General features: G+C 59.4%; 331 protein-coding genes, 4 tRNA genes and 2 pseudogenes. 201 read left to right on the top strand and 136 right to left on the bottom strand.

Translation table 11 applies throughout. The features are described 5' to 3' along the window. The 6 genes and pseudogenes from CRI94_RS17685 to CRI94_RS10135 form a co-directional block, all read left to right on the top strand. Positions 1-424: pseudogene (locus tag CRI94_RS17685) on the top strand (hypothetical protein); the annotation flags it as partial. 74 nt (positions 425-498) lie between these two features. After that, positions 499-1251: a glycosyltransferase family 2 protein gene (locus CRI94_RS10155; protein WP_098075580.1), complete on the top strand. Its 753-nt coding sequence runs from the start codon at positions 499-501 to the stop codon at positions 1249-1251. 219 nt (positions 1252-1470) lie between these two features. Further along, positions 1471-2415, top strand: a complete 945-nt coding sequence (locus tag CRI94_RS10150; protein ID WP_098075607.1) for a branched-chain amino acid transaminase — start codon at positions 1471-1473, stop codon at positions 2413-2415. A gap of 290 nt (positions 2416-2705) precedes the next feature. Further along, positions 2706-2948 (top strand): hypothetical protein, encoded by a 243-nt coding sequence (locus CRI94_RS10145; RefSeq protein WP_098075579.1) that lies wholly within the window; start codon positions 2706-2708, stop codon positions 2946-2948. Between the two features lie 317 nt (positions 2949-3265). Then, positions 3266-3598 carry a ribosome assembly RNA-binding protein YhbY gene (yhbY, locus tag CRI94_RS10140; protein ID WP_098075578.1) on the top strand — a complete coding sequence of 111 codons (333 nt, stop codon included), beginning with the start codon at positions 3266-3268 and terminating at the stop codon, positions 3596-3598. 63 nt (positions 3599-3661) lie between these two features. Next, a complete protein-coding gene (locus CRI94_RS10135; protein WP_098075577.1) occupies positions 3662-4444 on the top strand; it encodes an enoyl-CoA hydratase-related protein in 783 nt (260 codons plus the stop codon). A gap of 134 nt (positions 4445-4578) precedes the next feature. Here the strand turns inward: CRI94_RS10135 and CRI94_RS10130 are convergent, their stop codons facing one another. Beyond that, entirely contained in the window at positions 4579-5232 is a 654-nt protein-coding gene (locus CRI94_RS10130; protein ID WP_143815362.1) for an outer membrane beta-barrel protein, read from the bottom strand. Between the two features lie 261 nt (positions 5233-5493). On the opposite strand from CRI94_RS10130, the gene CRI94_RS10125 reads away from it, so the two are divergent. Beyond that, a complete protein-coding gene (locus CRI94_RS10125) occupies positions 5494-7575 on the top strand; it encodes an alpha/beta hydrolase family protein (protein ID WP_098075575.1) in 2082 nt (693 codons plus the stop codon). A gap of 418 nt (positions 7576-7993) precedes the next feature. Here CRI94_RS10125 and CRI94_RS10120 read toward each other — a convergent pair whose 3' ends face one another. Beyond that, positions 7994-8557: an HD domain-containing protein gene (locus tag CRI94_RS10120; protein ID WP_098075574.1), complete on the bottom strand. Its 564-nt coding sequence runs from the start codon at positions 8555-8557 to the stop codon at positions 7994-7996. Positions 8558-9112: 555 nt separating this feature from the next. Between CRI94_RS10120 and CRI94_RS10115 the strand changes: the two genes are divergently transcribed. Continuing rightward, positions 9113-11077: a M1 family metallopeptidase gene (locus tag CRI94_RS10115; RefSeq protein ID WP_098075573.1), complete on the top strand. Its 1965-nt coding sequence runs from the start codon at positions 9113-9115 to the stop codon at positions 11075-11077. A gap of 96 nt (positions 11078-11173) precedes the next feature. Here the strand turns inward: CRI94_RS10115 and CRI94_RS10110 are convergent, their stop codons facing one another. Then, positions 11174-14230 (bottom strand): transglutaminase domain-containing protein, encoded by a 3057-nt coding sequence (locus CRI94_RS10110; protein ID WP_179862243.1) that lies wholly within the window; start codon positions 14228-14230, stop codon positions 11174-11176. A gap of 307 nt (positions 14231-14537) precedes the next feature. Next, positions 14538-14612 (bottom strand) — tRNA-Asn (locus CRI94_RS10105). Between the two features lie 373 nt (positions 14613-14985). Here CRI94_RS10105 and CRI94_RS10100 point away from each other — a divergent pair. The 9 genes from CRI94_RS10100 (at position 14986) to CRI94_RS10055 (ending at position 24289) form a co-directional block, all read left to right on the top strand. Next, entirely contained in the window at positions 14986-15558 is a 573-nt protein-coding gene (locus CRI94_RS10100) for a fasciclin domain-containing protein (RefSeq protein ID WP_098075571.1), read from the top strand. Positions 15559-15806: 248 nt separating this feature from the next. Then, positions 15807-16550: an SDR family NAD(P)-dependent oxidoreductase gene (locus tag CRI94_RS10095; RefSeq protein WP_098075570.1), complete on the top strand. Its 744-nt coding sequence runs from the start codon at positions 15807-15809 to the stop codon at positions 16548-16550. A gap of 303 nt (positions 16551-16853) precedes the next feature. Further along, entirely contained in the window at positions 16854-18422 is a 1569-nt protein-coding gene (locus CRI94_RS10090) for a cryptochrome/photolyase family protein (RefSeq protein ID WP_098075569.1), read from the top strand. Positions 18423-18605: 183 nt separating this feature from the next. Continuing rightward, positions 18606-20006, top strand: a complete 1401-nt coding sequence (locus CRI94_RS10085; protein WP_098075568.1) for a TIGR01777 family oxidoreductase — start codon at positions 18606-18608, stop codon at positions 20004-20006. A gap of 136 nt (positions 20007-20142) precedes the next feature. Further along, a complete protein-coding gene (locus CRI94_RS10080) occupies positions 20143-21408 on the top strand; it encodes an NAD(P)/FAD-dependent oxidoreductase (protein WP_098075567.1) in 1266 nt (421 codons plus the stop codon). 21 nt (positions 21409-21429) lie between these two features. Continuing rightward, positions 21430-21897 (top strand): hypothetical protein, encoded by a 468-nt coding sequence (locus CRI94_RS10075; protein ID WP_245846156.1) that lies wholly within the window; start codon positions 21430-21432, stop codon positions 21895-21897. Between the two features lie 91 nt (positions 21898-21988). Then, a complete protein-coding gene (locus CRI94_RS10070; RefSeq protein ID WP_098075566.1) occupies positions 21989-22270 on the top strand; it encodes a DUF427 domain-containing protein in 282 nt (93 codons plus the stop codon). 955 nt (positions 22271-23225) lie between these two features. Beyond that, positions 23226-23717 (top strand): GAF domain-containing protein, encoded by a 492-nt coding sequence (locus CRI94_RS10060; protein WP_098075564.1) that lies wholly within the window; start codon positions 23226-23228, stop codon positions 23715-23717. Positions 23718-23791: 74 nt separating this feature from the next. Continuing rightward, positions 23792-24289 carry an HPP family protein gene (locus CRI94_RS10055; protein WP_098075563.1) on the top strand — a complete coding sequence of 166 codons (498 nt, stop codon included), beginning with the start codon at positions 23792-23794 and terminating at the stop codon, positions 24287-24289. A 113-nt stretch (positions 24290-24402) separates the two neighbouring features. Here CRI94_RS10055 and CRI94_RS10050 read toward each other — a convergent pair whose 3' ends face one another. The 3 genes from CRI94_RS10050 to CRI94_RS10040 form a co-directional block, all read right to left on the bottom strand. After that, complete coding sequence (locus tag CRI94_RS10050; protein WP_098075562.1) at positions 24403-25827, bottom strand: phosphoglucomutase/phosphomannomutase family protein; 1425 nt, start codon at positions 25825-25827, stop codon at positions 24403-24405. 157 nt (positions 25828-25984) lie between these two features. Then, a complete protein-coding gene (recN, locus tag CRI94_RS10045) occupies positions 25985-27700 on the bottom strand; it encodes a DNA repair protein RecN (RefSeq protein WP_098075561.1) in 1716 nt (571 codons plus the stop codon). A gap of 130 nt (positions 27701-27830) precedes the next feature. Next, positions 27831-31352, bottom strand: a complete 3522-nt coding sequence (locus CRI94_RS10040) for a preprotein translocase subunit SecA (RefSeq protein ID WP_098075560.1) — start codon at positions 31350-31352, stop codon at positions 27831-27833. Between the two features lie 569 nt (positions 31353-31921). Between CRI94_RS10040 and porQ the strand changes: the two genes are divergently transcribed. Continuing rightward, positions 31922-32908, top strand: a complete 987-nt coding sequence (gene porQ / locus CRI94_RS10035; RefSeq protein WP_143815361.1) for a type IX secretion system protein PorQ — start codon at positions 31922-31924, stop codon at positions 32906-32908. Between the two features lie 32 nt (positions 32909-32940). On the opposite strand, the gene CRI94_RS10030 is transcribed toward porQ, so the two are convergent. Then, a complete protein-coding gene (locus CRI94_RS10030; RefSeq protein ID WP_098075558.1) occupies positions 32941-35325 on the bottom strand; it encodes a carbohydrate binding family 9 domain-containing protein in 2385 nt (794 codons plus the stop codon). A gap of 246 nt (positions 35326-35571) precedes the next feature. Next, the gene (locus CRI94_RS10025) at positions 35572-36048 is read right to left on the bottom strand and encodes a nucleoside deaminase (RefSeq protein ID WP_098075557.1); all 477 of its coding nucleotides are present in this window, start codon (positions 36046-36048) and stop codon (positions 35572-35574) included. Positions 36049-36258: 210 nt separating this feature from the next. Here CRI94_RS10025 and CRI94_RS10020 point away from each other — a divergent pair, with 210 nt between their 5' ends. Next, entirely contained in the window at positions 36259-37449 is a 1191-nt protein-coding gene (locus CRI94_RS10020) for a pyridoxal phosphate-dependent aminotransferase (RefSeq protein WP_098075556.1), read from the top strand. 106 nt (positions 37450-37555) lie between these two features. On the opposite strand, the gene CRI94_RS10015 is transcribed toward CRI94_RS10020, so the two are convergent. Together CRI94_RS10015 and CRI94_RS10010 are read right to left on the bottom strand one after the other, a co-directional pair. Then, a complete protein-coding gene (locus CRI94_RS10015; protein ID WP_098075555.1) occupies positions 37556-38539 on the bottom strand; it encodes a 3'(2'),5'-bisphosphate nucleotidase in 984 nt (327 codons plus the stop codon). 179 nt (positions 38540-38718) lie between these two features. Then, entirely contained in the window at positions 38719-39417 is a 699-nt protein-coding gene (locus CRI94_RS10010) for a site-specific integrase (RefSeq protein WP_098075554.1), read from the bottom strand. A gap of 484 nt (positions 39418-39901) precedes the next feature. On the opposite strand from CRI94_RS10010, the gene CRI94_RS10005 reads away from it, so the two are divergent. Further along, a complete protein-coding gene (locus CRI94_RS10005) occupies positions 39902-42028 on the top strand; it encodes an elongation factor G (RefSeq protein WP_098075553.1) in 2127 nt (708 codons plus the stop codon). A 356-nt stretch (positions 42029-42384) separates the two neighbouring features. Here CRI94_RS10005 and CRI94_RS10000 read toward each other — a convergent pair whose 3' ends face one another. The 3 genes from CRI94_RS10000 to CRI94_RS09990 form a co-directional block, all read right to left on the bottom strand. Further along, entirely contained in the window at positions 42385-43038 is a 654-nt protein-coding gene (locus CRI94_RS10000) for an energy transducer TonB (protein ID WP_245846155.1), read from the bottom strand. 509 nt (positions 43039-43547) lie between these two features. Further along, on the bottom strand, positions 43548-44021 hold the full coding sequence (locus CRI94_RS09995; RefSeq protein WP_245846154.1) for a type I restriction enzyme HsdR N-terminal domain-containing protein: 474 nt from the start codon (positions 44019-44021) through the stop codon (positions 43548-43550). 159 nt (positions 44022-44180) lie between these two features. After that, positions 44181-45446, bottom strand: a complete 1266-nt coding sequence (locus CRI94_RS09990; RefSeq protein ID WP_098075551.1) for a lipocalin-like domain-containing protein — start codon at positions 45444-45446, stop codon at positions 44181-44183. A 269-nt stretch (positions 45447-45715) separates the two neighbouring features. Between CRI94_RS09990 and CRI94_RS09985 the strand changes: the two genes are divergently transcribed. Then, positions 45716-48613, top strand: a complete 2898-nt coding sequence (locus CRI94_RS09985) for a M16 family metallopeptidase (RefSeq protein WP_179862242.1) — start codon at positions 45716-45718, stop codon at positions 48611-48613. Positions 48614-48846: 233 nt separating this feature from the next. Here CRI94_RS09985 and CRI94_RS09980 read toward each other — a convergent pair whose 3' ends face one another. Further along, positions 48847-51414 carry an FtsX-like permease family protein gene (locus CRI94_RS09980; protein ID WP_098075549.1) on the bottom strand — a complete coding sequence of 856 codons (2568 nt, stop codon included), beginning with the start codon at positions 51412-51414 and terminating at the stop codon, positions 48847-48849. Positions 51415-51465: 51 nt separating this feature from the next. Next, a complete protein-coding gene (locus CRI94_RS09975; protein WP_245846153.1) occupies positions 51466-52173 on the bottom strand; it encodes an ABC transporter ATP-binding protein in 708 nt (235 codons plus the stop codon). A 485-nt stretch (positions 52174-52658) separates the two neighbouring features. Here CRI94_RS09975 and CRI94_RS09970 point away from each other — a divergent pair, with 485 nt between their 5' ends. Beyond that, positions 52659-54062 (top strand): carotenoid oxygenase family protein, encoded by a 1404-nt coding sequence (locus tag CRI94_RS09970; protein ID WP_098075547.1) that lies wholly within the window; start codon positions 52659-52661, stop codon positions 54060-54062. Positions 54063-54149: 87 nt separating this feature from the next. Here the strand turns inward: CRI94_RS09970 and CRI94_RS09965 are convergent, their stop codons facing one another. Together CRI94_RS09965 and xseA are read right to left on the bottom strand one after the other, a co-directional pair. After that, the gene (locus tag CRI94_RS09965; protein WP_098075546.1) at positions 54150-55226 is read right to left on the bottom strand and encodes a YjbQ family protein; all 1077 of its coding nucleotides are present in this window, start codon (positions 55224-55226) and stop codon (positions 54150-54152) included. Between the two features lie 691 nt (positions 55227-55917). Then, positions 55918-57249, bottom strand: a complete 1332-nt coding sequence (xseA, locus tag CRI94_RS09955; protein WP_179862241.1) for an exodeoxyribonuclease VII large subunit — start codon at positions 57247-57249, stop codon at positions 55918-55920. Positions 57250-57732: 483 nt separating this feature from the next. On the opposite strand from xseA, the gene CRI94_RS09950 reads away from it, so the two are divergent. Next, complete coding sequence (locus CRI94_RS09950) at positions 57733-58236, top strand: low molecular weight protein-tyrosine-phosphatase (protein ID WP_098075543.1); 504 nt, start codon at positions 57733-57735, stop codon at positions 58234-58236. A 9-nt stretch (positions 58237-58245) separates the two neighbouring features. On the opposite strand, the gene CRI94_RS09945 is transcribed toward CRI94_RS09950, so the two are convergent. Further along, positions 58246-58800, bottom strand: coding sequence for a DUF3177 family protein (locus CRI94_RS09945; RefSeq protein ID WP_098075542.1), 555 nt, complete (start codon positions 58798-58800; stop codon positions 58246-58248). A 162-nt stretch (positions 58801-58962) separates the two neighbouring features. On the opposite strand from CRI94_RS09945, the gene CRI94_RS09940 reads away from it, so the two are divergent. Further along, a complete protein-coding gene (locus CRI94_RS09940; protein ID WP_098075541.1) occupies positions 58963-59934 on the top strand; it encodes a nucleoside deaminase in 972 nt (323 codons plus the stop codon). Between the two features lie 165 nt (positions 59935-60099). Further along, positions 60100-60567: a septal ring lytic transglycosylase RlpA family protein gene (locus tag CRI94_RS09935; protein ID WP_098075540.1), complete on the top strand. Its 468-nt coding sequence runs from the start codon at positions 60100-60102 to the stop codon at positions 60565-60567. 15 nt (positions 60568-60582) lie between these two features. Here CRI94_RS09935 and CRI94_RS09930 read toward each other — a convergent pair whose 3' ends face one another. From CRI94_RS09930 to CRI94_RS09915, 4 genes are all read right to left on the bottom strand, one after another. After that, positions 60583-60948, bottom strand: coding sequence for a cupin domain-containing protein (locus CRI94_RS09930; RefSeq protein WP_098075539.1), 366 nt, complete (start codon positions 60946-60948; stop codon positions 60583-60585). Positions 60949-61059: 111 nt separating this feature from the next. Then, a complete protein-coding gene (locus tag CRI94_RS09925; protein WP_098075538.1) occupies positions 61060-62196 on the bottom strand; it encodes an acetoin utilization protein AcuC in 1137 nt (378 codons plus the stop codon). 59 nt (positions 62197-62255) lie between these two features. After that, positions 62256-62915: a CBS and ACT domain-containing protein gene (locus tag CRI94_RS09920; protein ID WP_098075604.1), complete on the bottom strand. Its 660-nt coding sequence runs from the start codon at positions 62913-62915 to the stop codon at positions 62256-62258. Between the two features lie 120 nt (positions 62916-63035). Next, complete coding sequence (locus tag CRI94_RS09915; protein ID WP_098075537.1) at positions 63036-63782, bottom strand: S24 family peptidase; 747 nt, start codon at positions 63780-63782, stop codon at positions 63036-63038. 394 nt (positions 63783-64176) lie between these two features. On the opposite strand from CRI94_RS09915, the gene CRI94_RS09910 reads away from it, so the two are divergent. The 9 genes from CRI94_RS09910 to CRI94_RS09870 all read left to right on the top strand — a co-directional run bounded on the left by CRI94_RS09910 (position 64177) and on the right by CRI94_RS09870 (position 75108). Beyond that, positions 64177-65109 carry a DUF58 domain-containing protein gene (locus CRI94_RS09910; protein ID WP_098075536.1) on the top strand — a complete coding sequence of 311 codons (933 nt, stop codon included), beginning with the start codon at positions 64177-64179 and terminating at the stop codon, positions 65107-65109. A gap of 79 nt (positions 65110-65188) precedes the next feature. Beyond that, complete coding sequence (locus CRI94_RS09905; RefSeq protein ID WP_098075535.1) at positions 65189-66445, top strand: M20 metallopeptidase family protein; 1257 nt, start codon at positions 65189-65191, stop codon at positions 66443-66445. Positions 66446-66533: 88 nt separating this feature from the next. Further along, positions 66534-68063 (top strand): GNAT family N-acetyltransferase, encoded by a 1530-nt coding sequence (locus CRI94_RS09900; protein WP_098075534.1) that lies wholly within the window; start codon positions 66534-66536, stop codon positions 68061-68063. Between the two features lie 29 nt (positions 68064-68092). Continuing rightward, a complete protein-coding gene (locus tag CRI94_RS09895; RefSeq protein ID WP_098075533.1) occupies positions 68093-68293 on the top strand; it encodes an STAS domain-containing protein in 201 nt (66 codons plus the stop codon). A 48-nt stretch (positions 68294-68341) separates the two neighbouring features. After that, positions 68342-69625, top strand: a complete 1284-nt coding sequence (locus tag CRI94_RS09890; protein ID WP_179862240.1) for a M20/M25/M40 family metallo-hydrolase — start codon at positions 68342-68344, stop codon at positions 69623-69625. Positions 69626-69802: 177 nt separating this feature from the next. Then, entirely contained in the window at positions 69803-70522 is a 720-nt protein-coding gene (locus CRI94_RS09885; RefSeq protein ID WP_098075531.1) for an OB-fold-containig protein, read from the top strand. 108 nt (positions 70523-70630) lie between these two features. Next, complete coding sequence (locus CRI94_RS09880; protein ID WP_098075530.1) at positions 70631-72532, top strand: flotillin domain-containing protein; 1902 nt, start codon at positions 70631-70633, stop codon at positions 72530-72532. A 284-nt stretch (positions 72533-72816) separates the two neighbouring features. After that, entirely contained in the window at positions 72817-74181 is a 1365-nt protein-coding gene (locus CRI94_RS09875) for a tetratricopeptide repeat protein (RefSeq protein ID WP_098075529.1), read from the top strand. Positions 74182-74340: 159 nt separating this feature from the next. Then, entirely contained in the window at positions 74341-75108 is a 768-nt protein-coding gene (locus CRI94_RS09870) for an outer membrane beta-barrel protein (protein ID WP_098075528.1), read from the top strand. Between the two features lie 114 nt (positions 75109-75222). On the opposite strand, the gene CRI94_RS09865 is transcribed toward CRI94_RS09870, so the two are convergent. The 8 genes from CRI94_RS09865 to aat all read right to left on the bottom strand — a co-directional run bounded on the left by CRI94_RS09865 (position 75223) and on the right by aat (position 82726). Next, complete coding sequence (locus CRI94_RS09865; RefSeq protein ID WP_098075527.1) at positions 75223-75513, bottom strand: NifU family protein; 291 nt, start codon at positions 75511-75513, stop codon at positions 75223-75225. Between the two features lie 168 nt (positions 75514-75681). Beyond that, complete coding sequence (locus CRI94_RS09860; RefSeq protein ID WP_098075526.1) at positions 75682-76803, bottom strand: Mrp/NBP35 family ATP-binding protein; 1122 nt, start codon at positions 76801-76803, stop codon at positions 75682-75684. Positions 76804-76962: 159 nt separating this feature from the next. Beyond that, on the bottom strand, positions 76963-77922 hold the full coding sequence (locus tag CRI94_RS09855) for a Ppx/GppA phosphatase family protein (protein ID WP_098075525.1): 960 nt from the start codon (positions 77920-77922) through the stop codon (positions 76963-76965). 71 nt (positions 77923-77993) lie between these two features. Next, positions 77994-78836, bottom strand: a complete 843-nt coding sequence (prmA, locus tag CRI94_RS09850; protein WP_179862239.1) for a 50S ribosomal protein L11 methyltransferase — start codon at positions 78834-78836, stop codon at positions 77994-77996. A gap of 213 nt (positions 78837-79049) precedes the next feature. Continuing rightward, on the bottom strand, positions 79050-79787 hold the full coding sequence (gene ubiE, locus CRI94_RS09845; RefSeq protein ID WP_098075523.1) for a bifunctional demethylmenaquinone methyltransferase/2-methoxy-6-polyprenyl-1,4-benzoquinol methylase UbiE: 738 nt from the start codon (positions 79785-79787) through the stop codon (positions 79050-79052). A gap of 192 nt (positions 79788-79979) precedes the next feature. After that, the gene (pfkA, locus tag CRI94_RS09840; protein WP_098075522.1) at positions 79980-80963 is read right to left on the bottom strand and encodes a 6-phosphofructokinase; all 984 of its coding nucleotides are present in this window, start codon (positions 80961-80963) and stop codon (positions 79980-79982) included. Positions 80964-81021: 58 nt separating this feature from the next. Beyond that, positions 81022-82002: an N-acetylmuramoyl-L-alanine amidase-like domain-containing protein gene (locus tag CRI94_RS09835; RefSeq protein WP_098075521.1), complete on the bottom strand. Its 981-nt coding sequence runs from the start codon at positions 82000-82002 to the stop codon at positions 81022-81024. Positions 82003-82066: 64 nt separating this feature from the next. Continuing rightward, on the bottom strand, positions 82067-82726 hold the full coding sequence (gene aat, locus CRI94_RS09830) for a leucyl/phenylalanyl-tRNA--protein transferase (protein WP_098075520.1): 660 nt from the start codon (positions 82724-82726) through the stop codon (positions 82067-82069). 110 nt (positions 82727-82836) lie between these two features. On the opposite strand from aat, the gene CRI94_RS09825 reads away from it, so the two are divergent. From CRI94_RS09825 to CRI94_RS09805, 5 genes are all read left to right on the top strand, one after another. Next, positions 82837-83349: a biotin/lipoyl-containing protein gene (locus CRI94_RS09825; RefSeq protein ID WP_098075519.1), complete on the top strand. Its 513-nt coding sequence runs from the start codon at positions 82837-82839 to the stop codon at positions 83347-83349. Between the two features lie 54 nt (positions 83350-83403). Beyond that, positions 83404-84417 carry an NAD-dependent epimerase/dehydratase family protein gene (locus CRI94_RS09820; protein ID WP_098075518.1) on the top strand — a complete coding sequence of 338 codons (1014 nt, stop codon included), beginning with the start codon at positions 83404-83406 and terminating at the stop codon, positions 84415-84417. A gap of 834 nt (positions 84418-85251) precedes the next feature. After that, a complete protein-coding gene (locus CRI94_RS09815; protein WP_098075517.1) occupies positions 85252-85854 on the top strand; it encodes a hypothetical protein in 603 nt (200 codons plus the stop codon). Positions 85855-86267: 413 nt separating this feature from the next. Further along, complete coding sequence (locus tag CRI94_RS09810; protein ID WP_098075516.1) at positions 86268-86999, top strand: CPBP family intramembrane glutamic endopeptidase; 732 nt, start codon at positions 86268-86270, stop codon at positions 86997-86999. Positions 87000-87250: 251 nt separating this feature from the next. Then, on the top strand, positions 87251-89470 hold the full coding sequence (locus CRI94_RS09805) for a lamin tail domain-containing protein (RefSeq protein ID WP_179862238.1): 2220 nt from the start codon (positions 87251-87253) through the stop codon (positions 89468-89470). Between the two features lie 106 nt (positions 89471-89576). On the opposite strand, the gene CRI94_RS09800 is transcribed toward CRI94_RS09805, so the two are convergent. From CRI94_RS09800 to CRI94_RS17490, 5 genes are all read right to left on the bottom strand, one after another. After that, entirely contained in the window at positions 89577-89981 is a 405-nt protein-coding gene (locus CRI94_RS09800) for a copper-binding protein (protein ID WP_098075514.1), read from the bottom strand. A 52-nt stretch (positions 89982-90033) separates the two neighbouring features. Beyond that, a complete protein-coding gene (locus tag CRI94_RS09795) occupies positions 90034-90759 on the bottom strand; it encodes a sulfite exporter TauE/SafE family protein (protein WP_098075513.1) in 726 nt (241 codons plus the stop codon). A 41-nt stretch (positions 90760-90800) separates the two neighbouring features. Then, positions 90801-91319, bottom strand: a complete 519-nt coding sequence (locus tag CRI94_RS09790) for a copper chaperone PCu(A)C (protein ID WP_179862237.1) — start codon at positions 91317-91319, stop codon at positions 90801-90803. A 42-nt stretch (positions 91320-91361) separates the two neighbouring features. Then, complete coding sequence (locus CRI94_RS09785; protein ID WP_179862236.1) at positions 91362-91922, bottom strand: SCO family protein; 561 nt, start codon at positions 91920-91922, stop codon at positions 91362-91364. A gap of 185 nt (positions 91923-92107) precedes the next feature. Next, positions 92108-92842 carry a hypothetical protein gene (locus CRI94_RS17490; protein ID WP_143815359.1) on the bottom strand — a complete coding sequence of 245 codons (735 nt, stop codon included), beginning with the start codon at positions 92840-92842 and terminating at the stop codon, positions 92108-92110. 685 nt (positions 92843-93527) lie between these two features. Here CRI94_RS17490 and CRI94_RS09775 point away from each other — a divergent pair. Continuing rightward, complete coding sequence (locus tag CRI94_RS09775; RefSeq protein WP_098075509.1) at positions 93528-94604, top strand: hypothetical protein; 1077 nt, start codon at positions 93528-93530, stop codon at positions 94602-94604. On the opposite strand, the gene CRI94_RS09770 is transcribed toward CRI94_RS09775, so the two are convergent. The 5 genes from CRI94_RS09770 to CRI94_RS09750 all read right to left on the bottom strand — a co-directional run bounded on the left by CRI94_RS09770 (position 94565) and on the right by CRI94_RS09750 (position 100843). Next, positions 94565-96082, bottom strand: a complete 1518-nt coding sequence (locus CRI94_RS09770; RefSeq protein ID WP_179862235.1) for an endonuclease/exonuclease/phosphatase family protein — start codon at positions 96080-96082, stop codon at positions 94565-94567. The genes CRI94_RS09775 and CRI94_RS09770 overlap by 40 nt on opposite strands. Positions 96083-96450: 368 nt before the next feature. Further along, positions 96451-97344 carry a phage tail protein gene (locus tag CRI94_RS09765; RefSeq protein ID WP_098075507.1) on the bottom strand — a complete coding sequence of 298 codons (894 nt, stop codon included), beginning with the start codon at positions 97342-97344 and terminating at the stop codon, positions 96451-96453. Positions 97345-97427: 83 nt separating this feature from the next. Next, positions 97428-97586, bottom strand: a complete 159-nt coding sequence (gene ccoS / locus CRI94_RS09760; protein ID WP_098075506.1) for a cbb3-type cytochrome oxidase assembly protein CcoS — start codon at positions 97584-97586, stop codon at positions 97428-97430. Between the two features lie 30 nt (positions 97587-97616). Further along, a complete protein-coding gene (locus tag CRI94_RS09755; RefSeq protein ID WP_098075505.1) occupies positions 97617-100301 on the bottom strand; it encodes a heavy metal translocating P-type ATPase in 2685 nt (894 codons plus the stop codon). 47 nt (positions 100302-100348) lie between these two features. Next, the gene (locus tag CRI94_RS09750) at positions 100349-100843 is read right to left on the bottom strand and encodes a FixH family protein (protein ID WP_098075504.1); all 495 of its coding nucleotides are present in this window, start codon (positions 100841-100843) and stop codon (positions 100349-100351) included. Positions 100844-101336: 493 nt separating this feature from the next. Between CRI94_RS09750 and CRI94_RS09745 the strand changes: the two genes are divergently transcribed. Continuing rightward, positions 101337-102221, top strand: a complete 885-nt coding sequence (locus tag CRI94_RS09745; RefSeq protein ID WP_245846152.1) for a fructosamine kinase family protein — start codon at positions 101337-101339, stop codon at positions 102219-102221. A 344-nt stretch (positions 102222-102565) separates the two neighbouring features. Here the strand turns inward: CRI94_RS09745 and CRI94_RS09740 are convergent, their stop codons facing one another. Then, positions 102566-102781, bottom strand: coding sequence for a hypothetical protein (locus tag CRI94_RS09740; protein WP_218919375.1), 216 nt, complete (start codon positions 102779-102781; stop codon positions 102566-102568). A 342-nt stretch (positions 102782-103123) separates the two neighbouring features. Here CRI94_RS09740 and CRI94_RS09735 point away from each other — a divergent pair, with 342 nt between their 5' ends. The 3 genes from CRI94_RS09735 (at position 103124) to CRI94_RS09725 (ending at position 105813) form a co-directional block, all read left to right on the top strand. After that, on the top strand, positions 103124-103414 hold the full coding sequence (locus CRI94_RS09735) for a hypothetical protein (RefSeq protein WP_098075502.1): 291 nt from the start codon (positions 103124-103126) through the stop codon (positions 103412-103414). A 560-nt stretch (positions 103415-103974) separates the two neighbouring features. Next, positions 103975-104730 carry a hypothetical protein gene (locus tag CRI94_RS09730; RefSeq protein ID WP_098075501.1) on the top strand — a complete coding sequence of 252 codons (756 nt, stop codon included), beginning with the start codon at positions 103975-103977 and terminating at the stop codon, positions 104728-104730. Positions 104731-104793: 63 nt separating this feature from the next. Further along, positions 104794-105813 carry a UDP-2,3-diacylglucosamine diphosphatase gene (locus tag CRI94_RS09725; RefSeq protein ID WP_245846157.1) on the top strand — a complete coding sequence of 340 codons (1020 nt, stop codon included), beginning with the start codon at positions 104794-104796 and terminating at the stop codon, positions 105811-105813. Between the two features lie 38 nt (positions 105814-105851). On the opposite strand, the gene CRI94_RS09720 is transcribed toward CRI94_RS09725, so the two are convergent. Beyond that, complete coding sequence (locus CRI94_RS09720; protein WP_098075602.1) at positions 105852-106817, bottom strand: hydroxymethylglutaryl-CoA lyase; 966 nt, start codon at positions 106815-106817, stop codon at positions 105852-105854. Between the two features lie 48 nt (positions 106818-106865). Then, positions 106866-107084, bottom strand: a complete 219-nt coding sequence (locus tag CRI94_RS09715; protein WP_179862234.1) for a cold-shock protein — start codon at positions 107082-107084, stop codon at positions 106866-106868. A 384-nt stretch (positions 107085-107468) separates the two neighbouring features. On the opposite strand from CRI94_RS09715, the gene CRI94_RS09710 reads away from it, so the two are divergent. From CRI94_RS09710 to CRI94_RS09655, 12 genes are all read left to right on the top strand, one after another. After that, positions 107469-107762, top strand: coding sequence for a DUF493 domain-containing protein (locus CRI94_RS09710; protein ID WP_098075498.1), 294 nt, complete (start codon positions 107469-107471; stop codon positions 107760-107762). A gap of 151 nt (positions 107763-107913) precedes the next feature. Then, complete coding sequence (locus CRI94_RS09705; protein WP_098075497.1) at positions 107914-109866, top strand: sensor histidine kinase; 1953 nt, start codon at positions 107914-107916, stop codon at positions 109864-109866. A gap of 323 nt (positions 109867-110189) precedes the next feature. After that, positions 110190-110507, top strand: coding sequence for a DUF4359 domain-containing protein (locus CRI94_RS09700; RefSeq protein WP_098075496.1), 318 nt, complete (start codon positions 110190-110192; stop codon positions 110505-110507). 126 nt (positions 110508-110633) lie between these two features. After that, positions 110634-111965 (top strand): serine hydroxymethyltransferase, encoded by a 1332-nt coding sequence (gene glyA / locus CRI94_RS09695; RefSeq protein WP_098075495.1) that lies wholly within the window; start codon positions 110634-110636, stop codon positions 111963-111965. A gap of 190 nt (positions 111966-112155) precedes the next feature. Beyond that, positions 112156-112764: an orotate phosphoribosyltransferase gene (locus tag CRI94_RS09690; RefSeq protein ID WP_245846151.1), complete on the top strand. Its 609-nt coding sequence runs from the start codon at positions 112156-112158 to the stop codon at positions 112762-112764. 165 nt (positions 112765-112929) lie between these two features. Next, on the top strand, positions 112930-113802 hold the full coding sequence (gene tatC, locus CRI94_RS09685) for a twin-arginine translocase subunit TatC (RefSeq protein WP_098075494.1): 873 nt from the start codon (positions 112930-112932) through the stop codon (positions 113800-113802). A gap of 158 nt (positions 113803-113960) precedes the next feature. Beyond that, entirely contained in the window at positions 113961-115637 is a 1677-nt protein-coding gene (locus tag CRI94_RS09680; protein WP_098075493.1) for a S41 family peptidase, read from the top strand. Between the two features lie 67 nt (positions 115638-115704). Next, positions 115705-116235, top strand: a complete 531-nt coding sequence (locus tag CRI94_RS09675; protein WP_098075492.1) for a DinB family protein — start codon at positions 115705-115707, stop codon at positions 116233-116235. Between the two features lie 41 nt (positions 116236-116276). Further along, positions 116277-117221, top strand: a complete 945-nt coding sequence (locus CRI94_RS09670) for a Rossmann-like and DUF2520 domain-containing protein (RefSeq protein ID WP_245846150.1) — start codon at positions 116277-116279, stop codon at positions 117219-117221. A 281-nt stretch (positions 117222-117502) separates the two neighbouring features. Then, entirely contained in the window at positions 117503-118105 is a 603-nt protein-coding gene (locus CRI94_RS09665) for a hypothetical protein (RefSeq protein WP_098075490.1), read from the top strand. Positions 118106-118318: 213 nt separating this feature from the next. Beyond that, positions 118319-119917, top strand: a complete 1599-nt coding sequence (gene lysS, locus CRI94_RS09660; protein ID WP_098075489.1) for a lysine--tRNA ligase — start codon at positions 118319-118321, stop codon at positions 119915-119917. A 476-nt stretch (positions 119918-120393) separates the two neighbouring features. Beyond that, positions 120394-121740 (top strand): MFS transporter, encoded by a 1347-nt coding sequence (locus CRI94_RS09655; RefSeq protein ID WP_098075488.1) that lies wholly within the window; start codon positions 120394-120396, stop codon positions 121738-121740. A gap of 7 nt (positions 121741-121747) precedes the next feature. Here CRI94_RS09655 and queG read toward each other — a convergent pair whose 3' ends face one another. The 3 genes from queG to rpsT all read right to left on the bottom strand — a co-directional run bounded on the left by queG (position 121748) and on the right by rpsT (position 124832). Next, the gene (gene queG / locus CRI94_RS09650; RefSeq protein WP_098075487.1) at positions 121748-122716 is read right to left on the bottom strand and encodes a tRNA epoxyqueuosine(34) reductase QueG; all 969 of its coding nucleotides are present in this window, start codon (positions 122714-122716) and stop codon (positions 121748-121750) included. A gap of 198 nt (positions 122717-122914) precedes the next feature. Further along, on the bottom strand, positions 122915-123871 hold the full coding sequence (locus tag CRI94_RS09645) for a PKD domain-containing protein (RefSeq protein WP_098075486.1): 957 nt from the start codon (positions 123869-123871) through the stop codon (positions 122915-122917). Between the two features lie 703 nt (positions 123872-124574). Continuing rightward, complete coding sequence (gene rpsT / locus CRI94_RS09640; protein ID WP_098075485.1) at positions 124575-124832, bottom strand: 30S ribosomal protein S20; 258 nt, start codon at positions 124830-124832, stop codon at positions 124575-124577. Positions 124833-125153: 321 nt separating this feature from the next. Here rpsT and CRI94_RS09635 point away from each other — a divergent pair, with 321 nt between their 5' ends. From CRI94_RS09635 to CRI94_RS09570, 14 genes are all read left to right on the top strand, one after another. Further along, positions 125154-126041, top strand: coding sequence for a M23 family metallopeptidase (locus CRI94_RS09635; protein ID WP_098075484.1), 888 nt, complete (start codon positions 125154-125156; stop codon positions 126039-126041). Positions 126042-126417: 376 nt separating this feature from the next. Beyond that, the gene (locus CRI94_RS09630) at positions 126418-126912 is read left to right on the top strand and encodes a bactofilin family protein (protein ID WP_179862233.1); all 495 of its coding nucleotides are present in this window, start codon (positions 126418-126420) and stop codon (positions 126910-126912) included. A 69-nt stretch (positions 126913-126981) separates the two neighbouring features. Further along, entirely contained in the window at positions 126982-127266 is a 285-nt protein-coding gene (locus CRI94_RS09625) for an AtpZ/AtpI family protein (protein WP_098075482.1), read from the top strand. 237 nt (positions 127267-127503) lie between these two features. Then, positions 127504-127842, top strand: coding sequence for a hypothetical protein (locus tag CRI94_RS09620; protein WP_098075481.1), 339 nt, complete (start codon positions 127504-127506; stop codon positions 127840-127842). 217 nt (positions 127843-128059) lie between these two features. Next, positions 128060-129256 (top strand): F0F1 ATP synthase subunit A, encoded by a 1197-nt coding sequence (gene atpB / locus CRI94_RS09615; protein WP_245846149.1) that lies wholly within the window; start codon positions 128060-128062, stop codon positions 129254-129256. A 166-nt stretch (positions 129257-129422) separates the two neighbouring features. Beyond that, complete coding sequence (gene atpE, locus CRI94_RS09610; protein ID WP_098075479.1) at positions 129423-129656, top strand: ATP synthase F0 subunit C; 234 nt, start codon at positions 129423-129425, stop codon at positions 129654-129656. A 427-nt stretch (positions 129657-130083) separates the two neighbouring features. After that, positions 130084-130593, top strand: coding sequence for a F0F1 ATP synthase subunit B (gene atpF / locus CRI94_RS09605; protein ID WP_098075478.1), 510 nt, complete (start codon positions 130084-130086; stop codon positions 130591-130593). 67 nt (positions 130594-130660) lie between these two features. Then, entirely contained in the window at positions 130661-131245 is a 585-nt protein-coding gene (atpH, locus tag CRI94_RS09600) for an ATP synthase F1 subunit delta (protein WP_098075477.1), read from the top strand. A gap of 98 nt (positions 131246-131343) precedes the next feature. Beyond that, complete coding sequence (gene atpA, locus CRI94_RS09595; RefSeq protein WP_098075476.1) at positions 131344-132987, top strand: F0F1 ATP synthase subunit alpha; 1644 nt, start codon at positions 131344-131346, stop codon at positions 132985-132987. 115 nt (positions 132988-133102) lie between these two features. Beyond that, positions 133103-134026 (top strand): ATP synthase F1 subunit gamma, encoded by a 924-nt coding sequence (gene atpG / locus CRI94_RS09590; protein ID WP_098075475.1) that lies wholly within the window; start codon positions 133103-133105, stop codon positions 134024-134026. A gap of 177 nt (positions 134027-134203) precedes the next feature. Then, positions 134204-134292: transfer RNA gene (locus CRI94_RS09585), tRNA-Ser, on the top strand. Between the two features lie 132 nt (positions 134293-134424). Further along, complete coding sequence (locus tag CRI94_RS09580; protein ID WP_098075474.1) at positions 134425-135927, top strand: NAD-dependent epimerase/dehydratase family protein; 1503 nt, start codon at positions 134425-134427, stop codon at positions 135925-135927. A gap of 148 nt (positions 135928-136075) precedes the next feature. Next, positions 136076-137326, top strand: a complete 1251-nt coding sequence (locus CRI94_RS09575; protein ID WP_098075473.1) for an ATP-dependent DNA helicase — start codon at positions 136076-136078, stop codon at positions 137324-137326. Positions 137327-137591: 265 nt separating this feature from the next. Then, complete coding sequence (locus tag CRI94_RS09570; protein WP_098075472.1) at positions 137592-137978, top strand: hypothetical protein; 387 nt, start codon at positions 137592-137594, stop codon at positions 137976-137978. A gap of 671 nt (positions 137979-138649) precedes the next feature. Here the strand turns inward: CRI94_RS09570 and CRI94_RS17680 are convergent. Next, entirely contained in the window at positions 138650-138814 is a 165-nt protein-coding gene (locus tag CRI94_RS17680; protein WP_179862232.1) for a hypothetical protein, read from the bottom strand. 396 nt (positions 138815-139210) lie between these two features. Here CRI94_RS17680 and CRI94_RS09555 point away from each other — a divergent pair, with 396 nt between their 5' ends. Both CRI94_RS09555 and CRI94_RS09550 read left to right on the top strand, forming a co-directional pair. Further along, on the top strand, positions 139211-140311 hold the full coding sequence (locus CRI94_RS09555; RefSeq protein ID WP_098075469.1) for a hypothetical protein: 1101 nt from the start codon (positions 139211-139213) through the stop codon (positions 140309-140311). 1009 nt (positions 140312-141320) lie between these two features. Next, positions 141321-141797: a hypothetical protein gene (locus tag CRI94_RS09550; RefSeq protein ID WP_098075468.1), complete on the top strand. Its 477-nt coding sequence runs from the start codon at positions 141321-141323 to the stop codon at positions 141795-141797. A gap of 76 nt (positions 141798-141873) precedes the next feature. Here CRI94_RS09550 and CRI94_RS09545 read toward each other — a convergent pair whose 3' ends face one another. The 3 genes from CRI94_RS09545 to CRI94_RS09535 form a co-directional block, all read right to left on the bottom strand. Beyond that, entirely contained in the window at positions 141874-143379 is a 1506-nt protein-coding gene (locus CRI94_RS09545; RefSeq protein ID WP_098075467.1) for a carboxypeptidase M32, read from the bottom strand. 108 nt (positions 143380-143487) lie between these two features. Continuing rightward, positions 143488-144999, bottom strand: coding sequence for an ABC transporter permease/substrate-binding protein (locus CRI94_RS09540; RefSeq protein ID WP_098075466.1), 1512 nt, complete (start codon positions 144997-144999; stop codon positions 143488-143490). A 37-nt stretch (positions 145000-145036) separates the two neighbouring features. Beyond that, positions 145037-145768 carry an ATP-binding cassette domain-containing protein gene (locus tag CRI94_RS09535; RefSeq protein ID WP_098075465.1) on the bottom strand — a complete coding sequence of 244 codons (732 nt, stop codon included), beginning with the start codon at positions 145766-145768 and terminating at the stop codon, positions 145037-145039. Positions 145769-145967: 199 nt separating this feature from the next. Here CRI94_RS09535 and CRI94_RS09530 point away from each other — a divergent pair. Then, a tRNA-Thr gene (locus tag CRI94_RS09530) sits at positions 145968-146040 on the top strand. Positions 146041-146210: 170 nt separating this feature from the next. Continuing rightward, a complete protein-coding gene (locus CRI94_RS09525; RefSeq protein WP_098075464.1) occupies positions 146211-146444 on the top strand; it encodes a helix-turn-helix domain-containing protein in 234 nt (77 codons plus the stop codon). Positions 146445-146761: 317 nt separating this feature from the next. Here CRI94_RS09525 and CRI94_RS09520 read toward each other — a convergent pair whose 3' ends face one another. Then, positions 146762-147166 carry a SpoIIAA family protein gene (locus CRI94_RS09520; RefSeq protein ID WP_098075463.1) on the bottom strand — a complete coding sequence of 135 codons (405 nt, stop codon included), beginning with the start codon at positions 147164-147166 and terminating at the stop codon, positions 146762-146764. A 723-nt stretch (positions 147167-147889) separates the two neighbouring features. Here CRI94_RS09520 and CRI94_RS09515 point away from each other — a divergent pair. The 3 genes from CRI94_RS09515 (at position 147890) to CRI94_RS09505 (ending at position 153152) form a co-directional block, all read left to right on the top strand. Then, positions 147890-148678 (top strand): DUF481 domain-containing protein, encoded by a 789-nt coding sequence (locus CRI94_RS09515; protein WP_098075462.1) that lies wholly within the window; start codon positions 147890-147892, stop codon positions 148676-148678. Between the two features lie 384 nt (positions 148679-149062). Next, positions 149063-150316 carry a metallophosphoesterase family protein gene (locus CRI94_RS09510; protein ID WP_098075461.1) on the top strand — a complete coding sequence of 418 codons (1254 nt, stop codon included), beginning with the start codon at positions 149063-149065 and terminating at the stop codon, positions 150314-150316. 58 nt (positions 150317-150374) lie between these two features. Further along, complete coding sequence (locus tag CRI94_RS09505; protein ID WP_098075460.1) at positions 150375-153152, top strand: ATP-binding protein; 2778 nt, start codon at positions 150375-150377, stop codon at positions 153150-153152. Between the two features lie 149 nt (positions 153153-153301). On the opposite strand, the gene CRI94_RS09500 is transcribed toward CRI94_RS09505, so the two are convergent. Continuing rightward, entirely contained in the window at positions 153302-153961 is a 660-nt protein-coding gene (locus CRI94_RS09500) for an RNA polymerase sigma factor (RefSeq protein WP_218919374.1), read from the bottom strand. Between the two features lie 495 nt (positions 153962-154456). On the opposite strand from CRI94_RS09500, the gene CRI94_RS09495 reads away from it, so the two are divergent. The 3 genes from CRI94_RS09495 to CRI94_RS09485 all read left to right on the top strand — a co-directional run bounded on the left by CRI94_RS09495 (position 154457) and on the right by CRI94_RS09485 (position 156550). Beyond that, positions 154457-155497: an isoaspartyl peptidase/L-asparaginase family protein gene (locus CRI94_RS09495; RefSeq protein WP_218919373.1), complete on the top strand. Its 1041-nt coding sequence runs from the start codon at positions 154457-154459 to the stop codon at positions 155495-155497. Between the two features lie 137 nt (positions 155498-155634). Then, entirely contained in the window at positions 155635-156255 is a 621-nt protein-coding gene (locus tag CRI94_RS09490; protein ID WP_098075458.1) for a hypothetical protein, read from the top strand. 10 nt (positions 156256-156265) lie between these two features. Next, a complete protein-coding gene (locus CRI94_RS09485) occupies positions 156266-156550 on the top strand; it encodes a Smr/MutS family protein (RefSeq protein WP_098075457.1) in 285 nt (94 codons plus the stop codon). A gap of 403 nt (positions 156551-156953) precedes the next feature. Here the strand turns inward: CRI94_RS09485 and CRI94_RS09480 are convergent, their stop codons facing one another. Then, complete coding sequence (locus CRI94_RS09480; RefSeq protein ID WP_098075456.1) at positions 156954-157484, bottom strand: outer membrane protein; 531 nt, start codon at positions 157482-157484, stop codon at positions 156954-156956. A gap of 326 nt (positions 157485-157810) precedes the next feature. Between CRI94_RS09480 and CRI94_RS09475 the strand changes: the two genes are divergently transcribed. Further along, a complete protein-coding gene (locus tag CRI94_RS09475; protein ID WP_098075455.1) occupies positions 157811-159613 on the top strand; it encodes a hypothetical protein in 1803 nt (600 codons plus the stop codon). Between the two features lie 55 nt (positions 159614-159668). Here the strand turns inward: CRI94_RS09475 and CRI94_RS09470 are convergent, their stop codons facing one another. From CRI94_RS09470 to CRI94_RS09460, 3 genes are all read right to left on the bottom strand, one after another. Then, positions 159669-160688: a glycosyltransferase family protein gene (locus CRI94_RS09470; RefSeq protein WP_098075454.1), complete on the bottom strand. Its 1020-nt coding sequence runs from the start codon at positions 160686-160688 to the stop codon at positions 159669-159671. 159 nt (positions 160689-160847) lie between these two features. Next, positions 160848-161477: an MlaC/ttg2D family ABC transporter substrate-binding protein gene (locus CRI94_RS09465; protein ID WP_245846148.1), complete on the bottom strand. Its 630-nt coding sequence runs from the start codon at positions 161475-161477 to the stop codon at positions 160848-160850. Between the two features lie 676 nt (positions 161478-162153). Continuing rightward, entirely contained in the window at positions 162154-163644 is a 1491-nt protein-coding gene (locus CRI94_RS09460; RefSeq protein ID WP_098075453.1) for a TolC family protein, read from the bottom strand. 227 nt (positions 163645-163871) lie between these two features. Here CRI94_RS09460 and CRI94_RS09455 point away from each other — a divergent pair, with 227 nt between their 5' ends. After that, positions 163872-164162 carry a DciA family protein gene (locus CRI94_RS09455; protein ID WP_098075452.1) on the top strand — a complete coding sequence of 97 codons (291 nt, stop codon included), beginning with the start codon at positions 163872-163874 and terminating at the stop codon, positions 164160-164162. A 77-nt stretch (positions 164163-164239) separates the two neighbouring features. On the opposite strand, the gene fabF is transcribed toward CRI94_RS09455, so the two are convergent. Both fabF and CRI94_RS09445 read right to left on the bottom strand, forming a co-directional pair. Further along, positions 164240-165499, bottom strand: coding sequence for a beta-ketoacyl-ACP synthase II (fabF, locus tag CRI94_RS09450; RefSeq protein WP_098075451.1), 1260 nt, complete (start codon positions 165497-165499; stop codon positions 164240-164242). Positions 165500-165803: 304 nt separating this feature from the next. Next, positions 165804-166043, bottom strand: a complete 240-nt coding sequence (locus tag CRI94_RS09445) for an acyl carrier protein (protein WP_098075450.1) — start codon at positions 166041-166043, stop codon at positions 165804-165806. 532 nt (positions 166044-166575) lie between these two features. Here CRI94_RS09445 and metK point away from each other — a divergent pair. From metK to CRI94_RS09405, 8 genes are all read left to right on the top strand, one after another. Then, on the top strand, positions 166576-167733 hold the full coding sequence (gene metK / locus CRI94_RS09440; RefSeq protein ID WP_098075449.1) for a methionine adenosyltransferase: 1158 nt from the start codon (positions 166576-166578) through the stop codon (positions 167731-167733). A 320-nt stretch (positions 167734-168053) separates the two neighbouring features. After that, positions 168054-168635 (top strand): RNA polymerase sigma factor, encoded by a 582-nt coding sequence (locus tag CRI94_RS09435; RefSeq protein WP_098075448.1) that lies wholly within the window; start codon positions 168054-168056, stop codon positions 168633-168635. Between the two features lie 81 nt (positions 168636-168716). Then, entirely contained in the window at positions 168717-169535 is an 819-nt protein-coding gene (locus CRI94_RS09430; RefSeq protein WP_098075447.1) for an early set domain-containing protein, read from the top strand. 8 nt (positions 169536-169543) lie between these two features. Then, on the top strand, positions 169544-170809 hold the full coding sequence (locus CRI94_RS09425; protein ID WP_098075446.1) for a glycogen-binding domain-containing protein: 1266 nt from the start codon (positions 169544-169546) through the stop codon (positions 170807-170809). A gap of 37 nt (positions 170810-170846) precedes the next feature. After that, entirely contained in the window at positions 170847-171854 is a 1008-nt protein-coding gene (locus CRI94_RS17675) for a hypothetical protein (RefSeq protein WP_179862231.1), read from the top strand. 117 nt (positions 171855-171971) lie between these two features. Further along, entirely contained in the window at positions 171972-173558 is a 1587-nt protein-coding gene (locus CRI94_RS09415; protein WP_218919372.1) for a S10 family peptidase, read from the top strand. A gap of 444 nt (positions 173559-174002) precedes the next feature. Continuing rightward, entirely contained in the window at positions 174003-175073 is a 1071-nt protein-coding gene (locus CRI94_RS09410) for a DUF4382 domain-containing protein (RefSeq protein ID WP_098075444.1), read from the top strand. 261 nt (positions 175074-175334) lie between these two features. Further along, positions 175335-176618 (top strand): adenosylhomocysteinase, encoded by a 1284-nt coding sequence (locus CRI94_RS09405; protein WP_098075443.1) that lies wholly within the window; start codon positions 175335-175337, stop codon positions 176616-176618. Positions 176619-176744: 126 nt separating this feature from the next. Here the strand turns inward: CRI94_RS09405 and CRI94_RS09400 are convergent, their stop codons facing one another. The 3 genes from CRI94_RS09400 to fdxA form a co-directional block, all read right to left on the bottom strand. Further along, positions 176745-177233 (bottom strand): hypothetical protein, encoded by a 489-nt coding sequence (locus CRI94_RS09400; protein ID WP_143815357.1) that lies wholly within the window; start codon positions 177231-177233, stop codon positions 176745-176747. Between the two features lie 217 nt (positions 177234-177450). After that, the gene (locus CRI94_RS09395) at positions 177451-178164 is read right to left on the bottom strand and encodes a Bax inhibitor-1/YccA family protein (RefSeq protein WP_098075441.1); all 714 of its coding nucleotides are present in this window, start codon (positions 178162-178164) and stop codon (positions 177451-177453) included. 245 nt (positions 178165-178409) lie between these two features. Next, the gene (fdxA, locus tag CRI94_RS09390; protein WP_098075440.1) at positions 178410-178754 is read right to left on the bottom strand and encodes a ferredoxin FdxA; all 345 of its coding nucleotides are present in this window, start codon (positions 178752-178754) and stop codon (positions 178410-178412) included. Between the two features lie 212 nt (positions 178755-178966). On the opposite strand from fdxA, the gene CRI94_RS09385 reads away from it, so the two are divergent. Both CRI94_RS09385 and mltA read left to right on the top strand, forming a co-directional pair. After that, positions 178967-179383, top strand: coding sequence for a methylglyoxal synthase (locus tag CRI94_RS09385; protein WP_098075439.1), 417 nt, complete (start codon positions 178967-178969; stop codon positions 179381-179383). A gap of 201 nt (positions 179384-179584) precedes the next feature. Next, positions 179585-180829 (top strand): murein transglycosylase A, encoded by a 1245-nt coding sequence (gene mltA / locus CRI94_RS09380; RefSeq protein WP_098075438.1) that lies wholly within the window; start codon positions 179585-179587, stop codon positions 180827-180829. Positions 180830-181154: 325 nt separating this feature from the next. On the opposite strand, the gene CRI94_RS18020 is transcribed toward mltA, so the two are convergent. Beyond that, positions 181155-181280, bottom strand: a complete 126-nt coding sequence (locus CRI94_RS18020) for a hypothetical protein (RefSeq protein WP_281253312.1) — start codon at positions 181278-181280, stop codon at positions 181155-181157. A 136-nt stretch (positions 181281-181416) separates the two neighbouring features. Further along, the gene (gene ruvB, locus CRI94_RS09375) at positions 181417-182475 is read right to left on the bottom strand and encodes a Holliday junction branch migration DNA helicase RuvB (RefSeq protein ID WP_098075437.1); all 1059 of its coding nucleotides are present in this window, start codon (positions 182473-182475) and stop codon (positions 181417-181419) included. A gap of 412 nt (positions 182476-182887) precedes the next feature. On the opposite strand from ruvB, the gene rpoN reads away from it, so the two are divergent. Further along, positions 182888-184447, top strand: a complete 1560-nt coding sequence (gene rpoN / locus CRI94_RS09370; RefSeq protein ID WP_098075436.1) for an RNA polymerase factor sigma-54 — start codon at positions 182888-182890, stop codon at positions 184445-184447. Between the two features lie 327 nt (positions 184448-184774). Here rpoN and CRI94_RS09365 read toward each other — a convergent pair whose 3' ends face one another. Together CRI94_RS09365 and CRI94_RS09360 are read right to left on the bottom strand one after the other, a co-directional pair. After that, complete coding sequence (locus tag CRI94_RS09365; protein ID WP_098075435.1) at positions 184775-185590, bottom strand: hypothetical protein; 816 nt, start codon at positions 185588-185590, stop codon at positions 184775-184777. A 131-nt stretch (positions 185591-185721) separates the two neighbouring features. Then, positions 185722-186516, bottom strand: a complete 795-nt coding sequence (locus CRI94_RS09360) for a hypothetical protein (RefSeq protein WP_143815356.1) — start codon at positions 186514-186516, stop codon at positions 185722-185724. A gap of 390 nt (positions 186517-186906) precedes the next feature. Between CRI94_RS09360 and CRI94_RS09355 the strand changes: the two genes are divergently transcribed. The 6 genes from CRI94_RS09355 (at position 186907) to CRI94_RS09330 (ending at position 194970) form a co-directional block, all read left to right on the top strand. Next, the gene (locus tag CRI94_RS09355; protein ID WP_098075433.1) at positions 186907-188454 is read left to right on the top strand and encodes an aminotransferase class V-fold PLP-dependent enzyme; all 1548 of its coding nucleotides are present in this window, start codon (positions 186907-186909) and stop codon (positions 188452-188454) included. A 62-nt stretch (positions 188455-188516) separates the two neighbouring features. Then, complete coding sequence (locus tag CRI94_RS09350; protein ID WP_098075432.1) at positions 188517-189107, top strand: RNA polymerase sigma factor; 591 nt, start codon at positions 188517-188519, stop codon at positions 189105-189107. A gap of 264 nt (positions 189108-189371) precedes the next feature. Next, positions 189372-190247, top strand: coding sequence for a hypothetical protein (locus tag CRI94_RS09345; RefSeq protein ID WP_098075431.1), 876 nt, complete (start codon positions 189372-189374; stop codon positions 190245-190247). A 188-nt stretch (positions 190248-190435) separates the two neighbouring features. Beyond that, entirely contained in the window at positions 190436-191470 is a 1035-nt protein-coding gene (locus CRI94_RS09340; protein WP_098075430.1) for a FecR family protein, read from the top strand. A 121-nt stretch (positions 191471-191591) separates the two neighbouring features. Then, positions 191592-194225 carry a TonB-dependent receptor gene (locus CRI94_RS09335; RefSeq protein WP_098075429.1) on the top strand — a complete coding sequence of 878 codons (2634 nt, stop codon included), beginning with the start codon at positions 191592-191594 and terminating at the stop codon, positions 194223-194225. 331 nt (positions 194226-194556) lie between these two features. Beyond that, the gene (locus CRI94_RS09330) at positions 194557-194970 is read left to right on the top strand and encodes a hypothetical protein (protein WP_098075428.1); all 414 of its coding nucleotides are present in this window, start codon (positions 194557-194559) and stop codon (positions 194968-194970) included. Here CRI94_RS09330 and CRI94_RS18015 read toward each other — a convergent pair. The 3 genes from CRI94_RS18015 to CRI94_RS09320 all read right to left on the bottom strand — a co-directional run bounded on the left by CRI94_RS18015 (position 194949) and on the right by CRI94_RS09320 (position 196884). Continuing rightward, entirely contained in the window at positions 194949-195353 is a 405-nt protein-coding gene (locus tag CRI94_RS18015; protein ID WP_218919371.1) for a potassium channel family protein, read from the bottom strand. The genes CRI94_RS09330 and CRI94_RS18015 overlap by 22 nt on opposite strands. Beyond that, complete coding sequence (locus CRI94_RS18010) at positions 195350-195706, bottom strand: ion transporter (protein ID WP_342751891.1); 357 nt, start codon at positions 195704-195706, stop codon at positions 195350-195352. The genes CRI94_RS18015 and CRI94_RS18010 overlap by 4 nt, the downstream gene beginning before the upstream one ends. A gap of 221 nt (positions 195707-195927) precedes the next feature. After that, complete coding sequence (locus CRI94_RS09320; RefSeq protein WP_098075427.1) at positions 195928-196884, bottom strand: tyrosine-type recombinase/integrase; 957 nt, start codon at positions 196882-196884, stop codon at positions 195928-195930. Positions 196885-197149: 265 nt separating this feature from the next. Here CRI94_RS09320 and CRI94_RS09315 point away from each other — a divergent pair, with 265 nt between their 5' ends. Then, complete coding sequence (locus CRI94_RS09315) at positions 197150-198553, top strand: hypothetical protein (protein ID WP_143815355.1); 1404 nt, start codon at positions 197150-197152, stop codon at positions 198551-198553. 379 nt (positions 198554-198932) lie between these two features. Then, positions 198933-202412 carry a chemotaxis protein CheB gene (locus CRI94_RS09310; protein WP_098075425.1) on the top strand — a complete coding sequence of 1160 codons (3480 nt, stop codon included), beginning with the start codon at positions 198933-198935 and terminating at the stop codon, positions 202410-202412. A 102-nt stretch (positions 202413-202514) separates the two neighbouring features. Here CRI94_RS09310 and sucB read toward each other — a convergent pair whose 3' ends face one another. The 6 genes from sucB to CRI94_RS09280 form a co-directional block, all read right to left on the bottom strand. Beyond that, on the bottom strand, positions 202515-204293 hold the full coding sequence (sucB, locus tag CRI94_RS09305) for a 2-oxoglutarate dehydrogenase, E2 component, dihydrolipoamide succinyltransferase (RefSeq protein ID WP_098075597.1): 1779 nt from the start codon (positions 204291-204293) through the stop codon (positions 202515-202517). A gap of 391 nt (positions 204294-204684) precedes the next feature. Then, entirely contained in the window at positions 204685-206787 is a 2103-nt protein-coding gene (locus CRI94_RS09300; RefSeq protein WP_098075424.1) for a sodium-translocating pyrophosphatase, read from the bottom strand. 222 nt (positions 206788-207009) lie between these two features. Next, positions 207010-207573 carry an aminoacyl-tRNA hydrolase gene (gene pth / locus CRI94_RS09295; RefSeq protein ID WP_098075423.1) on the bottom strand — a complete coding sequence of 188 codons (564 nt, stop codon included), beginning with the start codon at positions 207571-207573 and terminating at the stop codon, positions 207010-207012. Between the two features lie 235 nt (positions 207574-207808). Next, complete coding sequence (locus tag CRI94_RS09290) at positions 207809-208477, bottom strand: 50S ribosomal protein L25 (protein WP_098075422.1); 669 nt, start codon at positions 208475-208477, stop codon at positions 207809-207811. A 250-nt stretch (positions 208478-208727) separates the two neighbouring features. Beyond that, positions 208728-209675, bottom strand: coding sequence for a ribose-phosphate diphosphokinase (locus CRI94_RS09285; RefSeq protein ID WP_098075421.1), 948 nt, complete (start codon positions 209673-209675; stop codon positions 208728-208730). Between the two features lie 317 nt (positions 209676-209992). Then, positions 209993-210063: transfer RNA gene (locus CRI94_RS09280), tRNA-Gln, on the bottom strand. A gap of 368 nt (positions 210064-210431) precedes the next feature. Between CRI94_RS09280 and CRI94_RS09275 the strand changes: the two genes are divergently transcribed. Continuing rightward, positions 210432-211232: an aspartate/glutamate racemase family protein gene (locus tag CRI94_RS09275; RefSeq protein WP_098075420.1), complete on the top strand. Its 801-nt coding sequence runs from the start codon at positions 210432-210434 to the stop codon at positions 211230-211232. Positions 211233-211667: 435 nt separating this feature from the next. Then, positions 211668-212495, top strand: a complete 828-nt coding sequence (locus CRI94_RS09270; protein WP_098075419.1) for a DUF4397 domain-containing protein — start codon at positions 211668-211670, stop codon at positions 212493-212495. 110 nt (positions 212496-212605) lie between these two features. Here CRI94_RS09270 and CRI94_RS09265 read toward each other — a convergent pair whose 3' ends face one another. Beyond that, complete coding sequence (locus CRI94_RS09265) at positions 212606-215266, bottom strand: M14 metallopeptidase family protein (RefSeq protein ID WP_218919370.1); 2661 nt, start codon at positions 215264-215266, stop codon at positions 212606-212608. A gap of 368 nt (positions 215267-215634) precedes the next feature. Next, positions 215635-217632 carry a transglutaminase domain-containing protein gene (locus CRI94_RS09260; protein ID WP_143815354.1) on the bottom strand — a complete coding sequence of 666 codons (1998 nt, stop codon included), beginning with the start codon at positions 217630-217632 and terminating at the stop codon, positions 215635-215637. Between the two features lie 339 nt (positions 217633-217971). On the opposite strand from CRI94_RS09260, the gene CRI94_RS09255 reads away from it, so the two are divergent. From CRI94_RS09255 to CRI94_RS09235, 5 genes are all read left to right on the top strand, one after another. Then, on the top strand, positions 217972-218694 hold the full coding sequence (locus CRI94_RS09255) for a metal-dependent transcriptional regulator (protein WP_245846147.1): 723 nt from the start codon (positions 217972-217974) through the stop codon (positions 218692-218694). Positions 218695-219001: 307 nt separating this feature from the next. Then, the gene (gene uvrA, locus CRI94_RS09250) at positions 219002-222058 is read left to right on the top strand and encodes an excinuclease ABC subunit UvrA (RefSeq protein WP_098075415.1); all 3057 of its coding nucleotides are present in this window, start codon (positions 219002-219004) and stop codon (positions 222056-222058) included. A gap of 539 nt (positions 222059-222597) precedes the next feature. Then, complete coding sequence (locus tag CRI94_RS09245) at positions 222598-223041, top strand: hypothetical protein (protein ID WP_098075414.1); 444 nt, start codon at positions 222598-222600, stop codon at positions 223039-223041. Positions 223042-223446: 405 nt separating this feature from the next. Next, on the top strand, positions 223447-226488 hold the full coding sequence (locus tag CRI94_RS09240; protein ID WP_179862230.1) for a TonB-dependent receptor: 3042 nt from the start codon (positions 223447-223449) through the stop codon (positions 226486-226488). A gap of 240 nt (positions 226489-226728) precedes the next feature. Beyond that, entirely contained in the window at positions 226729-228111 is a 1383-nt protein-coding gene (locus CRI94_RS09235) for a M24 family metallopeptidase (RefSeq protein ID WP_218919369.1), read from the top strand. An 80-nt stretch (positions 228112-228191) separates the two neighbouring features. Here CRI94_RS09235 and CRI94_RS09230 read toward each other — a convergent pair whose 3' ends face one another. The 5 genes from CRI94_RS09230 to CRI94_RS09210 form a co-directional block, all read right to left on the bottom strand. Beyond that, the gene (locus tag CRI94_RS09230) at positions 228192-228587 is read right to left on the bottom strand and encodes a four helix bundle protein (protein WP_098075412.1); all 396 of its coding nucleotides are present in this window, start codon (positions 228585-228587) and stop codon (positions 228192-228194) included. Between the two features lie 157 nt (positions 228588-228744). Continuing rightward, positions 228745-229536, bottom strand: coding sequence for an SDR family oxidoreductase (locus CRI94_RS09225; protein WP_098075411.1), 792 nt, complete (start codon positions 229534-229536; stop codon positions 228745-228747). A 158-nt stretch (positions 229537-229694) separates the two neighbouring features. Beyond that, positions 229695-231209 (bottom strand): DUF4153 domain-containing protein, encoded by a 1515-nt coding sequence (locus CRI94_RS09220; protein ID WP_098075410.1) that lies wholly within the window; start codon positions 231207-231209, stop codon positions 229695-229697. Between the two features lie 92 nt (positions 231210-231301). Continuing rightward, complete coding sequence (locus CRI94_RS09215; protein ID WP_098075409.1) at positions 231302-231634, bottom strand: winged helix-turn-helix domain-containing protein; 333 nt, start codon at positions 231632-231634, stop codon at positions 231302-231304. Continuing rightward, positions 231624-232253 carry a hypothetical protein gene (locus CRI94_RS09210; RefSeq protein WP_098075408.1) on the bottom strand — a complete coding sequence of 210 codons (630 nt, stop codon included), beginning with the start codon at positions 232251-232253 and terminating at the stop codon, positions 231624-231626. The genes CRI94_RS09215 and CRI94_RS09210 overlap by 11 nt, the downstream gene beginning before the upstream one ends. Before the next feature lie 995 nt (positions 232254-233248). On the opposite strand from CRI94_RS09210, the gene CRI94_RS09205 reads away from it, so the two are divergent. Then, positions 233249-233806: an ECF-type sigma factor gene (locus CRI94_RS09205; RefSeq protein WP_098075407.1), complete on the top strand. Its 558-nt coding sequence runs from the start codon at positions 233249-233251 to the stop codon at positions 233804-233806. Positions 233807-233907: 101 nt separating this feature from the next. Next, positions 233908-236583: a serine/threonine-protein kinase gene (locus tag CRI94_RS09200; RefSeq protein ID WP_098075406.1), complete on the top strand. Its 2676-nt coding sequence runs from the start codon at positions 233908-233910 to the stop codon at positions 236581-236583. Between the two features lie 139 nt (positions 236584-236722). Here CRI94_RS09200 and CRI94_RS09195 read toward each other — a convergent pair whose 3' ends face one another. Further along, positions 236723-237193, bottom strand: coding sequence for an FKBP-type peptidyl-prolyl cis-trans isomerase (locus CRI94_RS09195; protein ID WP_098075405.1), 471 nt, complete (start codon positions 237191-237193; stop codon positions 236723-236725). 283 nt (positions 237194-237476) lie between these two features. Here CRI94_RS09195 and CRI94_RS09190 point away from each other — a divergent pair, with 283 nt between their 5' ends. Then, positions 237477-238475: a Brp/Blh family beta-carotene 15,15'-dioxygenase gene (locus tag CRI94_RS09190; protein WP_245846146.1), complete on the top strand. Its 999-nt coding sequence runs from the start codon at positions 237477-237479 to the stop codon at positions 238473-238475. A gap of 136 nt (positions 238476-238611) precedes the next feature. Here CRI94_RS09190 and CRI94_RS09185 read toward each other — a convergent pair whose 3' ends face one another. The 4 genes from CRI94_RS09185 to CRI94_RS09165 form a co-directional block, all read right to left on the bottom strand. After that, on the bottom strand, positions 238612-239169 hold the full coding sequence (locus CRI94_RS09185) for a fasciclin domain-containing protein (protein ID WP_098075403.1): 558 nt from the start codon (positions 239167-239169) through the stop codon (positions 238612-238614). Between the two features lie 830 nt (positions 239170-239999). Then, positions 240000-241349, bottom strand: a complete 1350-nt coding sequence (locus CRI94_RS09175) for a TolC family protein (protein WP_098075401.1) — start codon at positions 241347-241349, stop codon at positions 240000-240002. Positions 241350-241405: 56 nt separating this feature from the next. Then, entirely contained in the window at positions 241406-244588 is a 3183-nt protein-coding gene (locus CRI94_RS09170; protein WP_098075400.1) for an efflux RND transporter permease subunit, read from the bottom strand. 42 nt (positions 244589-244630) lie between these two features. Beyond that, positions 244631-245734: an efflux RND transporter periplasmic adaptor subunit gene (locus tag CRI94_RS09165; protein ID WP_179862229.1), complete on the bottom strand. Its 1104-nt coding sequence runs from the start codon at positions 245732-245734 to the stop codon at positions 244631-244633. Positions 245735-246345: 611 nt separating this feature from the next. Here CRI94_RS09165 and serC point away from each other — a divergent pair. The 4 genes from serC to CRI94_RS09140 all read left to right on the top strand — a co-directional run bounded on the left by serC (position 246346) and on the right by CRI94_RS09140 (position 251064). Then, positions 246346-247467, top strand: coding sequence for a 3-phosphoserine/phosphohydroxythreonine transaminase (gene serC, locus CRI94_RS09155; protein WP_098075397.1), 1122 nt, complete (start codon positions 246346-246348; stop codon positions 247465-247467). A 548-nt stretch (positions 247468-248015) separates the two neighbouring features. After that, positions 248016-249161: a Re/Si-specific NAD(P)(+) transhydrogenase subunit alpha gene (locus tag CRI94_RS09150; protein WP_098075396.1), complete on the top strand. Its 1146-nt coding sequence runs from the start codon at positions 248016-248018 to the stop codon at positions 249159-249161. A gap of 78 nt (positions 249162-249239) precedes the next feature. Beyond that, positions 249240-249572 carry an NAD(P) transhydrogenase subunit alpha part 2 gene (locus CRI94_RS09145; RefSeq protein ID WP_098075395.1) on the top strand — a complete coding sequence of 111 codons (333 nt, stop codon included), beginning with the start codon at positions 249240-249242 and terminating at the stop codon, positions 249570-249572. 55 nt (positions 249573-249627) lie between these two features. Further along, positions 249628-251064: an NAD(P)(+) transhydrogenase (Re/Si-specific) subunit beta gene (locus CRI94_RS09140; protein ID WP_098075394.1), complete on the top strand. Its 1437-nt coding sequence runs from the start codon at positions 249628-249630 to the stop codon at positions 251062-251064. A gap of 115 nt (positions 251065-251179) precedes the next feature. Here CRI94_RS09140 and CRI94_RS09135 read toward each other — a convergent pair whose 3' ends face one another. Together CRI94_RS09135 and CRI94_RS09130 are read right to left on the bottom strand one after the other, a co-directional pair. Beyond that, complete coding sequence (locus tag CRI94_RS09135) at positions 251180-252142, bottom strand: hypothetical protein (protein ID WP_098075393.1); 963 nt, start codon at positions 252140-252142, stop codon at positions 251180-251182. A gap of 102 nt (positions 252143-252244) precedes the next feature. Next, entirely contained in the window at positions 252245-252835 is a 591-nt protein-coding gene (locus CRI94_RS09130) for an arylesterase (RefSeq protein WP_245846145.1), read from the bottom strand. Positions 252836-253139: 304 nt separating this feature from the next. Here CRI94_RS09130 and CRI94_RS09125 point away from each other — a divergent pair, with 304 nt between their 5' ends. Both CRI94_RS09125 and CRI94_RS09120 read left to right on the top strand, forming a co-directional pair. Then, positions 253140-253829: an ABC transporter ATP-binding protein gene (locus CRI94_RS09125; protein ID WP_098075391.1), complete on the top strand. Its 690-nt coding sequence runs from the start codon at positions 253140-253142 to the stop codon at positions 253827-253829. A 613-nt stretch (positions 253830-254442) separates the two neighbouring features. Next, complete coding sequence (locus CRI94_RS09120; protein WP_098075390.1) at positions 254443-256986, top strand: ABC transporter permease; 2544 nt, start codon at positions 254443-254445, stop codon at positions 256984-256986. Between the two features lie 251 nt (positions 256987-257237). On the opposite strand, the gene CRI94_RS09115 is transcribed toward CRI94_RS09120, so the two are convergent. Next, positions 257238-258272: a DUF2279 domain-containing protein gene (locus CRI94_RS09115; protein WP_179862228.1), complete on the bottom strand. Its 1035-nt coding sequence runs from the start codon at positions 258270-258272 to the stop codon at positions 257238-257240. A 538-nt stretch (positions 258273-258810) separates the two neighbouring features. Here CRI94_RS09115 and CRI94_RS09110 point away from each other — a divergent pair. The 8 genes from CRI94_RS09110 to CRI94_RS09075 all read left to right on the top strand — a co-directional run bounded on the left by CRI94_RS09110 (position 258811) and on the right by CRI94_RS09075 (position 270730). Continuing rightward, the gene (locus CRI94_RS09110) at positions 258811-259569 is read left to right on the top strand and encodes a YggS family pyridoxal phosphate-dependent enzyme (RefSeq protein WP_098075388.1); all 759 of its coding nucleotides are present in this window, start codon (positions 258811-258813) and stop codon (positions 259567-259569) included. Between the two features lie 430 nt (positions 259570-259999). Continuing rightward, entirely contained in the window at positions 260000-261769 is a 1770-nt protein-coding gene (locus tag CRI94_RS09105) for a DivIVA domain-containing protein (RefSeq protein ID WP_098075387.1), read from the top strand. A 297-nt stretch (positions 261770-262066) separates the two neighbouring features. Continuing rightward, on the top strand, positions 262067-262948 hold the full coding sequence (locus tag CRI94_RS09100) for a purine-nucleoside phosphorylase (protein WP_098075386.1): 882 nt from the start codon (positions 262067-262069) through the stop codon (positions 262946-262948). A gap of 100 nt (positions 262949-263048) precedes the next feature. Further along, entirely contained in the window at positions 263049-265562 is a 2514-nt protein-coding gene (gene thrA / locus CRI94_RS09095; RefSeq protein ID WP_098075385.1) for a bifunctional aspartate kinase/homoserine dehydrogenase I, read from the top strand. Between the two features lie 44 nt (positions 265563-265606). Further along, positions 265607-266587, top strand: a complete 981-nt coding sequence (locus CRI94_RS09090) for a homoserine kinase (protein ID WP_245846144.1) — start codon at positions 265607-265609, stop codon at positions 266585-266587. A gap of 192 nt (positions 266588-266779) precedes the next feature. Next, the gene (locus CRI94_RS09085; RefSeq protein WP_098075384.1) at positions 266780-268225 is read left to right on the top strand and encodes a PQQ-dependent sugar dehydrogenase; all 1446 of its coding nucleotides are present in this window, start codon (positions 266780-266782) and stop codon (positions 268223-268225) included. A 181-nt stretch (positions 268226-268406) separates the two neighbouring features. Next, positions 268407-269717: a threonine synthase gene (thrC, locus tag CRI94_RS09080; RefSeq protein WP_098075383.1), complete on the top strand. Its 1311-nt coding sequence runs from the start codon at positions 268407-268409 to the stop codon at positions 269715-269717. Between the two features lie 122 nt (positions 269718-269839). Continuing rightward, a complete protein-coding gene (locus tag CRI94_RS09075; RefSeq protein WP_098075382.1) occupies positions 269840-270730 on the top strand; it encodes an META domain-containing protein in 891 nt (296 codons plus the stop codon). 548 nt (positions 270731-271278) lie between these two features. Here the strand turns inward: CRI94_RS09075 and CRI94_RS09070 are convergent. Together CRI94_RS09070 and CRI94_RS09065 are read right to left on the bottom strand one after the other, a co-directional pair. After that, positions 271279-273771, bottom strand: coding sequence for a zinc-dependent metalloprotease (locus CRI94_RS09070; RefSeq protein ID WP_098075381.1), 2493 nt, complete (start codon positions 273769-273771; stop codon positions 271279-271281). A gap of 278 nt (positions 273772-274049) precedes the next feature. Next, positions 274050-275282, bottom strand: a complete 1233-nt coding sequence (locus CRI94_RS09065; protein WP_098075380.1) for a hypothetical protein — start codon at positions 275280-275282, stop codon at positions 274050-274052. Between the two features lie 519 nt (positions 275283-275801). On the opposite strand from CRI94_RS09065, the gene ade reads away from it, so the two are divergent. The 7 genes from ade to lepB all read left to right on the top strand — a co-directional run bounded on the left by ade (position 275802) and on the right by lepB (position 287240). After that, on the top strand, positions 275802-277460 hold the full coding sequence (gene ade / locus CRI94_RS09060; RefSeq protein ID WP_098075379.1) for an adenine deaminase: 1659 nt from the start codon (positions 275802-275804) through the stop codon (positions 277458-277460). A gap of 620 nt (positions 277461-278080) precedes the next feature. Then, on the top strand, positions 278081-281317 hold the full coding sequence (gene ileS, locus CRI94_RS09055) for an isoleucine--tRNA ligase (protein ID WP_098075378.1): 3237 nt from the start codon (positions 278081-278083) through the stop codon (positions 281315-281317). A gap of 107 nt (positions 281318-281424) precedes the next feature. Continuing rightward, on the top strand, positions 281425-281907 hold the full coding sequence (locus CRI94_RS09050; RefSeq protein ID WP_098075377.1) for a TraR/DksA family transcriptional regulator: 483 nt from the start codon (positions 281425-281427) through the stop codon (positions 281905-281907). 145 nt (positions 281908-282052) lie between these two features. Then, positions 282053-282784, top strand: coding sequence for a signal peptidase II (locus tag CRI94_RS09045; RefSeq protein WP_098075376.1), 732 nt, complete (start codon positions 282053-282055; stop codon positions 282782-282784). Positions 282785-282969: 185 nt separating this feature from the next. Then, positions 282970-284793, top strand: coding sequence for a translation elongation factor 4 (gene lepA / locus CRI94_RS09040; protein WP_098075375.1), 1824 nt, complete (start codon positions 282970-282972; stop codon positions 284791-284793). Between the two features lie 229 nt (positions 284794-285022). Next, the gene (locus CRI94_RS09035; protein ID WP_098075374.1) at positions 285023-285895 is read left to right on the top strand and encodes a hypothetical protein; all 873 of its coding nucleotides are present in this window, start codon (positions 285023-285025) and stop codon (positions 285893-285895) included. A 199-nt stretch (positions 285896-286094) separates the two neighbouring features. Next, on the top strand, positions 286095-287240 hold the full coding sequence (gene lepB / locus CRI94_RS09030; protein WP_245846143.1) for a signal peptidase I: 1146 nt from the start codon (positions 286095-286097) through the stop codon (positions 287238-287240). Between the two features lie 190 nt (positions 287241-287430). Here lepB and CRI94_RS09025 read toward each other — a convergent pair whose 3' ends face one another. The 3 genes from CRI94_RS09025 to CRI94_RS09015 all read right to left on the bottom strand — a co-directional run bounded on the left by CRI94_RS09025 (position 287431) and on the right by CRI94_RS09015 (position 290163). After that, entirely contained in the window at positions 287431-288432 is a 1002-nt protein-coding gene (locus CRI94_RS09025; RefSeq protein WP_245846142.1) for a L,D-transpeptidase, read from the bottom strand. 104 nt (positions 288433-288536) lie between these two features. Then, positions 288537-289595 (bottom strand): potassium channel family protein, encoded by a 1059-nt coding sequence (locus CRI94_RS09020; RefSeq protein WP_098075372.1) that lies wholly within the window; start codon positions 289593-289595, stop codon positions 288537-288539. Between the two features lie 58 nt (positions 289596-289653). After that, positions 289654-290163 carry a hypothetical protein gene (locus CRI94_RS09015; protein ID WP_143815352.1) on the bottom strand — a complete coding sequence of 170 codons (510 nt, stop codon included), beginning with the start codon at positions 290161-290163 and terminating at the stop codon, positions 289654-289656. A 285-nt stretch (positions 290164-290448) separates the two neighbouring features. Between CRI94_RS09015 and CRI94_RS09010 the strand changes: the two genes are divergently transcribed. Beyond that, on the top strand, positions 290449-291261 hold the full coding sequence (locus CRI94_RS09010) for a DoxX family protein (RefSeq protein WP_098075370.1): 813 nt from the start codon (positions 290449-290451) through the stop codon (positions 291259-291261). A 38-nt stretch (positions 291262-291299) separates the two neighbouring features. On the opposite strand, the gene CRI94_RS09005 is transcribed toward CRI94_RS09010, so the two are convergent. Then, positions 291300-292994: a sensor histidine kinase gene (locus tag CRI94_RS09005; protein WP_098075369.1), complete on the bottom strand. Its 1695-nt coding sequence runs from the start codon at positions 292992-292994 to the stop codon at positions 291300-291302. A 357-nt stretch (positions 292995-293351) separates the two neighbouring features. Here CRI94_RS09005 and CRI94_RS09000 point away from each other — a divergent pair, with 357 nt between their 5' ends. Then, positions 293352-294236, top strand: coding sequence for an NmrA family NAD(P)-binding protein (locus tag CRI94_RS09000; protein ID WP_098075368.1), 885 nt, complete (start codon positions 293352-293354; stop codon positions 294234-294236). Between the two features lie 59 nt (positions 294237-294295). Here CRI94_RS09000 and ccoG read toward each other — a convergent pair whose 3' ends face one another. The 6 genes from ccoG to CRI94_RS08970 form a co-directional block, all read right to left on the bottom strand. After that, positions 294296-295750 carry a cytochrome c oxidase accessory protein CcoG gene (gene ccoG, locus CRI94_RS08995; protein WP_098075367.1) on the bottom strand — a complete coding sequence of 485 codons (1455 nt, stop codon included), beginning with the start codon at positions 295748-295750 and terminating at the stop codon, positions 294296-294298. Between the two features lie 378 nt (positions 295751-296128). After that, positions 296129-296764 carry a cbb3-type cytochrome c oxidase N-terminal domain-containing protein gene (locus CRI94_RS08990; protein ID WP_098075366.1) on the bottom strand — a complete coding sequence of 212 codons (636 nt, stop codon included), beginning with the start codon at positions 296762-296764 and terminating at the stop codon, positions 296129-296131. A gap of 65 nt (positions 296765-296829) precedes the next feature. Beyond that, positions 296830-297027, bottom strand: a complete 198-nt coding sequence (locus CRI94_RS08985) for a cbb3-type cytochrome c oxidase subunit 3 (protein WP_098075365.1) — start codon at positions 297025-297027, stop codon at positions 296830-296832. A 43-nt stretch (positions 297028-297070) separates the two neighbouring features. Beyond that, positions 297071-297838 (bottom strand): cytochrome-c oxidase, cbb3-type subunit II, encoded by a 768-nt coding sequence (gene ccoO / locus CRI94_RS08980; RefSeq protein WP_098075364.1) that lies wholly within the window; start codon positions 297836-297838, stop codon positions 297071-297073. A gap of 114 nt (positions 297839-297952) precedes the next feature. Beyond that, entirely contained in the window at positions 297953-299752 is a 1800-nt protein-coding gene (gene ccoN / locus CRI94_RS08975) for a cytochrome-c oxidase, cbb3-type subunit I (RefSeq protein WP_098075363.1), read from the bottom strand. A 347-nt stretch (positions 299753-300099) separates the two neighbouring features. Further along, positions 300100-301116 (bottom strand): universal stress protein, encoded by a 1017-nt coding sequence (locus CRI94_RS08970; protein WP_098075362.1) that lies wholly within the window; start codon positions 301114-301116, stop codon positions 300100-300102. A gap of 684 nt (positions 301117-301800) precedes the next feature. Here CRI94_RS08970 and CRI94_RS17885 point away from each other — a divergent pair. From CRI94_RS17885 to CRI94_RS08900, 14 genes are all read left to right on the top strand, one after another. Next, complete coding sequence (locus CRI94_RS17885) at positions 301801-303819, top strand: PAS domain S-box protein (protein ID WP_245846141.1); 2019 nt, start codon at positions 301801-301803, stop codon at positions 303817-303819. A 57-nt stretch (positions 303820-303876) separates the two neighbouring features. Further along, positions 303877-304221: a DUF6122 family protein gene (locus CRI94_RS08960; RefSeq protein ID WP_098075361.1), complete on the top strand. Its 345-nt coding sequence runs from the start codon at positions 303877-303879 to the stop codon at positions 304219-304221. A 265-nt stretch (positions 304222-304486) separates the two neighbouring features. Further along, positions 304487-305140, top strand: coding sequence for a response regulator (locus tag CRI94_RS08955; RefSeq protein WP_098075360.1), 654 nt, complete (start codon positions 304487-304489; stop codon positions 305138-305140). Between the two features lie 65 nt (positions 305141-305205). After that, entirely contained in the window at positions 305206-306159 is a 954-nt protein-coding gene (locus CRI94_RS08950; RefSeq protein WP_098075359.1) for a universal stress protein, read from the top strand. 521 nt (positions 306160-306680) lie between these two features. Further along, positions 306681-307718 (top strand): LacI family DNA-binding transcriptional regulator, encoded by a 1038-nt coding sequence (locus tag CRI94_RS08945; protein WP_245846140.1) that lies wholly within the window; start codon positions 306681-306683, stop codon positions 307716-307718. 113 nt (positions 307719-307831) lie between these two features. Beyond that, the gene (locus tag CRI94_RS08940; RefSeq protein ID WP_098075357.1) at positions 307832-310846 is read left to right on the top strand and encodes a SusC/RagA family TonB-linked outer membrane protein; all 3015 of its coding nucleotides are present in this window, start codon (positions 307832-307834) and stop codon (positions 310844-310846) included. 60 nt (positions 310847-310906) lie between these two features. Beyond that, positions 310907-312532 carry a RagB/SusD family nutrient uptake outer membrane protein gene (locus CRI94_RS08935; protein ID WP_098075356.1) on the top strand — a complete coding sequence of 542 codons (1626 nt, stop codon included), beginning with the start codon at positions 310907-310909 and terminating at the stop codon, positions 312530-312532. A gap of 203 nt (positions 312533-312735) precedes the next feature. Beyond that, complete coding sequence (locus tag CRI94_RS08930) at positions 312736-314037, top strand: hypothetical protein (RefSeq protein WP_143815351.1); 1302 nt, start codon at positions 312736-312738, stop codon at positions 314035-314037. A gap of 144 nt (positions 314038-314181) precedes the next feature. Further along, positions 314182-318552, top strand: coding sequence for an alpha-amylase family glycosyl hydrolase (locus tag CRI94_RS08925; protein WP_098075354.1), 4371 nt, complete (start codon positions 314182-314184; stop codon positions 318550-318552). 96 nt (positions 318553-318648) lie between these two features. Beyond that, entirely contained in the window at positions 318649-318831 is a 183-nt protein-coding gene (locus tag CRI94_RS08920) for a hypothetical protein (RefSeq protein ID WP_143815350.1), read from the top strand. 48 nt (positions 318832-318879) lie between these two features. Further along, entirely contained in the window at positions 318880-320763 is a 1884-nt protein-coding gene (locus CRI94_RS08915; RefSeq protein ID WP_098075352.1) for a glycoside hydrolase family 13 protein, read from the top strand. Between the two features lie 210 nt (positions 320764-320973). Next, positions 320974-323484, top strand: a complete 2511-nt coding sequence (locus CRI94_RS08910; protein WP_098075351.1) for a glycoside hydrolase family 31 protein — start codon at positions 320974-320976, stop codon at positions 323482-323484. A 54-nt stretch (positions 323485-323538) separates the two neighbouring features. After that, positions 323539-326232 carry an alpha-L-rhamnosidase-related protein gene (locus CRI94_RS08905; protein WP_098075350.1) on the top strand — a complete coding sequence of 898 codons (2694 nt, stop codon included), beginning with the start codon at positions 323539-323541 and terminating at the stop codon, positions 326230-326232. 127 nt (positions 326233-326359) lie between these two features. After that, positions 326360-328051 carry a sodium:solute symporter gene (locus tag CRI94_RS08900; protein ID WP_098075349.1) on the top strand — a complete coding sequence of 564 codons (1692 nt, stop codon included), beginning with the start codon at positions 326360-326362 and terminating at the stop codon, positions 328049-328051. Positions 328052-328085: 34 nt separating this feature from the next. On the opposite strand, the gene CRI94_RS08895 is transcribed toward CRI94_RS08900, so the two are convergent. Next, on the bottom strand, positions 328086-329183 hold the full coding sequence (locus CRI94_RS08895) for a glycosyltransferase (RefSeq protein ID WP_179862227.1): 1098 nt from the start codon (positions 329181-329183) through the stop codon (positions 328086-328088). A 373-nt stretch (positions 329184-329556) separates the two neighbouring features. Between CRI94_RS08895 and CRI94_RS08890 the strand changes: the two genes are divergently transcribed. From CRI94_RS08890 to arsS, 14 genes are all read left to right on the top strand, one after another. Next, entirely contained in the window at positions 329557-330369 is an 813-nt protein-coding gene (locus tag CRI94_RS08890) for a CDP-alcohol phosphatidyltransferase family protein (protein ID WP_098075592.1), read from the top strand. A gap of 94 nt (positions 330370-330463) precedes the next feature. Beyond that, complete coding sequence (ftsY, locus tag CRI94_RS08885) at positions 330464-331438, top strand: signal recognition particle-docking protein FtsY (protein WP_098075591.1); 975 nt, start codon at positions 330464-330466, stop codon at positions 331436-331438. Positions 331439-331596: 158 nt separating this feature from the next. Then, positions 331597-332541: a methionyl-tRNA formyltransferase gene (fmt, locus tag CRI94_RS08880; protein ID WP_098075347.1), complete on the top strand. Its 945-nt coding sequence runs from the start codon at positions 331597-331599 to the stop codon at positions 332539-332541. Between the two features lie 205 nt (positions 332542-332746). After that, positions 332747-334024 carry a hypothetical protein gene (locus CRI94_RS08875; RefSeq protein WP_143815349.1) on the top strand — a complete coding sequence of 426 codons (1278 nt, stop codon included), beginning with the start codon at positions 332747-332749 and terminating at the stop codon, positions 334022-334024. An 84-nt stretch (positions 334025-334108) separates the two neighbouring features. Further along, positions 334109-335104 carry an AAA family ATPase gene (locus CRI94_RS08870; protein WP_098075345.1) on the top strand — a complete coding sequence of 332 codons (996 nt, stop codon included), beginning with the start codon at positions 334109-334111 and terminating at the stop codon, positions 335102-335104. Positions 335105-335146: 42 nt separating this feature from the next. Then, positions 335147-336142 carry an HPr(Ser) kinase/phosphatase gene (gene hprK / locus CRI94_RS08865; RefSeq protein ID WP_098075344.1) on the top strand — a complete coding sequence of 332 codons (996 nt, stop codon included), beginning with the start codon at positions 335147-335149 and terminating at the stop codon, positions 336140-336142. A gap of 669 nt (positions 336143-336811) precedes the next feature. Then, the gene (locus CRI94_RS08860; RefSeq protein WP_098075343.1) at positions 336812-337849 is read left to right on the top strand and encodes a M23 family metallopeptidase; all 1038 of its coding nucleotides are present in this window, start codon (positions 336812-336814) and stop codon (positions 337847-337849) included. 330 nt (positions 337850-338179) lie between these two features. Then, on the top strand, positions 338180-340675 hold the full coding sequence (locus CRI94_RS08855) for a BamA/TamA family outer membrane protein (protein ID WP_179862226.1): 2496 nt from the start codon (positions 338180-338182) through the stop codon (positions 340673-340675). A 168-nt stretch (positions 340676-340843) separates the two neighbouring features. Further along, positions 340844-341425 carry a cyclic nucleotide-binding domain-containing protein gene (locus CRI94_RS08850; protein WP_098075341.1) on the top strand — a complete coding sequence of 194 codons (582 nt, stop codon included), beginning with the start codon at positions 340844-340846 and terminating at the stop codon, positions 341423-341425. 473 nt (positions 341426-341898) lie between these two features. Next, positions 341899-343701, top strand: coding sequence for an ABC transporter ATP-binding protein (locus tag CRI94_RS08845; RefSeq protein ID WP_098075340.1), 1803 nt, complete (start codon positions 341899-341901; stop codon positions 343699-343701). Between the two features lie 183 nt (positions 343702-343884). Further along, positions 343885-344835, top strand: a complete 951-nt coding sequence (locus CRI94_RS08840) for a ribonuclease Z (RefSeq protein WP_098075339.1) — start codon at positions 343885-343887, stop codon at positions 344833-344835. Positions 344836-345243: 408 nt separating this feature from the next. Continuing rightward, positions 345244-347052: an ABC transporter ATP-binding protein gene (locus CRI94_RS08835; protein ID WP_342751892.1), complete on the top strand. Its 1809-nt coding sequence runs from the start codon at positions 345244-345246 to the stop codon at positions 347050-347052. A 220-nt stretch (positions 347053-347272) separates the two neighbouring features. Then, positions 347273-347608, top strand: a complete 336-nt coding sequence (locus CRI94_RS08830; RefSeq protein ID WP_098075338.1) for an arsenosugar biosynthesis-associated peroxidase-like protein — start codon at positions 347273-347275, stop codon at positions 347606-347608. Between the two features lie 52 nt (positions 347609-347660). Continuing rightward, a complete protein-coding gene (gene arsS, locus CRI94_RS08825; protein WP_098075337.1) occupies positions 347661-348803 on the top strand; it encodes an arsenosugar biosynthesis radical SAM (seleno)protein ArsS in 1143 nt (380 codons plus the stop codon). Positions 348804-348873: 70 nt separating this feature from the next. Here arsS and CRI94_RS08820 read toward each other — a convergent pair whose 3' ends face one another. Continuing rightward, positions 348874-349686, bottom strand: coding sequence for a tetratricopeptide repeat protein (locus CRI94_RS08820; protein ID WP_098075336.1), 813 nt, complete (start codon positions 349684-349686; stop codon positions 348874-348876). A gap of 557 nt (positions 349687-350243) precedes the next feature. On the opposite strand from CRI94_RS08820, the gene CRI94_RS08815 reads away from it, so the two are divergent. The 7 genes from CRI94_RS08815 (at position 350244) to casB (ending at position 358161) form a co-directional block, all read left to right on the top strand. Beyond that, a complete protein-coding gene (locus tag CRI94_RS08815) occupies positions 350244-351221 on the top strand; it encodes a metal ABC transporter solute-binding protein, Zn/Mn family (RefSeq protein WP_098075335.1) in 978 nt (325 codons plus the stop codon). Between the two features lie 45 nt (positions 351222-351266). Beyond that, positions 351267-352007, top strand: coding sequence for a metal ABC transporter ATP-binding protein (locus CRI94_RS08810; protein WP_098075334.1), 741 nt, complete (start codon positions 351267-351269; stop codon positions 352005-352007). A 220-nt stretch (positions 352008-352227) separates the two neighbouring features. After that, positions 352228-353085: a metal ABC transporter permease gene (locus tag CRI94_RS08805; protein WP_098075333.1), complete on the top strand. Its 858-nt coding sequence runs from the start codon at positions 352228-352230 to the stop codon at positions 353083-353085. Positions 353086-353181: 96 nt separating this feature from the next. Continuing rightward, positions 353182-354369: a metal ABC transporter permease gene (locus CRI94_RS08800; RefSeq protein WP_098075332.1), complete on the top strand. Its 1188-nt coding sequence runs from the start codon at positions 353182-353184 to the stop codon at positions 354367-354369. A gap of 292 nt (positions 354370-354661) precedes the next feature. Beyond that, positions 354662-355759: a rhomboid family protein gene (locus CRI94_RS08795; protein ID WP_245846138.1), complete on the top strand. Its 1098-nt coding sequence runs from the start codon at positions 354662-354664 to the stop codon at positions 355757-355759. A 214-nt stretch (positions 355760-355973) separates the two neighbouring features. Then, positions 355974-357143, top strand: coding sequence for a flavodoxin-dependent (E)-4-hydroxy-3-methylbut-2-enyl-diphosphate synthase (ispG, locus tag CRI94_RS08790; protein WP_098075331.1), 1170 nt, complete (start codon positions 355974-355976; stop codon positions 357141-357143). Positions 357144-357573: 430 nt separating this feature from the next. After that, entirely contained in the window at positions 357574-358161 is a 588-nt protein-coding gene (gene casB / locus CRI94_RS08785) for a type I-E CRISPR-associated protein Cse2/CasB (RefSeq protein ID WP_143815348.1), read from the top strand. Between the two features lie 53 nt (positions 358162-358214). Here casB and nadC read toward each other — a convergent pair whose 3' ends face one another. The 3 genes from nadC to CRI94_RS08770 all read right to left on the bottom strand — a co-directional run bounded on the left by nadC (position 358215) and on the right by CRI94_RS08770 (position 360681). Continuing rightward, positions 358215-359114, bottom strand: a complete 900-nt coding sequence (gene nadC / locus CRI94_RS08780; RefSeq protein ID WP_098075329.1) for a carboxylating nicotinate-nucleotide diphosphorylase — start codon at positions 359112-359114, stop codon at positions 358215-358217. Between the two features lie 111 nt (positions 359115-359225). Continuing rightward, the gene (locus tag CRI94_RS08775; RefSeq protein WP_098075328.1) at positions 359226-359645 is read right to left on the bottom strand and encodes an acyl-CoA thioesterase; all 420 of its coding nucleotides are present in this window, start codon (positions 359643-359645) and stop codon (positions 359226-359228) included. Positions 359646-359682: 37 nt separating this feature from the next. Next, positions 359683-360681 carry an acetyl-CoA carboxylase carboxyltransferase subunit alpha gene (locus CRI94_RS08770; protein WP_098075327.1) on the bottom strand — a complete coding sequence of 333 codons (999 nt, stop codon included), beginning with the start codon at positions 360679-360681 and terminating at the stop codon, positions 359683-359685. Between the two features lie 362 nt (positions 360682-361043). Here CRI94_RS08770 and CRI94_RS08765 point away from each other — a divergent pair, with 362 nt between their 5' ends. Beyond that, positions 361044-362531, top strand: a complete 1488-nt coding sequence (locus tag CRI94_RS08765) for an MATE family efflux transporter (RefSeq protein WP_245846137.1) — start codon at positions 361044-361046, stop codon at positions 362529-362531. A 60-nt stretch (positions 362532-362591) separates the two neighbouring features. Further along, entirely contained in the window at positions 362592-363278 is a 687-nt protein-coding gene (locus tag CRI94_RS08760) for a sulfotransferase family 2 domain-containing protein (protein WP_098075325.1), read from the top strand. Between the two features lie 65 nt (positions 363279-363343). On the opposite strand, the gene CRI94_RS08755 is transcribed toward CRI94_RS08760, so the two are convergent. From CRI94_RS08755 to CRI94_RS08740, 4 genes are all read right to left on the bottom strand, one after another. After that, positions 363344-365851: a patatin-like phospholipase family protein gene (locus tag CRI94_RS08755; protein ID WP_179862225.1), complete on the bottom strand. Its 2508-nt coding sequence runs from the start codon at positions 365849-365851 to the stop codon at positions 363344-363346. A gap of 184 nt (positions 365852-366035) precedes the next feature. Further along, positions 366036-366548 carry a DUF4442 domain-containing protein gene (locus CRI94_RS08750; RefSeq protein WP_098075323.1) on the bottom strand — a complete coding sequence of 171 codons (513 nt, stop codon included), beginning with the start codon at positions 366546-366548 and terminating at the stop codon, positions 366036-366038. Positions 366549-366597: 49 nt separating this feature from the next. Beyond that, complete coding sequence (locus tag CRI94_RS08745) at positions 366598-368103, bottom strand: alkaline phosphatase (RefSeq protein WP_245846136.1); 1506 nt, start codon at positions 368101-368103, stop codon at positions 366598-366600. 307 nt (positions 368104-368410) lie between these two features. After that, positions 368411-369295, bottom strand: coding sequence for a hypothetical protein (locus CRI94_RS08740; RefSeq protein ID WP_245846135.1), 885 nt, complete (start codon positions 369293-369295; stop codon positions 368411-368413). Positions 369296-369614: 319 nt separating this feature from the next. On the opposite strand from CRI94_RS08740, the gene CRI94_RS08735 reads away from it, so the two are divergent. From CRI94_RS08735 to CRI94_RS08720, 4 genes are all read left to right on the top strand, one after another. Then, positions 369615-371288 carry a M1 family metallopeptidase gene (locus tag CRI94_RS08735; protein WP_179862224.1) on the top strand — a complete coding sequence of 558 codons (1674 nt, stop codon included), beginning with the start codon at positions 369615-369617 and terminating at the stop codon, positions 371286-371288. A 159-nt stretch (positions 371289-371447) separates the two neighbouring features. Further along, positions 371448-371768 (top strand): hypothetical protein, encoded by a 321-nt coding sequence (locus CRI94_RS08730; protein WP_143815347.1) that lies wholly within the window; start codon positions 371448-371450, stop codon positions 371766-371768. A gap of 82 nt (positions 371769-371850) precedes the next feature. Further along, positions 371851-373233, top strand: a complete 1383-nt coding sequence (locus CRI94_RS08725) for an FG-GAP repeat domain-containing protein (RefSeq protein ID WP_098075320.1) — start codon at positions 371851-371853, stop codon at positions 373231-373233. Positions 373234-373240: 7 nt separating this feature from the next. Beyond that, positions 373241-373816: a nuclear transport factor 2 family protein gene (locus CRI94_RS08720; protein ID WP_245846134.1), complete on the top strand. Its 576-nt coding sequence runs from the start codon at positions 373241-373243 to the stop codon at positions 373814-373816. Positions 373817-373835: 19 nt separating this feature from the next. Here CRI94_RS08720 and CRI94_RS08715 read toward each other — a convergent pair whose 3' ends face one another. Further along, a complete protein-coding gene (locus tag CRI94_RS08715; RefSeq protein ID WP_098075319.1) occupies positions 373836-375956 on the bottom strand; it encodes a M28 family peptidase in 2121 nt (706 codons plus the stop codon). A gap of 49 nt (positions 375957-376005) precedes the next feature. Beyond that, on the bottom strand, positions 376006-376479 hold the full coding sequence (locus CRI94_RS08710) for an NUDIX hydrolase (RefSeq protein WP_098075318.1): 474 nt from the start codon (positions 376477-376479) through the stop codon (positions 376006-376008). A 296-nt stretch (positions 376480-376775) separates the two neighbouring features. Between CRI94_RS08710 and CRI94_RS08705 the strand changes: the two genes are divergently transcribed. Further along, positions 376776-379259, top strand: coding sequence for a S49 family peptidase (locus tag CRI94_RS08705; protein ID WP_179862223.1), 2484 nt, complete (start codon positions 376776-376778; stop codon positions 379257-379259). A gap of 135 nt (positions 379260-379394) precedes the next feature. On the opposite strand, the gene CRI94_RS08700 is transcribed toward CRI94_RS08705, so the two are convergent. From CRI94_RS08700 to CRI94_RS08685, 4 genes are all read right to left on the bottom strand, one after another. Next, complete coding sequence (locus CRI94_RS08700; protein WP_098075316.1) at positions 379395-380750, bottom strand: ABC transporter permease; 1356 nt, start codon at positions 380748-380750, stop codon at positions 379395-379397. 246 nt (positions 380751-380996) lie between these two features. Then, positions 380997-381848 carry an ATP phosphoribosyltransferase gene (gene hisG, locus CRI94_RS08695; RefSeq protein ID WP_098075315.1) on the bottom strand — a complete coding sequence of 284 codons (852 nt, stop codon included), beginning with the start codon at positions 381846-381848 and terminating at the stop codon, positions 380997-380999. 165 nt (positions 381849-382013) lie between these two features. Further along, on the bottom strand, positions 382014-382277 hold the full coding sequence (locus CRI94_RS08690) for a phosphoribosyl-ATP diphosphatase (RefSeq protein WP_098075314.1): 264 nt from the start codon (positions 382275-382277) through the stop codon (positions 382014-382016). Positions 382278-382747: 470 nt separating this feature from the next. Continuing rightward, on the bottom strand, positions 382748-383494 hold the full coding sequence (locus CRI94_RS08685; RefSeq protein WP_098075313.1) for an ABC transporter ATP-binding protein: 747 nt from the start codon (positions 383492-383494) through the stop codon (positions 382748-382750). A gap of 307 nt (positions 383495-383801) precedes the next feature. Here CRI94_RS08685 and CRI94_RS08680 point away from each other — a divergent pair, with 307 nt between their 5' ends. From CRI94_RS08680 to CRI94_RS08640, 9 genes are all read left to right on the top strand, one after another. Beyond that, on the top strand, positions 383802-384407 hold the full coding sequence (locus CRI94_RS08680; RefSeq protein WP_245846133.1) for a biotin transporter BioY: 606 nt from the start codon (positions 383802-383804) through the stop codon (positions 384405-384407). Between the two features lie 303 nt (positions 384408-384710). After that, positions 384711-385943: a tetratricopeptide repeat protein gene (locus CRI94_RS08675; RefSeq protein WP_098075312.1), complete on the top strand. Its 1233-nt coding sequence runs from the start codon at positions 384711-384713 to the stop codon at positions 385941-385943. Between the two features lie 151 nt (positions 385944-386094). Then, positions 386095-386745 (top strand): DUF1684 domain-containing protein, encoded by a 651-nt coding sequence (locus tag CRI94_RS08670; protein ID WP_098075311.1) that lies wholly within the window; start codon positions 386095-386097, stop codon positions 386743-386745. A 219-nt stretch (positions 386746-386964) separates the two neighbouring features. Continuing rightward, positions 386965-388071 carry a vWA domain-containing protein gene (locus CRI94_RS08665; protein ID WP_098075310.1) on the top strand — a complete coding sequence of 369 codons (1107 nt, stop codon included), beginning with the start codon at positions 386965-386967 and terminating at the stop codon, positions 388069-388071. Between the two features lie 193 nt (positions 388072-388264). Then, positions 388265-389065, top strand: a complete 801-nt coding sequence (gene rsmA, locus CRI94_RS08660) for a 16S rRNA (adenine(1518)-N(6)/adenine(1519)-N(6))-dimethyltransferase RsmA (RefSeq protein WP_098075309.1) — start codon at positions 388265-388267, stop codon at positions 389063-389065. Positions 389066-389295: 230 nt separating this feature from the next. Next, the gene (gene mgtE / locus CRI94_RS08655; RefSeq protein ID WP_098075308.1) at positions 389296-390687 is read left to right on the top strand and encodes a magnesium transporter; all 1392 of its coding nucleotides are present in this window, start codon (positions 389296-389298) and stop codon (positions 390685-390687) included. 389 nt (positions 390688-391076) lie between these two features. Continuing rightward, a complete protein-coding gene (locus CRI94_RS08650) occupies positions 391077-391745 on the top strand; it encodes a hypothetical protein (RefSeq protein ID WP_098075307.1) in 669 nt (222 codons plus the stop codon). Beyond that, the gene (locus CRI94_RS08645) at positions 391715-392428 is read left to right on the top strand and encodes a T9SS type A sorting domain-containing protein (protein ID WP_098075306.1); all 714 of its coding nucleotides are present in this window, start codon (positions 391715-391717) and stop codon (positions 392426-392428) included. Before CRI94_RS08650 ends, CRI94_RS08645 begins: the two co-directional genes overlap by 31 nt. 299 nt (positions 392429-392727) lie before the next feature. Further along, positions 392728-393186 carry a site-specific integrase gene (locus CRI94_RS08640; RefSeq protein WP_098075305.1) on the top strand — a complete coding sequence of 153 codons (459 nt, stop codon included), beginning with the start codon at positions 392728-392730 and terminating at the stop codon, positions 393184-393186. 129 nt (positions 393187-393315) lie between these two features. On the opposite strand, the gene CRI94_RS08635 is transcribed toward CRI94_RS08640, so the two are convergent. From CRI94_RS08635 to CRI94_RS08615, 5 genes are all read right to left on the bottom strand, one after another. Next, the gene (locus tag CRI94_RS08635) at positions 393316-393747 is read right to left on the bottom strand and encodes a DUF1499 domain-containing protein (RefSeq protein ID WP_098075304.1); all 432 of its coding nucleotides are present in this window, start codon (positions 393745-393747) and stop codon (positions 393316-393318) included. Positions 393748-393796: 49 nt separating this feature from the next. Beyond that, positions 393797-394216 carry a cytochrome c maturation protein CcmE domain-containing protein gene (locus CRI94_RS08630; RefSeq protein ID WP_098075303.1) on the bottom strand — a complete coding sequence of 140 codons (420 nt, stop codon included), beginning with the start codon at positions 394214-394216 and terminating at the stop codon, positions 393797-393799. A 53-nt stretch (positions 394217-394269) separates the two neighbouring features. Next, positions 394270-394623, bottom strand: a complete 354-nt coding sequence (locus CRI94_RS08625) for a CcmD family protein (protein WP_098075302.1) — start codon at positions 394621-394623, stop codon at positions 394270-394272. 42 nt (positions 394624-394665) lie between these two features. Continuing rightward, complete coding sequence (gene ccsA / locus CRI94_RS08620) at positions 394666-395400, bottom strand: cytochrome c biogenesis protein CcsA (protein ID WP_179862222.1); 735 nt, start codon at positions 395398-395400, stop codon at positions 394666-394668. Between the two features lie 454 nt (positions 395401-395854). Next, positions 395855-396523, bottom strand: a complete 669-nt coding sequence (locus CRI94_RS08615) for a heme exporter protein CcmB (protein ID WP_098075300.1) — start codon at positions 396521-396523, stop codon at positions 395855-395857. A 152-nt stretch (positions 396524-396675) separates the two neighbouring features. Here CRI94_RS08615 and CRI94_RS08610 point away from each other — a divergent pair, with 152 nt between their 5' ends. After that, positions 396676-397665, top strand: coding sequence for an ADP-ribosylglycohydrolase family protein (locus CRI94_RS08610; RefSeq protein ID WP_098075299.1), 990 nt, complete (start codon positions 396676-396678; stop codon positions 397663-397665). A 210-nt stretch (positions 397666-397875) separates the two neighbouring features. On the opposite strand, the gene murB is transcribed toward CRI94_RS08610, so the two are convergent. Then, positions 397876-398934 carry a UDP-N-acetylmuramate dehydrogenase gene (murB, locus tag CRI94_RS08605; RefSeq protein WP_098075298.1) on the bottom strand — a complete coding sequence of 353 codons (1059 nt, stop codon included), beginning with the start codon at positions 398932-398934 and terminating at the stop codon, positions 397876-397878. Between the two features lie 1239 nt (positions 398935-400173). Between murB and CRI94_RS08595 the strand changes: the two genes are divergently transcribed. The 5 genes from CRI94_RS08595 (at position 400174) to CRI94_RS08575 (ending at position 407992) form a co-directional block, all read left to right on the top strand. Then, on the top strand, positions 400174-403188 hold the full coding sequence (locus CRI94_RS08595) for a SusC/RagA family TonB-linked outer membrane protein (RefSeq protein WP_179862221.1): 3015 nt from the start codon (positions 400174-400176) through the stop codon (positions 403186-403188). A gap of 129 nt (positions 403189-403317) precedes the next feature. Further along, positions 403318-404754 (top strand): RagB/SusD family nutrient uptake outer membrane protein, encoded by a 1437-nt coding sequence (locus CRI94_RS08590; protein ID WP_098075295.1) that lies wholly within the window; start codon positions 403318-403320, stop codon positions 404752-404754. Between the two features lie 97 nt (positions 404755-404851). After that, complete coding sequence (locus CRI94_RS08585; RefSeq protein WP_218919368.1) at positions 404852-405442, top strand: fasciclin domain-containing protein; 591 nt, start codon at positions 404852-404854, stop codon at positions 405440-405442. A 375-nt stretch (positions 405443-405817) separates the two neighbouring features. Further along, the gene (locus tag CRI94_RS08580; RefSeq protein ID WP_179862220.1) at positions 405818-407584 is read left to right on the top strand and encodes a GWxTD domain-containing protein; all 1767 of its coding nucleotides are present in this window, start codon (positions 405818-405820) and stop codon (positions 407582-407584) included. Positions 407585-407620: 36 nt separating this feature from the next. Continuing rightward, a complete protein-coding gene (locus tag CRI94_RS08575; RefSeq protein ID WP_098075292.1) occupies positions 407621-407992 on the top strand; it encodes an MGMT family protein in 372 nt (123 codons plus the stop codon). An 81-nt stretch (positions 407993-408073) separates the two neighbouring features. On the opposite strand, the gene CRI94_RS08570 is transcribed toward CRI94_RS08575, so the two are convergent. The 3 genes from CRI94_RS08570 to add all read right to left on the bottom strand — a co-directional run bounded on the left by CRI94_RS08570 (position 408074) and on the right by add (position 412137). Next, entirely contained in the window at positions 408074-409654 is a 1581-nt protein-coding gene (locus CRI94_RS08570; protein WP_098075291.1) for an amidohydrolase family protein, read from the bottom strand. Positions 409655-409734: 80 nt separating this feature from the next. Continuing rightward, positions 409735-411030, bottom strand: coding sequence for a 3-phosphoshikimate 1-carboxyvinyltransferase (aroA, locus tag CRI94_RS08565; RefSeq protein WP_098075290.1), 1296 nt, complete (start codon positions 411028-411030; stop codon positions 409735-409737). A 48-nt stretch (positions 411031-411078) separates the two neighbouring features. Beyond that, complete coding sequence (gene add / locus CRI94_RS08560) at positions 411079-412137, bottom strand: adenosine deaminase (RefSeq protein WP_098075289.1); 1059 nt, start codon at positions 412135-412137, stop codon at positions 411079-411081. 357 nt (positions 412138-412494) lie between these two features. Here add and CRI94_RS08555 point away from each other — a divergent pair, with 357 nt between their 5' ends. The 6 genes from CRI94_RS08555 to serA all read left to right on the top strand — a co-directional run bounded on the left by CRI94_RS08555 (position 412495) and on the right by serA (position 418301). After that, the gene (locus CRI94_RS08555) at positions 412495-412818 is read left to right on the top strand and encodes a Sec-independent protein translocase subunit TatA/TatB (RefSeq protein ID WP_098075288.1); all 324 of its coding nucleotides are present in this window, start codon (positions 412495-412497) and stop codon (positions 412816-412818) included. A 96-nt stretch (positions 412819-412914) separates the two neighbouring features. After that, entirely contained in the window at positions 412915-414483 is a 1569-nt protein-coding gene (locus tag CRI94_RS08550; RefSeq protein WP_098075287.1) for an Asp-tRNA(Asn)/Glu-tRNA(Gln) amidotransferase subunit GatA, read from the top strand. 144 nt (positions 414484-414627) lie between these two features. After that, entirely contained in the window at positions 414628-414906 is a 279-nt protein-coding gene (locus tag CRI94_RS08545; RefSeq protein ID WP_143815346.1) for a hypothetical protein, read from the top strand. Further along, the gene (gene sucD / locus CRI94_RS08540) at positions 414887-415756 is read left to right on the top strand and encodes a succinate--CoA ligase subunit alpha (RefSeq protein WP_098075285.1); all 870 of its coding nucleotides are present in this window, start codon (positions 414887-414889) and stop codon (positions 415754-415756) included. The genes CRI94_RS08545 and sucD overlap by 20 nt, the downstream gene beginning before the upstream one ends. Positions 415757-415919: 163 nt before the next feature. Beyond that, entirely contained in the window at positions 415920-416504 is a 585-nt protein-coding gene (gene yihA, locus CRI94_RS08535; protein WP_098075284.1) for a ribosome biogenesis GTP-binding protein YihA/YsxC, read from the top strand. Positions 416505-416708: 204 nt separating this feature from the next. Then, on the top strand, positions 416709-418301 hold the full coding sequence (gene serA / locus CRI94_RS08530) for a phosphoglycerate dehydrogenase (RefSeq protein WP_098075283.1): 1593 nt from the start codon (positions 416709-416711) through the stop codon (positions 418299-418301). Positions 418302-418398: 97 nt separating this feature from the next. Here serA and CRI94_RS08525 read toward each other — a convergent pair whose 3' ends face one another. Continuing rightward, positions 418399-419388 carry a YpdA family putative bacillithiol disulfide reductase gene (locus CRI94_RS08525; protein WP_098075282.1) on the bottom strand — a complete coding sequence of 330 codons (990 nt, stop codon included), beginning with the start codon at positions 419386-419388 and terminating at the stop codon, positions 418399-418401. A gap of 615 nt (positions 419389-420003) precedes the next feature. Here CRI94_RS08525 and CRI94_RS08520 point away from each other — a divergent pair. After that, entirely contained in the window at positions 420004-420954 is a 951-nt protein-coding gene (locus tag CRI94_RS08520) for a hypothetical protein (RefSeq protein ID WP_143815345.1), read from the top strand. 194 nt (positions 420955-421148) lie between these two features. Here the strand turns inward: CRI94_RS08520 and CRI94_RS08515 are convergent, their stop codons facing one another. From CRI94_RS08515 to truA, 6 genes are all read right to left on the bottom strand, one after another. Further along, positions 421149-422711, bottom strand: coding sequence for a GAF domain-containing sensor histidine kinase (locus CRI94_RS08515; RefSeq protein WP_098075280.1), 1563 nt, complete (start codon positions 422709-422711; stop codon positions 421149-421151). A 563-nt stretch (positions 422712-423274) separates the two neighbouring features. Beyond that, on the bottom strand, positions 423275-423811 hold the full coding sequence (locus CRI94_RS08510) for a DUF411 domain-containing protein (RefSeq protein WP_098075279.1): 537 nt from the start codon (positions 423809-423811) through the stop codon (positions 423275-423277). A gap of 278 nt (positions 423812-424089) precedes the next feature. Next, on the bottom strand, positions 424090-424575 hold the full coding sequence (gene tadA / locus CRI94_RS08505; RefSeq protein ID WP_098075584.1) for a tRNA adenosine(34) deaminase TadA: 486 nt from the start codon (positions 424573-424575) through the stop codon (positions 424090-424092). A 75-nt stretch (positions 424576-424650) separates the two neighbouring features. Continuing rightward, the gene (locus CRI94_RS08500; RefSeq protein WP_245846131.1) at positions 424651-425922 is read right to left on the bottom strand and encodes an arginine deiminase; all 1272 of its coding nucleotides are present in this window, start codon (positions 425920-425922) and stop codon (positions 424651-424653) included. Positions 425923-426179: 257 nt separating this feature from the next. Continuing rightward, positions 426180-426362 carry a hypothetical protein gene (locus tag CRI94_RS08495; protein WP_098075277.1) on the bottom strand — a complete coding sequence of 61 codons (183 nt, stop codon included), beginning with the start codon at positions 426360-426362 and terminating at the stop codon, positions 426180-426182. A 182-nt stretch (positions 426363-426544) separates the two neighbouring features. Continuing rightward, entirely contained in the window at positions 426545-427297 is a 753-nt protein-coding gene (truA, locus tag CRI94_RS08490) for a tRNA pseudouridine(38-40) synthase TruA (RefSeq protein WP_098075583.1), read from the bottom strand. A gap of 43 nt (positions 427298-427340) precedes the next feature. On the opposite strand from truA, the gene CRI94_RS08485 reads away from it, so the two are divergent. Continuing rightward, complete coding sequence (locus CRI94_RS08485; protein ID WP_179862219.1) at positions 427341-427898, top strand: shikimate kinase; 558 nt, start codon at positions 427341-427343, stop codon at positions 427896-427898. Positions 427899-427940: 42 nt separating this feature from the next. Here the strand turns inward: CRI94_RS08485 and radC are convergent, their stop codons facing one another. Together radC and rho are read right to left on the bottom strand one after the other, a co-directional pair. Continuing rightward, entirely contained in the window at positions 427941-428729 is a 789-nt protein-coding gene (gene radC, locus CRI94_RS08480; protein WP_245846130.1) for a RadC family protein, read from the bottom strand. 275 nt (positions 428730-429004) lie between these two features. Further along, positions 429005-430117: a transcription termination factor Rho gene (rho, locus tag CRI94_RS08475; protein WP_098075275.1), complete on the bottom strand. Its 1113-nt coding sequence runs from the start codon at positions 430115-430117 to the stop codon at positions 429005-429007. A 981-nt stretch (positions 430118-431098) separates the two neighbouring features. Between rho and CRI94_RS08470 the strand changes: the two genes are divergently transcribed. Both CRI94_RS08470 and CRI94_RS08465 read left to right on the top strand, forming a co-directional pair. Continuing rightward, positions 431099-431914 (top strand): alpha/beta fold hydrolase, encoded by an 816-nt coding sequence (locus tag CRI94_RS08470; RefSeq protein WP_098075274.1) that lies wholly within the window; start codon positions 431099-431101, stop codon positions 431912-431914. A gap of 63 nt (positions 431915-431977) precedes the next feature. Continuing rightward, positions 431978-433609, top strand: a complete 1632-nt coding sequence (locus tag CRI94_RS08465) for a UDP-N-acetylmuramoyl-tripeptide--D-alanyl-D-alanine ligase (RefSeq protein WP_098075273.1) — start codon at positions 431978-431980, stop codon at positions 433607-433609. Between the two features lie 70 nt (positions 433610-433679). Here the strand turns inward: CRI94_RS08465 and CRI94_RS17880 are convergent. Next, positions 433680-433789: pseudogene (locus CRI94_RS17880) on the bottom strand (IS5/IS1182 family transposase); the annotation flags it as partial.

Raw genomic sequence — 433789 nt, 5'->3', positions numbered from 1 at the left:
GCCTGTTCAGGTGACCAAGGCACACGCCTTCGGGCCTGCGCGCCTCGTGTACCACTGGGCGATCGGCGAAGAGCGGCCCTGGCGCCTGGTGACCAACGCCCCCTCGCCGAGCGCGGTGCTCCGGCACGACCGCACTCGGATGTGGATCGAAGAGCTCTTTGGGGACTGGCAAGGGGGCCGCTTTCAACTGCATCGCACGCGGCTGCAGGCCCCGGAGCGCATCGCGAGGCTCGTCCTCGTACTCAGCCTCATCTACGTCTGGCTCATCGCGGTCGCAAGCGCCGTCGTCAAACGAGGCGACCGATGCTGCGTGGACCGATCCGACCGACGGGACCGAAGCTACCTTGCAATCGGCCTGCGATGGATCCGGCGATGTTTGCAGAACGACGCCCCCATCGATGTGCGCTTCGTTCCCTATTTTTGAAAACTGTCCGGTAGCTAGCCCTGAACCCTGAACCCTGAACCCTGAACTCTGAACCCTGAACTCCGAACCGCCCCATGTCCATCCTTGTTATCATTCCGGCGTTTAACGAAGCCCGGGCGATTGCCCAGGTGATCGGCGACGTGCCGGATCGGGTCGACGAAGTGGTCGTCGTGAACAATGCCTCGACGGATGAGACAGAGGACAACGCCCGTGCGGCCGGGGCGACCGTGCTCACCGAGCCGAAGCAGGGCTACGGTTACGCCTGCCTGCGCGGGATCGAGTACGCACGAGCCAGACAGCCCGACATCGTCGTTTTTCTGGATGGGGACTACAGCGACCATCCCGATGAAATGGGTCGCCTTCTCAAGCCGATCCTCAATGACGAGGCCGATTTTGTTGTTGGCTCGCGGATCCGGGGAGAAGCCGAGCCCGGCGCGATGCTTCCGCAGGCCAGAATCGGGAATCGCCTGGCCTGCACGTTAATGCAGTGGATCTGGGGGGCGCGATACACCGACCTGGGGCCGTTTCGTGCGATTCGGTTCCGCGACCTGCTGGCTCTCGACATGCAAGATCAAACGTTCGGGTGGACGATCGAGATGCAGATCAAAGCGATTGAGGCCGGCCTACGTATCTGCGAGGTGCCAGTGTCCTACCGCAAGCGCGTCGGGGTGTCCAAGATCACCGGAACGCTCTCCGGCACCGTGAAGGCCTCCGCGAAAATCCTGTGGACCATCTTTCGGTTTGCACTTCGCCGTGGGAAAAATGTGCCATTGGCGGCTCGTCGAGCTTTGTCATCGAAGACCTCTGCCGCTGAAGCATCAGGATGAGGACCGCAGAGAGGGATTTTCGCTTCGACATCACGTTTCGTGAGGGTCACGTCTGTTTGAAAGCGGTTCCAAGATGGTGCGCGAGTACGAACCTTTCCAAACCGATTCCGTAATTCAAACGGTTCGGTCTGCAAGACGCAGCCAGCTGATCTCCGAGGCACTTCGGTCGTTCCCCCGGAGGTTCCTTTTCGCCCCGTATCGTCGTTAAGAATGATCCCCATGAAGAAGCCCGACATCTGGTTTAACGGTGAGTTCGTTCCTTATGAGGAAGCGAACATCCACGTCCTTTCCCACGTCGTGCACTACGGTTCGTCCGTTTTCGAAGGCATCCGTTGCTATAATACGGACGAAGGTTCGGCCATCTTCCGTCTGGAGGAACACATGAAGCGCCTGGTGGACTCCGCCAAGGTGCATCGGATGGAAACCCAGTACTCGGTCGATGAACTGTGCGACGCGGTCGTTGACACCGTTGAACGTAGCGGGATGGAGTCATGCTACATCCGGCCTGTCACCTTCCGTGGCATGGGACCAATGGGCGTGAACCCACTCCAGAACAAAGTCGAGACGTTTATCGCCGTCTGGGAATGGGGCACCTACCTCGGCGACGAAGCACTGGAAGAAGGCGTGGATGTGGAGGTTGCGAACTGGAACCGAATGGCACCGAACACGCTGCCGGCTATGGCGAAGGCCGGAGGGAATTACCTGAACGCTTCTCTCGTGAAGATGAACGCTCTCAAAAACGGGATGCACGAGGGCATCATGCTCAACACCAACGGCTACCTCGCCGAGGGAAGTGGCGAAAACCTCTTCATTGTGCGTGACGGCGAAATCTACACAGCACCGGTTGGGTTGTCGATCCTTCCGGGCATCACGCGCGACTCGATCATCACACTGGCGCGCGAGAAAGGCTACAGCATCGAGGAGAAGATGGTGCCGCGCGAAGCCCTGTACATCGCTGACGAACTCTTCTTTACGGGAACGGCGGCGGAGGTGACACCCATCCGGTCGGTCGACCACTACACCGTCGGAGATGGTGTCCGTGGCGAGATCACAGAAGATCTGCAGTCGGCCTACTTCGACATCGTGCACAACGGCAACGACCCGCACGACTGGCTCACGTTCGTCGACGTGGAAGAGCCCGAGGAGGCGGCCGCGACAATGTAGCACCGTGTGCGACGATGTAGCACTGTGCGCAACGATGTAGCACTGTGTGCGGCAATGTAGCACCTCGTGCTATAGCATAGCACATGACCGATGGCTCGTCTGTGGAATTGCGAGTCGTCGCGCACCGAACAGCATACGCCCTCCCTCGGCCCCGTGCCGGCGGAGGGCGTCCTGTTTGTGGAAAAATGGTGCTCGAACCGTGCATGCTGATCAATCGTTGCCCTGTACCGTTCGACGGACCACAGCCCTCAGCCTGCACATCGACCATCGCACTCGATCCCTCGCCTACCATGGCCGACGACTATCAGCCGATCGCATGCGGCTTCTACGACGAACTCGGCATCCGGATGATGCGTGGACACACGTGCACGCTGCTTCTGGAGGTTGATGATGATACGGAGGAGGTCACAGCCGTCATTACCGACATTTACTCTGACGGCGACGAAGAATTTGCCGAACTCAATGGCAGTCGTCGAATTCGACTTGACCGCATCGCCCGCGTCGATCACGTCACCCGCCCCAATGCATGTTGATGAGGTGTGAGGGGTGAGGTGCGAGGGATGAGGAAAAAGGGAAGGGGCGAACGAACGCTGAACATTGGACTTTGAGAACCTGTTTGGCGGGCAGCCCTCGGCCATCCAAGGGCACGGACCTCGCGCCGGTCGGTCCTTGCGAAGCTTGGAGTACTGGGCCTGGTTGATCTTGCGCATCGTGTCGACTGCGGCCGTACGAAAGACGATTCGTCAGGTCATCAAATAGGGATGAACGGATGCATTTGCTTCTTTGTGGTCCGTCCGTCAAACAGGTAATGAACGCTGAACATCGAACTCTGAACTCTGAACATTTAAAAATGCCGGATACAACCGACAATTCGTCTAACGAACCTGCGCGTCTGACATCGAAGCAGCGCGCTCATCTCCGCTCCCTCGCGCACGGCAACAAGCCCGTGGTACACGTTGGAAAAGACGGTCTGTCCGATGCCGTCATGACGTCTATCGAAGAAGCCTTCAACACGCGGGAGCTGCTGAAAATTCGGATTCTTGACAACGCAAACGAACAGCCGCGTGACATGGCCCACGCCATCGCCGATCGGATGGAGGGCGTTCAGGTCGTACACACGATGGGGTGGACGGTCACCTTCTATCGTCCCGACCCGGACGAGCCGCAGATCGAACTACCGTAACCACACCGGTCTGCCATCTACGCCGGCCCGTGACCCCATCGTTGTTCTAAAAGGCCCCGTCTCATGCCCGACGTTCTGTACGAAACGCGCGACGCCGTTGCCACGATCACACTGAACCGGCCGGATGCGCGCAATGCGTATTCGGATGAAATGGTGAAAGAATTGCTGGCGGCGATCGACGAGGCGGACGCCGACGACAGCGTGCACAGCGTTGTCATTACCGGTGCCGGACCGGTCTTCAGCGCGGGGGGCGACCTCAAAGCGATGCGCGATCGTGAGGGGATGTTTGCTGGGGATCCTGCCGAGCTGCGTAACCAGTATCGGAAGGGACTACAGCAACTCCCCCGGCGGTTCGATCAACTCGAGAAGCCCGTCGTCGCTGCGGTACATGGAGCCGCGATTGGAGCGGGGCTCGACCTCGCTCTGATGGCCGACCTGCGTATCGCGAGCGACGATGCCAAGTTTGGGTCGACGTTCGCGCGTGTCGGGCTTGTGCCCGGGGACGGCGGAGCGTACCTCTTGACGCGCGTCATTGGGTTCGCTCGAGCGCTCGATCTCGTCCTTACCGCTCGTATCGTCGAGGCGCAGGAGGCACTGGACATGGGTCTCGTTACGTCGCTCGCCCCCTCTGAACAGGTTGTGGATGTTGCGCACGAACGCGCCGAACAGATCGCGAGCCTTCCACCGAAAGCCGTGCAGGCGGCTAAAGCCTGTCTCTACCGAAGCGTCGACAATGACCTCGAGACCGCACTTCAACTCACCGCAGCGCTCCAGGCAACGGTTCAGCATACCGACGATCATGATGAGGCGGTGCGTTCTATGATCGACCGACTACAAAATCGATAAGTCGGGATAGCCGCTTCGAATATGAATGGCTCGTCGGTCTCAGAACCGGCGTAAGACGAATGCGCCCCGTTCCGCCAGATGCGAAACGGGGCGCGTCTATGTCTGGATGTTAGGCCTATCGGTACAGCGGTCGATTAGCGGAGTGGATAGAACGTGAGACCGAGCGAAAACCGACCTTCACCATAGCCGAATTCGTCCTCATCGAGTCCTGCCGAGATGTTGCCAACCTGGACCTCGTCAAACCGTCCACCGCCGAAGTGCAGACCGGCGTCAAGAGCGACGGCGGGAGTGAAGAAATATGAAACGCCGCCGCCTAGCGTGAATCCACCGCCGCGAAACTCCACGTCGCGATCATCCTCGGTGGCAGCCACGCCACGAAGCGCAACGTCGGCATACGGGACGAGGGAGCGACCAGAGCGGAAGTTGAGTCGTAGGCCTAACTCACCGCCTGACCAGCTGTAATCATTTCCGGTAATCGCACTGGATTGACCATCGATTGATGCTCCTGTCACGCCCACGTATATCGTGACGAGGGGAGACACGCCCCATCCTGCTCGAAGCGAAAGTCCCCCACCGTTGTCGGTTTCGGAGAATGCATCGTCACGGTAATCGATGGATTGACCATCGAGAGAGATCTGTAAAAATAAGCGTTCTGTATTCGACTTCGGTTCGGCCTCTTGCGCCATGGTCTCGGAGCTGAGGAGAGTGGCAGCCGTGAGGCCAACGAGAATGCAGGATACGGCGATACGAAATACCTCAGACCTGATCAGACAAAGGGGACGCGTCATAATGCCTGGACGGATGTTTTCGAAAAAAAGGGATGTATCTTTCTTGACCACGTAGCCGCGTGCGACAGCAGGAGAGTCACGTGCGTTTGGGAAAATCTATTCATCCGTCGTGACGGTACGCGTTTTTCTATCGATTCAGCTACCTCGAATTCTTGCGTATGATGATGGATGAGTAATCTTCTCTCGTCCAGTTTTTCGCGACTCCGTGTTCATGTTCGTACCTTGGTGGCGATGCTGCCCGTTTCTTTAAAGTGTACCTTCATGCGAGATCGCATCAAGCCCCGCTTTCCCCTTCGCTCTGCCATTCTGGGTGTTCTCATCAGCGTATTTGCTTTGTCAACGCCCGACGCGCTGGCCCAGTATGCAACCGACTCACTCCACTTCGAGCTGACGGACGTGTTTGCGCTTGAGTACGCCTCGGACCCCCAGATCCACCCGAGCGGGGAGTCCATCATCTATGCCCGCACGTCGATGGACCGGATGACGGATCGCGCGATGTCCAGGCTCTGGATTGTCGCAGCAGACGGCCGCGGTCATCGGCCGGTGACCGCGCCCGACGTGAACGCCTCGTCGCCCCGATGGTCGCCGTCGGGGGATCGGATCGCGTACGTTGCCTCCGATGGAGACGATGGAAGCGAGATCTACGTCCGATGGATGGAATCTGGCGAGACAGCCCGGATCACGCAGCTGGTTTCCTCGCCGAGCAGCCTGTCGTGGTCGCCGGACGGCTCACATATTGCCTTCTCCATGTTGAAGGAAACGCCGCAGCGTCCCTTTGCACGTATGCCTGCTCCGCCGGAGGGCGCGGAATGGGCGCCCCGTGCGAAAGTGATCGACGACGTGCGCTATCGCTCGGATGGAGCGGGATATCTCAAGGATGGGCACCGTCAGGTGTTCATCGTCCCGGACGAGGGAGGAACTCCGCGACAGATTACATCGGGACCGTACGATCATGGCGGATCGATTGAATGGATGCCGGACGGATCGGCGATTGTCCTCTCTGCCAATCGGTCTGACGACGCTCCCTATGATCCGCTCGACTCCGAGCTCTACCTTTTCGACCTGCAGTCCAGCAGCATCACATCTCTTACGAGTCGCCAGGGCCCGGATTCGAGTCCCGCGATTTCTCCCGACGGGTCGCGAATCGCGTACACGGGGTTCGACGATGCCTTTCAGGGCTATCAGGTCACACGGCTTCACGTGCTCGATCTCGAGAGTGGCGAGAAACAAGTTATCACCGCGGACCTGGAGCGTGATGTCCAGAATCCAACCTGGAGCGCGGACGGGGAGACGATCTACGTGCAGTACGACGATGAGGGCACAACGAAGGTTGGCGCAGTCTCGATGAATGGCCGGGTGAGGGAGGTGGTGACGAACGTCGGCGGGACGACGCTCGGACGGCCGTACCCGGGCGGCTCGTTTTCGGTTGCTGCGAACGGACGGATTGCCTTCACGCAAACGGGCCCACATCACCCAGCTGACGTGGCGGTCACGCGCGGGCAAGGCGTTCGCCGGCTGACACAGCTCAACCAGGACTTGTCCAGTCGCGTGCGCTGGGGAGCGGTGGAGGACATCACGTATACGTCCACAGATGGGGCAGAAATCGAGGGTTGGATCGTCACGCCGCCGGACTTTGACCCGTCGAAGAAGTACCCGCTCATGCTCGAGATTCACGGCGGACCATATGCCAACTACGGGCCACGCTTCAGTGCGGAAGCCCAGCTTTATGCAGCGGCAGGTTACGTCGTTCTCTACACGAATCCACGAGGTAGCACGAGTTATGGCGAATCGTTCGGCAACGCAATCCACAAGAATTACCCGGGGCCGGACTACGATGACCTGATGGCCGGCGTGGATGCCGTCATTGATCGTGGCGGCATCGACACGAGCCGGCTCTACGTAACCGGGGGAAGCGGGGGCGGTATCCTCACCGCTTGGATCGTGGGGAAAACGGACCGGTTCCGTGCGGCCGTTGCTGCTAAGCCCGTCATCAACTGGTACAGCTTCGTTCTCACGAGCGACGGGTATCCGTTCTACACGAAGTACTGGTTCTCCGGCCCGCCGTGGGAGCACCTCGATGAGTACATGGACCACTCGCCCATTTCGCTCATCGGTAACGTAACGACACCCACGATGCTCTTGACCGGGGAGGAGGACTTCCGCACGCCGATGTCGGAGACAGAGCAGTTCTACCAGGCGCTACAGCTGCAGAAGGTGGAAACGGTAATGGTTCGCATCCCGGGCGCTTCCCACGGAATCGCCGCCAGGCCGAGTCACCTCATGTCGAAGGTGGCCCACATCCTCGAATGGTTCGACCGCCACGGCGCCCGAGGCGGCCGGTGAACCTCTTCAAATCGTGCTAACCCCGAACCTTGTGGTGCCGGCAACATCGGTAACCCCTAAGGGCCATCCTGACTCGTCTTTGCCGGTTCACCTTGATGCTCGCCCTCCTTTCATCTTCGAAGCGATCAAGCGTCGCACGGCCGTGCGACGCTTTTTTGTTCGGTGATCTGTCTCTATTGGGTTCGTCTGCGGTTCGTCGCAAAACCCAAAGACCATCGCGTGTTGATTTCGAACGCCGTTGAACTCTGACAACCTGTTTGGCGGACAGCCTTCGGCGATCCCAACGTACGGACCTCCCGATGGTCGGTCCTCGCGATGCTAGCACGCGATGCTTGCTCGCGTGCTCGTCAGACTAGGCTGGGTTGATCATGCGCACTATGTCTACCGCCCATCCGCCAAACAGGTTATGAACCCTGAACTAATCGGTCCCCGCCAGCCGCGCCGTTTCCTTGTCCAGGACGGTGCGAAACTGCTTGATCAGGGCATCTACGTTTGTGTACTCCGCGCCGTAGTCGAGATTGAACGCATAGTCGAAGTCGGGTGGGTTCTGGCCTTGATTGTGCTGCAGGATGGTCTCGAGCTTGTCGAATGCTTTCGCGAGTCGAGCTTCGCGCGTTTCCGCGGCCTCGTACTCATCCCAGAGTGCGACCACTTCCGCCTGCGTCGACGGCGGCAAGGTGTCGGTTAGGTCTAGGAGGTCGGCTCGCTCCCGGTCTGGTTTATCCCCCTGTTCGACTTGCTCCGGGGCCGGGATGTCTCCGTTCAGAGCTTCGCCGAGATCGTGGACGATGCACATTTTGAGCAGCTTCGCTATGTCTACATCCGGGTACTCCGGCCCGAGAACGGTGACCATGAGCGTCAGCCGCCATGTATGCTCCGCCACGCTTTCCGTGCGTCCGTCCGATGTGTAGCCGGACCGCAGCGTGTTTTTCATCGCTTCGGCGCGTTGAAGAAAGGTGATAATTCCAGACAGATCGGACATAGTGGTCACGACGGGTGCGAATTCAGGTCAACGGTACGTTGCGTATAGCGAACGGGGACGCGTGGCCGAGAGAATCCAGAACCTGTCCCCAGTGCGAACACGGACATCCTACCAGAGCCGAAACCAGAAGATGCATAGTGCCTGGAACGCACATCCGCCCGCGCGACAAACCCTGAACGATGAACCCTGGCTACCGGACAGTTTCACTGGGGCGTGTGTCACTGCCACATGTAACGGCGCAGTTGCTCCCGAATGCGTGGGAGTATGGGAGTGTGGGGGCACGGGCATGTGAAAGTTGGTCATTTCTCGACGATAACGCCCCGCGTTCGAGACGCATGAGACGCTAAGAGGTCCGTTTCGCGATGTCGCCCGAAGAGATTCCGTGTTGAAATCAGACGGTCCGGTAGCTAGCGATGAACCTTGAACCCTGAACGCTGAACCCTGAACCCTGAACTCTGAACGCTGAACCTTGAACCCTGAACTTCCAGCCTGAACGTATCCCCAGGCTCATCCGTAGAGACCGTCCGACATTCTCCCACGAACCTACCCTCCTTCATGCATCGACTCGTACCGTTTGTTTTTGTGCTGCTTCTGCTGGTCGCTCCGGCCCAGGCACAGCAGGCCGCTCCGTCCGGCTCCACCTCTGACGAGGCCGCGGTAGAAACCCGCCGCCCGATTCCATATCCGATCCAGCCGCGACCGTCGTTCCAGCGGGCCGTCGAGAAGGGTACACGCACGACCGATGGCACGCCCGGCGAGAACTACTGGACCAACTACGCGCGCTATGACCTGAACGCCGAGATCACCCCGTCCGATTCGATGCTACACGGTTCGGGGACCATCACGTTTATCAACCGGTCGCCGGATTCGCTTCGCACTCTGGCGCTTCACCTCCGCCAGAACGTGCACGCGCAAGGCATGGAGCGGACGCGCCGCGCGGAGATTACCGGCGGCATGACCGTTGAAAACCTCGCGTTTGACGGCCAAGACATGGTCGAGCTTACGTCCCGAGCAGACCTCCGTCGCGAGGGTATGGGATATGTCACGGATGCCACCCGCATGCGGGTTATTTTGCCTCAGAGCGTAGCACCGGGCGACTCAGTGACTCTGAGCACGGAGTGGAGCTTCCGCGTTCCCGGCGAAGACAACTTCCGCATGGGGCAGGATGGCGAGGTCTACTATCTGGCGTACTGGTATCCGCACCTTGCCGTCTACGATGATGTGGACGGATGGGTCGCCGAGCTGTACCAGGGCGACGGTGAGTTCTACATGGGATACGCCGATTACGAGCTGTCTGTCACCGTGCCAGAAGGCTGGATCGTTGGTGCGACTGGCAAACTTCAGAATCCGGAGGAGGTGCTGGCGGAGCAGACGCAGTCGCGCCTCGAGCAGGCGGCCAACACGTCGGACATCGTCAACGTGGTTACAGAAGAAGACCGCGGCGCAGGAACGGCGACGGCCAACGCAACCAACGAAGACGGAACGCTCACCTGGACGTTTCAGGCGGACCAGGTGCGTGATGTCGCATTCGGTACCTCTGCGAAGTACGTCTGGGACGCCACCTCCGCCGAGACCAACGAAGGGTCGTCGATGATCCATTCGATGTACCGCCCGGGAACGAGCCAGTGGGACCGCTCGGCCGAGTTCTCTCAGTTCTCGATCGAGCATCTGTCGGACATGTTGATGCCGTATCCGTACCCGCACATGACGGCTGTGGAAGGCATCATCGGGGGCGGCATGGAGTTTCCCATGATCACCCTCATCGGCGGCAATCGCAACTCGCCAGAGTCGCTCTTCGGCGTCACGTACCACGAGATCTCGCACATGTGGGTGCCGATGATCGTCGGGACCAACGAGAAACGGCATGCGTGGCTCGACGAAGGCACCACGACGTTTAACGAAAATGAGGGCGCATCTGAGTTCTTCGGTACCGACAACTGGGTGCCATCGGAAAATTGGTTCTACCGGTTTGCCGGCTCCGCACAAGAGGCACCGTCCATGCGGCACGCCGACCTCTATCCATCAGACGGTCCGCAGCGGGTCTACGCGTCCTACGCGAAGCCCGGCACCATGCTGCATGCTCTGCGCGGTGTTCTCGGGGACGAGACCTTTTTCGAGGCCTATCGCGAATATGTGGACCGGTGGGCGTACAAGCACCCCACGCCGTATGACTTCTTCAATACGTTCGAAGATGTCTCAGGACAGGAGTTGGATTGGTTCTGGCGCGGTGCGTTCTACGAGAAGTGGTCCCTGGATCACGCCATCGAGAGCGTCGATACCTCCGGTGATCAGCCGACCGTTACGGTCGAAGACCGCGACAACCTGGTGATGCCGGTCATCCTCAAGGCGACCTACGCTGATGGCGAGACGGTCACACGGAAGACCGACGTAACGCCCTGGATGAACGGCGAGCGGAGCGTGACGATCACGCTGCCGGCCGGTGATCTTGAGAAAGTCGAACTCGACCCGGAAGCGTATCTGCCGGATGTCGATCGCACGAACAACGACTGGACGAAGTGATAATTTGTGGTCCGGTTTGAGAGCAAACGCACGCCCGCTTCCGACAAGTCGGAGGCGGGCGTCGCTTGTGTCATGAGGATGTCTACAACCGCGTTCTTATCGGCGTATCGGGACAGCGTAAACTCCACGCTCTCGCGATCCGCGCTGCGGCCTCGTCGTCATCAACAGGTGCGTACCGGTGAAGGCCAGGTGTGCGCCGAGTCGCTCAGTCGATGTTGCTGGCGAGGCGCCGGCCACAGAAGACAGGCGCCACGTGTTTTCAGATGTTCTCGTGTAGACCAGGGCGGTGCCACGATGCGGCAATCCACGTCCGGCGGTATTTCCAGAGGCACCCACGATCGCTGTATCTCCGCGGAGGGCTACGCTCTCTCCGAATCGATCCTGTGTGTCGGCGGACGGTTGCTCCAGGGTGGCCGCATGGGTCCACGATCCACTCGAGCGCTTGTAGATGTAGGCCGCACCGGTCCGGTCGCGCCGCCCGGGGTTGCCGCTTTCACCCACGAGCAGCGTACCGTCATACAGAGCCACCGACCGCCCGAAAGCTGCGTATGCCTCCGGCTCCGGAGCCCGCACCTCTGCTGCATGCGTCCACTGCGTTCCGTTGCCGTTGAAGAGGTGTACAGCGCCCACATACGACTGCCGTCCCGCATCGGTGAACATGGCAGCATCAGATACACCGACGGCAATCACGCCATCGTGAATCGACACCGACTCGCCAAAGCGAATGGATTCGCGTTTGGACGTGCGCAGACGCACGGGTTTGCTCCATCCCTGGCCGGTTCGCGTGAATACGAACGTAGCTTCTTTCACACCGACGACGATGTGCCGATCGTCCATGTCCACAGCCATTCGCACATCATGAGGCAAAGCGGGCTCCGGCAGGCGAAGTTGTGCCGTGCGCATCCATGAGCCGTCCGTTCGCTGGTATACGTCCAGGGCGGGTGTGGGCAGCAGGCGCGTAAGAATCCCACCGTCATGGTGCGACTGGGGGGCTGGCGTAGGCTGGTAGCGCGCAACAACGATCGTTTCACCATGGACGGCGACGCCGGGTGCCCGACGGTCGAGTCCGCCCCGGATGGGGCGACGGCTGGCAATCCGCGTCCAGGTGTCGCCGGACCGTTCCAGTACATGCGACTCTTCCGGACCTTCCAGGATGAGGCGATCGCCGCGAAACGCCACGAACTCCTGACGCCAGCTGCTATTGTCCGATTCGATCACCTGCGATTCCGTCCAATCGTTTGCACCGCTCGATGTGTAGAGCACCACACTGGAGCGGGCGTGGGTATTGCCAACGGATCGGCGCGTGCCGACGGCCAGCGTTTCGCCGTTCCAGGCAAGGTCGGTGGCAAAGCCGGGCCGCCCGCCCATGCCGCGTCGCAGATGCTCTGAGTCGGGCGTCAGGCGGCCTCCCTGCGTCCAGCTGTCGCTACTCAGCGAGTAAAAACGAATGTGATCCTTGCCGTCGTCGCAGTGAGCCGCGCCCACCGCGATACGCGGTCCCTTTCCGGCGATGGAGGCCGGAAACGTGCACTGTTCGCCGTCCGAAGAAAATCGAGCGGTCTCTGCAAATTCACCATCGGCTCCCGCTTCGAAGATCTGGAGATGGCCCTGCGCGACATCGTCGGTCGGCTCAACCGGCGAAACGTCCATTCGCCCGCCTCTTACGTCCCGACCCTGTTCGCCGCGGATGAACGTTCCGACGACGATGCGCCCGTCTACGATGGCAGCTTGCGGCTTGCAGGTCACCTCTAAGGTGTAATTCGGGGCCGAGTAGCTCCGAAACGTCGCTGAGGCGGCAGGCGTGGTCACGTCCAGTTCGCCCGTCCATTTCCAGCCGTTATTCGTGCGAGCGAATGCGTGCGCGGTACACGTTTCGCGACCCTGGCGGTCATCCCGGTCCATCGGCACCACCACGACAGCAGCTTCCGGCCCGATGGCGACCGTTTGTTCGGTGGCTGCCAATTCTTCTGAGGGTGGACCCGTAAGGCGAGTGCTGCTCCAGCTGTCATCCGACCGTTCGAAGATGTAGGGAGCATCGCGTCCGAGCGCAGGTCCTGCCGCGATGCCGAGATCCACATGTGCATCGATGCTCCCTCGATGGTTCGGTAGAAGCACCGGTGTGCCTTTGACATCCATCGCGTGAAATCCCCAAAACGTCTCCGGCGCAGCCCGTCCGCCAACGGTGTCGGTGGGTATGAGCGTGCCGGTGGCATCCGCTTCGAACACGATCGCCTCGCTCGTCAAAAGGGCGGAGATGTCGTCGCCGGGGCTTCGGGTGCGTCCCACGGCAGCGATGGGCCCGTCTCCGTCCACGGCGGTGTACAGAGCGTCATTGTCATGTTTCGACGCGAGCGGAGTGGCACCAGCACGAATCGATGCGTCGACGGCCTGACGCGCATACCGAACGGTGGTGCGAGGGTCTTCGCTGATGGGACGTGTCCGGCGCTGTCCGGCCGTGCTCCAGTCGGGTGCGTTGTACAGGTACACGTTGCTCGTCCACGGCTGCCCCGGAATCTGGGGTTCGTACGTGGCCCAAGCGCCGGTGGATGGGTAGTAGACCTCCAGAAGGTAGTGTCGGATGAGGGCATTCGCGTCGGGTCGGGCGACAAACGTACGGGCAGTTCGGGCCGGAATACCCAGGTGGCGAAGAACGGCGGCGGGGAGGTGGGTGAAGGCGATGCAGTTACCGCTACCTCGCTCGAGTGCCGTAAGGGCATCTGGAACTTCGTTCGGACGAGCCCACCGCAGGTGGTTGCTGTTCCAGCGGAGGACGGCGTTGACTAGCTCCTGCTGGGTTCTTGCATTCGCTTGGGAGCGGATCTGGTTCGCTATCGCCGCAATATCTGCCGCATCGCTCTGGATGTTGGCCGTTGGTCCCGCATAGCGCTGCATCGAGTCGGGGACGGCCACAACAGGGTACGGGTCGTCGAACGATGCCCGCTTCGTTGCGACCGTTACGAGTACCGTGTCCGGAGAGAGCCGCTGCACGCTCTGCTCATACGTTGCGCTCCGGTAGCTCGGAATGTCGATCACCCCATCGGGATGTGTGATCTCGATCGTCTTTGCCTTGGTGAGCTCGGGATTCATGGACACTGCCTGTTCGCGCGTGTCCTGAGCGGCTACGGAGCGCGGGACGAGGAGCAGCAGGGTCAAAACAAAAAGGTGCCTGATTATGACGCGACACATAGACAACGAAGGGGAGAGACCAGAGGAGGGAGAGATGCAGAATGTAGCCCTCAGCGTGGCGTTCTACAAGGCCTCCGATCACGTCCACTCATACGGCGGTTGAGGGTCGGGTCGGGGTAATGAACACGCGATCCTCAGGATGGGTGACATGAGGGAGGATCGTCAAAGAATCCGACGGGACGATTCCGCACGACCTGCAGAACCGAAGGAGGATTGACGTAAATAGAAAAAACCTAAGCACTTGGATCGCAAGCGCTTAGGCCTTTCATCTTTTTGGCTCCCCGGGCTGGATTCGAACCAGCGACCGTCCGGTTAACAGCCGGATGCTCTGCCACTGAGCTACCGAGGAATATGTATTCGGGGCGGTTCTGCCCGTCAGGATCCGCTCTTACCATCCCGTGAGAAACGGGTTCCTGATTCACAAACGCTTTGCGACGGCTTGAGTCGGCGGGCGCGTCCGTCATCAGGGAGTCTTACGGTACGACGTATTGCGCCAACGTGTCAAGAGGTTGACGGTGATTTCAAATTGGGGAGGCTTGGCCCTGGTGGTTGGTAGAGAGCGCGTAGTCCACCGGGTCGACACGTGCTAAAACGAATCTCTCAATATCATTGCAGAGGTCAAGAAAAGCGGATGTTTCGAAAATCACCAAACAAGGCAAAACAGCATCCAGTGTTGAAAGTACAGCGATAAACCGGTACCTGACGATTCTATATCATTGTCTATGTATACACCTTGCTGGTTCCGATCCCTGGCGGCCATTCTGGTCGTTCCTTTTCTTGCTTTCGCCATAGCTGGATGCGGCGAGTCCGGGGATCCGGCACAAGAGGATAATTCTACGGCTGTCACGCTGAGCGATAGTAGTTCTCTAGCGAGTGTGATCGAAACCGACGACCGCTTTACAACCTTACAGACCGCTCTTGATTCGAGCGGTCTCGACTCCACGCTTGCGAGCGCAGGTCCGTATACGTTGTTTGCCCCGACCAATGCGGCATTCGATCGACTTCCCGAAGGGACCGTTCCCGATTTGCTCGATCGTGAAAACAGGGATCGTCTCCGTATGATTTTGACCCACCACGTCGTGCAGCAAAAATTGATGAGCGAGGACGTGAGTGGAATGGCGTTTGTCAATACGATGGAGGGTTCATCTGTACCGGTCAGCGCTGACGACGGTACGCTTCGCGTCGGCAGTGCTACCGTGCTTGACGCGGATATCGTGACCGGTAATGGCGTCATCCACGTGATTGACTCCGTTTTGCGCCCGCCGGTCATGGACAATGATTCTACCGAACCGTGATACCGTGCGTCGGCTGGGTTTCGCACTCATCTGCATCCTTCACGACCGCCGGGTCGGCAAACGTAAGGACCGATTGCGGACGCGTTGTAAAGGGGCGCGAGACGCGCCGTAACGATCTACCTATTTCCATATCTGACGTGAATCCTGCCCTGTGCGATTCGTAGAAGCGAGCAGACGTCAACGTGCCACGAACCGTCTGGTACGTATTGTTCGTCCGTCCGCTTATCACGACAATTCTACGCACTGCTATGGCAGACTCAAGCGCTCCCGTCTACATATTGATCGGCGCCACGGGCGGCATCGGTTCGGATGTATCTCGACGCCTGGCCGACGACGGGGCCCAGCTCGTACTCGGTGCACGCTCTGAGGACGAGCTCAACTCCCTCGCGGAAGAAACGGGCGGTGACCCGTTCCCACTCGACGCAACTAAATTCGAGCAGGTGCAGGACATCGTCGACCATGCGATCGATACGTATGGGCGCCTTGATGGAATGGTCAATTTTGTGGGATCGATCCTGCTGAAGCCGGCGCACCTCACGTCGGTCGACGAGTATCGCGAGCAGATCTCGAAAAACCTCGACACGGCGTTCAATACTGTTAAAGCCGGGGCGCGAGCGATGATGAAAGAGGGCGGATCGATCGTGCTCATGACTTCGGCCGTCGCCCGAACGGGATTGAAGAATCATGAGGCGATTGCTGCGGCGAAAGGCGGCGTCACCGGCCTGATGCGTGCGGCTGCCGCAACCTACGCGAGCCGCGGCGTTCGCGTGAACTGCGTGGCTCCGGGACTGGTCGACACCCCGATGTCCAAACGAATTCTTAGCAGCGAAGCCGGCCGAAAGCAGTCGGAAGCCATGCACGCGCTCGGACGCATCGGACAGCCGGAAGATATCGGCCCGGCCGTGTGCTGGCTGCTCGACCCGGAGACCACCTGGGTCACCGGACAGGTGATCGGCGTCGACGGCGGCCTCAGCACCGTCCGCGCAAGCTGAAACGGTGTTGGAACCTGTTTGGCGGACTGTCTCTGACCTACGACTTCGTGGATCTCGCCCTGTGAAGCTACTTCGCTCGCCAGGTAGTTCCCCACGGGGTGACCTCCCTGCGGTCGGCCTCACTACATGGCTCGCTTGAGCGCTTCACACGGGCTTCGCCCACTGTGTCTCGGTTACCGACCCATCCGCAAAACAGCTTCTTTATGTGTTGATGTGTTCGGGTTTTTCCTCCACCCGTAAAGTCCGGTACATCCGCACCCCAACACTTCAACACGTCCACACTTCCAAACTTCCACACGTCCAATGCGTCTCCTTCTCGTTCTCCGCGACCAGCTCGATCGATCCGCGGCCCTTTTCGATGATGTGGACCCGGACACCGACGTGGTTGTGATGACGGAGAACGACCGGGATCGGGGGCGTTTCCGTGAGCACAAGCAACGTCTGGCGCTTGGCTTCGCGGCGATGCGGCACTTCCGGGACGAACTGCGAGAGCAGGGCCTCACCGTCGCGTATGAAACTGCTTCTCCGCCGGAGACGGACCGCGATTCTTACCACGCGGCGGAGGCCTCGCCTGTGGCGGACGCTCTTCGCGAGAAGATTCGGGAGCATGGCGCCGATGAGGTGGTGCTGACGGAGCCCGGGCGCATCGGCCTACTCAAGGAGATCGAGGCCGTATGCGACGAGGAGGGCGTCGAGTTTACCGTGTACGCCGATCGTCATTTCCTGTGCACGCACGAGGATTTTGAATCGTGGGCGGATGGTCGAAAGGAACTCACGCTCGAATATTTCTACCGTGAGCAGCGGCGCGAGTACGATATCCTTCTGACAGATGAGGGAGACCCCGTCGGGGGAGAGTGGAATTTTGACAGTGACAACCGGGAGAGCTTCGGCGCGGACGGACCGGGCATGATTCCGGACGGACCTCGCTTCGACCGGGATGACGTCACGGGTAAGGTGCTGGAGACGGTCCGTCGGGACTTTTCCTCTGCGCCGGGGGATCTCGACACGTTCCGCTGGCCGGTTACTCCAGAGCAGGCGAAAACGGCGCTTGACGACTTCATCAAGAACCGTCTTCCCATGTTTGGGACCTACCAGGATGCGATGTGGACGGGGCGCGCCTTTCTGTACCATTCTCGCTTGTCAGCAGCGTTGAATCTGAAATTGCTGTCGCCGCTCACGGCCGTTCGGGCGGCGGAAGAAGCGTACCATGATGGACACGCTCCGATCCATGCCGTGGAGGGCTTCATTCGACAGATTCTCGGCTGGCGCGAGTTCGTGCGTGGCGTCTACTGGCTATACGCCCCCGAATACGGTCATAAAAACGCTCTGGATGCTGCGATGGACCTGCCGGATTTATACTGGAGCGGCGAAACTCAGATGCGGTGCCTCAGCGAATGCGTGGGGCAAGTCAAAGAGCATGCGTACACCCACCACATCCCCCGACTCATGGTGATCGGGCTCTTCGGGATGATGGCCGGCATCGATCCCGCTCAGATGAACGACTGGCACGAAGCCTATTACGTAGATGCGTGGGAATGGGTATCCCAGCCGAATATGATCGGGATGGCGTTGTACGCCGACGGTGGAATTGTCGGCACGAAACCGTACGCCGCATCCGGGAAGTACATCTCACGGCAGAGCAACTACTGCTCCCATTGTCGCTTCGACCCGGCAGCGTCCACAGGCGACGACGCGTGCCCGTTCACGACGTTCTACTGGGACTTTTTGAATCGACACCAGGAAACGTTCTCGGGAAACCGGCGAATGAATTTCCAGCTCGCCAATGTACGACGGAAGTCGGACGATGAGCTCGAGGCCATCGCCGAACAGGCAGAGCATTACCGCGAACGTCTCGACGAGGGAGAGCTTTAAGGATTGACCATCGAGGATAAAGTATTTAGAATTGTGGGTTGCGTCGTTCGAGTTCACCTGCAGTAGGGAGGGCTGAAGCAGATTCGCTTCTGTACACTCGTCGAATCTGTTCATCCGTATTCGACTCGGGCCCATGCGACGTCTGCCCATTAATTATTTCCCCATTTCAATTGCGCTGGTACGATGGCCATGACTACGCTCCGATTTGACTCTGAGATGCCGGTATCGGCTGGACAGCTCTTCGACTGGCATGCGCGTCCGGGGGCGTTTCAGCGGCTTGTGCCCCCGTGGGCTCCCGTGCGGCTGCAATCGTATGAAGGCATCCGTGAAGGTGATCGAGCAGTGATTCGTGTCGGTCCGGGCCCGTTCAGCATGAAATGGGTTGCCGAGCATTACGATGTTGTGGAGGGCAGGCAGTTTTGCGATCGGCAGGTGTCCGGTCCGTTCGCCCACTGGGATCACACGCACCGGATGGAGCCGCTCTCCGAGGACACCAGTCGGCTCGTAGATGAAATCGAGTTCGCCCTTCCCGCCGGCCCCATCGGCTCGCAAGTCGGGCGGTGGTTCGCGGAGCCGGAGCTGCGCAGGCAGTTCGCATATCGGCATCGTGTGACGCGGCGCGACCTGGAACTGCACAACAAATACAATCCGGAGGGCCGGTCGCTGACGGTTGCCGTCAGTGGGGCATCCGGCCTCGTCGGTTCCGCGTTGTCGGCCATGCTCACGACAGGCGGACACACGGTCGTTCCGCTGGTGCGACGGGGACCTGCGTCTGATGACGAGATCCTCTGGGATCCCCGTGGCGGACGGATCGAATCAGAGAAGTTCAACCGTGTCGATGCCGTGATTCACTTGGCGGGTGAGAACGTCTTTGGCCTCTGGACCGAAGACAAAAAGAGCCGGATCCTGACCAGTCGAGCGGTCGGGACGCGTTTACTCGCAGAGGGCATCACGGACTGTGAGAACCCACCGGAGGTGCTCATTTCAGCGTCCGCGATCGGGTATTATGGCGATCATGGAACGGACGTCATCACTGAGGAGAGCGAGCCACGGAATCCTGGATTTCTGACGGAGGTGTGTGAGGCCTGGGAATCAGCCGCGGATCCTGCGCGTGAGGCAGGAATCCGGGTCGTCCACCCGCGGATGGGGGTGATCCTTACACCCGCGGGAGGGGCTCTTCAGCTCATGTTGCCTGCTTTCCAGCTTGGCCTCGGGGGGCGCGTCGGCGCTCGTGATCAGTATTTCCCCTGGGTAACGCTCGACGATGTCATCGGCGCATTGTACCACTCGGTTTGGTCGGACGATCTGGTCGGCCCGGTAAATATCACGGCGCCCGATCCGGCTCGAATGGAGATGTTCACAGAGACGCTGGCAGGCGTGGTTAATCGCCCGGCATTTTTTAATCCTCCCACTCCGATCGTTCGTACGCTGGGAGGCGAGATGGCCGAAGAGATGTTGCTGAAGAGTGCCCGTGTTTTACCGAAGCAATTGCTTGACTCAGAATATACATTCGCTTTCGACGATCTCGAGATGGGACTGCGTCACCTTACGGGACGGACCAAGGAGCCCGCAGGACTCGCCTGAGGGAGGTCAAATCCAAGGATCTGCCGGAGCGGAAGACCCACCGGAGATTTCGGGACACGAATGTAACCAACCGGATCGGTTGGTTGCCGTTATATACTTCTGATATTTCCGATTCTCAATTTATAAATTAAGTTATATGTCTTCGCCATCCGTCGTTATTGTCGGGGCAGGTCTCGCAGGCCTGACCTGTGCGCGGCACCTTCAGAGACGTGGGACCGAGTGCATCATCCTGGAGGCGTCCGACAAGGTTGGCGGGCGGGTGCAGACGGACGTGGTGGACGGGTTTCGTCTTGATCGGGGCTTTCAGGTCCTGCTCACGGCGTACCCGGAGACGCAGCGCGAACTCGATTACGATGCACTGGACCTGCATGCCTTTTACAACGGGGCCATCGTACGATCGAATGGCGCCTTCCACCGGATTGCAGACCCATTTCGCCATCCATTCGATGCGCCGCGAATGCTGTTTTCGCCCGTGGGAACGCTCGGCGATAAACTCCGCGTCGCTCGCATCCGTCAGGCGCTTTCGAGTCAGTCGGTTGCGGAAATCATGTCGCAACCGGAAATGACGACCGTTGAGGCCCTTCGCGATCGCTGGGGTTTCTCGGAGGTGATGATCGATCGGTTCTTCCGCCCGTTCTTCGGTGGGATCTTCTTCGATACCGATCTGCAGGCGTCTAGCCGAATGTTCGAATTCATCTTCAAGATGTTTGCCGAGGGAGAGGCCGTTTTACCTGCCGAGGGAATGCAGGCGATTCCAGAGCAGATCGCGTCGAATCTGAAGCCGGATACGGTTCGGTTCAACACGCCGGTCGAATGTATCGAGGACGATGTGATCACGCTCGCCTCCGGCGAAACCATCCAGGCGGACGCCATCGTCGTTGCAACGGAAGCCCCGACTGCGAACCGTCTACTCGGAGGCGTCGCGCCTGTGGAGGCGCGGTCGACCACGTGCGTTTACTATGCTGCACCGGAGTCGCCGCTCGACACCCCGATTTTGGTGTTGAATGGCGATGGCAGCGGGCCCGTGAACAATATCAGCGTTCCGTCCGATGTCGCGCCGTCGTATTCTCCCGACGACCGCGCCCTCGTCTCGGTGGTCGTTGTCGGTAAACCTGATCAGTCGGACGCCGACCTCGAGCGCGCCGTACGTCAGCAGCTTATCGACTGGTACGGTCTGGCCGTAGGTGGGTGGAAGCATCTGGACACCGTTCACGTGCCGTATGCCCTGCCGGAGCAGGCGCCTCCCTTCCTTTCTCCGCCCGAGCGCCCGGTACGACGGCGTCCCGGCCTGTACCTTTGCGGCGATTACACTCGAACGGCCTCTCTCAACGGTGCGCTGAGTTCTGGACGAGACGCCGCACGCGCTGTGCTCACCGATCAGAGAACGCCCACCCCCGCCTGACGCTACGCCCCCGCCCCTTCAGTGCCCGCGCTACCGATCGACCTCACAACCGGACTTTTTCTCGCTCACCTGGCCGCGACGCTCACGATGTTTGGCGTCATTCTGGTCATTCAGGTGGTTCATTACCCGCTTTTCGATCACGTCGGGACACAGACGTACTCCGCGTATCAATCCAGCCATATGACGCGGATCACGTGGATCGTTCTACCGGCGATGGGGATTGAACTCGTAACCGCCGGATGGCTGGCGTGGAATCCGTTGCCTTCACTACCAGAATGGATGACGTCGTTGGGCTTCGTCCTCGTCGTCCTTATCTGGACCTCTACCGCCTTGGTTCAGGCACCGCTGCACGCACGTCTGACGAAGGGCTTCGACCCAGACCTGCACCGGCGCCTCGTCGTGACAAACTGGTTTCGTACGGTTGCATGGGCGTTCCGCACCGCTCTCGTACTGTGGATGACCGGCAAGATGATTACTGTCGGTCCATAGTGCAGCGCTCTCGAGATAATGGCCCGCTCGGCCACGGTCAGAAGCGCTGCGGCACGATCTACCTACCCCACACAAACGATCTTTTGAGATTATGAAAGCCACCTGGAACGGTACCGTGATCGCGCAAAGCGATGACACGATCGTGGTTGAGGGAAATCATTACTTCCCGCCGGAATCCGTCGACCGCGACGTACTCAACGATAGCGATCATACATCAACCTGTCCCTGGAAGGGGCTGGCTTATTACTACGATATTGACTTGGAGGGCGAGACGAATGAGAATGCCGCGTGGTATTATCCCGACCCGAAGGACGCGGCTTCTGAGATCAAGGGCTACGTCGCGTTCTGGAAAGGCGTGACGGTTACGGAATGAATGACTTAGACTCTGAAGGTCGGGGCGTGTCGGGTCTTCAAACCCACACAGTGGAGGTCTTCGATGGAAAGGTCTGGCACAGGCTCACGTGTCGTCACGGGGTAAATCTTCGCCTCTTGCTTCTGGAGAACGATCTATCGCCGTACGTCCCACTTACAGAGAATCTGAACTGCGGCGGGCGAGGTCTGTGCGCAACCTGCGGTATTCGCTTTGACGGAGAGGCCCCAACACCGGAGCACTGGCACGATAAGGCGGCCGCTCGCTTCGGATATCCGCGCCTGTCGTGCCAGATTCAGGTGAACCGTGACCTGTCCGTTCGACTTCTCCCGGAAAAGCGGATTTGGGGAAAGAGAGGGAAGTTAGAGAGTAGGAGAAAGGGGAAATGAGGTGTGGAGGTTTGGAAGTGTGGAAGTGTGGAAGTATTAAAGTATTAAAGCTACCTACCGGACACTATCATTGGAGCGTGTGTCATTTCAGTATTCTTAGGCGCGGCTGTTCTGAGATGGATAGGAGTATGTGGGTATGGGAGTGTGTGAGTGCGTCATGTTCGACGATAACGTCTCGTTTCCAGGACGCATGAGACGCACGAGATCCGTTTTTCGTTGACATACGAAGACATTCCGGTTTGAAGTCAAACTGTCCGGTAGCTGGGTATTAAAGTATAAGAGGCTGTTTGGCGGATGGATCGCGACAAAGTCAACCCGGTTGTTCGTGTCTATACGCTATCCCGAAGATGATGCTTCGGCACGGACGTAGTAGACAAGGCGTACGGAATCCCTGGGTCTTGTGTGCGAGTGTCGCGAGGACCGACCTGCGGGAGGTCCGTCCCCATGGATCGCCGAAGGCTGACCGCGAACCCGGCATTGAATCTATCGCTGTCTGAGTTCGTTTTGCCTGAGGCTGCGGGAGGTGCCGTGGCCCGATCAACGAGTTCGCAACGCCAACATACCTGTACATGGAAACGACAACGACGAAAGACGAAGCCTACGAAGACGTTCAACGCCGCGTCGCTGCGTTGCTGGACGGCGAAACTGATTGGACCGCAGCGATGGCGACCGTAGCCTGCGAATTGCACCACACCTTTGACGACTATCACTGGACGGGCTTTTACCGCGCGGTGTCCGACGACCTGCTGATCGTGGGACCGTACCAGGGCGGACATGGGTGCCTGCGGATCCCGTTCGACCGCGGCGTCTGCGGCGCAGCGGCCCGCACCGAAGAAACGCAGCTCGTGCCAGATGTCGAGGAGTTTCCCGATCACATCGCGTGCTCATCGTCCACGCGATCCGAAGTCGTCGTGCCGGTGGTCACACCAGCTGGGGAATTGCTCGCCGTTCTCGACGTCGATTCCGACAACCTCGCCGCCTTCGACGAGACGGATCAGAGGCATCTGGAGGCGCTATGCGACACGCTCGGTAGGCAGTTCCAGGATACTGAGCAGCGGTAGATTAGAACGACCATCTCGTACGCGAGACTAGCTCTCGTCCATCCGCTGTACTCGTTATCATTGCTTCCCCCCACATGCTGCGTCGTGCCATTTACGTGGGGGTGGAGACGGGACTTCTCCTATGTTTGCTTGGCACGGTGACCTGGGTGTCGGGATATCCTTTCATCTTCCCGAGTCTCGGGCCCACGGCCTTCGTTCTTGCGATGTCTCCCGATCATAACACGCTGCGCCAGGTGGTGGGCGGGCATGTTTGTGGCGTTCTCTCGGGGCTGGCAGCCTATCATCTTCTGGCATTCGGGCTCGTCGTAACGGTCGCACATGACCCGTTTTCTACCGAACGACTTTGGCTTGCCGCGAGCGGAGCGTTCTCGGTAGCCATGACGGCGGGCAGCATGATCGGCCTGCGCGTCGTTCATCCGCCTGCCTGTGCGACGACGTTGATCGTCTCGCTTGGGTTGATGTCAGGGATTGTCGAAGCTGCCATTATCGTTGTGGCGGTTTCCGTTCTATACGCAGCCCATCGTCTCATTCATCGGTTACTTCGATCGAGTCTGTCGGCCACCTCAGCCTGATGCGACACAGGCGAGAGCAGGATCGGAACGCGGGTCGCATACGACAAGAGCCTCGGCACACATGCACCGAGGCTCTCGACTTCGCACTTCGAATTTAGTTTTTCGCCCTCGAACTATCCGACGTTCAACTGGGCGCGGGCGTCCTGCACGAGCGCCTTCGCCGCGTCCGGCGTCTCGGCCTCGGAGTAGACGCGCAGCACGGGCTCGGTCCCGGATGGGCGGATGAGGAGCCAGCCGTTTCCGTCTGTGAGGTGTTTGTAGCCGTCGAGCGTGTCGACCTCGACGACGACGTGTCCGTTCACCGTGTCGAGTCCACCATCCTCGGAGAGACGTTTCAGCGCGGCTTGTTTCTGCGTGTCCGAGATGTGAATGTCCTCGCGATAGCAGTAGTGCGGGCCAAACTGTTCCAGCAGTTCGTCGACCAGTTCGGAGAGTTTCATCCCGCGTTTGACCATCATCTCCACAATCAGGAGACCGATGTAGATGCCGTCGCGCTCCGGGATGTGGCCGGACGCCGCGATGCCGCCGGACTCCTCGCCGCCGACGAGCACGCCGCCCTCCGCAATCTTCGGGGCGATGTGCTTAAACCCGATCGGTACCGTTTCGATGTCGAATCCGTACGCGTCCGCCATCTTGTTTAGCATGTGCGTAGTCGAAAACGTCTTCACGATCGAGCCGGAGAGCCCGCGCTCCTCATGAAGGTATTTGACCAGCAGGGCAAGGATGCGGTGTGAGTCCACGAAGTCGCCGTTTTCGTCGACCATACCGATTCGGTCGGCGTCACCATCGTTGGCGATCCCGACGTCGTGACCGGGCTGCCCGACGACCGACTGCAGCTCCGCCAGGTTGCGATCGATCGGTTCGGGCGGCGTGCCGTGGAAGCCGGGGTTCAGGTCGTGGTGCAGCTCCACGACGCGCTCGGTGCCGAGGAGCGAGGTAACGATGCCCTGTCCCGCGCCGAACATGGCGTCGTGGACGACGGTCAGGTCGGAGTATGCGATAGCCTCGATGTCGAGCACGTCGCGCATGGCGTCGAGGTACTCCGTGCGCACATCGCGAAGGGCGATCATCTCGTCCTCGATGAACGTCTCGGCTGACGGCAGGTCGTTGTCGCTGACGCTTACGTGCGGAATTTGCTCCTCGACGGCGCTAATCATGGCAGGAGGCGCCGGGCCGCCAAAGTTTGCCTTGATCTTGTAGCCGTTGTACTCCGGCGGGTTGTGGCTTGCGGTGATCACAATGCCCGCATCGCACCCCATCGCCTGCGTGGCCCAGCTGATCGCGGGCGTAGAGAGAAAAGACGTGGTGAGTGTGGCGTGAACGCCGGCGTCTGCAAGAACGCGTGCTGCGAACGTGGCGAATTCTCGACCGAGGAAGCGGGTGTCGTGGCCGATGACGATGCGTGGCGCATCGCCGTATTCGTCATGGAGCCAGGCGGCGGTCGCTCGCGCTACGCGTTCCAGATTGTCAAACGTGTACTCTCGCGCAATGACGGCGCGCCAGCCATCAGTTCCGAATTTGATAGACGTTTCGGCCATGGGCAAATGGAAGTATGTCTGGAGTAAAAAGGAAAAATGTCGGCCGCCTACGAGAGACGCCGAATGGTTCGTTCAGTAAGGAAAGGAGATCACGGGGGCGAATGACGCTAGGGCATAGAAGCACGTTAATACCTCCACACGTCCGTACCTTCACACCCTACTCCTCGCGCTTGCCGGCGGCCATGAGCTCCCGCGCGTTCTCGAGGGCCGCATCGGTGATGTCGGCTCCGCTGATGAGCGTGGCCACCTGAGCGGCCTGCTCTTCTTCGTCGAGGCGGCGGATCACCGTCTTCGTGCGGTTCTCCACGACCTGTTTTTCCACCTTGAAATGAACGTCACCGAGCGCGGCGATTTGCGGGAGGTGGGTGATGACAATGATCTGGTGGTAGCGGGCGAGGTCGTGCATGCTGTCGCCGACCTTGCGAGCCATGTCTCCGGAGATGCCGGTGTCGATCTCGTCGAACACCAGGATGGGAAGCCGTTCACTCTTAGCGAGGATCTGTTTGAGGGCGAGCATGATGCGACTGATTTCCCCGCCGGAGGCAATATCTGCGAGGGGCATGGGGTCGATGCCGACGTTCGTCGAAATGAAGAACTCGACGTGGTCCATGCCCTGAGCGTAGGCGCGGTAGCGGGTGTCGCCGTCGCCCTTGATCCAGCCGTCCGGGTCTTCGTCTTGCTGAAAGCGCACCTCGAATTGGCTGTCGGGCATGCCGAGGTCGGCCAGCTCGCGGACGATCGCTTCTTCGATGCGGTCCGCGACCTCGCGGCGTTTGGCGGAGAGTCGGTGTGCGGCGTCGGACAGACGCGCCTGTGCCTTCTCGATTTCGTGATCGAGTCGCTCGAGGTTGCCCTCGAAGTCTTCTGCGAGTTCGTACTGCTCGCCGATTTCTCTACGGTGCTCTAAGACGGCCTCCAGGGATCCACCGTACTTGCGTTTGAGCCGCTCCAGCTCTGACATCCGATCCCGAATCTCGGAGAGGCGATCGGGATCGAACTCGATGTGGGCGTTGTAGTCCTGCAGAAAGCTGGCAAGCTCGCTGACGATAATTTGCGCCGACTTGATCTCTTCGAGTTGCTCTTCGAAGGCATCGTCGATGCGTGCAAGATCCTGGAGCTCATTGCGTGCGACCACGATCTGGTCGTGTACGGCATCCTCGCTCTCGTAGAGCATTTCGTAGAGGCCGGATGTCGACGCGTAGAGCTGCTCTGCGTTTTCCAGAACGCGCCGTTCGGCATGCAGCTCTTCTTCTTCGCCCTCCTGGGGGTGGACGTCGTCGATCTCCTGAATCTGAAACTCGTACAGTTCCTTTTGCTGCTGCAGCTCGCGCTCTCGCGCGGCCAGTTCATTGCGTTCCTCGACCAGCTCTGCGACCCGGTCGTACTGCCGTTTGTAGTGCTGCGTCAGTCCCGAGAGGCCGCCGAAGCTGTCGAGCGTACGGCGGTGCGTCTCCGTGTGGAGCAGGCTCTGGTGCTCGTGCTGGCCGTGGAGGTCGATTAGCTCGGACGCGACCTCGCGGATGACGTCGAGGGTGGCCGGCGTGTCGTTGATGAAACCGCGACTCCCTCGGTCGGTGATCTGCCGGCGGAGAATGATGCGCGGCAGTGGGTCCGTGTCGATTTCCGCGTCCTCAAGCAGGGTGCGAATGCGATCTGTGTTGGCATCGTCAAAGATGCCCTCGATAATCGCCTTCTTCGCGTCCTGACGTACGACGTCCGTGTTTGCGCGCTCGCCCAGGATCATGTTGAGCGCACCGAGAAGGATCGACTTTCCCGCCCCGGTTTCACCAGTAATGATATTCAGTCCGCTCCCGAACTCGACATCGAGTTCTTCAATGAGTGCATAGTCGCGTACGTACAGCGAGCGAAGCATGAGTCACTGGGGATTGCGAGCGGCAGGGGACGTGTCGGTGCGTCCGCGATCCTAGAGACCGGGATGCATCCAGCACGGGGCGGGGGCCGGGCGCGACGGAGCGTGCATGCGTTCGGGGCGGCGCCGGAGGTTAGGAGAGTTCGGGATCCTTCACACGCGTCCAGCTACCATTCCGAACCTTCTTCTTCGCGTACTTCCACTTCTCGGTTTTCTCCTCACCGGTGGAATTGTTGCGGATGGTGACCTTGTCGTTGCGCCCCGGCTCGTCCTCGACGACGACCGGTTCCTGCGGCGCGTCTGCGGAGGGATCGCGTTCAGCGGCTTCATTCTGTCCGTCTCCGCCTCCCTTGACGTTGTACGTCGGATCCATCGAGTCGTGGCGCGTTTTCGCGCGACGGCGATCGAGGCGACCTTTCGGCTGCTTGCCTCGTCCATCGGCTTTGGAAAGGTCGTCCTTCTTCGTGTCGACGACCGGACCAGAACGGAAGACAAGCGAAACGACCTCGCGGCCGACGTCTGCCATCAGGTCGGCAAAGAGTTCGTACGCCTCCATCTTGTATTCGACAACCGGATCCTTCCGGCCGAAGGAACGAAGGTTGATTCCCTCTTTCAGTTCGTCGAGCTCGCGCAGGTGTTCGGTCCACTTGGCGTCGACCGTCTGCAGCATCGCGGTGCGCTCCAGCGAATCGCTGACCTCCTGGCCGTTCGTTTCGACCGCCTCTTCCGTCTCCATGACGGTGCGGATCAGGCGCTGACCATCCGTGAAGTCGATGTAGATCTGGTCGGGGGCCTCGTCGCCTCGTTCGTCAACCAGCTGCTTGAGCGGCTGGTAGAAGTTCTGCGCGATGGCGCGACGCTTCTCCTGATAATAGTTCGTTGCGGCGTCGAAGGCGCGATCGGTGACCCCGTCGGCGCCGACCTGCATGAACGTCTCGCGGTCCATGTCGAAGTCGAAGGCGAGCACGCGCAGCATCTCCTCGCGGAGGCCCGCCAGGTTGCCGTCGCCGTAGTACTTGTCGACCATGGCCTCGATGACCTCGTGCAGCATGTTGAGGATCTGGCCGTGGAAGCGGTCGCCCGTCAGTGCCTCGCGGCGACGCTTATAAATGACTTCGCGCTGAGCGTTCAGCACGTCATCGTATTCGAGCTGGCGTTTACGGATGGCGAAGTTATTCTGCTCGACCTTCGACTGCGCCCGCTTGATGCTCTTGTTGATCCACGGGTGCGTGATCACGGCCCCTTCCTCAAGGTTGAGGCGGTCCATGATCTTGGCGACGCGGTCGGAGCCGAAGAGGCGCATCAGCTCATCCTCGAGCGAGACGAAGAACTGGCTCTCGCCCGGATCGCCCTGACGACCGGACCGACCGCGAAGCTGCAGGTCGATACGGCGAGATTCGTGTCGCTCCGAACCGACGATAGCGAGGCCGCCGAGATCGCGGACCTCATCGGTAATCTTGATGTCGGTACCACGACCGGCCATGTTCGTGGCGATGGTGACGGCGCCGCGGCGTCCCGCTTCGGCGACGACGTCGGCCTCCTGCTTGGCGCGGTCCCGCTTGGCGTTGAGCACGTTGTGGCGGATGCCGGCGCGCTTCAGCATGCGGCTGATCTGCTCCGATACTTCGACCGAGGCCGAACCGACGAGGACGGGCTGGCCTTTGTCATTGTATTCCTGAACGCGCTCGACGACGGCGTTGTACTTCTCGCGCTTCGTCTTGAAAACCAGATCATCCAGGTCGTCGCGCCGGATGGGCTCGTGGGTCGGGACGACCACGACGTCGAGCTCGTAGATGTCGCCAAATTCCTCCGCCTCGGTTTCGGCCGTACCCGTCATGCCCGACAGCTTGTCGTACATGCGGAAGTAGTTCTGGAGCGTGACCGTCGCGTAGGTCTGCGTGGCGGCCTGCACCTCCACCTTCTCCTTTGCCTCGATGGCCTGGTGGAGTCCCTGGGAGTAGCGGCGGCCTTCGAGGACACGACCGGTGTGCTCGTCGACAATCTGGACTTTTCCGTTCTCGACGATGTACTCGGTGTCGCGCTCGTACAGCGTGAACGCCTTCAAGAGCTGCTCAATACCGTGCAGCCGTTCAGCACGCTCGGAATACGTGTTGTAGATCTCGCGCTTCTTTTCTTGCTGCTCCTTCTCGAGCTCGCGCTTGTCATTCAGGAGTTTGTTTTCGCGCTTCTCGGCGCTGATGTCGCGCGACCGCAGGTCCTCCTCCAGATCCTTGACGGCCTGCTCGTGATCCTCCTCGACCTGGGCGATCTCCTCCCCAATGACGGGAAGGATGAACATGTCTTTGGTCTGGTCCATGATGTCGGCCATGAACTCCTGGCCTTTCTCCGTCATCTCGATGGAGCGCTGCTTCTCATCGATCGAGAAGTAGAGCGCCTCATCGACGAACGGCATGCGCTTCGCATTCTCCTGCAGATAGAAATACTCCGTCTGCTGGCGAAGGCGCTCGACGCCCGGCTCCTGCAGCAGCTTCTGCAGGCGGCGGTTCTTGGGGTAGCCCCGCGTGGCGCGGAGGAGGGCAAGACCGGCTTCCTCCTCAAGTTCGCGAGCGCGGTTTTTGTCCCCGTCCTCTTCGGCCTCGTGCATGGCCTCGATCTTCTCTTCCGCCTCTTTGGTGAGGCGACGCACGATCTTGCGCTGCGCCTGCACGAGCTTCTCGACCGGGTCACGTAGCTCGCCGAACTGGTTCTCGTCGGCGTCCGGAACCGGGCCAGAAATGATGAGCGGCGTCCGGGCCTCATCAATGAGGACCGAGTCGATCTCATCAATGATGGCGAAATGGTGGCCGCGCTGCTGCAGCTGGTCGGGGCGGACGACGAAGGAGTTGTCGCGCAGGTAGTCGAAGCCGAACTCGTTATTCGTTCCGTACGTGATGTCGGCTTCGTAGGCGGCGCGGCGACCGCGGGAGTGCGGCTGATACTGGTCGATGCAGTCGACCTCGAGTCCGTGGAACTCAAAGAGCGGCCCCATCCACTCCGCATCACGCTGTGCGAGATACGGGTTCACCGTCACGAGGTGACAGCCGCGCCCGGCCAGGGAGTTCAGGTAGAGCGGCAGCGTCGCGACGAGCGTCTTACCTTCACCCGTCTTCATCTCCGCGATGCGTCCCTGGTGCAGGACGATTCCACCGAGGAGCTGGACATCGTACGGGATCATGTCCCACTCGATCTCCGAGCCGCCCGCGCGCCAGGTCTCTCCGACCATGCGGCGGCAGGTCTCCTTCATGACGGCGAAGGCTTCGGGCAGGATGGCATTAAGCTCATCTTCGACGCGATCATGCCACTCCTCTTCGAGGACATCCAGTTCGTCGTACAGGGCATCGCGCTCCTGCATCGAAAGAGGCTCCACGTCCGATTCGGGTAGAGCCTCCGCCACCGCACCATCCCCGCCGATTGCCGGCGACTCCGCGTCGGGCGCGTGCTTCAGGCGTTCGTTGATCTCTTCCTGTCGTGCTTCGATATCGGCGACGGCGTCGCGGATGCGCTCGCGAAAGGAGTTGGTCTTTCCACGCAGCTCGTCGTCGGACAGGGCGTCGAGCCCGTCGTAGTATTCGTTGATCTCATCAACGATCGGCCATAGCTCGTCGAGCTGACGCTGATTCCGATCTCCGAATAAATCCTTAAGCCACTTGAACATGTGTGCAGTCGGCAGCAAATGCGTGCAAGAGAAAACAACGCCCGGTCCCGCATACCCAGCCTCGATGGGAGAGACCTGCTGAGGGTCCCAGAGACAGGGATGATTCGATGGGGGCTCTCGTGAGAGCTCCGCACCGGTCGACGTGAGACAGGGGAAATGGTAAACGTGCCAACGAGGAACGTACCTCAATCGATCTATTTACCACGTCGGGAGTAGCACGCGAGGCATCTTCATCCGTTCCCTATCATGGGGGCGATGATGTCGCGGAGTGGGCTCGTCGTGGTCTCTTTCATCCGATCTCTTTTGAGCGACGGTCAGCCCACGTGATCTGGATGCAATCACCGTTGGTCACAACGCAGTTTAGGGTCCTGATATACGCATTGCGTCTTCTGCTCGTGTACGCTTCTATGCAGATGAACCGCCGATGGGGGCGTTGGGTAGGAGGGAAGGGATTGCTACATGCCGACGGAGGGAGACACCGGAGGCGCGACGCTCGTCATTTTTTGTAGGACGCACGAACCGACGTGGTACGTACAGAACAATATGCGAAGCGCTACGAACATCCTCGCATGCGTCTTTGCGTGTGGGTGATGGGGACGCTGGTTGTCCTCATTGGCCTCGTTAGTGTACATGCGGCGCGTGCTCAGGCGACGAGCGAGCTGTCGAGCTTTCCGTTCCTTCGAATGGAGTCTTCGGCTCGCGCGGCCGCACTCGGCGGGGCGTTCGGGGCCGTAGCGGATGGCGATGTGAACGGACTGTTCTACAATCCGGCACTTCTTGATTCTCTAGCGCATCGCCAGGTATCCGCGTCGTACGTAAGCCATTTCGCTGGTGCCGACGCTGGGACCGTCGCATACGGACATGATCTCCAGGAGCTGAAGACGACGTTGGCTGCTGGCGTCCGCTTCCTGTCCTGGGACGACTTCGATGGCCGAAACGCTCGAGGTGAGCCGACGGGTAGCTTCGGGGCCGGTGATATCGCTTTGACGGTCGGAGCATCGCGCGCATACCGATCGCGCTGGCGGTACGGCGCTAACATCCATGTCATCTACTCGTCCATCGAGACGGCGAGTGCCTCGGCACTAACGATGGACGCGGGGCTGCGCTACCATCGCCCGGACCAACTGATGACGATCGGGGCGTCTGTTCATCATGCAGGCGTAACGCTCAATGGCTTCGCAGAAGGTGCGGAGGAATTGCCGTTCGACGTCCGGCTTTCGGCGTCCAAGCAATTGCGTCATGCGCCCTTCCGGTTCGTTGTCACCGCGTACGACCTAAGCAGTTTGAATAAGGGCGTCGTGGGTGGATCGACATTTGACCACGTCCTGGGCCACCTTGTCCTCGGTACCGAGCTATCCCTCGGAGAGGTCGTGCAGCTTCGCTTGGGGTACAACCATCGGCGCTCGACGGAGCTCGCCGTCGCCGAGCGCCTCGACCTTGCGGGTCTCGGCCTCGGCTTCGGCCTTCACGTTTCGCGCGTCAACGTCGATTATGCCTACAACTCCTGGTCGACCACGGGTGGAATCCATCAGTTCACGCTCCGAACGCACATTTAGCCGGCGGTGCGTGAGCACCTTTGCTCTTCGTGTTATACGCGGAGCAGGTACTGGAATTTGAAGAAGAACTGTCGCGATGTCGGTGTGAGGGGAGACGTTGACGACTCGAGCTGCTCGTCTGGGACCGAATAGTCGTGCGTGCTGCCGACGTAGAAGACGGTGAACGGGTTGATCTCGTACGACACAAGCGGCTCGACCACGAAGCTTCCATCAAAGTGGTTATACTGCGTGACGAGGCGCGTGGAGAGGGAGCGCGTGATCTGAACGCTTGTTTTGGCCCGCCCGATGTACCCTCGATAGAAGAAGTCGTCGCCGTCGCGCATTGAGGCAAATCGGAGATTCGGCTGAATGACGAGACGCTGGATCGGCTGAAAGGTGGCCCAGATGCTCGCGTTGAATATTCGCCCGGTCTCCGGCATGTCCGTCCGGTAAATGTCGCGACCCCCGTTGACGTTGAAGCCGAGACGAACGGGCTCACTGAGATTCGAGTTGATTTCTACGAACCAGTTCGTCAGGCGCTCGAACGCTTTGCCGGCAAAGACCTCGCGGCGGAAGGAGGTGCTCGCATACACAAAGGTCTGCCTTTTCCACATCGACTGGACGGACAGTTGTCCCTGCGTCTCTCGGGGTTGGCCATCTGTCGTCCACTCGACATACGATGAAATCGCTGGATCCAGACGCTCGATCCAGCGGTCTTCCATGTACATGCCGTAGCTGTGCCAGGTCGAGAGTTGCTGGTAGTCGTTTCTGCGCTGGAATCCGTTCGGGGTGCGAAACGTCGGAGCAAACCGTCGCGCAGTCACATTCGCGCTGTAGTGCCGGGCATCGCGTCGGAAACGCGCGTAGGCTGCCGATCCCCAGAATCGCTCCCCGTCGAGTTCAGGCGTGTAGCCATCGCCAAAGGCATCAGCATCATCCACAGTGCTGTTTCCGGCCGTCCAGTCGCTCTCAACCGGTTCGTGCGTCTGGCTAAGAGCGACCTGTCCCTCGAGTCGGTATTTTGAGAACATCTGTACCCCGGCGTCTGCGCTCAGTACCGTACCTGACCCCTGCGTGTCCAGCAGCCGCTGATCCGTGAGCGTCGCGCCGGCAAACGAGTTTTCGCCAAACGTCTGACGGACGCGAGCGACCTGCGAGGCGCTCTGTCCGGCATTCACGGCCGTGCTTGACTCGGCAAACGGCAACAGCATGGGTGTTTCCTCATCGACCGCGCTCAGGACCGCTATGCTCGTGCGGCCGAATTTGCCGGTCGTCTTTGCTGCGACGCTGGGCGCATTGATCGAGCGCGTGTAAACCACGTCGATCGGGGTCTGGAACAGGTCGCTGCCCTCCTGGAAGAAGGGCCTCCGCTCCGGGAAGGAGAGGGCGAACGTTGAGTTGACGTCAACCTGAGCCGCGTCCGATTCAACCTGGCTGAAGTCGGGGTTGACGGTGACTTCCGCGCCGAGACTGGGCGTGATTCCGTAGCGCACGGTCATTGAGGGCTCCATGCTGAGCCGACCGTTGTCCAGCGATGCGCCTTCCGATGGAGCCTCTGCTGACTGAGAGCCGACAACGCTGGGAATGATGTCGAGTGATGTGCTCGGACGAATGCCTTCCAGCCCCGACATCGTGCCGAACTGGCACATGAAGCACGGATCGTCGCGGCTTACGGTTGACCAGCTGAACTGCTGACGGCTCGAACGCGGGCGTGTTCGAAGGAACGTCGTCTTCCATCCCTGAACATCACGATCCGGAAAGCGAAGTGAGCTAAACGGAATCGCCATCTCCACCACGTAGCCGTCTTTGGTGATTCGCCCCTTCGACTCATAGACGATATCAAAGCCGATGTCTTCGCCGCCCCCGCTTCGCATCAAAAGGTCGCCCTGGATCCCGAGCGGGTTGGCAAAAATCTCGTAGGCCTGCGCCGCGTCCCCGAACGGATCGATGATAATACCGACAAAGTCATCCTGGAATATTTCGTCGCGATTCCGGAGCGATGCGCGAACCTCGTCAGGGCGGTCAAAGGCACGAAAGGCCACGTAGAGGTGCGAGTCGTCGTATCCAATCCAGGCTTCTGTACAGACCGGAGGAGCCTTTTGATCGCCGGGTCGAATCTCGGTAAAGCCGGTTATTTTCGCCGCGTTCGACCATCCCGTGTCGTCGAGACGTCCGTCAACGTCGATGTGAGCGCTTAGGCGCGACACGGAAATCTCGGGTTCCTTCTTGGGCTGAAACGCAGCGGGCGCTGGGCATTCGGCCGGCAGCGGTCCAGCCCGTGTGGTATCATCGATATCCGGTGTTTCGCCGCCGGCCCGGGCATGCCAGACCGGGACGAACAGCATCGCGAGGATGAGTCCGAAAACAGCGTTGCTTTTGGCGACGGCAACTCTTCCTTTCCAGCGAAGACAACGGAACGGCGATACGAACCGATACATGACGTAGGGGCGCTCGTGATGGGAATGGCACTCATCCAGTCGGACACAGGGAGCCAGAAAATGGGTTACGCCACTCCGGTCCTCATCCGCGGAGCCATACCACGTATCTACGTAGTGCGAATGTTACGTCGTCGTATTCTGGGCACTGCGACCCATCGATGAATTTCCGGGGTGAACGATGGAAGCGTACAGAAATCATCTCTCAGCGGACAACGGTATTCCCCACTATGCATGTAGGATCGGGTTTTAGTATTCCATCCGATCCTCGAAGTCGCTCCACGCCTCGAACGGCCGGGAGGCGAGTTCGGGCGCCACATGTTGCATCGGTAGTTGACGGTCCGATGGCGGCTTTTCGATCTCGCGGTAGATGTGATCGTCGTCGAACCCAGCTTGAGCGGCATCATTTCGCGTTGCTGCGTACACGACGCGATCGAGGCGAGACCAGTAGATGGCGCCGAGGCACATTGGGCAGGGTTCGCAACTCGTGTACAGGGTACACCCGGACAGTTCGAAGTGACCTACCGACTCGCACGCGGCACGGATGGCCATGACTTCCGCGTGCGCCGTCGGGTCATGAGATGCTGTTACGCGATTTGCGCCTCGCGCAATAATTTCGTCGTTCGACACGACGATTGCGCCGAACGGACCTCCGCCCCGCTCGACATTTTCGACAGCAAGAGAGATGGCAATTTGCATAAACCGACGGTCCGGCTCAGTCGACATAGCGGGAAGAGATGGTGGAGGAAAGGAAGGGCGAATTGAGCGAAACGCAGCGATAGAGAAAGGGCGATTCGAGCCTGCGTTCCATGGGTTTGGCTTGACTCCCCCCGAAGCAGGTCGTTTCTTCACAGAGCCCTCCCGGTTGCTGCTCGAAGCACAACAAAATCTGCAGCGCCGGCTCGACCTCTTTGCCCTCGTTCTGGTCTTCTTGACATGGAGCCTTTGTCCAAAATCATTTCACTCGCGGACCGCGCACGTCCACTAAAGAAAAGTAATATCAGAACGATCTCTCAGGCGGTTGACGAGGTCGGGGGAATCAATCTCGGTCAGGGAATTTGCGACCTGCCGACGCCGGACGCGATTAAGGAACGGACGCATGCGGCCATCGACGCCGATCAGTCGATCTACTCGCACCACGCCGGCATCGAGGCACTCCGTGAAGGCATTCTGGCGAAGGCGCAGGAGTACAATGATCTGCCAGCGACGTCGATTGACGAAGTGGTCGTGAGTGCCGGGTCGACTGGAGCCTTCGTCACAGCGGTGATGACGCTGCTACAGGAAGGCGATGAGGTGATTCTCTTCGAGCCGTTCTACGGGTATCACCGCAACATTCTCAAACTCACGGGCGCGACCGTGCGATACGTTCCTCTCGGTGGACCGGAAGATACGTTCGACCCGGAGGTGCTGAAGGCAGCTGTGACCGACCGAACGCGAGCCGTGATTGTTAACACGCCCGCCAACCCGAGCGGTAAGGTGTGGAGCCGAGATGAGCTGGCTTCGCTGCTTGCGGTGATGCAGGAGCACGACATTGTCGCCATCACCGACGAGATTTACGAGTACATGACGTATGACGATGCGGATCACGTTTCGCTTGGCTCACTTCCGGGGGCCTACGAGCGCACGATCACGCTGTCTGGCTTTTCGAAAACCTACAACGTGACCGGTTGGCGTCTCGGTTACGCCGTCGGGCCCGACCGACTTCTGGAAAAGATGGGTCTGATGAACGATTTGTTTTACGTCTGCGCCCCGCGGCCGCTCCAGCACGGTATGCTCGCCGTGTTCGAGGACCTTGGCGATGACTACTATGCCGAGCTCCTCGACGGGTATTACAAACGCCGGGCATTGATGTGCGAGACGCTGGAAGCGATTGGGTTCGACGTTCCGCGGCCGAAGGGCGCGTATTACGCCTTCGCTGATTTTGGCCCCATCCGCGACCGTCCCGGGTTTTCCAACGACGTGGAAGCCGCCGATACGCTCATCCGCGAGGCCGGCGTCGGGAGCGTGACCGGTCGTTCGTTCTTCCACGACCCGTCTGACGGCGTCACGAAGCTTCGTTTCTGCTTCGGAAAGGAGCTATCGGTGCTCAAGCAGGCGTGCGATCAGTTGCTAGCGGCGTTCGGGTGAACAGATCAATTGCGGATTGTGGGTTGAGAATTTGGGATTCCTCGATATCCGCGGCTCCCGACCGCGTTCATCCAATCCACAATTCACCATTCCCAATTCTCAATCCTTAGTCCATTTCCAGAGCGTCGAGTACCTGGTCGTGGAAGTGACCGTTGGTGGCGACGATGCCCGTATTCTCCGTCAGGAGGGGGGCATGCGTGAAGTCGAGCGGATCGCCGTTCACGTCCGTGACCGTGCCTCCCGCCATTTCGACGACCAGCATGCCGGCAGCGTGGTCCCAGATCTTCTCGGTGTAATTCGTGCCCGGACGGGGAAGGCGGAAGTAAATTTCTGCGTCCCCGCGTGCGACGATCGCGTACTTCGCCTGGCTGTCCATGCGGATCGGGTCGGCCGTGATGCCCAGGCGTTGGCCGGTTTCTTTCGCCATATCGTGTGCCGAATGGGCAGAGACGAACGAGTCGGTGAAGCGGCCATTGGCGGGCGTTTCTGCATCCGACGTGTGAATGCGTGTGCCGCTATCGTCCTCGCCGTTCAGCGAGACCTGGTAGGCTCCGTCTCCACGGACGGCGATGAAGGCCTGTCCGGTCGGTGCGTCGTCATCGTCGAGGTCGGCCGGCAGGTTCGGGCATGCGAGGGCCGCGACCTGCGGGACGCCGTCCACGACGAGAGCAAGCGCGATGGCGTACTGGTCGCCTCGAACAAAACCTTTTGTGCCATCGATCGGGTCGAGCGTCCAGAATCGATCGCTGTACTCGCCCGCGTTCCCTTTGTCGATCCATGAGCAGACCGTGTTGGGCGTGACGCCGGAGCGGATCTGCTGGACCTGTTGCGTCACCTGCAGCAGCACGCCTTGATTTTTGCGAAGGGCGCTCGAGTCTTCCTCGGCGATGATCGGGTCGTCCGGAAACGCCTCGCGGAGGGCATTGCAAATCAGCGCCTGACTCCCGAAGTCGGCAACCGTCACCGGCGTCCGATCCTCTTTCTCGATGACGGACGGGTCAATCTGGGACTGGACGGCCTGACACAGCGTGGCTGCTTTGCGGACGGCATGGAGGGCAACCTCGCGTTCTCGGTCGTACGATGTGGACATCGGCGGAAGACGTTGGTAGGAAAGCGATGATCGGCGGTAATCCTGATGGTGCACCCGACGCTTACGTCACCACAACCGATCTCGATTCCCCCACCGTACGGATTCCTAATGAGAAAGACCGCCCGCTCAGCTCGTAGGACCGCTGCCGACCCCGATCGTAATCACCAATCCCCGCGAACTCACTCGTCTCCGTCGCGCTCCTCATCGAAGCCTTGCATGATCAGGGTGGCGAGTTGCGTCGTCCGTTCCGGATCCGGCTCCTCCTGTTCTTCCTCTTGCTCGTCCTCCAGCCCGCGGTGAGCGAACAGGTACGGGTCGTCCAGGTCTGTGCGTTCGCGAAGCCGGTCAAGATGCTTTTTGAGTCCACTGCGCGTGCTGGCGGGTACCTCGATGACCTGGGTCTCGTTCGTTTCCCGGTTTTGCACGACAATGGTCGATTCCCCGAGCTTCACGTCGGTGGCTCGGAGTTGCATCGCCTGCGTCAGTTGAATGTCGCAACGCAGCAGGAGCTGGCCGAACAGGCTGCGGGTCGACGCCGGCACACGGGAGCGCTTCATTTTCTTCTTCTCGTTCTGCTCGTCCTCTGCGCGGCGCACATCGGCGAGGTAGAACATGATGCCGTCGAGTGCTCGATTCCGCTCGGATTCCGACACTTCCGAGCGAGTGTCCAGAAAGTCCATGAAGTCCGAGACGCTACTCATCCACAGCCAGGGACGGTCGTGGACTTTACAATAGCGCCGATAGCATACAACCCAGACACCGTACGCCTCGGCCCGCTTGGGTGGGACATTGAATTGCGGAGCCAGAGAGCGAATGCTCGACAGAACTTCGAACTCCGTATGGTCGAGTGCAATCGTTGGCTTCTCAGGTGAGGTCATGGAGGTCCCAGGACATAAGTCGACAGGGTAGGGCAAAAAAAAGGCTGGCTAACGTGCTGCGTCGGTCGTCGAACAACCGTGCGAACGGCATGCCAGCGGAGGCAGGGGGCGTAAAATTATTCGATCATGGTCTTGACGTCCGTACATCCGAGGTTTTCCGTCGTAGATGTCGTTGTGGGGATTATCATTACGAAAAGTCCCGGGAAATCGATTCCCGGTTTCTCGCCGGCGACTCCGTATTCTACATCGCACCGGAACGACACTCGGGAATCGGCGATTCTGCCCGCTCGTTGCTTGACAGTTTCTTCACTTTATCCTTAGTTGAAGGAGGTGTTAGGCACCCTCCTGTTGGAGGTCATCTTGTTCATGCCGGTCGAGCCCACCGGAACGCTCCGGTTTGACTCGAGCCGACATGCGATACCGTTGACATATCGGGGCCGGTTGTTCACGAAGCCATTAATGACGAACCAGACGGCAAAACTCCATGCGTGTATACGATGCTGACCACATTCGCAATGTTGTCCTTGCGGGGCATCAGGGGAGCGGGAAAACCGCGCTGTCTGAGGCCATGGTGTACGCCAGCGGCGGATTGGACCGACTTGGGTCGGTGAATGAAGGGACGACGCTGAGCGATTATCATCCAAGTGAAAAGGAGCGGCAGATGTCGATCTTCACGTCGATGCTGCACGCTGAATGGCGCGGACACAAGATCAATATTTTCGACACGCCCGGATATCCCGATTTTGTGAGCGAGGTCATCGCTCCGATGAAGGTTGCCGATACGGCGCTCTACGTCATGGACGCGCGTGCAGGCGTCCAGGTCGGTACCGAACTGGCGTGGACGTATGGCGAGATGACGCAGAAGCCCGCCATGTTCGTCATCAATCATCTCGACCACTCCGAGTCGGACTTCCGTCTCCTCGTCGAGCAGATCAAGGAACGGTTCGGACGCGGTGCGACGGTCGTGCAGCTTCCGGGAGGAGCCGGCACACGCACGATCATCGATGTGCTACGGATGAAAGAACTGTTCTATCCGGAAGGCGAGAGGGAGCCGGAGATTCGCGAGATCCGTGACGAATTTCGTGACGAAGCGGATGAGCTCCACCGCACCCTTGTGGAGGACATCGCGGAGAACGATGAGAGCCTCATGGAGCTCTACTTTGAACAGGGCGAGCTTGACGAGGACCAGATGCGGGAAGGGCTGCGCGCGGCCATGATTGAGCGCCAGCTCTTTCCGATTTTTGTGACCAGTGCGACGGAAGCGATCGGCGTGTCCCGCCTCATGAGCTTTATCGACAACGTGTGCCCGTCGCCCGCTGCCAAACCGGCGGAGACGATGGAGGGAGAGATGATCTATGCCAATGAGAAGGCGGACGATCCGGTCGCGTTTGTTTTCCGCACGATGAGCGAAGACCACGTCGGAGAATATTCGTTCGTGCGAGTATACGACGGCACGCTGCAGTCGGGACAGGATCTCGACAATCCCCGTACCGGAAATTCTGAGCGGATCGGCCAGATTTATTCGATCAACGGCAGCGAGCGCGACAGTGTACAGAAGATGGTCGCCGGAGACATCGGGGCGCTCGTCAAGCTGAAAGACACGCATACGAATGACACGCTTCGCGGAAGTAGCAGTACCATCCAGATCAAACCCATCGAGTTTCCCGAGCCCCGGTACCGGATGGCAGTCAGGGCACGCCAGGATGGCCTTGAGGATAAACTCGCACAGGGGTTGCACCAGATCGCCGCGGAGGATCCGTCGCTCGTTTTCGATCACGATCCATTGCTGAATCAACTCACATTGAGCGGACAGGGGGAGATGCACCTGCAGATTGCCCGCGGTCGCCTTCAGCGTCGTTCGGGTGTGGAAATCGACTTCATTCGTCCCCGCGTCTCGTATCGTGAAACGGTACGCAAGCGAGCCCGCGCATCGTATCGCCATAAGAAGCAAACGGGCGGAGCCGGACAGTTTGCGGATATCTCCCTGATGATCGAGCCGCTAAATGGAGAGTTCAACCCGCCGTCTGACGTTAAGGTGCGCGGAGAAGAGCGGGTCACGACGGAGTGGGGCGCCGAGATTCACTTCGTCGATGCCATCGTGGGTGGGGTCATCGACATGCGCCGCTTCTTTGGCGCCATCCAGAAGGGCGTCCTCGACGCGATGGCGGAGGGGCCGGTGGCCGGTTTCCCGGTCGGCGATGTACGGGTCGTCATTTACGACGGTGGTATGCACCCGGTTGACTCGAACGAGGCTGCATTCAAGACCGCCGCGTTTCAGGGGTTTCGAGAGGCGTTTCACAAGGCGAAGCCGGTGATGCTTGAGCCGCTCCACGACGTGACGGTAACCACGCCCGACGACTTTACTGGTGATGTCATTGGTGACCTGAACACGCGCCGCGGACGGATTCAGGGCATCGAAACCGATGGACCATTCCAGAAGATTATCGCACAGGTTCCAGAGGCGGAACTCTTCCAGTACTCTACGACGCTACGCTCGCTCACTCACGGTCGGGGTATCCACCACGCGCGGTTCAGTCACTATGAGGCGATGCCAGCCAATGTCCAGGAGGATGTCGTGGGGGCTGTCTCTGAGGACGCTGTTCCCGCATAGCTCAATCGTTTCGGGCGTGTGAGGAAGGCCTCACACGTCCCGGTGGCCCGACAGGCATCCATGTATTTGGCCCGCTTCCAGCACGTGGAGGCGGGCCAACTTGTTTTCCAGACGCTGAGAGGCGCAGTCGCAAAACGTTGTTCGATGGATTCCACCGTTACGGCGGATCGACCGTCGAGTGATGTTGTAGGGACGAGGTACCGCCGGCCAGACAGGGCTATGATCCCGCGCACGAGTTACTGTATGCCGGTCCTCGGCTGACCTGGACGGGCGCCGTTCCCCCAACAAGCAGGCGGACCCGACCGAGGCCAGGTCCGCCTGTGCGCAAATGTGAGGCGATCGTGCGAGTGAGGCTGTTACTTCTTGTCTTTCAGCTTGAAGGTAACCGGCATCGCCAGCTGTACCTTCACGGCTTTGCCTCGCTGCCGGCCGGGCTCAAACTTCGCCAGGCGAATGACACGAAGCGCCTCGGCATCGAGGAGCGGGTGACGCCCGCGGATGACGGTGGGGTTAACGACGTCTCCGTTCTCGTTGACGACGAACTGGACGAACACGCGTCCCTCAATGCCAGCCTTCTGCGCAAGGTTCGGATATTTGATTTCCTTCTGGAGCTCGGCCAGACCTCCAATTAGTTCAGGCTGGTCTTCGACGACGACAAAGATTTCCTCTTCGTACGTCTCTTCCTCCTCGTTCGGCTCCGGGGCGGGCGGCTCCGGTGGGCCGGACAGGTCGAGCGATTCATTCAAGTCGAGAGTGGCATCGAAGTCCAGAGTCTCCTGCTCCAGCACGACATCGTTGGCAACTTCAACGGGAGCTGCCGGTCGCGGTGGAGGCGGGGCCTTGATCTCCTGCTCGGTCTGAGCTACTTCTTCCATTACGACGACGTCTTGCTCACTGAGCGCGACTTCGAACGTATCGTCCGTCTCGAAACGGAGAGCAGTCAAGCCGAGCAAAATGGACAGAGCGAGGACGAACCCGATCTGTAGTGTCGTTCCGTACTGGGACTTCACGTTGGCACCGGCCTGTTTCCATGGCCTGCGCGTGGGCACACGCCTGCCCGGCGGTGTGGCGTGGACGGTTGGAATTCCGTCTATACCGCTTCGGACGGCCATCCCGTCCCCGCGATCCACAGCATCGGTGTTCGAAGGGTGAGAGGGGTGCGTCGGCACGGATGATTCCGTGTCCGATACGCGTTTCTGAACGTTTCTATTCTGGGCTGAATCTCTTGTCGCAATCATGACAGTCCCCACCGTCTAACCTCATTATATGCGAATGGCTTAACAGGGAGAGGCGTGGCCTCATTGTCCCGAAAAGCTCACTTCAAACATCCACACAAATACTCGCGTGGTACAGCGGGGCGGCACTGACACCGACGTGGGGATGACATGAGAGACGATGTGCGTGGACCCGGTGTCGCGACGTAAGGGAATTCCGTACAAGACGAGTGATCGTCAACCGGTCGATGCGGCCACACCGTGATCGACCGTCAGCGTTAGAAGAAAGCGGAATGACCGGGTCGCTATGCCTCTGAACACATGGTGTCAAAGTCGGGGAGATCAGTCAGAAAATCGATGGTTTCGGAGGTGCGGTCGATGCGACAGGCGTAGTGTTCGAGTCCGTTCGTGACGGCAAGAAAGGGGGCACCGAGCCGCAAGTTGTAGCGAGATGCCTGGTCAAAGACGGTCTGGCTGATGGAGGTGTCGGGGGCTTTGCACTCGACGAGGAGGAGCGGTTGAGCCTCGCGGTCGTAAATGACGATGTCTGCACGCTGTGGCCGCCCCTGGATGTCGACGGGTAGCTCGATTGCGACCAGTCCCGATGGGACCGCGTGAGCATCGACCAGGTAGTGGACGAACTGCTGACGCACGTGCTCTTCGGGGGTCAGGCGCACGTACTTTCCCCGAAATATGTCATAGACCATCCGTTTCCCATCCCGCTCGATCGTGCGGACGTGGTACTCTGGGAGGTTCAGTGTTGAGAGTTCAGAGTTCAACGTTCAGCGTTCACCGTTGGGGGCGTCGAGGTTTTGTCGGGTGGGGCAGCCCGTTCAGCGGTTGTGTCATCTCCTTCGCTCAATGCACATACTCTTTTCTACGTCCACACTTCCATACGTTCACACGTTCACACTTCCACCCTTCCATACCACCGTACCTCATTGCACGCCGACGGTTGGGGAGGTGGCGCCTTCGCCGTAGCCGGTCATTTCGACGTACCCGTGTCCGCGCACCGATTCGCCCTGGGAGGAGCCGTCGACGGTGACAGCGCCTTCCCAGTACCGTACGGAGACGTTAAGTTCCTGATCGTCAAAGGCGGCGTTGATGCGCAGATCGATGTCCTGGCTTGGAATGCGTAGGTGCCATGCGGTCGGATACTCCCGCGTGCCGTCCGGGGTCATGTACGTGTCTAGCACCTCGAGGGACGTGTCGGTTTTGTCAATAGGAGTGGTTGATCCGTCTGGGCCTACGACCACGCCGTCCGTGTATCTGCTTGCCGAGCCGTCCTTATTGCGCAACTGGTAGTACATCAGGTCGCGTCCGTCGTCGAGTTGCAGGGCAAACCAGTCCCAGCCCACCTGGTTTTCGCTCAGCGCCGACGTGCTCCACTCGCGGTCCATCCAGCTGAGCCCTGAAACCTCGACGCTGTCGCCATCAATAACGATTGTGCCTTCTGTCGCGAGACGCGGGTACGTGTAGTAGTAAGAGGCGTTGCCCTCTCCTTCACCTTTTTGCGAGAGACCGCGATCTCCCTGTAGCACCATTTCTTTCGTCGGCGTAAGAATGAGGTCGGCTGCTGCGTTGTTACCATGAGCACGCAACCGAACCGGAAACGCTCCATCGATCAGGGGAGCGTCTGCGGTGTCGACTGTAGCGATGGACCAGTCGTCCAGCCAGACGCGAAACGGGTCGGCCTGTGCGCCCGCGAGGCCGGCCGCTCCCCGGCTAAAGCGCTCGACGTCGTACTGCGTCTCGTTCGTGATATCGCTTACCGCGAAGTGCCCCATGTACATCTGGTCGGTGGACCACGTGGAGCGCGCCGAGTCGCCGGATGCGAGTCGGACCGGTTGCTGTGATGGGGGACGCATCGCGACGCGGAAGATCGTGAGTTCGAATCCGAAGTCTCGGGCCGAGGAGCCGGGCTGTTGGCCAGGGATCGTTGCGGCGCCCTCCGAGTCGAGGTTGCCCGTGATGTACCACCATTCGGTTTTGAAGCCTGGGTGGGGCCCGTGATCTTCGGGGAAGGAGAAGTCGACGACTCGATCGGCACGGGCGTAGCCAGTGGTATCACTGTCGCCCATCGCTTCGGCCACCGCGACGGACGTATCGAGAGCGGCTTCCTGGTCCGTTCGGTTCGTGAGCCAGTAGACGGCGGCTCCGAGGACGCCGACGATCAGAGCGAAAATTAGGACGGTCCGACGCATAGGGCTTGGGGCTCAAGAACAAAGTTGCAGGCACAGCACGGACGATTCCAGCGTCACGGAGATCCAGAGAAACAACATCCTTACGAATCCCACGACGTGTACGATAAATCTTCATGTAACGTGCCGAAGTCTACCGGCGTACCGATAATTGGATATAAAAATACGAAGCTTTACCTGCTTGAAAGAGGCTATTCCTTTTGTCGTCTCTGATGGCAGCCCCGCTCGACGGTATCCATCCCCACGCATCTTCACGACCATCCATTTTATACATGCGATCATCATTACGATCCATCAGTCGGCTTGCTCTTGGTGCGGTGCTTCTCATGCTTCTTGCATGGAGCCCCTTTGCCCAGGCGCAGCAGGCTGACGCTGATACGTCCGAAGAGGCTCTACCGGTCGACCCGGCCGTTCGAACCGGGACGCTCGACAACGGAATGCGCTTCTACATCCGACAGAATGACGAGCCGGAAGATCGTCTCCAGCTCCGGCTTGCACTGAACGCAGGCTCGATACTCGAAACGGATGCCCAGCGCGGGCTCGCTCATTTTCTCGAGCACATGCTGTTCAACGGCACGGAAAATTTTGAGGAGCAAAAGCTGATCGATTTTCTCGAGCGTACGGGCATGGAGTTCGGTCCCGATGTGAACGCGTACACAAGCTTCGATGAGACGGTTTACAAACTGCGTGTGCCAACCGATAGTCTCGAGTTGGTGAAGACGTCGTTCATGGTGCTGCGAGACTGGGCGTCCCGTGCGACGCTTTCCGAGGAAGAGATCGACAAAGAACGCGGCGTCGTCATCGAAGAGTGGCGCCAGAGCCAGGAGACGGCGCAGGGTCGCATGCAAGACGACATTGTGTCGACGCTTTTCGCTGGCTCCCGTTATGCTGATCGCCTCCCGATTGGCGATACGTCTGTGGTCAAAAACGCACCGTACAGCGAGGTCCGCGATTATTACGAAACGTGGTACCGTCCCGATCTCATGGCGATCATAGCGGTCGGCGACATGGATCCGGATATGCTGGAAACGATGATCCGCGACCGGTTCTCGGACTTTGAATCCCCGAGCGATCCACAGGAGCGGAAAAGATACGATGTCCCAGCGCACGAGGATACGAAGTATGCCGTCGTCACCGATCCGGAGTATCCGGTTTCGAGCGTTGCGACCATCTTCAAGACCGACGCGCAACCCGTTCGGTCGAAAGCAGACTTTCGCCGGATGCTCAAGGAGCGGCTATTCTTCAGCATGCTGAACGCCCGGTTGTCTGAGAAGGCGCAGTCCGGCGACGCCCCGTTTCTTGGTGCGGGCGGCTTCAACTTTACACTCGCTCGCCCGATGAAAGGGTACGGACTCCAGGCTCAGGTGCCGGAAGATAGCATCGTCGCCGGCATGGAGGCGCTCCTCACGGAGGCCACGCGCATTCGCCAGCACGGCTTCACCGACTCGGAGTTGATCCGGCAGAAGCGGGATCTACTTCGGTCGTACGAAACGTCGTACAATGAGCGCGAAAATATACCGTCGCAGTCTCTCGCGCAGCAGTACGTCCAACTTTTCCTGACCGGCGAATCTGCGCCAGGGATCGAGACGGAGTACGAGTTGGCGAAAGAGATCATGCCGACGATCACGCTCGCAGACGTGAATGCCGTGACGTCGACCATCGTGGCCGACCGAAACCGTGCGGTGCTTGTCCAGATGCCTGAGAAGGAAGGCCTTGAGCCACCGTCGGAGGATACACTCGCTGCGGTCCTCGACCGGGTTCGGACGAAGGACGTCGAGCCGTACGAGGATGAAATGTCTGACGTCCCGCTGATGGCCGACATTCCAGAGCCGGCAGGCCTCAAGTCTACGGAGACGATCGATACACTGGGAACGACGGTGTGGACACTGGAAAATGGCGTCACTGTTGTCCACAAGCCGACCGAGTTCAAGGACGACGAGATCCGATTCACGGCTACGAGTCCCGGCGGCGCATCCACGATCAGCGACGATGCGTACCGGTCCATGCGCTTTGCGCCAAACGTTGTTCGGCAGAGCGGTGTCGGTCCGTTTGACAACACGGCGCTCAAGAAGTACCTGCAGGGCAAGTCGGTGAGTGTGAGCCCGTATATTTCGAGCCGAGACGAAGGCATGAACGGGTCGGCCTCGCCGCAGGATCTGGAGACGATGTTCCAGCTCATCCATTCGTATGCGACCGCGCCCCGTATCGATGCAAATGCGCTGCAGTCGTTTAAGCAGCAACTCACGGCCCGGCTGAAGAACCGCTCGGCAACCCCGACCGCGGCTTTGCAGGACACGCTGGTGGCGAAGGTATACGACAACCATCCGCGCGTCAGCCCGCCCGAGATCGCTGAGGTTGAGGCGCTCATAGCCGATTCACTTCTCGGGTATTACCGAACGCGATTCGCTGATGCCAGCGACTTTACATTCACGTTCGCGGGCAACGTCCCGACCGATTCTCTCGCTCAATTTGCCCGAACCTATCTGGGCACGCTGCCGACGATCGAGCGTACGGACGAGGTTCGTGCGGTCACGCCGGCTCCGCCGAATGACGTGGTCGAAGCTGAGGTCCGTGCCGGGCAGGGACAGCGGTCGATTGTTCTGCTCACGTACAACGGCGACATCGAGTACACGCGTGAGAATCGCCACGCGCTGACGACGCTGAGCGATGTGCTCTCGATCAAGCTCCGCGAGGAGCTCCGGGAGAAGCGAGGCGGCACGTACAACGTCGGCGTCCGCGACAACACGACCGGCCCGCCGTACAATCGCTACAGCTTCACGGTCAGTTTCGTCTGCGACCCCGACCGGGCGGCGGATCTGCTCGCTGCCGCGAAAGCGGAGATTGATTCGGTCCGAACCGGTGGTGTGACCGCTGATGATATCGCCAAGGTGCAGGAGCAGCAGCGCCGCAGCCGCGAAACGGCAATGGAGACCAACAGCTTCTGGGTCAGCGCCCTGGACCAGGCCTTCACGACGGAAAGCGTGGAGCCGCTCGACATCTATCGCTACGAGGAGCTGGTGTCGAGTAGTACGCCGGAGACGGTGGCACAGACCGCGCAGTCGTACCTGAACGAGAACCGCTACTACCAGGTCGTCCTCTACCCGGAAGATTTCGAAGCGAATGCTGAGACGTCTGACGGTGAGGCGTCCACGGAAGCTGGAGAGAAGTGACCGTCTCTCTCATACCGGTGTAGCTAAACCGGAACGCCGGTGCCTCTTTCAGGGCATCGGCGTTTTCCTGTTGGGTGTGGACGTATGGAAGTGTGGACGTGTGAAAGTGTCGAGGTGTGGAAGTGTGAGGGTGTGAGAGCGAAGGGGATCAGCTCGATGACAAACGGGGCGTCTACCGTGATCGGAGATGCAACGCCTCCAACTTTGAACCCTGAACCCTGAACGCTGAACTTTTATTCCTCTCGGAGTGCGGTCGAGGGGGACGTGTTCGCCATCTTGTATGCGGGATAGATGCCCGCGAGGACGGCGGCGACGACGGCGAGTCCGACGGCTTGAAGCAACACCTCTGGCGGGACCTCCAACTGCAGCGTCCAGCCAAAGGACCGTTTGTTGATGACATAGACGAGCACGTACGCGAGGGCGTAGCCGAGTGGGAGCGACGCGAGTCCGGCGATCAGGCCCATGAGTCCCGTCTGGAGGGTCACGTATCGTCCGACCTGTCCCGGCGTCATGCCCGTCGCGCGCAGAACCCCCAGTTCCCGCGATCGCTCCAGTTCCAGGGCCATGAGCGCACTCAGCACGCCGATGAACGCGACCAGTATAGCGAGAAGCCGTAGAACCGTCGTGATCGTGAATGTGCGGTCGAATATCTCCAGCGACGTCTGGCGTAAGGCCCGATTCGACCGGATAAACACGTCCTGCATACCGGCGACGGCCGAGCGCATGTTTGGAATGATCGTATCGGGGTCGATGCCTTCCTCAAGGTAGAGCGCGATGCCGGAGTAGCCGCTATCGTCGTAGTAACGCGTGTATGTCTGCCGGCTCATCATCACGACACCAATGTCAGAGCCGTAGTCGTAATACACGCCTCGAATCGGAAATTGCGTGGGGCCACGGTCCGTCTGGAGGCGCAACGTATCGCCCACACCGACACGATACTTGTAGCTGTAGGGTTCAGACACCAGGACGAAGTTGCCTGTGTCGAAGTCTGGCCAGATCTCGTCTGGATCGCCAGACTTAAAGCGGTAGATATCTGGTGTGCTTGGGCCCATCTCAATTGCGACAAGTTCGCTGGATCCGTCCTCGCTCTGGACTTCGGTTCGGCGTACCGAATGGGCGCTTGACACGCCGTCCATCGAGCGGAGTGTGTCCACGACGCCGGGTTGAAGCGACGCGTCCGAGCGCCGGAAGACGAGGCTCGGCGGTTGCACGTACACGTCGGCCTGAAGCGACTGTGTGAGCCACGTCACGACCGTTCCGCGAAAGCTGTCGATCATGACGCCGACGCCGACAGTAGAGGCGATGGCGATGGTAAGCGCTGCGATGGCGACGCCCGTGCGGCTGAGCGTGGTTGCAACGCCACGTGAAGCCATCCGGCCGATGACTCCAGCGAATCGTCCGAGGATGGGGCGGGCGATTCTCGAGGCGGCGAGGACGAACATCGGCGTGATCAGAGCCGCTGCGACGAGCACCAGGAGGAGCGAGATGTAGCCGACGATGATACTCCGTGTCGGGATCAGCAAAAGAGCACCGCTGACAGCACCCAGCGCCGCTCCCGCAAGGGCGAGGCGGGGGGCGAGATCCTGAATGCCGCTCTCCTGCGTCGACCGTCGGAGGACCGTGCTGACCGGTGCATTCGTTGCCTCTCGGGCCGGGGCGAGAGCGGCTACTACCGTCGTTCCGATGCCGAGAACGGCGCCCTTCACGAGCGTGAACGGGGCGATCGTGAGCTCCCGGACATTGACGACGAAGTACAGATCGTTGATGGCGCGCGTGATGAGCTGCACGAGCCCGAATGCCATCGCGATGCCCATCAGCAGCCCGATGATGGTGCCCGCCAGTCCAAGCAGAAAGGCCTCCCCGATGACGACGCCGAAGATTTGTCTCCGGGTCACGCCCAGTGCGCGGAGTCGCCCGATCAGCCCACGGCGCTGCACGACCGAGAAGGTCATCGTGTTGTAGATGAGAAAGGCACCGACGACGAGTGCAAGTAGGCTGAGGGCCGTCAGGTTGAGCTCGAACGCTCGCGTCATCTGCTCCACGGTCTGCGTGCGTGACTCGGAACGCCGTACTTGTGCTCCGCCGGGGAGGGCGCTGCGGATCCGGTCCAGTTCTTCCGATCCCGCTCGCGTATCCGGTACGATCAGGTCGATGCGGCTGATCTGTGCGTCGAGCTCGAATAGGTTCTGAGCCGTCGAGATGTCCGTGATCAAAAGGTTCGCCGTGGCCCGGCGTGTCCGCTCGTCTTCCGGCTGGACCAGGCCAGCGAGCACGAGTCGATGGACGACCCCTTCAATTTCGAGCCGGAGCGTGTCGCCGGCGGCCAGGCCCATTGAGCGCGCCGTCGGGGCGGAGAGAAGCGCGGTCTCGGCACCGATAAAATCGCTGAGGGCAAGAGCCCGCGTGCCCGTTGCAACAAAGGGGCGGAACGGGGCTTCGGCGAACGGGTCGATTCCCAGTACCTGCATGGTACGCGACTCGGCATCGACGGTGGCCGATGCCGTATCTGCCGCGAGTTTCGCATAGCCCTCCACGACCGGAGCAGATTTTTCGACACCCGCATCGACGCGCAGTGATCGATACACGGAGTCGTCAAGTGCTCCCGCAGCGCCCACGACCTGATGGGTTGCCTTGCCCGTGACGGTTTCCGCCGATAGCTCGAAGGCGCGCGCGGCGCTCGTGTTGGCGAGGTCGATAGCGACGACGACGGCCACACCGAGCGCGACGCCCAGCACGGAGAGGCCCATCAACAGCGGGTGGCGCAGCAGGTACCGGAGACTCGATTTCGGAAGAAGACGCACGGGGGAATCGAAGGGCGAAGTGCAAAGGTCGAAGTGCGAAGGGCTGGGTTGTCAGTCTTCCACGAAGTCCGGAACGCCATCTTGAAGCTGCCCGCCGTGAAGTGTGAGGCAGCGGTCTGCCTCAGCGATGAGCGTGCGATCGTGCGTCGCGATCAGGATGGTTTTCCCGTAGTCGCGCACGAGCTCCGTCAGCACGTCCATGACCTGTTCCCCGGTTTCGTAGTCAAGGTTGCCTGTCGGTTCGTCGGCAAGGATGAGGAGCGGATCGGCAGCCAGCGCGCGAGCGAGGGCAACGCGTTGCTGTTCGCCTCCTGACAGCAGATCCGGGAAACTGTCCGCCCGGTCGGCAAGTCCGACGCGATCTAGCACATCCATGGCGCGCTCCTTGTCATCACCTCGGCCGGCAAGTTCGAGCGGCAACGTGATGTTTTCCGCAACGGTAAGTGTCGAGATGAGGTTGAACGACTGGAAGATGAACCCGATATGCTCTCGCCGAAACAGCGTTCGCTCCGTCTCCGATAGGGTGGTGAGGTCGGTATCGCCGATCACGACGCGACCGCTCGTGGGAAGGTCGATGCCGCTGATCAGGTTCAGGAGCGTGCTTTTACCGGCTCCGCTCCGACCCATAAGCACGACAAATTCGCCAGACTGGATTTCCGCATGCAGGTCGCGCAGGACCGTTCGCTCATGCTCGCCTTCCTGGAAGGACTTTGTGATGCCGTCGAGCAAGACAAGACCTCCGTCTGTAGACGTAGACATGGAGGAAGCGGGAGAGGGAGAAAGATCCATAACCTGTTTGGCGGATGCAGCGTGAAAAAGTGGGCGTAGCCATTCATGTCTATCACTAAATCCTCTCGCAATGACGCAATAGACATGGTGCGAAAGATTAACCAAGCCTGGTGTTGCTAGCACCGACCGTCGGGAGGTCTGTACCTTTGGATGGCCGAAGGCTGTCCGGCAAACAGGTTCTCATCGTATAGATTCACTGTGCAGCGAGGCGGCAGCGCGCCTGAACTTCAGACTCCGTACGTGGGTTTGATCTTTCCAGCCACGGGTCGATTGGACCGTGGTCGACCGGGCTTGTTCGTTGCATGGACTGGCGATCGGCGCCTTCCAGATGGAAGTCCCCACATCGTAACCACCGTCAATGTTGTGCGGAGGCGGGGACGAACCGGCGGGTCGGCGTTTGATTCGATGCGAGGCGGGCGGCCATTCTCTGAACTCTATTCATTCTACTCTCGAGCATGATGGCCTTCTCCAGCGGATTTCAGAGCCTGCGCAACGAAATAGCCGTCGAGGAACTGTCGATTGAAGGGCACCTGCCGGATTGGATTGAAGGCACCCTGATACGTAATGGGCCCGCGCAGTTCGAGGTGGGGGAGGATACGTACAACCACTGGTTCGATGGTCTGGCAATGCTACATGCGTTTCAGATCGAAGATGGTAAGGTTGGATACCGGAACCGTTTTTTGGAATCAAACGCTCGGCGTGAGGCGCTGAAGAAAGGTCGGATCTCTCGAGCGGAGTTTGGCACGGATCCGTGTCGTTCGATTTTCGGCCGTGTGATGTCGCTTTTTCGGCCTCGGCTTACAGACAATGCCTCCATCAATGTGGCAAAGGTGGCGGGCCAGTGGGTGGCGATGACGGAAACGCCCCTACCCGTCGCATTTGAGCCGAAGACCCTCGAGACGGTCGGCGTGGTCGAATTTGCGGATGATGTCGACGCCCAGGTCACGACAGCCCACCCGCACGTTCACCCGGACACGGGGCGAACGACCACGTACATGGCCACGTTTGGGCGGCAGTGTCAATACCATATTGTCACGGTCGATCCGGGGAGCCGGCGGCGCGAGGTTCGCGCGACGCTATTCGTGGATCGGCCGAGCTACATGCATAGCTTCGCCGTTACGGAGAGGTACGCCGTGCTCTCCGAGTGGCCGCTCCGCGTGAACCCGCTGGATCTTTTGCTCGAGGGAAAGCCGTTCATCGAGAACTACAACTGGGTCCCGGAGGAAGGAACCCGGTTTCGGGTCGTCCGACTATCGGATGGGGAGGAAGTGACGCGGATTTCAGCCCCAGCTGCGTTTGCCTTTCATCACGTGAACGCGTTTGAGCAGGGCGACTCGGTAATCTGCGATGTTGTGACCTACGACGACGCGAGTATTATCGACGCGTTGTATCTCGACCGTCTACAGTCGGACCAACCGACGCCGGCTGTCGGACGCCTTCAACGCTATCGTCTACCGCTTGCGGGCACGACGAAGTCCGTGAGTCCGACACCGATTTCTGATACGCTGCTGGAATTGCCGCGCGTGCATGATCGAGCAGTAGAGGGCCGAACGTACCGCTACGTCTACGGGGTAGGCGCCTATGACATCGGCAACTTCACCGATCAGCTGGTGAAGATCGATGTGGAAACGGGAGCGGCCGAGACGTGGCGTGCCCCGGACACGTATCCGGGAGAGCCGGTCTTCGTGCCCGCTCCAAACGGGCGAGCGGAAGATTACGGCGTCGTGCTTTCCGTTGTTTTCCAGCCGGAGGAGAATCGGTCCTTCCTTCTGGTCCTGGATGCTCACACGTTTACCGAAGTTGCCCGCGTACCCGTGCCTCACGCGATCCCGTTCGGTTTCCACGGCCAGTTTATCTGAGGCAAATAGATCAGGGTTCGAGCGTCCCGATGGATCGGGGCCCGAACCCTGTACTGGCTGGCATAAAATGTATTTCGTGCGTGTGCGCTACTCGAAGCGCGTCAGCTTGACGTTCAGGCGGCGGGCCTCCGGCTGAGATTTGCGCCACTGCACGAGGATCGGGCTCTGGTATCGACCCTGGACGATTGTACCCTCACCGTTGCGCTCATCTTCCGTCACGAGCAGACTGACGGAGCGCTTCATGCGAAGGAATCGTTCGGCTGGAACGGCAAAGCATTTGTCGATCACGCGTTCGACGAGCGACTCGGAAAGGCCGAGCGTGTCGAGTACGCGGTTGACGAGGCGGACAAGGTCGTACTTGGCGTAATTTTTTACCTTGTCGGGGACGGCGGCCGGGTCGCGCAGCATGTTGCGCCCTTTGCGGGCCATGAAGCGGAGCGGGTCGCGGAGCACCTCGGCCAGATCGTGCTTCATGAGCAGCGTCTCGTACTCATTGACCGTGAGTCCCGCGTGCGTCTCGTCCGTGGCGAGATCGATGTGAACACGGCCACGCTTGATACCGTGCTCGGCAAGCAGCTCGTGAAGCTGGTCGAACACGCCGAGTCGCGGATCGCGGAGACTGATCGAGTCGATCGGGTGACTGGACACCGGCACCACGATTTCCGACTCCGTGACGAGGCGCTCGTCGTTGTACCCCAGAACGGTCGTTGTGCGCTCGCGGCGGTCGTGGTTATCCTTGTTGATCCCATCCAGATCAATGAAGAAGACCGGTCGGGCAGGGTCACTCGGATACGTGACACAGTTCTCGAGCCCCGAGCTGATAAACGTGAGGTGCGAATCCGCATTGCGAGGCTCGGACTGGCGCTGAGCCGGGCTCAACTCGCGCCGGAGATGCATCTGGTCGTGACGGTATTCGGCGCCAAATGGAAAGAGCTCCTGAAACGGCTCCAGAAACTGATGAACCGAGTCATCGCACCGACCGAGACGATTGCAGATGGTTTCCTCGAGGAAGCCCGCGGTCGTGTGGTGCGAGCAGTATAAGGCCCGCTGGTGCTCCGCGAGGAAATCGCTGGAGATTTCCCGGACGCGTTGATTCACATCGATCACATCGACGCGACGCTCCGGGCGGAGTTGAATCGTAAGTTCAGTGGGGGTGGATGCCATGGCATCACGATTCTGACGACAAGAGTCCGGCCTCGACCGTCCGCGCGCTGAAGCGCAATATCGCGGTCACGAGACAGGGAAAGAAGGATGTAGCCCCCTCAGGGGACATCGCCGTCCTTCCCGGGTCGCAGTGCAGAATGCGGGCACAACGAGACGGTCGGCGAGGAGACGGACGGATGGCACACGCGGTAAGGGGAACCCAGCGTGAAGCGTGGATGTGAACCGGCTTCCTCCAAGTGCGAGGAGGCGCGGACCACCCATGCGAACGCGGGTTTGTGTGGTCCATCAAAATCCGTCCGATGTACAGGTCATTGGCGGGGCAGTTCCATAACCGCCGTGCGTCGCAAGATGAGTGCGCGCGGTAAAAGATGCGATACCGCAATGTAATTTATGCGTACAGGTTGTTGCGATATTCAGAGACGTAGCAACGCGGTAAAAGAGGGCGCACGTCAAATAGCCGTTCCCGGCCAATGTACCGACCGTTTCTCACCGAGCCTCTTCGCGGCGAGATGCATCAAGGTTGTAAGCCAACCGGTAGGACAGTGAAAGTATATAACGCTCTCCGAGTCGAATTATTTTCGGGAAAAGTTGAAAGTTGGCCTTCGCTACCTCGGCATGTCGCGCGAAGGTGGCGCGTACCTCGTGTCGCATGAGTGTCTGCAGGGACATGGTACGCTGGATGTACCAGACCTTATTCGTCGCCCTCATCGACGATATCGGCAGACCGATGTCCGTCGTCGAGTCGAATCTGGACGCGATCTCCTGTTGTGAGGTTGGCCACCGATCGGACGATCTGTCCGTCGCGCTCGATCATGGCATAGCCCCGGCGAAGAGGTGCCTTCGGGTGGGCGGCGCGGATCCGGTCCTGCAGGCGCTCTACCACGTGGCGCCGGCGCTCAATCATCCGCGACGCGCTCCGGTGCAACTGCTCCACGATGCCATCGACCCGTTGCTGCATGTCGCGGAGACGTCGGACGGGTTCGTGGAACGTGCGCGAGTCAATGAGGTGGCGCACGCGTCGGCGCGTTCCGTCGATTGGACGCATCGCGGCGTCGCGAAGGCGGTCGGTGAGCCCGCGGATCTGAAGTTCAAGATCCCGTCGATCCGGGACAGCGATTTCAGCAGCCATAGACGGCGTTGCAGCACGCTCGTCCGCCACGAAGTCTGCGATCGACACATCGGTCTCGTGCCCGACGGCACTGATAATCGGTATGTCACTATCAGCGATCGTTCGAGCGACGACTTCCTCGTTGAAGGCCCACAGGTCTTCGGCCGAGCCGCCTCCACGTCCGACGATCAGGACCTCAGGACGCTGGTCGTGATCGAGCGGGACCGCGTTGAATCGGGCAATCGCGTTTGCAATGGCCTGTGGCGCATCGATGCCCTGTACGGGGACCGGGCAGAGGATCACGTCGGCGGCCGCGAACCGGCGCTCGAGGACAGAGAGAATGTCCTGCAGGGCCGCTCCTTCGCCCGAGGTGACGACGCCGATGCGGCGGGGAAACGTCGGTAGAGGCTTCTTGCGGTCGCGGTCGAAGAGGCCCTCCGCTTTGAGTTTGGCCTTTAGACGCTCAAACGCTTCTTGCTGCGCTCCCTTGCCGGCCCTCCGCATCGAGTTGACCAGGATCTGGAGGTCGCCGCGCCGCTCGTAAACGGATGCTTTTCCGGTAATGCGTACCAACAGGCCGTCCTCGGGCTCGAAGTAGATGTGTTGCGTCAGGTAGCGCCACATCACGCACCGGATCTGTGCGTCGTCGTCCTTGAGCGTAAAGTAGCAGTGGCCCGACGCGGCACGTTTGAAATTGGACAGCTCGCCTTCCACACGCACGTCGCCATAGTGCTTTTCGACAAGGGCACCGAGCCCCTCTGTCAGTTCGGTGACCGAAAGCACGCCGTCGTTGTCTACCGTGGATTCGTTTTCGGACGCGGGCGTCTCGGCAGCGGATGACTCTGCCGTGTCGTCGGATGATGCAGGATCGGACGAAGGATCCAGGCCGGCAGAAGAAAAGAGGTCGGCAGCCACGAGGAGAGAGCGGTCAGGAGAATAAAGGCAGGAAAGGTCCGGTAATCGGCATGGAAGGACGTAGAACAAAACGAACCCTGTTTCGAGAATTCAGCACGATCGGCAGGGTTTCTGATTCCGTTTTACGTCCCCGTCACCGGCACGAAGCACCTACGTTTGAGTCAATCTGAAACTGTGCGCGACGTAGGTCTCGAACCGTCGTCCGTGGAATGTTGGTGTTGGCGTGACGTTTCGGAGACGGAGTCGAATGAAGGCGTTCGCAACGGACCAACAAATGCTAAACGATACGGGTTTTCGGTTTTCGGGCGTTCCTCCTGCTCTACAGTCACTGCCTTTCATTGGATCTCACGCGGACCTTGGGCTGCGACCGGGCACACGGTCTTTCCTTTCGCGTTTGGCATGTCCGTGGTTGTGTCGGTTCTCTTCGGCTCAACGACGAAACGGAGCCCCCACGTCCCATCTCATTCACAGCGCTGCATACGCATGTCCGATCTCATTCGCATCCAGTTCGTTTGTCTCGGCAACATCTGCCGAAGCCCACTCGCCGAGGTGGTTTTTCGTGACAAGGTGGAAGAGAAGGGCCTTAAAGAAAAGTTCGACATCGAGTCTTCCGGCACCGGCGACTGGCATGTCGGCGAGGGTGCAGACTCGCGCATGCGACAAACGGCAGACGAATTCGGTCACTCCCTCGAAGACCATCGTGCCCAGCAGTTTCAGGCTGCTGACCTGGAGGCCTACGATCACGTCTTCGTGATGGATAAGAGCAACCTGAACGACGTGCTCTATTTCGACGAAGAGGATCGCCACAGCGGCAAAGTGCGGCTCTTCCGCGAGTTCGATCCGAATCCGGGGGATTACCAGGTGCCCGATCCGTATTACGGTGGAGACGAGGGCTTCAAAAACGTCTACGACATCGTCAGTCGAACGTCCGAAGTGATCCTCGAGCGTCTCATTGCCGAATACGATCTGAACGGGGAGGCCAACTAAAAGCTCAATCTATCGGCGCAGGCGGTAAGCGCTGGCGATGAGGTAGGCAGCATAAACGCCCAGTGCAACGCGTCCATAGCGTCCAAGCCAGATCGGTTCGATATTTGGATGAAGCCAGCTCGCGAAGGTCTTTGGTGGCACGTACCATGCACGGCACATTTCTGAGGCGTCTGATCCAAACGCGCACAGGAGAAGAGGCAACATGTAGATCAAGCCGGCGATGCTGTAGCCCATAGCGATTCGTTGCCAGTCTCGGTACGCTTCCTCTATGCGCGTTTCCGGCAGGAGTGTTCGGCCGCGGAGGATCGTGAGCGCGTCCCCGCGCCAGAGTGCGAGAGGAATGATGGCGCGTGCGAGCCAGCCCGTGACAAAGCCCAACTGAACTTCTCCAATCCAGAGGTAGACCGTAATACCCAGCAGGGCCGATGCCCGCCAATAAACGAGCATGCGGTCGCGCACAGATGGTGTCCTCCAACTCGCGCCCAGGAGGCCGAGAGGAATCAGCACCAGCAATATCACCGCGATAACGAAGTCGGCGTGGATCAGCGTCCGGTAAAGGCTCACGCGAAGTCGACGTAAGAGAGGATAGCGGGTGGGGCGGCACGTCCGCTTTCGTACACGACCGGGTTGGCGTCCGGTGCCGTAGTTTTTGCGTACCGGAGTCGTCCCTGATCGGTCCGCTCCCTTTTGTGATCATTCTTCTACACGAAGATAACCTGTTAACTTATGTCCGTAGACGTTCTTCTCATCGATGCCTTCGGACCTCTCCTACATCGTGCAACGGGTCGTGCTGGCGTCGGGGCGTCTGCACTGATGCGTCGCGCCGTGGATGCCGAGGTTCGGGTTATCGTTACGGACCTGCGCGGTGCAGGCGATGTGGAGGATGCGATCGTTAAGGCTGGGATTGAGGTGCCGACTGGCGTGGACATCGTGCCTTCTTCAGCCGGCGAATCTCCCCAGGAGCGGATTCAGGCGGTCGCGGATCGGGCCGGGGCACATCCCGCGCAGTCGGCAACGGTCGTGTCGACACCGTGGGCGGCTTTCGCGTCCGTCGAGGCCGGGGCAACGGTCCTTGCTGTAGCCAAAGAAAGTGCCGCCGAGTCGTTGCAACAGAGTGGAGCGCGCGGGCGATACGACACCGCACGAGTTCTCGCGGACGATCTTGAGGAGGCGCTGGCCCGATGCGGCCCCCAAACGTTCGCGTTTACCCCCGATCGTTTGAATGCGCTCATGGACGACGCCCTCAAAGAAGCATCGAAGGGGCTGGAGACGAACGAAATCCCGATCGGTAGCACCGTTGTGTCCGGTGATGGCGATGTCCTCGGGCAGGGATACAACGTGGCGAGAAGCACGGGCCGGCCGACGGCACATGCGGAGATGGAGGCGATCGCCGACGCGTTTCCCAGGCATGACCTCAAGTCACAAGACGGACTCGTGCTCGTCACAACGATGGAGCCGTGCGCCATGTGCTTCGGTGCTGCGCTTGAACTCGGAGTCGATGCGATTGTGTACGCGGTTGAGGCCCCGGAAAATGGTGCCGTGGGCCGGTGCACGCCGAATCGAGGACCGGACAGCGTGCATCCTCGTGTCGTTGGGGGCGTAGGGCGGAGCAAAAGCATCGATTTGCTCCGCGACTGGGAGAGTGATCACGAAAACGGAGGCTTCGTGTCCCGACTTTTGGAATCGATTGATGCATAGTGTATCCTGGATCGAATCAGGCAGCCATCAGAATATCCAGCGGCCTGCCGGGTAGACGCGTCGTCTGGAGAACCTCGGCCTCGCGAGATTGGTTGGACGGCCGTCATTTTCTGATTTGCACTCCCTAATGATTCGGGAAGCCCCCTTCATCTTTTCTGTACCGCGATGCACCGACGCGCCCCCCTTTTTACTGTGATCATTTGCCTCGGGCTCATGGTCGCCTGTGCCACGGGGACGACCTCCCCGACCGCAGACGCACCACGCGGCATGACGGACCGTGGTGAGGCCAGCTACTACGCCGATAAGTTCGTCGGTCGCCAAACGGCTAGCGGCGAAGTGTACACGCACCGGAAGCTCACGGCTGCTCATCGCACGCTTCCCTTCGGAACGCGCGTCCGCGTGACACGGCTCGACAATGGAAAGCAGGTTACCGTGCGGATCAACGATCGTGGACCCTTTAAGCGCGGCCGCATCATCGACCTCTCGAAGTCGGCCGCGCGTCAGATCGATCTTGTGACGGCCGGCGTCACCGACGTAGAGATTGAGGTTCTCAATGGGGGGGATGCCTCATCGCGCCCGAGGTCCGACGCCCCCGAGCGCGATCGCGGTGGAGACACGAGCACGTCCTGGTAGCGGGCGTCACAGAAATCAGTCGTCGTCCCGGTTCACGGTATCCGGACTGAATGCGGGCAGACAGATCGCGACGTACTCTGCGCCTCCCTCGTCCGGCGTGCTGTAGCGTATCCACTCGCCCGCCCGCGTTAGAACGGCCTGTCCGGCTGTGACATCGAGCACACCGTCTTCGTGCTCGACTCGAACTCGCCCAGAGAGCACGAGCGTCACCTCGTCGAACTCCGGGCGTTGTCCGGGTTCTTCCCACCCACCCGGCGATGTCATACGAGCGACGCTCACAGATTCATGTCCCGTGTTGATGCGACCGACGTATTCCTCGATGCGCTTGGGTTTCGTTCCTGCGGACTCGACGACGGAGGGGGAACCGATCAGTTCAGGCATGGGGGCTAGGTATAGACGTGTGAAAGTGTCGACGTGTGAAGGTTTGCGCGTACCGTGGCAGCGATTCGACGGTCAACGAGCCAGCGTCCCGGCGTGTAAACGAGAACGGTGTCAGTACCACAGGGGCGCGAGTAGTTCCAGGACGCGCTTGCTAACGCGCTGATTCTGCTGGTAAATGGTTTCCTTCCGTGGAATGTCGAAGGTCTTGTCGGGAGCGTCGTGGAGCGTGGGCGTCAGATCTTCTCCGAGGCGCTCTTTCCAGTTTGCAAGCCAGGCGTCCGGGAGCGCGTCCGGAATCGGATGACCGGTCGCTTTTAGCGCGAGGAGCGTCCAGATTCGAACGGTCGCGTCCATCTGGTACCCGCCGCCCAGTGTAAGGAGGAGCCGACCGTTGCAGTGATCGTCGGCCAGGTCGAAGATGTGATCGAACAGTGTCTCGTAGACGTGGGTGTCGAGGAGGAGATCGGCCAGCGGGTCAGAGAAGTGAGCGTCTGCTCCGCACTGCACGACCATCACCTCCGGCATGAAATTCTCGATGGCGTATGGGACCACGCGCTCAAAAACATCGAGGTAGCTATCCGCCTCCGTGAACGGTTCGAGCGGGACATTCAGCGACGTCCCTTCGCCGGCACCTTTTCCGATTTCGTGGACTGTGCCGGTGCCGGGAAAGAGGTACCGGCCCGATTCATGCAGGCTGATCGTGAGCACATTCGGGTCATCGTAGTGCAGCGCCTGGACTCCGTCGCCGTGGTGCACGTCGATGTCGAGGTATGCCACGCGCCGGCCGGCATCGCGAAGGTGCTGGATGGCGACGGAGAGGTCGTTATAAACGCAAAAGCCGCTGGCAAGCTTTTCCTGCGCATGGTGCAGTCCGCCACCGAGTTGGAGCACGCGTGTTGCCTCGCCCTGCTCGATCCGTTCTGCGCCGTGAAGCGTGCCGCCGACGAGGCTCCGCGCGGCCTCATCCATTCCGTCGAAGATCGGGACATCCGCCGTGCCGAGACCGTAGCGCGACATGGCGGCACCGGGTGTACCTCCGCTGGCCGCTTCGACCTGGCGCACGAACTTCTCTGCGTGAACCGTTAGAATGTCGTCCGTTGATGCCAGCGGTGGTTCGACCATGTCCAGGTCGACATCGAGGTGCTCAAGCAGATCCATCAACATTTCGAGCCGGACCGGGCTGAAGGGGTGCTCCGGACCAAAGTCGTAGTCGCGGTAGCGTGGAGAAGAGAGGACCGTGGTAGACACAGGGGCGAAGGTGTAGGGCCGGGCAGACGATCGAGGGCGAGAATACCGATAGGCCAGCGTCAGGCGGGTTTGGTGATGGGCCAAATGACGTCGAAGCCTTCCTCGCGCAACTCCTCTGCGAGCGCGCGGACGTTCAGTGTGTCGACGCGAAGGATGACGCGGAGGCGCGGCTCTGATCCCTCGGTTTCGGCTTCCGGACCGGAAAATTCATCTTCGTAGTACGTCAGGACCGACCGGATGTCCAGGCCAGCCTCGGCCACCCGCGTCGTGAGCTTCGCCAGCTGTCCCGCTTCATCCACAAGCGAAACAGCAAGCCGACTGCCCGGCTTTTTCAGACCGGTCAGGTCGATGATCGCATCCAGTAGATTCGTCACCGTCACGATGCCTACGAGGTCGTCGCCATCGACGACGGGCAGAGATCCGATGCGACGGGCCCGGAGGAGGCGAGCGGCTTCTTCGACGGGGTCGAGCGGGCCTATGGTGATCACCGATTTCGTCATCACGCGGTCGACTCCCGTCTGGGATTCTACCGGCGATGGATGCAGGCGACTGGTCGAATATCGAAGATCCCGATCCGTCACAACGCCGGTAAGACGCCCGTCATCGACGACGGGAAGGTGACGGATCCGCCGGTCATGCATGATGCGATAGGCCTCGGCGATAGAGGTGTCCGAGCTGACGGTGATGACAGGATGCTGCATCACGTCTTGGACGAGCATGGGCGATTCGGTTGAGGTGATGGGAATGATCGATTTCGCCGTAAGGGGGCTGGCAGGCACGAGAAGATACGATGCCTGCTGCCGCGGATTCAAGGACGAGCACCAGTTCTGCGCCGCCTTTCAGGTTCGTCGGTAAGATCCCCATACGCGGCCCAGGATTTCGATGTCCGCATTAGAGGCGCGGAGTGTATAATTTTTGTGGCTGCTGTTTGGGAAGAGAACATCGACATATTCATCCTCTCGTGGCTGCAGACGGGCGAACTGAACCGAGGATTCGATGCGAAGCAGGTAAACCCCGGGACTGGCGGGCATGGTCGTGTCTTCGACATGCTCCACGATCACCCTGTCCCCCGCCCGAAGTTCTGGTTCCAAGGCATCCGTCTCAGCGATCGTGACAAAATAGTGGCGGTCTCCCCACCGATGCTCCTCGTCCAGTTCTGCATTATCGATTGAGTAGCGCGAGGTGACCTGCGGTCGGGTCCGGTAGTTTGGAAGTGCTGATTGCTCCTCAACGGGCTCCGTGGAGAAGCGGATTACTGGAAGAAGACGGCTTCCGAGAAGGTCGGGTGCGTATTCGAACGCCTGCAGGCCGAGTTTGTCGAAGAGATACGTCCACGTCCACATGATGAGTTCGGAATCGATCTTCCGAACGCTGTAACTCAGAAACCGGCTCAGTTTGCGCCGAAGGTTGGCTTGCTTACTTTCCGCCGACAGGTCACCAACCTCGGCGAGTGCCGTTGTCATCTTCGACACGTTCCCGTCGAACTGCTCTGCGACGACGCGTCGGAGAAAGGCCCGGAATTCCTCCTGCGAATCCTCCGGTGTCGGACCGAGCAGACGATCGATTTGGGTAGAAGCGTCGAACATGGTGGGGACATTGGGTCAGATGAGCGTGAGTTGGGGATAAAGTATCATGTCGGATCAGAGGGGGCAGGGGATCATGATCGCGGTGAGGCTAGACCGTGCGCCATGAATTCGATCGTTCTCTCTGATACGATTCCGAGCAATGGAGTTACTCCATATGCAGATCAGTATATTGGTCGTGCGTATCACACAGTCGTAAGAAGATCCTTGAGAAATGGATATATTCAATTCGAATCTGTGAAAGATACAAGTTTAGGACGAGTTGTTGATGTCAGTTTGTCAAACGCCGTGGGACGACAGGTCATCACGGGGATGAGGGCGTGAAGGGAACGCTGTTCGAGAGGAGGCGTGCATCAATTCCCTTTTTCTGAGCCCGCTTTCGCGCTGCCCGATCCTCATGGCCGACGCCCCTGACGCCCTTCGATATCTCGACCCCGCGGCCGTTGCTCAACTCGGCAACATGGAATTGCGGGCACGTCTGATCGTCGAGGGGTTTATTACCGGTCTCCATCGCAGCCCGTACCACGGGTTTTCGGTCGAGTTTGCCGAGCATAGGCCGTACAACCCCGGAGACGAACTTCGCCACGTCGACTGGAAGGTGTACGCGAAGACCGATCGGTACTACATCAAGCGGTACGAGGAGGAAACGAACCTGCGTCACTACGTCGTCCTTGACACCTCTCCATCGATGCATTACCAGGGAGAAGGCGCGGTCAGCAAGCTGGTCTATGGTGCCTATCTTTCGGCCGCGTTGCACAACCTGATGCTCAAGCAGCGCGATGCCACCGGACTTATTGCCTTCGACGAGTCCGTACATACGATGCGGCGACCGAAGGCCACGCCGGGGTATTTGCGTCCACTTCTCATCGAGTTGGATCGCATCGCGTCGTCGGAGGCCAGCGGCACCCGAACGAGTGCGGCTTCCGCCCTGGACGAAGTTGCGGAGCGCATCAGCCGGCGGTCGCTTGTCGTAGTCATTACCGACCTGTTCGAGAATGTCGCGAAGCATGACGATCTGCTCCGGGCGCTTCGTCATCTCCGCCATCGGCAGCATGAGGTGATCGTCTTTCACGTTTTGGAGGGGGATACGGAGCGCCGCTTCCGCTTTCCCGATCGCCCGATGCTATTTCGCGATATGGAGACAGGCGAAGAGGTGACACTTCAGCCTGCACAGCTCCGCGACCACTACGAAGAAGCCGTCACGCATTTCTCCGAGACGTTTCGCCGCCGCTGTCTTGAGCACGACATCGATTTCGTCGAACTGGACACGAACCAGCCGTACGACACGGCGCTCAAGGCGTATCTCGACAAACGGACGCGTCTCGTTTAGAGGCACGTCGTGGGCGGGGCGACAGACGGACTCGGCGGGAACCCGAAGGGTAGTTTCTGGGAATCAGATCGAACGCACCATGAAGCAGCGCATTCATTCGCTGGCTGATGAGGTTTTTCCCGACGTTGTCGCGTGGAGACGTCAGATTCACCAGAACCCGGAGCTCGCACGGGAAGAGCACCAGACTGCGTCCCTGGTCGCCGATACGCTCCGGCGGCTCGATCTCGACGTCCGCACTGGCATCTACGGCACAGGTGTCGTGGGAACGCTCCGCGGCGCACATCCCGGGCCGACCATTTTGCTGCGGGCCGATATGGATGCCCTGCCGATCCATGAGGCGACGGGGCTCAACTTCGCGTCCAATCACGAGGGCCAAATGCACGCGTGCGGCCACGATGCCCACACGGCCTCTCTTCTTGGAGCTGCAACGATCCTCTCGCGCATCCGAGACGAGATCCACGGGCAGATTCGGTTCTGCTTCCAGCCCAGTGAAGAGGTAATCCCCGGCGGCGCCAAGTTTATGATCGAGGAAGGCGTTCTCGAGTCCTTCGGCAGTGCCGGTGATGGCGCGTCCGGTGACCGATCGGAGGATGGGGTCGACTACGTCTTTGGACAGCATGTTCGTCCGGATCTTCCTGTCGGCACGGTCGGCATCCGTTCGGGGCCGTTCATGGCCTCTGCAGACGAGGTGCATATCACGGTTCGTGGTGAAGGCGGGCATGCGGCCGCCCCGCACGAACTCTCGGCCGACGCGACGTACGTAGCGAGTCAGATTGTGGTCGGACTCCAGTCCATCGTGAGCCGACACGCGCCGCCGGGTGTGGCCAGTATCCTCACCATCGGACGCCTGATTGCGGATGGCGCGACAAACGTGATTCCGGAAACGGCTCGTCTGGCTGGCACCTTCCGCGCGATGGACGAAGAGTGGCGCGCCGAGGCTCATAAACTGATCGAACGCCTGATCCATCGCACGGCCGAAGCGCACGGTGCGACGGCCGAGGTGGATCTGAAGGTTGGTTATCCGGCACTCATCAACGATTCTGAGGCAGCCGCGCTTGTTCGCGATGCCTCGCTGGAATTTACAGGTGCAGACCAGACGCTCGATCTCAATCCGTGGTACGCCGGGGAAGACTTTGCATACTTCCTACAGAAGCGCCCGGGGGCCTTCTTCACCCTCGGTGTCGGCAATCCCGAGCGGGGAATCACGCACGGTCTGCACACGCCGAAATTCGATATCGACGAAGAAGCGCTCCGTATCGGAGCCGGTTTCATGGCCTACCTTGCCTGGACCTGTGGCGTAGAAAAACCAACCACGTCAGATCTTGCCGCCTCCTGACCTCGTCTTGAAGGTCCTTCCCCACACGCGTGGAAGGGGAATACCGGACACGAGCTGTCCTTTTTGAGGGTTAAGATTGTGTAAATGGATGGTCGTTCTGGTATGGGGGGAGAGGGACATCATGGACTTGCATCTTCGGCTTCAAAATCATCTGAGTGTGATCGGCCCAACGGCCGACTTTGCTCGAAAATGGGGGATGAATGCGGGGTTGTCCGATGAACGGGCTCTCGCACTTGCTCTAGCGGTTACGGAGGTTGTGACCGATGTCGTTCGGTTCGCTTTTCCGCGAAAGGAGGCGAGCTTTGATATCACGTTTCGGCGCGATATCTCGACGGTGGAGGTCATCATCACGGAGCAGGGGGAACCGTTCGATCCATCGCGGTACGTCTACGACCCGGAGCGAGCACGGAAGGAAGGACGTTTCGACGGGGCCGGGTTCGCCGTAATGCGCCATTTCGTCGACGACTTTGCCTTTCTCAACAGGGGGAGGAAAGGGAAAGAATTCCGCCTCGTTCAGGAAATCGAAGCGACGCACGTGTCGGAGCTGATGCGGCACGATCCGCAGCCTGCACCTGCTGAGGTCTTCACGGGCGACTACAGCCTGCAACCGATTCAACCTGACGATGCCGGGGACGTGGCGAAGCTCATTTACCGGACGTACGGGTACACGTATGCGAAGGAAGAGCTCTACTATCCGGAGAAGATCCGCCGGGCGCTCGTGCAGGACGAAAAGTTTGGCGTGATTGCGCGAACACCGTCCGGGCGCGCCGTAGGCATGTTTGCAGTGCTTCGTATGCCCGATTCAGACATTGGGGAAGTAGGAGAGGCCGTCGTAGACGTCGATCATCGCCGTCGTGGTCTCATGACGAAGATGCTCGAGATGCTAATCGACGAGGCTCGGGCTCACGATATGTCGGCCGTTTTCGGGGAGGCGGTGACCGTGCACGATATTAGCCAGCGTGTGAACCAGCACTTCGGCATGGAGTCCACGGCATTGCTACTCGGCTTCTTTCCCACACAGCGGTTTCACGGCCTGGTCGGCGACTACCCACAACCAATTTCTGTCGTGATCGAACTCCGTCCGCTGGAGCCATACGACGTCGTGCGCCCGTTCTTTCCGATGAGATATGCTTCGATCCTACAGGAAATCTACGAGGCGCTGGGGGCCGTCGTTGAGGCGCCGGACATGGAACCTGCAACGCCACTGCCAGGCAGCGAAGCCGTTATCGACACCCGCATCTCATACCGATTCCGGCACGTGGAACTCATCATCGAGGAGCCGGGGGCGGACGTGGTCGAACAGGTCGAACAGACGCTCGACGACGTGGACCAAGATATGCTGAACGTGCTGGTGGACATCCCGATTGAGGACCCGCACACGCCCTTCCTCATCCGCCAGCTCCGCGATGCCGGCTTCGTGCTTGCCGGATTGATGCCGCGCTTCCACCACAGCCGCGATTATCTTCGGATGCAGCGGCCGCTGGTTGATCTCGACTTCGATCACATCGTCGTCCATTCGGATCTTGCACACGCCCTGAAATCATTGATCCAGAGGGAACTGGCATGCGACACAGAAGAGAGTCTGGTACGCTTACGATCGAACTCAACCGCGACCTGAACTTATTTTCAGCCCGTTGCATCGAACGGTTGATTGAGTCGACGGAGCACGTGATCGTTGATCTTCGCGACGTACGGTTTGCCGACACGGAGGGGATTGCGCACCTGCATCGACTTCAGCTTCAAGGAACGCCGATTACCGTTCGAAATCCGCCAGATCTGTTTTTTGAAATCCTGCGCGTGCTCGAACTGGATGGACTGTTCGAAATCCATACGGATGCAACGGTCTGACCGGGGGAGCGGGGACATGGATACAGCATGCTGCGTATAAAATGTTGTATGCATCGCTCCATTGTTTTCGAAAGCGACCGAAAATCTGTGGTCTCATCCTCCGATCCCGATCTGTTTCCGTCGTCTTCGGCGGAATCGAGCGTCGCGGGACTGTCTCCTGATGTGATCGAGCGTGTCACGACGGCCGTCGAGGCTCGGAAAGAGACGTATGTCGAGTTTCTGGAACGGCTGGCGCGGATCGAAACGCCATCGACGGATCCGGAGACGATTCTGCCCGCGTTCGATCTACTCGCATCGGCCCTTGCCGAGGCAGGACTCACCTCAGTGCATTTTCCGGGTGTGGAGACGGCTGGAAGTCTGTACGCTCGCCCGGACGTGCGCCGACGGGGTGGCTCTGTGCAGCTACTGCTTGGCCACGTCGACACGGTGTGGAGCACGGGCACCTTGCAGCACATGCCGGTGGTCCGCCAGAACGGGATGCTCCGCGGTCCCGGGGTCTTCGATATGAAGGCCGGGCTCACGTCTTTTGTCTTCGCGCTACGCACCCTCCGAGATCTGGGGCTCACCCCGCCCGCGGATCCTGTCGTCCTGATTACGTCCGATGAGGAGATCGGGAGCCATGAGTCGCGGCGTCACATCGACCGACTGGCTCGATGTGCGGACCGCGTTTTTGTCACGGAGCCCGGTCTTGGATTGCAGGGCAAAATTAAGACGGCCAGGAAGGGAACGGGCGAATACGTCATTCTGCTTTACCCGGAGGAGGTCGACGCGTCAGAGGTGGTGGCGGAGATGATGGAGATTGTGCAGCGCCTTCACGGTCTGAATGATCCGGATCGAGGTATCACCGTAAACGTCGGCACAATCACAGGTCCGAATGCTTCAGAGGAGGCCGGGCGACTTGGCGTCGATGTCCGGGTCGTGACGCACGAAGACGCACATCGTATCGATACGCGCCTTCGCGAGCAGGTATGTGGTGATGTGCGAGACGGGATTCGCGTGGAGATCCGGGGCGGCGTGGAGCGACCTCCGATGGAGCGGACACCGGGCAACCGGAAGCTGTGGCATGCGGCTCAGGCGATCGGCGCGGCCATCGGAGACACGCTCGAAGAAGACCGGGCCGGTGGAGCCTCCGATGGAAACTTCACCAGCATTCACGCTCCCACGCTCGATGGACTGGGGGCGGTCGGGGACGGCGCACATGCGGAGCACGAGTTCGCGAAGATCGACGCCACGGTTCGACGTTGTGCACTGCTGGCGTTGCTTCTTATGGCGCCGGTCCATGGAGCCCGTCCGGTGACGGCGAATGGCCCGGAGACAGAGAACCATGAATGACGAGTATTCTGTCATGTCTACATAGGGAGAGGCAGCCTCATCTTTACGTTGGGCGAAATGATTCGTGTCGAAGGGGCGAACGAGAGGGTCTTCATGGAGGTGTTTTCTTGCCATTGATTGCCGCCTTCTGTTACCTTAAATAATGCCCTTCGCTACTAGCCACATCTCCCCTCCTCAATGGATCTTTCGATCCTGTTTGAGCCCGCACGGCTCATTTTTACCATCCCCATGCTCGTCAGCTTTGCATTCGGCGCCCTGGCGCTTGTCGGGCTGTTCGACTTCGACGGTCTCGATCTCGACCTTGACGCCGATGCAGACGTGGATTTGGATGCGGGTGTGGACATTGATGCTGACGTCGACCTGGATGCAGATCTCGATGCCGACGCGGATGCTGGAAACAGCGGGGGAAGTTTTTTGCAGCTTCTGGGGCTCGGCTACGTGCCCATTACCCTGTCGATCGTGTTGCTTGGCTTCACCTTCGGGTGGACCGGCCATTTGCTGACGAGTCTGTTTGGCTCATCCGTCGCAGCCACGGTCGGCAGCGGGCTCGCGACAACGGGGGTACTAGCCGTCCCGGCTGTTGTCGCAGCCGTCGGGATCACGGCGCCTCTATCTCGCCTTTTTGCGCCCCTCTTTCGCGATTACGGGAAAGCGACGCAGACACACGAGCTCGTTGGAAAGACCGCCGTGCTGACGACAGGAAGCGTGAGTCCATCCTTCGGCTCTGCCTCCGTTCGTGTCCCTGGCCGTGGGCCGATTGACATCTCCGTGCGCGTCGACCCCTCGGATGTGGAGAAGGCTGACGCGTTGAAGTATGGTGAGCGAGTTCTCATCTACGATTACGACTCGGACAAGGGCGTCTACTTTGTCGCTCCCCACGCATCCGAAGACCGTTAGCCGGTCACTCCAAACCAACTCGACGGGCGAATCGCCCGCACACAGCCTCGTCAGTAAGGCCCAACTCGCGGGTTAACAGACTACATCACCCTTTTCCAGCGTATCCTCATGAATGGTTTCGATCCCGGCATGACGACGATCCTCGTCCTGGGTTTGCTCGGCGTTGTCGTTGTGTTCCTCGTTGTGTTTAGCATGGTGAGCAAGTTCTTTCATAAAGCCGAGGCCGGTCAGGCACTCGTCAAAACCGGATTCGGCCTGAGCCGTCCGTCGGTTTCGCTGAGCTCCGCGTTTGCGATCCCGGTACTCCACAACGTCGACACGCTCGACCTTACGGTGAAGACCGTTCGCATCATGCGCCGAAAACATGAGAGTTTGTCCTGCGCTGACGGGATCCGTGCGGAGGTAGAGGTCGATTTCTACATCAAGATCAACGCGGTGCAGGAAGACATCCAGCATGTCGCCGACACAATCGGATGTGGGCGGGCGTCCAACACCGAGATTCTTCGTGAGCTGTTCGAGGCAAAATTCGCTGATGCGCTCAAGACGGCGGGTGCGAAGCTGCAGTTCGATCAGCTGTATCACAACCGGCGCGCGTTTCGAGACGAGGTGCTGAAAGCGCTCGGGCAGGAAGGCGAGCAAGAGATCATCCTGAATGGTTATAAACTGGATGATGTCGCCATCCAGTATCTCGAGCAGCTCCCGCTGGAGATGCATAATGAGGACAACGTCCTCGATGCTCGCGGTCGGAAAGAGATTGCAGAGCGCACCTCATCGGAGGTTGAGCAGGCCAACGATCGACTGCGTCAGAAGGAGGTGACGATCGCCGAGCAGAACCGCGAAGCTCGACTCCGTCAGCTTACGATCGAGCAGGACATTAAGGAAAAGGAGGCGACGCAGAAGCGCGAAATTGCCGAGGCGCAGTCCACGGAGGAGGCGAGGACGCGCAAGACGAAGGCCGAGCAGGAACAAATCGCCGAAGAAGCCCGCATTGCCAAAGAGCGGCGCATTAGCGTCGCGGAGGAGGAACGGCAGCAGGAGATTGAGAACGCACAGATCCGTCGTGCGCGTGCGGTCTCGCTTGCGGAGGAGGAGAAGCAAGAGGAAATCGAAAGCGCCAAGGTTCGCCGCGAACGTGTCGTTGCCCTGGCTGAAGAGGAGAAGCAGGAAGACATCGAGATTGCGCGCATCAATCGTGAGGCAGCTGAGGCAGAAGCCGAGAAGTCCAAGCTTGCGAAGCTGGAAGAGACGGCGATGCAGGAGGCCGAATACGCCAAGGCAGACGAGCAGAAGGAAACTGTTCGTGCCGTGGAGCGCGCCACGCGTCAGAAACGGATCGAAACGATTGAAGCTGAACAGGAAGCGGCCGTGGAGAGAGAAGCGCGTCAGGTTGAGGCCGACGTCGAAGCGTACGAGATTCGGACAGTGGCGCAGGCCAACCTCGAAGGTGCCAAGCTCGACGCCGAGGCGGCAGAAGAGAAGTCGCTCGCCATCAAGACCGTCGGTTTGGCCGAAGCGGAGGTCCGCAAGGCCGAACTCGAGGCGGAAAACCTTATCAACCAGCGCGTCATCATGGCCAACGCGCTCAACGAGCTGGTTCCGCAGATGCCGGAGCTCGTGGAGAAACTCATGCTACCGGCCGAGAAGATCGACAGTATCCGGATCCTCAACGTGAACGGGACAGAAGGAATGCCGGGCCTCCAGGGCGGCGGTCCGGGCGGCGATGGAGCCGCAGGAAGCAATTCCAGCAACATGGCCGGTGACCTGCTCGGGACCGTCATGAACGTCGGTCTCCTGATGCCGGTGATCCGTGAGGTCATGCAGGGATTGCAGGGCAATGCGGAAACAGAGCGACTCATGGATTCCCTGCGAGATATTCCGGGCGGGGAAGCGCTACTGCGGACGGCTGGCGTAGAAGAGTCATCTGGATACAACGCAGAAGAAGGGAGCGAAGCCGGAGGACGCGGTGCCCACTCATCGGCTCCGCCGGAGCGACCCGACGGAAACGCGTAGTCGGCAATTCATCCGGATTGACCCAGAGGCGAGAGAGACCGAATGGTCCGCTCTCGCCTCTTTTTTATGCATGTGAACCGTTTGGTTTTGCAGAACCTATTTGGCAGACTGCCTTCGACCATCCAAAGGTGCGGACCTCCCAATGACGGGTTCGCGCTATGCTCGCAACACGAGGCAGGGTTGATCTCGTGCACCGGATCCCTTACGTCATAGCGAAGGATCAATTTACGGTATAGCTAAATACTACTGATATAGTAATTGGTCATCCAACCCACGTCGTCTTTATGCGAGTCCAGAAGTGTGTCGCTAGCTTCGCCTACATTACATTGTTCATGTTGATCAATGCTTTGTCAATCTACGGACAGTCTGATCAGGGGCAGGCAGCACAGGCGGCGACCGAGGCGCGGTACGAAGAGTCGCGGGACCACTTCACGCATGGAGAGTACGCGGAGGCAATTCAGGCGGCAGAAGCGGCAGTACAGGCATTGAAGAAAGAGCCGGTGGCAGACACGACTCGGTACGTCAAGTGGGCTCATCTGCTGGGACGGTCCCAGCAGCGTCTCGGATCGCATCCTGCAGCGATATCGGTGTTGGAGCCTGCGTACAAGGTGTCTCGGGCTGCCTCACTCGCCCGATTGCTGAGCGAGAGTTTCATGCAGCAGGCACGATATGAGAAGGCACGGTCGCTGTATCGTGAACTCCATCGCGCCGACTCCACGGATCGCAATGTGCGCATACAGCTGGCGCGCCTTGCGATGCAGGGGCGAGACTGGTTCGAGGCGGCGCATCACTTTGAGGCGCTACTTCGTGCTGACTCGACGAACGGGGAGTGGCATGCGCATCTGGCTCGGTGTCACGAGGCGATGTCGAAACCGGAGTCCGCGTTGGAGCACCTGCGGTCCGCGCATCGACTCCGCCCGCAGGACGCGAGCATCGCTCTACAGTTGAGTAGCAGGCTTCGGTCGCTTGGGGCGTTGCAGGATGCTGTAGATGTGATCGACCGCACACTCGACGAAACGCCTGCGGACGCGAGGCTCTGGCGGCGTCGTGCGGATCTGTCGTTTGCACAGAGCTCGCTACATACCGCCGAGACAGCGTATCAGCAGACCCTCGCATACGGCGATTCATCGGCAACTGTCTACCGCCGGCTGGGGATTGTACAGGCGGGACAGGCCCGCCACGCGGATGCGCTCGAGAACCTCAATGCCGCTCTACAGCGAGACAGCACCTCTGCACGCACGCGGCTCTATCTCGGCATCTCGTATCGCCATCTCGACAGTCTCGATCAGTCCGCCCGTGTTCTCCGAGAAGCGATTGCTGTGGTCGCGGATGGGCCCATCACGAACGTCTACATGGAACTGGCTCAAACAGAGAATGCGCGCGATCGCTTACCGGCTTCATTGGACGCGTATCGAATGGCGAAGCGACTTCAGCCCGACCGATCCGAGATTCTTTTTCGTCTTGCGCAGCTGTACGATGAAAACTATCTAGACAAGTCCACTGCGGCACGCTATTACCGGCACTTTTTGTCTGCCACAACACTTCCCCCGACCGACACGCTCGTCGTGTATGCCCAGGACCGTCTGGATGCGCTCGTCCCGATTCTCCACATGCAGTCCGGTCGGAAAGCAGATTCGTCCGGGCGATAGCGGTTGGTAGGTGTTGCACAGAGATGCCGTGTTGGACACGTAACGAGAAAAGCCACAGATATTGGGCTTTGATCTCTGTTAGGACCGATGTGTGAGTTGTCCTCCGCTGATCTGATCCGTACGTTACGGACCCGATTCTCTAGACCGTAATCCGAGTTTATGACCGAGCCCTCTGCTACTTCGCCGTTAGCGTCTCGTCTACTCCGGCGAGTCCTCGCTTTTGTCCTGTTGGTTTTGCTGAGCGCGACATCTGCCTTTGCTCAGCGGGAAATAACCCTTCGCCCGGGAGCCGGCGGGATGATTCTTACGCAGCCGGATAACCTCGACGTGTACCTCGGCTCCGGCACGAATCTTGGCCTCGATCTCGGAATCCAGGTTCTCCCGAAGACGTTGCCCGGGCTGCAGTTCGTTCTGGGAACCGAGTTCGATCGATTTACGACGAACGAGTCGGATCTACTCCTGTACTTCGAGGACCGGATCAGTAATGATACGGACGAGATCAAAGACGGGACTCTGGAGATCTACAGCTGGCGGGCAGCATTCCGCTATACCATCGTGAATGCCGATATTGCATCGAAGCCCTACTTCACAGCCGGTGCCGGCATATATCACTCCGTTTTCCAACCCGCCACGTTTCTGGATGCAACGGGCGACGTGCTAGGCGAGCCACTGCCCAATGGCGACATCATCTTACTGACGGGAGCGGAACGCATCGAGACCCACCTCGGCTACACGCTCGGCATCGGCGTCGATTTCGACATTAACGAGACGTACGGGTTCTTTGTCGAAGGGCGCTACGTCATCATCACGAATGGTGATTACGGCAACGCTCCAACAACGTTGAGGACCATCTCGGAGCCGCAGTCGACCCGATACTATCCTATTCGCTTCGGCGCGACGATTCGACTGGCGAGCTTCGGCAACTGACGATGCTGCCAGATCGTTCGCCAGAGACAGGGGAGAGGTGTAAGCCGACGTACGAGCGCGGGGCTCGATACAATACGTCAGAAAAAAGCGGTCGAACCGCTGTTACGGCGTTTGTTACGGCGTGGCCGTCGCGTTGACAGCTTCCACACGCGTGATTTCCGGCACGGAGCGCTTCAGCGTCTGCTCAATTCCAGCGCGGAGCGTCATCGTGCTCATCGGGCACGATCCGCAGGCGCCGAGCAGTTCCAGCTCCACCACGTAGTCGGACGTGATGTTGAGAAGCCGCACGGATCCGCCATCGGCCATCAGATAGGGCCGGATGGTATCGAGAGCTTCTTCAATCTGGTCGCGCAGCTCCGGGTCGGTGTTCGGATCGGAGGCGGTAGGGGACACAGAGTCGGTCATGAGTCGAAACGAGTCGCAAGAACGAGGATGCGGGGAGAGGGTGGTCAGATCTCGTCCACCACATGTGCATGCTGCGTGGAAATGTAGAAAAGGCTTGACCTCGAAAAAGGTCCGAGCGACGGCGGCTTTGACCGGTAAGCAGCGCCCGACCCGAGAGGGTGCACAGAATCAGCGGTAGAGGATCTCGACTTTCTGCGTCGGGTCCTTTTGCGCGTTGCGAATCGAAACCTGTTCGACGGTCCGATCGGCGAGCGTTCGGAAGGCGTCCGCCGATGCGCTATCTGGGTGTGAACGTACGACGGGAAGACCGTCATCGCCACTTTCGCGAACGATCTGTTCGATCGGTACTTCGCCGAGGAAGGGCGTATCGAGTTCGCGGGCGAGGTCCTGTGCTCCGCCCCGGCCGAACAGGTAGTATTTCCGGTCCGGGAGATCCGGTGGCGTAAAGTACGCCATGTTTTCGACGATGCCGAGGACCGGGACGTCGACGTTGTCGAACATCGCCACGCCCTTTTTCGCATCCGCGAGGGCCACTTCTTGAGGCGTCGAAACGATGATGGCGCCCGTGAGCGGGATCGTCTGGACGATCGTCAGCTGCACGTCGCCCGTTCCCGGGGGCAGGTCGAGGATCATATAGTCGATGTCGCCCCAGTGCACGTCCCCGAGGAACTGGCGGACGGCTTTGGTCACCATCGGGCCGCGCCAGACAACGGCTTTCTCCGGGTCGACCATGAAGCCCATCGACAGAAGCTTGATCCCGTGCTGCTCCAGCGGAACGATCTTTCGCTCGTCATTGACGCGCGGTTTTTCCCCTTCCATGCCCATCATTTTGGGCACGGATGGGCCGTAGATGTCGGTATCAACGAGGGCGACGTTGTATCCCTCGTCTGCGAGCGCAAGAGCGAGGTTCGCGGCAACGGTGCTTTTTCCAACACCGCCTTTGCCACTTGCCACCGCAATGGTGTTCAGCACACCGCCACTCTTCTGCTGGCTTTTTTCCCCGCTGGCATCGCCAACGGTGATGTCGTCACCGAGCGAGATCATTTCGTTGTCTAGCTCCACGTCGACGTTCAAATCCCGGTCGACCTCCTCGTGGATCACGCGTCGACACGCCTCCTGGACCTGTTTTTCGAACGCCGATCCGGGGTCTTTGACGACAACCGTAAAGGATACGGTATTGCCGTCGACCTGCAGATTGCGCACCATGTCGAGGCGCACAATGTTCTGGTCGCGCTTGGGCTCGATGACCTTCTTGAGAGCCTGGAGAATCTGTTCGCTACGTACGGCCATGACACGGGCGGGGAGGTTGGCATGATACGGCACAATCTGCCACCAGAGGTCCGGTTCATTGTTCCTGCTGTGTCATGTGGGATCTGTCAAATACAGACCCTCAGATAGGATAAGCCTCGAGCTTCGGCGTGCTTACAGAAACGAGCACATGCAGCGGGCCTACGCAGACGCGAGATGGCGGAGAATAAGGCCGTGGCGCAGTTCATACGGGCTGACATGAAGGACAGAGGCTCCTGTCTGCTCCAGCACGGCATCCAGGATCATCACGCCGACGGGAAAGACGGTTGCTCGGTGCTCCATCGCCTTGGGGTGAAGGGCAAGTACCTCTTCGGGCGATCTGCGCAGGACGTCCTCGCGCCAGTGCCGGACGCGTTCGCTCGTAAGCGTGTGCGGAGACCCGTTCAATGGATCGATCGTGCTGTCGGGGCCGGTATCGACGAGAGCAAGCGCGCTTGCGGTTCCCGCGGTGCCGATCACGGTCAGGGCACCATCATTCCGGGAGGAGGCGATGAGCGTCGCATGCTCCAGTGCGGAGTCGATGGCGTTCCGCGCGAAGCTTATATCGTTCGGTGCGGGAGGCTGAGAGGTGAAGCAGCGCTCGGTGAGGCGAATACAGCCGATGTTGAGGCTGACGCGGGCCGAGATCGAGCGCTCTGCGTTCGGGGTGTGGCCAGACGGGTTGGTGCCGGCGACGAGTTCGGTGGAGCCGCCGCCGACGTCGACCACGAGGCAGCCGGCGTGAACATCGCGAAAGGGAGCCGTCGCAGCGGCAAAGCTCCACGTCGCTTCTTCCTCTCCAGACAAAATTTCGTACGGCAGGCCGGTTTCATCGCGGACGAATCGGATCACCTCGTCCCGATTGGTGGCGTCGCGAGAGGCGGACGTGGCACACACGACAAATTGATCCACCTCGTGTGCTTCGGCCACAGAGCGATGGTCCCGAAGGACATCGCCGAGTCGCCTGAGAGCCGCCTTGCTGATTCGCCCGGTGGCATCGACGCCCTCGCCCAGTCGTACGAATCGCTCAGCGACGTGAAGTCTCTCGATTCGCTTGCCGGTCACGTCGGCAATGAGAAGCTGTGCCGTGTTGGTGCCGACATCGATGGCCGCGATGCGCATACAGAAGAGAGATCGGGGTTGGTGCGTCGGGTAGAGAGGAAAACTGCCGTCGGTTCGGCAGCACGTGTTGGTTAGGCGCGTTCCTGGAGTCGGAGTCGCAGGCCGATCCACTCATTCTCCGAGCGGATCTCGTCGATGGTATAGCCGCACTCATTGGCGCGGTCGGTGATAACGTCCTTGTCGCGCTTGAGTAAGCCGGCAAGGATGAGTCGTGCGCCCGGTGCGCTCGCCTCGGCAAATTGCGGCATAAGATCGAGGAGAACGTTTCGGTTGATGTTCGCGAGGATGACGTCAAACCCCGATTCGGAGACGACGTCCATCGATCCTTTGCGCACGTCGATCTGCTGCTCGCACTCATTGAGGCGTGCATTTTCCGGAGCGTTCTCGACCGCGTTCGGGTCGATATCGACCGCAATGCAATGGTCTGCGCCAAGGCGGCATGCAGCAATCGATAGGATGCCAGTTCCCGCACCGACATCGAGTACGGTGTCGCCGGGCTCAATCGCTTCAGTGAGAAGGCGTAGCACGAGACGTGTGCTTTGGTGATAGCCTGTCCCGAAGCTCATCTTCGGATCGACGATCAACTCGTGCGGCACATCGGCATCCTCCACCGGCTCCGACCATGTGGGGCGAATCAGAAACTGCCCGGCGCGGATGGGCTGGATGGTCGCCTCCCACTTCTCGTTCCAGTTCGTATCGGGGTGGAAGCTCGTGTTGATGTCGACCTCCCACTTCCGCTCGTGGAGCCAGGCCAGCAGCGACTGGGTGTGATCGTCAGACCAGGCTTCTGCTGGCATGAAGGCATGAAGAGCGTCGCTACCCGTGAGGAAGCCGACCGCACTGGTTTCCAGTTCGGCCACGATGGCGTCGTAATGTTCGGGAGCGACGGAAATACGAAGTTCGATAGTACCCACAGAGGGATGTAAGTCGAGGTGCGAAGATAGAAAGGCAGTCTCAATCTCCAAGATAGAAGGTTGAGCTGCGGAATGAGACGGGGGAGAGGCGGGAAGCCGTGGCATGGGCATTCACCCGTCAGGAGACCAGAAGGCCACGGAAGGAGGGGACAGATCGGGGACGTAGCTCCCAAGCGGGGGATCGATCGGCCGCGTGGGGGCGAGTAGGTGTACTTACGATGCGGGAAGGGTTCCCTTGTAAATGGACGCGATGCCGAAGGTGAGAGGCGTCCACGACGTTTCGCGGAAGCCGGCCGCTTCCATACGGTTTAGAAAGTCGGGACCGTCGGGGAATGCAGCGACAGACTCAGGGAGGTACTGGTAGGCGCTGGCGTCGGAACTCATCGCCCCGCCAATGCGAGGGAGGACGTGCTTCGAGTAGAGCGCGTACAGCTGCTTGATCGGGAAGGCGCGCGGACGGCTGAACTCGAGAACGACGAGCGAGCCTCCCGGACGCAGAGCACGGGCCATGCCGCGCAGCCCGGCGTCAAGGTTTTCGAAGTTTCGGACACCGAACGCAACCACAGCTGCGTCGAAATAACCGTCGTCGGCCGGGATCGCCTCCGCATCGCCCTGGACGAGCTCGATCCGGTTCGATAGACCCATTCGGTCGAGCTTTTCACGACCATAGCGGAGCATCTCTGCGGAAATATCCACTCCCAGTGTCTTACGGGGCTGGAGGATACGTTCCGCCATGATCGCCACGTCCGCCGTTCCCGTGGCGACATCGAGCAGTTTTGTCACCTTCTCATCAGCGAGTTGGCGAAGGGCACGCCAGCGCCAGTATTGATCGATGCCGAGACTGAGTACCCGGTTGAGGAGGTCATACTTTGGAGCGATGGTGTCGAACATCTGTTCGACGTGCTCCGCTTTTCCCTCGACTTCGCCAATGGGCGGGGATTGCTGCGACATCGTCAGAATACGAGCGTGAGGTAGAACAGGAAAACGGTCACGTGTCGTAACCCACCGCGGATGATGGGATCCACTAAGCCGTGATGAATACCCGTTTGGTTACGCTGTTGGCGGTGCATCACGTATCTGCAAGAAGCGCTGCAGGCGCCGATCGCGCGGCCACTTTCAGCGCGTGGCCCGCCGCGGGTCGCATTAGCTCAGAATCTGCGTCAGCTTCAGGAGATCGTAGTCGATCGATTTCTTCCGGCTGTAGACATTGCGGAGCGGAGTCAGCTTCGTTTCTCCGTTGACCATGCCGACCATAACGTCGGTATGGCCGTCCAGCAGGGCTTCGACCGCGGCGACGCCGAGGCGGCTCGCGAGAACGCGGTCACTGGCCGTCGGGGAGCCTCCGCGCTGCGTGTGCCCCAGGATGGCCGAGCGAAGGTCGATGTCGTCAAACGACGGATCCTCGCGAAGGGCTTGCTCGATTCCACGAGCCCCGCCAAGTTCGTCTCCCTCGGCGACAACGACGATCGTAGAGCGGCGCTGCGCCGACATCAGCGACAGAATCCGCTCTTTGATCATGTCCATTTCCGTGATCGTCTCCGGGATGAGCACGAGCTCGGCCCCGCCCCCAATGCCGCAGTTCAGTGCGATAAAGCCGGCATCCCGGCCCATGACCTCGATCAGGAAGAGGCGGTTATGTGCATCGGCGGTATCACGGATGCGATCGATATTCTGGATCGCCGTGTTCAGCGCCGTGTCGTATCCGATGGTCGCATCGGTACCGAACAGGTCGTTGTCGATCGTCCCCGGGCAGCCAACGATTGAGATCCCGTGTTCTTGTTGCAACTTCGATGCCCCACGAAATGTACCGTCACCACCAATGGCGACGAGTGCGTCGATTCCGTTCGCCTTGAGGTTTTCAGCTGCGCGGGCGCGCCCTGCTTCCGTTCTGAATTCTTTCGAGCGAGCGCTCTTCAGGATCGTTCCGCCGGTTTGTACGATGTTCGACACCGAGCGTCGGTCCATTTCCACGAAGTCGTCCTCGATCATTCCCTCGTAGCCCCTGCGGATGCCGGTGACTTCGAGGTCGTTGGACAGGGCGGTGCGGACGGTCGAACGGAGGCAGGCATTCATGCCGGGGGCATCTCCACCGCTCGTGTAAACGCCAATGTGCTGGATGTCTTGCATGGGTGAGGGTCGGGGAAAGAAAAACCAGTCTTCAGGCGGACTGACCGGCAGTCCGGCGTCAAGGCGAATCCGAGGCCGCGGGCTGCGGGCGTGCCACTACAATACCGATCATGTGGCCGATCTGTTGAACGTACCGTTGAAGATCGGGCGAAACCACGACCCCGTCCGAGAGCGAGGCATGAAGCAGCCCAACACGGTCGTTCGGATCGTCTTCCTGCGGTACGTACGCGAGTCCGGTGTGCGCAATGTCGAGGCCGTCCACGGAGGTCACAATTGCGATGATGTCGCCGGCGCGGAGCTGATCATAAACGGTACGGATCGAATCCTGCGGGACGTACTGTAGGGGCCGGTTGGAGGCAGCCCGCGCGAGTTCACTCTCCGCGTCCTGGACGCATGCGAGCAGACTGTCGTTTGTGGCGAATCGCTTGTATGCGTCGCGGTGCGTGCTCATGAAGTCGATGCTATCGCGAAACGTGCGGCTCGCTATTGTCGGCGTAATGTCTTGTACGAACCGAGAGGCGTCGTTGTCGCGGATCCAGTCGGAGAAATAGTGGAGGCGGCTGCAGTAGCCAAGAGGCTCTCCGGCGCGGTAGCGAATTGCCCCGAGGCGACGAGCAAATCCGGCGTACGTTGTGTCCTCTTGAACAACGCCCCGCGCCATGGCGAGCAACGATTCGACGTACGTCACGCAGTCGAACCCGTCGAATCGGATCACGAGCTGCTCCTCGGACGGTTCGTCCAGCGTACCCTCGAGATAGGGTGCCCCACCGAACGTTTGGCCGAGGATCTGCATGACTTCTCCGACGGGTCGCTGAGACAGGTGTAGGCTGTCGGCGACCTTCATGGTGGCGGCAAACCGCCGGGCCGTGCTATCCGATGGCGGAACGAGCGCGCTGTCCGGGAGGGACGCGACAGACCCATCGTCAGCGGAAACTGTATCGCTCAGGGACGTCGGCGGGTCGTCAGGCGACGCCGAACCGGATCCACAGGCCGTAAGCAGGCCGATCGTCAGCAGGGCGATGAGGAGAAACCGGGGCATAAGGGGGCGTTTGGGGTTTAGGTGCGGGTGGGGCGGTGAAAGGCCGATCTGGCCGGTCCATTTCTTACGTTTCGTCCTGCCGCGTCACGTTTTCCTCCGGCCACCAGGTCGTATCGACACCGAGCGCATCTGTGAGCAGGACCTCATATTCCTCACGCGGGATTTCGATCGCTCCGAACTGTTCGAGGTGGGAGTTCGAATACTGCGTATCGAGAAGGGTGTATCCGCCGGCACGGAGTTGCCGTACGAGGTGGACGAGAGCGACTTTCGACGCATTGCTCACTCTGTAGAACATGGACTCTCCAAAAAACGCACCGCCAAGTGCGACGCCGTAGAGTCCACCCGCAAGTTCATCGTCTTTCCAGGCTTCGACGGAGTGCGCAAAGCCCATATGATGAAGCTTGGAGTAGACGCGAATGATCGGCTCCGTGATCCATGTCCGCGTCCGGTCGGCGCAGGCTCGAATAACGTCATCGAAGACCACATCCGACGTTACGGTGAACTCGCCTCGCTCGACGCGGCGTTGCAAATTTTGTGGAGTGTGAAACGCGTCCAGGGGAAGGATGCCGCGCGGGTTCGGGGCGTACCAGCGGATCGCGCCCGTGTCCTCATCACCCATCGGGAAAACCCCGTTGGAGTAAGCGCGGAGGAGAAGAGCGGGGGTCAGAGATAGGCGTTCGGTCACAGAGAGCAGAATGATGACGGACAACAGACCAGGCTTCATCTCATTTCCAACTTGGAAAGACCGGCAGAGTTTGTATCTTCAGGAAACGGGCAACGCGCCTCCGGTGATGTTGTCCTTTCGGTCCTGCCCCGCTTACGACTCCAGTGTCCATGTCTAGCCGCACGTATCAGGCTCTCGTCGGCGATCGCTCCGTTGACGTCACGATTGAGGATGGCCAACTCCTTGTGAACGGTGAGCCGAGAGAGTGTTCATTCCGAACCATTCGTAAGGGGTACGTCTCCCTGATCCTCGATGGTCGGAGTGTACCGGTTTCCGTCGAACCCACCGACGACGGCTCGTACCGGGTCACGATTAGGGGACGCCGCACCTCGGTCCGTGTCAAGGACGAGCGCGCCCTTCTGATGGAGGAGTTCGGTCTCGAAGAGGATGGAGCCGCAGGTGGGGAAGTACGTGCTCCGATGCCAGGGCTGGTTCTCGATGTGCTCGTGTCGGTTGGCGCTACGGTCGAGGCGGACCAGGGAATTCTGGTTCTGGAGGCAATGAAAATGGAGAACGAACTGAAGGCTCCCTCAGCCGGGACCGTCTCGGCGATTCATGCGGGAGCTGGGGACGCGGTCGAAAAGAACGCCCTTCTCATCGAAATTGAGGCAGCAACCGAGTAGTCGCAGTCGCTCTTCCTTGCGTCTGTCCCGACTTGATTGCGTGTAGCGACTTTGATGACAGAACCACGGCGTACGCTTGTTACCGGCGCGACCGGCCTCGTTGGCTCGGAGCTCGTGCACCAACTGCTGGCAAATGGGCAAGAGGTCCGCATTTTCCGTCGATCCTCGTCGGACCTTTCGATTCTAGGCGATGCCGCTGACGAAGTTGAGCACGCTATGGGGGATATTCGAGATGCCCGGTCGCTCCTTGACGCGATGCAGGATGTCACCCACGTGTATCATGCGGCCGCGCAAATTTCTTTCGGCCCGGGACAGCAGAAGACGCTGCATGAGGTGAATGTCTATGGGACGGGTAACGTCGTGAATGCTGCTCTTCGATCTGGCGTGCAACGACTCGTTCATACCTCGAGCATGGCAGCATTCGGTCGGCCGGCGGGCCCCATGGTCATCAACGAGTCTACATCCTGGGATGACGAGGAAGATCGGTCGGCCTACGCCCGTTCGAAATATGAGTCCGAATTGGAGGTGCATCGGGGCATCGCCGAGGGGCTTGACGCTGTCATCGTGAACCCATCGCTCATTTTCGGTGTCGGGCGGGAAGGGCATGGTACGCGCCGTATCATCGACGCCGTCCGGTCGGGGTGGGCGCGGGCCGTGCCTCCGGGAGGAAGTAACGTCGTCGATGTGCAGGATGTGGTTCAGGGAATGCGAAACGCCATGGCACGCGGAGAAAAGGGCCGCCGTTACTTCCTGGGGAGTCAGAATCTCTCCTGGCACGAGATCGTCGGGACGCTGGCGGAGGCGTTCGGGCAGCCCCCCCCCTCGCGTACGATCCCACCATCACTCATGAGTGTCGCAGCTGTCGCGTCCGAGGTTGTCTCATTTGTGACACGTACGCGCCCGATGCTCACACGCGAGCATGTCCAGACGAGTACGGCAACACACGAATACGAGAACCGGCGAGCCCGGACGGAGCTTGGCTGCTCCTTCCAACCGTTTGAAGTGACGGCTCGACGTATTGCTGCGGAGCTTTCTGCTTTGTCTCGTACCGAAGAAATGCAGGACTGACAACCTGTTTGGCGGATGGGTCTCAAAAACGTACGCTCGGTCGTTCCTGTTTACTCGCAGGCCTGATCGTGATCCTATGGCACGTGCGCTGTAGACACGGTGCGCGAAACACACAAGGCCTGGTTACGCAGGCGTCCCGAGGACAGACGATCGGAAGGTCCGCTCTTTTGGATAGCCGAAGGCGGTCCGCCAAACAGGTTCTGAGCCCGATAAAATGCGCACGTGGTCGCGTCGGGCGGCGTAGTCATGGTATCAAGTTGCAAAACGTGCGAACTCATAGATGACAAATGTGTAAACACAAAAGTAGATATCCGGACATTTCGTTCATGAGTGAAATAGTGTTCATGCTCTTGCTCGATCTCATGCCGGTTCGCCGGTCTGGATGAAAGAGGCGTTCGCGCAGAGAAATGGTGTCGCTCTCTACGCGATCTCGTGGTCCGTCTTTTGCTATGGTGCAGGATAATAATCGGAGGAATGGTCCCTATTCTCCCTGGAGGATGCTCCGATCTTTCCACTTCTGCGCTATTTCGAGACGGTTTTTATCGCTCTCAAGGAATTTCGTGGATGCAGAACCGAAGGTGCGATCGCGTATGTGAATTCGGTCGCACTGCTTTTGTGCTGCTTAACGTCCGTACGATCGGGCTAAGCGCCGCTTAGCATCTGTGTGCAGCGGTATGAATCGACTGCAATAATCTGTCCGGCTCGTCGCGCTCTTTCCGCCCCGGTGATATGCGTGACTTTTGCCAAGATCTTTTGTACGATGATGCGGTACAAGCCCGGGCTGTTAGGATACGGGGCGACCGTTCTTGTTTTTCACTAAGACGCGTGACTGCTGTGTCCCTGAATACGAGCGTGCAGACCGAAACGATCGACAATCTGAAGCAGCGCCGGAATCAAATCTTGGCGTTCATTGACGAACACTTCGGTACGCAACGAGCATTCTGTGAGGCAACTGGGCTCAAACCGGCTCGGGTCAGCAAGGCGCTGCAGAACCGATATTTAACCAACCGTCGCATCCTTCCTATCGAGCATGCCATCGAGCAGTGGAAGGATGAGAAAGGGCTAGGGGCGTCGACAGAAGGCATCCGTATGTCGGTGTATCGACTGCAATCCCGGCGCTTGCGGCCGACAGGTCTGCAGGAAACGGTCACCCCGCGTCTGCTGACGGAAGAGTGTGATAACGATAAGCTTGCCTACATACTGGTCACTCCGTACCATCACGCAGTTATTGAACTCGTTGATGCACAGGGGATCCTGCCACAGGAACTGGATATGCCGAGTAGCGGATCGACCGCGCGCTATGCGGCCCTGGTTGACGGCCAGTGGGATTACGTGACAGTCATCTGGGACATGAGTGGTACCCCGACCCTTGCCGAGCGCACGGACGCAGAGGTGAAACTATTCGGGCGACCGATCAGCACCATCAAACTTCTCTAGCGCGGGCCGCCATAACCGAAGCATCCGACCGGCTACATTGTACGACGGAAACGCCACGTCGATAGAGAACGCCTGGGCCCTCACGGTCCGGGCGTTTTGCATTTAAGCCTGCGTCTTGGGGCCGTAGCTTTTTGACCACCTGCGATAGGTCCGGACGCGATCGGAGGCGGGACGTATCACTGAACTTGAAACTCTCCGTTTGTCCCACGACACAGCGTTTAAAGAGGTGGGCTCTCTGCTCCAACCGTTCGTCGACTCGAGTGCAAGTGACGCACGTAAGAAGATGACGCTAGATGCAACGATTTCATCGAGGCGGACACACATTGCCAGTGTCCTGAGTAGCATTTTGTGAATTAAACGAGGGGCGCTCACGTCGCGTCCCCCGCTACCACCAGACGGAACGTCCGCCGCGTATGTCCGATCGTCACTCTATTGCCGAACAATCTGTCGCGGGCACGGACACTTCCGTGCGCCGACTGACCCGGGCTCCCTTTGTACCCGAAACGAACAGTCGGCTGTACCTGCTCGTCGAGTTTTTGGCGCTCTTTGCTGGACTGCCGCTTTTACTTTTCACGCAACGGCACACGCTTGAGGGATTGATTGCGCCCACGCTGCTCTTTCTTGCTGCCGGCTGCACATTGCTCCTTTGGTACGATCGGGGCTTCGATCGGACACGGCTGTGGAACCGCCAGCGCTTTAAGCGTCGCTTCGTCCGAGCGGTGGGAATCTTTATTCCAGGCGCGGCTGTGGTCGTCGTCGCGCTGGGTGTCCTGCGACCGGATCTACTGTTGACGTTCCCGCAAGAGTATCCAAAGGTGTGGGTTGCCATCATGGTGACCTATCCGTTTGTCTCGGTGTACCCGCAGGAAGTGATCTTCCGGGCCTTCCTCTTCCATCGGTACGACGCTCTCTTTCAGCAGAACTGGTCGAAAATTGTCGCAAGTGGTGCGGCCTTCGGCCTGGCGCATATCATCTTCGCCAACTGGGTTGCACCATTAATGACTGCGGCGAGCGGCGTCTGGTTTGCCCGAACATACTCGCGCACCGGATCCACACTTCAGGTGTCAATCGAGCACGGCATCTGGGGCTGTTTCGCATTTACGATTGGTCTCGGATGGTACGTCTATAGCGGCGCCATCGGGTAATGCGACCGCCGACGCCAGCGGTGGAATGCCGAGCTGACTTGGTTCTGCAGATGGGCACATATACGTAAATTGTCGCTGCGCCGGTTACGTACGTACCCTTGCGTATGGGTGCTAACGAGACCAATAGGCATGTTGGAGCCCCGTTCCCTCTCCAACGGTCTCGTGGACCTATGACATGCCGAAGATGCATTTGCTTTGGGTCATTACTATTCGCGTTCGCTCTCACAGTTACGCCGGTCCGGGCTCAGGCTGTGGGCATCAGCGAAATTCTTTACAACGGTCTCAGCGAGTCAGACGCTACTGAACTCGAATGGATCGAAGTTTATAACGAAGGAAATGACCCGGTATCGCTACAGGGTTGGTCGCTGGTAGACCCGACCCCGTCCGAGTCGGAATCCGCCTCTCATACGATTTCGTCTGAGGTCTCTATAGCGCCCGGGAACTATGCGGTGCTCTGCGGGACGAGTACGACCCATGTCGTTTGCGACTACACGTACAACGGGATTGACCTGGGCGACGCCGCCGATGATATCGTCCTGCGTGATGGTCAAGGCAACCTCCAGGACCAGATAAGCTATGGAGGTACCGACTGGCCATCGGTGGCAAGCGGTGAATCGGCAACGTTTACAGGGCAGTCGATTGGCGACAATGCGACGGACGCCAAGTGGGCGGCCCAGTCGACACAGCTCGGATACGTGCAACCCAGCAATAATGCGGGGACGCCCCGGTTGCGCGGCCCTCAGCAGGAGCTCCCGGTTAAAGCTGTGCTGACGAGTGTAGCCGGCTGGCGCCAGCTTGCCCCACCGATGACTGGCTTAACCGTGGGCGACGTGGCGGACGATACGCACATTCAGGGTGTAGAAGGAGCCTATCCCAATGCCTACACTACGATTTATCTATCGTATGACGCGCCTGGTACGGAGACTTCGGGCGAACACTGGGTTGAGGCCTCTTCCGTAGACGACGCGCTGGCGCATGGACACGGGTATATGATGTACGTCTACGCACAAGATCTTGGATCCGTCTTGTCATTCGAAGGGCCGGGTCCAACGAGCGATGTCACGGCGACCAATCTCCCAACGAGTCGGAAGTGGCACTACATGGGGAATCCATTTCCGAACGCGATCGATGTAGATGGCTTGAACCTGGTGGCCCAGGGTTTTCAAAGCAATGTGCTTGTATGGGACCCCGGGGTCGGCTCGTACAAATTGGTCTTGCCAATTGCTGGGGATGAGGTAGACGGCTCCGACGACATCGCCGCCCATCAAGGGTTCTTCGCCGAGTTCGATACCGAGAACTGGTCTGGTGAAGATTTTACGTCCCTTACGTACGATATGGGGTATCAGGTGCCGACGCGCCCGACCTTTCACAAGAGTCAGCCTGCAACTACGCAACCATCGCCGTCTGGGCCGGTGTCGATTCGGCTAAGGGTCACCGCTATGAATGGATTCGAGACGGTTGCCTACGATGAGGCTGCAGCGGTCATGCTGCATCCAGATGCTGGTTACGGATGGGATGCCTGGGATGCGACGAAGCTCGTGCCTCTCGCGTGGCCAACGGTTGCGCTGAGCTTCCCGAGTACCGGCGATCATGCCCATCGACGTGCTGTTTCGAGCATTCCGACGGATCTTGATGGTGAGTATGTGCAGCCGATCTTTGTAGATGAGTCCGGGACCGACGCAACGTCCTACCGCATCTCGTGGGATGGGGCCGATGCCCTTCCGCCGTGGTGGAGCATCGAACTGGAAACCCCTAACGGAACCATAGATCTGCGTGAGAATCAGTCGGTCACGCTCGATGCGTCGATCGCGTCGAAGTCGAAGAGTCTGACGCTACCACCAGCAGCATCGCGCAAGCCGAATCCACTCCCCGATAATCCGTTCATGAGTCGGAAGTCGGGGACGTCGCCGCTGACTCTCCGCATCGATCCCGGGGTACCAGTGGCTGCCCGAATCTGGAACGATGGCAACCGGATCCACGCGGAGTGGCACCAACCAGCGGATACAGAGCACCCGATCTACGTGGAGTGGAAACGGGATGGCGCCTTCGTTGCCGCCGAAGGGACGGTTACCGAATCTGGCAACGGCATGAACCGCTTCGAGAGTAACGCCCTCGAGAATGGATCATACCAGGTTCGCCTCGTCCGGCGGGTAGGCCAGAAAACGGAGCACCTGGTCGTCGAGAAGACGGCCGTCATTCAAGACGAAGATGCTATGACCGTTCGGGTCGGGCCGACGCCCGTTGTCGATCGCTCTGCCGTCCGGATTCGAACGGCCGATGATGTGAACGTCCGAGCTGAACTTTTCGACGTACTCGGACGTCGCGTGGCAACCCTTCATAATGGGGCCTTGACGGCTCGTCGCGAAGTTCGTTTGCCGCTTCAGGCCGATCAACTGAGTGCTGGAATGTACGTCCTGCGGGTTCAGGCGGGCAAACAGACCTACACTGACAAAATCGTCGTGGCTCGCTAGTCCTATCAGCGGCCTCGACGGAGGGAGCCGCCGGTGCACGATTCCACACAACCACGAGGTGTGGAACGGGGTGCGCCGGCGGTTTTTTTTGTTTGGCTCTCCGCGTCTATCGTCCCGTCGTGTCGGACTCGGTCTCCGGCGTCGCGTTTCCATTCTCCTCCGAGGGGGACTCAAGGTTCAGCGTCGTTGTGTCGGCAAGCGTAGTCAGGGACTCGACGCGGATTTCGCTGCCCTCGATCACGAGATCAAACTGAACGGGCTGATCGATCTCGATCCCGTTGGCGTCGCCCGGGTCAGCGACGGGAAGCGACATGACCATGGCCGGCATCGCGCCGTCAACCGCTTCGTGGTGAAGCACGACGTCGCGTCCGTCACTCGCCGTGCCGAGGAAGCGGCCGCGAACGTTCTCGTAGCGGGTGACGTCGTTCGGCTTTTCGTCGGATCCACAGCCTGGAGCGGACGAGAGCGTTAGGAGGACAAGGAACGAGGCAAGAACGGAGCGTAGCGACATAGAAGACGTGCTCTACGGGGAAGAGAATGGAGCCGTGAGGAGAAGGAAATCCTCAGGCTGGGTCCACGAACGGGAGAAATCGGCAGGTCCCGGGAGAGAAAATCACCTCCTTGAGATCGGGGCTAAGTATCGTTCCAAGCGATAGCCCTCGCAAAACGAGAAGCACTCCGACAACGACCAGCCCGATCGGAACGAGCTTCTGCAGCCGCGTTCGCCACGTGGCACTGGCGAGACGTCCCATGATGCTCACCGTAAACATCGCGGGAATCGTTCCGAGTCCAAAGGCTGCCATGAAGGACATACTGGTGTAGACCGATCCTGCCGTAACCGACGTGGCCAGAGCGGCATACACGAATCCACACGGAAGGAGCCCGTTCAACAGGCCTACGACAAGCATGGCTCCAAAGCCGCCCCGTCGGTAAAGAGACTGGATCGGCTTCATGACGCGGCCGAGGAAGCGGGCGGGAAGATGTTCGAGCCGATTCACCCTCCGACTAACCCACGGAATCAGGGCGCCAAGAATCATGATGAGACCAATGCCGATGGACAGCCACTGCTGAACACCGGAAAGGGAGACCAGGGCGCCGAGTGCGCCAATGACGCCGCCGAGCGTGGTGTAGGTAATCGCTCTACCGATGTTGTACAGCAGGCGCTCACTCAGGTAGCGCCATCTCCCTCGACCTGTGCCGGGAAGACTCAGGGCGAGCGGTCCACACATGCCGACGCAATGCACGCTGCCGAAAAATCCAAATGCGAGGCCGGCGAGGATCCAGTCCATTCGAGCGGCTGGAGGGTGAGAGAAAATGCGGATGTGTCGGGTTACTTCGGTCCCGGAGGGCGCATTTGAATTGGAGCTCGCACCCGCCGTTCGCCCGCCGTCGAAAACGTGAGTCGCACGGCAACGGATGAATCGGCTGCCAGCGGTTCGCTCAGATTCAGAAGCATTACATGCTTCCCGCCCGGCTCAAGTACGACATTCGACTTCGGGGCGACAGGCAGTGGACCGATGGGCCGCATGCCCGACATATTGTCCTCCGTCTGATACGACTCGTGGATCTCGACGGTGTCTGCGACGGCAACGTCTACGTTCAGGAGCGTGTCTGCGGCCTGCGTACCATTCACGAGCGTCATGTACAGTGCCGAGTTTCCACCGCTCGGCGCCGGCCGGACCCATACGGAACGGATGTCCATCGTTTGTGGCGGCGGAGGTGTTTCGGAGGCCGATGCACCCGAAGACTCGCCCGTCGTTGAGTCATCGGCTCCACAGCCCGCAAGGAGCAGGATCGAACACCCGATGGCGACAGCGAACAGCAGGGAGCGACGAAGCGATGGGTACATGGATCGAGGGGGCTGCATTGGAGGAGGCAGAAGCACGAGAGCTCAACTACGGAGTTTGTTGATGTCCTCAAGAATGAGCGCGGGCGGTGTACCACTTCCGTGGTATCGATACCGAACGCGTCCGCTATCGTCGATCAGTGTAATCTGATCCGTATGATCGATAAAGTAAGTGCCCGTCGTATCGCCGGACGCAATTTCGGACTTGATGTTCAGCCGGCTCATGAGCGAGTCGATCGTTTTCGGCGTTCCCGTGAGGAACGGCCACCGGGGACCGTCAATGCCGAAGGCGGATCGGTATGACGCGAGCCGAGAAGGGGTATCACGGCGGGGATCGAACGTCACGGTAACGAACCGAACGTCCGACCGATTCTCAAGCTGGCGCCGGATCTCGTCCATCTTGCCCGTGATGAGCGGGCATACGTCCGGGCATTGCGTATAGATAGCGCCCACGATGAGGATGTCTCCGCGATAGGCCTGAGGAAACTCGACGCGGGTGGAATCTTGGTCCACGAGTTCAAACGTCGTTTCACTCAGATCCTCGTACACGGGCAGATCATCGCTAGAGCATGCCGTTAGTAGCGCGAGGATGAGCAAGGCGCTCAAAAGTGAGCATACTCGTTGAACAGGTAGAGACAGGAAACCGCCGGATACCTTCATGACGAGCAGAACGGGAAGATTAGCGCCAGGACATCGTTGGGATACATAAAAAGTACCGTATCGCTGTTAGATAGAGCCCGACCAAGCACGAAATAGACGTGAAACGAGCGCGCGGCGCTTTCCGGAATAGCCTATTCCCGGAACGGGTGAGAGATGTCGAAGGATATGCCGAAACCGAGAGACACCGGTTCGTAACTGAACCGCGTATCATCGAACATGGTCATCGGCACGGTAAACCCAAACGTCCCGTACGACCGCACAAATCCGAAATCGATCCCGGCTTTCGCGCCAGGCTCGAGAAAGATCCCGGTCTGCTCCGGCATTGGGCTGCTACCATTCAGAACGATATCATAGAGACGAATATGAGATAGTCGCATTGATGTGGTTACGAACGTATCGCCGGGAATCTTATCCGAGAGATTAATCCAGACTCCCGTGTCAAACTGGGCGGCGAGCCGCTCCAATCGCGTATCTACGGTATATTGTCTTATGAGGCCTCCTCCTCCGTCTCCAGAAGAAGTGCCTCGTCCCCAAGTCCCCAGAAGACTCAAAGTGACGTTATTATCGTACGGTGTCGCATCATCAAAATTATGATAGACTCCGAGACCGGCCTCCCCCATGCGAAAGATCTCATCATCGATCCTAGCGGTTTGGATCATGCCGTGCGTAAACACATGCGGCAGGGGAGAGATGCTCGCCTGTGCCGCAAAATTTCCGATTGAGGAAGCGTACCCCCCTGCTCGAACTTCCCCCGTCTCTTTGGGCACGGGCGCATGGTGAGGGCCCGGATAATACATGATGGCAGAGCATCCAGATGTCGCCCACACACCGAGTATAAGAAGAAAAAACGCGCGAAAGTTGGGCATGCGAGGGGGGGTTAAATGAGCTCGAGAAATAGACCGTTATACATAAATGTTATGAGTTCAAATAGTTAATTTCAAAATACAGGGCGTTTTGGTTGTCTTCCTGTGTTCCATCGTACCGATTCAACTTCAAAATATCGGTGTCTCAGACGGTCTCCGTTTAGCGGATGCAGCAACCCCCGACAGTCGTCGGGACGAGCCTCAGCACGAGAACGTTTGAGAACCTGTTTGCCGGACAGCCTTCGGCGATTCAAAGATCCGGACCTCCCCACGGTCGGTCCTCGCGCCGCTTGCAATACACGGATGGGTTGAACTCGCGCACCGCGTCTAGGTCGTTATCGCGGAAGGACCGGCTCAGGCCTGCGAATAGACATGAACGGCCGCTCGTACGTTTTCACGACTCATCCGCCAAACAGATTGTGAACGTGGGAACGTTTTTCTGCCCAGATCAAGGCAGCTGCGTCGATATGGCTAGGTCACTCCGACGTTGTCATTCCGAAAACGTATTATTGTGCGTCTATGGAAAAGATATCTCAACCCGCTGACGGGAAACAGAATGAATGCAGAGAAGGAAGAGATGCGCGGAGCGGTTTGGAGTGACAGGAGAAAACGGACGCTACTTTGCCTGCTTTTATCTCTGCTGGCTATCGTAGGAGGTGGTTGTGGATCGGACGAACCGTCTCCTCCGATGAATAGACCGGCATGGCAGCGTGCCGCCAACTTGGCTGATACGAGTGCAGTCCGCTCGATTGAGGAAGCAGAGCCGGTACCCATTCGCCTCGATGGCCCGGCGGGAAAACGAGACATAGAAATATCCGGACTGACCTGGTGGGGGGACCGTCTACTTCTGCTCCCTCAATACCCGGCGTTCGTTTCGGATTCCTCTCCGGTCATCTACAGCATCTCCCGCTCCGATCTAAAAACGGCGATTGAGACATCGGTGGAAGGCGCAGATACCGGGGCGGTCATGCCTCAACCTCTGTCCGTTGACATCGACGACCCACGTGCGGTGCCCGGCTATCAGGGATTCGAGGCGCTGGCTGTTTCCGGTCGTGAGGTGTACGCGACGGTGGAGGCGACGGGCTTCGCAGGAGGACTCTTCGGTATGCGCGCGTTCCTCGGACGCGGGGTGGCGGACTCGACGCGCTCGCCTGCTCTCGCTTTTGCCGAAACGTCGGAGATCCCGGTTCCCGTGTCCATGAGCAACATGGGCTTCGAAGCGATCGTCGTGACGGACACCACGATTATCGCCCTGTTCGAGGCAAACGGAGCGAACATCAATCCGGCGCCGCGGGCGATGCAGTTCACGCGAGACCTCCGACCGTTGGGCTGGCTACCGATGTCGTCGCTCGAGTACCGCCTCACGGATGCGACGGCACTCGACCATGCGGGGCGTTTCTGGGTGACGAACTACCTGTACGAGGGGGATGAAGCGGCCATGGACCCTGCCCCAGATTCAGTTGCCCTCGACTTCGGCGTTGGTTCTTCCCATCGGAGTCGCGTGACGGTGGAGCGTCTTGTCGAGCTGGAAGTGACAGACGGGTCCATTAGCCGCACGGAGACGCCACCTGTGTGGATGACTCTCACCAACGGCACCGGTCGGAACTGGGAGGGTGTTGCCCGCTTCGGCGATGGCTTTTTGCTCGCGACGGATACGTTTCCAGAAACGATCCTCGCGTACGTATCCCGGTCGACATCGTCACGCCCTCTAACGCCTGATACGACTCAATCGTCAGACGAGATGTCGATGACGAGCGGCAGGTGATCGCTGGCTCGCGCTGTGTCTTCTTTCTTGAGGCCATACGCGGTACGCACCGAGTCTGGAAGCTGGCTCGTTGAAAGTGTGTATGCACGTTTCACTTCGGCCACGCTATCGGACAGATAGGCGTAGTCCAGGCGTCCCGGCGGAAAGCTACTGTCCGCGTTTTCCCATGTCGTATGTAGGGGCGCCCCGGTCTGACTCGGATTGATGTCCAGCAGGGGGGATCCATCCCAGTCAGGAGCGGACGCGTCCCCAAAGAGAGACGTGTTCAGGATGCCGCCGTCTGCGAGGCTAGCCGGTTGCTGCGCATCCCCGACGAAGTTCATGTCGCCGACGATAAGGATGGGTGTGTCGGTGGGTACATCAAGCGGTCCGCCATCTTCGTGTGTATCGCGAAGGAAGGCCACGACGGCGTCTACGACGCGTTGCCGCTTCAGGTCGGACGTGGGCTCACCTCCCGTGCAGCACGGCGGATGCATATTGATCAGCAAGAGTGGATGTCCCATTTCCTGGTTGGTGTCAAGCAGGTACGCGCCGCTCTCGTAATCCTCGAAACCGGGAATGGTATGCGTTCCGAGAATAGGGAAGCGACTGACCACGACGAGGTCAAGACCAAGCTTGGCCGTGTGCCACTCGGTCGCATCTGTGTCCGTCAGTTCGGCGATGCGCGTTCGCGTGACTTCTGCTTCGTGATCGTAGATTTCCTGGAGTGCGTAGACGTCCGGTTCGACCGTCCGGTAAATGCGTTCATAGGCATTCCGCACGGGGGCGGTAAAGAGGGTGTCCTGGAGGACGTTGTGAGAAATGACCCGTACCTGCGTCTCGGGTGCGCGCTCCAGTTCGACGGGTCCGTCATTCACGTTCGACGGCCCCTCTGTCAGTTTGTAACACACGCGCCCCGTGTCGGGGGCCCGGTCGGTCTGGCTCTCCAGTACGGCGCAAACCGTATCGCCCGTCGTCAGCCACTCCGATTGGCCGGGTGTCGCCGCACGACGTAGCGCGATCTCGTATTGATTTGACGATACGGTTGGAAGGGACGCGAAGCCAAGGTCCGCGTGCCCCAGTTCTGTTGTTGACGGACCGTAGTACGTGCCGTTGCGCTCTCCAAACGTCCACGTGAGATCAGCGCCGTCGGCATTTCCGGTCGATTCGTCTGCATCGAGGTCCAGGGCGAGCGTGAGGTCGTTGTCCTGCTGCAGGGTCAACGCCGCGTTCAGGCGAAACGATACAAACAGATACTCGTCGTCGTGCGCCATCGACAGGCTTTGGACGTCGGTTTCACCTCCATCCCCGATAGAGTCGCGCACGAGTTCAGGAATTGAGTTCCACTCGTCGAAGGCTCCGTCAAGAGCAAGTGCTGCGGGGTGCGACGTGGGCGCGTCGCCGTTCGATGTTGAATCAGGTGCACAGCCGCCAATGAGGGTGGTGAACAGTACGAGGGCGAGGATTGACGAAAGAGAGGGGGAGGCGGAGACGGGCATGCGGAGGAGGTGTGTGTCATCAGGCCGGGACGCGAAATGTAGCAATCGCATCGCTAACAAGTGAATGCGTTTGCTGGAAGTTGACAGTCGGTCATTTGAATGAACGTTGGCCAACGCCACCGAACCCGGAATGCGGACGCTTATCCAAAACGGACGCTTATCCGTTGTCGACCGTCGACCGATCGATTCGAATGCATTCCGAAGAAGACGGATAGAACGCACCAACGCCCGACCATCCGGCAAGAAACCGGTTGGCCGGGCGCAGTGCTGCCCTCAGTGACAGGCTCTTCGGTCGGAGCCTGTCACCTCACCCATGGACCTCACCCATGGATTTCGAAATGTGGGGGTGACATCCAAATAAAATTATCCTAGACGGCGGTACTAATCAGGTAAACAGTGGCGACAAAGGTCAAGATCATGAGGTAGGCTACCGTGTAGGCGAATGTACCACTTGTCTGTGCGGTAAGTACCGGCGCGCTTGCTTCTGCACGCTCAGTGGCGGTAGAAGCCTTCTCCATAGCCTCTGCTTCTTTTCGAGCCTCCGCCTTGCGCTTTTCCTCGGCCTTGTAATCGATGACATCCTGATCCGTGGCTGCCACGAAAGACGCTGGCCCGGACCAATCGGTTAGCGACCCATCCTGACGGACGCCGCGAACGCGCCAGGCGAAGGGGGTCCCGTCTTCGGGGAGCATCGCGTAGAGGGTGAGCATGTTCGAGCTTCGAACCGGTACGGTCGCTATGATTGTGTCGAAGTCATCGCTCTCGGCGACTTCGACCTCGTAGCGACTCATCTGAGGCAGAGTGGTCCACTCGAAGGTCGCCGCATGACCATCCACCGGCGCGTTCTTTGTCGGATGCGTGGGGGCTGGGCTGTTTATCGTGTTCGCCTGTGGCGTCGACTCCGTTCTCTGTTCAACAACCGTATCGCGAGCGGCAACGAAGTTTGCTACGCCACTCCAGTCGCCTGCGCCGGCGTCGGTGATTGCGCGGACACGCCAGTAACATGTGGAGCCATTCTCTGGAATGGCGTCGTACACAGAGATCGTTGTGGTGTCGCCCACCGAGGAGTCGAAGAAGGGCTCGGCGAAGTCAGCCGTTGGCGCAATCTGAAGCTCGTATTCCGTCGCATCCGAAACAGCTGTCCAGGTAAACTCGGACGTATGGGCATTGACTTCGGTGCCCGCGACAGGCGTTTCGGGCTCGGGAACGTCAGCGCGCGTCGTCGTGGACGATCCGTCAGGTTTGGAAGCGGAGAGGGTCATTGGAGAAGAGAGGGCGATTCGGGTGGAAGGAACGTCTGAGGGCACGTCACCGGTGGGGTGACGGTCGGGCAGGGCGACGACGATTAGGTCGTCGGGCCACCGTCCTCATCGTCGATGAGTATGCGGATGGCCGGGGTCTCCACGTCGTCGTACTGGCCGTTGCGGACGGACCAGAGGAAGCCAGCCACGCCGAGACCGGCAAGCAATAGGGCGACGGGAGTGAGGATGTAAAAGACAACCATAAGAGGCTGAATGTCGGGCGAGGAGGTCTGCTACGGTTGAGGCGTTCTTGTGTCGGCTGCAGATGCCGACATAAGGGAAGGCCGGCCAGCGGGTGGACGGTCAACGCGACCTACGTGCGATGACGCGACATCTGCGTCGCGAGCCTTCTCATCGGTGATGTCAAACGAGCGCTGCAGGATAGAAGCAGTCACAACGATCAGTGAGCTAATGGGCATTGCGATGGCGGCAACGAGCGGTCCAACAAGGCCCGCGATAGCGGCAGCGGCTCCGAGTACATTGTAACTGAGGGAGAAGCCGAGATTGCGGCGGATGACGCGCATGACGGAGGTCGCGCCGTCGAACAGGTCAGCCACCGGGTCAAGTCCATCGCGCGTCAGAAAAATGTCTGCGGCGACGAGGCTTGCGGTGGAACCACCTTCGACCGCAACACCGACATCTGCGGCCTGGAGGGCGCCTGCGTCATTGACGCCGTCGCCGATCATCATGACCGTATGGCCGTCACGACGCAGTTCGTCCACGTGACGGCGCTTTTCTTCTGGTGAAACGTGTCCGGTGGCGCGATCAGCCGGAATGCCGAGGGTCCGGGCCACCGCCTGGACGGTTTGCGGGTGATCGCCGGAGCAGAGGTAGACCTCCGTTCCGCTTTCCATCAGCTGCTGGATAATCTCGCTTGAGCTCGGACGAATCCGGTCACCGAACGCGAGGCCGGCTTTGAGTTCGCCGTCAACGGCGACAGCGACCGGGGTGTATCCGTCTTCAGCAAAACTGGCAAACGGTTCATCCGCCGTCGCATTTCCGGCGAGGGTCGTGTGTTCGCGCTGGACCCAGTCCGGGCGTCCTACAACGACGCGGCGTCCGTCGACCCGTCCGATGATGCCCTGACCTTGTACCGTATCCACGTCGGAGACGGAAGGCGGCGTTGCTCCGGGGGCCGGGCAGGCGCCGCGATCGCGTACAAGTGCTTCTGCGATCGGGTGTGTGCTGCTGGCTTCGAGCGCGGCGGCGAGGGCGATTGCTTCGTCGTCGCCTACGGCATCGACCAGGGAAAGCATTCCCTCGGTCAGCGTGCCAGTCTTGTCGACGACGACGGCATCGACATCATTCAATATCTGAAGCGCTGACTCCTCTTTGATAAAGATGCCGGCACGAGCGGCCTTCCCTGTCGCTACGGCCATGGCGAGCGGTGTGGCCATGCCGAGCGCACACGGACATGTGATGACCAGGAGGGCCACGACGTGAAGGGCCATCTGGCTTGGATCGATGATCCACCAGAGCGCGGCGGTGAAGAGGGCAAGCACGGCGACCGCGCTGACGAAGTAGCCCGTAAGCCGATCGGCGAGGGAAACGACGCGTGCGTTGCTGTCGGACGTGTCTCGCACCCAGGCTAGTAGCTGACCAACGCGCGTGTCCTGCCCGGCGGCCTGAACCAGGACATCGAGGGGAGCGCTCAGATTGGTCGCTCCGGCAGCGACTTCATCCCCTGACTCGACCGATTCGGGGCGGCTCTCGCCCGTCAGTACGGCATTGTTCACCGTAGACGTGCCGCTGGCTACGAGTCCGTCGACCGGGATCACCTCACCGGCCGGGACGCGCACCACATCGTTGACGAAGACGTCGTCGATGCGAATGGTCTCCGTGGTGCCATCCTTTGCCACGCGCCGCACCATGGACGGGATCAGCGAGAGCAGGCGATCGGTGGCATCTCCTGCGAGCCGGCGGCTTCGAATCTGGAGCCATCGCGCAGTCAAGAGGGCGGCGATCAGAACGGTGATTGAGTCGAACCAGACGTCGCCGGTTCCGCTGACGGTTGCCCACGAGCTGTCGACGAAACCGACCGCAATACCCAGTGCAATCGGGGTGTCCATGTGGAGGCTCCGAATCGAGCCGGTGCGGACGGCAAGCTTAATAGAGGCCCAGGCGCGTGAGAAAAACTCCGTTCCGCCGTAGCCGACAGAGACGAGCGCCAGCAGCATGCTGAGCCATCGCGCTGCCGTGGCCAATCCGGGATCTTGCGACACGTCGAGCCCGGAGTAGAGCGCGAGGGCGAGCAACATGACATTGCCAGCAAGCGCCCAGGAGACGCCGACCTTGACGAGAAGTCTGCGCTCACCCTCCGTGCGCGTGGTTGACGAGTCATGGCGAACCGGATGTGAGGTGTAGCCGAACTGAGCCAGCCAGGATGCAACATCGGATAGTTCGATCCGATCCGGGTCGTATCGCAGGCTGAGCCGAGCGCGGGGAAGGTCAAGTCTCGCTTCGATCACGCCGTCCCGTTCCTGAGGAAGCCGTTCCACCAGCCACACACAGGCTGCGCAATGGACGCCGTCAAGAAATAGCTCAACGGAGCGGGTGTCGTCGTCATGGAGAACCGTATGTTCGTCCAGAAATGCCTCGCTATCCAGTTCGCTCAGGATCAGCGGATCGATGGAGGGCGAGGCCGGCGTTGCATCTCGCTCTCGCGCAACATCAGAGAGGCGGTAGAACGTATCATCCCACCCGTTGTCCCGCAGAGCATGAAAGACGATTTCGCAGCCCGTGCAGCAGAAGTAAGGGTCGTCCCCGACCGGGTTCGAGCCGACCGGTAGGCCACAGTGACGACACTCCGCGTTCGGCTCCGGGGGCGCGGCCGGTGCTTCCGTGGACGCACTCACGGAGGCAGATTGCGGCAGAGAGTCACCGGGCGAAACAGTATGTGGGGAGGTGGAGGCCGACATAAGGGCGAGGAAAAAGGGCGATAAAGCCGTCGACGAAGAGTTGGTGGTTAGAGTCGAGTGCGAACGGTCGTTTGGATTGGCGTGTCACCGCGGGAACCATCAATTTCAAAATCCCACACGCCATCCGACGCGATCGGGAGAAGCTGGCGGTACGTACCCGGCGAGTCGGCAACGGGATGCAGCGGTACGGCAGCCACCGGGGCGGAAAGATGAGGCCGGAGGGCGCGGATCATGCCGTTCAGATCCGAAACAGCCGTTCCGCTCTGGTCCTGAACAGAAATCTCGACCGGTCTCATTTCTCCATCGCTGGATGCGGGCATGACACGAACGGAAACGGTCAACTCATCGCCATTACGAATCGCTTTTGCGGTGTCGTCCCACTGTTTTCCCTTCTCGTAGTAATCCTTTACGATCGCCGCGCCACCGTCGGTTTGCGCTTTGTACAGCGTATAGAAACTGGCCGTTATACTGATCAGGAGCAGGGCGACGACGAATCCGGGCCAGCGTATGTGAGCCGGAATCGATGGGAAAGGAAGCTTCATAATCGTTCGGGGCGGATGAGGCAGTACGCGCCGCGAGAAGACGACCGGAGGAGGAGCCCGAATCGGTCAGCGCGTTGAGGGAGGGCATGACGGCCGTATTACAACCGCGAAACTAACAAACGAATCAACAGACGAGGTTTGAGACAGGAAAGTCACTTGCACCTCGTGGGTTCATGTCCCGGAGCGGTGTAGAGGAATCCCCTACATCGTTTAAGCTGTTTGTCGAGTGGCCCGGCGCCGAGAGGATCTGCAGCACGTCGGGATTCACGGATACGCAGCGGTGGGTACATCCCGTTCGACATCAAGCGTATGGGAATCTTGCAGGATGGGCGAAAGGCTTTGTATCCTTAAGATCGTCCGCCGTCCGGATGCTCGTCCCCAATGGTTTGACGGTCGCTGTTGCCACTGTCATTCTGGCGTCGTCGGCACCTTCTTGCGCGAACGGGTACGTGCCCACGGACACGGATGCGCTGTACTCTCTCCTGGAATACGCATGCTTATGATTCCTGACTCGCTACGCGATCATCTCGCCACTCAACTCGATACAAGCATTGAAGGCTGCGCGGCTGTCAGCGGGGGCTGCATCGCGAACGGATGCCGACTTGAAACGGGCCAGGGTTCTTATTTCCTGAAATGGGGAGAGGAGAACGTTGCTCGTACCTTTCCGGGGGAAGCCGCAGGATTAGATGCTCTGCGCAGGGCAGCCGAAAGCATCAGCGTCCCGGACGTTGTCGAGACGGAGCCACCATCGGACCAGCGCCCCGGGTTTTTGCTACTGCAGTGGATCAACGCCGGACGGCAGGGGAGACGGTTCTGGGAGACGTTCGGACGGGGACTCGCCGAGATGCATCGCTCCACGGAGAAGCAGTATGGGTTCGACAGGTCGAATTACATTGGCCGGTTGCCCCAGGAGAATGACTGGGAGCACGACTGGATCACATTCTTTCGGAAACACCGTCTCGAACCGCAGGTCGAGCGTGCCCGCGCTGATGATCGGTGGGAGGCGGAATGGGATGAGTACCTGGACGCACTGTTTCTGAATTTGTCGGACCTGTTACCCGCCCAGCCTCCCGCGTCGATTCTCCATGGGGATCTATGGAAAGGAAATTTCATGGTCACGGCAACGGGCGAACCGGCTGTTATCGATCCGGCAACCTATTACGGGCACCGGGAAGCAGATCTTGCGATGACCGAATTGTTTGGTGGGTTCGATACGCGGTTCTACGATGCCTACAATGAAGCATGGCCGGTCGAGGACGGATATGAGACGCGCCGCGACGTCTACAATCTCTACCACCTGATTAATCACCTGAATCACTTTGGTGAAAGCTACGCCGGCTCGGTACGAAAAACACTGTCAGCACTTGCGACCGTCTGAAATCTCGGAGCCGACGTGTCGCGCGTGAAACCGTCTGCCTATGCCGTGCCCTGGGGCAGGGCATAGGCCTGTTGCGCGGTACGGTGCGTCGAGGGGACGGATTCACCAGTCTTCTTTCGCTGGAGGATCGGTTGACGTCGAAGGCAGGAAAGAGACGGATTTGAAACGCACGCTGATACGTCCTTGCCTACACGTGTTCGCCTAAAAAGGTGTCTGCATAAAAAAAGCCGACCTGCTTCAGGAGCAGGTCGGCAGAGCAGGGTGGCCCGTGTGTTCCGGATCCGCATGGGTCGCCGCGTTTCAACTGATGGGACTCCAGGCGGAAACGCGACATGAGCGAATCGCTATCCGACGGTTTCGGCCTCTTTCTTCTTCTCTGGCACGGGGGCAATCTCGAAGCGTACGCCCTGGTCACCCGGATACGGCTCGTGGTGATCGTGCTTATTCTTCCAGATGTCTTCCGGGATGCCTTCCGGGAATGCGTCGCAGACGTGATCGTCGCTTCGATTCCGGTCAAGATGCTTGCATGCGGTGCACATCGACTGAATGTCGTGGGACATAGCGGACCTGGGCTCTCGTCAATCGGGGGATGTCGAATTTTGTGTGAGGGGAAACGGTCGCTGGAAACGACGGATCCATCTGGCCCGATATTTAGAGGCGGTCTAAATCGCTCTCATCTCCTATCGGGAATAGCCTGTTGCGTTGTAGGGAATCTCACCACGGGTAAGATATCGCCTTCCTGACGCGCTAGAGCAGGGTTCTTCCGCGGTCTTGGAGTGGATTACGCCCGAACTTCATGGATGGCGCTTGACGAACCGACTCCTGATGGCGTTTATCTAGAAGAAGTCTAAATAGAGCGGCGTAACGCTCTTGCCACCATGCGCGATTCTCCCTCTTCGTTTATGTCTACGACGGCCGAACTCACGAATTTCGAGAAGGAAGCCCCGGTCGGGTTTTCGTTTTGCGATCGCCCCTGCGCGGGGTGCTACAAGTATTGCCTACAGGGCAAAGGGTGTACGCTCGGCGTCCTGTTCGAGACCTCCTGCGAGGTCTACTTCGAATGGCTGACCGAAGACGGTAAACCTGTTGACTATCCCCCTCGCCTCCGATACAAGTCGTGGCCGAAGCGCGAAGTCTCCCGGTTGCTGTGCTCCGGCGTGTACGAGCCGGTGCCGTCGCCGTCGCTCAATTGATCCTCCGGCTATCTGACCCCGAGACATGAAGAAGGCCCCGTCCCATCTGGTGGCGGGGCTTTTTCTATTGGCGTCGATACGGTGTGGAGAGTGGTTCCTTTCCCGCATTCCTCATCCGTCATATCGCCGAAGCGCTTGCGGATCTGTGCCACAGGGTGGACATTAGTACTGAATCCCAATGACCGTATCCCGATGCCAAGCCTCGGATGTGGTGTCCATATGATCGACAAAGAGGAAGATACGCAGGAATCATAACCTGTTTGGCGGACAGCCTTTGGCGATCCGATGGTATGGACCTCCCGCGGGTCGGTCCTCGCTATGTTCTCAATACGGGGTTTGGTGGATCTCGCGCACCACGTCTGCTGCGTCATCGCGAAAAGATGACCTTCAGACGGATCATCGGCATGAACAACTGCCCTTAGCTTTCGAGATCCCTCCGTCAAACAGGTCGTCTAGCCTGCGAAACGCTTCCACGGACGATCGTCACCCCGACATTGTCATTTGGATTTGGTATAAGGCTGGTTCTGCTTCGTGCTGTCCTCGGTCCCACCTGCTCGTTCATGATTCGAAAAGCTTTCCAGGTCTTCCGCTCAGGCGGGGTCTCTGCAATCTCTAAAAAAGCGTATTACGTCTATTGCTACGCGCTAGAAGCGTACGTTCGGCCGCTGGTCGGTGTGCAAGAAGCTGTGATTTTGCTGAATGGCGTCGAGGTTCCGGTTACGCGGTCAGCGTTGGATGATCAGCTTCCGTTTTACACGCCTGCGGTGCCCGTCGACAGCAACCCCTCGTACGAGGCAGCGGAGATCGAGGCGATTCGGAAATACGTTCAGCCGGGCGACCACGTCGTCGTGGTTGGCGGGGGGCTCGGCGTGACGGCGACGGTTGCTGCGCAGGCTGCGGGCGACGACGGCAGAGTCACGGTGTTCGAGCCGTCGAGTACCGCGGTTGAGGTGTGCTCAAACACGATCCGACACAATGATCTCGAGGACCGTGTCTGGATCGAGCATGCTTCTGTCGGAGAACCGCAGAACTCATGCTTCACGTATGGTCCGCAGGATGATCTGCGTCGCATTCCATACGATCGGCTTCCCGATGCCGATGTCTACGAGATGGACTGCGAGGGGGAAGAGCTGCCGATCCTCCTCAACATGAGTGCGCGTCCCCACGTCGTGCTTGTCGAGACCCATGGAAATCACGACCAGGTGCATGATGTCCTCGTGGATCACGGCTATACCATCGATAGCGTGATCGACGACCGGAATGAGATCGGAGCGGATCGAACGCATATCCGCGCAGTTCGCCAGGTCGACTCGTGACCGGTTGACAGGAAACAATGGTTTTATGACGCCTGCTTGACGCCTACGTAACGTGACGTGCGTATGTTAGATATGCAGGCCGATCATACGCCCCCTTCATCTCGTGCAACGTATCCGATGGATTTGAACCCGGAATCCTCGAGCGAGCTGGACATCTCTTCGCCAACTCGGTACCGGACGATTTGGATCTCGGATGTCCATCTCGGTCTCCGCGAGTCAAAAGCGGAGTTTCTGATGGACTTCCTGGAAAAGACGGACGCCCACACCTATTACCTTGTCGGTGATATTATCGACGGGTGGGCGCTGAAGCGATCCTGGTACTGGCCGTCGACACACAACAACGTCGTGCAATGCCTTCTCGACATTGCCAGCACCTCGGACGTCGTCTACATTCCAGGGAATCACGACGAAGCCGCTCGCGCATTTCCCGGAATCCGGCTCGGAGGCATTCATCTAAAGAAAGAGGCGACGCATACCACGGCGGATGGGCGTCGCTTTCTGCTGCTGCATGGAGATGAGTTCGATGGAGTGATTCGTCACGCCCGCTGGCTCTCCCGGCTCGGTGCGGTTGCGTACACGGGCATCTTAAAGCTCAACCGGTACGTCAATCGGGGACGTCGATGGCTCGGCATGCCGTACTGGTCGCTGTCGTCCTACCTCAAGCGAAGGACGAAAAAGGCTGTGCAGTTCATCGCGGATTTCGAGGATGCGGTGGCCAGGCGCGCCCGGCTCGAAAATGTGGACGGCGTGGTGTGCGGTCATATTCACCACCCGGAGATGCGCACCATTCACGGCGTCCAGTATATCAACACGGGCGACTGGGTGGAGAGCTGCACGGCGCTTGTCGAGCACATGGATGGCCGGATGGAACTCCTGCGCTGGCTCCCCGACGGCCGGGGGATTACCGAGCCGATTGCGGCGGCGCCGGCATGCTCAATTCAGAGCGCGACGGACGGGTATGAGGGGCGTGGGGACGGACGCGAGGCGCCCTCAAACCCAGTCGTCACCCCTTCCGCGACGTCTGGGGATGGACAGGCGTGCCGCGTACCGTCGCCTCCGGGACAAGAGGCCGTCGAGACGTAGAGGCCCGAAGAGTCGTTCTCAAAGAGAGTTCGGTAACGTTAGGCCGATGCCTCTGCTGGTTTACTCGTGGCATCATGCAGGAGAAGGCGATGCATTTTGCCAGGGAAGGAGGTGTCGAGGAATTGCTCGACGGTAGAAGAGGCCTGGGCCACAGCGGGTAGATCGATGTCCGTTTCTACGCCCATCTGATCGAGCAGGTACGCGGTGTCTTCCGTGGCGATGTTGCCGGTTGCGCCCTCGATGAAGGGGCAGCCACCCATGCCCGCGAGGGACGTGTCGAATCTCGTCACGCCCATTTCCAGCGCCGCAACCAGGTTGGCGAGTCCGAGGCCGCGCGTGTCGTGAAGATGAAGAACGAGGGGGGTGTCGCCGATCGCGTCTTGCACAGCACCCACGACGCGGCGCATCGCCACGGGGTTGCCCATGCCGGTTGAGTCCGCGAGCGAGATCGATTCGACGCCGAGCTCGGCAAACCGACTCGCAAGGTCCACGACGTGGTCGATTGGCGTGTCCCCCGGTTCGCGATAGCCGAAGACCGTCTGAAAGTTCATCTGCACCTCGCAGTTCTCCGCGCGTGCATCCTTGACCATTTCGGTTCCTTCGGCGACCGCTTCCGCCACCAGCATGTTCGCGTTGTCCATGCTGTGGTCATCGTGCGTAGCGATGGACAGGTCGATGTGGCGACATCCGGCGTCGACCGCGCGCTCCAGTCCTTTGCGGTTGAGGGCGAGACCCGTGAGCGTCGCCCCATCAAGGCCGTCGGCCATCGGCAGCTGGTCGCAGATCTGTTCGGCATCGCGCATCTGTGGAACCCACTTCGGGTGGACGAACGACGTCACCTGAATGCGGGGCAGGCCGGCGGCCGCAAGCGCCCGGATCGTTTCTAACTTCAGCTCCGTCGGGATGAACGTCTCCTCCATCTGAAAGCCGTCGCGTGGGCCGACCTCACAGAGGTCAACGCGGTCGGGAAGGGAGGGAGAGAGCGAAGTTTCAGTCGTAGACATGACGGCAAGCATCGATTTAAGAGTCGACTGGGACACGGACCGTTAGGCTCAGCCGTACCCCGTCGGCGAGAGACGTTCGACGGAAATCGCTTCGTCGTCCATGTCGTCGATCTCGTACACGACGCGCTGTCCCGTACTGATGCGTTCGCCGGAATGATAGTCCTGGACGGCGTCGAGGCTGAACGGGATCGGGTCGCCGTCGTCGTCAGGTTCGATCAGCCCGTGTTGCTCCTCGTGGTCGAACCACTCAATGACACCTTCAGGCATGGTCGTCGAGTCGGATAGGAGGCCGTGGTTAGAGGCGAGGAAGCGATGCAAGTGCATGCACCGGACAAGATGCAAGTGCATGCACCGGACGAATCGTGTGGACGCTCATTATTCTCACGTACATGCTCGTCACCTGCTTTCCTTCGCCATGCTTATTCCGACGGATGGATGCCGGATGTGTTCGACGGGTTCCCGGCCTGTTGTGGATCGGTCAAGAAAGAGATCAAGGTTACTATGGTATGTGACCGATGCGTAGAACGAACGGATGTCCGCAGCGTACATACAGAACGTGCATGACAGATCCGCGCACGTTCAGCCACGAACGGAACGGCGCCTATCCGATCTGCCAATATCTGGATTTTCTTTTACCAACGCGACCACTCTATGCGGTTCATCAACCAACCCGAGGCGGAAAACGACGAGGCCTGGTGGGAACGATTTCGGGAGCTTCTCGACGATCAAAACGACTGGCCAACGCGATACACGTTTAAGTTCATTGCTCCGTCCGACACGGTGGAGGATTTGAAGGGCGTTTTTGACGACCATCCCGTCCGCGTTCGTGAGTCGAGCAAAGGGAACTATATGAGCGTAACAGCACATCTTCGTTGCGAAACGAGCGATGATGTGATTGCGATTTACGAGGAGGCATCCGACATTGAAGGCGTGATATCTCTGTAGCCTTTGCTCCGCGAAAAGATCGGTATGAACGCGCGGTCTTTTTGTGGGCACGATACCGTTCTACAGCGATCTCTTTCATGTCTGGCACCGTTTGTGCCAAGATCTGAGACCCGGGTCAGTTTTATCCCCCAGACTTACCGGTTCGTTTGTGATGCCCCATAGATTTACAAGGAAGGCAGCGCTCCTGGTCGCTTATGGTGCGCTCTTCTTCCTGTTTGACACGTTTGCGACCCAGTTTGAAGTCGCACCAGGGGTAAGCATCTGGTATCCGTCGGCCGGTTTGAATCTCGGGCTCCTCATTATCCTGGGCGCACGCTTTGCGCCTGTCGTTTTCCTGATGTCATTTCTGAGCGGGCTCTGGGTTGCCGAGCCTGCAATTCCTGCGTTTCACCTTGTCCTGCCAAACCTGTTTATTGCTCTCGCGAATGCGGGGGCAGCCTGGTGGCTCAGAAAATCGTTTTCTCCCGACCACCCGGTCAGTTTGAAGCTCGGAGGGCGGTTCATGCTTGTGGCGTTGGGTCTGCCGCTCGTCGTTTCCATAGGTGCTGTGTCCGCCTACGCCGTCACCGGGTTGGAGGGCTACACGTTGGACACGGTGTTTACGGCAGCCAGTTCGTGGTGGACGGGAGACTCCGTTGGCATCCTTACGATCACGCCGCTCTGGCTGCTCGCAGGATATGCCGCGCTCGGTCGACCTGATCTCGGCGACGCGGGGCGAGAGCAGGTTCGCTTCTTCCTTCGTTCCGTCGACGGTTGGGCAAGTGCTCTGGTCGAAACAACGATGGTCCTCGGGGCGCTGGTTATGGCGTTTTTCTTCACCCGGGAAGGCCACTTCCAGTTTTATGTATGCTTTCTTCCCCTGCTTTGGATTGCGTTGCGCAATGGGCTGCCACGTGCGCTGGTAGCCGTTTTGCTCATCAATCTTGGCGCAACGGTAGCGATCCACGCACGCGGGACGCAGGACGACTTGCTGGAATTCCAGTTTTTCATGATCGCGCTCGCCTTGACCGGTTTGCTACTGGGGCTCCTCGTGTCGGAGCGGCGACGGGCGGTCTACGTCCTTCAGCGCGTAACGGGTCAGCTTGACGGTCGAATTCAGGCTCTGCCGACCGTGTCTCTTCCGGAGCAGAACGCGCCCGAGTCATCGGCCGGAGGAGGAGACGGGGAAATGGCCCACGTCTACGCAGCCGACCGTTGGACGAACCGTCCCCCGTCTATTGATTCGGATGGGGAGGCAGATGATGACGGAGAGCTGTTGTCGTCCGTCGATGAAAACGGGGACTCAGGTTCGCGACCGTACATCTGGGGGGCGAATGACGTTTTGACATCGAGCAGTGATGTGCTCAGACGAAGTGCAGAGAACCTCGTCGAGTTAAACCAGATGCTCGTCCGTTCGAAGCAGGAACTCAGTCGGTCGAACGAGCAAAAGGATAAGCTGCTCTCGCTCATTTCCCATGACCTCAAAAACCCGCTCGTCGGTATCCGCGGCCTATCCGAGCTTCTGGCGACGCAAAATCCACCGTCTTCGTTCGAGCGGCCCCTGGCACTCATCCAACGCTCGGCCGAACAGGCGCTGGACCTGCTGGACAACCTGCTGACGTGGTCTCGACTTCAGACGGGTCATTTTAACCCAAGCCTCGGCGTTCACAGCCTTCGTCTTCTTGTGGATGACGCCATGTCTCAGCTGGAAACGCAGGCTGAACGGAAGAATATTACGATCGAAAATAGGGTGGGCCCCGCCATCGCTGTCTTTACCGATGCGTTCATCGTCGACATTGTCCTTCGGAACCTCGGTTCAAACGCCATCAAGTTTACCGATTCCGGAGGACGGGTCCGCATTGCTGCAGAGACGGATGAAGGACAGGTCACGGTCTCAGTATCTGACACCGGTATGGGCATTCCCGAGTCTATTCGAGATCATCTTTTCGAAATGACGAGTCAGTCCTCCCGTTCGGGTACGGAGGGAGAGAGTGGAACGGGACTGGGTCTCCACATCTGCCAGGAGCTTCTGGTAGAGCAAGGGGAAGAGATTTGGGTCGATAGCTCTCCAGAGACGGGGACCAGCTTCTACTTCACCCTCACACGGGCGCAGCGACCATCCTGAATGTTTGGCCCGATCTCGCGTGAACTCTCAGTCGGAATACGAGTCGACGGGTGACCACGTGCGAACCGGGACGAAGGACGCCTGTATCGAGAGGTCAACCGCGTCGGGTGAGGAGATCCGTCAAGCGCTTGTCGGCGGCGTGGGGCGGGGAGGCGTGACGTTGTCTACGGGCGACCAGGATATCCGATGGCTCGCGGGTTGCATGAGAAAATACCAGGCGCCAGATCGGTTTCGGTCGTCTCGCCTCGGCCATTGCGCCCTCGGGTCTCGTACACTAATTTGGAAGTCCCCGATTCTTTTCCGTTTCCGATCTTCTTGCTTCGATGAAAAAGCTTCTCGGCCTGCTGCTCGTTGCATTCGTCCTTTTCCTCGTCAATCCGGGGATGAACGACTTCTCCACCTTCTTTAAAGAGCGCTCATCCGACCGAATCGAACAGGAAACGGGAGGGGGATTGCTCGGTCGCGTACTCGGTGGGGCTGGGTCCGAACTCCTCGCTGCCGGCGTCGAAGAAGCCACAACACGACGCTCGTACCTTGTCTGCAGCACGTACGACGTGGACCCGGATGGAGATGACGTAGCCGAGTATCGGTATCTTGGAGTTGCGGGCATGTTCGTCACGCTCCGAGAGCCGGAGAAATAAGCACGTCCGGCGAACCGCAAGCCCGTCGCACTGTTTTATGTTGACGTCGCAAAAGGGTGACGTATCGGTCCGGTCGTCGATCTGGATCCCGCTTTCTGACTTTCTAACTATTCTCTGCACGCCCCCATGAGTGAGCTGTCCGTTCAGGAGTCTACGACGAACCTTTCCCAGCAGGACCCGGAGGTGTTCGATGCTCTCCGTCGTGAGGTTGAACGTCAGAATGACGGCATCGAGTTGATCGCGTCGGAGAACTTTACGTCTCGGGCCGTGATGGAGGCGATGGGCTCTCCGCTGACGAACAAATATGCGGAGGGACTGCCCGGCAAACGGTACTACGGCGGCTGCAAATACGTCGATGTGGCGGAGGACCTCGCGCGGGATCGGGCGAAGGAGCTCTTCGGCGTCGATTGGGTCAACGTTCAACCTCACTCGGGGGCGCAGGCCAATGCCGCGCTCTACCTGAAAGCCCTCGATCCGGGGGACAAGCTGCTAGGGCTTGACCTGGCGCACGGGGGGCACCTCACCCACGGGAGCCCAGTCAACTTCTCCGGCATCCTCTACGAAGCCCATTTCTACGGTGTCGATAAGGACGGACCGAATGCCGGACGGATCGACATGAATAAGGTGCGGGATAAGGCCAAGGAGGTGCAGCCGAAGATGATTTCCATCGGGGCCAGCGCGTATCCCCGCGACTTTGACTATGCGGCGTTTCGCGAGATCGCGGATGAGGTCGGCGCGTTGCTCTGGATGGACATGGCGCACACGGCCGGACTCATCGCCACCGGCGTGCTGAACGATCCCGCGCCTCACGCCCACGTCATCACCACGACAACGCACAAGACGCTTCGCGGTCCGCGGGGCGGGATGATTCTCGTTGGAAATGACATCGACAACCCGTTCGGGTACACCTACCGCGACGGCCGCACGAAGTCTCTCGGACAGGTGCTGGATTCCGGTGTCTTCCCGGGTACGCAGGGTGGACCGCTCATGCACGTGATTGCTGCGAAGGCTGTTGCGTTCAAAGAAGCCCTCCAGCCTGAGTTTGCCACGTATACGCAGAACGTCGTGGAGAACGCGAACGTGATGGCGGACGCTCTGCAGGATCGAGGGTACGACCTCGTATCCGGGGGGACGGACAACCATCTGGTGCTCATCGACCTCCGAAACAAAGACCTAACCGGCAAGAAGGCGGAGGAAGCCCTGGAGGCTGCGGACATCACGGCCAACAAGAACATGGTGCCTTATGATACCGAAAGTCCGTTCGTGACTAGCGGAATTCGACTGGGTACGCCGGCGATGACAACCCGAGGATTTGGCCCGGAGGAGTTCGAGCAGATCGTTGAGTTGATCGACCGCGTGCTGCAGTCTCCCGACGACGAGGGCGTCCGAAAATCGGTTCGAAACGACGTCCACGCCCTGTGTGACCGCTTCCCGCTTTACGACTTCGTTGTCGCGTAATCCGGAACGGAATTATAACTCGAACGGTTCAGACGCTACGCATACCCGCTACCGCCTTTCGAACAGGCATCCATTATCACCCTGAGCCGAACCGGCGACCGGGCCCGGACGTGACTGCGTCCTCGGCTCCTGATCCGTCCCGGCTGCCGTGGCCCGACGGCTCGCTTCATCCAGACCTTGTCGCATCCTTATGCCGTCGATGGACCGCAGTTCGCTTAGTTCGTCCGCCTACGCCGATCTCGTCGATTTGGGGCGCCGTATTTATGATCGCGCGCTCATCCGTCGCGAGGACGAACTGATAACGGATCCGCGTGGTCAGCCGATCGGCTGGCTCCTGGATACGCGGGTCCCGATGCTCGATGGTGATCTTTTTGCCGAGGTCGGCAGCGTTCTGGCCGACCGTCTCCGCGATCGCGACGTTCACCAGGTCGTGGGATACGGCTTCGGTGCGTACCCGCTGGTCTGCAGCGTCCTCGCGGATTCTGGCACGCCGGCATTCAAGGGCGGGCTCGTGCGGGACGAGGCGAAAGGGCACGGGCGTCGTCGCCTGGTCGAAGGACCCGTCACGCCCGAGAAGCCAACGGTGCTGCTCGACGATATTATCAACAGCGGGCGGAGCGCAGGACAGGCGCTTGAGTTGCTTCGCGCGGAAAACTTCAACATCGTCGGCATGATGACCCTGTTCAACTTTACGTGGAGCAACGGCCAATCGCGCATCGAAGAGGATGGGGTGTGGGTTGATTCGCTGCTCGACCTGAACCTTCGGGAAAATAAGAAATCCAGTTCAGATAGCGCCTAACCGTCCCTCGCTATCGCCTGACCGGGATGGTGAGATAGATTCTTTGTTGGATCGTTTGACGGCTTGCCGCCCCCGGGGACATCCTGCGGGGCGCTCTCGTATGGATGCTCCGACCTGCCGGCCCAGCATTCCTTCCCCCTGTCGTATCAGTTTGCTCTACTGCTCATGCCCGATGCCACCCCTTCCGATACCGAAAGCCGCCCGGGAATTCAGGGTGACGGATCGGTAGAGCCCGGCGAGTCGACGAGCGATCCGGTTATGGAGTCCGGTAACATGTCGCTCCTCGATCACCTGGAGGACCTGCGTTGGACCATTATCAAAGGGTGCTCCGGCTTCGTCGTCGGCATTATCGTCAGCGTCGTGCTGCGACAGTGGATTATCAACGACGTGCTGATCGGGCCGACGCGAACGTCGTTCTTTATGTATGACCTCCTCGGGATCAACGCGAAGGAACTTAACCTCCTAAACCGCACGATTACGGGTCAGTTTTTCGCAGACATCGGGACGCTTGTTGTCGTGGGTGTGATCATCGGATCACCCGTTTTCGTATACTTCTTCTGGAAGTTCATCGAGCCGGCGCTTTATCCTGAAGAGCGAGGCGGCATGCGGTTCGCTGCGATCTTTGCCGCCCTGTTTTTCTTCACTGGGGTGTCGTTCGGGTATCTTATCCTGACACCGCTCGCCCTGCAGTTCTTCGCGTCGTACGAGCTGTCGGCGCAGATCGAAAACCAGTTCGACATCATGACGTACTTCAGCATGGTGACGTTCTGGGCATTCGGCTCCGGATTACTGTTCGAAATGCCGGTCGTGATGTATTTCCTCGGCAAAGTCGGTCTCATCACCCCGGAGTTTATGCGAACGCACCGGAAGTACGCGCTGCTCATCGTTCTCGTGATCGGTGCGTTTCTCACACCGCCCGATCCGATTTCGCAACTCATCGTTGCACTACCCCTGCTTCTGCTCTACGAGTTCTCCATTCTGGTCGTCGCGTGGGTAACGAAGAAACGCCGGAAGGAGCTCGGCATGCTGGACGCGTAATGTTCGCCTTCGTCCACCGCGTGTCCCAAGATAATTTGTCGAGGGACGTTCATCTGGGCGGTCCGCAGTGAGCGACATCTGTGGGCGGTATGGTTTTCGCACAACGATATCTGCCGCAAAACCTCAGGGCATTTCGGAAACTTAAGATAACCTGCGCCATGCTTCGTCGAACGGCCACTGCTTCCTTCCTCGTCCTCGCGGTTGTGGGCTCGTTGTTTATGGGCACGCTCGTCGGGTTCTTCATGCCGCGCGATGATGACTTCTTCGAGCTCCGGAAAAACTTCCAGATCTTCGGGGCTGCGTACGAAGAGCTGGTCACCGGCTACGTCGAACCCCTTGATCCGGAGCATCTGATGCGAACCGGCATCGATGCAATGCTTGCGGAGCTGGACCCGTACACGACGTTCATCGATGAAGCCGACAACGCAGACCTTAACATCATTACGCGGGGGCGCTACGGTGGCGTCGGGCTGAACGTCGGCAAACGAGGCGGCAAAGTGACGGTCCTCTCGCCGATCGAAGGAGCAAGCGGCTACAAGCAGGGCGTTCGCGCTGGAGACCTGATTCTCGAAATCGAGGATCAGTCCACGGACGAGCTATCGATGGCCGACGTGCGAACGCTTCTGCGCGGGGAGCCCGGCACGACCGTCAACATCGTTGTAGGGCGTGAAGGTGTGGCGACGCCCATCGACTTCACGCTGACGAGGGAGCAGGTAAAGCTGAATAATGTGACCTATACCGGATTCGTGGGAGAGCCGACCGAGTTGGGGGGCGTCGGATATGTGAAGCTGGAACGGTTCACTCGTGAGGCAGGAGGAGAGGTACGCGATGCACTTCGCAATCTGCAGGAAGACCGGTCGCTCCGCGGGTTGGTCCTCGACTTGCGTGGAAATCCCGGCGGCCTGTTGGACGCTGCCGTGGATGTCACGGAGCTCTTCGTTCCACGAGGATCCGTGATCGTCTCGACCCGGGGCCGCCTCCCGGAAACGGAGCGGACCTACCGAAGTGACCGGGCACCTATGCTTCCCGATGTCCCCATGATCGTACTGGTCGATGGGTTCAGTGCGTCGGCCTCCGAGATCGTTGCGGGTGCCATTCAGGATCTTGACCGTGGCGTCGTGATGGGCACGACAACGTACGGGAAGGGGCTGGTTCAGGTCGTGCGGTCTCTTCCGCACAACACGTCGCTGAAAATGACGACGGCCAAGTATTACACGCCGAGTGGGCGGTCCATTCAGTCCATCAACTATTCGGGCGGTGAATCAACGGCGGTGCCGGACTCGGTCGGCCGATCTTTCGAAACGGTCGGGGGCCGAACGGTTCGCGACCAGCACGGAATCGAGCCGGATATCACGGTCCCTGAGGCTCCGACGAGTGAGCTGGAGGAGGCACTGCAGCGGCGTGCGGCCTTTTTCTTTTACGCAAACCATGTGGCCGCCCAGATGGACTCGCTGAGGGAAAATTACCAAGCGAACGATACCACGCTCCGGAATTTCCGAGAGTGGCTCGAAGAGGAGCGGTTTACGTACCCGACCGATGCGGAGATGGCCTTCGATAAGCTCAGCACGCGCTTCGCTGACGATGGATATGACGATGTGAGTGATGAGGTGGCGCGACTGCAGACGGCACTGCGGCAGGAGAAGATGGATGAGTTCGAGGAGAATGCGACCGCACTGAAGCGGCACCTCGAGCGGGAAATCCTGGCGCGGTTCGTTCCGGAACGTGCGCGCATTGAGCGGACGCTCGACTACGACGTTCGCGTCGCGTCGGCTATCGACCTGTTTGACCATCCGGATCGCTACGCCAGCATTCTCTCCTCTGCGGACGATGGATGATCGAGCGAAGACAGCATATGCCAGTCGAAACATCCTCGTCATCTCGCGCAACAGAGCCTAAAACCGCATGTCCGAGATCATAATTGCGGACGAAATCGACCGCCTTCGCGTAGTGTACGAGGAGATCGAGGCGCTCATCGCCGCGGACGCGTCGTTTTTGCAGGCAACCGTTCCAGCGGTGTCGGATTGGTCGCCCGCGCAGCACTTGTACCACATACTGGGCTCCACGGCCATGATGATGAAAGCCGCGACGCTTCTTGCCAAAGGAGCGGTCAAAGGAGACGAGCCGCGCCTCACCAAGGCTGGGCGGACGGTACTCACCACTGAGATCATTCCCCGGGGAATCGCCCAGGCTCCGGACAACACGCGCCCGCCGGAGGATCTGTCGGAGCAGACGCTGCAGGAATCGTTCGCGAGGAGCGCAGGAAAGATGAACACCGCCATTCACGCCGCAAAAGATGGCGCTCCGGACGATACTGGGCTTGAGCATCCGATGTGGGGCGTTCTTACGGTCCCGGAGTGGTTCCGTGCGGCAAACGTTCACTGCCGGCACCACCTCGACATCATCGGCGATATTCAGTCGAAGCACGCTGCGTAAATCAGTCGTCGCTCGTCCTCGCGATTAAGCGCTTCATGCCCGTGTCCTCCTCAACGGATCGTCCTGTCGCCATCATCGGAGCGGGGGCTGTTGGAACCTCTCTCACCCACCGCCTGGCTGCGTGCGACATCGACATCGCTGGGATCATCAGTTCGCGCCGGGAGCCGGCCGAGCGCCTCGCCAGCGAGGTGGCGGCGCCGGTCGCTTCTACAAGTCTCAGTGATTTGCCTGGCACAGCTCGCGTTGTCTTCCTCTGTGTACCCGACGACGTGATCCCCTCTATCGCCGCTGAACTGGCGGAAATCCCGCATCCGTGGCCGGAAACGATCGTAGCTCATACGTCGGGGGCGAGTCCGTCCGCTGTACTCGAACCCCTCGCGAGCGTCGGGGCGTCCGTCGTAAGTTTCCACCCGATGCAAACCTTTCCGGATCGGAACGCACCGGAGGTTTTCGATGACATCTACATCGGTGTGGAAGGAGAAGGGGACGCTGTAGCGTATGCAGAGGCTCTGGTCGAGCGTCTTGGAGCCAATCCGATGGTCCTCACGCCGGCCGAGAAGACGCGGGTTCATGCGGCCGCAGCGCTTGCATCAAATGGCCTCGCCGCGCTCGTAGCCGTCGTGCGCGAGCTGCTTGGGACGGCCGGTCTTGCTGCGAACGATGCCACTCGCGTCGTGCAACCGCTTATCGAACAGACGTGGAGCAACCTGAAAGATGCACCGCCGGAAATTGCTTTGACGGGGCCGATCGTTCGCGGTGACATTGGAACGGTAAAAGAACATCTCGCGGCCCTGGAGAAGAGTGCACCGCACCTGCTTCCGGTCTACGCCGTCCTCGCGAAAGAACAGGTACGTGTTGCTCGTCGTGCTGACAGATTGACAGATGAACAGTCCGGTGCGATCCTTGACATCATACAGGCGGGCTCGACGGAGGCGAGTGTGCCTCAGGCGCCTGGAATGACTGACGTTTCCGTTACGGAGACGTAAAAAGCATCAGGCTTTAGGTTCATTCAAGGGAATAGGGCGTTTATACGTGTAGACGGTGTTTGGCAAACGCCCTGTTCGATGGTGTGCGGTTTAGCGGGAACTTGGGGCGGATCACGCTCTATCACGCCCCGTTGTACGCCTGCTATGAGTGGTGAAACATCACATGCATCGGCTTCACCGGTGTCAGGTGAGTTTCGTCCACCGTCGGGCCCGGTAGGTCCGTCAGATTGTGAGGATCTGTAGCCTGCCGACGCATGAATGTACCATTGTGTACCCCGATTATGACAAACAACGACACGCGCGACGCACAGGCTGCTCGCCGACCCGCGCCTGCCCGACAACCGGCAGGATACCGCGAACGGCTGAAGAGCAAACCATTTCTGGTGGACAGCGACGCGGATGAGGCGCCCTCGACCTCGAGACGGATCGAGGCAATCCAGGCGCTTCTTCGTTCCCAGGACACCTACGGTGCTGCCTTCCAGTCCGTTGCCGTCGCTGCCGTGCAAATTCTCGAGCGTGCCCTCTGCTTCGAGCGGAAGGCCGCCGACGCAGCTCTCTCGCTCGGACAGCGTGAGAAGCTGAACGCGATGATCGATACCGCCCAGGAAGCGGTCGCAAGCTTGCGATCGGCTCTCAGCACCGGTAAATCGAACGTGATGCACCTCTGCAGTGAGGCCGACGACACCGGTGCCGGCGACAAGCCGTGGTGGTTCGCCCTCAACGACGCCCTCGGCGTCCTCGAAGAAGGTACCCATCGGATGGCCTCGCTGATCTCGGCACAGCCGGATGGCAGCTCGTCTCGCGAACTCAGCGAACACGTCACGGAGCTGCTCCAGAGTCACCACGACGCGCTCCTGCTCGAAGCCGACCAATGGATCTCCTGATTGATCTCAGGTGATCTGAATGATGCTCGCACGCCCGTCGTGCCCCACACGCGATTGGAGCGTTCGTCAAAGCCATGTGAGATTCTCGCATGCAACAGGCGCGACCCGACATTTCGGGGAGCGTCTTTTGTATGTGTCCGTACTGCACACCTACGAACCGGAAGGATCTACTCCTCCGGCCGATCACTTTATCACTGACGCCCACCCCTCTGCATGTCCGCACCGTCCGCCGAACTGACCGAACAGGAACAGCGTCGACGCGAAGAACGAGACGCGCTCGAAGCCAAAGGCATCAATCCGTACCCGTACGCCTGGGACGTCGACGCGCACGCGAAAGAAATTGTGGACACGTTCGACGAGGATAAACACCAGCCAGAGGGTGACGAAGACCCGCCGTACGTCGTGTCGATCGCTGGCCGCATCACGTCGATGCGCGTCATGGGCAAGTCGGCCTTCTTCGACGTGCAGGACTCGACGGGGACCATCCAGGCATACGTTCGCAAGAACGACCTGCCGGAGGGCCAGTACGACGAGGTCTTTACCGAACTCCTCGACATCGGCGACATCGTCGGGTTGAAAGGGCATGTCTTCAAGACGCGCATGGGCGAAGTCACGGTGCGCGCCGGTGACGACTTCCAGCTTCTCGCGAAGTCGCTCAAGCCACTTCCCGTCGTGAAGGAGCGCGAAGACGAAGAGGGTAATGTCGAAGTCTACAACGAGGTCACCGATAAGGAATTTCGGTATCGCCAGCGCTACGTCGACCTCGTGGTGAATCCGGATGTCCGGGACGTCTTCCAGAAGCGGTCCACGCTGATTCGTGCCATGCGCGACTTCCTGGACAGCAAGGACTACCTGGAGGTCGAGACGCCGGTCCTGCAGCCGGTCTACGGAGGAGCAACGGCTCGCCCGTTCACGACGCACCATAACGCGCTCGACATGGAGCTCTTCCTCCGCATCGCGGACGAGCTCTACCTCAAGCGTCTCCTCGTCGGCGGCTTCGATGGCGTCTACGAGATCTCTAAGGACTTTCGGAACGAAGGGCTCAGCCGCTTCCACAATCCGGAGTTCACCATGATGGAGCTCTACGTGGCGTACAAGGATTACCGCTGGATGATGGAGCTCACCGAGTCGCTCGTGGGCACCATCGCGACGGCCCTCCACGATTCGTACGAGATCGAGTGGCAGGAGCACACGATCAATCTCGAGCCACCGTTCGACCGCGTCACCTTCTTCGGGGCGATTGAGGACGCCACCGGCTTCGATCTCTACCAGGCGGACCGCGATCGCGTGTACGATGTCGCGAAAAACGAGCTGCACCTCGACGACATCGACGAGGATATGAGTCTCGCAAAACTGCTGGATGAAATCTTCGGCGAAACGGTCGAGCCGTCGCTAATCCAGCCGACATTCGTGACCGATTACCCGGTCGAGCTGAGTCCGCTCGCGAAGAAACACCGCGAGAAGGAGGGCCTGGTCGAGCGCTTCGAACTCATCATTGCTGGCAAAGAGGTCGCGAACGCCTTTAGCGAGCTCAATGACCCGCAGGATCAGCGCGAACGCTTCGAAGAGCAGGCCGCCATGCGCGCCGCCGGCGACGACGAAGCCACGCCGATCGACGAAGACTACCTCCGAGCGATGGAGTATGGGATGCCGCCTGCAGCCGGACTCGGTATCGGCGTCGACCGTCTCACAATGATCATGACCGGACAGGAGTCGATTCGCGACGTCATTCTCTTCCCGCTCCTTCGCCCCGAGCAGGGGACGCCACAGGCGGAAACCTCCGAGCCTGAGTCGGCCGACGCTCAGCAGTAAGCGCACCGCCACATCCGGTACAACTGCAGCACCCCGTCGAGACCGGCGGGGTGCTTTATTATTTTGGGTACATCCGGGGACACGTACGACCGCATCGCCTCTGTAGCCAGCGCAGCCGCAAACCGGGGCGCGCGTCGAGCCTCTCTGCACAGCCAGGCCGACTGCCCCCAGCCACCCCGGTGCGGTCTGCACACGACGAACCTTGAGCTCTGAAATTCGTGGTCCGCGCAACATCGGTAAAATGAATCTACCGGATGAGAGAGGCCTCTCGATCATTCCCGAAGGGATCAACCGTCGCACCGCCGTGCGACGGTTTTTTGTTTTATATCTCAATGGGCATCCCCCTTCAGGTCATTCGGCAGTCCGCTGAACCCTGAACCCTGAACCCTGAACGCTGAACTTTGAACTTTTCAGCCAAAGTGATTTTATCGTAGGCGAGAAACTCCGCCGGGGGGACAGTCGGTCTAAGCTCCCCTATGGCTACTTCCCCCCGCACATCGCACGACAAAGAGGTTGACGAGCAGGCTGGCTACATCGAGCTCCTGCGCGGAAATCAAAACTTCCGGCGGCTCTGGGCCGGCACCCTCATCTCTTACCTGGGCGACTGGTTCAATACCATCGCGCTCTACACGCTCGTTAGCACCCTCTCCGGGTCGCCGCTTGCTCTCGGTCTCGTCTTCGTGATCAAGATGCTGCCGTGGGCCATTGTCGCCCCGCTGGCCGGTGTTATCGTCGACCGGTTTAATCGGCGTCAGCTGATGATCGGAGCGGATCTGGCGCGTGCTGTCGTTGTGCTCGGCTTCCTGCTGATCAACGACGCTGCGGATGTCCCGTGGCTCTACGCTCTCATGACGGCACAGGTCGTGATCGGAGCCGTATTTCAGCCGGCGAAGAGCTCGTCCATCCCAAACATTACGACGCCTCGCGAACTGTTGACCGCAAACGCGATCTCGTCGGCCACGTGGTCGACGATGCTCGCCGTCGGAGCGGCGCTCGGAGGCCTTGCGACGGAATGGCTCGGGCCGTCCACGGTCTTCATCATCGATAGCGTGACGTACCTCGTGTCGGCTGTATTCATCTACGGCACCCGCATTCCGCAGGATAGGGTCGAGACGGAGAAGGGGCTGGTCCAGTCCGCCTTTCGGGAAATTGTCGATGGATGGCGCCACCTGAAGCGCCATGCGCGCGTTCGGCGGATTGCGCTAGCGAAAGCGACGTGGGCGATCGGGGGCGGAGCGCTCGTGTACATGCTAACGCTTATCGGAGACGAGATTCAGCCAGGTGCCGTCGCGGCCGGGATCGGCGTGTTGTTCATGGCGCGTGGCATCGGGACCGGCATCGGGCCGATCGTGACACGCGCCATCTTTTCGGATCGATCCAACTGGCCGACGGTGATTGGCGGCTCGATCGCGGTGTGCGGCGCGTTCTACTTCGGGGTCGGCCTGATTCCGTGGTCACCGACCACGCTCGGTGTGACGGCCGTCTGCGTCCTCGTCGTGATCGCTCATGCCGCGAGTGCCTCCAACTGGGTGCTTAGCACCGTGATGCTACAGAAGCGAACGGAGGATCGCTTCCGGGGCCGGGTCTTCTCGACGGAGTGGCTGCTTGTGATGGTCGCCGAATCGGTTTCGATCGTCGTCGCAAGCGTGATCCTGGAGTTGGACCTGCTGACGATTCGCCAGACCGTTCTTGCATTTGCTGGACTGCAGATCGCCAGCGGCCTTGCGTGGATTCCCCTGGTTGCGCCCAGGGAGCGGCGCGAGGAGGCCGAGGCTGCAGCAGAGCGATCCTCCACGACTGTGGAAACGGCAGTTGCAGAGTAAGTTGCTGCTACGACGTGGACTCCAGTTTCGCCATCGCATTTCGCACGTTCCGCTGAAAGCCTTCGTAGCCGGCCCTCGTGACCGGCGTACCTTGAAAGCGTTTCTCGAAGGCATCCAGATTCATCTCCACCCAGTCATGTAAGTCGGTGTCGCGGACGTCCTCCCGCGCTTCGTACCTTGGCTCCTGCGTCGGGCGCGAAAATTTATTCCACGGGCAGACCTGCTGACAGATGTCGCAGCCGAAGATCCAGTTGTGCAATTCCTCACGGATCTCGTCCGGCACGTCGAAGCCACGGTGCTCAATCGTGAGGTAGGAGATGCAGCGTGAAGCGTCGAGAGCATACGGTTCGTACAGCGCGTCGGTCGGGCAGGCATCCAGGCACCGAGTGCAGGAGCCGCATGAGTCGGGAACCGGCGCATCGGGGGTCAGAGGGACGTCGACGATCAGCTCACCAAGAAAGAAGTACGAGCCCATCTCGCGATTCAGCAGGAGGGTATTCTTTCCCTGCCAGCCGAGTCCGGACCGAGCCGCCCAGGCTTTGTCCATCACGGGCGCCGAGTCTACAAATGCGCGCCCGTTTACATCTGTACCCACCTCCTCCTGGAGCCACTGATAGAGGCGGTACAGCTTGTCCTTCATCACCTCGTGGTAATCGTCGCCCCACGCATACCGACTGATCTTTCCCCGCCCGTCGGACGCTTCGGGCGGATCGGGTTGGTAATAGTTGTGGAGCACAGAGATGACCGACTGCGCCCCCTCAACCAGTTGGGTGGGGTCGGTGCGCTTGTCGAAATGGTTCGCCATCCACTCCATCGTCGCGTAGCGTCCCTCGAGAAGCCATTGTTCGAGACGGCGGGCTTCCTCGTCAAGGGGCTCAGCGGAAGAGATGCCGCAGTCGTCAAAGCCGAGGCGCCGTGCTTCAGCCTTCAGGCGTAGCGTGAGATCCAATTGGGCTGATGCGTCGAAGCCGGGCATGGGGATGAAGGAAGGAGGCGACGAGAGAGAAACAGAAGAGGAAGTAGAAAACGGAGCAGAGAGGTCAGGAGTTCGCCGGGGAGGGAAAGCCCATTCGCTGCGCCAAAACACCCGTTTGCATACAAAAAGGCCTCCTTCCCGGAGGAAGGAGGCCTTGGTGGCGAGAGCGAATCTCGCCAGATCCGTCAGGCGGATACGTTAGTTGCGCACCGGAATCGAGTCGGCGCGGCGGAACTGACGCGTGCCACCTTTCTTGCTCGTGACTCCACCCACTTCGCCTTCAGCAGACGTCGTGACGCGGCTCGCGGCAACATCGTTGTCCTGGTAGAACTGGGAGACCGCGCGGGCGCGATCTTCCGACAGGGACTCAGGGCTACGCTCGCCCGGGGCGGCGTATCCTTCGACGCGAACGCTGAGGTTCGGGCACTGGCTCAGGATGTCGCTGTTCTCCATAAGGGAGGACTCGGCTTCATCCGAGAGCGTGCTGGAGTTCCGGCTGAAGAACGCCGAGTTGAACTCGCTGACGCTGGTGCAGATCGGCGGCAGGTCACGCTCGACCGTCATGTTGAGGGTGCGCGTGTCCTGGCCGACGTCGTTCGACGCGGTGAGGGAGACGGTGTACTGGCCCGGCTCTTCGAACGTGTGCGAAGCCGACTCGCCGGTAGCGGTGTTTCCGTCGCCGAAGTCCCACTCATAGGAGAGGGGGCTGTCGCCGCGGACGTTGCTGCTGAAGCTAACCGACTCGCCTTCGTCTGCCGGATTCGGGTTGGCGTTGATCGTGGTGATGCGGGCTGGCTGCGGCGGGCGCACCACGTTGACCATCATCGTGTCGCGGGCTGTACCGCCTTCGTTCTGGGCGGTGAACACGACCTGGTACTCTCCGGGCGAGCTGAAGCTGTGGCTCGCGAGGAGGCCGGAGCCGGTGTTGCCGTCGCCGAAGTTCCAGGTGTAGCTGAGGCCATCTTCACCGACATCTTCGTTGACGGTGGCCTCAAACGTGCCAGATTCGCCGGTTTCCAGCTCATCCGGTCCAGAAGTCGACATGACCTCTGGAGCCGTTGGGCCGCAACCCGCGGCGAAGAGCCCGCCGAGGACGAGCAGAAGAGGAAGCCAATAGGTGAAGCTTTGACGTGCGTTCACAGTATGTATTTTCATAGTGGTTGGTTGCGCTGCGTCTGAGGAAGCGAAAACCGATGCTACGATGCCGGTGCTTCAATATAGGGCCGAAGCCCTGGTGCAGGAGAAACCCCTGCTGCTGGATGAGTCCGATGAACGGACCAATGCGCGGTAAAGCGAAAAGACAACGCGCAGTCGACGTGCAAGTAAAGAACAATTTGGCGCGACTGCGGCTGCAGTTCAGGTGAGAACAGACCCGATGGTTGATATCGTCTGGTTGTAATCAGACGAATCGGGCTATGATCGTGCAACAAGAGTCTCCGCGAACCGACCCGGAGCGATCATGAGATGAGCGGGAAATAAATCTAACCCGCTACCTTCCCATGCACAAAAGCGATTGTTTCGGGTCGTTTCGGCGACTGAACTCGCCTCGAAAATCGCAGGTACGCTGCGCTCATGTATACGGCAACGTGGGGAAACATGCCAAATACCTTCGGCACAGGCATGGTCTTCCTCCGCGAATATTGGGAATATCCAACCGGAACGCAATGCTTTGACCGCCGCGTTGAAGAGTTATCACGTTAACGGAATAAAATCTTCGCACGCATGCGCTTGAATCTCGTCATTCCGAGTTCATCGCATGTTGGCGGTACGGCTACGCGTGAGCGAGCCTCGAAAGCGGTTGGACGCCGTCGTTTCGTAAAAGGGAGCCCACCCGGATGGATAGACTCGACCTTTCGGCCTACGCATCGAGCGAGTTCACGTGCTTCTCAAGCTTGCTCTTGTAGTTGGCGGCCTTGTTCTTGTGGATAATACCCTTGCCGGCCAGGCGGTCGAGGGCTGCCTTGACGTCGTCGAGAAGCGATTCAGCTTCGGCCTTATCCTCCGTGGCACGGAGCTTTTTCATCATCGACCGGACGTTCGTCTTCTTGGCCTTGTTGCGGCTGCGCCGCTTTTCGTTCTGGCGGATACGCTTCTCTGCGGACTTATTCTGCGGCATGTCGGATGCTGTCTTTCATATTCAAAAGCTGGGGAAATACGGCTTTCGGGGTCGAGCCTCTGTAGCATAGTCAAATGCTCCGGGCGACCGAACACGTATCTCCACGGGTACAGTTGTAGAGCACAATGGCACCTTGCATGTTGTTTCCCCGCTATTCGAAAATCGTCGGTATACCGCATCCTTTTCGTGGGGATGCCGGTGAAATCGTCCGGTAAGTGCCCTACGTTGTAAGACGACGAGCCAAGTTGGATGGCGTTACGGCCGTTCCATTGCGTGTGCTCATCTCGCTCGTGCCCCGTTTCCCCTAAGCACCGATCTCGCATGTGGACGTTCTTGTCGGATCTCGCCGACCACTGGCGTGCAAAACTTACCGTTCTCGTCATGAACGACGAGAGCTCGGACCCCGCGCGGCGACATGAGGTCCGCCCACGGGAGCTCGGTGTGCTCTGGCTATCCACACTGGGTGCCGCGGTGGTCCTCACGACGGCGATCATTGCGTTCACCCCGATCCGTACGCTTATTCCTGGCTACGGAACCGAGGCTGTGCAGCGTAGCGCGCAGCTGAGTGCGATGCGCGTCGCGGCCCTTCGCGACTCGCTGACGGTGCAGCGTCGCTACATCGAGCGGCTGCAGCAACTCATGACAGGTCGCGTTGAGCCGCGTGGAGCAGCATCTGCCTCGGAGCCGGCATCTCAGCCCGGCGCCCGAAGCCGTCCGGCTCCACAGCAGCGATCGGGAAACAGCGAGGTGCACGAGCAACCGGCCGTGACGGTCACGAGCTTCCCGGCGAGCAGCGCGTCGTCTTCGGGCTCCGTCGATGGATTGCCGAGTCTGCGAATGCCGCTGGCTCCTCCGGTCGAGACGGGCTTCCCGACCCGCGGCTTTAACGTGCGAGAGGGTCATTACGCGATTGATATCGCCGTTGAGGCCGGCTCGTATGTGTACTCCGTGGCGGACGGTTACGTCATCTTTGCTGATTGGACGAACGATGGGGGCTTTACGGTAGCAGTGCAGCATGCGGATGGGTACGTGTCGGTCTACAAGCATAACCAGCGCCTCGTTAAGCGCGTCGGCGACCGCGTGCATCAGCAAGAAGCCGTCGCGATCAGTGGCAACTCGGGCGAGATCACGACCGGTCCGCACTTGCACTTTGAGCTCTGGCACAATGGGCTCGCGCAGGACCCGCGGCCCCTCTTCGAAGGATGGTAGAGCGGCCACGGGTGTCCATACTTCTAGGCTGATCCATGTGGGAAATCGGTGAGGTTGGTCGAATTTCGTGGTGAGGTCCTCCTTTATCTGGCGCAGGGTGGATCTTATGAGCCCCCAGATCCGTGTCCGCTTCATAGCGCCAGCATCTCTCTCCAGCTCGTTTGCGTTTGGATATGCCCGTTCTGTGGTGTACCATCCACACGCAGGACGATCTCTATAAGCGGGCGCACGCGGCTCGGTCGTCATTGCATCGGTCGGGCCTTGCGCTGGGTGTGGCGTAGGTCGTCTTCTCAGCGTAGTCGTTTCTTGCATTCCCTCCCCCGCACGTCGAATGGCTATTTTCGGAAATAAGAAAGACAAAAGCTCAAAATCGTCTATGGCTAATCAGGGCAGTGGACAAAGTCAGGCCCAGTTCAATATCGTTGGCGAAGGGACCGTTTTCGAAGGGACGCTTCGCGCAGAGAGCAACGTGAATGTCAGCGGCCGCGTCGTCGGTAAGCTGATCGTGAACGGTCGGGCGGTCATCTCGAAAAATGGTGTCGTAGAAGGAGAGCTGCGCGCCACCAATGCCGCTGTTGGCGGCACCATCGAAGGAGAAGTATACGTCGACGAGCGTCTAGAGCTGGAAAGCACAGCACATGTTGATGGAAGTATCCAGACCGACCGTCTGGTCGTCGAGGAAGGTGCCGTCTTCACCGGCACGTGTAAGATGGGAGAGGCAGTCACCGAAAAAGCGGTTGGGTCCGACGATGTCGCAGCCTCCACGTCCAAGTCATCTAAGTCGTCGAGTGCGTCCGGGAAGCCCAGCTCGAAGAAGAGTTCGGTCGATTCCGGTACGGCGACCCCTGAGTCGTCGGGTGCGAAGAAGTAGATCGGTCGATTCGCATGTTGAGGGTGGGGCCGACGCAGCCATCATGACCACGCCAATCGATTCGGTGTAATGGGAAAGGCAAGTTGGCAGGAATCATTACGCGTGGCTGGGCCGCACATCGACCTAGGGTATCGCATCGCTGCCGCGATTCTCATCTTCGGTGGGGGCGGAGCCTGGCTGGACCGCTACCTCGAAACAGTACCCTGGCTGAGCATCGCCGGGACGGTGTTGAGCTTTGTTGCCATTCTCGGGATCATCATGCGCTTCAACATCGAGGAGGAGCAGAAAAAGGTACGGAGGAGAAAAAAGAGTGAGTCGGGCGCGTCCGATTCGGGCACGTCGCCGGATGGTTGAGCCCAAACCGACATGGGTTTGGCGGTAGATCGACACGCTTCCGGAGGGCGCTGGTAGGTTTGGGCTGGTTCGACTCGTCGCTTTCCATCCCCCTTTGACTTATTATTCACTGTCCCTTATCAGCACCTCTCTTGCTAATCAGTAGATTCCGAATGCTGATGTGAATCGGCATTTCGCCCGATGCGATATTTGGGCGGGATCACTGCACTCACATGTTGCAGTCGAACGGAGTCGACTATGGATGAACCAGTACTGATCGGACTCGCTATCGGTGTAGGGCTAGCCCTGCTATATGCGATCGCGAGTCTCATAACGCATCGGGTTGCGCTTCAGTCCGGTAGTCGAAACCAGTTTCTGGCCATCGCCTTCGGTGGTCTTTTGGCGCGAATGGCATTTGCCCTGCTTCTCGTTACAGTAACACTGGTCTTTGTGCCGGTCGACGAGACAGCATTCATCGGCTCTTTCTTTGGGGTCTTCGTCGTAACGCTTATTATGGAGGTGTTGCACCTTCATCGCCAGACAAGCGACGTGGTCCGCGAAGCGGCTGGGGATGCGTCCGACGATGCGCGACGGTGAAGTAGGCGGTGCTTTCACTCGCTTGGTGAAGGCGTCACGCTTGTAGTTTCTGTATCGATTTGGAGCACGTATCAACTGGTTGCCTCATCGCGCCGGCATCCACCAGGCACACAGCAATGTTTTTTCAATGCGGGCGGCAGTGAAAGCTCCACAGGGGCTCATGCCGGCCGCACCCATCCGTAACCACGGGTACTGCATGTACGAACGACACGTTGCCATGAAGAAGTCCCTGTACGCTCTGCTCGTCGTGCTCACCCTCGGCGTGTTCTGGGCCCCGATGAATGCCCAGGCCGCAGAAGGGGGGACGGTCGACATCGTTGGGCATACGGCCGACGGCTTTTACCTTGAGTTTGAGCCGATGGCCACGGTCGAGCTCCCGCGTATATTCCTGATGGAAGATGCGTCAGGCTCGCTCACCGTGAAGGCATATGCTTCGACCGCGGCCGCGCTTCGGTCCGGTGACTTTCAGCTTGTTCTCGAAGAGGGGCCCGTGAAGACCGCGGCGCAGCTCGAGACGGCGATCGAAAGTCATAAGCACCTTCACGCCCAGCTTCAGCCGGCGGCCGGAAGCGTGATCTTGGACTTCTCGATCTCGCGGCACTTGCTTTTCGGACTCCTGGCGATGCTGATCGTCGCCGTTATCGGTATTTCGCTTGCGAATAAATACAAGCGAGGCGTCGGGCGCGATGAAGCACCCAGAGGGGTGTTTCAGAATGCCTTTGAGGCGTTGATTATCTACATCCGCGACGAGATCGCCAAGCCAACGCTCGGCGATAAGCACGAAAAATTTCTGCCGTACCTGCTGACAGCATTCTTCTTCATTCTGTTTGCAAACCTGCTCGGGCTTGTGCCGTACGGCGCTGCCGCGACCTCCAATCTGGCGGTCACGGGTATGCTGGCGGTCTTCACCTTCGTGATCGGGCAGGTGTACGCATCGAAGGATCACTGGAGACATATCCTTCTCGGCCCGCCTGAGGTGCCGGTTCTGATCCGAATTATTCTCGTCCCTGTCGAGATTCTCGGACTCTTAACCCGTCACTTTGCGCTTGCCATTCGTCTCTTTGCGAATATGGCGGCAGGTGCGTTGGTGATCTTCAGCCTGCTCGGGCTCATCTTCATTATGAACGTGACGTTCGGGCCGACCGCGGCCTATGGGGCCGCCATCCCAAGCATCTTCCTGACGGTGTTTATCTCACTGGTGAAGCTGCTGGTGGCCTTCATTCAGGCCTACGTGTTCACCATCCTGTCGGCGCTCTTCATCGGCATGTCCGTCGAAGAGCACGATCACCATGATGAGCATCACGAGCATGAGCACCACCACGACACCGGAGACCTGACGCCCGCCCTTGCGGGTGACGGCGCCGCTCCCGAGAAGACGCGCGTCTCCACCGAACGCGAAGCCGTTGCATCCTAGCATCGATTTGCTTCGGAACGGTCACCTTGGCTCGGGCCGAGGTGTGCCTCGCAGTACAACCCTTTGCAGGACCCCCACGATGCAGGACCCTTCCTGTTCGTACCCCGGTTCCCCGGGATCTACACTCGCCCCACCGACTCGAACGACTTAACCTGAGGTTTTCACTATGGAATTTGATCCGACTGCATACGCTTTTCTTGCTGCCGGTCTTGGCGCCGGACTCGTGACGATTGGTGCTAGCTACGGCATTGGCCGTCTTGCTGGCCCTGCGATGGAAGGCTCTGCACGTCAGCCGGAAGCCGCCGGTGACATCCGTACGTCGATGATTATTGCCGCGGCGCTGATTGAGGGTGTTGCCCTCTTCGGTCTCGTTATCTGCGTCCTGCTGGCGACGTCGTAACCTACGCGGCTCCGGCACCGGCTTCACAGCGTCCAGTCGCCCATGCGTAGTGCATGGAGGGGACGCTCCCGGCGATACGAACAGGTCCGAGTGGACGTCGCCGTCGTTAGTTGTCTTCGGGCAGCATGCGACGGTGGCGCGACTCGCCTCTCCCGAGGCGGCCTCTGGCCCGATCGTTTATCGCTGTGCTGTGCTCGGCTCGTGCCGGTCTGCCGAGACGTTTTCGTTCGTGCGGAAACGCGTCGGCAGACTGCCGCGACCCGTCCACGCTCGCCCGCTGCACCGCCGACCCTCCCGAATGGGCACCTGAGGGCCCAATCCCTCGTTTACCCATTCGATCCCTGTTGTTGACCGCGTCGCTTTCGCTTTGCGGTCTGCCTCTCGCCCCGGAGAATCTTCATCCCGGAATACTTCCCGGAAGACTGTTATGCACCTCGTACTTGCTGCCGGACTTCTCGAACCTGCCTCCGGACTCATCGTCTGGAAAGCAATCGCGTTCTCGATCCTGCTTTTCGTTCTCTACAAATACGCGTGGGGGCCGATCACCACGTCCCTGAAGGACCGGGAGGAAACGATCGATAATTCGATCCGCCGCGCCGAAAAAGCGCTGCAGGAAGCGAAGCAAATTCAGGCCGAAAACGACAAAGCCCGCCGCGAAGCCGAGCGTGAAGCGCAACGTATTCTTCGCGAGGCGCGCGAATCTGCCGAAGAGCTGAAGGAGAAGGAGAAAGCTCAGATGCGCGAAGAGGTGCAGCGCATGCAGGAGCAGGCCCGTGCTGAAATCGAACGCGAGAAGCAGGGTGCGCTCCAAGAACTCCGCGACGAAGTTGCCGACCTCGCTGTGCAGGCTGCTTCGAAAATCGTCAAGGAAGATCTTGACGCCCCGCGTCAGCGCAAGCTGGTCAACGACTTCATCGACGACCTGCCCCAGAATTAAGCGCGTCGCTATTCTTCAGCGGCCTGGCCGCTGTTTCCTGCTGAACGCCTAATCGCCTGCACACCCTATGAGTCAACGCACTGTCGCTCGCCGGTACGCGACCGCGCTTTATGAAGAGGCCGATCGCCTTGGCATTGTCGATGCCATCGATGGCGATGTCGCCCTTCTTCGCGCCTCGCTCGACGACTCGCACGAGCTACATCGTTTCTTTCAGAATCCCGTCATATCTGACGAGAAGAAGGGAAACGTGATTGACGCTCTGTTGGCTGATCGTACGCATGAGCTGACGGTTCGCTTTCTCAAACTCCTGGTTCGAAAAGACCGGGAGGGTATGATCTCCCCGATGACGAATCAGTACCGGGCGCTGCGGGATGAACAACGTGGCGTGGTCGAGGCTCATGTGAAGGCAGCATACGATTTGTCTGACGACGACCGGGAGGCGCTCAAGAACGCGCTGAAGGCGACCACCGGTAAGAAGATCCGTCTCGTTGTGGATGTCGATGAATCCCTGATCGGAGGTGTCGTCGTCCGAATTGGCGATCGGGTCTTTGACGGAAGCGTCCGCAACAAGCTGGAGAACCTTCGTGAGCGCTTCCGCACGGGCCGCGTCGGGGATGCCCCGGCCGAGAACGGCGCGCCTCCTGCGCCCTGACCCAGCAGTCCCCCTTTAGAAGTATCCCATTCCGATCGGCTCACTGCCGATCCTCGCTCCGCATCAAGATTTGATATCACCTTTCGACCTTACACGCTATGTCCAACGGCACGTCGATACGACCGGATGAAGTCACGTCCGTCCTCAAGCAAGAGCTGGGCGGTTTCGAGGCTGATGCCGAAACTTATGAAGTAGGAACCGTGCTGCAAGCCGGTGACGGGATTGCCTCCATCTATGGCCTTGCCAACGTCCAGGCCGGTGAGCTCGTCGATTTCCCGGATAGCGGCGTTCAGGGAATGGTTCTGAACCTGGAAGAAGACAACGTCGGCGTCATTATCTTCGGTGAGGTCGACGCGGTCAGTGAGGGCGATGAGGTTCGTCGTACGGGCGAGATCGCCTCGATCAACGTCAATGAAAATATGCTTGGGCGTGTCATCGACCCGCTCGGCAACCCGATGGACGGGAAGGGACCGATCGAAGGCGAGAAGATGTCGCTTCCGCTCGAGCGCAAAGCACCGGGCGTGATCTACCGTGAACCGGTGAGTGAACCGCTTCAGACCGGTATTAAGTCGATTGACTCGGCCATTCCGATCGGTCGCGGTCAGCGTGAGCTCGTCATTGGTGACCGTCAGACCGGTAAGACGGCGGTGATCATCGATACGATCATCAACCAGAAGCAGACGCACGACACCGACAAGCCGGTCTACTGCGTCTACGTCGCCGTCGGCCAGAAGGACTCGACGGTCGCCCAGGTCCGTCGCGATCTCGAGCGCAACGGCGCGATGGAATACACGGTGATCGTGAACGCTTCGGCGTCCATGCCGACGCCTCTGCAGTACGTGGCTCCATTCGCTGGAGCCTGCATCGGCGAGTTCTTCCGCGATACCGGCCGCCATTCGCTCGTCGGTTTCGACGATCTCTCGAAGCAGGCCGTCGCTTACCGCGAGCTCTCCCTGCTGCTTCGCCGTCCGCCGGGACGTGAAGCGTATCCGGGTGATGTCTTCTACCTGCACAGCCGCCTTCTGGAGCGCGCCGCCAAGATCATCGATAACGATGAAGTGGCCGGCGAAATGAACAACCTGCCGGAGGCTATGAAGGACAAGGTCGAAGGCGGTGGTTCGATGACCGCTCTCCCTGTGATTGAAACGCAGGCTGGTGACGTGTCGGCATACATTCCGACGAACGTCATTTCCATTACCGACGGTCAGATTTACCTCGAGACGGATCTCTTCAACTCGGGTATCCGTCCGGCCATCGATGTTGGTACGTCGGTCTCCCGTGTGGGTGGATCCGCGCAGATTAAGGCGATGAAGAAAGTGGCCGGTACGCTGCGCATCGACCTCTCGCAGTACCGCGAGCTGGAAGCATTCGCTAAGTTCGGTTCCGACCTCGATGCATCGACGCAGCGCCAGCTCAACCGGGGCGAGCGCCTGGTCGAGATCCTCAAGCAGGATCAGTTCTCGCCGGTACCGGTCGAGGAGCAGGTCGCGATCATTTACGTTGCGATCGAAGGTCTCCTCGATGATGTGCCGCTCGAATCGATCGCGGACTTTGAAGAGGAGTATCTCGAGCGTCTGCGCCTCCAGCACGAAAGCGTGATGGAAGGAATTCGCGACTCCGGCAAGCTTTCCGACGAAGCGAAAGAGACGTTCGAGAAGGTAGCCGATGACCTCACCGATGTCTACGCAGAGGAGGAAGAGGAAGAGAGCGAAGACATTCTTGGCGGCGAAGTTGCCGCGTAACAGCTTCCACCTGATTGCGTGTCCGCACGGGTCGCACTGGTGCGGTGAGGGTTTGCCTCACCGCCCGTGACGCCCATAGCGGTTCTGTCTCACCTCTGTGCAACGCTCCTGATCTATGGCGAACCTTCGCGACATTCGAAACCGAATCAACTCGGTTGAAAACACGAAGCAGGTTACGCGAGCCATGAAAATGGTCGCGGCTGCTAAGCTTCGGAAAGCCCAGGAGCGGATCTTCAACACACGCCCGTATGCGTTTAAGATCCGCGAGATCGTCGATCACTTGCAGGAAGAGCTCGACCCGACGGCTCACGAGTTCTTTCAGCAGCGCGAGGCGATTGACGGGGTTCTTCTCATCGTCATAACCGCAGATCGTGGCCTTGCTGGTGCGTTCAACTCGAACGTGATCAAGAAGGCAGAGGAAGCGATCGAGTCGCAGTATCGGGATGTCCAGAAAGCGGGCAACTTGTACCTGCTGTGCGTCGGCCGTAAGGGTCACGAGCACTTCTCGAAGCGCGACTATCAGGTCGTCGGCGATTACCGGGGTGTGTTCGACTCTCTCAGCTTTAAGACGGCGTCGGGTATCGTCGACGATGCGATTGAAGGATACCGCCGTGAGCTGTGGGACAAGGTCGACGTAGTCTACAACGAGTTTAAGAACACGATCGCTCAGAACCGGATTGTGGAGCCGCTTCTTCCGCTTCCGGAGGAGACGTTTGCGACGCCGATCATGAAGGAAGAGCTTAACGGCGAGCCGGAAACGAATAACGATCAGGAGATCGACTACATCTTCGAGCCGGGGGCCGTGAAGATTCTCGACGAGCTCGTTCCACGCTATCTGAATTACCAGCTCTGGCGGGCGCTCCTCGAGTCGAACGCGGCTGAACAAGGCGCGCGAATGGTGGCGATGGACAACGCAACGTCCAATGCCGAAGATCTCCTCGAAGATCTGCGGATTACCTACAACCGCGAGCGTCAGAACGCCATTACGATGGAGATTCTCGACATCACAAGTGGTGCGGAGGCTCTTGGCGACGGCTGATTTACCTGTCGTGAGTAAGCGTACCAGAGAGGTGGATCAGGTCTCCGCGTGAACACCCGTCGAAAGTTCATTACAGGAAGGAGAACGCGGAACCGTGTATCTCCACCTGTATTGTAACATCTACCGAAATAAGAGAGCAACATCGCGACGCTCCGAGGCATACACTTATTACTTCAAGGAGAGGTGGCCGAGCGGTCGAAGGCGCTCCCCTGCTAAGGGAGTAAACCGTTAACGCGGTTTCGAGGGTTCGAATCCCTCCCTCTCCGCACGAAGCCGGTTCCGAGACGCCTCGGAACTGGCTTTTGTCGTCTGTGTGCCTCCGTTTCGTTTGGAGGCGCTGGTCGCCCGGCATTGCATTCCACTGGGGGCCGTTTCTGCCTCGTTTGTGCTACATCCTTATGGGCAATTCCGATCGACCCACCGTCGTCATTGCAGGTGCTACCGGCTTTCTCGGCACGGCCCTTCGGGAAGCTCTGCGTGGCCAGTATCGTGTGGTTGCGCTCACCCGGTCGCCGATCCGGGCACGCAGAAATACCGGTAGGCGAGAGGGGGAGGAATGGAAGCACTGCGACCTGTTTTCGCCACACGAGATCGAAAAGCGACTCCAGGGGGCCGACTACGCCTTCTATCTCGCACATTCCGTACACCCATCGGCACGACTGACGCAGGCAGAAGTCGCGGATCTCGATTTGCTGATGGCGGACAACTTTGCCCGCTCGGCTGCTGCGCAAGACGTAAAACAAATTCTCTATGTCGGCGGCCTCGTGCCTGACGATATTCCGCGGGAGACACTCCCTCCGCGCATTCGGAGCCGACTGGAGATTCAGTCGACACTCGGTTCGACATCTGTTCCGCTGACAACGCTTCGTGCTGGCCTAATCGTTGGGCCCGGAGGCACGTGGCTTCGGCTGCTGCTAAACCTCGTGCGTCGTCTGCCTGCGATGCTGCTGCCGAAGTGGACGGAGGCGCAGACCCAGCCGATTTTCGTCAAAGATGCGATTCGAGGCCTGATCACCTGCCTCGGTGAGCCGCAGCATTACAACAAAACGTACGATGTGGGCGGGCCGGATCGCATGACGTACCGGGAGATGCTTCAGCGGACCGCCCGCGCCCTGGGGTTACGCCCGCGACCGATGGCGACTGTGCCGTTTGACGCCCCGCATTTGTCCAAGGCCTGGATTCGCGTATTCAGTGGCGGACCGTGGTCCATCGTGGATCCGATCGTGGACAGCCTCCGCTTCCAGTCCGTCGTATCGGAAAATCCGCTTCAACGCTATCTTGAGCCTGGCGCGACGCCGTTTGAGGAGGCGATACAGAAGTCGGTGACCGAAGATGGACGCCCACTGCCGAATCCCAGATCGGCCCTGCGAACGGAAGATGACGCAGCAATCCGAGAGGATAGTGTTGCGCGGTCCGTGCAGCGACTGCCGCTTCCTCCTGGCTACACCGCGCGTGACGTCGCGCACGAATACATTCGATGGTTGCCGCGATTTGGATGGCCGCTTCTCAAGTGTTCGGTCGTGGGTAAGAGAGTGTGCAAGTTCCAGCTGCGACCGTTCGGCCTGACCTTACTGGAAATGACATATGCACCGGATCAGAGTCCGGAAGGGCGCCACCTATTCTACGTGACCGGTGGAATGCTGGCCGATCTGACAAAGGGACCGGAAGGACGGCTCGAGTTTAGACGCGCTATGAACGGCGAATACATCATCACCGCGGTGCATGATTTTGCACCCATGTTGCCGTGGTATGTCTATAACGCCACGCAGGCTCTTGCTCACCTTTTCGTCATGAATCGGTTCGGTCACCACCTCGAGCAATTGAGCAATACGATTCCTGCTGAAGGTCGTATAACGGACGAGATCGACCCCACGGAGGAAGGGCAGCCGGTCTGGCATTAGATAAAACCACATCTCCGTTCGATTCTGCACTGGGTCCGACCGGTACATCCATGAAGTCTGAGTGGACCCTCTCATGTTCGGCACATGTTCCAGAGGCCAAAGTACAGACACATCCAACCGCCGGTATGCAATGTAGTCTTTCTCGTCCATGTCGCTAACGAAGCATCAGCAAGACGCCTACGATGTTGTGTATGAGCGTCTCGCCGCAGGCGAGCGATTTACGGGTCTCCGAGGCTACGCGGGGACCGGGAAAACCTTTCTAGTCAGTCAACTCGTCGATCAGCTCGTATCCGAGGGCTGCACGGTCACCGTGTGCGCGCCGACGCATAAGGCGGTTCAGGTCCTACGCGACCAGCTGGATGGAGGCGAGGTCGAGACGCAAACGCTTCATTCGTATCTCGGGCTTCGTCTCAAGCCGGATGTCGATGGACAGTACGTGCTGGTTCCGGATGGGATGGAGGAAGAACGTCCCGCGAGCGTCGTTGTCTGCGACGAAGCCTCCATGGTGGGCCGTGAGGAGTGGGAGTATATCCAGGCATCGCAGCGGAATTTGCAGTGGCTCTTCGTCGGCGATCCCGCGCAGTTGCCGCCAGTAAACGAAGATCCGTCACCTGCGCTCGAAGTCGAGGGACCGATGCTGGAGGAGGTTCATCGGCAATCGACCGACAATCCGATTCTTGATCTGGCAACCAAGGTCCGTACGGGCACAGCGCGCGGCTTTCAGTCTCGATTTAAAGACGGCATCGGTGTCGCCATTACGCACAAGCGCGAGGCCTTTCTGGATACGGTTCTTCGCACGTTTAACTCCGATGCATTTGCAGATAATGCTGCCCATGCGCGTCTCCTCGCGTATCGAAATCGGACGGTGCGAAAGTACAACCGCGAGATTCGAACGGCTCGCTATGGTAGCGATGCGCCTCGTTTCGAGAAGGGGGAGTGGCTGGTTGCACGTGAGACGTGGTTCCACGACGGAGCTCCGGTCGTCAAAAATAGTGAGGAACTGCGCGTCACAAAAACATCGATCACGACATTTGAAGCCGACGACCTCAGCGAGTGGAAGGTATGGAAACTGAAAGTGCGGAGTCCGTACGCTGCCTTCAATCGCACGATTCTCGTGCTTCACGAGGAAGAGCATGAACGCTATGAGAATGACCTCGAGCGGCTCCGGACACGGGCGAAGGAGGACGGCTCGAAATGGGGGGCATTCTACGAACTCAAAGAGAGGTTTGCGTCAGTCGATTATGCCTATGCGACGACGGTCCACAAAGCGCAGGGCTCTACGTTCGGGACCGTGTTTGTAGACCATAGAGATCTTCAGGCCTGCCGAGGTCCTGAAAAAGAGGCACTTCTGTATGTAGCCGTCACCCGTCCCGCTGAGCGACTTGCGCTTCTTGTATAGCCGTAACGGGAAGAGCGTTACCTGTTAGCTGGACGAGAAAGCCTCCTGGAACGGTGGCATATCCGTTGGTCATTCTGTCGGTGATTGGCCGGATGAGTTACAATGGGTTGCATATACATGTGCGCCTAGATTTCGCCCGGTCGATGTAACCGCGTCATCCCGCTATCTCGTCCGCGTTAAATGGGAGCGAGCAGATATATATAGTACAATTGTTTATCGGAGGCGGTGGATACGCGCTCGTACAACGCAACCGATCCCCAGCGATATGCGTGTGATTCAGGGGGCGCGGTACGGCGAGGAAACCTCGAGTATGCGTCAGAGACGGCCCATCGACCTGGAGACGCGTGACGAGGAGCGCGTACCGGTTCACTTGGATCCGGTTGACATGGACGTACGGGCTGATCGCGTATCTGCCGTTCGTAAGGGCACCCAAGAGCGAACGAGTTGGCTCAAACTCGATTTGACCGGCTCATCGGCGATCACCGTCTCGTTACTTCCGTCACTGACCCAGCGGGCGATATGGAGAGAAGGGACATACGGACGCCGAACCCGAGGTTGTCGGATTCGGCGTCGGATGGTAGCGGAGTACGTGACGCGTGTATCAGTGAGGCAGGAGATTCGCTTGCGCCGCTCCACCGTTCCATTCATCTAAGGAAGGCATTTGCAACCAATCGACTCGTCGCACTTCAGGAAGATGTAGGTGCTGTGCTCTTTTACAAGCTCACTGCACCTGCCGAGAACGCTGTGCACTGTCGCTTCGGAAACATCAACCTGAAGTCAGTCAATTACGTCATCGGGATGCCGGTTGCGATCAACGAATCCGATGCAGACCGATTGTGCACTGCGTACGTCCACATGCATTCGGGCGCCCTAGATGATGGGATATTAATGCACTCTGGTGTATACGTTAGTCAATCAGTTGAAGTGACAGAAAGAAACACAAAATGATTGACGCTTAGTCTCCGCATTTGTATTATACCATCAAGTAAATCACCAGAGCGGGAAAGAGCCTAATCCTGCGTTGTAGGGTGATTCTCATCTGGCGGCGGCAGTGGGTTTTTGTCCGGTCTCTCTGGGTCAGAAACCTGATTTTCAATGCGTACGGACTCTTCTAGAGCGACAAACATGTTACGCAACGTATCCATAGTAGTAGCGGCTTTGTTGGTTGGTGTGATCGTTGTGCCCTTTAATGTAGGGGCTAGCGATGTCAATTTACAATCCTCCTGCGTATCGATCTATAATGACATTTACCCATCTTATCAAAAGGGAGACTGGATAGATGTCTTGAACGGTTCGCGAGAGGCGAGATCGTGTTTACCGAAGTCAGATCGCAGGCGCATCGAATACACGTATATCTCGGAGGTTGACGCACTTGTTGAACTGAATCGTAATCAGGAGGCACTGGATCTCGTGCAGCATATCCTGGGCGAGCGCGTGATTCAGACTCGAAAGAATTACATGCCCCATGTTTTCGAGGTTGCGGGCCATGCAGCGCTGGCGCTTGGCAACCATTCACTAAGCATACATTATTTTAACCTAGCCGCCCTCGAATCCGAGGGATTGGATCCAGCTCACCGTCTAAATAATCGGCGGTCCCTTGCCCTTCTGCAGGTTCGTGTAGGAAATACGCATGCCGCGTATCGTACGGTGACGGAAGCACTTGAGTCGATGAGGGGGCTGGAGATGAGGGGGGCTTCGGAAATCAAAGCGAAGCTTCATTATGTTGCTGCTTCGGCACTGCTGATCGGCTGCATGTCGGCTCAAGATCGTCGCGAAACGCTCCGTGCGGATAAACGGTGTTCACGCTGGAATCTAGCGCTATCACACCAGCGAAAAGGATCAGAGACGGCGCAATCTCTGTCTGGTAAAGCGAGATTAGATGCGATGCGTAATGAGCTAAGTAATGAGTTCATTATCGCTAGACAACGTGGCGAGCATGAGCGCGCGCTTGAGCTTATAGATAAGACAGCTAAACTCGGTGAACATCTTGGAAGCACGTGGACACAGTTTCAGGCGTCGTATCGTCGGGCGCTGATCCGAAGTGATCAGGGCGAGTACGGCGAGGCTCTGCAATTGACTGCAGACCTCGCGGGACAAATACGAACGTCCGGCCGCCAGGATTATCTTCCGTACCTGTTGAACGTGCAGATTGAGATTGCGGCTCGGGCGAGTGATCGAGATGTTGCTCGACAGGCCCTGCATCAGCTGGCCGCCATGGACGAGGATGTCCCGGACAACATCTACAGACAGGCATCGGCAACCTATGCGTCGGTCTTTGGTGGCGCATCAGACGATTCGCCGCTTCCGTTCTGGATGCTGTTCTCGATCGCCGTGGGGGTGTCCGTTGTTCTGCAATTTATCAGTACGGCGGTACGTGGCACGCAGAACGAGTCCGGTCCAATTGCCCGGATGTCCGCGCTCGCTGCAGGGACGCAAGGCCCCAAGACGCAGACACGTGCCGACCAGCTTGGCGTGATGCCGGAGGGCGACATCTTCCTGCCAGATGTAGACTCGGCTCAACGTGATTCCACCGATGCATCTGAGACGACGAAGATTGATTCGAGGGATTTCGCGTCACACGGGGACGGCGTGGCGCTGTCGGAAGAAGATGCGGAATGGCTAACGTCCATCGGGATCGGCCTCGATGATCTGCCGGAGGTAGAGCCTCGTATCCCCGAACGCGAAACACCACGGACCCTCGGCCAGATGTTGCGCCGATGCATGCGCACGTCGCCGGCTGTTTCGGTGTACTCATCGTCTGGTGAAAAGACCGGTACCATCTCGGTGCCCGAGCGAATCATTCAACATGCCTCCTCTGATCGCTTCATCGCGATCTCCATGTCTGGTAGAGTCGTGCTTGCGTATCGCTACGCACGACCGCAGACGCAAATCATTCAGCAAACCCCAGATGGGGGCCTGCAGGCCATCGAGCTTGACGAACCCGTTATGGCCGTTCCAATTGCTGTAATGAACACGACCGTTTGACAGAACCCGCGACGGAGGACGACATATCTGATCTCCTGACGGGCGATTCCACTTCGGAGTCGCCCGTGTCGTTTGGACCTGGCGATCGTACCGGTCGACGGAGCGAAGACGACGACCGTTGATATGGGCGAATTCGTTTTCCGAATGATTGTGTCGGGATCGCCCCAACCGTGTCCTCGCAGCGGCTCCGAGTTGGGAGGAGAGCCGGTTTAAAACCTGTTTGGCGGACCGCCTTCGGCCATCCAAAGGGCGGACCTCTCGACCCGACGGTCGGTCCTTGGGACGCCTGCGCAACCACGCCTCGTTCGTTTCGCGCACCGTGTCTATAGCACACGTGTCATCGGATCACCGCCCGGCCTGCGACTAGAGAGGAACGAACGAGTTTGCGTTTTTGAGATCCATCCGCCAACCAGTTCCTCAACGGGATACGTTCAAACGTTCTTCTGCCAGGGTGTGGCGCGTCCGCTGAATCGAAGCCGTTGGAGACACCGACATATTAAAGTCGAAACGGTATAATGATGCCGTAGCGTCTATTGCGTGACGTCGGCTCTGCAGCGGAACGCTCATTCGGCGTTCTCTGACCTGGAGGCCATTCTCGACACCTCAAGCATCGCGTGGTCAAGCCGACTGGACGAGCAGGTTACACGGGTAGAGCAGACCATGTGGGTTACCTTTTGGAGCAGCGCACCCATTCGTGATTCGTTTTTATTGGCCATTATCTACGCACGATCAGGCCTCTCGATGGTGGAATGTGAGAGACATAAGACGTGGCTCACATCCAAAAGAGTATGGCGATATCGTCCATCCGCTTCATCTATTGTCCCGTCCTTGTGTCATGGAGACTTTGGTGCACGATTTGGTGCTCCATAAAGCACCCGGGCACCGTGGGGAGAAACGCTAGCGAAGCGATGACCTCTGCGATTGGTTGTGGTAAGGTTCTTCTTTCCGCCGGTACAAATCAGTATTTACCGCCGGGTACACAGACCACCGAGTAGATATTGAGGTCTCTATGATGTCGTCTGAGAACTCATACCGAAACCCTGGCCATGCATCGGACGCGCGGAGGCACATCGCCTCATCTCTTATCAAGGCGGAGGCGGCGCGTCTACGAGCGGAGGTGAAGCGACTGAAACGAGAGAACGAGCGGCTCACGAAGGAGAGAAGAGCACTTATACGTGAGAATCGTTCGTTGCGGAGAGAGGCGACTCTCGTCCGGCTCTACCGCGCGCACGACGATCAACATGAGACGGCGGAGATCGGAGAAAAGGCAGAGTTGAGTCCCATTCCAGCTCCTGCTGCAGATCTCTATGACCGGTTGCCTACGTCCTTCACGTTTGCGAACTATTTTCGCTTCGCAGCAAAAGCTCAGCTGGATAGTCAGACGGCACGCTCGTGTCTGACGTATTATCTTGACGAGGGGCTTCTTATCCAGGTTGGTTCACGGCTCCGCAAGACCGATATCGTCATGCGCCATACGAACGGGTGAAGCGCGCCTTGGTGCGTGGCGGCCGGAGACCATGTCTCTCGCGATTCGACACGTCGAGAAATGGTTTCTGGCGATGTTAATCAAGGTCGTAGAGGTCACCAAACTTCGATCTCACGTACTCGATCCACGGGTCGGCGGAGAGGCCTTCGCCCGTGACGCGTTCGAGAAGTTGGGGAGCCGTCAACTTGCGTCCATGCTCGTGCACGTTTTCGCGCAACCAGTCGAGCAAGGGACCGAACCGACCATTTGCCAGGTCCCCATCTACATCAGAGAGTTCCTCCCGTATCGTATTCATCAGCTGCACCGACATCAGATTGCCGAGTGCGTAGGTTGGGAAATACCCGATGGCGCCGAGGGACCAGTGCACGTCCTGGAGGACACCGTCGGCGTCGGTTTCTGGAACCACCCCGAGGTAGTCATTCATTTTCTCGCGCCATAGATCTGGGAGGTCGTCGACATCGATGCGGCCGTCGATCAGACCGCGCTCCAGTTCGAAGCGGAGCATGATGTGGAGGTTGTAGGTGACCTCGTCTGATTCGACGCGTATGAGCGACGGCTCGACACGGTTGATCGCGCGGTAGAAGGTGTCGAGATCGGTATCGCCTACAGCTTCGGGAAAAGCATTCTGCAGGTCATCAAAGTAATGGGACCAGAACGTCCGGCTACGGCCGACGAGATTCTCGTAGAGACGCGATTGCGACTCATGCATTCCAAGAGAGGTCCCATCGGCGAGCGGTGTGCGGTCAAGGCTCGGGTCGATCCCCTGTTCGTACAGGCCGTGACCGGCCTCGTGTAGCGTGGAGAAGAACGCAGCGGGGAAGAAGGACTCGTCGTACCGCGTCGTAAGGCGGACATCTCCGATTGAAAACGATGTGGTAAATGGGTGAGCGGAAACGTCCTCGCGCCCACGATCAAAATCGTATCCCAGATCTCGGATGACAGACTGTCCGAATGATTTCTGCTGCTTGATGGGATAGGTCCCGTGTAGCACCGCATTGTCAACCTGTTCAGACGATGCGATCGCGTCGACGATCGGCACGAGGTCATCGCGCAGATCACGGAATGTGTCGACAACCGTTGCCGTACGCATCCCGGGTTCGTATTCGTCGAGGAGTGCATCGTACGGCTCGTCCTCGTAGCCGATCGCTTCGGCCTTCTCTACGTTCAGCTCCACGATTCGGCGAAGGAGCGGGGCAAAGATATCGAAGTCGTCCGCAGCACGTGCCTTTTTCCATGCCTCTTTGGCCTCGGAGACGGTTTTGGATATTTCCGAAACGAGAGACGCGGGGAGCTTCCGGTCCCGCTCGTAATCCCGCCGCGTAACTCGGACCAGGCTAGCATCCGTGCTAAGCGGGTCTGCTCCGTTCACTTCCTCTTCGGCGTGGTTTAGCAGCTCGCCGGTCTTGTCTGCGACAAACTTCTCGTGGGCCAGTGTCTGGAGCGTAGACAGCTGGTATGCACGCGCTTCCGCACCGCCGGGAGGCATATACGTTTCCTGGTCCCAGGATAACACGTTCGCTGCAGCTTTCAGGTCTTCGATCTGACCGAGGCGGCTCTTCAGATCAGCAAGTGCGGTGCTCATGGACGGTAGATGATCCTTCGATGGAATGAGGTAGCGACGGCTCCTAGTCTTCTGAACACGACCTTCCGTGCCGAAGTTCTTTTGCTAGTCTGTGCGCCTACTGCAGTGTCACCGCAAACCGCGGGGCAGCAGGCCGCGTTCGGTGGCTTCGAGAGCGCCGAGAACGAAGACGGTCAGGATCGCCGCTGGTACCGTGCCTTCAAGAATGAGGCTCAGATCGGCTCGGCGGATCCCTGTGAGGATAGGTTGTCCGTATCCGCCAGCTCCAATGAGGGCGCCCAGCGTCGCCGTTCCGATATTAATGACGGCGGCGATCTTAATTCCTCCGAGAATCGACCGGGCAGCCATGGGAACTTCCACGCGGAGAAGCTGCGCAGTCCGGGAGAGGCCGAGTGCTTCGGCGGATTCCTTGAGCCCACGCGGAATATCGTTGAGCCCGGTGTACGTATTCCAGACGATAGGAAGCAGGCTGTACAGGAAGAGGGCCGTGATCGCGGGAGTACGGCCGAGACCGATGATTGGCACCATCACGGCGAGCAGGGCGAGGGCGGGAATGGTATACAACACGCCAACAACGAGCAGCACGGTCGGGCCGACGATGCGCACGCGCGCCGCCATAATGCCGAGAGGAATACCGAATAGAACAGCCAGAATAAGCGACAGACCAACAAGCGTGAGGTGTTCGGTCGATCGGACCGCAATACGATGTACCCAGGTTGTGGTCGAGGCTTTAACGGTTTGGTCAAGGTCGAACGACGAGTTTAGAAACTGGGCGGCAACATTCTGCTCGGCCTGGCCGTCAATCTTGGCGCGTTTGTTCAGGGTCTGCATCGTGTCGGCTGGCAGGCGTCCGGTGAGGCGCCGGAGCTGCTGCACTGCACCGGGCACTCGGTCGGACACATTCGACCGGTAGAGAAAAAGGGCACGGTATTCGGGGAAATGGTCGCGGGTATCTTGGAGCACGCGCAGGTCATAGGCCTCGATTTCGGCGTCGGTCGAATAAAAGTCGATGACGTCGATCTCACCGCTTCGGAGCCCGCGGTAGGCGAGGTCATGGTCGATTCCGCGTGCGTCGTGCGGTAGATCATACGTTCTCCTCAGGGAGGGCCATCCATCACCGCGCTCCATGAATTCGTTCGAGAAGCCGAGCTCGAGGTTGGGATGGTTCCTTAGATCACCGATCGTCCGGATGCCCAGCGAGTCCGCGTGGTCTGCCCGCATTCCGATGGCATACGTGTTGTTGAAGCCGAGTGGATCGGTCATGGCGATCCCGTACTGTGCCAGGGTGTCGGCCAGTGTAGCTCTTGTGACGTCGGTGGACGCAAGAATTTCCTGGATCAGCGTCCCGGTGTACTCGGGGTACGCATCGATGTCGCCACGACGGAGGGCTTCCCAGAGGAATCTCGATCCCCCGAGTTCGGCGCGATGTTGAACCGTGTATCCCTGCGCTCTCCATAACTCTGTGGCCATCCATCCGAGAATGACGTTCTCGGTGAACTTCTTCGATCCCACGACGAGGGTGGAGTCAGCAGCCTCGGCCTCTGTTGCTTTCTGAGCAACCGTGGGCCGCGGGGAAAGGAGTGCAATACAGAAAATGACGAGGGCAAACAGGCGGAGCATGGACAGCGGCGGGCGACTGCACGGGGTGAGGGGAGGGCTATACAAGGATTGATCTCTGAGCCTGGACGAAGTCGCGGGCGAAATCTGTTGCGGGAGATTCCAAAAGGTCGCTCATCGGTCCGGTCTGGACGATTTGTCCCTTTCGGAGAAGAACGACTCGATCCGCAACGAACGCAGCCTCGCTGAGGTCGTGAGTGACGAACACGACCGTCTTGTCCAGTGTCTGGAAAATGTCACGCAGATCCGTCTGGAGGTCCGCACGAATCATCGGGTCCAGTGCTCCGAGGGGTTCGTCGAGGAGCAAGACATCGGGATCGAGCATCAGTGCTCGCATCAGGCTAATACGCTGACGCTGCCCACCAGAAAGTTCATTCGGGTACTGGTCGAGTCGATCGAGAGGAAGTTGAACGAGGTCAGCGAGTTCTTCTGTCCGTTGCTCGACCCGATCGGCGGACCAGCAAAGATGGCGAGCGAGAATCGCGACGTTCCCACGACCGGTGAGATGCGGAAAGAGCCCGCCGTCTTGGATGACGTAGCCCATTCGATGGCGGATTTCGGGAGGCGTATTGGGACCTACGGTGTGTGATCCGACCGTCACGGTCCCTGCGTCTGCCTCCACGAGCCCGATGATGAGACGAAGTAAGGTGGATTTGCCGCATCCACTCGGACCAATCAGCACCGTCGTTTTTCCCGACCTCAACTCAAGCGTGACGTTGTCGACAGCAGTCGTGTCGGCGAACGTTTTCGTGATGCCATCGAGCTGAATCATCCGCGATATGTAGAGGTTCTGTGGGGAAAAATCGAACCAACGACTAAGATCGAGAACCGTCGATTACAGTCCATTAATCGATGGTGAAACCGATGGGTCCGGGGATCCTGATCCTTGACACATCGTGAAAGCAGTCCTACATTCGGCATCGGTCAGCAAGAAAGAGACGCCCGCTGATCCGCTACATGAAATCGTCAAAGCCAACGTAGCTCAGTTGGTAGAGCAGTCCCCTCGTAAGGGACAGGTCACCGGTTCGAGTCCGGTCGTTGGCTCTACAGCGCCCTGCTTCGCATCAGCGGAGTGGGGCGTTTTCTGTTTGTGCACCGTGCCCTATTCCTCCGGCGTGATCAGACTGGGTAGCTTCGGGCCGGGCGGTAGGCCGGTGTCACACGTCTACATTTCCTCCTTCTCGAGTACGTCTCTAACAGAGCCCCAAGTTCTCATGTCGGATTTCGACCTGACTGACGCCGCGAAGTCAATATTGCTCGCCGTACACGACGCTGGTGATGTCGACATCTATGATCTGGCTTCATCCGTCGGAGTGGGGCCGAGGCAGGTGCAGGAGCGCGTCCGCGAACTCGATCGTGCGGGGCTGGTCGTGGTCTCGGAGCGTGGAGACAGGATTGTCTGCACGCCGGCGGGCGATGAGCAGGCCCGTCGCTTCCAAGCGCAATGATAACAACGATTGATAACCTGTTAGGCGGATGGACCGCGAAAACGTACGCTCGGTCGTTCCTGTATAGTCGTAGGGTTGGCGGTGACCCGATGACACGTCTGCTATAGACACGGGGTGCAAAACGAACGAGGCGTGGTTGCGCAGGCGTCCCAAGACCGACCGTCGGGTCGGGAGGTCTGTACCTTTGGATGGCCGCACGCTGCGGGCCAAGCAGGCTCTAACCATAGAGAAAACCGGTGCCGCGTATCATCGCAGCACCGGTTGGTGCGGGAGCGTCACTCTGGTAGAGAAATCACGCCGCAAACGTTCATTACGGTCTATTGCTTCTGACCCTTCGGCGATGGCACGTCCACCTCAAGATCTTCGCCGTTGAGCCAGGCGATGGCGGAGTCTCGTTCGCTGGTTTCGTAGACTTCGACGTGCGCGCTCGGGAAGGCGAGGTCCAGTCGTTTCATCCACGCCTCAAAGGGTTCGTCATCAGTTAGCACCGCGACGCGATCTACGTCGTGTGCATGGCGGACGTCGAACACGAAGTCATCCCAGACCTCTTCAGGCTCCCAACCGTCGACGCCGTCCATTTCGAAGAGTAGCCGGACCGTGTTATGGCGCTCTACCTGATCTTTGATGAACGGATATACGGCGTCGAAATCGTCCTCGGTTAGCGTGTCGCTAAGGGAGACGGCGGCTACGTTTTCACCAGGAACGTCGATAATCTCGTGCATAAAGCGTCAGGTTGGCGTCAAAAGCATGAGCATTATGTAACAGATAGTATGCTCGGGCTCCGTTTGCGTTGTGTTGAAAAAGCAACATTTTGGCGAAGACCGACACTCGGCCTCGCGATCGCCTCACCCCGGTGGGGGCATCTGCTTGCAAATCGAACAGTGTAAGACTTGAAAAACAGGGTCGAATTACCGATCATGTGAATTGTGTGAACTACCTTGCCCAGTCCGGGGGCCGGCAGACTGCTTCTGCATGATGCCGGTCCGGGCAAGATCAAAACGATCCTTTCGTATCCCCCCTGGAACCATGAACAAGCGTGTGAAGCGTCAGATTATGATCGCAGCCGGCATCCTCGTCGGGTTTTTCGTGATCATGGCCATCATGGGTCAGGTCGCATAATCTGCTCCCGACGTCGGGGCCGTACCGATCTGTACGACCATTCCGTCCCTTTTATATCATCTACATCATCGTGCGTCCGGGCGACGATGCGGGTCGATCTCCTGTGTTTCGTCGCCCGTCGCTGTGTCACGCCACGACGGTATCGATCTCAGATTTTGGGTTGTCGTCTACCCGCGTAACCTGCATGCGTCAGGAGGTACACCGATCATAGCTACTATCATCGAGTATGGAGCGGTGTTTTATCTGGTCTGTTCTCCGTCGGCGCAACGGCATTCCACTTCCACTCAATACTGTCAGAAGGACTTCTGTTGACTCGGCGTTCTCGCTTGTTTTCCGAACGATCGCAGAAGGGGGTTCTCGTTTGTCTGCTTCTCGGCTTGATTTCTGCGGCTACCGTGCAGCCGACCTGTGCTCAGGTTAATACCGAGAAGATGCGAGCGCTCGATGTCGATGGATTTCGGACGACGCTCGGGGGAGATGTTGCCTTTCAGTCCGGGAATGCGGTCCTGTTCGAGGTAGGGGCGAGAATCCGATTTGACCTCCGACAGGGCCGTCACTACGGTTTTCTAAACGGTGATGTGCGCTACGGCGAAGAAGATGGCGAACGGTTCCGAAATCGCTCGTTCGCTCACCTGCGATACGCGTACCGCATCATTCCGTGGCTCATACCCGAAACGTTCACTCAGGTCGAGCAAAACGGATTTACGCTGCTCCAACTGCGGTTTCTGTACGGAGCCGGTGTGCGGGTTCGGTATGTGGACACCGATCGGTTCAGACTTTTTCAGGGCACAACACCCATGCTAGAGGTGGAAAACCTCAATGGGAGTCAAGTGGTGCGTCATCCGTCCTCAACGACGACGGTCCGTTGGAGCAATTATTTGAACGTGCGCCTACGCGTGTCTGAGACGACGTTCTTTGTGAACACGACGTACGTTCAGCCACGCTTCGATACGCCAGAGGATGTCCGGGTCTTAAACGAAGCAGCGCTCGGTGTCAAGATCACCGACCACGTGACGCTGCGGGTTGCTCTCCAGGTCAACTATGATAGCCAAGCCCCGGACAATGTGGAGGACCTCGATGTGATTCTTCAGAACGGACTACAGGTTTCGTTCTAACGGAGTAACCGACGTGCTACGGCCAATTCGTTCCGTTAATACATCCAGAACCTGTTTGGCGGACAGCCTTCGGCATTCCAAAGGTACGGACCTCTCGACGGTCGGTCCTCGTGACGTTTGCAATACGGGGCTTGATGGATCTTGCGCACCGTGTCGACTGCGTTGGTGTCAAAGGATAACCGTCATGCCTACGAATAGGCATGAACCGCTGCGCGTACATCTTTGAGATACATCCGCGAAACAGGTTCTCGCTGTTTAGCTTCTACGCTTCGCTTGTTCTCTTTGGTAGACGTTCGCCAACCGAGACGTCAAGATTGTTTGCCACGGTTCGCCCCATTGTAGAGGAAACGGAGAGTCCATACACATCCAACATTTGCCAGTTATATGATTCGGTTGCTTCACCTCGCGGACGTTCATCTCGATACAGCATTCGAAGGGCGCACAGCAGAACTGCGCAAGCACTTGCGTGAATCATTGCGAACAGCCTTCGAGCGTGCCGTAGACCTCGCTATCGGCGAACCGGTCGATGTTGTCGTCATTGCCGGAGACTTGTTCGACGACGACCGACTCAGTTTTGCGACGGAGGCGTTTTTGGTTGAGCAGTGTGAGCGGCTCGATGGTGCGGGGATCCCGGTGATCTACTCGACAGGAAATCATGATCCCGGGGGGAGCAGTTATCGGGCATCCCGAATCGATTGGCCGGAGACGTTCATGTATGTGGACGATACCGAGCCGGAGACGATCGATCTTACCGGGCCAGATGGGTCCGTGGTCGGGTGCGTTACTGCGGCGGGCCATGCCTCGACCCGCGAAAGCGCGAACCTGGCGGCGACGTTTCCCGAGCGGTCCGAAGCCGATCTGCCGCACATCGGTGTGCTGCACGCTCACGTTACGAGTGCTGCGCAAGTCGATGCACACGACCGCTACGCGCCGTGTTCGGTCGACGATCTCGAGGCTTCGAACTATGACTACTGGGCGCTGGGACACATCCATCAGCGGCAGCCCGTGAATGATGAGCGTACCGCGTGGTACTGTGGCAATCTGCAGGGGCGTTCGCCGCGCGAAACCGGGCCGAAGGGAGCGCTCCTGGTAGAAGTCGAGGCGGGAAACGTGCCGTCCGTGCGTCCTGTGGTGCTCGCGCCGACCCGCTGGGAGACCGTGACGCTATCCGGTCTTTCTACAGTTGACACGCTGACTGAGCTGGAGGAGGTGGCGCGCTCGGCTCTGCTCGACCAACTCGAGGCGGGGCGTGGTGACACGCCGGCCCTGCGCGACGTCATCGTTCGGTTCGAGTTGACCGGCCCCTCTCCGCTTGCCTCCGACCTGGACGAGGAGGAGGCGATCGATGAACTGGAGGCGATCCTGTCTGATCACCTCGGTGTACTCGATGCGGAGGTGCGTACGCGTGACTTGTCGCCCCCGGTCGATGTTGATCAGTTTCGTGGCGAAACCCATTTGGCGGGGGAAGTGCTCGCCCTGCTGGACCGCCTCATGGAGGATGATGAAGCGCTCGCGGACGTAGCACCAGACGTCTGGGCGTCAATGGATGAAGACTCCGACGCCTCGAACATACGTGCGCTCGTTCGATCGCTCGACCGCGAGGCCATCGCCCGGCTCGTGCGCTCAAGCACCGACTGATTGACGCCGTCACTCTGCGTCTCCCCGTGCCCCCTGACGTTTCTCTGCCGACCTCTGCATGCGTATTCACTCGTGCCATATCGAAGCGTTCGGTCGCTTCCGCAAGCTTACTCTCGAGTCGCTCGACCATCCCGTCGTCGTCATTCATGGCGACAACGAGGCGGGAAAGACCTCGTTTTTCCACTTCCTGCGGAGCATGTTGTACGGAATCTACCCGACGAATGCCGACAAGCATCCGTACTGTCCGCGCTCGGGGCGTGCTCTGGAAGGCGAGATGATGATTCAGTTGGATGGAGAAGAACCGGCCACGATCTCGCGGCGTCTACGAAGCTCGCCGCAAGGGACCATGGTCCGTGGTAGCGAAACGGTTGACCTGCGCAATCGAACGATCCCCGCGGCGCAGCACGTTCCGCAGTCCGTCTTCGAATCCGTGTACGCGCTTCAACTCGACGACCTGATTCGCCTCGAAGGGGCGGCGTGGGATGAGGTGCAAGACCGTCTTCTGGGCTCGTTAAGCGTCGAGCATATCCGATCGGCCCGACCCGTAATCGAGGAACTCGAGGATGAGGCATCCGATCTCTGGCGCCCCGACAATCGGGGCAAGCCGACAGCGAAGCAACTAGGCAAGCAGCGTCGACAGCTTCGGGAGAAGGCTCGTGATGCTCGCGAGCGCGACCGGCACATCCGGTCTCTCTCTGCGGAGGTGGGGACGCTTGAGTCGGAGATCCGCGCGTTGAAAGAAGAAAAGGTGTCGCTCACTGCGCAACAGAACCGCGCCGAGCGCCTCGCCCCAGTTCGCCGTCTCCTGAACAAGATCGACGTCCTGGAAGAGGAGGCAGGCGATCTGACGCCATATGCCTCGATCCCGGACGATCCACGCGAGTTGATCGAGACGCTCGACACGCAGCGTTCGGAGGTCGAGTTGACGCTTTCGGAGAAGTCAGAGCAGATGGAGGCGCTTGAGCGTGCCCTCGATGCTCCGACCGACAATGACAAGCAGGTGCTGGAGCATGCAAGCCAAATCCGAGGATGGACCAAGCGTATCGAAGTCCTGCAGAACCGCCAGGTGCAGGCGCAGGAGGCGGAGCGCAAGGCAGAAGAGGCGAGACGCCAGCTCGAAGCGGCCGGAGGCATTCTCGACCGGGGCTGGGACGACCAGTACGCCGAGTTCATTCGGCAGCTCTCCCTCGCAGATCTGCGCGAACGCATCCGGGGGTATGAGCGCGCAGCCCAGGATCTCCGTGAAGCCCGATCGACGGCTGAGACCCTCGACGTACAGGCAGGCGCCGGTGCGCCGATAGCGATCTGGGTGGCCGTTGCTACGTTTGGAGCGATCATGGGCGTTCTGACGGCCTGGTTTACGATGCCGATTGCGGGATTGCCCGCCGTGGGGGCCGTTATCGCCGTGGTCGGAATCTGGCAAGCGATTCTCGCGCATCAAGAAAACGAAGACCGGGCGGCCCAGCGGGAGGCGCTCGAGCTGGAGCGAAAGGAAGCCGAGGCCGAGACGCGAGCAGCCTCCGTCGCCAATCTTGTTGCCGAGGTGCCTGTGCCATCCGCCCGTGTTGAGCGCCCCGGCCCGGACCTGGTAGACGACCTGCGCATGGTGAAGGATGCGCTCCAGACGTATGACGAACGTCGGGATGCCGCTGACCGAACCCGGGCTGCAGTCGAACAAGCGGTTACAAAAGTGAGAGCGCTCGCGGCTGTGTGCGGAATGAGCGAAACGGCTGCGAATGGCGAAATGCCGGATGTTGTCGGGGAACTGGAAACCCGGCTCGAGGACGCGGAAGAGCGCTCAGAGGCGGCTCAGGATGCGGAAGAGAGGCTCCCGGACGTTCGGGAGACTGTGTCTGACCTCGAGGCTCGCTATCAGCGACTTGAAGGGCGGATCACGGAGGTGAAAACCCTACTCCGTGAGATAGCGGAGTCCGCGAACGACGAGGATCTTCCTGAGACGGCGGAAGAACAGATTGGACGAGGTATCGACGCTCTTGCCCGTCGGCGGAGTGCGCGAGGTCGTGCAGAGATGGCGCGAGATACGTTGCATAGCGAGTATCCCGACTGGGAGGATCGGCGCGATGAGATTGAGGCTCTAGACGATGCTGAGGGGTGGACGTTCACCGACGAGGAGCGGGCACGGATGTCGCAGCGGCTGGAGGAGATTTCGGCTGGGCTGCAGGAAAAAACGGTGGAGCGGGAGGGAGCACGCAAAGATTTGGAGCACCTGCTGGAGAAGCCAACGGTCGCGGAGATCGAGAGTGAGTTGGCCAGCGTGGAGCAGCAACTTGACGAAGCGAAGCGGGAACGGGATCGGCTCATGCTACTGGCGAACATCGTCCGGCGGGCGGATGCCGATTTTCGCCGTAAGCACCAGCCCGACGTCATCCGTCGTGCTTCCTCGATTGTCTCGACCGTGACGCGCGGTCGGTACGAGCGTCTCGAGCTCCAGGATGACGGGCAACGGCTGGTGACGTTTGCCGAAAACGGTACGCATCCTGTGACCGTGGCGCCGCCGCTCAGCCAGGGGACGCTCGATCAGATCTATCTCGCCATCCGTCTTGCCATCGTCGATCACCTCGACGACGGGCGCGACACGCTCCCGCTTTTTCTCGACGAGGTGTTTGTCAACTGGGACCAGGAGCGTCGCCGAGGGGCGTTCGACGTTCTTGCCGAGATGGCCGAACGCCGGCAGCTCTTTTTCTTCACCTGTCACCCGTACTTCGCTCGCGAAGTCGCAACACATCTCGATGCCGCGCTCGTGGATCTCGATGCTGTTGGAGGGACGCCAGAGACCCGCTCGTCTGAACCCTCGGCACCCAGTGCGGCAGCTTGAGTTGATGTCGTTTCGGCTACGAACCGAGACCAGCCACCGACCGGCTCTTCAAAACATGTCGTCGGACTAAAAAACGCCGAGCCCCTGTGGAGCTCGGCGTCGAGCGTCGTTCGGCGAAGAACGGTACTCCGGTCTGGGTTGCGTCAAGCTCAGGACTGCGACTCGAACGGGTAGACGTCCTTGAGCAGGGCCTGGAGCTTGGTCCGGCCACGGTTGATCCGGCTCTTCACCGTACCCATGGGCAGTCCCGTAATCTCAGCGATCTCGTCATAGGCGAGCTGCTGGATATCCCGAAGAACGACCACCTCACGGAAAGCGGGCGGAATCTCGTTCATCGCTTCCTGAATGTAGTGGTCCTGAATGGTGCTCTCCGCGTGCTTGTCCGGGGAGAACGACTCATCCGGGATTTCCATCTCGTACTCCTCGTTGTCGCGGTTCACCGACTGGATGGATTGCATCCGACGGCGCTTCCGCTTGCGGTATTCCGAGCGGGCCAGGTTTCCGGCAATGGTGTAGAGCCACGTCGAAAACTTCGCAATCCGCCGGTACGAGTGCCGGTTGCGGTGAACCCGGAGGAACGTCTCCTGCAGTAGGTCCTCGCACCGTTTCATATCACCGAGGAAACGGTACAGGTACTGCATGAGGCGGTCCGAGTACCGCTCGACCAGGATATTAAACGCCTCTACCGTACCGGCCTGGAACTGCGACATCAGATCCTCGTCGCTCATTTCCTGCAGGGCCTCGTACTGGCTAAACGCCGACTTGTCCTGGGTTTTCTGGGTTACGATTTCCGCTTTGTCCTTCGCCATGTATACCGTACGCTGTATTGCTGCTGAAAAACTGATGGTCGACAACCTGTGACCGTGAGTACCAATCTGGTAGATGCCTGACCGAAACGCAAACGCAATTTGTTACGAATCAGGCACCGGGCCACATGTTCCCTAACGTTCTCACTCACTGCTTTATTGTATCGCAAAATACAGTCCAGAGCGGACATCGTGAATGGTTCCGACGAAAATGGTTGTGAAAACACCTAATTCCTCTGCCATTTCGTCGGCTCTGCATGCTAACATCACATTGCACCCGCCGTTATGACGGTAAGCGACAAACCTGAGACAGGTTTAGCGATTTCTGTCACGCTCCCCTACGTTGTAGCGCGGAAGCCAACGACTCCAATCTGTGATATTGTCTTAGAAATGATTTCATCTACGCGCGCTATCTGTACGATCGCATTGGCGGTCTGTATTGTACTCACCCTTTCCGCCAACCCCTCCTTGGCTCAGAACACTGACGACGCTGACTCTATGTCTCCGAGCGACGCACCCATCGCTATTGTGGTGCACGGAGGGGCAGGAACGATCCTTCCCGAGAATATGACGCCAGAGAAGGAGGAGGACATTCGCGCCGCCCTCCGATCTGCGCTCGAATCTGGCTACGACGTTCTCGAAAATGACGGGAGTAGCCTGGATGCTGTGGTGGAGACGCTTGTGTTACTGGAGGACTCACCGCTTTTCAACGCGGGGCGCGGCGCGGTATTCACGCACGAGGGTACGGTCGAGCACGATGCGTCGATCATGCATGGCGGCACGCGTGCTGCCGGGGCGCTCACGGGCGTGTCGACTGTCCGGAATCCAATCCGGCTGGCGCGTGCGATCCTCGAGCATTCGGAGCACGTGATGATGTCTGGAGAGGGAGCAGAAGCATTTGCTCGGCAACAGGGATTCGATCCGGTTGAGAACGAGTACTTTTACACCGAACGACGCCGTCAGCAGCTACGGAATGCACTGTCCCGCGAGGAAACGCAGCTTGACGAACCCGAGAACAAGGATAGCGATGTGGATGCCGGGAGCGAGGATGGCGGTCCGACGGGGGCATCGGATGCACCGGACGTCAGCAAGTTCGGAACTGTAGGGGCCGTTGCGCTCGACCGGACGGGTACAATTTCCGCCGGCACGTCGACAGGCGGGATGACGAACAAGCGCTGGGGCCGTGTGGGCGACTCTCCAATTATTGGTGCGGGTACGTACGCGCACAATGAGACATGCGGTGTGTCCGCGACGGGTCACGGCGAATACTTTATCCGTGGTGTGGTCACACATGATATTGCGGCACGCATGCGGTACGGCGGTAAGTCGTTGCAGGAAGCGGCGGACGAGGTCGTGATGGAGGAGCTACCCGCGATCGGTGAAGGGGGGAGCGGCGGCGTGATCGCGCTGGACGCCGAGGGCAATATCGCCATGCCGTTCAATACGCCGGGAATGTATCGGGGGTACGTGGACGCGGACGGCAATATCGTCATCAAGATTTACGGGGAAGAGCACGAGGAAACGAACGGAGACGAATAAAAGACGGAGTCGGGTACCCGTTACGTTTCGGCTGGTTGATGCGTCTATTTTAGTGAACCAACGATGCGCGGCTTCCGCGTGCAGGTCACTTTTTATTTCGTATGACCGGCTGCCCGACTCACTAACTTCTCTCCGTGATGATGATTCGTTCTCGAGTTTCGCTTTTCGCCTCATTCCTCGCTCTCGTATTCCTGACGCTGGGATGTGATGAAGGTCCCGTGGGTCCTCCGGGCCCCATGGGTCCTCCCGGCCCCGAAGGACCGGCCGGCGTCGCCGTGTCGAGTTTCGACGTGATCTTTGATGTGGAGTCAGCGCAGGTGGGGCCGGACGGGCTGGTTCTTTTCGATAATTACGATGCACCGGAGATCACATCTAATGTGCTGACGAACGGTCTCGTGATGTGCTACTACTTCGAGTCCAACAATACGCTCACGGCGATGCCGTACACGTACGGTGAGGACCAGTCGAGCGTTGGAGAGTACACGCTGACGTTCGGTTTTGCGTTTGACGTCGACCTGGTGCAGATCTTCTACGAAGGGTCGAAGCCGAGCGCCCTCGACTTTGCCGTTGACCGCGACGTGCGCGTCGTCGTCATGGAGGGAGATCCGTTTACGTCCGCCAGCAAGGCCGCGTCTGCCGAGGGCGTATCCAAGCTCGACGCCCTCCAGGAAGCGTACCCGGAGGTGGACTGGGCGGACTACTACGACGTAGCCGAGCACTTTGACCTTCCGATGACGCCGCCCTACCCGCGAAACTAAGACCGTTGTCATGGAGCCTGACCCGCAGGAGTACCCGGTCGACGGCGTACTGGACCTCCACGTCTTTGAGCCGTCGGACATTGGGGAACTGGTGCCGGAGTATCTTCGCGTCTGCCGAGAGAAAGACATCCTGCGCGTACGCATCATCCACGGGAAGGGCACCGGGCAATTGCGGCGAAGCGTACATGCGATTCTGGACCGAACCGACGCAGTGACTCGCTACGAAACCGCGAAGGACGCCAGTTCGTGGGGCGCGACCATAGCATTTTTAAAGCCTGAGGACGAAGAGGCATAAGTTCGACGCCCATTTCGAAACCACGTACGAAAGCGGGACGCGGCCTCGGCGGCTGTGTCCCGTTTTCTATGTGAGGATCGCTCTGAACGAAGCGGAGATGTATCATGCGGTTTGACATCGCCGTCACGCTGGAAAGTGTCTGAGCCGGTCTGGCGGAAGACAGTGGGTCAGACGGCAAGTGGCTGTTCCAGGACTGTGGTCCTGCGCCCTCGGTTAGCCATTGTTCAAAGACGTTGTCGTTCAACCAGAATGTCACGAACTAGGGCCGATCAGATTTCCGTCGCCCTAACGGCGCGGTCAAACAAAAAAAGCCCGCCACTCCCGAAGGAGCAGCGGGCTCAACATCAACCTGGTATCGGTGTCCATTCACCGACGTTAGGTGAATGATCGGAACCGATCGGACTTAGAGGTTGAAGAGCAGCCCTCCAGCAATGTTGAAGCGGTCCACGTCGCCACCGACACCGAACTGTGCCTGGACGAAGGGCGTGAACTGCTCGAGCGGGAATTCTGCGCCGCCGATGATGTTGAGGTTTACCTCCGTTGTGCTCGGATCGAACGTCCCACCACCGGGGACGGACTGCTCATCAGCAGAGAGGCGGGTAATGCCCAGGCCGCCACCGGCATACGGGGTAAAGGCCTGGTTATCGATACCGAACATGTAGAGAGCGTTGAAGTCGACCGTGAAAATAGAAAGACCCTGGTCGAATTCATCATCGACGAAGTAGTAGTCGAATGCGCCATTAAACGTCACGGGCAGGTCGCCGGCGAGGAAGCGAACGTCGGCACCGATACCGAAGTCGCCGCCTGCGTCAGAAATGTCACCAACGGACAGGACGGCGCGGGGGCCAAGTTTCACCTGCGCGTGCGCATCCTGCGATGGGATGGCCAGAAAGAGGAGGGCAACAAAGAGAGTAGCAAACGAAAAGCGTTTCATGTCTGAGGTCTGTAATTCTAGGTGAGGGGAATACGTTGGGGCTGAGAAAATTCCAGCGACCCGCCGTACTAGTGATAGCGAGAAAGTATCGTGATAACGGTCATCCCTTTCGTGATGACAGGATGAAAATACAAAAAAGGAGCGATATGGCAAGTCGATATGCGGTCGAATGGTTTAATGATTGAATTCAACCCGATCCACGTGGCGGTTTTGTGCCGGTCAACAGTGTGCATACCGCACTGCTGATGACTACGTTAGGCGTACGTGTCCGCAGGCCCCCTTCGCTTGCTTCAGGTCCCTCGTCCTGTCCCCTTCTGACCTCATCAATGTTCGCCCCGCTTCTCCTATCGTCATTCGAGCAACATCAACGACGTATTGACTGGATCGGTGTTCTGCTGGCGGGATTACTTGCGCTGGCCAGCGTGCCCACCGCGTACGGGCAATCGGAGACGCCAGGAGAATCCGTCGGTGCTCAATCCTTTTTTTCTGGTGGACGCGGTGTGGTTTGGGAGGTACCCGATGTTGATCGAGCGGCTCGATTCGAACTCGATCGTATCGCAGAATCGGGCATTACGACCGTCCGGGTGTCGGCGGCTCCGTGGTTCTTGCCCGGGAAAGAGCGAAGCGCTGCAGCCGTTCTCGCACATGCGGAATCGCTCGGTGTCTCGGTGGCTCTCGATCTGCCCCTCGCTTATGAGAGTGCAGCACAGATTGACGTTGCCACCGATTCGCTTGGGCCGACGCTCGACCGTATTGCCCAGCTCGCGCGGCAGCATCGTGCTCTCGTGGCGGTCGGTCTTGGTAAAAGTCTGGACACATCGGTCTCGAAGACGTGCGCAGCTCTCGAACGTCTCGCTGTCGAGCTCCGTAATCGTGCGCCCGACGTAGCTCGGTACTACATCAGCCCCTTCCGGCCCGAGGAAGATCAGTGTGCGGGCGCGGTGGATGGCGTTCTGCTCGATGTTCGAGGTGTAGAAAATCCGGTGGAGCGGCACAGGGCGTGGAGCGCATCGACGGATACACCAGTAGCTATCGGTGCAGCCGGAACGTGGGTTGCTCCGGATTCCGCATCCGGGTTGAACATTCCGCATTCTTCGCAGGCCCAGGCTCGTTGGCTCGAGATGGTGCTGAACCAGTGGATTCCGGAGCGCTCCGACGCTTTCGAGTGGAGTGAACCGGGCGATACCCCTGCTTCGGACGCACAAGCCTTCTCCGAGCTCTCGCCGACGATTTTCGTGTACCGGTGGGCAGACGAGAAGAATCCTTTGGGGCGCAGGTACGGGTTGCACGCGGCGAACGGCGACCCGCGGCCCGCAGCTACCGTTGTCCGCGGAATCTACCGGGGAGAGCAACGGGTTTTTGCCTTTCCCTCCGGATCGGCTCCGAGCCCTGAGGCTCCGTGGGCCGTTCTTTTCGGCTGGTTTCTGCTGATTGGGTTCGCGCTGCTGTACGCACGTCGACCGCTTTTTCGCAGGGCAGTCGGGCGCTACTTCATGGCGCATGGTTTCTACACGGATAGTGTCCGCGAAGGGCGCGATACCGTCTCGCTGGTCAGTTGGCTTATGCTATTGGTCGTCGGTGTGGCGACGGGGGTGATTGCAGCGGTCATCGTGGACGTTCTCGCTCCAACGATGGTCGCTGAACGCTTCATCGATGCCCTCGGGCCCGATCTCGGTCAGCGATTGGGCTCGTATATTTCGCAGCCGATTACGACCGGAGCATTCGTGGCGGGAGGTGTGATCGTGATGCTACTGGTCTGGAGTGTTATGATCGGTCTTGCCGTGCGGAACTGGAAGACCCTCCGCACCGATCAGGTCATGATGCTGGTCATATGGCCCTGCTGGCCCGCCCTGCTATGGATGGGAGTCGCTCTCGTCATGGTGTCGAACGGGACAACCGGGAGTCCGCAGACCGCAGGGATTCTGGCCGCTCTGGGCGCTGTGTCGGCCGTGTGGGCAACGGTGCGTGTGTTACGGGATGTTCGCGTGGTCACACGCATCCCGCTGCCCGTGGCGAGCCTGATGGCCGTGTTCAGCCCGGCCGCGATCACGACACTTCTGTTCGCGATCACGTGGGTACAGACAAACATATCTGCTTCCCTCGTCATCCACCTTTTTACTCGCACGTGATGCGACGGTCTAAAACGGGAGACGAGCACCTACAAACGGGGTTCGAGCGAGAGCTTCACGCTCCCGGGTCCGCTGATTGTTGTTTAAGTCTTGGCGTAGACCGGTCGTCCAAGATGTGCTTCCACGTGCGGTCAGCAAAGTCGTAAAAGGGCTGCTTCTGGTGCAACCATCCGAAGTGAACGACAAACGGGGTGACTTCCATACGATCTCCGAGTCCGGGAAGCTGATTCGCCAGCCCAAAGAGGAAGTCGCGTAGTCCGCGCGAGGGTAGGCCACGGAGGTTGTAGATGAACGGCGTCGTGTAGAACGTACAGCTGACGTTCTGGAAGTCCGGGTCGTGCGTCGTCAGGCCGTCGATATAATCAAGCTGGGGACTGTTTCGACCCTGCAGCCATGGAAAGACCGCGAGCTCCAGCTTGCTCATCGCCATGGCGATGCTCCACTCGCACGTCTCTTCGCTGCGACCCTCGTTTAGTCGGCTGCGAAAGTGTGTTTCGTCCGAACGCGCGAGGAAGTCGGCCGCGGTCTCGGATACAGCTCGGGTTGTGTCGTCGTCCTGCGCATAGATCATTCCCGCCTGGACGCGTGGGAGGTTCGTCAGCCCGAAGTGGCGGAGCGTGCTGCGGCGTCGGCGGAGAAGCATATCGAGAATCACTCCAGCCCCTTTGGGCCCCCCGAAGAAGTGGTCGGCGCGCATCAGGCCCGTTCCCGTGAACGGAAATGCGCTAAGTTGCGTCCACAGCGGATCCGGGTCGCGGCACCAGATCATGTCCGCATCCACGAAGAGGGAACGGTCGAAGATCTTGAACTTGTGGAGATGATGCTTAAAGCCAACGATCGACCGATGCTCCGGCGGGAGCGGCTCGATGTGCTGAAAAAACTGGTCGGCACCGTACCGCTCCAGCATCTCCCGGTGTGGCTCCGGGCAAAAGAGTGCAACGGGGCGGTGGTCGTCGTACCGCCGGAGCGTTTGCACGGAGACAACCGCGTGCTGTGCGTACTTTTCGCCCCCGTAACTGTGAAAGACGTAGCCTTCGGTCGGGGCGTTGGCAGAAGAAGTAGGAGAGGCAGGCATCGGAGGAGGGGGAAGGCGAAAGCAGTCGAAAGCGCACGCACCGTTGTATAACAACAAACAACGGGAGAGGAACCACCGTCAAATTCCGCTAAAAGCACAAGTCGCCGGGGCAGAGTGAATCCACCCCGGCGACCGCCAGAATCGTCGATGTGATATCGGTTATCGAGCCGACGTGACCTTGTCTCGTTTCTTCTTCAGGCTCGTCATAAGCGCATCGAATCCTCGCTTGCGCACGACGGTCTGGAATGAGCGCGCGTAGCTCTCGGCGGTGCTGACGCCGTCGAGGATGATGTCCTGCGCCACCCACGTGTCATTCTGCTTTTGCAGATCGTAGACAACGGGCGTTTCGGTGCCTTCGTACTCTGTCAGGGTTTGGACGTACGCGCTGTCTTCTTCAACGTTAATCTTTTCGTAGGTGACCTTCGAATTGTATACCTCCAGGTCAGCCAACGACTGAGCGCGCACGATGTCACGGAAGACATCGACAAACTCGTTCTTCTGATCATCGGAGAGGTCGCTCCAGAACGGGCCGAGGGCGACCTGACCCATGGCTCGAAAGTCGATGACGCCGTTGATTAGCGTTTTTAGTTCTTCCCGCTGCTGGTCGGAAAAGGCCGATGTGTCGCCATCCAGAATGGACTTGATCTGTTGATCGCGCGACTCTAGCATCGAGCGAATCTCCTGTTCGGCGGCATCCTGGGCGTGGGCCGGCGAGGAGGACAGCGCGAGGGTCAAGCCCAGCAGCAAGGCAAGGATGGACAGCGAACGGTGGAGGAACGAGGTACGCATAGTCAGGAAGCGACACTTGGAACGAGGGTGGCGAAACGGGTGCGGCACAGGGCCTCTGTGTCCGTCGCCCATGTAGCCGCACGCCGGCGGGGAAAAGTCACACGGGCATCAATGACAACGCGCGGGGGAACGTGTTTCGTATACCCGAACGACCCCCAAGAACCTTGAACCCTACCTACCGGACACGTTCACAAGAGCGTGTGTCATTTCAGCGTTTCCCGTCGCGGCGGCTCCGAAATGCATGGGAGGATGTGGGTATGGTAGTGTGAGAGTGCGTCATGTTCGATAATGACACTTGGTTGCCGGGACGCAAAAGGTCCGTTTTTCGATGACATCCGGAGATATTCCGGTTTGAAATCAAAACGGTCCGGTTGCTAGCCCTGAACCCTGTCGTCACGACAACATCGGGAATACCTCAGGAAAATCCAGATTCGTCTCTGCCGGGTTCAATTCGATGCTCGGCCCTCCGTCCATTTTCGAAGGAATCAAGCGTCGCACGGCCGTGTGACGCTTATTTTGTCAATGTCTCGGTAGACATTCCGTACAGGGTATTCGGCACGCCGGTGAATAACATCCTCTGTGGCCAGGTGGTCTCTTACTCACGTATCCGAGGCGTACCCCCCTGAACCCTGAACCTTGAACCCTGAACCCTGAACCCTGAACGTTGCCCCTGAACTTATTCCGTTTCCGAAAAGATGTCCCGTTCCAGGTCGGTGGTCAGCGTTCCGGTGGCGTCCAGCAGCTTGAGGACGGCCGTATTGTACGCTTTCACCGCTTCAAAATACCGAGCCTCAGCCTCCAAATTGGCACGAACAGCCTTGACCAGGTTCTCCGTGTTTCCGAAGTCGAGATCAAAGTTGATCTGTTCATTCCGAAGCCACTCCTCCGTGATCTGCAGGGACTCGTCCCGCGATTCCAGGTTCGTTTTCTGAATGATTACGTTCCGATAGGCCTCCTCGACCTCAAAGCGGACAAGTTGAGCGGCGGCCTCCTTCTGGTAGCGAACCTCGTTGAGCTCCGCGCGGGCCTGCTCAACGCGCTCCCGCGTCTGGAAGAAGTCGAGGTTCATCTGAATGCCAATGCCCGTCCGTGTGGAATTTCCATTGTAGGAGTCGTTGATGTAGGCACTCCGTTGGTTCGGGCGATTCGGAGTATACGTATATGCGTACGTTGCCTGGAAGCCCAGTTTGGGGAAGTAGTCCGACCGCTCGACATCGACAAGGGCTTTGCGCGCTTCGATTCCAGCGTTGGCTTTGTCGAGTTCGGGGCGATTCTCGATACCGAGGGCGAGGTAGTACGCCAGCGAGTCAGGGTGGACCTCGAAGTCGACCGGGTTGAGACGACGGTCGGTGGTCTGGATCACAACATCGTCCGGCAAAAAGAGCTGGCGCCGGAGAGCGGAGCGTGCCGTCTCGAGCCGTTCACGAATTTCCACAAGACGCCGTTTGTACTCTTCCTCCGTGAGGCGAACCTCGAACAGATCGGCCTGGTCAACGTCCTCGTCGCCCTCATCCAGCAGGCGCTGAACTTCCCGCTTGGCCCGATCCACGACCTCCCCGGTGTCGTCAGCCAGGCGCTTCAGTGCTTCGGCAAGGAGGAGCGAGTAGTAGATGTCTCCGGTCCGTCGGGCGACTTCCAGCCGTTTGAGGTCGACGCTTGCTTTCTCGACGTCCACCCCATGACGCGCAGCGCGGATGCTGCCGCCCAGTTCACCCGCCGTGTAGATGGGCTGTTGCGCCCGGACTTCGAAGCGGTTGAACGGCTGGAGGGCATCCACCGTCCAGTCATTGACGACGCGCGGCTCAAGGTAGTAGGAGCTGGGCGGCTGCGTGGTGCCCTGCGGGATGTCGAGGCTCGGGGCGATTGAGTGCGCGGTATTCGCAGAGAACGACGTCAGGTAGCGGTTCTGACGCGCCTCCCCGAGGCGGGCCCGGGCGAAGTCCTGACCAGCGCGCTCGATGTTGACCTCTGGACTCACGTCGAGGGATCGCTGCACCGATTCGGCCAGCGAGAGTTGGACGGTGTCCCCCTCGGCAACATGGGCTCCATGGGCACCGTCGTTCGTGACGGACTGTGCTCTGAGCGGGGAGGACAGACCCAGAATCACCAGAAGGGCGAGAGGGACAACGAGCCGACAGGCAGAAGAGCCGAGGGATAGACGCGTCATGCGTACGGAAAGGGCAGAGATCTCGAAATGGACGAAAGGTCAGGGTTCCAACGATCCGGGTCCGCCAAGTCAATAGCTGACCAAAGGATCTAAGGGACCGGGGCCGATGACACAGCCGCTTCGTGGCGTCCAGAGGTAACGAGAAGGGACCGCTCGACTGAACGCCATGGCGGCGACCGCGTTCACACTCTCAAATGCCTCTCTTCCCCCGAGACTGATTTTTCCTCATGCCTACCGACAGTCCAGAACCGCTCGGCGATGTCCTCAAGGAGGTGATTGACCGCCTGGGAATGCGCGAGAAGATCGATGAGGCCCGTGTTGTTGAGACGTGGGCTACGATTGCGGGAGACCGCGTGAACGCGATGACGGAATCCGCCTGGATGAAGGGAGATACGCTGTTCGTTAAGATCTCCTCGGCGGCATGGCGGCAGGAGCTTCATATGAACCGCCGAGCCTGGAGAGAGCGGCTCAATGACGCGCTCGGACGCGAGATTGTCGGGGAAATAATGTTTCGGTAGCGTGCTGCAATCCGGTGGGATCCGCACGCTACCGAGGAGGTCCCACGAGGAGTGGGGCAACCGATATCTGGTCCGCTCTAGCCTTCAAACTTCTTGAAGGCAACAGAGGTATTGTGCCCGCCGAAGCCAAAGGCGTTCGAGAGGGCAACGTCGACCGAGCGTTCTTGCGGTTCATTGAAGGTGTAGTTGAGGTCGCAGTCCGGATCCGGCGTGTCGAAGTTGATCGTCGGAGGGACGATGTCATGCTTCGTCGCAAGGATCGTTGCGATGGCCTCCACTGCACCGGCTGCACCGAGCAGGTGACCGGTCATGCTCTTGGTGGACGACACGTTGAGCTTATGCGCGGCTTCGCCAAAGACCTGTTTGAGCGCCTTCGTTTCTGCGACGTCACCGAGGGGCGTCGACGTGCCGTGGGCGTTCACGTAATCGATGTCCTCCGGATTCAGGCCGGCATGGTCAAGCACGCGGTTGAGAGCCAGGCGAACGCCCCCGCCCTCGGGATCCGGTGCTGTGAGATGGTGGGCGTCGGCGGATGCGCCCATCCCGATGATTTCACCGTAGATGTTGGCCCCCCGGGCTTTTGCGCTTTCGAGGGACTCCAGGTATAGCGCACCAGCTCCTTCGCCCATGACGAACCCGTCACGGTTTGCATCGAATGGGCGAGATGCGACTGCGGGGTCATCGTTTCGCGTTGAGAGTGCGCGCATGCTCGCGAATCCGGTGATACCCAGGCGGGTTACGCAGGCATCCGTACCACCAGCGACACACGCGTCCATTTCGCCGCTCTGAATGCGTCGGACAGCATCTCCGATGTTATGGTTGCCAGTTGCGCAGGCAGAGACGATCGCGTGGTTGGGGCCTCGGAAGCCGAACCGCATGGCAATCTGGCCACTCGCGATGTCTGGAATGAGCATCGGAATGAAGAACGGCGAGGTACGCTTCTCGTCGTTTTCCTGGAAGTAGTTCGCTTGTTCGTAAAACGTCTGCATTCCGCCGATGCCGCTGCCGTAAATGACACCGACCCGGTCTTTTTCTTCCTGACTCATCTCGTCGGGATCGATCCCCGCGTCCTCGACAGCCTGGTCGGCCGCGATGAGCGCGTATTGGCAAAAGGGATCCATCCGTCGCACCTGTTTGGCGCCGAGATAGTCTGCCGGATCGAAGTCCTTGAGCTCCGCGGCGAACGTCACGCGCATGCCTTCGGTATCGAACGACTCGATGGGGGCAGCGCCACTCGTACCGTTTAGCAGAGCATCCCAGAATGAGGACACCGTGGTACCAATCGGCGTGAGTGCGCCCATTCCGGTGATGACAACTCTACGTTCAGTGTGATTCATGGGAGGGAGTCGGAAGGTCGAACCGATACACGTAACGATGGGGCTCGCAACCCGGACGGGCGCGGCGGAGCATGATGCTCCGGACAGTAGAATAGGTAACCTGCTTACAACGATGCAGGGGCAGGCTCAAGAAATGAACGCACGAACCGGGCGTCTCCTCGCCTGAGATGTCGGCCGGCAAGGCGCGACACGTGCTCGAGGAGACGCCGAACGAAGTCGTGCATCAGGGCCGAATACAACGAACCCGGCGAGCACGATCGCCAAAGGGCGTGGCTCGCCGGGAAGCCGGCCTTAGAGACGTCTGTTACGCAGACTTCTCTTCGAGGTAGTCGATGGCATCACCGACCGTTGCAATCTTTTCCGCCTCCTCGTCGGGGATCGTCAGATCGAACTCTTTCTCGAATTCCATGATGAGCTCGACGGTGTCGAGCGAGTCTGCGCCGAGGTCGTTGGTGAACGATGCCTCCCGCGTAACATCAGACTCGTCAACGCCGAGTTTCTCGACGATGATACCTTTGACGGTGGATTTGATGTCGTTGGCCATAACGTGGCAGCCTCTTGCTGGCTAATGGGTGTCCTGGTGCGAAAAAGGGGTGGGGTGGTGGCCGCAAACGCAAGATCGCAGGCTCAAAATGAGCGTAGTTCTGGGATCACGCCGGCGGATAAATAGGCCACCCCGGGCATTCAAACGTTGAAACGTACGTTCCGGAGTTGCGAGAATCAATTCCTGCTTCTCGTTTGACGGGGACTTCGCATGCCGCCACGTCTTTGTGAACCATATGTTGCAAAATGGTCGCGCAAAAAGACATCCCCGGCTTCAGGAGCTATTCGATATGGGGTCCGCATCTCCTCATTGCCCCGAGCGCGAGGGTCCCTTTCGCCCATCTGACGGGAAAGCCGGGATACTAAACGGGCTTTTCGCAAATCTTCCGATCACGGTCATGGGAATGAGGGTCGCTGATTCGTATACTAATGGGCCGTACGGTTTTTATCCGTTCGCAACAATTTCTTTTTCCTGCCACTCCGGTCTGGGGTCGGCGGGATCGTTTCCACCCCACGAGCTGCCTGCCCGTTTCATGGCTTACCTCTTTACAAGTGAATCCGTGTCGGAGGGACACCCCGACAAGGTTGCCGACCAGATTTCGGATGCTATCCTCGACGCCCTTCTCTCCGACGACCCGAAAAGCCGCGTAGCCGTCGAGACGATGGTTACGACCGGACTGGTCGTTCTCAGCGGAGAGGTGTCGACGGATGCGTATGCCGACGTCCGCGAGATCGCACGCGAAGTGATCCGCGACATCGGCTATACCGATCCGCGCCTCCGGTTCGATGCGGATTCCTGTGGCGTGCTGAGTAGCATTCACGAGCAGAGCCCGGACATCAGCCAGGGTGTGGACGGGACGTCCGAGCAGGGCGCCGGGGATCAGGGACTCATGTTCGGGTACGCAAACCGCGAGACCGACGTGTTGATGCCGATGGCGATCATGTATGCGCATCGACTCGTGAGGGAACTGGCTCACATTCGCAAGGAGACGGACCTGATGCCGTACCTGCGGCCGGATTCGAAGAGCCAGGTTACAGTGGAATACGATGACGATCGTCGTACGCCTCGCCGCGTTCACACGATCGTCGTCTCGACGCAGCATGACGAAGGCGTCTCGCAGTCCGAGATCAAACGCGACATCCGCGAGCACTTGCTTCCTCGTGTCATTGCGGATGACATGCTGGATGACGATGTGATTTTGCACGTCAACCCCACCGGACGGTTCGTCATTGGCGGTCCGCACGGCGATACGGGTCTGACCGGACGCAAAATCATCGTCGACACCTACGGTGGAAAAGGCGCCCACGGCGGTGGCGCGTTCAGCGGCAAGGATCCGTCGAAGGTCGACCGCAGCGCGACGTATGCCGCGCGGCACGTAGCGAAAAATCTCGTGGCCGCCGACCTCTGCGACGAAGCCCTCGTCCAGGTTGCATACGCGATCGGCGTTGCCGAGCCCGTCTCCATCGATGTAAATACGAACGGGACCGGTAAGCTCACCGATGACCAGCTCACCAACCTGGTGCGTGATCACTTCGAGCTCTCGCCGACGGCCATCATCGATCGACTCGACCTTATGCGTCCAATGTATCGTAAGACGGCCGCGTACGGACACTTCGGTCGTGATACCTTCCCGTGGGAGAAGACGAACTATGTGGACGCTCTGAAACACGCCGCGAAACAACTCGCGTGAGGCGTTGCATCCATTCTGCTTTTTGTCGGCGCTCGGACGCAGGATTGCGTTCGGGCGTCTTTTTTGCGTGTTGGGTTACGTGTTGTGCCCAGCGCGACCATGACACGTTTCGAGATGTCATCCGTCCCTCCCGGGTTCACATCGATGTGCGTGTGCCTTCGTGCGTGTAACCCATTTTTCTACGGCTCGTCCACTTGCAGGTATTGCTGAACGTATTTTACTGAGAGAGCGCTATATTTTCTATACCAGTCTCTTTCGACTCTGCGCCTGACCTTTCCCCACGCCGTTCGGGGGAGCCGATCCATCGAAATAGATCCATCATGCCCGATGACGTTTCTGACGGGACATACGTACAGAGGGTGCGAGACGGGGATTCGTCCGCATTCCGACCACTGCTTGAACGGTATGAGGGGATGGTGTATGAGTTGACGTATCGGTACGCCAGCGACGAAGACGACGCAGCCGACTTGGCGCAGGAAGTGTTCATGCGGGCCTACAACCGAATAGATGACCTGCGAAACCCGGACCGATTTGCATCATGGCTATATGGCATTGCTCTGAACCGTTGTCGGGATTACGCAAAAAACATCCGACGGCAGACGTTTCCGTTCAGCCGAACGGAAGCGGCGGATCAGGACAGCACACCGAACCCGCTCGAGCGGCAAGATTCCAAACTTGAACGGGAGGAGAAGGGAGAGGCGCTGTGGAGGGCGCTCGACACGCTAACTCCGACGTACTCCGTCCCTTTCCTGATGAAGTATCGAGATGGCATGACGTACAAAGCGATGTCGAAGCGTCTCGACGTTTCCGTGAGCGCCCTGAAAGTTCGCGTTCATCGAGCCCGTAAGAAGCTGCGGACGGTTCTCGAGAACGAAGATCTGGACGCTATCCGCCCGGAATAAGAGTATCTAAACGTAGACGGGTCATCGCGGACGCCGCGATCGGCCTGCGGATGTCACTTTCACCGTGACGGTTTATCTGACATGAACGATCAAGCTTCAGAACACGACAACACCGCCTACTCGAACGGGCACGAGTTTCGGTCTCCGGCCGACAACCTCGTGCAGCGGCTGATTGATGGGGATCTCTCGACGGATGAAGAAACGGATGCTCTCCACGCAATCGCGGAAGACGAAGAAGCACGAAGCGTGTTACGGTTTGAACTTCAGTGGTCTGGAGAAGCAGCTCGCTCCTCATCCACGTCCCCACCCGCTGGGTTTGCAGACAATGTCATGGCGGCGATCGAGATGTCGGAAGCAACCGCCAACGCGACCGTTCCCGCGGCCGATGACGTCGCAGATTCCGGTGTGGTCGCCCGACTGCAAGATTGGCTTCGCCCGCTCACTGTACCGCTTACGCTGACGGTGCGACCGGTCGTAGCACTGCTTGTGGCCGCGGCACTCGGCGTTCTTGTCTGGCAGGTGGGCGATGGGAACGGTTCCGTCGTGCCGGAGGGTGAGCCCTCCACGGCGATAGCAAGTGGACCATCCACGTCCGCACCCAATGGTCCGCAGGCCACCGCGGTATCCGATGACGGGTCGGTCGTCTGGATGCGCTTCGTCTACAGTGCTGCCGATGCCGAATCCGTGGCTGTGGCCGGGGATTTCAGCAAGTGGGAGCCTATCCCGCTTTCATCCCGTACGGTACGGGGCCAGACCATCTGGACCGGCCTCGTACCCGTCGGACGTGGTGAGCACGAATACCAGTTTGTTATTAACGGTGAGACGTGGGTGACCGACCCGCTCGCACCGATTCAACGAGACGACGGATTTGGGGCTCAGAATGCCGTACTCAAACTCTAAATTCGTAGATGCGCTACGCGCTTCTTGGCCTGGGCCTCCTGCTGTGGTCCACCTGCCTCGACGCGCGTGCCCAGGTGTTGTATACAACGGTCGGTGCCGATGCCGAAGCGGGTGCGCAGTCGAATCCTTATCTCGACCCACTACTGGGAGAGTGGGATCCGACCGCGGATCCACGGTTCGCTTCCATCACGCCGATCGGTGCGATTACCTGGGACACGCCGCAGTGGCAGGTCCAAGCGTTTGCCCGAACTCGTCTGTATCCCCGCCGCACCGAGACTCCCAACCCGCAGTTCGCTCAGGGAGGCATGGGTGCGTATCGGCTGTTGTCGTCGCGTTGGCGCGTGGGCATTCAGGGTGGCATACAACGCTACCAGCTAAACGCCTCGCGAGATACCGGGTGGCTGATGTCGAGCGTCCGTTGGGCCCCACTGAAGTACACGACCATCACCCTTGCCGGCGGGCTCAGTCGGCGGATGGTACGCACGTTCGACCCAGCGCAAAAGCAGACGAGTGCTCTCGGCACGCTGTCGCTGCAATCTTGGCTGACAGACAACATTCGCGGTACGGCTCGTATCTATGTGAGTGACGGACGGGCAGGCACGTCAGCCGCGTCGTATGGCGGAACGGGCGGATCTATTGGCGTCCGGCTCCTCCTGTCGCCGACGGTAACCGCCACCGTTCGTGGAACAGCGGAGCGACTGTTTACCGAACTGAATACGACAACACCCAGAGAGCAAGTAGACCTCATTGGTCGTGCTCACATCGGCGTAGACTGGCAGGCGACGCCGTCCGTAGAGTTGTTTGCTGCAGGCCAGGGAATGATAGGAGATGTCAATAACACGGACGTGCGTGATCGTCGCGTCGCCCTCGGTCTTCGATACCGGTGGCGCACGACACTGTACGATGCAACGGAGTCCCATCGCCGTAAGGACACGGCAGAACTCTACTGTTTGTCGGTGGAGGGGGGCGCTCGGTTCCGGGTCCGATACGAGGGAGACGGACGACCCTACATCACCGGGGACTTCAACGGCTGGGAGCTTCCAGGTGTCGGTCTTAGTCGGACGCAGCCACAGGGTGACATGTACACCGTGACACTGCCCCTACCGACCGGGCGCTTTGAGTACCGAATTCATCATTCCCCGAAGGAGGTGCGAGAGACCGGAAGTAACCCCGACGACTCCAACTCGTCTCCTTCTTGGATGACCCTACCGTCCGGTGTGCCAACGACGAATGATGCATTTGGTGGAGAGAATGGAGTCTGTGTCATTCCATAGCGAATTGGTGACCCCCATCACGCCCTCATTACCCTTCATGCCCCTTCCCCGCTCGGTGACATTATGGATGGCCGTCCTGTGTGGCGCGGTGTTCTGCGTGGCCGGTTCGTCTTCGGCTGTGGCACAGGAGACGCTCCCTGCGCCCGTGACGTCGGTCGTGGAACGAGGTGAGGCAGCCGGCGCGGATGGTGAATTGCTCCGCAATGTTGCCAAACGTGCACAGTTGAATGGTGCATCCCCCCAGACCGTGGTCGACTTGCTTACACCGGCGGTCGAACTGGCGGAATCCGGCCTGCCTGCTTCCCCCATCCTCAACAAGACTCTCGAAGGGCTTGCCAAGCGCGTGCCCGCGTCGCGCGTCCGTTCTGTCGTCAGTGGATTGGCTTCACACATCCGAGAGACAGGCCCGATGATCGATGCGTGGCTGCGCCAGTCGGACGTTCAGTCCAGATTGCGTGACGCAAGCCCGTCCGGTCGTGACCAGCTGATCGTAAGCAGTGCACATGCTCGTCAACAGGGATTAAAAATGGGCGATGTTGAAAAACTGCTCGCGGAAGTCCCTACCATTGCCGATCGTCGCGGCCCCCAGGCTGCAGCCCCATCAACACGCGAGGTTGCAGCAGCCGTTCGTGCAATGGCCGAGATGCCGGATGCCAGTCAGGATCGCACTCTTGCCCGCAATCTTGTTGCTTCGGCGCTTTCCGCCGGATACTCTGCTGATGAGGTCGGACAGCTTCCGGCTGCTCTTCAGCGGGCTCAGGCTCAGACACGCCAGCCTATGCCGGCACTGACGCAGGGAGTGGCTCAGGCGATTGCCCAGGGTGTGCCGGCGACCGACGTACTCCGCGGATTGTACCAGGGACGGGTCGCAGACTTGCCAGCCGCTGCAGATGGCGCAGGCGCAGGAAATGGGCCGCCACCCGGCCAGGGAAAGCCACCAGACGCGGGAAAGCCCCCGAATATACCTCCGGGAAAACCACCGGGTGATCCGCCAGGTGGCGGAAAGCCACCAACCAACCCGCCCGGAGGCGGACCACCCGGATGATTCATGCCGGGCGGAGGTGGATGACGACCCGAAACGGGGCGTTATCCGTTGATGCATCGTGTGAAAGCTATGGCGGCGCGGCGCTGGAGAGTGTTGTTCTCCGACGTCGCGCCGCCTATGTTTAGGCCCTCTTCGCTTCAACTTGCCCTCTCTCTCCTCGCTATGTCCGTGACCGCTGAACGATTGGAGCGTTTGCGTCTCTATCTTTCGTTTCTGACCGTGTTCTGCCTCTATGGCACCACTGTCGGCTTTTCGATGGCTCAGGCGCCTGATACCACCGGAGGGCCAGAGTTATATCCTGACACGGTTATAACCACCGAGCACACGGTAGAGGTCGACGGGGAAACGATCAGGTATACGGCAGACGCCGGTTATCTGCCGCTTCGTGCGGAAGATGGTACCGTTCAGGCGAAAATGTTCTACGTCGCCTATCGGAAGGCAGGCACGGATCAGGAAGATCGACCGATCACGTTTGCTTTCAACGGCGGCCCCGGTTCGTCCTCTGTCTGGCTACATCTTGGCGCTCTCGGCCCTCGTCGCGTGCCGGTTGTTTCCGATTCGACAAACGTTCTCTCTCCGCCGTACGAACTTGTTGACAACGGTCAGACCTGGCTCGACTTTACGGACCTCGTGTTCATCGATCCGGTGACGACCGGATATAGCCGATCAACGTCAGCGGTTGACGAAGACCGCTTTCACGGTTTCGAAGGAGACATCGAGTCGGTGTCGCGATTCATTCGGCTGTATACCACGCGAAACGACCGGTGGTCATCGCCGAAGTTTCTCGCCGGTGAGAGCTACGGCACGGTTCGCGCAGCGGGCCTCGCGTCGGCACTACAGGATCGTCACGGCATGTACCTCAATGGAATTGTTCTTGTCTCGGCTGTCCTGAACTACCAGGCGAATGCATTCGATCGCGGAAACGACCTGGTGTACCCGCTTTTCCTGCCGACCTACGCTGCCACAGCTCACTACCACGGCGCGCTTCCCGCTGACCAGCAGGGGCGAGACCTCCGAACGTTTCTAGACGAGGTCGAACAGTGGGCCACGACCGATTACACGGTTGCACTTATGCAGGGGGATGCGTTACCGGATGCCGAGCGGGAGCGTGTGATCGATCGGCTGCATCAGTACACGGGCCTATCGCGCGAGTTTATCGATGACGCCAACTTGCGCGTCGTGGATCGCCACTTCTATAAAGAGTTGCTACGTGACGAGGGGCAGACGGTGGGACGCCTGGACAGCCGGTTCACGGCGCAGGATCGTCTTGACGTCGGAGCCGGACCGGAGTTTGACCCGAGCTACGTGGCGATCCTTGGTCCGTACACCGCCACGCTGAACAGCTACGTGCGGGGTGAACTGGGTTTCGAAACGGACCTTCCCTACGAGATTCTGACCGGACGGGTATGGCCGTGGAACTATGAGACCTTCGAGAACCAGTACCTTGATGTGGCTGAGCCATTGCGGCAGGCGATCCACAAAAACCCTGCGCTCCGCGTCCATGTCGCCAGCGGGTACTACGATGTAGCAACGCCATATTTCGCGACCGACTACGTACTGGACCACATGGGGCTCGGTGCGAAGTATCGTGACAATGTAAGCGTGAGCTACTACGAGTCCGGACACATGATGTATGTGCACATGCCATCGCTACGGCAGTTCACGGATAACGTCGAGACATTTTATCGCGACGCAACGGATTGATCAACAACGTCGCCGCTCACCAGGTGGGTCGAATCGCCGTTCCTCGCTTGGGGGAAGGGCGGTTCGTTTTTGTTGAAAGGGTGCCGGACCCTCCGGAGGCAGAGAGCGAGGTCACAGCATCAAAAACTATATTCATACTTCGTGAATGGTGGGTGCAGCGGTGGAGGGGAACGGACGGAAAACGGCTATTCACAGGTGTTGAAGCGGGTTCTTTTCCGAGGTCGTTGGGTCTGAGGCCATTCCGCGGTGGTTATGTTACGGTCTACCAAAACGATAGCGCAGCGTGTAACCACCTCCGCTAACGTTCTTCTATGAGGTGCGCGTTCGCCGGAAACCCCGGAGAGCGGCCCGAGATCGCTGCACGTGACGGTTGCATCGAACGCAGCCGGATTTGCGCCAGCGCTCTCGTTTCGATGACGCATTGTATAGCGACCGAATCCCCCTATGAAGTCTACGTTGCGCACTGTTTTCAGCCTCGGACTGGTTCTCGTCCTGGGCCTCGTTACTTTTACCGCCTGCGATTCGTCCGATTCGGGCGCTGTGCAGGGCAAGATGAACCTCCGTCTCACCGACGCCCCGCTCGATAGCGTGGCCGAGGTCAACGTCACGATCGAGAGCATCAACCTCGTTCGCGAGGATGCCGACGATGATGACCTTGAGGGCGACAGCGAGTCCGATGAGGTGGAGGCTGGCGATGATGCAATCGTACCTGTCTTCGCACCCGATCAGCCGGTTACTGTCAACCTTCTCGATCTCACCGACTCCACGGCGACGCTCGTGACGGACGCCGCCATTCCGGCCGGTGATTATTCGCAGATGCGTCTCGTGCTGACGAATAATAATACGCTCGTCTTCAACGACGGCAGCACCGAAAACCTGAAGACGCCGAGTGCTCAGCAGAGCGGCTACAAGATTCAGATTCCGGAGTTTGAGATTGATGAGGAAGGCGATATCGTCGACCTCACGCTCGACTTCGACGCCAGCCAGTCTGTTGTTGAACTCGGAAATGGCGGGTATATCCTGAAGCCGGTTGTCAAGGCTGAAGCCATCGAGTTTACGGATGCCGACCTGGAGTTGGCTGAAATCGAAGCCACCGGTCGCATCGACAACGTCGATACGAGTGGCCCGACGCTGACCGTCGAGGGAATTCCCTTTACGACGACGGACAGCACCGACTTTGACGGTGTGTCTGCCATCGACGGCCTGTCCTCGTACAACTACGCGAGCGTAGAGGCTGTGAAGGAAGACGACGGTACCTACCGCGCCGCTGAAGTTGAAGCGTTGAGCTCGGACGAGTTCACCTTCAGTCTCGAAGGGTACGTCGAGGGTGCAACCGACACGTCGGTCAGCCTTCTGGGTCAGAGTATCGCGATCGATGGTGACACGGAGTTTGAAGGGACGCTGGATGCGGCTACGCTTCAGGCTCTGACGTCGTCGGACATCATCGAGGTTGACTTCATCGTCCTCAGCGACGGCTCGCGTCTTGCCACGAGCATCGAGCTTGGGAGCAACTAACGTCGAGCTTATCGACAACCGCGTTTCGCGGTTATAGCGGCGTTCTCTTCGGAGAATGTCTGCTAGCAGACGCCTGCCTCTGGCCTGGAGGCAGGCGTTTTATGTATGCATAGGGCTTTTTGGGGCGACCGGTCGGGGAGAGAGGTACGATGTTGTTCGGTTTGACTTGAATTCTCGCCTAACGGGGAGCATTGCGCGGCGCGTGCCGGTACGCCTTTCTTGGACTGCCGAATTACATGTACATGACACATCTGCACACCGATGGATCACAAGGAAGGGGCGTACAAGGTCAAGGACCTTGGTCTGGCTGAAAAGGGCCGCAAGCGAATCGAATGGGCCGAGAGCCGGATGCCGGTTCTCATGAAACTGCGCGAGGAGTACTCGAAAACGAAGCCGTTCGACGGCTACAAGATCGCAGGATGCCTGCACGTGACGAAGGAAACGGCCGTGCTGGTCGAGACGCTCGCCGCGTGTGGTGCGGATGTGGCGTGGAGTGGTTGCAATCCGCTCTCGACCAACGACGAGGTCGCCGCTGCTCTCGCGAAGAACGGCATGGCCGAGATCTACGCATGGCACGGCCAGAGCACGGAAGACTTCTACTGGAGCATCGACAAGACCATCCAGCCGAAGGCTCCGCACCTGACGCTCGATGATGGCGCCGACCTGATCTTCCGCGTCCACTCCGAATACCCGGAGATGGCGGAAACGATCATCGGTGGTTCGGAGGAGACGACCACGGGCGTCCACCGTCTGCGTGCGATGGACAACGACGGCAAGCTGCTGTATCCGGTGTTCGCAGTGAACGATGCCGAGACCAAGTGGGACTTTGACAACGTGTACGGCACGGGTCAGTCCACCATCGACGGCATCCTGCGCGCCTCGAGCGTCATGCTCGCCGGAAAGAACTTCGTCGTCGCTGGCTACGGCCACTGCAGCCGTGGTGTCGCGATGCGAGCGAAAGGCATGGGCGCTAACGTGATCGTGACGGAGGTCAAGCCGACCGCTGCGCTCAAGGCAACGCTCGACGGCCACCGCGTGATGACGATGGATGAGGCCGCTGAGATCGGCGACATCTTCGTGACCGCGACCGGCATGAAGGACGTGATCCGCGGACGCCACTTCCTCAAGATGAAGGATGGCGCGATCGTGTCCAACACGGGGCACTACGACGTGGAGCTGAACCTCAAGGAACTCGCCGAGCTGTCGGTCGACGCCCGCGAGGTCCGCGACAACAATCGCGAGTACACCATGGAGAACGGCAAGAAGATCTACATCCTTGCTGATGGTCGCCTCGTGAACCTCGCTGCTGCAGAAGGCCACCCGAGCGAGGTCATGGACATGAGCTTTGCCAACCAGTTCCAGGCCCATCTCGCCCTCGTGCAGAAGCACGAAGCCGGCGAGCCGCTCGGCCCGCACGTGATTGACCTGCCGGAGTCGCTCGACCAGGAGATCGCGCGCATCAAGCTCGAGACGATGGGCATCGAGATCGACTCGCTCACCGATGAGCAGGTTGCCTACGCCACCGATTACTCGGCCGGCACCTGATCTCGTTGAGTCTGTGATGCAAGGGACGAGCACCTCACCGCTGTCCCGACCACACACAGAAAGCGCCCTGCTGGCTACGGCCGGCAGGGCGCTTTTTTATTTTTAGCTCATCCCAGACGGTCGCGTCTATTCGACGACGACGATGGAGCCTTCCATGGCAGCATGGTTCAGGCAATTGTACGCATCTACTTCTTGCAGCAGCGTTCGCGTGAACGTGAAGGCGATTCCGTCCGTGTTGGCCACGAAGTTTATATCCTCATCTCCACTTAGCGAGCCGCCGCCGGTGTCTTGACGAAGGAGGATGGAGCCGTCCGCGTCTTTGAGCGCGATTGGATGGTTGTTTTCTCCGCCCATGTTATTGATGACATACCGAACGTCTTTCTTGAAGCGAAGCGTAGGGTTGTCGGTCGATCCATCCGTTACGTCCGTACCTCCCTGCACGTCAACGACGACCCATGCATCATTACTCCGGTTGTCGACGGTGATCGTTACGGTCGTCGGTGTATTTTGAGGGGGACCGCTGATCGTCAGTTCGCTTCGCGTTTCACAGCCTGAGAGAACAAGCAGTCCGGTGAGCAGGGAAACCAGAAGAAGAAAGGGGTTCGTGATGCGCATGGTGATCAGAGTGGTCGGAGAAATCATAAGGGACGGCTCATACAGAAGGCTGTCGTCAACAGTTGCATGCTGGGAGCCCGAGACGATATTTGGTCGCGTGCGCCCGTCCACAAAAACGCCCTCCCGACGCAGTGGCCGGCAGGGCGCGCATCAAGCATCGGTTTGTGGAGACGGCGTTGTTTTGCCCCTCACAGCCGCGTGATCATAAATGCTCTTGTCATTCGCTCGACATCAAGCTCAGGATGTACCAGAACATCATGGCGACGGAGGCGAACAGCTGAAGCGCCGCCGCGACGTAGCGATCTTTCGGAAAGTGGTGGATCACGTTCGACGTGTCATACAGAATGGAGGCGCCGGCGAGGGCGACCATGCCGATCGAGAAAAACGTTCCGAGTTGAAAGCCAAAGATCGATCCGGCAACGATTAGGCCGAGGGCCGCGAACCCACCCCAGATCATCACTCCGCGGAGGAAGCTGAAATCTTTGCGTGTGTAAAAGGCGATGCCCGTAAGGCCCGCGAAGCCGAGCAGCGTCACCCAGGCTGCACTTTCGATGACGCCCCCGCCTGCTGTATAATGAGCCATGACGAGCAAGGGCACGAAGAGAATGGCCTCCGCCACGACGAAGCCCGCGAGAGCGAGGTATTGCTTCGAGATGGATTCCGTTCGGTGGGCCGTGCGCGTCGCGAGCCAGCCGACGACCATAAATGCGCCCAGGGGGATGAGCCAGTTCACGCTCAACATGGCCTGCGCGATCGGTTCGGCAAGGCCGGAGGAAAACAGAAAGACCTCCAGTAGGGCGAAGCCGATGATGGCAGCGGCCACGTGGAGATAGGTCTGCCAGATAAACGCCGCGCGAGTCGACGTGTCGAGGTCCGCGACAGGCGTCCAGGAAACCTGGGACGCGTCGATGGCAGGGGAGGAATCGGGCATAATTAAGCGCAGAGGTAGGTGGCGAAAAGGGCCGGGAAATAGTAGCTAGCGGGCGCAGGAATGATCCTGCGCGACGGGAACCATGTGTTATACCACGACGCTCGAGGCGAACGAAAGCTGCAGACCGTCGGACCGCTGCATGCCTAACCTGGCGGCGTGGTCGCGGCGCATAGACAACGGAAACGCCGCTCCGACGGGATACCTGGAGCGGCGTTCGAGACGAGCATCGGCGTGGGAGCGGCGCATCACACGTCCCAGGTCAGAATGTCTTCCTCCGACTTCTCTTTCGTTTCCCACTCCTCGGCGTCTGGCATCGGATCGGACTTCTCCGTGATGTTGTACCCGAGTTCGCGCCATTGATTGGCGAGATACTCGTTCCATTCCGTATAGTGCTGGTACTCCTCCGGGAGTTCGTCATCCGGATAGATGGCTTCGACCGGGCAGACGGGCACGCAGGCGTTGCAGTCGATGCACTCGTCGGGCTGGATCGTGAGAAAGTTAGGCCCTTCATAGAAGCAATCTACGGGGCATACCTCGACACAATCTGTGTACTTGCAGTTAATGCAGGGTTCGGTGACGACGTACGGCATAGGAAGGAGGTACGGACAGAGCAGACTGGAGTTGATTCGATACGATGATAACCCGTATGTTTTCCGCAGTTCCAGAAAGACATACGCGTTACGGGTTGGCCGGGTCGGGGCTGACTGCGAACGTCCCATAGTAAAGGCCGGCTACGTTCCTGTTCGAAGATGTAAATGGGAACGCTGACACTCACAATGCTTCTCGCCACCTGGCTCGATCCATGCCCGAAGCTCCTGTTCTCGCCTTGATTGCTCATGACGGCAAAAAGGCTGATCTGATTTCATTTGCTCACAAGCACGCGGACCTGCTTCGTCAATTCCAGCTCGTGGCCACCGGAACCACCGGGCAGATGCTCATTGATGAACTTGATCTCGACGTCGTGCGCTACCACTCCGGTCCACTTGGCGGAGATGTCCAGATTGCGTCTCGCATCGTCGAGGGAAATGTCTACGCCGTTGTGTTCTTCATCGACCCGCTGGGCAAGCACCCGCACGAACCGGACATTCAGACGCTTCTCCGGGCGTGTAACGTCCACAATGTGCCCATCGCGACGAACGAGTCGACCGCCCGTCTGATCGTTGAGCGACGGGCTGTTCAAGACTCGTTGCCGAATCGAGATAGCGACGATGCTAGTTGATGACAGCATGCCGTAGGCGCCCGATGTTCTCCCGATTACTCGATTCGGAGAGCCGGTCATGATTGTGCGTCACGCTCTATCGGTGATTACAGATTGATGGGACCCGTTGGCCTGCCCCTGTACGCTCGAATGAGTGCGAGGGGCGACCCTCCGCGTCAGCCCACATTTTGTTTGCTTCTAACCCCGTAGCCCCCACCTTCTGTGTACTCCCGCTTCTGCCTCGGACTCTGTCTTATCACGGTGCTGTCTGTCATCGGCTGCTCTTCGTCGGATGAAGCGCAACGAGAGGCAGAGGCAACCTTCAGCCTTCAGCCGATTGAGCCTCGCCAGCTTGATGGGTGGCGTCCGACGGGCGCTGCCAGAGCGTTGCAAGCCTTTCAGCGCTCTTGTGACGCGCTTCGAGATCGTCCCTCCGATGCTCGGATGGTGCCCGACCGGCCGGTCTTTGGTACAACCGAGGACTGGATGCCCGTATGCGAGAAGGCCCTCAGTCTCCCGGACACATCCAACGCCGAGGCGCAGCGATTCTTCAGTCGGTCGTTTCGGCCGTACCATGTGGCAATGGGAAAGGACCGGGACGGGTTGTTTACCGGATACTACGAACCGCAATTACGAGGCGCGCGGACAAAATCGAGCGTGTTCTCCGAGCCGCTGCACAGGCCTCCAACAGACCTCATCCGGATCCATCTTGGCGATTTCCGTTCTTCCCTTGACGGTGAGCGGCTCTTTGGCCGGGTCGAAGGGAATCGCCTGGTGCCGTACTACGAACGGGAGAAAATTGAGGAAGGGATTCTCGAGGGGCGCGGTCTTGAGATCGTCTACGTCGACAGCCGGGTGGATAAGTTTTTTCTTCAGATCCAGGGCTCGGGGCGCGTCATCCTGCCCGATTCCAGCTTGATCCGGGTTGGGTACGCAGCAGCGAACGGTCAGCCGTACCGTGCGATCGGGCGCGATCTAATTCAGATGGGTGAGGTCGCGCGGGAGGACATGTCGATGCAGGCGATTCGCCAGTGGATGGCCGATCATCCGGAGCGCGCGGAGGACCTGATGAATCGCAATCGGTCGTACGTCTTTTTCCAGGAGCGGACAGATCTCGACGCACGGGAGGGCCCGATCGGTGCCCAGGGCGTTCCGCTGACGGCCGGTCATTCTCTCGCTGTTGACTCACGATTCCTGCCATATGGCGCGCCGCTCTGGTTGTCGTCGTATCGCCCGTTGACGGAGGACGAACTGAGCGCGGGAGCCACTCCAGCAGATACAATCGACGGGACGCCCGTGGCTCGCCTGCGACGGCTTATGATCGCGCAGGATACCGGCGGGGCCATTCGCGGTGCTGTACGCGGCGACGTGTTCTGGGGGGCGGGAGAGCGAGCAGCCGACGTCGCGGGACGCATGAAGTCGCCGGGCTCCTACGTCGTCTTTCTGCCGGCGTCACTAGCACCGTAGCGGTTGATACGTTAATAACCTGTTTGGCGGATGGATTGCGAAAAGTAACCTCGGCGGTCCAGGTCGATCGGCGGCCTGACGATTATTCTTACGCAATGTCGGAGTAAACACGGGGTCTGAGATGAACCCAGTCTCATGTTACTTGTGTCGCGAGGACCGACCATCGGGAGGTCCGCACGTCTGGATCGCCGAAGGCTGTCCGCCAAACAGGTTCTAATACATTAACACGTTAACACGCAAAAAGGTAGTGAGATGCGGTGATAGGGGAGGTGAGCCGGGACGGACGAGCCGATGCCTTCAATCCAGAAGGTCCCGGAGCGGGTGCCTAGTTCATCACCCAGTAGCCGATGATGGGAGGGATGGGGCCGTCGAAGTCCGTGTAGACGAGCATGCGGGGACTGTCCGGGATCGAGCGGATGAAGACGATGCCGAAGCGAGAGAGGTCGGTCATGGGGCAGTAGGAGGAGCGGGGCAGTCAGAACTTAGGTCGTGACATGCACGAGTGAAGGTTCGTATCCCACGCTCACGAAGACATACCGACAGGTTCACGCGTGTAACCGGCCTGTTAGGTTTTCGGTAGGTCTCGACTACAGATCACCGCGTCCTTGCTCATCCTCCTCAAAGAGCGAGGGCCCGCGTCCTTTTGGCGGTGTTCGATCGAAGTGACGGTAGGCACGCGGCAGTGCGATTCGCCCGCGTGGTGTCCGTTCAAGAAATCCCTCCTGAATCAAATAGGGTTCGTAGACCTCCTCGATCGTGCCGGAGTCCTCGCCGACGGACACGGCGAGATTTTTCAATCCGGTCGGGCCGCCACCAAAATTTTCGATCAGGGTCAGAAGGATCCGCGTATCCATGTCATCGAGTCCTTCTTCATCGACATCCAGCGCATTCAGCGCTCGGTCTGCGATGGCCTTTGTGATCTGTCCGTCGCCTTCCACTTCAGCAAAGTCTCGCGTGCGTCGCAGGAGTCGGTTGGCAATACGCGGCGTACCGCGAGAGCGACGAGCAATCTCGTAGGCGCCATCCTCAGTCGCATCAACCTGAAGGATACGAGCGGAGCGAAGCGTGATTTGTCGGAGGAGATCCGCCGTGTAGTAATCGTATCGGAAATCAATTCCGAATCGTGCGCGGAGGGGAGCCGTGAGCAGGCCCTTTCGGGTGGTCGCTCCGATAAGCGTAAACGGAGGCAAATCGATCTGAACAGTCCTCGCGTTCGGTCCCGCGTCGATGACAATGTCGATTCGATAGTCCTCCATCGCGGAGTAAAGGTACTCTTCCACCACGGAGCTCAGCCGATGAATCTCGTCAATGAAGAGAACATCTCCCTCCTCCATGTTCGTTAGGACCCCCGCAATGTCAGCAGGCTTTTCGAGCACCGGGCCACTTGTCGTCCGGATGCGGGCAGCCATTTCGTTGGCCACAATGTAGGCCAGAGTGGTTTTGCCGAGGCCAGGTGGACCGGACAGCAGCACATGATCCAGCGCTTCACTTCGCTGGAGCGCCGCCGTCATAAAGATCCGCAGGTTCTCCTTGATCTTTTCCTGGCCGACAAACTCGTCCAGGGACTGCGGGCGAAGTTGAGTTTCGATGTCGGTGTCCGTCGCATTTGCATCGGGACGGAGAGGGGCGGAGCGAGCAGAATCCATAAACGGCGCAGTCAGGAGGTCGACACGATGCGGGAGTGGTTCAAGCCTGTCAGCGTCGAAGGGTTTCGGTCTGGGAGCCGGGCCGTGCGACACAAGGATCGACGCGGCGCCGGATCGTGCAGCCGGCTGCCTGTTTTTCCTTTCGTTTCCACGCTCAAGTATTCCATCGGATGAGGACCCATAGGCCCTTCACACAGGGATTACGGAGAACTCGATGGATTATGCAAACCTTGATGCGAGGCTTGCGTTAAGAAACGGGCAAGCGGAATAGATATTGTGGGCAAGCAGTTTCCCACGCTTATAGACCGGCGAAATGAGAACGAGATGCGGGAGTGCCTCCTCGCGCATTTGCTTCGTTTCGTTGCTTCACGGTCTTCCTTTCTACTCGGATGCACCAGGTCGCCACAGCTCCATGCTTGAACTCCATCAGAAACAAGAGCTTCAACAAAAGCTTTCGCCGCAGCAGATTCAGTACATCAAGCTGCTGCAGCTCAACACCCTTGATTTAGAAATGCGAATCAAGGAGGAGCTGGAGGAGAACCCGCTGCTGGAGGAGGGCCTCGACGAGGAGGAAAAGCGGGAGGAGGAGCAGATCGATGCCACGGAGGCAGAGATGGAGAATGAACTTGAGACGGAGGACGAGGACGAGTTCGACGTCGAGGATCTTCTCAACAGTAGTGACGACCTCTACGGCTACAAGGCCAATCCGAACTACAGCGAGGACGATGACGACCGGGAGCGGCCGATGCGGTCCAGCACGACCCTGGCCGAACAGCTCAAGAATCAGATGAGCTTCCTGAACATGTCCGAGACCGATGAAATGGTCGCGGAGCAGATCATCGGATCGATTGATGAAGATGGCTATCTCCGCCGTGACCCAGAGTCGATCATCGATGACATCCTGTTCAATCAGGGCATTGAGCTGGAGGTTGAGGATGTCGAAGAGGTGCTCCTCCAGGTGCAATCGATGGATCCGGCGGGCATTGCCGCGCGCGACCTTCAAGAGTGCCTCCTGCTACAGCTCTATCGGATGCCGGACGATGTGGATGGTCGCAACACGGCGATCGAAATGCTGGAGGATCACTACAAGGCATTCACGATGAAGCACTTCGGCAAGCTGAAGAAGCGTCTCGGAGTAGACGATCGTGAACTCAAAACAGCGTTCGATCTGATACAGCAACGTCTCGATCCGAAGCCGGGCGAGGGACAGTTTTCCGAGGAGACCAACTACATTACGCCGGATTTTACGGTTCGGTACGTGGATGGAGAGTTCATCATCACCCTGAACGGCCGAAACGCGCCCGACCTTCACATCTCGCGTCATTACCGCAAGATGCTGGAGAAGCTTCGGGCTCAGAAGAAGCGGGAGAAGAAGAAAAAGAAGAAGGCGAAGGCCAGCGGCAACAAAAAAGACATCGACAAGGAGACGAAGCAGTTTCTGAAGAACAAGTTCGACTCCGCTCGTTGGTTCATCAATTCGATTAACCAGCGCCGGCACACGATGACGCTGGTGATGGATGCCATTGTCCAACTGCAAGAGGACTTCTTCAGGTATGGCGAGGGCAACCTGAAGCCGATGATTCTGCAGGACATTGCGGAGATCATCGACATGGACATTTCGACCGTCAGCCGTGTCGTGAACGGCAAGTACGTGCAGTCGGAGTTCGGAGTCTACGAACTCAAGTACTTTTTCTCGGAAGGTCTGGAGACGGTTGACGGAGATGAGGTGTCGAACAAGGAGGTGAAGGCGGTGCTACAGCAAATTGTCGACGCGGAGGACAAGACGTCCCCATACTCCGACCAGAAGCTCGCCGACAAGCTGGAAGAGAAAGGTTTCAAAATCGCTCGCCGTACGGTGTCGAAGTACCGCAAGCATTTGAGCATCCCGGTAGCGCGCCTCCGGAAGCAGATCGTGCTCGATGAGGACGGGGAACAGGAGCCGGAGCAAGAGCCAGAGGGAGTTGAGGCGTAGCGCGTGATATCGATCTCGCTACGATAGAAATGTGGGATCAAGTTCGTAGGCAAAAAAGCGGCTCAGTGTCCAGTTTTCGCGGACACCGAGCCGTTTGTCGTTTGCCTGGAGGGGGCACGGACGCGAACGGACCGATTTAATCCCGCGGGACCCGACCGCTCATCCCGACCTGCATCTGCGAGGACGACGAAGATGACGCCTGGCGAGAAACTGCCGAACGTTGCGACGGTAGATGCGCCAAGCTCGGTCTGAGAGGCGTCGGCCAGCGAGCCGCTTATTGAAGTACTCCCAAGTCACTCACTATTTCGTGAGAGCGACCGATCTCAGTTAGTTGATCGGCACACGGATGGTGGCGCCTAGAATAAAGCTCACGCTGTCACGGAGGCCGTCGCCTACCGGTACACCGAGGGTAAGACCCGGATACACGCCCTTCACGCGTGCGAACCCGGAGACCCCGAGTTCGGACTGGGCATCTTCTCCAAGGACGACGCGTGACGAATATCCAACACCGAGTTCGTACGTTTCTCCGACGTACCAGCCTCCCAGGTCGATGATGGCAAGCATCTCGTTGCTCCCGCTGGCGTCGCCGGTGAAGAGGGCAAAGGCCGGACCTCCTCGAAGTCGAAACTCAATGGGTGAATCCTCGAGCGTGTGCACGTAATTGCCGACGGCATACATCGTCAGGTAGTCCGGAACGAAAGCCATCACTCGATTCGTGACGGCAATTTGGCCGATCACCGAGGCTAGAGGGGCTTTGTCGACAGTGTTGATCGGCAGTCGAACACCAGATTCAAGCAGGAAATGATGTCCGCTTGCGTATTCGATGCCGATGTACGGATTGCCGAGTCCCACGTCCGATATGTATTGATCCGAAGAAACATAGTTTGCATCAATAGCGCCGTATCCAAAAGGAAGATCAGCGACGAGTCGGACGGTCTTATTGATGCTTACTCGTCCGGATACAAAAGCGGCGGAAGACAAGGATTCGAAAACCGTCGGCACGCTAAATACGGGCTTATTCCAGTCGACGGCGACATAATCGCCCGACCGCGCGGGTGCTTGCGTGACAGGCTGGGCCGCGGTGGACCCAGAGATGAGAAGAACGAACAGAAGGGAGAGGAAGCCGGTCTGAAGAGATCTCATGTCAAGATGAGATAGCTAAATGAGAGACGATCAGATAGACACGGCTATAAATGTATGTATTAAAATGTAAACTTACATAATTGATACCATACTTTTTTATTTTTGTTCGGCGTTAGACCGACACTCTGTTCTTACCAGAGCCGTAAATCCAGGCTGGCCCCGAAGATGAATGAAGCCAATTCTCGATCTTCAGCATTTAGCGGAATCCCGATGGTAATGCCCGGAGCGATGCGCTCGAAGTCAAGCAGGGCGGAAAACGCGAAGTGATGACGGCTTTTGTCGCTATAGCTGCCGGGGGCAGTAGTGATTCCGCGGCCGGTGAACGAGGCGCCCGTGATGAGCCTGTCGCCCTCTCGCCAGACCTGCACGGCATATCGGAGTCGCAGATCGCGTTGGGTGACGTCGGTACCTGACGTATCCGCCTCTTCGAAGATGCCAAACGCCAATCCACTTCGAAGCCGTATGGAGGTCTTGCGCCCGAGCATAAAGCGCGTGTTTGCTAGGAGGTACGCCTGCTTCTCCTTCTCCAGAAAAGCTGCCCCTCGCCCGTAATCGGCAGCTTGCGCGAGCTGCGTCGCGACATCACCGCTCGATACCGGAAAACGGACGCCGATCTCAACCAGAAAGGGAATCCGGGTACTGCTGAGTCCGAGGCCGAGCAACGGGTTTCCCAGCGCGGTAGTGGACGAGATGGTTTCGCCGTCTGCGTGCGCGACCGGAAGCTCCCCAATGAGTTCGATGTTTTTGTCGAGCGTATACGAGCCCGTGAAAAACAGAGCGCCGGTTGTTGAACTGAGTTGACCATTTTCGTACGCCGGACGCACCGCCTCAACCGATAGGGTGGACGGCAGGTACGGACGCGTAAAAAGGGTTTGTCCCGTCGCGGGAAGGGCGGAGGCAGCTACGATGAGTATAAGCCAGGCCATTTGCACGTGCATCCGTGTACCCGGCGAGCAGCAGGGAATGTGCAGAGAACGGAGGATCTCAGATAGCGAATCCGTACGCATGAGAGTCGACGAGTGGAATTGCAGGACAGATGTGCGCGTCCCCGCGATCCGAGCACGCGCGTCGGTCATACTCAGACTCGCACGACCTTGATGCAAATTGCTTGATGTGCGGATGCTTCTTTCGGCGCTCTCTCGTACGTTATTCGTCACAATTCAACGAGATTCCCGGCGCATGCCCTGCTCTCTGATTCGCGAAGTTCGTACCTGTTGCGACAGGATGTGCTGTAATCTGTAGTGCAGGCACCCGCTCCCGGCAGAACGTGAAGCCCGTTGACTCACCGTTTTCTCGCACCGGTTCCCTTTTTCGATATGGATTCCACGGTCCGAACGCACATCGACCCGCTCGGGACACTGGCCGAGCGCCACCGCCGTCTGGAGGCTCTCCGTACGGCCTTTTCCGGGCTCAACACGACCTACCCATTGGCGGATGGCTCGACATCGAAACGCACGTATCTCGACAGCGCCGCGTCGAATCTGCGGCTGTCGGTCGCCGAGGACATCGTGCAGCAGGCGATGGCCCACTACGCGAATACGCATTCGCAGCTTCACTTCGGTGCGCGAATTATGACGGAGGTTTACCACCGAAGTCATGACATCGTGGCTGATTTCGTCGGGGCGGACGACGATGACACGGTCATTTTCTGCGGGAACGGTGTCACCGGTGGGTTGAACCGCATGGCGCGCGTACTGACCGAACAGCGTCCGGATCGCGACGTGGTGATCACGACGATGATGGAGCATCACGCAAACGACCTACCGCACCGAAAGCACGCGGGCGAGGTCGTTCACGTGCCGCTGGAGCACGACACCAATGGGGAGGCGGGCCGCGTCGACATGGACGCCCTGCAGGAGGCCATCGATGCCCACGCGGATCGGCTGAACTACGTCGCGGTAACTGCTGCGTCGAACGTGACCGGGATCGTGAATCCGATTCACAACATCGCTCGAATGGCGCACGCTGTCGGCGCGCTCTGCGTGGTGGACGCCGCGCAGTCGGCCGCTCACGTCCCGCTCTCGATGCAGGGCAACGATCCTGAAGAACGGATCGACGTGCTCTGCATGAGCGGACACAAGATTTACGCGCCGGGAAGTCCGGGCGTTATTGTCGCGCGGAAGGATCTGTTTGCTGGACTTGAGCCTCAGGAGGTGGGCGGAGGCATCGTGGAGTTCGTCGATACGGAGCGCTACGTCGTCACGGATGACCTACCGGAACGAGAGGAAACCGGAACGCCAAACTTGCCCGGTGCCTTCTTGCTGGCTGCGACGCTGTACCTCCTCGGACGGATCGGGATGGACCTCGTGGCCGAGGACGAGCGCGAACTCACGCAATATGCGTTGACGAAATTCGAGGCGATTGAAGGCCTGCATATCTACGGCTCGCATCGGCTCGAGGTGGCGGAGCGCATCGGCGTCGTCACGTTCAACCTGGAGGGCCTTCCGCACGGACTCGTCACGGCGATTCTCAACGACTACTACGGCATCGCCGTCCGCAACGAGTGCTTCTGTGCACAGCCGTTTGTGCGACAATTGCTTGGCATCAGCGACGAGCGCGGTGTGGCGCCGGCGGACTGTACCGATACATGCGGCCCGGAGGATGCTGCGGCAGGAGATGGCGCGCCGCCGCGTGAGCAGCCGGGCATGGTGCGCATCTCGTTTGGCCTCTACAATACGAAAGAGGACGTGGACCGCGCGGCCGATGCTCTTCGGAGCATCATCGACAGAGCCGACGAATTTCGCAACATGTACGAGCCGGTCGGCGACGGAAGTGGCGATTGGGTCCATCGCGAGTTTTCCTTCGATCCCGACGACACGTTTTCTATCGAAGGCGCTGTAGATCGCTGGTTGGAGTCGGCGTAAGCTCCCCTCTGCCGGACACCTAACCGTTCGGTCGCCCTATTCCTCGCGTTTGAACCCTACGTATGTCGCCAACGACGGCTCTCGGTCTCGTCCTTCTCGGTCTCGCACTTCGTGATGGACCGGAAGCGCAAGAGCTGGCTCGCCAGATCCGCGAGGGAGATCAAGAGGCCTTTCGGGCGTTTTTCGACCGACACCACGGACGTCTGTTTGGCTACATCTGCAGTCGCGGCGTACCCGAGAGCGATGCGGCGGATATCGTCCAGAATGCGTTCGTGTACGTTTGGACCCATCGCAGCAAGATTGATCCAGACCGTTCGCTTCGGTCCTACCTGTTCCGCATCGGCTACACGCGGACACTCAACTTTTTCCGGGACCGGGACGAGACACCAGACGTGGACCTGGACCTTCAGCCTGACAGCTCTACGCGTTCGCCGGAGGCCGAAACGCAAGTTTCGCTGCTACGGGAAACCGTGGACGCGGCGATCGAGACGCTACCGGAACGCCGTCGTGCTGCCTTCCGCCTCTGCTTTCTTGAAGGCCTGAGTTACCGGGAAGCGGCTGAGGCCCTGGACGTGACGCGGAAGACGATCGAGAATCACGTCTCACACGCGCTGCGAGACCTGCGCGAGGCGCTCGACGGATTCGAGATGTGAAGGTGGGGAAGTGTGAAATACGAAGTGCGAAGTGTGTAATGCGAGATGCTAACTGTGAATGGGAGTGCGTGGCGAGGGGCGGAGCAGGGCCAATTCACGGGACGCGCTCGTGCGCTGGACGACATTTTGACTCTTAACATTACGATAACATGAGTGGTTAGGGGGAGTCCCGGGTCGCTCGTGTATGCGGGGTGAACGACGATGCGGTGGCGCGCTTGCTACCGGTCGTCCCGATTCATCCATCCAAACACCATTTGATCTCCCATGATCTCCTTTCGGTCGGTACTTCACCCCGCGCTCGTTGCTTCTGTCGTTCTCTTTCTCATACTCACTGGCTGTGATAGTGCCGGTCCCTCCACCGATGCCCCAACGGTGACGGCGGATGAAACCGCCGAGATGATTGCCGTGACTCTTGCAGAGGATGCAGGTGGCACGACGGCCGACTTCGTGAGCATCGACCAGTCGTTTATGTCAAACCTCAGTTCTCAGAAGGCGCTCTCCGGTTCTTTTAGTCGAGACTGCTCGTACAGTGACGCTACGCAGCTCTGGCAATGCGATGTTTCTGCCTCTCTAACGACCGATCGGTCCGATGCGTCGTTCAGCCGAACGGTTGAGGTTCAATTTCTCGATTCTAGCGATCAGCCACAGAGGAACTATTCCGTTGATGGCAACGACGCGGCTTCTCTGAGCTACACGATTGTCGATGGATCCGGGTCATTCGACGGTCCGCGCGTTAGCAGTCAGTATGGGTTGCCTGCACCCGGGGAGTCTGCTTCTAGCTGGACGATCGACAATCCCGGCACCGGACGTCTAACCATCAATGGCGCCGGCAGTCGCACCGTGGACGCCTCGCGCAGCGGTCGGCGCGGCTCGCGAACCCGTTCGGCGATCGTCACGACGCAGGCGACCGATGTCATCCTCGAGCGCGGAAACGGCATCCAGAGCGGCACGATCACGGGGACCTACGACGCAGAGGTGATTCTCGCCAACGACGAAGGCGATGAAGTCTCCCGCAGCGTGAGCGTCGAATACGAGGCGACATTCTCGAACGGTGTGGTCGAGGTGACATTTACAGGAGGAGGTGAGCGTTTCAACGGTCGGACCTTCGAATTCAGTTCTGTGACCGGTGAGCCCGTCTAACCGTTACATCACGATCTGCTGTATGGAACGCGCCGTCGTCGGATCATCTCCGGGCCGGCGCGTTCCGTGCAGTTGTCTCGGAGGCCGCATCGTTTTCGCCCCACAAAAAGGCTGGCACCGTCGTCGCGAAACCCTCACGCTGCACATCGCTCCACCCGAACATCGTTCTTATCTGACCGCACGGTCTCATGTCTGCCCCCTCTGAATCGGATCGCTTCCTCGCGCGACGTCTCGGCGTATTGCTGGATGACGATCGGATGCGGCTTCGCGATCTTGATGTCACAGATCTGGAGGTTGCTTCCTCGCAGGATGCGCCCTTCGCACAGGCTCTCCTACAGTATCGGCGAGAGACGCTGGACGCCCGGCCGTCTCCACGTCCAGAGCAGACGGAGCGGATCTGGGCGGGGATTGAGCGAGAGATGGAGGAACCATCTCGTGCATCGAGCCCCGACGCGCCTCGTGAGGATCGAGCGCCACGCCGCTCTCGATCAACCGTGCCGGGGCGCGTGCAATGGGCGGCATTTGCTCTGCTCGTGGTCGGAGCGATCGGTGTCACCTGGTTCGTGCTTCAGCCTGATCCGCTGCGCGAGATTCTGGTTGCCCAGTCCGGAGAGCAGGTGCAGACGCTGACGACCGCCGACGGCTCGACCATTCGCCTGCGACCCAACTCGACGCTTCATCGCGTAGAAGTGACGGGAGCCGATCGGTACCGCCTCGAGGGAGAAGCACAGTTTTCTGTCCCGTCTCGCTCGACGATTCCGTTTGAGGTTCAGGCCGGTGAGGCACGGGTAACCGTTCTCGGGACGGAATTTACCGTCCGGACGTGGACACGAGAGCCACAGGTCTACCTTTCTGAAGGCACAGTTGCCGTTTCCCACGTGCCGTCGTCTCGCGCCGACACGCTTCGGCCGGGACAGCAGGCTGCCATCTCGGGTCGTTCGATTACGGTCGAGGAGGCAGATCCGGCCTCGTTCGTGGGCTGGATCGAACAACGCCTGAGCTTCACCCGGCGTTCAGCAGAATCCGTCGCTCGTGAGCTCGAACAGCAGTATGCCGTCGACATCGTGTTGCCACAGTCGATCCGCGCTGAAACGATATCTGGGGAGTTGATCCTCGAAGGTCGTGAGCAGACATTGGCGGACTTTGCGGCGGTCCTCGGAGGTTCATTCGATCGCGGACAAGACGAAACATATCAGTTTTCATCGGACGCCTCACGTCCGTAGTCCCTACCGCAATGTGGGTTGGCGGTAGCAAGCCAAGAATGTTCGTCCGCTCTTGCAGGATGCGGGCCCATCGCTTACTACCCTTTTTTCTGCTACCGTTTCTTTCTGCTACAGTCGACTCATGGTCGGATATCCCCGATGGTTCTGCCTCTGGACGTGGGTGATTCTTCTTGGCGTCCTCGGTACGGTCCAATCTGCTCATGCGCAGACGACATCCGTCCGCGATGCGATTGAGACGCTGGAGGCCACGACAGCCTACCGATTTTTGTATCGAGACGCCGTCGTTGCAGGTCATCAGGTGACGGTAGATCTCGACGGTGCGAGCGCTGAGGGAAACGTTGAGGCTCTGGCACAGGCTGTCCGGTCTGCCGGGCTGAACCTTCGCATTGACCATGACCGGCAGCAAGTAATCATAACGTCGGAACGAACGAGACGGGCAACCTCCGTCGAGGGGTACGTCTTGGATGGACGCACGGGGACACGATTGCCGCTGGCGACCGTGCTGTGGAGGGGGAACGACGGGCGTCAGGGAACGGCAACGGACGCAGACGGCCGGTTTCGCATCCGCCTGGGCGACAACCGGTCATCTTTGGACACGCTCGTCGTCCGCGTGTCGTACGTTGGATATTCGCCGCGGACCGTTCACATCCCGCTATCACCGGCGCCGGACGAACTCCCCATTCGTCTCACGCCACGGCAGACGCAGGCGCCGGAGGTCATCGTCCAGACGAAGTCCATCGTTGCCGGACTCGACACGACGTGGCAGGATCTGGTGCGTGCCGAGCGATATGCGCCGTTGGGTGAATCCAATGTGCTCCGCGCGCTACAGCCGCTTCCGTCGATCGGTACGTCTGGCGCAATTACCGGTGGGCTTGTCGTTCGAGGCTCGCGTCCCGATGGCTTCCGCGTGTTGCTAGACGGCGCTCCCGTTTACAATGCCCACCACCTTTTCGGGATGTACGACGCGTTCAACGCCGATGCCCTGCAAACCGTCGCGCTGTTCTACGACGTGGCGCCGGCAACGTATGCAGCACCGCCGGGGGGGACGCTGGCCTTTCGCACGCGAACGGGTTCTCAGACGGATGTCCGGACGACGCTGAATGCGAGCACGTCTGCTGTGTCCGGGACGGTCGAAGTGCCATGGGATCAAGGGCGAGGCAGTGTGCTGGTTTCGGCGCGGCGTTCGACACTCGACGCGCTGGAGTGGTTCGACAACGAGCGATTGATCGAGATTGGACTGGATGTGGATCGTCCTCGAGAGCCGTTACCGTCCGAGGCTCTGGGAGAAATTGGGGCGCGAACGCGTCGGTCGCTCGATCCATCGGCGTCGTTTTACGATGTGCACATCAATGCTCATAACGAGCGAGCGTCCGGTCGGCGCGTGTCGATGAGCCTGTATGCTGGACGTGATAATGCGGACCAGGGACTGCTTCGTCTGGTGCGAAATCCGTCCGATGCCAGCCGGTTTGCGATTGACACGACCCGGACGAGCGATCGCTGGGGCAATACGAGCGGGAGCGTGCAGCTCGATGAACCGCTCTCTGAGCGAGCATACGGACGCCTGACGGTGGCTGGAAGTCGCTACTTCAGCCGGTATCAGAAAGACGACTTCTTTTACAGTCGGCGCAGACCGAACGGAGAGAATCAGTTTTTTCTGGATGCGTATGCCAATGAAAACACGCTCTACGAGTGGACTGTGGAGCCGCGTGTGGATCTGGCTCTACCGAATAATGGCATCGCGTCCGTCGGGGCGGCAGCATACCTTTACGACGTAGAGTACGAGGAGAGTAGTGCGCTCGCCCCCAGGTTTGAGTTAAGTCGTCAGGCGACCCGGCTCGATCTATATGCACATCTTGAGGCGTCGCCAGAGCCGGTGCACGTGTCGCTGGGCTTGCGGGCACACGCGTATTCCCTGGGCAATATCGTGCGCATCTCTCCCCGAATGCAGGTGCGCGTCTTTCCGGAACGGACAGTTTCCTTCGGTGCGGGGTACACACGGAGCCATCAATTTCTCCATCGAATCGACATTGTTGGAGAAACCAGTAGTGCCATCTGGGTGCCCAGTACGAAGGGGCAACCTCCGGGCCGGGTAGACCATCTTTCGACAGGCATGTACATCTCACCATCGGCCGGTCCTGCGATTCAGGTCGAGGCGTACATTAAGGCGCACGAAAATGTACGGATCCACGAAACGATTGCACGCCTTCGCCCAGGGGATCAAACGGTGCTGTTTGCACCGTGGACGGTAAAAAACACATCCAGAGCTCGCGGGCTGGAGGTACTTGCACGACAGCGTCTCGGACCGGTCTCGGTTGCGGCTGGCTACACGTGGTCGCGCGTTGACATCGATCGGCTAGGACGAGAGGCGCAGCCTGCACCGTGGGATCGACGTCATCAACTGACGTCCAGAATCGACCTCTCCATGGATGGATGGTCGGCCGCGCTGACGGGTACGTATGCGACGGGTACGCCAAGTGACTACGCTCGCATTGTCGATCAGGAGCCAAAGCGAATCGGGGAAACGGTACGAATGGACGCTACGGTTCAGTACGAGCGGGCAGTGGGAAGTGTCAACGTCCGGGTTCGGGGCGCTGTGTACAATCTGTTAGACGCGAATAATCCGTGGTACCGAACGCCGGCCCTATTCTGGACTCGTCCGGGAGGCCGCGCAACGCGTCTGGAGTCGAGCTACGCTATTCTTGATACCTACGATTTAGGGTTTCAGCCGTCTGTCGCTATCCATGTCGCATTTTGAGACGCGTCACCTTTCGAATGAGTCAGCAGACGAATTCACCCTGTGATGTAAAGCAGGGCACCGAGTTGTGCCGAGAGCGGTGGAACGGATCGACGTGAGAAAGAAAGAGGACGCGAGCGGGTGGACCTGACAAGAACTGGTTTGCTGGATTCGTCTTAGTCGCAAATTAGCATTTTTGTTTAATCGCGGCACAGACTTCGCGTATTTCAGACGAGGCACACGTTCGTTGGGTATGATCATTACATCATTAACAGCCGTGTGTACCGTGCGACGTGCTCTCTCCCTCAGTTTCCCGTCGATCCTCGCCTCTGCGACTTAGCTTCTCGATAACATGCGTCGAGCTGATATCCGCACTTCCATTGACTTCCGCGGCTTGATTCGTGGCTGCCCCGATCACCAGTGGCAGATTGTGGACGCGATCCGTGAAACGCAGTCAGACGTGTCGCAAAACCGATGGTTGGTTACGACGGAAGAACGCATTCGGCGCGTGTCGCGGGGAAAAGCTGCCCCTCAGGTCCAAGAGACGGGCCGGATTGAGCGCGAGACCATTGTCGTGGTCCGCGATCGCTGGACCGGGTGGGAGGCTCAGGGCACGTCACCCGAGGATGTGGCAAAAAGCATCCTTACGGCCTACTCGAGCGAGTCCGAATGGCCTCTTGAGGACCGAGGGGATGGCTCGGATGGACGGGGCCAGCTAGCAATCAACGCTGCGCAGATCGTATCCTATCCTTCGGCCACCGATTGATCGAGGGGTAGACCGCAGTGCGGACACACATCATTTCGAGAGGACGATCGGTTCTCTCCATGCTGCGAGCTAGATAGCGCGGTCGACGTTGTGCGTTGCTCACTACGGGTCATGTCAGACCACTCCTCCTGTAGTCCAGAGGCAAGGATTCCGGCAGGGAGAGCGAACAGCCCGATACCGAGAATCGCTACAATCGAGGCTAAAATTTTTCCGACGACCGTCACGGGATAGACATCCCCATATCCGACGGTTGTAAGGGTCGCCACCGCCCACCACATGGTTGCCGGGATGGAAGAGAAGACGTCCGGTTGGGCCTCGTGCTCCGCGTAGAACATGAGCGATGCGGCAATCACGAGCAAAATCGCCAAAACCGAAATGCTCAACACGACTCCTCTTTGTTCCGTTTGACGACGCGCGTCAGTGAAAGGAACGCTGGCAAGTAGCGACCGAGTGTCGCTACGCAGACAATCCGGAGCAGGCGCAGGGCGCGGAGGACACGAAGGTCCCCAACGAGCGAGATGCCGATGAGTGGAAGGTAGAACGGGGCGACGGCGAGGACATCGATAACAGCGAGTGGGGTTCGCATAAACCGAAGGCGCCCGCGAACGAGGCGGTCGTAGGCGGGGCTTTCCGTGCACGACCACACTCGCACCGCGTATTCTATCGTAAAGACGACGACACTGAAAATCTCAAAGATGTACAGTGCAGATCTATAGCTCCGTTGAATTGACGGCACTGTCTCGATGATGACGGCGACGACATTCAGCAGGATCAGGCCGATGATGAAATCATCAACCAGCAGGCTAGCGGTGTCGCCAGGACGTGCGACGGAGAACAGCTCCCACGTACGTGTCGCCTGTACCGTGCGAGAGCACTGCGGGAAGAGGGCATGAGACCAAGAACCGTCGGGCGGGATGGAAAAGAAGACCGCGTACGCTCCTGGTTACCTCCGTCTCGTTATTCGGATTCCGAAGCAAGCTCCTCCGGGTCGCGTTTTAGAAGTCCCTGCTTTTTGTAGTAGATCATCGTTGTGTCGAGCGTCCCGTGCCGCATACGCTGCTTCACCTCTTCCAGCGGCATGTCGTTGTTCAGCCAGATCAGGGCCGCGGTGTGCGTGAGGCTGTGCGGCGTGACGCCTCGACGCTTCACGCCTGACGCCTTAAGGTAGCCGTTGATCCGACTCCGGACGGAGCGTGTGTTCAGGCGTTTGCCTTCCGAGCGGTGCCCATGGCTGACGAATAGCGGCGAGTCTGGATGTAGCCCGCTTCGGGTATCCAGGTACTGTTCCACTTTTCCGACGACGGGAGCATCCAGAGGGACCTGCTGGTCTTTGACCGTTCGGCCCTTCCCCTGCACTCTGAGGACCGGGCCCATGAGCGTGTGCTCCAGGTCCTCGACGTCCGCGCGAACGATTTCGATTTCGCTGAGACCTGCGTACAGCATCAGGTAGACGATGGCGACGTCCCGCTTGTCGATCTGTGATTCCTCGTCGAGCGCCTCCTTTAGTGCTTCGATATCAGCTTCTGTTAGCACCTCACGCGAGTGGGAGTCCGGGCGGCGGTTGCCCTTGACGGCCTTCGCGGGGTTCTCCTCTAGCTTGCCGATATCGGTCAGGTACTGGCAGAAGCGGCGGAGGGCCGTCAGGTATGTCGAAACCGAGACCTGGCTGAGCTCGCGCTCTTCCATCAGGTACGTCTTGTAGTTCCGGATGTCGTCTTCCGTAAACCGGAATTTACCCTGGGTCGTGATAAACCACTTCTCGAAGGTGTTGAGCGAGCGGCGATACGTGCCGACCGTTTCCTTGCTTTTATCCTTCAGGTAGTCGGTGAGAAACTCCTTGAGATGGTCTCTCAGGTTCCGGAGCGACAGCTCCAGGCCCGCACCATTCGAAGAAGAACGTGTGGCATCAGACATAAGCCTTGGGTGCAATAAGGGCGAGTTCAGCGAAAGCCGATGAGTAGATCTCGTTTGAACCGTTTACCCGGAGGTTACCTGGGTCGGGTTGTGTGGGTTGACGTTCAGATCCAGATACGAATCAATAACGGATCTACAGACTCGTTGTGCCCGGTGTCGCGGACGATCGTTGTATATTGATGTTCATAATGGCAATTGGGAACTTGCCACTTATCCGTCGGACGTGCAATTATCGGATGGTACCTCGATGACACCAGATACCCGAATGCCAGCGTATACTTGGTCGGCCAACGACTCGGGAATCACCGGGCAATTTGCTTACGGACTTTTCGGGGCTCTGGCCTGCGGGAGCATGGGCGGAGGTGCCCTGTTCGGGGCCTGGGCCGTTTATCAGAAGACAGGTCTGCATCCCGGGATCTACATTCTTGGAAGTATCGCGGCGCTGATGGTCGGTATCTGCATCTGGCTGGGCGTCTCGGCCTGGAGCGTCTATCGACGCCGGTCCGCGCGTGCTCGCCAACTTGATCAGGCACCGGATCGTCCGTGGGCTGTGCGCGACGACTGGGCCCGAGGAGAGGTGGAAGCCGCCGGGGATACCGCGACGGTTCGGCTGGATGCGGTACCGGCCGTGACCGGAGATGCAATTAGAGGGCAAATCACGGGACCGGATCTCGACCTGGAGTCCGGCGAGACCGTTCGCGTGAACATCAGTTGCCGTGTCCGAACGGCGTCCGGGGACGTACGCACGCCATGGCGAGATGAAGCGGATGTCCAAGTGCAACCCCACGGAAGTAGCGGGAACCTGATTCGGTTCAGCTTTACCCTTCCGGTCGACCAACCACCGGCAACCCCCGATCCGGAGGGACGCCCCCGCGTGGACTGGCGTCTGCAGGTCCATGATGACGGCTGGAACGGCGCCGTCACGTTCCAGCTGCCCGTTTTCACGCAATCCGATGGAGGTGCTGACGCATCGAGCATTGATGCATCCGGTCGATCGGGCACAGCGCAACGTGCGTCTCCGCTGCAGTTCGATCAAACCCATCGTGCGGTTGAGATCGATCACCTTGACGATGTCGACATCACACAGAACGGAGCGTTCGAGGCGGTCATCCGAGGATCAAGTGTCCGCTATCGAGGCGCACGTACCATGTCCGTTATCGTGCTTCTCGTTCTCGTCGCCATCCACAGTTATATCGGGTACATGCAGTCCCTCAGCGCGATCTCCTCCGATGAGATGCTTGGAATGTGGATCGCGCACGGTGTGGTGGGGCTGTTTACCGCGTTTTTCCTGTATAAGACTCTCTACCCGAAGGGCGATGTAATCAGCGTACAGGTGGCGGAGGGGCGGGTGCGAGCAGCTATGTCAGGCAAAACGTTTATCGATGTACCGGCCGAGCAAGTGAAGGGCATTACGGTTGCAGTTGCGGATATGGATCGGCCCCGACTCGGATACGACATCCGCGTCGACCTGGACGAACCGATTTCGCTCGGCGGCTTGAGTGATGCTCTGGCTTCCATCGGCCAGGAACTCGATGATTTCAGCACGACCCCGGACGCTCCAGATCCTCGCCTTCATCCGCCATTGTATTTGGCCTTCGAGACTCGGAAAGAAGCAGACGCCCTTGCCGCGAGAATTGAGGAAGCCGTTCGGGAGCATTTGTCCGGGTAGAACGGTTTTAATATTATACGCCGAACGAATTTTAGACATGCTCTGGTTGTTTGTACGGTCGCCGAACCCAATACGAGGGAGAATAAATCGTCCTGCACGGGGAAACCTGACTCCGACGTCGTACCCGGCAGCATGCAAACTACAGGCATTGCCGGACACTTTTCGGAGATCGTCGTAAGCACTTTACAGGGTGGATGATGCAGGTCTTCCGGTTTGGCTTGTTCCTGCAGGTTTTCCGGCGTATGTCGAAACGGGTACCTTTTTCCCTAATCCACTCTTACGTACTATCGATCATCAGGTCCGCTTTTCTTATTCGACGTGATTCATTTTCTCGTCGCTGCCGTTGGAAAGGGACATCCACCACCCTTCAGCGTCGATTATGTCCGAACGTCGTGTCTCATTTCCTGTCGTGGGCTTGGGAGCCTCTGCTGGCGGATTAAAAGCCCTTACGGCATTTCTGGCTGCTCTGCCGTCTGATCTTGGGATGGCTTTCGTTTTGGTGCAACATCTCGCTCCTGATCATGTCAGCGAGTTGCACCGGCTCCTGCGTTCTCACACATCCATGTCTGTCAATCAGGTGCACGGGAGCATCGAGCTGGCGCCCGATCACGTGTACGTCATCCCGCCCGGTCGATTGCTGACGATGGAGGAAACGTCGGAGGGCGTGCGACTTCTCGTCTCCGAGCGCATGGAAGATCGTCAGCGTCGCTTTCCGATCGATCGGTTTTTCCGTTCGCTCGCAGAGGTGCAGGGAGAGGACTCGGTGTGCATCATTTTCTCTGGGACGGGGACGGATGGGACCCTCGGATTGAAGGCCGTTAAGGAGGTCGCGGGTCTATGTCTCGTACAGGACCCGAACGAAGCCGAATACGACGGAATGCCACGAAGTGCTGTGGGGACGGGTCTGGTGGATGTGGTCGATTCTGTTCGTGGGCTCGCTCGCCGGGTCACGTCAATCGTACGTCGTCAGGGTCCGGCACGCATGGCGTCGGGGTCCGTCACGCTCGACGGAGAACACGAGGAGACGCTCCAGTCCGTGATCATCGAGCTGAAGCGGCAAACGGGACACTCATTCGGAGGATACAAGCGAGCCACCATTCTGAGACGTCTGGCTCGGAGGATGCAGGTCGCCGAAATTGACGATCTGCGTGACTATGTTGACCATCTTCAGCATCACCCGGGCGAGGTCCACGCGCTTTTCAGAGATCTCCTGATTTCCGTCACGAGCTTTTTCCGGGGGGAGGAAGCGTTTCATGAACTCGAGCGTCGGGTCATCCCGGAGATTTTCGAGGATCGAGTCTCCTCTGATCCCATTCGCGTCTGGGTCCCCGGATGTGCTACGGGCGAGGAGGCCTTTTCTATCGGCATGCTGCTTTTGGAGCAACGAGAGCGTCTGGGCGGTGGGCAAGCCATTCAAGTTTTTGCCACCGACGTTGACACCGATGCTCTGTCCTTCGCCCGAACGGGTCATTTCCCCGGGTCGATTGCATCGGACGTGTCTGCCGAGCGACTCCAGCGCTTCTTCTCGATGGAGCGCAACGGGTATGCGGTAAAGCAAGAGCTGATGGACATCCTGCTCTTCGCAGAACATAACCTGGCGTCCGATCCACCGTTCTCGAAGCTCGACCTTGTCAGCTGTCGGAACGTGCTGATCTACATGGGCCGAGCGCTGCAGGAAGACGTGTTCGCACGGATCCACTACGCGCTACAAGATACCGGTTTTTTGTTTCTCGGTCCGTCCGAGTCGCCCGACGCTTCCTCCAAACTCTTCCGGGCGTTCGATACGCGTCAGCACATCTACCAGCCGCTGGATGTCCCGGTATCCGCGACCACCAGTTTCCCGATCAAGCATCGACAGGCGGAATTTCCTAAGCGGTCAGAATCGGAGGAGCCAGCAACAGGCGTGCGTGGGTTGGCAGCCATGCATCGTTCTCTGGTGATCAACGAGCATGCTCCGCCGTCCGTGCTGGTGGACGAACACGGACATGTTGTTCACGTCACGGGGGACATCAGCCCCTACGTACGTCTTCGAACAGGCCTGGCGTCGTTCAACCTTCTAGACATTATCGTGCCCGGGTTGCGGCTCGTCATTCGCCCGGCTCTGTTCCGCGCGACGCAGGGACGCCGGACATCCATTATGTGGGAGGGGGCGTTAGAAGAGCACGCTGCCGAGCCCGAAGGTCGTCGGCTGGAGCCCGTCGATCGTTCCGATCGACCGTCGGCCCCGGATGCCGATGCACCGGAAGAGCCACCGGCCTCGGTTCTCCAGTCGCTGTCGATGATCAAGCAGGCGTTGGAGTCGGACGTTGAACGGTTGAAGCAAGCGACGCTGGAGCAGTTCGCGCGCCTTGAGGAGGCGGCCGAGGCGAACGAAGAGAATGATGAGAATGACAAGAATGACAACGGGAAAGCCGTCACGCGACTCGCCATTACCGTTGAACCGGTTAGAGAACGGAAGTCGAACAAGGGGTATGTGCTGGTGGTGTTTTCGACGAAGCCGCCGTCGGACTCCCCGAAACCGGACTGGCGGATCGGGCATCGCGAGCTCGGCGACCAGAGCCTCTTTGAGTCGATGGACGAGGAGTTGCGGGAGACGCAGCAGCGTATGCGTACGCTTCTCGAGGAATACGAGACGTCCACAGAAGAATTGCAGACCTCGAACGAAGAACTGCAGTCGATGAACGAAGAGCTGCGGTCCGCGACCGAGGAGCTCCAGGTTCGAAAGGAGGAACTGCAGTCGGCAAACGAGGAGCTATTGACCGTTAACGAAGAGCTGAGCAGTAAAATCGAGGAGGTTAAGCGAGTGAACTCAGACCTCGAAAATCTGATGGCAGCCACGAACATCGCCACGATTTTCCTGGATCGCGATCTCCGTGTCAAGCGTTACACCCCGCAGGCGTTGGACCTTTTCGACATTCAGGTGAATGGCCACGCCACGCCGATCGACCGGGTTTCGCACGTCGTCACGGGCGTCGACATTCCAGCAATGGTTCGTCGAGTCTTTGAATCGTTGCAGCCCCAGCGTCGCGAGGTTATGGCGGGAAAGGCCACCTACCTCATGAGCGTGCATCCCTACCGCACACCGGATGATCGGATTGACGGTGTGGTGATGACCTTTGTCAATATCACAGACCGCGTTGAATTGCGAGCTGAGCGTGATGAGGCGCATGAGACCAGCGCGCTGAAGTCGCAGATGATTGCAAACCTCAGCCACGAGGTTCGAACTCCGATCACCGCCCTACTCGGATTCTCCGATGCCCTGCGGGAGGAAGCACAGTCTCCAGATGCTCGTCGGTTCAGTGAGGTTATTTACAACAGTACGGTCCGGCTTCAGAAAACACTGGAGTCGGTCCTTCACTTTTCCAGGTTGGATGCCGGAAAAGAGTCGATTGAGCGTCAGGAGGTCGACCTGCTGGACGAAGTCCGCGGCATTTATTTGGAGCAGCGGGGCCGGGCGGGGAAGCAAGGGGTAGAACTTCGGCTCGATATGGAGGAGGTGGGAGAGACTCTGGTGTGCCAGACCGACGGTGGAGCATTGCAGCGAATCCTGCGCAATCTGGTGGGCAATGCCATCAAGTACACGCCGGAAGGAGGGACCGTCACGATACGCTGCATCCGGGGGCCACGTGGTTGTATGGTCGATATCGAGGATACCGGTATTGGCATGAGCCTCGATTTTCAGCGACGAATGTTCGATCCGTTCTCGCAGGAGAGTGCAGGACATGCACGGCAGTTCGAAGGTGTCGGGCTCGGGCTGACCATCGTTCGAAAGCTGACGGAGCTGATCGGGTCCACGCTGGAGGTCGAGTCCACGCCCGGCATGGGGACGCGGTTTACGCTCATGCTTCCGAGGGAATAAACCGGACCCGCCACACGGGGTCATGCAAACAGGCCGACGGGAGGGAATCCCATCGGCCTGTGCCGTACTGCTCAAATTTATCTCTCTGCGATCAAGCGAGGTTTAGAGAAGGTTGTCGTCCGGCGAAATCGACTCGAGTTCGTCCACGACCGTGTGGAGGAAGCTCGACCCCATCGAGCCGTCGATGATGCGGTGGTCGTAGCTCAGCGAGAGGTACATCATGTGACGGACCGCGATCACGTCGCCCATGTCCGGATCCTCCACGACAACCGGGCGCTTCTTGATGGCGCCGGTGGCGAGGATACCGACCTGCGGCTGGTTGATGATCGGCGTGCCCATCAGCGAGCCGAGGGAGCCGATGTTCGTCACGGTGAACGTACCGCCCTGCAGTTCGTCCGGCTGAAGCTGCTTGTTACGGGCCCGGTCAGCGATGTTCGCAGCCTTGCTCGCCAGGCCGGTCAGGTTCAGGTTGCCGGCGTCGCGGATAACCGGAGCCATGAGCCCTTTCTTGCCGATGGCCACGGCGATTCCGACGTGGTAGTCCTTCTTCATGACGATCTTGTCGCCTTCGACCGACGCATTCAGGACCGGGTGCTTACGCAGGGCTTCGACGGCGGCCTTCACGAAGAAGGGTGTGAAGGTGAGTTTGATGCCTTCGCGCTCTTGGAAGGCCTGCTTATTCTTCTCGCGGAACTTGACGAGGCCCGTCACATCGGCTTCGGCGAAGCTGGTGACGTGGGCCGAGGTCGCTTTGGAGCGGACCATGTGCTCGGCCGTGATCTTGCGCATCCGGTCCATCTCGACGATCTCGACGCGTTCGTCGTACCGCTGGCGGAGTTCGTCGGCGCTGGGGCCTTCCTCCACCTTGTAGCCGCTTCCGCCGCTCGGCGCCGGACGGCTGGGGCGCGGTGGGCGGCTCGGGGCCGTCGCCGGGGCAGCGGTCTCCGTTGCCGTCTGTGTGCCGCCGGCCTCGCGGGTTTCAAGGTAGTCGAGCACATCTTCCTTCGTGACGCGACCTTCGCGGCCCGAACCTTCGATGGACTGCAGCTCGCTCATGGACAGACCTTCTTCCTCCGCGATAGAGCGGACGAGAGGCGAGTAGAAGCTGCCATCCGGCCCACGACGTTCGATCGGTTCGCCTGAGGCTACGGCACCGTCTCCGGAGGTCGGAGCGCTTGCAGCTTCCTGTGTGGCTTCTTGCTGCGACTCGTCCGACGTGTCGGGAGCTGGTGTGCTCGGCTGTGGAGCAGCGGAGCCCGCTTCGGCTCCGATGACGGCGATCGGGGTGCCGACTTCCACAGTTTCACCTTCCTCCACGAGACGCTCTTTTAGAACGCCAGCGGCCGGGCTGGGCACTTCCGTGTCTACCTTGTCGGTACCGATCTCGAGGATCGTCTCATCAAGATCGACCTCGTCGCCGATCTCTTTGTGCCAGGCGATAATCGTTCCCTCGGTGATCGATTCGCCCATTTTGGGCATCACGATCTCGTGGTCTTCGCCTCCCGATGCGCCGGCAGAGTCAGCGTCGGCCTGCTCTTTGGCAACCTCGGTTGCTTCCTGGTCATCCACGGCCGCCTCTTGGTCTTCACCGGCGGAGTCTTCCGGTGCGTCGGACGGTTTCGCATCGACAGCGGCATCGGCTTCGGTTTCGATGCGGGCGATGATCGTGCCCACTTCGACCGTGTCGCCTTCCTCGACGAGGATGTCGGTCAGCGTGCCGGCCTCCGGAGAGGGGACTTCCGTGTCGACCTTGTCCGTGCCGATTTCCAGGAGCGTCTCGTCCTGCTCCACTTCATCTCCTGGCTGCTTATGCCAGACGATGACAGTGCCTTCGGTGATGCTTTCGCCCATTTTGGGCATTTCGACGTCAACCTTCGCCATAGTGGGGTTCGCTTGTGAAGCGTCAATAAGGTGGTACGGGAATGCGAAATCGCGATGCTGCAGAAGTAGGTCGCTCGTCGCGTCGCGGTGCATGCAAGGACGAACGACGTGCCGGACGTGCGCCGGGCTCTTACGGACGGGTCGCGCCGTGGTGCCACGGTTCTGTGAAACAGCACATAATGTCGATCAGGCGGAAAGGAGGGAGGCAGGAAGCGCTCCCAACCGTGGACGAAAGCCACGCCCGGAGTAATAAGGTACATACTGAGATGGGCAAAAAGAAACGGGGCAGGTGGAGCGGCCTGAGCCCTCCAGCCTGCCCCGGTTTCCTTCGGCAGAATACCCGGCCTCAGCAGCCGGGTTGCATCATTTTGCAGATGCGTCGTCGCTCGGCTTACGCGATCAGCGGTGCGATCACGAGCGAGACGACGGCGATCAGCTTGATCAGGATGTTAAGGCTCGGGCCGCTCGTATCCTTGAGCGGGTCACCGACCGTGTCACCCACGACCGAGGCTTTGTGCGCGTCGGAGCCTTTGCCGTGCTCGACGCCATCAACCGTGATGGTTGACTCGATGCGCTTCTTGGCGTTGTCCCATGCGCCACCCGCGTTGCTCTGGAAGATGGCGAACAGAACACCGGACACGGTCACGCCGGCGAGGAGACCGCCGAGCATGCTCTTGTCAACGAAACCAACGATGACCGGCACGAGAACAGCGAGGACGCCCGGGGCGACCATTTCGCGGAGCGCAGCCTTCGTCGAAATGTCGACGCAGGTCGTGTAATCTGGTTTCGCTGTGCCCTCCATGATGCCCGGAATGTCGTTCAGCTGACGGCCGACCTCGGTGATCATGTCACCGGCGGCCCGACCCACGGCGCCCATGGCCATGGCGCTGAAGACGTACGGGAGGACGGCACCGACGAGAAGACCTGCGAGGATCTTCGGCTCGGCAACGTCAATGTTCGGGACTTCGGCCTGCTGCATGAAGGCAGCGAAGAGCGCCAGCGCGGTGAGCGCGGCGGAACCAATAGCAAAGCCTTTTCCGATGGCGGCCGTGGTGTTGCCGACAGCGTCGAGCTTGTCGGTGCGCTCGCGAACTTCCGGCGGAAGCTCGGCCATTTCGGCGATTCCACCTGCGTTGTCCGAAATCGGGCCGTAGGCGTCGACGGCGAGCTGAATACCCGTGACGCTGAGCATGCCGACGGCGGCGATAGCGATGCCGTAGAGGCTGGCGTACTGGTTAGCGCCGATGATGCTGGCGGCGATGATCAGGGCCGGGATGCCGGCGGAGTACATGCCGACGCCGAGGCCGCTGATGATGTTCGTGGCGGTACCGGTGACGCTCTGCTCGGCGATGCCGATGACGGGGCGCTTGTCGGTGGCCGTGTAGTACTCGGTGATGAGGCCGATGAACGTTCCGGCCAGCAGTCCGATCACGACGGCGACGAAGATGCCGGTGCTGGTGTACGTAAAGGCGTTACCCGTGATCGGGTTGTTTGCCGTCCACGTTTCGGGCAGGAGCCACGTGATAATGAAGTACGACGCGATGATCATGATGCCGACGGCACCAAACTCACCGATGTTGAGACCCGTCTGCGGGTTGCCGCCTTCTTTTACTTTTACGAAGAAGGAGCCGATGATCGCGACGAGAATGCCGACCGCGGCGATAACGAGCGGAAGGAAGACCGCGGCCAGTTCAATCGTACCATCCGCAGTCTGAAATACGCCGGTGAAGGCCGTTCCGAGAACCATCGTACCGATGATCGATCCGACGTAACTCTCGAAGAGGTCCGCGCCCATGCCGGCGACGTCACCAACGTTGTCGCCCACGTTATCGGCGATTGTTGCCGGGTTGCGCGGGTCATCTTCTGGGATGCCGGCGTAGACTTTTCCGGCGAGGTCAGCGCCCACATCGGCGGCCTTCGTGTAAATACCGCCCCCGACACGTGCGAAGAGCGCGATTGACGAGGCGCCCATGGAGAAGCCGGTGATCACGTTGATAATTTTGATCGTGCTCCAGCCGAGATTGCTGTAGACGAGCCAGAGGACGCCGAGGCCGATGATGCCGAGGCCGACGACGGAGAGCCCCATGACGAGTCCACCGGAGAAGGCGACGTTCATGGCCGGGCTGAGGCCGGTCCGGGCTGCCTGCGTCGTGCGGACATTGGCTTTTGTCGCCACGTTCATGCCGATGAAGCCAGCAAGGCCGGATGCGAAGGCGCCGACGACGAACGAGATCGAGATGAGCCAGGACGAGTTGGCCTGTCCCATGTTGGCCACGGCGAGGATGGCTCCAACCACGACGACGAAAATAGCGAGGATGCGGTATTCGCGGTTCAGGAAGGCGCGAGCCCCTTCAGCAATGCTGTCCGCGAGGTCTGACATCAGCTCTGTACCCGTATCCTGCTTATTAATCCACTGCGTGCGGATAAAGGCATAGAGCAGCGCCACGACGCCAGTCGCGGGAGCTAAATATGTGATTAGTGACGTTGTGTCCATGAGTGCGAAACGTAAATCAGAGGGTGAAGAAAGAGTCGTGCGCCGCGGTGGGGTATTGGGTCGCGGAGCTACGGCGGAAAATAGGGTCGATGAGTTCGCCGCAGAGCGGAGTCAAAGTACAGGGCAACAATCTGGGTTGACAGCGATTCACCGGTAATTCAGCATGAAAACCCCTGCAACAGAAGCGCGAGGCCGGACGTCCCACCCTCCACTCCCCAAACCTCAATTATATCGGTTCATCGCTTCGTCAATGCCGTCCTCAACGAATGCGAGAGTAGCATTGCAGGCCGTGATGAGTGTGTCTTCGAGCTCCGCCTTCTGCTGGGGGGTGAAGGTCGACAACACGTAGTTGGACTGTCGTCCGGGCGCGAAGTCATTGCCGATCCCGATGCGCAGGCGTGGAATGTCGGTGGTGCCGAGCTGATTGCAGACGGATTCGATACCATTGTGCCCTGCGCTGGAGCCGCCGGGACGAAGCCGGATTTGCCCGACGTCGAGGTGCAAGTCGTCGTAAATGACGAGGATGTTGTCGGGGGCGATGTTGTTGTACCGTGCAATCGGTCGTACGGCGTCACCACTTCGGTTCATGAAGGTGAGCGGCTTGACCAGAAGAAGGGGGGCGTCTCCGTATCGTGTCTCGCCGCGCTCGGCGTCGTTCTTCGCCCGGAGATCGACGTTGAGTCGCTCGGCGAGGACGTCAATGACACGGAAACCAACGTTGTGACGGGTGCCGGCGTACTTCGGGCCGGGATTTCCGAGCCCGACGATGAGATGCTTAGAAGACATTTAAGTGTGAAGGTATGGAAGTATGGAAGTGTGAACGTGCAGACTTGAGTCCCTCATTCGGGGCAGGCCTGAATGCGGAATCTCTCGTCCAGAACCCGAAATGCTCAAGCAGTCCCTAGACGCACGCGTGGGGACGCAGCACGAAGCTACGTCCCCACGGGGCATGTTGTGATCGGATCTCACCGTCAGAGGGAGATCCGGGCGGGCCGGTCTGTACCGGCGCAGAGAAAGAGATTTACGCTTCTTCGGTCTCCTCGCCTTCTTCGGCACCTTCCTCGGCTTCTTCGCCTTCCGGAAGCTCTTCGCCTTCTTCGAGCTCTTCGCCTTCCTCGAGCTCTTCTTCTTCCTCGGTTGCCACGGCTTCGAGACGCGGGGCAACGACGGTAACGAGGGTCTGGCCCTCGGCCATTTTGATATCGTAGTCCGCGTCGAGGTCGTAGACGTGGATGGCATCGCCAATCTCGAGCTCGCTGATGTCGATCTCGATCATCGACGGAATATTCTCCGGCTTGACCGAAATCGTCATCTCGCGAACGACGATCTGCGTGTCACCGCCGTCTTTCTGACCCTGCGGCACACCCTGGTAGTTGATCGGAACCGTGAGCGTGATTTTCCGGCCCTCGCGGAGGACCTGGAAATCCGCGTGCTGTGGACGGTCCGTAATCGGGTGGAGGTCGTAGTCCTTCAGGATGCAGGGCCAGGTGTCCCCGTCCATCTGAATTTCGACGACATTAGCCGAACGGCTGTAGATGAGTTTGTTCAGGGCCGGTACGGTTACGGCGAAGGACACCGGGTCGGTTTCCGGGCCGTAAAGTACGCACGGTACCTGGTTGTTGGAGCGGAGGTCGCGGGCGGCCTTTGAACCGGTTTCTCGCGGCTGGGCCTCGATAGTTTTAGCTTCCATGTTTGTAAGACAATCAATCTTTATCAACTCGCAGCAGGACGGATGGGCCACACGCAGCGCAATGCGCGAACGCACTCCGCGGCTTGCAGCCGGGCGTCGGGCCGTACCCTGAACGCTCGCGACCGCACATTCCGGCAGGCGGAGAGCGGGTGTGCAGAATACGTCGTAGCCATTATGCCGGGGGCAAGTTCCGCGAAGTGTGCGTTAACGCGGGTACATGCCTCCGTTGGTAGATCGTTTGGGGCGTCGCTCAGTCTTTAAAGAGCGTCGACACCGAGCGGTCCGTGTAAATGTGCCGGATGGCTTTGGAAAAGAGTCCGGCGACTGAGACGACCTCGATCGATTCCGACGGCCGCTTCAGCGGGATGGTGTCGGTGATAATGAGGCGCTCCATCGGGGAGGCTTCGATGCGGTCGTATGCTGGACCGGAGAGCAGTCCGTGCGTGCAGGCGGCCATAATCTCAAGGGCACCTTTCTCGCGAAGTGCCCGAGCCGCACGCGTGAGCGTCCCGGCGGTGTCCACGATGTCGTCGATGATGACGACGTTCTTTCCCTCCACGTCACCGATGATGTTCATCACGCGCGCTTCGTTCTGTCGCGGGCGACGCTTGTCGATCAGCGCGAGGTTCACGCCCAGCTTCTGAGCGTAGGCGCGGGCCATCTTCAGCGCGCCGACGTCTGGAGCGACCACGACAAAGTTGTCGAGGTCAAACTGCTTCAGATAGTCGATCAGGACGCCTGAGCCATAGAGGTGATCAACGGGAACGTCGAAGAACCCCTGGATCTGCGGGGCGTGGAGCTCCATCGTAAGGATTCGGTCGACACCCGCGGTCGTCAGCATGTTTGCCGTTAGCTTCGCGGCAATGGACACACGGGGCTGATCTTTCCGCTCCTGGCGAGCATAGCCAAAGTACGGCATGACAGCCGTGACGCGGGCTGCGGAGGCGCGCTTGGCGGCATCAATCATGAGCAGCAGCTCCATCCAGTTATCTGCACTCGGATGCGTGCTCTGGATGATGAAGAGATCCGCACCGCGAATGGACTCTTCGAAGCGGACGTAGATCTCACCGTCGGCAAAGTCACGAATCGTGACCTCTCCGAGGGTGGTGCCGTACGATTCGGCGATCTTGCGGGCGAGGGCCGGATTGGAGCGGCCTCCGAAAATGGCGACGGGACTGTCCTTGCGGGACGTGCGCATGAGCTTCTGACGACGAGCGGTCGCTCGGTGGGGGCGGGTGGGTGGACGAGGCAGGGCGCCGCAGCAGCCGGACGGCTTCCGCGACAAAGGGGCAAACGAGCCACTAAAAGCATGCAACGTGGATGCGAAACCCAGTCGGGCTCCGCGTCCACAGAAGCAAAGCAAACACCGGGAGTACTCGTGAGGCGAGCGTCCCGCCTGTATTAGAGTACAAGTCCCTACGTCATCGTCAACCCAAACGGAGTGCGTTCCTCCTCTGGGACCAGAGCGACGGCTACCGTAGAGGTGCGAGCCGCCGTCGATGTACGCGTCAGATGTTGCCCGAGGTGGATTCGAACCACCACTAACGGCTCCAAAGGCCGCTGTCCTGCCATTAGACCATCGGGCAAGGATTTGCACGACGAGCGGGGAAGACGACTGTCCCGCAGCGTATCGCACGACTGTGTTTACAGTAATAAAATCTACACCGCGTGTCAACGGCGGACCCCCTATCGGGTTCATGAAGAGATGCTGACTTTCCCCGGCTTCGAGCATCTCCACAGTCTTATCATAAACGACCCGTGACGGTGGCAAAGCGATTTATCGGATGGAAAAAAGACACGGTTTGTGCCGGAAGAGTGAACCGTCTCTTCATTTGATGTGGTTTTCGGGGACCTCTACGTTCAAAGAACGGTTTTTGAGGCAGGTCTGACCGCCGGCGCTCGTTTGGTCGATCGTCGTTCATAGCGCTCCCTTCTTTCGTCCCAATATTTTAGCATGGAGGTTAAAGATAATGTCATCGGTGTGCTCGGGGGCATGGGCCCCGCCGCCGGCGTTGATCTCGTCAGCAAGATCATTGATCAGACGGACGCGCGAAGCGATCACGAGCACCTCCCGGTGGCGCTGCTCAACTATCCGGAGCGCATCATCGACCGCAGCACGTTTCTGTTCGATCAGACGGATCTGAATCCAGCGTTCGCGATGACGGAGATCCTCCGGCAGCTGGAGAGCGTCGGGGCGGTCGTCGCGGGCATTCCATGCAATACCGCCCACGCGCCGGCTATTCTCGACGTGGTGCAGGACGAACTCGACCGCACAGGGCATTCGATCCGCGTGATTCATATGATTGAGGAGACGGCAGCTTTTATGAAGTTGCACATGCCGCAGGTCGAGACCGTCGGTACGTTGTCGACGCTGGCGGTGTACGACCTCGGACTGCACCGGAAGCCGCTTGAGGCGGCCGGTTTTGACGTGGTCGTCCCGGACGATGATATCAAGGAGGAGGTTGTCAATCGCACGATTTTCGATACCGAGTTCGGCATTAAGGCGCAGACCAATCCGGTCACAGACAAGGCGCGCCAGAACCTCGTGATTGCCATCGATCACCTGGTAGAGAAGGGGGCAGACGCTGTCGTACTCGGATGCACCGAACTTCCGTTGGCACCGATGGTGGAGGAGCGAAGTGACGTTCTCCTGGTCGATCCAGCAGAGATTCTTGCTCGCGTACTTATTCGCGAGACGTACCCCGAGGCGCTGAAGCCGCTCGCCCAGCATTATGCCGCGCACGTGCCGTCGTGACCCGCCCGATCGCGATGGGTAGCGCGTATCTTATTGCATCGCGCAGGGCGGAGGCAGGCAATCGACCGTGATCAGTGACGGATCGCTCCGTGTTCGTATCGACTTCTTTGCTACTCGGGCGCAGCGGCACGTGGGTGTTCTCATGCACATCCGTGTACTACCAACGATGAATCGCCCGGCTGTATCGGGCTCGGCGATGAGTCTGGCGACAACGTTACCTCGTTGTCAATGCCATGGCGGGACCGAAAGGATCATCTGGTCCCTCATGAGATATGACGCATTCGCATTTGTACCCCAGAGGGTGCTCCCTGCGATCATGCAGGAAGCATAGTATGGCCGGGAGCGCTTCCGCTCACGTCGCCACCGTGGCGATGGGTTCGGAACGTGCCTCCAACGACTCAACACCTATTCTTTACCACAGGCTTTCTCTGATCTATGAAGAATGTACTTGCAGTCCTCTTCAGCATGCTGCTCGTCGTAACGCTGGTCGGTTGCGACAGCAACGATGACGACGACAACGGAGATGACACGACCCAGACCGCCCAGGTCCGGTTTGTTCACTCCTCTCCGGATGCGGGCCCGGTCGATGTTTTCCTGGATGATCAGGAGGTAGCGGGAGACTTCGCATACTCCGCGTCTCCGGTCAACGCATCGGATTACCTCGACGTCCCGGTCGGTACCGATGCGACGATTGAGGTTCGCGCGCAAGACGGTACGGTCGTTAATTCGGTGAGTGTCGACCAGGCCAATCTGGCAGCCGACGCCCGGTATACGGTGATCGTCGCCGGTGCGGTTGCGGCCACGACGGAGGCGCCAGAAGCCATTCTCCTTCGCGACCAGTTCCCAGATCTTGGTGCGGGACAGATCGGCCTTCGCCTCGTCCACGGTTCAGCGCTTGCCGAGGATAACTTTGCGAACGGCGTCGATGTATACATTGCGGAAGCCGGTCAGGACGACCTGAGCGGTTTGACCCCTCTTGTTGCCGACTTCACGTTTACGCAAGATACGGGTAGCCGTCTCCTCGGCACGTCCGGTGCGTTTGCGACGCGCGAACTAAGTTCGGGGCCGCAGCAGTCCGTATACGTCACAGCGGCTGGCGGCACGCAGCCAGCGCTCGAGGTCCCGATTGGTCAGGGGACGGGTGAGCTGCCGATCACAGAAGGCGCCTACGTCACCGGTATCGCAGCTGACATACCCACCGCAGAAGGTGGTTTGGCTGTCGGTGCGCAGGCAATCATCGAAGACGCTCCGTCGGACAACTAGTCCTGATGGATTTGGCTTGCGTCTGATGATTTAGACGCACGATGAGAAACGGGCTCCTTCCGGCAATCGGAGGGAGCCCGTTTTCTATGCGATGACCATTTGTCGCCGGACTAGGGAGTGTAGATGTGAGAGCCGAAAAACAGGGCGTTGAAGAAGAGGCGTCCGGTTCCGAGCCACATGCCGCGGAAGTTCGGGTTGTCCGCGAAGAGAACGATGCGTCCCCGGCCGACCTGGTCGACGACGAGAGACGCGGTGCCTCCGAGCGTGTCCCGATTCGCTTCGGAGACGTATCCGCTCAGGCGAGGGGCATCGACGTACTGGGCGACGGTGCTGAACGGATTCGCAGCGGGCGGAAGCAGGATGTCGTGGTCCCGGTAGACCGGCAGGCTGCGCGGCGTGTAGCCGAATCCGAGCGGGTGTGTCAGGTCGAGGTCGGCTTCGAAAATAGCGCCGCCGATGCGCTGCGCGCCCCGACGGTCCGCTGCGGTTTCGTAGTCGAAACGGGCCGGCATATCGTCGCTCTCCCCGATTGAGGCCGTTGGGACGGAATCCATGCCATCGATGAGTGTTGAGTCGTTGGCGAGGCCCGAGCGAATCGCCCACGGCGTCGCGCCCCGAATCGTTATTAGCGTATTCCCGGCCTCGATCCACCGCTGGAGGTCATCCATGAAGCGCTGGGGCAGGTCATCGTATCGGCCGGAGACCATGACGAGTGCATTGTAATCCGGCAGGTGGACACGATCCAGATCCGCACGAGCCACCTTCGTGATGGGCATATCGACGCGCGTGTCGAGTACGTACCAGACCTGCCCGGCTTCGTACCCCGACACGCCGTTTCCAACGATCATGAGCGCGTTGGGCTTTTCGATCGGCTGAAAGGCCGGGCTACCGAGGTCGATCCCGCTGCGAGCAAATCCGCTCGGTACGGCGTCGATGTTCATTCCGGCCTCTTTCTCGACGGCCTCGACGACGCGGTGCAGGCTATCTGCGGAAATCGACTGCGGCTGGACGGGGAGAAGCACAGAGCCGCGCGGATAGGAGACCGGGCCTCGATCCGTCTGTATTTCGAAGGGTTCGAATGCCGCTTTCACGGTGAGTCCGTGCTCGAGTAGCGCATTCAGCACCTGGGCGGCTGGGTCTTCCGTCCAGTCGACGAGATATGCATACGAGCTCTCTGGGACACGTCCGATTCCGTCGGGGGATGGCACCGTGGTTACTCGCTCGCCGCGGGGCACGGAGCCTCGCTCCACTCCGTGATGCGGCAGGCCGTAGGAGAGTGCCATCGACCACGCGGAGGTGTCGTAGAAGACGCTATCCGCAAACGACGTCACCTTTTCGAACATTGTCCGGACCATCCGGTGTTGGGCCTGCCGGGTCGGAACGACGTAGGCCGAGCCCGGGGAGAAGGTCTGGCCGTCATATTCGGCCGTCTCATTTAGTTCGTAGACCTCAATCTGATGCTGGAGAAGAAGGTCGAGGAAAGCCCTCGTCCGACTCTGATTCTCATCGTTCCCGAAGACGTAGGCAGAAACCGGAAAATCCTCGGCCTCGTCCAGCGCAGAGGTGAAGAAGGTGCGCTGGTGCCGGAGGAGGCGTTCACGCTGCTCGATCGCGGTTTCCACCGTAGCGAGCGACGTGCGAAGCTGGTTGCGGATCGTATAGGGAAAGGTGACGAGCCGGCTGTCACTCTGCTGAATGTGGCCGCGGGCGCTGGCCTGCTCGAAGACGAATCCCAGTCCGCCCTGCATGTTCGGATACGTCGATCCGTAGCCCGGGTAGGAGTTGTCGAAAATCTCCTTCGTGAAATACAAGGTGCCGATATCGTCGAGCGCTTCAGCGTAAGCATCGGCAAACGGAGCAGTAAGCTCCGTGTAGACCCGGTCCGGAACCAGCGGATTCCAGGAGTCGACCGGCTCCGTCGGCTCGAAAAAGTATGTGTTGTCTGTGCCCATCTCGTGGACGTCCGTCACGAGGTTCGGGCGCCAGCGGTGGTAGAAGGCGACGCGGTTGCGGCTCTCGATCTGCGTGAGCGGGAGCCAGTCCCGGTTGAGGTCGAACCAGTAGTGGTTCGTGCGCCCGCTCGGCCACACCTCGTTGTGCTCCCGGTCGAGCGGGTCGGCGACCAGCGGATCGCCGCGGTGCATGTTCGCCCAGTTCGTATGCCGGTCGCGCCCGTCCGGGTTGAGCACCGGTTCGACGAGAAAAATGCCCTTCTCCAGCCGCTCCTCCGCCTCGGATCCCTGCTCAGCGGCAAGCGCGTACGCCTGTAGCATCGCGACCTCGCTGGACGACGTCTCGTTGCCGTGCACGCCGTACCCCAGCTGAACGACAATCGGCTGCTCGGCGAGGTCCGGAGCATCGGCCGCCGGGTCGCTGATGGCGAGGTGCTGCTGACGGAGCGACTCCAGGTTCGCGTGATTCTCCGGCGAGGTGATGACAGCGTAGATCATCGGTCGAAACTCGTTCGTCCGGCCCACGTCGCGGATTTCGACGCGGTCGGAGGCGCGAGCCAGCTCACGGAAGTACGCCACGATGCGAGCATGGCGCGTGTGGTACGTCCCGATGTCGTATCCGAGAAAGTCGGAGGGGGAGGGAATCGCTTCGTCGAAGGCCGTTGTGGCCGGGAAATAGTAGTTCTCGGGTATGTCGCCGGGCTTGACCTGTGCGTGGGCGGTCGGGAGGGCCGTACCGCTGGAGATGGCGAGCAGAAGGGCAAGGGCCAGCGAAAGAAGACGGCCGGACGGGCGAACCATCGAGCGGAAGGAGGGCATGCTGTCGGGGAGTCGGAGGATAACTGCGTCCGCTACAACATGCATGACGCCGACCTCACGCGCAACACGCGGTCATCTGTGGTGTGCAGAAGGGAGGGTTCAATGCAAACGGTCCGGGACGCTGGCCTCGGACCGCTCGAAAATATCCGGTCTGTTGACCTGGTTCTTACTGCTGGACGAGGACCATCTGCTCCCGTTCGTTCCGGGCCATCGCGCGAACGAGCTCGCGAAACGCCGGGTACGCACTGGCCTCGAGTTCTTCGTGCGGCATCTCGATGTGCCGGACGTACGTCACGGTGCCGTCGCCATGATCGGTGATCGTGGCATGCGCCCGCCGAGCCTCTTTCTCGACGGACGCGTTGCAATCGTTAGCGAGACTCGCTTGTCCCGTCTTCGGTGGTGCGTTTCAGAACGATCGGCTCATTCTGAGCAGCGGTGATGTCTTCAAAGTAGCCTCGCAGCTTATCGTACACGTCGGGAGCAAAGCGCGTACTGTTTAATACCTGTATTATTCGCATGCTAATTACTTGGTCGTTTGCCTGCACTATGCGCTGAAAGGCGACGTTGTCTGTCATTTCGACAACCTTGTTTTCCGGCATTTCCGCAATCTCCCAGCCTTCCGGAATCATGAGAGACAGCGTGTAGATGCTTTGGCGAGGATATCCGAAATCGACCGGGAAGGACCGCGTCTCCGCTTTTAACGGGTTCTCTTCCGGCCGCCCGATAATTACCGGGTTCAGGTATATCGTGTCACCGGCAACCTGAGCGTATGATGGAAGGGTGACGGTTGCAGACGTCTGAAGATTTGGATCGTCGACCGTGAGGCCGGAGGTTGTGACATCCTTGACGTCTGCCTCCGAATCCAGTAGTGCATCTCGAATGAAGGCTTGTGGAGATTCGGCTTCTGCAAGGCGTTCGCGATTTCGAACCGCAGAGATGGATTTATTCGTGACGCTGACATTCGCCGAGACATCGCCGCTTGGGGAAATGCTCGCGCGGATCAGGCTGCTGCGAAACTGGGTAGCCGTCGGGGGAATGGGGATCCACGTTGGCTTCGCTGCAATCTTCCACCCCTGCCCGTTCAGGGCACGGTACGGGAGCATACCCATGGGACGGGCAGGACTCGTGGCATCGAGAAAGATAGGCTCGTCATCAATTTCTAACTGGACGATCACCGAGTTGAACTGCGATAGGAACGGGTAGATAGGCATGGGCGCACCGTTGCTTCGCGTGCTGATGAGTACGGGGTAAGCGTCAATGCCGGCGATTCGAAGCATGGAGCAGAGCAGAAGGTTGATGTCCCCTGTCGTTCCTCTCCCTCGTTCCAGAGCGTCGTCCAGGCCTCCTTTCGAAGCGAACGCGCTACTGCGACCATCCCAGTTCATGGTGTTCGCTACGAAGGAATAGATTGCCTGCATCTTTTCCTCCTTCGATTTGAGGTGGTCGACGATCGATTCGACGCGATCGTTGACATTGCCGTGACGGCCGAGTTGCTCCCCAAGTCTCGGGTCCTCAATAAGCATCTCGGCGAGCGTTGGCCACGATGTGATGAAATGCCTTTCCTGTCCTGTACGAGGATTCTTGTACCGATTCAGCTGAAAGGTCAGAGACATCCTGTAATTTTCGAGCGTGGTTATGAACGGCTCCGCGCGGAGGGCGGGAATGTTTGTTGCCACCCAGCGTTTGCGACGCTCATTCATCACTTCCCTGTCGGTTTTCTCGTCGAAGTCGTTCGAACCGTGAGTCATAATGATGTAATCGAGCCAGTTCGGAATGCGAGTCTCGTATTCGCTATACACGGTTGGCTCTGACGACTGGAAGTGCCAGGTCGGTAGGGAAAGAACGTCCTTGGAGTAGGACTCGTACCGGTATTCGATCACCGCGCCCGGCTCCAGGTTGGGCAGCGTGAAGGTAACGCGGTGGACGCCGTCACGTATTTCCTCTTCAAAGATATCGTTGTCATGGATTTCGACTAGCTGGATCGATCCGTCGTCGCTCCGGACGAACGTGTGGCCCTCAATGCTGCGGACATCTTCCCGGTTGTGAGCGGAGCGATAGGTGAGCGACACGGTACCGTGTTCGTCGAACGCGGCCTCGTCGAGCAGCTTAACGCGGGTTGAGCGTTCGAGACGGAAACGGTCACGGCGGGAGATCTCAAGCCGACCGACATCGGATAGAATTACGGCCGTAGCATTTGAGTCGGCGGGGTATTCGGTGAAGTCCAGTTCCGCATCCGAGATTTCTTTCCACTCTGCGGGACCCGGTTCGACCGGCTGGGTGTGACCTGACGTGACCGATATACCCAGAAGGGATATCGCAATCAGAAGGGGACGAAGGTATCGAACGTGCTTGGTACACAAAGACATGAAGTAGAGCTGATTCAGCGTGCGACAATCGACAAATTCTCGAATGTCCAGAATGGACAGCCCGCGGTATGGCAGGCGAAAAATGCTAAAACGATAGCGGGACTCAGGAGAGACGTCGTATCCAGAAGCCAACAAAAAAGAGCTAAACGTGTCGTTGGTAGACGTGTCAACAAGACGTAATATCTATATCTATTTAGGTAACTGCAAGACTGGGTAATAGAGGGTCGGTTTGTCTATTGATGAATGTCTAGCATAAGTGACATTCAAAAAGGTCAGATGTCATTTCGAAACCGTGTGCGGGGATCAAACGGAAACCCGTGCGGGTTCGTCGAACGATCGATGCTCTCTGCTACCGCCGTACCGTTCATGCTGAGCCCGACCATAGAAGATTACCTCAAGGCGATTTATAAGCTGCAGGTTCGGCACGACCCGCCGGTGTCGACCAGCGCGGTTGCCGACGCCATGGAGGTATCGTCCGCGTCTGTCACGAATATGGTGCAGCGTCTGGATGAACTCGGGATGCTCGTCTACGAGTCATATCGCGGCGTCACCCTGACGGAAGCGGGCACGAAAGTAGCGCTCGAGATTATCCGCCATCACCGTCTTTTAGAGCTGTACCTGAAGGAGGTGATGGACTACTCGTGGGAGCAGTTGCACGAGGAAGCGGAGCACTTAGAGCACCACATTTCTGAGGAGTTTGAGAGCAAGCTGGAAGAGCTGCTCGACTACCCGACGCACGACCCGCACGGCCACCCGATCCCGTCACGCGACGGCACGGTGGCCGAAGTCAGCGCCCGCCCGCTCGTCCACGTGAAGGCGGGAACCAGCGTGCAGGTCCACCACCTGGAAGACGCCGACCCGAAGCTCCTCCATCATCTCGAAGATCTAGGCCTGATGCCGCGAACGCGCGTCGACGTCGAGGAACGCGCCCCGTTCGACGGCCCCCTCACGCTCACCGTGCACACGCCCGATGGCCCCAAGACGGAGGTTGTCGGCCGCACCGTCGCCGCGGCCGTTTTCGTGAGCGACGACGTGCCGCAGGGCAGGCCGGACGGGGTGTAGAAGGAAGATAGTGGACACGCGCTGGTTAACGCTGCCAGCTTTATTCATGCCGTTTCGCCCTTCGCATTCCCCATTTCGCATTGCCCTTCCCAATTGTGACACATCCCGCAATTCCGCCCGGGACACATGTGTGTGACCGAAAACGCTGAAACGGGCGTTCCGCAAGATCGTGTAAGGTGGATGGTTTCGACGCCCGAGATTCCGGTTTCGGATCGGAAATTGGGCCTGTCGTTTGCTATGAATTGGTTCGTGGTCCAACGACGCGGACCCTCGCCCGAGCATTTCCCGCCTTCTCCCCCAGCCCCGCATGCACGAACGCATCACGATCCGCGGCGCGCGCGAGCACAACCTGCAGAACGTCGACCTCGATATTCCCCGCAACGATCTCGTGGTCATCACGGGCCTGTCGGGCTCTGGCAAGTCGAGCCTTGCTTTCGATACGATCTTTGCCGAGGGGCAGCGGCGCTACATGGAGAGCCTGTCGGCCTACGCCCGGCAGTTTCTCGAAATGATGGAGCGGCCGGAGGTCGACTACATCGACGGTCTCTCGCCGGTCATTTCCATCGAGCAGAAGACGGTCTCGGGCAACCCGCGGTCAACCGTTGGCACGGTCACGGAGGTGTACGACTTTCTTCGTCTGCTCTATGCTCGTGCGGCGACGGCCTATTCGTACGAGACCGGCAACCGGATGCGGAAGCAATCGGACGATGAGATTATCGACGGCATCCTGGATGTGCCGGAGGGCACCCGCCTGATGATTCTCGCTCCGGTGGTGAAGGCCCGGAAAGGGCATTACCGCGAGCTGTTCGAGCAGACGGCCAGCCAGGGCTTCGAGCGCTTCCGTATCGACGGCGAGATGCGCGAGTACGAGAAGGGCATGAAGCTCGATCGCTACAAGACACACGACATCGAGGTGGTGATCGATCGCCTCGTCGTGAAAGACGGTATTCGCGCCCGGGTGAACAAGTCCGTCAGCACGGCGCTTGACATGGGCGGCGGTACGCTCATAGCCAGCATCGTGTCGGGCTCGCCGGAGGGCGTCGAGGAGGGCGACCATCTCTTCAGTCGCCACCTGGTGGATCCGGAGACGGGACTCAGTTACGATGAGGCGTCGCCGAACATGTTCTCGTTCAACACGCCGTATGGCGCGTGTCAGGAATGCGACGGCCTCGGGGTGACGAACGAGCTTGACAAGGAGCTGATGATCCCCGATCCGTCGAAAACCATCCAGCAGGGCGGCCTCGTTCCTCTCGGGAAGCCGCGCGACATCTGGATCTTCAGCCAGCTCGAGGCGGTGGCGGAGGCGTACAACTTCGATTTCGAGACGCCGATCGAAGAGTTGACCGACGAGCAACTCGACGTGATCCTCGAGGGGGCCGGTGAGCAGCAGTTCGACATCGTCTACAAATACAAGGGCCGTGAAGTCCGGTACAAGCACCGCTACGGCGGACTGTATCAGCACATCTGGCACACGTACGAGAACACGAATTCGTCGAAGCAGCGGCGCTGGGCGGAGTCGTTCATGCGCAAGATGCCATGTCCGAAGTGCGGCGGCGGTCGGCTCAAGAAAGAAAGTCTGAGCTACAAGGTCGCCGGCAAGACGATTGCCGACCTCGCCAACATGGACCTGACGAAGCTCCGCCAGTTCTTCGAGGACGTGGAGCTGGAGGAAGGACGCCAGAAGACGATCGCCGAACCGATCATTAAAGAGGTGAAGGAACGCCTCGACTTCCTGATTGGCGTCGGCGTCGGATACCTGACCCTCGATCGCACGGCGCGCACGCTCTCCGGTGGTGAAAGTCAGCGGATTCGCCTCGCAACGCAGGTCGGGACGCAGCTCACCGGTGTGCTGTATGTTTTGGATGAGCCATCCATCGGCCTGCATCCGCGCGACAACACGCGCCTGATCAAGAGCCTGCAGAACCTTCGCGATCTCGGCAACTCGGTGCTCGTGGTGGAGCACGATCGCGAGATCATGGAGGCGGCCGACTACGTGATCGACCTCGGTCCGGGCGCCGGTACGCACGGCGGACACGTCATGACGGCGGGGTCGCCCGACGCGCTGACCGTGGACCCGACCGAGCGCACGGGCGTGGCCGCGAACGGAGAGGCAACCAGCACCGTGGCCGAGCGCGCCGAGGCGTACAAGAGCGACCACTATACCTTCGAGAGCCTGACTGCGGCGTACCTGCAGGGGCATCGCGCCATCTCCATCCCGGAGAAACGGAATCCCGGGACCGGTGAATCGATGGTCCTGAAGGGTGCAACTGGCCATAACCTGAAGGGGCAGGACGTCGAGTTTCCCCTCGGGACGCTCACGGCGATCACGGGCGTGAGCGGGTCCGGTAAGTCGACGCTCGTCAACCAGACGCTCTATCCGATCCTTGCGCGGCATCATCACAGGGCGAAGATGGTCCCACTGCCGCACGATGAAATCGAGGGTATCGACAACATCGACAAGGTGATCGAGATCGACCAGCAGCCCATCGGCCGGACTCCACGGTCGAATCCGGCGACGTATACCAAGCTGATGGACTACCTGCGCGATCTCTTCGCGAAGGTGCCGGAGGCCAAGATCCGGGGGTACGACAAGGGACGCTTCAGTTTCAACACGAAGGGCGGTCGCTGCAAGAAGTGCGACGGCACCGGAACGGTGAAGCTCGAGATGAACTTCCTTCCGGACGTCGAGGTCACCTGCGACGAGTGCGGCGGCAAGCGCTACAATGAGGAGACGCTGCAGGTCCGCTTCAAGGGGAAGTCCATCGCGGACGTGCTGGCGATGACCGTGAGCGAGGCGCTGGAGTTTTTCGAGAACCAGCCGCGCATCATGCGTAAGCTCCGGACCCTGGACGCGGTCGGACTTGGCTACATCACGCTCGGCCAGCAGTCCACGACGCTGTCCGGTGGAGAAGCGCAGCGCGTGAAACTGTCCAAGGAGCTCTCGCGACCGGGAACGGGCGACACGCTCTACATTCTCGATGAGCCAACGACGGGGATGCACTTCGAGGACATCCGTCACCTGCTGAATGTGCTGCGTGCGCTTGTAAAGAAGGGCAACACCGTGATCGTTATCGAGCACAACATGGATGTGGTGAAAACCGCGGATCACGTGATCGACCTCGGGCCGGAAGGGGGCGAAGGCGGTGGAGAGATTGTCTTCGCCGGTACGCCGGAGGCACTCGCCGATGCCGATACGCACACGTCGCCCTTCATCCGGGAGGAGCTGGAACGGGCTCGCCTCGTTGCCCAGATGGAGGACGAGGATGTTGACCTCGATAGCATGAGCGATGATGACTCGGACATCACGGATGGATTAGACGAGGAACCGGAGGAAGAGGCCGAAGACATGGGGATGGCGGCGTGAAGTAGTTTCAAGTTCGGGGTTCAGGGTTCAAAGTTCAGCGTTCATAACCTTTTTGTCGGATAGGCGACAGACACAGAGCGCATAATCAACCCCGCCTAGTGTGACGAGCGTCGCGAGGACCGACCATCAGGAGGTCCGTACGTTGGGAGTGCCGAAGGCTGCCCGCCAAACAGGTTTTCAAGGTTCAGGGTTCAGAGTACAGCGTTCAACGTACGGGAGCCTTTGGCGTCCGAAGCTGTCCGCCCAAAAGGTATTCAGAGTTTGATCCAAACCCTCACCGTCGCACGGCCGTGCGACGGTGAGTTGGGAAAGAGCGAAAGTGGCCGTGCGACGGTGGCTTGTTTTGGGCTACACAACGGTCCTTTTTTCCTATGGCGCGTCTGCGCCCAGGCGAAGTGCCCGAGAATCTGGCGCGTTCGTTCCTTCTCTCCAACGTGGTGTGATTGCGCGTGTCAAATCGCTGTGTGGGGGAATCCTGTCGATACGGCCGTCATTCAACGCACGTGATATCCCTTTTGACGTCTAACCGAGTCGTGGCTATGGCCTCCAACGATCAGAAAGACATGCCGGACTTCGTGCCGGAGTACGATAAGCCGGACGCGCCGGGCATCCACATGAACTTCGATAACACGGTGTCGATCTACCACATCGTGGGCGAGGAGGACGGCTTCGTGGCGGCTGCACAGGATGTGTTCGGCCTGCTGAAAGAGTCGGAGGACCGCTTCCCCGGGTGGCCGCGTGTGCTCTACCTCGACATCAACGGTCACCTCGACGAGGAGGGACGGTTTGATGATGACATGGTGGAGTTGCAGCAAGAATTTTTGATCGCTGCCCTTGGTCCCTTCTTTACGGCGCTGGCGCTGCCTATCATTTCCGTCATTAACCCGGATAAGCAGCGCAATGACGTGCCGGAGGAGCTCGTCATGCAGGATCCAAACGCACCACTTCCCGACGACACTTCCTGGCCCCGAGAAGAGAAATAGTCTCCGACCACAGCATCGCGTCGCCGGGGCGGCGTTGTGGCATTAGGAAATCGAACATCCCACCTGGTAGCGATTTTTTTAGAACGTTTTTGTAGACGAGTTCGCTTTTTCATCGTGGGAGAAGGTTTGTTGAAGGGACTTGACAGGTGAAATTGTGAAGCTCAAATACTCAAAAATGAACGTGGTAAGGAGGCCACGTGGAGTTGATGTTTAGATCGATTAATTTCGATAAAGAGACGTAGAATCCGTCTCGTGTCATTCTGGATGACTGGACAGTGCGCCATTGGATGAGGTATCTACGTTCGTAGACGTTTCCCATTCGCCCCTCGCTTCATATGGAGGGCAACTCTAAGAGGGAGGAGTGGGAAACGGGACGTTCATCGATTCATGTTGCTTCTCTCTCCAATGCAAAACTCAAACTACCCTGCGCAGGCGCGGTCGGTGTCCGGCGCTGCGGCGCACGAGGATCGGTTCGGCCTCGTTTCCAAAGGTCGCGCTCTCGGGCGCTCGCTTATCATCCTCATGCTCGCCCTCATCGCCTGTGCGATCTCACCCTTCGAGGTCGCCGCTCAAGATACGGGCGCTATTGTCGGTACCGTCGTGGACGCGAACGATGGCGGGCCCCTGCCCGGGGCCAATATCGTCCTTCGAACCGGGCCGGAAGCCTCAGCTTATGCGGGAGCGACGGCCTCCGTTGACGGAGAGTTTCGCCTCGAAGACCTCGAAACGGGCTCGTACATCCTGGAGGTTTCATTCGTCGGCTACCAGAAGCAGACCCGGGAAGTGTCCGTGTTGCCGGATGATCTCAATCGTGTTCAGATTGAGATGAAGCTGGCGAGTCAGTCGCTCGAGCAGGTCGTCGTCTCGGCGTCCCGTCGACAGGAGAAAATTCTCGATGCTCCGGCGTCAATTTCGGTGATTGCCCGGGAAGACGTAGAGCAGACGGTGTCTACCTCGCCGGCATCCGCTGTTCGTCGTGCCATGAGCGTCGACGTGGCTCGGACCGGTATCAATAGTCGGGAGCTCGTCCTGCGTGGATTCAACAATGCGTTCAGTGGCGACACGTATGTGCTGTCGGACTACCGTGAGGCAGCCGTGCCTGCTCTCGACGCCAACCTGTTCGCCATCATGCCGCTTCCGTCGGTCGACGTCGAGCGCGTGGAGGTGGTGCGTGGTCCGGGTTCGGCGCTGTACGGCCCGGGTGTCGCGAATGGTGTTGTTCACTTCTTCAGCCGCGATCCGTTCGGCGATCCCAGCGTGACGGTGTCCGCGACGGGAGGATCGCGCGCGTATGCAGGAGGAGAAATGCGAGCGGCCGGACACCTCAATGACTTTGGCTTCAAGGTCACGGGACGGTTTGCCCGGGCAGACGAATGGATGCTCGACCCGGACGACCCTGAAGACATCCGCGAAATCGAAGACTATCGCATCTACTCCGAGTATTACAACGTTCCGGACGGCCGGCGTGTCTCGGTGAGTGACTACAACGGCGACGGGTCTCGCGACTACCGCCTTCGCCGTGAAAAAGACCACCGTTCCATGTCGACCTCGGGTCTCATTGAATGGCGTCCGACGTCGGATACGCGCGTGGCTGTGAACGGTGGATACAGCGGCGCCAAGAGCGTCGTGCAATCAGGCATCGGAACGATCCAGTCTGATATGTACGGCTATCGCTACGGCCAGCTTCGCATCCGGCAGGGTGGCTTCTTCGGGCAGGTTTACTACAATGAGATCGACAGTGGCGACAATTCGTACGTGTACGGCAGCGGTGAGTCGCTCTTCGACGAGTCGCTTCAGTGGAATGGTCAGCTTCAGTACAACACGATTCTTTCGGGCCTTAACGCTGACCTGACCGTGGGTGTGGATGCCGATTTTGTTCGTCCGCGAACGAACGGCACGGTGACGGGCCGTTTTGAACATCGCGATGCCATCAATCAGTACGGGACCTACGCGCAGGCCACCTTCGCGATGGGTGACAACGTCGACTTTACAGCGGCTCTCCGTGGCGACTATAACAACGTGACGGAGCAGCTTCGTGGCTCGCCCCGTGGTGCGCTGGTGTACCGATTTGCGCCCGGCAACAGCGTGCGCGTGAGTTACAACCGTTCGTACTCTGCGCCCCAGACGAAGAATTACTTCCTGGATATCGAAGCGCGGAACCGGACGATTCTCAGCAACAACCAGCTTGGTGAGTTCAACGTCTCACTTCGCGGCATCGGGGCGGTTGACGGGTTTACGTTTGATACATTCCGCTCGAACCGGCAGAATACTGCACCGAACCCGGCCATTCGCTTTTTCGTCCCGAATACGACGTCAACGGGGGTTGGATTCGATGAACCGGTCTCGCTACGAAACTACCCGGTCGCCCCGGTCTACCGAGCGACGGTCGCCTTCTTCGAGTCGCAACTCGAAACCGGGGATTTGTCGCAGGATCTCATCGAGACGCTCGGACAGAGCAACATCGAAACGTTTAGGCGCCTTCTGGCGCAGGTGGCGGGCAGCGCGGATCCGTCGGCGACAGCGAATGAGGCGAATGGAAGCGTTCGCCTTGGCCTCCTGGACGACAAAGCCGCGCTGGGGTACGAGCCGGTTGCCGGTCCTGCAGACATCGAGCCGCTGGGCCAGACCATGACGCAAACGATTGAGGTTGGCTACAAAGGCCAGTTCGAACGCGTTTCGCTGGAGATGGCGGGGTACTTCGAGCAGAAGCAGAACTTCATCGGGCCGCTCCGGCAGCAATCCCCCTTTGTCTACCTGAGCCCGGAGTTCGCCTACCAGAATATCGAGCAGATCATTCAGTCTGACCCGAATGCCGAAGCGCTCCTCCAGGACATTCTGGATAACTCGAGCATGACGGTGCGCAGCCAGGTGTACGAGTTGCTCGCAGGTACCGTGGGAGGCACGCCGTCAGCCGTGGTTCAGCCGGATAATGCCAACAATCTGCTGGACACGCCCACGCCGGACGGCGTTCAGCAGGTCGGTGGTCTGGTGAGCTACCGTAACTTCGGTGAGGTCGAGTACTGGGGAGTAGAGGGAAGCATCTTCTACACACCCGCCGACGTGGCCGAGCTCTACACGAGCTTCAGCTTCATGAGCGATGAGTTCTTCACCAATGAAGAGCTGGACGAAGCAAACGAGCAGTTGAGCGTTGCCCTCAATGCGCCTTCGTTCAAAATGAAGTCCGGCGCCAACTTTTCGTTCAACAGCGGTTGGGCATTTGGCGTCGCCGGTGAGTACGTAGACGGCTTTCCCGTTCAGAGCGGACCGTACAATGGAAACGTCGATTCGTATTTCCTCGTCGATCTGTCGGCGGGATATGCGTTCGGCAATGGACTTCGGTTCGACGTCACAGCCGATAACGTGCTCAACAACGAGCACAGAGAGTTCGTCGGAGCTCCGCAGATCGGTCGCCTTATCCTCGGTCGCGTCACCTACGAGTTGAAGTAGCGCAGGAGCGCGAGTGTAGAATCCGATCGTCCGCTCGAACATCGGTTCGACGTGGAGTAACGTATGGAAGCGCCGATCCGGACGGGATAGCCGTTCCAGGGTCGGCGTTTTCTATTGTATGGTCGCCTGATCTCTATCAAGCGGGCTTGCCCCTCACGACTGAAGCCGGTAGATTGAGCATCACCCGCGTCCCCGTCCTCGCTCTGATCAGGAAGTATGCCTTGCCTTTCCGCCCGCTGCATGCGCCTCGCTGTGTGGCTGCTCGTCGTGTTTCTCTTCGTCCCCTCCGTTCAGGCTCAGTCCGCGGATATCCCGGATAGCTACACGCCTGAGCATTCTGCTCCGATGGATCCGGTTGAGTCCATCGTGCTTCCGATGCGCGAGCGAGCCGAAATCATCAACCGCTGGCTCGAGACGCGACTGGACGAGGTCGTCCCGATGCTGATGCGACGGGAGAACATCGACATGTGGGTAATCAGCGCGCGAGAGTACAACGAAGATCCTGTCATCCGATCGATGCTCCCGGCCACGTGGCAGGCCGCCCGGCGCCGTACGATCCTGGTTTTTCACGATCGTGGACCGGACGAAGGTGTGGATCGTCTCGCGATCGCGCGTTACGATGTCGGGCGCTTCTTCCAGACGGCGTGGGACAAGAGCGAGCAGCCAGACCAGTGGGCGCGTCTAGCCTCACTGATCGAGGACCGGGATCCAGAGCGAATTGCCGTAAACCGCTCCGAGATGTTCGCCCTTGCCGATGGGATGACCGATACGGAGTTCGGTCAGATGCAGGAGGCGTTGTCTCCGACCTATCGAGATCGGATTGTAAGCGGGCAAAAGCTCGCCGTCGGTTGGCTGGAGACGCGGACGGAGGAAGAGATGCAGGTGTACCCACAGATCGTGCGCCTCGCTCACGCGATCATCGCGGATGGACTGAGCGGACAGGCCATCCAGCCCGGTGTGACCACGACGGAGGACGTGCAGTGGTGGTACCGCGACCGCATCCGGGAGCTGGGAGTCACCGCATGGTTCCATCCCAGCGTGTCGATTCAGCGTCAGGGCACGGGAGCGGACAACGACTTCTCGTCGGATGAGGCGACGGCGACGATCGAGCCAGGCGACCTGCTCCACGTCGATTTCGGCATCACGTATCTGCGGTTGAACACAGACACGCAGCAGCACGCCTACGTTTTGCGGCCCGGGGAGTCAGCGGCGCCCGAGGGACTGAGCGAGGCTCTGCGCGTGGGGAACCGTCTACAGGATCTGCTCACACGTGAAATGACGTCGGGGCGCACCGGAAACGAGGTGCTCGAAGCAACGCTTGCTGCTGCGAAAGAGGAAGGCATCGACGCGACGGTGTATACGCACCCGATCGGTTATCACGGACACGGAGCCGGACCGCTCATCGGACTCTGGGATCAGCAGGGCGGCGTGCCCGGACGCGGGGATCATCCGCTGTATCCCAACACGGCGTACAGCATCGAACTCAACGCGCAGGTTGCCATCCCCGAGTGGGACAATCAGAAAATCCGCATCATGCTGGAAGAAGATGCCTTCTTCGACGGAAACTCCGTGCGATACCTCGACGGCCGGCAGACGGAGCTCTATGTATTACCGCGACACTAACAAATTAAATGTTCAGGGTTCAGAATTCAGGGTTCAGGGTGCTCTCCGAACGAATAAAACGCTGGTAAGCCCGCCTGTTGCTACTTGGGTTCGTTGAACTTGTATCCTTTCCGGTTAGAGGATTTGAGATAGCTGAGTAATCCGGTAATTAGTGCAATGACTTCGCCGCAGGCATCGTACAACGTATCAAATTGCTGCTCGCTTATGTAACGCACATCGTAGGCGACATAGAGGTGGCTTTGCAATTCGAGCGATGAGGCACGCGCCTGCAAGAGGAATTGAATGAACTCGCGATTGCTACCTCGCCCGAACCCTTCTGCAATATTCGACATGACGGAAACGGCACTTCGTTGCATCTGGTCACGGAGTCCAAAGTCACGTCGTAACCCACCGGATCGCGTAACCTGATACACGTCCCCTGTCAGCTTGCGCGCCTTCTTCCATGCATCAATATCTCGATAGCTTGAGAATCCCATGTCTCTGGATGACAAATTTCACTTGTCCGTTCATCCGAAAGACACATCCGGGATAAATCGCATAACGTGAGCGGACTCTGAACCGTGAACTATGAACCGTGAACTATGAACCGTGAACTATGAACCGTGAACTATGAACCGTGAACCCTGAACTGTTTTACCGTGTGACGCTGACCGAGCGGATCAGTCGGTTGAAGAGCGTTGGCGATAGACGCTTCAGGTAGACGCCGGCTACCTCTCGTCCGCCCACGTACACTTCGTCTTTGGCGGCCACGACGGCGTCGGCGATCGCCCTCGCGCAGTCGCCCGGTGGCATGCCCTCGGCCTGTGCCGGGTCCATCTTCCCTTGTGCCGAGCCGTCGGCCGTCAGCGCGTTATTTGACACCTGCGTACGTATGAAGCCCGGGCACACGAGCGTGATGCGGATGCCATCGTCAAATACTTCCGCTCGAAGCGAGTCGAAGTAGCCGTGGAGCGCGTGCTTCGACGCGGCATATCCCGACCGAAGCGGCGTCCCGAACTTTCCGACGAGGCTCGTTACCACCGCGATGTGTCCGGACTGTCGTGCCAGCATGCCGGGCAGAATTGCTTGATTCAGTCGTACCGTGCCGAAGAAGTTTACCTCCATCAGGCGCCGTACGACCGCATCTTCCGTCTCCCGCGCAAGGCTCCGCTGACTGATGCCAGCATTGTGCAGCATGAGGTCCACGACGCCCTCCAGACGCACCGTGGCCGCCGCCGCGTCGATCGACTCTGGCTCCGCTAGGTCTATGGGCACAACGAGGTGCTCATCCGGTCGGGCGCAATGCTCCCGGACCTCGTGCAGGCGATCCTCCCGACGAGCTGACAGGATGCACCGTGCGCCGCGTCGGCTGAAGTCATACGCACAGGCTTCACCAATCCCTGACGATGCACCGGTAATCCAGATCAACGCGTTTCGGAAGTTCATGGCACGACGGTTCTACTTGAAAGGAGAGACGGACTGTTAACGTACAATGAACGCCTAGCCTTCCACAAGCAGGATTGGCGATCCGTCTGTGATCATGCGGAGGCGAATGTCTGCCATCTTGTATCGTCTCCATTCTCTTTATACGTTCGCGGTATGCATTACCGAACGAACGGGCGGCGTACCTCCGAGCAGTTCAGCGCGGCATCGCTTGCGTGCCACCACAGTTCGGTCTGGTGCATTTGGACGGCGGCGTATGCCCGGGATCGGCTCCACGTCCAGCCTTTCCATCCACGCGGGGCCGGGTCGTCATACGCACAGAGAAGAGCATCGGCCACGGCCGACCGATCGGTGGCCGATGGTAGGTGTTCAGCCGACTCCGCCAGGGTTGGTACCACATCCGTGCTCAGCGACAGAGCGTAGGAGACATCAAACGTCCGCGTTTGCGACGCGCGGTCAATGTTGAAGCGGACCACCTGGGCCTCTGGGTTGGCAAGTGTGAGTCCCATCAGCAGAACGAACCCCGCGATCGCCGCTCCGGGGACGAAGCGATCACGCTGAGAGCGAAGCACGGTGGCGCCGAACCAGAAGAACACGAGTGCTGCCCAGACGAGAAAGACGCTGACGTATAGTCGCATCGCGGACAGCCCGAATTCGCCAACGTACACGAGCATGCGCTGTCCGGCGGACATGAGCATCACGGTCAAAAGAAGCAGCACAACCAGAGCCATCTGGCGGAAGGCCGTCTGAGGGCGTGCAGTGTCATCAAGGCGCGTGTGAAGGCCGAAGAGTACGAGCAAAGAAAGGGAGGCGACCCACGAGAGTTCGAAAAAGCCTTCTCGGGCGTACTGTGCGATTGTCAGACCGCGTGTGCCGAGGACCGTTTCGAGGCCGCCGAAGAAGTACGGAAGCTGCACCATGACGTACCCGCCGAAGAGTAGAGCGATTGAGCCAAGGATGACCTGTATTTCTGTCGCGCCGATCGTCTGCTTCGGCTCGTGGCGAACGTCCACGTCCAGAACGAACAGCGAGCCGCGCAGGACACCTGCTGCCAGGCCGCCAAAGAATACCACGCGCACGATGTGCCACCACGCTGACTCAATGTCGATCTGGATCGCGGAAAGCAGGATCCGCTCGAATGTCTGATCGGCTGAAGCGAGAAGCGTCCCGAACACAAGTAAAAGCGGTGCGGTGAGAAGGAGACCGCGAGCAATTCCCGTGGCGTGCACCGACGATCTGTGAGTGTTCAGGCGTCGATAATCGAAGTTGAGTGTGTCTGGAATGAGACGGAGCCAGGCGCTGAAGACGGTCTGTACGAGCGAAAGCTGGCCAATCCCGGCGCGCAGAGCCGGATGAAGAGTGGCAACCTGCTGCTGCCGAATGAAGAGGACAAAGAGGCCGAGCAATCCTAGGACGATTGCTGCCGTGAGCGGTGGTGCATCGCGTAGCAGCAGCAACATGCCAAGGACGCCGATCCCGGCGAAAGGAAGCGTCTCGCGAAGCGTCGCTGTTTTCCTCCAGCGAAGGGTGAGCACAGCCACTCCGCCGCACAGCCCGAGCACCCACAGCGTGCCGTTCAGTCCGAGGACGGGTGTGTCGAAAAGGAGGGTGCCGAGCACACCCAGGAAAAACGTGCAGCCTGCCGCTTCATAAATCAATCGGGATGACGTTTGCATGGTTTGGTAAAATGATTACTTTGTATTGTAAAGTGATGTCTCAAAGAGAAAGCGCGGCCCACCGGTGAAGAGGTCGCGCATGTGGAGCGAGGCTACTCGCCAAATCCCAGAAGTTGCTCCATCTGATCGATGTACTGCCGAAGGGCGTCGGTACCGGCGTTGGTGATCTGGTATTCGGTTTTCGGCGTTCGCCCGTCGAATGACTTGATGCATTCCACATACCCGGCTTCCTCCAGCTTGCGAGCATGCACGCTGAGGTTGCCGTCGGACGTGTCGAGGCGTTGCTTCAATTCGTTAAAGCTCAGCCGGTCACCGGTCGCGAGGGCGCTCATGATTCCGAGGCGAACGCGGCCATGAATGAGGCGGTCGATTTCGCCGGGGCGGACGCGCTGAGCACGGAAGGAAGATGTTCGGTTATCCGCCATGGCGACGAGCAATGATGAATCCAAAAATCAGGTGGAGGCCGCCGAATCCGCCGGCGAGCAAAAGGTTGTGCGCGGCAGGCGGGGCGAAAAGGGTCAGCGCCCCGACGACCATAAAGCAGGCGCCCATGATGGGGACAACGCGGACGGAGAATGTGCCGGCAGTCATTGTGGCTGCCCCGTAGCAGGTCAGCCAGATGCCAGGTAGAAGTTCGGTCTGTCCGTGATACAGAAGAGCAGCGGTCAGCAGGATGCCGGTTGCAAGGGGCGGAAGAAGTCCGAAGACGTATTTCCGGGCCGGTCCCGACTGCAGCGGGACGTCCTGTCGCCGGGCCTTCCGGATCATCGCGACGACGCCGATGACTGTTGCAAGGAGTGCCTCCCCGGCCCAGACGAGCAGCCACAACGTCTCCGTTTGCATGATCGACGAAAGTGCCGCCGCGCCCAGCGCGGTAACTCCCATGCCGATACTTCCAAATCCGGGGACGGCGGTAAACTGCCCTCCGGACTCCATCATCGAGCGGATGAAGCGAAGGTCGCTGGATGCACGCTCGGGCGTCGATGGCTGGACCGGCTCGTTGTCACCGGTGGTCGGACGTACAGCGGGGCGGTCGCTTCGCATGAGAGAAGAGGAAGATACGCGTACTTTAAAACACAAAGTGAATCAGAAAAATCAGAATAGCAACTGGAGCCAAAAAATATTTCTCAGGCCATTGCGCGCAGCGATGCGGACATCCGGAAACCACGGGATAAACTCCCCCGCCTTATTTAGGAGTGGATGGCAGCGAATGAGGCGCGAGTGTGCGCCTCGCGCCGTAGATAACGGATGTCAGCAAATTCGTTTGTCGGAACGAGGGCTTTGCTGGCGCGAGGAGAAGCGACGGACTGATGTGAGGCGTGACGGCCACCGGAGCACCGCCTGTAGCCGGGAGCGGGACAATTCTGCTGACGGCTGGATCGTCCGGGGTCCGCTCCGATAACGGGCGGGTGGTGTCCGCAGTTGGATGAGTGGCACCTTGATTTCTCGTCGCTGATACGGTAGCTGGCGAGCGTGAGGATGAGTCTGGAGCCTGGACGGGCATCAGGGTTGCCCCACGAGGCGGCGTGTATCGGATTTGGGCGTAGGCGTCCGAGGCCAAGACGGGCAACAGACACAGAAGCGTAAGAAACGCGACTCCGATCTGGTGCGCCGATAGAGCGTCGAGCCGAAATGAGGGGGAAATGGGGTCCATCATAAGCGAAGGGGCTACGTCGGTTATCGACAGAGCGAAATGACATGTCGATGGAGCTACCGACTCAGACTGTCTACAAAAAGAAACGATGAGGAGACCCGTCTGCAGACAAGGCGACGGAGTTTGTCTTCCGTTCTATCTCACCATACGCAAACCATCCTTCGTACCTATCATCCGTGATCATTTTGTTGATTGGAACGATGCTCCAATGGATTTCTATCGTTTGGATCCTTCCGGTAAGAGCAGGCGTCCATGTACGGTAGATGGACCGGTAAAACATGTCATTACTCTCAGTGAGCTACGACAGAACTCTGTTGTGGCAAGTCAGTGTGCACACATTGTTGTGTGTTAGCTGCAGAATCAATTTACAACCACTCGTTTCTTAATGTCATCGTCCTCATCCCCGGTCACCCATCTTCTCCATGCTGCGCGGGATGGTGATGCCGACGCCCTTGATGATCTAATTCCGCTCGTGTACGAAGAGCTGCGACGTCTCGCACGAAAGGTGCGGAGCGACCGCGGTGCATCCACGATCGATACAACGGGGCTCGTACACGAGGCATACGAAAAACTGGTGCCGTCGGATGTCGAATGGAAAGATCGCACGCACTTTTTCCGTGTTGCTGCTCGTGCGATGCGGCAAGTGCTGATTGATGCAGCCCGCCGCCGCCAGGCGGACAAACGGGGGGGGACGGAGACGGCAATTTCATTCGATGATAATCTGTACTCAGAGCCGATCAACGATATCGAGCTCCTCGCGCTGGACGATGCGTTGGATCGGCTGGCTGATATGGACGATCGGCAGGCGCAGATCGTCGAATGCCGGTTTTTCGCGGGACTCACCGTTGCGGAAACGGCAGCGGCTCTGGATATCTCCGAGCCTACGGTTTACCGCGACTGGCGAGCCGCCCGCGCCTGGTTGGCTTCCCAGCTTACCGCGTAAAGCCCGTTCGGCCAACCGTAGACCCTCTGCCGACGGGACATTTTCCCCTTGAACGCCCAGGATCGGCACCGCATAGCCTCCTCTTTTTTCCCTCTTTGCCCATGACCCCTGACGAGTGGAAACGCGTGCAGCGTCTCTTTCATGCTGCTCTCGATCATCCGGAAGAGGAGCGGGATTCGTTTCTGGACGACGCGTGCGGCGATGAGAATATACGCTCTCGCGTCGAGGATCTGCTTAAGGTGGATGCCGGTGCAGCGGCTCGACTTGATCGGTCTCCGGCGCGAGGTCCCGGTGACCGGACGACGACTGGGACGACAGTGGGGCCGTATGAGGTCCAAGAGGAGCTCGGGCGAGGAGGCATGGGCCGCGTGTTTCTTGCCGAGCGGAGCGACCTCGGTAACCGGGTCGCTCTGAAGCTCGTACGAAACGCGATGGCGGCTCCCGACCGTGTGGAGCGATTCCTCGTCGAACGCCAGATCCTGGCTCGTCTCGAGCACCCGAACATTGCCCGCCTTCTGGATGCCGGAGTCACCCCGGACGACACGCCCTTTCTGGCGATGGAGTACGTCGAGGGCGAAACGATTATAGCCTACTGCGATCGCCGTCAGCTGTCCGTACAGGAGCGCCTCGAACTCTTTGCTACCGTGGGAGCGGCGGTCGCGCACGCGCATCGCAACTTGATCGTCCACCGCGATCTGAAGCCGTCCAACGTCATGGTGTCGGAGGATGGGCGGGTGAAGCTGCTCGACTTCGGAATCGCCAAGTTGCTGGAGGACGATGGTCCAGGCCTCACGAAGACCGGGGGGGCGCTGATGACGCCGGGATATGCCGCGCCCGAGCAGGTTCGGGGCGATGCCGTCACGACGGCGACCGATGTCTACAGCCTCGGTGTGGTACTGTACGAACTCCTCACGGGGATCCGGCCGCATGATGACGCGGCGACGAAGGATTCCGCGCCCAGTGATCTGGATCAGCGTGTACTGGAGACGCAGCCGCGTCCGCCGTCGGATGTCGTCGGACTTGCGAGCACGGAAACGGCTGAAGACCCGGCTGAGGCACGAGGCACCACGCGGGCCGATCTTCGTCGTGCGCTCCGCGGCGATCTGGACACGATCATCCTGAAGGCCTTGCGAAAAGAGCCGGAACGTCGATACGATGGCGCCGCGCAATTGATCGAAGATCTCGACCGATACCTTAAGGGGCGTCCCGTTGCAGCACGGCCCGATTCGGTAATGTATCGCACAACGCGGTTCGTTCAGCGGCACGCGGTCGGCGTGGCTGCTGTTGCGGCCGTCGTCGTCGCTGTCGTCGTGGGCCTCGGGGCCGCAATCTGGCAGGGGCAGCGAGCTCGAGCGGCACAGGCAGAGGCAGAAGCTTTGCGCGAACAGGCAGAGCAGGAATTGGCGAAGTCTGAAGCCGTTACCACCTTTCTCGTGGACCTGTTTCAGGCCAGCAACCCGAACGAGAACCCGGGACTAGATCTGACAGCCCGGACGCTCCTCAACCGGGGCGAACAGCGTGTCGATACGCTGCGCGGCCAGCCGATCGTCCAGGCGGAGCTGCAGAACGTGATCGGGCAAGTCTACACCGATCTTGGAGAGTACGAAAAGGCCGATCGACTTCTGATGGCCAGTCTGACGACCCGTCGGTCGGCAGCCGGGGAGACGGAAGAGGTGGCGCAGGCATTGTACAACGTGGGCGTGCTGAGATGGCGCCAATCTCAGTTCGCGGAGGCGGAAACGGTTCTACGTCAGTCGTACGAGATGTGGAAGAAGATCCATGGCACGGAGATCCACCCGGACGTTGCCGGCGCGCTTAATGCGCTGGCACTCTCGATCAGCAAGCAGGGACGTCTCGCGGAGGCGGTTCCGATGCAAGAGCGGATGATTGAGATCAGCACGCAGCTTCAGGAGGAATCCGACGAGTGGACGGCCATGAGTCAGAACAATCTGGCGGTGCTGTATCAGAATCTCGAGCGCTACGGCGACGCCGTTCCTCTCGCAGAAAACATGCTCGAGTTTCAGAAAAAGGCACACACCGCGCCGCATCCGCAGATTGCGATGGGGCATACGAATCTGGGATCGATCCTCACCGACGCCCTCCGTGCCGATGAAGCCTTGCCGCACATTCGGCAAGCCCTCGAGATGAGGGAGAAGATCTTCGATTCCGGTCACCCGATGAGAGCGAGTTCGCATCATAACCTCGCGGAAGCGGTGTACCGGGACGGAGATTTTCGTGCGGCGGACTCACTCTTCACCCGGGCCATTCAGCTGACGGTTGCGTCGGTCGGGATGGAGCATGCGGCGCGTGGAGACGTGCTGCACGACTACGGTCTCCTACTAACCGATCAAGGCCAGTTTGACCGGGCGAGAGATACGCTAGAGACCGCACTCGCGATTCGAGAAGCGATTTCTGGATCAAACCAGACGCGAATTGCACGCACGCTCGCCGCACTCGCGAATCTAGATCTTATCGCAGGCACCGAGGATGCCGCGCGTGTGGCCGAACGTCGGCTTCGTCGAGCGAAGGAGATTTTCGACCAGCGGTTTGTCGAGCCACATCCCTTCGGCGCCGTCATCCAATCTCGCCTCGGGCGAGCACTGCTCATGCAGGGGGACGATCAGGAAGCAGAACCGCTATTGCGGGGCGCTTACGATGTTTTGTCTGTCGCGAGCGGTGTCCCGACGCTAGACGTGGAGCCGACGACGGAGGCACTGGCAGCCCTTTATCAAGCGCGTGGCGAGACCGAATATGCCGATTCGTGGAGGCGCAAGTAGTCTGTCCGATCGGTCTGCGACGGGCGGCCGCCGCGGGCCAATGTCCGGGTGTACAAAGAAACGCGTGCGCACAGAAAAACGCCTCCGTGCCGAAGCACAGAGGCGTTTCCTTTTCAACAGCATGTTGCTGCTTCCGGGGTTACGGCGTGACTATGTTGCCGCCTTCATCGCTTGCCCCGTTTTCGTCAATGTCAATGAGTTCGATCTCGAATGTGAGAGTCCGTCCGGCGAGCGGGTGGTTCGCGTCGATTTCGACGGTGTCTTCGCCGAGCGCGGTGATGAGCACCGGAACGGTCTGGCCGTTGTCGAGACGGAGCTGCAGCTGCTGGCCAACCTGCGGCTCGACCTCGTCCGGAATCTGCGACTTCTCCAGTTCCATCACCATGTCCTCACGGTGGGAACCGTACGCCTGATCCGGATCGATCTCTTCCGTTTTGGAATCGCCGGGCTCCATGCCAAGAACCGCCTGCTCAAATCCCGGAATGACGCGGTTCTCACCGATCGTAAAGCTCAGCGGCTCGCCCTCGGCGGACGTGTCAAATACGGTACCGTCTTCGAGTTTCCCGGTATAGTGAACGCGGACTTCGTCTCCTTTTTTCGCCTGTGCCACGATGGTCCTCGGTTAGTTGGTCAGATATCGCAGTGTCGCAATAACGTCGACCATTTATAACGCGGCATCAAAAGGAGTGTTCAGAGTAAATCCAGCTTCCCCTCGCGTGAGGGCCATCTACGCATGAAACCGTGCGCGAACATGAAGGGAATCTGTGAAAGAAAGTCCACGTCTACCCTGGAGAGCGACGGATTCGTAACGCATGAGTAATAGGGTTGGGCGGAGTCAGACCCGAATTGTAGATTCTGTCTGTTCTTATCTGCCTTCCTTTCTTTCCCCAACTGTGTCTGATTTCCACGCTGAGGCGCATCACCACGAGGTAACGCTCCGATCGCCTCGCATTTACGTGACCGTATTAGGGATCACCCTCGCCTGTGCAGCGATCGGGGCGTGGGGAGGTCTTTCGCTTGGCCCCGCGGCATTTGCTGTGCTGATGGTGGCCGTGGTCGTGACGGGGATTCCCCATGGAGCGGTCGATCACATCGTCGCGGCGCAGCTATACGGTCTGTCCTCATCGCTTCGCGACCAGGCGCGCTTCTACGGGTTTTACCTCGCCATGATGGCGGTGTACGGTGCGCTCTGGTTTGTCGTGCCGGCCTGGTGCCTGGCCGCCTTTCTCGTGATGACGATGTATCATTTCGGGCAGGCTGACCTCGCGTACTGGTCGCTTCCGTCCGTGACAGCACGGGTGCTGTACCTCTCCCGCGGCCTGTTGCTGGTGGGGCTTCCCATTGCGGCCTTTCCAGGGATCGTCGATCCGATCTTCGATGCGATCGCTGGCGTCCAGGTCTCATCCTGGCCCTACGTCGCGACGCAGAGTGCATGGGTTTGCGCCGCATTGATCGTGCAGCATATTGTGATGCTGGCAGTGCTGCTTCCACAGACGCCGGAGCGCCCCGACGGCTGGTGGCGCGAGTTTGTGAACACGGCCGCACTGTCCGCTCTTTTCCTGACCGTCCACCCGCTTGTTGCCTTTGCCGTTTACTTTGGACTCTGGCATTCACTCGGTCACATTCTCGAGCTCGTTCGCTTCTTTAATCGCACCGGCGAGCCAACATCCCTTCCCGGATTTTATAAAAAAGCGGCCCTCTACACGATCATTTCGTTCGCCGGCCTGGGCCTTTTGTATGCGACGACGCAGTCGTTCGGCTTTGAGGATCAAATGGTCGCGCTTCTCTTCATCTTGATCAGCGTAATGACGCTTCCACATATGATTATCGTCGAGCATCTCTATCAGCAACCCGAAACGTCGGGTACGTCGCCCAGAGAAGTCGCGGCGTAAGAACGGGCGGCCACGAGGCTGGGCACGTGCGCGTGAGTAAAAAAAGGCGAGACACCCAGAGAGGGCATCTCGCCTGCTTCGTTCGAACGTGTTAGCGCGCGGCCGCGAATGCCTGTCCGTGCGCTACAAGGGAACCTTAACGCTCTCCACCGCCCATGTCACCTTCCTGCATTTCGTCAGAAGCAGGTGGCATGAGAACCGTGTCGATGACGTGAATGACACCGTTCGACGCCTGAATATCGGTCGTTGTCACTGTCGCGGTGTTCTGGCCTTTCAGCATCACCGTCCCATCTTCGACCATGATCTGGACGGGTTGGCCCTGAACGGTCGGAGCCTCATCCATTCCTACGACATCTTTCGCCATGGCCTTCGCCGGGGCCACGTGGTAGGTAAGGATCGCCGTTAGTTGATCCTTGTTTTCCTCCTTGAGCAGGTTGTCGAGAGTACCCTCAGGTAGTTTTTCGAAGGCAGCGTTCGTCGGTGCGAAAACCGTAAACGGACCTTCCCCCTGTAGCGTCTCCACGAGTCCCGCGGCCTTCAGGGCTGACACGAGAGTCGAGAAGTTTTCGTTGCTCTGGGCAACCTCAACGATGGTTCCTGGCTCTTCTCCCATGTCCTGGGCCTGAGCGGGAACGGCGAAGAAGAAGAGGAGAGTGAGTGCCGCAAGCGTGCGCGAAGCAAAGCGAGTAAACATGCCAATCGGTACTGTAATGAGTGGTAGCGTGGATAGAACCAATCCTTCACTGCGCTGAACATACGCCCGACCGGCATCGCCTATTGTACGGATCCCGTCAGATGTACCGGTCTGTCACACTTGATGGCTTTCTCATCAAGTGCGTTACGCTATCTGAATCCGCGCTTACAGCGGATTGGCAGATTCGCTGCCTATGCCGCCACAGTTTTACTCTGATGCTGAATCCAAATGATCGTGTCCGGATGCCGTGCCTCGGCTGTGGGGTCGATTCGATCGAAAAAGAGGAAGAGACGCAGGAATCAACGTTTTCTGGTCCTTCCAAGCGTGCAAAACACTTCAACAGACGATCGTGAGCCCGACATTCTCATTTGGATTTGGTATGGGAAAAGATGAGTGAAGGCGAGCGGGTCGTGAAACGAAGGGGTTGTTCATCACACACGGTTCAGTGTGGGCGGACAGGTCATGTAGATGGATCTCGTCCGATTCCTTCATTCCATCCGGTGGTGGAGGTGTCCGTGAAATGCTGCACGGCATGTAAGACACGAAAGACGGCGCCTCAATCGGCCGTTATTGAACTCGGTCCTGGAGAAGCATGCATGGGAGGATGTGGGTATGAGCGTGTGAGAGTGCGTCATGTTCGAAGATGACGTCTCGTTTCCGAGACGCATGAGGTCTGCTTCTCGATGACATACGAAGACATCCCGGTTTGAAATCAAACGGTCCGGTAGCTAGACAATGGCGTTGATCAGAAAAGGGGAGTCAACGTCGCACCGGACCCGCGGTGCAGCGGCTTAGACCGTTCCACGCGGGGGGAATGTGAGTGGTATGACCTACGGACCGTCAACCAATTGTCCACTCAGGCGAAGAAGCTCGATTTCCGCTTGTTTGGCTTCGAACCGTGCGTCAAGCAGCCGACTCTCAGCCCGGATTCGTTGCTGTTGTACCTCTCGTAGCTCGACGGACGTGATCGTGCCGAGGCGAAACCGTTCGAGGGCGATGTCGACGTTGGCAGAGGCCGCCGTGACGTTCTCCTGCTCGAGTTCGACGACGGCAAGACGGTTTCTGTACTGCTCGAAGGCTCCGGTGATTTCAGCCGCGAGCCGTGCCTCTGCATCGGACTGGCGGTATTTGGCGGCCTGCACACGGAGTTCGGCGTTTTCGACGCGCCGCTCACGTTCGAACCCGTCGAAGATCGTGAAGGCGAGTGATGCGCCGTATTCGAACTGGGAAGCCTCGTTGAATTGGAAGGCGCCGGCCCCGTTTTCGGTGCGGGCGTAGGAATAGCCGCCGAACAGGTCGAGGCTGGGAAACCAGTCGCTTCGCTCCTCTGCGACTTCCTCACGAGCGACGGCGACGGCCTGCTCGGCCTGGCGGAGGGCCGGACTCTGCGACTGCGCAATGTCTCGGAGGCGAGCCTCCTGCAAATTGGGGTCGAGAGCGACATCCGAGGACACGGGTGGTCCATCAGGCGCAGTGCGTCCGAGGAGTCGCGCTAGACGAGAACGTGCGGCGGTCAGGTCGGCGCGGATGCGGAGACGGTCAGCACGGTCGGTGTTGAGGTCGACAACGGCCTGCCGAACTTCCAGGTCGGACGCCGACCCCAGATCTTTTCGCAGTTGCGCGATGCGGAGACGTTCTTCTGAAATCGACACGGCTTCCTCGAAGACATCGACCTGCTGCTGCAGGCGTGCGACATCGGAGTACACCACGACGACATCCGCCACGACGAGTTCGACCTGCTCCCGGGTGGCTGCCTGCTGCTGGCTGCGCTCGGCCTGTAGACGATCATACGTGGCGCCTCTGCGAAAGCCATCGAAGAGCGTCCAACGCGCCTCGGCCCCGGCATTGTAGTTTGTCGACACCACACCGCTATCCGTTTGCTGACTGCCTCCAAACTCGACCGTCGAATTGGCGATGGACTGCGAGGCCTGTCCACTTGCTGATGCGCGTGGTAGATATCCCGCGTTCCCCAGCGTGACGTTATTCTCGGCGATGGCCGCGTCGGTGCGGGCAACCTGCACGTCGTAGTTGGCCTCCAGCGCCTCCTGAACGGCCGCCTCCAGGGTCAACGTATCCGCCGGACTCTCTTCTGTGGACGAAACCTGTGCCGCTACCGGTTGCATCACGCTAGTCGCGCAGAGCAAGAGCAGGGTGACGCAGAAACGAAGGGGACCGTACATCGAGGGGACGGGTGTGGGAAGAGAGAAAACAGATACTGAAAGCAGCGGCGTTTAGGTTACCGCTGGCTCCCAGGCGATTCGGACTGTGGTTGTCGCGTATCCACGTCCTCTGCGGGAATGCCGTCGCCGGTGTCGCCGCTGGTCGGGGCGGTGGCACTATCTGGCGAGACCGTCGCGAGTACGGGTCCGGCGTCTTCGCTGGTCAGGTACGAGTACGCAGCGGGGATGATGTAGAGTGCCATGAGTGTACCGATGACGAGCCCGCCAATCACAGCCACGCCCATAGGAACGCGGCTTTGCGCTCCGGAGCCCAGCCCCAGAGCGAGCGGCAGCACGCCGAGCGTTGTGGAGAGGGCGGTCATCAGGATGGGCCGGAAGCGCGCGACGGCGGCGTCCTCAATGGCGTCGCGAATCGACAATCCAGCAGCTTTGCGTTGGTTCGCAAACTCCACGATCAGAATGCCATTCTTGGCAACCAGGCCGACAAGCATGATCAGTCCGATCTGACTGAAGATGTTGAGTGTCTGACCGAAGACAGCGAGGCCGAACAGGGCTCCGACCATAGCAAGCGGCACCGTCAAGAGAATAATGAACGGGTCGCGGAAGCTTTCGAACTGAGCGGCCAGGACGAGATAGATGAGGATGATCGCCAGCCCGAACACGTACAGGAGCTGGTTTGATGTCTCCTGGAAGTCGCGCGATTGCCCGTCAAGGGCTGTGGAAAACGACGGATCCAGCACGTCATTCGCGACGCGATCCATTGCCGTGATGCCGTCGGAGATCGTGTAGCCGGGCGCGGGTCGTGCGCTCACCGTCGCAGACATGTAGCGGTTGAATCGATAGATCTGCGGTGGCGTCGCCTCCTCAGATACTGTCACGAGGTTGTCCAGCATGATCGGTTCGCCCGAGGCCGTGCGCACGAAGAGGCCGGTCAGGTCGACGGGCTCGTTGCTTCGCGACTTCTCTACGGCGGCGATGACCTCACGCTGTTCGCCGTCCCGGACGAAGTAGCCGACACGCTGCTCGGCCAGGGCCAGCTGGAGCGTCTGCGCCACGTCGAGGGGCGAGACGCCAACATTATCTGCCTTCTCGCGGTCGATCCGGACCTGAAGTTCCGGCTTGTTGAACTTCAGATCGACGTCCACGAACGCCAGCTCTGGCTGCTCCTCGGCGCGCTCCAGGAAGGTCGGAAGGACCTCCCGGAGCCGGTCGACACTTGGGGCCTGTAGCACATACTGTACGGGAAGTCCGCTGCTGAAGCCCACGGAGATCGTTGGCTCCTGCGACACGAACGTTCGCGCGCCCTCAAGCTTCGAAACGGCGGCCTGAAGCCGGTCTGCGTATTCCATCTGCGACGTCTCGCGCTCGCTCGGGTCGACGAAACGGGCGAAACCGAAGGCCGAGTTCACGGAGGTCGACGCGCCGAAGCCAGGAGACGTGACCGTGATGAGCGCCGACTGGTCCTCCTCAGGCACCACATCGTTGACGGTCGAAATCAGCCGGTCGACGAAGCCGTCCATGTAGTTGTACGTCGCGCCTTCGCGGGCGGTGGCGAAGAGGCGGACGCCGCTCCGATCCTCCAGTGGCGCGAGCTCTTGTGGCAGGCTCCACCAGTAGGTCGCGGTGAGAGCGATGACAGCGATCAGCACGACACCGCTGATCCAGCGCACTTCCATGAAGGCTTGCAGCGTGCGACGGTAGGCATCCGTGAGCCACTGGAAGAACGGCTCTGTCTTGCGGTAAATCCAGGGCTTCTCCTCCCGTTGCTTCAGCAAGCGTGACGAAAGCATCGGCGTCAGCGTCAGCGCGACAAACGAGGAAATCGCGACCGCCCCGGCGATGACGAGACCAAATTCCTGGAAGAGTTGTCCCGTCAGGCCGCCCATGAAGACGATGGGCGTAAAGATGACAACGAGCGCAATGGATGTCGCGATGACCGCAAAAAAGATCTCGCGGGTCCCCTCGATGCCGGCCTCGATCGGAGGTTTCCCCTCCTCGATTTTCGAGTAGATATTCTCCAGCACCACAATCGCGTCATCGACCACCAGGCCGATCGCGAGCACGATGGCAAGGAGCGTGAGCACGTTGATGGAGAAGCCCGCCATGTACATGATGAAGAACGCCCCGATCAGCGCGACGGGAATCACGAGGAGCGGTATGACGGTCGATCGCCAGTCGCGAAGGAAGGCAAAGATGATAAAGACGACCAGCAGGAACGCGAGGAAGATGGTCTGCTGAACCTCATCAATGCTTTGCCGGATCGGTTCCGTGTTGTCGAACCCGATGCCGAGCTCCAGGTCCGTCGGCAGGTCGGCCTTGATCGTCTCGAGCCGCTCGTAGAACTGGTCGACGATGTCGATGTAGTTCGCGCCGGGCAGCGGTCGAAGCACGACGCCGACCATCGGAATGCCGTCGCGCTGCAAAAGTGTCCGCATGTTGCGGGGGGCGATTTCAACGCGGCCGACATCCTTCATTCGGACCGTTTCACCGCTCTCAGACTGTTTGAGAATCAGGCTCTCAAAGTCCTCAACGGTTTCAAGGCGACCCATCGTGCGGACGGTGAGCTCGATCGACTCGCCCTCGATACGCCCGGATGGAAGCTCGACGTTCGACCGGTCGAGCGCGGAGCGGATATCGAGCGGCGTCAGATTGTACGCCGCCAGCTTTCCGGGGTCGAACCAGAGGCGCATCGCAAAGGTCTTTTCGCCCCAGACGTCGACCCGACTCACACCTTCGATCGTTTGCAATCGCTCCTTGAACCGCTTATCCGCGATCTCCGTGAGCTCCATCAAATTGCGCTGATCGCTCTTGATGTTGAGAAAAACGATCGGCGGGGCATCCGCGTCCGATTTGGAAACCGACGGAGGTTCGGCGTCGGTCGGGAGAACACGTCGAGCTCGGGAAACACGGTCACGGACGTCATTGGCGGCCCGTTCGAGGTCAGCTCCCAGATCAAATTCAACGGTGACGGTTGAGCGACCGGCGCGGGAGACCGAGCTGATCGTCCGGATGCCGTCGATGCCGTTGATCTGTTCCTCGAGCGGCTCGGTAATCTGCGAGTCGATCACATCCGCGTTTGCGCCCCGATACTCGGTGGTGACGCTGATGACCGGCGGACTCACGGAGGGATACTCGCGGACGCCCAGGAAGTAAAATCCAACCGCGCCGAAGATGATAATCATCGTCGACAGCACGGTGGAGAGCACCGGGCGGCGAATGCTAAGAGAATAGAGCGACATGTTGGGCAGGCGAAAAAGCGGAGAGCGGGGCGCGCGGAGGGGTTACTTGTCCGGTGTGACCGGGAGGCCTGCGCGCAGATTCTGGATGCCGGAGGTAATCACCGAATCTCCCGGGGCGAGGCCGTTGATGACCTGGACCGTCGAGTCGGTGCGGACACCAAGCGATACATTCCGGGGCTGGGCGGTGCCGTTTTCCTTTACAAATAGACGCTGACCACCGAGTGTGGGGAGAACGGCCATGGCAGGGACCATCAGTGCGTCGGGAACGGTGCCGAGACGAATTGTCGCGTCCGCGTACGCTCCGGGACGGAGGGCTCCGTCCCCGTTGTCGGCGCGAGCACGGAGGCGAAGCGTGCGAGTGGAGGGCTCAATGCGCGGTTCGACGGCATAAACGTCTCCCTCAAAGGCGCGGTCGGTGCCGCGGGTGCGAAAGCTAATCGTTTGTCCGGGCTGAATGCGTCCCGCGTACTGTTCGGGCACGGCGAGGTCGACCTTCATTGGGTTCAGCGCCTGCAACGTCGAGATCGTCGTCTGGGGCGAGATGTAGCTGCCTTCGCTCACGTTGCGGAGTCCGATGGTGCCCGCAAAGGGAGCCCGGATTTCAGTCTTCTCGATGCGCGCTTCCACGAGATCCAACTCTGCGCGCAGAACGCTCACTTCGTTTGCGACCGCGTCGTATTCCTCCTGGCTCACGCCGCCGCGATCAAGCAGGCTTTGCTGCCGCTCCTCACGATCTTCGGCCAGTTGGAGTCGGTACTCGAGTCGCTTGCGCTCGGCCTGCAGTTCCGCATCGTTGATTGTCAGAAGCAGTTGTCCGGCGCGGACTCGACTGCCTTCTTCGAACCGAATCGATGTGACCTTGCCGGAGGCTTCCGAGGTGAGTTCAACGGACTCGTTGGCTCGCAGCGTTGCACTCGTCTGCAAAGTTTCAGTGACGCGGGTTGGCTGCGCGACAAAAATGTCCACGCCGAGGGGGGCTCCGCTCCCGCCACCCTGGTTTCCATTGCCTTCAGAGGACGAGGCAAAGAGGCGTGGAATGGCAAGGCCGACGAGCAAAATGGCAACGGCTCCGATGACGACCAGGCGGGATGTCCCGATGCGATCGTCCGAAGAGGCGTCGGTCGATGAAGTAGGAGACTCAGACATGTTAAAAGCAGCCGCAAAGAATAGAGGAGCGGGCGGGAAGAGGCCCGGTAATAGCGCGGTTGAATACCCGTCGCCTACCCCGTGGGTTCGTTTAGTTTCTCTATACATGCGCGCTCAGTGTGCTTCGTTACAACCGATACCGTCGAAATGTCATGAACGGTGGAATTCGAGCGACGAAAGGGAAGGAAGCAAAATGCGAAGTGCGAAGTGCGAAATGCGAAGTGCGAAGTTCGAATTGTGGATTGTGGGTTGCGGATTGTCTATTGGGTTGGAATCTCAACGTTCGGGTTGACTCGATTGGAGATGGCAGGTACTTTCGTCCAAACGTCCAAACGTCCAAACGTCCAAACGTCCAAACGTCCAAACGTCCAAACGTCCAAACGTCCAAACGTCCAAACGTCCAAACGTCCAAACGTCCAAACGTCCAAACGTCCAAACGTCCAAAAGTCCAAACCTTCACACTTCCACACTTTCATACTTCCACACTTCGAAGCGTCCCAAACGGGACCATACGGTTGGGTTAGCCGTGAGTACCATCGACTCGGGCAGCAGTCCTCGCCCGCGCGGCACGCCGTTCTCTTTTTCGTGACCCACCAACTTCGCACGTCGACATGCAAGTTACCGATCCTACGTCGAACGCCTCCGCTCCGACCGACGGAAGCGAGCGTCAGTTTAATTTCTCCGCCGGCCCCGCCGTGCTTCCTGAGGAGGTACTTTTGGAGGCCAAGAACGAGCTTCCCGTGTATGACCACGTGGGGGCGTCCGTGATGGAAATCAGTCACCGCTCTGCCGCGTACGACAAGATCGAGGAATCGGCGCGGGAGCACATGAAGAAGCTCCTTGGCCTCAGCGACGACTGGCACGTGCTCTTCCTTCAGGGCGGTGCGTCAATGCAGTTCTACCAGGTGCCGCTCAACTTTTTGCCGGAAGACGGCTCCGCCGATTACGTCATCACCGGGCGCTGGGGGACCAAGGCGATCAAGGAAGCACGCCGAGTCGGGGACGTTCGCGTCGCGGCATCGAGTGAGGACGACGACTTCAGCCACGTCCCGCCGGTCGAGGAATGGGATTTGAACCCGGATGCTTCGTACGTCCACATCACGACGAACGAAACGGTCAACGGCAACCAGTTTCAGAAAGACCCGAACCTCGACGTCCCGGTCGTAACCGACGCATCCAGTGAGCTGCTCAGTCGTCCAATGGATCTGGATGGCTACGGCATGATCTACGCCGGCGCTCAGAAGAACGTCGGTCCCGCTGGTGTAACCATCGTCTTGATCCACGACGACTTTCTGCAGCAGCGCAAGCAGCCGCTTCCGACGATGCTCGACTATGGGACGCATGCGGCGAAGCGATTCAACACACCGCCCGTATTCCCAATCTACATGGTCGAGAAGGTTCTCCGCTGGCTCGACGACCTCGGTGGGGTGGACGCCATCCACGCGATCAACCAGCGCAAGTCGCAGAAGCTGTACAACGCGATTGACGGCAGCGACTTCTATCGTGGAACGGTCGACGAAGACTCGCGCTCAATGATGAACGTCACGTTTCGCCTCGTGGAGGAAGACCTCGAACCGGTGTTCATCAAGAAGGCGAAGGAGAATGGACTCCTTAGTCTCGGCGGTCACCGCACGGTCGGCGGCATGCGTGCTTCGCTCTACAACGCGCTGCCGGAAGAGGCGGTCGATACACTTGTCGCGTTCATGAAGGAATTTGAGCGCACACACGGCTAGTCCAATCTGATCCGGCCGGTTTTGAGCGCCTCATCGCCACGTCCGGCGGTGAGGCGTTTTTTGGTTTGCAAACCTATTTGGCGGACAGCCTCCGGCCACCCAGCGGTACGGACCGCCCGAAGACAGTTTCTCGCGCCGTTCGCAACACACTTGACCTCCCAACGGTCGGCCCTCGCTACGCTCCAAGCGCTGCGACATCGCCGATTTCGCGCACCGCGTCTTCTGCGTCCGTTCCAGAGGTTCACGTTCGGCCCGGTCGGAGAGGTGACTTCTTGTTCTTAGTGTGTTGCAATCCAGTTACTAAACAGGTTGAGTACGCGTGAGCGTACGGATGTAGTGTGTGGGCTTCCGACCGACTGATGTCTCAAGCCGAAAATCCTGCTTGCGCAGGAGCAAACTACTTCCTTTCTTGAAGTTGGCTTCACAGAGACAGATGTTGCCATAGAATGGGTGAAGCCGTAACGATAGGGTCGAGCGGCAAACGATGTGTCCGTTCGTACGTCTACCCTTTCGCACTGATATTTCCGATCTGATTTTCCCTCCCGCTCATGGCTCTTACGATCGGCATTCCTCGCGAAACCGAATCTGGGGAAACGCGCGTCGCGCTTATTCCAAAAATCGCCGATCGGATGCTCAAGTCCGTCGATGGCCTAGAGATTCTCGTCGAGTCCGGAGCGGGCGAGCGTGCCTTCCACTCTGATCGCAGCTTCGAGGATGCGGGCTGCCAGATTGTGGACCGCGACACCGTGTTCGGTGCAGACCTCATCGCGAAAGTTGCCCCACCGTCCGACGACGAGATCGCTGCGATGCACGAAGGACAAGTGATCGCCGGCTTTTTGAGCCCGCTCGATCGTCCGTCCCTTGCTCGCGCTCTGGCCGACCGAGGCGTGACCTCGTTGTCGATGGAGCTTGTGCCGAGAATCTCACGTGCGCAGAAGATGGACGCTCTTTCCGCCATGAGCTCGCTCGGCGGCTATCGGGCGACGATTCTTGCCGCCGACCGCCTCCCGAAGTTCTTCCCACTTTTGACGACGGCGGCGGGAACGATTCGTCCAGCCCAGGTCCTCGTCCTTGGGGCCGGTGTTGCCGGGCTCCAGGCGATTGCAACAGCGAAACGTCTTGGCGCAAAGGTCTTCGGCTACGACATCCGCGACGCGACGCGAGAGGAGATTGAGAGTCTGGGTGCGAAGTTCGTCGAGCTTGAGCTGGATATGGGAGATCAGGAAGACGAGGGCGGGTATGCGAAGGAATTGCAGAAAGAAAAGCAGGAGAGACAGCCGGAACTCTTGCAGCCGCACATTGCCGACGCTGATGTCGTGATCAGCACCGCGCTGATTCCCGGCCGACCCGCGCCCCTCCTGATTCGAGAGGAGGCGGTTGAAGCGATGAAGCCAGGTTCGGTGATAATCGATCTTGCTGCACCGAATGGAGGAAACTGTGCATATACGGAAGCCGGCGAGACGGTTGTAGAGCACGACGTCTCCGTAATCGGCCCCACGAATTTGCCTGCGGACATGCCGGTTCACGCGAGCCAACTCTACGCCAAGACCATTACGTCGCTCATCGAAGAGTTCGTCGAAGACGGAGCATTCACGCCGGACTTCGACGACGAGATTTTCGACGGCGCCTGCCTGACGCACGATGGCGAGGTTCACAACGAGCGCGTCCGCGGTATGCTGTCTCAGGAAGCTTAGATTCAGGCGGTATGTCATCCGCCGGTCGGTCGCTCATTGCGAGATACGTGGAAACCAGAAAACGATTGCACGCCACCCATGCTAAACAACGTTATTATCTTTGTGCTTTCGGCTTTTCTCGGAACGGAGGTTCTGAGCAAGGTGCCGCAGACGCTGCACACGCCGCTCATGTCTGGAGCGAACGCTATTAGCGGGATCACGCTCGTTGGGGCGGTGGTGGCGGCGGGAATGACTGGAAATGAGTGGGCCTCGTGGATCGGATTTGCTGCCGTAGTGGTGGCATCGATTAACGTGGTGGGTGGCTTCCTCGTGACCGATCGAATGCTACAGATGTTTGCAAGAAAGAAGCGCGGTACGCCATCGGATGTCGATGCTTCGACCGTTGCTACGCCGACGAACGGCGCTGCCTGAATCCCGCTTCGATCCGGTTTCGCCCGCTCGTCTCTCTCATGCGAAGGCCCTGCTCATGAAGACTGCTATTATTGATCTCGCCTACCTGCTGTCCGCTGTCCTATTTGTTTTTGGGCTGAAGCGGATGCAGTCTCCTGTCACCGCGCAGCGTGGCAACCAACTGGCTTCTGCCGGTATGTTCGTTGCCGTCATCGCAACGCTGTTTCTTTATGAGGTGCTGTCCTGGCCGATGATCATCGGGGGCGTGATCGTTGGAGGCGGCATCGGTGTGGTTCTGGCCCGAAAGGTCGAGATGACATCGATGCCAGAGCTCGTGGCCATTTTTAACGGGTTCGGCGGCCTTGCGTCGGCACTCGTCGCTAGCGCAGAGATTGCTCAGTACACGGGCGGCTCCGCAATCGAGCTTTCCGCTTTCGATGCCGTTGCGGCCATCACGATTGGTCTCTCCGTTCTTATCGGAACGGTGACGTTTTCCGGGAGCATTGTCGCAAACGGCAAGCTTTCAGGATGGATTTCCGGGAATCCGATCTCTTTTCCCGGCTTGCGAGTCTTGATGGCGCTTCTCGTTCTGGGATCCTTCGGAGCCATTGTTTACATGGCGCTGGAAGCCGGTGGTTTTCCAACAGAGGTGGAGCCGGTTCTCTACACCGTTATGGCGCTGGGAGCAGCAGCATTTTTTCTCGGCATCGTTCTCGTCATTCCGATCGGCGGGGCGGACATGCCGGTTGTGGTCGCGCTCTTGAACTCGTACTCCGGGCTTGCAGCTGCAGCGACGGGATTCGTGCTCGATAACACGGCCCTGATCGTGAGTGGCACCCTCGTTGGAGCAGCCGGTCTCATTCTGACCGTCATCATGTGCGATGCAATGAACCGTTCGTTGGCGAACGTGATGCTTGGCGGCTTCGGCGGTGATGGGGGTGGCGCATCCGGTGTGGATGTACCGGAAGGTAAGTCGGTGAATGAGACGTCGCCGGACGACACCGCCATCCTCATGAGCTATGCGGACAAGGTGGTGATCGTGCCCGGATACGGTCTGGCCGTCGCGCAGGCACAGCATGAGGTCCGGGAGATGGCGCAGTTACTCGAAGACCAGGGCATCGAGGTAAAGTATGCGATCCATCCGGTCGCGGGCCGAATGCCGGGTCACATGAACGTGCTGCTGGCGGAGGCGAATGTGCCGTACGAGCGGCTCTACGAGATGGACGATATTAACCCCGAGTTTTCGACGACCGACGTGGCGCTCGTCATTGGCGCAAATGACGTGGTGAACCCGGCTGCGAGGGAGGATGAGGATAGCCCCATTTACGGGATGCCCATCCTGAATGTGGACGAGGCGGAGACGGTTGTCGTGATCAAGCGCAGCCTCAGCCCCGGCTACTCAGGCGTACCGAACAACCTGTTCTACAACGACAACACGAAGATGCTCTTCTCCGACGCGAAGGAGGCGGTCGCGGGCATCGTGGACGAGGTCAAGGCGCTGAAAGAAGCGTAAATATTGTCGTTCAGAGTTCAGCGTTCAGAGTTCAGCGTTAGGCGCACGCTTGGCGCTAGCTCACTCGACTACGGTCGACTTTCAGTCATCGTCTCCTCCACACATCCAGACCTCGTCACGTTGCCGGGAGAAGAATCCGGATGCAGGTGCCATTCTCGGTTGGGATGGTTTTTCCCTGGGCCTCGCATCGAAAAGCGTCGTACATGACCGCTTCGATGGCTTCCTGTACGACGTCAGCGGTCGGCATGAGACCGTGGGCCGTCAGAGTTATGATGGGTCCGCCGCCCTCGTCGCCCACGTCCTTCTCCGCTTGGATCTCAATTCGGTTGCCGGAGGCGGCATGGGGAAGGAGGCGGGCCAAAAAGCCGATGAGCATGCGGCGGAGGGGAACGACGGGGGCCCGGGTGTAGAGGTCGGCCGCCATGGTCCGAGCCTGAACGGTAGCGCTCTTTTTTTGCGCGTACGGTAGCGTCAGGCGACGGACGTAGTCGATCACGTTCAGTACGTCGGTCGGTGGGTCGTCCGGGTCTGGCGCAAGTTCATCGACGAGTATAGAAATGCCTTCACTCGCGCCGGAGAGGTGGCGATCAAGTGTTTGTGCTATCGTCGGTGCCCGTTCAGCGAGAGCGTCCGCGTCCAGTTCGCGAAGGATTCCGGTCTGGAGCTGGCTGGCGATCAGCGGATTGCGGGCGTCGTGGGCAAATGCACGATAGATGGGCTTGACGGCTCGATCGAAGGCCTCGCGAGCACGCCGATCCTTGCTTTCTTCGAGCATGGAGATCGAACGCAGTTCTGCGATCCGTACCTCATCAGCTGCAGACTCAATCGCCACGTGCAGGCGCCCGTTCGTAGGACGTGAAGAGGTGCCACGAGTAATGTCGATCGTCCAGGAGGACGCCGACGCATCCTCGCTTCGATCCAGGATGGGCCGCGCCGCGGTTCGGCACGTTTGAAGGTCCGCGTCCGGTGAACCGGTTAGGAGCGTCCGTGCGTGCGTGTTTAGAGAGAGAAGGTCACGGCCGGAGAGGACGAGGATCCCGATGGGGGCAAGGTCAGGAGCGGGGAGAGAGAGACCCATCAATACAAGAAGCGTCAGTGTGAAGAGCTACATACGATAGGGAATGGCGAGGAAACCGTCAATAAGATGCAAGCGGTAGTTAGCGCGGCAGAGAGTGTGTGGTCAGGAGGCCGGTTGGAGCTCGGAGTCGCGCGTCTGCATGTTCTCAAGCACGGGACGCAGAACATTCCACACGTTCGAGGCGACGTAACGTTGGCCTTCGATCGTCGGGTGAATCCCATCGTCTTGCATCAGCGAGTCGACTCCGCCGACGCCTTCGAGGACGAACGGGATGAGGGAAACGCGATCGTATTGAGATGCGATCGAAGGGTAGATGTCGCGGAACCGCTGCGTATACTGCGGTCCGAGGTTCGGTGGAATCTGCATACCGGCGAGGATCACGCGAGCGTCCGGATAGCGGCTGAATGTGCTGTCGATGATGGCCGTTAGATTCTTCGTCGTGGCTGTTGGATCGACACCGCGGAGTCCGTCATTGCCTCCGAGTTCCAGGACGAGCACGTCGACCGGCTGTTGTAGAAGCCAGTCGATGCGTTGGAGACCGCCGGCGGAGGTCATGCCGCTTTCCCCGGCATTGCGCACCCGTACATTCCAACCGAGGGAGTCGACTTTCTGCTGCAAACGGGCGGGGAACGACTGGCGTCCCGGGTCGGCAAGTCCTAGACCAGCGGCGATGCTGTTGCCAAGTACCAGCACCTTGACCGATTCACTTCGGGTGGTGCTGGAGGGGCTGGAGGACGTTGTCGATGTCGCTGTGTCCGCCGGCGACGAAGGTTCTGAAGACCGATTGGAACGATCCTGGCCACACCCGGCGATTAGAAGAACAGCCAGGAGGAGAAATGGGTATAGACGGCTCGCACGCATTAAATCGAGGCTTTGTAACGAGAGCTGGGCGGGAGGCGTAGTCTGAACCCCGGCTCTCGCTGGTAGTTTCGCATTCCGCCGGCCCAGGTGCCTTTTCGACTCCCTCCATTTACCGCCCCTCTCCGCGGTCCCGCGTATGAGTACCGTTCTTCGCGTCTCCAATCTAACGAAAACCTTCCGTAGCGGCTCACGCGACTTGACCGTGCTCGACGACGTCTCGTTCGAGGTCGAAGACGGGAGCACGTGCGCTATCGTCGGTCCGTCAGGCAGTGGAAAGACGACGTTGCTCGGCTTGTGCGCCGGACTCGACGCTCCGACATCTGGTACGGTCGAACTGTGCGGGACCGACCTTACACCACTTGACGAGGACGAGCGGGCGGCCGTTCGGAATCAATATGTCGGCTTCGTCTTCCAGACGTTCCGGCTGCTTCCGACACTGACGGCACTGGAAAATGTGATGGTCCCGGCGGAGCTCCAGGGCCGAAGTGGTGCCCGTGATCGTGCGGCGACGCTCCTGGATCGCGTCGGGCTCGGCGATCGGCTTGACCACTATCCGGCGCAACTCTCGGGAGGAGAGCGCCAGCGTGTCGCGATGGCGCGCGCATTCATCAACGAACCCCGCATCCTTTTCGCCGATGAGCCGACGGGGAATCTGGATGTCGAAACGGCTGAGACGATCGAAGATCTTCTTTTCAGCCTGAACGAGACGGCTGGCACGACCCTCGTGCTCGTCACGCACAACCTGGAACTCGCTGAACGCACCGGACGAGTGCTCCGGCTTCGCCAGGGCCGCGTCGAGCTCGATGAGATGAGGACCGCCGCATAGGTTGGAGGTGTGGATGTTTTGAGGTCTGAAGGTGTCGAGGTATAGAAGGATGGATACTAGCGACCGGACACGTTCACTGGAACGTGCGTCTCTTCCGCAGTACCCGGCGCGGCTGCTCCCAAGTAGGTGAAAGTCTGAGAACCTGTTTGGCGGACTGTCCCGGGCCTGCGACTTCGTGGATCTTGCCCTGTGGAGCTACTTCGCTCGACAGGTAGTTCCCCATGGGGTGACCTCCTTTTCAGTCGGCCTCACTACATGACTCGCTTGAGCGTTCCACGCGGGCTTCGCCCACTGTGTTTACTGCGTCAGTCGCTTCGCTCGTGTCGGCTATCGGTCCATCCGCCAAACAGCTTCTGAGGGTATGTGAGTGTGAGAGGTACTCAGTTCTCGACGTTCATATCTCGTTTTTGAGGCGCATGCGACGGACGAGGTCCGTTTCTCGATATCGCACAGAGACATTCCGTATTGAAATCAAACGGTCCAGTAGCTAGGTAGGGATGTTTGATAATCGAACCAGTGTCGCACGGCCGTGCGACGGTGTGGGTTCGCGTTGAACCCTGAACTCTGAACCCTGAACTCTGAACCCTGAACTCTGAACCCTGAACTAATTTACATGAGTCTTTTTGTTCTTCAGATGGCCTGGCGCGACAGTCGCGGCAGTCGTCGTCGCCTTGCGCTCTATCTCTCCGCCATGGTGCTGGGTGTAGCCGCTCTCGTTGCCATCCAGGGGTTTGGGGAAAACCTTGAATACACGGTCGATGCCGAAGCAAAGACATTGCTTGGCGCGGACTTTAGCCTGGAAAGTGATCGTCCGTTTCCGGACCCGATCGAGGCTATTATCGACTCGCTCGGTGGAGCGCAGAGCCGTCGCGTGTCGTTCGCCTCGATGGCGCTGTTCCCGAAAAACGATCGTACTCGACTCGCGACGGTGCGCGCGACGGAAGGGGGCTACCCGTTCTATGGAGAGGTCGTGACGCGTCCGCGAGAGGCCGTGGATATCTACCGCGAGAATGGATCGGCTTTGGTAGATGGGACCCTTTTGAAGCAATTCGGCGCGGAGGTGGGAGACTCGATCCAGATTGGTCGGCGCAGCTATCGGATCGAGGGGGAGCTGGTGAAGATGCCGCGCGAGTCGTCGATCGTGTCGTCCATCAGTCCACGTGTTTACATTCCACAGAGCGAACTGGACACGACGCTGCTGGGGCGCGGAAGCCGAGCGGAGTACGAGGTTTACTTCAAGTTCGACGATGGCCGTGACGTGGAGGCCATGGAGGAGAAACTCGATCCGACGCTTGACGAGTACGACGTGGGATCTGATACCGTCGAAGAAGCGGCCGGAAACTGGCGCGAAGGATTGGGGAATCTGTATCGTTTCCTGAGTCTGGTCGGCTTCGTTGCGCTGCTGCTGGGAAGTCTTGGTGTGGCGAGCGCCGTGCACGTGTATGTTCGCCGACGCATCGAATCGATCGCCGTCTTGCGCTGTCTCGGTGCCGCCGGCGGACAAACCTTTCAAATTTATCTTGTGCAGGCGGCTGTGCTCGGTCTGATCGGCGCGGTGGTCGGGTCCGCGATCGGGATCGGAATTCAGATGCTGGTTCCGAGCCTTCTCGCCGACTTCTTGCCGGTGCCGGTGGAGTTCTTTCTTTCGTGGCGTGCGATCCTGATGGGGCTGGGCATCGGAGTCGGCGTGACACTACTGTTTGCCCTTTGGCCGCTGCTGGAGGTGAGGGGCGTCTCGCCGATGCGAGCACTGCGGGCGAATGTCGAACCCACGACGGGCGGCTGGCGTGATCCCCTGCGCTGGGCGGTCGTCGGTGCGATTGCGACCGGAGTAATCGGCTTTGCGATCCTGCAGGCCCCGACGTGGCAGGTGGGCCTGGGATATGCGGGAAGTCTCGTCGTCGTGTTCGGCCTCCTGGCGGGCGTGGCGTGGGCCATCGTCCGAGGCGTGCAACGCTATTTCCCTTCCGGTTGGGCGTATCCGTGGCGGCAGGGGCTCGCCAATCTCTATCGCCCGCAGAACCAGACGATGGTGCTGATGCTTTCGCTCGGCCTTGGCACGTTCCTGATCACCACACTTTTCCTCGTGCAGCAGACGCTAATTGAGCAGATCCGTGTGACGGGCGGCGAGGAGGGGCGGCCGAATCTCGTGCTCTGGGACGTGCAGCCAGACCAGTTGTCCGGGGTAGACAGCCTCCTGCGTGCCAACGAGCTTCCGGTGATGGAGAAGACGCCGATCGTGACGATGTCGCTGTCGAGCGTGAAGGGCCGAACGATTGACGAGCTTCGGGCTGACTCGACCTTCGACATGACGTTCGCTCACACGCGCGAATATCGTGTCACCTACCGGAGTGAAACGAGCCCGAGCGAGACGCTCATCGAGGGCACGATGCCCGACTCTGTCCAGGGGGATCCGCTACGGACCGGGGAGCCGGTTTCGGTGTCGATCGAGGCGGAAATTGCAAACGAGGAGTTGAACGTGGCCATGGGAGATACGCTGACGTTCGACGTGCAGGGCGTACCGGTCACGACCGTGATTTCTAGCATTCGAGAGGTCGACTGGCAGCGCATCGGGACGAATTTCTTCGTCGTCTTTCCGCCGGGAGTCCTGGAACGAGCGCCTCAGATCTATGCTGTGCTGAGTCGCGCACCGAATGAGGACGTATCGGCAAGCGTTCAAAGCAATCTCGTGCAGGCGTACCCGAATGTATCAGCCATCGATCTGTCGCTCGTGTTGAGCACGTTCGACCAGCTCTTCCAGAAGCTTTCCTTCGTGATTCGCTTTATGGCCCTCTTTAGCATCGCCACCGGCCTCATTGTTCTCATCAGTGCGGTTGTTGTCAGCCGGTCGGAGCGAGCACAGGAGAGCGTACTGCTGAAAACGCTCGGTGCGTCGAGGTCAACCGTCTTTCAAATCACGGCCATCGAGTACCTTTTCCTCGGAGCGTTTGCGGCACTGACGGGGCTGGTGCTGTCGGTTGGTGCGACGTGGGCGCTGGCGACGTTCGTGTTCGAGGGGCCGTTCGTACCGGACTTCTTCGCCGTTGCCGGTGCGTTCGTCATCGTGACCGCGCTGACCGTCGGAATCGGCCTTCTCAATAGCCGAGGTGTCTACGACCGGCCACCGATGGACGTCCTGCGCGCTGCTGAGGTATGAACGTTCAGGGTTCAATGTTCAGAGTTCAGCGTTCAGAGTTCAACGTTCAGAGTTCGGTAGCATGTCGGTTCCGTGAGACGTGTCCTGGTCGGCAGGGAGGCGACGATCAAGCCTTCGTGGGGAACCCAATCCATGACCCACAATCCACGATTCACACGCATCATTTGCCGCGCCCGCCCGAATCGACGCCAACACGTCAGCACGTTAACACGTCAGCACTTTCACACCTCAACACACCCACACTTCCACACCTACTTCTGTCCGACGAAGATGAGGTGGACGCCCGGTTCGGGCCAGACGCGGACGGCAGGGAAGGGCAAGTGGAACCGGTTCAAGAAGTCGCCAGCGCTTCGTCCGAGCCATGAATTGCGGGGGATGACTTTTCTCCAGTCGACGTCGAGACTGACGTAGTATGCGACATAGGCATCGGGGTCGCGCCCGCGCTCCGGACCCTTGAGGGACCAGGTGTCGTCGGTCCAGTCGTGGAGGGAGGCGCCGACAGATACCTGCAAAAACTCCGGCCACGCCCGTCCGAGTGCGCCAGGTAACAGATCGTACACCTGCATGCTCATCCAGTATGCGTGGCCGCTGTAGTCGTCAGCGAACATAGTGCCCTCTTTCTGTCGTTCTTCGAGGTTCTTAAGCCACGCATTCGACGGATAGTACGACCAGCGCAGGTCGAAACGCCGCATCGCGGGAATACGGTCGTGGGCATAGAACCAGGCGGCACCGACCGTATTGGCCGCCTGGTCATACCAGTCAAACCCCCAGCGTGCGCTGTATCCGTCGTGGATCTCAACGTGCGTCTGCGCCGCGAGACTCGTCACGGCGCCCCACAGCGAGGCCTGGTTTTTCGGCACGCCGGACCACTCCAGGAGACGAGCATTGATCAGGGCCTGCACTTCTCCTGCATACAGGTGGGATATCTTGTCGAAGTTGCGGGCGTAGTTGAGATGGCTGTCGAACTTGAAGCCGGATCCGGGTCCGTCCCACCACTGCTTTCGCTCAAACAGGTAAATGCCGGTGTATCCGGCGGCAAGGGCCGCTGTCACCCCGGCGAAACGTCCCCAGCGAATTCCGCTCCGGCCCATGGACGAGCGTCTCGGGGGCACGGCGCGGACGGATTCAGGAAGCTCAAGCCTTGGGGTGATCTGTGGAGCAGGGAGCGGGGACCAGGCGCCGATCGAGCGGGAGGGGGCTGCCAGCGGTGGAGCGGTCGCGGGCGATCGGTAGGAAGAGGTCGACGCCATGGAATCAGATGCGACGGAGTCGGTCGCAGTGGGCATCGCGTCCTGTGCTCTGGCTTGTCCAAGGACAGGAAAAATGATTAGAGCAAAGCAGAAAGAGACGATGCCGCGACAGAGCGTACGAAACATGAAACTGAACGTCGTGAGGACGAAACGCGATGTAGACTCCATACCGTCAGAGTCAAGGGCTCGGGACGGGCGGAGGAGAGAGGAAAAGCACAAATTTGGCCCGCTACGATGCGAGAGTGTACAAAACGGAATGCGGAGAATCACCCCGACGGCCTCACGACAACAGGAAGACGGGTTAGAGCCGAGACGATATCTCTGTGCAGAGGCTCATCCGGTGCGACGAAGATGTAACTGCACGATTGATTTTCGGTCGAAGACGGTCGGGGGCAAACGATTTGAACGAATCGGGGTAACACTCACGCAGACCGAGCAGAGATTGCGAGGCGAGCGTTGCTTTTTGCTTTGATGTCTCGCTTGTCCGAGAACACACGTTCTCGCGACCGGTGACTGACATCTAACTGCGCGGCCGATATCAACTTTCCGACATCCACGAATTGACGTTGTAAGCATGAGCCAGATTCCCGAGGCGTCTGCCGAGATACGTGAGCAGATCGATCCTGATGCTGTACGTGAACGTGTCGCGACCGTGCGTCGTCGCATCGAAGAGGCATGTCGTACGGCGGGCCGTGATCCGGCGGAAATTACCATCGTGGCTGTTTCCAAAACGTTCCCGATGCAGTCGATCGCAGCCGGCGTCGCGAGTGGACTGCTTCATTTCGGTGAAAACAGGGCCCGAGAGCTCCGCGACAAGGAGAAAGCGCGCCCTGGAAAACTACATGACGGCGACGTGATCTGGCGGTTCATCGGTCACCTACAAACGAATAAGGCAAAGTACATCGCTCGTCATGCCGACTGGTTCGACGCCCTCGATAGCCCTCGCATTGCTGAGGCGCTGGACGAGCGGGCGGCGAAGAACGACCGTATCTTGCCGTGCCTTGTGCAAGTCAACATCAGTGGCGCGGATCAGAAGTACGGCCTGGAGCCCGAAGACGTGTATGATTTTCTGGACGTATGTGCAGACTACGACCACCTGCACGTGAAAGGGCTCATGGCGATGGCATCTTACACGGAGAATCCCGAAGAGGTGCGGCCCCAGTTCCGGCGGATGAAAGAGCTGTTCGACGGATACGAAGCCGCCAATAATCCTCGCGTCGATATGGACGAGCTGTCGCTCGGCATGAGTACCGACTTCGAAGTTGCCATTGAGGAGGGGAGCACGATGATCCGGTTGGGCAGCTCGATCTTTGGACCGCGCCATTACGACTGATCTCCGACGGTCTCACTGCTGCTGATCCTGGATCGAGATGATTCTTCGAATGATGTCCCGAAGGGACGAAAATCCAGCCCGTTTTAGGCCGGAGCCGCAAGTTTGGGGAAACCTCTTCGTCACGTTTTGGTGAAATTGCCCAGAAGCAGGGGTGTTACGAAACGATACGTTGCTCCCGATACGAAAAATGCATAGGGTGACGGTTCAACTCGGCGTTATCTTTGCCCCTGATAATTGTCGATGACGATAGGCACACGGTTTTGCATGAGTAAGGCCATGTGCGCGATATTGATACGCACGTCCCGTCCCATTTTCACCGGCTGAATGCGTTTTTTCGCCGCCGGTCGCCGGCCGTAGGTGCTCACCAAGTGCCGTCCCGGCCCCGCATCATCAGGAATTGTCGCCTTCCGCCCACCGCCCGACGAAGGACATGAAACTTACCCCTCTCGACATACGGAAACATGAGTTCGACCGTAGCCTGCGAGGCTACAGCACCGAAGAGGTGGAGTCGTTCCTCGAGTTGGTTGCGAATCAGTGGGAGGAAATGGCTGAGGATCGCCGCCGTCTGAAGAACAAGGTGCAGGATCTGGAGAGCCAGATGAAGCACTACCAGAAGGTGGAGGAGGCGCTTCAAGAGGCACTGGAGCAGACCAAGCGCAATGCGGAGCAGCAACTTCAGAACGCCAAAGATGAAGCCCGAAATATCGTAGAGTCGGCTCGGGCAGAGGCCAAGGAGATCCGTCGCGAAGCCGAGGAGGAGCGTGCACAGATGCGGTCCGAGACGGAGGATCTACGAAACCGTCGTCAGCAGATTGCCTCGCGCCTCAAGGCCTTCCTTTCCTCGGAAATGGAAATTCTGGGCCAGTATGTGGAGGGCGACGCGATGGTCGGCTCCCGCTCCGATGCCACATCGATGCCGCCGGTGAAGGAGCCGTCGGATTATAAACCGGCGCCGTCGCCTGCTTCCGAGACGTCGCCGCAACCGGAACCGGAAGCGTCCGCTCCTGCACCGCCTGCCCAGCCGGAGGTCTCAACCAATCCGGAGGCGAACACGACAGCGCCAGAGCCGAGTGTCTCCGAGGAGGAGGAGGAAGCCAACGCACCGGACTTTTCCAACTTTGACTTTGACTTCGGCGACGACGAAGACGACGAGACCTCGACGGCGTCGGCTGCCGAGCACGAAGCGGAGGCGGAGGATCCGGAAGACGCCCGACTGGAGGACTCGCTGAACGACGTTATTGAAGAGGAGCGCCAGTCCGAACGTGCCGAGGCGCAGGCAGCGTCGACGGCACAGGACGTATTGGATGAAGACCAGGAAACGGTTGATGAACTCGCGGACTTCTTTTCGGCAGATACGCTGTCCGAGGCGGATCAAGCCGAGAGGGAGCCATCAGATCCCGACGTCAGCGCGGAAGAGATGATCGATGAACCTGACGCATCGGAGGCGGAATCCGTCAGCGCGGAGTCGATCTTTGGTTCCACGATGAAAGAGGCGGGCGAAGCGGCGGAAGACGCATCGCACACGCCAACCGCTGATGACTCGATCGACGACGAACCATCGGAAAGTGAGTTTGCCGCGGTCTTCTCCGGACTGGAGGAAGCCCAGGCTGCGTCAGAATCCGACGTTGCAGAGCCGGACCCGGAGCCCGTCTCCACCGAGGAAGAGAGCGAAGCGGAGGAAATCGACTTCTCCTCGGCATTTGGTGACGAGGACGAAGATGAGGAGATGTTCAGCGGTGCCTTCGATACGGTTGAGGGCCAGGACGAGGTGACCACTCAGGTCGACGAAGCGGATCACGCGTCGGATGACGTATCGATCGAAGAGTCCGCCATCGAGGATGTTGAGGCGTCGGATGAAGACGACGATGACCTCGAACGCGCCATGCGCTCGCTCTTCCCGGTTCTGGAGCAGGGTGAGGAAGATGGTTCCGCTGCGACTGCGGATGCCGGGACACCGGTTGGGCAGGAGCAACCCACCAACGCATCGGAAGAGGACTCGGACCCGGTTTCTGAAAGCGGCACCCAGTTCGACGCTATTAAGAAGGACGTGCAGAAGCAGGCACAGGCTAAGACCGGTGAGGCTGCACCCGAACAAACAAAGAGCGAAGACGGCGCGTCGAAGAAAAAGAAGAAGCGTGACGACGAGGCGTCGACCGAAGAGATCGAGAAGATCTGGAGCATCCTCGAGGACATGGACTGAGACATCCGCGAATGGACTCGGTCGGGTCCGCGGTCATCTCGTTGGGATCTTGATATAGGTCCTCGTCTGCCGGCGTTCGTCGAAACGCCGATTGGACGAGGGCCTTCTGTTTCCAGGAAAAGAATCTTGTGTCGCAGGCCGGTTTCTCAAACCCGGAAAGCAGCCGGAACAGGCGAATGGTCCGCTCTAGAAGGAATACTTCCAGAGGTCTCATGCAGTTTGCCCTCCCTGAATCATCGGCGGCGCATCCGTGTACGGTACGTGATCTCGCCCTTTCCACGATTTTCCCCGATTTGCATGGCTCAGGACGACACCGCCACTGCGGCAGCAGCGACCGATATTGAAACGTACAAGCAGCATGTGGAAGAAGCGGCTGCGTTTCTTCATGACGCGGCTCCGCACGAGCCGTCCGTAGCGATCATTCTCGGTACCGGTCTCGGCGGTCTGGTCGACGAAATGGATGTGGATGCGACCATTCCGTTCGAGGATTTACCGCACTTCCCGTCGGCGACCGTCGAATCGCACGAGGGCAAGTTAATCTTTGGCCGTCTGGACAACGTGCCGGTCCTCGCGATGCAGGGACGGCTTCACCTGTACGAAGGATATTCCGTCCGGGAGGCGACCTTTCCGGTTCGGGTGATGGGCGTCTACGGTATCGAGGCGATGCTGATTTCCAATGCCGCGGGCGGAATGAATCCGCACTTTGAGCGGGGCGACCTGATGCTTACGACAGACCACATCAACTTTCAGGGCGCGAACCCGCTGGTGGGGCCCAATGTCGAGGAGTGGGGACCTCGTTTCCCCGACATGAGCGAGCCGTACGATCTCGACCTTCGGGAGAAGGCGGAACAGATCGCGCTCGATCACGCGATACAGCTTCACCAGGGCGTCTACGTGTCCGTGCTCGGCCCGAACCTGGAGACGCCGGCAGAATACCGCTTTCTCCGCCAGATGGGAGCCGATGTCGTCGGAATGAGTACCGTGCCGGAAGTCATCGTCGCCCGGCACATGGGGCTTCGCGTCATGGCGATTTCCGTGATTACCGACGAGTGCTTCCCGGATGCGCTCGAGCCCGTCAAAATTGAAGAGGTGCTTGCAGCGGCAGACCAAGCAGCTCCACACCTCAAGACGCTGTTTCAGGGCGTCGTGTCCCAGATCGGAACGCCGGTCGATGCGTGATTTCCACTTCTTCTCCCGCTATAGCACGTGGCTGTAGCGGACGTATGCTCCAGCTGTACGCTTGCAGCATGCCCCGCGAACGCCGTTGACTCACCTCTCCATGACCCATTCTGACGCATCAACGACACCGTCCGACTGGACGGTGTATAAATTCGGCGGATCGAGCCTTGCAGATCCCGCCTGTATCCGCCGGGTCGTGAACATCATATCAGACCAACAGTCAGCGGAGACAGGGCCCCTTGCCGTCGTCGTATCGGCGATGAAGGGCGTAACCGACAAGCTGCTGACGCTCGCCGAACGGGCGCCTGGTGCGGATGCGATGGAAGAAGATCTGGTCGGACTCCGGACGGATCAGCGAGAAGTGGTTACCGAACTTCTCCCCGTTGACCAGGCCGCCCCGCTCCTGCGCACGCTGGACCAGGACATCAACGACCTGACGGATGTCCTCCGCGCGACGCATCTGATGCGCACGGCGCCCGACACGGTTCAGGATCTGGTTGCAGGATATGGAGAGATCTGGTCTGCTCGTACGCTGGCCCAGTGTCTCCAGGCAGAAGGGTACAACGCCCGGTTCGTCGACGCACGGGATGTCGTTACGGTGACGCACGGCCAGTTGGGTCCGGTCGTTGACTGGGAGCGAACGCGTGAGCGACTGACGGCACTCAGGGAGTCGTTTGACGAACGTGACGGAGGTTCGCCGGACGTGTTGGTTATCACTGGCTTCATCGCGTCAACGCCGGACGGTGTGCCGACCACGCTCGGACGAAACGGAAGCGACTTTTCCGCAGCCATCTTTGCGGCGCTCCTTGAAGCGATGGAGTTGCACATCTGGAGCGACGTGAACGGTGTGATGAGCGCGGACCCACGGTACGTGCCGGATGCCCAGCAGCTCGACACGCTATCGTACGAGGAGGCGATGGAGCTGGCGTATTTTGGTGCGCGGATCATCCATCCGCGCACGCTTCAGCCCGTGCTTGAGCACGAAATTCCGGTCACGATTCGCAACACATTTGCCTCCGATCATCCGGGAACGCGCATTCATCTCGATGGTGAGCCGACCGATGGCGGTCTGAATGACGCCGTCAAGGGCTTCTCGACCATAGATAACGTGGCCCTGCTCAATCTCGAAGGAACGGGAATGATCGGCGTGCCCGGGATTGCCCGTCGCCTGTTTTCGGCGCTGGAGGATGCGGACATCTCCGTGATTGTCATCTCGCAGGGCAGCTCTGAGCACTCCATCTGCTTCGCGGTACCGGAAGACCAGGCAGACCGGGCGCGTCAGGCAACCGAAGAGGCGTTCTACTCGGAGCGTCATCAGGGACAGGTCAAAGACGTAGACGTCACGCGCAACTGTAGCGTGCTCGCGGTCGTCGGCGACGGAATGTCCGGCACGCCCGGTGTCGCGTCTACGTTCTTCGGGGCTCTCGGCAAAGCCGGCGTCAACGTGCGCGCCATCGCTCAGGGCGCGTCCGAGCGCAACATTTCGGCTGTGGTCGACGGGGCGGATGCGCAGCGAGCCCTTCGCGCGGCCCACGCGGGCTTCTACCTGTCGGCACGGACGCTGTCCGTCGGCATCATCGGCGTCGGCAACGTCGGGGCGGCCCTCCTGGACCAACTGGCGGCGCAAGTTGAACGCCTGCGAACGGAGCGGCGCATCGACGTCCGGGTCCGTGGCATCGCCAATACCTCCGGCATGTTGCTCGACGAGCACAGCATCGACCTGCAGAACTGGCGCGAGGCGTTGACGGAGACCCAAGAAGTACCGGACCTGGATGCCTTCGTCGATCACGTGCGCACGGACTACCATCCTCACACGGCCATCGTGGATTGCACGGCGAGCGGGACCGTGGCCGGAACGTACGCAGAGTGGCTGGGACGGGGGATTCACGTCGTCACGCCAAACAAGCGTGCCAACACGGCCTCATGGGATCAGTACCGACGGCTGCAGCAGCTAACTCGAGGCGTCACGCCGAGCTATCTGTATGAGACGACGGTCGGAGCGGGGCTTCCGATTCTTCAGACGCTCCACAACCTCGTCCAGACCGGCGATCGCGTTCACCGGGTTGAAGGCATTCTTTCGGGAACGTTGTCGTACCTGTTCAACGCTTTCGACGAGACGCGAACCTTCTCGGCGATTCTGAAACAGGCCAAAGATGCCGGCTTTACCGAGCCCGATCCTCGCGACGACCTTTCCGGAATGGACGTCGCGCGAAAGGTCGTTATTCTGGCGAGAGAAATGGGATTACCGCTGGACCTGAGCGACGTGGCAGTAGATGGGCTCGTGCCGGACGAGCTGAAGGACGGAGACGTCGACTCGTTTCTCGATCGGTTGCCGGAGCACGACGATCGAATGACCGATATTCTCCGCACGGCGCAGGCGCAAGGCGAGGTGTTGCGCTTCGTCGGAAGCGTGGATCGAGATGGAGAAGCGCTGGTCCAGTTGCAGCGCTACCCGAAGGAGCATGCGTTCGCTCGAATCAGTCACACCGACAACATCGTCCGGTTTCAGACGGATCGGTATCAGCAAAATCCGCTGATCGTCCAGGGGCCGGGTGCCGGTCCCGAAGTCACGGCCGCCGGTGTGTTCGCCGACCTGCTGCGTCTGATTGCGTGACCTGAACGGGTCAGCAGCCTACACGTCCCCTTTCCCAACCATCGATGCACCCTGTGTATTCGGCCGACGGCTCGCCTCACCCACCGGCTCCCTCCGTGGACGGAGACGTTGCGACCGCCTACGCCCCGTCCTCCGTGGGCAACGTGGCGGTCGGATATGACGTGCTCGGATGCATCGCCGATGTCGCCGGCGACCGTGTGACCGTCCGTCGGCTCGATGAACCCGTTGTACGACTTGGGTCCGTTAGTGGACTCGTCACGGATCTTCCATCGGATCCAGAGGAGAATACCGCGACGGCAGGATTGCTGAAAATGATCACCGACCTGAATCTGGACTACGGATTCGAGGTGTGTCTGGAAAAAGGGATCCCGCTCGGTTCAGGGATGGGCGGGTCCGCGGCATCCGCCGTTGGCGCGGCGGTGGCTGCGAATGCCGTCCTTGACGATCCCATGCCTCTCGACAGCGTATTTCGGTATGCTCTCGTGGGGGAAGCCGTCGCGAGTGGCGCCGTCCATCCAGACAACGTCGCACCGTCTCTCTACGGTGGCGTTGTGTTGACGCGATCCGTCGACCCGCCGGACGTGATCTCTGTGCCTGTCCCCGAAGAACTTCGGTGCGTTCTCGTACATCCGGACCGAAGCATTGCCACAAGGGATGCGCGGGCCCGACTGCCGAATGCACTCAAGTATGCAGACATCGTTCGACAAACCGCCCACATCGGTGCGTTTATCGCCGGCTGCTACAAGGGCGATATCGACCTCATCGGACGCTCGCTACGGGACTTTATCGTCGAGCCGTACCGTGCCGCCCTGATTCCCGGATTCGCTGATCTTCAACGGGGCGCGATGGACGCGGGGGCTCTTGGCTGTTCGCTCGCCGGGGCCGGTCCGTCCTGTTTCGCCTGGACGCGGGCGGAGGACGCAGCGGAGGTCCAAACGGCGATGCAATCGGTCTTCTCCAGGCAAGACATTCCGGCGGATGCCTGGATCACACGTCTCGATGCACCGGGTGCACGGATCGTGTGACCGTACGTCCTACTGCGATAGGGATCGTGCGGCGTGCGTTCGATGTAGCTTTCCGGTTGGTGTGATCCAGCGAACCTTGGCAGGTATTCCACCAAAAGACGACGTGTCGATTGGGGTTGTATCTTCTGCTCCAGCACTGCTTAATTAGAACCTGGTGCACATCACCCAATCGTTCACGGATTCGTTCTCGCTATGACTGCCTCTTGCGTGTCGTTCGCACGCTGTATCTCATCCGGTCGAGCCGTGCTCTTCCGCATCGCCCCACTCTGCTTGCTGGCGATCACCGTCCTGTTCGCGGCCTGTGGAAAGGACACGGCGTCTCAGGATTCGCCGGAAGACGCTCCGTCCGATACGGCGCAGGTGACTCAGGCATCCGCTCCGGCTCCGCTTCCGAGTGCTGATCTGTGCGACCCGGACAACGGAGGCCTCACCCTCCCAGAGGGTTTTTGCGCGAAGGTCGTTGCAGACACGCTCGGGGAGACGCGGCACCTGGCTGTGAGCGAAAGTGGCGACATCTACGCCGCACTCCGCTCTCCGCGCAATGGCAACGGCATGGTCGCCCTTCGAGACACATCCGGCGATCTCGTGGCCGACCGGATCGAATACTTCGGCGAGGATGTGGGTGGTACGGGCATCGGCATTCACAAGGGGCATCTGTACTTCGGCCCGGATACCGCCATCTGGCGGTACGAAATGTCAAAAACTGCTTTCCTCCCGACCGGTGACAAGGAGGTGATCGTGTCCGGCTTTCTCGAGCAGCGTTCCCATGCGGTGAAGCCCTTTGCCTTCGATGGACAAGGGAACATGTACGTCAACGTGGGTGCGCCGTCAAATGCATGTCAGGAGCCGTCGCGTACGGCTGGTGCTCCCGGCCAGGATCCGTGTCCACAGCTCGAGCGACAAGCAGGGGTCTGGCAGTTTAGTGATGACACGCCGAACCAGACGCAGATGGAAGACGGCGAGCGATATGCCACGGGCATTCGAAACGCCGTCGCGATCGCCTGGAATGACGTCGCCAACAACCTGTACGTGATGCAGCATGGCCGGGATCAGCTTCATTCTCTGTGGCCGGAACTCTACACGCAGGAAGAGTCGGCGGAGCTGCCGGGAGAAGAGTTCTTCAAGGTGGACGAAGGGGACGACTTCGGCTGGCCCTACTGCTACTACGATTGGAAGTACGACCAGCAAAAAGAGCTGGCGCCGGAGTACGGCGGAGATGGAACCGAGGTCGGTCGCTGCAGCGAGAAGGAAGCACCACTCATCTCCTTTCCAGGGCACTGGGCACCGAACGATTTGCTGTTTTACAATCATCCCAATGCTCCTGAGAGTCACCGTGGGGACGCTATGATCGCGTTTCACGGCTCATGGAATCGGTCCCCATTCCCGCAACAGGGCTACAACATTGGCAACGTTCCGATGGATGGCGCGACACCCGTAAGAAGTGATTCGACCGGCTGGGCCGTATTCGCTCGAGGCTTCGCGAATCAGGACACGATCGATAACCCGAGTCAGGCGGAATACCGTCCGACTGGTCTTGCTCTCGGGCCCGACGGCTCGATTTACATCGCCGATGATGCGAAAGGGCGAATCTGGCGCGTCTGGCCTGTGGAGCCGTCGGAGGCCACAAACCCGGAGTAGCCACGTCTCGCGTTCAAGGGATCAGGCGCCTCCCTGTCCGAGCCGACACGGGAGGCGCTGTTGGCTTAAACGCTTCGTCTTGTGCGCCGATGCGTCGAGGCCGTGCAGGTGGACAAACCGTTTTTTCGTGTTGTACGTTACACCTACTGATCAGGCGCCCTCTCCATCGTTTGTTGCTTACATGCAATACGTTTCGACACGCACATCTGAGCACCGAGTCCCGCTGTCTACCGCTCTGCAGCAAGGGCTGGCACCGGACGGCGGACTGTACGTGCCGGCGTCCTTTCCCGAGTTTTCTATGGGCGATTTCGATGGATGCGAGACGCCGACAGCTGTTGCCGAACGGATGCTGGTGCCGTTCTTCGCTGGCGATGAGCTGGAGGCGGAACTGCCCGGCATTGCCCATGACATGTACGGCTTTTCCATCCCGCTCCGCCAAATTGGAGATCGAACGCGTGTGCTCGAGCTCTTTCACGGGCCGACCGCTGCTTTCAAGGACGTCGGAGCACGGTTTCTGGCCAGTTCGCTATCGCGACTCAACAGAACCGCGAAAACGCCTCTCACGATTCTCGTTGCTACGTCGGGCGACACCGGAGCAGCCGTAGCGGCCGCTTTCTGGAAGAAGCCGAACGTGGAAGTCGTCGTCCTCTATCCGAAAGGACGAGTATCGAGTCGGCAGGAGAAACAGCTCACCGGTTGGGATCGCAACGTACAAACGGTTGCCGTGCGTGGCGTCTTTGATGACTGTCAGAGGCTCGTGAAGCAGGCATTTCAGAACAACACCTGGCATGATCGCAAGCGGTTGTCGTCTGCGAACAGCATCAACATCGGGCGTCTCCTTCCACAGATGACGTACTATGCTATCGCCAGCCTGCAGGTCTGGCGCGAAACGGGGGAGCCGGCACACTTCATCGTACCGTCGGGCAACCTCGGGAATGCCCTCGCCTGCATCTATGCGCGTGAAAGTGGCTTACCGATCGGGGACGTGATTCTGGCAACGAACGCCAATCGGCCCGTCACGTCGTATCTTGACAACGGCGAATGGGAACCGATGGAAACCGTCGAGACGCTGGCCACGGCGATGGACGTTGGTAATCCCAGCAACATGGAGCGGCTCCGCGACCTGTATCCGACCGTTGGGCAGCTCGGCGAGGCGATTTCGGCGGTTCGCGTAACGGATGAAGCCATCCAGGCGCAGATCCGACGCGGCGAGGAGAAGTGGGGAGAGGTGTGGTGCCCGCATACGGCGACGGCTGCGGAGGTTCGAGACCGACTCGATACGAACGCGACAGCCGCGAAATCCTGGGTTATGGTTGCCACAGCTCATCCGGCCAAGTTCGAGGATATCGTCGAGCCGCTGGTCGGTCACGAGGTTCACGTCCCGGATGCACTAGAACAGGTGATGAAACGGGCCCATCCCGCACCAGAAATCCCGCCTTCGCTGGACGCTCTCGGAGAGATTGTTTTGGGAGTGGATACGCCAGCGGAATAGAACGCCCGATCGGTGCTATTTTATGCCACCGTGGCACTGCAGGCAGCGTTGTCCGTGAAGGAAATGAAGCGAATCGAACGCTCTACGCAATTCAATTTTCCAGATAGCTGTTTCCCGTCATCATGATACTACGTTGGACTGTTTTCCTGTTTCTCACCCTCACAATGGGGTTCATGGGGTGCACGCAGGACGCGCCGGAGTCGAGCGAGCAGGATGCCGAGACCGCCGCATCCCAGTCAACTTCAGATGTGGCAAAAGCGGATTCCGCGACGGCCACGGCTGGGCTCGTTGGACCAGAGTGGCGTCTCACCCGATTTGGGATGGAAAATCCGGTGGAGGATACGCTCCAGCGTGTGAAGGTGACCGCCGTTTTCTCGGAGGAACGACGCGTGTCTGGCATCAGCGGATGCAACCGATACTCGGGCGAATACGACGCTCGCCGTGACTCGCTGATGTTTGGGAAGATGGCCTCCACGAAGCGGGCCTGTCCCGATCCCGTCATGAAGGTCGAGGAGCGGTACCTGGACGTTCTCGGTGATATCCGAAGCTACGAGATTCGGGACGAGCGGCTTGACCTCTATGATGAAGGGGGAGCGCTTCGCCTCACGTTTCGCAGGGGCGGGGGAGACGTTGACGGTCGCCAGGGGGCGTCGTCGGCGGCCGACTCAACCGTTCAAGCGACATCGGGAAGGGTTCGATCGTTCAAGGCCCTGGGGCAAGAGCCCGGCTGGCTCGCCGTCATTACGCCGGACACCATTCGATATGAGGGAAATTACGGAGAGACGATGATCACTTTCCCCACGCCACAGCCCGCAATCGCGGATACAGGAAGCGTCGTCTACGACACCACGGCCCGCGGTCATTCGCTTCAGCTTGTTATTGATGAGACCGACTGCACCGACGCCATGAGCGGGAAGCCGTTTCCCAGCACAGTGACTATCACGGTGGATGGCGAGACGTACCGTGGTTGTGGTGCGCCTGGAGACGAAGACGCCGACGGATCCGAGTCGTAATGCCGAATCGGTTGTTCCAAGGAGCGCTGACACCTGAGTGGTTGCCCCATAGCCTGTTTGACGGACAGTTTGCAGTCATCCAAGCGGACGGACTTTCCGACGGTTGGTCCTCACGATGCTCGCAACACGAGGCGTGGTTACTCTCTCGTACCGTGTCTACGGCGTCATTTCCAAAGAATCACGGTCAGGCCTCATGATGTGAATGAACGGCTGTGCTTCCGTTCGTGCGACCGCCGCCGGACAGGTCGTCATACCGTTTAGGCTTCAAAATGTCGACGTCTGCAACGGCTCCGATTCGTTGAACCCGCCAATCCCCAGGAGAAGAACGTTTGAACGTATACTGTTGAAACGTTTCTCTTCCCAATTCCCAGCCACTGCGAGGACACGGTCTGGGCGATCCCGACACTATCGCTCGGAAAACGTATCAAATGAAAAACGCCCTTCAAATGAAAAACGCCCTGCACGAACCACGATCGGTTGTGCAGGGCGTTTTTGTATGCTCCGCATCGATCGGATGAGACGCCGTCGATGCTCTGGTCTAATAGTGATCAGTCGGCTGAATCCGGGTTCAGAATGTTGTCGATCCGAACGAGCACGTCTTCGTAGTGCTGCTCGGTCGCCATATCATTCCGGCCGCGGAGGGCGCGCTGAACGTCATCCTGAAGCGCCGTGAGTTGTCCTCGCACGGCGGCGCGGATGTCCGACTGTTCCACCGTAACCGGCGTGAACTGAACGTAGTCCGCAAACGCATCCGGGATATCTGGATTGTCGACCGTTTCCGTCATGAGGTCGGCCATCTCTTCGAGGTAGCCGCGCTGCAGATTCCGGCGGAATGGGCCGACATCGTCACCCGCGTCAGTTTCCGCCCAGACGCCGTCACGAAGGTCCGTGAGCATCGCGTTGAGGGTATACGTCTCCTCTCCGTTGGCGAGAGCCTCGCTTTCGATGAGGCGGGCCATACGGCGCGGTTCGAGCATCATCTCTACAACGTTCATCTGTGCGTCGCGGATACGGTCGACAGCGCCCGCGTGCTCGATGCGACGAAGGATGTCGGTTTCCAGCATCCAGGTCGGGGTCTGAAGGCCTTCCTCAACGAGGAATGCCATCGCCTCGCGCTGGCGATTGGCCGGAACCGGCTCAAACACGACGCCATCCTGCGTGTAGGTCTTCGGCGTATCGTAAATGCCACCGACGTAGCTACCGACGTGACCCATGTAGCGGCCCCACTGATTCAGAACGGCGCCGTACAACTCCTCTAGCGTCGCGTAATCGGCACCATCCTCGCGCGTCCATTCGATCAGGTTCGGGAGAATGCGCTTGAGGTTCGCGATGCCGAGGCGACTTGCTTCGACGGCATCGTTGGTCAGGTCCTCGTTCTGCGACCGAGGATCGACTTTGGTGAGCGTCTGACGGCCGTAGAAGTAGACCGGGTCGCCCGCTTTCTCGCGAATGCGGTCGTCCCAGACCTGCGCGTCTGCTTTCTTGTCGTCGATGCCGAGATCGCGGTAGCCGAAATTGACGGCCCACTTGTCGTATTCTCCGACGCGAGGACCGAACTGGGTGACTCCATCGCCCGGCTGCGCTACGTAGTTAAACCGAGCATAGTCCATGATCGACGGCGCCGTGCCGTGCTCGGACGTGTAGCTCGGGGAGCGGAGACTGTCGACGGGGACAGCGTAGCTCGAGCCCCAGTTGTGAGGTAGGCCGATTGTGTGTCCAACCTCGTGGGCAGAGACGAAGCGAATGAGTTCGCCCATCACCTCGTCGTCAAAGACCGGACCGCGTGCGGATGGGTTGATAGCTGCCGTCTGCACAAAGTACCAGTTCCGCAGCAGGTTCATCACGTTGTGGTACCAGCCGATGTCGCTCTCGAGAATTTCACCGGAGCGCGGGTCGTGGACGTGCGGTCCGTAGGCGTTCGGGATATCCGACGCGAAGTAGCGGATGGTCGAGTAGCGAACGTCGTCCGGGTCGAAGTCCGGATCTTCTTCCGCGGTCGGCGGGTCCTTGGCGATGATAGCGTTCTTGAAGCCCGCGCGCTCGAAGGCGACCTGCCAGTCTTCCACGCCCTGCTTGAGGTACGGACGCCACTTCTCAGGCGTTGCCGGGTCGATGTAGTAAACAATCGGCTCAACCGGCTCCACGACTTCTCCGTCGGCATAGGCTTCTGGATCGGATGGCTCCAGACGCCACCGCGTGATTACGCACTCCTCGGCGGCTTTCTGCTTGTCGGAACTGTAGTCCGTTCGCTCGACCGAAAAGTAGCCAACGCGATCGTCGCAGAGGCGTGCTTGCATCGGCTGCTTCGGGAGCAGCACGAAAGAGTGATTCATCGCGACACTCAGCGTCCCGGTCGATTCGTTCGACGGTGGCTCCTGAGCCTGATACGTCAGCACCGTCTCAACGTCCGTGTTTTCCGGAAAGCTTTTCACGCCTGTGATGAACGAGCGGTCCGTGTCGAGGCGGCGGACTTTGTACTGCTTCCGGGCCTGCTGTGGGAGGCCGAGGGCCGGCACGTCGCTGGCGAACAGGTCCGTGGCTTCGATCACGACGCCGGTACTGTCTTCTGTCAGTGCCTTTACATCAAAGGCCTGGACAATCGGTTCGAAGTTCGAGTTCTGAACCGCGCGGTAGACCGGGTCGTCTTCATCCGCGATATTCTCGTAGCTGACGACACGTAGAAGAACCTTGTCGCCGCGTCGCTGCCACCGGAGCACCTGCGTGTTGACCTTTTCCCCGCCGTAAGCGAGGCCGTCAGGAGCCTGGGAGGCACGTGAGATGGTCAAAATCTCGCGCCCGAGGACCGAGTCGGGAATAGAGAGGAAGAGATCCTCTTCGTTGAAATGGGTCGTCAGCAGACCCTCGTTGGTTTCGGCGTCATCGGGGACGACCTTTGAGAACGGCTTCAGGTCATCGGATGAGGAAGACGACGAGGCGGAGGCTGACGACGCGTCGGATGAAACAGGACTGGAGCCGGCACAACCCGTGAGGACGAGCAGGCAGGCACACAGCACTGCAAATGGGGCAAGCGTGCGTTGCACAGGTCAAAGGGGGATCACGAAAGGGAAAACGAACGGGCCAGAGAAAGTTATCATCCAGCCACATGCATTGTAACGTATGGGTGTCAGAGATGGAAACCGCGTGTTCGAGGATTCCGACCGTTCAAAACATTCGACGTAACGGAGTCGGTATGTTGAGTTCAGAGTTCAGAGTTCAGAGTTCAGGGTTCAGGGTTCAGAGTTCAGGGCTCAGGGTTCAGAGTTCAGGGTTCAGGGTTCAGAGTTCGGTAGCATGTCAACACTGTGAGACGAAGGGAGGATCAATCCGGCTCAGATGCGGGGAACCACTCGGCCCACCGGTCCGGATGGTGCCGGTAGATTTGGTGCCACTGCAGCAGATGTTCGGCACCCGAGCGGGTCCACTGGCCTCCGTTTTCGAACCGGCGGTTCAGTTCGCGCATTTCCCGCTCGGCTGGAGCCGTTGATTCGACCTCGAACGAGGCCCCGGTGGAGGAGGGCGGCTCGGCGTAGACCGCCATCTGGGGGGCGGCCCGCTCAACGTGGCCGGCGGCCTGCGGAGCCACCCGTCGTCGAACGGCCGCCCAGCGCGTGAGGGTGGCGTGGGCAGCGACCGGATTGGCATAGTCGGCATGAGCGAGCTGGCGCACCTCGCGGGTGAGGTGCTCATTGTGCTCGCCCCGCACCGCGTCGTTGTAGAGCAGGTACCGGACCGAACGCGGCAGGTGCCAGCGGCAGCGGCCGGTCTTCTCGGCGATCCCAAGCATGTCCATTTTTCCGTCGATCACGAGCGTGGAGATCGGCACGTCGCGCAGCGCTTCGCGGAGGCGGGTCTCCGACCCAACCCGGGCCCCAATGGGCCACCGATCAAGCGCCGGGCGGGTGCCGTTGCCAGCGCTGCCGGGTGGGGCCGGCTTTACCGCATGCGCGATCGACAGGCTGTGCTGGGCGCCTGCTTCTCGGGCGGGGATGCGCGTGGCATCGGCCACGCAGGTGCCGTGCTGAGCGGCCTCGGCGCCGCGCCGGTAGCTCGTCTCCAGGGTCGCCTCGATGGGGCGCCGCATGGCCTGCTGCGCATAGCGTCGCCGCTTCGGGAGCCCAGCCGTGTACGGCGTATACGAGCGACCGCAGCTGCGGCACTCCAGGTACGGGCGCTCGACCTCGACGGCCCCAAGACGGGCCACCGCCACCGTTCGGGACCGGTATCCCTTCCGGTACGCAGCTCCAGATCCGCACTCCGGACACTGCGCCGCTCGGTCGGAGGAACCGCCTGGATCGGAGGACCCGCCTGGATCGGAGGAACCGACTGGATCGGATGGGGCTGTCTCATCGGAATCGAAGCCGTTGCCTGCCGCCCCCCGCGGACCCAGTTCGTCGTGCAGGCGAGCGGCGAGTTGCGCCCGAACGACCGAGCCAACCAGCTGTCGAGCCAGGTCGACGAGTCGGTCGGCCAGCGCATACACATCGGCGGGGACCTCCTCGGTCATCTCGATCTGAACATCAAAGCCCTCGTGCTGTAGGGATATCTGCGGCATCGTCGTACGGTTGTCGGTTGATGACGTGGTTGTCTCTCGTCCGACAGAAAGCGGCGATGTCGCGTTTTGTTTTGCACCGGTCGCCTCCCTGCCGAACAGGGCACTTCTCACGGGACCGACATGCTACCCAGAGTTCAAGGTTCAGCTTTCAGCGCGAACTCACACCGTCGCACGGCCGTGCGACGGTGGTTCGATTATCAAACATCCCTACCTAGCTACTACCGGACCGTTTGATTTCAAACCGGAATGTCTTCGCATGTCATCGAGAAACGGACCTCATGCGTCTCATGCGTCACGGAAACGAGGCATTCTCTCTCGTCGCTCATGACGCACTCTCACACTTCCATACCCCCATACTCCCGTGCATGTCGGAGTAGCCGCGCCTAGGAATGCTGAAATGACACACGCTCCAATGGAAGTGTCCGGTAGGTAGGGTCCAAGGATCAGGGGGGCTCGATTGTGGAGTACGGATTTGGTATGCTGGAACGGTCCGTTTTCTTGTTTTGAAGCCAAGTGCTGATGTCGGAGTCGTTTTCGCTTGCCGGTCGGATTGTTGATCTGCACGAACGGGATATTCGTCCTGGTGTGGTGCACGTCGTAGATGGCCGAATCGATCGTATCGAATTGGTGGAGCAGGACGTGCCGGATCGGTACCTGCTGCCCGGATTTGTCGATGCTCACGTGCACGTCGAAAGCTCGATGCTGACACCGTCCGAGTTCGCTCGTGTAGCGGTGATGCATGGAACGGTCGCCACGGTGAGCGACCCGCATGAGATCGCGAATGTCCTCGGCGTGGATGGCGTCGAGTACATGATCGCCGATGGTACAGATGTGCCATGTACCTTCGCTTTCGGTGCACCATCGTGTGTCCCGGCCACCCCGTTCGAGACAGCAGGAGCGGAACTCGATGCGGAGGCGGTTGACGCGCTCCTCGCACGGGCCGATGTGCCGTATCTCAGCGAAGTGATGAACTATCCTGGCGTCATCGATCACGACAACGAACTGATGGCCAAAATCGACGCGGCCCGGCGACGTCAGAAGCCGGTTGACGGCCACGCTCCCGGCCTCCGCGGTCACGGCGTCGAAGCGTATGCAAGCGCCGGTGTGCAAACAGACCACGAGTGCGTTACGATCGAGGAGGCGCGCGAAAAGCTGGCTGCGGGAATGAAGATCCTGATTCGGGAGGGCTCTGCAGCGAAGAATTTCGATGCCCTGATTCCGCTCATGGACGAGGCACCGGATCAACTAATGTTTTGCAGCGACGACAAGCATCCGGATGCTCTGGTGGAAGGCCACATTGACGACCTCGTGCGCCGTGCGATTCAGGCCGGCTACGACCGGTACGATGTCCTCCGCGCGGCATGCGTCAACCCGGTCGAGCACTACGGACTCAACGTTGGGCTCCTTCGCGAGGGCGATCGCGCCGACATGATCGTCGTTTCCGACCTGGAGTCGTTCGAGGTAAAAGACTCGTACGTCGGCGGTGTCCACGTCGCGTCCGGCGGCGAGACCTTCATTCCGCGGAAGACATCGCCCGTCGTCAATCGGTTCGGTGCGTCGCCCGTCGAGCCATCCGCCTTTCGCATCGAGGCACCAGGGGCGACCCGGCCGACGGTTCGAGTCATCGACGCCGTCGACAACCAGCTGGTGACGAGCGAAGCGCACATCGATGCTTCCGTTCGCGACGGCGAGATCGTCGCCGATCCGGAACGAGATGTGCTGAAGATTGCGGTCGTAAACCGGTACCACGACGCAGATCCAGCGGTCGCTCTCATCCGCGGGTTCGGCCTATCCGAAGGCGCGATTGCATCGAGCGTCGCCCACGATTCCCACAATATCGTCGCCGTCGGATCGAATGATGAGCAGCTCGCGGAGGCGGTGAACGCCGTTATCGAAACGAAAGGAGGAATCGCCGCGGTCGGGCGAGGCACGACCCGGCTGCTGCCCCTGCCGATCGCCGGTCTCATCAGCGACCGACCGTATGATGAAGTCGCGCGCCGATACACAGCTCTAAGCCGCTTCGTCCAGGAGGATCTCGACAGTCCAATGGATGCGCCGTTCATGACGCTCAGCTTTATGGCCTTACTTGTGATCCCGAAACTGAAGCTCAGCGATAAAGGCTTGTTCGACGGGGAAAGCTTTGAGTTTGTGGGGTTGAGGATTGGGGATTTGCGTTGAGACGTTGGGACGTTGAGGCGTTAGGGCGTTGAACTCTGGCAACCTGTTTGGCGGATGGGTCGCGAAATATAAGCGCAGCCGTTCACGTCTATCGTCGACCGGATGATTATCCTTTTCGAATGATGCGGCAGACACAGTGTGCGAGGTCCACTCCGTGTTTTAAGCTTCGCGAGGACCGACCGTCGGGAGGGCCGTCCCTTTGGGCGGCCGAGGGCTGTCGCCGAACAGGTTCTGAACGTTGTGGTCCCGGCAACATGGGTAGCGCGTTGCCTCGGCAAGATGGGTAACACATCAGGTCCATCCTGATTCGTCTTTACCGAATCGGTTCGATGTTCGGCCTTCCGTCCGTTTTCGAAGGGACCAAGCGTCGCACGGCCCGACGCTGTTATATTTACGATCTGAGTGGACATTCCCCCTCAGGTTGTTTGGCAGTCCGTCGAACGCCGAACGTTGAACCCTGAACGTTGAACCCTGAACGTTGAACCCTGAACGTTGAACCCTGAACTCTGAAAGTTGAGTCGTCAACACCGAATTTCGAATGGAGAGTAGAACATCGCGGAGTGCCGTGCCGTAGCGTGTAGGTGACCTAACTCCCGCACCTCGACGTTCTCTTTTCTCCCATGGCGACGTTCGACTCGCTCCCTTCGTCTCTTCCCCAGCTCGAAGAATCGGTCCTGGACTGGTGGACCGAGCACAGCATTTTCGAGAAAAGCATTTCCGAGCGGGACGGCCAGCCCGCCTTCACGTTCTACGAGGGACCGCCGACCGCGAACGGCCACCCGGGCATTCACCACGTCATGGCCCGGGCGATTAAGGACATCTTCTGCCGGTACAAAACGATGAAGGGCTTTCGCGTCGCCCGAAAGGCGGGTTGGGATACGCACGGCCTGCCAGTAGAGATTGAGGTCGAGAAAGAGCTCGGCCTGAACTCGCGTGCCGACGTCGAGGAATACGGCGTCGAGAAGTACAACGCCGCGTGCCGGGAGAGCGTCCTGAAGTACAAAGACGAGTGGGACGAGCTCACGCAGCGGATGGGCTACTGGGTCGACCTCGACGATCCATACGTCACGTACGAAACGGAATACATTGAGAGCGTCTGGTGGCTGCTGAAGCAGATCCACGATAGCGATTTGCTGTATCGCGGTAAGAAAGTCCAGTGGTACAGCCCCGGCTCGCACACCGTGCTGTCGAGTCACGAAGTCAGCCTCGGCTACGAGGAAACGCAGGACCCGTCCGTTTACATCCGCTTCGCTGTGGATGGGGAGGAGGACACGTACTTCCTCGCGTGGACGACGACGCCCTGGACGCTCATCTCCAACACCGCGCTGGCCGTCGGGTCGGACATCGAATACGCGAAGGTCCGTCACGACGACCCACATCAGGGCGAGGAATTCCTAATCATGGCCACGGAGCTCCTCGACGAGGTGCTCGACGAGGACTACGAGATCGTCGACACCTTCCCGGGCTCTGACCTGCTTGGCAAGACGTACCAGCCCGTCTTCAGCTACTTCACCGACGAGGTCGAGAAGGGCGAAGCATGGCGGGTGGTTTCCGCTGGCATCGTTTCGACGGAGGAAGGGACCGGACTCGTGCACATGGCGCCCGCGTACGGCGCGGATGACCATGCTGTGGCACAGTCGGAGGGCCTTCCGCTCTTCAACCCGATTGACACCGACGGCCGCTTCACCGACGATGCGCCGCTGGTGGCCGGCGAATGGTTCAAGGACGCCGACAAGCAGATCACGACCGATCTGAAGGAGCGCGGCCTGCTCTACAAACACGAGACGTACCTGCATAACTACCCGTTTGATTGGCGGAAGGGCACGCCACTGATGAGTTACCCGGTGGACAGCTGGTTCATCCGGACGACGGCGCTCAAGGACAAAATGGTGGAGCGCAACAAGACGATTAACTGGCAGCCCGAAGGGATCGGCATCGGCCGGTTCGGCGAGTGGCTCGAGAACAACGTCGACTGGGCCCTCAGCCGGCGTCGCTACTGGGGGACGCCGCTGCCGATCTGGGTGAACGACCAGAACCCGGACGACTACTTCATGGTCGGCTCGATCGACGAACTGCGCGAGCGTTTTGGCGATCAGATTCCGGCGGATGATGACGAGGTGGATCTCCACCGGCCGTTCGTGGACGACTGGACGTGCGAGGCCGACGATGGCGGGACCTATCGCCGCGTGCCGGATCTCATCGACGTCTGGTTTGACTCCGGCTCGATGCCGTATGCACAGTGGCACTACCCGTTCGAGAACAAGGAAGAGTTCGAAGCCAACTTCCCGGCCGACTTCATTGCCGAGGGCGTCGACCAGACGCGCGGCTGGTTCTACACGCTGCACGCCATCGCGACGCTCGTGATGGACGACGTGGCGTACAAGAACGTCGTTGTGAACGGTCTCGTGCTCGATGAGGACGGCAACAAGATGTCGAAGTCCAAGGGCAACACCGTTGCTCCGTTCGAGGTCATCGACGAGTACGGTGCCGACGTTGTGCGCTGGTACATGATGAGCAACACGCCGCCGTGGGAGAATATCAAGTTCAGTGAGCGCGGGCTGCGTGACCTGCGGCGCAAGTTCTTCGGCACACTCGAAAACGTCTACAGCTTTTTCTCGACGTACGCCAACATCGACGAGTTCGATGCCGGTGCGGAGCGGATTCCCGTGGCAGAGCGTCCGGAGCTGGATCGCTGGATCATCAGCCGACTAAACACGACGGTCGAAGATGTTGCCGCGGCGCTGGACGAGTACGACCCGACCACAGCGGCCCGCGCCGTCGAAGGATTTGTTGAGGAGATGTCGAACTGGTACCTCCGTCGTTCGCGCCGCCGGTTCTGGAGCGCGAAACGAGACGGAGGAGCCCAGGAGAACGGTCAGGCTGTGCCGGCTGAGAACAAGGAGGCCGCGTACCAGACCGTGTATGAATGCCTGCTCGCCACCGCGAAGCTGATGAGCCCGGTTGCGCCGTTCTTCGGCGAAAAACTGTACCGTGTGCTCACTGGCAATGCAGATGCCCAGTCCGGTCACATCCCGGAGAGCGTCCACCTCGCCGACTTCCCGGTCGTCAACGACGAGGAGCGCGACGACGCCCTTGAGCATCGGATGGGACTCGCGCGGACCATTTCGTCCGTTGTCCTGAGCCTGCGCAATCAGGCTGAGATCAACGTTCGCCAGCCGCTCCCCCGCATTCTCGTCGTGACGGGCACCGGCGTCGAGAAAGAAGCCGTGGACGACGTTGCAGATGTCATTTTGGATGAGGTCAACGTCAAGGAGATTCAATACGTTGATCACACCAGCGACGTTGTGCGTCGCTCGGCCAAGCCCAACTTCAGCCGCCTGGGACCGCGCCTCGGCGCGAAAATGAAGCCGGTGAACCAGAAGGTGCGCCAGCTTGATGACGATGCAATCACGGAGTACATCGATACCGGTTCGATCGTCCTGACGGTCGACGGCGACGAAATCGAGCTTGGCCCGCAGGACCTGGACATTACGAGCGAGGGCATCGAAGGCTGGCTCGTCGAGCAGCGTGCGGGAATTACCGTCGCGCTGGACACCCAGATTAGCGAAGCGCTGCTTGAGGAAGGACTGGCCCGTGAAAGCGTCAAACGGATTCAGAATCTGCGCAAGGACGCGGGTTTCGACGTCACCGATCGCATCGAAATCGACTACCGTGGATCCGACCGGATCCGTGGCGCAATCACGCAATGGGCCGACTGGATTCGGAACGAGACCCTGGCTCTGGAGTTGCAGCCGTCCGAACAGCCGGAGGGCGAGGCCGTGGAAACATTCGAGATTGGCGACGAGCAGTTGACGGTGGCGGTCCGACGGGCCAGCACGCCGTCCTCCACGTCCTGACGCGGGCTCCACGGGAGGGGAGTCGCATCCCGTCGATATCCTGTCGACGGAGACGGATTCCTCGCTATTTTTCGTTTCTGATTGTCATCCGTAAGGCGTATTTCATTATGGCGAAAAAGGAGTCTCAAACGAACGACGGGAAGTCCGCGCAGGCGCCCAAGACCGGTGCCCAAAACTCCAGTTCTGGTGTTCAAGACCGCAGAACGCCCTTCTCTGATGAGGAGCTACAGCACTTCCGCGAGCTCATCATGAAGCGTCGACGTGCAGCCCGTGAGGACATCGAACGGATGCGCGGCCAAATCGAGGAGGCGCGAGAACAGGCGAGTGACAATACGGCGTACTCGTTTCACATGGCGGACGCAGGAACCGACGCCATGGAGCGGGAGAAGTTATACCTGATGATTGCTCGCCAACAGAAGTACATCGGGTACTTGGATCGTGCTCTCGAGCGGATCGACGACAAGACGTACGGCATCTGCAAGGTGACCGGTGAGCCGATTGCGAAGGAGCGCCTTGAGGCCGTGCCGCATACGGAGATCTCCATTGCGGCGAAGCAGAAACAGAAGAAGAAAGAGAAGCAGAACGGGTAATTCCGCGTGTGGGACATTTGTTATTGCCCGTAATCCGCCGTTTTTGAACAGGAGCGGATCGAGCGCCCCGTCGTGACAGGCACATTTCTGTCCGGCCTTCCGCTGGTGGAAAGCCCGTGTCGACTATGCACTTATTTCGAAGCACATGAGAGTACTTTGGCTGTCCGGGCTCGTCGTCATCATCGACCAGCTGACGAAGGCAGCGGTCCTTGAATACATGTACCGTGGGCAGTCCATCCCGCTCGTGGGAGACTGGCTGAAGTTTACCTTCACCGAAAACCCGGGTATGGCGTTTGGCCTGCAAGTTGGGCCGAAGGGAACGGTGACTGTGTTGGCGCTGCTGGCGATGGGGCTCGTTGCCTACTACTTCTATCACGTCCGCAACGCGTACCTGCCGTATCGTTTGAGCCTCGCGTTTATCTTCGGTGGGGCGATCGGGAATATCATCGATCGCATCTTTTACGGCGTCTTCCTCGGGTACGGCGAGCTCTTTCGCGGAAAGGTGGTCGACTTTATCCACGTCAGCGTATGGAAAGGCTGGATTCCTGAATCTGTGCCAGTGTACGGGGGCGCATATGTGGATCTCTTCCCGATCTGGAATGTGGCCGACATGGCTATCGTGGGTGGGGTCGTCGGCGTTCTATTCTTCCATCACACGTTCCATGAGCGCGAACTCCGTCGGCTCAAACGTGAATCGATGCAAATCGTGGCTGTAGAGGCGCCACGCGTCGACTTTGCCCTTCCACCGCTTCGAGCCTACGTCCCTCACGGCCTCCACAATGGTAATGGCCGTCCGGCCGAACCGGGGAATGCCCAGTCGTCTAAGCCCGTCGAGCCGGTGGCGGATCGGTCCGACACGACGTCCACGCCAGCGTGATACGCTCCGGCGACGTAATCCCTCGTCGGTGTTGTCTTCGCACATTTCCCACGGACCCGACGCGTGAATCTGTCGAACGCGACGGGTCTTCGTGCGTGTAACACGTCCTATCTCAACTGCGGACTCGGTGCACATGCATCGGACCGCTATCCCTCGCGAGCATCCCTCAGGTTTCCGCTTCGTTCATGCCTGACCAGTCGAAGATCCGTAACTTTTGCATCATCGCTCACATCGACCACGGCAAGAGCACGCTGGCTGACCGGCTGCTTGAGCGGACCGGGACGATCAGCGAGCGAGACATGCAGGAGCAGACGCTCGACGACATGGATCTCGAGCGTGAGCGTGGCATCACGATCAAGAGCCACGCCGTTCGTATGACGTACAAGGCGCAGGATGGGGAAGAGTACATCTTCAACCTCATCGATACACCCGGCCACGTCGACTTCACCTACGAAGTGTCGCGTGCGCTGAAGGCCTGTGAGGGTGTCATTCTCCTCGTAGACGCCGCCCAGGGCATCGAGGCGCAGACCATTTCAAACCTGTACCTCGCGCTGGAACAGGATCTGGAGATTATTCCGGTGCTTAACAAGGTCGATCTACCCGTCGCGCAGCCCGATGTCATCGCGCAGTCGCTGGAAGACCTGATCGGCGAGCCAGCCGAAGACATCCTGGCCGTTAGCGCCAAGACCGGTACCGGCGTCGACGATCTACTGGAGATGATCATCGACCGCGTCCCGCCGCCGTCGGGCGATCCAGATGCCCCGCTTCGCGCCCTCATTTTCGACTCGGTGTACGACTCCTATCGCGGATCCGTCGTCTACGCGCGGATTTTCGACGGTACGCTGTCGCAGGGGGAGGGCATGGAGTTCATGTCGAATAAGAAACGGTATGACGCGGAGGAGTTAGGCACGCTGCGCCTCGGCCGGCAGAAGGTCGACAAGCTCTCCGCCGGAGATGTGGGCTACATCATCGGATCCGTGAAGGACGTTCAGGATACGCGCGTTGGTGATACGATCACCACGGAGAAGAACGGTGCCACCGAGCCCATCCCGGGCTTCAAGGAGGTCAAGCCGATGGTCTTTAGCGGAATCTACCCGACCGATACCGACGACTTCGAAGACCTGCGCAGTGCGCTCGATAAGCTGCAACTAAACGACGCGTCCCTTACCTACGAGCCGGAAACCTCTGCCGCGCTCGGCTACGGATTCCGCGTCGGATTCCTCGGTCTGCTCCACATGGAAATTATCCAGGAGCGTCTCGACCGCGAGTTCGGCCTCGACATCATCACGACGGTACCGAACGTGGAGTACCGCGTGAAAGTGAGCAAGCCGGGCGAAGAGGACGATGGAAACATCGTCACGGTGGACAACCCGGAAGAGATGCCGCATTACGGCGACATCGACGAAGTGTATGAACCGTACATCCGCGCGGACATTATTACGCCGAGCGATTATATTGGCAACCTGATTCAGCTCTGCGAAGACCGTCGCGGAGAATACGTCGAGCAGCGCTGGCTCGATACCGAACGCGTCAGCCTCGTTTACGAGTTGCCGCTTGCGGAAATCGTGTTTGACTTCTACGATACGCTGAAGAGCGTGAGCCGCGGCTATGCCTCGTTCGACTACGAGTTCATCGAATACCGTCAGAGCGACCTCGTCAAGCTCACGATCCTCATCAACGAGGACCCGGTCGATGCGCTGTCGACCATCGTTCATCGCGACTCGGCGTACGAGATTGGACGTAAGCTGACGAAGAAACTCAAAGAGCTGATTCCAAAGCAGATGTTCGAGGTGCCGGTACAGGCATCGATCGGTCGCCGCGTGGTGGCGCGAGAAACGATTCGAGCACAGAAGAAAAACGTGACCGCGAAATGCTACGGCGGGGACATCACCCGTAAGCGTAAACTCTGGGAGAAGCAGAAGCAGGGTAAGAAGCGTATGAAGCAGGTCGGGAGTGTCGACGTGCCGCAGGAAGCCTTTCTCGCGGTGCTCTCGATGAACGACGACTAGCCGGACGGTTCGGGAAAGTTTGTCGTCGTCCCGTTTCGACGTGACCCATACAGAGTTGATTGTCGTGCTCTGGGCGGAATATAACGGGGCGTTGGACGCGGGTATACTCCTTGATGTACGTATCTGTGATTCCGATCTTGTGTCGGGCGATCGCGGGGACGACTCTACCGCATTTGCCCCGACTGCCTCGCGCCGCTCCCACTAGCTGGTATTTTTTGTGCGTTCGCCGATGCTTGCTTCTCTTTCTGCCGATTACCATGTTCTCTGGGTCGTTACGGTGCTCGTCGTGCTCGGCAGCCCTGTAGGTGCCCAGGCCCAGCGAATTGCTGTTGACGACACGTCGACCCCGATGCGTCGCGCCGCGTATCAAACGCAGGTGAACGACTCGGGTACGGAGTCGTCTCCGTCGCTCATTGAACGGTATCAGCGGGCCCGTCTTCAGATGTTGTCCGAGCACATCGAGCAGAAGACCCGTGGTCGTGTTTCCGTCGCGGCGCCTAAGCGGTTTCGCGTGCCTTCCGATACGCTGCGCTCAAGTCTTTCGAAGCCGAAGTCAAGCGTTGATTCACCCGCCTTCCCCATTTCGAACGCAAGGGCCGTTCATAAGCTCGAACGGGGATGGTTCGAAAAACGCTTTTCCTCTACGCGGTGGTCATTTCTGGGGGCAGGACGGCATCTGACGCCCATCGACACCACCATGACACGCGTTCTCCGCGCCAAGCTTCAATCTGAGTTTGGAAATCCGACACAGGTTCTCGCCGACTTCAACCTGCGGAAGCCGCGGGATGAATACGTCCAGTTCGAATACTGGGTTGTCGTGAATGACTCGATCCCGGTTAAAATCACCGATGCGAATGGTGCACGGGATCGGGGACTGATCGTGTCTACGTCGGCGAAATACCGAACACAGCTCTTTGCGCTTCGTCAGGCGCTCCTTGGTTCCATCATGCGCGCGGCACCGAGCCCATACGTCGATTATTATTTTGAAACCGAAAGGCGCCGCTGGTATCGTACAGGATATGATGGGTCATCTTACTTTCTGGATCGCATCTCTCGTTACGAGACGACCCCCGGCCGGCGCCCCTGGCTTGAAACAGACTGAACCTGGGGTTTCCGGAGGGCTTTCGACCAGGGAGGCGCATGTGCGTACCATGACGTTCGTGATGTCCTGAACGAGGAGAGACGAAAAGATACGAACGGACGCGGCGGTTTCGTTTACAATCACGGGCTACTGCCTTACGTCCAGATGATCGCAGTTTTCGGCCCGCGCATTCACCTTTTCACTGACTTCGGCTGTCACTTTGCCCTCAACAAACACCTCTGATGTTCGATCGCGTGCTCGGACGGCTGACGAAGAGCGTCCAGACGCGCGACCCGAAAAAGGCCCGCTTCGCCAGTGGCTGGAAGCGTTCGGGTTTGCTCTGGTTGTCGTTCTCGTACTGCGCATGTTCATCTTTGCGCTGTTTACGATTCCGACTCCATCAATGGAGCGGAACCTGCTCGTGGGCGACTACCTCTACGTATCGAAGCTCCACTACGGCCCACGAATGCCAATGTCGGTCGGCATTCCGTTTATCCAGTCCTGGTCCGTGCCGGGCGTCGAGTTTCCCTACACGCGTCTGCCAGGCTTTGGTGAGGTAGAGCGGGGCGACGCGGTCGTATTTAATTATCCGCCGGACACAGGCCCGATCGATCGGCGCATGCACTACATCAAGCGCGTCATGGGGATGCCCGGCGACTCAATCGCCGTCCGCGACAAAGTGGTCTTCATCGACGGGAAGGCGTATCCGCTCGGTTACGGTATGCAGCAGAACTGGCTCGTAACGAAGGAGAATGCGCGCTATCAGCTGCCGCGTCCACGTCGTGAGGAGCTTGCCATTTCATCGATCCAGCCGACGTCGGATGCACGCATCGTTCGGATGGTCGCAACCCCGGACGCCATCAAGGAGATCGCCGATCTTCCGTGGATTGAGCGGATTCAGCCGGAGATTACGCAGCAGCCTCAGGCGTCCCTGTATCCGGGCGACCGTGGATATACGCGTGACAACTACGGGCCGATTTTCATCCCGAAGAAGGGGGCTACCGTCGAGTTGACGGCCGACAACTGGCCGATTTACGGGCCGGTGATCGACCGGTATGAGAACCGAAATGCCCGGCAAATGACGGAGTCTACGTTCGCTATTGACGGTCAAGAAACCACGGAGTATACGTTCCAGCAGAACTACTACTTCGTCATGGGCGACAACCGGGACAATTCTCAGGACAGTCGGTTCTGGGGCTACGTGCCGGAGGACCACATCGTCGGCAAAGCTGTGGCAACCTACTTTTCGCGCTCGCCTTCCAGCGTTGTGCCCCGGTTTAGCCGAATCCTACGCGGGATTGACGATGCAAGCGTTTTCCGCGAGGAGTCGGTCATGACGCAGTTGCCGGATAATGTGACGCCGTAGGTGTGAAGCGATCACCGTCAGGACGACGAAAGACATGAGCGGCTACGCCTACTTTTTCGCGGTCCATCCGCCAAACAGGTTGTCAACATACCACAATAGAAAAGCCGACGCCCGTGAGGGTGTCGGCTTTTTGCATGGAGACGTGCGCTTCGTCTGAGTCCGAGCGGGTGACAGACGCCACATCTTTCGGCTATCGCGACGCGCGTTGCTTGCGAAGTCGATCCCACATTTCCTGCTGTGGCGTGCCCGGTTCCACGCTGTACGGATCGGTAGGTAGCGAGACCCGCTTGAGTACCGGGTAGCGTCGCTTCTCGAGAAAGGGGTTCGGGTGATGTTCGGGCGGGTCCTCGCCAAGAACAAGCACCATGCTGCCGGGGGATTTGAGCTTTCCACGGCCGCTGGCCGGACCGATATGTCCAGTCGTTGTATTCCAGGCCTCGGCCCAGTCGTAGATCCACTTTGCGTCGGCGTCGACGAGGCGGACACAGCCGTGACTGGTCGGTCCACCGGTCGGCATGGCGTACTGGTGGACGTGGATGCCGCGTGCGGCGTGGAAGTTGAACACCCAGTACATTTCCCATTCCTCGCCTGGCGGGCTCAACGTGGACACACGCTGCTCCTCCTTCCAGTTGAAATTGAATCGACCATTCGGCGTGGCCGTGGAGTCCGGGTTGCCCGTATTGACGATGCCCCAGCGCTGGAGCGTACCGTATTCGTATGCCGCAAAGGCCTGAATCGTCTTATGGATGATAAAGACCTTGTCATGATCTCTTGCGCCCGGGTAGTACCGTGGGAAGGGAGAGTAGGCGCGGAAGTCGAGACCGTACTGGGTGGGCACGACGAGTGTATCACCCAGCGACACGTTTTCCAGCGTGATGCGATTCAAGAGCTCGACGAGTTGTGCACGCTGGTGGCCAAGCTTCATGTCGCCGTTGCCGAGCCTCGAATAAAGTCGGTTGCGAGCCATGACGCTATTCCCGCTGGGGTCGTCATAGACCATGTATTCATAGTAGACCTCTGGGAGCGCGTCGAGGGATTCGGCGCGCCGCGTGAGGATATTTTCGAGCTCAAACTGATCGAAATACCCCTGAGCGGTCGACGGAGCAGGAAGCCCGGCGACAATAGCGAGCATGGCGCCGATGACGACGCTTCGCAGGATCCACGGCATACGGGCGATAGACGTTCGTCTCATACGTACAGAAAAGAGTCTCTTTGCGCGAAGCAACGGGCGTAGGTACTTTCGCCGTGAGGTGGCGGTTTCCGAGGGCCGGAAGACGAGGGGGGCAGCGAATCGAATCAGGTCGCGGGCGTACACCCTTGATCGCGGAGCGTGCGAATCATCTCCGGATCTCCGAGCACGATCAAAATGTCGCCCTCCTGAATTCTCGACGTCGGATTGGGGTTAAACCGCATCATATTGCCTTCGCTCTGGTCGATCATCCCGATGACGATCGCATCGTACTGCTGGCGGAAGTTACTCTCGGCGAGCGTTTGACCGGCGAGGGGGGCACCGGGCAAGACCTCGACCTCGTCGATCTGCAGGCTGAGGGCGCCGGCACGGAGGACCCTCTCGAGGAACTGATCCACGTTGGGGCGGAGGATGACCTGCGCCATCCGGTCTGCTCCAACCTCGCTGGGCGCGATAACTTTGTCTGCGCCCGCGTGCAGAAGCTTTGACCGGTTCCTGTGATCGACCGTTCGTGCGAGGATGAACACGTTCGGGTTCATCTCCCGAGCGGTGAGGGTCACAAAGACATTGGAACTGTCGTCTGGAAGAGCGAGAATCACGCCGAACGCCCGGTCAATGCCTGCCTTGTTCAGCGTATCCTCGTCCTCTGCGTTTCCCTGGACGTACAGCCGCCCCTCGTCCTGGAGTTGCTCGATTTCTTCGTCCGACTGGTCGATGACGACGTAATCCCGACCGGCGTGTTCAAGGTCTTCCGTAAGGCGCTGTCCGACGCGCCCATATCCACAAACGATGTAGTGATCGGTGAGTTGATCTATTTTCTTCATCTTCTGGCGTTCGCGGAGTCGGTCGCTGGCGAGGAGGAGTTGCGCGGACCGAGCGGCAACAAACGTCACGATGCCAATCCCGGTGAGCGCAATGAAGATCGTGAAGAACCGCCCGATGTCCGACAGGGGGCGAACTTCGGCAAATCCGATCGTGGTCAGCGTGATGAACGTCATGAACAGGCCGTCCATCCACGGCCAACCCTCGATCACGCGATAGCCGGCCGTTCCGATCGCGATCACGAAGAGCAGCGTCGTCGACGCAAGCAGGATCTCTCTTCGTGACTGATCAAGACGAACGTACCAGTTCCGTAGACGGTCGGAAGGATTGCCGAAAAGGCTCATCAGGGACTAGGCCGAGGAGACGCACGCGAGTAGACGGAGCGAAAGCAGGGCCTGTGGCTCAGGCGGCGGACGGAATCTGGAAGACCCGGCCATGCCAGGCGTCGGCGGCCTGTTGCTCGAACTGGCCCTTCCGAAGTTCAGCCAGTGTCGTGAGGCTCGGATCGAAGACATGAGTTTCCTCTGTTACCGCCCCGTTTGCGATCAGCTCGCGGAACGAAGCTCGAGACACGATATCGACCTTGCCATTCGAATCGCGATAAATCACGTCCAGGGGCCCGGCCCATCGTACGTCGAGGTTTCCGGCGGCGTCATCGATTGCATTGACCGATGCATCAATTCCGCACCCGCTCACGTCGCCGTCGTCAACCGTCGCTGCGAGCATCACGAATCGGTCATCCTGGATCGTGGCGCGGGCGCGCACTGGTCGTTGATGGGACGTCCAGTCATCCATGAATGCTTGCAACCGCTCGATCAAATCTGCCTGGACGGCGCGCGACAATGGTTCGGCAGCCGTGTAAACCCACAGACGCGAGTGGTCGGGCAGGTCGGGAAATAAAGACGGAGGCATGAAAGACAGACTTGACCAGTGAAAGAGAATGCAATACACGCTGCCAATACACATCAGTGTGACCGCCGAGACACAAAATTTGTTCGATGTCGTGCTCGCCCAATCCCAGGGGGATACCGCGTGCTCGTAGATGGAAATGTAACGTCGTGTGTAACGAAAGCGGTATTCGTCCGACTTAACGCAACGTATACACGATCGGGTCATACCATCTTCTGAATTTCTTCATGATTTATCTGCCGACGGTTTTCGCATTTCGACGGCCTCACCTATTGACGCGCCACTGCCATGAGTACGTATCGAAGCATTGTTGATTGGATTCAGTCGCATCAGGAGGTCGTTCTCGACATCATTCGAGTGTATCTCGGCGTCGGGCTCCTGGTGCGCGGAGGATTATTTATCTCGCAGACCAGCGGCATCAGTTCGCTTGTCGATATGTCGCAGTTCGACATCGCCTCGGCTGCCATCGTGCATTATGTCACATTCGCCCACCTGATTGGGGGACTGCTTCTCGCCGTCGGACTCCTGACGCGCATTGCGGCGCTTGCCCAGATCCCTGTTCTCGTGGGCGCTGTGTTTTTCGTTCACCTGAACGAGGGGTTGCTCAGCGCAAACCAATCGCTGGAGTTCTCCGCGCTCGTCCTGTTCCTGCTTGTCGTCGTATTCGTGTTCGGGCCGGGCCGTTGGTCGGCTGACTACTACGTCTTCCAGACCGAAGAAGAGGACGAGGTCGGTGAGATGTGGTGGCGCGACGAAGAGGAGGGGATGCCCGTTGGTGGTGATGGCGATCCCGTTCCGGCTGGAGCCGATACGAAGGGCGAGAGCGGTGCAGGCGTTGCTGTCGCGGCCGACGTCGACACGCTACCCCGACGTACGACTCAAGAAGCCCCGACGTTCAAGACGTGCGAGTGCGGGAATACGGTCGGTGATCCAGAAATAATCGTTGAGCCGCAGTACGGATGGACGTCTGGGTTCTTCTTCATGCTTGGTATCTCCGCACCGGTAAAAGAAATCGTTTTTTACTGTCAGGACTGCGGGACCATCGTGAAACGGAGCAAAGACGCGGAGCTTCGCGAGCGTTATCGCTGGCACACGTCCTGATTTCTGCTTCCTACATCTACACGCAATCGGACGTACCTTCACGTGACGGGTTCACTTCGTTCCGACGACGGGCTATCGCTGGCCGAGGAATCGGTTTGCGAAATCCCGTTTGTCGTCGAGCGGCCATTTGACCGGAAGCGATCCAGTGGAAAATAGACGGTAAAGGTGGTGCCTTCGCCTTTCTCGCTCTCGACGTAAATCTCTCCTTGCATCAAGCGGATCAGGCGTTGCGTGATCGACAGCCCTAGACCGCTGCCTTCGTGACTCCGGCTCAACCCCTGGCTCTCTTGGTGGAATGCTTCAAACATTTTCTCCTGAAATGAAGCGGACATACCGATTCCGGTGTCTTCAACCTGGAGGACGGCATGCGTAGCTCGTTCCGGTGGATCGTCGAGGACATGAATTTGGGCTCCTCTACGAACCGCCTCCGCGTCCGTGGGCGGGTGGGCGCTGTGTCCAATGCGGATGATCACATGGCCGCCTTCGTCGGTAAACTTGATTGCGTTGCCCACGAGATTTCGCAGGATGCGCTGAAGGGCGCCGTGATCCAGCGTACTGGTGCAGGAGTCGGCGTAGGTGCTTAGGTCGAGTTTCACTCCGGCAGCGTCGGCCCGGTTCGACTGCTCGAGAATCATCGCTTCTGCCTCTTCGACGAGATCCAGTGATTGGCGGTTGAGCTGAACCTTGCCGGCTTCAAGACGGGAGAGTTTCAGGACTGAATCCAGCGTCTCCATCAGGCGACGGCTACTCTTCATGATAAGGGACGCGAAGTGCTGGCTTTCTCCGGACGTCTCTTCTGCGAGGATTTCAGAAAAGCCGATAACGGCCGTGAGTGGAGTTCGAACTTCATGACTCATGTTGGCTAGCATCGCGGACTTGATCCGGCTGGATTCTTCCGCCTGCTTTTTCGCCTCGGTCAACGCCGTGACCATCTCCGATAGTTCTTCTTCCCGTCGCTCAAGGGTCGACTTCGCGGACTGCAGGTCGCTCATCGTGTCCCGAAGGGTTTGCTCTGACTCGGCCAGGGACTCGCGCTGACGTTCCTCAGCCGCCAGAGCCTCCCGGAGCGCTTCTTTCTGGCTTTCGCTTACGAGCCGGAGCTCCTCCGCCCGTACGTTCGTCCGCCGCCGGACAACGTGTATCATGGTTGAAAAGGCCGCGGCTGCACCGACGCTAATCCCTGGAATGACCAGATCGGCCAACGGAAATGAGATCAGGGACAACGTGAGCCAGAGGACCAGAGTAAGTCCCAGGAATCCGGCGAACCATCGTCGGGACATGATGATGACGCCAGCTCCCACGAGCAACAACGTCAGCTGCGTGAGTGGGATGCTTCCTGTGATAATCTGAGTAAATAAGGTGTGGCCCAGTACGACGCCGACAACAAGTCCGCTGACTGCATGCATGCGCGGATGATCGGACGGCATGGTCCGTAGAAAGAGCCGGAGCAGCAGGGCCCCGACGGCTGACGTCGCGGCGAGGAAAGAGATGTATGCCGCATAAGGCATTGATACAAAAATCAGATGCAGCACCATGTTGAACATGAACAGCACACTCAGGCCGGTTGTCACCGGTAGCAGGCTGTCATGAACAACCGAGCGAAGCGCCGCATCCACAGATGCCGGATCCACGGCGTCCAGGTCGACCTGGCGCGGGATCTCGGGAAGGCGAATCGTAAAGTCGGCGCCAGCGGGCGGGTCGTCCCACACGCTCGGTTCGTTTGCGTCACTCATTATCGACGCGTTCTCTGCAGGATACAGGCAAATCTGGCAGGGCGACGAATGAGACACTGCCGGACAGATCGGTTCGTATGCCGCGTGGTGCGAACACGCCCGAACGTATCAGGATGTCGTCCATTCTCTATGCGAGGTAAAAGCCGAATTTAAGCTATGTGCATGTTTGAAGCCACATTCGCTCGGCGAAATCAACAGAACTACTTGTTACGTTCCGGTTGAAAACCGTCTGGAACGCGGGTGGGAGCTTGGGTTCATGCAAGCTCAGCCGGTGTCTGTGTTGTCCAGACGGCAACAGGTCTCGCAATTACGAGGCCACAGTCGGCTCGAACAAACCGTTATCTTTCGTATAGCTCTATGACGATGACGACGTTGCGAGAGGGATCACAGCGGGTTCTTGTGACCGGGGCCACCGGGACCGTTGGAGGACACGTGGTTGCGTGTTTGCGTGACGGCCCGTGCGAGGTCTGTGCGGCCAGCCGTCATCCAGAGGCAGCAACAAGCCGCCTGAATATCCCGGCCGTGTACTTTGATTTCCAGGATCCTGCGAGTTATCGATCGGCATTCGATGGACAGGACGCGCTCTTTCTGGTACGCCCTCCGGCGATTGCCCGCGTTTGGACCTCCATCTTTCCCGCGTTGGACATGGCCGTAGACTCCGGGATTCGTCACATCGTGTTTCTCTCGCTACAGGGAGCTGAGGCGAACCCGTTTGTACCACACCGATGGATCGAGTGGAAACTCGCCTCTATCGACGTCAGAGCGACGTTTTTGCGGCCGAGTTTCTTTATGCAGAACCTGACGACAACGCATCGTCACGAGGTTGCGGATGAACGAACCCTTATCCTTCCCGCCGGGGATGGGCATACGGCATTGATCGATGCACGCGATGTTGCGGATGTGGCCGCCCACGTGATCAAGCATCCGAAGTGTGGGGGCGGAGCGTACGAGTTGACCGGCCTCAAGGCCATTTCATATCACACCGTCGCGCGTGTGCTCTCAGATGTCCTGGGGCAGCCCATCCGATATGAAGAGCCGTCCGTGATCGACTTCCTACGGTACAGCAGACGTCGGGGACGCGAGTGGCCCTTTATCTTCGTCATGACGGGCATCTATCTCACGGCGCGTTTTGGGCTCGCGGCCCGAACGACATCCACAGTGCATGACCTGCTGGGGCGCCCGCCCCGCAGCTTCCGAACGTTTGCCGAGGATTATGCTGGCGTCTGGGCCGTTGCAAAGTGACCGCGCGAGGTAGAATATGCCTCCCGGAGAGGCTATGTGGCCCTCTCACGTTTTCCGCCTTAATTTGAGGACGGACCGAGGAGAGGAAATTTCATCTCCTTCGTCGTGCCATTTTCGAACTCAACCTTCAGCGTGGCTGTCTGTGTGCCACCCTGGATCACGTCTGGTTGCGTGATAATCCAGACCTCCGTCCGTTTCATCTCCCCTTCCGGCACGGAGATCGGGGTTCGCCCGAGGATCTTGACGGTCGCGCCGGCGGGCTCGATGGCTTCGACCGTGTACGTCGTCGATTTCGGAGACTGATTTCGTACGCGGAACCGAAGGCGATTGGCGACCTCCTCGTTAGGTAGGACGACAAAGGGGTCGCCGGAGGCGCGGGCCACGTTCACGTCGTACGAACCGCGCGTGGTGAAGGCGATTGCGAAAATGGACGCGATGACGACGAGCAGGAGGCTGTAGATGACTGTGCGTGGGCGGAAGAAGCGCCGGGTCTTACCTTCGTCTTCCCGTTCGGAAGAGTAGCGGATCAAGCCCGGTTCGAAGCCCACTTTTTCCATAATGTCGTCGCAGGCATCGATGCACTGTGTGCAGTGGAGACACTCCATCTGTAGCCCATCGCGAATGTCGATCCCCGTCGGGCATGTACGAACGCACGCATAGCAGTCGACGCAGTCGCCGAGATCGGAGCGTTCTTTCCCTTTGCCACGCGGTTCGCCTCGCTCTTCATCGTACGAAACGATGAGCGAGTCCGGGTCGAGCAAGACGGACTGGAAGCGTGCGTATGGGCAGGCGATGGTGCACATCTGTTCGCGGAAAAAGCCAAAGTCGAACAGGATGAGCCCCGTCGTGCCGGCCATCATCACGAAGTACCCCCAGTGATCGGTCGGCGAGCCCTGCATCCAGGTCAACAGATTGCTCCAGCCTGCAAAGTACGCGACGAACGTGTGGGCGAGTGCGAGCGAGAAGATGAGATAGACGGCGTGTTTGCCCGTTTTGCGCCATACTTTGTCGAAGGTCCACGGGCCTTCGTCACGTCGCTTACGGACGTGCTCTTTCCCTTCGAACAGGCGCTCGACGGGGCGATAGAAAAATTCCAGATAGACAGTCTGAGGGCAGGCCCATCCGCACCAGACGCGGCCGAGAAGGGCCGTGAAAAGCACGACGCTGACGAGGACGCCAATCATAAGGAGCATCAGCAGCAACGTATCCGTCGGGTAGAACGTCATCCCGAAGAACGTAAACTCACGATGGAGCACGTCCAGGAAGATGGCGGGCTTGCCGTTGATCTTAACGATCGGGAGCGCAACGAAAATTGCGACGAGTACCCAGGCAACGATCAGGCGGTAATAGTACCACCGCCCCTTGTTTAGCTCTGGATACAGCCATTTTCGACTTCCATCCGCATTCAGCGTCGCCATGATGTCTTCGGGCGGTGCATCCATCACGCCAACGTCGCCGGCGGGGATGAACTGTCGTTTGCTGCGACGCTGATCGTTGCGGTCTTGAACTTCCATCACGTGAGGTCAGTCTTGAGGGCGATACGTAGGCATCTCCGGTCGGGGGGACCGAGAAGTGCGGATGCACGAATCGACGGCGGCGTCATCCGGTGATGTCTCCCGAGCGACCGCGCGCCTGCACCGGGAGACATACTTATAGTAAATACGTTAGCACGCGGTGAGATCGACAGTGGAGCCCGCATCTGACCCGTAGTTGGAAACGGAGATGCTGCGTGGTGAAATCCCCCACAATGGATGCAGCCGACAGGCAGTGGAGATGATGGCTAAACAGACTCTCGTCACCCATGCACGAAAGCGAGGCCCGGATTCAGCACCCGGACCTCGCTTTTATCCTGGCCGACTTTGTTTGTCCGCAGGGATACAAATGGGCATAGGTCACTCCACAGGGTCCCCTTCCGGCGGTTTCGCGCCTTCCGGTTCGGTTCCCTGAATGGACTCGATGAACGCGACGAGTTCGGCGCGCTCTTCCGGTCGGAGGCTCGCATCCCAGGCCGGCATGCCTTTGTCGGTTACGCCTTCCGTTAGAACGTTGTAGATGTCCATGTTGGAGCCGCCGTGGATCCAATATTTGTCGGTCAGATTTGGGCCGATAATGCCCTGTCCTTTGTCGCCGTGACACGAGGCACAGAGACTCTGATACGTCTCTTCGCCGGACGCGATGCGTTCTTCGTTGCCAATCATCTCAGCGAGTGAAGCGGGTGTGGCTTCAAACGTTGGGTTCTCGGCCTCATACTGAGCCCGTTGCATAGCGAGCGCTTCCTGGCCCTGCGCGAGATCGTCCTCGTACGTGTCGACGAAGTCAAACCAGGTAATGCCGACGAAATAGATGACGCTAAACACGACGGATCCCCAGAAGAGCCAGACCCACCAGCCGGGCATAGGGTTATCATATTCTTTGATCCCGTCGTAGCGGTGCCCCTGGATGAGCTGGTCGTGGGTCCGGCCGTAGAGAGCGGAGCCATCGTCCGAGCTAGAGCGGTCGGGACGGTTCGTGTTTGGATCGTTTGGCATGAGGCAGTGCAGGTTGAGGCGGCTGGGGCAGAAAGAGTCTCAGGGCGTGGGGCCGGGGGCAGGCGTCATTGGCCGTCGCCGCCGACGCGCTCTGCGCCGACCGAGTCGGCGTCGTCAAGCGGGAGGTTCAGCGCCGTTTCGCACTCACGTTTCGGAAGCGTGAACGCGTAGATCAGGATGAGAACGAAGGCGATGAAGAAGGCCAGTAGGCCAATTTCCGAGAGGGCGCCGGTTTCGAGGGCGCGGACAGCGTCTTTCCACATGGCAGTTCAGGGTCTAAAGCAGGAGGGGCGGATGGAGAAGGGGTCAGCGAGAAGCGTCGGCGGTCACGTCCGCGTCGTCGGAAGCGGACTCAGCATTAGCGACGTCATCCTCGGGATCGGCGACGTCTGTGCCCAGGCTCTGCAGGTACGCCACGAGCGCCATGATCTTCTTATTCTCGAGTCCCGTGGGGCCGCCCTGTTCTTCCACCTCCTTGGCGATGGTCTGCGCCTGTTCGCGTGCTATAGACGCAGCGTTCTTGACCGTCTCTTCGGAATATGGTGTGCCGAGCTGCTTGAGGGTACGAAGCTTCGCTGTCAGCCCATCGAAATCGATGTCCTTCTCCAGCAGGTGCGGGTACGGTGGCATAATGGAGCCTTTGCTCGTGGAGCGTGGGTCCTCCATGTGCCGGACGTGCCAGAGCGCCTGTGGGCGGAGCAGGCCTTCACGCGCCAGATCCGGACCGGTCCGCTTCGATCCCCAGAGGAACGGGCGCTCGTACACCGTTTCGCCGGCCTTCGAGTAGCCACCCCCGTTCCGAGCGTAACGCTCGATTTCGTGTCGGAAGGGGCGCACCATCTGCGAGTGGCAGGTATTACAGCCTTCCGCGATGTAGATGTCGCGGCCTTCAAGTTCCAGAGGGGTCCATGGCTCGACGGTTTCGATGCGATCGACCGCGCTGTTGACGAGAACGAGGGGGAGGAACTCTACGAGGCCGCCTACGAGAATAGCAAGCGTCGTGAGGACGGTGAAGACCAGCGGCCAGCCTTCAAGCGTCCGGTGCATTCCATTGCTCTTAATGAATCGTCCCATGACAGGAGGGAGAGGTGTATATGATCGTTGGAGGGCAGAGGGCGTGTCCCGGAAGGCCCGATCCCGTAGACACTCCAGCAGAGCGCGCACGGGACCGGGTCGAATCCGGTAGGATCAGCTTTCGTCCGTGGAGTCTTCGTCCGCGTCGGCGTCGTCCGTCTTCGAGTCGGGTAGGTTGGCTTTCTTCGAGCCAGGCAGTTCTGCCTTCTTCGAACCGGGGCCGTCCGCCTTTTTCGAGCCGGGCAGCTGAGCCTTCTTGGTTCCGGTCGTCTCCGCCTCGGTACCGGGCGTTTCCGCCTCGGTACCGGGCGTTCCCGCCTCGGTCGGAACCGATTCGGACTCGGTGGCGGTGCGGGCACGAGCGGGAGCGGGCTCGGGGGTCTGCTCCGAGGCGCCGTTGCCTGCACCATCGCCATGGCCGTATTTCATCGGCTGGCGCGGGGCGGCGAATGTGGGATCCGGAAGGTCGTCGGGAGCGGAGCGAATGGTCATGTACATATTGGCCATCATCATCATGACGCCGCCGAGGTAGAGCAGACCGCCAATCAGGCGGACCCAGTACATTGGAATGACCTGGACGACGGTTTCGATAAACTCCGGATACATCAGATTTCCGGCTTCGTCAAATGCCCGCCACATCAGGCCCTGCGTAATGCCCGAGTTGTACATCGCCAGGACGTACAGGAGGATGCCGATCGTGCCCGTCCAGAAGTGGGCGTTGGCGAGCTTCTGGCTCCACAGGTCCGTGCGCCAGAGGCGGGGCAGGAGCCAGTAGATCATGCCGAAGGTCATAAAGCCATTCCATCCCAGGGCGCCCGAGTGGACGTGGCCGATGGTCCAGTCGGTGTAGTGACTGAGCGCGTTGACGCTCTTGACCGACAGCAGCGGGCCCTCAAAGGTTGACATGCCGTAGAAGGTGATGCCGATCACGAACATTTTGAGCACGACGCTATCCCGCAGCTTATGCCACGCGCCACGGAGCGTGAACAGCCCGTTGATCATACCCCCCCAACTCGGCATCCAGAGCATCACGCTGAAGAGCATGCCCAGTGTGCCAGCCCATTCGGGAAGTGCGGTGTACTGTAGGTGGTGTGGACCCGCCCAGATATAGATGAAGACGAGGCTCCAGAAGTGGACGATCGAAAGACGATAGCTGAAGACCGGCCGCTCCGCCGCTTTCGGCATGAAGTAATACATCAGGCCGAGGAAGGGCGTCGTCAGGAAGAAAGCCACGGCGTTGTGGCCGTACCACCACTGAACTAGAGCATCCTGCACACCGGCGTAGATCGGGTAGCTCTTGAGCATCGACGCCGGGAGCGCGAGGCTGTTGCCCACGTGAAGCACGGCGACGGTCACAATCGTTGCGATGTAGAACCAGAGCGCAACGTAGAGGTGCTTCTCACGTCGCTTGTAGAGGGTGCCGAAGAAGTTGATTGCGAATACGATCCAGACGACAGCAATCGCAATGTCGATGGGCCACTCCAGCTCCGCGTATTCCTTCGATGTCGTGTAGCCGAGCGGAAGCGTTATCGCGGCCGATACGATGATCGCCTGCCAGCCCCAGAAGTGAAATTTGCTCATCCAATCACTAAACATCCGCGCCTTGCAGAGGCGCTGGGTGGAGTAGTAGATGGCGGCAAAAATGGCATTGCCCGCAAACGCGAAGATCACTGCGTTCGTGTGCAGCGGGCGGAGCCGGCCGAAGGACAGATATTCGCCGAGATTAGCCGCGGGCCAGGGCAGTTGTAGCGCGATCAGGGCCCCGACAGACATGCCGATGAAGCCCCACAAGACCGTCGCGTACACGAAGTAGCGAACGATCTTTTCGTCATAGCTGAAAATGTCGATGTTAGAGCGCTCACTTGCCGCCGATCGCGAGTCAGAAACGGCGGGAGCGGTGCTGGCTTGAGCCATGGGTACGTGCGGAGAAGTAAGCGGTGAGGGCGTGGAGCGGGCTCCGGAAAGGGCCGTGCCGGAGGAGTCGAGTCCGTTCTGAAGCGGTGAGAGGCGCTTAACAGAGACGGCTCAGCAATTGTGACGGAAACGTATAAGGCAGCGTGCGAAGCGTCTGCCGGTAGCATCTGTAGACGTCCGTAGGTCACCCCTTGCCCGACGTGTGGGGCGGATCCCCACGTCGGTCGTTTGGGGCAATGAAATCGCAAAGTGCGTCTCGATATCTTCCCTGTTGTTTATGGGCGAGACGGCGACACGCACTTTCCCAATCGTTGAGTCAAGTAAATGCCGCGTAGTGACAGGTAACGTTAGCGGTGGCTCGTTTTACGTTCCGTGTCGAGCCAGCCGGAGGGTTGTGCGGAGAGATCGGGAGCCGAGCCGCTGGCGCCATCGTTCGCGCCTTCATGAGGGGTCCAGGATTCGTCCACGAGGGAGATGCCGAACGCCCGGGCAAGGAAGACCGGGCGGGCAACGCGACGGAGCACGCGCTCGACGACGTGACCCAGCGGGTGTTGCTTCCGGCTGATCGTCCCGTGGGTCGACATAACCAGTAGGTCACTGTCCATTTTGGTCGCGAATTGGCCGATCTGGTCGGCCGCATCCCCGTGCCGAATGTGAATGTTAACCGTCGGATGTAGTGGGCTGTCCGGAATCAGGTTTTCCGCGCGCCGGCGGGCCTTTCGCTCAGGAAGTGTCGCATCACTCAGCGAGAGCATATCCGTATCGTTAAGAGCCACGTATTGCGGACGGTCCATCACATGAAGCAGGTCAATCTCCGCGTCAAATTCCGCGGCTAAGGCAAATGCATGACGAAGAGCAGACACCGAGTTCTCCGAAAAGTCGGTCGGCACGAGAATGCGTCGCCGGGGCGTGCTGTGGTCCGCACCGGGCGTATCACACGTCATCACCCAATGGCTGGTGACGAAGACCGGTACGTTCAGGTCCGTGATGAACTTACGTGTCGGTTCGCTGGCCAGGGGCGGAATCGGGCCCCGATCCGTGGGCGTATCAAGAATGACAAAGTCGATTCCTTCATCGGATACGTACTGCAGCACGTCTGCAACGGACGGGCCTTCTTCGTCGAAGGCAATGATAACCGATTGCGGGGGGACGGGAGACGCGCTCGTAGCTGACGCAACGATATCCAGGATCCGGTTATGTAGGGATGCTGCACATCCTTCTGGGGGGGCAGCCGGTGCTCCTGGTAGCGGCACGACATGCAACGCGGCGCGGCATGTTTCGGCAAACGAAAGTGCCTGCTGCAGGGCCGGGTGGGTGTCGGCGCCGGGATGCACCGGACAAAGAATGCTGTTTGCGTGAAGCATATGGCCACATCGGTCGGTTGAATCCCCGCGAGGATCGATGTCTTCCGCCCTTATCCGCGGACGATTGCGGAATCAGACGCTCCGGGCATAGCGCGGGGTGAGAAGGTGCGGCGCCCGGTGGAACACTCATCGGTCCGCCTTCAATGACGAAAATCGATGGTAGCACACATGACAGCAGCACCACAGGGGTCTCCGTGGAGAGATATCGTTGGTCGACGTAGGGGAAACCCCTACAGGGCCGCAGGTACCATCCTTCCAGTGCACAATGATATGGCCGCCTCATACCATGTAATCCAAGCGCGCTATGAGGGCGTGATAGACGGCCGGATCGAGCTGTTTTGTCCGGCACATCTGACCTGTTGGGCTTCCTATCCCTTCGCATCCGAATGTCTCAAGGTGGCCCGGTACTCTATTGGTGCGATCCCAACGGAAATTCTCTGAAGAGGAGGGATCTATTTTGTATTATAACAACCCGATTGGCAGATGAATATGCATCCGGGGCCGACTGCACGGAGGTCCCTGTTTTTCCGGATAGCTAGAGACATTGCGCCAATCAAGTTAGCACGTGACGTGACCGGGTGTGCGCAGTGTTGAATTCACGCCCATCCGTCCTGCGGTCATGCATGCCGTATGGCCGGATCCAACAGTCGTTATAGTTGCCGAAGCATAGGTGCCGAGATCCGTATGAAAACTCTCGTTTACGGGCCTCCTTCGCAGAGTCGAACGATGATTGAGCGGGTGCTTGCCGATGGCGGGCACGAGGTGGAACAGATAGACCCGTCGGAGGCGCCGGCTCATCCCTCTGTAGATGAACGCACGTTCGACACATGTCTGCTGATTCATCCTGACGAGTCGGGCCTGGAATGGGCCCAGGAGGTGTTGAGGCATCGGCCCGACGTTCAGGTTGCGATCGTCGGGATGGACCCATCTGTGGAGAAGATCCACCTTGCGTTCGAGGCTGGCGCCACCGACGTGATCTTGTCCGGATTCGATCCGGACCGACTGAGCACGCGTCTCGGCTTGCTCGACCAGTACATGTCTTCATTCGTCCGAGAAGCCCCCGAGTCTCAGCCCTCGCCGCACCAGGCGGTCGTAGCCGAGATCGGTCGTCGTGCTCTTGCGGGCACCGAGATCGAGGTGCTCATAGCGCAGGCCGCGCGCGCGGTTGCTCGCACGCTCGACGTGGAGACATGTAAGGTTCTTGAACACGAGCCGGAAAAGGGGCAGTTGCGCCTGAAGGCGGGGATGGGATGGACGGATGGTGCGATCGGTCATGCAACGGTCACCGACGGTGCCGAATCGCAGGGAGGGTATACGTTGAAGTCTGATACGCCGATCGTCGTCGACGACCTCGAAGCGGAAACGCGATTCGAAACGCCGGACCTGTTGAAAGATCACGGCATCGTTAGCGGGATCAGTGTCGTGATTGCCAGTACGCCGGAGGCCTACGGCGTTCTCGGGGCCCATAGCACGGACCAGCGTGTGTTCAGTCAGGAAGATGTTTACTTCCTGCAGTCCGTCTCCAACGTGCTTGCCGGAGCGGTTGAACGGACGCGGACCGAGCGAGCTCTCCGTGAGAGTGAGGCTCGCGCAACGTCGATTCTAGAGACGACGGTCGACGGGATCATCACGATTAACTCCGCAGGCATCATTCAGTCATTCAATACGGCTGCGGAAGATATTTTCGGTTATTCCGCCAGCGAGGTTATCGGGAAAAACGTCAAGATCCTGATGCCACCGCCGTATCGGGATGAGCATGACGGGTACATGCGCAGTTATCATGAGACCGGTCGCGAACGGATTATTGGAATTGGCCGAGAGGTCACCGGTCGCCGGAAAGATGGAACGACGTTCCCGATGGATCTCGCGGTGAGCGAGGTGCACACGCAGTCCGTCCACGCATTTACCGGCATCGTGCGCGACATCAGCGAACGGCGGCGTCTGGAGAAAGAGATTCTCAATATCTCAGAGCAGGAGCGGCGGCGGATCGGTCAAGATCTGCATGACGGTCTCGGTCAGATGCTTACTGGCATTGGCCTGCTCAGTCAGAACCTCTCGCGGCAGCTGAAGAAGGAGGGTAGTACGCTCGTTGAGGAGGCGGAAGAGATTACGGATCTTATGAAAGAGGCGGATCAGTATGCTCGTGATCTCGCCCGCGGGCTGACCCCGGTTGATCTCGAAGCAAACGGTTTATCGAAGGCGCTTCAACGACTCAGTGATAACGCGGAACGTCTGTTCGGTGTCGATTGCGCGTTCGACGAGGTGGGCACTGGATTGGTGCACAATGCCACGGCGGCGACTCACATGTATCGTATTGCCCAGGAGGCTGTCAGCAACGCCGTGCGTCACGGGGATGCCGAGCGCATCAAAATTGCCTTTGCATCGGGGTCGGAGCAGATCCGTCTGCGTATTCAGGACGACGGCGTGGGATTCGCCCCTGAAAACATCGATGGCCCGGGTATGGGCGTTCACATTATGAATTACCGGGCTCGAATCATCGGGGGCACGCTGGAGATTAGCAGTACTCCGGACGGAGGGACAACGGTGACGTGCACGTTGCCCGGCACGGCTTCTCCGGGAGCCAATAATTCGACGAACGGTCAACGCGTGGATGGCTCTTCGGATGTGACGGACCGCCCGAATCCTGGCTCCAGCAGTAGCAACGGTCGAAGTGGGGGCGGCGGCTGTCCGGTTGCGCATTAACACAAGGCGCCGCGCGCAGGGTGCATGTTAACGGACATCTTGAATTGCCCCCTTCGGATGCTTCACCTCGTCCTTCACTTCGCCGTTCCGCTGGTCGTCGCGTTCGTTTTCTATCGGGCGCACTGGCGCGAGGCGGTGCTCACCATGGTCTTAACCATGGTCGTTGACGTGGATCATCTGCTCGCCGATCCGATCTACGATCCCAACCGGTGCTCGATCGGTTTTCACCCATTGCACTCGGTCCCGGCGATTGCGGCATATGTCATTCTCTTTATCGGGCCATTTCTCCATGAGTACGAGACCCCACTTTGGGAGCGGTCTCGACTCGCTCGCATTGCTCACCTGGCAGGGCTCGGACTGCTGATTCACATGGCGTTAGACGGAATGGATTGTCTGGTGTGAGCGTCAGGGGCCATTTCGGCCATGAGAGCGTATAGAAGAATGAAGAGGCATTGTCGTGCATCTCCGTTATCGAAGCAGAGAAAGACGCGGGGATCCTCACTACGTTGTGGGGCCTCGTGTGGGGAAATCCCCGGTATCTGTGGGGGAACCGTCCCTGACGTTCGTTTTTGTTCATACTCCGTACGTTGCCTATCGCTGGATGTCCGGAGTGCCTGCTGCGGCAACAGCCTGTTCGCCGACCCGTGTTCACCGATCGCGCTTTTCCATGACTGAGATAATAATCGTTGACGACCATCCGCTGATGCGAAAGGGGTTGGCTCTTGCTCTCGATGCCGAGGCTGAGTTCAACGTGTCTGGTCAGATGAGTAGCGCCGAGGAGGCGTTAGAAGACATCGATGAACTGGAGCCCGATCTGGCGATCATCGACATCTCTCTGCCTGGCATGAGCGGGATGGAGCTCGTAAAACACCTTCAGGCCCGCAAGCCTGACATTAAGATTCTCGTGGTGTCGCGCCATGACGAGACGCTCTATGCCGAGCGGGCGATTCGGGCGGGGGCGCGCGGCTATATCATGAAGCTGGAGGCCGGGGATGTGATCGTCAGAGCCGTCCGTCAGGTTATGCGCGGCGGCATTTACGTAAGCGACGAAATCAACGAGCGCCTTCTGATGAGCATGGCGACGGGGGGGCGTGAACGAATCACCCAGTCGCCACTGGAAGTGCTGAGCGATCGCGAGTTGGAGGTGTTCGAGTTGACCGGGCACGGCTCATCCACGCGCGATATCGCCGAGCGGCTCCACCTCTCCGTCAAGACCGTGGAGTCGTATCGTGCACGCATCAAGAAGAAGCTCAACCTCGAATCTGCGACTGAACTTATGAAGCACGCGGTACAGTGGGTGGAAAGTGAAAGCGCCACCTGACGTGCAGGGCGAACGCTACTGCAGAAGAACAGCTCATCCTCTCGATTCGGACACCCCATACTGCCATGCTTGATATCAATCGCATTCTCTTCCCGACAGACTTCTCGGCGGTTGCAGAGGACGCATTTTCGCACGCCGCGCATCTTGCCATGCGGTATGACGCCGAGGTTTACGTCTTTAATGTCGTGACGCCGCAGGAGGCGCATGAAATGAACCCGATGGAATATCTTCCGCTGGAGGAAGCCGACGGACGGCCGGGAATGTTTTACATGCCAGCAGAGGATGTTGACGTCAAAACACCCGCGGATGAGCAGGGCCGCGTGCGAGTCACCTACGGCCAGATCGAGTCTGTCTCGCCCGCACATGCCATTATCGAGCAGGCGAAGGAAGACGAGGTGGACTTGATCGTGATGGGAACGCACGGTCGGCGCGGGTTCGACCGATTGCTCAGCGGCAGCGTGTCCGAGGAGGTCGTGCGCGAGGCTCCCTGCCCGGTCTTTACAGTGCTTGCCGGAGACGAGCCGACGCCAGGGCCGTACGTGGATCACGTGCTTGCACCGGTTGACCTGTCCGAACAGTCGACCATTGTGGCCGATCATGCGGCGGAGCTGGCTGCAACATACGATGCGCGTCTAACGCTCATGCACGTCGTCGAGCAGGCGGCGTACCCGACGGTATACGGCGTCGACCCGCTCACGCCGGAGTTGCCGAATGTGGAGGCCCGCGCGCGAGAGGCGCTCGACGAACTGGCCGAGCGGGTTCAGCCCCGTGTTCTCGACGTGGAGACGGTGACCACAACGGGCTATGCTGCCCGAGATATCGTCGACTACGTTGATGAGAACGACGTCGGCCTTATCGTAATGGCGACGCATGGCCGCACGGGCCTGAAGCGCTTCGTCATTGGAAGTGTGGCGGAGAAGGTTGTGCGTACGGCGCCGTGCCCCGTCTTCACCCTCCGAAGTTTCGGCAGAAATCTCCTGCTCGAGCCGGCGGGAGAAGGCGCAGATGAAGCGACGTGATTCGGTGGCCTGGGTAAACACCGCGACAGACGCTCCAGTCATTAGCTAACTTATTTTTACACTCGACCTCGCCTGATTCCACGGCGAGGATGCCCCTGGCAGGTTGTCCTGTCAGGGGCCTTTTTTGTGTAAATCGCGTGAATGTTGGTGGGCATTTATGCGTTCGTTTGCGAGGGAATCGTGGAGAGACAGGCTGTAGCTTTGTTGCTTGTTAGCCATGAAGTAGCGTGATAATCAGTTCTGACACTAGTTATTTGCTGCGAAACGGGATTTAAAATAAAAAACTTTGGTTCGAAAGCGGTTTGCGTTCGTTTCTTTGCAGGTCGAACGTGCGGAGAAAGCCGTTTCAGGTCGATCTAGGACGTAATGATTTCTTGACATCCTCAGGGTGGGTTGCTATCGTACGGGCGGAAGCGGTTCCGCGAACCATTCGAACCTGGTTCCGAAGCTGTTTTCTCGTCGATTGCTCGTGATGTATGAAGAGCGATCGATCCGCCCTTCGATCACTGACGATAAAGCTCGTGGGACGTACGACAATCGATGACGTTGCGGAGCGCGCTGGCGTCTCAAAGTCCACCGTGTCGGCCGTCATGAATGACAGCCGTCCGGTGAGCGACGGGACCCGAAGCAAGGTCATGGCGGCCGTCAACGATCTTAATTACCGGCCGCGGTCGACCGCTCGCACCCGCGCCCACGATGGGCGAAGCATCGGCATCGTCATTAAAGAGCGTGACAACCCGTTCTTTGCCGAGATTGCCGACGGCGCGAGTCGTCGTGCCCGTGAAGCGGGATACACCGTCTACACCGCCAGTTCGGAGGGCGATTTTGCCACCGAGACGGAGATCATCGACGATTTTCAGCGTCGAGATACGGACGGACTCATCATCTATCCGGTGATGAACGAAGAGACCGACCTCACGAACCTGATCGAATTGCGCCGTGCGCGCATGCCGTTCGTTTTGATGGAGCACATCCTCGGCGTCAAAGCCAACACGGTCGACGTCAGTTTGCTTGCTGCGTCAAAATCTGCCGTTTCGTATTTGATCGACAGCGGTCATCGGCGCATCGTGCATTTCGCCGGTCCGTCGTACTCGACCCACAGCGACGACCGGATTTCCGGCATGCGCCACGCCTTCAGTGAGTCTGAGTTGGCGTTTTCCGACCATATGGTTGTGCCGGCCGGAGCTCGAATGGAGGATGGATACCGTGCGGCTCTCGAGTACCTCGAAAACGTGGACCCGACGAGCCGAGCAACCGCTGCCACCTGTTTTAATGACCTTGTCGCCATCGGCGTCGCGCGAGCTCTTCGCGAGAAGGGCCTCGATGTGCCGGGCGACGTGTCCCTGATCGGCTGCGACGGCATCGATTTGCTGGACTACATGCCGACGCCGCTGACCACGCTGCGCAGTCCCAATCGCGAGATGGGGGCATGTGCTGCCGATATCTTGATTCACCAGATCGAAGCTGACGCTCAGCCCGACATCCAGCAGGTTAGCTTCGAGCCAGAACTGGTCGTCCGGGCGTCCACTCGACCCATGCAATCCAAGAACGTCGCGTAAGCTTCGCGTCGTGATGGGCTGGTCCGTTGCCTCCGTTGCACGAGACCGCGTCTTGGCCCCGACGACACTGCTTGACCTTATCCGACCCGTTTTTCCCTAGCATCCACACGATTATGCAACGCAGCTTACGATTTCTTTTCGTGCTCCTGCTTGCATGTGCGGTGTCCAGCACGGCACCAGCTTTCGCACAGCAACAGATCACCGGCACGGTGACGGACTCGCAGAACGGCGAGACTCTGCCCGGTGCCAGCGTCTCCGTACCCGGCACCTCCGCCGGTACGGCTACCGATATGAACGGTCAGTACGAACTGACAGTCTCGGAAGAGGCGGACTCGCTCCGTTTCTCTTTCGTCGGTTACACGACGCGCACCCTCGCCATCGAAGGACGTTCGACCATCGACATCGCGCTTTCACCCGCGACTCAGCAGCTCGACGACATCGTCGTCATCGGCTACGGCTCCGTTCAAGAGCGGGACATAACTGGATCCGTTAATAAAGTCGATGCAGCTGAATTCAACCCCGTTGCCACGGCTAGCCCGGAGCAACTTATTTCTGGGAAGGTTGCGGGCGTCCAGATTTCGGCTTCCGATGGTGCTCCCGGTAGCGACACGTTCATCCGCGTTCGTGGGGCGACGTCCGTTAATGCCGACAATCAGCCTCTCTTCGTCATTGATGGCGTACCGCTCAGTAACAACGGCAACACCGCGCAGCGGAATCCGCTCAGCTTTTTGAGCGCTAACGATATTGCAAATATCACGGTGCTGAAAGACGCGTCCGCAACTGCGATTTATGGATCGCGAGGTGCGAACGGCGTCATTCTTATCGAGACGAAGAGTGGAGACGTCGAGGAGGGCCGTGTTTCGTATACCGGAACGGTCGCTGCCTCTCAGGTGCAAGACAACATAGACGTTCTGGGCGCACAAGAATTTCGCACCGTGGTTCAGGATCGCGCGCCGAGTGTCGCCGGACGACTTGGTATTGCTACCACCGATTGGCAGGATGCCACCCAGCGTGATGCTCTCACACATGAACACCAGCTCAGCTACTCCCAGGGCTTTGACACATCGAGTCTCCGCGTCTCGTTCGGGTACCTCGATCAGGAAGGGGTGCTACAAACATCGTCCCTCGAGCGCGTCAACGCTGGGTTGAACCTGAACCAGTCGCTATTCGACGATGCACTGTCCATTACCACGAATCTGAAAGGGTCGAAAACATCTGAAAGCTTCGAGCCCGGCAGCCTCGTCGGAGGAGCCGCGAGCTTTGATCCGACCCAGTCGATTCGCGACGTGCGTAGCCCCTACGGCGGATTCTTTGAGTGGAATGCCGCTCTTGCAGAGAATAACCCGGTAGCGGAGTACATCCTGCAGTCGAATCAAGGGGAGACGTTCCGGAGCATCGGTAATGTCGATGCGGAGTACGAAATTCCGTATGTCCAGGGACTGAGCGCCCGGGCGAACGTCGGATACGACGTCACCGTCGGAGAGCGCGAGTTCTTCGCCCCCACGAATCTGAAGTCCCAGGCCGAAACGAACTTCCCGGGTACCGTATCCCGAGCGAACTTCCGCCAGCTCAACACGCTGGTTGATGCTTTCCTTAACTACGACCGCCGGTTTGAGGAAATCGAGAGCAAGTTTGACGTGACTGCGGGGTACTCGTGGCAAGACTTCAGCGAAGAGTATCCAGAGTACAGTGCCTCCGGCCTCACCACGAATATTTACGGTCCGAACCGGAGTGATGTACTCCGCGCCGATTCGCTAAGCCAGGTTACGTCGACGGTCACGGAGATCCCAAGCCGTCTCATCTCGGTCTTTGGACGTATCAACTACACCTACAAGGATCGATACCTTCTGACGGCTACGGTACGTCGCGACGGTTCGTCGAAGTTTGGTCCAGCTAACCGCTGGGGTACCTTCCCGTCGGCAGCCCTTGCCTGGCGCGTGCATCAAGAGTCATTCATGGAAGCTGTACCACAGATCTCCACGCTCAAAGTGCGCGTCTCCGCCGGTATTACCGGTAACCAGGAGATTGGGGACTTCCAGTACGCTCCATTTTACGAGCCAGGAGGACCCCGTGCGCAGGCCCAATTCGGGAACGGTTTCGTGAGCACGATCCGTCCGCAGCCGGCTGATGAAGGCATTAAGTGGGAGGAAACGACCACCTATAATGCAGGCATCGACTTTGGCCTCTTCAACGAAAGGGTGACCGGTTCGGTGGAAGCGTATCGCTCCATCACGGATGATCTGCTTTTCTCGATCACTCCGGCCGCCGGCTCGAACCTGTCGAACTTCGTGACGACCAACATTGGTAAGATGCAGAACCAGGGCATCGAGGCGAGCCTGAGTGGACTGGTCGTGGAAACCGGAGACTTTAGCTGGAACGCGTCGATCAACGCGTCGACGAACCAGAACGAATTGCAGCGGATTGATCGTCCGGGAGCTGGCATTGAGCAGCTTCGAGTGGGCGGAATCTCTGGCGCCATCGGTAACACCATTCAGGTGCTTCGGCCCGGACAGCCAATCTTCTCCTTCTATACGTACGAGCAGCGGTATGCACAGGACGGTACGCCCTGCGTACCCGGTGCCGACTGCGACGGCGATGGAAACGCCGGCGATCTCGCGTACGTCGACCAGAATGGTGACGGCACGATCAACGAAGATGATCTGACGCTGTCCGGTAGCCCGCAGCCCGACTGGATTTTCGGTCACACATCGAATCTGCGCTACCGCAACTTCGACATGAGCTTCACGCTTCGTGCTCACATAGGCCAGCAGGTCTACAACAATGTGGAGTCCAATTTCGGTCACTTCAGTCGCCTGTCCAGTAACCAGGTGCCTACAAACATCCACCAGGATGCGTTGAGTACCGAGTTTACGGATCCACAGTACTTCTCTGATTACTACGTGGAAGATGCCGACTTCCTCCGTGTTGATAACATCACGCTCGGATACACGCTGCCGGATCTCCCCGGCGTGCGGAATATCCGCGTGTTTGGTCGCGTCAACAATGCCTTTATCCTGACAGGATACGATGGCATCGATCCGGAGGTCTTCTCGGCCGGCATCGGAATCGACAACAACGTCTACCCGCGTTCGCGCACCTTCACGGGTGGCGTCAGCGTGTCGCTGTAACGCGCACGACGTTCGACCTCCACTGCCGACACTTCTTTTGCAAACGCACGACCTAGAGACATGAATAACTTCACGCGTGGTAGATTCACGCCGCTCCTTTCATTGCTTTTACTGCTCACGTTGGGCATTGGCTTTACCGCCTGCGACAACGTCGCTGTTGAGCCGAAGGGGCTGGCGGCAGCCGATAACATTTTCAAAGAAGAAGGGGCTTATAAGTCGTACCTGGCGAAGCTCTACGCCGGTCTGAATGTGACAGGCCAGCAGGGGCCGGCCGGAAGCGGTGACATCGCGAACATCGACGAAGGCTTTTCCCAGTACATCCGCCTCTACTGGCAGATGCAGGAGCTACCGACGGATGAAGCCGTCATCGCATACAGTGACGGCTCCGTGCAAGAGCTGAACACAGGGACCTGGTCGTCCTCGAATGGCTTTTCGTCAGCGATGTACAGCCGGATCTTCTTCCAGGTCGCGCATGCTAACGAGTTTCTCCGCCAGTCGACGGGTGACCTACTCCAACAGCGCGGTGTAGACCGCTCGGTCATCAACAAAATGCCTCAGTGGCGCGCAGAAGCCCGCTTCCTTCGTGCATTGAGCTACTATCATGGGATCGATCTCTTTGGCGACATCCCACTCGTCGATGAAAGCGTGACGCGCGGTGGTGCTCCGCCGGCGCAGGCTAGCCGAACGGAGGTCTTCGAATTCATTGAAGGCGAGCTTCTTGACATCGTAGATGACAACACGGCGGAAACGCTGCCAGATGCTCGACAAGGGCAGTACGGACGTGCAGACAAGGGGGCGGCCTGGATGCTGCTCGCAAAGCTGTACCTGAACGCCGACGTATACCTTGATGGACAAGCCGGCTCCGTTGTCAATGGCGATCCCGCGACCCTCGCTGCAGAGTATGCAGCACGCGTCATTGATGCTGGGTACCAGCTCGAGGCTGACTATCAGCACCTTTTCCTGGCTGATAATCACACAGCAGATGGCGTTGTCTTCGCCATTCCGAACGACGGGCAGAACACGCAGCACTACGGTGGGACTCAGTTCTTGACCCATGCTGCGGTCGGCGGGTCGATGACCCCAGCCGATTATGGCATTGACTTCGGGTACCAGGGACTCCGCACCACGGAGGTAGGGTACAACCTGTTCGGCCCGGGCGACAGCCGCGGCATCTTCTACACCAATGGCCAATCGCTCGAGATCGACACGCTAACCGTCTTCACCGATGGATATGCGGTGCCGAAATACCAGAACGTCACGTCCAACGGCGTCTCCGGTGCCAACGCAACGTTTCCTGACACGGACTATCCCATGTTCCGTCTGGCGGAAGCGCACCTGATTTACGCCGAGGCCGTGCAGTTGCGCGGGGGAAGCTCGTCGAGCTACGACCCGGCTACGCTGATCAATGACCTGCGGGCTCGCGCAGGTGTGAGCAGCAACCTCAGCAACGCGGACCTCACAGAAGACTTCCTTCTGGCAGAGCGTGGGCGCGAACTTTTCTGGGAAGCCAAGCGGCGGACTGATCTCGTTCGCTTCGGCAAGTTCGGTGGCCAAACGCAGTACACGTGGCCCTTCAAAGGCGATGACGTGGATGGTGGATCTCTGGATGAGACCCGGAATCTGTATCCGCTGCCAGCGAATGAACTCAGCGCCAACCCGAATCTCGAGCAGAACCCCGGTTACTAAACCGAAACGTTCCTGACGTAGCCGACGGGGCCGGACGTGCGCTGGCTCCGTCGGACAGGAACGGGTTAGCAACTGCTCTCCCACCTTGCTTTTCATAAGCCAATCAATGAACCATGCGCCGAATCGCCACCACACTCTTGTGTGTCGTTGCTCTGGTGTGCTCGAGCCTTGTACTTACAGGCTGCGACCAGACGCCGGGCACCGTGCAAGATTTCGAAATTCAACCCGACCTACAAGTCCCTTCCTCTCTAACGATCATCATCCTGGAGAGTGGCCAGGGAGCGACTGAGTTCACCGTTCAGTATCAGGGGTTTGATGAGCACCCTTCGCTTTCGTCCTCCAATACTGATCTTACGCTGGATCGCCTTGAGCAGACCGGCGACCCCAGCGCAGGCGAGCAGACGTGGCGGGCAACGTTCAACAAAGTGCCAGACACCATTCTGGATGAGACGCTGACGCTCTCGGCGAGTGCGGGCGGACAGGACATCACGCGGTCGATCTCGGTGCTGGTCGCCGAAATCGATATCACCACGTCCTTCGCAAGCTCCTACGCGTCTGTCATCGATTACGAAGACGGCATTCGCAGCGTGTCGACGACCGGCGGCACGACCACCGAAGTCGTGGAAGAAGCGTCGGCGAACAGCAATGGGGACCAGTCTCTTCGTGTCGAAACCACGGCAGGCGGTGCAGTAACCGTCGACCGGGAGGCCAATGGCCCGGGCACAGACCGCTTCTCCTTTCTCGTCTTGCCTGATCCGTCAACGACGTTCACCCTAGAGATTGCAATTACCGAAGGGGTGAGCAGCGGTGAGGAAACCCGCACGCTGAGCATTCCGATTACCTCGGGAAGTACATGGCGTCGGTACGCGATCGAGTACGATAAATTCGATGGCGGACTGAACCCCGTAACGAACGCTGCCGGCGGCGATGGTGCGTTCAAATCCGTGACCTTTACATCAGACGGTCCGGCAACATACCATCTCGATGAGATCTCGCTTGCTGACGAGTCGAGCAACATGGTCGAGATTCATAACTTCGAGAGCACCACGAACGCGTACGGCAGCGGTTCGGACATCGCGTTCAGCAACAGCAACAATGTCGCTGCAGAAGCTGATGGACCGACGTCACGGAGCCTGTCTTACAGCGGCGGCGGCAACTTCTTCGGATATAACTACGATCCGATCAAAGTTGACGTAACGGAGAGCGATTTCCTGTCGCTCCGTGTCGGTGAAGTGTCGCGTGACTTCGACCTGTACGTTTTCGTTCAGACGTACGATAGTGAAGGCGGATACACGTACGATGCTGGAACTATCCGGAGTATTTCTGCGGGTATGGAGTGGCGCCAAATCGACATTCCTCTCGGAGACCTTGGCACGAGCGCGAGCGCGCTCAAGAATCCGGGCATCAATAATGTTGGGTTTGAAGTCCGCCGGAAGGCGACCGACACCACCTCGGAGTCGATCGACTTCTTGCTCGACGACATCCGGTTCCGGCCCGCAAACTAAACCGGAGCTGTATCTGCGGTGACCCGCGTAGGAGAGCGCACTGGCCCTCGTGCTGGTGCGCTTTTCCTACACCGGTGGCCTGCGAATTCCGCGTTCGACGAGTCATCGTCGCTTAGATCTATTCTCACCTCCTTCGCATACGTCATGCACCGATCGTTACGTCTATCTATCTGGGTTGTATTGGCCTGGGCAATCGTTTTTATGCCAGGCACAGTGGCGGCCCAGAGTTCGAGTCCAGCCGTTGAAACCGATCCGTCCGTTCCGTCCAGTGGAGCGGTGACGGTGTATTTCAATGCGGAGGAAGGGAACGCCGCGCTGGAAGATTACACCGGCGATATTTACGCTCACACCGGCGTATTCACGTCGAGTAGCCCGTCGTCCTGGACGTGCGTCAAGAACTACTGGCCGACGGAGGGGCAATTCTCCACGCTACGAGAAGACACGAAGCTGAGCCCGGTAAACGGTGATCCCAACCGGTACAGTCTGGACATCAGCGACATCCGTAGCTACTACAACGACGGCGAGGGTCCAGCCTGTAATCTTGGAAGCGACGACGAGATCACGTCGATGAACTTCGTTTTCCGCGATGCAAGCGGGGATGTCGTGGGGCGCGCTTCGAATGGAGATGATATCTTCGTCCAGCTTGCCAATGCAGGTCAGCCGATCGATGTGAATGTGGTTCAGCCGGTGACGTCGCAGCTCGATCCGTTTGTCACGGATCAGGACCAGACGGTCTCGATCGAGGCAGCCGCTGCGCTCGGGGACGGGGCGACGCTCACGGACATCACGCTATCAGTGGACGGGTCACAGATTGAAAGCACCACCTCGACCACCCTCACGTACGACTACGCTCTCGATACGCCTGGTCGGTATGATTTTGAGGTTGTGGCAACCGGGCAAGATTCCACAGGTGCCAGTGTCACGTCGACCAAGTCGTTCTATATGGTGCGTGTTGCGCCGGTGACGGAGCAGGCAGTCCCCGCAGGGATGGAGGACGGAATCAACTACACGTCCTCTTCCTCGGCTGTGCTCGTCCTGCAGGCCCCGGCCGCACAGTATGTGCACGTGATTGGCGACGAGACAGACTGGGAGGTCGACCCGAGCCTGCAGATGAATCGGGAGGTGAATACGGCCTCCACCGGACAGGATAGCATCCGATACTGGATTGAACTCCCTGGACTCACGAGTGGAAAAGAGTACGGGTTTCAGTACCTGGTCAATGGAGAACTCCGCATCCCTGACCCCTTCTCGGAGAAGGTTCTCACCCCGAACGATCAGTATATCGATTCATCGACGTACCCAAACCTGAAGGCGTATCCGACGGGACAAACGGAGCAACTCGTCTCTGTTCTGGAGACGGGGCAGCCGACGTTCAACTTCTCCTCCTTCGATCGGCCCAAGCAGAAAGACCTGGTTGTTTACGAACTCCTGATTCGTGACTTCATCGAGAATCACGACTATCAGACGATGCAGGATACCCTCGGGTACCTGAAGAATCTGGGCATCAATGCAATCGAGCTGATGCCGGTCTCGGAGTTCGATGGAAATCAGAGTTGGGGATACAACCCGTCGATGCACTTTGCGGCCGATAAGTATTACGGGCCACGCGAAGAACTGAAGCGCTTCACTGATCTTGCGCACCAGAACGGGATTGCGGTGATCCTTGATGTGGTGTATAACCACGCTACGGGCCAGAGTCCGCTGATACGGCTAGCCAACGAGGGAACGTTTGGTCCGCCGACACCGGACAATCCGTGGGCCAATCCAAGTGCTCGGCATCCGTTCAATGTGTTCAATGACATGAACCACGAGAGCGTATTCACTCAGTACTGGCTCGATCGGATGAATGAGTACTGGCTCACCGAATACAACGTCGACGGTTTTCGATTCGACCTCTCAAAAGGGTTCACGCAGGGACCTGACCCGGATGGATATTCCGACGTCGGGGCCTGGAGCAGCAGAGATCCCGAACGGATCGCGCTCCTACAACGCATGGCAGACCAGATTTGGAGTGTCGACAACCGAGCGTACATTATCCTTGAGCATTTTGCCGATACCAGCGAGGAAAAAGAACTGGCAGAATACCGGATCGGAGAGGGCCTGCCGGGAATGATGCTCTGGAATAACGTCCACGGAGGCTACAACGAAGCCTCGATGGGGTATGCGACGAGTTCCAGTTTCAACAACTCCTATTACAAAAATCGCGGCATCAGCGTCCCGAACTACGTCTCGTACATGGAGAGCCATGACGAGCAGTGGATGATGTATAACAACATCGCGTTCGGAAATTCCAGCAGTGACGGCAGTTACGACGTCACAAAACTCGAGACGGCGTTGAATCGCCAGAAGCTCGTAGGTGCGTTTTTCTTCACCCTGCCGGGCCCACGAATGATCTGGCAGTTTGGTGAACTCGGATATGGCTATGGCGATAGCGGGGAGCAGTGCCTCCAGAGCGGCGCAGGAAATTGCCCGAGCTCCGCTCCCGGGCGAACGGGGGAAAAACCCATCCGCTGGGATTACTTCGACCCGGACCAGAGCCCCAATCGGGTGAAGCTCCACGACGCGTGGAGTGCGATGATCAACCTGCGGCAGCAGCACGAGGTATTCCGTGCCACCGATACCGATGTGACGATCGAAGGGAATAACACGCCGGGCCGACGGATTCAGCTGCTGCACCCGACGATGAATGTCGTGATCGTCGGAAACGTCGGTGTGACTCCCCAGGTCGTTCAGGGCAACTTCCCGTCCAACGGAGACTGGTATGACTTCTTTAGCGGTGAGACCATCAACATTGACGATGGAGAAGCTGCAGATGGCATACCGCTCGCTCCCGGACAGTTTCACATATTTACAAGCCAGCCGGTCCAGACGCCCAAATCAGGTCTCGTCCCATTTGATGTCGCTGCGCCGGCTCCGGATGTACCGGAGAAGTTGACGGCAACAGAAGATAATGCGGCAGGCGAGGTTAATCTCACGTGGTCCGCAAGCACGTCCGTCGACGTAACAGGATATCGAATCTATCGTGGAACGACGTCGGCGTTCGACACAACCGGTGCTTCTATTGGCACGGTTGGGGTCAATACGACATCGTACACCGATGCGAGTGCTATGTCCGGCCAATCGTACGTTTACTACGTGGTCGCAACGGACAATGACGGGCAGTCCAGCCCTCTGTCGAATGAAGCGACAGCACTGCTTTACCCCAACGAGTTGACTGTGGATGTGACCCGTTCGTTCGGGAGCGGAAGCAATCAGCAAGATTACCGCCTCATTGCGTTGCCTGGAGATGCCTCTACGAGCCTTGCATCCACCTTTGATGGCAGCGCTGGAGAAGACTGGCAGGCCTATTGGGACAATGGGACAAGCCAGGATTTCCTGAAGAAGTTCGACTCGTCTTCCACGTTTGACTTCACCGCAGGACGAGGATTCTGGGCTATCGCCCCGCAATCATGGTCCGTCCAGGCGGACGTTCCCACGGTCAGTCTGCGATCCCGTCCGGATGAAACGTTTATCACGATTCCCGTTCATCCGGGGTGGAATATCATTTCCAACCCGCTCGATAAGGGCATTGACTGGAGCGCGGTGCAAGCCGCGAACGATGTATCGCAGCCACTCTGGCGCTTCGATGGATCCTTTCGTCGTACCTCGGTCTTTGCATCGGCACTGGACGGAGAGGCGTTTTATTACAACAACACGAAAGGGGCTAACATCCTAGAACTCCCCTATTCGTCAACGAATTCGACCAATAGCGTCGCGTCGACGAAGAGAGGGAGGGACCTGACCCGTCTTACTGCAACCCTTGCGGCGGGGCCGGCGAAGGGAGTGGACACCCGTATCGAAATGGGCGTGTCCAGTTCTGCGGCGAATCGTGTCGGGGATGAAGACATTATCGCTCCACCCCAACAGTTTGAAACCATTAGCCTGCAGATCGACGCCGGAGATGCAACGGTTTCATCCAGGCAGCGAATGCTCAAGCGATCCGTTCGCACGGATGACGCAGAGGGACACGCCTTTGAGGCTACGCTCTTTTCCGAGCCGCATACGCCTGTAACCCTACGTTTGGAGAACCTACCCGGAGGTAAAGAAGCGCGACTCATCAATCGCGTGACAGGCGAGAGTATCGATCTCCGTACCAAACCGACGACCGAGTTCATTCCGAAGCAGGCGTCGACGAGTCTGACGCTGCTGATCGGCTCAACGTCGTTTGTGGAGAGCGAAGAGGAGCGCCTGGTCCCGGATGAGCTTACGTTCTGGCCCAATTACCCGAACCCGTTCCGCGGGTCGACGACGCTCGAGTACACGCTGCCGAAGGATGCATACGTGACGCTGGAGGTCTACGACATCCTCGGGCGCCGTGTTGAGACGCTGGTCGATAAGCGCCAGCGCTCGGGTCTCCACACGCTGCAGTGGGATGGAACCGGGGCCTCCGGACGTCCGCTGGCCAGTGGCATCTACTTCGGCCGCATCACGGTCGACGGCCAAACGGCTACGCGCAAGATGACGATTGTGCGCTAGAGTACCGGCCCCTTTCGTCTGCTGTCGGAGCTGGCTCGTGAGTCGGCCCCGGTGCGCAGCTTGCCGGATGACATTTCCAAACCGAATCGCATGACCATGTTTACCTCGTCTCGACTTTCCCGCCTGCTGAACGGCGTTCTGACGATCTGCTTGCTCGTCCTTTTCGCCGCGTGCGGATCGGCCGGGGGCAATGAGCCGCCGGAAGACGACGATACATTTCCGGAGCCGCCGAGCCGCCCATCTTCCGTGCAGGTTGATTCGACAGGGGCATCCCAATAGGAAGCTCTTTGTCGACTCGATTCTCCTTTCGCAACGTTTTCCGCTTCGATGGATCTGTCTCGACGCCTCTTCTGCGCAACAGCGTTTATAGCGCTTGCTCTCGTCGGGTGCTCCGATGTGCCCGAGACCGATGACAGCACGTCGTCGACGGCTCGGGTGCCTGCCTGGGCGTCCGACGCGGTGTTCTATCAGGTTTTCCCGACGCGCTTTGCGAACGGCGACCCAACGAATGACCCGACGCGACAGACTCTGGAGAAGCCGATCGACGACGTTCCGGCATCCTGGTCTGTCACGCCGTGGACGCGCGACTGGTATGAGGAGGCGGAATGGGAGCAGGAAATGGGCGGCTTCTACACGTCGGTGTACGAGCGCCGCTATGGAGGCGACCTGCAGGGCGTGATCGATCGTCTCGACTACATCGACTCGCTCGGCGTCAACGCCCTGTACTTTAACCCTGTCTTCTGGGCGAACACGCTCCATAAGTACGACGGCAACTCCTTCCATCACATCGACCCCAATTTCGGCCCGGATCCGGAAGGGGATCGAGCTATGATCGCAAAGGAGGATCCGATGGACCCGTCCACGTGGCGTACGACAGCGGCGGACTCGCTCTTTTTCGAACTACTCGGCAAGGCGCATGCCCGCGATATCCGCGTCGTAATCGATGGGGTGTTCAACCACACGGGACGTGACTTCTTCGCCTTTCAGGATGTTCGGGAGAATCAGTCTGACTCGCCGTACGCCGGATGGTACAAGGTATCGATGTATGATGACCCGGCCACGCCCGACACCTCCGAATTCGACTACGAAGGATGGTGGGGCGTCCCGCAACTTCCCGAGTTTGCTGATTCCGAAGGAGGCGACGACCTCGCAGAAGGTCCGAAACAGTACATCTTCGATAGTACGACGCGTTGGATGGACCCGAACGGCGATGGGGATCCGTCCGATGGAATCGACGGCTGGCGCCTGGACGTGGCCGACGAGGTGCCGGAGGGGTTCTGGGTGGACTGGAACGAGCACGTCCGATCCATCAACCCGGAGGCATACACGGTTGCTGAGACCTGGCAACCGGCCGCCGGCTTCATCCAGGCGGGCGGATTCTCGGCTGCGATGAACTACTTCGCGTTCGCTTTCCCCGTCAAGGGCTTCCTGATCGACAACGTGATCACGCCGACGGAATTTGCCGATATGATCGATGCTCGGCGGACCGCTTTCGACGACAGCACCCAGACGGCCGTGCAGAACCTGGTTGATTCGCACGACACACCGCGCCTCGCGACGATGATTGTGAATCGGAGTGATACCGGATACGTCAAGCCGGACCGGTTCGACTACGACTGGGGAGCCGTGGTGTCCGTCCGCGACAACCGCTCGTACAAGGTCCGCGCGCCAAATGGCGACGAACGCGACCTGCAGCGGCTCGTGACGCTCTTCCAGATGACCTACGTCGGCGCGCCGATGGTCTACCACGGCACCGAAGCCGGCATGTGGGGCGCCGACGACCCGGATAACCGGAAACCAATGGTCTGGGACGATCTCGACTACGATGTGGAGGACGACCACCCATTCGAGCAAGAACGTCCGAGCGACCCGGTCGGCGTGAACCAGGACTTGCTGGACTTCTACCGCCGGGCCATCCAGTTTCGTCGCAACACGCCCGCGCTACGCACACAGCTCTTCCAGACCGTGCAGGCAGACGACGAACGCAATATGTTTGCCTACGCTCGGGGCCGCGCGGCGAACGCGGTCGTGGTCGTCCTCAACCGTAACGAGGAAGCCCACAGCATGCGCCTCCCGTTACCGGACTCTCTTCGCGGCGACTACGACGCGGCGCTCTCCACCGTCGACAGCGGAACGCGTGTGCAGAACGACGGCTCAGCGCTGCTGCTCGAGTTGCCAGCTTACTCCGGTCTCGCATTAACGAGGCAGTAGGTAGGGTTGGGAACTGCGGATTGAGTATTCCGGATTGCGAATTGTGGATGCTGGGCGACACGTCCGCTGACCCGAACGTCCAGCTATCACGTTGCCCGCGCGCAGGTCCTGTGCGGTCTAACATCTCCGCGTCGACCGTCCCGAGTCGCGTAATCCCTTAGCCCTCCCCCCCCCTCATACCCCACACCTCACATCTCAAACCTCACCAGCATGTCGGAATCGTTCTACCGCTTCCTGGGGATGCTCGGCGTCCTCGTTCTGCTCACGTTTCGTCCGGTCCACGCACAGCCCGCGGAGATAGCGCCGGGCGATTACACGGGGCACCGGCTCGATGACGCCGTTCTCGTCGTTGAGGGCGAAAATGCAACCGCGAGGATCAGCTTCTATCGACCGGAGATGCTTCGCGTCGAATGGCTGCCGGCGGACGTTGCATCGGCGGACACCTCGTTTGCCGTGATCCGGACGCCGGACTACACGCCGACGATCCGTGACACGGACGAGGCCCTCTACCTTCGTACGGCCGAGCTGACCGCGACCGTACACAAGTCGCCGCTTCGGGTTACGATTGCGGATGACCGCGGCCGATCCTTGCTCTCGGAGATGGAGCGACCGCTTCTCGTCACCGACTCAACCCGCACCGTCCAGTTTGCGGCGGACTCGACCATGGCGGTCTACGGCACGGGTGAACGGGGCGGAAGCTTCAACCTGCAGGGGCGCGCGTTCGACGTGTACAACACGCAGCACTACGGCTACAGCGAAGCGCCCGCTACGATGAAGATCAACGTACCGCTGGCCGTGACCACGGGCGGGTTTGCACTCTTTATGGATGAAGTGGATCGCGGGCGTTTCGACATCGGTGCGTCGACGTCGGGACGGTTCGCCTACACATCGGAATACGGTGCGGTCTCCTATGTCGTGATTGCCACCGATGACATACGCGAGCAACTCCGTCACTACACGTGGCTGACGGGACGGCAGCCGATGCCGCCGAAGTGGGCGCTTGGATACATTCAGTCGAAGTACGGCTACCGAACGGAGGCTCAAGCTCGCGGCGTGGTGGACACGCTCCGGGAAAAAGGCTTTCCCGTAGACGCTGTTGTACTCGACCTGCACTGGTTCGAGCACATGGGCGATCTTGACTGGAATCGCGACGACTGGCCGACGCCCTTCGAGATGATGGACGATCTGAGCGATCGTGGCGTGCAGACGGTGGCCATTACGGAAACGTACATCTCGGGCCCCTCGGACCTCTTTCAGCCTGCTATTGACGATGGGCACGTCGGGACGCATCCGGATGGGTCTGCGTACCGCCTGCCGGACTGGTGGTCGTGCCCGGACGGCTGTCCGGCACTCCTGGCCGACATGACACGTCCGGAAACACGGGACTGGTGGTGGGAGAAGCATCCGCCGTTCATGGGCGATTCCGTCGCGGTCGGCGACAGCACAAAGGGTGCGATGGCCGGGCTATGGACGGACCTCGGGGAGCCGGAAAAGCACCCGGACGACATGGAGCACCACCTCGGTCCGGCACCGGTCATTCATAATGCATACGACCTGCTCTGGGCAGAGACGCTGTACCGCGGGCTGCGCGAGACGCGCCCGAACCAGCGAGTCTTCAACCTGACGCGGTCCGGGTCAGCCGGCATCCAGCGCTATGGAACGGTTCACTGGTCGGGGGATGTGGCGCGTTCGTTCACGGGTCTCGCCCAGCAACCGTCGCTCATGTTGCAGGCAGGCCTCTCCGGATTGCCGCTTTACGGATCCGACATCGGCGGTTATCTCGGTGATGCCAAATCACCTGAGCTGATGGTTCGGTGGATGCAGCACGGCGCCCTGTCGCCGACGATGCGTCCGCACGGCGTCGACAATCTGCCAACGGAGCCGTGGCATTTCGGGGCACAGGCCGAGTCCATCATGCGCGACTACGTCCGCCTGCGTTATCGCCTGATGCCGTACCTCTACACGCTCGCGTACGAAGCGCACGCGTCCGGTCTTCCGCTCGCTCGTCCACTGTTCTTCGCGGATCCGGAGGATCCCGCCCTGCAGGAGGCATCGGAGGCCTACCTGATGGGCGATGCCTTGCTCGTCGCGCCCGTCATGAAAGAAGGCGCTCGTTCGGTCGACATCCCATTGCCCGAAGGCGAGTGGATGGACTGGTGGACCGGCGAGGTGACCTCTGGCGGACGAATGATTACGGCCGACGCCCCACTCGACCGCATGCCGATGTATCAGAAGGCAGGAACGATTGTCCCGATGCGTCCGGTGCGCTCGCACACGGCCGCCCAGCCAGCGGACACGCTTGATTTGCGTGTCGTTCCGGAGGTCGGAAGGACGGCCGCGGACGCCTCCTTCCGGCTGTACGAAGACGACGGGTCAACGATGAACTACACGCGCGGCGATTACGCCCTTACAAACATCACCCAGACGTTCCGCGCGGACGGTGACACCGGCGTGCTACGGCTGACCATGTCTCCAGCTGCCGGGTCATATGACGGTTTTCCGGACGAACGCACCGTGCGCGCCTCGCTCCACCGCGTCGCTTCGGTGCCATCGGAGGTCTCGGTCGGAAATCGTACGCTGACGGAGCGGGCTTCCACCTCCGATGTACTCGCTCGCGGGGGCTTTCACTATGATGGAGACACAGGCGTCCTGACCGTTCAGGTCCGCCTCAGCACGACGACAGCGCATGCTATCGTTGCCCGTGGCGTTTCTCTACGCTAATATGGCGTTTGATTGAGCATCTTGCCCTCGCACCTGACCAACAGCTATTCTCGCATGAACCGGTTTCTGCTTGTTCTCGGGCTCCTCTTTGGGGGCCTGGCTGGACTCCCGTCCTTCTCCGCCGCTCAGATGCTCTACGACAGCGATCGCTTTCAGGTCACGGACACCTCCGTCGCCCAGGGGGACTTTCGGGCAACGGCTCCGTCGCGCACCATGCTCACGTCGAATTATCAGCGGGAGCGGACGGCGATCAACTTCAAGTTCAGCATCAACGGTCGCGACAACGAGCGACCGTCGGGCGATGACATTCGACTCCGTCTCTCGCCCGCTGGAGGCGAAGTGCTGACCCCCGTCTACGTCTTCGGCAAGCGGTCCCCAACATCTTTTCCTGAGCCTGGGTTTGCTGCGCCGCGACCCTCCGGCACGATGGAGGTCACGTTCCGCGTCGACATGAAGCCGATGCTCCGAGCATTCCGGGCGCAGGGCGTCTACACGCCGCCATCCGGGGACCCAATCCAGGAGGAAGACTTCCGCGGGCTATACATTTTCGGGGACACCGCCCCGCTAACCTGGAATCTCGATGAGGCCTCGTCTGGTGACCGCTTTCGTCTCACCGACCCCGACGGCGACGGCGTCTACACGATCACGCTGTCGTTCGAAACGCGGGACCTGTTTCCGCTGAACGATGAGGGCGCTGCCGTTTGGACGCTGAGTGAGGACATATCGCAGTTCCCCCAGGTAGAGTCCGACCAGCGACTCGTGGACGCACTGTATAACCTGTCACTGGAAGAAGTGCTGCTCAACATCCGGGAGGAGGACGGTGCGTTCATGGCCGGAAAGAAATGGACCGGCGTGTGGACTCGCGACATCAGCTACAGCATTCTGCTAAGCCTCGCCATCATTGCGCCGGAGCAGGCGAAAACGAGCCTTCGAGCGAAGGTCGACGACGCTGGACGCATCATTCAGGATACCGGCACGGGCGGGTCGTGGCCAATCTCGAGCGACCGGATGACATGGGCGCTCGCCGCGTGGGAGGTGTATCTGACGACCGGTGACAAAGACTGGCTGGAGGAGATCTACCCGATCATTCGTCGTTCGGCGGAGGCAGATCAGCACGCCGTCTACAATCCGGACACCGGTCTCGTCCACGGCGAATCGTCGTTCATGGACTGGCGCGAACAGTCGTACCCCGACTGGATGGATCCTCGCGACATCTACCTGTCGCAAACGCTTAGTACCAATGTCGTCCACGCACGGATGTACGAGATTCTGGGCAGTATCGCGGAGGAAAAGGGAGAGGATGGAAGTCGCTGGCATGAGATCGCCGGTTCGATCCGGGACGGAATCAACGAACATCTGTGGCTTCCGGAGAAAGACCTCTACAGCGAGTTTCGGTACGGACGGAACGCCTACTCAGCGGTCCCGCGGACGGAGGCCCTTGGCTCGGCGTTGGCTATTCTCACGGACGTACCTTCTAAGGAACGCCAATCGATGATGGCGCAAAATCATCCCGTCGTGGAGTTCGGCGTACCGAGTTTCTGGCCGTACATTCCGAATATCCCACCGTATCACAACGCAGGCTACTGGCCGTTCGTCGGGGCGTACTGGACGTGGGCGAGCGCTGAGGCGGGCAACACGCCAGGCGTCGAGCACGGCCTAGGGACGATGTACCGGGCTGCTGCTCTGTTTCTGACGAATAAAGAGAATCTCGTTGCCGAAACCGGCCACTTCGAGGGCACGCAGATCAACTCCGACCGCCAGCTCTGGAGCGTTGCCGGGACACTCGCTTCGGTTTACCGCGTCCTCTTCGGCATGCGCTTCGATCGCGATGGCTTGCACATTCAGCCCTTCATTCCGGAGGGCTACACAGGAACGCGAACGCTAGAAGGCGTCGCCTATCGGGATGCTGTTCTCGACATCACGGTGCGCGGACACGGATCCCGCATCGTGCAGATCACGCTTGACGGTCAGGCGCTGGACGAACCGATCATCCCTGCCGATCTTTCCGGGCAACACGAAGTCCGCGTTATCATGACCGGCGGCCTCCCGGACGGCCGCGTGCGGATCGTAGAGAATCGATACACACCCGCAACGCCGGATGTCAAGCGGGACGGCGATGTGCTGACTTGGTCGCTTGTCGAAGGAGCCACGGCGTATCGCGTCATCCGAAATGGCAAACCCGTCGAGACGGTCGAAGCGACGCGGCACGATCTCAAATCGACGCAACCGGCCTCTCTCCACGAATACCAGGTCGCTGCGATCGGAGAGGGCGGTCTTGAGTCCTTTTTGAGTGAGCCGGTCCGCGTCGTTGCTGACCCGGCCGTTCGCGTGATTCCCGCGGATGCGTTTGCCCAGCCACTGGAGTCGACCGATCCGGGCTTCTCTGGCGACGGATACCTGCCGCTGACGAAAGAGCAGAATACGTCCGTCGAGATCGAACTCACCGTCGAAGAATCCGGCATGTACGCCATCGATGTCCGCTATGCAAATGGACACGGTCCCGTGAATACGAGCAACAAAGCCGCGATCCGGACGATGGACGTCGGCGGGACCACGGACGTGATCGTGATGCCCCAGCGCGGCGATGATGTCTGGAACGACTGGGGCTACAGCAACCCGGTTCACGTCCGCTTGCCCGCGGGCACGCACACGCTTCGGCTAAGCTACACCGACTTCGACGAAAACATGAATCGGGAGACGAATGCCGCACACCTCGACCACATCCGGCTCACTCGGATCGGGCTGTAGACGTGTTGATGTGATCTTGTTCTGGTCTGTTGATGTGTTTACGTGTTGATGCACGGGTACCGGTCGCTCTGCCGGTTCAGGACGTTTGCCCTCACCCCTCTCACCCCTTTCCTCATTCCTCACCAATATGGATCTTTCGCTCGGCATCCTCGACTGGAGCGTCATCGGACTATATTTTCTCGTCGTGTTCGGGGTCGCAGGGTGGGCCACGTGGACGGAGCGACAGGGGGAAGAGTCGTCGGTTGACTATTTCCTGGCCGGGCGGAATGTCGGCTGGTTCGTGGTCGGCGCCTCGCTTTTTGCCTCAAACATTGGCTCGGAGCACCTCATCGGTCTCGCCGGGACGGGGGCGAGTAGCGGCGTGGCGGTGGGGCAGTTCGAGGTGCTGGCATCCCTCATCTTGCTTCTCCTCGGCTGGGTGTTCGTGCCGTTCTATGTCAAGAGCGGCGTCTACACCATGCCGGAGTTTCTCGAGAAACGCTACTCTTCGACCGCGCGGTGGTATCTCGCAGCGATCTCGATTATCGGTTACGTCCTGACGAAGATCAGCGTCACGATCTACGCGGGCGGTGTCGTCTTCGAAGCCATCGGCGTCTCGTTCTGGACGGGCGCTATCATCGTCGTCGGCGTAACCGGGTTGTACACCGTCCTGGGAGGCCTTCGCGCCGTGCTCTACACCGACCTGATGCAGGTCTTCGTGCTGATTGGCGGTGCGCTTGCCGTCACGCTCATCGGGATCTCCGAACTCGGCGGCTGGGGAGCGCTCACGGCCAGCGTGCCGGGGTCCTTCTTCGACATGTGGCTCCCGAGTGACGATCCGAACTTTCCCTGGACGGGGATCCTGTTTGGCGCACCGATTCTGGGCGTCTGGTACTGGTGCACCGATCAGTTTATCGTACAGCGCACGCTCTCGGCGAAGAACGTGGACCATGCGCGTCGAGGCTCCATCTTCGCCGGATATCTGAAGCTGCTGCCCGTTTTCATCTTCGTCATTCCGGGCGTGGTCGCCTACGCACTGCAGCAGCAGGGGGCGTTGCAGCTTGAGGCCAGCGATCAGGCTCTTCCCGTGCTCGTCGGTACGCTGCTTCCGATCGGACTTCGCGGCGTCGTCGTGGCCGGACTTCTCGCCGCGCTCATGTCCTCGCTCTCGTCCGTCTTCAACTCGTGCTCGACGCTGGTGACGTGGGACGTCTACCGTGAGCTTAAGCCCGAGGCATCGGAACGCCAGCTCGTCTGGGTGGGACGGATCTCGACGGTCGTGCTCACGCTCCTCGGGCTTGCGTGGATTCCGTTCATGCAGAACGTGAGCGAGCAGCTTTATACCTACCTGCAGAGCGTGCAGGGATACATCGCCCCACCTATCGCCGCCGTCTTCCTCATCGGGATCTTCTGGCGTCGGGTCAACGCGAACGGAGCTATTTCGACCCTGCTCGCGGGTCTCGTCCTTGGCGGATCCCGTCTCGTGCTCGAGCTGATCAATGGGGCAAATGCGGACGGCCTACCATCGGGCACGGCGATCGAGTGGATCGCCGAGATCAACTTCCTTCATTTCGCGATCCTACTCTTTGTGATTTGCGTCGGCATCCTCGTGGTCGTGAGCCTGCTGACCGATCCACCGGCCGAGGAGAAGGTTCGTGGCATCACGTACGGCACGGCGGAAGCCGGTGAGGTTGAAGCAGATGAGCACGCGGAACCCGCTGCGGTCGCTGCGGCTGACGAAGACGGGGCGCTCGGTTCGGCCGCATGGCGCCGCGTCGATCTGTGGCTGACCGTCGGACTCCTGCTGGGCGTGGCAGCACTCTGGTTCTACTTCAGCTAAGGCGAGCAAATGCTCCTGGGTGCACCGGGCACGATTAGCTCTTCCAGGTGTCCGGTGGGCTCATCAGGCCAAAGGGAACGACCAGGACATGGTACAGGGCGGTGAGTACTTCGCCGATCGGAAAGAACGCCGCCAGATCGTCCTCGCCCAGCGTCCGGGTGGCTTCGCCAATAACGAGGCTGTGAAACAGGAGCCGGGCGGCCAGCAGTCCGACGCCGAGAGAGCCGAGCAGAATCGGCGCGAGCCAGAGCAAGACGTGGGAGCTGTGGTAGAGGGTGAGTACCGCCGCTGTCGATGGAGCATAGGCCCGGCCGGCCGAGACGTGACGGCGCTTTTGCTGAAGCCACGAAAGCCACGAATCGGCGCCGCGGGTGGGGACGAAGGTCGATGGATCGACGAGGGGACGAATGGTTGCCGACCCCGTGCGACGCGCGGCTTGGACGAAGAGATCGTCGTCTCCGCTCAGGAGATCATCGCCGGCGATATCGTTGTCAACGTCGAGATAGACCTGTTTTGCAGCACTCAAATTTCTCCCAACCGCCATGTAGGGGTGCCCGATCGCTGCGGCGGCAGCGGTGAACGCACCGGTCTGCCACGTCTCGTAACGGCTCCAGCGATTCAGTAGGCCCGTTTCAGGCTCAACGGGACTGTAACCGATAAGCAGGACCGGCCGGTCGCATTGCGCGTGCGACGCCGCGAGACGTTCTGACCAGACGGTCGGCGGCACGCAGTCGGCATCCGTCTGCGCAATGATGTCATGCCGTGCAGCAGCAACGCCCTCCGCAATGGCCTTCTTCTTGTTCGGTGCGGCCGAGCCACGTCGTTCGATCACGCGGGCAGATGCATGGTCGTCCGCCCAGTCCGTGAGGATGCGCCCGGTCTCGTCCGTCGACGCGTCGTTGACGAGGATGATGTCGAGGTTCGGGTGCGTCTGAGAGGCGAGGGCACGCAGGAGCGGCGGGATTGTGTCGGCCTCGTTATGGGCTGCCACAACGATCGATAGAGAAGGTAGGTCGTCTGGATTGACGCCTTCCGGGACCGGATCCTGTTGGCCGGCGCGTCGGAGCCCGACGACAAGGATACCGGCATAGAGACACTGGATCAGGAACGCTACGACGAAGAAAAGTGTCACTACACGGGGAGGACGGTGGAAGAAACGAGCGTGATAGACAGGATACCCGTCTTGCCACAGAGAATCGAGCCCCTGGATCGCCAGAGGGCGGTTTCATCGCACGTATTTCCGGTGGATTTCGTGACCGTGCGCCGTACGTCTATTGGCGAATAAACCCTAGCGTCGATACGTTGTATTGACTGTAGGACATTTGAGAAAAACCTCTCGTCTTGCGCGGTCGGCGACAACTCCATGCCTGGCGTGGACGGATTTTTTGGGCCGGTATGGTCTCGATGCGTTCCAGCCGTTGCACCGTGCGCTTGACGAGGCTGTCCTACTTTATCGTGTTTTCGGCATTGTGCATGCGCCGTATCCGTCGACCCTGTTCGTCCTCATGGCCATACCTCACATCAATCGCTGGCCCAACCTGGGGAAGTTCTGGACTTTCCCCAATGTGCTGAGCATTGCTCGGCTGCTGCTGGTCGCGCCCATTACGATGCTGCTGTGGCACGACGGGCCGCTGGACTGGCTGTTTGGCTTGGTCATCGTCGCCATCTTTACGGATTGGTTCGACGGTCGGGTGGCACGCTGGTCGAATACGGAGTCGGAGTGGGGGAAGGTACTCGACCCCATCGCGGACAAGGTCGGTGCCGTGGCTACCGTCTCGGCACTCACCTTTCGCGCGACGGAGCCGACGCTGCCACCCTGGTTCTTCGGTGCGCTGATGTCACGGGATTTCTTGATTGTTGCGGGCAGTCTCTTGATCGTTCGGCGGTCCGGGAAGGTTGCGGCGAGCGTCTGGGCCGGAAAAGCAGCCACCTTTTGGCTTGCTATCACCGTGCTTGCTGCAGTTTTGAAGGCCGATCCGCCGGTCCTTGCATTCTGCGTCTGGATGACGACGGCTCTTCTCGTCTTTTCGTTCTTCGTGTACCTCGTGCGTTATCTTAACGCTGCGAGGCGTGAACCACCGATGCCGAATCCCCCGTCCCTTCAGGGCGTGCGATCCAAGGCGGTCGGTACGTCCTCGGCGTCTCTGCCTGGTGAGCCACCGGAGCTTGACATGGTTGAGGAGCCGGAGTCGGACCTGACGGACACCGCCGGTCGAACAGGCGATGGCGAGCCCGGCCCGTCTCCTGAGACGCCATCTAGCATGGACGACGCTGCCGAATCGTCTGCACGCACCGAGGCACCACCCCACTCGTCGTAATCGTCTCTCCGGCGCACGTCTCCCGCAAATGGTTTCCGATGCCATCGGAAGCCGCACCCTGTTTTCTGAACTGTTTCCAATTTGCACCGCTTATATGGGCATTCTCGACCGCTTTATTAACAAGAACGACGAGAAAGAGCAGGAGAAGCTTGACGAGGGTCTGGAAAAGACCCGGTCGAGTTTCTTCGGAAAGATCGACCGCATGGTGCGCGGTAAGGATGAGGTCGATGACGAGGTTCTCGATGAACTGGAGGAGGTTCTCGTGACCAGCGACGTCGGGGTGAAGACGACGCTCGACATCATCGAGAATGTCGAAGCGCGCGTGCAGTCGGATCAGTACGTATCGACGAAAGAATTGAATCGCATCATTCGCGACGAGATCGCCACGCTCATGCTGGACGACAGCAAGGAGCGGCCAGCGGATTTCGACGCGGATCTCCCAAATAAGCCACATGTCATCATGGTCGTTGGCGTCAACGGCGTCGGCAAGACGACCACGATCGGGAAGATGGCCCATCGCTACAAGCAGGCCGGCAAGGATGTCGTTCTGGGCGCAGCGGATACGTTTCGCGCCGCGGCAATCGAGCAGCTGGACGTGTGGGCCGAACGGGCCGGCGTTCCGATTATCAAGCAGAAGCACGGGGCAGATCCCGCAGCCGTCGCGTTCGATTCCGTCGAAGCCGCACGATCTCGCGGATCCGATGTCGTCATCGTCGATACGGCCGGCCGACTTCACACGAAGGGCGGCCTGATGGACGAGTTGTCGAAGATTAAGCGCGTCATGGGACGGAAGGTCACGGGCGCCCCGCACGAGGTTCTTCTCGTGCTCGACGCATCCACCGGGCAGAATGCGATCCGGCAGGCAGAGGAGTTCACGGAGAGCGCCGGCGTGACGGGGCTGGTGCTGACAAAGCTCGATGGAACGGCCAAGGGGGGCGTCGTGATCGGCGTATCGCACCAGTTTCAGGTCCCAGTGAAGTATATCGGCGTGGGCGAAGGAATCGACGATCTCCAGGTCTTCGACCGCAAAGGGTTCGTCGAAGGCATGTTCAAAGGCGTCGAAGTGTGACGAACAGTGGGAACTGCGGTATGAAGGTGTGGAGGTATCAACGTATGAATGTGTGGCGTAGTGCCTTCACACGTTAACACTTTCAAACCTCAATACTTTCACACCTCAATACTTTCACACTTCCAAACGTCCAAACTTCCAAACTTCAACACCGTCTCATGCGCATTCTCTTCATGGGCACGCCGGAGTTCGCTGTGCCTTCGCTCGAACATCTGTGCGACGCCGGTTACACACCCATTGCCGTTGCCACGGGCCCGGATCGAGGACGTGGACGCGGGCAAAAAGTCTCGCCGACGCCCGTCAAGAAGGTCGCGAAGAGTCGCGGGATTGAGACCATCCTGCAGCCTGAGTCGGTGAAGGACGATGCGTTTGCGGAGGCTGTATCGGAGCTGGAGCCTGATGTGATTGCCGTTGTCGCGTACCGCATTCTCCCGCCGCAGGTCTACACCCTGGCGTCCAAGGGTGCTTTCAATCTCCACGGTTCGCTTCTTCCGAAATACCGGGGCGCTGCGCCCATCAACTGGGCCATCATGAACGGGGAGGAGGAGACCGGTGTCACCACCTTTTTTCTGCAGGAGAAAGTCGACACAGGCGACGTGATCTTGAAACGTCGCATGCCGATCGGTGAAAATGAGACGGCTGGTGAGTTGCACGACCGGATGATGATCATCGGCGCAGAGGCCGTCGTTGAAACGGTGCGCCAAATCGAGGACGGCGCCGTCGAAACGTCGAAGCAGGATGACGGTGAGGCGACGCCGGCTCCGAAGATATTTACGGATGATTGCGAAACGCCCTGGGATCGTCCGGCCGGCGACGTACACAACCACATCCGCGGGTTATCGCCGTATCCAGGAGCCTGGACGCGTCATGAAGGAACGCGCCTAAAACTGTATCGAAGTCGAGTCGCGGACAAAGATCTTGTCCCTGGGAATAAGGCAGCCGCTCCGGGAACCGTCCTCCGCGCGGACGAGCACCTCGTCGTGGCCTGTGGGGAGGGAGCTGTGGACGTTGTCGAGCTACAGCAGCCCGGTAAGCGGCGACTCGGAGTTGTGGACTTTCTGAATGGATATGACCTCGACCCCGGCGATGTGATCGGGGCGTAATGTGTTCATGCTGAGGTGTGAGAGTAGCGGCGGAGAGGAACAACGTCTGAAAATCGAAACGATTGCGTGCTGCTTCAGCCATAGCGCCGGACGGATTCGGCACCAGGGTTGCATGTAAGACGGATGCCATCTACCCTACTGATCCATGATGATCGTCTAGCGCCTCCGTTAGACGACCACCGCCCTGTTTGAACGAAGACACTCCATGCCCGACGCCGCTTCTTCGACGTCTTCTCTGCCCCCCTCTGTGCGACCACCGTCATCTGACACGCCTGGCCCGGGTGTGGAGGCGGCCCCCCGTTTGCTCGAAGCCTGCTTTGGAGGTGGAGACTCCCCGGTCCAGCAGGCGACGGTTGCCGGCGTCGTTGACGTTCAGGCAGCGCAGACGCACTACTCAACCGGTTTCGCCCTGTTAATGCCGGTGAAGGCGTCTGTGACGGTGGCATGCCGTCCATCGAGTGGCAGTTCGTCTCGTCTTGTCTTTGCCTCCGATGCGGGACCGTGGACCGCCGCAACGAGTCCCGATCAGCCACCCGAGCCCGACGCCCCGTCCTGGCACCATTTGCTTCACCTCCTGCTTTACGGGAGCGAAGAACAAGATCCGCCCGGGTGGTCGGCATCTGACGAAGGTCGTCGTCCGTCTGCGTATGATATTGCCGTCGTAAGCAGCATCCCGGGCTCGGCGCAGGACGCATATTTTTCTGCCCTCGCGATCGCGGTCACCCGGGCTCTCGGGCGTCTTGCCGACGCGGCGGGAGCAAAATCGGGGATTTCTCGCGTGCGTTCGAACGTCATTCCTGACCTGCGAGAGGCGATTGAGCAAACAACCGCCCGCCCGACGAGCATCGCGTCTCTGATCGCCGCGCACGCAGGGATGGATGGACCGTTTACGCTGGTGGATACCGGCACCTACGAGTTTTTGCCGGTCCAGACAAAAGCCCGTGAAGCGCTCGATTGGGCCGTCATTGATCCCGGGCGTCCCGCGCCACGATCCAATGCCTGGCACTGGAACGTTCGGGAACGGGCGGATGAAGCCCTCGCTATTCTCCGGAAGCACGGGTTCGACGGGCTGCGGTCGTTCCGTAACGTGGAGCATCGCGACTTAGACCGAGCTCTCGACAGCCTTCCAGAGCGACTGCGACCCGTCACGCGCCATCTGGTCACTGAAAACCGGCGCGTCCAGAAGCACGTCGCAGCAATGCGGCGGGGCGACTGGCAGATGATCGGAGCGCTGCTTCTTATGTCGCACGCCTCGCTCCGTGATTACCTGGAAGCAACCACTGCTCTTGCGGATGAGGTGGTCGAAGCCGTTGAGTCGGTCATGCTCGAGGGCGTGTACGGTGCGTGCATGACGTCCCGTGACGGGCTGATTCTGGTGACAGGTCGGCCTCACGCTCTCGATAACCTGCTGGATTCGATTCCGAAAGCCGTCTCGCAGGCTGCCGACGACGTCGATGCTGATCTACACACCATTCGCCCATAGCGACCTGCGCGATTGCACCGGCTTCTCTCGTCCGAGTCGCAATGCCAGCTACGCAAGCATCATTAGACTTTTTTCGCCCGTCTTATGCCCGATTTCGACCTGTCCTACGTTAAGGACCGCATCGCGACGGAGAGTGCCTTCGTCGACGACCTGATCAATGAGATCGGGCGCGTCGTGGTCGGGCAGCGCTACATGGTCGAGCGCCTGCTGATCGGTCTCCTCGGCAACGGTCACGTGTTGCTCGAGGGCGTCCCCGGTCTCGCGAAAACCCTGACGGTCCGCGCGCTGTCCGACGCGATTGGCACGGGCTTTCAGCGCATTCAGTTTACTCCTGACCTGCTCCCGGCCGACCTTCTCGGTACGTTGGTGTATAACCAGAAAGAGGGGAGCTTTTCGATTAAGAAGGGACCGATCTTTACCAATATTATTCTTGCCGACGAGATTAACCGATCGCCGGCAAAAGTACAGAGTGCCCTGCTGGAGAGCATGCAGGAACGGCAGGTAACGATCGGAGACACCACCTTCGAACTGGATGAGCTGTTCCTCGTGCTTGCAACGCAAAACCCGATTGAGCAGGAGGGCACGTATCCGCTGCCAGAGGCGCAGGTCGATCGATTCATGTTGAAAATCAAGGTTGAGTATCCCACCCGGGAGGAGGAACTCGAAATCATGCGTCGGATGGCCCGCACGGGTGAGCAGCCCGACATTCGGCCTGTCGCTCGCCCGGCTCAGATTCTGAACGCCCGGGAGGTGCTCAACGAATTGTACATTGATGAGCGGGTGGAGCAGTACATCGTCGATCTTGTGCTTGCCTCTCGCGATCCTGGCGGCTTTGGGCTTTCGGATGTGGCCCCGCTCGTTCAGTACGGCGCCTCACCTCGCGGCAGCATTAACCTGAACCTGGCCGCCCGCGCCCACGCGTTCTTGCGTCATCGAGCGTACGTGACGCCGGAGGACGTGCGTGCGGTGGCTGTAGACGTTCTCCAGCACCGAATCGTCATCACGTACGAGGCGGAGGCGGAGGATGTGACATCGGGCGAAATCGTTCACCGGATCCTCGACGCCGTCGAAGTGCCGTAGAATCGTTCGCACCGTCCCGTTTCTTGTCAGCTCGACGACTCTATGTTTCAGAAAGAATCGATCACGGTCGACTTCATGATCCGGAAGCTCCGCGACCGGGTAGATGTGGCAGTCGATGCGGTGAATGAAGCAGATGCTGATCGCGAGATCACCGAGAGCAACTTGCACCGGCCCGGGCTGGCATTGGCAGGTTATGTCGACCTGTTTACACATCAGCGTGTGCAGATTCTCGGTAACACCGAACATCGGTTTTTGCACCATCTAGACGCTGATCGTCAGGTCGAAGCGTTTCAGAACATCACGCAGTTTGATCTGCCATGCATCATCGGGACAGATGACAACCAGCTTCCGGACCGTCTGGTTGACCTCGCTACGGAGGCGGACATTCCGGTGTATCGAACGAGTCTTCCGACAGTCGAATTCATGGCGTCGCTCCGCGCTTTTCTGGAGGACCAGTTCGCGCCGCAGTGCTCTGTGCACGGCTCGCTCGTAGACGTGTACGGCATCGGGCTGCTTCTCATCGGAAAACCGGGCATCGGGAAAAGCGAGGTTGCACTTGATCTCGTCGAACGCGGCCATCGGCTTGTCGCCGACGACGTGATTATCGCTACGAAGCGAGACGAGCAGATCTTAATGGGCTCCGGGACCGACCTCGTCCAGCACTTCATGGAGGTGCGGGGACTCGGTCTTGTGGACATCCGGTCGATGTTCGGTATCCGTGCGATCCGCTTTCAGAAGCGCATCGAAGTGGTGGTCAACATGCAACTCTGGGATCCCGACAAGGAGTATACTCGAATCCACATGGTGGAGGATACCCATGAGATTCTGAACGTAGACTTACCCATGGTTCAAGTGCCGATCACTCCGGGTAAGAACATCACCGTGATCTGCGAGGTCATTGCCATGAACTACTTGCTCAAGCACTACGGCTATGATCCGGCAGAAGTGTTTGGAGAGCGCCTGCGTGCCCGGATTCGTGATAACCCGGAGGGTGCATCGCGTCGTCGCGTGGAATACTTCGAGCAGGATTTCGAGTAATCTGTCTCAGACTTTTGAGACACTGATTGTCGCACAAAGGACACTGTGTTCGAGTGCGACGATCCGAACCATGAAGGTACGGCGAAAGGAGGGCGTTACATGCGTCGTCGGTTGAATTTTAGTGTTGCGGTATGGTAGTTGCGAAATGTAGTAATGCAGTTGCAGACGGACCGCTTGGCTAAGCGTGTTGCGGCGACTTGGCTTCCTCATCGTGTCGGGAAACAGGGTGAGTAGTTGTTGTCGACGTGACGTCATCGTACCCGTCGCTGCATCCCGGTAGATTCGGATGGAGCTTCTGTGCCCGGCACCTCAGCGATTTGATTGAGAGGGAGCCGAAGTAAGAGTATTTCTATAAACACTGCTCACCCGTTGACATATGTGTTCGCTACCGGTATCTTTAGCATCTAGGTAAAGTCGGGTGCATGTTGCAGCGCATGTTTTCCACGCCTGTGGCGTGCGCGACAGCAATCATTCTACGGTCGCACCCTACGCTTTTGGATGATCGGTCGTACGTTTTTTGACGACGATAGGTGATTCCTACCTTGTGCATGGCTCCGCGTCCCCTTGAGCCTGCGTCAACGTAAGCGCACGTTTACCGTGCCGAGCGACGGCTGTACGTCTCACTGCATGTGGCATCGTGTCCACGCTACTGAACGTTTCCTTCTTTCTATGAAGCAGAATACACACTACCGTTACGATCCGGAAACCTGCTCGTTTGTCGAGGTTGAGGAGGACCGGCGTGATGTGCTGCGAAAGGTTGGTGTTGTCGTCGGGCTGGCTCTCGTCCTGGCTGTTTTGGCGGCGTGGATGATGGATCTCCACATGATCCGGACCCCAGAGGAGCAGGCGCTGCGCTCGGAAAATGAGGTGCTGGAGCAACAGCTATCTCGCGTGAGCACGCAGATGTCGGCGCTTTCGAAGGAACTCAGCCGGCTGTCGGAGAAGGATCGAAAACTCTACCGAACCCTGCTTCAGATCGAGCCGATCTCCGAAGACGTCCGTAAGGTCGGCGTCGGTGGTACCGATGCACACAGCGAGTTCGACCGATTTGGAACGCATACGGCGGAGCTGCTTCGTGAGACCGCTTCAACCCTCGACCAGCTGGAGCGGCAGGTTAGCCTTCAGGGCGCGAGTTACCGCGAACTGACGCAATTCGCCGAGCGCCGCGATCAGCGCCTTCTCGAACTGCCGGCTATTCGGCCAACCAATGGCCCGATCGTTTCGGGCTATGGCATGCGTCACCACCCGATCTTGAAGGTGCGTAAGATGCACGCCGGCGTCGACTTCCTCGTTCGTACCGGCACACCGATCGTAACCACCGGAAACGGTGTGATCCGACGCGCTCAGTATAGCCCGACCTACGGTAATTACGTGGACGTGCACCACAAGACCGCAGGTTACATTACGCGTTACGCTCACCTCTCGGAGATCGAAGACGACATTCAACGCGGCGTCAAAGTCGAGCGCGGTCAGCGCATTGGCTACAGCGGCAATACCGGGCGCTCCACCGGGCCACATCTGCACTACGAAGTTCGCGACGACAAAGGGCGGACGCTTGATCCGATCGACTTTTTTGTCCCCGACATGTCGCCACAGAATTTCTACCAACTCGTCGAGCGCACACAGCAGTACCAAAATCGGTTCGCGAGCGCAGAGAAGAGCGATAAAGAGACCTCGTCTGGCTTCTCGCTCAGCTCTGGCGGCTGATCGATACATTCGACGTACACGCTTTACGTAAACGTCTCGGCCACGGTCGGGACGTTTTTTTATTACCCATAGCGATCTTCACGGGGGTTCGTTTTCCAGGACGGCACGAATGGCGGGCCAAAGACGTTTTATAGGAACCCTTCGTTGCTTGACGCGAACACACACACGTCCTGATCACACCGCCTCGTTCGTGTTTCTGCTCTCGAACGAGCGGTCATTATTTCCTGCTCTCAGCGTATGTACCCGTCTGATTTGCTTTGTCACCTTACACATCGCCCGGGCTTTTTCTTTCGGGTTGTGTTCGTGACGCTAGTGATGATTGGGGCAGGTATGACCTCTTCCTTAGCACAGGACGCGCCGCAGGAGGAGGACGGAGAGGAAGCGGTTGTACGGAGTGTATCGATAACCGGCAACACGTTCTTTTCCGACAGCGAGCTAAAACGCCGGATTCGTACGGAGCCCAATCGTCGAATTTTGAGCATCCCTGGCCTGACGTGGTGGAGGTGGATTTATCAGTTGGGCGACTCCGGGGTGCTCGGGAAGCGTGTGGGTCGAGCTTTAAAAGCGAGTGGAGAGCCGCCAGCCGTCCTGGATTCGACGGCGCTGAGCGACGATGTCGAACGGCTTCGGCTGTTTTACGAGCAGCAGGGATTCCGTGATGCAGCGATAGCCGTCGAGGTGATCGACACCGAGTGGGAGGATCGCGTACGTGTCATCTTCCGGGTACGTCCCGGACAGCCCACGTACATTCGCACTGTCCGGTATGATGGCCTCGATATGCTAAACGATGAGCAAAAGCGGCGTCTCGTGGAGGAGTCCGTCATCGAACCAGAAGCCGTCTCCGGTGACTCGCTGCTCGTCTACGAGGCGGATGATACCCGATACTCGAAGCCGCGTCTGCTGGAGGAGCGTGGGCGACTGCTTACGTATCTCCGCAATCAGGGATACGCAGCTATCTCTCGGGATAGCATCCGGGCGATTGTCTATCAGCCGAAACCGGATAGCTTCGACGTCACGTTCCGGGTGCGACCGGGTGAACGGTATCGATTTGGTCGACTGACTGTGCGAATCGAAGGCACGGAGCCGGAAGCCGCTCCAGAAACCGATACGCTGGACGTGGAAACCACGGAGGCGGGGAAGACGGTTGCTCCGGTTATCGTCGAAGTACGAGAGGATGGTCGGGTTGGGACCGGCATCGTTCGCCGCGCACTCCAATACAAACCTGGAGCTGTGTACGACCGCTCGAAAGTGCTCGCGACGAAGCGGCGTCTCGAGGGAACGGGCGTCTTCGCTTTCACCAACATCAGCACGGTCTTCAGCGATACGGTGCACGTTCCGGGGATCGAGGATCCGTTCCTTCCGCTACGCATCGACGCGCAGACGCGCAATCGTCATCGCGTGAGAGCGGAGACGTTTGTGCTGCAGCGTGACCCGACAGGCGATCCGACGACGACGACGATTCAGAATGAATTCGGGGTGGGCGTCGGCCTCACATACGAAAACGTGAATGCGTTTGGGGGTGGTGAGACGTTTCGGGCTAACACGTCAGGCTCGATTGCGACTGGGCTGGACTCCACCATCGTAACGTCCGCTCAGTTCGAGGCGACGACATCGCTGACACTGCCGTATCTGCTTCGCCCGTTTCGCTTTTTCGAGTCCGTATACAACCTTCGGAATGCCCGGACGCGTCTTTCCCTCAGTTTCCTGACCGCCCGGCGAAATGATCTGGGCTTGCTTATTCGGGGGCGTGGAAGTGCGCGGATGAGACTGGAGATGGAGCATACGCCGACACTGATCTCGCTGGTCGACGTGCTGGACGTGAGTCTTAGCAATCCGGACGCCTTGCCGCAGTTTGAAGAGCGATTTCTACGCCGTGTATTCGGTGATCCCGATGGCGGCGGTGGCATCACCGATCCCGTCCAACGGACGCAGATTCTGGAAGATTATACGCAGCCGCAGGTGAACACCGCGTTCCGCTACACGCTGCGCTCGGCGACGGCAAATCCGCTGCGTCGCGATCAAGGTCACGTGTACGAGGCGTCCGCAGAAATTGGCAACCTGATCCCGCTTGCGCTCGACGAATTTGCATTTTCGCCCGGACGAATCGAGTACAGCTTGCCGGGGTTGTTCGGCTCGAGCAGTGACGGCACGGCCTCGGATGCCGCGGATGGCGTGCAGGGTGGGCGCCTGATTTATCGACCGTACGCACGAGCGACGCTCGACATTCGACAGTATCATCCGCTGAGTCGCGGAACGACGTTCGCGTACAAGGTTTTTGGAGGCGTCGCATTACCCATCGCCCGGCCCAATCGTGTCCCGTTTGACCGGCGCTTCTTCAGTGGCGGTGCAACCAGCGTTCGGGGTTGGGAGCTGCGTGCACTCGGTCCGGGTGGCGCATCCCTGACCACAGGCGACAGCGACGGAGCGTCATCCGGAGACATTGCAAACATTCTCGGCGGAGACGTCAAGTTCGAGACGAGCGCCGAGCTCCGAACCGTGGTACTACGCAACATATTGGGCGGGAACTGGGGACTTGCAACGTTCGTGGATGCCGGAAATGTGTGGTTCGGGCCGCGGAATCCTGGACTTGACGGCGATGCCAACCGACCGGGAACCGACGGCCGCTTCCGACTGCCCGACGCGGTCGGGGAGATCGGCGTGGGCTCCGGAATTGGCATTCGTATCATGTGGGATTACCTTGTTGCACGCCTGGACTACGCGTGGAAGATCCACGATCCGTCGCCCGCAGAAGATGATGTACTCCGCAGAAGCTTTGGCGCGCCGGAAGCACGCGTGCTTCACTTCGGGATCGGTCATACGTTTTAGCACGGACGGCGAACGTGGACCTTTTATGGCCGAAGGGACGGCGTGGATAGACTCCTGCTCACGATATGAAATGGCGTATCGCGAGTCCCATATGGCAACACGTCCGACGACTCGTCGTCTCACCGTCGAGGATCGGTTTTGCTTTCCTTCACCTATTTGCCCCTGAACATGTCGACGTTCCGAAATCTCGTCCGCGCGAGTGGTCGCGTGATGCGACGCCTCTTCCGTCGCCGGATTGATGCACGGACGCAGGAAATCGTTGATCTCGTGCAGCAGGTGCCAGCGTTTGAACACTGTTCGACGGGCGCGCTGTACGCACTCGCCGAGGCGATGCATCGGCGTTCGTATCGCAGAGGTGAGGTGCTGTACTACGAGGGAGATCCCGGGCTCGGGTTGTATGTGATCGAGCAGGGACGCATTCAGCTCCGATCCGAGGCAGAGCCGGGCGTCGCAAAGATGCTTCGCGACCTGCGCCCCGGGGAGGCGTTCGGAGTGCTATCGATTCTCGGCGATTTCGAGCGTCTGGAGACGGCAGAAACGCTGACGGAGGCGCGGGTTCTCGGGTTCTTCCGGCCCGACCTGAAGAATATCATCAAGCGCAACCCGTCCGCCGGGGCGGAAATCATGATGGCTCTCGCGCGATGGATCGGGGGGCAGCACGTCGAACTGGTGCATGTGGTCTCCGAGCAATCCGGCAAAGACATCGCCCTGCAATCCTACGCCGACGCCGCGACGGCTGTAAGTTCGTGAGGTTTGAGGTATGAGGTTTGGGGTATGAGGTTTGAGGGATGGCAGAAAGGGAGGTAGGGGGGCGACACGATCCGGTGCTGCGAACTCTGAACTTTCCCTTCCGGCCTCTTTCGTTAGAGCGTGTGTCATTTTAGCATTCCCAGGCGTGGTTGCTCCGAAATGTACGGGCGTATGTGGGTATGAGAGTGTGAGAGTGCGCCACGTTCGACGGTACCGGTCATGTCGGAGACGCATGAGGTCCGCTTCTCACTGACATACGAAGACATCCCGGTTTGAAATTATACGGCCCGGTAGCTAGCCCTGAACGTTGAACTCTGAACGTTGAACGCTGAACGTTGAACCAGTTTTTCGAACGTTACGATTCAGGTTTGGCGGGGCGCGTTTGGATCAGCAAATTGTGCCCTTCGTAGCAGCAGAGCAGTTTACACGGCAGTACCTTCCGGCCGTGGTTTTTTTAACGAATCGTAAGCCCCATGGGACCGCTCTCCCGCCTGAATCACTACTTTTGGACGTACAAATGGCTCTTTATTCCGGGGTTGCTGTGCACAATGGCGTCCGCGGGCTTTCAGATTAGTGTCCCGAGCGTCGTTCGACAGACGATCGACTCGATTCCGCGCTTCGTTCAGGTGCACGGTGTGTTCGAAGGGACCGCCGGGCAGCCGATGATCTATAGCTATCTGTTCGGCACCCTGCTCCTTTTCGCGATCACAATTATTGGGCTGTCCGTGATCAGCGGGTTGTTCATGTTCTTGATGCGGCAAACCGTCGTCGTCGCATCTCGCCACATCGAGTACGACCTCAGGAATTCCCTCTACCGGCACCTGCAGAAGCTGTCGCCCCGGTTCTACCAGGAGTATTCGACGGGAGATGTCATTACGCGAGCAACCGACGATATCGAGAAGGTGCGGCGCTACATTGGGCCGGCCATTATGTACGTGACGCGGTCGCTCGTGATGGTGCTCACCGCGATCTCGGTCATGTTTATCATCTCACCGAAGCTGACGCTGTACGCGCTGATTCCGATGCCGCTGCTCGCGGTCTCCGTCTTTTTCATGGCACGCATGGTGCACTGGCGCAGCGACCGATTGCAGGAGCAGTATTCCACTGTCACGAGTCGGGTACAGGAGGCGTTGGCTGGAATCCGCGTGTTGAAGGCGTATACGCGTGAGGATGCGGAATCGGAAGCATTCAGTTCGGAGAGCGAAGAGTACAAGCGTCGGAATCTTGACCTCGCGCTCGTCGAATCGGCCTGGCGTCCGGTCTTTCTGCTGATGGTCGGAATTTCCACGATCATTGTCGTCTGGATGGGCGGACGGCTGGTCGCGCAGGGCACGATCACGATTGGAAATATTGTGGAGTACGTTCTCTATGTGAGCATGATGACCTGGCCCGTCGCCTCACTTGGGTTCGTGATCACGATGATCCAGCGTGCATCGGCATCCGTGAGCCGGCTGCACAAAATCATGGATGCAGATCCCGACATCGCCGACGGAATGCAGACGGACGAGAGCATTCAGGAAATCGACGGCCGGATTACCTTCCGCGACGTGTCGTTTTCCTACGAAGCCGAGCAGGAGCCGGCGCTGAAAAACGTCAGCTTCGACCTGAAACCGGATGAGACCCTGGCGATTGTCGGACGCACGGGGGCGGGAAAGAGTACACTTGTGGAAATGATTCCGCGCCTTCTCGAACCAACGGAAGGCCAGGTCGAGGTGGACGGGCACGATGTCCGCTCCATTCCACTGGAGACGCTCCGAACGAACATCGGCTACGTCCCGCAGGATGTCTTCCTGTTCAGTGATACCGTCGCCAACAATATCGCGTTTGGCAAGCTTGATGCGGACGGGGACGAGATTGAGCGAGCCGCTAGCGAAGCCGATCTTCTCGCCAACGTGGACGACTTTCCGAACGGCTTCGACACCTTCGTCGGGGAGCGAGGGATCACGCTGTCGGGTGGACAAAAGCAGCGGACCTCGATCGCTCGAGCGCTCATCCGCGATCCCCGAATCTTGATCTTTGATGACGCCCTTTCGGCTGTCGATACAGCGACGGAGCGCAACATTCTTCGATCGTTGCGCGATCGCCAGGGAAGCCACACGCTCATCATCGTCAGTCATCGATTAAGTGCAGTCCAGGAGGCCGACCTGATACTAGTGATGGACGAGGGGCGGATCGCCGAGCGGGGCACCCACGACGAGCTCATGGAGCAGGACGGGGTCTATGCCGATCTGTACAGGAAGCAGCTACTCGAAGAAGAAATCGAAGCATACGGTTAAGAGTTCAGAGTTCAGTGTTCAGAGTTCAGTGTTCAAAGTTCAGAGTTCGGCAGGACGGTGTGAGCGTGGCACGACCGTGTCGACCTGCTTTAAGAATTGCGGTCTAGCCTATTCGTCCTTCCGCCCGCTCCCCCGTTCACCCACACCCCCCGCACCTCACACTCCAAACCCCAACCCCCACAAATGCAGACGACGGTGATTCCTCTTGGGACCGCGGGGGCTGTGCCCATTCGGGATCGACACCTGTCAGCCGTTGCGGTGGAGCGAAAGGGGCGAATGCTGCTGTTCGATTGTGGAGAGGGAGCGCAGTATCGGCTTCTGCACGCCGGTCTCAACCGTGCACGTGTGGACGCCATTTTTATCACCCACTTGCATGGGGATCACATCTACGGATTACCGGGGCTGGCCGCGACGATTGGTCAGTTGCACCGGCACGAGCCCATCACGGTCATCGGCCCCGAGGGATTGAACCGGTTTCTTTCTGCCGCGGCGGGCGTGTCCGAGCAGGAGATGCCATATGGATTGAGCGTGATGGAGCTGGATCCCGCGTCGACCGTTGATGGCGCCGTGGTTTACGAAACCGACGAATTTGTCGTCACCGCGCGTCCTCTCCAGCATCGTATTCCGACGGTCGGTTACCGGCTAGAAGAGAAGCCCCGACGCGGTCGCTTCCACCCGGAGCGTGCGCGAGAACTGGGTGTCACCGATCCCCGCGACTTCGGGCGGTTGCATAAAGGCGAACGTGTCACAATGTCGGATGGACACGTCGTCGAGCCGGAGCAGGTCGTCGGGCCGGAGCGTCCGGGTATTTCCTTCGCCTACTGTACGGATACCCGCCCGTGTGCGGGCAGCCGGCAGTTGAGCCGCGACGTCGACCTTGTCATTCACGACGCCACGTTCGCGCACGAACTCCAGGAGCAAGCCGTAGAGACCGGGCACTCAACCGCCAGGGAGGCCGCCGAGGTAGCGCGGGACGCGAAGGCTCGCCGGCTTCTCCTGACGCACATCAGCGCACGCTACGAAAGCGCCGATCAACTGGTGGCCGATGCGCGGGACGTGTTTCCCCATACGGAGGCGGCGATCGAACTAAAACGATACATGCTCGACCCGCGGGAGAAGTGGGCAGGGAATTAAGGATTGGGTATTGCGAATTTCGAATTGTGATTCGCGCGCATCTTCTGGGGAAGAGAACGTTCCAACGTCCAAACGCCGAAACCTGCACGATAGTGCAGATCGCTCATTCCGTAATCAACCGGAAACGAACGTAGGGTCACCCGCGCCGCACGCAACATGGAGCGGTTGCTGTGAGTTGTCCCTATCTGGCATTGATTCTTGCCCTCCCTGCCGCGTCCCCCGGTTTGTCCTGCAATTCCCTTGGCTCCATCCGACTCGTCACATTCCAACGATCAAACGAAACGGACCAGCACGGGTCCGAGCGATATCGATTCTGACGATGTCGAATCTTCAGAAGACGTTGAAGACGTTAATCCGTATGCGGATGAAGAGCCCAAGGACGACGGATTCAAGTTCGACGGACGCCTCATTCGGCGCATTGCGGATTATCTCAAGCCATACAAGGGTTGGGTCGTTCTTGCGCTGACGATAACCCTCGCGGCGTCCTTCCTCGGGCCGATTCGTCCGCTTCTGGTTCAGCAAGCGATCGATAATTACATCGTCGTCGGCGACCTGGAGGGGTTGCAGACCATCATCCTCTTGCTCGTTCTAGCGCTTGTCGGTGAGGGGATACTGAAGTTCGGGGAGAACTACCTGACGCAGTATATCGGGCAGAATGCGATTTATGATCTGCGCACGGCGGTTTTTCGGCACATCCAGAACCAGCCACTGAAGTTTTTCGATCGGACACCGGTCGGGAAGCTAATCACGCGTACGACCAGCGACGTTGAGGCGCTTAGCAATGTGCTGTCGTCGGGACTCGTCGTGGTCATCGGCGACCTCCTCCGCATCGTGTTCATCGCCGCGCTCATGTTCTACATGAACTGGGTGCTGGCACTCGTGACGCTGTGCGTCATGCCGCTGATGGTGTGGATCACGTTCTGGTTCCGTCGGCACGTTCGCGTGCAGTATCGCGAAGCCCGCAATCAGGTCTCCCGGCTCAATTCCTTCATCCAGGAGCACGTGACCGGCATGTCGATCGTGCAACTCTTCAACCGCGAGGACGAGGAGATGCAGCGATTCGAAGCTATCAACAATGAGCATCGGGCTGCGTGGATCCAGACGATCTTCTACTATGCGATCTTCTGGCCCTCCATTCAAATTATCTCTAACCTCGCCATCGCCGGTGTGCTCTGGTTCGGCGGCCTGCGCGCCATTGCGGGGAGTGCGCTCACATTGGGGGTTCTGTTCGCGTTCATTCAGTACGCGCGAATGTTCTTCGAGCCGATTCGCGATCTGTCAAACCAGTTCGACACGCTGCAGAGTGCGATGGCCGGGGCCGAGCGAATCTTCAATCTGTTGGACGACGATCAGAGCCTGAACGACCCCGATGACCCGGTCCAGCTTGATGAGATTCGAGGCGCGATTGAATTTGAGAATGTGTGGTTTGCGTACGAAGAACATGACGGAGAGCCCGACTGGGTGCTGCGCGACGTGTCGTTTCGGGTTGAGCCGGGCGAAACGCTTGCCTTGGTCGGAGCGACGGGGGCCGGAAAATCCACGATCATGAACATCCTGCTTCGGTTCTACGAAGCGCAGCGGGGTCGCATCACCATCGACGGGGTAGACATCCGCGATCTATCGCTGAAGGATCTTCGTCGCCACATTGGGCTGATTCCGCAGGACGTCTTCCTGTTCAGCGGTTCCATTGAGCGAAATCTGACGCTCAACGATTCAGAGGTGACCGACGAGATGATGCACCGCGCGGCGGAGATCGTTCGTGCCGATGACTTTATTCAAAAGCTTCCTCAGAACTATCAGCAGGACGTGAAGGAGCGAGGCGCTTCCCTTTCGCACGGTCAGCGGCAGCTGCTCGCCTTCGTCCGGGCTCTCATCTACGATCCGGAAGTGATGGTGCTCGACGAGGCAACGTCGAGTGTCGATACGGAGACGGAGGAGCTCATTCAGGAGGCCCTCGAGCGGCTGACCGAGGGGCGGACGACCCTCGCCATCGCGCATCGTCTCTCCACCGTGCAGGACGCCGACAAGATCCTCGTTCTGCACAAGGGCGAAGTCCGCGAGCGTGGCACGCACCACGAGTTGCTAGCGATGGACGGACTCTACCGCAAGCTCCACGACCTGCAGTACGCTAGCGACACGCACGTCCACGGCGACGGGGAGGCGACCAGCGATGTACCCGCCGCACCAACCACGTCGGAAGAAAAAGCGCAAGGATAGACGGTCCGAGTGCTTGTCTGAAGCTCGAACCGTTCGCACTCCACCTGTAGGTTTCCGATTCGGCTGTGAGCACCAGTCGGTCACAAACTGAACTGGACACCGGCGCGCGAAGACGGTATGTTGCCTTTGCAGGTTCAGCAGGTTCGCCCGTGTAACGTCGGCGACTCTCCTGCTACAGACTCATTGCCCTCGCACCTCCAACGTCTCCAACACCCGATCTATGTCTGATTCGTATTACAAGCCCGACCATCTTCCGCGATTTGGTGAGATTGAGGAAGGAAGCCCTGAGTTGGCCAAAAAGTTTTTCGAGTACTACGGCTCGGTTTTCGAAGATGGTGCTCTGACAGCGCGAGAGAAAGCGCTGATTGCGCTTGCCGTTTCCCATACGGTGCAGTGCCCCTACTGCATCGATGCGTACACCGATGATTGCCTCGAGAAAGGGGCCGATCTCGAACAGATGACAGAGGCGGTGCACGTGGCCACGGCCATCCGCGGCGGTGCGTCCCTCGTCCACGGCGTTCAGATGCTCGATCAGGTCAAGGAGAAAATGATGTAGTCCTACGTTTTTCCATTTCTCTCTACCTGCGCGATTTTCGCTTCGTTACTGTATGTCTGAGAACGCTTTCATTCCGCTGGATGTCATTGTTGGAGATGGTCACACCGAGCGGGTCGATGGGCCTCGACCGACGACCAGTCTGCGCTACCGGCGTGAGCCGCTCTCCAGCCCGGAGGCGCAGTTCCGAGCGCTCAATGCTGTTGAAGTGAAGGGTGGGCCGACCGGAACCGGCGATTTCGACGCGGATCTCGAGGCATCCGGATGGGAAAATCTGCAGCCGTCCGAGCTCGAGATCTTTCAAATCAATCTCGGCAAGCTGTGCAACATGACGTGCCGGCATTGCCACGTGGACTCCGGGCCCGACCGAACGGAGGAGAACATGGATCGTGAAACCGTCGATGCCTGCCTCCGGGCAATCGACCGATCGGGGGCGCATACCGTCGACCTGACAGGAGGGGCGCCCGAGCTCAATCCGCACTTCGAGTATCTCGTCCAGGCGTGTGTGGACCGCGGGCTCCACGTGATCGACCGTTGCAACCTGACGATCCTCACCACGCGACCGTATCAGCACCTCCCCGAGTGGTTTGCCGAGCGGAACGTTGAGGTCGTTTGCTCGCTGCCGCATTATCGGGAGTTCAACACCGATGCCCAGCGAGGGTCGGGAACGTACCGGAAGTCCATCAAAGCCCTTCACGCCTTGAACGAGGCTGGTTATGGACAGGGCGATCCCGACCGGTTGCTCACACTCGTTACGAATCCTGTTGGCGCGTTTCTGGCAGGAAATCAGGCATCGCTCGAACGAGAGTGGAAGGAGGCGCTCGACCGCAACCACGACGTGACCTTCGATCGCCTGCTCGCGCTGAACAACATGCCGATGTCGCGCTACCTCGAGTGGCTTCTGGAGAAAGGGCAGACGGAAGCCTACATGCAGCGGCTGGTGAACGCATTTAACCCGGGCACGATTGCTGGACTCATGTGCCGCAATACGCTGTCCGTGGCGTGGGACGGCACGCTGTACGACTGCGATTTCAACCAGCAACTCGAGATGACGATGGACCTGCCCGACGGCGTTCGGCCCCACGTCGACGACTTTAATCTCGAGGACTGGAAGCAGCACAGCATCCGAACGGCGCGACACTGCTACGGCTGCACAGCCGGTGCGGGGAGCGGCTGTGGTGGCGCGATCGAAGAGTAGTCACCGCCCATCGGACAGCATCGATGGCAGAAGACGAAGCAACGAGTGGATGTCTCTTTCCGGGGGCACCCTAATAGAGCGCCATGTCGAATCTGCGTCGGTGTTTCTGCGTGACCGCGTGTTGCGGTCCGAGTAGCGTAAATAGCGCAATGCACGCACGCCGCGGACCGTCGTCATCGAAGTGACGATTGACCTGGACCGCCTCAATGAGGTGCTGGACGGCCGTGTCAAATTGTTTATCGGCGAGGGCGCGAGCACCCTTCAAATACGCCTCGCGTGCGGGATCGTCTGGGAGATCGTCGGGGGCGTCGGCAAGGTGGACGAGGCGCGCGACCATTTGGACCGCCTCGCGGGTCTGTCGGAGCGTCGGGTCGGCGACATCGGCCGCGTCAGCGAGTGTCTTGGCGCGTTCCGGATCCTCGAAGATCAGGGCCCGCGCCATCACCACTTTTGCCTCGGGGTGGTCGCCGTTCTGGTCAACGACATCCTCCAACAGACGAACAGCCTTCTCTTCGTCACCAGATTCGAGCGCCTGCCGCGCTTCACGAATGCGTGCGGTCGTTTCGTTGGGAAGATGTTCGTCCAGCCACTTCTGAATGGCGTGCCGGGGGAGAGCCCCGGTAAACTCTGCTTCTACGGTCCCATCAACGAATAGCTTCACGTTTGGAATGCCTCGGACCCCGTATTTCCGAGACTCGGATGGATTGTCGTCCGTGTTCACCTTGACGAGGGACCACGAATCGGCTTCGTCGGCGAGGTCTTCGAGCGCCGGGCCGAGCTGGCGGCATGGGCCACACCAGGGAGCCCAGAAGTCGACCAGGACCGGCTGGTCGTAACTGGCGTCGATGACATCGGTCTGGAAATCCTGGACTTCGTAACTCATAGCTCGATGGAATTACGTCGATAGAGGATAGGGCAAATCCTCCGACACGCATACGTGCGGAGAGGTGACGTTAAAAACGTGTTTGGCGGACAGCCTTCGGTCATCCCGAAGGACGGACCTTCCGACGGTCGGCCCTCGGTGTCTTCACATGACTAGGTCTCGTTGACTTCGCGCACGGTTTCTACTGCGTCCGTGCCAAGGGATCACCATCGGGCCTGCCAATAGACATGAACGGTCACGGTTACGTTTCGCGATCCATCCGCCAAATAGGATTTAACCGCGCAAGTGTCGCGTAGTATGACGCCCCATCCCCCAAATATTTCCCGTTTCGTGAACGCTTTGCAATCTCTTATTCTGGTGCGTTCATCTGCGCATGTGCGAGAACCTGATGCGGCAACGTGTCCGGAGAGTGGTCCTTGGTTGCACGCAGGGCATAAACGGCACCAACGTTTCGCTGTGTGAAACACTATTTTTAGACAGGGCTAAAACATGGGGCTCTTACGTCGTGCTATTCTGTCCCGCTCGTTTACCTCCTGTTAAGATTGGTCTCCTTCCGTATGAGTGGTCTGCTCCGATTGCCGTCATCGCTTTTCCGTGTTGTGATGATGGTCATCGTCTCTGTTTTTCTCTGGACCGGGTGTGTAGACGGCGAGAGGTCGGAAAATGACAACCCTCGCGTGGTGGCGACCACTAGTATTCTCGCGGACCTGGTCCGGAGTGTCGGAGGGGATAGCGTCTCCGTCGAGGGGCTCATGGGGCCTGGCGTCGATCCTCATCTGTACAAGGCCAGTGAGGGAGATGTGACGGCCATGGCCAGCGCGGATCTCATCGTGTACAACGGGCTGGACCTGGAGGGCAAGATGACGGACGTGTTCGCAGAGATGAAGCAGCGTGGCCAGCCGACGACGGCTGTCGCACGAGAGGCCATGCCCGATTCGCTTCTGCTCTCGTCGCCCGATTACGCCGGCAACTTCGATCCGCACGTCTGGATGGACGCCCAGCTATGGGCTCGCGCGGCTCGACACGTATCCAACGAACTGGCCGCGATCGATACAGCACGAGCGCAATACTACCGCAATCGGGCTGCAGCGTATGCCGACACTCTGAATCAGCTCGATGTAGAACTGAAGTCCATGATCCAGCGGGTGCAGGAAGACAAGCGCGTGCTGATCACCTCCCACGATGCGTTTCGGTATTTCGGTCGAGCTTATGGCTTCGAGGTGCGTGGTCTCCAGGGGATCAGCACGGCATCCGAGGCGGGCACGGCCGACGTGCAGAACCTGGCTACCTTCGTCGCCGAGCGAGAGATCCCGGCGATCTTCGTCGAGTCGAGCATCCCGCGCCGGGGAATCGAGGCTGTACGGGAGGCGGTTCGGGCTAAAGGGTTCGACGTGGCAATCGGGGGAACGCTGTACGGGGACGCACTCGGAAGCCCGGGTACACCGGCTGAGAGCTACACCGGGATGCTCCGAAGCAACGTGAAAACCGTGACGACGGCCCTTTCGCCCGTTCCAGCCGATACGCTTGCTCCCTAAACCACGTGCCTACGGCCCGTATTTTCCTCTGACTTCCGGTCAAGCATGTCCAAAACGCCCGCACTTACCGTCCGCGATCTCACGGTTGCGTATCGCGAGCAACCGGTGCTCTGGGATATTGATCTGACCGTTCCTGAAGGGACGTTGATGGCTATTGTCGGGCCAAACGGTGCCGGCAAAACCACGTTCATCAAGGCGCTGCTGGGGTTGGTCGATGCTGCTGCAGGTGAAGTACGGATGTTTGGCGAGCCGTACGACGAGGTCCGCGACCGGGTTGGTTACGTTCCGCAGCGGGGAACGGTGGATTGGGACTTTCCGACCAGCGCGCTCGACGTCGTTATGATGGGACTGTACGGTCAGCTCGGGTGGTTTCGGCGACCCGGCGCGAAGGAGCGTGAACAGGCACGCGAGGCGCTCGATCGTGTGGGCATGCTCGACTTCGCGGATCGGCAAATCAGCCAGCTCTCGGGCGGGCAGCAGCAACGTGTCTTTCTCGCACGCGCTCTGGTTCAGGAGGCGGATCTGTACTTCATGGACGAACCGCTTCAGGGCGTTGACGCAACGACCGAGCGGACGGTGATCGACCTGCTTCGCGAACTCCGAGAGAATGGCACAACGGTTCTCGTCGTCCACCACGACCTGCAGACGATCGAAGAATATTTTGACGCCGTTATGCTGTTGAATGTGCGTTGCGTCGCCGCCGGAAAGGTCAGCGAGGTGTTCACCGAAGAGACCATCCAGCGAACCTACCGAGGCCACACCGTCAATGAAGAAGCACAACCCTGAACCCTGAACTCTAAAAACCTGTTTGGCGGACAGCCTTAGGCGATCCAAACGTACGGACCTCTCGATGGTCGGTCCCTGCGACGCTCGCCACACCAGGCTTCGTTGATCTCCGGTATACAATATACATGAATGGCGGTACGTACTTCTTAGCGACTAATCCGCCAAACAGGTTATGAACCCTGAACCCTGAACCCTGAACCGTGAACTCTGAACCCAAACGATGTTAGATTACACGCTTCGAACCGTAGCGATGGGGGCAGCCACCCTGGGCGCCGTGAGTGGTGCGCTCGGGGTCTACGCCGTTCTCCGGGGGCAGAGTCTCATCGGGGACGCTATGTCGCATGCCGCACTGCCGGGGATTGCGGTCGCCTATCTTGTCACCCAGTCCAAGCTTCCGCTCGTGCTGATGGCAGGCGCGGCCGGGACGGGCTGGCTCGCTACCCTCGCGGTCATGGCGATCGTTCGCCGTTCGCGCGTGAAATACGACGGCGCCCTCGCGCTCGTCCTGTCCGTCTTCTTCGGCATTGGCCTGGTACTTCTGACGTACATTCAGGGACAGCCAGATGCGGGACAAGCGGGACTCGATACGTTTCTCTTCGGACAGGCCGCGGCGCTCATTACGTCGGATGTGATTACGATGGCCGGGCTTGGCGCCGTTGCTCTCGCGGGCGTCGGGCTGTTTTGGAAGGAGTTCAAGTTGCTGGCTTTCGACGAGGCGTTCGGCAAGAGTCTGGGCTTCCCGATGAGGGCGATTGACGTCGGGCTCACCACGCTTACCGTGATTGCCATCGTGATTGGGCTTCAGGCCGTTGGTGTCGTCCTGATGAGCGCGATGATCGTTGCTCCCGCGGCCGCCGCACGCCAGTGGACCGACCGCCTCGGCGTAATGATGGGGCTGTCCACGGCATTCGGCGCCATGGCAGGGGTTGCGGGTGCACTCCTCAGCAGCGCAACGGCAAACCTACCCACCGGGCCGACCATCGTCCTCTGCGCTACGGTGATCGTTGCCGTCTCGATGCTCCTCGCGCCGCACCGCGGACTCGTTTTCCGCTGGTATCGACGTAGGCAAAGGGTGTAGCCTCGCGAGCCCAACTGGATTTAACAAACACGCAGTATTTGCTTCTGAAGACCTGGTCGTGGCGCTTTCGTACACCGGTAACTGGTTGCACTCAGCATGACCTCCGCACAGTTCGACATTCAACTTGTGGCCGTGATGACGGCCGCTGCCTGCGCTCTTCCGGGATCGTTTCTGATTCTCCGTAAGATGGGGATGATGACGGATGCGATCAGTCACGCGATCCTTCCCGGCATCGTTGTCGGCTTTTTTCTGACGGAAAACCTGAGCTCGCCCTTCCTGGTGATCGCCGCGGCCGCGACGGGCGTTCTCACGGTCTTTCTCGTCGAGGTCATACGCGACACCAAGCTCGTAAAGGAGGATGCCGCGATCGGGCTCGTCTTTCCCGCGCTCTTCAGCATCGGCGTGGTCCTCATCAGCCGCTTTGCGGGCGACGTGCACCTCGATGCAGATGTTGTTTTGCTCGGCGAACTGGCATTTGCTCCCTTCGATCGCATGATGCTATTCGGGGCCGATGTCGGGCCGCGCGGGTTGTACGTGTCCGGCGGCGTCTTCTTGCTGTCGGCCGCCTTCATCGGGGCGTTCTACAAGGAACTCAAATGTTCGACCTTCGACCCGGCACTTGCCGCGGCGCTCGGACTCGCGCCCGGACTGCTGCACTACGGACTGATGAGCGTCGTCTCCATGACGGCGGTCGCGGCGTTCGACGTCGTCGGCTCCATTCTCGTCGTCGCGATGTTCGTCGGTCCTCCCGCCGCAGCCTACCTCTTGACGGATCGGCTGCCGGTGATGCTCGGCGGAAGTGTGGGGATCGGTGCAGCATGTGCTATCGCCGGATACTGGGTCGCTCACGTGCTGGACGTATCGATCGCCGGCTCCATGGCGGGCTGCATCGGCGTCGCCTTCGGTCTCACGTTCCTGTTTTCGCCGGAGCGCGGCATCGTTGCCTCGTGGCGACGCAGAAGACGGCAGAAATGGGTGTTCGCGGCGCAGATGCTGCTGGTTCACCTGTTCCATCACGAGGACACGCCGGAGGAGGCGATCGAGAATAGGTCCCGCCACCTGCAAGAGCACTTCGGATGGACGGCAGACGCGGCGGAAAAGACCGTTGACTATGCAGATGAGCGCGACTGGCTAACGGTAGAGGACGAGCGGCTTCGGCTCACTTCTTCTGGCCGAGACGAGGCCCGGCGTGTCCTGCGCCGTGGAACGGGAGGGGCTCGAGCACAGGCCCCGGTGGGCAGCATGGCGCATGCATCGGCCCGGCGGGTGGCCGAACCGGCATAAAACACGACATCGTGACGCTGTCACATACAATTGTCGGAATCACCTATACGGGTGCGAAGGTAGTGGAGATTAACTGGATGTATTGAACCAGCACGTGTCGCTGCGTTTCGCCGTTCTCGTGGTGACGATCTGAACTTCACCGGGCGAAATTTATTTCTCGCCTCCGTACAGTGAAGTCAAACCGACACGTTTCGATCCGCAGCGCGTGTTCTCGACGCCACGTCAACACATTGTCGTTTGCGCTGTAACGAGAATACAGGCATGACCGTCATCTTCCTGTGGCGCGCCCGATTTGAGCCGTACGTCCGGCGTCCAGAAAAACCTTCTCTCGTCTGCGGGGTACACGATCACACCGATTGATCTGCCGAGGCACCTGTTTTCGATGCCTCCGGCTGCACCACCGCGGACGGACGATACACAAGACCCTACCGTCGTGAATCAGCTTCAGTCCTGGTATTACCGCCAGCCTCCGGCGCTGCGCGTGATTCTCGCGATCAACGTCACCGTCTATGTGCTGGCGCAATTCCTGCGCGTGCTATGGCCGGGCGGATTAGCGTTTATCGTCGACCACTTTGCGCTGCACGCCACATTTCCAGACATCCTTCTGGAGCCGTGGCAGTTGATTACGTACAACTTTATGCACACGAGCGCTGGTTTCGGCGGGTTGTTGCATATCGCGTTCAACATGCTGTGGTTGTTCTGGATCGGACGCGAGTACGAGGAGATGCATGGCTCGGATCGGATGTGGACGGTTTACATCCTTGCGGGAATAGGCGGGGGACTCGTATCTCTTCTCCTGATGCCGCTAGGCATTTTCGGGAATCCGAACATCCCGATTGTGGGAGCGTCCGCATCCGTGCTGGGTGTACTTATGGCGGTCGCCATTCTGTATCCTTATAAGCAGATCGCGCTGCTCTTTATCGGCGTTGTGCGTCTCATCTGGGTCGTTATCGGCTTCCTTGTCATTGATGTTTTGATCAACCTGGGAAGCAACTCCGTCGCTCTAACCGCACACTGGGGTGGCGCGTTGAGCGGATATCTATTCGCAAAAGCTGAGCGCGGTGGGATGAATCTGACGGGCTGGACCCGCATCTTTGGTGGCGGATCGAAGAAGAAGCGCGGGCGGCGCGGATCCAAGAAGGGGGAATCGCTCGGTCTTCTCGGTCGTCTGGAAGTCTGGCTGGGAGGAAATCCGAATCCGGATCCGGACTCGGGGTCGACGTCCCCTGTATCCTCGCGCTCGGCGAGTTCGTCGTCGGGGTCGTCGAAAACCACCACCTCTTCGAAAGAAGACGAGGTCGATCGGATTCTGGAGAAGATCAGCGAGCAAGGATATGACGCGCTCACGGAGGAAGAGAAACGAATCCTGTACGAGGCGTCTCAGGACTAACGACCAGGTGAATCGATTCCGGCGTACGTGCATTGCGATCCTTCAGGTTGCGGTCCACACCAAACACCCGTCTGCGTGTCACGGTGTCGTCCTTTCCTGTCTTCCTTTACCAAATCACTATACCTGCTCGGGAGCCTTTCTGTAGAGGAGCCGTACAGCAGACGATGAACGCCCCGAGCGCTCCCTTCGCCCTCATCGATTGACCGTTTGTACCATGGAACGCCCCCGTCGCGAGTCCCGCCCCGTTCAGGTCGGCGATGTACAGATTGGTGGTAACGCCCCGATCTCCGTGCAGAGCATGACCGTTTCGAAAACCCACGAGGTGGAGACCTGCCTGGAGGAGATTCACCGACTGGCAGATGCCGGTGCGGACGTCGTTCGTGTCGCCGTGCCCCGGCCGGAGGATGCCGACGCCCTGAAGGATATCGTCCAGGGTAGCCGCGTCCCGATCGTGGCCGACATCCACTTCAACCACCAGTACGCGCTCAAGGCCATTGAGGCCGGCATCGCGAAGGTGCGCATCAACCCGGGTAACATTGGCAAGCCGGAATGGGAGCGGGAGGTCCTTCTGGCCGCGAAGGAGAAGGGCATTCCGATTCGGATTGGCGTGAACTCCGGGTCGCTGGAGAAAGACCTGATGGACAAGTACGGCTATCCGAAGCCGGAGGCGCTGTTCGAGAGCGCGATGCGCCATGTCGAGATCTGCCAGAAGAACGGCTTCGAGGACATCGTCATCTCGGTGAAGCACAGCGATGTGTTCTACATGATCCAAGCCTACCGCATGGTCGCCGAGCGGACGGACTATCCGCTGCATCTCGGCGTCACGGAAAGTGGTTCGCTTGCGACGGGTACGGTCAAAAGCTCGGTGGGAATCGGTACGCTTCTCGCGGACGGGATTGGCGACACGATCAGAGTGAGCCTGGCGACGGATCCGGTGGAGGAGGTAAAGGTGGGTCACCGCATCCTGAAGTCGCTCGGCATCGGCCGTCCTGGGGTCAACATCATCGCTTGCCCGACCTGCGGTCGTCTCGTCGGAGACCTGTTCACCATCGTCGAGGAAGTCGAGGAAGCAGTAGCGGCGCAGAACTTCGACAAGGACCTGAACGTGGCGCTGATGGGCTGCGCCGTCAACGGACCGGGGGAAGCCTCGGGGGCTGATCTTGGCGTCTCTCTTGGTCGCGGTCGTGCACACCTCTTCAAGCGCGGTGAAATCGTGGGCACCGTCGACGAAGACGAAATTGTCGAGGCGGTGATCAAAGCGATCGAAGAGTGGGACGAGGACGAGGAAAACGACGACGCGACGGTGACAGACGGTGTCACGGAGTCCTCGGGAGATGGCGAGGCGGGGAGTAACGTCAGGAAGCCCAATCTGCCGACCTCGTAAGGCCCGCGCGGCTCGTGAGTGGACACCGGCTTCGGTGGCGCAGGTGTTCAGCCGACAGACAGGAAATCAATGCGACGGTCGTCTCCAAAATGGAGGCGACCGTTTTTCATTGCCGAAAGCGCTCATGGGGACTAAATCTAACGGTTCTGTGATCCCCAGCAACTTTTTTCTTTTGGATGTCGGCTGTGCGGCTGAGGTGTCGTCTATAAAGGTGAGGTAAGGCCCCCACGTTACTGACGAGCTTTGCTTGTCTGAAAAGCTTTGTTTGTCTGACGAGTTTTGGTCGTGCGACTGCTTTGTTCTTCGAGTTTGAGAGCCAGACCGTAGAGGAAGAAGCCGTCTTGTGGATCGGGCCATTGCCGCTACGCCCGCAGTGTTGCAGTATTTCGGGCGAGATGAACAGTGAGTTCGACCGCCCTTTTGCGCCCCCATGTATTCACGTCCTATGCATCGCTTCTCGCTGGCCGAGGACTCGTCTCCCCCATCGACGGATGGCACGGATCAAACGCAGAGACTCGACAATGCCGTTGCCACGATTGCGTCTATGCTTCGCCCGGAGGACGATCGCCTGAGTCCGGAAGAGGTGGATGTGCTCCAGCGTCTTTCGCTAGATCGCCCCGATGATGATGTGCTTAGCATCGTGCTCGGGCCATTGAACCTGACGAAGTCTCCCGCCTGGTTGTCGCGAGAGCAGTGGGATCAGCGATGGGCCGTGCTTCTGAAAGGCATGGCGCTATGTGCGGGGATGCACAATCCCACGATCTCGCTCGGAGAGGCACTCGCTATGGTTGGCTGGGCGGAAGATCGCTTTACGCTCATGATGGAAGCGAACGATGAGGCGATTCTTACTTTCGTTGAGTGGGCGTCCAGCGATTTTGCTGACGCTGAACAGGTCGTGAACTGGGATGATGTTCGACGTCTCCTCTTCAAATCCGGCGGACACGCCCGCCAGATTCGGCTCCGAATTGCGAACGACTACTTTCGGACCATCTATGCTCTTCGTCGCGGGTCGTCCTGAGCAAGCCCCCGTCTACGAGCATGGTCTATACGTACCGATCGACCCGTGCAATGCTACGAGCGGACCGTCATCTGCATCGAGAGGTCCAGTACCGTCACGGAATGCGTCAGCGCACCAGACGAAATGGCGTCGACACCCGTTGCCGCGATTGCGTTCACCGTATCTCGAGTCACGTTACCGGAGGCTTCCGTACGGCAGGTCCCGTCCACGATCGCGATGGCTTCTTCAAGCATCGCCACATCGACTGAGCCATCGGAGCGTGCCTGAGCCATGTTGTCGAGGAGAATGATATTGGCTCCTCCATGCTCGACGACGGCGCTGACCTCTTCGAGCGTTCGCGTTTCAATCTCGATGTCGAGGTCTTCTCGTTCGTTAGCTTCGCAGTACACTTTTGCAGCATCTAGCGCCTCGTGAATTCCGCCGGCTGCGGCAATGTGATTGTCCTTGATCAGGATCAGGTCGTAGAGGCCGACGCGGTGGTTCGTGCCTCCGCCGAGTTTGACGGCCCATTTGTCCAGCCCCCGCAGTCCGGGCACCGTCTTTCGCGTGTCTAGGATGTCGGGTGTATGAGGAGATGCTGCTTCGACCATCCGTCGGGTCGCGGTCGCGATGCCGCTCATCCGCTGCAGTACGTTCAGCGCGAGGCGCTCAGCGATGAGCAGACCGCGGGCCGGCCCTTCGATCGTACCGATCTCCACGCCCGGTTCCACGACTGTGCCATCGGCGACCTGCCAGCGACACAGGATGGCCGGGTCTACGTGGGCGAAGACACGTTCTGCCACCGCGAGTCCGGCAATCACGCCGGGGGCTTTGGCGCGAATGGATGCCGAGCCGGTTTGGTCAGAGTTTACCGTAGCTTCCGTCGTGACATCTCCGGGGCCGACATCTTCCTGGATGGCGCGTCGGATCAAATTGGTCAGGTCGTCGGGGCTGAGATAGGAGGGAAGCTGCATCGAAGCGTTCGGGTTCGCAGAAGAAATGGATGTGAGGCGTACCGCTGGTGAAGCCGAGTCAGCGTCCGTGAGTCCACCGAACGGGTCGGCACGTGGACGGGATACTGGACGTCAGGTCGCATCGGGGAGGTGCGGAAGAAAAGCGTCGCGCACATTTTCTGGTATCCGGACGGGGCGACGACGCTCGGCGTCCATGAAGCAGAGATCCGTGTGGCCGGTGGCGAGGAGGTCGTCGTTTTCCCTGCGGCGGACGACGTAGTCGATGGGGACCCGAACCGTTGGCATTTCCCGAAACTGTGCTTCCACGATCACCACGTCGTCGTACTCCGCGGATCGTTTATATTCCACGTTCGCCGACACGACCGGCATGATGATTCCGGAGTGCTCCAGGTCGCGATACCGTACGCCGAGATCGCGTAACGCTTCGGTCCGCGCCGCCTCGAAGTAGTCGAGGTAGTGCGTGTGATAGACAACGCCCATCGGGTCGCATTCCCGATATCGGACGCGGTGCTCGTGCCGATACGTATACATGCCGGAGAAAGAGGTGGCGGTAGAAAGACCGTCTCGACTACGCTGGCGTTGCTTCCGTCGTGTAGGCGCCGATGCCATCCAGTTTCTCGATGCGCTGATCGAGAAGCGTATCTTTGTCGAGGGCCGTGAGCGTTTCCAGCGCCTGGGCGATCGCGCGGCCCGTATTGTCGAACGTTTGATTCGGGAAGCGATGCGCACCGCCGACAGGTTCGTCGACGATCTCATCCACGATTCCGACGTCGAGAAGATCGGTGGCCGTGAGTTTCAATGCGCGTGCTGCGTCTTCCTTGTAGTCCCAGGAGCGCCACAGAATCTGCGAGCAGCTTTCCGGGGCAATCACCGAGTACCAGGAATTCTCAAGCATGAGAATGCGATCGCCGACACCGATGCCGAGTGCTCCGCCAGAGGCTCCTTCCCCGATAATGACGACGACGATCGGGACCGGGAGGCGTGCCATCTCCAGCAGGTTGCGGGCGATGGCTTCAGCCTGGCCCCGTTCTTCGGCCTCGAGGCCGGGATACGCACCGGGCGTGTCGAGCAGCGTGACGACCGGTTTGTTGAACTTGGCGGCCATTTCCATCAAGCGGGCGGCTTTGCGGTAGCCCTCCGGGTTGGGCATGCCGAAGCGCCGAAATTTGCGCTCCTTCGTGTCGCGGCCTTTCTGGTGGCCCATGATCATCACGGAGCGGTCGGTGCCGCCAAAGCGGCTTCCCTTGAACTCAGCGATGCCACCGACAATAGCGCGGTCATCAGCATACTTTCTATCGCCGTGAAGCTCGACAAAGCCCTCGGTGAGCGCTTCGATATGGTCGAGCGTGTACGGACGCTGAGGATGCCGCGCAATTTGGACACGCTGCCACCGCGTCAGGTTGCGGTAGATCGACGTGCGGAGTTGTTCGACGCGCTCTTCCAGCGCGCTGATCTCGTTTGAGAGATCGTCCGCATTGTCCTTGTTGAGCTCGCGCATCTCGGCGAGCTTCTGTTCCAGCTCGTACAACGGTTTCTCGAAGTCGAGCAGGTAGGTGTCGTCGGCCATGACCGGATAGGAAGGTGAGGAATACGCAAGCGCTGGCAGATACAACTGCCCGCTTCCAGAACAACGGTTGCCCCAAGATGAGTGTTCGCAGGCGGAAAGGCAACGCGCGCGCATCCCTGCAGCACGTCGGGCCGCTCGATTCGGTGATTTTTTGCTACAACTGCTTCTATGCCGCTACATGCCCGACCGTGGATGCGTGCCAGCGCCACGATAGACACCGTACAGTCGCCGCGTGAGATTTCCGCACGGTCCGAACGCACGGTTGGAACGAACGTACACAGAGGCGCTCAAACTTATGATCGTCTCACGGGACGTGCCCGTTGCGACGAGATATTTTTTTTATGCCCTGCCCCATCGTATACGTGTCCGATCCAACCGACACATCCTCGGCACCCACGTCTGGATCCTCGCCTGACGTGCAGCCTGAAGAAACGCCGGCTTCCGCGGCTCATGCTCGCACGGGCGCCGCGGAGACCGTCGGAGCATCGGCGGCAGCTGATTCGCCCTGGGAACGCTTCTGGGCAGAAATTCCGCCGACGCTGCGCCTGGCGGGTCCGGTCGTAGCCGCTCAGCTGGGGCAGATGTCGATGGGGTTTGTCGACACCGTCATGGTCGGTCGGCTCGGCCCCGATGCGCTCGCGGGCGTCGCACTGGGCAATACCTTGTTTTTCTTTCTGCTGATTCTCTGCACCGGCATGGTGCAGGCGGTCAGCCCGATGGTGTCACAGGCGGTGGGGGCGGGCGAGCCGGATACGATCGAACGCAGCGTCCGACAGGGACTCTGGCTCGGCGTCATCCTCAGCGCGCCCGTCATGGTGCTGCTGTGGAACATCGAGCCGATCCTTGACCTGTTGGGGCAGTCCGAGGTGGCCGTTGAGGGAGCATCATCGTACCTGCGGGCCATCATGTGGGCATTCCTCCCGGCGTGCTGGTTTATGGCATTGCGCAGCTTTGTGGAGGGCCTCGCTCGACCTCTGCCCGTGACGCTCATCACTATTTTCGCCGCGTGTCTGAATGCGGGCGCCAACTATGTGCTGATGTTCGGGGCACTGGGGGTTCCGGCACTCGGACTCGTGGGCACGGGGATCGCCAGCACGATTGTGTTCTGGACGATGTTCGGTCTGCTCAGCCTGCTCGTCGTCACGCGACGTCCGTTCCGCGAATACACGATCTTCGGGAAGATTCGTGTTCCGGATTCGGAGACGCTCCATGAACTGGTCGACATCGGATGGCCGATGGGCGTCGCGCGGGGAATTGAAGCCGGACTGTTTATGATCACGGCGCTCATGGTCGGCACCATCGGCGCGACGTCCCTCGCAGCGCACCAGGTCGCCATCCAGTGTGCCGCGTTCACGTTTATGGTGCCGATGGGAATCGGAATTGCTGGTCAGGTGCGCGTCGGTCACGCAGCCGGACGGAAGGATCGGGCTGCGACGCGTCGGGCCGGCTACGCATCGATCAGTGTCGCGACGGCGTTTATGGCGATCTCGATGGTGTTTTTTCTGGCCGTTCCCGAGTGGATCGTGTCCCTCTATCTCGATACCGGAGCACCGAAGAATGCACACGTGATACCGCTTGCCGTGCAACTGCTCGGCATCGCGGCTGTCTTCCAGGTGGTAGACGGACTTCAGATTGCCGCTGCGGAGGCTCTCCGTGGCCTCAAGGATACGCGTGGACCGATGATCATCGGCTTCTTTTCGTACTGGGGCATCGGCCTCAGCCTTGGGTATCTTTTCGGCGTGCATCTCGGCTTTGGCGCGCCGGGCCTCTGGTGGGGGCTCGTCGCAGGTCTCACCGCCGCATCGATCTGGCTCACGCTCCGGTTTCACCGGCAGACGAAGCCGCTTTAATGTCTCTCCCCGACGCTGACGACCCCTTTCGTATTCTGCTTTCAGTTCGTTTCCTCCCGCATGATCATCAGTCACAAGCACCGGTTCATTTACGTGAAGACCCGGAAGACCGCCAGTACGAGCCTGGAGATAGCGCTGTCAAAGTTTTGCGGCCCGGACGACATCATCACGCCAATCGATGAGCGGGGAGAGGCGAAGCGACGGGAGCGGGGCTACCGCGGACCGCAGAATTTCTACGTTCCGCTGAAATACTACGACCGCTTCGACTGGGCGACGCTGTTGCTCCGTCAACGTCGGAAAGAATTCTATAATCACCGTACGGCGGATTTTATCCAGGACCACGTCGAGCCTGGCATCTGGGATTCGTACTACACGTTCTCCTTTGAGCGTAACCCGTTCGACAAGGCCGTCAGTTTCTATTACTACAAGACGAACGAGCCTCGGCCGAACTTTAACACGTGGATCCACGAATGTCGAGAAAGCCGTCTGACGAACTGGCCGATCTACACGATCAACGGACACATGGCGCTCGATCATCTCGCCCGATACGAAAACCTTGAGGCCGAACTCGCACATCTTCGCGATGCGATTGGCCTTCCGGACGACATCGAATTGCCCAAGGCAAAGAGTGGATTTCGGCCCGAGCGGTCGCCCTACACGGAATTGATGGACGATGCCGCACGGGAACGCATCGAACTGGTCTGCGCTCGTGAGATCCGCCTGATGGGCTACTCCTTCGGAGACTGAGATCTCGTTCAACACAGAACGCGGTAGTAGGAAGAGCGCGGTCTTGCAGGTCGATCACTGCCCGGTTACTGGATGAACTTTCCGATCCAGTACAGCAGGCCATTGACATCGGAGATGCCGATCGAGGTCTGGTGCCCCGAGTACAGGTTGGTCTCCGGGTGGCGTAATAGAGAGGGGAGCAGGAGCCCGAATCGAATTTTGCCACCGAGAATGTAGAGTCCGACATTGAGTCCGGTATACCGCCACCCATCGCCCGTCCCGGTCGTCGCGATTCCCTGCGTGATGCCGACCTCCACGCTGTTCACGATGAGGCGGCGTGGTCCGGAAAAAATCGGTTGCTCCAGCCCCAGCCCTGTCAGGAAGAGTCCTGGCTGGCCCTCGAACTTATTGTACCCGAGCAGAAGGGGGATGCGTGGCGCATGTCGCGGGCCGGGGTAGTATCGCGGACGATAGGAAAACCCCCACCCTTTTCGCGCGACGGGGAAGATGACCTCGTTCGGGACGACGGTACGCCAGATCAGCCGACGCGAAATTGCAGGCGCATCCACACCTCGACGCTTTCGACGCTCTACGGGCATCGACGAGCTGTCCCACGAAAAGCCGGTTCGCCCCTCGATGGCTAGATTTCGCTGGATGAAGTACGCGAGTGTGATGTGATCGCGAGCCGTGGCCTCATCCATCGTGGCATCAATCTCGTGCTCATTCTCGATCAGAATCTCAAGGGCAGATTCCAATATCCGCGTCACGGTTTGATCTGCGTTGGCCTGCATCTGCAGGAGCAGGCCGTCGTCCGTAATCGCGTCGCACCGAAATTCGCCATCTGTTTGCACTCGGCGACCGGCTTCATTTACCGATGTCGCTTTTTCAGCTTGGCAGGCCTGCTTTTCCAGAGCAATAAATCGGTCAGGCGTGATATACGTCTCGATGTGTTCAAAGAGTCGCCCAAAGTTTTCGGCCGCACCCGATGGCTCCGTACCGTGGGTGCGTTCCCAGTCGTTTACCGCACACGATAGGGCCAGGTACACATTCTGACTCGACGTAAACGGCTCACAGACCCGTTCCTGGGCAAATTCATCCCGATGGAGTGAGAGAAGGAAGTCGTGCTCCGCTGTTTGGAGCTGGGGTTCGAGAACGTCGATCAGGGCACGCACGCGAGCGCCGACGTCCGATCGGTTTGTCCGATCATGTACCGATTGCTCTGCTGCAAAATGTACGGCGTCGTAGAGTCCGACGAAAAAATCATGCTGCCGGAATAGGTAGCTGAAGAACGCACCGAAGCTGATCAGACTCTCGCCCATGATCGCGTGATACCGTGAGGACTGCACGATGCGCTTGCGATCGGTTTCCGTCAGGTCGCGGGCGAGTAGCTCCATCTCGTATTCCCGTGCCGTCGTAATCGCTTTATTCAGGAAGGAGTTGTAGGCCCGGGCACTAATCCTGCTCTTGGAACGAGATGTGATTTCCGCCTGTCGTTCGGCAGGTGGCGTTCCACGTCGATGGTTCTGATTGACAAGAAGGGAATAGACCGGGACACTCCTCGGGTCTGCCCTTCGTGGGCCAACGTACGCTCGGAGTTTCATGTCCTCGTCTGGCCGCTCATTGCGGAGCCGCGGGTTATACAACGCACTGGACAGACCGAGCGGGTTGTTATCGAATACGCCGCCATCGATGAAGTAACCGGTTTCCCTGGGCTCGTCCGGACCGGATGAAAAGGTGATTTCGACCGGGGCGAAGGCGAGCGGAAAGGCGCTGGAGCCCAGGGCGACACGCACCATCGGATCTACGCCGAGGTCGTTCTGTGAAGGCGCGAGGTCCGGAAGCAAGAGTTCGCCATACTGCTGTAGGTCAAGGCCGGTGAAGTCGAACGGACGGAATCGCATGCCCGGTTCTCCCTCGATGGATGTCGACGCGAGCCGCGCAATGCTGGCGTAGCGAATCGTCCGTACCGGGTCCAGACTCGGTGCGAAGGGGACATGGCCAAAGGAGTCGATGCGCGTTAGGGTAAGACCGACCGGCACTTCGCAGCCTCGGCGAACGGGGTGATGCATGGCTTCCTTTAGCCGAGGTGCCACCTCCGTGTGGAAGAACTGCCGTGAAAAGACAAAGTCGGGCATAAACGGTTGCTCCGGGCGCGTCTCGGGGAAGAGTTGCTCCATCCCGACCGGAATCCAGACGCGCCAAAACAGGCTTTCCTGCGGCGACTGCTCGATAAACGTTGAGTCACACCAGGAGACGGCAGCAAGGAGCGCGTTGATGTTACCCGCGGACGCACCGGTAGCAGATACGAGATGGTAAGCTGGTACATCGAAGACGTCTCGAATCCGAGGGTCCTCACGCGAGAGGCGCATCAGGTACGTGAGACCGTAGACAAATCCACCCTGGTACGCCCCCTTGCTTACGCCACCACTGACGGTCAGGGCGATGCCCTGCTCCGCATCCGAGGCGCCGGGAACGGTGCGAAGGCCCGGCTGCTGTGCATGTGTCGGCAGGGCGACAAGTCCCAGCGCAAGTCCAATAACGAACGCGACGAGAGAGTATCCGCGGAGGATGTGGGGTGACGGTGCGTGAATCATGTCCCTTGCCGGGCTGGGACAGAGGAGGAGAGGACGCATCGAAGAGGGAAATGGTGCTCTTCGGACGATCGCTGCCAAACATGGACGATTGCAGCTTTGTCGTTATCCTCAACTACCGACAACACGAAGATGAAATCGGTAGCCTATTTGATACGTATGGCCCTTCTTTTTTGACGTGCTTCTGTTATCCCTCGGATGAAGGAAGGCGGCTCGCGGGAATCCACGCCCATTGCAGCGCGCCGGTCACGGCCGTCTCGCCGTCCGCAAGCAATTCGACATCGACCATCACTTTGCCGATGGGGCGTCTGGTGATGCGCTGCTGCGTTTCCTCGCCGAGGGCGGCCTCCGCGTGGACCGTCCCGCGTGCCATCCGGCGGAAATCGACATTCATCGATCGAAGCAGCGGCACCGAACCATCGGACAGGTTCAACGCGACCACCAGGCCCGTTGCTGCTTCAGCCAGCAGCGCGAGAGCGGCGGCGTGTGGCGTTCCGACGTGATTGTGGACCGGCGGCCGATCCGGAAGCGTCACCACGACGCGCTGCGGTGTGTACACGTCAATGTTCACGCCTGCCGTCGACATGAACGGAATCGTGGAGCCGACGGCTCGCGTGATTTGTTCGGCTCGCCGGTCCTCGCCTGCATCACGATGCTGCTGGAGGATCTCCCGAAATGGATTGCTGCTATGGTCGGCCATGGATGGGGAGAAAGAGGAACGTGAGCCAAGGGTGTGGGCGTGGACCCGGTTATTCGGACCCAGGCGACGGACCGGAGGTGGCGTCCGTTTTTGATTTCTCAGCCTTTTGGGTCTCTTCAGTTTCCTCGCGAAGATCCGCCGTGAGCGCATCGAGGTCGAGGTTGAGCAGAGACGCCAGAATGTCTCCGACCTCCGTATTGTCCATGTTGCCGCGGAAGTTCTCGACGCCAGGTCCATACGCGTAGAGATTCACGTCGACGGCGGTGTGGCCGCGGGTGGTCCAACCGATGACGGCGCGGCGCTCGATGAGGTCTGAGACGGTGTAATTGAGGTCGTACGATCCGAGGCTGTTCTGGATGGACGCCCGCTCCGCATCCGTGAGGTCATCGATGCCGGCCATGTTGCTCAGAACGGCTGCGACGGCATCCACGGAATCGGTCGCCGTGGCACCGTCCGGTAGATGATCGTAACGCGCGGAGACGGCATCGAACATCGCACCATGCGAGCCTTCCACACGGTGGAGGACCTCCGGATGCCATGCATAAACGCCGTCCACGCCGTCTTCTTTGTGGATATCGCGACCCAGCGTAAGGCCGCCGGTTTCATGGTCGGACACACTGACGACGAGCGTGTTGCCATCTCGGCGGGCGTGCTTGAGTGCAACCTCCATCGCCTCGTTGTAGGCGATAATGTCTTTCAGGTGCGCTGCAGCGTCGTTGCCATGCCCGGCGTGATCGACGCGGCTCGCTTCGACCATCATGAAGTAGCCATCCTTGTCCTTGGAAACGAGACTGAGGGCTTTGTCCGTCATCTCCGCCAGGCTCGGTTGGACCGCTGGGTCACGGTCGATCTCGTAATCCAGGTGGCTCATGCTGAAGAGACCGAGCACGGGACCGTTGGATAGGTTCATGAGGCCGTCGCGGTCATCGACGAACGTGTACCCCTTGGCTCGTGCCTCGTCGATCAGATTGCGGTCGTCCTCCCGCTCGCTTCCCTCTGCCGAGGACGGTAGGAAGTGCCGCATTCCGCCGCCCAGAATGACGTCAGCTCCACTCTGGATTTGCTGCGCGGCGATCTCATTTTCCATCCAGCGTTCCGGCACGTGGGAAGAGAAGGAGGCGGGCGTCGCGTGGGTGATCCGACTCGTGACCACCATGCCCGTTGCCATGCCACGTCCCTCCGCGGCGCGAAGGAGCGTTCCGAGCGGACGTTGGAGCGTGTCAACCGCAATGGCTCCATTGTACGTCTTTACGCCCGTCGCATAAGCGGTTGCACCGGCGGCGGAATCCGTCACTCGGCTGGATGTGGAGAAGGTGCGGACGCTACCGGTTTGGATCGAGTCCATCGCGAGCTCGCCGACGCCCTCGTACTTTCGAAGGTAGTCGCGTGCCATCGTCGCGCTGGCGGGACCGAACCCATCCGGAATGAAGAGAATCACATTGGTTGGCCGGCGCGCATCATCGGCAGCCGTGGGTTGGCCCGATACAGGCGACATCATCCCGCTGCCGGCGGAGAGCAGAAGAACGGCCGAGAAGAAAAGGACGAAGCGTTGCATGGAGCAAGGCTGGGATATGAGGGACACGGAGGCGGGAGCATCTGATAATCGGTCAAATTGCCGCTCTGTCCGTCAGTTCCCGCGGCAAATGGCAGTAGCGGCAGAGAAGCGCCGTCGAGACCGGTTCCGTCTAAATCATAATAGAAGCGTAAATTACGGAGGACGAGGCCAGACATTGGCATCCATTAGATGAACGTTCACCTACCGTATTTCGTGTTGCGTCCATTCGAACCTTCTATCAAAGGAAAAAGCGCAGCCTCCTGTGAGGAAGCTGCGCCTCGTTCCTATCGACCGTATATGCGAAGGACTATGCTTCCTCCTCCTCTTGTGCTTCCGGGTCGACCATGATCTCCCGATCGGTGGTGTTCAGCGGGCCCGGAACGACATTTCCGTCTGCATCGAGCAGTTCAAGGCGAACGATGTACGTTCCCTTCTGAAGCCCTTCGACGAACGACGGTACCCACTCGGTCAGTGTCGTGGAGGCGATCACCTCGTCGCTACCTTTTTCACGGATCTGGTACCGTGCGGAATAGCCGTCGGCGCTCAGTTCGACGTTATGCAGGTAGAAGTCGAGCATGATTCGCTCAGCTCCGGCGCCCGTGTACGAGCCTTTCGGGCGGCTGTAGATAATCGTGGGCTCTTCGGGGTTCAGCGGAAAGTCGCCCGCCTCTTCTCCGACGTAGAAGTTTACGAAATCCATGGCGCCCTCATTCTTGACGCTCTCGTGGTAGGAGCGGCTGGGGAAGACGACTGCCGTGTGGGCCCCGTCTTCGAGCATGCCGATATTGAACGGTGTGCCGGGCTCATAATTTGCGTGGTACGGTCCGCCATCCACGATGATATGAACGTGCTGGCCCTTCGACGAGTTGGCAATCGAGTCCGAGCGCGGCGTGTCCGTCTGCACCTGCGTCTCAAACGATTCCACGTTGACGGTTACCATGACGTCCGATCCCGCGTCGAGGACCTCCCCAGATTCCGGGGCAGCGAACGTGGCCGTGGCCCCTGCAATTTCTGGAGAGCGCTCCCCCTGTTCGATCGTGACGCTCATCGATGTATCAGCACTCATGTCGGCCTCATTTGTGCCGATATCGGTGTCGTCAGTGTCGGCGTCGCATCCTGCCGCCACGAGCGTGACGAGAAGGGTCATCGCGAGCATCCAGGAGAAAGAGGTAGTGCGAAAAGTCGTTCGCATAGTAGGTTGACTGGTTGGTAGCATCGAGCGAATCGCCCGGGCCGCTGGTGTCGGGCGAACGTGGAAAACGTACGGATGCTGTTGCCGGGCTGTCAAGACGACGTGGCCGATCATGGCCTGAGTCACGATGATGTGACAGTTGGAGGGGGATTGGAAGTGCGAAGTGCGAAATGCGAAGTGCGAAGTACAAAATGCGAAATGCGAAATGCGAAATGCGACGTTCGAATTGCTAGGTGACTCGACCGCTTGTGGAACCCGAAACTTGATCGCTCCCGTTACACCGCTTCCGACCCTGACTCCTGTTTGATTGATGCATCGAATGGACGCTTCCCTGCGATTCTCGCCCCCCTTCGTTTCTCTCATCACTCTGCTCTTTGTTCTGAGCTACGGTACCGTAGCGTGCCAGGCGCAGCCTGCGGGAAACGGTGGGCCCACGCCTGCTCACCCGGAGATCGATGTGCAGCACTACGACTTTCGAGTGACGTTGTCGGACCGTAGCGACGAAATCACTGGCGAGGCGACCGTTCGACTCCGCCTCACGACCGATACGCTAACGGCGATCCGTCTGGATCTCGATGATCCACAGACCGACAATGTAAAGGAAACCGGGATGACCGTCACGGCAGTGGAGGAGGAAGGCCGCTCCGTCTCATTTCGACAGGTGAACGATCATGTGGTCATCGAGCCAGAGGGCCAGCTGAAAGAGGGTGAGGAGCGCACATTTACGATACGTTATTCGGGCACACCAGCCGATGGTCTCATCATTGGAAGCAATCGCCACGGCGATAGAACCTTCTTCGGTGACAACTGGCCCAATCGTGCTCGGCATTACGTACCGGTTGTCGATCACCCGTCGGACAAGGCGACGGTGGCCTGGACGGTCGATGCTCCGTCTCGCTACGATGTTGTGGCGAATGGCGAACGACTCGGACAGACGGACCATGGCGATCGCCGCGTGACCCGCTATCGTACCGAAGCAACTCTACCGACGAAGGTGATGGTCTTCGGGGCGGCGGAATTCGTCGTCGACTCGCTCGGCGTTCAGGGCGACATCCCGATGCAGAGCTGGGTATATCCAGAAGACCGCGGGCCGGCCATGCGAGATCTGCAGGTCGCTCCTCGCATCGTGCGGTTCTTCGAGGGGAATATCGCGCCGTACCCGTTTGCCAAGCTGGCCAACGTGCAGTCGACGACACGCTACGGGGGAATGGAAAACGCGAGCGCGATCTTCTACAGTGAAAGTGCTATGGCAGACGGTGAGCCGTCGACGGGTCTCGTCGCCCACGAGATCGCGCACCAGTGGTTTGGTAACACGGTAACAGAGGCAGATTGGCCGCACCTCTGGCTCAGCGAAGGCTTCGCAACGTACCTTGAGAAACTGTATCTCGAATATGCGGAAGGAGCTCAGGAGATGCGGGAGTCGATGGCGTCAGCCCGAAATCAGGCACTGGCGTTTCAGCGTCAGAACCCAGACGAGCCGTTGGTTGACACGACGTATACGGATCCCGCGCAATTGCTCACATCCAATCCGTATCTGAAGGGCGCCTGGGTCCTGCACATGCTCCGCTTCGAACTTGGCGACAAGGCCTTCTGGTCGACGCTGCAGACATTTTACGAGAGAAAAAAGTCTGGCAATGCAACCACGGCAGATTTTCAGTCGGCGGCGGAGGATGTCTCTGGGAAGAGCCTGGACATCTTTTTCGAGCAGTGGACCCGGCGTGCCGGATACCCGATTCTTGACATCGAGTGGCACTACAGCGATCAGAACGAAGCGGTCGAGTTGACGGTCGAGCAGGTTCAGAGGTCCCCCGTCTTCGACGTGCCGCTCGAGATCGGTCTTGCTATTGGCGATACCGAAGATCTCGCCACGCTCGACATCACGAAACGGAAGGAAACGTTCACGGTCGATGTGCCAGCGCCTGTGTCGGACGTCACGGTCGATCCGCACACGTGGCTTCTGGGGGAGTGGGATGTTCACTCGGCGTCGAAATGAGCCGATGAATTGAGGTCCGCGCGGAGTGAGCAGGCAAACAAATCGACGGCGGGCTGTAACCTCTAGCGGCCGGTATTCGTGTGGCGGGGTGAACGACGGAAGGGAGACGATCCCGAGGTTCCGGTCTCACCATTCTACCGACTCAGCCGTTTCTACACGATGACGTCTTCGAAGCAATACGCTCCACGCCGCGCCTTCTCCAGTTCGGTTCGCTACATGCAGGATCACGGAAAGAAACGCGAACTCAACCCCTCCGTCGACCTCCTTCCCGATGAGCTTCTTCCGGGCATGATGGCGTCCCGCGACGCGCGGCGCCATTCGATGCAGAACAAGGCGATCCTAACGAGCCTCATCGGCCTGGCGCTGGTTGTAATTATCGCAGTCTCCTCTGCGTTCGCTCTGACGGAGCCGACGCCCGAACCGTTCGCCGTAGAGTCGGACGCCGAGGTCGTCACGATGCAGGACCTCCCGACGAGCTAACCCGCTGGCTGGAACGGACGGCTGCGGTTTGGCGTGCACCCGGTGTCTCCCCGATGACACCCCCGCCGCCGGTTTCCGAACCATGACCCGTTCCGCTGCGTCGTCCATTTCGTTCGCCTTGCTGGCATTGGTCGCTGGTGTGCTGACCTTTGCCGGTGCAACTGGAAGCACCGGCAGCGCACAGTCGTCAGGCGTCGCCGACGATACCACGATGCTCTTTCGAGACGCGACCGTGAAGCACCTCCCGACGTCGGAGCTCACGGGATACAGCATGGACGCGGCCGTGGCAGACGTGAATGGAGACGGCGCGCTCGATGTGGTCATTGCCAACGAGTTTAAGCCGAATATCCTGCTTCTCGGAGACGGAACCGGTCATTTCCGGGACGCTTCCGAACGCATTCCCTCGCACGATCGTGACAGCGAAGATGTAGCTGTCGCCGATTTTGACGGCGACGGATACCTCGACATTGTGGTCGTCACGGAGGACGACACGGTCAACGAGTTCTACCTGAACGATGGCTCGGGCCACTTCAGGGACGCGGGCGATCGCTGGCCGGTGGAAGGCACCTCGAACGCTGTTATCGTGGTCGACCTGGACGATAACGGCTTTCCAGATCTTCTTGTCGGCAACAACGGGCAAAACCGTGCGCTCATCAACGATAGTACCGGTCGTTTCTCGGATGAAACGGCGTCGCGCCTACCAAGTCGCGATGATGTCACGCAGGATCTTGAACTCGGGGATGTCGATGGTGACGGCGATCTGGATCTCATTGTCGGAAACGAAGACGTCAACCGCCTGCTATTGAACGACGGTCGTGGCCGCTTTCGGGATGCTGACCCGAGAGCTCTGCCCATTCTCGATGTCCCGGAGGAAACCCGGGAGGCTGATTTCGGAGACGTCGACGGCGACGGCGACCTCGACCTGATCTTCGCCAATGTTCGGCTTTTTGTCGAAGATGCCCGGCGCCAGAATCGGCTCCTGCTAAACGATGGTAGCGGCCGGTTTCGGGACGCGACCGCGGCTCGCATACCGATCGACGACCAGAGTTCGCTCGATGCAGACTTCGTCGATCTCGACCTTGACGGCGACCTCGACATCGTGACGTCGAACGTGCTCTTCGACGGTGAATCCATTAAGAGCGCACCCTACGGCATTTTACTGAACGATGGCGGTGGGCGCTTTTCGGACGCCACACGCTTCGCTCTGCCGAAGATTATCACCGGGCGCGGGCTTGATTCGGAGGCGGCCGACTTTGACTCGGATGGCCGCCCGGATCTGTTTCTCTGCAGTCGCGGCACCGTGGACCGGTTACTGCTGTCCGTCCCGCCGCCTCTCCCGGACACGATCGCAGTGGACACGCTGACGACCGATAGCCTCTCGCGCGACACCATGTCCCGTGATTCGGCATCGTCTGACTCGATGCTTCAGGACACAACGTTAACGGATACCCTTTCAACCGACTAGATCATACATGGACTGCTTCAAGCGCATCGCCACGAGCACGCCGACCCGCTCATCGTCCCGCTTCTGGTATCGGTGTCTGGTTCTGATGCTCTGTGCGGGAACCGCCGGATCGGCGCCGTCCCTGGCCGCTTCGCCCGAGCATGGGGAGGTGAAGGAACGGGTGGCGCCTCGCGACACCGCAGAAGCGGCCGTCCGCGGCGCGATCGAAGCGCTCTTTGACGGAATGCGAGCCGGTGATGCTTCTGCAGTGCGAGAGGCCTTCCACGACGACGCGCGCCTTTTCACCGCAACTGCAGATTCGCTCCGGTCGGGTAACATCGAGAGCTTTGCCGAGGCCGTCGGGTCGCCGCGGGACCAGGTGTGGGACGAGCGGACGTACGAGGTGACGGTCGACATCGACGGTCCGATGGCCTCTGCGTGGGTGCCGTACGCGTTCTACCTGGGCGACGAACTGAGCCACTGCGGGGTCAATGCCGTGCAGCTCGTCAAGGGGAACGGGCAGTGGAAGATTCTCCAGCTCGTTGACACCCGGCGCACGGAGTGCGACCTACCGGATTCGGTCACATCCCCGGATGGCGAGTAGTTTCGTTTCCTCGGAGTGGTTACTGGAGAAGGTCGATCGCTTTCTGCACGCGACCGGTCAGGTCGTTCACGGCACGGACGTAGATATCGACCCACCGGGCAAGGCCGGAGGCGGTGCCGGCTTCGACCTCGTAGCGAAGTCCCGGGAGCATCCACGAGGCGTATCCGCTGAACGGGTCGGGCGATGCATACAGCGACCGTTTGAGCGGGTGGTTCTGGAGCCCTGGGGGGTGAAGAAACGCCTTTTCGAGCCCGATCATCGCCTCGTTTACCTGTTCGAGGTTCGGGACCGTTCTATCGTTTGCGAGAGCCGCATCGCGTGCCTCTGTAAAGGTCGTCGCGGCATCGCGAAGCGAGTCGATTGCCGAATCGAGAGCCGTGAAGTCAGCTTCCACGTCCTGTTCACTGGCACGTTCTGCGAGGTCATCGAGGTGAGAGCGCAGGTCCGTCGCGTAGCGAACGACATCGTACGGAAGCACCTCCGCGTTGGCGAGGCGAAGGGCAAGAATGCCGTCGACGCGAGCCAGGGCGGGGCCGTGGACGAAGGTCGTGTCGGCGAAGCGCTCATACCACGCGAAATTGTCGTAGGCACTATGGTAAATCGGTGCCGAGCCTCGCATGCCGGCGCCCAGCGAGGGAACGCCCGCGAACGTGTAAAAGCCGACGTGGTCCGATCCGCCGCCGAGATTGCCGAGAATGCTGTCGTCATCCGCCCGTGTCTGGGCGCGCTCGAGCACGGTAAGTGAGTCGGACGACGGATGATCGACCGTGGCCGCCGCGTCGAGGAGCGGCTGCTTGAGGGAAGGAGCTGCAGCACCGCCGAAGCGATCGCCGGAGACGGCTGCATCCGCGTTAATGTACGCCACGCCGCCCGTTGTTAGTTCGTCCTGCAACTGCTCCACCCATTCGGTTGAGCCGAGAATACCGTACTCTTCTGCATCCCAGTGGCCGATGAGGATCGAGCGACGGAGGCGACAGCCGTTTTTAGCCATCTCCCCGAGCGCCTCTGCGATGAGGAGAAGGCTCGCCGTGCCGCTGTTCGGGTCAACGGCACCGAACGTCCACGCGTCGTAGTGTGCTCCGAGAACGATCCACTGCTCCGGGTACTCGCTCCCCTCGATGCGACCGATCACGTTCGACGCGCGCACCATCTGCTTCGGCTGGTCGACGCGCAGACGAACCGTGAGCTCGGAGCCGCCGGTCACGCGGTACGCGAACGGGAGCGCGCCCTGCCATCCCTGCGGGACCGGCTGCCCGTCCATTCGCTCGAGGATTTTCTTCGTCGAGGCGTGCGGAAGCGGGGTCACGGGGATCGTCGGGAGATCGGCCTCCTCAGGGGAGAGTCGTTCGGCCCCCTCACCGTTCGGCAGCGACGGCCCGGCCGGGGTGAGCGGATCGCCAGACAGGGGCGTGAGCACCGAGCCACGCTGGATCGTGCTTTCACTCGCGTGGCGCCCCTCGGGATACGGTAGGCCATCGGCATATCCACCGTCCGCTGGATCCGTGTACATGATCAGGCCCGCAGCGCCCGCTTCCTCCGCGTACTTGGCCTTGAAGCCGCGGAAGTTGCCACCGTAGCGCGCGAGAACAATTTTCCCCTTGACGGAAATGTCGTTTTCGGCGAGCCACTCGAAATCCTCCTTGCGCCCATAATTGGCGTACACGACTTCTGCTGTCACGTCGCCCGACCCGGAATACGCGTTCCAGGCGGGATCGAGGTTCGGGTGATTCGAAAACCGATCCTCTTCGAGGATGTATTCCTGTCGATTGAGCGGCTGGCGAATCGGAGTGACGAGCTCCACGTCGATATTGTGCGCCGCATCCGGAGAGGGCATGTAGAGGTCGTACGGGTAGCGCTCGACGTCCAGGCCCGCCGCGTTCATGACGGAGTCGATGTAGGCAGCGACCCGCTCATTGGCTGCCGAACCGGCGGGATGCGGCTCCTTCGTCAGCCGTTGCAGGTGAGCGCGAAATGCTGATGCCGTGGGAATATCCGTGAGTCTCGACTCGCACGTCTGCTGGGCATCGGACGAGGATGGGGAGAAGCCGGTGAGGGGCTGCGCGGCAACGCGTTGTGGCTGCGCGCTGAAGGTGAGAATGACAGCGAGAGCGACAACGACGGCGATGAAGCGTGGAAACATAAGAGAAAGGGCCGGGGGAAAAACGTGCGATTGGGACGTCGGGCGTCGCTCATTTGACGTCGGATGGGATGTGGAGCGAGGGCGGAATCGGGCTCGTCGCCATCTCCGCGGTGAGCAGGGCGAGTCGCTGCTGTTCGGGCCACGCCAGTTCGCTGCAGGCATCGGCTGGCGTGAACCACCGGTACTCGTCGTGTTCGGCGTTGAGAGTGATGTTCGCGTCGGGCAATTCAGCGGCAAACGCCGGCGTCAGGCTAATGCGGTCTGTTTTCCACTCGTAGAATGTATTGACCGATGGCAATGCCCAGAGCCGATCCGGCGTGCATCCCGTTTCTTCGAGCAATTCCCGCTTCGCGGTTTCCCAGGCGGCCTCTCCCGAATCGATTCCGCCACCGACCATGCGCCAGGTTCCTTCGTACGAGGTGCCGTCCGCCCGGCGCAAGAGCAGTAATTCAACACCCATTCCCGCTTCGGGCGTAAGGCGATACGGGTAGACGTCAACGACGCGGATCGAAGCGTTCGGCATAGGGAGGAAAGATGGCAGAGTGAGGGAGGGAAAGGAAAAATCACCCGCTCGCGCGGGTAGCGTTATCGATGGTTCGGTGTGTGGGGGCAGTGCTCAATCCGATGAAATCAATAAAAGACGTCGCCATGCCCGGATCAACTGAGAGGCTAATCTTGCTCTCCCGCTATGCTTCGGCTCCGACACACGCTCGATGCGTGTAACCTTGTCCGCCGTATTTCGTACCGTGCGCAGACGCCCCGGTGCACAAAAGGGTGGCTCAGATGGTTCGTCGTATACATTTATTCTTCGAGGGTAATATGTCAGCGTTTCTGCGTGGGGTGTCGGTAGCGTGCCTTCTGATTCTAACCAGTTTGCTCGTTCGTCCCGTCGGGGTGATGGCGCAGGCAGGATCGCCGGATATGGCGCGGTACTACGATCAATCGTTCTTCCTTTCCGCGCCGCCGGCTTCCTTCGGTGACGGACTGTTCGGTACGGCAAATCCTGCACTCGCAAGAATGGTTGGATCTGGAACGGCGTTCATCTGGAGCAGCGATGGAACGGACGTGGGCTCGATGCAGAACTGGGGAGTCTTTTCCAACCTGGGCGGCCTCTCCGCCAGCTTCACTCGGTTGAATCGTGGACCGCTCGAGGTGAATCGGTACCACATTGGCCTGAGTGGCGGTACGCGGAGTGGTGCGATTGGCATTGCCTATCAGGGCTTTGGCGGCGATGCGACGGCACTCGGCCGGTACAACCGCTTCGTGGCGGGCTCTGTCTTTCGGCCAACGCGCTATCTGTCCGTCGGAGCTGTCGGTAACCTGGCACTGGAGACGGACGACTGGGAGGTCGTCGGGGAGATCGGGGTGCGTCCATTCGGCACGTCGCGGCTGACGCTCTTCGCAGATGCGTCCATGGAGGATGGCGAGGCGATCCAGGATGCGCTCTGGAGTGCAGGTGGCGCGGTAGAGATTGTCGACGGCGTGCAACTCTTCGGGCGCTTTTTCGAGAATGAGACACAGACCATCGGGCTCCGCATCGACGTCGGCCGGGGCGGCGTCGAATCCTTCTCGGGCATCGACACGGACGGGGACTACAGCGGGCAGGTCAGTCGGATCCGGATGGGATCGCATCAGCCCAGCGCGCTTTATCGCGCCGTCGCATCGGGGCGTCAGCGCATCGACCTCGACCTGTCGGGGTCGTTGCCCTATCGCAAGACCAGGATCGCGAGTTTCTTTGGCAGCGCGCCGCCACGGTACTATGAGGTGTTGCGCACTATTCGGCAGGCGGCTGAAACGGGAACAGTTCGCGTAATTACGCTCAATCTCAGCGGCGTAAAACTGGGGACGGCGAAAGCCTGGGAGTTGCGGCGCGCCTTGCAGACGGCATCAGACCGCGGCATCACGGTGGTCGCCTATCTGGAAAATGCCCAGATGACGGATTACTACCTCGCGAGTGCGGCGGACGTTGTGGTTCAGGATCCGCGAGGAAATATGATCCTGCCCGGGTACGCGCTGAGCCGTACGTACCTCGACGGCACCCTAGACAAGCTCGGTCTGGAGTTCGATGAGTGGCGCTTCTTCGAGTTTAAGTCCGCGGCAGAGACCCTTTCCAGAAAAGAGTTCTCAGAAGCCGACAGCACGCAACGCGCGGAGTACCTCGAGGACGTGTACGCTACCGTCGTTCGTGGCATGTCAAACGATCGGGACATCGACCGCGACTCTCTGGATCTCCTAATCGACGAGAAAACCATTCTCACGGCCAGAGATGCACAATCGGCTGGTCTGGTTGACTCATTGGGGCGCTGGCATGATCGCGATCAGTTTGTAGACGATTTGCTCGGGCATGGCACTCGCATGATCGATGCCGAGGAGCTAGACGAAGTCGCGACTGCGACACGCGCCTGGAGCGAACCGGACAAGATCGCTGTGGTGTATGGGATCGGTCCGACGTCGATGGACACCGGCATCGAGGCACGCACGCTGCATAAATCGATCCGTGACCTCAAGTCGCGTGATGATGTGTCGGCCGTCGTTTTCCGTGTGGACTCGCCGGGAGGGGACGGTATGGCCTCCGATCTCGTCGCTCAGGCGCTAAAAGAGGTGGCGGCCGAGAAGCCGGTCATCGTTTCTCAGGGACAGGTCGCGGGATCTGGCGGCTACTGGATCTCGGCGTACGCCGACACGATTCTCGCCACGCCGACGACCGTCACTGGATCCATCGGCGTTATTGGCGGCTGGCTCTACGCCGACGGCTGGAGCGAGAAAACCGGACAGACCTACGATGTCGTGCAGGAGGGCCGTCGTGCCGATCTGTTCACCGGATATCGACTTCCGATTATCGGGGCGCAGATTCCGGCACGTCCGCTGCGGACGGACGAGCGAGAGCGTGTGGAGGAGCTGTTTCAATCGTTCTATACCGATTTCGTACAACTGGTGGCCGAGGGGCGAGATACGACCGAAACCCATATCCGAGAGGTTGCGGAAGGACGAATCTACTCGGGCATCGACGGCAAACAGGTCGGACTCGTGGATGAGATTGGCGGCTTCCTCGATGCCATCGATCTCGCACGGCGTGCCTCCGGTGTCCCGGCCGATCGCGCGGAGATCGTAGAGGTAAATCCAGAGTCGGGTTTCTGGAATCTGAGCCGGGTACTGCCCTTCCCATTCCGCCTCATTGCACGTGGCTCCGGTGACAGTGAGACGGAGTCGCCGGCCGAGGCATTCATTCGCACGGCCGTCGAGAATCAGCCGGCCCCGTTTGTTATGATTCCGCCGGGACTGTACCCGGTCGAGCCGCGCTAGGAAGGCATCGTACAGGATCGGTCGACCGAAACAAAGAGAGCGGACGTCGCACCCTCTTGGTGCCGGCGTCCGCTCTCTGTTTGATGCATCATCGTATCTCTTATCCGGATCGCTCTCCGGCTTCAAAATCGTCGTTCAGGTGCTCCGGAGCGCCTCTGCCGGCTCGATGCGTGCTGCCCGCCGGGCGGGAAAGACACCCGCGAGCAGGCTGATCAGCACCGCCCCGACGAAAATGACGGCCATCATCGCCGCGGACGTGCTGAAGACCGTGATGGGCGGCACGCCGAGGGAGTCGAGATACATGTTGACCGCCGCGTCGAGACCGATTACGATCAACCCGCCGAAGATCAGACCCGCAATTCCACCGAGCGCGCCGAGCGTCGCGCTTTCGATGACAAAGAGCCGCTGCAGGTCCTTCGCGTCGCCGCCGACCGCCATCATGACGCCGATCTCTCGGTAGCGCTCGCGAACGTTCATCATTACCGTGTTGGCGATGCCGATGGTTGCGACAATCATAGCGATAAAGCCGATGATGCCGAGCGCGAGGTCCATAATCAGGAACAGCTGCTCTAGGCGGTCGAACTGCTCCCGGAAGCTGGTTGCGTACACGCCCATCTTTTCAATCTCCTGACGTACTTCTGGGAGTGTACTGGCGTCTTTGAGTTGCACGCGAACTGCCTGATACCCGTCGAGCGTCTCGGCATTTCGAAAAAGCAGATCGAGTGTCGAGAAAAAGGAGATTTTGTCGAGCGACTGCGCGTACTGGACGGGGACGAGGGCCCGCGTGAAGCCGGTCAGCGGTTGCTGGTCGTCCTTGATGATGCCGGACACCGTCGCGTCATAGCTGTGCTGTCCCATCGGTAGCGCGTTCAGACCGCCGCCAAACATCTGGGCAAGGTTCTGCATCTTCGACATGTTGAACGCAGCCGTGATGATCTCGACGGGTTGCCCGACGGCTGATTCTGGCGTTTCGAAGCCGAGTCGTTTCGCCATTGATGGGCTGATCAAGACGCCGGCCTGGTCGGGCTGGTCGAAAAAGTTGCCATACTTGGGCCGATACAGGTCGATCTGCTGAAACTCCATCGGGATCGCCTCCGCATTGATGACGATCTCGCGCCCGTTGGCACGAAGCTTACCGGGGAAGTTGTCTTCCGGATAGGCTGCGAGCACGCCGTCGATCTTCTCGATTTCGTGCACGAGACTATCGGTGAGTGCAACCTGGCCCGTCATGCTGGCCGTGTCTGCGACCTGCATGGCGACACGCCCCGGTCCGGTCAGGGCGGGAATGCGGTTGGACGTGACGCGGAGGGTGTTATACAGCTCCAGGGCGTTGAACTCACGCTGGGCGTTCTGCTGCAGTCCCGAACCGTAGGCGAGGAGCGTCATGAGCGCGGCGACACCGATCAGGACGCCGATCACAGTCAGGACGCTACGTGTTTGGTTTCGGCGGAGGTTGTCCCACGCCAGCTTGAAGAGGTCGGCTACGCGCATGAAGATGGAGGAGGCGTACAGGATGAATCGTCGGAGGCAGTAAGGCGGCTGCTCGTCTACACACGCCCGAGGACATCCGGGGTTGAGCGAAGACGGCAGGACAAATTCGAATTTCCCGTTCCGTTTGCCAGGAAGGAGTCGGCCGGCGAGGTGGAGAACGCAGTACGTGGTTCAAAAGGAGAACCCGACCGGAGGCGAGATGCCCGGTCGGGTTCGATCGTCATTGCGAGAATCGAGTCGGGAGTGTCAGATTCGGCACGTGCGGATGTCGGTCACGATAATGCCTTTCGCGCCAATCGCCGTCAGTTCGTCCATGATCCGGTTGATGTCGCCCTGCCGGGCCATCGCCTTCACAGCGACCCAGCCGTCCTTGCTTAGCGGCGACACGGTGGGAGACTCGATGCCCGGTGTGATGTCTTTTGCCTTTGCCAAGTGCTCCTTCGGCAGGTCGTACTCCACGACGATGTGCTCGCGCGCTACAAGAATGCCTTTGATGCGCTCGGCGAACAGCCGTGCCGGTTCAAGCGCTGCGACATCGTTGTTCTGGGCGATCAGGATGGCCTGAGTGTTCAGGATCGGATCGCCCGTCGTCGTAAGTCCTGCCTCATCGATCGTGCGGCCGGTCTGCACGACATCGGCAATCGCGTCAGCAACGCCAAGCTGGATCGAAATTTCCACGGCGCCGTCGAGGTGCACCACCTTCGCGTCAATGCCGCGACGCTCCAAGTCCTGGCGGACGAGGCTGTCGTAGGAGGTCGCGATGCGAGTGTCGGCGGTGAACGTATCGGGCGTGAGTCCGCCTTCTTTCGGGACGGCGTAGCAGAACCGGGCCTTTCCGAATTTGAGCGGCATCAACTGCTTGACGTCCGCGCCGCTGTCATGGAGCAGGTCCAGGCCGGTCACACCGAGCTCGACGATGCCCTTGCTGACGTACGTCGCGATGTCGCGGGGGCGGAGGAAGATGAACTCGACGTCGTTGTCCGCATCCCGGACCGACAATTCCCGGCCACGGCGCTTCGCATGATACCCGGCCTCCTCGGCTAGGGTGACGGCTCCGTCGGAGAGGGCTCCTTTGTTAGGGAGGGCAATCTGAAGCATAGGTGGGTGGGGTTGAGAGAGTCGTGAGGTAGAGGGCAAAACGGGCGGACGCCAGCCCGGCATCCGCGGGCGCCGTCGGGCTTGAGGCGCTTACGGCTGGAGGTTGAAACGGCTTTTCTCTGGGCTATAAATGCTGTAGCAAGGCTACAGATTGTTATAGCTTCGCTACAAGTGTTTATAGATATCGTCCAGGTCGAGGTCGCAGGCAATCATCATGCACTGCACGTGATAGAGAAGCTGCGAGATTTCTTCTGCCGTCCGCTGGCGTCCTTCGTGCTGGGACGCCATCCACACCTCTCCGGCTTCCTCGAGGATTTTCTTGCCGATCGCATGAGAGCCTGCATTCACTGCTTTCACAGTGCCGGATTCCGGATCCTGTCGGTCGACTTTTTCCTGGAGTTCGGCAAACAGCTCTTCGAATCGTTTCATACGCGAGCGATGGAGATTAAACGAGCGACAACATGGAGAGGCAGATGACCACGTCGTATGTCGCCGGGTATTCGGCTTCGCGACGCTAAACACAGAATAGGCGGCACAGATCGGTTCGCACAGGGCGTACCGGACGTTTGTCTCAGAATTCGCAGAGGACGACGGGGGAGGAGAACCCACGTAGCCGGAATAGACAACGGGCGGTCCCCGCTGGAGGGTGGAATTGTCCGCGTCCTGCCGACCGTTCCGGATCGAAACGCATCTACGGGCTGAACAGCCTGCGAGCGCGGCCGTGATCTCGTGGACGGACGGGGCCGTGGGGCGTGGAGGCACGCCGATCGCCGCCATATGGGCGATGCACCGGCCCCACGGAAGCGGCGGCCTGGCACGACGGGGGACGGAGCGATATGCTACGGCCTCCTGAAGGGTGGGCGTGGTTTCGCAAAAAACCTTCCCATCAAGCACCGGATTTAGCAATCTTCGTCGGCCAGGATGCGGCCGTCGCGGAGTTTCAAAACGCGTTCGGTAACGTGCTGAACTTCGTCGAAGTGGTGGGTGACGACCACGACCGTTCGCCCTTGCTCGTGGTGGACGTGTTCAAGCAGGTCGATAATTTGCTCTCCGGTTTCAGAGTCGAGGTTGCCGGTTGGTTCATCCGCCAAGAGGAGCGGCGGATCTGTGACGAGCGCCCGGGCGACGGCCACGCGCTGCTGTTCGCCGCCGGAGAGCTCCGCCGGGCGATGATCCATGCGGTCACCGAGTCCCACAATGTCGAGCGCGTTGGCTGCGCGTCCCTGTCGGTCCGAAGGAGCAACGCCGGCCAGGATAAGCGGAAGGGCCACGTTTTCTCGCGCCGTCATCGTCGGCACCAGATGAAACTGCTGGAAGATGATGCCGATCATGCTTCGGCGGAAGCGGGCCTGCTGTTGTCGGTCGAGGGAGCCAAGGTCCCAGTCGCCGACCGTGATCCGGCCGCGGCTTGGTCGATCCATGGCCGACAGCAAGTGCAGAAACGTGGATTTACCGGAGCCGCTCGGGCCGACGACCGCGACAAACTGACCCTGCGGAATCGTGATAGAAATATCCGTTAGCGCTGTGACCGTTTCCGATCCCATCTCGTAGGTTTTGGCCACATCGTCGAAGGTGACGAGCGAGGGCGCCGAATTCGAAGACACCGCGTCCGACGAAGCGGCGGAGGGGGCAGGGGACGACGACATGAGCGATCGGTAGGGCTGAGGGGATCAAGAACGGCCGCTTGTACTTGCAGCCGCAGGGCAGAGTTCGACAAAATCCCGGTACGACGACACAGCGTTCGGGAGTGTCCGATTTCTGTTGAACATTTCGACAAGCAGTGCGACGGCTGGAAGTTCTTGTTGCCTGTCAGTATCCTCATGGTTGATGAACCGTGGACGTCCGGTGGCTCCCCGTGCGGCAGGCTCACCCGCGAACGACTTTGTTCGACAATGCCGTGACCGGCCATTCCGACGTTCATTCGACGCTCGCGACCTCATCCTGACTGCGCCCATGATCACAGACACACTCTCGCTTCGTTCCTCGCGATCCGCTATTGTCGATCGCCTGCGCTCCGATGACGCGTCCGCTGCTCTTCAGGCGCTCGGTGTTGTCGGCTTTGCCCTGCTGACGGTTCTGGCCGCCGAGTCGAGCGTCCGCCTGTACCTCTGGGAAGTGCCGATTACTCTCCAGACGGCTGCCGTCTACGGGAGCGGCCTGTACCTGGGATGGAGAAACGGCATGCTCGCGCAGGGTCTGTATTTGCTGCTTGGCATGTTTCTCCCGGTGTTTGCCGGTGACGGAGCTGGCCCCTCGTACCTGCTTGGCTTGATGTCGGCGGGATACCTGCTTTCGTATCCCCTTGCAGCCGCTGCGATCGGGTACCTCTCCGAGCGCTGGAATTCGCTTTCCGGATCGATGCTTTCGATGCTTGCCGGAGCGACCATTTTCTTCACCGCCGGCGTTGTGTGGTTGCACTTTGCAGCTGGGCACGAGACGTGGATGGAGTCGATCGACAAAGGATACCTTCGCTTCGTTCTGATCGACACAGCGAAGATCCTCTGCGTTGGCCTCCTCTACACAGGCACGCGGTCGTTCTTCACCACGAAAGACAAGTAGCACGCCGTTACTTCTGAGCGGTTCAAAGCGTCTCTTCCTGCACCGGGGAGGGACGCTTTTTTTTAGTTCAACGTTCAGAGTTCAGGGTTCAGAGTTCAGGGTTCAGGGTTCGGGATGGGCGTGAGAGCTTTGAACGATCGTCTCGGCCTTCTCGGATGTCATCGATTTTTCCGTACACGCTCCCTCTCGCTCTGGCGCCCTCTCGTCCCTCGAACCCCAAACCTCATCCCTCACAAAGGAACAGCCCGATTTTAGGGTTGGTACCATATCGACGACGGTTTCTACACACGGTCGGAATGCTGCATGAATGACTTTTCCCTCTTGACGTGGTTGCGAGGCGTGGCAGTCGCCATCGTCCTCGGTGTCCTCTTTGGTGCTCCAGCGAATCAGGCGACGGCGAGCGTGTGGCAGCGGGCGATGGTGGAGGACCCGGTGCCGGACCCGCAGAGCTCCGTGCTCGATACACCGTTTGTGCGGGAGCATGGCGCGAAGGGCCTCGAGCTTCTGTACAACATGGAGTTTGACGAGGCTCGAACGCACTTCGACAAGATCGATGCTCGCTATCCGGATCATCCGGTGGGTCCTTTTCTGAAAGGGCTGAACGTCTGGTGGAAGATTCTCATCGACCTTCCGGACGCCTCGCACGACGAGACGTTCTACAACGCGATGAACGAGACCATCGATCGGTGTGAGGAAATCCTCGACGAGGATCCCGATAACTTCGACGCCACCTTTTTCAAGGGCGCCGCGCTCGGGTTTCGCGGTCGGCTTCGCTCCAATCGGGGCGACTGGTTCAAGGCCACTCTCGACGGGAAACGGGCCATCGGGTACGTTCGGGAGGTCGCCCAGCAAGATCCTGAGAACGACGATTACGTCTTCGGGAAGGGCATGTACGACTACTACGCAGCCATCATCCCGGAAGAGTACCCGGTGTCGAAGGCATTGATGTGGATGATGCCCGACGGGGACCGAGAGCGGGGCATTCGTCTGATCCGCCAGGCGGCAACCGATGGGTACTACATCCAGACGGAAGCCATCTACTTCCTCGCGCAAATCTACTATATCTACGAGGATGACTACTCGAAGGCGATCCAGTACACGGAGGAGCTTCGCGAACGGCACGATTACAATCCGTACTTCCACAACATGCACGGCCGTGTGATGGCTCGCTGGGGCCGATGGAAGCAGGCGAAAGAGGTCTTCAGCGAAGTCGTTGCGCGCCACGAGGAAGGCCGAACGGGTTACAACGCACACATGGCGGAAGTGGCGCGGTACTACCTCGCCCGCGAGCGGATGGTGCGTCGCGACTATGACGGTGCACTGCAGCATCTTGCAGCACTTGAGGCGCTGACGAGCCGCGACAAGGGCGACACAAAGTTTAAGGTGCTTGGCTACCTGTATCAGGGCATGGCGTACGATGGACAGGGGCGGCGTGATCTCGCAGTGAACCGATACCGAATGGTCCTGCGCATGGACGACTACGCAAATGCCCATGATCAGGCCGAGCGGTACCTGGATGATCCGTACGGATACTGAGAGAAGGCACGTGCGGGCTCGCGGTTAGAGCCAGGCGGACGTGTATCCGCTCCCAGATGGGTCCCGCGAAATTGCTGTGCATGCGGATGCTCGCAGGCCGTGATGCGTTAGGAACGAAAATGGTTTTCCTGAACGAAACGTCGAATTTCTGATGGCCGATGTTCTGGTGCGAAACAACGCATCTGCTATTGCGCCGCGCGGGATGTGGATTCTTGGGATGTTGCTGCTCTGTACCGGTCTCGCGTTCGCCGGGTGCGGAAATCAGCAGTCGGAGAAGAGCTACGCCGATCGGATCACGCAGGAGCGCGTCTCCCGTGACATGGAGATGCGAGGCGATCGCAGCGTCATCCCGGCAAAGCAGCGCAAGTCCTTCCGTGGCCTGCAGTACTACGACATCGACAGCACCTATCGCTTCGTCCGTCCGGTCGATCGGCCGGCAACGCCGGATACGGTCCGCATGGCCCAGAGTACCGGTGGCGTCGCCGACCAGTTGCGCGTTGGCACTGTGGCAATCCCGTTTCCACAGCGGGGAGACACCCTGGCCGTCTTCGAGGTCACGGAAGGAGAGGAGCGCGGGCAATGGTGGATTCCCTTCACGGATGAGACGAACGGCGGGACGACGTACAAGCTGGGGCGATACGTCGACGTCGAGAAAATGGACGGCGATTCCGTCATCGTCGACTTCAACACCGCGTACAACCCGACGTGCGCGTACAATCCGCGGTTCGCGTGCCCGATCCCCCCGGAGGAAAACGCCCTTGCGTTCGACGTGCCGGTTGGCGAGCAAAAACCGTTGTTTTAGATGGTTCAGGGTTCAGAGTTCAACGTTCAGGGTTCAACGTTCAGGGTTCATTTAAGCGACCGCAGGGGGCGACCGCGTCGATCCGTGCCCACGTCCGCGGATGATCGGTGTGCCCCGGCCATGGCCAACGCGTAACATGTCCGGCGAAAACAAAGGGTAACACCGGGTCGTACATTCGTCATCACCAGATTCCACGATCCACGGGGAGAGACACCGGCCATGCGTTTCCGTTACACCGATTGGGACCCCGCACGCCACGGCAGCGAACAGCCGCTATTCGATCAGCTGTTCGACCTCTTCAAGAAGCTGCTGCAGCACACGGCCGGCGACGCACAGGAAGCGCTGAATTGGCTCACGCAACTCGACGAGCAGTACGGACTCACCGACGGGCACGAGGAGGGTATCGGCGACTTCATCGAGGAGCTCAAGAAGCGCGGCTACCTTCGCGATGACGAGGAGACGGGCTCGGTGCAGATCACGGCGCGAACCGAGCGCACCATCCGGCAGTCGGCGCTCGAAGAAGTGTTCTCACAGCTCCGCAAGCACGGGCGCGGAGCGCATCGTACGCCGCACATCGGTCAGGGGGACGAGCGCCTTCCCGAGACGCGCCGCTGGCAGTTCGGCGATGACGTCAACCGTCTGGATGTCACGAACACGCTCTCCAACTCGTTCAAACGGTCCGGCATTGGAAGCGACTGGAATCTGGCCGAGGACGACTTCCGGGTGCACGAAACCGATCACAAGTCGACGATGGCCACCGTGCTGATGGTCGACCTGTCGCACTCGATGGTGCTCTACGGCGAAGACCGCATCACGCCGGCGCGGAAGACGGCTCTTGCGCTGGCGGAGCTCATCATGACGCGTTACCCGAAAGACACGCTGGATGTCGTCGCGTTCGGCAACGAAGCCTGGGAGGTGAGCGTCAAGGATCTGCCGTATCTCGACGTCGGGCCGTACTACACCAACACGCGAGCCGGACTGCAGCGGGCGCGGGACATCTTGCACCGCCGCAAGAACCGCAACAAGCAGATCTTCATGATCACGGACGGCAAGCCCAGTTGCCACTTCGAGAACGGCAAGATGTACCGAAATGCCTTCGGCCTGGATCGCCGGATCGTGAACAAAGTCCTCGACGAAGGCGTCATGTGCCGCCGGGAGGGGATCACGATCACAACCTTTATGATCGCCCGTGATCCCTACCTGCAGAACTTCGTGCGCGAATTGACGGAAGCCAATCACGGGCGGGCCTACTACGCCGACCTCGACAATCTCGGCGAGTATCTGTTCGAAGATTACGTCCGAAACCGGCGCAAGCGCATCCGTTAAGCGTCGACACCGTTCGATTGCCAGCGTGTTCACCGAGCCGTCCTTGACCACGGGCGGCTTTTGGTTTGTCCGTGGATCATCTATCGTTTGGTGAGCACAGCGCGTAAGATCGTGCCGGGTGCATTCGCTTGAACCGCGCCCTGCATGTTCGACGTGGTTCCTTCTGCATTACCGTACCTGAAACCTCATTTCCATGCCCGACCGCGTTCCCTTCCGCCCCAAGCAGAGCCTGGGGCAGAACTTCATTCACGACCCCAACATGATCGCGAAGATCGTGGATACGCTGGAGGCACCGCCCGATGCCGCCGTCGTCGAGGTGGGCGCGGGAACGGGAGCACTGACCGAACGTCTCGTAGCGAAGTACGACAACCTGTTGGCCGTGGAGGTCGACGAGCGTGCGGTGGAGGTCCTGCGCGGCACCCTTCCCGAACTCGACGTCCGCGAGCAGGATGTCCGAGAGGTGGATTGGGAGGCCGTGGCCGAAGAGCGGGGGCGACCACTGCACGTGATCAGCAACACGCCGTATTATCTCACCACAGAAATCCTTTTCGCCCTGCTGGAGGCGCGCGGGCACGTTGCGGAAGCCGTGCTGACGATGCAGAAGGAAGTCGCCGAGCGGATCGTGGCGGAGCCGAGGACCAAGGCGTACGGGATCCTCAGCGTGCTGCTTCAGCTGTTTGCGAGTCCGCACTATGCGTTCACCGTTTCGCGCCACGTCTTCTATCCGCAACCTGACGTCACGAGTGCCGTTTTGCACGTGACGTTCGATGCAGACGCGGGGCCGGTTAATCTGACGCTGGACGAGGTCCGCCCGATCGTTCAGGACGCGTTCAACCAGCGCCGCAAAATGCTGCGAAACAGCCTCAGCGCCTGGACCACTGAACGCGACCTCCCTGAAGAGATCGGCCGCAAACGCGCCGAGGCGCTCTCGCCCGCCGACTTCGCCGACCTCGCCCGCTACCTCCACGGCAAAACCGACAGCCTCCCCTCGTAAGCCGCCAGGCCAATCTAGATGCCGAGGCGGTGGAGCCCACGTGCGGGTAGATCGCAGTCGACCCACGTACCGCTTACCTTTTTTCGCCTGATTCCGGTTTTTCCCCGAGCGCACTCGCTTCAATCCAAGTACGGGTCGACCGCAGTCGACCCGCTACAAGAAGATAGCACCACCGTCCAGGCTCAGCACAGCATCTCAAATCCGGCAACACGTCCCAACCGCTCCTCCGCATGCCCTCCGCCGCGCCCGACACTCCTACCGAAGACCGTCCCGCCGGACTCCTCGAGGTCGATGCCGGCGTCGTCGACGATTTTACTGCGCTCCTCTCGCACGGGCAGCGCGGCATGGTGCTCAACCTGATCGCCGACCTGTACCCGGCCGACATCGCGCTCCTGCTGCGGCACCTGCCGTTTGATGAAGCGCGTCGGCTCCTGCGCTGGCTGCCCCCGGAGACGGCCGGAGACACCGTCGCCGAGCTCGAGGACACGTTCCGTGCCTCCCTGCTCGAAGACCTGCCGCAGCACAGCCTGACGCAGCTCCTCGACGCGTTGGACACCGATGACGCAGCCGATGTCCTGGCCGACTTGCCGGAGGAGATGGCGCTCGACCTCCTACCGACGCTCGAGGACACCGAGGACCTCACCGAACTGCTCGACTACGGCGAGGAGACGGCCGGTGGGCTCATGGCCCGCGAGTTCGTCGCCATTCGCCCGGGGTGGACCTTTGCGGAAGCCACCGAGCAGGTCCGGCGCTCGTCCGAAGAGGTCGACGAACTGTACACGGCATACGTCACCGAGTCCGACGGCACCCTCGTTGGCGTCCTTTCATTGAAGCAACTGCTGCTGTCGCCCGCCGACGTCCTCGTGCGCGACGTCATGGAAACGGACTTCATCTCCGTCACCACCGGCGTCGATCAGGAGGAGGTTGGCCGGATCGTGCAGCGCTACGACCTCGTGTCCGTTCCGGTGCTGGACGAGCACGGACGCCTCATGGGTCGCATCACCATCGATGACGTCGTGGACGTTATTCGCGACGAGGCCGAAGAGGACATCCAGATCATGAGTGGTCTGACGGGCGATGAGGGCACGTCCGATACCATCTTCCGGATCAGCCGCGGCCGTCTGCCCTGGCTCATCGTCGGGCTCATCGGCTCCGGACTGTCCGGGAGCGTGATCACGACGTTCGAAGGCGCACTGCAGCAGGCCGTCGTGCTCGCCACGTTCATACCAATCGTCACCGCCATGGGCGGGAATGCCGCGGTTCAAAGCGCGGCGATTGCCGTTCAGGGCCTCAGCAGCGGCGAGCTCTGGGTGGACGACATCTTCCGCCGCGTGGGCAAAGAGGTGGCCGTTGCCATGGTCAACGGGGCGGTCGTTGCTGCCCTTCTGTGCACGGCCGTCGCCGTCTTTGACCTGGGCGACCCGAGTCTGCTGGTCGCTACCCTCGGCCTGACGATGCTCACGATCAGTGTCATGGCCACGACGAATGGCGCCCTCATTCCCTTCATCCTCACCCGGTTCGGCATCGACCCCGCGAGCGCCATGGGGCCGTTCGTCACCACTCTCAACGACATCCTCGGCCTCACCGTCTACTTTCTGATCGCGTCGTACATTTATCTCTGATGCTCACTCGGTCACTGAGTCGTTATGCCTCCCGTGGCTCCTGTGCCCCGGGAGGCTTTTTTATAGGTGAAAATATAACTGCCTCAGGAGGCCCGGACAGGGTGCTCCGCCCACCGTTCTGCCGGGCCGCCTGCTTCCGCGGGGCCGGTTCGTCGTTGGTGTTCGGCCAAACCGTTTGCCGCCACGCCCCGCGGCCCCGTCCGGCCACGAAAAACGGGCGACGCTCGACTACACGCTGAATGCCGTCGACGGATGGATTCCCCTTATTAGAACATTTGACATTTCCTCCATAATCCGCGAGACTTCAATCATTCTAAATATTTTCGTGCGTAGTGCTTTGGGTGCACTTGCACGTTCGCGAACATCAACTCAGAGAATAAGGGGGGACTATGATTCGACTCGATACGATTTGGACAGCCGGGCTCGTCGTGCTCGGCGTACTGTTTTCGGGAGTGCTTTCAGTTTCCGCACAACCAACAGTGGATGGAGACCTGACGGATGTGCAATACACGGAGATTGGAACGAAGCAAAACAGTAATAACAGCTTTAGTAACGGAACGGATGTTCAGAAGATCGTGAAGTACGCCGACTCGTCCAATGATATGTTGTACCTCGGGATCGTCGGAGCAATGTCCACGTCAACCAGCGACGGGATCGGAGTCTGGATCAATATTCTAGGCCCCGGTGCCCCGGATGGCCGGGCGGCTGGCACCGCGCTGGCGGTTTCCGGAGGAGGGCACTACATCGGTGGTAGTGGTGGCACTGACTTTTCGGCCGCTTTCGACGTGGATGCGATGTATGCATTCAACACTGGCAGTTCAAATACGGACGTCTATTTTGATGCAGCAAACGTCATAGGCGGTACTCCAGCCGCTACATACGTCGGTTCGATGGATCAATCCGGAACGTCCGCGACGGGTACGGGCCCGGCGGTGCGACATTTACGTTCGCAACGGACAATTCGGGTGGAAGTGACACAGGCATCGAACTTGCCATCCCATTTTCTGAGTTCGGTGCGACGAGCGATATGTATGTTCAGGTCTTCGCCGTTGTTGTGAGCAGTAGCGCCTTCTTTTCAAACGAGACTGTTCCTGGCGATTACACAGGGTCGAGTCAGCCGGGCTTCAATGCATCGTTCGACACGTATTCGGGTGGACCGTATCACACGGTTGAATCGCAGCTTCCCGTCGAACTCTCGGCCTTCGATGTCCTACCGAACGGCCGGAACGCCATCCTCTCGTGGAAGACCCTGTCCGAGACGAACAACGACCGCTTCGTGATTGAGCACGCGGCTCCCGGCGCCGGATTCGCAACAGTAGGCTCGGTCGAAGGGCAGGGGACCACCACGCAGCAGACGGACTACCAGTTTACGGTGCGCGACCTCGCACCGGGTACGCACCAGTTCCGTCTCCGCCAGTTCGACATGGATGGGGCGTCCGATCTCAGCGAGGCCATCTCGCTTGACATCGGGGTCAATGGTCTTGCCGTCTCAAGGGTCTCGCCGCATCCGATTGCGCGTGCCGCGTCTGTTAGCATCAGCGCGGAAACAGCATCGCCGATCAAGGTCGAACTCTTCAACCTCCTTGGTCAGCGCGTTCAGACACTGTACACGGGGACGGTGAACTCTGGGCGGACGAAAGTCGTCGATATCGATGCCGACGGGATTCCGAGCGGCACGTACTTCATCCGTACCACGTCGAACATGGGCAATGATGTCCAGCGGATTTCCGTCGTTCGATAGGAGACCATCTCCACAATCGACATACGACGAACGCTTCCGCCACCTTCGGGCCCAGGCGGGAGCGTTTCTGCGTTGGCGGTGGTTGCCAGGTTCACTGCTCCATCTTTGAGGGCAGACACCAATGAAAGGACGAGCATGGAGAGATTGGCGGAGCAAAACCGGGGATAGAGGTGCTTACGCGGACATGCGCCAATCACTACAGGGTTGCCCAAACCCGTATCGTAGCTTCATTCGTGATCAGTCCCTGATTTTCCTCCGGATCGAAGTCTTCCCCCCTCGTCCATCCACCCCGCATTCTTATGAGTGAATCATTGAACCCGGCTCTGCACGAGGACGAGCGGTCCATGATCGAAACATTGCGCTCCGTCTCAGCATCCCTCCGCGACTTGCCGCAGCTCCTGCGTATCGTCCGGTCCGCCTATCGTAAACGAGATCGAAAGCCGCACCTTGAGCCGGCGTACGTCAACTGGATCGAGCGCTACGTGCGATTTTACCAGACCAAGCCGCTGGGCCTTCTCGACTCGAAGCACGTATCCGCGTTTCTCACGCACCTGGCCCGACGCCCCGGGATCTCCCCGGCCGATCAGGAACAGGCCCTCGACGCGTTGAAATTCTTCCATGCCGATGTGCTTCAGGCTCCGATAGACACCGTCGGGTCCTACACCCGTGCCAAGCCGCGTCGCCGCAGTTCAACGACGCCGGACGGGGAGGGACGCTCCTTCTGGCGCCTCGACTCCTCCATGCCGGCCGACGACTGAAGCAGCCGTCACGCAAAATCGTTGTCACGCGGACCGGGAACGACTCGCGGACGCGTAACACGACAAAAGGCCCTCCAGATTCGGTCTGGAGAGCCTTTTTCATGACGATAATTCTGGGTGCAAGACCGGTCATTCCTCAGGAAGCGCAGATTCGAGTGCCTCGAAGAAGCGCTCAACCCGACGCGCATTTACACCAAGATCACTGTGGCCAACCCGGCTTGCGCTCCGGATGTGGAGCGTGCTGCCCGACTCGCCTTCCGACGTGACGGCGATGTGCACATCATCCTTGAAGATGAGGACCACGCGATAGACGGCGTGAGCACGCCGGGCGTCGTCGTTTACGTCCAGGTCGGCCGGGCCGAGATCATCGAGCGCCGTTACGGCAGCAGCGAAGAGCGTGTCCGGATCCGTCTCGTACGATCGCTGCGTGAGCTCGCAATTTGGTGAATCAGGGCAGGGCTGTAGGGGAGAGGACGTAGCCACAGGCTGGGCGAGGACCGAGGGAGAGCAAAGGAGGAGCCATACACCGAGGATGCCCGATACGAGGAGCGACCGAGGCATTCGGCAGGAGGGCAGGTCTAGCGAACGAAGCAGAGCGCAACGACTGGGGTTATTGAGCGGACGTCGAGGACGGCGCGTTGCTTGCCTCTTTTCCTTTCAGCCCGCGTGCGTCGTTGTACTTCGACGGGCATTTCACCAGGATGCTTTCCGCGACAAAGGCATCATCGCCTGCGTATCCTTCCACGACCAGCTGCTCGGCCTCCTCAAAATTCGCCGGCTTCGGATTGGCGTACCGAACGCGCTGGATCGTTCCCTCTTTGTCGCGCATGTGGAAGATAAACACGTTCTGCTGCCGGTCGTAGCGCGTCGGCATATCTTCAGCCCACGTACCCACGACGTGCGCACGCGTCCCGGTCGCTTCGGCCTTGGCGAAGTTCTGATACCCGCCGACCTGAGAACCGAAGTTGGCGAACAGCATTCCGCCGAATGCGATGATGGCGACGACGCCGAGGATGGTTTTGATCTTCATGGTAGAAATGGGGTGATGCGGAATGAAAAGCCGCCGGGTCAGACAGCAAAAACTTAACGGTCCTGTTCGATCTCGCGTTCCAGTGAGGTAATCCGTCGGTCCGTTCGGAAAAGAAAGCCGAGAATCGCGAACCAGATGATCAATACCACGGCGAGGACAACGAGGATTTTGCCGTCAGCGATCATCGTCTGCTCGAATCCTTGGGGCTGTTTCGTGGGGATCTCCGTCTCGGCGGTCCAGACGGAGTCGTACGCGGAGGAGTCCTGCGTGGTCGCTTGTGCGCTCCGTGCTGTCGTCGCGCTGTCCTGTTCTGCAGATATCTGTAGACGAGCGTTCGACGCAGCATCGAGTCTCACATACGGAAGCGTATGAGGGACGGCGGAGGCCGGAAGGGGGGTGATCGTCATCGAACAGGGGATGTCGCGCGCAGAAAGACGGGCGGGGTGATCTTACAGTTCGGGTTCATCACGGGCGTCTTCCTCAAGCCATGCGACCCGAACGCGCTGTGTGTAGATCCACCAGGCCAGGCCAAAGAAACCGAGGACGGCCGGGTAGAAGATCCAGCGCATCGCCGGGGCGAGGTCTGTCTGGCTAAACGCCGGGCTTCCCTCTGCACCGGGATGAAGACTGTCCATCTGTCTCGGAAGCACGTACAGTAGGAAGGGCATCGTCACCACGGCGAACAGATTATAGACGGCTGCGATGCGACCTCGCTTCTCCACAATATCGATGCCTGAGCGCAGAACAAAATACGCGCCATAGATGAGAAGTAGGATCGCGGCCATCGACTGCTTCGGGTCGAAGTTCCACCATTTGTTCGTGCCCTCGTACCACGTGAATCGCGCCCACATCATACCCGTCACGATACCGATCAGGCCGAAAAGCATCGCAACGCGAGCCGCTTCACGTGCGCGTACGTCCCGGAGCAGATCTCTCGTCTGAAGAAAGCGGAACGAGTGGTAGGCGGAGACAACCGTCAGTCCCATCAGCGAAAACCACATCGGGACGTGGAAATAAAGGTTCCGCGCTGTCTCTTCCAGGATCGACATCTGCGGGATTGTGCCGAGCAGACCGGCCACGATGACGTACGTAAGCGTTAGCGTCACAAACACGCGAACCGCCGTGTACATACGCGATCCAACGTCAGCGACGGGAGATGGGGAAGCGGGAGAAGATGTCGCCATATCGATCCGGCGGGCCGGAGAAAGATGCTTGATGTATTGGCAACGTCAAGGCAACTCAAAGTGTCCGCACCCGGCTTGAAAAAATAATACAGTTCAGGGTTCAGGTAGGGAAGGTTCAGAGTTCAGGGTTCAGCGTTCAGAGTTCAATGGGTGCTTCCCGGGTACGTGAGTCGTATCGGCAATTGTTTTAGCTTCGAGCCATCCTGATTTACACCGAACTGCTACGTACTGGAGTATGGTTAGCCTCTGTGTAACGGTTGCTGTCTTTTCTGCGAAGGCTGTCACCATACAGTAGAGTCTTCCGCCTCCGCGGCGCAAACAATGATGTGTGAGATACCGAAATCCGATAAGAATTTGGTTACAGGCACGACGAAAGAGCAGGCCAACTTCGTCAATTGAAGACGACAACGTCCTTCCCAACCTTGAACTCTGAACCTTGAACTCTGAACTTCTTTCAGTCCGTCCAGACGTAATCGAAGAGGAGGGTGGCAGCAGAGATGGTTGCCCCGGCGAATCCGATCAGGGTCATCAGTTCGCTTTCGGCAGCGGCCCACTCGACGCCGAGAATGGCCTTCCTTGTGGCTGTCACGGCCGAGAGGAGAAGCGGGACCAACAAGGGTAAGAGCAGAACGGGAAGCAGAGGTCCGCTTCGCGCAGCCCGGGCGATGAGCGCTGCAAGCAGCGTGGTGGCTCCGGAAAGTCCCAGCGCGCCGAGGGCAAGGGTCGCCGCCAGTAGACCGGGCGATCGAACGGGAATCCCGAGAATGAGGAGAAAGACGAGGACGGCCACGGTGTTGAGACCAAGCACCAGAACGAGCGTGTAGAGAAGCTTACCGGCGAAGACCATACTTGCCCGCGTGTTGAGCTGCAGGAGTAGCATGGTCCCCGTCTCTTCCTCCGAGACGAACGACCGTCCGAGCCCGATCGAGGCCGAAAACAGGATGACGATCCAGAGGAGAGCGGACTGAACCCGTTCACTGACCGTTTCTTGTCCGATCGCAAACAGAACGAGCAGGAGGGCCGACAGGACGAACATGAGCAGAACGTTCACCGCGTACCGGCTACGAAGCTCCGTACGAAGATCTTTGCGGAAAACGGCCCAGGCCCCGCGAATCCAGTTCATGTAGCGTCCGTTGGTGATGACAGGTAGCACGCAGCGCTCGACACACACGGCTTACGCCGACCACGGATCCACACCCACCGGAAATCCGGCGTCGATGTTTGTTCGGCGCCCGCTTTTTTTCGCTCCGCTCATCAGAATGACGACCCGATTATATGGCTTGCTCCCCCGACCGCATTCTCGGTACGTGTCTCGGCACCGCCGTCGGTGACGCCCTTGGGATGCCGATTGAAGGCATCAGTCATCAGAATGTCCGGACCTACTACAAGGGTGTCAAGGAATATCGGGATGATGAGCAGCGAAAAGATCTCGACGCCGGGCAGTGGACGGACGATACGCAGATGACGTTTGCGCTCGTTCGGGCGCTGGCCTCCAATGTTGAGCCAGCGACCTGGCCGCAGGCAGTGGCAACGCAGTATGTTGTGCTTCGCGATGATGCACGGCGCTGGGGGCCGACGACGAAAGCAGCCATTGATCGGCTCGCGGAGGGTGTGTCCCCAGATACATCCGGAAGCGCGAACAATCCGACGAACGGAGCGGCGATGCGTGCTGCGCCTCTCGGGGTGTGGTGGGCGTGCACCGGAGCGTCAAGGGATGAAGCCCTGGATGCAATCATCCCGGTGCTGTCCGTGACGCATCGGCACCCGGCTTCCCTTGCGGCCGGCTATGGGCAGGCTCGGGCGGTCGCTCTCGCCATAGAGGCAGACGTGGAGACGTTCGACAAAGAGTCGTTCTGGAAGGACCTGATCGAGCACGTCATCTACGCCGAAAACAGCGTGTCGGGAGATGGCGACTCGGACCGGCGCGTCTCCGACCGACTCGAACGACTGCGCATGCACCTGGACGAATTTCCGCTCGACATGCGCGACCTCTGTGGCGGCGCCGGCGTTCGGGCGGACGAGGCGTGGCCGTACGCCTGCGCGATGTTCGTGCGACGGCCGCATCTTCTGGAGAATACGCTGCTGTCGAGCATCAACGTCGGTGGGGATGCCGATACGCACGGAGCAATGCTCGGCGCACTACTGGGGGCACTCCACGGCTGGAAGGCGTTTCCGGACGAATGGCGAGACGGACTCGAGGCCCGGGCGCGGCTGGAGGAGGAGGCGGGTGCGTTTGCACAGAACCTCGAAACGGTGAAGCGCTGATCACCTGTTTGGCGGATGGACCGCAAAATCGCGAGCGCAGAAGGCCATCCGTTGGCACGGACGGACTAGACCCGGTGCGTGAGATGCACGACGTTTCATTGCTTCTAGCGTCGCGAGGACCGACCGTTACGGGCGTATTCCGAAGCGAATGCAGGATGTCCGCAAAACAGGACCCGATTCCGGGCAGACTCGCGCATCCGTTTGGAAACGTTAGCTGTTCGCCTGGGCCTGTCGCTTCTTTGCGAGGTCGGCTGCGGTAACGAGGTCCGGGTCTTTCGGCACAAACGTCGGTGTTTCCTCGGAGGGCTCATCGAACTGACCGATGAATCCGATTTCCGTCTCCAGACGATACCCCGTCTTCTCTTCGACAACGCGTTGAACGTACTGGATCAGTCCGATCAGATCCGCGGCCGTTGCGCCGCCGTCGTTGACGAAGATATTGGCGTGTCGGTGGGTCACGCGTGCGCCACCAATTTTCGCGCCTTTCAGGCCGCATTCATCGATGAGGCGGCCCGCGCCGATGCCCTCGATCTTCTTGAAGATGGATCCGACGCTGGGCTCCGTATCGAGCGGTGGATGACGGAGGGAGCGCCACTCCAAATTTTGCTCGACAATCTCCCGCATCCGTTCCGGGTCACCCGCGTCGAGTTGGAAGGTGGCCGACAGTACGACGTCGTCGCGGTGGTGAAGGATGGAGTCGTCGTAGCCGAACTCGAAGTAGTCGACGCCCACCGTCCGGCGTTCATTCGATTCCGTCAGGATGTCGGCCTCCTGAAGGACCTCTTCGATAAACATCGTGCGCTCGCGTGCCGGCGCAGGGGAGAGGAAGTGCAGGTTCTGCCAGAGAGCGCCGCCAACCGTAGATGGAATGCCCGCGTAGTGTTCGAGGCCGCTCAGTCCGGCGTTGATCGCCTGATTGATCACGGTTGGGTACATGATTGCCCCGCTTTCGGCCCAGAGCGTCCCTGCATCCGCATCAATCTCAGTGTGCGTGGCCGCATTGCGAATCACAAGGCCCCGAAAGCCTTGATCGCCCACGAGAACGTTCGCTCCCATCCCTAACAGGAAAAAGTGGACGTCGTGCTCACGGGCAATGCGAATGGCTTGTGCAAGCTCGTCGTCGGTTTGAGCTTCGACATACACATCAGCAGGTCCGCCAAGCTGGAAGGTCGTGAAGGGGGCGAGGGGGACGTTTTGCTTGACGCGATCGGCACCGAACAGATCTCGCAGTGCGTCAAGGGCGGGGGCAGGAATAGGGGGAGTCGACACAGTTTGAGGGAGTCAGGAGATCACGACGGAAGAGCGTATCGAATGCGAGTGGGTTGTTATAGTTAGCGCTAGCGGGAAGGTTTGCTGTCTATTCGCGTGCCGAACGTCTCCTCGGGAACGTCCAAATGTGATGAAGTTGGTTTTATGCCGGTACAGTTTGTTTTCCCAACGGAGTGAGACAAGGGAATCAGAACCCCGTCTGTCGCGCGAGTACCTTGATTCGTATCGTCAACTCAAGTAGTGCGTCGTATCCGTCTGGCACGATTGCGGAACATGATTTTCAAGATTCGCCTTGACATCTTCAAGGATGGCTCGCACATTGTTACCGATTCATAAAGGAACATGTCAAGGCAGCATAGCGCATAGCGTTATTCAGTCATAGACCAGCGCTTAACATTAACCCGGAATCCGCGCCTATTGTGATTGTCAGTTTGAAATCATGATTTAGCGAGATATATTCCTTAGCCAGCATGAGGCGATAATCACTTTTCTGCAAATCATCAGGAAAGAGAACCGTGCCCATGCTCGCTATGGTAGCCGGATCGCTAGGCCATTTCAGCATGATCACTTCGCACCGCTTCATTCCAGAACTGTACCAACCAGGTATTTAGACTGTATAGAACGCGTAAGGGGTGAGTTGAAACAGGAAATGAACGCTGATACTCGTATTAGGCCGAATGCGTTCAGCCGCCTGGTACGCATGTAGAGGCGTGCACTCAGCTGTTCCGTTGTTCTGATCAAGATGTGGTGCGCAGTAGACAACCGCTAAACGGAACGTGCAGTGTGGTCATTCGACTGTGCGATTCCCAGCTTGGTTGGCCCACCTATCTCAGATGTGGTGCTGAAATCTGACTTCCGCTTGACTTCATCGTTCTTTTTGCGAAACTTATACTCGTCATGCTCCTGAGGATGACATGAACGTCAGCCTCAGTGCACAGCACTCTCTCCGTTGCGCCGACCGCGTCCCACTGCGGCTCGCCGCCGGGTGACGAGTCCCAATTCATGGCTTCAGGACGTTTTTTCCACTGTTCAGCCATGAAGTGAGTGCTACAACGTTAGTTCACACACGCTCGAGGTTCGGTTGCTGCTCGGTCTGCGTCCCACACGCACCCAGCTGGAGTATCGGAATCTCGATCGGATCTCACCGTTTCTCGGTTTCACCAGAGGACATCAACCATGAAGGCATTGTTTACTAAACTTCTATGCGGGGTGGCAATATTGCTCCTCGCACCTGCGACTGTGTTCGCACAGGACGGGACATTATCCGGTACGGTTACGGACGGAGCAACCGGCGACCCACTGCCGGGCGCGACTGTTCGAGTTCAAGAGCTCGGTATCGGTAGCGCAACAGATGCAGACGGTAACTTCGAGTTTGACGTCCCTGAAGGGACACACGAGGTTCAGGCTTCGTTCGTCGGTTACAATCCGATGATGAAGACCGTCGACGTCGCTGCGGGCGAAACCACAAGTCTGGATTTCGCGCTGCAGCCGCGGACTGAAGAACTCGAAGAGGTTGTCGTTGTCGGTTACGGCCAGCAGCAGCGTCAGCGCGTTTCAGGATCTGTGTCGTCGATTGACGCGGCCGAGGTCGCTGAGGCAGGTGTTGTGTCAACGGAGCAGCTGCTCCAGGGCCGCGCCTCCGGCGTGCAGGTATCGACGGTTTCCGGTGTTGCCGGTGCCGCGATTTCCGTTAAGGTTCGTGGACCGTCATCGATTCAGTCTGGCACCGAGCCGCTCTATGTAATCGACGGCATCCCGGTTATTTCCGGTACGTCGGCATCCGACTTCGGGCAGCAGACCAATGCGCTCGCCGACCTGAACCCGTCTGACATCCAGTCCATTGAGATCCTCAAGGATGCGTCCGCCACGGCGATTTACGGATCGCGAGGCGCGAATGGTGTGGTTCTCATTACCACGAAGAGCGGATCAGCATCAGGGCAAACCGAGGTCAGCTTTGGCTACGAAGCGGGTGCGGTCACGCCGGCGGTTGAGAAGTGGTCCATGCTTAACGGTTCACAGTGGGCCGAGGTGTATCGCGAAGGGTTTGCTAACGCGAGTGCTTTCTTCGGTTTCCCAGCCGACCCGAACGTTGGTACACAGGTTTTTGGCTATCCGACACTGCCTGAGGTCGATGAGGCTCCGACCTATAACTGGGTGGACGAGGTCTTCCAGACGGGCGTTACGCAGACGTACAATCTCTCTGTTCGCGGAGGTGATGAGAAAACACGTTTTCTCGTCAGTGGGTCGTACGACGATCTGCAGAACTACATCATTGAGAACCAATTCCGTCGTATCAACGGACGCGTCAATGTTGAGCATGACCCGACGCCGTGGCTACGTACCGGTGCTAACCTGACGGTTACGCGATCCCTGAATGATCGTGCCTCGTCGGATAACCTGGTGTCGGCGCCGCTGACGTCTGCTGCGCTGGTTCCACCGGTGGTTCCGATTCGTGTCGATCAGGAAGAAGATGGAACGCCGGAGCCCGGTGATTATCGCGGATTCAACTTCCAGAACCCGTGGAACATCGCCGACAACGTCGTCGCATCGTCCAAGTTCAACGAAGCGGACGCCTACAACTGGCGTACGTACGGTAATGCATTCATCCAGTTGGACCCGATCGACAAACTCACGCTTCGGGCGGAGGTTGGTGGTGACCTGCTCGTCGTCGACGAGTACTTCCGGTACATTCAAGAGTCGACGGATGGACAGCCGAACGGATTCGGTGCTCAGTACTACCGCGAGCAGCGGAAGTACCTGATGACGTACACCGCCAATTACGTGGACACATTCAACGACATCCACGACGTAAGCATTCTGGGTGGGTCAAGCTTCGAGTTTGACCGCCGGAATAATGTGTTTGCGGAGGCAAATAACTTCGCAAACAACGAACTCCCGAACGTAGCTTCCGGCGCGACGCCGGTAACGACATCGTCAACCGTCGATCGAAAGAGCGGTCTGGAGTCTTACTTCTCCCGCTTGAATTACACGCTGAACGATCGCTACATCTTCGAGTTTTCCGCTCGTGTTGATGGTTCGTCCCGCTTCGGTGAAAACAACCAGTACGGATTCTTCCCGGCTGGATCGGTTGCCTGGCTCGTTTCCGACGAGTCGTTTATGGAAGATGTCGATGCTCTTTCGGAGCTGAAGCTTCGCGCGAGCTACGGTGTGACTGGAAACGACCAGATTGGTTTTTTCCCGCAGCTGGGCCTGTTTGCCGCTGGAAACAATTACAACCGGACGCCGGGCTTCGTACCCTCACAGATCTCCAACCCGGACCTGAAGTGGGAGCGTGTCACGCAGCTTGATGTCGGGTTTGATCTTGGTCTCTTCAATAACCGGATTTTCCTGACGGCAGATTACTACGACAAGACCACCAATGACCTCATCCTTGAGGTTCCGGTGCCGCGAAGCCAGGGATACAACTCCTACTTCCGCAACGTCGGGTCGATGAAGAACCAGGGCGTCGATCTCGGTCTTGAGACGCGCAACCTTACGGGCGCATTCTCCTGGACAACAAACTTCAACCTCTCGTGGCTCAAGAATGAAGTCACGGATCTGGTTGAGGAAATTCCATCCGGGGTGCAGTATGCCACAGAAGGCGAGCCCCTCGGTTATTTCAACCTGATACCGTATGAAGGTGTTGACCCGGTTACGGGTAAGCCTCTCTGGAGAGCCGCAGACGGTAGCCTCACAACCAGCCCTTCGGCGGGTACGGATCGCCGGAACGTTGGAAAAGTGCTTCCGACATGGACCGGCGGATTGACCAACCGGTTCAGCTACAAAGGTGTTAGTTTGAGTGCCCTTCTGCAGTTCGAAACAGGGCATGATATCTACAACGACACCTACCGGTTCATGATGCTCCCGGCAACGTTTAACCTGCACGAGAACTACATGAACCGTTGGCAGGAGCGAGGCGACGTCACGGGCGTACCGCGTAACTACTTCGCGGACATCGCCGACAATCACACGCGGCAATCCACACGGTGGCTGCAGGATGGTAGCTACCTGCGTCTTCGCGACGTGACGCTGTCCTACAGTCTTCCGTCTAGCGTGCTCAACGCGCTTCAGATTTCCCGAGCGCGGATCTATGTGAAAGGAACGAACCTCCTGACCTTCGACAAGATTACCGATGGAACAGGGGATCCGGAAGTGAACACCGGCGGAAGCTTTGGTGTCCTGAACTCCGGTGAAAGCTTCTTCACGGCTCCGCAGCAGCGCTCGATTACTGGTGGCTTTAGCCTCACGCTCTAAGCGGTAAAAGCCCCGCGTTCCGATGGCCACCCAACAGCTCCCTTTTTCTCGGCGTTTGTCCGGGAAGAGGGAGCTACCTGGGGGCTCGTGCGCTGCCTCCTCGACTTACTGAAATACAGGAAACAACTCATGATTGCTCGACACACCTTTACGATTCTCGTCGCCGCCGTGCTGGCCCTCGGGTTGGTCGGTTGCGACACGCTCGATGTGGAGCCGGAGCAAAGCATCCCTGAAGAGGAGGCTTTCACCTCCGTCACGGATGCGGAAGCTGCACTTAACGGTGCTTATGACGGCCTACAGCTTCCCGGCAACTACGGCGGGTTCCCGGTCGTGGCTGCGGATTTTCAAAGTGGAAACTCGAGTTTCTCGGGATCCTTCAGCACATGGTCTGCGGCCCAAAGCTTTAATATTACGTCGACGCACGGCCCGAGCCTGACGGTATGGGACGATCACTATGATGTCATTTTGCGTCTCAACACCATCATCGCTCGCGCATCTGAGGTTCCGGATATTAGCTCTGCCGACCTCGATCGCATCACCGGCGAGGCACAGTTCCTTCGCGCGCTGATGTACTTCGATCTCGTACGGTGGTTTGCACAGCCGTACAACATCGGTGGCACGAATGACCAGCTAGGCGTCCCGCTCACCCTCGAACCACTACGTACGCTAGAGCAGGCGACCGATTCGGAATTTACCGATCAGCCGCGTGCAACGGTCGACGCGGTGTACTCCCAGATCTATACGGATCTGAATGATGCCGTCAGTAAACTCGGTGGCATCTCGAATCGGAACCGAGGATCGGGTACGGCCGCTCAGGCACTCCGGGCCAAAGTGAACCTCTATACGGGGGATTACCAGGGCGCGATTGACGACGCCGAGGCGGTCATCGGCTCCGGAGATATGTCTCTCGTTGAATCCGTTTCCTCCATCTATGCTTCTGTGAGCGAGACGAACACGGAGATCATCTTCAGTGTCGCCAACAATGAAATCGACAACTCGGGTACGAACGATTTCCCAAGTGCATTTTATCTGCCGAGTGACTTCGGTGGACGTGGCGATATCAACCCCACATCGGATCTAATCAGCCTGTACGAAACCTCGGACGAACGCGGATTGGGCCAGGCGAGCGCGCCGAACAGTGGCGACTTCCTGATCTATGCGTATGGCGGTGCTCCATGGACGAACAAGTGGTCTGATAGCAACTTCGGTGATGACGCCATCGTGCTTCGCGGTGCTGAGATGTATCTCATCGCTGCGGAAGCTATCGCACGCTCCGATTATGCTGCTCGCGAAGACGACGCGGAGGATTACCTGAACACCGTTCGGACCCGCGCAGGCGCCTCCTCGGTGAACACATCGTCGCAGCAAGATCTGATCGACGCGGTTCTCCTTGAGCGCCGCCTTGAGTTGGCGTTCGAAGGCGACTACCGCCATGACCTCGTGCGCACGGGCTCCCCGATGCGAACGACGGTCCAAGGCGATCCTCAGCGGATCCTGCCGATCCCGCAGACCGAGATCGAAATCAACAGCGAAATTAGTGAGGATGATCAGAACCCGGGATACTAAACCTGGCGAATGATCTGAACCGCTCCTCTCTGCGTTCGGAACTGTGGAACGCAGAGAGGAGATTCCTCCGAATTACCGATGATCCCCTCTTGTTGACATGAACATATTCTCTACGATGCGCCCATCCCTATCCTGGCTTCGTCACGTGGCCCTAGTCCTGGTTGTAATAGGACTCATGGGATGTGATGAGACGGCAGATCCGACGATTACGAACAGCGAGATCAACATTGCTGAACGGCTGAACATCCTCAATGAAACGGGGACGCTCGCCAGTCTCGTTAGCGCTTATCCAGCCGACACGCCGCTGGCTGAAACCTTTAAGGATGATTCCGCGGGGCCGTTCACTGTATTTGCTCCGACGAGTGGAGCCATCAACGCTACGCTTGCCTCGCTCGACGCCGATGGTGATGGCGTCGTCGTTGGCGACGAGCTGACGGAAGCCCAACTCGTCGAAATCCTTCAATACCACGTTGTTGCTTCGGAGACGTTTTCCGAAGACCTGGGATCTTCGCAGCAGGTGCAAACCCTGAATGGCGAAGAGCTCACCATTACGTCGGGAACGGCCAATGGTGAAACCGTTATTGAGATCAACGGTGATGCACAGGTGGTCATCGATCTCGCCGACATCGAAGCTTCAAACGGTGTCGTACACGTGATCGATGGTCTTCTCATTCCCCCGGGACTCTAAGGTTTGCAACGATCCACCGGATGGATGTGCCATCCGTGTTGGATTTACAAACAAAGCGCCACGAGCCGGAGTCTCTTAGCGAGGCTCCGGCTTTTTTTGTGTATCTAGCCAAGGCGTGCGAACCGGTATCCTGCTGGTTGCAGCGACCTTTTACAATCCTGAAAACGAGAGCGAGCGTTTGAACAAACGTAGAAGACCTGGGTATATAAGCAATGTGTATCATGTAATTAGAAGGGGGTTATCATGCATATTTATGCAGCCATCGCTCTATATCTGAGTACCTTCTTGCAGGTTGGCGTGACTTCGGACGCGCATGCAGGTCGGTTTACGAATCCAGGGCTCTGCGAACAGGGCGTTGTTTCGCTTGATGCAGAAATGGATCGTCTGTCAAAGGAGGAATCCCGCGTGTCGAAGCAACGAGCCGCGAAACTCTATCTCTGTATTCTGCAACGTGCGAGTGCAGACCAGCTTTCAGTTGAAGACCGAGACGCGGTGCGAAAGCGATTCTCACAGATGGTGTTTATGCTCGCGGACTCAACCTACGACGCTGTTGTGAGCGAAGGAGACCGGGACGAGCCAGACGAGTGGGTGTTCGCAGATGAGGCTGGCGAGCGGTTGCTGGCCTGGTGGCGAATGCAAGACGTAGTGCCTTCGACGCCGGGCAATGAGCGACTCCTGGAGCACGTCGAACGGGTTCAGATTGCGGAGCGAGAGTATGCTTCGTCCGAGTCAGTTAGCGGTTTTGATGATCGGGGGCTCATCTATGTGAAATACGGACCGCCGTCCCGCGTTGACCAGGTGAACTGGGATGAGATGCACAACCTGTCTATGATTGACGGTTTTCCGGAAAACGAGATTTGGAGTTACCCGGCCCTAGCTCAAAATGGATCGTTTCTTTTTATCGAAGACGACGATGAATTTGAGCTCGGTAGGTCAACGGATTTGATACCAAAACGGCAACGAGCTTTGGCGCTCAGTCCATCTAGGCGCGGTAATCAAAATGCGGTGCGCTTGTTGGGTATTATGTCTCTTGTATACGAGCGTCTGGCCTACTACCAGGACCATATCGCCTTTGCTTATCTGGACACGTGGAAGTACGCTTCCTTGATTGAGGAGAACAGGAGGGTGGCTCAACTCGGGGGGATGTCGTATCCAGTAAACGAACAACCATCGGTCGTGGCCACTCGCATCGTGTCGGAGGTGGAGGCCGCGGATAGAAACTTTGAACGACGCCGAGATAAGGAAATGCCAGCGCAGGCGACGGAGGTCATCAAGCTCCCAACGGCTGATCTACAGTACATCACGTCTCGCTTCTTGAATCCGGATGGCACGACGAGGGTGGTGCTAGATTGGGCGATGGAGCCGGAGGAGCTGCAACCGGATAAGTCGGTCGTGAAACGCTTTCGACGCTCCTCCCTTAGTCGATACCAGGACCGCTCCGTGGAGGTAAACGTCAGCATACGCGACCCGTCTTATCAGTCCATCGGGGCCGAGCGCCAACTCGTCGTATTTGAAGATGCTTCAGCGGATGTGAGCAAAGGCAGAACGAATAGCCTCACGTTCGCTTTACCAAAAAATGCAAAGCATCTCGCCCTCCAGACGAACGCGCACATGTCGACGATCAAGGAAGATGTTGTCCAGTACGGGCCTCCGTTCTCCTACGCCGTTGACTGGGAGCGTGACCTCTCCCCGCTGGACGAGACGGGGAGACGACTCCTGCTCAGCGACATTCGTCCCATGCTTCTTCCACGGGATGTCGAGATCCAATCGCTCGTTGGCTCGTCCATAGAATCTGCCGCGACGCCTACGCCGCGGATGGAGATTCAGCCGGACGATCAGCTTGTAATCTACTTTGAGGCGTATAATCTGCGATATGGATCGGACGACCGAGTCCAGTATACCGTCCAGTACGACGTAGAGGTGAGATCGCCGCGCTGGTTACTTCGCGATCAGTTCGAGCGTAGCTCCACGGAGGTGACGCAAGAAGGCTCTTCCAGCCGCGTTGAGGAGTATATTCTGGTTGACCTGGGAGACGTGGAGGTCGAAGACGGAGATACCATCCGCCTCACTGTTGAAATGACCGACGATGTTGCACAGTCTACATCGTCACGAACCATTGAGCTTGACGTAGCGGAGCCGTAGAAATACCGATTATTGACAATATAGAACGCCTACCCCTTGTCTACTTCCCGGTCCTCCTTCTACGAACGCGTCTGGCACGTTGTAGCCAAAATTCCCGTTGGACGCGTCGCGACGTACGGCGACATTGCGGAATACGTTGGCACCCGAGCGGCGGCGCGGACCGTCGGGTGGGCGATGAACGCTGCGGTCGGAAGCGACCTTCCCTGTCACCGCGTCGTGAACCGAAACGGCGAACTGACGGGCGCACGATTTTTCGAGACGCCGACGGTGATGGAGGAGCGGCTTCGTAGTGAGGAGGTGGCCTTCGATACGGATGGCAGCGTTGTTATGGACACGCACCGCTGGGTACCGGCGGAGCACTTGCCGCCGGCTCGCGACTTTCTCGATGATGGACTGGAGGACGCGTAAACTCGGCCGCCACTAAAAAAGCGCCCCGATCCGGGTACACCGGTCCGGGGCGCTTGTGTGCTTACCGTGGCACGTCCGATGTTACTCATCAGCAGCCTTCGCGTCCTCGACGATCTGCCGGACGTCCTCGAGCAGGGCAGGCGCGTCGTAGATGATGCCGTCTTTAATTGTGTATTTCACGCCTCCGACGCGGGTTGGCTCGTCGGTTTCGTCATCCAGCTTCAAGGCCCCGATGCCGTAGAGGACTTTCAGATTCTCGAGAGGATTCTCGTCGACCACGACAAAGTCTGCCTTCTTGCCAACCTCGATCGAGCCAATCTCGTCGTCCATGCCGAGCGTCTCTGCGCCGTTCAGCGTCGCAGCCTGAATGACCTCCAGTGGGTGAAAACCGGCCTCCTGAAGCAGCTCCAGTTCGCGCACGTAGCCGAAGCCATAGAGCTTGTAGATGTAGCCGCTATCGGAGCCGGTCACAATACGTCCTCCACGGTTTTTGTATTCGTTCAGGAAGGTCATCCACAAACGGTAATTCTCCTTCCAGTCGATCTCGTGCTGCGTCGTCCAGTGGAACCAGTAGGAGCCGTGGGCGCGGCGGCTGGGCTGGTAGAATTCCCAGAGGGATGGCAGCGTATACTCGTCGTGCCAGGGGGCATGACGGGCGCGCATCAGGTCTCGACTGGCTTCGTAGATTGTGAGCGTCGGGACCATCGTGAAGTCGAGGGTGATGAGCGAATCCATGACCGCGTTCCAGTGGTCGCTGCCCGGGGCTGCGGCCTGTTTCCAGAGTCGGCCCGCCTCGCCAAATCGGTGCTGCTCGTTGTTGTAGTTGTAGTCGGGCGGATAATCCTGGATGACCCGGTCGGTGAAGAGCGCTTCCGGTAGGCCATACCAGTGCTCCATCGTCGTGAGCCCCCAGCTAGCCGACGTGAGTGCGTCGACGCGCGTCACGTTCAGTTGAGCATGGTGCATGGCTGTGCCAAGGCCCTGTTCCTTTGCCTCGTCGAGGGCGGCCTTCATGACGTTCGGCGCGGCACCGAAAAATTTGATACCCTCCGCGCCGCGCTCCTTCACGCTTTGCACCCAGGAGCGTGCGGCCTCAGGCGTGGTTGGAGGCTGATCTTCGCCCATTCCGAAGCCGACGTAGGCTACGATCCGGGGGGCGACGATATCGTTGGCGGCGCTCCGCTCTCGGTGCTCGAAGGTCCAGTCCATCCCGTTGAAGCTTCCAGGCTCTCGCACCGTCGTAATGCCGTGGGCCATCCAGAGCTTGAGGACGTATTCGGCCGTCGTTCCCTGACTGATGCCTCCGAGGTGAGCATGCATGTCGACGAACCCCGGCAGGATGTAGTGGCCGGACAGGTCGATTTCTCGGTCACCGGGAGCTGGACGCTCACTCTTGTCGATGGGAACGCCCGGGTACCCCACACTGCGGATCTCGGTGATACGGTCATCCTCAACGACAATATCGACTGGGCCGATCGGAGGCGCGCCCGTACCGTCGATCAGCGTGGCGCCTCGAAGGATGAGGCGGTCGTAGGGGCCATCTCCTTCGGTGCGGTCGGGGGCGGCGGGAGGCGTTTCCTGAGCGAGAACCGGCGCAGAGGGGAGCGTGACACAAAGGGCGACCAGAAGGAGCCCGAACAGACGAAGATATGCACGATGCATGGAGGGAGTAGGCAAGTCAGAAAAGGCAGGGGGGCCGGGCGGGCGTGGCGTAAAGGATCCGTCCACATGTAGGCTCTAACTTACCGTGGCTTCGCGAGACGATCCAGTTCGTCCCAGAACCCGGGAAACGATACGCGTGCGCACTTCGCGTCGACGACTTGCGTCGGACCGTGGGCGACGCAGGCTGCAACGCCCATGGCCATCGCAATGCGGTGATCGTCAAAGCTTCGCACCGTCGTGCCAAGGAGGTTCGGCCCGTTTCCTTCGATGTCGAGGCCATCTGGGCGCTCGTCGATTTCCGCGCCCATGGCCCGGAGGTTCTCCGTGATGGCGTGAAGGCGATCGGTTTCCTTGACGCGCAACTCTTCTGCGTCCCGAATGACGGTTTGCCCCTCTGCGCACGCGGCCGCAACGGCCAGGACGGGGACCTCGTCGATCAAGTTTGGAATTACGCGGCCGCCGACCTCTACGCCATGAAGCGGGGCAGAGGACACGAGGATGTCGCCAATGGGCTCGCTTCCTTCGGCTCGTTCATTTTCGATTCGGATGTCTGCGCCCATCTCTCGAAGCACGTCGATTAGCGCCGTTCGGGATGGGTTTAGGCCGACGTTCTCGATTAGAATCTCACTGCCCGGTGTAATCGTCGCCGCGACAATGAAGAATGCGGCGCCGGAGAAGTCACCCGGGACCGTCCACGTTCCAGGTTCGATACGGTGGCCGCCATCGACGTAAATCTCCCGTTCGCCCCCGACTTCGTGTGTTTCCAGCCCGAGCATTCGTTCCGTGTGATCACGGCAGCGCGTGGGCTCAATGACGGTCGTCCGGCCACGTGCGTAAAGCCCGGCGAGAAGGACGCATGACTTCACCTGGGCCGATGCCACGGGTAGCCGGTACTTCGTGCCCTTGAGACCGCCTTCGGGCGCCGGACGGAGACGGATGGGCGCATGGCCATCTACAAGCGTCACGCGGCCGCCCATCGCTCGCAGCGGGTCTGCGATTCGTTTCATCGGCCGCATCTGGAGCGATTCATCGCCCGTCAGAACGCTGCCGAATGGCTGGCCTGCGAGGATTCCGGACATGAGGCGCATCGTCGTCCCGGAGTTTCCGCAGTCGAGCGGCGCGTCGGGGGGGCGCAGTCCGTCGATACCGACACCCTCGACGACGAGAACATCGTCGTTGTCGCGATGGATCGATACGCCCAGGCCGCGAAGGACCCGCAGCGTCGACAGGGGGTCCGCTGATCGCGGGAAGTTGCGGATTCGGGACGTGCCGTCCGCGAGCGCCGAGAGCATCGCCGAACGGTGGGAGATCGATTTGTCGGCGGGGATGGATACCGAGCCGTGGAGAGAGACGGCGGTTGGGAGGATCTGCGTCATGGACTCACGAAGGGTGGGAAGGGGGCAAGCGAGACGTGCGTGGACCCGTTACCAGACCGGTGTTTCGTCACTTGGAGCGAGAGGGAAATCATCGATCACAGATCGTAGCAACGCCTGTTTTTCATCGCGTCGGATAAAGGCATACCGAAAGCCATTGATGGCCACTTCCCGGAGTTCCTCCGCATCAATGTCGCAGTACTGGTAAACGCTCCACAGTTCGTCGGTGACCGATGTCCGGCTGAAGAGTCTGTTATCGGTGTTGACCGTTACGGGCACGCCGTTCTTGACGTACGTCGTGATCGGATGCGCCTCCAGGCTCGGGACCACGTGCGTCTGCACGTTCGACGTCGGGCACATTTCAAGAGGGATGCGATGGTCGGCAAAATACTGCATCAGCTCAGGGTCCTCCTGAAGAGATATTCCGTGGCCAATACGGTGTGCACCGCAGTAGAAAAGGGCCTGCCGGATCGAGTCCGGCCCCCAGGATTCACCGGCGTGGACTGTCAGGTTGAGCAGGTGGTTTCGCGCGTGATAAAAGGCATGCAGGTGGCCCTTGGGCGGGTTTCCAGCCTCGCCGCCTGCCAGGTCGAACGCGACGACGCCGCGGTGGCGGTATTCGGCTGCGAGTTCAGCCTGGCGCATCGACGCGCTCTCATACCGATCGCGCAGGCCGCAGATGATGAGGCCGGTATTGATGTCGAGGTCGCGCTCTGCGTCTTTCAACGCCTGCAGGACCGTCTCATTGACCTCTTCCAGCGATAGCCCTTCCTCGGTGTGGAGGATCGGAGCGTACCGGAGTTCGAGGTGCCGTACGTTCTCTTTCGCATTATCCTCTGCCAACTCGTACGTGCAACGGTACAGCGCCTCTTTCGTCTGCAGGAGGGGAATGGTGTATCGGAACCAGGCTAGATATGCCTCCAACGTCTCCGAATTGTCGACCTCACGGAGGATTTCCTTCAGGCCCTCGACCGTGTCACTGGGTAAAACCTGCATTTTGCCCTCCTTCTCCGCGATGTCAATCATCGTGTCGAGGCGAAGAGAGCCGTCCAGGTGGCAGTGAAGTTCGGCTTTCGGCCAGTCCAGAATATCGTCGCGGGTAAGAGTCATGCAGGGCGTTAGTCAGGTCAAAAAGAGGGCGATCTGAGCGCGGTATAGACGGTTCAGATCTCGTGCCTGCGTAACCGAATCGACGGGCAGGCGGTTTCGTCTCACGAGAAATGCTTGATGGGGCCGACCGGCGTTGAGATGGGATTCGAGAAAGCGTATGAATCAGATCCGCCGCTGATCGATTGTAGGAACTGTAGTGGCGAGGCCAGGTCAGCCAGGTCGGAGCATATTCGATCGTGGCGCGGTTGGCGTTCGCTATCCATTCACGCACGTGGTGCGAACTGCCGAAGGTGCAGTGAGTACGACCACCGTTGCGGCTTCGCGACGAGAACGAACCATCACATACCCCGCTTTACCATGGGTACTCCCGGCCCTCTAGAACTCTTTCTTATCTTCCTCGTCGTCCTGTTGATATTCGGGGCGAACAAGATTCCCGAAATCGCTCGGGGCATCGGTAAGGGCATCCGTGAATTCAAGGATGCGACGAATGAGATTTCTCGCGAGTTGCAGGCAGAGGACCAGCGACGCCAGATCGATCAGCCGCGCCCGCCGCAACAGGGAGCGCCGCAGGCTCGTCAGCAGCAGCAAGAGCCGGTCGCACGTGAGTCGACGGACGACGCTCCGCCGGAGCCCGCCCGCGCGGACAATCCCGGCGACGACGCAGCTTCCGAGTCCAAGTAGCTCGCGCGGTGGTAATCCACGTGGCTACTGCCATGTACGTCTTCGTTCGACGCTTCGCCTCGATCCTTTCCCGCAGCGATTCTTCCCCGTTGTACGATGAACATGCCGACGTTTGCTGAAGCCCACCGGGCGATTGAGCAAGGAGAGACCAGTTGCGAAGAGCTGGTCTCTTCCTTTTTGCAGCGCATCGATGAGAGGAATGAGGAATTGAACGCTCTGCTGACCGTGGATCGGGACGGAGCGCTCAACCATGCGCGCTACCTGGACAGCCAGCGTGAGCGCGGAAATGCGCGTCCTCTGTCCGGTCTCGTCCTCGCCGTAAAAGACAATATCTGCATCCGGGGCCAGCAGGTGACCGCTGGGTCCAAGATGCTTGCGAACTTTTCCTCGCTCTACGATGCGACGGTCATTGAGCGATTACGGGAAGCCGGAGCGATCTTTATCGGGAAGGCGAATTGCGACGAGTTCGGCATGGGGTCGTCGAATGAGACATCCCATTTTGGTCCTGTTCGGCATCCACACGATACAGAATTTGTGCCGGGGGGCTCGTCGGGGGGATCCGCTACAGCGGTCGCAGCCGGCTTTTGCCACATTGCGCTCGGGTCCGATACCGGCGGCTCGATCCGGCAGCCCTCCGCGTTTTGCGGGACGGTCGGGCTGAAGCCGACGTATGGACGGGTCAGCCGCTCGGGCCTCGTCGCGTACGCCTCGTCGCTTGACACGATCGGTCCGATGGCGCGCTCGGTGGAAGACATCGCCACCGTGTTGAACATCATTGCCGGGGAAGACGCGTCCGATAGCACGAGTGCGCCCGTCGATGTGCCGGACTACCTCGAAGCGCTCGATGTGACGGTGGGAGATACCGTCTCGGGGCTTCGCGTCGGTATTCCGAAAGAGTACTTTGCCGAGGGCATCGACCCGGATATCGATCGGATGGTCCGTGCGCAGGTCGAGGCACTCGAAGATGATGGAGCCGTCGTCCATGAGGTGTCGCTGCCGCATACTGAGCATGGCGTTGCAACGTATTACCTCCTGGCAACAGCGGAGGCGTCAAGCAATCTGGCTCGCTACGACGGCATCCGCTACGGTCATCGGGCCTCCGAGGAGGACACCGTCGAGGTGCTTCAGGAACAGCGAGCGGAGCTCAAAGAAGCAAAGCAGGAGGCCGAGCGAAATGGCAATGCGCAGCGCGCGGAGCGGATCGCGACCCAACTTAAGGATACGAACTCGACACTGGACGCCCTGTACACGCGGTCGCGAACGGAGGGCTTTGGCGAAGAGGTCAAGCGTCGCATCATGCTCGGGACGTATGTCCTGTCCGAGGGCTACTACGACAAGTACTACGAGAAAGCACAGCGCGTGCGGACGCTCATCCGTCATGACTTCGATCGAGCGTTCGAGTCGTGTGACGTTCTGATTGCACCGACGACCCCGACGCCGCCATTTCGTCTCGGCGAGAAAACGGACGACCCGCTGTCCATGTATCTCAGCGATGTGTTTACGGTGCCCGCGAGTCTGGCCGGCGTCCCATCCCTCTCCGTTCCCATCGGGCGGCACCCCTCCGAGCCGAACCTACCTGTTGGCATGCAAGTGATCGGCCGCCACTTCGACGAGTCCCTACTCCTTCAGGTCGGCCAAGCCGTCGAACGAATCAATGAGGGATGAGCGGTGAGGTGCGGGGGGATGGGGACGTCTGAAGGTATGGAAGTGTGAAGGTGTGGACGGTAGAAACGGAGAGATGGTTGGCCGCAAGCGTGGAAAGCCAGGTCCCGTAAGGGCGCATCGCAATGCGCCCGCCGCGTATCGCCGTTGGTTCGCCAGAGCATCGACATGCGCCCGGGCTACGTTCTACCGTTGCTACGCCAAACGCCGCAGCGCCGTCTCGCGGACGAAGAAATGCCGGAGATTTTGCGGTTGCGCGGTGTGCACCGTACCATCGACACCGTGGAGGGCGCAGGCGCCGCTCGTCGTTCGAACAATCGGGCGATTCGCGGGCATGAGCGCCTGCGCGAGAGCGCCAATCCGATATCGAGCACGACACGCCAACTCAAAGCAGCCTCGTCTACGCATGAGCATTCTGGTCAATAAGGACACCCGCCTGGTGGTGCAGGGCTTTACCGGCTCGGAGGGCACCTTTCACGCGGAGCAGATGATCGAGTACGGCACGAACGTCGTGGCCGGCGTGACCCCTGGCAAAGGTGGTCAAACGCACCTCGACCGCCCCGTCTTCAACACGGTGGAGGAAGCCGTCAAACAGGAGGGAGCCAATACCTCTATTATCTTCGTTCCGCCGCCCTTCGCCGCAGACGCCATTCAGGAGGCGGCAGAAGCCGGGATCGAAGTGATCATTTGCATCACTGAGGGCATCCCGGTCAAGGACATGAAGCCGACGTATCACTACGTCCAGAAGTCCGGTGCCCACCTCATTGGTCCGAACTGCCCGGGCGTGATCACTCCCGGAGAGGCTAAGATCGGCATCATGCCCGCAATGATCTTTGAGCCCGGCAACATCGGTGTCATCTCCCGCTCCGGTACGCTGACGTACGAGGCGGTCGACCAGCTTACGCGCGCCGGCTACGGCCAGAGCACGGCGGTTGGCATCGGCGGTGATCCCGTCATCGGCACGCGCTTCATCGATGTCCTCAAGCTGTTCGAAGCTGACGACGACACGGACGCCGTCGTGATGATCGGTGAAATTGGAGGCTCGGCGGAGGAGGAAGCCGCGGCCTTCATCAAAGAACACATGACCAAGCCGGTCTTTGGCTTCATCGCTGGCCAGACGGCACCTCCGGGGCGCCGCATGGGTCACGCGGGCGCGATTGTGTCCGGGGGCTCAGGAACGGCAGAAGCCAAGTTCGCCGCGCTCGAAGAAGCGGGCGCAACGGTCGTCAAAAACCCGGCGCTCATCGGCGAAACGGTCAAAGAGACGATCGGGTAGGTCAACCAGCGGAGAACGTTTGCCCTCCGCTCCCGACCCCGACAGACAGTGGCGCCGCGTCTCCGGAAACGGAAGCGCGGCGCTTTTTTATCGGCTCGCCTCCGCATACCGAAGCGTTCGCACTTCCATTTCGCCTTCCGCATTTAGCCCTTCGCATTACATCATGTTTGACAAAGCAGAATTTACGAAAGGGGTTGTTTCGTGGAAGCAATTGCCTCGCGACGGCCGCCCAGAGATTGCCTTCGTTGGTCGGTCCAATGTTGGGAAAAGCTCGATGCTGAACGCAGTGATGAGCCGCAAAAAGCTTGCGTACGTCAGCAAGCGCCCCGGCAAGACGACGGAGTTCAATTTCTTTCTCATCGATGGGAAGTACTACTTCGTCGACCTACCGGGATACGGCTACGCCCGCGTCTCGAAGAGCATGCGGGAGAAATGGGCAAACCTGATCGAGCAGTATCTAGACGAACGGCAGACGCTGCGTGCGGTCGTTCACCTGATCGATAGCCGGCATCCTCCGATGGAGCAGGACGAGGACCTGATCGACTTCATGCGGGGGAGTGATGTGCCGTATCTCATCGCTTTAACGAAGGCTGACAAGCTCTCTGGAAACGAGCGCTTTAAAACGGTCCAGCGTCTGGAGAAACGTCTGGAGGAGGTCGGACGGTCCGTTCCAATTATTCTCACGTCTTCGAAGTCCGGACGCGGGATCAAGGAGATGCGGGGATGGCTGCGAGACTTTCTGGGATAGCCAGCGCCGGGAGCCGTAGGGTCCGCCCGGGCTCCGTTACGTGCATCGGAAGCGCTTCCGTGGAGAGCAGGCCGGATTTGGGTGGAGACTGTGTGCAGAGTTGGCGGTTTCTTTACGGAGCGCCTCCTGCGTTCGACGGCAACGGTGGCTTCCTTACAAGCGTACGGTCTTGCCTTTCTTCCCACGAAATCTGAGCCCGGCTTTATGCCTCATACAGTTCTGATTACGGACCCCGTCGATCCGGTCTGCACCGACATGCTGGAGAACAAGGGGTTCGAGGTAGATTTGCTTCTTGAGTACGACGAAGAGACGCTTCGAGAGCACGTCTCATCTGCCAATGGGTGGATCGTTCGAAGTGGCACGACCGTCACGGCCGAGTTGATCGAACTGGCCGACAACCTGGAGGTCATCGGACGAGCCGGGGTCGGCGTTGACAACATCGATCTGGATGCTGCCACGCGCAAAGGCGTCCTCGTGTGCAACGCGCCGGACGGAAATACCATCTCGACGGCGGAGCATACCACGGCGATGATGCAGGCGCTTGCTCGCACCATCCCGCAGGCCAATCGGTCGCTGTTGAGTGGAAAGTGGGAGCGGAAGAAGTTCTCCGGCTCGGAGCTCCACAGCAAGACGCTCGGAATCGTCGGGGTTGGCAAAGTTGGACGAGCCGTAGCCGAGCGCATGCAGGGCTTCGGCATGAAGCTCCTGGGATTTGACCCGCTGGTGTCAGAGGAGGTCGCTGCGCGCCATGACATCGAGCTCGTCGATCTCGATACACTGATCGAAAACAGCGACTTCATCACGATTCATACGCCGATGAATGAGGAGACGCGAGGTCTGCTGGGAACCGAGGCCTTTGAGCGCTGCAAGGACGGCGTACGCGTCGTGAACTGTGCACGCGGGGGCATCGTCGACGAGATGGCGCTTCTCGATGCGCTCAAGGCCGGGAAGGTTGCCGGCGCGGCTCTCGACGTTTACTCGAAGGAGCCGCCCCCCGAGGAGCTCACCGAGCTTATTCAGCATCCGAATGTGGTTGCGACACCGCATATTGCCGCGACGACCGGGGCGGCGCAGGAGAAGGTCGCCCAGCAGATCACGGAGCAGGTGATCAACGGGTTGATGGGAGAACCCGTGATGACACCGGTGAACGGCATGGCGATTCGGATGGCCGCGCAGCCGGAGGTGCAAACATATCTGGAGCTGGCCGACCGCCTCGGGCAGATCGCCTACCAGCTCATGGAAGGAAACGCACAGAGCCTGACGGTGAAGTGTCGCGGTGAAGTGCCGCGTCGGTACGCGGAGGTTCTATCAGTCGCAGCACTTCGGGGCGTGCTCAACCAGTGGGCCGACGAGCCGGTCAACTTCATCAATGCACCGGTGCTTGCTGAAGACATGGGGCTCCGCTTCAGTGAGACCCGAGAGGCCGAGCACGGTAGCTATACGAACTTAATTGAGGTCGAGGTCAAAGCCGGAGACGAGACGCACGTCGTGGCCGGGACCATCTTCCATGGAACGGATCTGCGCATCGTCCGGATCGACACCTACGAACTGGAGGCGAAGCCGGAAGGAGAGATGATTCTATACCGCAACGTTGATCGTCCCGGCATGCTAGCGACGGTCGGAGATCTGCTGGCGAAGGCCAACGTGAACATCGGTGCGCTGGCGCTCGGCCGGAAGGCACGCGGTGAGATGGCGCTGACCGCGGTGAGCGTGGATGACGAGGTCCCTGCTGCTGTGCTCGAAGAGATCGCATCCCTTGATGGGGTCGAAGACGTTCGATCCGTTAAAATCCGTTAGCAGCGGCTTGTAGATTGAAGAAAAACAGAAACGCGACGGCCCGGACGGGGTCGTCGCGTTTTCTATGTCACTGGATTTCTGACCAAGACGCTGGCGATTACGCGTCGACCGCAACCGATTCCTGAAGATGTGCAGCTGCGTGGTCCACGATTCTCTCAGCATGGAATCGGCCGTTTTCGATGAACCACCGGGACGTATCGCATCCGCCGCAGACCGTTCCTGCGAGATAGAGTCCGGAACGGTTGGTTTCGAAGGTTTTCCCTTCCTCGTCGTGCACGGGCGTTCGTGCCTCATCGTCTCGAATAGCAATGCCGAACGATTCGAGCATCGCGTAATTCGGTCGATATCCGGTCATGGCGAGGACGAAGTCGTTATCGATCTCCTTCGTTCCGTCTGGCGTATCAACGATAAGCGACGTCGGCGTGATGGCTGAGACCTCGCTGTCGAAAAGTGCATCGATGCTTCCTTCCCGAATCCGATTCTCGATATCGGGTTTCAGCCAGTACTTCACGGTGTCGTCGATCCCACTGTCCCGCACGATCATGGTTACGTTCGCCTCGTGCCGAAAGCAGGCAAGGGCTGCTTTTACGGCAGAGTTCGCTGCGCCGACGATGGCGACATCGGTGAGAGCGTACGGATAGGGCTCCTTAAAGTAATGCGTGACCTTGTCTAGGTCCTCGCCCGGCACGTCCAGGCGGTTCGGAATGTCGTAGAACCCAGTTGCGACGATGACTTTGCGAGCGCGGTAATCGTCTTTTTCCGTGACGACGGTGAAATTTCCATCGCCGCCGTTCACGGTCGAGACACCTTCGTACAGCGCAATGTCGAGGTTTTCTGTTGTCGCAACGCGCCGGTAGTAATCGAGCGCCTCCTCGCGGCGTGGCTTGTATTCCCGCGTGGAGAACGGGTACCCGCCGATTTCAAGGCGTTCCGGCGTCGAGAAAAACTCCATTTGCGTGGGGTAGCCGATAAAAGAGTTGCAGAGCGCTCCTTTATCGAAGATGCGTGCGTTCAGATTACGCCGCTTGGCTTCAATACCGCACGCGAGGCCGACGGGGCCTGCACCGATGATGATGACGTCGAGCATAGGTTGCTTCGTTGCTTTCAGAAAGTCACGTCGGCTAAACCGTCACTCGTTCCCCGCAGTTTCTCGGGTGGTGAGTGTTCGCGTGAACGTCTCGCAATGTGTCGACGTGCCTGTGCTGCAGGGTCGATGTCACCTTATGGCTTGCAAGCGACGCATATGGATTCCGTTGGACAGATGGTACGAACACGGAATCGGAAACGCCGAGAGACAATGTTCGCAACGCCGTGTGGATCTCGGATTGAGCATCGTCAGATGGTTTGTCCACTCGTCCGGCGGGAGAATGGGCATTCGGCAGTGCCGGACGCCGGGCGCGGTTGCTGGTACGCATCCCCCTGCGAAAGGACCACGGATGTCGGGTGCGTGCCGAGATGATCGTATGGGCACATGGACGCGGATCCGTTCAATCCCGTACCCACCTTCGAGCTCATCCGTACGGAGTCGAGCCCTGGATTTGCTGTCGACCATGCTACGGTGCTTTCGCCCACCGTCGGTCATCCAAAAGATGATGCGAGTGATGCTGGGCTTGGTTTCGTTACCACAGTAACTCCGCGGGAATGTCGTGTCCGATGTACACGGATCGCCGCCTGCGCCCCCCGTAAAGATGCCTGTCCATCTATGAGAGTCGCGCTTCCGTTTGCCGTTCCCATTAGCAGTTTGGTCGCCGTCTATATTTTCCCCGACCATGCTGGTGCTCTGACCGCTGCGCTTGTTGCTTCAACGCTTACGTTGGCCCTCGCGGCCCCGGCGATGCTTTCGTCCCGAAAGAACGCCGAGGAGCGGTCCGATACAGCGAAAAGGCGTCGTCCCTATATTATGTGGCTGGTCGGTGTTGCGGTTGAGGTCGGTCTCGTGATATGGACATTTGCGAGCCTTTCCATGCTGGTCATCGTGCCGGAGGAGGCAGCACGTTGGAGCATTCACCTCGGGGTATCAATGCTCACCGTGATGGTCTGGACGCCGCTCATTCTCTTCCTCAAGCCCGATGAACGGGTAAAGGAATCTGTAGAAGAGGAAGCGATCGAGCCAGTGACGGAGGAGGCAGAAGACTTCGTTCCCGAGCACGAGCAGCGTATTCGGCGTCCGCAGCAAACCGAAGAGCCAGAGTACGCGACATCGGATACCGGTGCTCGCTCACTCTGGTCGTTTGGTGAGTCGACGGGCGATGGAAAGGCACAGTCGGGTCGTGCCCCAAAGATGGCAGCCACCGGGCCATCCCGTTCATCGAACGGGAGTCGCAGTGCAACAGCGGATACCGATGCAGACGAGACCTGGGCGCAGTGGCCGGACGATGACGCCGATCCTCAGCCAGAAGGTCGAACGCTCTGGTCGTTCCCGCGTGAGGACGACGAGGCCTTCGAGCGATCCAGTGACGCTCCCGATCCGGAGCGCGAGGCACGGGTGGCGGCTGACGTTGCACAGACCGAGTGGGACGGTTCGTCTGACGACGACGAACCAATGGCTTGGGACATTCTTGAATCCATTCTGGAAGAGGAAGAAGCCCAGGAATCCACGAGCGAGAACTCCTGGGAGCCAGACGAATGGCCCGACTTTAACTACAACGTGTAGCGGCCACGACATTTGCCAAGCGTCGTGCACAGGACGGTTAGGCTTTTTGTCCCAACCGCCAGCGGACCCAGTGAGCGCGAGACGGAGGGATGCGCAGAAAGGCGTTCGACGCAGGCGTAGCCGAGTTGCGTCGATGAAGAACGACGTCGCTTTGGAATCAACCGGCCGCGCGTACCGTGTGGAGAGTGTTCAGCCTAGTCCAGCGGAACCGCTGGCAGGTGGATGTGGAAACACGTCCCGATGCCCTCGCTCGTATGCACGTGGATTGCACCGTTCATAGCTTGAACCAGATCACTCGTGATTGCGAGTCCGAGCCCCACGCCGGTGGACGACGAGTCGTTTTCGCCATCGCGACGTTTTGGTCCGCGCGTATACGGATCAAATAGTGTGTCGATTAGCTCGTCCGGGATACCGGGACCATTATCAGCGATCTCGATCAAAATGCTCGGATCATCGATATGCGTCATCTCGCCCGGATTGTCATTGGCTCCCGGGCCGCGCGCAGGTAGCTCTCGGACATCCTTGCTAAATGCGATGCCCCTACGCTGCGGAGATCCATCTCCCGACACGTTAAGCATCGTTTCCTCTCGACTATCGCCGCCCTGGCTCGTCTTGGGCAGACGTAACGTTACATGAACCTGATCGTCCGGTCCTGTGTGCTTGATCGCGTTGCCGATGAGGTTGTCCATGACGCGCGTCAGGGCGCTACTATCAGCGCGCGCGAAGAGGGGGGCATCGGGTACATGCATCGAGAGGCGGTCGACCTGAGACTCCGTCATCATTTCGACGCCCTCACACGCAGCCGTCACAATATCGAGGACGTTCACTGGAACGAGTTCGAGTTCGAGACGCCCGGAACGGAGTTCAGCGAGCTCGAGAAGGGATGTGATTAGCCGGTTCATTCGCGTTCCTGCGCCGCGAATTTTTTCAATGTACTCTTGTCCGCTCTTGCCCGGACGCGGTTCCTCGATCACGCGTTCGAGCAGATCGTTGAAGAGCAAGATGCGCGTCAGCGGCGTTCGCAGATCGTGCGTGATGCCGGCAAAGAACTGAGACATCGTCTCTTTTGCGGATTCCGCTTTGTTGCGCGCGTCGCGCAATTCCCGCTCTCGATCTTCTCTGCGGCGAATCTCACGGCGGAGTTCAAGTTCGTCCATCACGACGTCAGCGAGATGGAGGAGATGCTGGATCTTCTCCGAGTCGACCGGTTCGTTGCGCGGCTCCGGATCCAGAACACAGATTGATCCAATGATGTCGCCCTCGTCGGTGATGAGGGGCGTCCCGACGTAAAAGCGGATGCCAGGCGTTGCTGTCACCAGCGGGTTGTTCGCGAACCGATCATCCTGACTGGCATCGGGTACGACGAGGACATCGCGGGCTTCAAATGCGTGGATGCAAAAAGAGGTCTCGAGCGGGCATACGTTTCCGTCAATGCCAACAGCAGCCTTGAACCACAGGTGGTTCTCCTCGATAAGCGAAATGAATGCTGAGTGCGTATCGAACAGGTGTGCGGCTAACTCTGCGATCCGGTCGAAGGCATGCTCCGGTCCCGGGTCAATGCCGTCGACGACCGCATTGGTGCCGATTTGCTTCGGACGGTCGCTTCCTGCTGAGGCGAACACGATATTCCCGGTCGATTCCGCACGGTCGACATCGTCACTATTCTCAGAGGAAAGCGGCGTAAATGGATGAGCGGTCATCAGTAGATCAGGAAGATGGAAGTCGACCGATGCATCGGCGTGGGTTGGAATACCCACGTATGCTGTACTGTATACAGGAAAACGATTACAACTCGCTTCGCTTCGGCGCTTGGGGCGCTCTGTGGGGCTCAGAGCCGTCAAGCTCAATCGACGCCAGGGAACGAGATCGGTCTAGGCGACCATCAGACCCTACACATTTGACCAGCGAATCGCGAAAGCTATCTGGCTATCATCTGTGTCAGCGAACCGGCAAGAAACAGACGCCGGCAGCTTTTGCCGTTGCTCGTGGACGAAGCACTGCGACCAATGGAGCTACGAAAGAAGGGGGCACTCGAGTTGGGGACATCGGGTTTCGGGGACTCCACATCCTCGAGTGAATCTGCAATCCCGACCCGTTCATGACTGCGGTACGGTGGACTAGAAGGGGCTGGACAACAGATAATAAAAGGTCGTTACAATCTCGTCAAAAGTCAACTCGCATCTGAATTCGGTTGAAGGAGCGACGGGAAGGTTTCTGAGCAGGGGACTGTATAGACAAATCCCGCCCCCACAACAGCACGTCGCGGAGGCGGGATCGGATGATTTGCGTCCCTTGGGGGGCAACAGATGCTACCTTGTAACTACTTGTGGTATTCGGCAAAGAGTCCGGTTGACCCATCGGGGTTGAATGCGAGTACGTCGTACGGTTCCTTGCGATCGCCCTGCTCCATACCGGGCGAGCCGATGGGCATTCCGGGAACGGTGAGTCCGTGAACGTCTGCGTCCATCGCGAGCAGTCGCTTGACCTGCTGGGCAGGTACATGTCCCTCGATGACGTAATCTCCGATCACGCCGGTGTGGCAGGAAGAAAGGTTGCGGGGGACGCCGAGCTCTGACTTTTTGCGACCGAGGTCCGTTATGTTAACCTTCTCGACGGAAAACCCATTTTCGCGAAGGTGGTCGACCCATTTACTGCAGCATCCACAGGTAGGACTCGAGTAAACGGTCATTGTGGGCGCCGACTCAGCGATCCCCTCGAAATTACGTGCCGAGGCAGGCCCAGCCTGCGATGCGGCGTCGGGTTGCATAAACGTGTAGATGAGAATGCCGGCGGCTGCGATCAATATACCGGCAGCAAACACCTTCAGGTACGTCGAGGAAGAATAAAACGTAGACATCGCGTTCAGCAGGAAGGGGTCGTAAAAAGCGTGGCGAGTTTGATAACCTGTTTGGCGGATGGACCGCGAAAACGTGAGCGCAGCCGTCCATACCTAATCCTTAGGCCGCATGGTTATAGGTTGGCACGGATGCAGCAGGCACGGCCTGTGAAATCACCGAAGCCTAAGGTTGAGAGCGGCGCGAGGACCGACCGTCGGGAGGTCCGTACCGTAGGATCGCCTAAAGCTCTCCGCCAGATAAGATCTGAACGGGTTACACTCTCATGTGCTCCCTCGACCTATTCTTGACGGGCTGATTCGCGTTTTTGACGGAAGAAGTCTCGCAAGATCCCGCCCGCGCGCTCACTGTCCAGCCCGGAGACGACCTCAACCTGGTGATTCAGTCGATCGTCCTGGACGATGTTATACAGCGTAGAGGTAGCCCCCGCTTTTTCATCGAACGCACCGAAAACGAGGCGGTCCAGGCGCGAATGTACGATTGCGCCGGCGCACATCGGGCAGGGTTCGAGCGTCACGTAGAGCGTGCAGTCGGTAAGAAACTTTTCGCCAAGCGTCTCGCAGGCCGCCGTAATCGCGATAATCTCAGCGTGGGCCGTCGGGTCGTTCAGTTGCTCGACCATATTATGGCCGCGCCCGATGATCTGGTTGTCCTTTACAACGACGGCGCCCACCGGGACTTCGTCTGCATCGAACGCGCGTTCGGCTTCGCGAAACGCTTTCTGCATCCATTTGCGATCCGGTTCCATCATGCGATCGAGCGACATCGGTCGGAGAGAGCGTGAGAAAAACAGTGTCGAGCGCGTCATCACCGTGTGGAAGCGTGGCGCTGCCGACAGTGGTTAGCTGGTGGTCCGAGCGATCGGGAGTGTCATGCAGCGGGGACCGCCACGACCGCGCGAGAGCTCCGTGCCGGCGAGCTGGATTGCCAATTTCTCAGCGCCGGGCGTGTAATCGGAGTCCTCGAAGTAGGAGAGGAAACTTTCGGCTTTGACCACGCGATAGCCACGGTCGCGTAGGCCCTCGAAGGTGCGGCGGTTTCGCTCATACCCGATAATAGCGCCCGGTCCTACGGTGAACACATTCGCACCGTCGGTCCACTGCTCTCGTTCCTGCTGAAGACGCTCCCCTCCACCACACTTGACAAATGTGATTTCGCGCTCCAGCAACTCCTCCAGTGCCGACCGAAAGCTGAGCCGCATGTCCGTCACAAATTTGCCCTCCGTGCCGGACGCCGTCAGGTGAACGCAGTATCCGAAGGAGTCATTTTCGATGACGGGCGGGAAGACGACGCACTCGTCAGGCGAGGCGAACGTGAACACCGTATCGAGGTGCATCATCGCCCGGATCTTCGGTAGATCCACAGCCAGAACGTGCTCGACCGGCGTATGCTCGAAGAGCTCGTGGGCAATCGCCATGATCGCACCGAACGAGGTGCGCTCGGAGTGTCCGATAAGAACGGTTTCTGGAGAGGCGACGAGGAGGTCTCCACCTTCGAAGGTAACCCCTTTGGGTAGCTTGATGATGTTGTCCTGGACGTCCTCGAACCGCGGATGGTGGTGGAGGACGACGTGGATGATAATGCTCTCTCGCGTGCGTGCGGAGGTCGCGGCGTGGCTCATAATGATGCGATCGTGCACAACCGCCGCGAGGTCCCGCGTGAACATCAAGTTGGGGACGGGGAGCGTCATGACGGGCAGATCACTCTCGCCCGTCAGCGCGAAGCGATGCAGTTCCTCCGGCGAGAGTCGTTTCAGGTCGTCCTCGACGGCCTGCAGGTTGGCTTCAGGCAAGGACTGGCAGAGACGCTCGACGAAGTCGTATCGCGCGTCCTCCGACTGGAAGGCTTCGAGAAGCAACTCCCCGATCTGCAGCACGGCGTCGGAATGGCCGACGATTTTCTCGAACACCGCGCACATCAGGAGGTGCTCCTTTTTCGCGTGGCCGACGTATAAAATGTCGTCAAACAGGAGCTCCAGCCGATTGCTTGGAGAAACCATCTCCATTTCGTGGCCAGGCGTGTGAACAATGACCTGGCGCAGTAAATCAGCTTCCGAGGTTACGCTGAGTGAACTGGCGTCGGTACGGGGCGGGGAGGCGGCGTCGACAGACACAGACGGTAGGAACTGATGAGGGAGTGGACGAGAGATACGGGCTGATGAAAAGACGAACCGTCAACCGTCGTTGCTCAACGATCCAGAGGGCATGTTGCTCCGAAACCGCTTCCAGATTACTGGAGGTTGTGCGTCACGTCGCTCAGCACGTAGACAAAACCTCGGTTACGGAACGCCCAATTTCTACCTATCGCAGAGAAGTGCCGAAGGATTCGGACGCTCTCGTTCTCCCAGAATTTCAGCTTGAGGCGGGATGCTCAGCCGAGGAGTCGGTCGACGACCTTCACAATGATCACCGCGATCAGGACAAGAGCGAGCAGCTTGATGCCGAACCCGAGCACGGCAACCGCGATGTCAGCGATAATGCCGAGGACGCTGAGCCCGATCATGATAAGGATACCGATGATGATCCATCGGAGAATGGTCGATAGGTCGTTCATGGTTGGGCGCGTTGATGAACGTCAGAGAAGCGGTTTGGCAGACGGTCTCCGGCCACCACAGTGGCGCTGACCTCCTCAAGGTCTACCCTTTCTGGCTGTTGATTCATCCGCCACAAAGGATCCAAACGCGTGGTGTCCTGCGTGAAGTCTCGCCAATACAACGTGTAGCCCTACGGTAAGAGTTACAGATCCGAGGGTGAGTCGTATCCCACGTTCTCCAGTACCAGACCCTCAGGCGGCATGGACGGGCCGGCTTCCCGGCGGTCACGTGTGGACAGCAGCCGCGGGAGGTCGTCGACGGGGCGCTGTCCCCGACCGATTTCGACGAGTGTGCCCACAATCGCTCGTACCATTCCGTGGAGGAAGCGATTGCCTTCAATTTCGAAACGCCAGAAGCCGCGTCTTTCTTCTTCGACCCAGTTCGCTTCGTACATATGGCAGACGCGATTCTCTGTGTCGGACTGCGTGATGCAAAATGCACCGAAGTGCTGTTCGCCGAGCAAGTCGGGAGCGGCTTTGTTCATGAGCTGCACGTCCGGAATGGGGCGCACGAGGGTGCGCGTGAACCGGTCGAGCGCGCAGGGCTGGGTGTGGATGTGGTAGTGATAGCGCCGACGCCGGGCGTCGTATCGGGCGTGAAAGCTTTCGTGCGTCTGCTCAATGTGACGAACGGCGATGGCGTCGGGTGTGAGACCGTTCAATGAGCCGCGGAGACGGAATGGATCGGTTCCCTCGGGGAGGTCGACGTGCGCGATCTGACCGCGAGCATGAACACCCGCATCGGTGCGTCCAGACCCGGTCAGCCGGATGCTCTCGGAGAAGATGGTCTGCAGGGCGTCTTCGAGCGCGCCCTGTACGGTTACAACATCGGGCTGGATCTGCCAGCCATGGAAATCCGTTCCATCATACTCAATGAGAAGTTTGAAGCGCGGCATATCGACCGAATCGAACCAGGCATATAAGACAGCACCTGTCGCAATGCGCATTTACCTGTCCGGTTTCATGGCGAGCGGGAAGTCGACCGTTGGTCCTCTCGTCGCCGAGCGTCGGGATCTCGACTTTCTCGATTTGGATGACGCCATCGAGGATGAAGCCAACCGATCCGTCCCGGAGATTTTTGCTATAGAGGGTGAGCTCGGCTTCCGGCAGCGGGAGACAAAAGCGCTCTGGGCGACGGCTGAAAACGACGATGTTGTCGTCTCACTTGGTGGAGGAACGATCGTGAGCAAAGAGAATCGAGACTGGGCGATGGAGCACGGTCTCGTCGTGACGCTACAGGTCGATGCGGACACCATCCTGGATCGTGTGGCGGATGAAGCAGACCACCGACCGCTGCTTCAGGATGAGAATGAGCAGCCGCTCGCCCGGCAGGCCATGCGGCGGCGGATCGAGCAGATGCTGTCGGAGCGTCGCGCGGCGTACGAGCAGGTTCACGCCGTGGTCGATGCCGATCGGGAGCCCGACGTCGTCGCGTCGGTCATCGACGAAATCGCCACAGTGTGGAAGCATCGCGGGGAGGTCCACAACGTCGGCTGACGTGGTGCCGCGTGAGGGCAACACCAGTGAGCAGAGCACGGGTCAGCTGATGACGCCTCGAGAGGCGAGAGAAGTGAAGCTGTCGCCCGCGATGATGATGTGGTCCTGAATCGGGATGCCCATCAGGCCGCCGGCATCCACAAGCTGGCGCGTAATGCGAATATCCTCGCGGCTCGGCTCCAGATTGCCGGACGGGTGATTGTGCAGGCAGATGACGGAGGCGGCGTTGTCGAGAATCGCTTTTTCAAACACGGCGCGCGGCTCGACGATACTGGCGGCAAGTCCACCTTCGCTGACGGTGTAGTCGTTTAGTATGACATTCGCCGTGTTCAGATGGACCACCTTGAAGATTTCCTTTTTGAGGTCGCGCATGAGCGGACCGTAGACGGCGGCGACATCTGCGGGGGACGTGACCTGGACGCGTTCGCCGGATGTCTGAGAGGCGGCGCGCCGACCCATTTCAAATCCAGCCATCAGGGTGGACGCTTTCGCCGGTCCAATCCCGGGGACGCGCGTGAGCTCCTTCAACGCTCGCTTCGAAAGAGAGTGGAGGGAACCGAAGGTGCTGAGCACAGCACGCCCAAGTTGAACGGCCGAGATCGGTCCGTCGCTCGTCCGCGTGCCCGTCCCGAGAAGGAGGGCCAAGAGCTCAGCATCCGAGAGTACGGACGGACCCTGTTGCATCAGCTTCTCGCGCGGGCGGTCGTCCGGGTCCCACTCGTGAATCGGGACGTACATGAGCGGGGCGAGGGGTTCGTTGGTCGTTTCCTTCGAAGGGGTGTGTTCGGATGCCGGTTCGTCAACGGATTCTTCGCTCGTGGTTTCGGACATGCAGTCGCGGGCGTGTCGTCAGGAGAGGCCTTCGAATCGTAGGTTCGGGGCGCTGGATATGCTTGGCGCCTATCTGTAAGACCCACGCCGGACCGAAAACATAACGTACGCTGGAACAGCGTCTGGCTTCGACTTGCACTTGTCGACGTCCATCTGGACGGAATGCGATCGTACGCAGGTCTTGGGCGCGTGCGCAGATCATAGAAAAGCGGCTCAACCCTAAAGGCTGAGCCGCCGTCATCCACGATACGTGGACGTTCGAATGTGAACCGGTATTATTCCGGCACAAACTCGTTGAGGAAGTGCAGATTGGTCGGGCTGTTGCGCAGGTGGCGGAGCAGCGCCTGCATCGCGTCGACCGGCGAACGGGAGTTGAGCGCGCGGAAGAGCTTGTTGTGCTTCTGGATGCGCGCCTGGCCGAGGAGGCGTTCCTCGTTTCGCGTACCGCTTTCGCGGAGGTTGATCGCCGGGTAGATGCGCTTATCGGCCATCTCGCGGTCGAGCACGATCTCGGAGTTACCCGTGCCTTTGAACTCCTCGAAGATCACATCGTCCATTCGGCTGCCGGTTTCGATCAGCGCCGTGGCGATGATGGTGAGCGACCCGCCGCCTTCAATATTTCGCGCGGCGCCAAAAATTTGACGTGGCACCTTCAGAGCTTTCGCGTCCAGGCCACCGGAGAGGGTACGACCGCTCCCATCAATGGCAAGGTTGAACGTCCGCCCGAGACGGGTGAGCGAGTCGAGGAGCATCACGACGTCCTTGCCGAGTTCGACGAGGCGCTTGGCGTACTCGTGGGCGAGGGTCGACACGCGGACGTGGTTGTCTTCGCCGCGGTCGTTTGACGACGCGAAGACCTGTGCGTTGGTCGTCCGGCGGAAATCCGTGACCTCTTCGGGACGCTCGTCAACCAGGAGGGCGACGAGTTCGACGTCCTCGTGATTCTGGGAAATACCGGCCGCCATCTTCTTCAACAGGACGGTTTTACCAGCACGCGGAGGCGCGACGATCAAGGCCCGCTGCCCTTTTCCGATTGGGGCGACGAGATCGACGACACGCATCGAAATGTCTTCCGGCCCGGTGATGAGGTTCAGCTTCTCATCCGGGTAGATGATCGAGCCGTGATCGAAGTCTTTCTTCTGGGCCCATTCCTTCGGGGGAACGCCCATCACGGTGTCGATCCAACCTACCTGCATTCCACCCTTGCGGCCGGGCTTCAGCGATCCTTCGATGAGAACACCGTCTCGAAGATTGAACTTGCGGATAAGCGGAGGCGGCATGAACGGATCGTCATCATCCTTGGGAAGGTCAGGCCGCATTTCCCGCATGAAGCCGTACTTCTTATCACCGATGAGTTCGAGGAGCCGGCGAAACGATTTATCTGACATAAGACGGAAAGAAGGTGATTGATCGACTCGGCAGCCGAATGAGGTGGACGCGTCGCTGTACGCTAAGCTCGTGCTGTAGCCCTATGGGACGGGGGAGCATGGTGGGCGTACGACAGATACCGGTCCAAGACGGCCGGCCGCCGATATGCTACGGGTGTAAGATCCAGATAAAAAAGGTACTTAAGATGTCGCGTGGCAGACACCGGCTGTGTTCAACCAGCGAGGTTGAACCTCGATGCCTGCATGACATGCAACGGCGAATGCATCGGGCCGTCAGGTGGTGCAGCTATAACGTCTACCGTATGCCATGCTGCAACTGGGTAAAGGCCCCTCGCCATACGGGGCTTCGGCGGGCAATGGACCAGCAGGCCCGAACATCGTCTATCCCGCGAGAACGGTAAAATTAACTCCAGGTCTACGGTGATCGCGACGAACCTCGGCGGAAGCCGTGAGGTACCTCGTCGATCAGCCTCGCCAGCAGGAATGCATGTGTGTCGTTAGGCTGCCGGCGGGCATGGTGGCGTCACACGACATCCGCAGACCATGGCTGATCGTGCCAAGACGGCACGTGACAACCCGGGGGCGGGTACATGCAACGCATCCTTGATGCGGCGTGACGAATCATTGCGATACGACATGCTAGGATCCGTTCGCTTTCACCGTACATGTGCTACATACGGTGGCAGCAGGAACCGCGAGGGGATACAGACCGATGCGAGGGCATCGGCGAGGGATGATCCTCGGGGACTCGTTTCCGCGAACCTCCGAGTAGTGCTAGGGAGGATACAACGCGGAACGGAGATCGTCAACGCCAGACCTTACCAATCTTGGACTGATGGAAGGATACGCACCGAAAACGTACCGGTACGTGGGGCGGAGACGGGGTGACGATGAGTTTCAAGAAGGTGGAACGCTACCTTAACAGGATGGTTTCCCGAACGATCTATCTGCTCGTGCTCCTCATCTTTTGCCGCTCTCTTTGTGACGTACCAGGACCTACATATCGACGATAGCGGTCCGGTCGATGCCCCGCCCGTAATTTTGCTTCACGGGTGGGGTAGCAATGCCCGGAATATGCAGCCCGTCGCGGATGGACTCTCCGGTCGCTTCAGGATACATAATATTGACTTGCCGGGACATGGAGAGTCGCCTCCGCCGCCGGAGCCATGGGGCGTTCCAGAGCATGCAGACCTGCTTTTGGCGTACATCAACAACGTTATTGGAGGAAAGGTGACCATTTTCGGTCATTCGAATGGTGGTCGCATCGGGTTGTACATGGCGGCCACTGATCCGTACGCTGAGGTCGTCGATCGACTCGTTCTCGTTAGCCCCTCTGGCATCACGCCGGAACGGTCCTGGTCGACGCGTGCAAAGGCGACATTGGCGAAGACGCTGAAGGCTCCGGTCATGGCTCTGCCGTCGCCGCTGCGAGAACCTGCTGAAGACTGGCTCCGCCATACGATTCTGTGGCGCTCGCTTGGTTCGACCGACTATAATCAGGCCTCTGGTGTCATGCGTGAAACGTTCGTCAAGACCGTCACACACACGCTGGATGGCCCCGTTCATCGTATCGATGTACCCACACTCATTTTCTGGGGAACGGAGGATACAGCCGTCACGCGACCGCAGATTGAGCACCTGAAAGACGCGTTGTCGGACTGTGGTGTCGTGGAGCTTGAGGGCGCAGGGCATTACGGTTATCTTGATGAACCCTCGACGGTTTTGTCCGCGACCCGCTATTTCCTCGAAAACGCCGGTGTCAACAAGGAGCGGGACGGCGATCCCGCATCTGGATAGACGGCATGCTGCTCCGTCGGCTCCCATCTTTCTGCCCCTTCGTTCTTCTGCTGCACGCCTCGCATGACCGTCCTGCTCCTCGTCCTTGCTCTTCTGGCCTCCCTGTTCGCCGGGTGGCGCACCATGCGCCGGGTGCGCTTCTTCCTCCACGTCTTTCAGCTGGAAACATACAAGCTGGATCGTTTTGCGAACTGGTGCACGAGCCACATCACGGATGCCGTCGTCCGGGTTTCGCACGTCGCTGGTGTCGCGATCTTGCTGGCCGCAGCGGCCGGGTTTGCATTTTTGACGCCCGGATGGGTGGCCGCGGGTGCGTTCGTGCTGTGGACCGGGGCGTTTATCTCGTCGAAGCGGTATCGCAGCACACAGCAGAAGAAGCCGCTCGCGTTCACGTCGCGCATGACGCGTCTTGCCGTAACGGCCGGCGTGGTGTCGGCAATTCCCGTCGTTGTCGGCGGATGGGTCGGGTGGGGCACAGGAGATGCTTCCGGGGCTTTCTGGTACCTACTGGGGCTCTTCGTTGCTGACCTTGCTGCACCGATCTGGGTCGCCATGGCCGCGGGTCTGATGACGCCGGTCGAAACGAGCATTCAAGAAGGATACAAGCGGCAGGCCCGCGCGAAGCTTCAGGAACGCTCCGACTTGCACGTCATCGGCATCACCGGCTCGTACGGGAAGACGAGCACCAAATTTATTCTGGCAGAGCTTCTGCGTCAGAAGTTTAATGTGCTGGCGACGCCGAGTTCGTACAACACCCCAATGGGGATCTGCATTGTCGTAAACAACAAATTGCGGCCGGAGCATCAGGTCCTGGTTCTCGAGTACGGAATCCGCTACCCGGGAGACATCGAGGAGCTCACGGATATCGCGCGACCGGATACCTCGGTCGTGACGACGATCGGCATCGCCCATCTCGAGACGATGGGGACGCAGGACGCCATCGCGCAGGAGAAAGGGACACTTGTTGAGCATACGGCACCGGGAGGACCGGCCGTACTGAATCTAGATGATCCGCGTGTCGAAGCGATGCGGGAGCGAGCCGACGGGCCGATCTGGGGCGTTAGCCTGGAGGACCATCCAGACGCGAAAATCACGGCTTCGAACATTTCGTACGACACCAGCGGTACCCGATTCACCGTCCAGGACGACACCGGGGCGGAGGCAGAATTTCGGACCCGACTGCTGGGGCGGCACAACGTGGTCAACATTCTGCTCGCTATCGCCGTCGCGCGCTCGATGGGGCTCCGTCTCCGCGCCATGGCACACGCCATCCGGCGGGTGGACCCGGTCGAGCATCGCCTTGAGCTCCGTCAGCGCGGCGCCATCACGGTGATTGACGACGCATTCAACTCAAATCCCGTCGGTGCTCGAAATGCCGTAGAGATTCTGGGCCAGATGAATGGCGGCCGCCGCGTCATCGTGACGCCAGGCATGGTCGAGTTGGGCGAGCGGCAATGGGGTGAAAACAAGCAATTCGGGGTACACATCGCGGAAAACAAGCTCGACCTGGCTGTTCTCGTCGGTCCGGATCAGACGGAACCCATCCGTGAAGGCCTTCGCGAGGCCGGATTCCCGGAGCACCAGACCAAGGTCTTCTCGTCGCTATTCGACGCACAGGAGTTTCTCCAGACTTATCTGCGAGAAGGCGACATCGTGCTGTACGAAAACGACCTCCCGGATCAACTAGAGGAATAGGTTTGAAAGTGTGAAAGTGTGAAAGTGTGAAAGTGTGAAAGTATGAAGGTGTGAGAAGCTGTTTGGCGGATTAGGTAACGCGGCGGATCATGAGTCTAATCATGGCCACTCGGACCATGGCTTCTGACATTTCAGGAAGACGTTCATAGTCTCGAATGAGGCGACGATAGCCGCCAAACC

It is taken from the genome of Longibacter salinarum (genome assembly GCF_002554795.1).
Taxonomy (GTDB): domain Bacteria; phylum Bacteroidota; class Rhodothermia; order Rhodothermales; family Salinibacteraceae; genus Longibacter; species Longibacter salinarum.
Note: the sequence above shows the minus strand (reverse complement) of the source record. Positions and strands in the feature narration are given on the sequence as shown.

Coding starts and splice junctions, on each gene's coding strand:
- CRI94_RS10155 (WP_098075580.1), top strand. CDS start 499: ATGTCCATCCTTGTTATCATTCCGGCGTTTAACGAAGCCCGGGCGATT.
- CRI94_RS10150 (WP_098075607.1), top strand. CDS start 1,471: ATGAAGAAGCCCGACATCTGGTTTAACGGTGAGTTCGTTCCTTATGAG.
- CRI94_RS10145 (WP_098075579.1), top strand. CDS start 2,706: ATGGCCGACGACTATCAGCCGATCGCATGCGGCTTCTACGACGAACTC.
- yhbY (WP_098075578.1), top strand. CDS start 3,266: ATGCCGGATACAACCGACAATTCGTCTAACGAACCTGCGCGTCTGACA.
- CRI94_RS10135 (WP_098075577.1), top strand. CDS start 3,662: ATGCCCGACGTTCTGTACGAAACGCGCGACGCCGTTGCCACGATCACA.
- CRI94_RS10130 (WP_143815362.1), bottom strand. CDS start 5,232: ATGACGCGTCCCCTTTGTCTGATCAGGTCTGAGGTATTTCGTATCGCC.
- CRI94_RS10125 (WP_098075575.1), top strand. CDS start 5,494: ATGCGAGATCGCATCAAGCCCCGCTTTCCCCTTCGCTCTGCCATTCTG.
- CRI94_RS10120 (WP_098075574.1), bottom strand. CDS start 8,557: ATGTCCGATCTGTCTGGAATTATCACCTTTCTTCAACGCGCCGAAGCG.
- CRI94_RS10115 (WP_098075573.1), top strand. CDS start 9,113: ATGCATCGACTCGTACCGTTTGTTTTTGTGCTGCTTCTGCTGGTCGCT.
- CRI94_RS10100 (WP_098075571.1), top strand. CDS start 14,986: ATGTATACACCTTGCTGGTTCCGATCCCTGGCGGCCATTCTGGTCGTT.
- CRI94_RS10095 (WP_098075570.1), top strand. CDS start 15,807: ATGGCAGACTCAAGCGCTCCCGTCTACATATTGATCGGCGCCACGGGC.
- CRI94_RS10090 (WP_098075569.1), top strand. CDS start 16,854: ATGCGTCTCCTTCTCGTTCTCCGCGACCAGCTCGATCGATCCGCGGCC.
- CRI94_RS10085 (WP_098075568.1), top strand. CDS start 18,606: ATGGCCATGACTACGCTCCGATTTGACTCTGAGATGCCGGTATCGGCT.
- CRI94_RS10080 (WP_098075567.1), top strand. CDS start 20,143: ATGTCTTCGCCATCCGTCGTTATTGTCGGGGCAGGTCTCGCAGGCCTG.
- CRI94_RS10070 (WP_098075566.1), top strand. CDS start 21,989: ATGAAAGCCACCTGGAACGGTACCGTGATCGCGCAAAGCGATGACACG.
- CRI94_RS10060 (WP_098075564.1), top strand. CDS start 23,226: ATGGAAACGACAACGACGAAAGACGAAGCCTACGAAGACGTTCAACGC.
- CRI94_RS10055 (WP_098075563.1), top strand. CDS start 23,792: ATGCTGCGTCGTGCCATTTACGTGGGGGTGGAGACGGGACTTCTCCTA.
- CRI94_RS10050 (WP_098075562.1), bottom strand. CDS start 25,827: ATGGCCGAAACGTCTATCAAATTCGGAACTGATGGCTGGCGCGCCGTC.
- recN (WP_098075561.1), bottom strand. CDS start 27,700: ATGCTTCGCTCGCTGTACGTACGCGACTATGCACTCATTGAAGAACTC.
- CRI94_RS10040 (WP_098075560.1), bottom strand. CDS start 31,352: ATGTTCAAGTGGCTTAAGGATTTATTCGGAGATCGGAATCAGCGTCAG.
- porQ (WP_143815361.1), top strand. CDS start 31,922: ATGCGTCTTTGCGTGTGGGTGATGGGGACGCTGGTTGTCCTCATTGGC.
- CRI94_RS10030 (WP_098075558.1), bottom strand. CDS start 35,325: ATGTATCGGTTCGTATCGCCGTTCCGTTGTCTTCGCTGGAAAGGAAGA.
- CRI94_RS10025 (WP_098075557.1), bottom strand. CDS start 36,048: ATGTCGACTGAGCCGGACCGTCGGTTTATGCAAATTGCCATCTCTCTT.
- CRI94_RS10020 (WP_098075556.1), top strand. CDS start 36,259: ATGGAGCCTTTGTCCAAAATCATTTCACTCGCGGACCGCGCACGTCCA.
- CRI94_RS10015 (WP_098075555.1), bottom strand. CDS start 38,539: ATGTCCACATCGTACGACCGAGAACGCGAGGTTGCCCTCCATGCCGTC.
- CRI94_RS10010 (WP_098075554.1), bottom strand. CDS start 39,417: ATGACCTCACCTGAGAAGCCAACGATTGCACTCGACCATACGGAGTTC.
- CRI94_RS10005 (WP_098075553.1), top strand. CDS start 39,902: ATGCGTGTATACGATGCTGACCACATTCGCAATGTTGTCCTTGCGGGG.
- CRI94_RS09990 (WP_098075551.1), bottom strand. CDS start 45,446: ATGCGTCGGACCGTCCTAATTTTCGCTCTGATCGTCGGCGTCCTCGGA.
- CRI94_RS09985 (WP_179862242.1), top strand. CDS start 45,716: ATGCGATCATCATTACGATCCATCAGTCGGCTTGCTCTTGGTGCGGTG.
- CRI94_RS09975 (WP_245846153.1), bottom strand. CDS start 52,173: ATGTCTACGTCTACAGACGGAGGTCTTGTCTTGCTCGACGGCATCACA.
- CRI94_RS09970 (WP_098075547.1), top strand. CDS start 52,659: ATGATGGCCTTCTCCAGCGGATTTCAGAGCCTGCGCAACGAAATAGCC.
- CRI94_RS09965 (WP_098075546.1), bottom strand. CDS start 55,226: ATGGCATCCACCCCCACTGAACTTACGATTCAACTCCGCCCGGAGCGT.
- CRI94_RS09950 (WP_098075543.1), top strand. CDS start 57,733: ATGTCCGATCTCATTCGCATCCAGTTCGTTTGTCTCGGCAACATCTGC.
- CRI94_RS09940 (WP_098075541.1), top strand. CDS start 58,963: ATGTCCGTAGACGTTCTTCTCATCGATGCCTTCGGACCTCTCCTACAT.
- CRI94_RS09935 (WP_098075540.1), top strand. CDS start 60,100: ATGCACCGACGCGCCCCCCTTTTTACTGTGATCATTTGCCTCGGGCTC.
- CRI94_RS09930 (WP_098075539.1), bottom strand. CDS start 60,948: ATGCCTGAACTGATCGGTTCCCCCTCCGTCGTCGAGTCCGCAGGAACG.
- CRI94_RS09920 (WP_098075604.1), bottom strand. CDS start 62,915: ATGCTCGTCCAAGACGTGATGCAGCATCCTGTCATCACCGTCAGCTCG.
- CRI94_RS09915 (WP_098075537.1), bottom strand. CDS start 63,782: ATGTTCGACGCTTCTACCCAAATCGATCGTCTGCTCGGTCCGACACCG.
- CRI94_RS09910 (WP_098075536.1), top strand. CDS start 64,177: ATGGCCGACGCCCCTGACGCCCTTCGATATCTCGACCCCGCGGCCGTT.
- CRI94_RS09905 (WP_098075535.1), top strand. CDS start 65,189: ATGAAGCAGCGCATTCATTCGCTGGCTGATGAGGTTTTTCCCGACGTT.
- CRI94_RS09900 (WP_098075534.1), top strand. CDS start 66,534: ATGGTCGTTCTGGTATGGGGGGAGAGGGACATCATGGACTTGCATCTT.
- CRI94_RS09890 (WP_179862240.1), top strand. CDS start 68,342: ATGCATCGCTCCATTGTTTTCGAAAGCGACCGAAAATCTGTGGTCTCA.
- CRI94_RS09885 (WP_098075531.1), top strand. CDS start 69,803: ATGGATCTTTCGATCCTGTTTGAGCCCGCACGGCTCATTTTTACCATC.
- CRI94_RS09880 (WP_098075530.1), top strand. CDS start 70,631: ATGAATGGTTTCGATCCCGGCATGACGACGATCCTCGTCCTGGGTTTG.
- CRI94_RS09875 (WP_098075529.1), top strand. CDS start 72,817: ATGCGAGTCCAGAAGTGTGTCGCTAGCTTCGCCTACATTACATTGTTC.
- CRI94_RS09870 (WP_098075528.1), top strand. CDS start 74,341: ATGACCGAGCCCTCTGCTACTTCGCCGTTAGCGTCTCGTCTACTCCGG.
- CRI94_RS09865 (WP_098075527.1), bottom strand. CDS start 75,513: ATGACCGACTCTGTGTCCCCTACCGCCTCCGATCCGAACACCGACCCG.
- CRI94_RS09860 (WP_098075526.1), bottom strand. CDS start 76,803: ATGGCCGTACGTAGCGAACAGATTCTCCAGGCTCTCAAGAAGGTCATC.
- CRI94_RS09855 (WP_098075525.1), bottom strand. CDS start 77,922: ATGCGCATCGCGGCCATCGATGTCGGCACCAACACGGCACAGCTTCTC.
- ubiE (WP_098075523.1), bottom strand. CDS start 79,787: ATGTCGCAGCAATCCCCGCCCATTGGCGAAGTCGAGGGAAAAGCGGAG.
- pfkA (WP_098075522.1), bottom strand. CDS start 80,963: ATGCAAGACATCCAGCACATTGGCGTTTACACGAGCGGTGGAGATGCC.
- CRI94_RS09835 (WP_098075521.1), bottom strand. CDS start 82,002: ATGCCCCGGTTTCTCCTCATCGCCCTGCTGACGATCGGCCTGCTTACG.
- aat (WP_098075520.1), bottom strand. CDS start 82,726: ATGAAGCCTGGTCTGTTGTCCGTCATCATTCTGCTCTCTGTGACCGAA.
- CRI94_RS09825 (WP_098075519.1), top strand. CDS start 82,837: ATGTCTAGCCGCACGTATCAGGCTCTCGTCGGCGATCGCTCCGTTGAC.
- CRI94_RS09820 (WP_098075518.1), top strand. CDS start 83,404: ATGACAGAACCACGGCGTACGCTTGTTACCGGCGCGACCGGCCTCGTT.
- CRI94_RS09810 (WP_098075516.1), top strand. CDS start 86,268: ATGTCCGATCGTCACTCTATTGCCGAACAATCTGTCGCGGGCACGGAC.
- CRI94_RS09800 (WP_098075514.1), bottom strand. CDS start 89,981: ATGTCGCTACGCTCCGTTCTTGCCTCGTTCCTTGTCCTCCTAACGCTC.
- CRI94_RS09795 (WP_098075513.1), bottom strand. CDS start 90,759: ATGGACTGGATCCTCGCCGGCCTCGCATTTGGATTTTTCGGCAGCGTG.
- CRI94_RS09790 (WP_179862237.1), bottom strand. CDS start 91,319: ATGTACCCATCGCTTCGTCGCTCCCTGCTGTTCGCTGTCGCCATCGGG.
- CRI94_RS17490 (WP_143815359.1), bottom strand. CDS start 92,842: ATGCCCAACTTTCGCGCGTTTTTTCTTCTTATACTCGGTGTGTGGGCG.
- CRI94_RS09775 (WP_098075509.1), top strand. CDS start 93,528: ATGAATAGACCGGCATGGCAGCGTGCCGCCAACTTGGCTGATACGAGT.
- CRI94_RS09770 (WP_179862235.1), bottom strand. CDS start 96,082: ATGCCCGTCTCCGCCTCCCCCTCTCTTTCGTCAATCCTCGCCCTCGTA.
- CRI94_RS09765 (WP_098075507.1), bottom strand. CDS start 97,344: ATGACCCTCTCCGCTTCCAAACCTGACGGATCGTCCACGACGACGCGC.
- ccoS (WP_098075506.1), bottom strand. CDS start 97,586: ATGGTTGTCTTTTACATCCTCACTCCCGTCGCCCTATTGCTTGCCGGT.
- CRI94_RS09755 (WP_098075505.1), bottom strand. CDS start 100,301: ATGTCGGCCTCCACCTCCCCACATACTGTTTCGCCCGGTGACTCTCTG.
- CRI94_RS09750 (WP_098075504.1), bottom strand. CDS start 100,843: ATGAAGCTTCCTTTCCCATCGATTCCGGCTCACATACGCTGGCCCGGA.
- CRI94_RS09745 (WP_245846152.1), top strand. CDS start 101,337: ATGCTTATGATTCCTGACTCGCTACGCGATCATCTCGCCACTCAACTC.
- CRI94_RS09740 (WP_218919375.1), bottom strand. CDS start 102,781: ATGTCCCACGACATTCAGTCGATGTGCACCGCATGCAAGCATCTTGAC.
- CRI94_RS09735 (WP_098075502.1), top strand. CDS start 103,124: ATGTCTACGACGGCCGAACTCACGAATTTCGAGAAGGAAGCCCCGGTC.
- CRI94_RS09730 (WP_098075501.1), top strand. CDS start 103,975: ATGATTCGAAAAGCTTTCCAGGTCTTCCGCTCAGGCGGGGTCTCTGCA.
- CRI94_RS09725 (WP_245846157.1), top strand. CDS start 104,794: ATGTTAGATATGCAGGCCGATCATACGCCCCCTTCATCTCGTGCAACG.
- CRI94_RS09720 (WP_098075602.1), bottom strand. CDS start 106,817: ATGTCTACGACTGAAACTTCGCTCTCTCCCTCCCTTCCCGACCGCGTT.
- CRI94_RS09715 (WP_179862234.1), bottom strand. CDS start 107,084: ATGCCTGAAGGTGTCATTGAGTGGTTCGACCACGAGGAGCAACACGGG.
- CRI94_RS09710 (WP_098075498.1), top strand. CDS start 107,469: ATGCGGTTCATCAACCAACCCGAGGCGGAAAACGACGAGGCCTGGTGG.
- CRI94_RS09705 (WP_098075497.1), top strand. CDS start 107,914: ATGCCCCATAGATTTACAAGGAAGGCAGCGCTCCTGGTCGCTTATGGT.
- CRI94_RS09700 (WP_098075496.1), top strand. CDS start 110,190: ATGAAAAAGCTTCTCGGCCTGCTGCTCGTTGCATTCGTCCTTTTCCTC.
- glyA (WP_098075495.1), top strand. CDS start 110,634: ATGAGTGAGCTGTCCGTTCAGGAGTCTACGACGAACCTTTCCCAGCAG.
- CRI94_RS09690 (WP_245846151.1), top strand. CDS start 112,156: ATGCCGTCGATGGACCGCAGTTCGCTTAGTTCGTCCGCCTACGCCGAT.
- tatC (WP_098075494.1), top strand. CDS start 112,930: ATGCCCGATGCCACCCCTTCCGATACCGAAAGCCGCCCGGGAATTCAG.
- CRI94_RS09680 (WP_098075493.1), top strand. CDS start 113,961: ATGCTTCGTCGAACGGCCACTGCTTCCTTCCTCGTCCTCGCGGTTGTG.
- CRI94_RS09675 (WP_098075492.1), top strand. CDS start 115,705: ATGTCCGAGATCATAATTGCGGACGAAATCGACCGCCTTCGCGTAGTG.
- CRI94_RS09665 (WP_098075490.1), top strand. CDS start 117,503: ATGACAAACAACGACACGCGCGACGCACAGGCTGCTCGCCGACCCGCG.
- lysS (WP_098075489.1), top strand. CDS start 118,319: ATGTCCGCACCGTCCGCCGAACTGACCGAACAGGAACAGCGTCGACGC.
- CRI94_RS09655 (WP_098075488.1), top strand. CDS start 120,394: ATGGCTACTTCCCCCCGCACATCGCACGACAAAGAGGTTGACGAGCAG.
- queG (WP_098075487.1), bottom strand. CDS start 122,716: ATGCCCGGCTTCGACGCATCAGCCCAATTGGATCTCACGCTACGCCTG.
- CRI94_RS09645 (WP_098075486.1), bottom strand. CDS start 123,871: ATGAAAATACATACTGTGAACGCACGTCAAAGCTTCACCTATTGGCTT.
- rpsT (WP_098075485.1), bottom strand. CDS start 124,832: ATGCCGCAGAATAAGTCCGCAGAGAAGCGTATCCGCCAGAACGAAAAG.
- CRI94_RS09635 (WP_098075484.1), top strand. CDS start 125,154: ATGTGGACGTTCTTGTCGGATCTCGCCGACCACTGGCGTGCAAAACTT.
- CRI94_RS09630 (WP_179862233.1), top strand. CDS start 126,418: ATGGCTAATCAGGGCAGTGGACAAAGTCAGGCCCAGTTCAATATCGTT.
- CRI94_RS09625 (WP_098075482.1), top strand. CDS start 126,982: ATGGGAAAGGCAAGTTGGCAGGAATCATTACGCGTGGCTGGGCCGCAC.
- CRI94_RS09620 (WP_098075481.1), top strand. CDS start 127,504: ATGGATGAACCAGTACTGATCGGACTCGCTATCGGTGTAGGGCTAGCC.
- atpB (WP_245846149.1), top strand. CDS start 128,060: ATGAAGAAGTCCCTGTACGCTCTGCTCGTCGTGCTCACCCTCGGCGTG.
- atpE (WP_098075479.1), top strand. CDS start 129,423: ATGGAATTTGATCCGACTGCATACGCTTTTCTTGCTGCCGGTCTTGGC.
- atpF (WP_098075478.1), top strand. CDS start 130,084: ATGCACCTCGTACTTGCTGCCGGACTTCTCGAACCTGCCTCCGGACTC.
- atpH (WP_098075477.1), top strand. CDS start 130,661: ATGAGTCAACGCACTGTCGCTCGCCGGTACGCGACCGCGCTTTATGAA.
- atpA (WP_098075476.1), top strand. CDS start 131,344: ATGTCCAACGGCACGTCGATACGACCGGATGAAGTCACGTCCGTCCTC.
- atpG (WP_098075475.1), top strand. CDS start 133,103: ATGGCGAACCTTCGCGACATTCGAAACCGAATCAACTCGGTTGAAAAC.
- CRI94_RS09580 (WP_098075474.1), top strand. CDS start 134,425: ATGGGCAATTCCGATCGACCCACCGTCGTCATTGCAGGTGCTACCGGC.
- CRI94_RS09575 (WP_098075473.1), top strand. CDS start 136,076: ATGTCGCTAACGAAGCATCAGCAAGACGCCTACGATGTTGTGTATGAG.
- CRI94_RS09570 (WP_098075472.1), top strand. CDS start 137,592: ATGCGTGTGATTCAGGGGGCGCGGTACGGCGAGGAAACCTCGAGTATG.
- CRI94_RS17680 (WP_179862232.1), bottom strand. CDS start 138,814: ATGGCCCGCAACCTCGAAAACATGGGGCATGTAATTCTTTCGAGTCTG.
- CRI94_RS09555 (WP_098075469.1), top strand. CDS start 139,211: ATGCGTAATGAGCTAAGTAATGAGTTCATTATCGCTAGACAACGTGGC.
- CRI94_RS09550 (WP_098075468.1), top strand. CDS start 141,321: ATGATGTCGTCTGAGAACTCATACCGAAACCCTGGCCATGCATCGGAC.
- CRI94_RS09545 (WP_098075467.1), bottom strand. CDS start 143,379: ATGAGCACCGCACTTGCTGATCTGAAGAGCCGCCTCGGTCAGATCGAA.
- CRI94_RS09540 (WP_098075466.1), bottom strand. CDS start 144,999: ATGCTCCGCCTGTTTGCCCTCGTCATTTTCTGTATTGCACTCCTTTCC.
- CRI94_RS09535 (WP_098075465.1), bottom strand. CDS start 145,768: ATGATTCAGCTCGATGGCATCACGAAAACGTTCGCCGACACGACTGCT.
- CRI94_RS09525 (WP_098075464.1), top strand. CDS start 146,211: ATGTCGGATTTCGACCTGACTGACGCCGCGAAGTCAATATTGCTCGCC.
- CRI94_RS09520 (WP_098075463.1), bottom strand. CDS start 147,166: ATGCACGAGATTATCGACGTTCCTGGTGAAAACGTAGCCGCCGTCTCC.
- CRI94_RS09510 (WP_098075461.1), top strand. CDS start 149,063: ATGATTCGGTTGCTTCACCTCGCGGACGTTCATCTCGATACAGCATTC.
- CRI94_RS09505 (WP_098075460.1), top strand. CDS start 150,375: ATGCGTATTCACTCGTGCCATATCGAAGCGTTCGGTCGCTTCCGCAAG.
- CRI94_RS09500 (WP_218919374.1), bottom strand. CDS start 153,961: ATGGCGAAGGACAAAGCGGAAATCGTAACCCAGAAAACCCAGGACAAG.
- CRI94_RS09495 (WP_218919373.1), top strand. CDS start 154,457: ATGTCTCCGAGCGACGCACCCATCGCTATTGTGGTGCACGGAGGGGCA.
- CRI94_RS09490 (WP_098075458.1), top strand. CDS start 155,635: ATGATGATTCGTTCTCGAGTTTCGCTTTTCGCCTCATTCCTCGCTCTC.
- CRI94_RS09485 (WP_098075457.1), top strand. CDS start 156,266: ATGGAGCCTGACCCGCAGGAGTACCCGGTCGACGGCGTACTGGACCTC.
- CRI94_RS09480 (WP_098075456.1), bottom strand. CDS start 157,484: ATGAAACGCTTTTCGTTTGCTACTCTCTTTGTTGCCCTCCTCTTTCTG.
- CRI94_RS09475 (WP_098075455.1), top strand. CDS start 157,811: ATGTTCGCCCCGCTTCTCCTATCGTCATTCGAGCAACATCAACGACGT.
- CRI94_RS09470 (WP_098075454.1), bottom strand. CDS start 160,688: ATGCCTGCCTCTCCTACTTCTTCTGCCAACGCCCCGACCGAAGGCTAC.
- CRI94_RS09465 (WP_245846148.1), bottom strand. CDS start 161,477: ATGCGTACCTCGTTCCTCCACCGTTCGCTGTCCATCCTTGCCTTGCTG.
- CRI94_RS09460 (WP_098075453.1), bottom strand. CDS start 163,644: ATGACGCGTCTATCCCTCGGCTCTTCTGCCTGTCGGCTCGTTGTCCCT.
- CRI94_RS09455 (WP_098075452.1), top strand. CDS start 163,872: ATGCCTACCGACAGTCCAGAACCGCTCGGCGATGTCCTCAAGGAGGTG.
- fabF (WP_098075451.1), bottom strand. CDS start 165,499: ATGAATCACACTGAACGTAGAGTTGTCATCACCGGAATGGGCGCACTC.
- CRI94_RS09445 (WP_098075450.1), bottom strand. CDS start 166,043: ATGGCCAACGACATCAAATCCACCGTCAAAGGTATCATCGTCGAGAAA.
- metK (WP_098075449.1), top strand. CDS start 166,576: ATGGCTTACCTCTTTACAAGTGAATCCGTGTCGGAGGGACACCCCGAC.
- CRI94_RS09435 (WP_098075448.1), top strand. CDS start 168,054: ATGCCCGATGACGTTTCTGACGGGACATACGTACAGAGGGTGCGAGAC.
- CRI94_RS09430 (WP_098075447.1), top strand. CDS start 168,717: ATGAACGATCAAGCTTCAGAACACGACAACACCGCCTACTCGAACGGG.
- CRI94_RS09425 (WP_098075446.1), top strand. CDS start 169,544: ATGCGCTACGCGCTTCTTGGCCTGGGCCTCCTGCTGTGGTCCACCTGC.
- CRI94_RS17675 (WP_179862231.1), top strand. CDS start 170,847: ATGCCCCTTCCCCGCTCGGTGACATTATGGATGGCCGTCCTGTGTGGC.
- CRI94_RS09415 (WP_218919372.1), top strand. CDS start 171,972: ATGTTTAGGCCCTCTTCGCTTCAACTTGCCCTCTCTCTCCTCGCTATG.
- CRI94_RS09410 (WP_098075444.1), top strand. CDS start 174,003: ATGAAGTCTACGTTGCGCACTGTTTTCAGCCTCGGACTGGTTCTCGTC.
- CRI94_RS09405 (WP_098075443.1), top strand. CDS start 175,335: ATGGATCACAAGGAAGGGGCGTACAAGGTCAAGGACCTTGGTCTGGCT.
- CRI94_RS09400 (WP_143815357.1), bottom strand. CDS start 177,233: ATGCGCATCACGAACCCCTTTCTTCTTCTGGTTTCCCTGCTCACCGGA.
- CRI94_RS09395 (WP_098075441.1), bottom strand. CDS start 178,164: ATGCCCGATTCCTCCCCTGCCATCGACGCGTCCCAGGTTTCCTGGACG.
- fdxA (WP_098075440.1), bottom strand. CDS start 178,754: ATGCCGTACGTCGTCACCGAACCCTGCATTAACTGCAAGTACACAGAT.
- CRI94_RS09385 (WP_098075439.1), top strand. CDS start 178,967: ATGCCCGAAGCTCCTGTTCTCGCCTTGATTGCTCATGACGGCAAAAAG.
- CRI94_RS18020 (WP_281253312.1), bottom strand. CDS start 181,280: ATGACCGACCTCTCTCGCTTCGGCATCGTCTTCATCCGCTCGATCCCG.
- ruvB (WP_098075437.1), bottom strand. CDS start 182,475: ATGGATTCTGCTCGCTCCGCCCCTCTCCGTCCCGATGCAAATGCGACG.
- rpoN (WP_098075436.1), top strand. CDS start 182,888: ATGCTTGAACTCCATCAGAAACAAGAGCTTCAACAAAAGCTTTCGCCG.
- CRI94_RS09365 (WP_098075435.1), bottom strand. CDS start 185,590: ATGAGATCTCTTCAGACCGGCTTCCTCTCCCTTCTGTTCGTTCTTCTC.
- CRI94_RS09360 (WP_143815356.1), bottom strand. CDS start 186,516: ATGGCCTGGCTTATACTCATCGTAGCTGCCTCCGCCCTTCCCGCGACG.
- CRI94_RS09355 (WP_098075433.1), top strand. CDS start 186,907: ATGGATTCCACGGTCCGAACGCACATCGACCCGCTCGGGACACTGGCC.
- CRI94_RS09350 (WP_098075432.1), top strand. CDS start 188,517: ATGTCGCCAACGACGGCTCTCGGTCTCGTCCTTCTCGGTCTCGCACTT.
- CRI94_RS09345 (WP_098075431.1), top strand. CDS start 189,372: ATGATCTCCTTTCGGTCGGTACTTCACCCCGCGCTCGTTGCTTCTGTC.
- CRI94_RS09340 (WP_098075430.1), top strand. CDS start 190,436: ATGTCTGCCCCCTCTGAATCGGATCGCTTCCTCGCGCGACGTCTCGGC.
- CRI94_RS09335 (WP_098075429.1), top strand. CDS start 191,592: ATGGTCGGATATCCCCGATGGTTCTGCCTCTGGACGTGGGTGATTCTT.
- CRI94_RS09330 (WP_098075428.1), top strand. CDS start 194,557: ATGCGTCGAGCTGATATCCGCACTTCCATTGACTTCCGCGGCTTGATT.
- CRI94_RS09320 (WP_098075427.1), bottom strand. CDS start 196,884: ATGTCTGATGCCACACGTTCTTCTTCGAATGGTGCGGGCCTGGAGCTG.
- CRI94_RS09315 (WP_143815355.1), top strand. CDS start 197,150: ATGCCAGCGTATACTTGGTCGGCCAACGACTCGGGAATCACCGGGCAA.
- CRI94_RS09310 (WP_098075425.1), top strand. CDS start 198,933: ATGTCCGAACGTCGTGTCTCATTTCCTGTCGTGGGCTTGGGAGCCTCT.
- sucB (WP_098075597.1), bottom strand. CDS start 204,293: ATGGCGAAGGTTGACGTCGAAATGCCCAAAATGGGCGAAAGCATCACC.
- CRI94_RS09300 (WP_098075424.1), bottom strand. CDS start 206,787: ATGGACACAACGTCACTAATCACATATTTAGCTCCCGCGACTGGCGTC.
- pth (WP_098075423.1), bottom strand. CDS start 207,573: ATGTCTTCTAAGCATCTCATCGTCGGGCTCGGAAATCCCGGCCCGAAG.
- CRI94_RS09290 (WP_098075422.1), bottom strand. CDS start 208,477: ATGGAAGCTAAAACTATCGAGGCCCAGCCGCGAGAAACCGGTTCAAAG.
- CRI94_RS09285 (WP_098075421.1), bottom strand. CDS start 209,675: ATGCGCACGTCCCGCAAGGACAGTCCCGTCGCCATTTTCGGAGGCCGC.
- CRI94_RS09275 (WP_098075420.1), top strand. CDS start 210,432: ATGGAGGTTAAAGATAATGTCATCGGTGTGCTCGGGGGCATGGGCCCC.
- CRI94_RS09270 (WP_098075419.1), top strand. CDS start 211,668: ATGAAGAATGTACTTGCAGTCCTCTTCAGCATGCTGCTCGTCGTAACG.
- CRI94_RS09265 (WP_218919370.1), bottom strand. CDS start 215,266: ATGCCCTCCTTCCGCTCGATGGTTCGCCCGTCCGGCCGTCTTCTTTCG.
- CRI94_RS09260 (WP_143815354.1), bottom strand. CDS start 217,632: ATGTCTTTGTGTACCAAGCACGTTCGATACCTTCGTCCCCTTCTGATT.
- CRI94_RS09255 (WP_245846147.1), top strand. CDS start 217,972: ATGCTCTCTGCTACCGCCGTACCGTTCATGCTGAGCCCGACCATAGAA.
- uvrA (WP_098075415.1), top strand. CDS start 219,002: ATGCACGAACGCATCACGATCCGCGGCGCGCGCGAGCACAACCTGCAG.
- CRI94_RS09245 (WP_098075414.1), top strand. CDS start 222,598: ATGGCCTCCAACGATCAGAAAGACATGCCGGACTTCGTGCCGGAGTAC.
- CRI94_RS09240 (WP_179862230.1), top strand. CDS start 223,447: ATGCAAAACTCAAACTACCCTGCGCAGGCGCGGTCGGTGTCCGGCGCT.
- CRI94_RS09235 (WP_218919369.1), top strand. CDS start 226,729: ATGCGCCTCGCTGTGTGGCTGCTCGTCGTGTTTCTCTTCGTCCCCTCC.
- CRI94_RS09230 (WP_098075412.1), bottom strand. CDS start 228,587: ATGGGATTCTCAAGCTATCGAGATATTGATGCATGGAAGAAGGCGCGC.
- CRI94_RS09225 (WP_098075411.1), bottom strand. CDS start 229,536: ATGAACTTCCGAAACGCGTTGATCTGGATTACCGGTGCATCGTCAGGG.
- CRI94_RS09220 (WP_098075410.1), bottom strand. CDS start 231,209: ATGCAAACGTCATCCCGATTGATTTATGAAGCGGCAGGCTGCACGTTT.
- CRI94_RS09215 (WP_098075409.1), bottom strand. CDS start 231,634: ATGGCGGATAACCGAACATCTTCCTTCCGTGCTCAGCGCGTCCGCCCC.
- CRI94_RS09210 (WP_098075408.1), bottom strand. CDS start 232,253: ATGCGAAGCGACCGCCCCGCTGTACGTCCGACCACCGGTGACAACGAG.
- CRI94_RS09205 (WP_098075407.1), top strand. CDS start 233,249: ATGTCATCGTCCTCATCCCCGGTCACCCATCTTCTCCATGCTGCGCGG.
- CRI94_RS09200 (WP_098075406.1), top strand. CDS start 233,908: ATGACCCCTGACGAGTGGAAACGCGTGCAGCGTCTCTTTCATGCTGCT.
- CRI94_RS09185 (WP_098075403.1), bottom strand. CDS start 239,169: ATGTTTACTCGCTTTGCTTCGCGCACGCTTGCGGCACTCACTCTCCTC.
- CRI94_RS09175 (WP_098075401.1), bottom strand. CDS start 241,349: ATGTACGGTCCCCTTCGTTTCTGCGTCACCCTGCTCTTGCTCTGCGCG.
- CRI94_RS09170 (WP_098075400.1), bottom strand. CDS start 244,588: ATGTCGCTCTATTCTCTTAGCATTCGCCGCCCGGTGCTCTCCACCGTG.
- CRI94_RS09165 (WP_179862229.1), bottom strand. CDS start 245,734: ATGTCTGAGTCTCCTACTTCATCGACCGACGCCTCTTCGGACGATCGC.
- serC (WP_098075397.1), top strand. CDS start 246,346: ATGCAAGTTACCGATCCTACGTCGAACGCCTCCGCTCCGACCGACGGA.
- CRI94_RS09150 (WP_098075396.1), top strand. CDS start 248,016: ATGGCTCTTACGATCGGCATTCCTCGCGAAACCGAATCTGGGGAAACG.
- CRI94_RS09145 (WP_098075395.1), top strand. CDS start 249,240: ATGCTAAACAACGTTATTATCTTTGTGCTTTCGGCTTTTCTCGGAACG.
- CRI94_RS09140 (WP_098075394.1), top strand. CDS start 249,628: ATGAAGACTGCTATTATTGATCTCGCCTACCTGCTGTCCGCTGTCCTA.
- CRI94_RS09135 (WP_098075393.1), bottom strand. CDS start 252,142: ATGGGTCTCTCTCTCCCCGCTCCTGACCTTGCCCCCATCGGGATCCTC.
- CRI94_RS09125 (WP_098075391.1), top strand. CDS start 253,140: ATGAGTACCGTTCTTCGCGTCTCCAATCTAACGAAAACCTTCCGTAGC.
- CRI94_RS09120 (WP_098075390.1), top strand. CDS start 254,443: ATGAGTCTTTTTGTTCTTCAGATGGCCTGGCGCGACAGTCGCGGCAGT.
- CRI94_RS09115 (WP_179862228.1), bottom strand. CDS start 258,272: ATGCCCACTGCGACCGACTCCGTCGCATCTGATTCCATGGCGTCGACC.
- CRI94_RS09110 (WP_098075388.1), top strand. CDS start 258,811: ATGAGCCAGATTCCCGAGGCGTCTGCCGAGATACGTGAGCAGATCGAT.
- CRI94_RS09105 (WP_098075387.1), top strand. CDS start 260,000: ATGAAACTTACCCCTCTCGACATACGGAAACATGAGTTCGACCGTAGC.
- CRI94_RS09100 (WP_098075386.1), top strand. CDS start 262,067: ATGGCTCAGGACGACACCGCCACTGCGGCAGCAGCGACCGATATTGAA.
- thrA (WP_098075385.1), top strand. CDS start 263,049: ATGACCCATTCTGACGCATCAACGACACCGTCCGACTGGACGGTGTAT.
- CRI94_RS09090 (WP_245846144.1), top strand. CDS start 265,607: ATGCACCCTGTGTATTCGGCCGACGGCTCGCCTCACCCACCGGCTCCC.
- CRI94_RS09085 (WP_098075384.1), top strand. CDS start 266,780: ATGACTGCCTCTTGCGTGTCGTTCGCACGCTGTATCTCATCCGGTCGA.
- thrC (WP_098075383.1), top strand. CDS start 268,407: ATGCAATACGTTTCGACACGCACATCTGAGCACCGAGTCCCGCTGTCT.
- CRI94_RS09075 (WP_098075382.1), top strand. CDS start 269,840: ATGATACTACGTTGGACTGTTTTCCTGTTTCTCACCCTCACAATGGGG.
- CRI94_RS09065 (WP_098075380.1), bottom strand. CDS start 275,282: ATGCCGCAGATATCCCTACAGCACGAGGGCTTTGATGTTCAGATCGAG.
- ade (WP_098075379.1), top strand. CDS start 275,802: ATGTCGGAGTCGTTTTCGCTTGCCGGTCGGATTGTTGATCTGCACGAA.
- ileS (WP_098075378.1), top strand. CDS start 278,081: ATGGCGACGTTCGACTCGCTCCCTTCGTCTCTTCCCCAGCTCGAAGAA.
- CRI94_RS09050 (WP_098075377.1), top strand. CDS start 281,425: ATGGCGAAAAAGGAGTCTCAAACGAACGACGGGAAGTCCGCGCAGGCG.
- CRI94_RS09045 (WP_098075376.1), top strand. CDS start 282,053: ATGAGAGTACTTTGGCTGTCCGGGCTCGTCGTCATCATCGACCAGCTG.
- lepA (WP_098075375.1), top strand. CDS start 282,970: ATGCCTGACCAGTCGAAGATCCGTAACTTTTGCATCATCGCTCACATC.
- CRI94_RS09035 (WP_098075374.1), top strand. CDS start 285,023: ATGCTTGCTTCTCTTTCTGCCGATTACCATGTTCTCTGGGTCGTTACG.
- CRI94_RS09025 (WP_245846142.1), bottom strand. CDS start 288,432: ATGAGACGAACGTCTATCGCCCGTATGCCGTGGATCCTGCGAAGCGTC.
- CRI94_RS09020 (WP_098075372.1), bottom strand. CDS start 289,595: ATGAGCCTTTTCGGCAATCCTTCCGACCGTCTACGGAACTGGTACGTT.
- CRI94_RS09015 (WP_143815352.1), bottom strand. CDS start 290,163: ATGCCTCCGTCTTTATTTCCCGACCTGCCCGACCACTCGCGTCTGTGG.
- CRI94_RS09010 (WP_098075370.1), top strand. CDS start 290,449: ATGAGTACGTATCGAAGCATTGTTGATTGGATTCAGTCGCATCAGGAG.
- CRI94_RS09005 (WP_098075369.1), bottom strand. CDS start 292,994: ATGAGTGACGCAAACGAACCGAGCGTGTGGGACGACCCGCCCGCTGGC.
- CRI94_RS09000 (WP_098075368.1), top strand. CDS start 293,352: ATGACGATGACGACGTTGCGAGAGGGATCACAGCGGGTTCTTGTGACC.
- ccoG (WP_098075367.1), bottom strand. CDS start 295,750: ATGGAAGTTCAAGACCGCAACGATCAGCGTCGCAGCAAACGACAGTTC.
- CRI94_RS08990 (WP_098075366.1), bottom strand. CDS start 296,764: ATGCCAAACGATCCAAACACGAACCGTCCCGACCGCTCTAGCTCGGAC.
- CRI94_RS08985 (WP_098075365.1), bottom strand. CDS start 297,027: ATGTGGAAAGACGCTGTCCGCGCCCTCGAAACCGGCGCCCTCTCGGAA.
- ccoO (WP_098075364.1), bottom strand. CDS start 297,838: ATGGGACGATTCATTAAGAGCAATGGAATGCACCGGACGCTTGAAGGC.
- ccoN (WP_098075363.1), bottom strand. CDS start 299,752: ATGGCTCAAGCCAGCACCGCTCCCGCCGTTTCTGACTCGCGATCGGCG.
- CRI94_RS08970 (WP_098075362.1), bottom strand. CDS start 301,116: ATGCTTCACGCAAACAGCATTCTTTGTCCGGTGCATCCCGGCGCCGAC.
- CRI94_RS17885 (WP_245846141.1), top strand. CDS start 301,801: ATGAAAACTCTCGTTTACGGGCCTCCTTCGCAGAGTCGAACGATGATT.
- CRI94_RS08960 (WP_098075361.1), top strand. CDS start 303,877: ATGCTTCACCTCGTCCTTCACTTCGCCGTTCCGCTGGTCGTCGCGTTC.
- CRI94_RS08955 (WP_098075360.1), top strand. CDS start 304,487: ATGACTGAGATAATAATCGTTGACGACCATCCGCTGATGCGAAAGGGG.
- CRI94_RS08950 (WP_098075359.1), top strand. CDS start 305,206: ATGCTTGATATCAATCGCATTCTCTTCCCGACAGACTTCTCGGCGGTT.
- CRI94_RS08940 (WP_098075357.1), top strand. CDS start 307,832: ATGCAACGCAGCTTACGATTTCTTTTCGTGCTCCTGCTTGCATGTGCG.
- CRI94_RS08935 (WP_098075356.1), top strand. CDS start 310,907: ATGAATAACTTCACGCGTGGTAGATTCACGCCGCTCCTTTCATTGCTT.
- CRI94_RS08925 (WP_098075354.1), top strand. CDS start 314,182: ATGCACCGATCGTTACGTCTATCTATCTGGGTTGTATTGGCCTGGGCA.
- CRI94_RS08920 (WP_143815350.1), top strand. CDS start 318,649: ATGTTTACCTCGTCTCGACTTTCCCGCCTGCTGAACGGCGTTCTGACG.
- CRI94_RS08915 (WP_098075352.1), top strand. CDS start 318,880: ATGGATCTGTCTCGACGCCTCTTCTGCGCAACAGCGTTTATAGCGCTT.
- CRI94_RS08910 (WP_098075351.1), top strand. CDS start 320,974: ATGTCGGAATCGTTCTACCGCTTCCTGGGGATGCTCGGCGTCCTCGTT.
- CRI94_RS08905 (WP_098075350.1), top strand. CDS start 323,539: ATGAACCGGTTTCTGCTTGTTCTCGGGCTCCTCTTTGGGGGCCTGGCT.
- CRI94_RS08900 (WP_098075349.1), top strand. CDS start 326,360: ATGGATCTTTCGCTCGGCATCCTCGACTGGAGCGTCATCGGACTATAT.
- CRI94_RS08890 (WP_098075592.1), top strand. CDS start 329,557: ATGGCCATACCTCACATCAATCGCTGGCCCAACCTGGGGAAGTTCTGG.
- ftsY (WP_098075591.1), top strand. CDS start 330,464: ATGGGCATTCTCGACCGCTTTATTAACAAGAACGACGAGAAAGAGCAG.
- fmt (WP_098075347.1), top strand. CDS start 331,597: ATGCGCATTCTCTTCATGGGCACGCCGGAGTTCGCTGTGCCTTCGCTC.
- CRI94_RS08875 (WP_143815349.1), top strand. CDS start 332,747: ATGCCCGACGCCGCTTCTTCGACGTCTTCTCTGCCCCCCTCTGTGCGA.
- CRI94_RS08870 (WP_098075345.1), top strand. CDS start 334,109: ATGCCCGATTTCGACCTGTCCTACGTTAAGGACCGCATCGCGACGGAG.
- hprK (WP_098075344.1), top strand. CDS start 335,147: ATGTTTCAGAAAGAATCGATCACGGTCGACTTCATGATCCGGAAGCTC.
- CRI94_RS08860 (WP_098075343.1), top strand. CDS start 336,812: ATGAAGCAGAATACACACTACCGTTACGATCCGGAAACCTGCTCGTTT.
- CRI94_RS08855 (WP_179862226.1), top strand. CDS start 338,180: ATGACCTCTTCCTTAGCACAGGACGCGCCGCAGGAGGAGGACGGAGAG.
- CRI94_RS08850 (WP_098075341.1), top strand. CDS start 340,844: ATGTCGACGTTCCGAAATCTCGTCCGCGCGAGTGGTCGCGTGATGCGA.
- CRI94_RS08845 (WP_098075340.1), top strand. CDS start 341,899: ATGGGACCGCTCTCCCGCCTGAATCACTACTTTTGGACGTACAAATGG.
- CRI94_RS08840 (WP_098075339.1), top strand. CDS start 343,885: ATGCAGACGACGGTGATTCCTCTTGGGACCGCGGGGGCTGTGCCCATT.
- CRI94_RS08830 (WP_098075338.1), top strand. CDS start 347,273: ATGTCTGATTCGTATTACAAGCCCGACCATCTTCCGCGATTTGGTGAG.
- arsS (WP_098075337.1), top strand. CDS start 347,661: ATGTCTGAGAACGCTTTCATTCCGCTGGATGTCATTGTTGGAGATGGT.
- CRI94_RS08820 (WP_098075336.1), bottom strand. CDS start 349,686: ATGAGTTACGAAGTCCAGGATTTCCAGACCGATGTCATCGACGCCAGT.
- CRI94_RS08815 (WP_098075335.1), top strand. CDS start 350,244: ATGAGTGGTCTGCTCCGATTGCCGTCATCGCTTTTCCGTGTTGTGATG.
- CRI94_RS08810 (WP_098075334.1), top strand. CDS start 351,267: ATGTCCAAAACGCCCGCACTTACCGTCCGCGATCTCACGGTTGCGTAT.
- CRI94_RS08805 (WP_098075333.1), top strand. CDS start 352,228: ATGTTAGATTACACGCTTCGAACCGTAGCGATGGGGGCAGCCACCCTG.
- CRI94_RS08800 (WP_098075332.1), top strand. CDS start 353,182: ATGACCTCCGCACAGTTCGACATTCAACTTGTGGCCGTGATGACGGCC.
- ispG (WP_098075331.1), top strand. CDS start 355,974: ATGGAACGCCCCCGTCGCGAGTCCCGCCCCGTTCAGGTCGGCGATGTA.
- casB (WP_143815348.1), top strand. CDS start 357,574: ATGTATTCACGTCCTATGCATCGCTTCTCGCTGGCCGAGGACTCGTCT.
- nadC (WP_098075329.1), bottom strand. CDS start 359,114: ATGCAGCTTCCCTCCTATCTCAGCCCCGACGACCTGACCAATTTGATC.
- CRI94_RS08775 (WP_098075328.1), bottom strand. CDS start 359,645: ATGTATACGTATCGGCACGAGCACCGCGTCCGATATCGGGAATGCGAC.
- CRI94_RS08770 (WP_098075327.1), bottom strand. CDS start 360,681: ATGGCCGACGACACCTACCTGCTCGACTTCGAGAAACCGTTGTACGAG.
- CRI94_RS08760 (WP_098075325.1), top strand. CDS start 362,592: ATGATCATCAGTCACAAGCACCGGTTCATTTACGTGAAGACCCGGAAG.
- CRI94_RS08755 (WP_179862225.1), bottom strand. CDS start 365,851: ATGATTCACGCACCGTCACCCCACATCCTCCGCGGATACTCTCTCGTC.
- CRI94_RS08750 (WP_098075323.1), bottom strand. CDS start 366,548: ATGGCCGACCATAGCAGCAATCCATTTCGGGAGATCCTCCAGCAGCAT.
- CRI94_RS08745 (WP_245846136.1), bottom strand. CDS start 368,103: ATGCAACGCTTCGTCCTTTTCTTCTCGGCCGTTCTTCTGCTCTCCGCC.
- CRI94_RS08740 (WP_245846135.1), bottom strand. CDS start 369,295: ATGCGAACGACTTTTCGCACTACCTCTTTCTCCTGGATGCTCGCGATG.
- CRI94_RS08735 (WP_179862224.1), top strand. CDS start 369,615: ATGGACGCTTCCCTGCGATTCTCGCCCCCCTTCGTTTCTCTCATCACT.
- CRI94_RS08730 (WP_143815347.1), top strand. CDS start 371,448: ATGACGTCTTCGAAGCAATACGCTCCACGCCGCGCCTTCTCCAGTTCG.
- CRI94_RS08725 (WP_098075320.1), top strand. CDS start 371,851: ATGACCCGTTCCGCTGCGTCGTCCATTTCGTTCGCCTTGCTGGCATTG.
- CRI94_RS08720 (WP_245846134.1), top strand. CDS start 373,241: ATGGACTGCTTCAAGCGCATCGCCACGAGCACGCCGACCCGCTCATCG.
- CRI94_RS08715 (WP_098075319.1), bottom strand. CDS start 375,956: ATGTTTCCACGCTTCATCGCCGTCGTTGTCGCTCTCGCTGTCATTCTC.
- CRI94_RS08710 (WP_098075318.1), bottom strand. CDS start 376,479: ATGCCGAACGCTTCGATCCGCGTCGTTGACGTCTACCCGTATCGCCTT.
- CRI94_RS08705 (WP_179862223.1), top strand. CDS start 376,776: ATGTCAGCGTTTCTGCGTGGGGTGTCGGTAGCGTGCCTTCTGATTCTA.
- CRI94_RS08700 (WP_098075316.1), bottom strand. CDS start 380,750: ATGCGCGTAGCCGACCTCTTCAAGCTGGCGTGGGACAACCTCCGCCGA.
- hisG (WP_098075315.1), bottom strand. CDS start 381,848: ATGCTTCAGATTGCCCTCCCTAACAAAGGAGCCCTCTCCGACGGAGCC.
- CRI94_RS08690 (WP_098075314.1), bottom strand. CDS start 382,277: ATGAAACGATTCGAAGAGCTGTTTGCCGAACTCCAGGAAAAAGTCGAC.
- CRI94_RS08685 (WP_098075313.1), bottom strand. CDS start 383,494: ATGTCGTCGTCCCCTGCCCCCTCCGCCGCTTCGTCGGACGCGGTGTCT.
- CRI94_RS08680 (WP_245846133.1), top strand. CDS start 383,802: ATGATCACAGACACACTCTCGCTTCGTTCCTCGCGATCCGCTATTGTC.
- CRI94_RS08675 (WP_098075312.1), top strand. CDS start 384,711: ATGAATGACTTTTCCCTCTTGACGTGGTTGCGAGGCGTGGCAGTCGCC.
- CRI94_RS08670 (WP_098075311.1), top strand. CDS start 386,095: ATGGCCGATGTTCTGGTGCGAAACAACGCATCTGCTATTGCGCCGCGC.
- CRI94_RS08665 (WP_098075310.1), top strand. CDS start 386,965: ATGCGTTTCCGTTACACCGATTGGGACCCCGCACGCCACGGCAGCGAA.
- rsmA (WP_098075309.1), top strand. CDS start 388,265: ATGCCCGACCGCGTTCCCTTCCGCCCCAAGCAGAGCCTGGGGCAGAAC.
- mgtE (WP_098075308.1), top strand. CDS start 389,296: ATGCCCTCCGCCGCGCCCGACACTCCTACCGAAGACCGTCCCGCCGGA.
- CRI94_RS08650 (WP_098075307.1), top strand. CDS start 391,077: ATGATTCGACTCGATACGATTTGGACAGCCGGGCTCGTCGTGCTCGGC.
- CRI94_RS08645 (WP_098075306.1), top strand. CDS start 391,715: ATGTATGTTCAGGTCTTCGCCGTTGTTGTGAGCAGTAGCGCCTTCTTT.
- CRI94_RS08640 (WP_098075305.1), top strand. CDS start 392,728: ATGAGTGAATCATTGAACCCGGCTCTGCACGAGGACGAGCGGTCCATG.
- CRI94_RS08635 (WP_098075304.1), bottom strand. CDS start 393,747: ATGCCTCGGTCGCTCCTCGTATCGGGCATCCTCGGTGTATGGCTCCTC.
- CRI94_RS08630 (WP_098075303.1), bottom strand. CDS start 394,216: ATGAAGATCAAAACCATCCTCGGCGTCGTCGCCATCATCGCATTCGGC.
- CRI94_RS08625 (WP_098075302.1), bottom strand. CDS start 394,623: ATGACGATCACCCCCCTTCCGGCCTCCGCCGTCCCTCATACGCTTCCG.
- ccsA (WP_179862222.1), bottom strand. CDS start 395,400: ATGGCGACATCTTCTCCCGCTTCCCCATCTCCCGTCGCTGACGTTGGA.
- CRI94_RS08615 (WP_098075300.1), bottom strand. CDS start 396,523: ATGAACTGGATTCGCGGGGCCTGGGCCGTTTTCCGCAAAGATCTTCGT.
- CRI94_RS08610 (WP_098075299.1), top strand. CDS start 396,676: ATGGCTTGCTCCCCCGACCGCATTCTCGGTACGTGTCTCGGCACCGCC.
- CRI94_RS08590 (WP_098075295.1), top strand. CDS start 403,318: ATGATTGCTCGACACACCTTTACGATTCTCGTCGCCGCCGTGCTGGCC.
- CRI94_RS08585 (WP_218919368.1), top strand. CDS start 404,852: ATGAACATATTCTCTACGATGCGCCCATCCCTATCCTGGCTTCGTCAC.
- CRI94_RS08580 (WP_179862220.1), top strand. CDS start 405,818: ATGGATCGTCTGTCAAAGGAGGAATCCCGCGTGTCGAAGCAACGAGCC.
- CRI94_RS08570 (WP_098075291.1), bottom strand. CDS start 409,654: ATGCATCGTGCATATCTTCGTCTGTTCGGGCTCCTTCTGGTCGCCCTT.
- aroA (WP_098075290.1), bottom strand. CDS start 411,030: ATGACGCAGATCCTCCCAACCGCCGTCTCTCTCCACGGCTCGGTATCC.
- add (WP_098075289.1), bottom strand. CDS start 412,137: ATGACTCTTACCCGCGACGATATTCTGGACTGGCCGAAAGCCGAACTT.
- CRI94_RS08555 (WP_098075288.1), top strand. CDS start 412,495: ATGGGTACTCCCGGCCCTCTAGAACTCTTTCTTATCTTCCTCGTCGTC.
- CRI94_RS08550 (WP_098075287.1), top strand. CDS start 412,915: ATGAACATGCCGACGTTTGCTGAAGCCCACCGGGCGATTGAGCAAGGA.
- sucD (WP_098075285.1), top strand. CDS start 414,887: ATGAGCATTCTGGTCAATAAGGACACCCGCCTGGTGGTGCAGGGCTTT.
- yihA (WP_098075284.1), top strand. CDS start 415,920: ATGTTTGACAAAGCAGAATTTACGAAAGGGGTTGTTTCGTGGAAGCAA.
- serA (WP_098075283.1), top strand. CDS start 416,709: ATGCCTCATACAGTTCTGATTACGGACCCCGTCGATCCGGTCTGCACC.
- CRI94_RS08525 (WP_098075282.1), bottom strand. CDS start 419,388: ATGCTCGACGTCATCATCATCGGTGCAGGCCCCGTCGGCCTCGCGTGC.
- CRI94_RS08520 (WP_143815345.1), top strand. CDS start 420,004: ATGAGAGTCGCGCTTCCGTTTGCCGTTCCCATTAGCAGTTTGGTCGCC.
- CRI94_RS08510 (WP_098075279.1), bottom strand. CDS start 423,811: ATGTCTACGTTTTATTCTTCCTCGACGTACCTGAAGGTGTTTGCTGCC.
- tadA (WP_098075584.1), bottom strand. CDS start 424,575: ATGTCGCTCGATCGCATGATGGAACCGGATCGCAAATGGATGCAGAAA.
- CRI94_RS08495 (WP_098075277.1), bottom strand. CDS start 426,362: ATGAACGACCTATCGACCATTCTCCGATGGATCATCATCGGTATCCTT.
- truA (WP_098075583.1), bottom strand. CDS start 427,297: ATGCCGCGCTTCAAACTTCTCATTGAGTATGATGGAACGGATTTCCAT.
- CRI94_RS08485 (WP_179862219.1), top strand. CDS start 427,341: ATGCGCATTTACCTGTCCGGTTTCATGGCGAGCGGGAAGTCGACCGTT.
- radC (WP_245846130.1), bottom strand. CDS start 428,729: ATGTCCGAAACCACGAGCGAAGAATCCGTTGACGAACCGGCATCCGAA.
- rho (WP_098075275.1), bottom strand. CDS start 430,117: ATGTCAGATAAATCGTTTCGCCGGCTCCTCGAACTCATCGGTGATAAG.
- CRI94_RS08465 (WP_098075273.1), top strand. CDS start 431,978: ATGACCGTCCTGCTCCTCGTCCTTGCTCTTCTGGCCTCCCTGTTCGCC.